The sequence below is a fragment of the Pseudarthrobacter enclensis genome (genome assembly GCF_001457025.1).
GTDB classification, from domain to species: Bacteria; Actinomycetota; Actinomycetes; order Actinomycetales; family Micrococcaceae; genus Arthrobacter; species Arthrobacter enclensis.
The window spans coordinates 565185-1026557 of the sequence record NZ_KQ758599.1 but is presented as its reverse complement, the minus strand read 5'-3'; the positions used below and the strand labels follow the sequence as shown (position 1 = coordinate 1026557).

Here is a 461373-nt window from a genome sequence, read left to right as displayed (position 1 = left end):
TCATTCCGTTGAAGGTCGCTGGGGCGTTCCACACCAGCCACATGTCCCCCGCCGTCAGCGCACTCCAGGCCATTGCGCCGCAGCTGAAGCCGCAGGCGCCGAAGGTGCCGCTGCTGTCCAACTACGACGGCGGCGAAGTCACCGACGGAACTGCCGCCGTCGAAAGCCTTATTGCCCAGGTGTCCCGTCCGGTGCGCTGGGACCTCTGCATGGAATCCCTGGTACAGCGGGGCGTCACCGGCGTTATCGAGCTGGCTCCCGCCGGGACCCTTGCAGGGCTGGCAAAGCGCGGCATGCCGGGCGTCAAGACGGTAGCCGTGAAGACCCCCGATGACTTGTCGGCAGCGCTGGCGCTCTTCGCGGAACTGGAGGGAACCGCATGAGCGCACCCACGCTGAAGCAGGCTCCCCTCCAGGAGCACACCCGCATCCTCGGCCTGGGCGCCTACCGCCCGGAAGTGATCGTCACCAACGAGGACGTGTGCCAGTGGATCGACTCCTCCGACGAGTGGATCCGCCAGCGCACCGGGATCGTCACCAGGCACCGTGCCCCCGCTGACGTGAGCGTCATCGACATGGCCGAGGGCGCAGCCCGTGAGGCAATGGCCAAGGCCGGCATCGAGGCCTCCGAGCTCGGGGCCGTCATCGTTTCCACCGTGACCCACCCGTATGCCACGCCGTCCGCCGCGGCCAGCCTCGCCGACCGGCTGGGCGCCACGCCGGCACCGGCCTTCGACATTTCGGCAGCCTGCGCCGGGTACTGCTACGGAGTTGCCCAGGCTGACGCGCTGGTTCGGTCCGGCGCCGCCACATACGTCCTGGTGGTGGGTGCGGAGAAGCTGTCCGACGTCATCGACAACCGCGAACGGACCATCTCGTTCCTCTTGGGCGACGGCGCAGGAGCCGTGGTGGTCGGCCCGTCCGACACACCGGGCATTGCGCCCTCCGTGTGGGGCTCCGACGGCAGCAAGTGGGATGCGATCGGCATGACCCGTTCACTGCTGGACGTCCGGGACCTTGGCCTGGCCGCCCGCCAGTCCGATTCCACCGGCGACCTCGCACTGCTGGAAGAGGCGCAGGAACTCTACCCCACCCTCCGCCAGGACGGGCAGACCGTGTTCCGCTGGGCCGTCTGGGAAATGGCCAAAGTGGCCCAGCAGGCACTCGATGCCGCCGGAGTGCAGGCTGAAGACCTGGTGGCTTTTATCCCCCACCAGGCCAACATGCGGATCATCGATGAGATGGTCAAGAAACTGAAGCTGCCCGAGACGGTTACAGTGGCACGGGACATTGCCGACGCCGGCAACACGTCCGCGGCGTCCATTCCGCTGGCAACCCACCGCCTGCTGCAGGAGAACCCTGAGCTCAGCGGCGGACTTGCCCTGCAGATCGGTTTCGGCGCGGGGCTGGTCTTCGGTGCGCAGGTAATCGTCCTCCCCTAGCAACGTCCAATCAAAGGGGCCGCATCCGCGGCCTGAACCATTCCGGCAGACCCTGCCGGCAATACAAGAAAAGGAGCCATCAATGGCTAGCAACGAAGAGATCCTGGCCGGCCTGGCTGAAATCGTCAACGAGGAAACCGGCCTGGCCCCCGAGGCCGTGGAGCTGGACAAGTCCTTCACCGAGGACCTGGACATCGACTCCATCTCCATGATGACCATCGTGGTCAACGCTGAAGAAAAGTTCGGCGTGCGCATCCCGGACGAAGAGGTCAAGAACCTCAAGACCGTTGGCGACGCCGTCAGCTTCATCGCCGGAGCACAGGCCTAATTCCAGCTTTCGCCGCTGCCGCGGCATGGCCAGGGCTGCCGGTCCGGATGACCGGGCCGGCAGCCCGCCTTTTTATCAGAGACTTTGCAGTACCTGGCGCAGGGCTTCCATAGCGGCCCCGCCGGCCATCAAGATGTGGACCCTCCGGCCGACGGAGAGGGTTTCCCACCGACGAAAGAGTGATCCCATGACACGCAAGGTAGTCATCACCGGCCTGGGTGCCACCACACCCATCGGCGGCGATGTCCCCACAATGTGGAAGAACGCGCTCAAGGGGGTCTCCGGTGCCCGCACCCTGGAAGACGACTGGGTATCCAAGTACGAACTCCCCGTCCACTTTGCCGCGCGCTGCAGCACCCCCGCCCTTGACGTGCTCACCCGCGTCGAGGCCAAGCGCATGGACCCCTCCACGCAGTTCGGCGTTATCGCTGCCCGTGAGGCCTGGGCCGACTCCGGCATCACGGAGATCGACCAGGACCGCCTGGCCGTGGCCTTCGCCACCGGCATCGGCGGCGTGTGGACGCTGCTGGACGCGTGGGACACGCTGAAGGAAAAGGGCCCCCGCCGCGTGCTGCCCATGACCGTTCCCATGCTGATGCCCAACGGCGTGGCCGCAGCCGTCAGCCTCGACCTTGGGGCCCGTGCCGGCGCCCACACACCGGTCTCGGCCTGCGCCTCCGGCACTGAAGCCATGCACCTCGGACTGGACCTGATCCGCTCCGGCAAGGCCGACGTGGTGATGTGCGGCGGCGCCGAAGCCGCGATCCACCCCATGCCGCTGGCGGCTTTTGCGTCAATGCAGGCGCTGTCCCGCCGGAACGACGATCCGGAACGCGCTTCGCGGCCGTACGACATTGACCGCGACGGCTTCGTCATGGGTGAAGGCGCCGGAGCACTGGTCCTTGAGGCCGAAGAGCACGCGCTTGCCCGCGGCGCACGGATCTACGGTGAACTGGCGGGGACGTCGGTTACCGCCGACGCCTACCACATCACCGCACCGGACCCCGAGGGCCTGGGTGCCACCCGCGCCCTGAAGGCTGCGATGTTCGACGGCCGGATCCAGGCAGAGGATGTGGTGCACGTCAACGCCCACGCCACGTCCACGCCTGTTGGCGACAAGCCTGAATACACTGCCCTGCGCGCTGCGCTCGGCACGCACGTGGACAACGTGGCGGTTTCGGCCACCAAGTCCCAGATGGGTCACCTGCTCGGTGCATCCGGCGCCGTTGAGGCTGTCCTCACCGTCCTCGCCGTGCATGAGCGCAAGGCACCGGTCACCATCAACCTGGAAAACCAGGACCCGGAAATCCCGTTGGACGTGGTTACTTCCGCCCGCGACCTGCCGGCCGGCAACATCGTGGCCCTGAGCAACTCCTTCGGTTTCGGCGGCCACAACGCGGTTGTGGCCATCCGCAGCGTCTAAGGGTCCGGCGCCGGCATCCCGCCGGCCCCTGACCATGAAAGAGGAGGCCCCGCCTGTTGGCGGGGCCTCCTCTTTTGGCTATGGAGTGTCCGGTGCTGCCGGACCAGGGGCGGCGGTCAGCCCACCTGGTGCAGCCAGCGCACCGGCGCGCCCTCGGCAGCGTGCCGGAAGGGTTCAAGTTCCTCGTCCCACGCTTCGCCCAGTGCGAGGGAGAGCTCGTGGTAAACAGCTGAGGGGTCACCCGCTCCGGATTCGTAGGCGTACCGGATGCGGTCCTCTGACACCATGATGTTGCCGTGCACATCCGTCACGGCATGGAAGATGCCCAGTTCCGGGGTGTGGGACCAGCGTCCGCCGTCCACGCCGTGGCTGGGTTCCTCGGTTACCTCGAACCGCAGGTGGGCCCAGCCGCGCAGGGCGGACGCCAGCTTGGACCCGGTGCCGGGGGCACCTGTCCACGACAGCTCCGCCCGGAACATTCCGGGTGCGGCAGGCTGAGGGGTCCACTCAAGATCCGTGCGCTTGTCCACGACGGATCCAATGGCCCACTCAACGTGAGGGCACAGGGCCGTAGGGGCCGAGTGAACGAACAGCACACCGCGGGTCATTGCAACAGACATTCCATCCTCCATAGCTCTAGGTACGTCTTCCCCTACGACCTGCGCCTGGATGGAACTGCTGCGCACTGGGTGCGGCGGCTCTTTCCTGCCTCATTATTCAGCTGTATCAGATTAAGCATTGTCCGGACTCGCCGTGCCGCATGGTGCTGAGAGCTTCAAGCGGCACTTGAGAGTTGCCGGACGTGACTCTTATTGTGCCGCACCATGCGTAATTACGCCAGTGCGATTCGCCACACCGTGCCCTACGCCCGCGGGTGCGCTTGCTGGTAGCTTTTGCGCAGGCGGTCCACGGAAACATGCGTATAGATCTGGGTGGTGGCCAGGCTGCTGTGTCCCAGGATCTCCTGGACTGCACGCAGGTCCGCTCCGCCATCGAGCAGGTGGGTTGCCGTGGAGTGACGCAGTGCGTGCGGTCCGGAGGCGGAGGTATCCCCCATCGCCTCAAACAGTCCGTGGACCACGGAACGTACCTGGCGCTGGTCCACCCGGCCGCCCCGGACACCCAGGAAGAGCGCCGGCCCGCTGCCGTCCTTCACCAGCTGGGGCCGGCCACGGCGCAGCCAGTCGTCCACCGCCACAGCGGCGGGAACGCCGAACGGAACGGTCCGCTCCTTATTGCCCTTACCGATGACCCGGAGGGTCCGCCGGTCGAAGTCGAGATCGTCCGCATCCAGGCCGGCCAGCTCACCCACCCTGACGCCGGTGGCATACAGCAACTCCACCATGGCCCGGTTCCGCACCGCCACGGGATCACCGCCGGCAGCAGACTCCTCCAGGTCCTGAAACAGCCGTTGCAGCTGCCCGGCCTGCAGGACGCCGGGGAGCGATCTTTCACGCTTGGGCGCCCTAAGCCTCAGCGCCGGATCCGACTCCAGGTATTCTTCCCGGACGGCCCAGGCCGTGAAAGCCCGCACCGTCGCGGCACGGCGCGCCAGCGTTGCACGGGACGCCCCTGACTGGCTCTGCGCCCCCAGCCAACGGCGGAGGGTGCCCAACTCGAGGTCCTGCAGCCCGGCAGCTCCCTCCCCGGCGGCGAAGGCGAAAAGCGCCGCAAGGTCCCCAAGGTAGGCCCGGCAGGTGTGCGCCGATACCGCCCGCTCCCGCTCCAGATACCCGGAGAAACGGTCCAAGGCCGTCCGCAGCTCGGCGGGCAGCGACTGTGTGTCCATTCCCTTAGCTTCTCAGGTCCCGGTACCCGGCGGTCAGCCTGACACGGACCGCGTTGCAAGTGTCCTATGCGGACCCGGCACCCCGCTTCCATCCGCCGCGCTCCGAGACGGCCAGGCCCAGCAGACCCAGCCGGCCGAGCCCCGCCCGGACGGATTCCTGGCCCAGCCCGGCCACGGCGGACAGCTTCTCCACTGAAGTGGTGGAGCGCAGTGGCAGCGCGTCCAGGAGGATGAGATCTTCAAGGGTCAGCCCGTCCTGGAGGTGCGTCTCCCCCTCCCGCTGCTCCGGCAACGCTGCCCCGCTGGGGCCGGCAAGCTCGGCCACCTCGGCAGCGTCGGTAACACACACGGCTCCCCCGTCGCGGAGGAGGCGGTGGCAGCCCGCGGAGTTGGCACTGTGCACCGAACCCGGGACCGCCCCAACGGCCCGGCCCAGGGATTCGGCATGGTGGGCGGTGTTGAGGGCGCCGGAACGCCACCGGGCTTCGACCACCACGGTGACGGCGGAGAGCGCCGCGATCAGTCTGTTGCGCTGCAGGAACCGGTACCGGGTGGGTGCCGAGCCCGGCGGCACTTCGGCCAACACCGCGCCCTGGTTGCTGACAGCGCGCAGGAGGTCTTCATTTCCGGACGGGTAGAAACGGTCGACGCCGCCGGCCATGACTGCGATGGTGGGAAGGGCTGCCGAGCCGCCGGCCAGTGCCGCCCGATGGGCGTGGGCGTCAATGCCGTAGGCGCCGCCGGACACCACGGTATAGCCGCGCTGGGCCAGGGAGTAGGCAAGGTCGCCGGTCACCGAGGCGCCGTAGCTGGTGCTGTCCCGCGATCCCACCAGGGCGATGCTTTTTCCGACGGCAGGCAGGGGCTGTTCGTGGCCGCGCCACCACAGGCAGATGGGTTCCTGCAGGCCAAGGTCACCCAGCTGGGCGGGCCATAGGCCGTCCGAAGGGACGATAAGCCGTCCTCCGAGCCGAGACATGGTGGCGAGATCCCGCTCGGGAGCAAGGTCCGGTATCCGCGGCTGCCACCGTTTCAGCGCGGCCGCCATTCCTGCCCATCGTGACGGCCCACCAGCATCGGCAAGGAGTCCGGTGATTTCCTGTTCCAGGCCCGCCCCCGCCTTGACCACCCCTGTGGCGATCCGCAGGGCGTCCGTGGGCCCGGCCGCTTTGACCAGGGCCAGCCCGGCAGCGTCCTGTGGCTCCATCAGCCGGGAAAGGGCTGCACGTGCCAGTCGCTCGGGCAACGGGGCGGAACGTTGTGCCGCGCTCATGCCGCAACCGCCGCAGCCTGGCGCAGGCCGAGCGCCTGACCTATGTGGTCTGCGTCCGGCAGGTCGCGGTCCGCGAGGTCGGCGAGGGTCCAGGCCAGGCGGAGGACCCGGTCATATCCCCGGGCAGTCAGCACTCCGCGTTCGAGCGAGTGGTCCAGGATCCGCGTAACTGGCGGCTTGAGGCGCAGTTCACCGCGCAGGAGCCGTCCCGAGACCTGGGAGTTGGTATCGAGTCCGAAGGGCCGGAGCCTGTCGAGCTGGCGCAGGCGCGCCGCCTTGACCCGTCCGGCCACGGCGGCGGTACCTTCCTCCGCACCGGCCTGCCCGAAGTCTGCGAGGGACACGCGGTCCACCTGCAGCTGGATATCAACACGGTCCAGCAGCGGACCGGACATGCGGGCCATGTAACGGCGCCGCATGATGGGGGTGCAGGTGCAGTCCAGCCCCTTGCCGGACGCTTTTCCGCAGGGGCAGGGGTTCGCTGCCAGCACCAGCTGGAACCGTGCCGGATACGCGGCGGTCCCGGCCGACCGGTGGATGACCAGTTCTCCGCTCTCCAGCGGTTGGCGGAGGGCGTCGAGCACCCTGCGCTCGTACTCCGGCGCTTCGTCAAGGAACAGCACTCCCCGGTGCGCGCGTGAAGCCGCTCCCGGGCGGGGCAGGCCGGACCCGCCACCGATGATCGCCGCGGCAGTGGCGGAGTGGTGCGGGTTTTCGAAAGGGGGCCGGCGAATCAGCTGGACCTGCGGGGAGGGCAGGCCGCACAGCGAGTGGATGGCGGTGACCTGCATGGATTCGTGGTCTTCGAGGTCCGGCAGCAGCCCCGGCAGCCTTTCGGCCAGCATGGTCTTTCCGGCACCGGGCGGGCCGGTGAGGAGCAGGTGGTGCGCTCCCGCCGCTGCCACCTCCAGGGCACGCCGTGCCTCGCCCTGCCCGGACACGTCCGCCATGTCCGGGCAGGGGGCACTGGCTTCCGCCCCGGCCTGGTCCGCGTCCGCGTCGTCGGGCTCGAAGTCCAGGGCGAGCTCCTGGGGGTCCGCTCCGAAGTCGAGGGCCAGCCGCGCAAGGGTCCGGTAGCCGGTCACTTGCGCCCCGGGCACCAGAGACGCTTCGGCCTGGTTTGCCTGCGCCACCACCACCCGGGGGTAACCGGCCTGCACGCAGGCCATGACGGCGGGCAGGATCCCGCGGACGGGCCTCAGCCTGCCGTCCAGGCCGAGTTCGGCGATGAAGACGGTGCGCCCCGTGGGCCTGATGTCATTGGCTGCCCGGAGCGCGGCCATGGTGACCGCAAGATCGAAGCCGGAGCCACGTTTTGGCAGCGAGGCAGGAATCAGGTTGGCGGTGATCTTCCGGCGGCTCAGCGGGATGCCCGAGTTTTTCGCCGCGGAACGGATGCGTTCCCGCGCTTCATTAAGCGACGCATCCGGCAGGCCGAGGATAATGAAGGCCGGCAGGCTTTGGCCAATGTCCGCCTCCACCTCGACCATGTAGCCGTTGAGCCCCACCAGCGCGACGGAATAGGTGCGTCCGAGCGACATTCACCCCACCCCCTTGAGGTGTTCCAGCACGGGGTTCCCGCCGCCGTCGTCCACCACGGCAATCACGTCGATCCGGCGGAGCGGCATGCGCAGTTCATGGTCCCGGCACCACGCTGCGCCCAGGCGGTGCAGCCGGGCGAGTTTCTTGGGACCCACCGCTTCGAACGGGTGGCCGTAGTCCAGGGATTTCCGGGTTTTCACTTCCGCGATGACCAGCGCGTCGCCGTCCAGGGCAACGATATCGATCTCGCCCCCGCTGCAGCGCCAGTTGCGCTCCACGACCAGCATGCCGGCCTCTTCCAGATAGCCAGCGGCGAGGTCCTCGCCGCGCCGGCCCAGTACATCTTTGGCTTTCATTCCTACCTCCGCAACCAGACTGCGGCCGCGGAAAGGAAGATGGCAGGGGAACTGACGCCTATGTGCACAGCGGGCGGTGTGGAGGGACAGTGGGCCGACCGCGGAATGCGGCCGGAGCGGCGGCCTAGTTGCCCAGGTCGACGTCCTTGGGCAGGGCCAGCTCCTCGTTGCGGGGCAGTTCTTCGACGTTGACGTCCTTGAACGTCAGGACGCGGACGCTTTTCACGAACCGGGCAGACCGGTAGACGTCCCACACCCAGGCATCCGAGAGGGTCAGGTCGAAGTAGACCTCACCGTCTGCGCTGCGGGCCTGGAGATCCACGTGGTTGGCAAGGTAGAAACGCCGTTCGGTCTCGACAACGTAGCTGAACAGACCGACGACGTCGCGGTACTCGCGGTAGAGCTGCAGCTCCATGTCGGTTTCATAGTTTTCAAGATCCTCGGCACTCATGCTTCCATCTTGCACCATGTCCGCCGCAGGTACCGCCGCCCCGGGGCGCGGCCCTCCTGCGTGACGCGGCGGGGTCAGTCGCCGCCGGTTCCCGCAGCGGCGTCCTGCAGGTCGCCGCCAAGCAGGCGCCAGCTGACCCGGTGGTAGGGCGTGGGCCCGGCAGCCCGCAGGACGTCGCGGTGCATGACGGTGGCGTAGCCCTTGTTGATGTCCCAGCCGAAGTCCGGGTATTCGGCGTGCAGCTCCCGCATGGTCCGGTCGCGCTCCACTTTCGCAATGACGCTGGCGGCAGCGACGCTGAGGCACTGCATGTCGGCTTTGATTTTGGTGTGGACCGGCGCGGTGCATGAATCTTCAGGCGCCGCTTCTTCGAAGAGTGAGGGTTGCCCGGCCGGTGAGAGCCAGTTGTGGTTGCCGTCCAGGAGCACCATGTCCGGAACCACACCGGCTGCCAGGATGTCCTGCCAGGCCCGCGTTCCGGCCAGGCGCAGGGCGGCGATGATGCCAAGATCGTCGATCTCGCGGGCTGAGGCGTGTCCCACGGCAGAGGCCACGCTCCAGCGCCGGACCAGGGGGTCCAGCCGTTCCCGCTCCATGGCAGTGAGGAGCTTGCTGTCCCGGACTCCGGCCAGCGCCTTTTGGCGTTCCAGGTCAACGACGGCGATGCCCACGCTCACGGGCCCGGCCAGCGCCCCGCGGCCCACTTCATCCACTCCCGCGAGCAGGCGCACACCCTGGGCCTTGAAGGTGCGCTCATGCCGGAGGCTGGGCGCCTTGGTCCGGGGAGGCACTTTGGAGGACCCGGACCGGGCCCGGGATGCCGTTGCTCCGGTGGTCAGTGCCTGGCTCATGGTCAGGGGGCCGCCGGGACGTCGCGGAACACCTCGGGATAGTTGCCCAGGGCAGTGATTCGGTTCAACGGCCAGGCGATGACGGCCGCCTTGCCCTCGAGGTCGGAGATGTCGATGAACCCGCCGTCGGAATCCGTGTGCGCGCGGGAGTCCGCGGAGTGATTGCGGTTGTCACCCATTACCCACACTTTCCCTTCCGGGACCGTGACGTCGAAAGTGCGCACCTGCGGGACTTCTGCCGGGTTGATATAGGTTTCGTCGATCGCGGTGCCGTTAATGGTCAGTTTACCGCCGGCGTCGCAGCAGACCACGTGGTCCCCGGGCAGGCCGATGACGCGCTTGACGAGGTGCTGGTCCGTGGTGTCGGGCAGCAGCCCCACGAATGTCAGGCCGTCCTGGACCCAGGTGAACGGTCCCTTCGCTTCGGGTGCTGCCGGCGGCAGCCAGCCTTTGGTGTCGCGGAAGACGACGACGTCCCCGCGGCTGAGTGCGAATGGTTCCGGGACCAGGAGGTTGACGAAGATGCGGTCGTCGATGTCCAGGGTGTTGACCATGGACTCGGACGGTATGAAGAAGGCCCGGAAGAGAAACGTCTTGATGAGAAAGGACAGCACGACGGCGATGACCACCACGGTGGCCACTTCCTTGAGCCAGGTGAAGACCGGGCTGCCGGCCTTGCCGGATGCCTTGTCCGAGGCCTTGGCGGCGGAGCGGCTGGTTGCCGGCCCGGGTGCTGCCTCCTCCTGACCGTCTGCCGGGGCGGCTGAAGGCTCCCGGCGTGCGGGCTGTTCCTGGGCTGCAGCGGCGTCCGGAGCCTGCCCGCCGGGCCCGTGGTGGGGGCCGTCGTGCCGCGGCTCGGGTGTCCGCGCGTCGTTCTCGGGCATTTACTGTCCGTTCTCTGTTGTTGGTGCTGCCGCAGCCGGCCGTGGTACTGGAGCAAATCTATCAATCGGCCAGAGGATCTGGACGGGCCTGCCGATGACGCGGTCCACGGGGACCATGCCGCCTCCGGGGGCGCCCAGCAGGCTGCGTGAATCGGCGGACACGGACCGGTGATCCCCCAGCAGCCAGAGCCTGCCTGCCGGCACCACGGCGTTGAACTTCTGCGTGCTGGGCGCGTCACCCGGGAACAGGTACGGTTCCTCCAGGGCCTGGCCGTTGACGATGACCTTTCCGGCGGCATCGCAGCACACCACGGTGTCACCCGGCAGCCCGATCACCCGCTTGACGTAGGTGGTGTCGCTGCCGGTGAGGCCCAGCCAACGGGTGACACCGGCCGCGGCGTCCGCCAGCGGACCCTTGCCGCTGTTGAGGGGCGCGAAGGTGCCCCGGCCGTCAAAGACCACGACGTCACCGCGGCGGATCGGTTCGGACTGGAAGTCCGTCCGGGAAACCAGGATGCGGTCTCCGCCTTCGAGCAGGGGCTCCATCGATTCGGAGGGGATGTAGTAGGCGTCCAGCCAGAACGACCGGACCACGCCGCTGATGGCCACGGCCAGGACCAGCGCCAGGAACGCAAAACGCCAGCCCGGTTTCCTGGGCTGGCGTTTTGTCTGGTCCATGGTCCGTATCCTGGCGCTGGTGCTGACGGCTCCGGCGCTGGCCGGATACGGCCGCGTCCCTGCCATGTAGGTCCTGCGGGACTTACTTGGAGGCGGTGAAGTCGCGCTTTTCCTTGATCTTGGCAGCCTTACCGCGCAGTGCACGCATGTAGTAAAGCTTGGCGCGGCGGACATCGCCCTTGGTGACAACTTCGATCTTGTCGATGATGGGGGAGTGTACCGGGAAGGTACGCTCCACGCCGACGCCGAAGGAGACCTTGCGGACCGTGAAGGTCTCGCGGACGCCGTCACCCTGGCGGCCCAGGACGAAGCCCTGGAACACCTGGACACGGGAGTTCTTGCCTTCGATGATGTTCACGTGGACCTTGAGGGTGTCACCCGCACGGAATTCGGGAACATCGGTGCGCAGCGAGGCTGCATCGACGGAGTCGAGAATATGCATGATTGCACTCCTGATGGACGCCACAGGTCATCCACTTTGGGTCACGGCCGGCAAAGCCCGGCACCGGAAGGCACCGTGGGAGTATCCCGGCCGAAGTGATGTGGTCCGGCCGCCCCACTGGTTGGGGGGCCGGTTGTCAGGCTGTTGGTTGCGCTCCCCCTGTGGCAGGTGCGGACCCAGCAGACACAAAGATAAATTTTGCCACAGCAGGGCCGCTGCAGCCAATTTCCTGCGGCCTTATCCCCTGGCGGGACCGTCGCCGGCCTGCCGGACCGGCCTGCCGTCCACGATGTCGTAGCCAAGCTCCTGCAGGGCGTTCCGGTCGGCACGCGGAAGCGACCCGGCGTCGAACGACTCCAGCAGGTCCGGACGCCGCAGCGCGGTCCTGCGGAACTGTTCGTGGCGGCGCCACTGGGCAATCTTCCCGTGGTTGCCGCTGAGCAGCACGGCCGGCACTTCGCGGTCCCGCCACTGCGCGGGCTTGGTGTAGACGGGATACTCAAGGAGCCCGTCGGAGTGCGATTCCTCAACGAGGGATTCGGGATTCCCCACGACGCCCGGGAGCAGCCTGCCCACGGCTTCGACCATGGCCAGCACGGCCACTTCCCCGCCGTTGAGGACGTAGTCACCCAGGCTGACGGGGCGCACGTCGAAGCGCTCGGCTGCCCACTCGAGCACGCGTTCATCGATGCCCTCGTAGCGGCCGCAGGCGAAGGCCAGGTGCTCCTCCCCTGCCAGTTCGTGGGCGAGGGCCTGGGTGAAGCGCTCCCCGGCGGGCGAGGGCACGATGAGCACCGGCCGGCGCTCCGGGCCCGGCGCGGCATCGGCGACAGCGGTGAGGGCTTGCGCCCAGGGCTCGGCTTTCATGACCATCCCGGCTCCACCGCCGTACGGTGTGTCATCCACCGTACGGTGCCGGTCGGTGGTGAATTCGCGCAGGTCGTGGACCCGCAGGTCCAGGATGCCGTCCTGCCGCGCCTTCCCGATCAGGGACAGTTCGAGGGGCGCGAGGTAGTCCGGGAAGATACTCACGACGTCGATGCGCATCCTATTCGCCGCCCTCACCGTCGGCCTGGGCTGCGTCGCCGGAATTGAGTTCGAAGAGGCCCTCCGGCGGGGTCAGGAGGATGTAGCCGGCCTCGATGTTGACTTCGGGCACGATCTGCTCGACGAACGGGACCAGGATTTCTTCGCCGTCCGGAGTGGTGACCATCAGCAGGTCCTGGGCCGGTGCGGTGTTGAGGGCGGTGACTTTACCCACCACGGCATCGCCCACCCGGGCCTCGAGACCGACGAGCTCATGCTCGTACCAGCCCTCATCGTCTTCGTCGTCCAGTTCCGCAGTTTCGACGAACAGCTTGGCGCCGCGAAGCTGTTCGGCGCGGTTGCGGTCGGCGACCTCCTCGAAGCCGAGCAGCAGGATGTCCTTGTTCCAGCGGGCGCTGCTCACCGTCAAGGGCCCGGACCCGGCCGGCTCCACCGTGAAGGTGACGCCGGGGACGAAGCGGTCCCCGGGAGCGTCGGTCATTACCTGGACGGTGACTTCCCCGCGGATGCCGTGGGGCTTGCCGATGCGGGCCACCTGGAGCTGCATGTGTTCCTCTGTTCGGTTGGTGCGCGTTCGATAAGTTCGTGAAAGCACTCCGGCCCCTCCACCGAAGGGTGGAGGGGCCGGAGAGCAGACTGGTAGTGCCGGGCGCTCAGCGGCGGCGGTCGGTGTCGACGACGTCGACCCGGACCGCTTCGCCGCCAGCCAGGGCAGCCACAACAGTGCGCAGTGCGCGTGCCGTGCGGCCCTGGCGGCCAATCACCCGTCCCAGGTCATCCTGGTGAACGCGCACCTCGAGGGTCTCCCCGCGGCGGTTGCTCTTGGAATTGACCGTGACGTCGTCCGGGGAGTCAACGATTCCCCGGACAAGGTGCTCCAGCGCGTCTGCCAGCAATTTACTCAGCCTCGGTGGTCTCTGCTTCGGCGTCGGCCTCGGCTGCCTCAGACTTGGAGGCCTTCTTGGTGATGGCTTCCGGGATGATGACGGAACCCTTCTCCGGTGCGGTGAAGGCTTCCTTCTCGCCCTTGGTCTTCAGGGTGCCTTCCTGGCCCGGCAGGCCCTTGAACTTCTGCCAGTCACCGGTGACCTTCAGGATCGCGGCAACCTGCTCGGACGGCTGGGCGCCGACGGAGAGCCAGTACTGGGCACGCTCGGAGTTGACCTCGATGAACGAGGGCTCTTCGGTGGGGTGGTACTTGCCGATCTCCTCGATGGCGCGGCCATCACGCTTGGTGCGCGAGTCTGCGACGACGATGCGGTAGTACGGGGCGCGCATCTTGCCGAAGCGCTTAAGGCGAATCTTTACGGCCACTTTTGTGGTCACTCCTGTTTCAGAAAAGGGGTGAACCCGGCTTTCTGCACCCGTGGGGCGGGCCGTACTTGCGGGCTCGAAGGACAGGATCCGGACACGGAGAGAGGGGCCGCGCGGATCGAGTACCTGTCCATTGTGCCAGATCAGCCGGAGGATTTCGACTTGGCGGCGCGCCGCCGACGATGCCGGTCTGCCCGCACCGGGCGGCCGGCAGGAGCTCAGGCGGACCAGACGTACAGACCTGACCGCTCCGAGTCGCCGAGGCCCGCCGCGAGTTCAGCCACCTGCCGCACATAGGTCCGGGCCTGGGCGGCATCGAACGGCATCTCGTCCAGGGCAGCCCATTGCGCCGCGACGTCCTCGAGGACGTCGCCCTCCCCCTCGGTCTCATAAGTCAGGAGGTCCGCCAGGGCGCGGACCATGGCGGGCGGGACGGCCAGCAGGGAATCGCTGGCGACGTCCACCATGGTCAGTTCGTAGTCGGCGCCGGCGGCGTGCACGGCGGTGCCGGCAAGGTCGCCGAGCTGTTCGACCTCGAAGTCGCTGATGCCGGGGATCCGCACCGCGTCACCGCCGGCTGGCGTTCCGCCTCCGTCGAGTTCACCGGCACGCTTGAGCGCGGCCTCGTGGGTGGCTGTAAAGATCTCGGCAAATGACATGGGACGCGACCCTCTTCCGTCTGCGGTTCGGCACGCCGGGAGGAGGTGCCCGCCTTCCCGGCCATTCGGCTTCAGCCTAGTACGCCCGACCAGCCGGGGACGCCAACGCGGCGGCTCAGCGCACGGCAACCCGGATCCGGTTGCGCCACGGATCCTCGAACCGCAGTTCCGCGCCGGTGTGGTGCGAGGAGATGCCGGCGACCTTCAGCCGGTCAGCCAGCGCGCCGACGTCGTCGCCGGAAGGCACTTCGATGAGGACCTCACCGAGGCCGAGGGTGTCCTTGCGCGGACCGGCCCCGCGGCTGTTCCATACGTTCATGGCCATGTGGTGGTGGTAGCGTCCGGCCGAGACGAAGAGTGCCTGGCCGTGCCAGCCGGCGGTCTTTTCGAAGCCCAGGGTTCCCACATAGAAGTCGCGGGCAGTCTGGACGTCGCCCACCTGCAGGTGGACGTGGCCTACGCCGGCGGTGGTATTCCGCTGCCCCTGGAGGGACTCTTCGGTGAGGTGCTGTTCGAGGTAGCGCTGCGGCGGCAGTGCCAGGCTGTCCATCACCACGTCGGTGCCGTTCCAGGACCAGTTGCTGCGGGGCCGGTCCCAGTACAGCTCGATGCCGTTGCCTTCGGGGTCGGTGAAGTAGAACGCTTCGCTCACCAGGTGGTCGGCGCTGCCGGTGAAGGAGCGCGGTTCGAACTGCGCGGCCGTAGCCACTGTGGCGGCGAGCGATGCCTGGTCTTCGAACAGGAGCGCTGTATGGAAAAGCCCGGCCTCTCCCCTGCCCGGTATGGCCAGCCCCGGGGACGGCGCAAGGTGGACGAGCGGCGTGCCGACGCGCCCCAGGTAGAGGCCGCCGTCCTGTTCCGCCACCACCTCAAGCCCCAGTGCGCGCTGGTAGTAGTCGGTCATGACCTTCATGTTGCCGACCTTGAGCATGACGGTGCCCATGGCGAGGTCGGCAGGAAGAAGATCCCGGCTGGTGGCTTCTGCAGACATTGAACGCTCCCTTTACCTGAGGCCGCCCGGGTGCGGCGGCCTGTCATGTATTAAAATTACTTGAAGCTTCAATTTATTCCAAGTGCCTCCGCAGCTGGCTCAGCTGATCCTGCGGCCTCCCAGAACCACGTGGGCCGGAGCCGCTACGGCGTCCAGGTGCAGCCGCGGATCATCCTCGAACAGCACGACGTCGGCCCGCGCACCTTCAGCCACCCCCTCAGCTCCCAGCCAGCTCCGCGCCGCCCAGCACGCCGCGTCCAGTGCAGCCGCCGCGGGCAGGCCCGCGGCGTGGAGCGCCCTGATCTCGTCCGCGATCCTGCCGTGGCGGATCACGCTGCCGGCATCCGTCCCGGCGAAGATCCGGACCCCCGCCTCCCAGGCCTCGCCGACGCGTTCGAGCCTGCGTTCCCACAACGCCAGCATGTGCCCGGCGTAGCGGGGGAACTTGGGCCTGGCCTGCGCCGCAATGTCCGGAAAGGTGGCGATGTTGATCAGCGTGGGCACGATCGGCACCCCTTGCTCGACGAACCGTGGAAGGTGGCGGGGCAACAGTCCTGTGGCGTGTTCGATGCAGTCGATTCCCGCGTCCAGCATCTGGTCCAGCGTGTCTTCGGCGAAGCAGTGCGCGGTGACGCGGGCGCCTTCGTCGTGCGCGGCACTGACCGCATCACGGACGACGGCGGCGGGGAACGACGGCGCCAGGTCGCCGGCGTCGCGGTCGATCCAGTCGCCGACGAGCTTGACCCAGCCGTCGCCGTCGCGGGCCTGTTTGCGCACGGCCTCCACGAGCCCCTCCGGCTCGACCTCCTGGGCGAAACCCCTCAGGTAGCGCCGGGACCTGGCCACGTGGCGTCCCGCACGGATCAGCAGCGGAAAGTCACGGCCGCCCTGCATCCAGCGGGTGTCGGCCGGCGACCCCGCGTCCCGGACCAGCAGGGTCCCGGCGGCAAGGTCGGCGCGGGCCTGGGCCTCCGCTTCACCGGCGTCGACCGGACCGGTGGGCCCCAGGCCGATGTGGCAATGTGCGTCGACGAAGCCGGGAAGCACCCAGCCGTCCAGCACCAGGTCCGGGTCCCGGTCAGGGCGGGTGAACGTCAACTGTCCGTCCACGGACCAGAGTCCCCGCCGCTCACTGGCCGGTCCCGTGAGTACCGGTCCGCTGAAAGCGATGATGTGTGGCATGGCCGCCTCCTTTTCCTGCCGGTCAGGCTAGCACCGGCAATATGACAGGCCCTTCACACTTGTCCCCGCGGGGCGTGTGGTAGCTTCGTTCCTGACCACACGGGGGCCCCTGCAGGGGCTGAGATCGGGCTGAGGCAGCCTGCGACCGTTGAACCTGTCCGGGTAATGCCGGCGAAGGAAGTGAGTAATCCTTGAGCACCACAGAAACACAGCACAGCCCTGCCCAAAACCGGCCCGCTTCCCCGGAAGAGACGGTCACGCAGTCGCTGAAATCGCATTCCCTGGCGTGGCTGGAGGACCCCGGCCACGGCATCCGTGTCCCGGTGACCGAAATTGCCCTGGAGCCGTCGCCGAACGGCGAGGCCAACGCTCCCCTGCAGGTCTACCGCACGGCCGGGCCGGGCAGCGATCCGGTGGTGGGCCTGCGCCCCTTCCGGCAGCCGTGGATTGACGGGCGCGGGGACACCGAAAGCTACAGCGGCCGCGCACGCAACCTGCTCGACGACGGCAAGTCGGCTGTCCGCCGAGGCGCAGCCTCGGCCGAATGGAAAGGTGCCCGACCGGTGCCGTTGCGCGCCGTCGAAGGCAAGACCGTCACGCAGATGCACTACGCAAAGAAGGGCATCGTGACCCCGGAAATGCGCTTTGTGGCGCTTCGGGAAAACTGCGATGTTGAGCTGGTCCGCAGCGAGGTGGCGGCCGGCCGGGCGATCATACCGAACAACATCAACCACCCTGAGTCCGAACCGATGATCATCGGCAAGGCCTTCCTGGTGAAAATCAATGCCAACATCGGCAACTCGGCCGTGACCAGCTCCATTGCCGAAGAAGTGGACAAGCTGCAGTGGGCCACGCAATGGGGCGCGGACACCGTGATGGATCTGTCCACCGGCGACGACATCCACACCACCCGCGAATGGATCATCCGTAACTCCCCCGTCCCCATCGGCACGGTCCCGATCTACCAGGCCCTGGAGAAGGTCAACGGCGAGGCCAACAAGCTCACCTGGGAGATTTTCCGGGACACGGTCATTGAGCAGTGCGAGCAGGGCGTTGACTACATGACCATCCATGCCGGTGTCCTTTTGCGCTACGTTCCCCTGACCGCCAACCGGGTGACGGGAATCGTTTCCCGAGGGGGCTCGATCATGGCGGGTTGGTGCCTGGCCCACCACCAGGAGAACTTCCTCTACACGCACTTCGATGAACTGTGCGAAATCTTCGCCAAGTACGACGTCGCATTCTCCCTGGGCGACGGCCTCCGCCCCGGCGCCACCGCGGACGCCAACGATGCCGCCCAGTTCGCCGAACTGGATACGCTCGCCGAGCTGACCCACCGCGCCTGGGAGTACGACGTCCAGGTGATGGTCGAAGGACCCGGCCACATCCCGTTCCACCTGGTCCGCGAAAACGTGGAACGGCAGCAGGAGCTTTGCAAGGGAGCCCCCTTCTACACGCTGGGGCCGCTGGTGACGGACGTCGCGCCGGGCTACGACCACATCACTTCCGCCATTGGGGCCACGGAAATCGCCCGCTACGGCACCGCCATGTTGTGCTACGTGACGCCCAAGGAGCACCTGGGCCTGCCCAACAAGGACGACGTCAAGACTGGTGTGATCACCTACAAGATCGCCGCCCATGCCGCAGACCTCGCCAAGGGGCACCCCGGCGCCGGCGAACGCGACGACGCCCTCTCCAAGGCACGTTTCGAGTTCCGTTGGCGGGACCAGTTTGCCCTGTCCCTTGATCCGGTGACCGCGGAATCGTTCCACGACGAGACGCTTCCGGCCGAACCGGCCAAGACTGCGCACTTCTGCTCCATGTGCGGACCCAAGTTCTGCTCGATGCGCATCAGCCAGGACATCCGCGACGAGTATGGTCCGGGGGAGGCCCAGGCGGCACTGGCGCAGAGGGCGTCGGGGATGCGGGCCAAGAGCCAGGAGTTCATGGCGTCCGGGGGCAGGGTGTACCTGCCGGAGCCCTCACTGCCGACGGACAGGTGAGGCCGGCCCCGCGGCCGGCCGGGTCCTCAGGAAGCCCGGGCCGGCTCGCTGCGGCTGACGTCGGCGATGAACTGCCGGATGGCCCGGTCGCCGTCGGCGGAGTCCTGGGGCCGGTGCCCGCCGGGCGCGGTGCGGTGCAGGGCTCCGGTCTCGCGGAGGTAGCCGGCGATCTCCTCGTAGAGCGGTTCCCACCCTCCGGTGAGCACCAGGGTGGGAACGCCGGGGACGATGTGCAGGGGCGCTTCCCACGACGGCGACTGCAGCCGCAGCCTGCGGGCTGACCGCTTCTCCTCCACGGTGGCGGCCTGGTGCAGGTCAGCGGCGTAGACGCGGCGGACAAACTCGCGCTGGAAGTCGTCGTCCCCCAGCTGGTGCCGGACGTCGAACAACGGTTTCATCAGGCTGATGTGGGCGGACGTGGCGGGGAGCTCTGCCGTGAGCGAAAGGCAGGCCGGTTCCACCAAGGTCAAAGAATGCACTAGGTCGGGCCGTTCCACCGCCGCCATCATCGCCGCGATGGCGCCCTGTGCGTGCGCGACGACGTGTCCCCCGGCGGCTCCGCGGCCGTCGTCGGAGAGCGAACGCAGCACGATGGCGGTGTCTTCGGCGAAGGAGGACTCCACCGGTTCGGCGACGGCGTCATACCCGTGCCGCCGGAGGAACAGGGCATCGTAGCCCAGCGCCATGCCGTGCTGCCGCGGCCAGGCCGCGGCACCGAAACTGCCGGAGCCGTGCACGAACACTACCCTCTGCTTGAACATCCACCAACCCTATTCCACGGCGCCGGTATCTTAAGTGAGTAGCGCCAGGTGTCGTTGCGGACCTTCACAACGACACCTGGCGCTACCTGGTTGACAGGGCTGCTACTTACCCAGGAACTTGTCGAAACCCTTGGGCAGGTTCAGCTGGGACGGGTCGAACTCTCCGCCCTGCTGGCCGAAGGCCGCGCCGGTGGGCAGGGCCTTGGCCGCGTTGGCGCGCCGGGCTTCTGCATCCTTGCGCTCCTGGGCTGCCTTGGCGGGGTTCCCGGACTTCGCTTTCTTCTTCGGCGCGTTCTTGGCATTCTTCCGCCCGCCACCGCCGGCACCAGGCAGGCCGGGCATCCCCGGCATTCCGGGCATGCCGCCCTGGGCCATCTTCTTCATCATCTTCTGTGCCTGGGCGAACCGCTCCAGCAGGCCGTTGACCTCGGAGACGTGAACGCCGGAGCCGCGGGCGATGCGTGCCCGGCGCGAGCCGTTGATGATTTTGGGGGCCAGCCGCTCGTGCGGGGTCATGGACCGGACGATCGCCTCGACCCGGTCGATCTCGCGCTCGTCGAACTGTTCGAGCTGCTGCCGGATGTTCTGCGCACCCGGCATCATCATCAGCATCTTCTTCATGGAGCCCATGTTGCGGATCTGCTGCATCTGGGCCAGGAAGTCCTCAAGGGTGAAGTCTTCCTGGTCGGCGAACTTCTTCGCCATCCGGGCAGCTTCATCCTTGTCCCAGGCCTTCTCCGCCTGTTCGATGAGGGTGAGGATGTCACCCATGTCCAGGATGCGCGAGGCCATCCGGTCAGGGTGGAAGAGTTCGAAGTCGTCCAGGCCCTCACCGGTGGACGCGAACATGACGGGCTTGCCGGTGACCGAGGAGACGGACAGCGCGGCACCGCCGCGGGCGTCGCCGTCGAGCTTGGACAGGACGATGCCGGTGAAGTTGACGCCCTCGTCGAAGGCGAGCGCCGTGTTGACGGCGTCCTGGCCGATCATGGAGTCGATGACGAAGAGGACTTCGTTGGGCACGATGGCGCGGCGGATCTGGCGGGCCTGCTCCATCATGTCCGCATCCACGCCCAGGCGTCCGGCGGTGTCGACAATAACGACGTCATGGAGCTTCTGGCGTGCTTCCTCCACGCCGGCACGGGCCACGGCGATGGGGTCTCCGGCCGGGTGCTCCAGCTCCTGCGAGGTGGCGCCCGGGTGCGGGGCGAACACGGGCACGTTGGCCCGCTGGCCCACCACCTGGAGCTGGGTGACAGCGTTGGGACGCTGCAGGTCGCAGGCAACCAGCAGGGGGCTGTGGCCCTGTGCCTTCAGCCATTTGGAAAGCTTGCCCGCGAGGGTGGTCTTGCCGGCACCCTGGAGGCCGGCGAGCATGATGATGGTGGGCCCGTTCTTGGCCAGCCGGATCCGGCGTGTCTCGCCGCCCAGGATCTCGACGAGTTCCTCGTTGACGATCTTGACGATCTGCTGGCTGGGGTTCAGGGCTGCTGAGACCTCGGCACCCAATGCCCTCTCCCGCACGCGGCCGGTGAACTCGCGCACCACGGGCACGGCAACGTCCGCGTCCAGCAGGGCGCGCCGGATCTCCCGGACGGTGGCATCGACGTCGGCCTCAGTGAGGCGGCCCTTGCCGCGGAGATTCTTGAAGGTTGCTGTCAACCGGTCAGAGAGTGAATTGAACACGCGCCGTGAACTTCTTTCAGGAGATGATCGGGACTCGACTATCAAGGGTACCAACTCGGGCCCGCAGGATGGCATGCTGGCAAAATGACGAGCCAAACATCTGTCAAGACCCTGCTGATCCTCGGCGCTTCAGGCGACCTGACCGGCCGGCTGCTGCTGCCGGGCCTGGCCCGCCTGGTGGCAGCCGGGAGGGCGGACGGCCTCCGCCTCGTGGGTGCGGGGTCCGATCCGTGGACCCCGGAGCAGTGGCGGGACCGGGTCCACTCCTCCTTTTCCGCCGCCGCCGAGGCCGCGGACCCGCACGGCAGGGATGCGCTGGCCGCGATGGAAAAGGACACCGCTTACCACCACCTCGATGTCACCGCGGACGGCGCGCTGGCCGGCCTGCTCCGCGGCCTGGAGGGCCCCACCGCGGTGTATTTCGCCCTGCCGCCCAGGATCAGCCAGCTGGCGTGCACGGCGCTGCGCCCGGACGAGGTTCCGGAGGGCACCAGGCTGGTCATGGAGAAGCCGTTCGGGTCCAGCGAGGAGTCGGCCCGGTCGTTGAATGCGACCCTGGCCAGGCTGGTCCCGGAGGAGCACATCCACCGCGTTGACCATTTCCTGGGCAAGGCCACGGTGCTGAACATCCTGGGCCTGCGTTTCGCCAACAACTTCCTGGAGCCGGTCTGGAACCGGCAGCATGTGGAAAAGGTGGAGATCTTCTTCGATGAGGACCTGGCTTTGGAGGGCAGGGCACGCTACTACGACGGCGCCGGCGCCCTGCGGGACATGATCCAGAGCCACCTGCTGCAGGTGATGGCGCTGCTGGCCATCGAACCGCCGGCAACCCTGGGTGAGCGGGACCTGCGCGACGCGATCGCCACCGTCCTGCGCGCAGCGCACGTGCCGCAGCCCCTCACGGGGTCCACCCGCCGTGCCCGGTACACCGCGGGAACCGTGGCCGGGAAACAGGTCCCTGACTACGCCCGTGAGGAAGGCGTCGACAGTGGCCGCGGAACGGAAACCCTGGCGGAGGTCCGCATCGAAATCGACAACTGGCGCTGGCGGGGTGTGCCGTTCATCCTGCGCTCCGGCAAGGCCCTCGGGCGGAAACGGAAGGAAGCAGTAGTCACTTTCCTTCCCGTGCCGCACCTCCCCGAAGGCTTCACGGGGGTGGACTCGCCGAACCAGCTCCGGATCGGGTTCGGGCCGGACACCCTGGAATTCGACGTGGATGTCAACGGGCCGGGAAACATCTTCAGCCTGGGCCGTGTGACGCTTGAGGCCGAGCTGAGCGCCTCGGACCTGCTCCCCTACGGCGAAGTCCTGGAAGGTGTCCTGAACGGGGATCCGCTGCTCTCGGTCCGCGGGGACACGGCAGAGGACTGCTGGCGGATCGTGGAACCGGTGCTGAAGGCCTGGGCCGACGGTGCGGTGCCGCTCGATGAGTACGACGCCGGCTCGGCCGGTCCGGCGTCCTGGGCCACCTCCCGCGAAAAGGACTGAGCAGGGCGACAGCAGGAGGGGCGGGAACCACAGTGGTTCCCGCCCCTCCTGCTGTCTGTGCCGGCCCCGGCTGGGCCGGGGGTTGCGCCCTAGATGGCGGCGACGCCGCGTTCGCCGGTGCGGACCCTGACGGCCTCGAACACATCCATGGTCCAGACCTTTCCGTCACCGGCCCGGCCGGTATTGGAGCTGGCGATGATGACGTCCAGGATGTCGTCGGCCTGTTCGTCGGTGGCCAGCACCTCCACCCGGATTTTCGGCAGCAGGTCAACGTTGTACTCCGCCCCGCGGTACACCTCGGTGTAGCCGCGCTGGCGGCCGTAGCCGCTGGCCGCGCTGACCGTCAGGCCCTGTACGCCGTAAGCTTCCAGTCCTTCCCGGATGGTTTCGAGCTTCTCCGGCCTGACGATTGCGGTAATCAGTTTCATGCCCCCACGCTTTCCTTGCCTGTTGCTGATGTGGTCTGCTCTGCAGCCGGTGCCGGCTGGGCAGCGGCTTCCTGCTGGGTCTTGCCCGTGACGAGGTCGTGGAGCGGCTGGAAGGATCCGCCGTGGCCGCCGATGCCGAACTCGTAAGCCGTCTCAGCGTGCAGGCTGAGGTCAACGCCCACGGTTTCCTGCTCCTGGGAGACGCGGAAGCCCATGGTCTTGTGGATGGCGAGGGCGATGATGAGGGTCAGGACCGCCGAGTAGGCGATGGCGATGCCGGCTGCTGCGAGCTGGGCCCACAGCTGGGCGAATCCGCCGCCGTAGAAGAGGCCGCCGCCGGCGCCGTCTTCGGGCAGGGCGATGAAGCCCAGGGCTACGGTGCCGATGATGCCGGACACGAGGTGGACGCCGACGACGTCGAGGGAGTCGTCGAAGCCCCAGCGGAACTTCAGTCCTACGGCCAGGGCGGAAGCGACACCGGCCACGACGCCAAGGCCGAGGGCACCGACCGGGCTGACGTTGGCACAGGCGGGGGTGATGGCAACCAGGCCCGCGACGACGCCGGATGCGGCACCCAGGGAGGTGGGGTGTCCGTCGCGGATGCGTTCGGTGATGAGCCAGCCGAGCATTGCGGCGGCAGGGGCCGCGATGGTGTTGACCAGGATCAGGCCGCCCTGTTCGGGCGACGAGGCGAGGCCGCCGTTGAAGCCGAACCAGCCGAACCAGAGGATCGCCGCGCCGAGCATGACGAACGGGATGTTGTGCGGACGGTGGTTGGGGTCCTTGCCGAAGCCCTTGCGGTTGCCGATGATGAGGACCAGGATCAGCGCGGCGACGCCGGCGTTGATGTGGACCACGGTGCCGCCGGCGAAGTCGATGGCCGGCCCGAGGGCCTTGCCGATTGCGCCTTCCTCACCGAACAGGCCGCCGCCCCAGACCATGTAGGCCAGCGGGCAGTACACCAGGGTGACCCACACGGGCACAAAGACGCTCCAGGCGCCGAACTTGGCGCGGTCTGCGATTGCACCGCTGATGAGCGCCACGGTAATGATGGCGAAGGTTGCTCCGTAGCCCACCAGGATCAGGCCGTCGGGTGACTCCGCCGTGTTGACTCCCTCAAGGCCGAAGCTGGCGAAGGGGTTGCCCACCATCTGGAGGAAGCCGTCGCCACCCGTCATGGAGTAGCCCCAGAGCACCCAGACGACGCTGACGATGCCAATGGAGATGAAGCTCATCATCATCATGTTCAGTGCTGCCTTGGCACGGGTCATGCCGCCGTAGAAAAATGCGAGACCTGGTGTCATGAACAGCACGAGCGCTGCCGCCACCATGAGCCATACGTGACCTGCGGTAAGTTCCATGGTGCACGTCCTCTCTCATCCGAATTGTGCGGAGTCCTCCGCCTGACAACGCCTTTTTGCGTCCTGTAACAAGGATGTCGGCGGCGTGTTTCGCCCGCGGAGGATTTAGATTGCCGGCCTGTTACAACAACCTCTAGGAAGTAAATGGTGCATATCCGCCTTGTTACGGTTATGTTTCATCCCTTCCGCCGGTCTCCGGCGCCCCACTTTGCAAGGAACTGTGCACCATGACGGCAGATGCCCGCACCAGCGGCACCACTTCAAGGATCCTGGCCCGCCTGCGGCCCCGCCGGGAGAAGCTGCCGCGCGACATCAAGGTGATGCTGGCGGCGGCGTTCCTGATTGCGTTGGGATTCGGGCTTGTTGCCCCCGTCTTGCCCCAGTTCGCCACGACGTTTGGCGTGGGCAACACGGAGGCCGCCGTGATCGTGGCCATCTTCGCGTTCATGCGCCTCGTCTTCGCGCCGGCCGGAGGTGCGCTGATCGCCAGGGTCGGTGAACGCCCGGTCTATGTCTCCGGGCTCCTGATCGTCGCGGCATCCACCGCCGCCTGCGCGTTCGCTGCGAATTACTGGCAGCTGCTGCTGTTCCGCGGGCTGGGCGGGGCCGGTTCGGTGATGTTCACGGTCGCATCCATGGCGCTGGTGGTCCGGCTGGCCCCGCCGGAAAGCCGGGGCCGCGTCTCCGGCGCCTACGCGTCAGCGTTCCTGATCGGGAATGTGTGCGGACCGATTGTCGGCGGCCTGCTGGCGGGCTTTGGCCTGCGCATTCCCTTCCTTGCGTATGCGGCGGCGCTGGTGGTTGCGGCACTCGTGGTGCAGACACAGCTGAGCCACCAGCGCCGCGGATCGGCGGCAGCCCGGGACCGGGCTCCGGACATGCCGTTCTCCGAGGCGCTGCGGGAAGGGGCCTACCGTTCGGCGCTGGCGTCCAGCTTCGCCAACGGGTGGGCAACGTTCGGCGTCCGCATGGCCACGGTGCCGTTGTTCGCCGCCGCCGCGGTGGGGGCCGGCCCCGAGGCAGCAGGCCTTGCCTTGGCGGTCTTCGCCGCGGGAAACGCGGCAGCCCTGACGGTCTCCGGGCGGCTGGCCGATTCGCTGGGCCGCAAACCCATGATGCTCTGGGGCCTGGCGGTGGCAGGACTGGCCACCGCCGGCATCGGCTTCACCCACGACCTCCCCTGGTTCCTCGCCGCGTCCGTGCTGGCAGGGGTGGGTTCGGGCCTGCTGGGCCCCGCCCAGCAGGCCGCGGTCGCGGATGTCATCGGCAACGGCAGGTCCGGCGGCAAGGTGCTCGCTGTCTACCAGATGACGTCCGACGTCGGCGCGATTGTCGGCCCGGTCGTCGCCGGGTTGCTCGCGGACCGGCTGGGCTTCGAATGGGCCTTCGGGGTGACCGGCGGAATCCTGCTGGCCGCGGCGGCCGCGTGGCTGGCCACACGGGAACCACTGCGGCCCGCCACGTCGGGGGACGTGGCGGGCCGCGGTTAGGCCTCCGCACTGCGGGAGGCCGGCGTTTCCGCTGCTAGTTCAGGAGCGCGTCCACGAAGCCCTCGGCGTCGAACGGGGCGAGGTCGTCCGCGCCTTCGCCCAGCCCGATCAGTTTGACGGGGACGCCGAGTGTCTTCTGGATGGCGACGACGATTCCGCCCTTGGCCGTCCCGTCCAGCTTGGTCAGGACGATGCCGGTGATGTTCACGACCTCTGAGAAGACCCGCGCCTGGTTGAGCCCGTTCTGGCCCGTGGTGGCGTCGAGCACCAGCAGGACCTCATCAACATCCGCGAGCTTCTCCACCACGCGCTTGACCTTGCCGAGTTCATCCATCAGGCCCACTTTGTTCTGGAGCCGGCCGGCTGTGTCGATCATGACGACGTCGACTTCCTGGTCGATGCCTGCCTTGACGGCTTCATAGGCCACGGAGGCGGGGTCTGCGCCGTCGATGTCAGATTTCACGGTGGGCACGCCCACGCGCTGGCCCCAGGTGGCGAGCTGTTCGGCGGCCGCGGCGCGGAACGTATCAGCGGCGCCCAGGATCACGTCCTTGTCTTCGGCCACCAGCACCCTGGCCAGCTTGCCCACGGTGGTGGTCTTGCCCACGCCGTTGACGCCGACCACCATCATGACAGCCGGCTTCCCGTCGTGCCGCTGGACGTTCAGGCTGCGGTCCATGGCGGGGTCCACCACCTTGACCAGTTCCTCGCGGAGCATGGCCTTGACGTGCTCCGGACTGCGGGTGCCCAAGACCTTGACCCGCTCGCGCAGGGCGTCGACGAGCTGCATGGTGGGTTCGGTGCCAAGGTCTGCCAGGAGCAGGGTCTCCTCCACCTCATCCCAGACGTTTTCGTCGATCTTGTCGCTGGACAGCAGAGCGAGCAGGCCCTTGCCCATGACGTTGTTGGAGCGGACCAGTCGTTCGCGCAGGCGTGCCAGGCGTCCTGCCACGGGCAGCGGGGTTTCAACCGGGATGGTTTCAAGGCCGGCGGCGTCGTCCGGGACCGTGGTGTCCACACCCTCAAGGTCCCGCTCCGCGGGCGCCGTGCGCTCCGCGGGCCGCGCCGTTGCCTGGTCCGCGTCCGCTGTCGCGGTGCCGCCGCCGGGACGCACCTCGGGGTCGTTGGCATCGCGCGTGCCGGGGTAGCGGTTAATGTTTTTCCGCGTCTTGAGCAGGACGGGAATGAACGCCCCGACCACCACCAGGGCACCGAGAATGGACAGGACAATGGGAAGGATGTCATTCACTCCCCTAGCTTCTCATAACCGCCGGGGCCGCCCGGTTGCCCGGGCCGGCGCCTGACCTGCCCCGACGGGACCTGCCTGGCAGGGGCCGCCAGTCAGTCCCCGCCGAGCCGCTGGCTGATGACGGTGGAGACGCCGTCGCCGCGCATCGTGACGCCGTAGAGGGCGTCGGCCACTTCCATGGTCCGCTTCTGGTGGGTGATGACGATGAGCTGGCTGGACTCGCGCAGTTCCTCGAAGATGGTGATCAGCCGGCCCAGGTTGGTGTCGTCCAGGGCCGCTTCCACCTCGTCCATGACGTAGAACGGCGAGGGCCGGGCCTTGAAGATGGCCACGAGCAGGGCCACCGCCGTGAGCGACCGCTCGCCGCCGGACAGCAGGGACAGCCGCTTGATCTTCTTGCCGGCCGGGCGGGCCTCGACGTCGATGCCGGTGGTCAGCATGTCGGCGGGGTCGGTCAGGACCAGCCGGCCTTCACCGCCCGGGAAGAGCCGTTCGAAGACCCGGACGAACTGGGCCTGGGTGTCCTCGAACGCCTCGGCGAAGACGCGCTGCACCCTGTCATCCACTTCCTTGATGATGTCCAGGAGGTCCTTGCGGCTGGCCTTGAGGTCTTCGAGCTGGGTGCTGAGGAACTGGTGGCGTTCCTCCAGGGCGGCGAACTCCTCCAGCGCCAGCGGGTTGACCTTGCCCAGGCTGGAGAGATCGCGTTCGGCTTTCCGCAGCCGCTTCTCCTGCTCTGCCCGAACATAGGGAACGCCCTCGACGATCGCAGCGCCGTCGGCATCCACGGGGGCACGGAGGGCAGCCCATTTGTCCCCCGACTCCCCGGCCGGCACCGGAACGGGGACATGCGGACCGAAGTCGGCAACCAGGGCGTCAGGGGTGATGCCTAGTTCATCGATGGACCGGGTTTCCAGTGTTTCGATCCGTGCCCGCTGCTGTGCCCGGGCCAGCTCATCACGGTGGACGTTGTCAGTGAGCTCGGCGAGTTCCTTCGCCAGGGCCTCGTTCGCGCTGCGGAGCTGCTGCAGTTCACGGTCCCGCTGCTCCCGGTTCTCCTCGGCGAGGTCGCGGGCGTGACGGGCCAGGTCCACGGAGATGTCCACGAACCCGAGTGACGTCTCCACGGCGGCGCGGACGGCTGCGGCCCTGCGCGCCTCGATCCGCCGCCGCCGGGCACGCTCGGCCGCTTCTTCGCGGGCGCGGCGTTCGGCGGCAGCCGCCCGCTCCAGGGACGCCACCCGGTTGCGGGTGGCAGCGGCCTGCTCCTCCGTGCTCCGGAGGGACAGCCGTGCTTCCACTTCCGCGGCGCGGGCGGCCGACGCGGCCCGGGCCAGTGCGTCGCGCTGTTCCGTGGACGGCTCGTCCTCCAGTGGGGCTTCCTGGGCGGCGGCCAGCCGGCCGGCCATGGCGGCGAGCGCTTCCTCTTCCGCCGCCACATTCTCCTCGGCGCGGGCCAGCGAGGCCTCCAGCCTCCCGCTTTCGCCCACTGCGCTGCGCAGGACGGAGTTGAGGTGTCCCAGCCGCTCGGCCACCGCGGCCAGGCGGGCGTCGGACTCATGCAGCCGGTCCAGGGCGGCATCCGCCCGTTCCTGCGCCCCCGCGCGCCTGGCTTCCGCGGCCGCGAGGGCGAACCTGTTGCGCTCCAGGGCGCTGGTGACCCCGGAGAGCTGCCCCTCGGCGTCGTCCACGGCGGCCTGGACTTCCAGGAGCGAGGGCGCCTTGGCGGAGCCGCCGGTGACGGACACCGCGGTGAACACGTCCCCGGCGTGGGTGACGGCGGTCAACTCCGGGTGTTCGGCCACCAGGGCCGCAGCGGCCGGGACGTCAGGGACGACGACGGTCCGGTGCAGCAGGTGCCGCACCAGCTTAAGGCTGTCCCCGGTCGTCTCCACCAGGTCGGCGGCGGGTTCGACGCCGGCGCGCAGCGGCGGAAGGGCCTCCGGCCCGCCGGGCGGCGCAGGTGAGGTGAGCAGCAGCGAGGCCCGTCCGGCGTCGTCATCCTTGAGCCGCTGCAGCACGGACGCGGCCGTTGGGGCGTCCTCGACCAGGAGCGCTTCTGAGGCATCCGCGAGGGCGGCGGCGATGGCTGTTTCGAAGCCCGGCCGCACGCGGAGCCCGTCGGCGAGGGCACCCCGGACTCCGCTGATCCCGGCCTGCAGGAGGTGCTGCGCTGCGTCCTTGCGCTCAAGGCCCAGCTTCAACGCGTCCAGCCGGGCAGCCAGCGCGTCGCGGCGGCGCAGGCCGTCGTTGACGTCCGCTGTCAGCTGCGAAATTTCCTGCAGGACAGTGTCGAGTGCTTCGCTGGCCGCCTCATACTCGGCGTCGAGTGATTCCTCGCCCTCTTCCACTCCGGCCACCTGGTTTTCCAGGGCGGTGAATTCAGCCTGGGCCTGTGCGCGCCGTTCGGCACCTGCGGCCTGGGACTCGCGCAGCCTGCCCAGCTCGGCCTGGGCTGCCTCCACCCGGGACCGTGCGGCGGCCACTTGTCCGGCCAGCCGTGCCAGTCCTTCCCGCCGGTCGGCCACGGCCCGGAGTTCGGCGGTCAGGCGCTGGTCCTCGGCCTGCGCCGCGCGTTCGGCTTCTGTTTTGGCTGCCGTTGCTGCTTCCAGGGCTTCGCGCCGCTGCGTCAGGGATTCCTCCAGCCCGGCGAGTTCAGCTGACACGCGGGCCGCCTGGCGTTCCAGCTGTTCAGGATCGCGCCCGGTGGCCGGTGCGTCGTCCACGGAACCAAGGAGGCGGCTGCGCTCCTGGGCCAGGGATCCGAGGGACCGCAGCCGTTCCCGGACCGCGGTCAGCCGGTACCAGGTGTCCCGGGCGGCGTTCAAACGTGGCGTTGCCTCTGCGGCTAGCTGTTCCAGGGCGGCCTGTTCCCGGCGACCGGCTTCGAGCTGCTGCCCCACCTCAGTGCGGCGTGCCTTCAGCGCGGCTTCGTCGGCGACGTCCTGTTCGAGGGCGGACTGCAACTGGACCAGATCATCGGCGAGGAGCCGGGCGCGGGCGTCGCGGACATCGAACTGGACCCGCTGTGCCCGGCGGGCCACCTCCGCCTGCTTGCCCAGCGGGGTCAGCTGGCGGCGGATCTCCCCGGTCAGGTCGGCGAGGCGCTGCAGGTTGGCCTGCATGGCCTCCAGTTTCCGCACCGTACGCTCCTTGCGCCGGCGGTGCTTGAGGATTCCCGCTGCCTCTTCGATGAATCCACGGCGGTCCTCGGGTGTGGCGTGCAGGACCCGGTCCAGCTGGCCCTGTCCCACGATGACGTGCATTTCGCGGCCCATGCCGGAGTCCGACAGGAGTTCCTGGATGTCCAGCAGCCTGCAGCCGGACCCGTTGATGGCGTACTCGGACCCGCCCGTGCGGAACAGGGTCCGGCTGATGGTGACTTCGCTGTATTCGATGGGCAGGGCGCCGTCGGTGTTGTCGATGGTCAGGGATACCTGGGCCCGGCCCAGCGGCGGGCGGCCGGAGGTCCCGGCGAAGATGACATCCTCCATCTTCCCGCCGCGCAGGGTTTTGGCGCCCTGCTCCCCCATCACCCAGGCGAGGGCGTCCACCACGTTGGATTTGCCGGAGCCGTTGGGACCCACCACCGCAGTGACTCCGGGTTCGAAGTCGAAGGTGGTGGCGGAGGCGAAGGACTTGAACCCCCTGACGGTCAGGCTTTTGAGGTGCAAGGCGTTTCGGGTCTCCTGGACGGTGCTGGCGGCTGCTTGGCGGTCCTAATCTACCGGGTTGCCGCCGAAAAGCCGCGGACGCGGATCCGCCTGTCACCGGAGCCGGCGCCGGGGACGCCGCCGGTCACGGAGTCAGCGGACGACGGCGGGAGACAAGGCGTGCTACCAGCGTCCGTTGCGCGGCCGGGGCTGGCACACCGGGCAGGTGTGCGAGGAACGGTTCATGAACTGTTCCCGGCGGATGGTGGCGTGGATTCCCGCTTCGGCGCAACGGCGGCATGGCTGGCCTTCGCGCCCGTACGCATTCAGCGACCGGTCGAAGTAACCGGACGCACCGTTCACATTCACGTAGAGGGAATCGAAGCTGGTGCCGCCGGCCGCGAGGGCATCGAGCATGACCTCACGGGTGCTCGCCAGGAGGCGTTCCGCGTCAGCGCGCCGGAGCTTGTCTGTGGGCCGCGCATAGTGGAGCTTCGCCCGCCACAGGGCTTCGTCGGCATAGATGTTCCCGATGCCGGAGACCAGGCCCTGGTCCAGCAGGGCACGCTTGAGTCCTGTTTTGCGCCGCCGCAGCCGCTGGTAGAACAGCTCGAACGGGAATGCCGGGTCCAGCGGATCACGGGCGATGTGGGATGCCTCTTCGGCGATCAACGGCACGGGTGACTCGGAGAGCCCGCCGGGGCCGCCGTCGTCGGTGGGTACCAGTGCCGTGACGAAGAGGCCGCCGAAAATCCGCTGGTCCACGAAGCGGAGTTCTCCGGGCATGCCGTCGCGGGCGCTGAGCCGGAACCGGACCTTGAGGTGCTTCTCATCCGGCACCTCCGGATCCTGCATCAGAAGCTGTCCGCTCATTCCAAGGTGGGCCATCAGGGCGACGGCCGGCCGGCGTGGGGTTTCGCCGGGGCCGGCGTCCGGTGTGGCGTCGGCCAGCGGGAGCCAGAGGAACTTTCCGCGGCGTACGACGTCGGTGACGGTGGCGCCTTGGAGGTTTCCGATGAAGTCCTCGGTCCCCAGGGCGTGGCGGCGGATGGACCGCGGGTCCAGGACGTCCACGGACTCAATGGTCCTGCCGCGGACCCAGCTCACCAGGCCGCGCCGGACCACCTCCACCTCGGGAAGTTCAGGCATGGCGCTACTTGGCCGCGGCGGTACCGGAGGCGGTGCCGGTGGTGTCGGAGGCGCCGTTTCCGGACAGCACGCGCCACGCGTCCGCCGCTGCTTCCTGCTCCGCTTCTTTCTTGGAGTGCCCGGTGCCCTTGCCGTAGGCGGTGCCGCCGACATGCAGGACCGCGGTGAAGGTCCGGGCATGGTCCGGTCCGGCGCCTTCCACGGCGTAGTGGATGGTGCCAAGCTGCCGGCTGGCCGCAAGTTCCTGGATGCTGGTCTTCCAGTCGGTGCCGGCGCCAAGCACGGCGGCGTCCTTCAGCAGCGGGCCGATGAGGCGCATGACCAGCTGCCGGGCCGTCTCAATGTCGTTGGAGACGTAGGTGGCGCCGATCAGGGCTTCCATGGTGTCGGCAAGGATGGACGCCTTGTTCTTGCCCTCGGTGAGCTTTTCGCCCTGGCCGAGGTAGATGTACTCGCCGATGCCCAGGCTACGTCCGATGTTGGCCAGGGCGCGGGTGCTGACCACGGCCGAACGCCGCTTGGCGAGCTCGCCCTCGGGCAGCTCCGGGTTGTCCCGGTAGAGGGCATCAGTGACGGAGAAGCCCAGGATGGAGTCGCCCAGGAATTCCAGGCGCTCGTTGGTGGGTATGCCGCCGTTTTCGTAGGCGTACGAACGGTGTGTGAGCGCAAGACGAAGCGTCCCGGCGTCAATAGTGACACCGAGACGCTTCAGAAGCTCTTCAGTTGAAGACATCAGTCAGCCTGAGGGCCGATTAGACGTCAGCGACCTTGCGGCCCTTGTACTCAAGGAACAGCGCAGTGCCAGCAGAGTCGGTGACGACCTTAGCCTGGTGCGGCAGGCTGTAGGTGACCTGGCCGTTTTCAACGGTCTTCACCAGGTGGGGGGCGGTCGCCTTCCACTGCGAGCGGCGGGCGCGGGTATTCGAGCGAGACATCTTCCGCTTGGGAACAGCCACGGCTAACTCATTTCTCTCTAGACAAACACGTACAAATCAATTTTGCCGGTCAGGCTTAGCCAGATCAGCTAGGGCAGCCCAGCGAGGATCCAGGACCTCGTGGTGGTGCCCCGGCTCGTCTTCCAGGCGCACTCCGCATTCGGAGCAAAGGCCCTGGCAGTCTTCCCGGCACACCGGCTGGAACGGCAGATTGGTGACAATCGCGTCCCGCAACACCGGTTCAAGATCGATTACATCGTGCTCGACTCGACGTTGCTCTTCACCTTCTTCTTCGTCCGAAAACTCAGCGCCTTCGTAGAAGAACAGTTCTTGCACATTGACCTCAAGGTCATACGCAAGGGGATCCAGGCATCGGCCGCATTCCCCGGTGACACCGGCGAGCACGGTTCCTGATACCAGAATTCCTTCGTGTACGGCCTCCAGTTTCAGATCCAGCCCGACATCCGAGCCTTCCTGAACACCAATGAGCGCCACACCAAGTTCCCCCGGTGCGGGTACATGTTCCTTCAGTGTCCGCATGCTTCCCGGGCTGCGCCCGAGGTCCTTGACGTCGAACGCCAGGGGCGAACCAGCATCTCTTTTAATGAGAACTCCTGTTGAACATATGACCGACGTACAATCTTAGCCTGAAGAGCCGCGGGGACTCAAACCGGCCGGCGGTGCCGCCGAAGTACCGGTCCAGCCTACCGCCTGGGCTGCTGATCTGCCGAAGGCTCGCCCGCCAGGATCCGCCGCAGCACCGATCTGGGGACATAGTCCGAGACGTTCCCGCCCAGCCCCGCCACTTCCTTGATGAGCGTCGAGGACAGGTGGATGTAGTGCGCCTCGGCCGGCAGGAAGACCGTCTCCACCCCGCTGAGCTGCCTGTTCATGGTGGCCATGGGCAGTTCATAGTCGAAGTCGGACGAGGACCGCAGACCCTTGACGATGGCGGAGACGCCGCGCTGCCGGCAGTAGTCCGCGAGCAGCCCGTCGCCCACCGGCTCCACCACGATCCCTTTCAGCGATGCAAGGGTTTCCCGTGCCATCTCCAGGCGCTCATCGAGCGTGAACCGGTACTTCTTCGCATAGTTCGTGGAGATCGCCACGATGACCTCGTCGAACAGGCCCGCGGCCCTGGCGATTACTTCGAGATGGCCGTTGTGGATGGGGTCAAAGGATCCGGGGCAGACAGCTCGTCTCATGCTCCGAACCTACCCCATGCCACGCCCGGGATACCATGACTGGATGCACGCGTCACGGGAACTTTCCGCGCCCTCCGCCCCGGCTCCGTGGCAGCGGACCGCCCTGGGTGCAAACCTCCTGGCTCTTGACGGCGGCCTTGGCGTCACCATCTTCGAAGAGATGACCTCCCTGGCCGCCAGGACGGGCGCCATCAACCTGGGCCAGGGATTTCCGGACGAGGACGGTCCGCAGGAAATCCTCGACGCCGCCCGTGATGCCATCGCCGCAGGCGCGAACCAGTATGCTCCCGGCAAGGGCACCCCCCAGTTGCGTGAAGCGGTGGCCGGCCACCAGGAACGCTTCTACGGGCTGACCCCTGATCCGGCCACGGAAGTCATTATCACCACCGGAGCCACCGAGGCCATCGCGGCATCCCTCCTTGCCTTCACCGGCCCGGGGGACGAGGTCCTCACCTTCGAGCCGTTCTACGATTCCTACGGGGCGGTCATCGGCCTGTCGGGCGCCACCCACGTCACGGCGCCGCTGCTGGCGCCGGACTTCATGCCGGACATGGCCGCCCTTGAGGCCGCCTTCAGCGAACGGACACGGGTGGTGCTGCTCAACAATCCCCACAACCCCACCGGAGCGGTGTTCCCGCGTGACGTGCTCCAGAAGATCGTGGACCTGGCCCGGCGGTATGGTTCGCTGATTGTCACGGACGAAGTCTACGAACACCTCACTTTCGGTGTCCGCCACATCCCGGCCGCTTCGCTGCCCGGGGCGGCAGAGCGGACCCTCACCATCTCCTCCGCCGGCAAGACCTTTTCCGTCACCGGCTGGAAGATTGGCTGGCTCACGGGTCCCGAAGACCTGGTGGCGGCTGTTCGCACGGTCAAGCAGTTCCTGACCTACAGTTCGGGCACCCCCTTCCAGCCCGCCATCGCTGCGGGGCTGGCATTGCCGGACAGCTTCTACGAAGGAGTCGCAGGGACACTGGAGAGAAAGCGCGACATCCTCAGCGACGGTCTCCGCGCCGCCGGCTTCGGGGTGTACGCGCCCCAGGGTACGTACTTCGTCAACGTGGACACAGCACCGCTGGGCATCACCGATTCCGTTGACCTTGCCCGCCGCCTGCCGGAACTGGTCGGTGTCGCAGCCATTCCGGTGCCGGTCTTCTGCCACCCGGAAGGCGCCGAAAGGACCCGCAGCCTGCTGCGTTTCGCCTTCTGCAAGAAAGCCGACGTCCTTGAAGAGGCAGCGTCCAGGCTGGCCACGCTCAGCAGCAGGCTGTGATGGCCGGCAACAGCACCGGACCGTCGCGGTTCCTCCGGGCGACCGGCCAGCACGCCACCATCGAACCGGATGCCTTTACGGCCGGCGGCTACGTCCTGAGTATCGGCGGCGCCGAACAGTCGCATGTCAACCTCGCCCACCCGGAGGATGTCTTCTACGAGTACCTGCGAAGGGTGGCGCACCTGGTGGACTTGGCTGCACCTCCGGGAGCACCCGTGCGTGCCCTCCACCTTGGAGCGGGTGCGCTCACCCTGGCCCGTTACATCCAGGCGACCCGTCCCGGGTCGGTGCAGTACGCGGTTGAACTGGAGCGTGAACTCCTCGATTTCGTCCTGCGGCACCTTCCGCTGCCGGAGGGCACAGACCTGCACACCATCATCGGCGACGCCAGGGAGGCCCTTGGCGGGCTTGAGCCGGAACTCCGCTTCGACGTCGTCATCCTGGACATCTTCTCGGGGCCGGAGGCGCCGGAGCACATCGCCTGCGCCGGGTTCTACCGCGAGGTCCGGGAAAAGCTCGCACCCGGGGGGCTGCTGGTGGTCAATGTGGGTGACGAGCCGGCGCTGACGCTGGTCCGCAGCCAGGTGGCCGCGCTGCGGGAGGCCATGCGGGACGTGGCGGCCTTCGCCGAAAGCGGGATGTTCGCGGGCCGGTACCCGGGCAACATCATCCTGGCCGGGACCCAGGTGCCGTGGCCGCAGGAGTGGACGGCTGAACTGGTGGCCCGGGGACCGCACCCCGCACAGGTGCTGGCGGGCGTTGACCTGGACCGGCTTTCCCCCTAAGACGTGCCACGGCCGCGCCGTGCCAGTCAAGGCCCGTCCCGGCCGCTTTGTGGTGTCAGTCTTCCCCGGCCGCCGGCAGGTCGTCGCCTTCGATGGCGTCCGGAACGGACGGTTCGGCGAACCACAGACGGGTTTCACCGTATTTTTTCTCGGCAAACCGCTCCACGTCGGTTGGCCACGCCGGCTCGGGGGACCGCGAGGACCGTTCTACAACCACGACGGCGCCCGGGGCCAGGTGCGTGGCGAGCTTCCTGAGGGCAGCCGCCAAAGCCACTTCCTCCAGCGGGTAGGGCGGATCCATGAACACGAGGTCCCACAGCGCTGTTTCGTGTGCGCGTTCCAGGAAGGGCTCCACCTTGGAGCGGTGGACGGTGACTGCCTTGCGGCCCACCACACCGTTGATCAGGTCCGCATTGCGCTGGCAGACGGCGCTGGCCTTCGCGTCGGCCTCCACCAGGTCCACTGCCCGGGCTCCCCTGCTGGCGCTTTCCACTCCCAGGGAGCCCGACCCCGCATACAGGTCCAGCACCCGCGCGCCGGAGATCACGTCGAAGGCGTCCAGCCTGGAGAAAAGCGCCTCCTTGACCCGGTCTGTAGTGGGGCGTGTCAAGGACCCGGGAACTGCCGTCAGCGGTGTTCCGCCCGCCGCTCCGGAGATGATCCGGCTCATGCGGCCACCACCGTTCCGGTTCCGCCGGTGCGTCCCCTGCTAACCACGTTCAAGGAACGCCTCCTTTTCGGGATTGAGGTATCGGTCAATGGCATCGGCCAATTCGGTGTGGGCGTCGAGGGCGGGATCCGCGGCCACGATTTCCTGGGCATCGGAGCGTGCCTGGGCGATGACGTCCCCGTGCTCCAGTACGCGCAGAAGCCGCAGCGTTGACCGGCCGCCGGACTGGGATGCGCCCAGGATGTCGCCTTCCCTGCGGAGCTTGAGGTCCTCCTGGGACAGCACGAAGCCGTCGGTGGTCGATGCCACGGCCTCCAGCCGCCGCCGGCTGGGATGGCCGCGCTCCAGGGACGTCACGAGGAGGCAGGTCCCGGGCAGCCCGCCGCGGCCCACCCGTCCGCGGAGCTGGTGGAGCTGCGAGATACCGAACCGGTCCGCGTCCAGGATCACCATCAGCGTGGCGTTGTGGACGTCCACGCCCACCTCGATCACGGTGGTTGAAACCAGCAGCTTGACGGTGTTGGCCAGGAACCGGGCCATGGTGTCAGACTTCAGGTCCGGGTCCTGGCGGCCATGCAGCGGCGCCAGCGGGATGCCGGCAAGGGACGGTTCATCCTGCAGGTGTTCGACGACGGCAGTCACCGACGCCAATTCCCGTCCGTTGTCCTCCAGGCCAACGTCGGCCGGTTCCGCCTCGCCGGGGGTGAAGTCACCGTCGTCGTCGGTGCCGATCTTCGGGCATACGACGTAGACCTGGTGGCCGGCGTCGATTTCCTCGCGCGCCCGTGCCCAGATTCGCCCGGCCCAGCCGGGGTTCTCCGCCAGGCCCACCAGGTGGGTGGAGATGGGCGCCCTGCCCTTGGGCAGCTCATCGAGCGTGGAGGTTTCAAGGTCACCGAATACGGTCATGGCGACGGTCCGCGGGATGGGGGTTGCGGTCATGACCAGCAGGTGCGGAGGTTTCCTCGCCTTGGCACGCAGGGCGTCACGCTGCTCCACGCCAAACCGGTGCTGTTCGTCCACAACGATCAGCCCGAGGTCGTAGAAGGAAACGTTGTCACTGAGCAGGGCGTGTGTTCCGATGATGATCCCCGCCGTTCCCGAGGCAGCATCCAGCAGGGCCTGCTTCCGGGCCGCGGCGGGCATGGATCCGGTGAGCAGGGTGACCTGCACGGATTCCCCGTCCTGGCTGCCCAGGGCGCCGAGCAGCCCGTCCCTGGACAACGGACCGAGCGTGCGGCGGATGGAGTCGTAGTGCTGCGCGGCAAGGACCTCGGTGGGGGCCAGCAGCGCGGCCTGCCCGCCGGCGTCCACTACCTGGAGCATGGCGCGCAATGCCACCACCGTCTTGCCCGAGCCCACTTCACCCTGCAGCAGGCGGTTCATGGGGTGGTTTTCCGCGAGCCCCGCGGCAAGGGTTTTTCCGACGGCGGCTTGGCCGTCCGTGAGCGTGAAAGGCAAATTCCGGTCGAAGGCTGCCAGAACGCCGTCCGTCACCGGCCGCCGGGCCGTTGCTTCCTCCGCCGCCAGCTGGGACCGGCGCCGCGCCAGGGCGGACTGCAGGACCAGTGCCTCCTGGTAACGGAACCGGTGGCGGGCCCGTTGCCAGTCCGCGGCGGTCTCCGGTTCGTGGACCAGCCGGTAGGCCGTGGCCAAAGGCAGGAAGTCTTCCCGCGCTGCCACGGAGGCCGGCACGGGGTCCGGTACAGCGCCCAGGTCAACGGTTTCCAGCAGCGTGGAGATGACCTTCTGGATTTTCCAGCTGGGGAGCTTAGCCGTGGCCGGGTAGACGGGGATGGGCATTGCCGCGAGTTTTTCGGGGTCGTCGCTGCCGGCCGTGAAGGGATCCGAGTCAAGCACCTGGAAGTCGGGGTTGGTGAGTCCCAGGGCGCCCTTGAAGCTGGTGACCTTACCGGAAAACAGGGCCCGGCGTCCTGGCAGCAGCTCGCTCTTGGCCCGGTAGGCGTTGAAGAAGCTGATCTTCAGGGTCCCCGGCACCTTGCCGTGGAAGTCTGTGCCGCCCACCAGCCTCAGGCCGCTCCGGCCGTCGTCGTCGGAAATGACGACGTCGGTGATGGTTCCCTTGCGTGCCTGCATGGAACGGGTGCTGCTGGAGAGCACGCGGGCAATCAGGGTGACTTCCTCGTCCCGCGGCAGCTCGCTGATGGGTGTCAGTTCGCCGCGGGCCATATACCGGCGCGGGAAGTAGTTGAGCAGGCCCTCGACGGTGGTGATGCCAAGGTGTTTTTCGATCACCCCTGCCGAACGCTTGCCAATGCGGCGTTCCAGGGGAAGCCCGGGCTCAGCGTTCATGCCCACCGGAGTCCACTGCCTCCTGGAGCGCCTGGTCCCGGTGGCTGGAGGTGTCGGACAGGGCACTGATGGAGATGTCCGTGGGGATGCCCAGGCTGCGGATGAGTTCGACGGCGGGACCGGGCGTGGGGACGTGGACGTGGACCCGCCACCTGTAGGTACCGTCGCCGGCTTCCCCGCCGCCGAGCTGGCTCATGATGACCGACTCCCCCAGCTCGTCCAGGTGCTGCCGGAGGGTTGCCGCGTCCAGCGGTGAGAGGTTGATGGTGCACATCACCTCCACACCGTCGTCAACCGGCATGCTGGCGTGGATGTGCGGATCCTGGACGCTGTATCCGTGAAGATCGTCAAGCAGTGAGCTCTGAAGTTCCTCCCCCAGGACGACGGAGCGCAGGCAGTCAAGGATGAGCAGGAGCCCCACGCCGCCGGCGTCCACGACGTGCGCGTCCTGCAGGGCGTCAAGTTGTTCTTCCGTGGACACGACGGCGGCCAGGGCTGCGGCAACAGCGGCATCGAGCGTCACACCGAGGGCATGGTTGCTGTCGTCCCCCGGGTGCAGGGCATCGATCTCGGCGGCGGCGAGCGACGCAGCCTCCATGACGGACAGCATGGTGCCGGGCACGGGGTCGCTGAGGGCGGTCCAGGCCCGGATCTGGGCGCGGTGCAGCGCTGTGGCCAGGAGAGCGGAACTGAGCCGCTGCTGGCCGGCTAGGGGTTCGGCGGCGGCGCAGAGGAAGACCGAAAACAGCGTCCCCGAGTTGCCGCGCGCTTTCTCGAGCGCGGCCTGGCCGGCGTGCGCCAGGACCGCTCCGACGTCGGTGACACCCGGATCCATGGCCTCGAGGGCATCGGAGGCGGCACGGACGGTGAGATAGAGGTTGGTGCCGGTGTCACCGTCGGCGACAGGGAAGATGTTGATGGCGTTCAGGCGGTCGCTGTGGTTGCCCAGGGCGGTCTCCGCTTTGTTCAGCCACCGCCTCATGGCCTGGGCGTTGGCGGCGATCTTAGTCTGCAAAGTGGTCCCATCCCCCGGTGTCCGCGGCCCGGCCCGCGATCGTCACGCGCGGACCTTCGTCGATTCCCAGTGCTTGTATCGAGCCTATCGCAGTGAATCCGGGAGGAAGCTGAATATCCGGCGGGAAAGTGGCCAGCAGCCCGTGGTCTTCCCCTCCGCTGAGCACCCATTCCATGGCGTTCCGGCCCAGCAGGCGGGCCGCAGGTTCCACCCCGGCGGCGAGAGGGCCCAGGCGGTCCGGATCCAGGTCCATGGCGACGTGGCTGGCCAGCGCCATCCGGCGGCCGTCGCGCAGCAGCCCGTCCGAGACATCCAGCATGGCGGTGGCGCCGGCTTTCCGGGCGGCCGGGCCGGCCTGGAGCGGCGGCACCGGCCGGCGCTGGCGTTCCGTCAGGTTGCGCAGTCCGTCGTCGAGCTGTTCCATGGGTACCCCGGATTCGAGCAGGGCGAGGCCGGCGGCCGCCTGCCCGGCCGTACCGGCCAGCGCCAGGACGTCACCCGGTTGCGCGCCTGAGCGCAGCACCGGCGGGCCGCCGTCGAGCGTCCCCAGCACCGCAACGGTGACCGAAATTTCCCTTCCGCGCCCCAAGTCGCCGCCGGCGACGGAGCAGCCGTCCGCACCAAGGCCCCGGATGCCTGCCGTCAGGCCGTCGGCCAGGTCCTCCACCCAGGTGACGGGGGTGTCGGGCGGCAGTGTCAGGCTGACCACCATGGACGTGGCACGTGCTCCCATCGCGTTGATGTCGCTGAGGTTCTGTGCGGCAGCCTTCCAGCCGACATCAAAGCCTGTGCTCCGGTACCCGTTGGGCCAGGCCAGCCGGAAGTCCTGGTCCTGGACCTGGGTGTCGATGCTGATGACCGTCCTGGCATCCGGTGCGCTGATGATCGCGGCGTCGTCCCCGGGGCCCAGGAGGGTGGCCGCGGAATGTGTCGCGTCCACCGCCAGTCGCGGGAAAATCCGCGACAGCAGCTCGGCTTCGGAGAGGGCGGCGACTGCCGGAGACGCGTCCCCGGCCATACGTTTTTCAGGCACCCCACTACGCTACAGCGCGGGTCCGACATTCCCGGGTGTCCGGGCACTGGGCCGCCCACGGAGACTGGCAGGGGCGGTCCAGGCCGATGACAGGAACCTCCAGCCGCGGCTATAGGCTTGGAATATGCACCGTCCCCAGCTGTCCCTGCCCCACCGCGCTGTCCGGACGGCGCTCCTTGGAGCCTTCGTGGCCGTTCCGCTGGCAGGCTGCTCCGCCGCCGTCGACGTCACGGCTGCACAGGATGCTGCGAACCCCGCCTGCGCACCCATGATGGTGGCGCTGCCCGACGCCATCGGCGACTCCAGGCTGCGACAGACCAACAGCCAGGCCACGGCCGCGTGGGGGGATCCATCGTTGGTAATCCTGCGGTGCGGAGTGAACGTGCCGGGGCCAACCACTGACCGCTGCGTGACGGTTAACGGCATCGATTGGGTGATCAAGGAGGGCGACCCCGTGTGGACGCTCACCACCTACGGCCGGGAGCCCGCCACCGAGATCCTGATGGACCCGGACAAGATCAGCTCGGCCACAGTGCTGGCCGACCTCGCCACAGCGGCCGGCAAGGTGCCGGCCAGCCGTAACTGCGTGGGCCAGGAGGAACTGCAGGACCTGCCCAAGAGCCAGTAGGTGATGGGCCCGCCCACCGGGCCCGGGTCAGCGAAGGCCGGTTTTCCGGTTCAGGGCAAGGTGGATCAGTTCGTCGATCAGGTCGGCGTAGGCGAGCCCGGACGCTGCCCACATCTGCGGGTACATGCTCTTGGGCGTGAACCCAGGCATGGTGTTGATCTCGTTGATGATCAGTTCCCCGTCCGGGGTGTAGAAGAAGTCCACCCGGCTCAGCCCTTCGGCACCCACGGCGTCGAAGGCCGCGGCGGCAAGTTCCCGTACCCTGGCGATTGCTTCTTCGGGAATGTCGGCCGGGCAGCTCAGTGCGGCGGCGTCGTCCTCCACGTACTTGGCATTGAAGTCATAGAACTCATGACCGCCGCCCGCCACGGAGATTTCGCCCGGCATGGAGGTCCTGGGCGCGTCGGTGCCGCGGCCCTCCAGGACGGCGCACTCGATCTCGCGGCCGACGATGCCTGCTTCGATGACCAGCTTCAGGTCGTGCCGGCGGGCTTCCTCGATGGCTGCGTCAAGGCCTTCGAGGGAGTCCACCTTGGAGATGCCCATCGATGACCCGGCGCGTGCGGGCTTCACGAAGACCGGGAAGCCAAGCCTGTCCACCTGCTTCCGGACAGCTTCCGGATCCTTTTGCCATTGCCGGTCGGTGACGGCAACGTAGGGTCCGACGTGCAGGCCGGCGGCTTCGAACACCACCTTCATGAAGTGCTTGTCCATGCCCACGGCAGAGGCCAGGACGCCGGCCCCTACGTACCGGGTGTCAGAGAGTTCCAGCAGCCCCTGGATGGTTCCGTCCTCGCCGAAGGGTCCGTGCAGCAGCGGAAAAACGACGTCCACGGTGCCCAGCTCCTGCGGGACCTCGTTGGGCGAAGCGACGATCAGCTGGTGCTCCCCACCAATCTCCGCCAGGGTGACCGTTTGGGCGGACGGTGCCACCTCGGGAAGGGCCGAGGCCGCCAGTGACCACTGGGCGGTGTCGGTGGAGGCGAGGACCCACTGCCCGGTCTTGGCGATTCCGATGGGAATGACCTCGTACTTGTCCTTGTTGATGGCGCCGAGGACCCCGGCGGCGGTGACGCAGCTGACGGCGTGCTCGGAGGACCGTCCGCCGAAAAGGACCGCTACCCGCGGTTTGCGGCCGGCGGGAGTGCCGGAGGTCGGGAGGGTGTGGGACATGGTCAGTAATCGCCTTCGGGTTTCAGTTCGCGGGACAGCAGGACCGGTCCCAGTTGGTCTACGGACAGCTTGCCTGCCAGCACGGCCACGACGGCGGCGGTAATGGGCATCTCCACGCCCAGCTTGCCGGCCAGTTCGTGCACGGCCTGCCCGGACTTGATGCCTTCGGCGGTCTGGGTCATCTTTTGGCCCACCTCCTCCAGCGTCAGCCCCTGGCCCAGCAGGCGGCCTGCGGTGTGGTTCCGCGAGAGGGACGATGAACACGTCGCCACGAGGTCGCCCAGCCCGGCGAGGCCGGCCATGGTTTTGGCTTCGCCGCCGAGCGCCAGGGCAAGGCGGGATGTTTCGGCCAGGCCGCGCGTGATCACCGACGCCTTGGTGTTGTCGCCCATCTGCTTGCCCTCGCAGATGCCGACGGCCAGGGCGATGACGTTCTTGACGATGCCGCCGATTTCGACGCCCACCACATCGGAGGTGGTGTAGGGCCGGAAGTAGGGTGCGGTGCAGCTGCGGGCCAGCCAGCCGGCGGCTGCGGATTCAGTGCACGCCACCACCGATGCGGTTGGTTCCTCGCGGGCGATTTCCATGGCCAGGTTGGGGCCGGAGACGACGGCGATGCGTTCCGCGGGCAGGCCCAGCTCCTCGCTGATGACCTGGCTCATGCGGGCGTCGGTTCCCAGTTCGAGCCCCTTCATCAGGGACACGACGATGGCGTCGGGGGCGATCAGTTCCCGCCATTGCCTGAGCTGCGGCCGCAGGGACTGGGCAGGGACCGCCAGGACAACGAGGTCTGCCCCGTCCAGCACCGTGGCGACGTCGGTCGAGGCGGTGATGCTCGCCGGCAGCGGCACGTCCTTGAGGTACTGGTCGTTCCGGTGCGCGCTATTCACCTGCTCAACGACCTCGCTGCGGCGGCCCCAGAGCCTGATGTCGCGGGGGGTCCCTGCTGCGGTGGCAGCGTCAGCCAGTATTTTGGCGAAGGTTGTACCCCAGGAACCCGCGCCCAGGACGGCGACGGTGCGGGCCGAACCCGACAGATCCAGGGTCACGGCGCGTCCGTCCCGCCGGCGGCCTGGCCGCCACGTTCAATGAACCGGCCGTGCCTGGATTGCTGCTTCCTGGCCGGATCCCAGCGTTCGGCCGGCGGGGTCTCGCCCCGAAGGCCGGCGAGCAGCTCCGTGATGGCATCCATGATGGCCTCGGTGGCCGCGGTGAGCGTTGCCTTGTCCATGGGCTGCCCGGCGAAGGCACTGAGATCCACCGGGTCCCCCACGACCACGCGTGAGGTCTTGCGCGGGAACAGGTGGAAGCGCTTCCCGTACCGGGGAAAGACTTCGTGGGCGCCCCAATGGGCAATGGGAACCACCGGGATGCCGCCCTCCAGGGCCAGCCGCGCTGCTCCGGTGTGGCCCTTCATGGGCCACAGGTCGGGGTCGCGGGTCAGGGTGCCCTCGGGGTAGATGATGATGGCACCGCCCTCAGCCACGATCTCCTGGGCGACCTGCAGCGAGCGGTTCGCTCCCGCCGTCGAACGTTCCACCGGGACCTGCTTGGTGGCGTGCAGGAGCCAGCCCAAGCCGGGGACCTTGAAGAGTCCGGCTTTGGCCAGGAAGTGCGGCGCACGCTTCTGGTTGTAGAGCATGTGGCCCACCACCAGCGGGTCGATCTCGGTGCAGTGGTTGGGCGCGGCGATGAAACCGCCGGAGGGAAGCTTGTCCACGCCTTCCCACTTCTTGGCCATCATGAGGTTCAGCAGGGGCCGGGCGATGCCGGCGATGAACACGAATGTGGCCCTGCTCTTGGCAGATTCCTTCACGGCGGCTGCTACTTCGCGGCGGTGATGTCGAAATCGGCACCGAGCCCCGCCAGCTTCTCCGTGAAGCGTTCGTAGCCGCGGTTGATGATGTCGATGCCGGTGACCCGGGACACTCCGGTGGCAGCGAGTGCCGCGATGAGGTGGCTGAAGCCGCCGCGCAGGTCCGGCACGTCAATGTCCGTGCCCTTGAGCTGCGTGGGTCCGGATATCACGGCGGAATGCAGGAAGTTCCGCTGCCCGAACCGGCAGGGAACGCTGCCCAGGCATTCCCGGTGCACCTGGATGCTGGCACCCATGCGGATGAGGGCGTCGGTGAAGCCGAAGCGGTTCTCGTACACAGTCTCGTGGACGATGGACACGCCCTCCGCCTGGGTCAGCGCCACCACGAGGGGCTGCTGCCAGTCCGTCATGAAACCCGGGTGGACATCGGTTTCGAGGACCAGGGGGTTCAGCTTGCCGCCGGGGTGGTAGAACCGGATCCCGTCCTCGCCGATGTCCATGCCGCCGCCCACCTTGCGGTAGGTGTTAAGGAAGGTCATCATGTCGCGCTGGGAGGCGCCTTCAACGAAAATGTCGCCGCGCGTGACGAGGGCCGCCGAAGCCCAGGACGCTGATTCGTTCCGGTCGGACAGCGCACGGTGGTTGTAGCCGCCGAGGTCCCGCACGCCCTCGATCCGGATGGTCCGGTCCGTCTGCACGCTGATGATGGCGCCCATCTTCTGCAGGACGGCGATGAGGTCGATCACCTCGGGCTCGGTGGCCGCGCCCGTCAGTTCGGTGATGCCCTCGGCCCGGGTGGCGCTCAGCAGGACCTGCTCGGTGGCGCCGACGGACGGGTACGGCAGCGAAATCTTCGCGCCGTGCAGGCCCTTGGGCGCGGAGATGTGGATGCCGCCGGGACGCTTTTCCACCACCGCGCCGAACTGGCGGAGCACGTCGAGGTGGTAGTCGATGGGCCGGTCGCCGATCTTGCACCCGCCGAGGTCCGGAATGAACGCTTCGCCAATGGCGTGGATCAGCGGGCCGCAGAGCAGGATGGGAATCCGCGAGTCGCCGGCGTGGGCGTCGATCGCGGTGCTGGGGGCCGTTTTGGCCGCCTTCGGGTCCAGGGTGAGGTCCCCGGTGACGGGGTCCTTCTCCACGGTCACGCCGTGCAGCTGGAGGAGGGAGGTGACGACCTCCACGTCCTTGATTTCCGGAACGTTCCGCAACACCGACGGTTCGTTGCCCAGCAACGCCGCCACCATCGCCTTCGGGACGAGGTTCTTCGCCCCCCGGACGTTGACGCGGCCAGTCAGCGGGACGCCGCCGCGGATTGTCAGAACACTACTCATATACCGGTTTCCTCACGATTACTCGCCCCCAAATCCTTGCAAAGGCTCCAACCAAGCATAGGAGGTCGCGTTACCGAACCGAAATACGCGCGCACCTTGGGCAGGGCGTGGCGAAGTGCCCCCGGCCGGTGCACGGCGCAGGGGCACTTCGTTCCAGGCTAGGAAACCTTGGCCGGAAGGGTCTTGGGCTTGAAGGTGGGGCGGGTGGCCTCGTAGGCCGTGATATCCGCCTCATGCTGGAGCGTCAGCCCGATGTCGTCCAGGCCTTCAAGCAGCCGCCAGCGGGTGTAGTCGTCGATCTCGAAGGGCGCCACGATGTTGCCGCAGACCACGGTCTTGGATTCCAGGTCCACCGTGACCTGCGTGCCGGGGGCATTTTCGAGCTCTTTCCAGATCAGCTCGATGTCGTCCTGGGCCACCTGGGCGGCGAGCAGGCCCTGCTTGCCCGAGTTTCCGCGGAAGATGTCGGCGAACCGGGAGGACAGGACCGCCTTGAAGCCGTAGTCCTTCAGCGCCCAGACAGCGTGTTCGCGGGAGGACCCGGTGCCGAAGTCGGGGCCGGCCACCAGGACGGAGCCGGCGTTGAAGGGCTCCTGGTTCAGGATGAAGGACGGGTCCTTGCGCCAGGCTGAGAACAGGGCGTCCTCGAAGCCGGTGCGGGTGATCCGCTTGAGGTACACCGCGGGGATGATCTGGTCCGTGTCAACATTGCTCTGGCGCAGCGGGACGCCGATGCCGGTGTGCTTGGTGAACTTTTCCATGATGCGTCCTATGTTGCGTCGGTGCGGATGGCGGCGGATTCGGGGGCGGGGTCAAGGTCCGAAGGCGAGCTCAGGGTGCCGCGGACGGCGGTGGCGGCTGCCACCACGGGAGAGACCAGGTGCGTGCGGCCGCCCTTGCCCTGGCGTCCTTCGAAGTTGCGGTTGGAGGTGGAGGCGCACCGCTCCCCCGGTTCCAGCTGGTCGGGGTTCATGCCCAGGCACATGGAGCAGCCTGCGAAGCGCCATTCGGCGCCGAAGTCCTTGAACACGCGGTCCAGGCCCTCGGCCTCCGCTTCGAGCCGCACCCGGGCGGAGCCGGGCACCACGAGCATGCGCACCTTGGGGTCCTTTTCGCGGCCGCGGATGATGTCGGCGGCCGCGCGCAGGTCCTCGATGCGGGAGTTGGTGCAAGAGCCCAGGAAGACAGTGTCCACCCGGATGTCCTTCATCGGGGTGCCGGCTTCCAGGCCCATGTACTGAAGGGCGCGCTCGGCGGCGGCCTTGGCGTTTTCGTCCCCGAAGTCTGCGGGGTTGGGGACGGCCTCGGACAGGGAGACACCCTGGCCGGGGTTGGTGCCCCAGGTGACGAACGGCTCCAGCGTGTCGGCGTCCAGGTCAACCTGGGCGTCGAAGGTGGCGTCGTCGTCGGTCTTCAGGGTGTTCCAGTATTCGACGGCGGCGTCCCAGTCCGCGCCTTCGGGCGCGTGCGGGCGGCCCTTCATGTATTCGTACGTGGTTTCGTCCGGGGCGACCATGCCTGCGCGGGCGCCGGCTTCGATGGACATGTTGCAGATGGTCATGCGGGCGTCCATGGACAGGGCGCGGATGGCGGAGCCGCGGTATTCCAGGACGTAGCCCTGTCCGCCGCCGGTGCCGATCTTGGCGATGACGGCCAGGATGATGTCCTTGGCGGTGACGCCGGGGCGCAGGGTGCCCTCGACGTTGATGGCCATGGTTTTGAACGGCTTGAGCGACAGGGTCTGGGTGGCCATGACGTGCTCCACCTCGGAGGTGCCGATGCCCATGGCCAGCGCACCGAACGCGCCGTGGGTGGACGTGTGCGAGTCGCCGCAGACCACCGTCATGCCGGGCTGGGTGAGGCCGAGCTGGGGGCCGACCACATGGACGATTCCCTGGTCGGCATCGCCCAGGCTGTGCAGCCGGACACCGAACTCAGCGCAGTTGTTGCGCAGCGTCTGGATCTGGGTGCGGCTGGTGAGGTCCGCGATGGGCTTGTCGATGTCCAGCGTGGGAGTGTTGTGGTCCTCCGTGGCGATGGTCAGGTCCGGGCGGCGCAGGGGGCGCCCGGCCAGGCGCAGGCCCTCGAACGCCTGCGGGGAGGTGACCTCGTGGACCAGGTGGAGGTCGATGAAGAGGAGGTCTGGCTGGGCGTTGGCACCGTCGCCGTCACCCTTGCGCACCACGTGGGCGTCCCAGACTTTCTCGGCCAATGTCTTTGCCATGGCCATCTCCCTTCACTGCTGTTTGGCTGAATGCTTCAACTGAATCAGTACGGCTCCGCGGTGCGCCAGCCGAAAGATTTGCATCTCAGATATTGAGACGGCAATATCATTACATGGACAATTCTAGTGGAGTCGGTGTCATTGATAAAGCAGCCCAGGTGCTTGATGCGCTGGAGGCCGGCCCCACCACTCTGGCACAGCTCGTGGCCGCCACGGGCCTGGCCCGGCCCACGGTCCACCGCCTCGCCCTGGCCCTGGTGCACCACCGGCTGGTAAGCCGTGACATCCAGGGCCGGTTCGTCCTGGGAAGCCGCCTGGTGGAACTGGCCTCGGCGGCGGGTGAGGACCGGCTAATCGCCTCGGCGGGACCGGTCCTCATGCAGCTGCGCGACGCCACCGGCGAAAGCGCCCAGATCTTCCGCCGCCAGGGCGACTGGCGCGTCTGCGTGGCCTCTGCCGAACGCCCCATCGGCCTGCGGGACACCATTCCGGTGGGTACCCAGCTGTCCATGAAGGCAGGCTCGGCGGCCCAGGTCCTGCTAGCCTGGGAAGACCACGACCGCCTGCTGGAAGGCCTGCAGGCGGCGCGCTTCACGCCCACCGTCCTGGCGGGCGTCCGACGGCGGGGCTGGGGCCAGAGCCTCGGTGAACGCGAGCCGGGGGTCGCCTCCGTCTCTGCACCGGTGCGCGGACCTTCCGGCCGCGTGATTGCCGCGGTGTCGATCTCCGGGCCCATCGAACGGCTGACCCGCCAGCCCGGCAGGCTCCACGCCGAGGTGGTCTGCAACGCGGGCCGGATCCTGACCGAAGCGCTCCGCAAGAACAACGACTAGCTGCCCGGCGCCACATTGTCCCCGCCTGCAGCTAGGCTGGCCGCATGGGCAGCTACGCAGTGTTCCTCCGCGGCATTAACGTCGGGGGAATCAACATCAGGATGGCGGACCTTCGGGAGGCTTTGAAGGGCTGCGGCTTCACCGACGCCAAGACGCTGCTGGCCAGCGGCAACGTGGTCCTCACCAGCGGGAAGGACGCCGCGGCCGTCAAGCGGGAATGCGAAAAATGCCTGCGCGACTCCTTCGGCTACGAGGCCTGGGTCGTGGTCCTCCCGGCGGACCGGGTGGCCTGGCTGGTGGAGGCATGCCCCTACCCGGAGGACGATAAATCCACCCACTCCTACATCACCCTGTCCTCCGACGCCACGGTCCTGGACGAGCTGGATCAGGCCGGCGCCGCCCTCGGCGATGGGCACCGGCAGCAGCGCCTCGGCCCCGAGGCCCTGGCCTGGCTCGCACCCGCAGGCGGCACCCTGGACAGCCCGTTCAGCAAGATTTCCGCGAAGGCCAGGTTCAAGGCTGCCACCACCACGCGCAACCTGAGGACCATGATCAAAGTCCGCGACGCCGCAACCGGGCTGGCCAAGGCCGGAGACTGACGCCCCGCCGCTCCCCTAGCCGGCTGCTTTCTTCAGCGCGGCATTGAACGCCGCCTGCCTGGCGACTTCCACCTCCACCGGTTCCACCACCAAGGCCTGTGCGACGGCGGCGACTGCGGCGTTGAGCCGCCTGCGGGCCGCTGCCGCACGGGCCGCAGCTCCGCCCGCCGCGATGAACCTGCCGGTGACGGCAAGGAATATGCCCAGGACCACGCCCGCTGCCGTCATCAGGGTGGGGACGGGCCAGCCCTCCACCCGGGGCGGTTCGGGAACCGGCATCTGGAAATAGGCCAGGGCCGCCAACCCGGCCAGCCAGCCGAGCCCGGCGAGGGCAGCCAGCAGGGCGAGCCACTGGGCGCCGTTGAACGCCGCCCACCACCAGGACTTCCTGTTGGCGCCAAGGTCCGTTCCGGCGATGGCCTGGTCCAGGGCATCCGGCAGTGACTCACGCCCTTCGCGGGCGGCCGCGCGGATTGCCGCCCGCCACGGACCGGATGCGCCGACTGCAGCAGCATCGGCGAATTCCCTGACGGCCGCATCGGCCCGCGCCCGCTGCGGAGCACCTGCAGGCGGAAGCGATGTCCGGTTGAGTGCCGCGGGTTCGTCGCGTCGAAGGTTAAGCCTGCGCAGGGGGTCAGGGCGGAAGCGTGCCAGCCAGCGCGTCACCGGCCACCCTGTCCGCCGCACGGCCTCCAGCCGGTACGACCGCGCCACGGCGTCGACCACCACCGGGACGTTTGCGGCTGCCGCGAGTTCGTCGGCCAGCCGTGCAGTGGACGCGCTGCGCACCCCGGCTGCCTCACCCTCACCGGACGCTTCCGCAAGTTCGCGTGACGCCCTGGACACATCGGCTTCCAGCCGCTGCGACTGAGCCTTGCGCTGAACCACCACCTTCCTGATGGCCGTGCGCACACCGTCCACTCCTTCCCCCGTGAGCGCGGAGGCAGCCAGGACTTTCACCTCGCCGAGGCCTTCACCGGCCAAGAGGCCGCGCAGTGACTCCAGGACCGGACGGACGTCGGCGGCGGCCAGACGGTCCACCTGGTTCAGGACCACCAGGGTGACGGCGCTGTGGGACGCGAGCGGGGCCAGGAAGCCGTGATGCAGGGCAGCGTCCGCATACTTCTGCGGGTCCAGGACCCACACGAGGACGTCCACGAGGCCGGCCATCCGCTGCACCACCTCGCGGTTGGCGGCCCGGGTGGAATCGAAGTCCGGAAGGTCCAGCAGGATCAGTCCCGTGTCCTCGTCCGCGAAGCCCTCCACCGGGACGGCGTGGTGCCTGCTGCGCACCTCGAGCCAATCGAGCAGCGGCTCGCTGCCGCCCACTCCCCATACCCCCGCCAAAGGTTCCGACGTGGTGGGACGGCGCGCCGCCGTCGTCGCAATGTCACTGCCGCTGACGGCGTTGAACAACGAGGATTTGCCGCTTCCAGTGGCGCCAAAGAAGCCCACCACCGTGTGGTCGCCGGAAAGGGAACGGCGCGAGCCGGCCCGCTCAAGGACCTGCAGAACCTCCCGGAGGGCCTCATCGGGCAGGACACCCTCCGCCAGCTCCCGTGCATCGTTGAGCGCTTCCAGGCGGCGGTCCAGCCGTGTCGCCTCCCGGGCCCCGCTGTGCCGGCTCACGAACGGCCCGCCAGCCGTGCCAGGGCATCGGATTGGGCCTCCAGTTCATTGCCTGCGCCGCCGTCCCCCGCGGGCAGCCGGGCCAGGAACCGTTGCTGCTCTGTGGCCAGAAGCCGCTCACACCGGGACGCGAGGTCGGTGCGCGCCTTCTCGGCCATGCGGCGGACGGCGTCCTCCCCGAACACTGCTTCGAGCAGGCGCTGGCCGACGACGGCGGTGCCGCCGGCCACGCCGACTTCAAGCCCGGTCAATCCCGCCGTCATGGAGAACACCACAATCATCAGCGCGGCCCCGAGCCCGTTGATACCAAAGGACAGCCACCGTGCCTGGGTGCGTTTGCCCTGGCCTTCGGTGCGGATGAGTTCCATCAGCGCTGCCTGCCAGGCGCGGATCTCAGCTGCTGCCTGATCGGCGAAGCCGGGCCCCGTCCCGGACAGGTCGTCGGTGCCCAGCAGTTGCCTGCCGGCCTGGTCCGACCTCCAGCGGCGGTCCGTTTCCTCGGCGGCGTTCGCGGCCTCATCCACGATGACTGCCTGCAGGCCTGTTTCGATGGCTGTTTCCACCTTGACGGCCGGGGCTGGCTCACCGCGGAAGAAAGCTCCCATGCGGTCGCGGAACCGGCCCACGTTCTGCTCGAGGGACCGGAAGAACTCTCCGGTGCCCACGAAGTCCTGCCAGCGGGCCAGCACTTCGCCGCGGAGGAGCGCACCGTCCCGGGTAGCATCCAGGATGCGTGCCGCTGCGTCCCGGTAGGCGGCTGCGGTGGTGTCCTCGAGGAAGGACGCCGCCCGCTGCTGCGCGGTAACGGCCGCCGCGATGCCCGCTGTGCGGCCGGCCAATGCGCGGACCGCACCGTCCAGGGTCCTGCGCGCCACGTCGGCGCGTCCGGCGGCGTCGGTGGCGAGTTCGGCGAGCCATGTCTGCAGGGGCAGGACGGATCCGGCGGGCAGCATCCCGGCGGCGTCCAGCACGGCCTCGGAGATGACGAAAAGCCGGGCCTTGCCCAGTCCTTCCTGGTCGAGGAGCCTCCGCAGGTCCGCGCTGACCTCGTCTTCGGCGCCGGCCGGAACGCGGTCCAAAACCACGGCAACCATGATGTCCCGGGCGGCGGCGTCAAGGAGCAGCTGCCACGGGACAGCATCGGCATACCTGTTGGCCGTGGTCACGAAGATCCAGAGGTCGGCCGCGGCCAGCAGCTGGCCCGCCAACTTGCGGTTGTCATCGGAAATGCTGTCCACATCCGGGGCATCCAGAAGTGCTATTCCTGCCGGTATGGCCGCGTCGCCAAGCAGGACCAGGGAAGAGGTCGCGGCCTGCCGGGGGTCGGTGGACGCGGCGGAAGGAACAGGGCCGGCTGCCACGGACCCGCGGATCCGTCCCAGGCCGGGAAGGACCCGGCTGCCTTCAAACCAGGCCCCTTCGTCGGGGTTATGCAGGAGCAGCGGCTGGCGTGTCGTGGGGCGGATGGCACCGGCCCTGGTGACGGGGTGGCCCGCCAGGGCGTTCACGAGCGTGGATTTTCCGGCCCCCGTGGAACCCCCGACGACAGCGAGCAGCGGGGCATCGAGGTTGCGGTAGCGCGGAAGGATGTAGTCGTCGAGCTGCGCAACGCCGGCGGCGGCGTCACGGCGTGCCTGTTCGGCTCCGGGAAGGTCCAGGGGCAGGGCTGCTTCAGCCAGCGAGGCGCGGACCTGCTCCAGGAGCGCCACCGCTGCCGCGCTTTGCTGCTCCTGCGGGTACGCCTGGCCGCGTTCATTCGGAGAGGTCACAGAAACATCATGCCAGCCCGACCTTGATTGATGGGCTCATTCTCGCGCGGCTCCAAAGCTGCGCCGGACTCTCGATGCCGCGCCACGACATCCACGCCAACGGGGCGGTTGCGGCCAATGCCGCGGCAGCGAAAGCCAGCGGAGGCATGTATGCCGGAAGTTCTGCAGCAGCCAGCATCTGCTGAACCGGCCAGCCGTATATGTAGAGGCCAAACGACAGATCGGGCTGGTTGCCCTTTCCAGCCAACGGCAGGAACAGCGATCCCATGATGAGCAGAACGGCCAACGGCACATGGACCAATGACGCAGCAAACCCTGAGCCAGCCACGGCGGCGACTGCGATGGCTGCCACCGCTATCACTGTCCGGTGTGCCGGAATGGAATCCCTAAACAAGCAGGTGAGCGAGCCGGCGAGGAAGGTCAGGACCGGAACCAGGGGCCAATCAGGAGGGGTTGGCACCGGTCCCCAGCCCGCATCGAGGGTGAAAACGTAGGCGGAGCCGAGGACGAACGGCACCAACAGTGCAACGCGGGCAAGCTGAGGCCTCAGAAACCTCAGGACAACTCCGACCAGGACGTAGCAGACAACTTCCCAGAAGAGCGTCCACAGGGGGCCGTTCCATGACGCCGGATCATGGACACCGTCCAGGGACCCCGGAATTCCAGCAACGGCAACTCCGGGCGTACCCGCCGAGAGGTTGGTGATGAAAAACAACAGTCCGCCCGAGATGGAGTAGGCATTGCCTGTGGCAGCCGCTGTCAGGGGTGCGAAAATGAAGGCCACCACTGCCACACATACTGCCAGGCCCGGAAAGATCCGGAAGAACCTCGCGCTGGCGTAATCCAGGGACCTTCGCGCCCGCAAGCGGCTCAGTGAGATCAGGTAACCCGATATTCCGAAGAAACCAAGCACGGCCCAGCTCCCAAGCTTGAGGCCGCCGGGCTGCGGCTCCGGGCCGTAACCTCCGAGCCACCAGGAGTGGGAGACAATGACGGTTGCGGCAAGAATCAGCCGCAATGCGTTCAGAGAATTCCGGCCCTCAGCAAACCTGGTTCCCAGCAAAGCGTCTCCCCCACGTCGTGTTGTGGAAAGACTAGTGGCCTGATCCTCAAGAAATACCCGGGCCCGACTCAGATTTGGCACAAGAAAAATGGCCCCGGGCAAATGCCCGGGACCATTTCATGGTGACCCCAGCGGGATTCGAACCCGCGTTACCGCCGTGAGAGGGCGGCGTACTAGGCCGCTATACGATGGGGCCAGTACTTTTCGAACCGCATTTCTGCCGTTCAAGCTCAGTGATTGTTTCATACACTTCGCTTCAATTCCAAATCGGCGAACCGGCGGGAATCGTCTTGTAATGAATTCCTAAAAGCAATCCAAAACCAGAGCTGGGATACCAGGACTCGAACCTAGAATGACGGTACCAGAAACCGTAGTGTTGCCAATTACACCATATCCCAATGGTACTTTCGGGCCGGACTTCAGGGGCTTTCCCCCTGCTCCGTGCGCCTCAGCACGAGAAAATACTCTACCCGAGACTTTCGGCTCGCACAAATCGAACTGGGGTGCCGCCGGTCACAGCCGCGGAAAGCTCCGGTGGACCCCTTGCCTGCCGGCATACCTGAAGTTACTGTCGAGCAAGTTACCAGCGAGTAACTTCAAGCTGCCCATCCCCGGGCAGGCATGACGGGACAGAACGTTCCCACCACCATGGTCTTCGCCGTCGGGCAGCGTCGTCCGCCGGCGGGTTAGGAAGTCAGCGTTGACAACCCGCACAACAGCCATTGCATCGGAAATCCGCAGAACCAGATCCCAGTCCATCGCGATCCTTGCGCTATCTCTCATCCTTGTCCTGTTCCTGGCTTTCTACACCTACCTCACCGGCCAGATTTCCGGTGGGGCTGCCAGGCTTTCGGCCGGAGCCCGGGAAGCTGCCGCAGGTGCATCGCAGCTGAGGGACGGGTCCGGGCAGCTGGCGTCGGGCGCGGGCGCGGCCATTCCAGGGGCTACCCGCACCGACAGCGGTTCCCCCACGTTGAAGGAGGGCAGCACCGCCCTGAATTCGGGCGCCCTCGCCGTCCAGTCCGGTGCCGGTGATATCTACACGGGTGTCAGGGACAGGTTGGCTCCCGGTGCTGAAAAGCTGCACGCGGGGACCACCAAACTTCAGAACGACGTCCTGAACAAGCTCGTCCCCGGCGTCTACCAGGTGGACGATGGAGCACAGAAACTCAAATCCGGCGCGGTAGAGCTGACGGCAACGCTCACACCCACACCGGCAGGAAACGCACCGAACAACCTCGCTGACGGCGCAGGACAGCTGGCCGCCGGCACAAACGAGCTCGCCGCCGGCGCCGGGCAGCTGGATACAGGAGCCAAGGAGCTGGGTGCCGGAACGGCGGCGGTCAAAGACGGCACCAGCAGGCTGGCAGCGGGAACCGGGCAGCTCAAGGGGTACCCGGGCGCCGGCAACGACCCCGCCGCCGGCGAGGGACTGGCGGCACTCAGCCAGGGGCTGGACCAGCTGGAGGCAGCGGCGAATGGCCCCCAGGGGCTGGTGCCACTCGCCCTGCTGAAAGACAAAATTGCCAAGCTCGCCGACGGCGGCCGCCGCGCCTATGCAGGGGCCGCCCAGCTTGACGAAGGGGCCGGCAAACTCGATGCCGGGGCCGCTGCCTTGAACGACGGCGCCACCCGCCTCACATCGGGTACCGGCCGGCTCAACGCCGGTGCAGCACAGTTGAATGACGGCGCCAACCGGCTGACATCAGGTTTTGCCACCCTCGCCGGACGCCTCAACTCCACGGACCCGCAGAGCCCCGGAATTGTCCTGGGAACATCGCTGCTGGCAGACGGCACAGCCAGGATACGGACAGGGATGGACGGGGTACCCGGAAACCCGGACAGCCCCGGGCTCATCTATGCCGCCAACAACCTCCAGGACGGCACCAGCAGGCTCATGGCCGGCATCAACGCCGACGGCGGACCGGCCAACCCCGGACTCCTGGCGGGAGCGCGCGCGTTGTCCGACGGCACCGGCAAGCTAAGCGACGGCGCCGCAAAACTGCAGTCAGGCAGCAGCAAGCTGGCCGACGGCACGGGAAGGCTGGCCGAGGGGGCCGGCAAGCTGGCCGACGGCAATGCCCGGATCGCCGCCGGAACTGAAGAACTCCAAGGAAAGGTGGCGGCAGTCTCGCCATCCTCCTGGCTCGACGGCCCGGCTGCCGCCGTGGCCCTGATCGTCCTGCTGCTGGCTGGCGGCGCGGCTGCCTATCTGGGCCTGCGGCGCCGGGCGGCGCGGCCCCGGGCGGACTGAGCCCGGAGCAGCGACGCAGCTACTCGAAGAGGGGCACCAGCTCATCGAGCGTGGAGACCGCCGTCCCGGAGAAGTCCGCGGCGGTCTCCGCAGTCCGGTTCAGCCACACGCCGAGAAGTCCTGCCGAGGTTGAACCCTCCGCGTCAAGGAGCAGGTTGTCCCCGATGTAGAGGGTCTGGGACGCCTCCGTCCCCAGCAGGCGGACACCTTCAAGGTAAATGGCCGGATTTGGCTTGGCCACGCCCAGGGTGTCGGTACCCACCAGGTGGGTCACCCGGTCCAGCCCCGCTCCGTCGAGCTTGGCACGCTGGTAGTCGTGGACATTGTTGCTCACGGCGCCATACGGAATCCCGGCACGGTCCAGGACATCCAGCAGGGGCAGCACGTCCGGAAACGGCTTCACGTAGGACGGCTGCTTCTGGATGTAGGCGGTCAGCCACTGGTGAGATTCTTCGCCGTCGGCCAATTCGATACCGAAGTGGCCCAGTGCCGCACGCCCGCGCAGCAGCCTTTGTTCGTTGAACGTCAGCTCGCCGGCGAGGTACTGGTCGTAGTAATGCGTGGTCTCGTGCGTGAAGATACGGCCGAACCGCTCCCATCCGGCCTGGTCCAGGCCGGGCAGGAGATGTTCGCTGACCTCACGCAGCGCCGTGGTCATCGAGTACTCGAGATCCACAAGGGTGTCGTCGATGTCGAACAGGACGCCCTTGACGGTTCCGAAACGGGATTTCATGACGCCGCCGGCCGCGGTGCTGGCCACGGTCATCAGCCGCGGAAGGCCCGGAGACGGCGCAGCGACGATTCCTTGCCCAGGATGACCATCGACTCGAACAGCGGCGGCGAGACCCGGCGGCCGGACACACCGGTCCGAACAGGACCGAAGGCCAGCCGGGGCTTGAGTCCCAGGTCTTCGACGAGCGCCTGCTTCAGGGCAGCCTGGATGGTATCCGGTGTCCAGTCCTGGACCGGTTCGAGGGCGTTGATGGCGGCATCGAGGACCTCAGGAAGGTTTTCCGGCAGGCCCTTCCGGGCGTCATCGGCAATATCGACGGCGGCGTCGTCCTTGAACAGGAAGGAAATCATCTCGGGGGCCTCCCCCAGCAGGGTGATGCGTTCCTGGATCAGCGGCGCGGCTTCGGTGACGATCTCCTCTTCCCGGTCGGTCAGGATCTCGCCGACCAGGCCTGCCTCGCGCAGGTAGTGGGTGACCCGGTCCCGGAACACCTCGGGGGCCAGCATCCGCACGTGGGTTCCGTTGATGGCCTCGGCCTTCTTCAGGTCGAAGCGCGCGGGGTTGGCCAGGACGTCGTGGATGTCGAAGTGCTCCACCAGCTGTTCAACGGTGAAGATATCCTCGTCGGCGCTGAGGGACCAGCCCAACAGGGAGAGGTAGTTCAGCAGGCCTTCGGGAATGAAGCCACGCTCGCGGTGCAGGAACAGGCTCGACTCCGGATCCCGCTTGGAAAGCTTCTTGTTTCCCTGCCCCATGACGTAGGGCAGGTGGCCGAACTCCGGCATGTACTCTGCCACGCCGATGGCGTACAGCGCACGGTAGAGCGCAATCTGCCGCGGGGTGGAGCTGAGCAGGTCTTCGCCGCGAAGCACATGGGTGATGCCCATCAGGGCGTCGTCCACGGGGTTCACCAGCGTGTAGAGCGGTGCGCCGTTGGCCCGGACCACGGCAAAGTCCGGCACGGACCCGGCCTTGAAGGTGATGTCGCCGCGGACCAGGTCGGTGAACGTGATGTCCTCGTCCGGCATGCGCAGGCGGAGGACTGCCTGCCGCCCCTCGGCCCTGTACTGCGCGAGCTGCTCATCGGTCAGGTGCCGGTCGAAGCCGTCGTAGCCAAGCTTGGGGTCGCGGCCTGCTGCGCGGTGCCGCGCTTCAATCTCCTCCGGGGTGGAGAAGGACTCGTAGATGAATCCGCCGTCGTGGAGCCGCTTGATGACGTCCTGGTAGATGTCGCTGCGCTGCGACTGCCGGTACGGTTCGTGCGGGCCGCCCACCTCGACGCCCTCATCCCAGTCAATGCCGAGCCACTTCAGCGCATCGAGCAGCTGGTGGTAGCTTTCCTCGCTGTCCCGTGCGGCGTCCGTGTCCTCGATGCGGAACACCAGGGTGCCCTTGGTGTGCCGTGCGTAGGCCCAGTTGAACAGGGCCGTGCGGATCAGGCCCACGTGCGGGGTACCGGTGGGTGAGGGGCAGAAACGGACCCGGACAGGGGTTTCCGCAGTGACGGGCGGAATGGAGGCGGCAGGCGACGAAGAAGCGATAGTCATAGTGGCTTCAACTTTACCGTCTGGTGCCTGCCGCCACGGCGGCGTTCGTCCTAGCGGCGGACAATCGGGTTGGACAGCCGCCCAATGCCCTCGATTTCCACCTCGTACCGGTCCCCGTCGTTGCACAGGCCCACGCCGGCGGGGGTTCCGGTCATGATCACGTCGCCCGGCAGCAGGGTGAAGGCCTGGGACACGATGGACACCAGTTCCCGGACGCCGCGGATCATCTGGCTGGTGTTGCCGTCCTGGCGAACATCGCCGTTGAGCCGGCCCACGATCTGCAGGTCCTCGGTATCCAGGTCGGTCTCGATCCACGGCCCCAGGGGCGCAGACGTGTCGAAGCCCTTGGCACGGGTCCACTGCAGGTCGGACTTCTGGACGTCCCGGGCCGTCAGGTCGTTGCCGCAGGTGTACCCGAAGATGACGTCATCTACCCTGTCTTCGGGGACGTCCTTGCAGATCCGGCCGATGACGACGCACAGCTCCGCCTCGAACGAGACTTCCTCCGAGAAGTCCGGGAGCACCACGGGGTCGTTGGGGCCGACGACGGCCGTATTGGGCTTCAGGAACAGCAGCGGCTGCGCGGGGACTTCATTGCCGAGTTCATGGGCGTGCTCCACGAAGTTCCGGCCCACCCCGATGACCTTGCTGCGGGGAATGATCGGGGCCAGCAGCCGGACGTCCTCCAGCTTGTGCCGGACGGACGTGCGCTCCACGCCATTGAAGAACGGGTCACCCTGGATGACAGTGATTTCCTCGCTGCCGGCGTCACCTTCAACAACGCCGTACAGGGGATCGGAATCGACGACAAACCTCGCAATACGCATGGTCCTTACCCTACCGTCCCCGGACTGGAGCCCCGGCACCGTCGGCTTCCCCGCGCAGGTAGTGCAGCTGCGCGGCAACGGACATCTCCGCTGCCCGCCGGACGGAAGGGTCGACGTCGGCATAGACGGCGTCGGCGACGTCGGCTGCGGCCGCGTCCCGGCCCAGCCGTTGCAGGACTGCACGGATCTGCGCCAGGCGTTCGTGCCGGTGTGCCCGGTATGCCTTGACCACGCCGGCCAGCGACGGCAGCGCGGGCCCGTGGGCCGGGAGGACAGTGGCGGTCCCCAACGCCTCGAGCCGGTCCAGCGTGGCGAGGTAGTCCCCCAGTGTCCCGTCGGGGTAGTCCAGCATGGTGGTGCCGCGGCCGAGGATGGTGTCCCCGGTCAGGACTGACCCCTGGGGGCCATCGCCGGCGACGTGGAAGCAGACCGAATCGGAAGTGTGCCCCGGAGTGGCCAGGACCGTCACGTCGAGTCCGGCGGCACGGATCACCTCCCCGTCGGACAGCGGCGCTCCACCGCCGTGGCAGTGGGCGGGGTCGGCGGCGCGGACGGGCGCCCCGGTCAGTTGGTGCAGCCTGGCTGCGCCTGCCGTGTGGTCCGCATGCCGGTGGGTCACCAGGACCAGTTCCACAACGCCCGAGCCGGCCAGTGCGGCCAAGTGCGGTTCATCGAGCGGACCGGGGTCAACCACCACGACTCCCGGTTGGCCGGCAGCCGAGAGGACATAGGAGTTGGTGCCGTCCAGGCTCATGGGCCCGGAGTTCGGGGCGAGGATGAACCGGGTCAGCGGGCTGCTTCGCTGCAGGTGGCCTGCGGATTCTGAAGTCACTGCCCCATCCTTGCATCCGCCGGTGACGCCACGGAATAGAACCTTGCGGAATCCGGGTTGACCACCAGTGACACCCGTCCCCCAACCAGGAAGCCTGAGCCATACATGACCAGCGCACCAACCCTTGCCGAGCTCATTGCCAACGCTGAAGCGGACAGCCACGATCACGCCTCGACCGAGAAGAGCACCGGCCTCCGGCATATCCACAACCATGCGGCCGGCACAGTGGTCTGGTTTCCCACGTGGAAGACGTTCCGCACTACTGCCGACTGGACCGAAGCGGTTGACGCCGCAGCGGCCGAGCTCGCGAAGTCCGAAGCTGCGGACGACAAGGCAGCCACGATCCTTGCCGAAGAACACGCCGCCCTGCTGCAGGCTGCCGCGGTGTCCGGTGACGCCGCGGCTTTCGCCGGTGAAAACCTGTCGAAGCACCTGACCCGGGCCTGGACCCTGGGTGACGCCGCCGCCCGGGCCGCGGGCAGGGACCTGCCCACCTCAGGAAGCACGGCGGCATCCTTCGGCGGCTACCCGTATGACGTGTACGCCGAGGAAGGCAGCGCCTTCGCGTCAGCGCTGTTCAACGACCTTATCGACGCCCGCCGGCAACGCATGCTGGCGGAAGAGGCTGCCCGGAAGGCCCTGAAGCCCGTTTCCCGCAAGGCCCTGAAGAACGCCGCCCGGAAGGCCGCCCGGCGCTGACTGCCGTGGTGCAGACGCCCGCATGACACGCAAACGGCGCCTGCGGACCGAAGTCCGGCAGGCGCCGTCGTGCGTTGATGTGAAGCTGCGGGTCCGCCTAGGCGAGGCGGGTCAGCCAGCCGTGTGTGTCCGGTTCGGCGCCGGTCTGGATGCCCAGGAGCCTCTCGCGGATGGCCATGGTGACCTCGCCGGCCTTGGCATCCTCGGAGCCGATGAACTCGGTGTCGTCCTTGAGGACCCCGATCGGGGTGATGACGGCTGCGGTGCCGCAGGCGAACACCTCGGTGATCTCCCCGGATGCCACGCCGTCGCGCCACTCGTCCAGGGTGATCTTGCGCTCGGCCACCTCACGCCCCATGTCCTTGGCCACCTGGATGACGGACATGCGGGTGACGCCTTCGAGGATGGTGCCGGTCAGTGCGGGCGTGGCCAGCGAGCCGTCCTTCATGACGAAGAACACGTTCATGCCGCCCAGCTCTTCCACGGCGTTGTCGTTGGCCTGGTCCAGGAACAGCACCTGCTTGCAGCCGTTGGCCTCGGCCTCCTGCTGCGCGATCAGCGAGGCCGCGTAGTTGCCGCCGCACTTGGCATCGCCGGTGCCGCCGCGGCCGGCCCGGGCGTAGTGGCGTGAAATCCAGATGGAAACCGGCTTGAGTTCGCCGCCGAAGTAGTTGCCGGCGGGCGAGGCAATGACCCGGAAGGACACTTCACGGGCCGCACGGACGCCGAGGAAGGCCTCGGTGGCGATCATGAAGGGGCGCAGGTAGAGGGCCTCACCGTCGCCGGAGGGAACCCAGTCCTTGTCCGCTGCAACCAGCTCGCGGATGGCCGCCAGGAAGTATTCGGCCGGAAGCTCGGGCAGGGCCAGCCGGCGTGCGGACTTGTTCAGCCGGGCGGCGTTCGCCTCAGGCCGGAAGGTCCAGACGGAGCCGTCCGCATGCCGGTAGGCCTTGAGGCCTTCGAAAATTTCCTGGCCGTAGTGGAAGACGGCGGCCGAGGGGTCCAGGACGATCGGACCGTAGGGTTCGATCCGGGCATCGTGCCAGCCGCCGTTGCCGTCCGCGTCCACGCTGTAGTCGACGACGGCGGTGTGGTCGGTGAAGTAGTTGCCGAATCCCGGGTTCGCCAGGATGGCTGCACGCTCTTCGGCGGACTTCGGGTTCTCCGAGGGCTGCCGGGTGAATTCGACGCCATGGGCAGTCTGAGTCATGGTTCCTCCACGATCGGCCGCCCGGGGTTCAGCGCTGAACGGGAAGGCGGCATTTGGTGATTCGAGTAAAGCTTACGCCCGATGCCGGCGGCCCCGGCGCGGACTAGAGGCCGGCGGCGATGGCGTCGCCCACGGCACTGGTGCCGCGTGCGGTGCCGTCGCGCTTTTCGACGTCGGCAACCACTGCCGCTTCGATCCTGCGGGCGGCTTCGGTGTAGCCGAGGTGGTCCAACAGGAGCGCGGCGGACAGGATGGCGGCGGTGGGGTCCGCCTTGCCCTGGCCGGCGATGTCCGGCGCCGAACCGTGGACCGGCTCGAACATGGACGGTGCGGTGCGGTCCATGTTGATGTTGCCGGAGGCGGCCAGGCCGATACCGCCGGTGATGGCTGCGGCAAGGTCCGTGAGGATGTCACCGAAGAGGTTGTCGGTGACGATCACATCGAAGCGCGAGGGGTCGGTGACCATGAAGATCGTGGCGGCGTCGACGTGCAGGTAGTCGTGGCTGACCTCGGGGAACTCCTGGGCGACGGCCTCGACGGTGCGCTTCCACAGGTGCCCGGCAAAGACCAGGACGTTGTGCTTGTGGACCAGGGTGACGTGCTTGCGCTCACGCAGGCTGGCCCGGCGGAACGCGTCCCTGACCACCCGCTCCACGCCGTGGGCGGTGTTCAGCGACACCTCGGTGGCGACCTCGTGCGGCGTTCCCGTCCGGAGGCTGCCGCCGTTGCCGACGTAGGGTCCCTCGGTCCCTTCGCGGACCACGATGAAGTCGATGGTGCCGGGGTTCGCCAAGGGGCTGCCCACCGTGCCGTAGAGCCGGGAAGGCCGCAGGTTGACGTAGTGGTCCAGGCTGAACCGCAGCTTCAGGAGCATCTCGCGTTCGATGATGCCGGACGGGATGCGGGTATCGCCCGGGGCTGCTCCCACCGCACCGAACAGGATGGCATCGCGGGTCCGCAGGTCAGCCAGGACCTCGTCCGGCAGCGTCTCCCCGGTGGCCAGCCAGTGCTCGGCGCCGAGCTTGTAATGGGTCTGCTTGAGCTCCACGCCCTCTGCAGCCACAGCCTTTTCCAGGACTTTGACTGCCTCGGCAATGACTTCGGGGCCAATGCCGTCACCGGGGATTACTGCGAGGTTGATGGAGGATGCGCTCATGCTTTTCAGCGTAGCCAAGACATCCATATGCTGGGCAACCTGTCCCACAATACGGACAATGGCGCCGGGCGCGTCGGAGCGGGCGCTGGTCCGCCGCCGGGATCAGCCTCCGGTATGAGGCGCCACCCCGCCCCCACGGCATAGAGTTCCGGGGTGGAATTACGGCACAAGGTATATCACTGGCTCCGGGTCAACACCTTCCGGGTGGACCTGGTCCTCATGCTCGCGGTCCTGATGTTCTGCGGTCCGGTGTACCTCATGGCAGACCGTCCGTGGCACTTCGTGCTGTCCAGCGCCCTGGTGGTGCCGCTGGCATGGCGGCGCACCCGCCCGGTGCCCGCGGCGGCCGCCATTGTGCTGGCATGCCTGGTCCTCTGGGCCGCCGGCCTCGAACCGCTCGCTGGCTTGGTGGCCGTGCCGCTGGTCATCTATGCCGTTGCCGCCTACGGCCCCGCCTGGGCCAGCCGGACAGTCCTTGGCCTGGGCCTGCTGGGAGGCGTGCTGTTGACCACCCGCAACCTCAGCAGCGCGGCCGAGACAGGAGTCCTGGGCCTCACGATCAGTGCCGTCTACACCGTCCTGATCTGGATGCTGGTGCTGTTCAGCTGGACGCTCGGGGACCTGACGCGTGTCCGGCGGCAGCAGTTGCAGACCCTCGCCGACAGGGCCCGCCGGCTCGAAATCGAACACCGGCAGGAACGCTCGCTGGCCGCCGCGGATGAACGTGCCCACATTGCCCGTGAGATGCACGACATCGTGGCGCACTCCCTGTCGGTGATCATCACCCAATCAGACGGAGCACGGTACGCGGCGGCGGCCAACCCGGCCGTGGCCACGGAAACTTTGGCCACGGTCGCCGCCACGGCACGGACATCGCTGGCGGAAATGCGCCGGCTGCTGGGGGTGCTGCGGCACGGCGACGAATCCACCACCCGTCCCCTGCCCGGGCTTGCGGACCTTGACGAGCTGTTCCTCGGGTTCCGGGCGGCCGGGCTTCCGCTCGCCGTGGAACGGTCGGGGTCACCGCGGCGCACCCTGCCCGCGGGAGCCGAACTCACGGCGTACCGGGTGCTGCAGGAATCCCTGACCAACGTCCTCAAGCACGCAGGTCCGCTGGCCCGGGCGCGGGCCTCGGTCCGTTGGCAGCAGCGGGGGCTCCAGATCGAGGTGCACGACGACGGCCGGGGCGCCTCGGCCGATCCCGTCCAAACCGGTCCCGGGCAGGGAGGCAACGGGCTGCGCGGAATGCGGGAACGCATCAACCTTTACGATGGTTCGTTGGCGGCCGGCCCGGCCGCGGGCGGGGGCTTCCAGGTCTCCGCGTTCCTCCCCTACACCGAGGCGTGAGCATGTCACTGGCAATGGAACCTACCGCAACGGAACCCATCCGGGTGGCGCTGGTCGATGACCAGCAGCTGGTCCGCTCGGGCTTCAGCATGCTGATCAACTCCCAGCCGGACCTCGACGTCGTGGTGGAAGCCGGCAACGGGCTCGAAGCGCTCCAGGCCCTCGGCGCCGCGGCCGCCGACGTCGTCCTCATGGATGTCCGGATGCCTGGAATGGACGGCATCGAAGCCACCCGCCAGCTCATGGAACGCGTGGCTGCGGCACCGTCCGGGTCGGCTAGGGCCGAACTCCGCGTCGTCGTCCTGACTACCTTCGACCTGGACGAATACGCGCTGGCGGCCATCCAGGCCGGTGCCAGCGGATTCCTGCTCAAAGACGCCCCTCCGGAGGAACTGTTGGACGCCATCCGGACGGTGCACCGCGGCGACGCCGTCATCGCCCCGTCCACCACCCGCCGGCTCCTGGACCACGTCGCGCCGCTGCTGCGCACGCAGGGCAATGAACGCCCAGAACACCACGAAGCCGTCGCACGGCTCACGGCCCGCGAGCGCGAAGTGTTCATCCTCATGGCGCAGGGGCGTTCCAATCCGGAGATCGCGGCAGGCCTGTTCGTCTCCGAAGCCACCGTCAAAACCCACGTGGGGCATATCCTGGCCAAGCTGGGGGCACGGGACCGGGTACAGGCGGTGGTGATCGCCTACGAGACCGGAGTGGTCACCCCCGGAGGCTAGCTCCCGCAGCAGCAAGGTCAGACCTGGGTATGAGCTTCCCGCCGGCAGGACCAGCCCACCGGCCGATCCCCCGGCACGGTGGCGCTCCATAACGTGGAACCATGACAACTTCCGTGCATGCCCACCCTGATCTGAACAGGGATAACGCCACTTCCTCCCCCGCCGTCCAGGCACTGTCCCTCACCAAGAACTACGGCCGCGGCGCCACCCGCGTCAGCGCCCTGCGCGAGGTCAGCGTCAATTTCGACGCCGGCCGCTTCACGGCGATCATGGGACCCTCCGGCTCCGGCAAGTCGACCCTGATGCACTGCCTCGCCGGCCTGGACACCGCGGACTCAGGGCAGATCCTGGTGGGCGGGACGGACATCACGGCCCTGAACGACAAGCAGCTCACCTCGTTGCGCCGCGACAGGATCGGATTTGTCTTCCAGGCCTTCAACCTGGTGCCCACCCTGACGGCCGAACAAAACATCACCCTGCCGCTGGCGCTGGCGAATAAGGCCACCGATGCCGCCTGGTTCGACACGGTGGTGTCCACGCTGGGCCTCACGGACAGGCTCCGGCACCGGCCGCACGAGCTTTCGGGGGGCCAGCAGCAGCGGGTCGCCGTGGCCCGGGCCCTGCTGACCCGGCCCGACGTGGTCTTCGGGGACGAACCCACCGGCAACCTGGATTCGACCGCCGGCGGCGAAGTCCTGGCACTGCTGCGCCGGAGCAGCCGCGAGATGGGGCAGACCATCATCATGGTCACCCATGACCCCGTGGCAGCCAGCTACGCCGACCGGGTAGTCCTGATGAGTGACGGCAACCTGGTGGGCGAGATCGCCGAACCCACCGCAGGTTCCGTCCTTGCCGCCCTTGGCAAGCTGGGAGGCTGAGCGTGCTGCGCGTCGCCCTCTCGCAATTCCAGTCCCACAGCCGGCGGTTCGTCGCCGTCGGTTTGGCTGTCATGCTGTCAATGGCCTTCCTGTCCACCACACTGATGGTCGGAGCCAGCACCAGGGCGTCGCTGGGCGCCAGCCTCGGCGAGGCCTACAGCAAGGCGGAACTCATCGCCACCCCGGACGGGGGGACTTTCAACGGCGCGGCCCTGGCAGCGGTCCGCGGGGTACCCGGTGTCAGCGAAGCCTACGGCCGCCTGCAGGCGTACGCGGAGTTCACAGCCGGCGGGCAGGAGGTCTTCGGCCAGGTCCGCAACCTGGCGCCCGAAGCCCTGGAAACAGCAGCCGTTGCCGATGGCGCCCTTCCGTCGCGTGCCGACGGCGTCGCCGTGGACAGCGACACCGCCGGGCGCTACGGGTTGCACGTCGGCGATTCCCTGGAACTCAGGGCTCCTGACGGCACCACCACCATGGCAATGATCGTCACCGGGATCCTCCGCGGCAGCCATGACCCCTTCGCCTCCGCCCTCCCCCAACTCCTTGCCGGAACTCCTGCGGCCAGTGCCTTGGCGGCGGCCGGCCAGGCATCCGGTGCCGGTTCAGGCGCTGCAGACGGCTATGCCAGTATCCAGTTGGCGCTGTCGCCGGGCACCGATGTTGCCGCGGCCAGGGCAGGCACGCTGGCAGCGCTTGCCGGCACCGGAGCCGAAGCGCAGGTCAAGACGGCCGACGAGCAGGTCACGGCCCAGGTGGCCCTGATGACCGGCGGCCAGGACGAACTGACGGTGGTCCTGCTGGCGTTCGCAGGGATCGCCCTGCTGGTTTCCGGCCTGGTGGTTTCCAATACCTTCGCGGTGCTGGTGGCCCAGCGCACCCGGGAGCTCGCGTTGCTCCGGTGCCTGGGCGCCGCCCGGACGCAGGTGCGCAATTCGGTCCTGGCCGAGGCCCTGGTGGTGGGCGTGGTGTCTTCCGCTGCGGGGGTGCTCGCCGCCGTCGGCCTGATGGCAGCCCTGATTGGCTGGGCCGGGACGCAGCCGGACATGGCCTTCGCCACCATGGCCGTGCCGCCGTCGGCCATCGTGGCAGGTCTTGCCGTGGGGACTGTCCTGACCGTCGCCGCCGCCATGGTCCCCGCCAGGGCAGCGACGGCCGTGGCCCCGCTCGCCGCCCTGCGTCCGGCCGATGATGCGGGCATCGGGAACCGGCGCGGCCGGGTGCGGCTGGTCCTGGGCCTCGCCGCCCTCGCCCTGGGCGTGCCGCTCCTGGCCTTCGGCGCGGCCAGTGTGATGCTGGTGGTGGCGTTCGCCGGCGGCGTGCTGTCCTTCATCGGGGTGCTGCTCTGCGCCACGCTGTTCGTTCCACGGCTGGTGGGCCTGGCGGGACGGCTGGCCGCTCCCGCCGGCGTCCCCGGCAAGCTGGCGGCGCTCAACGCCGTCCGTAACCCCGCGCGGACGTCGGTGACGGCTGCTGCCTTGCTGATCGGGGTCACGCTGGTGACCCTGATGATGACCGGGGCGGCCACCGCACGCCAGGCATTCGATGACGCCCTCGCCGAAACCTACCCCGTGGACATGGCCGTCACCGCCGGCGCCCTGACCACGGCCCAGCGCGACGCCGTGGCGCGGATCGACGGCGTTGCGGCTGCGGCGTTGCTTCCGGCCGCGGGGCATGTCGGCCAGCAGGGCGCGGAAACCCCCGTCTACGCGGTGGACGCAGCGGAGGCCGGACGGCTGCTCCGTGACACCACCCTCGTCCTGGAGCCTGGAAAGATCTACCTGCCCGAGGGCGCCCGGCCGGGGCGCGCCGACGTCACCGGCGCGGCGGGTACTGTCACCCTGGAAGCAGTGGTCCTGCGGACCCGCAACATTCCGGCGCTGGTGTCCGGTGAGACCGCGCAGCAGTCCGGCCTGCTGGGCGATGCCGCGGCAGGCAGCGCCCTCTGGCTGCGCCTGGCAGACGCCCCCGGCGGCGGGCAGCTGTCCGGGGACCGCATCAAGGACATCCAATCCGCCGTTGCCACGGCGACCGGGGTGGCCGGCGGAGCGGTCAGCGGCGCAGCCATCGAGCGGGTCACCTTCAACGAGGTCATCGACGTGCTGCTGCTGGTGGTCACGGGCCTGCTGGGGGTCGCGGTGCTGATCGCGCTGATCGGCGTGGCGAACACCCTCTCACTGTCCGTCCTCGAAAGGACCAGGGAAAACTCCCTGCTCCGGGCGCTTGGCCTGACGAAGAACCAGCTGCGGGGAATGCTGGCGCTGGAGGCCGCCCTGGTGGCCGGCGTCGCAGCCCTGCTCGGCTCTGTCCTGGGGAGCCTGTACGGGTGGCTGGGTGCCAGGTCGGCGCTTGGCAGCCTGGCCGAGGTCACCCCCGCGGTTCCCTGGCTGCAGCTGCTGGGCGTCCTGGCGGTGGCCGTCGTCGCAGGCCTGCTGGCCTCTGTCATCCCCGCCCGCCGCGCGGCGCGGCTGTCCCCGGTGGAGGGGCTCGCCGTCGGATAGCCGCCGGCGAACCGGCCGGCAAGGAGGCCTGGAAAAGGAAAGAGGCAGGTGCCGCGGATGTCCGCGGCACCTGCCCCTTGGTTCCGGCAGGTTGTTCCGGCAGCGTCAGGCCCCGGCCGGTTCCTCGTACTTGGGGAACACCGGCGTGGGCGCAGGCAGGGACGTCCCTGCCGCGATCGGGGTGGAGATGGCGGTGAACTGCCGTGCCTCGCCCTCCGGCTGGCCCAGCGCATCCAGGAGTTTGGCCATGGAGCCGGGCATGACCGGCTGGGCCAGGATGGCCACGATCCGCAGCACCTCCAGGGTGACGTACAGGACGGTGTTCATGCGCTCGACGTCGGTCTTCCGCAGCACCCAGGGGGCCTGGTCGGCGAAGTAGGCGTTGGTGTCGCCCAGGACCGTCCAGACCGCCTCCAAAGCGCGGCTGAATTCCTGCTTTTCGAACGCGGCGCGGGCCGCCTCCAGGAGTCCGCCGGCCTGTTCCAGGATGGCCCGGTCGGCGTCGGAGAAGGTTCCCGGGACGGGCACCTCTCCCCCGCAGTTCTTGGCCACCATGGACAGGGAACGCTGGGCCAGGTTGCCGAAGTTGTTGGCCAGGTCCGAGTTCATCCGGCCAACGATTGCCTCATGGTTGTAGCTGCCGTCGGCGCCGAACGGCACCTCGCGGAGGAAGAAGAACCGCACCTGGTCAAGGCCGTACTGCTCCACGAAATCGGCAGGGGCCACCACGTTGCCCAGGGACTTGGACATCTTGACGCCGTTGTTATGCAGGAAGCCGTGGATCATGACCCGCTTGGGCAGCTCCAGCCCGGCGCTCATCAGGAACGCAGGCCAGTAGATGGCGTGGAACCGGGAAATGTCCTTGCCGATGATGTGGACGTCGGCCGGCCAGAACCTGCGGAACTTATCGGACTCGATGTCCGGGTAGCCAACGCCGGTGAGGTAATTGGTCAGTGCGTCCACCCACACGTACATGACGTGGTTGCTGTTGCCCGGGACGGGCACGCCCCAGTCGAACGTGGTGCGGCTGATGGACAGGTCCTCCAGGCCGCGGCGGACGAAGCTGATGACCTCGTTGAACCGGGACTGTGGCGCGCCGAATTCCGGCTGGGCCTCGTAAAGCGCCAGGAGCCTGTCCTGGTACGCGGAGAGCCGGAAGAAGTAGCTCTCCTCCGCCGTCCAGGTCACCTCGGTGTCCGTCTCCTTCGAGTAGCGCACGCCGTCGTCCCTGACCACGGTGTCGTCCTCGCCGTAGAAGGCCTCGTCCCGGACCGAGTACCAGCCTTCGTATTTGGACAGGTAGATGTCGCCGTTGGCTTCCATCTTCTTCCAGATGGCCTGGGATGCGGCGTAGTGGTCCTCGTCCGTGGTGCGGATGAACCGGTCGTAGGAGATGCCGAGGGCCGCGTGCGCCGCCTTGTAGATGTCCGCGTTCCGGTCCACCAGCTCCTTGGGAGTGATGCCTTCCTTCTCCGCTGTCTGGGCGATCTTCATCCCGTGCTCGTCAGTGCCGGTCAGGAACATCACGTCGTAGCCGTCCAGCCGCTTGAAGCGCGCCATGGCATCGGTGGCGATGTACTCGTAGGCATGGCCGATGTGCGGCACACCGTTGGGGTAGGTGATGGCCGTGGTGATGTAGAACGGCGTTTTCTCTGAAGCAGTCACGTGCGGACGGTTACCTTCGGTGCGGAGGGATGGGCTAGATCAGTTCGGTAAGGCTGTCGCTCAGCCTGACCAGTTCGTGGTCGTGGGAGGCCACCAGCACGGCGATGCCGTCGGACGTGGTGTCCTTCAGGATGCTGATGATGCGGTTGGCCGACGCCCGGTCCAGGCTGGCCGTGGGTTCGTCCACCACCAGCACCCGGGTGCCAAGGATCAGGGCGCGGGCGATCGCGACGCGCTGGCGTTCGCCGCCGGAAAGCTGTGCGGGACGGTGCCGCATGCGCCGGCCCAAGCCCACCAGGTCCAACAGGTCCTTGGCCATGTCGCGGCGCTGCTCCACCTCGCCGTCCGGGACGGCCGGGAGCAGGACGTTTTCGAGCGCGCTCATCCCGTCGATCAGCGCACCGCCCTGGTCCACGTAGCCGATCAGGGCCCGACGGCGGTCGGCAATTTCGTCGTCGCCCATGGTTTCGAGCGAGTCGCCTTCCCAGAAGACGCGTCCCGACGTCGGCAGCGTCAGTCCCGCGCCGACGGTGAGGATGCTGGTCTTGCCGGAACCGCTGCGGCCGGCAACGCAGTGCATTTCACCCGCGTGCAGTGTCAGGTCGAAGCCCTCCACCACGCTGACGGCCTCGGCCCCGCCCTTGCCGCCGCCGTAGCGGATGGTGATGTCACTCAGCTCCAGCGGGGTGGCGTGGTCGGCCGCCTTGACGATGGTGTTGGCGCGGGTCTGCAGGGGAACCTCGCCGGAGCCGCCCCTGCGGCTCCGCTGGACATTCGTCGGGTTTGTCATTGGACCACTTTCGTTGCAATCGGAATCCAGCAAAGTACTGCCACAAGGCCGGCGACGCCTGCCCACAATGCGGCATAGGGGGCCAGGAGAAGGCCTATGCCCAGGGCGCCCAGCACGCCCAGGGGCAGGGCGACGGTTCCCACCAGCGCGTTTTCGAACAGGCGGACCTGGCGCAGCATATCCGGGTTCCAGCCCATGGCCTCGAGGATGCCCAGGTATTGGCGCTTGGCGTTGAGCTCGAACCTGCCGGTCACGAGGGTCAGGACCAGGCCCACGACAACGCCCGCCAGTGCCAGCAGGATGCTGGGCAGGGCAACGCTGGCCGCCGCCAGCCCGCTGAGCGCGCTGGCACCCGCGGCCCGCGGGATGTCGATGAGGAGTGCGATCAGGCCACCGACGGCGGCACCGAAGACACCCACGGCTACGGCAAGGGCAATTGTGTTGAACTTTTGGGTGCCCAGTTGGCGGTTGGCGAACGTCAGCGGCGAATCCACCGGGATGAGCCGTTCGTCATGCTGCGGTTCCTGGTCGATGACGTCACGGTGGCGCAGCTGCTGTGCCGCGAAGAGTGCCGCGGCAACGTAGAGCAGCAGGACGGCGGCGCACACCAGGGCGGTGGACAGGCTCCAGCTGATCAGGCTCAGCACAGTGCCCACGACGGCCAGCAGGACCGCGCCGACGCCGAATTCCTCCAGCACCCAGCTGCGGATCCGCCGCTGGGTCCAGCCCATGGCCCGCAGGGTTCCGGCTTCGCTGCGCCGTTTCCGGATGTAGCTGACCGTTGATGCCCCGGTGAGCAGCGCCGCCCCGCACAGGGTCAGAAAGAGCAGGGTGATGTTGGTGCCGGACAGGGAGCCGGTGACGGCCTCGGCGGCGTTCTGGCGTACCCAGGACTGCTCGACGGTGCCCAGGTTCGATTCCTTGCCGGCGTCGTCCTTAGAGTACCCGGGAACGAAGATGCTCGTGTCTTCGCGGGCGGAGCCGGCCACGATGGTCGCTTCGAGCCCCATGTCACGGATCTCGGCGGCGAGCTTTTCGACGTCGGGCTGCGCTTCCTTCCAGCTGCCCGGAGCGTTGGCGCGGACGCGGACAGCATCGATGACGCTGGCGTTGTCGGTGTAGCCGCGTGCCGCGGCGAGTCCGTAGTAATCGGTGATGGCGCCGGCTGACTGGCTGGCCAGTCCGGTGGCGCTCAGTGACGGCTTGAGCTCGGTGGACTTGACGTCCTTGCCGTCAGCGTCCTTCACCACGGTGAACGGGGTGGGGTCGTAGCCGCCGAGGGGAAGCTTGTTGACGTCGCCTGCGGCCTGCGCCACGGCGGCGGGATCGAAGGTTCCGTACACCATGGCCAGCGGGGAGGCCTGCTTCTGCCCGTTGGACAGGTTGTCACGGTAGGACCGCTCGTCCACGGGCTCGCGCTGCGTCTGGTCCACCGGGGCACCGTTGGCGCTCTTCTCGGGGAGCCTGTTGACCGTGACCCATTCGCCAGGGACGGCGTTCTTGTCCACGGCGCCGTTGGCGGAGGTTTCGCCGTCGGTGTACTTCGGGGCGGACGCAAAGTCGGTGCTCCACTTAGCCGGCGTGTAGAGGCCCTGGTTAAAGTTGCCGTTGGCACCCAGGAGCGAGGTGTGGTCGGTGGAACCGGGCCAGGACAGCGCGAACGGGTCCTTGGAGACGAACGGCAGGTAGTCCTTGTCCAGGGACCGGGTGGCAGTGCCCACCTCATTGATGACCTTGCCGGAGTCGTCGATCTCCTCGATCTTGACGTTGTACTTCAGGTCCAGTGACGTCCCGGAGCGGACGACGAGGGGGATCGCCTGAGAGTCGGCAGTGAGCTGGCCGGTGCGCTTCGCCTGCTGGTACTGGGTCATCAGCGGCGCCCAGTACTTGAGCTTCACGCCCAGGAAGTCCGGTCCGTCCTTGAGTTCGTCGAGGCCGATGCCGTTGCTGAACAGTCCTTCCAGGTAGCGTCCGACGGCGCCGGCGTTTCGGGCGTCCGCCGGCGGAGCTTTCTCCAGCGGGGCAAGGAAGTCGCCGGCCGTTCCGAGGAGCGCGCGCTCGGCTGCCGGGTCCACGGCCACGACCGATTCAGTCACCTCGGGTGCGAGGGGCAGCGACACGGAGAGGTTGAAGAGATTGTGCTCGGAACCGCCCGCCGGTGAGGGGAACTTGATTCCGGTTTCCCCCTGCGGTGCTGCGATGCGGATACTGCTGCCCCCGGCGGCCTTCTCCTCCACGAGCTTGGCCTTGCCCAGGGTCCCCTCGGCGGTGGATTTAAACAGCGTCTGTTCGGAGACGCCGTCGGAGCTGACGGCGCTGGCTGTCAGCCGGTACTTTTTGGCGGTGTCGCTCAGCACCGATTCGGCGGCAGGCCACTTGTCCGGGGAGGTGGCACCGGCGGCCTGGTCCGCGGTTGCCGTGCCCGCGAGCCCGGCGTTGTAGCCCAGGTAGTCCATGGCATCCAGGCGCGGCGCCTCCAGGTTCTGCGTGACCCGGGAGACGAGGCTGATGGGGGCTGCCACGGCAGTGCCGGACAGCTTCCTGATCGAATCCAGCTGTTCGAAGCTGATGCCGCCGGTGCCGTTTGCGATCTCGGGCTGCAGCAGTGCTCCGGACGGCGCCTTGGCCTGGACCAGGACGTCGTAGAGGCCCCGTGAATTTTCATCCACGGTCCGGTTGAGTGCAGCCTGCGACTGGCTTTGGACGAGGACCGACAAGCACATTGCTGCGATCAAAATGGCCGCGGTCAGCAGCAGCACCTTGCTCCTGATGAACCTCTGGACGGCGTTCATTGAACTCCCTGGAACCTGGATTGCGGGCGCACAGCCGTGTCGGCCACGCAGCGGACATGGACGATGGAGGACGGATGTGCAAAAGGTATTGGCCGGCCTGCCGGGCCGGTCCTGAAACAGGACCTAGCCATTGTAAGCAGACCGGCCAATCAAATGTGGCCGCGCCGGACCCGCCGGGCGGCGGCACGTTGGGCGGTGTTTGGTGCGCCCTGGTGGAGGCTAGTCCTCCAGGTCCACTTCGCGGACCATCTCGGCGCCGATGCCGGCCTTGATGGCATCCAGGACCTGCTGCGGCACCGAACTGTCGATGGTCAGCAGCGCCAGAACCTGGCCGCCTTCGTCGTGGCGGGCCACCTGCATGCCGGCGATGTTGATGTTGTTCATGCCCAGGATGTGGCCGATGGTGCCGATGACGCCGGGACGGTCGGCGTAGGCCACCACCACCAGGTGCTCGCTGATCGGGATCTCAACCTCGAAGCCGTTGATGCCCACCAGCTTTTCGATCTGCTTGGGACCGGTGAGCGTGCCGGACACGGAGATCTGGCTGCCGTCGCTGAGCGCCCCGCGCAGGGTGAGCACGTTGCGGTAGGACTCCGTCTCCGGGGTGGTGATCAGGCGGACGTTGATGCCGCGCTGCTCGGCGATCACGGGGGCGTTGACGTAGGAGACCTGCTCGGTGACGACGTCCGCGAAGATGCCCTTCAGCGCTGCCAGTTCCAGGACCTTGACGTCCAGCGAGGAAATCTCGCCTGCCACCTCGACGTCGAACTGGGTCAGCGAGTCGTGGGTCAGGGCCGTGAAGATGCGGCCCAGCTTCTCGATCAGCGGGATGCCGGGGCGCACGTCCGGGGCAATGACGCCGCCGGCGACGTTGACCGCGTCGGGAACCAGTTCGCCGGCCAGGGCCAGGCGCACGGACTTGGCCACGGAGACGCCGGCCTTTTCCTGGGCTTCGTCGGTGGACGCGCCCAGGTGCGGGGTGACCACCACGTTGTCGAGCTTGAAGAACGGCAGGTCGGTGCTCGGCTCCTTGGCGAACACGTCGACGCCGGCACCGGCGATGTCGCCGTCCTGCAGCGCGGTGAACAGCGCTTCCTCGTCCACCAGGCCGCCGCGGGCAACGTTGACGACGTAGGCGGTGGACTTCATCTTCTTGAACGCGTCCGCGCCCAGCATGCCCACGGTTTCGGGCGTCTTGGGCATATGGATGGTGATGAAGTCGGACTGCGCCAGGAGCTCATCAAGGGTCACCAGCTGCACGCCGAGCTGGGCTGCGCGGGCAGAGGTGATGTAGGGATCGTAGGCAAGGATCTTGGTGTCGAAGCCCTTGAGGCGGGCTGCGACGAGCGCACCGATGCGGCCCAGGCCGATGATGCCGATCTTCTTCTCGAAGAGTTCGATGCCGGTGTACTTGGAGCGCTTCCACTCGCCGTCCTTGAGGGCGGCGCTGGCCTGCGGGATGTGGCGGGCCAGGCTGAGGATGTGGCCCACGGTCAGTTCGGCGGCGGACACGATGTTGGACGTGGGCGCGTTGACCACCATCACACCGGCCTGGGTTGCGGCCTTGATGTCCACGTTGTCCAGGCCCACGCCGGCACGGGCGATGACCTTCAGGTTCTTGGCCGCCGCGATGGCTTCTGCGTCCACTTGGGTTGCCGAGCGGACCAGGATGGCGTCAACGTCGCTGATCGCCGAGAGCAGCTGGGAACGGTCTGCACCGTCGGTCTGGCGGATTTCAAAGTCCGGGCCGAGGGCCTCGACGGTGGCGGGGGAAAGTTCTTCGGCGAGCAGTACTACGGGTTTTGACACGGCTGATCCTCTGCGTTGCAGTCCTGGGGATGGAAACAAGTCTAGGCCGACGGAAAGGCCGGGCTCACATTGTTAAGTGTGAACCCGGCCTCATCGCGGCACGTTGGCCGGCTCTTGCGCGTTGAAGGCGCGCGGGCCTTAGCGGGCTGCGGAGCCTTCGACGTAGTCGGCGTCCTGCTGCTGCCAGGAGAACAGGGCGCGCAGTTCGCGTCCCACCTCTTCGATGGGGTGCTGCTCGGCCTTGGCGCGGAGTTCCTTGAACTCCACGCCGCCGTTGTCCTGGTCCTCGATGAAGCGCTTGGCAAAGGCGCCGGACTGGATGTCGGCCAGGACGGCCTTCATGTTTTCCTTCACCTCGGGGGTGATGACGCGGGGACCGGAGACGTAGTCGCCGTACTCTGCCGTGTCGGAGACGCTCCAGCGCTGCTTGGCGATGCCGCCCTCCCACATCAGGTCGACGATGAGCTTGAGCTCGTGGAGGACCTCGAAGTAGGCGATCTGGGGCTGGTAGCCGGCTTCGGTCAGGGTTTCGAAGCCGTACTGGATCAGCTGGGAAACGCCGCCGCACAGGACGGACTGCTCGCCGAAGAGGTCCGTTTCGGTCTCTTCGGTGAAGGTGGTCTTGATGACGCCGGCGCGGGTGCCGCCGATGGCCTTGGCGTAGGACTTGGCCAGCTCCCAGGCGGAACCGGAGGCGTCCTGCTCAACGGCAATGATGTCCGGGATGCCGCGGCCGGCTTCGAATTCGCGGCGCACGGTGTGGCCGGGGGCCTTCGGGGCGACCAGGATGACGTCCACGCCCTCCGGGGCCTGGATGTAGCCGAAACGGATGTTGAAGCCGTGGGCGAATGCCAGGGCCTTGCCGGGCTTCAGCTTGTCCTTGATGGACTCGGTGAAGATCGAGCGCTGGTGCTGGTCCGGCGCCAGGATCATGATGACGTCGGCCCATTCGGCGGCGTCGGCAACGTTCTTGACCGTGAAGCCGGCGTCCTCGGCCTTGGCGATCGACTTGGAGCCGTCCTTGAGGGCGATGACAACCTCGACGCCGGAATCGCGCAGGTTCTGCGCGTGGGCGTGGCCCTGCGAGCCGTAGCCCACAATGGCTACCTTGCGGCCCTGGATGATCGACAGGTCGGCATCGTCGTCGTAGAACATTTCAGTCACTTGCGTAACTCCTCTTGAGTGGTGTGTAGATAGTGGTCTTGCGGTGCTGCGGTTACGGGCACGGTGCCCGCCAAAGCGCGCGGCCTAGGCGGAGCGCAGTGCCCGGTCACTCATGGAGCGGGATCCCCGTCCAACGGCCAGGGTGCCGGACTGCACAATTTCGCGGATGCCGAAGGGCTCAAGCACCGAAAGCAGTGCGGTGAGCTTTTCGGGGTGGCCGGTTGCCTCGATGACGACGGAGTCGGTGGACACGTCCACCACCGAGGCGCGGAACAGGTCTGCAGCCTGGGTCACCTGCAGGCGTGTCGCGGCATCCGCACGTACTTTGACCAGGATGTGGTCGCGCTGTACGGAAGATTCGGAAGTCAGCTCGACAATTTTGATCACGTTGACCAGTTTGTTGAGCTGCTTGGTGACCTGTTCGATCAGGTCACCGTCAGCGTCGACCACCACGGTCATCCGGGAGATGCCGGGAACTTCGGTGGGGCCGACGGCCAGGGAGTTGATGTTGAAGGCGCGGCGGGCAAACAGGCTCGCGACGCGGGTGAGGACGCCCGGCTTGTCTTCAACCAGCACGGACAGTGTGTGGCGGCTCATCGTCAGTCTTCCTCTTCCCAGTCCGGAGTCATGTTGCGGGCAACCTGGATCTGGTCGTTGCTCACGCCGGCGGGCACCATCGGCCACACCATGGAGTTGGGGCTCACCACAAAGTCGATGACCACGGGGCGGTCATTGATCTCGAGGGCCTTCTGGATAGTGGCGTCGATGTCCTCGTCGCGTTCGCAGCGGAACGAGGCGCAGCCGTAGGCCTCCCCCAGCTTGACGAAGTCCGGGATGCGGACCGTGTCATGGCCGGTGTTGAGGTCCGTGTTGGAGTAGCGGCCCTCGTAGAACAGGGTCTGCCACTGCCGCACCATGCCCAGCGAGGAGTTGTTGATGACGGCAACCTTGATGGGGATGTTGTTGATGGCGCAGGTGGCCAGTTCCTGGTTGGTCATCTGGAAGCAGCCGTCGCCGTCGATGGCCCAGACCACGCGGTCCGGTTCGCCCACCTTGGCGCCCATGGCGGCGGGCACCGCGTAGCCCATGGTGCCGGCTCCGCCGGAGTTCAGCCAGGCGTGCGGGCGCTCGTACTTGATGAACTGGGCAGCCCACATCTGGTGCTGCCCGACGCCCGCGACATAGACGCCTTCCGGGCCGGTCAGGGCACCGATGCGCTCGATGACCTTCTGCGGTGCGGTGAGGCCGTCCTCCGGTTCCGTGAACCCCAGCGGGTAGGTTTCCTTAAGGTTGTTCAGGAAGGCCCACCACGTGGTGAGGTCCGGTGTTCCGGACTGTTCGAACTGCGCGCGCACGGCTTCGGTCAGTTCGGGGATGATCTCCTTGACCGAGCCGACGATCGGCACGTCGGCCGCGCGGTTCTTGGAGATTTCGGCGGGGTCGATGTCCGCGTGGATCACCTTGGCGTTGGGCGCGAAGGTCTTCAGGACGCCGGTCACGCGGTCGTCAAAGCGCGCACCGAGCGTGATCAGCAGGTCGGACTGCTGGAGCGCTGTGACGGCCGAGACGCTGCCGTGCATGCCGGGCATGCCCACGTGCTGCGGGTGCGAATCGGGGAAGGCGCCCTTGGCCATCAGCGTGGTGACCACGGGGGCGCCGGTGGCCTCGGCCAGGGCATGCAGTTCTTCGCTGGCATGGCCCTTGACCACACCGCCGCCGACGTACAGCACGGGCTTGGAGGAGGCGGCGATCAGCTTGGCGGCTTCACGCACCTGCTTATTGTGGCCCCGCGTCACGGGACGGTAGCCGGGCAGGTCCACCTTCGGGGGCCAGGAGAAGGTCATCTGGCCCACCTGGGCGTCCTTGGCGACGTCCACCAGGACCGGGCCGGGACGTCCGGTGGAGGCCAGGTGGAAGGCCTCTGCCATGACATGCGGGATGTCGTTGGGGTCGGTCACCAGGAAGGAATGCTTGGTGATGGGCATGGTGATGCCCACGATGTCGGCTTCCTGGAAGGCGTCAGTGCCGATTACGGCACTGGACACCTGGCCGGTGATGGCCACCAGCGGCACGGAGTCCATGTGGGCATCCATGATGGCGGTGACGAGGTTGGTGGCGCCGGGGCCGGAGGTGGCGATGCAGACGCCCACCCGTCCCGTCACCATGGCGTAGCCTTGCGCGGCGTGGCCGGCTCCCTGTTCGTGACGGACCAGCACGTGGTTCATGGTGGAGGCCATCAGGGGGTCGTAGGTGGGCAGGATCGCGCCACCAGGCAAACCGAAAATATCGTCGACGCCGAGTTCTTCGAGCGAGCGGACAATAGCTTGCGAGCCGGTCATCACCGTTGGGGGTACAACGTTGTTCGGCCCAATGACAGGAGAGGCGGCAGCAAGGTCGACGACGACGGCGTTGTCAGCCGTCCGGTCGGCGCGTTCCGGAGCCTTGGTGGCTCCAGGGGACTTGGCAGCCATCAGCGAGGGGCTGATAGGCGATCCTTTGCTCATCGGACTCTTCCTTGTGGATCATCAGTAATGGACTTCGGGGAATAAAAAAACCCCTCAAGCCTTGCTGGCTCTTCGAGGGGTTTCGCGCGTGACAGTTCGTTGCCGGGGCTAGTGTGCCACGCGCTTGGTAAGGACGACGACGGTGCCGGCGGTAACGAAAGTCATGCGTTCAGTTTTCCCTCTGGTGTGACGGGTGTCAACGCGGGACTACCCCATCTCACCATGTGGACAACGATGTCCACTCTTTGATCCTAGTCGACGGAAGGACCCAACCGCAGCCCGCGCGCAAAGACGCAACGCCAACTAACCGCAGCCTACGCGCAAAAGGCAGAAGCGCTTAATACGGCGGAGGCCGAGGGTCCCGATGGCTTCGGCGCCACGCACCGAAGCCATCGGGAAGGCCTCAGCCGCAGCAGGCGCCCGTGCTGGCGCTGTGCACCAGCTTGGCATACTTGGCCAGCACGCCCTTGGTGTAGCGGGCGGGCAGCGGCTCCCAGCCCTGCCTGCGCGATTCGAGCTCGGCATCGTCCACCAGCAGGTCGAAGCTGCGGGCGGCGATGTCGACCCGGATCCGGTCGCCGTCCCGGACGAAGGCGATGGGGCCGCCGTCGACCGCTTCCGGCGCCACGTGGCCGATGCACAGGCCCGTGGTTCCCCCGGAGAACCGGCCGTCCGTCAACAGCAGCACGTCCTTGCCCAGGCCGGCGCCTTTGATGGCGCCGGTAATGGCGAGCATTTCCCGCATGCCCGGGCCGCCCTTGGGCCCTTCGTAGCGGATGACGACGACGTCGCCGGCCTTGATCTGCCCCTTGTCCAAGGCATCGAGGGCACCCTGTTCCCGTTCGAACACCCGGGCGGTGCCCTCGAAGACGTCCGCGTCGAAGCCGGCGCTCTTGACCACGGCGCCTTCCGGGGCCATGGAACCGTGCAGGATGGTGATGCCGCCGGTCTTGTGGATGGGGTTGTCCAGCCCGCGCAGGATCTTGCCGTCCACGTCCGGCGGGTTGATGGCCTCCAGGTTTTCGGCCACGGTCCGTCCGGTGACGGTGAGGCAGTCGCCGTGCAGCAGGCCGGCGTCGAGCAGCGCCTTCATGATCACGGGCACGCCGCCGATCCTGTCAACGTCGGTCATGACGTAGCGGCCGAACGGCTTGAGGTCGCCCAGGTGGGGGATCCTGTCGCCAATGCGGTTGAAGTCGTCAAGGGTCAACTCCACCTCGGCCTCGCGCGCAATGGCCAGCAGGTGCAGGACCGCATTGGTGGACCCGCCGAAGGCCATGGTGACGGCGATGGCGTTCTCGAAGGCTTCCTTGGTCATGATGTCCCGGGCGGTGATGCCCTTGCGCAGCAGGTTGACCACGGCCTCGCCCGACCTGCGCGCAAATTCGTCGCGGCGGCGGTCTGCCGAGGGCGGGGCCGCGGAACCCGGCAGGGACATGCCCAGGGCCTCGCCGATGCAGGCCATGGTGTTGGCGGTGTACATGCCCCCGCACGCCCCTTCGCCGGGGCAGATGGCCTTTTCGATTCGGGTGAGGTCCTCCCGGCTCATCTTCCCTGCGGCGCAAGCCCCCACGGCTTCGAAAGCGTCGATCAGGGTGACTTCCTTTTCCGAGCCGTCCTCAAGCTTCACCCAGCCGGGCATGATCGACCCCGCATAGAGGAAGACGCTGGCCAGGTTAAGCCGGGCGGCGGCCATGAGCATGCCCGGGAGGGACTTGTCACAGCCTGCCAGCAGCACGGAGCCGTCGATCCGCTCGGCCTGCATGACGGTTTCCACTGAATCGGCAATGACCTCGCGGGAAACCAGGGAAAAGTGCATGCCTTCGTGGCCCATCGAGATGCCGTCGGACACGGAAATGGTCCCGAATTGCATGGGGAAGCCTCCACCGGCGTGGACGCCCTCCTTGGCGCCCTGGGCAAGCCGGTTCAGGGACAGGTTGCAGGGGGTGATTTCGTTCCACGAACTGGCGACGCCGATCTGGGGTTTGGCAAAATCGTCGTCGCCCATGCCGACTGCGCGGAACATGCCGCGTGCCGGCGTCGCGTGGATGCCGTCGGTCACCGCCCGGCTGCGGGGTTTGATATCAGGCGTGTTCTCCGTCTGGGTCTGGCTCATGAGGGCAAGTCTATGACCGCCATCACCGCCAAAAGCACCCCCGGCGGCACCCTAATCCGGAATTTTCCACGGACTGCGCAGCCCTGCCCTCCCGGCCCGCCCGGCAGCAGGCGGCAACCGCAGGGGCGTGCCGTGCGGAGAACGGGTCCGGTCATCATCCGCGGGACGCTTCGATGCCGGCGTCGGTGCTGGCCAGCGGGTTCTGGACAGCAGTGGTGACCCGACGTAGCGTCAGGGCTGAACAGCATGAAGCCAAGTGAAGGGATTGCCGTGGACATCGTCATGTGGATCGTCATCGTACTCGTCGTTATCGGCGTGGTGTGGTGGCTGGTCAACCGCAACAACGCCGCCAGGAACCAGGGGGGCGGCAGGTCCGTGGACAGCGGCACTGCGCCGGCGCCCCGCGATACGGGGGTCCGGACCGACGGGGCCCTCTCCGGCGGCAGTGCCGCGGCCTCGGCGGAGGCTGCGGGAACCGCAGGCATTGCATCGGCGGCGGGCTTCGGCCGCCCCGCTGAGCCGGCCGCCCCGACAACAGCCGAAGAGACCCCTGCGGCCGACGAACGTCCTGAAGCAGACGGAGGCCCGGGCACAGCAGGTCATCGCGCGGCCGAGGAACCGGGGGCCGCGGCACCCGCAACGGCGGACGAGCCGGCCGCACGGCCTGCAGCAGACGCGGCGCCCGCCGGAGAGACGTCACAGACGGAACAGGCGGAGCCGCACGATGGGTCCCGCCGGGCTGAGCAAAGGCGGCAGGACGAGGCGGAGTGGGAAACCCAGTGGTCCGAGGCCGGCGGCACAGCGTCCACCGCAGCCGGACACCATGCTCCTGCATCTCCGGACGCCGGGAACGGCTTGCCGCCAGCGGCGCCCGTCCACCACGCCGAGTACACGGAGCCGCATGCCCCCACGCTCCCGGGGGCGGAAACGGCCGCCGTGGAAGAAGCAGACGACGCCGGGAGGACGGGCGCTACGGCCGCATCCGCCGGCGCAGGCCACATCTCGGCCCCGGCGACGGACCATGCGCCCGTCGCCAACGCGCCCCACACGGAGGAGCCCGGCGCGCCCCAGGCAGGGGAACCCGGCGCCCAGCAGGCGGAACCGGCCAGGGACGGCAACACGCCCGCCTACCAGGCCGGTGCAGCGGCCGAGACAGCAGACCGGACCCAGTCGTCGGCCCTGGTGGAAAACGGCGCCGACCACCGCCAGGCGCCCCCGGAGGCAGCCGCGTCGCCGGAGCCGCAGGGACACCTTGCCGCAGACGAACCCTACGGCACGGGGTCGGCGGCCCCCGCCGCGGACGGAAGCGGGCCCGCCGGTTTCACAGTCAAAGGCGACGCCGGCTCGATGGTCTACTACGAGGAAGACCACCCCGAGTTCGAACAGACCCGGGCCGAGGTGTGGTTCGAGTCGGCTGCCCACGCCGAGGCCGCAGGTTTCCGCGCTCCCCGACGCAGGCGGCTGTAGGCACCCGACCAGCTCCCCGCGGACCAACCCGGCCCTCCTGCCGCACAGCCCGCTCCTGTGTGTTCCAATTCACACCGGAGCGGGCTGTTCCGTTGGGGCCGGAAGCGCCGCCGGCCGGAGGTTCAACGCCCCCAAAAACCGCTGAATGACGCGGATTTTCCCGTCTGCGCACACGCCGGGACAGCACCCACACCCCCGATTTCACATGCACCAAAAGTTCGTGTAGAGTTTCATGTCGTTGCGGAGGTCAACGGGAAAGAAAAAGCCTGATGACCACAGCAAACAAGATGCACCTCTAGCTCAATTGGCAGAGCAATTGACTCTTAATCAATGGGTTCCGGGTTCAAGTCCCGGGGGGTGCACCAACAACGAAAGCCCCTGGCTCGCGGAAACGCCGGCCAGGGGCTTTTGCGTTGTCTGGGTCCGGCCAGAAACGCCAGGTGCCGGACTGGCCGGTCCCTCCCCCGCCGACAGTGATCGGCCTGGCACGCAAACCCACAGGCGCGGCGGCAAACAAAAAGCGTGGCCCGGGTCTCCGGGCCACGCTTGGTGGTTAAGGGCTGTGCAGGACTTAGCTGGAAGGGTTGTCCACCAGGGCGCCGGCATTGTTGGGAGTCGTGGCGAACTGGCTCGCCAGCTCCCTGACCACTGACTTGAGCTCCTGGCGCAGGGCTTCGGGATCGATCGACGACGCCGCCAGGACCGACCGTTCCATCTCCACGGCCTCGGCCACTGCCTGCTGCCCCCGTTCTGTCAGGGACACCACATGGCTGCGCCGGTCGGAGGTGCTTCGGACCCGGGCGATGTGGCCGTGCGCCTCGAGCCGGCTCAGTGTCTTGCCCATGGTCTGGGCCTGGACACGCACGTATTGGGCGAGTTGGGCCTGGGTCATGGGACCTTGGGCAGCCAGGACCTCGATGGCGATAACGCCGGCGTGGGTCAGGCCGATGGCCGCGAGTTTCTCGTTCCAGGAATGTTCGACGAGGCGCGCGGCGGTGGACAGTAGGCGCCCCGTGGGCCAATGATCCATATCAGGCATACAAGCAAGTATAGCCAAGCACCGATTAGCACTGATTCCTCCTGCTTACTAGGCTGTTGTGTCCCGCCCGCTACCAGGAGAAAAACAATGGCTGAAAGACTCGTTACCGGGGCCGAAGCACCCGCGTTCACCCTCAAAGACGCAGCCGGCAAGGACGTTTCCGTTCCCTTCCGCTCCGGCCGGCGCACCATCATCTACTTCTACCCGGCCGCGGCCACCCCGGGCTGCACCAAGGAGGCCTGCGACTTCCGCGACAGCCTGGCGTCCCTCCAGTCCTCCGGCTATGACGTGGTGGGCGTGTCCCCCGACCCCGTCAGCAAGCTGGCAAAGTTCGCCGCCGCGGAGGAACTGACTTTCCCCCTCCTTTCGGATGAGGACCACGCAGTGGCTGCGGCCTACGGCGCATGGGGCGAAAAGAAGAACTACGGGAAGACCTACGAGGGCCTCATCCGCTCCACCGTAGTGGTGGATCCGGAGGGGAAGGTGGAGCTTGCACAGTACAACGTCCGGGCCACCGGGCATGTTGCCAAGCTGCGGCGGGACCTTAAACTCGACGACTGACCGAGGGCCCTGCCGTGGAGGCCCGGCGGCGCCGCTACAATGGAAGCTGGCATCCGCCGTCGTACCCTCTACGGACATGCGCTTCCCTCGAAGCGCTCCGCACAGCGGTCAGCGGCAGGGCATCCCGCGCGAGTGGTGAAATTGGCAGACACGCAGGATTTAGGTTCCTGTGCCTTCGGGCGTGGGGGTTCAAGTCCCCCCTTGCGCACACGTCACACACGACAATCCTCCGGTTCCGGCCGGGGGATTTTCGCGTTTAAGCAGGTGGATCGGGAAAAAGTTCACCGTTTCCCCCATCCGGAAGGGCCGGGCGCCCGAATGCACTGTGAGACGCCAGCCACAGCGCAGGTGCCCACCAGCCGGATTGAACCACTACCGCGGACACCCCGTCCGCGGCCGGCCAGCAACTACAAAGGAGAACGCAATGCAGACATTCAAGCGCACAACTTTCACGGTCGCCGGCGTCGCCGCTGCCGCCCTGCTCAGCCTGACTGCGTGCGGCGGCTCCGGAAGCACGTCCGGTTCCTCGTCCGCTCCCTCCGCCGAACCGTCCGCCTCCAGCATGGCCCCCTCCCCCTCGGCGAGCTCCAGCGCCTCGGCAGGTGCCATGGATCCGGCAGCCAACCTGGTGGGCCCGGGCTGCGCCGGTTACGCGGAGAAGGTGCCCTCGGGAGCCGGCTCGGTGGAAGGCATGGCCCTTGACCCCGTGGCCGTGGCGGCTTCCAACAACCCGCTCCTGACCACCCTCACGTCCGCGGTCTCGGGCAAGCTGAACCCCAAGGTCGACCTGGTGGACACCCTGAACGGCGGCGAGTTCACCGTGTTCGCGCCGGTGGATGAAGCCTTTGCCAAGATCGACCCCGCCACCATCGAAACCCTCAAAACCGACGACGCCCTCCTGAGCAAGATCCTCACCTACCACGTGGTTCCCGGCCAGATCACGCCCGACAAGATCGCCGGCACGCACGCCACGGTCCAGGGCGGCTCCGTGACGGTCACCGGAAGCGGCGACACGCTCAAGGTCGACGACGCCAACGTCATCTGCGGCGGTGTAAAGACCAAGAACGCCACCGTCTACCTGATCGACTCGGTCCTGATGCCCAAGTAATCCGGCACCGGACTCCCGGCCCAAAACCCCAAAGCTGGGCCCGCGACAGCGGGCCCGGCTTTGGCGCGTTGGACCCGCCCCCGGCACGAAGGCACCGGCCCGTGCGTTGTCCTCCTGACCGGACCGGGCGCCTTGCGGCCGGTCCACTAGACTATGTCCCGGCCCGCAACCGGCGGGGCCGGCATGATCCAGGGGTGATATTCGGGTGACCAGCAGTACATCGCGGCGGACGGTGCTCGCTGCCGGCGCCGCCTTCCTGGCGTGGGGCGTAAGCTCCTGCACCGGCGCTCCGGCGCCATCACCGTCGTCGGGGTCCCCAGACTCGGACGGGCCGTCCGAGCCCACAGCCACCTTCAACTTCGGCACGGCAGCCCAGCCGCTGGGCCTGGACCCTGCGCTGTCCAGCGACGTCGAATCACAGCGCATCACCCGGCAGATCCTCGAAGGCCTGGTGGGGGTGGACCAGACCACCGGCAAGCCAACGCCGCTGCTGGCCACCGAGTGGAGCGAATCCAACGAGGGCCGGACCTACACCTTCAAGCTCCGCACCGGAGTCACCTTCCAGGACGGCACACCCTTCAACGCCGACGCCGTGGTGGCCAACTTCAACCGCTGGTTCGGCTTCACGGCCGAGCTGCGCAGGCAGGCGCCGGGCAGCTCCTTCAAGGGCGTTTTCAAGGCCCACTCAGACGAAGCGGCGCTGTCCATCTTCAAGAGCTGCACGGCCGTGGATCCCGCCACCGTCCAGATCGACCTCACCCAGCGTTTCACTGCGTTCCTGCAGGCCCTGACCCTGCCCGCCTTCGCCATCGCCTCGCCGGCAGCCCTGGCGGCCGGCAAGGCCGACGTACTGGACCAGGCCCGTGCAGGCCGGCCCATCTCCGCCTTCGGCTCCGCGCCGGTGGGTACCGGCCCGTTCAGCTTCAAATCCTGGAACGACCAGAGCGTCACCCTTGCCTCCAACCCGCGGTACTGGGGTGACCGGGGCCAGATCGGCACCCTCAATTTCCTGGCCTACGACCACCCCACCACGCGGCTGCAGGCCCTGCTGGACGGCAGGGTTGACGGTTATGACGCCGTGACGGTGGGCAACTTCGACCAGTTGGTCAAGCGCGGAAAGCAAATTGTGCAGCGGGATCCGTTCTCGGTGATGTATGTGGGCATCAACCAGGACATCCCCGTGCTGCAGAACCTCAAGGTCCGGCAGGCCATCGAGCTGGCCACCGACAAGGAAACGCTGATCCGCAGGTTCTTCATCGACAACACGGCCAAGGCGACCCAGTTCGTTCCACCCAAGATCAGCGGATTCAACAACGACGCCCCCGAGCTGGGCCACGACCCCGCCAAGGCCAAGGAATACCTGAAGGAAGGCGGCTACGCCGGCGAGGAACTCAAGTTCTACTACCCCCTGAACGTCACCCGCCCCTACCTGCCGACACCGGAAAAGGTCTACGCCGAAGTCAGCAGGCAACTCACGGCCGCGGGGTTCAACATCCGCCCCGTGCCCGTGGATTGGGCGGACGGCTACCTGCAGAAGGTCCAGTCTCCAGGTGACCACGCCCTGCACCTGCTGGGCTGGAACGGGTCCTACTCCGACGCGGACAACTTCGTCGGGCCGCTTTTCGGCGAAAAGAACGGCGAATTCGGCTACCAGGATCCGCAGGTGTTCTCCAAGATCAACCGCGCCCGCGGACTGCCCGAGGGCGAGGAGCGGGACGCCCTGTACCGCTCCATCAACGCCCAGATCGCCGACACCGTACCCGCGGTGCCCATTGCCTTCCCGATCTCCGCCCTGGCCTTGTCCGACCGGGTCCTGAGCTATCCCGCCTCTCCGGTCTTAAGTGAAGTTTTCACGAAGGTGCAGCTAAAGCCTTGACGGAGCGGCCCAATTTCAGTATGTGGGCTGGACGGGGATATTCTGTGACAGCCAGAGCCGCTGCAATCGGAGACTGATCGTGACCTTCATTTCCAAGACCCCACATGCCGACGTCGTCCTGATTGGCGGCGGCATCATGAGCGCGACGCTGGGGGCATTCCTCAAGCAGCTGGAGCCCAACTGGACCATCTCCCTGTTCGAGCGCCTGGACCACCCCGGGCTTGAAAGCTCGGACCCGTGGAACAACGCAGGAACCGGCCACGCAGCCCTCTGCGAGCTCAACTACTCCCCCGCAGCCAAAGACGGCTCGGTCAACCCTGCCAAGGCACTGCTCATCAACGAGCAGTTCCAGCTGTCCCGCCAGTTCTGGTCCCACCTGGTGGACAACAGCCTCATCGGCTCGCCCAAGGGCTTCATCAACACCGTCCCGCACATGAGCTTCGTCATCGGCGACGACCACACGCGGTTCCTGAAGACCCGCTACGAAGCCCTCAAGCCCCACACGCTGTTCCGGAGCATGGAGTACTCCGAGGACCACGGCCAGATCGCCAAGTGGGCCCCGCTCATCGTCAAGGGCCGCGACCCGCAGCAGAAGATCGCCGCCACCCGCGCCGCCGAGGGCACCGATGTCGACTTCGGCGCACTCACCCGCGAGCTGACCACCTACCTGGGGAACAACGGCGTCGAAATCAACTACGGCCACGACGTCACCGGCATCTCCCGCGCGTCCGACGGCGGCTGGGACCTCACGCTGAAATACCCCAAATCCGGTGAACACGGCCGGATCCACGCCAAGTTCGTCTTCGTGGGCGCCGGCGGCGGTGCCCTGCACCTGCTCCAGGCTTCAGGCATCCCGGAAAGCAAGGGCTACGGCGGTTTCCCCGTGTCCGGGCAGTTCTTCCGCTGCACGGACGAGACGATCGCGGCGCAGCACAGCGCCAAGGTCTACGGCCAGGCGTCCGTGGGCGCACCGCCCATGTCCGTACCCCACCTGGACACCCGGTTCGTCAACGGCAAGCGGTCCCTTCTGTTTGGACCCTACGCCGGCTTCTCCACCAACTTCCTGAAGAACGGCTCCTACCTGGACCTGCCACTGTCCATCCGGCCGGGCAACATCATCCCCATGCTGGCCGTGGCAAAGGACAACATGGACCTCACCGCCTACCTGGTCAAGGAAGTGGTGAAGAAACACGAACAGAAGGTCGAAGCGCTCCGCGAGTACTACCCGGAGGCCAAGGGCGGTGATTGGGAACTCATCACCGCCGGCCAGCGTGTACAGATCATCAAGAAGGACCCGAACAAGGGCGGCATCCTGCAGTTCGGAACGGAAGTCATCGCCGGCCGCGACGGCTCCATCGGCGCGCTGCTCGGCGCGTCGCCCGGTGCCTCCACCGCTGTACCGATCATGATTGAGCTGCTGCAGAAGACGTTCCCGAAGAACTTCAAGGGCTGGCAGTCCAAGCTGAAGGACATGATGCCCGGCTATGGGGTCAAGCTGGATGAGAATCCGGACCTGGCCGCGGAGCTCGAGCGCGCAACGGCGAAGTCCCTCCAGCTGGAGAGCGTGTCCGCGGGCCGCTGACCCCTCCGGGGCCGGCCGGCGGCTCCCGGGCACGAGCCGCACTTAACCCCGAGGAGTCAATGCAATGTTCCGGCTGGCCCACCTGTCCCTGGCGAACCGGGCCCTGATCGCCCTGATCACCATCTTCGCGTCCGTCTTCGGTGTCATCACCATGACGTCGCTGAAGCAGGAGCTCATCCCGTCCATCGAGTTCCCGCAGATCACGGTGCTGACTTCCATGCCGGGAGCCTCGCCCGAGGTGGTGGACAAACAGGTCAGCGGCCCGCTGGAAATGGCGCTCAACGGCGTCGAGGGACTGGAATCCACGTCTTCCACGTCCCGCAACGGCGTATCCCAGATCACCTTGGCGTTCACCTACGGGTCCAATCTGGACCGCGCCCGCAACCAGATTGACCGGGCCATCTCGAATGCCAAGCGTTCCTTGCCGGCCGATGTCCAGCCACAGGCCATCGCGGGCAGCATCAGTGATTTTCCCATCGTGTTCCTGGCGGTCTCTTCCGACAAGCCGCTGAGCGAGCTGAACGCGGACCTGGAGCGGCTGAGCGTTCCCCGTTTGCAGAAGATCGACGGCGTACGGGGCGCCGACGTCACCGGCGGCGCCACCCAGCACATCGAGATCCTTCCCCGCAATGATGCGATGGCGTCAGCCGGTGCCACCATCGGCTCGCTCCGCGACACCCTCAGCAATAACGGGGCGCTGGTCCCGGCCGGAACGCTGGAGGAACAGGGCAAGACCCTTTCCCTCCAGATCGGCAGCCCCGTGGATTCCCTCGACGCCGTCAAGGCCCTCCCGGTCACCGGAGCCAGGGACGGCGCAACCATCGGCTCGGTGGCGGACGTGTCCATCAAGGACGACGAGCGGACGTCAATCACCCGCACGAACGGCGAGGAGACCCTGGCCGTCTCAATCACCAAGAAGCCCGAAGGGGACACCGTCGGGATTTCCCATGCCGTCCGCGACAGCCTGGCCGACCTGGAGGCGGAACTGGGCTCCAACGCCAAGTTCACCCCGGTGTTCGACCAGGCGCCGTTCATTGAGAAATCCATCAAGGACCTCACCACCGAGGGCCTGCTGGGGCTGGGCTTCGCCGTCGCCGTCATCCTGGTGTTCCTGCTCTCGGCCCGGTCCACCCTGGTGACGGCCGTGTCCATCCCGCTCTCCCTGCTGATCACCTTCATCGGCCTGTCCGCCACCGGCTATTCGTTGAACATCCTCACCCTGGGCGCGCTGACCATCGCGATCGGCCGCGTGGTGGACGACTCGATCGTGGTGATCGAGAACATCAAGCGCCACCTCACCTACGGCGAGGACAAGGTCACAGCCATCCTTACTGCCATCCGTGAGGTTGCGGGAGCAATCACCGCATCCACGCTGACCACCGTGGCCGTGTTCCTTCCCATCGCGTTCGTGGGCGAACTGGCCGGCGAGCTCTTCCGGCCCTTCGCGTTGACGGTGACCATCGCCCTGCTTGCCTCGCTCCTGGTGTCGCTCACCATCGTTCCCGTGCTGGCCTACTGGTTCCTCCGCAGCCCTGCTGCGGCGACCGGCCCGGCGCCGGCGGCATCACCGGCGAAACCGTCCACGGCAGCCTCTACCCGGGCGGAGGCCCAGGAAAAGGAGGAGCGCAGCCTGCTCCAGCGCGGCTACCTGCCCGTCCTCACCAAGACGCAGAGGCACCCCGTGATCACGCTGGTGGCCGCGGTGCTGATCCTGGGCGCCACCGCCGCCATGACACCCCTGCTGGCCACCAACCTGCTGGGCAACTCCGGACAGAACAGCCTGACCGTGCGCCAGGTGCTGCCGGCCGGGACCAGCCTGGCGGGCACCAGTGCCGCTGCCGTCCGCCTCGAGGGCGTGCTGCGCGGCATCGATGGCATCAAGGACGTCCAGGTCACCTCCGGCAATGCCCAGGCCGGGTTTGCCGCCCTGGTGTCGTCCGGTTCGTCGAACTCGACCTTTACAGTGGTCACCGACGAGAAGGCCGACCAGGCAGAGCTCCAGAACACCGTCCGGACGGAACTGGCCAAGGTCCCGGATTCCGGCAAGATCTCCGTGGGTACCCAGCAGGGCGGCTTCGGCACCTCCTCCTCGGTGGACATCACCCTGAAAGCCGCCAACACCGCCGACCTGCAGAAGGCCAGTGATGCGATGGTCGCTGCAATGGCGGATGTCCCCGGAGCCAGCGAGGTGGAGACCAACCTCGCTGCCAGCCAGCCCGTGGTCCAGGTCAAGGTGGACCGCGCCAAGGCCGTGGCCGCCGGCCTCAACGAAGAACAGGTGGCCGGAGTCCTCGCTGCGACCATCAGCCCCGTGCCCGCCGGCACGGTGCGGATCGACACCAACGACTACCCGGTCCGGATCGGCCAGGGAACCAGGTTCACCAGCATCGAAGCTGTCCGCAACATCCCGCTGCCTGCTGCAGGGCGGCCGGTGACACTGGGCAGCATCGCGTCCGTGGAACAGGTGGAGGTACCGGTTTCGATTACGGCCAGCAACGGCCAGCGCACGGCGAAGGTGTCGGTGACGCCGTCCGGATCAAACCTGGGGGCCCTCAGCACCGAAGTCCAGGGCCGGCTGGCGGACGTGCAGCTGCCGCCCGGTGTCACTGCCGAAATCGGCGGTGCCACCACCCAGCAGGCAGAGTCGTTCCGGCAGCTGGGCCTGGCCCTGCTGGCGGCCATCGCCATCGTCTACGTCATCATGGTGGCCACCTTCAAATCCCTGGTGCAGCCGCTGATCCTGCTGGTCTCGGTGCCCTTCGCAGCCACCGGCGCCGTGGCGCTGCTGTTGGTCACGGGCGTCCCCCTCGGCCTGCCGTCCCTGATCGGCATGCTGATGCTGGTGGGCATTGTGGTCACCAATGCCATTGTGCTCATCGACCTGATCAACCAGTACCGGAAGCCACGGACCGGCCCCGCCGGGACAACCCTGCCCGGGATGAACGTCGAGGAAGCCATCCGTCACGGAGCACGGCAGCGCCTGCGGCCCATCCTGATGACGGCGCTGGCCACCGTGTTTGCCCTAACGCCGATGGCGATGGGCCTAACCGGCGGCGGGGGCTTCATATCCCAACCCCTGGCGGTGGTGGTGATCGGCGGCCTGGTTTCCTCCACCGCGCTGACCCTGATCCTGGTTCCGGTGCTCTACCGGCTGGTGGAGGGCCGCCGGGAGAAGAAAGCCCTGCGCCGCCAGCTGCACGAGCGGCCGGAGTTTGGGCCGGCATCGGATGTCGACGCCGAGTTCCGCGACTGGACCACCGGTGAAGTGCCGCGTGTCAGCGGCCGCCGCGCCGCCCCCGGGGCTCCCGAGTAGCAGCAGCTGTTTCCGGACCGCAGGGCCCGCACCATTGAACGGTGCGGGCCCTGCGGGTTTAAGGCGGGAATATTCCGCAGGCCCAGGCGTTACACCGGACACAATAGATGCAAATGCATCTAATTTGGAGTAGAGTGGATGCAAGCCACGAAGCCCAGGAACGGAAAGGCACATCATGCAGATCGGTGTTTTCAGCGTCAGCGACATCACCACGGACCCCACCACGGGCCGCACCCCCACCGAGCACGAGCGGATCAAGGCTTCGGTGGCCATCGCGAAGAAGGTCGAAGAGATCGGCATGGACGTCTACGCCCTCGGCGAGCACCACAACCGGCCCTTCTTCTCCTCTTCCCCCACCACGACGCTGGCGTACATTGCCGCGCAGACGGAGCGGATCATCCTCTCCACCGCCACCACGCTGATCACCACGAACGATCCCGTGAAGATCGCGGAGGACTTCGCCATGCTGCAGCACCTCTCGGACGGACGCGTTGACCTGGTCCTGGGCCGCGGCAACACCGCTCCGGTCTACCCGTGGTTCGGGAAGAACATCCAGGACGGCGTGGAACTGGCCATCGAAAACTACAGCCTGCTGCGGAAGCTGTGGGACGAGGACACCGTGAACTGGTCCGGCAAGTTCCGCACCCCGCTGCAGAACTTCACCTCCACCCCCCGCCCGCTGGACGGCGTCGCCCCGTTCGTGTGGCACGGGTCCATCCGCACCCCGCAGATCGCCGAAGTGGCGGCCTACTTCGGGGACGGGTTCTTTGCCAACAACATCTTCTGGCCCAAGGAGCACTACCAGCAGCTGATCGGGCTCTACCGCGAGCGGTACGAGCACTACGGCCACGGCACGGCAGACCAGGCGATCGTCGGCCTCGGCGGACAGTTCTTCATGAGGAAGAACTCCCAGGACGCGGTGCGCGAATTCCGCCCCTACTTCGACAACGCCCCGGTCTACGGCCACGGCCCCTCGCTGGAGGACTTCACGTCCCAGACCCCGCTGACCGTTGGCAGCCCGCAGGAAGTCATCGAGAAGACGCTTACCTTCCGCGAGTACTTCGGCGACTACCAGCGCCAACTGTTCCTGATCGACCATGCCGGCCTTCCGCTCAAGACGGTCCTGGAACAGCTCGACCTCTTCGGCGAGGAAGTGCTCCCGGTGCTGCGCAAGGAATACGCGGACCGCAAGCCGGCCCAGGTGCCGGAACCGCCCACCCACGCTTCGCGGGTCGCTTCCCGGCTGGCATCGGAGGCCGAAAAGACCACGGCGGAGGCATGATGGCCGCCGGAAAATCCGATTCGCCGGTCCGCCTGGCGGCGGAGGCCTGGGAGTCGCTGTTCAGGGCGCAGGTGGCCGTCATGCGAAAGCTTCAGGCCGGCCCGGCGTTCAAGAAGCTGGCCCTCAACGAGTACGACGTCCTCTTCACCCTGTCCCGGTGCCCGTCAGGCTGGCTGCGGCTGAATGAGCTCAACGACAACGTCCTCCTCAGCCAGTCCAGCCTGAGCCGGCTGGTGGAAAGGCTGGAGAAGCGCGGCCTGGTCTGCCGGATGCCGGCACCTGAGGACGGCCGCGGGGTACTGCTGCAGCTCACGGACCAGGGCCGCGAGCTGCAAAAGGAGATTGGCCGCGAACACGTCCGCGACATCTCCGCACTGGTAGGGCCCGCGTTGACTCCCGCCGAGCAGAAGGAGCTGCGCCGGTTGACGGACAAGCTCCGGAACTCGCTGGGACCGCTGCCGCGGTAGCGGCCGGCCGGTCAGCCCAGGGCCACCAGGGCGGCGGGGTCCTCGGCTGGAAGGTCTCCATTGACCGTGGCTGTGACGCGGAGCTGGTTCAGCACCAGGCTGCCGCCCACGGTGGACAGGAACGCGGTGTCCGACGAGTCGCGGCCCGCCGTAATGCGCAGCATCGATTCCCGCGGGGCGAGCCCCGTGGGGTCGATGACGTGCCAAGCCCCGTCCACGTAGGCTTCGGCCACCGCATGGAAATCCATGGGGCTCAAACCGGGAGCGTACACGGCCGCCAGCCGTGCCGGGATGTCCTTGGACCGGAGCAGGGCGATGGCCAGGTGGGCGAAGTCGCGGCAGACACCACGGCGGCTGAGCAACGTTTCCACCGCGCCGTCGGTCCCGCGGGAGGAGCCGCTGATGTAGCGGAGTTCCCCGTTGACCCATTCGCGCACGGCGCGCAGCAGCTCCGCGCCGGAGAGGCCGGCGAATTCGGCGTAGGCCGTGGGCAGCAGCCGGTCCGACTCCGCGTAGCGGCTGGGACGCACGTAGCGGATCAGGTCTGCCAGCGACACCTCATCCGGCACGGCCCGCCCGGTGACGGTGGCCGAGTACTCCACGGTGACCTCCGACGGTTCGGCGAACTCCATGTAGTGGAACCGTCCGCCGTGGTGGTCGGCGACCTCCGTCAGCGGAACCTGTTCTCCCCCCGCCACCACCGAGAGCGATTCCTCGAACGAGTCGTACCCCGCATTCCTCGACGCTGCGATGGCCATGGCCACCTTGGTGTTGGCCACTGTGCGGAAGGCCAGGCGTGCGGAAACAGAGCGTTCCATGAATCTCCGGGGGTGTCGGCGTCGGAAAGCAGTGCCGCGCCCCAGCACCCTGTGGGGGCGGGCAGCGGGACTAGTTTTTGATCTCCAGTGACATTAGCATCCGCTGGACATTGGCAAAGTCCGCCCCGTCGCCGGCATACGCCGCTGCGTCCCCCAGGGTGTCAAAGGCTTTGGCCGGAGCGACTTTCTCGTCCGGGGCGAAGGCCCTCAGGTCCACCACGTCCCCGAACGACACGTCGCCCTTGCCCTCGGGTCCCCGAAGGATGTTGCGGAGGACGCAGGCCTGGTTGTCCGCTCCGCCCACCACATTCGTGAGTCCGTAGGAGCCGAAGAACCGGTAGCCCTGGATCACCCGGAACACGACGCGGGGCGGGATGGTGCCCGCCACCTGTCCCGCAGCCATGTCCGCGGGAACGCTGCTGATCACGGTGTAGGGCCGCCGGGAGCCGTCCGGGCAGTCGGCGGACGACGGCGGAAGTCCGGTCCGCAGCGCGGCCATGAAGGTGCCGTCGGGCTTCTTGACGTCAATTTTCAGTGCGCCCGGGAGGGTTCCGGCGTCGGGCTGGACGGACTGGGCCACCCAGTCCTGGGGAAGGTCGAAGCTCACGGTCCTGGCCGGGTCCGAGAACGTCTTCCAGGTGGCGGCCGTGGCTGCCGTCGACGCCACGGCCGGCGGCGAACCGGACGCGGGCGCCCCGTTGGAGGGAACCGCCCCGTCCGTGCCACCGGCGGGCGGGGAGGTTGACGGTCCGGCCTGGGCCGTCCATCCGGCTCCGCCGGACTGCGGGCTGCTGCAGCCGGCAAGGAGCACGGCGGCCACCGCCAGCGGGGCCGCAATCCGGCCACGTGCACTGCCCTTCCCCACGCCTGCCTGCCTGTCCATGCAGCAAGCGTAGCGCCGTGGCCCGCACCGGCCGGTCAGCCGGCGGGGCGTTTCCGGGGTGGCCCGCACCCAGTTGCCCTGCCCGCGAAAGCCGCCGTGCCGCCGTCGGACGTTCCGCCGTGACGGCCGACGGGTGCGGCTAGGCTGAAGCTATGGCGCACGGACAGCAGGAGACCAACCAGGGCAACACGGACCAGGACAATGTGGTGGGAATGTCCGCGCTGGACATCGCCGACTGGAGGCTGCGGACGTTCGCCCTCTACGACACCGTGCGCAGGATAGCTGCGGACAGCCCTGCGGAAGCGCATTCATACTGGCGCCACCAGCGGGACCTGATGTTCGCAACACACCCGGCGTCCGCGTTGACACCTGCGGCCAAGGCGCAGTTCTCCGGACTGAAAACTGCCGACTACGACCCCATTTACCGGTTCCACGTCCCGCTCACCAAGGAAGGCGCGGGCCGGGAGATGAGCGTGGAAACGGGCACGGACGGCGTGGTCAACTTCGTGCGGCTGGGCACCTTCGACCTGCCCGAGATGGGACAGCTGGCCGTCTGGAAGCTGCAGGGCTACGGCGGCGGCATCTTCGTGCCGTTCAGGGATGCGACCGCCGGCACGCCCGGCGGCACCTACGGAGCGGGCCGGTACCTGCTGGACACCATCAAGGGCGCCTTCCATGGCGTGAACGGATCCGGCCCGGACGCCACTTTTGTCCTTGACTTCAACTTTGCCTACAACCCGTCCTGCGCCTACAACGATGCGTGGGCGTGCCCCCTGCCCGGCCCCTCCAACCGGCTGGCCGTGGACATTCCGGCGGGCGAACTGTACTGATCCGGAGGGCATGAAAGCGGCGCCGCGCCGGTCCCCGGTCCAGCGGCACGGGCCGGGTGTGGCAGGGTGGACGGATGGACTCCACCACCGCAGCGCCTGCCGCAACAGCGACGCCGCAGGATCAGCGGCGTCCTGCCACGCTCCGGCGCCGGGGGATCTTCCGCTATCCCGTGGTCCGGCAGCTCGTGCGGTTCACCGGGGTGGGCGTCATCTGCACCGCAGCGTCCCTGGCGCTTTACGCCCTCTTGCGTCCCTGGATTGGCCCGCAACCGGCCAACGCGGTGGCCCTGGTCCTGACCTCCTTGCTGAACACTGCGCTGAACCGCCGCCTGACGTTCAAGATCAGCGGCGGGCAACGACGGATCAGGGACCACCTGAACGGTGTGGTGGTCATCCTGGTGGCGCTGGTCATCACCGGCGGCAGCCTGGGCGTCCTGCACTGGATCAACCCCGGCGCCACCGTGGCGGACGAGCTCCTGACCACCACGTTGTCCGGTTTCCTGGCCACCGCTGTCCGCTTCACGATGCTCCGGCACTGGATCTTCCGGAGGGCGCGGCACCGGTAATTCCGGCCGGGTCAGCCGGCGCCCAGCGACCGGACACCCGCCACCGCCGCGGCCACGGCGCGGCCTGCGGCGTCAAGTTCACCGGCTGTCACGGTGGGGCTGAAGCTGAAGCGGACCGCCGTTTGTGCCACTTCCCGGGGAATGCCCATCGCCGTCAGCACGGCGGACGGTTCATCCGACCCTGCGGCGCAGGCGGATCCGCTGGAGCACACCACGCCCTGGCGCTCGAGTTCCAGGAGCACTGACTCGCCGCTGGTGCCGGGGAAGCAGAAGGAAGCCACGGAAGGCAGCCGCTGTTCGGGGTGGCCGGTCAGGACCGCGTTGGGCACTCCGGCAAGGACGGCGCGGATGAAAGTGTCCCGGAGGGCGGTGACCCGTGCGGCCTGTTCCCGCTGCGATGCCGCGGCCAGGGCCAGGGCCGCTGCCAGGCCCACGGCTCCGGCCACGTTTTCCGTGCCCGACCGGCGGCCGCGCTCCTGGCCGCCGCCGTGAAGGAGCGGTTCCAGGCGGGTCCGGCCCTTCACGTACAGCACGCCGCAGCCTTTCGGTGCGCCAAGCTTATGTCCGGACAGGCTCAGGGCGTCCACTCCCAGGGCGGCGGTGTCGAGCGGAAGCCAGCCCGCTGCCTGGACGGCATCAGTGTGGAAGGGGATGCCGAGTCCGGCCGCAGCCGCCGCAAGGTCCGCGATGGACTGCAACGTGCCCACCTCGTTGTTGGCGTACATGATGCTGACCAGGGCTGTCTCCGGACGCAGCAGGCTGCGCAGTGCCTGGGGCGTCACGAGTCCTTGCCCGTCCACGGGCACCACATCAACCGTGAAACCGTGGAAGCGTTCGAGGTACCGCGCGGATTCCTCGACGGCGGGATGTTCGACGGCGGAGATCACCACCCGGTTCCGGGACGGGTCCGCGGCCTGCCGGGCAAGTGCGATGCCCTTGACGGCAAGGTTGTCAGCTTCGGTGCCGCCGGAGGTGAAGATGACCTCGCCCGGCCGGCAGCCGAGGGACCCGGCCACGGAGGACCGGGCGTCAGCGAGCGCGGTCGCTGCTGATTCCCCCAGCGTGTGGTGGCTGGAGGGGTTGCCGAAGTCGCCGGTCAGGAAGGGCCACATGGCTTCCAGCACTTCCCGGCGGACGGGGGTGGTGGCTGCGGCGTCCAGGAAGATCACAGGGTCACCCGATGCCCGGGTCCATGCTCAGTTCCACGTCCAGCCCGAGGTCCAGCGCCGCTACGGTGTGGGTAAGGGCTCCGACGGAGATGACATCCACGCCGGTGGCGGCGATGGCGGCGACGGTGCCGGCGTTCACGTTGCCGCTGGCCTCCACCTGCGCACGTCCGGCAACCAGGGCCACCCCGGCCTTCAGCTCGTCCAGGCTGAAATTGTCAAGCATGATGGTGTCCACCCCGGCGGCCAACACGGGCTCGATCTGGTCCATGCGGTCCACCTCCACTTCGAAGTGCGTGGTGTGACCCAGCTGGGCCTTGGCTGCCAGCAGGAGGTCCGTGAGCTTGGCGGAGTCGCCGCCGGTGATGACGGCCAGGTGGTTGTCCTTGGCCAGCACAGCGTCGGAGAGGCTGTAGCGGTGGTTGGCTCCCCCGCCGCAGCGCACGGCGAAACGTTCCAGGATCCGCAGGCCGGGAGTGGTTTTCCGGGTGTCGGCAATCCGTGCACGGGTGCCTTCGGTGAGCCGCACGAAGCCGGCGGTCGTGGTGGCGATCGCAGACATCCGCTGGACCAGGTTCAGCGCCACGCGTTCGGCCAGCAGCACCGAGCGTGCCGGTCCGCTGACCCGCGCCAGGTGCGTGCCGGCGTCGAACGCCTCCCCGTCCTGCACCAGGAGCTCCACGTCCGTGGCGGGGTCCACGAGCTGCATGGCGTCCCGGAAGACGGTGGCGCCGCTGAAGATGCCGGAAACGCGGGCGTTGAGGACCGCAGTGGCCCGGGCATCGGCCGGGATGAGGACCTGCGAGGTGATGTCCCCGGCGGGAGCATCCTCGGCGAAGGCACGCTCGAGGATATCCCGGACGGGGGCTGCCGGAAGGGTACCGGGGGCCGGCCGGGTACGGACCTGGTCGATGACGGCAGGGTCAGTCATGGGAGACGCTCGCTTTCGGCGGAAGGGGAAGGGTTTCGACGGGTTCATCGCTGCGGTGGTGGGCACCGAGGGAACCGCGCCGGTGCAGTGCCGCGGCCACCAGGAGCTGCGCGGCCAAAAGGAGGTTGCGGTCCTCGTGCGCGGCCGGGTCGCCTCCGGCGGGCACAGCACCGGGACGCACGACGGCGGCCCAGCGGTCCAGCGTCCGGCCCGCCTCACACAACAGTCCACCCGACCGCAGCACACCGGCCTTGGCAGTCATCAACGACCGAAGAGCCCCCCGCGAAAAGGGAGTATCCGGACCCCCACCTACGCCCCCGCCGAAGCTGACCAGCCGACTCCCGCGCGGCGCCTCCGGTTCGCGCGGCGCGCCTTCTAATACAGCAGAGACGGTCACCGCGCACTCAGCTTCTCGGGGCACCGATGCGGAAGCATGCGTCAAAGGGAGGCCGCCAGCGGCCGAGCTAGCATGCGGAGCATTGGTGCCCCGAGAAGGCACCCAGCCCGGCTCACCGGAGAGGAAGTCTTCAACAGCGCGGCGGCCAAAGACGAGCCCTTCGAGGAGGGAGTTGCTGGCCAGCCGGTTGGCGCCGTGGACGCCGGTGCAGGCCACTTCGCCGGCGGCGTAGAGGCCGGGGACGCTGGTCCGGCCGGAGAGGCCGGTGGCGACGCCGCCCATCCAGTAGTGGGCGGCGGGGGCCACCGGGACCAGGCCGGCGGTCCAGTCGATGCCGGCGGCGAGCGTGGCGTCGGTGATGGTGGGGAAACGCCTGCGGAGGAAGCCGGGACCGTGCACTTTCTCGATGGGCCGGGCATCGAGGTAGACGTGCCCGGCGGGATTGCCGAGCTTGGCCAGGTGCAGCGCGATGCTGCGGGAGACGACGTCGCGCGGTGCCAGTTCGGCGTCCGGGTGGTAGGCCTTCATGAAGCGCCGGCCGCCGGCGTCGACCAGGATGGCGCCTTCGCCGCGGACGGCTTCGGAAATCAGGAGTGGCCCGTCGAGCCTGGCGGCCTCCGTCCCGGCGAGGCAGGTGGGGTGGAACTGGAAGAACTCCAGGTCCGCCACGGCCGCTCCGGCGCGGACGGCGAGCGCCAGCCCATCGGCGGTGGCGACGGCGGGGTTGGTGGTTTGGGCGAAGAGCTGACCGGCTCCTCCGGTGGCCAGGAGGACGGCGTCCCCGTCAAGGCGGGACGTGGCGCCGTCGTGGAGGTACTCCAGGCCGGCCACCCGGGGCCCGTCGAGCACCAGGCTGGTGGCGCAGGCGCCGGCAAGGATGGTGAGGCGCCCGTCCGCTTCCGCCGCCAGGACCGAGCGGATGAGGGCCTCCGCCACCCGCGCACCGGTCGCGTCGCCGCCGGCGTGGAGGATGCGCGGCGCGCTGTGGGCCGCTTCGAGCCCAAGGGCGGGACCGCCGTCGTACCCGGTATCGAAGGTAACGCCGAAGCGCTGCAGCCCAGCAATGTCCTGCCGGGCTTCGGTGCAGAGCACCCTGACGGCGGCTTCGTTGCAGTGTCCGGCACCGGCGCGCAGGGTGTCCTGGATGTGCGCGGCCACGGTGTCGCCGGGCGCGGGGTCAGCCAGCACGGCCGAGATCCCGCCCTGGGCATACCAGGTGTTGCTCTGGCCAAGGCTGCCCTTGGTCAGCAGCACCACGTCCGCCCCCATGTCGGAGGCCAGAAGTGCGGCGTACAGTCCGGCGATGCCGCTGCCGGCAACGACGAGCCGCCGGTTCATCAGGGCCTCGCGGCGAGCATGCGCTCAAGTGCGGTGCGGGCGTTGGACTGGACCGCGTCGTCCACCGTGATGCGGTTGACGACGCGCCCGGCCACCAGTTCCTCCAGGACCCAGGCAAGGTAGCCGGGGTGGATCCTGTACATGGTGGAGCAGGGGCAGATCACCGGGTCCAGGCAGAAGATGGTGTGCTGCGGGTACTCGGCCGCGAGCCTGTTGACCATGTTGATCTCGGTGCCGATGGCGAAGGTGGTGGGCTCGGTGGCCGCCGCGATGGCCTTCTTGATGAAGTCGGTGGAACCGGCGGAATCGGCGGCGTCCACCACCTCCATGGGGCACTCGGGGTGCACGATCACCTGCACGCCGGGGTGCTCGGCGCGTGCCTGCTCGATCTGGGCCACGCTGAAGCGTTTGTGGACGGAGCAGAATCCGTGCCACAGGATGACGCGGGATTCCTGAAGCGCCCGCTCGTCGTTGCCGCCCAGGTCCTTTCGCGGGTTCCACAGGGGCATCCGCTCCAGCGGCACGCCCAGGGCCTTGGCGGTGTTGCGGCCCAGGTGCTGGTCGGGGAAGAACAGCACCCGCTGTGCCCGCTGGAAGGCCCACTCGAGCACGGTCCTGGCGTTGGACGAGGTGCAGACGATTCCGCCGTGTTCCCCGCAGAAGGCCTTGAGGGCTGCCGAGGAGTTCATGTAGGTGACCGGAATGACCGGAACCCGGCCGTCGGCGTCGGGCTCGGTGCCGAAGATCTCCTCCAGCTGTTCCCAGCATTCGGCCACCGAGTCGGCGTCGGCCATGTCCGCCATCGAGCAGCCGGCGGCGAGGTTGGGCAGGATGACCGCCTGCTCCGGCCTGGACAGGATGTCGGCGGTTTCGGCCATGAAGTGGACGCCGCAGAAGATGATGGCCTCGGCGTCGGGCCGGGTCAGGGCCGCGTTGGCGAGCTGGAAGGAGTCGCCCACGAAGTCAGCGTATTGGATGACCTCGTCGCGCTGGTAGAAGTGGCCCAGGATGACTGCCCGGTCCCCCAGGGCGGCCTTGGCGGCGGTGATGCGTTCAGCGAGCTCGGCGTCGGTGGCCAGCTTGTATTCCTCGGGCAGCTGTCGCTGGCGGGGCGTGGCGGCCGGGGCAACGTCGGCGCTGGAGGCTCCGGGTCCGTAGGCGGGGATGCCTGCCAGGGCTTCTGCCAGGTCGTAGTCCCACGGGCCCTGGGCGAGGGCCGGGCTGCAGGTGCTGCCGCGCGCGGCGCTGCCCTTTTCAGCCTGTTCGCGCGTGATCAGCTGGATGGCTGTGTTGACGCTGCTCATGGTGTGCTCCTGTTGTCTGGGTCGAGGCCGGGCCGGCCGGTGAAGCGGTAGAGGCGGGGCGGGCGGTGCTTGCCGCCCTGGAGGAATTCGTTGGTTTCTTCGATTTCGGGGGTGGCCTTGAGCTGGCGGCGGAAGTTGGCGGGATCCAACTGCCGGTCCAGGACGGCTTCATAGACTTCGCGGACCTGGGCCAGGGTGAAGTACTCACCCAGGAGGTGGTACGCCACGGACCCGTAGGCCAGCTTGTTCCGGAGCCGCCAGAGGGCGTAATCCACGATGGCATTGTGGTCGAAGGCGAGGTCGCCGAGCCGGTCTGCCCGGAACCACTTCACGTTTTCGGATTCGTCGGCGAGCGCCGCTTCCGTGGGCTGGACGAGGGCCCAGTACACGATGGACACCACCCGCTGCGTGGGGGAACGGTGCAGGCCGCCGAACGCGTAGAGCTGTTCAAGGTAGCTGGGGGCCAGGCCGGTGGTTTCCCGAAGGTTCCGTGAGGCCGCGTCCTGGAGCGATTCGCTGTGGGTGAGCGGGCCGCCCGGGAGCGCCCACATCCCCTTGAACGGCTCGCGGATGCGCCGTACCAGCGGGAGCCACAGCGTGGGCCGTCCGGACGATTCGCTGGGCCGCAGCGCAAAGATCACGGTGGAGATGGCCAGCGACGGCGGGGCGGCCTGGCGTTCGGAAACATTCGCCGAGGTGGAATACATGCCGAACACCGCCTTCCTTGCCGCCGGCGGCCCCTTGCCGGGGTGCCTCGGTAGTTATAGTCAATTTGACTAAAACTAATAATACGACCGGAGAGACGGCTTTGGGAAATGTGTCCGGACCTGGCAGGAAGCGGCCCCGGGGATCCGTGGTGACCGCAGCCCTCCGGAAGGGGGTACATTCAGAAGGTCCCACAGGGCACCTCCATCCACACCCCAAGAAGGTCCAACCGCACCATGACGTCGAAGTCCGCCCCGCCCCTCTCCGAACGCCACCTGGGACACACCCTCCGTCCCCGGCAGCTGACCATGATGGGACTGGGCAGCGCCATTGGCGCCGGGCTCTTCCTTGGCTCCGGCGCAGGCATACAGGCCGCCGGTCCCGCCGTGCTGGTGTCCTACCTGGTGGCGGGAACGCTCATCATCCTGGTGATGTGGGCCCTGGGCGAAATGGCCGCGGCCCAGCCCAACAGCGGAGCCTTTTCGGTCTACGCCGAACGGGCCCTGGGCAGGACCGCCGGGGCCACCATCGGCTGGCTGTGGTGGCTGCAGCTGGTGGTGGTGATTGCCGCCGAGGCCCTCGGTGCCGCCGGACTGCTGTACACCGTCTGGCCGGCGGTCCCCGTCTGGGCGTTGTCCTTGGCCTTCATGGTGCTCTTCACGGCCATCAACCTCGCCGGTGTCCGGAACTTCGGCGAGTTTGAGTTCTGGTTCGCCATCCTGAAGGTTGCCGCGATCGTGCTGTTCCTGGCTGTCGGCGCGGCCTTGCTCCTGGGCATCCTTCCGGATGTGGCCTCCCCCGGCCTGGCCAACCTCACCACCGACTTCGCGCCGCAGGGCCTGGGCGGCATCGCCGCGGCCCTGTTCGTGGTGATCTTCGCCTTCGGCGGCACGGAAATCGTCTCGGTGGCGGCGGCCGAAACCCAGGACCCGGAGCGCAGCGTCGGCAAGGCCATCCGCACTGTCGTCTGGCGCATCCTGGTCTTCTACATCGGCTCCGTCTTCGTGATCGCCGCCGTCCTCCCCGCCACTTCGGAAGGCCTGGCGTCCCCCTTTGCCGGGGTGCTGGACGCGGCCCGCATCCCCGGTGCGGCCACAGCGATCACGCTGGTCGCCGTCGTCGCCCTGCTGTCCGCGCTCAACGCCAACCTGTATGGCGCGTCCAGGATGGCTTATTCGCTTGCCCAGCGCGGCGAAGCGCCGCCCTTCCTGACCCGGCTCAGCGGCGCCGGGGTGCCCATGCTGGCGGTAGGCGTCTCCGTAGCCTTCGGTTTTGTTGCCACCGTCCTGGAACTGCTCTTCCCTGACCGGGTCCTTCCTGCCTTGTTCCAGCTCGTGGGCTCCACCTGCCTGGTGGTGTGGGGCAGCGCCCTGGTGTCCCAGTTGATCCTCCGGCGCCGGGCGGCACGGGAAGGCACCCCGCTGCCGCTCAAGATGAAAGGCTTCCCGGCCCTGACCATCCTGGGGCTGGTCCTGTTGGGGCTGATCTTCGTGGTCGGCTTCAGCGCCGAGGACAGCCGGGTCCAGCTTTTGAGCACCTTTGCGCTGATCGCCGGAATCGCCCTGGCCAGCGCCATCGGTGCCCGCGTCAGTGGCCGCCGGCAGCCCTCGCGGTGACGCGGACGTACCGGCCCGGCCGGTAGAGTGGTGCCTACCTTCGGCGGCCGGCGCAATCCCTGCGCCCAGGCCGCCCACCGTGTTCGAGTTGATGAGGACTGACACCATGAGCGGCAGGCACACCGGCCAACAGCAGGCGCACACCGTGGAGGGCACCGATCCACAAATGTTCGTAGCCGTGCACGACCCCGCCGACGACGCCGGCCTGCGGCCCGTGCTGCTGCTCCACGGCTTCTCTTCCTCGGGCAAGCTCAACTGGGAGGACACCGGGTGGGTGGCCGCCCTGCTGGAGGCCGGACGACGCGTGATCACCGTGGACCTGCCCGGCCACGGCCGCAGCGGTGCTCCCGAGGACCGCGATTCCTACTCCCCCAGCCGCATCCGCGCGGACCTGCTGCAGGCCGCGTTCGACGCCGGCGCGCGGCCCCTGCACGAGGGCGACCCTTCCAGCGGACTGGACATCGTGGGGTACTCTCTGGGGTCCCGCCTCGCCTGGGAGTTCGCCTCGACGCAGCCCGAACTGGTGCACCGCCTGGTCCTGGGCGGCCCCAACATCTCCGACCCGCTGGCCGAATTCGACCTGCGGGCCGCGCAGGACTACCTGGCGGACGGGACGCCGATCGCCGACGAGTCCACCGCCCGCCTGCTGAAGATGGCGCAACTGCTGCCCACGAACAACATTTTCGCCCTGCTCACCCTCGTGGAAGCCATTAAGGATGAGCCGTACGATCCCGCCGAAGCGGTACCCCACGTTCCGATGCTCCTGGTGGCCGGGGACCAGGACGAACGGCTGGGCAGCCTCCCCAAACTCGCCGAACTGGCCAACAGTGCCGGCGCCATGGCCGAACAGCTGGTCCTGCCCGGCCGCAACCACACCAACGCCGTGACCAGCCGGGCCTTCAAACAGGCCGCCATCACGTTCCTTTCGGTTTGACCGGCCCGGCGCCGGCCGGGCCCGCCAAGGCAAAAAGGCCGGCGCCTCCTGCCCGTCGTCGGCGGTAGGCTGGAAACAGAGGGCCGTATGAGCCTGGAGGGGCAGATGGGTACGCGATTCGAGGACCGGACCGAGGCGGGAGAACGCCTGGCTGCCGTGCTGCCGCAGTTCAGGGAACGGCCCAACACCGTGGTGCTTGGCCTGGCCCGCGGCGGGATACCGGTGGCCGCCGCCGTGGCCAAGGCCCTATACCTCCCCCTGGGGGCCGTCCTGGTCCGCAAACTGGGCATACCGGGCCTTGAGGAGACAGCCTACGGCGCCCTGGCCTGGGACCGCGGGCGCACTGTCCGGCTGATCAACAAACCGCTCCTGGACCGGGTGCTCGAGCACGGCGTCCGGCGCGAATGGCTGGACGGGGTCGAGGAACGGGAACGTGCCGAACTCCTGCGCCGTGCCGCGCTCTACCCCGGCGCGTCGCTGAACCTTGCCGGCAAGACAGTCCTGCTCGTCGACGACGGGCTCGCCACCGGCGCCACCATGCGTGCCGCCGTCGAAGCGGTCCGCGAAGGGGGCGCGGCTGTGGTGGCGGCCGCCGCTCCGGTGGGGTCCATCGACGCCGAGGCCTCCGTGGAACGCGTGTGTGACGCCGTCTTCTGCCTGCACGTTCCGGGAAAGTTCCGGGCGGTGGGCAGCTTCTACCGCCATTTCGAGCAGCTGACGGACGACGACGCCATCAGCTACCTGACCCCATGAGGCGGCGGGCCGGACCGCTGTGGTCCGGCCCGCCGTCGTGGATTCCTGCGGGGCTCCCCTGCCGGCTTCCGCCGTCGGGGCGGTGCCTAGTGGTGGCTGCTGACGCCCAGCGGACGCCCCTTGGTCTCCTTGGCGAGGATGACGCCGATGGCCGAGATGACGCACAGCACCATGATGTAGATGCCGATGGACCCGGCCCACTTGGTGCTCTGCAGCAGGGACTCGGCGATGGTGGCCGCGAAGGCACCGCCCAGGATGGCACCGAATGCGTAGCCGATGGAGATGCCGGAGTAGCGGACGTTGGCGGGGAACATCTCCGCATACATGGCTGACATCGGGCCGTAGGAGAGCCCGAGCCCCACGGTCAGCACGAACAGGGCCACGCCGTAGAGCCAGATGTTCCTGGTGTCGATCAGGGCGAACATGGGCAGCATCCAGGCGAAGACGATGGCGTAGCCGATCAGGAAGGTCTTGACGCGGCCGATCCGGTCGGAGAGCCAGCCGCCCACCAGCGTGAAGATGAGCCAGCCGAAGGACGCGAGCGTGGTGGCCAGCAGGACCTGCGGGGTGGGCATCTTCAGGGTGCGGGTGGCGTAGGAGATGAAGAACGCGATCAGCAGGTAGCCGGCCGCGTTGTTGCCGATGAAGATGAGCGTGGAGTAGAGCACGGGCCGCTTGTGGCTGCGGATGAGTTCACCCAGCGGTGCCTTGCTTTCCTTCTTGCGCAGGGCCATCTCCTGGAAGACCGGGCTCTCCGCCACGGCGCGCCGGATCAGGTAGCCCACCACGATCAGGACGATGGACAGCAGGAACGGAACGCGCCAGCCCCAGGCGGCGAAGTCTTCCTTGGACATGCTGCTGTTGAGGAAGAAGAGCAGGCCGGTGGCCAGGATCATGCCGACAGGGACGCCGATCTGCGGATAGGCGCCGAACAGTCCGCGCTTGTTCAGCGGCGCATGCTCGACAGCCATCAGCGCCGCACCGCCCCACTCGCCACCAGCGGAGAATCCCTGGATGACGCGCAGCAGGATGAGCAGGACCGGCGCCCAGGCGCCGATCTGTGCGTACGTGGGGAGCATGCCAATCAGTGCCGTGGCAGCACCCATCATGACCAGGGTGAACACCAGCATTGCCTTGCGGCCGAGCCGGTCCCCCAGGTGGCCCGCGATCACGGCGCCAAGCGGCCGGAAGAGGAAGCTGATGCCGATGAGCGCGAAGGACAGGATCTGCGCCAGGCCGGGATTGGACTCGTTGAGCGGAGCCAGGAACAGCGGGGACAGCAGCGTTGCCGTCAGCTGGGCAAAGATAAAGAAGTCGTACCACTCGATCGTGGTGCCGACGAGGGTGCCGGCGAGGACCTTGCGTTCCTCCCGCCGCGTGCTGGGTCCGGAGAGCGTATCCACCTGGGAAGGTGAGGTCATTGAAACTCCATTGTTTATTGGGCAGCAATGCCACCCGACGCCTTCATAATTACCGACAGAACGGTCAGTTAGTTAGTAGGGTACTACGGATTTGTGATGCGGAACACGGATCCAGCCGACTTATCAGATCACCCGCGAGGGAATCAGTTCTATATTCGAATCGCAAGTTCGTAATGAGGACATTAGCGCGTAGGGTGTGATGAGACAAGGGTCACTCCCGGAGCTCCCACCTAGGATGGACAGCATGACTCCTCCAGCAGCAGCCAAGGCTGAGGCGGCCCCGCAGGCTTCTCCCTCCCAGACCCTTTCGCGCGGCATCCGTGCCCTCGAGATCCTCGCGGCCGCCCCGGGCCCGCTGACGATCGCCGAACTGGCCGAGGCCATGGGAGTGCACCGCTCGGTGGCCTACCGCATCCTGCGCACCCTGGAGGACCATTCCCTGCTGGTCCGCGACGATGCGGGCCGGGTCCAGCCCGGGCCCGGCCTGGCGGTCCTTGCCCGCGGAGTGTCCCGGAACCTGCAAAGTGCCGCCCTTCCCGAGCTCACCCAACTGGCCAATTCGCTGGACATGACCGCGTTCGTGGCGGTGTGGGACCACCATGACTGCATCACGCTTGTCACGGTGGAACCGCGCCACTCCGGAGCTTCCGTGGCCCAACGGCCCGGTACCCGCCACCCCATCAACGCCGGGGCGCCCGGCATTGCCATCCAGTCCGCCCTCACGGAAGCCGAATGGGACCGGCTGGGAACCGGCATCCCGTACCGGCCCGAGGCGCAGAAGGCCCGCGAGCGGGGCTACTCGGCCAGCCACGACGAGGTCATCGCCGGCGTTTCCTCCCTGGCCGCCCCGGTCCGGGTTCCCGGCGGGCGTCCGGCAGCCCTTGCTGTCGTCTACATCCGCTCCACCCAGGACCCTGAAACGGTGGGTGCGGCCATCAGGGACAGCGCGGCCAGGATCCAGGCCCAGCTGGCCTGACCGCCCCTTCCCCCGCCGCGGCCCCGGTCAGGCCAGGGCGTCGGTGCGGCGCCTCCGCAGCACGACGGCGGCAGCTGCACCCAGCAGCGCCAAGGCCAGTGCTGCCGCGATCGGCACCAGGAACGCCGCGTGGTGGCCGCCGTCCTGCGCGAGGTGGCCGCCGATGGAAGAACCCAGCGCCGTGCCGGCCACGATCCCGCTGGCCAGCGCGGTCATGACCGTGCCCAGCCGCCCGGAGGGCGCCAGCACCCCGCCCACCGTGAACACCGTCACCATCACCGGGCCCACCGGTATCCCCAGGATGAGCAGGACCACCACCATCGAGGTGAGCGAACCCGGCAGCAGGAGCAGCGCTGCCAGCAGTGCCATCAGCCCTGCAGACACCGCCCAGCGCCAGGCAAGGGCGAAGGTGCGCGGCCAGTAGGCCACCGACAGTGCAGCGGCCGCGGAGCTGAGGCCCATCGCCGCGTACAGCAGGCCGGCGATCTCGGAACCGGCCAGCGTGGCAGAAAACGAACTCAGGGCTGCCTGGGTGGAGCCGAAGAACGTTCCCATGCACACCATGGCGACTACGGGCAGGGCGACGGCGGCGGGGAACTTCCGGCCGCGGCCCCTAATTCCCGCTGCCTTCCGGGCGGCGGGCCGGACGGCACGGTGGGTAGGGTGCACGGCGAAGGCCGGCACCAGGACCACCGTCATGGCGGCAGCCACCGCCAGGGGCAGCCAGGGTGCCACCAGGCTGGCCAGGATCCCCACCAGCGCCGGTCCCAGCACGAACGTGATCTCGTCTGCCGTGCTTTCGTAGGACAATGCCGTGTCAAGGTCGCGGGACGTGTTCTCCGCGGGTTCGCGTGCCACCAGGGCCATCCACCGGACACGGGCCAGCGGGCCTACCTGCGGCGAACTGGCTCCGGCAACCAGTGCAGCAGCCAGGACAGCGCCGACGGGTCCGCCTGACGTTCCGGCTGCCGCGGCTGCCAGGATCAGGGCGGCCACGGCAATGGTGTTGACGACGGCGGCCGCCAGCAGCACGGGCCGTTGGCCCCGCCGGTCGGCCAGGGAGCCCAGCACCGGGGCGCCCAGTGCCGACCCGATTCCCACCGCCCCTGCTGCTGTCCCGCCGGCGGCGTAGGACCCGCTGACGGAGGTGACCATGGTGAGCGTGCCCACCGTCAGCATGGCCAGCGGAAGCCGGGCCAGCAGTCCAAGGGGGATGAAGCTTCGTCCCGCCAGCAGCGGAAGCCGGGCAAACCGTCCGGTGTTGGTGCGGGCAGCGGCGTCGGAGGCGTCAGGCCGGGGTACGGAGACGGCTGCGGAAGGCTGCGGGGCGGGAGACGTTGAAGAAGGGGTATGTGAAGTCAATTCCGGGCTCGTTCGTAGCGTGCGCATCGTCCCTCCTCCCGATGCGCGCAACCCGGTAACCCAGCCATTCTACGCCGTGCCCTGCACATGGCACGTCCGGCGCAGGCGGGTACCGGCGCAGCGGCCGGCTCAGAGCCTGCACCGTCCGGGCGGCGGGAATCAGGCGGCCTGGCCCCGCCCGGGTCAGGCCGCCGGATCCGCTGTCTCGGAGATCCGGAGTGTTGATCCGTTCCGCCGCTTGATCACTTGCAGCTGGGTACCGATCCGCTGCTTCATTCCGCCCACATGGCTGACCAGTCCCACCACGCGCCCGCCGTCCCGCAACCCTTCCAGGGCGTCCATCACCTGTTCCAGCGCCTGTTCGTCCAGGCTGCCGAAGCCTTCGTCCACGAACAGGGTCTCGATTTCGACTCCCCCGGCCTCCTGCTGCACGACGTCGGCGAGGCCCAGCGCCAGCGACAGGGAAGCCATGAAGGATTCTCCGCCGGACAGGGTGGAGGTGTCGCGCCGGTACCCTGTCCACTGGTCCACGACTTCCAGCCCCAGCCCGGACTTCGCACCGCGAGCGGCCTTGGCGTCGGTGTGCTGCAGCAGGTACCTGCCGTCGCTCATCGCCACGAGCCGCTCGGACGCGGCGATGGCCACCTGTTCCAGCCGGGCCGCCAGGACGTAGCTGTTCAAGCTCATCCGGTATGTGTTCTCACCGCGCCCGGCAGCGGCGTCAGCCAGTCCGGCGAGCATCTGCGCCCGTTCCGCCGGTTCCCTGGCCGACCCCGCCAGGGTTTCGTACTCCTTGCCGATGGCCGCCAGGGAGGCCAGGCACCGGGACGCCAGGCCAGCGGCAAGATCCGCCTGGCGCGCCTGCTCGCGCGCGCCGGCGGCTTGCTCTTCGAGGACGGCAAGACGGGAATCGTCTGGTTCAAACCCTTCCGACTGTTCGTCCAGGGCACGGACGATGTCCTCCGCCGCGAGCAGTTCCCTGACCCTTGCGGCTTCATCCTGCCCGGCACGCACCTCGGCCTGGAGCCGGGCGGCCTCGGCACTGCCGAGCAATTGCAGCCGTGCTTCCTCGTCCGTGCTGAAGCCTGCCCCGGGCAGTGCCTCACCCAGTTGCGCCTGGGCCTCTGCGGCCCGGGCAACGGCTGCGTCCAGCAACTCCTGCGCCTCGACGGCCTTGTCCAGTACTGACACGGAGCCCTCCAATGCCTTCAGCCGCCGGGCGAGGGTGGGGTGCCCGGCCCGGAGCCCCGCCAAGGCCTCGTCCAAAGCCTGGGCCTGGCCGGCGACTTCGGCCAGCGACGATTCCGCCTGAACCAGGCGGGACTCGGCTGTGGCGCGTGCGTCCGCGGTTTCTGTGATGGCTTGGTCGATGGATTCCAGCTGCCGGCGGATTCCGGCAAGTTCGGCTGCCGCCTGGTCAGCTTCCGCAGCCGCGGTGCGGGCCAGGACGGCAGCGGCCTGGGCTTCCTCTTCGGGGGTGTCGCCGCCCTGTCCGGCCAGCACCGCGACCTGCTGCCCGGCTTCAGCCAGCTCGGCACCCACGCGGGTAAAGGCGTCATCGGCGGCTTCGTACGCCTGGTGCGCCGCGTCCTCCGCCTGGGCGAGGCCTGGACCACCTGTCCCGCCCGCTGCCGGCGCCGGGTGGTCCACGCTTCCGCAGACCGCACACGGCTCCCCTGCCGCGAGCTTGGCGGCGAGCTCGGCCGCTGCGTTGCTGAGGCGCTCCTCCCGCAGGTCCAGCCATTGCTGTTTGGCTTCCAGCATGACTGCTTTGGCGGTGTCGCAGCGACGCTGCACGCCAGCCCGGGCCGTGACGGCCGCCCGGTGGCGCCGTACCACGTCCAGCAGTTCCGCTGCCGCTGCCGCTTCCTTGCTGCGGAGTGCCGCGGCGCCGGCAAGCTGCTCCAGCGGGGCAACAGCCGCCTCAAGCTCTGTCCGTTGGCTGTTGAGGCCGGTGCTGCGGGCCTTCAATTCAGCGACGGCGGACGTCAGTTCCACCTGCTGCCCTGCAAGGTCGCTGTGCCTCCGGTGCAGCGCCTTCAGCCGGTCTTCGTCGGGCAGCCGTGCCTCGACGACGGCCAGCAATGAGCGAAGCCGCCCCAGTTCGTCCGCCGCGGAGGACGGGACAGCCGACGCGACGGCCGCGCGCTGCGGCCCGGCGCCCGGTGCCGGGCCGGCGGAACCGGACACGTCCGGGCCGTTGTCCGGGCTGCCGTCCGGGCTGCCGTCCGGGACATCCAGCCCGGGGTCCACGTCCAGGGCCGCGAGTTCAGGGTCCTGGGCCGCCGCCAGCCGAAGGAACGCGAGCGCCGATTCAGCACCCCTGGCTGCCGCCTGGACCTTGCTGTTGGCGGCATCGACGTTCTTCAACAGGCCTTCCAGGACCTCGGCCTGGCGGTGGCGGGACAGGCGTTCGGCCAACTCCTCGAGGCGGGGTGCTGCCTGCAGGACGGCTTCCTGCCGTTCCCGTGCTGCCTGCAGCCGGCGCCGCCGCTCCCTGCGACCGGTTTCCTGTTCCACAGCGAGGGCCCGTTCACGCCGGACTTCCTCCGTTGCTTCCATGGCAGCGGTCAGTTCCTCCAGCCGCCGTTCCACGGCGGCGTGCATCCAGTCCAGCCGTGTTTGTGCGTCCCCGGCCGGCGGAGGCCCCTCCGACGGCAGGTCCACGGCGGCCGCTTCCGCTTCGGCCCGGGCAGTGAGGAGTTCAAGCTGGGCCGCCACGGCAGCCACGTCCTCGCGGGCGGCCTGCGCCTGGCGGGACAGTTCCTGTTCCACTGCTTCATAGCGCTGCGTCCCGAAAAGTTTCTGCAGCAGGTCCAGCCGGTCAGTGGCCTTGGAGCGCAGGAAGGCGGCAAAGTCACCCTGCGGCAGCATCACCACGCGGGTGAACTGCTCGCGGTCCATGCCCAGCACGGCGGTGATTTCGGCGCCGGCTTCATCGTTGCGCGCCGACTTTTCGACCCAGGCCCCGTCCGTGCGTTCCCGCAGGAGCGTCTTGGCCTGCTGGAGGGTGAAGCCCTTTTTGCCACGAAGGCTTGGCTTGTCCCATGCGGGTGACCGGGTGACTTCGAAGCGGCGGCCCTGGGCGGAGAATTCGAGGGTGACCGACGGTTCCCGGGCGGGGTCGGCGTGATCGCTCCGCAGGCGTTTGCCGTCCTGCCTCGCGCCGGGAACGGAGCCGTACAGTGCAAAGCAGATGGCATCCAGGACGCTGGTCTTGCCCGCTCCGGTGGGCCCGTTGAGGAGGAAGAGCCCGTGCCCGCTGAGCTCATCGAAGTCGATGTCCTCGGTTCCTGCAAACGGCCCGAATCCGGATATGAGAAGGCGGTGGATCCTCATTGTGCTGCCTCCTGCAGGCGGACGTTCTCCAGCGCAGCGGCGAGCGCGGCCCGTTCGGCCTCGTCTGCGGCGCGGCCGCGGACGTGCTCCAGGAAGCCGCAGCAAACCGCGAGGTCGTCCGGCGCCTGGGCAAGCCTGCTGCTGTAGGTGGCGGACGCTGCCGCCGGGCCGCCCTCGGGATCGAAGCCCAGCACCAGGGTGTCCGGGAACCGGGTCCGGAGCCGCTCCATGGCGCGGGCGGGCCGCTGGTGATCGGTCAAGGTGACCTGGCAGTAGGCGGTTTCCGCCCAGGCATGGTCGGCTGACTCCAGCAGATCATCCAGGGTTCCCCTCAGGACGGCCAGGAGGTGCGGTGCCTCCCAGTGGAGTTCCTCCACGCCCGTAACGCCCTCGGGGCCCAGGTCCACCAGCCACGCGCCCTTCCGGTGGCCTGCTTCCGAGAAGGAATACGCCAACGGCGAGCCGGAATACCTGACGCCCGGCGCGAGCGACTGGCGGCCGTGCAGGTGGCCCAGCGCCGTGTAGTCGAAACCGTCGAACAGGTCCAGCGGGACCGCTCCCACGCCGCCGATGCTGATGTCGCGTTCACTGTCGGAGCTGATGCCTCCACTGGCGAAGGTGTGCGCCAGCACCACGGAGCGGACCACGGCAGAACCGGAGCGGCGTTCGATGTCCGCACGGATCATTGCGGTGGCGGCCCGCGTCACGTCGAAATGGGTGGCGGATTCGACGCCCAGCTGTTCGGCCACGAGCCGCGGTTCCAGCCAGGGCATGCCGTAGATGGCGGCCACGGCGTCCTGTGCGGCGCCGTCCTTGCCAAGCGGCAGCACCAGAGGCTGGTCCAGGTCCGGCACTCGGGTTCGAAGGTGGACTCCGCCGCGCTCCAGCAGCCGGGCAGCGAAGCCCAGCCGGATGGCGGAGTCGTGGTTTCCGCTGGTGAGGACCACCTGCGCCCCGGCGGACGTAATTCCCACCAGCGCCTCATCCAGCAGCCGGACAACGTCCACACCCGGCAGGGCACGGTCGTAGACGTCGCCGGCGATCAGGACAACGTCCACCCCGTGCCGGGTAACAGCCGCGATGAGCTGGTTGACGAAATCACGCTGGGCTTCCAGGAGGCCCACTCCGTGGAAGGACCGGCCCAAGTGCCAGTCCGAGGTATGAAGTAACCGCATGATTCCACGTTATCGGCTGCCACTGACAGTGCCGGCCACCGCTGCCACGGCGGCCGGCGGCAGGACGTCAGCTGCGCTTGCCGTCAAAGAACTCCTGCGCCTCATTGACCGGTTCCGGGCGTGCGGCAGCGCCATCGCCGCGGCCCGCTGCACCCTCCCGGGTGGTCCGTTCCGCGGAACCCTGCCGGGCCCCGGCACCGGGCTGTGAGCCGGCGGCCGGCACTTCTGCACTGCCGGCGTCGTCCATCCCGGCTGCGGCGGGCTGCTCCGCGGCGGCGGCGGGGGCAGCGGGTGCCTGGCTGCCGGTGAAGATGCGGACGAGCAGTCCTGCGATCGCCGCGCCGGCGAGGGGCGCCACCAGGAAGACCCAGAACTGCTCCACGGCCCAGCCGGAGCTGAAGACGGCGGACGCTGCAGCGCGGGCCGGGTTGAACGGCAGGTTGCCCACGGCCTGGCCCAGCTGCAGGAGGGCTGCGAAGGTCAGGCCCACGGCGACGGGGGCGACGGCGGTTCCGGCACGTCCGCGCGCCGCGGCGCCGAGGAAGACGCCCACGATGATCGCCGCGCCGAGCACCTCCAGGAGGAGGACGGCCGCCACAGGGGCCTGGATGATGGAATGTTCGCCGAAACCGGCGGTGACGGTGTCGAACGCCGTCCGGCTGTCCGCAATGCCCGGCAGGGTCCGCAGGACGGCGAAAAGGACCAGCCCGCCCACCAGCGCGCCGGCAAGCTGTGCCACCGCGTAGGCTGCCGCGGCTCCGGCACGGATTCGCCCGGCCAGGAGGTGGCCCAGGGTGATGGCCGGGTTGAAGTGTCCGCCCGAGACATGCCCGACGGCGAGCATGGCCGCCGTGACGGCGAGCCCGGCTGCGAGCGCCGCCGGAAGGGGGCTGGACTGCGGGATGCTGAACAGCGGAACACCCAGCCCGGCCACCGTGATGAAAAGAGTGCCGAACGCTTCGGCGCCGAGCCTGGGCAGCAGTCCCGGACGTGCGGCTGCGGACGGGCCGGGCAGGTCGTCGTGGCGGTCGGGGGCGGAGCTGCTCATGGGGAACCTTCGGGTAGGGGCCGTGGGGGTGCTGCCGCAGGCAACCCCAGCATTATTCCAGCCGCGGCTGGACGTTCGCTGGACGGTGCCGGGGTGCCTCGCCCGTGCGTCCGGACAGGTACATTGACTGCATGAGCTTTGACACCGCCGTACCTGCGCTGAAGTCCCGCATCCACGGCTGCCTGCTGGGCGGCGCGCTGGGCGATTCCCTGGGCTACGCCGTGGAATTCGATCCCATCACCGAGATCCGCCGCCGGTTCGGAGCGGACGGGCTCACCGGGTTCGAGGCTCTCGGGGGCGGCAGCCACTTCTCGGACGACACCCAGATGACCCTGTACACGGTGGACGGCCTCGTGGAGGCGCTCGAATGGGCCAACTCCGGCGTGGGCGCCGACGTCAACGCCTGCCTGTGGCTGGCCTACCTGCGCTGGCTTGCAACCCAGGGCGAGACTCCCGACCCTGCGGCGCCGGCCCCGCAGCCGCGCTGGATCGACGGCCACACAGTGCTGCACCAGCGCCGCCACCCCGGCAACGCCTGCATATCGGGGCTGGCCACCGGTGAGATGGGCACCGCTGCCCGGCCCGTGAACCCGGACTCGAAGGGCTGCGGCACGGTGATGCGCTCGGCTCCGTTCGGGCTCGTCCCGCATGTCACGCCCGACGCCGTCTACAAGCTCAGTGCCGACGCCGCCGCCCTGACGCACGGCCATCCGTCGGCCCGCCAGAGTGCCGGGATCTTCAGCCTCCTGATCCACCGGCTGGTGGCCGGCGAGGCGCTGGCGGACGCTGCCACAGCGGTGGCATCCCACGCCTCGTCCATGGACGGCGTCGCTCCCGAGCTGCCGGGCCGGCTGAACGCAGCGATCAGGCTCGCCGGGCAGGGCATCGTCACGCCCGAGGAACTGGTGGCTGAGCTGGGCGAGGGCTGGGTCGCCGAAGAGGCCCTGGCCGTGGCCCTGTACGCCGTGCTGGCGACTTCTCCGGCCGGCGCGGACTCCTCCCCCGACGCGCACTTCCGTGACGCCCTGGCCGTGGCGGTCAACCACAGCGGCGACAGCGACTCCACCGGCTCGGTGGCCGGCAACATCCTGGGGGCCTACTACGGGGAGGCCTGCCTGCCGGACGGCTGGCTGGAGGCGCTTGAAGCCCCCGAGGTCATCCGCGGCATGGCGGACCTGCTGGTACGGGTGACTACCGGCGAAGGCTGATGTTGTTGCAGGCTTCGCATACATCGTCCGGGATCAGCCGCAGCCGCTGAAGACCGCCGAAGACGACGCACCCCAGGCAGAAGCCAAGGAACGCCTCCAGCGAGGCCGCCACGATCAGCAGCCCGAGGACCGCCCACGCTGCGGGCACCGCTCCCGCGAGGAACAGGACCAGCGCGGCGGACGAGACCGCGGCGCCGAGTCCCTGCGCAAAACGCTTGGGCGGCCCGGGTACCAGCTTCACCTTCCCCAGCCTGGGCGTGATGATCCGGGTGGACAGCAGGGCCAGGGGCGAGACGCGCGGGCCAAACAGCACCCGGAGCCAGAATCCCGCGGCAATGGCAGCCAGTCCCCATCCCGAGCCGGCCGCAGCGGTGGCGAGGGCCGCCGGCACCACCAGGCCCGCCGTGACGCGGGCCGCGTATTCGTTGACGGGGTGGGGGAAGGCAAACAGGCTCATGCTGCAAGGCTAGGAGCGGGCCCGCGGTCGGTGGAAGAATTGTTGCCCCGCGTGACCATGGGCCGGTAAATCCTGGCCGGTCCTACAGTGCCGCGGCGCCCGCCATGCTTCCCACCATCTGCAGGAACTCACCTTCGGACAGCACCTCGATGGCCTGTCCCCGCTCGTGCAGTTCCAGGACCCGGCGCGCCTTGCCGGTCAGCCTCCCCGAGCGCAGGTCCGAGGCCACGAACCCGTCCCCCACCACCAGGACGGTGGTGCGGCCGGTGACCCTGCTTTCGGTCCGCGCGCCCATGTCGGCGGACCTGGCTTTGGCCTCGGGCCGGGCGATGGAGAGCTGCCCGGTGAACACCACGGTCTGCCCGTAGAGGGGATGCCCGGGTTCGGCGTCCGGGTTGGGCTCGGGGTTGATCCCTTCCTCCGGCCAGCCCGCCTGGAACGGACGGACCAGGGCTGCACCGTTCGCCGAGCCGCCGGCAAGGGCGGTAAGGCTCTGCTTCGACAGCGGGTCGACGGCGGGATCGAATGCCTGCTGGCGCGGCATGGCCAGTCCCAGCGAGAGGTAGAGCTCGGCCAGGCTGTTGGCGCCGTTCCGCCGGGCGATGTCGATAAGGATGCCTGCGCAGGCACGGGCGTCCTCCCCGGCGTCGTGATGCCTGACCAGCGGCACCCCCGCTTCCTCGGCGGCGAAGGGCAGCGAGTTGGAGACCAGTGAATAGCAGCGCCGCGACAGCATCACGGTGCACACGTAGTCGTACGCGGGGCCCGGGAGGCCGGACACCTCCAGGGCCGACCGGATCACGCCAAGGTCGAACGCAGCGTTGTGGGCCGCGAGCACGTCGTCACCGATGAAGGCACCGATTTCCGGGAACAGGTCGCCGAAGCGGGGCTGGCCGGCGACGTCCCCGGCGCTGATGCCGTGGATGCGCACGTTGTGGAAGTCGAAGTGGTCGTGGTTCGCGGGCGGCCGCATCAGCCAGGACGCCTCCTCGACGATCCTGCCGCCGCGGACCTTTGTCAGCCCCACTGCGCAGGGCGAGCCCCTGAAGCCGTTCGCCGTTTCGAAATCGATCGCCGTAAAGTCCAAACCCACGGGTGACACCTTACCGCCGGAAGCCGCCCGGCACGGGCAGCCGCTCCCGGCAGTGGACCGCTTCCGGCGGTTTCCGGGCAGCCCGGCACAGGCAGGTCAAGTACCCTTGAAAGGTGAACTTCCCCTTGATGAACGACCTTGCCGTGTCCATGCTGGGCGGCGCGGGACCGGTCCAGCCGCAGCTGGCGTCCTTCCTGCCCGACTGGCTGAACCCGGATGTATTCCTGCGCGACTCGCCCCTGGGCCCGTGGGTGGTGCTGCTGGTGTGCGGCATAGTCTTCGCCGAGACCGGCCTGCTGGTGGGGTTCTTCCTGCCCGGTGATTCGATGCTGTTCACCGCCGGCCTTCTGGTGGCCACCGGGGCAATCCAGTTCAACCTGTGGGCCATGTGCGGGCTCATCATCGTGGCGGCCATCATCGGCAACCAGACCGGCTACCTCATCGGGTCCAAGGCCGGCCCCGCCATCTTCAACAAGCCGGAGTCCCGGCTCTTCAAGCGGGAGAACGTGGAAAGCGCCCACGCCTTCTTCGAAAAGCACGGCGGCAAGGCGCTGATCCTGGCCCGTTTCGTCCCCATCATCCGCACGTTCGTCCCGGTTATTGTCGGGGTCGCCCAGATGGACAAGAAGAAATTCTTCCTCTACAATGTCATCGGCGCGCTGCTGTGGGGCGGCGGCGTAACCCTCCTGGGCGCCTGGCTGGGGCAGTTCACCTGGGTGGGCGACAACATCGACATCATCTTCATCGCCATCGTCCTGGTGTCCGTGCTGCCGATTGGCGTGGAGTTCCTCCGCGGCCTGTCCGCCAAGCGCCAGGCGAAGGCGTACGGCACTGACCCGGTGGACGAGTTCATCGAGGAGCACGCCCCGGAGTCGGAGCACAAGACCCCCCGCCACCAGTAGTCGGCGCAAAGCAAAAAGGTGCGGTTCCCGTCAGGGGAACCGCACCTTTTTGCTGCGCCCGGCCGGGAGGTGGACGCCGACCGGTGCCGGGGTCAGCCGGGCGTGTCCGCCAGGGCCTGCACGATGGCCGGCAGCAGGGCGCGGAACGCCTTGCCCCGGTGGCTGATGGCGTTCTTTTCCGGCGCCGACAACTCGGCACAGCTGCGGTCCTCCCCGGCCGGCTGCAGGACGGGGTCGTAGCCGAAGCCGCCGTCACCGCGCGGTTCGCGGAGCAGGACGCCTTCCAGCTGGCCGTATTCCACCACTTCGCGGCCGGGTTCGCCGTCCGACGCCGGCATCGCCAGGGCCGCTGCGCAGACAAACGCCGCACCGCGGTGCTGGTCCGGCACGTCGGAGAGCTGGCTGAGCAGCAGCTGCAGGTTGGCGGCATCGTCACCGTGGCTGCCGGACCACCGGGCGGAAAAGATGCCCGGGGCTCCGCCCATGACGTCCACGGCCAGTCCGGAGTCGTCGGCAATCGCCGGCAGGCCCGTTGCTTCAGCCACCGCACGTGCCTTCAGGAGGGAGTTCTCGGCGAAGGTCACGCCGCTTTCGACGACGTCCGGGGCACCCGCCGCGGCCGCGTCCACCACTTGGGTGTCGACGTCGAGCCCGGGCACCTGCCCGCGCAGCAGTTCGCGGAGTTCGCGCAGCTTGCCCTTGTTGTGCGTGGCGAGCACCAGCCGCGGCTGTGTGCTGCTCACAGGGTGTCCGCCAGGGTTTCCCGCTGGATGGCTGCCAGCTGGGTGGTGCCCAGCAGTGCCAGGTCCAGCAGCTGGTTCAGTTCGTCCCGGTCGAAGGGGGCGCCCTCGGCCGTGCCCTGCACCTCAACGAACTTCCCGGAGCCGGTGACCACAACGTTCATGTCGGTCTCGGCGCGGACGTCCTCGACGTAGGGCAGGTCCAGCATGGGGACGCCGTCGATGATGCCGACGGACACCGCGGCGATGGTGTCGATCAGGGGCTGGGCGTTCCGGGCGATGAGCTTGTTGTCGCGGGCAAACCGGATGGCGTCGGCGAGGGCCACGTAGGCGCCGGTGATTGCCGCGGTGCGCGTCCCGCCGTCGGCCTGCAAAACGTCGCAGTCCAGCACAATGGTGTTCTCGCCCAGCGCCTTCGTGTCGATGATGGAGCGCAGGGAGCGGCCGATCAGCCGGGAAATCTCGTGCGTGCGGCCACCGATCTTGCCCTTGACGGACTCGCGGTCCGACCGGGTGTTCGTGGCCCGCGGCAGCATGGCGTATTCGGCGGTGACCCAGCCCCGGCCTTCGCCCTTGAGCCAGCGGGGAACACCGGCGGTGAGGGAAGCGGTGCACAGGACCCTGGTGTTGCCGAACTCGATCAGCGCCGAGCCTTCAGCCTGGTTGGACCATCCGCGGGTGATGCTGATGGGCCGGAGCTGGTCGGGGGCGCGGCCGTCGGCGCGCACAATGGGCACTGCAGTTGCTTCAGAAGTCATGCCTTTAGCTTATCGAGTGGCGGCCGGTGCCGGTCCGCCCGCACGCCGTGCACCCGGCAGGACCGCAGCTAGATGGTGTAGTGCACCCCTGCCACCGCCACGGCGACGTCGCCCGGGAAAACCGGCCGCGCCTCGGCCATGACGGTGGTCTGCGACGTCCAGACCGGGATGTGCGTCAGCAGCAGCCTGCGCGCTCCGGCTGCCGCGGCGGCCTCGCCGGCGCGCTTGCCGGTCAGGTGTACGTCCTTGATGCCGTCGTCGCGGCCTTCCTCGAAGGCTGCCTCGCAGAGGAACAAGTCGGAATCCCTGGCAGCGTCCTCCAGCCCGGCGCAGGAGTCGGTGTCCCCCGAGTAGGCCAGGACCCGGGACACCGGGTTGCCTTCCTTGTCCGGCTCCACCACCTCAACCCGCAGGGCGTACGCTTCCTCCACGGGATGGTTCACCGCGAACGGGGTCACCGTGAACGGACCCACCGTCACCGGGCGGCGCTCACTCCAGTTGGTGAAGTCGAATTCCTCATGCATCCCGGGGTCCAGGTCCAGCCCGTAGGCGGTGGCCATCCGGTCCGCCGTGGCAGCCGGGCCCCACACGGGGATGCGGCCGCGGTCCCACCCGCCGGGCTTCCAGCGGACGGCAACGTGCAGGCCGCACAGGTCCATGCAGTGGTCCGGGTGCAGGTGGGTGAGGAAAATCGCGTCAATGTCCTCCAGGTCGGTGTAGCGCTGGATGGCGCCCAGCGCACCGCTGCCCAGGTCCATGACCACTTTCCAGGTCCGTTCCCCGTCCGTGGCGGTCAGGAGGTAGCACGACGCCGGCGACCCGGGGCCGGGAAACGAACCGGTGCAGCCAACAATGGTGAGCTTCACAGGCCGGAACCTCCGGAACGGCCGGCGTCGGCGAGTCCGTTGCCCACGAAGTTGGAAATGCGGGGACGGCTGCGGGCCGCCTGCGCGGCCGCGATCATTTCCGGCGTGATGCGGGCCAGGCTGCCCGTGGGGTACTGCGCGGCGACGTGGTCCACGTGCCGGACGGACAGGACCTCCGGGCCCAGGAACCGTCGTGCCAGGGTTTCGAACTGCGCGGCGTCGCCGGTGGCCACGAAATGGTGTTCGGGCGGGGTGGCGTCCGTGCGCTGGAGGTCGTTGGTGGCGAGGGCACGGTAGACGTCCTTCGCTGTCTCCTCGGCACTGGACACCAGGGTCACATCCGCGCCCATGACGTAGGAGATCACGCCGGTCAGCAGCGGGTAATGGGTGCAGCCCAGCACCACGGTGTCCACCCCGGCGGCCTTGAGCGGCGCCAGGTACTCCTCGGCCACGGCGAGCAGCGCGGGGCCGGTGGTGATCCCGGCCTCCACATAGCTGACGAACTCCGGACAGGCCGCGGAGGTGATCTCCAGGTCCGGAGCCGCGGCAAAGGTGTCATCATAGGCGCGGGAACCAACGGTTGCGGAGGTCCCGATCACGCCGACCTTCCCGGAACGGGTGGCGGCCACGGCGCGCCGGACGGCCGGCTGGATTACTTCGATGACGGGAATGCCGTACTTGGCCGTGTACCGTTCCCTGGCATCGCGGAGCACCGCTGCCGACGCCGAATTGCAGGCAATCGTCAGCAGCTTCACGCCGGAGTCCACCAGTTCGTCCATCACGCCGAGCGCGTTGGCACGCACCTCGGCGATGGGAAGCGGCCCGTAGGGTCCGTGCGCGGTGTCGCCCACGTACAGGATGGACTCGTTGGGCAGTTGGTCGATGATGGAGCGGGCAACGGTCAGTCCCCCGACGCCGGAATCGAAGACGCCGATGGGCCGGGATTCCAGGGCTGCTGCCGGAAGGTCACTGGCTGCCGGTGCCTGCCCGGCATCCGCCGACGGTTCCTTGCTCGAGGCTGTAGTCATGATTATTCGAGAATAGGTGCTCCCCGGACCCTCAGCCATCATGTTGTGGCCCGCAACTCATGTCTGCTGTGTCACAAGGCGTCCTGCCGGCGTGTCGGCCGCCGCTCAACGGCGCGTTTCCATCGACTGCAGCATGGCCTGCACCAGGGATTCCTGCAGCCAGGTAGTGAAGTTGTACACGAGCGCCAGGTAGCTCTCCACGTCCTCGGCCTGGGACCAGTCCTGCATGCGGTGGACGTGCTCGGCGTCCTCCTCGTCACGGATGTCCAGCCGTTCGGCCAGCACCAGGCGGACATCGTTCAAGGCCATCGACCAGTGTTTTGCGCCCTCCGGCGTCAGCACGATCTCGTCCTTGTCCAGGTCCAGCGCGGCGGCTCGGAGGGCACCGATCTTCGTTTCCCGGAGCGAGCGCTCGGTGAGCTGGCGGAACTCCAGTGACGCGGCGCCGTCGTCCTTGACGACGTTGGGCAGCAGCCGTTTGACGGCCCGGTCCGTGGGCTCCGCGACGTCCATGTCCAGGCCGATCAGTGCGGCCAGCGGATCCTGCCCTTCGCGTTCAGCCGGTTCCAGCATGGAGATGACGTCGTCGATGAGGCTGCGCAGCAGTTCCCGTTCAGTGGGTTCGAGGAATCCGGTGATGCCTTTGAGCCCGTACTTGAATGCCTTAGCCACGCTTCCCCTTGCCCCTGCCGGAAGTGCCGGCTGCCCCTGATGCCTTCTCCACGGTGGCCCACAGCCCGAACCCGTGCATGGCCACCGCGTGGCGCTCCACCTGCTCCTTGCTGCCGTGCGCCACGATGGAGCGGCCCTTCTTGTGGACCTCCATCATGAGCTTGTTGGCCTTGCTTTCTGGGTAGCCGAAATAGCTCTGGAAGACGTAGCTGACGTAGCTCATGAGGTTCACGGGATCGTTCCAGATCACCAGGTTCCAGGGAATGTCCGGGGCGGCCAGGGAATCGGTGGATTCCGCTGTTCCGGTCCGGATGCCCTCCCGCGTGTCAGGGCCGGGCGCAACGCTTATGGTCATCTGTCCATTCTATGGGGCGTGCTGGGGCCCCGCCGCGACGCGAAGCGAGACGTGGGAGACGGTGGGTATTAGAGTGATTTTCGTGAGTACCTCCGCCGGCTGGGAGCATCCCCGCACGTCCTTCTATACAGACCACTACGAGCTGACCATGCTGCAGGCGGCGCTCCATTCCGGGGCCGCCCACCGCAAGTCGGTGTTCGAGGCCTTTGCGCGCAGGCTCCCGGACGGCCGCCGCTACGGCATCGTGGCGGGCACGGGCCGGCTGCTGGAGGGCATTGCGAACTTCCGTTTCGGCGACGCTGAGCTGGACTTCCTGTCCCGCACCAACGTGGTGAACAGCCAGACCCTTGAGTACCTGGCCTCCTACCGGTTCTCCGGCGACATCTGGGGCTATGCGGAGGGTGAGGCGTACTTCCCCAACTCCCCCATCCTCATTGTCGAGGGCACCTTCGCCGAGGCGTGCATGCTCGAGACCTACATCCTTTCCGTGCTTAACCACGACAGCGCCATCGCCTCGGCCGCTTCCCGCATGGTCAGCGCCGCCGGCGGCCGCCCTTGCATCGAAATGGGATCGCGGCGCACCCATGAGGAGGCGGCGGCTGCGGCCGCGCGCGCTGCCGTCATCGCCGGGTTCGGCAGCACCTCCAACCTCGAAGCGGGCATCCGGTACGGCATCCGGACGGTGGGCACCGCAGCCCACTCCTTCACGCTCCTCCACGACACCGAACGCGAGGCCTTCGAGGCACAGATTGCGTCGCTGGGCGCTTCCACGTCCCTGCTCGTGGACACGTACGACGTCGAACAGGCCGTCCGGACCGCGGTGGACATTGCCGGTCCGCAGCTGGGCGCGGTCCGCCTGGACTCCGGCGACCTGGTGGCCCAGGCGCAGTGGGTGCGCCGGCTCCTGGACGACCTCGGCAACGAGCAGACCAAGATCGTGGTGACGTCGGACCTGGACGAATACGCCATCGCTGCCCTTCAGTCCGCACCGGTGGACGCCTACGGCGTCGGCACGTCGCTGGTGACGGGTTCCGGGGCGCCGACGGCCAGCATGGTCTACAAACTGGTCAGCAGGACGGACGACGACGGCGAGTTCGTTTCGGTGGCCAAGGCCGCCAAGAACAAGGCGAGCGTAGGCGGCCGCAAGTACGCACTGCGGAAGCTGGACAGCCGCGGCACCGCCACCGCGGAGGTGGTGGGCGTGGGACACCGGCCAGAGGATGACGGCAATGACCGCCCGCTGCTCCAGCAGTTCATGAAGAACGGCGAACTGCTGCCCGGCTGGACGGGGGCGGAAGCGGTGCAGCGGGCCAGCCGCCGGCACGCCGAATCCATGGCTGAACTGCCGCCGGTGGTCAACCGGCTGCAGCGCGGCGAAGCGGCGATCCCCACTTTCTACGAAGAAAACTGAGGAGGACTGATGTCACGCGCACTGATCATCGTCGATGTCCAGAACGACTTCTGCGAGGGCGGCTCCCTGGCTGTCGAAGGCGGCGCAGCCGTGGCCGGGGCCATCAGTGAATACATCGACGCCCACCACAACGAATTCGACCACATTGTGGCCACCCAGGACTGGCACATCGACCCCGGCGGGCATTTCTCCGACCACCCCGACTTCAAGGACAGCTGGCCGCCGCACTGCGTCGCCGGGACCCGCGGCGCGGAACTCCACCCGGACCTGGACACCGAGTACATCCAGGCGTACTTCCGGAAGGGCCAGTACGCCGCCGCGTACTCGGGATTCGAAGGACTCCTGGCCCCGGAGGACGCGGTACCCACCGGGGAGCGCCAGCCCGGTGCTGGACCTGACGCCGGCGAGGCGGATGAGGACGCCATCGGACTGGACGACTGGCTGCAGAGCCACGACGTCGAAGACGTCGTAGTGGTGGGCATTGCCACCGACTACTGTGTCCTGGCCACGTCCCTCGACGCTGTCCAGGCGGGCTACTCGGTCACGGTGCTGCGTTCCCTGACCGCGGGCATCGCAGAGGACCTTGAGGAGGCCGTCGCCGAGATGGAACTGGGCGGCGTCGACGTCGCCTGAGACCGCACCGCAGGGACATTAAAGGGGAAACCATTGAAGATTACGATGCCCTCCGACTGCGGCAATGCGCCCCGGCTCGGTATTGTCGGGGACTTTGCCGTCAAGTGGGCGGCGGGAGACGCGGCGGCCCTCTCCCTATGGCTCTCCGACGACGCCCGCTGGACGGTCGTCGGCGCAGGCATCCACAGCGGACCAGGGGCCGCGGGACAAGCGATGCCACCGTTCACGCCTGAACGCGTGCAGGTCATCTCGGTCATCACCCATGGCCGCCTGGCGTCCTGTGACGGTTACCTCGAAGCCGGCTCCAGGCGCGTCGCCTTCAGCCACACCTTCCGTTTCGCCGGTGCGTCCAAGACAGCGAAGGTCGTGGAACTGCGGAGCTACTGCATCGAAACCCAGGACAGCTGACCCCGGAACGGGATTTACTCCAGGCTTTGCCAACTGAAAAGGCAATGGCCGGGCCTTCGGGCCCGGCCATTGCAGTTCAAGGACACGCTACTTGCGGCCGATGAACCAGTCCTGGAGCTTCCGCAGCCGTGCCTGGAGCTGTTCCTCGTTGGCCTGCGCCACTGCCGGTCCGCCGCACACGGTCCGCAGCTTGGTGTGCACCACGCCGTGCGGGGTGCCGGTGCGCGCCGCCCAGGCCGCTACGTTCTTGGCCAGCTCGTTGCGCAGGTCCATCAGCATCCGGTGGTCGGGTACTGACGGAACGGCACTGTCGGTGGCGGCAGGGGCCTTCCTGTTCCTCCGGTTCAACTGCTCATGCTGGCGCTGGCGCAGGAGCATACCCACCTGCTCCGCATCCAGCAGGCCGGGAATGCCCAGGAAGTCCATCTCGTCGTCGGACCCCACCTCGCCGCCGGTGCCGAATTCGCCGCCGTCGAACAGGACCCGGTCGAAGGAGGCCTGCGAATCCAGTGCCTCGAACTTGCCCTTGGTCAGGCTGTCCGACGCTTTGTCCTCGCGGTTGGCTTCGGCCATCAGCGAGTCCTCGGGCGTGAACAGGCCGTCGCCGTCTTCCTTCTCCGGCCGGTCCAGCGCGTGGTCGCGCTCCATCTCCATGGAGTTGGCCAGCGCCATCAGCTGCGGCACTGACGGCAGGAACACCGAGGCGGTCTCGCCGCGTTTGCGGGCACGCACGAAACGGCCCACGGCCTGGGCGAAGAACAGCGGGGTGGACGTGGACGTGGCGTAGACACCCACGGACAGCCGGGGCACGTCAACGCCCTCGGACACCATGCGCACTGCCACCATCCAGCGCTTGTCCCCCGCGGAGAACTCTTCGATCTTGCTGGAGGCCTTGGCGTCGTCGGAGAGGATGACGGTGGGCGATTCGCCCGTGATCCTCTTCAGCTGCCCGGCGTACGCGCGGGCGTCTTCGTGGTCGGTGGCGATGACCAGGCCGCCGGCGTCGGGAACCGTGCGCCGGACCTCGCTGAGCCGCCGGTCCGCGCCCGCCAGGACCGCCGGGATCCACTCGCCCGCGGGGTTCAGGGCGGTCCGCCAGGCGTGGCTGGTGATGTCCTTGGTCACCGCGGCCTCGCCCAGGGACGCCGCCATCTCCTCACCGGCACTGGTCCGCCAGCGCATCTGGCCGGAATAGGCCATGAACATGACCGGCCGGACCACGTGGTCCCGGAGCGCGTTGCCGTAGCCGTAGGTGTAGTCGGCCCGGGACCGGCGGATGCCGTCGCGGTCCTCGGCGTACTCCACGAACGGGATGGGCGAGGTGTCCGAGCGGAACGGTGTTCCGGTCAGGGCCAGCCGGCGCGCCGCCGGATCGAAAGCCTCGCGGAGGCCGTCGCCCCAGGAGAGCGCCTCGCCGCCGTGGTGGATCTCGTCGAGGATGACCAGGGTCCGGGCGGCCTCGGTCTTGGCACGGTGCAGCATCGGCTTGCTGGCCACCTGGGCGTAGGTGACGGCGACGCCGATGAAGCCGCGGCCGTGCTGGCCGTCGGAGTTCTTGAAGTTGGGGTCGATGGCAATGCCCACCTTTGCGGCGGCATCTGCCCACTGGCGCTTCAGGTGGTCCGTGGGGGCCACGATGGTGACCCGGTTCACCGCGCCGGAATCGATCAGCGTGGAGGCGATCCGCAGCGCGAAGGTGGTCTTGCCTGCTCCCGGTGTTGCCACGGCGAGGAAGTCGCGCGGGCCGTTCTTCAGGTAGAGATCAAGGGCTTCCTGTTGCCAGGCACGGAGTTTCGGGGCGGTTCCCCAGGCTGCGCGTTCCGGGTAGGCCGGGGGCAGGGTGGGGCCGCCAAAGAGCGTCTCCGTCACTACTTGTTGCTGCCTGAGTCCCCTCCGGGACCCTTGCCGCCGTCATTGCCCGGGCGCAGGCCCTCGTAGACCTCTTTGCACGTGGGGCACACCGGGAACTTCTTCGGGTCCCGGCCCGGCGTCCAGACCTTGCCGCACAGGGCGATGACGGGCTCACCGGTCATCGCGGACTCCATGATCTTTTCCTTGCGCACATAGTGCGCAAAGCGCTCCCGGTCCCCCGGTTCGAGCTCCTCGCGCAGTTCCTCGCGCTCAATGGTGGCCGTGGACGTTCCAGCCCCGGAAAGCTCGCGCATCGGGTCGTTTTCGAGAGGGTCCGTCATGCTAGTCATGCCAACCATCTTAGCCTTTCCGCAGCCGGGACGTTCGACGGCGGCACGCCAGTTCCGGGGGCCGGTGCCGGCCGGACGCCACCCCTTCACAGGCTGCCGGACGGTGCGGCGGGAGCGGTCAGAGCCCCTGCCAGGACGGTTTGTTGTCGTAGGTGTGACGGTAGAAATCAGCGAGTTTCAGGGCCGAGGCGGCGGCCTCGTCCACCAGGACAGTGGCATGGGGATGGAACTGCAGGACCGAAGCCGGGCAGATGGCCGCGACGGGTCCTTCCACGAAGTCCCGCACCGCCTGGGCTTTTTGCGCCCCTGTTGCGATCAGGATCACGTGGCGCGCATCCATGATGGTGCCCAGGCCCTGGGTGATCACGTGGTGCGGCACCTCCGCGAGGCTGTTGAAGAACCTGGCGTTGTCCCGGCGGGTCCGCTCGATAAGGCTCTTGATGCGGGTGCGCGAGGCGAACGATGACCCGGGTTCGTTGAAGCCGATGTGGCCGTCGGTCCCCACCCCGAGCAGCTGCAGGTCCACGCCTCCCGCTGCGGTGATGGCGGACTCGTAGGCTGCGCAGGCCGCCGGAATGTCCGTTGCGGAGCCCTCAGGTGAATGGACATTGGCGGGATCAATGTTGATCCGGTCCGTGAACTCGCGCCGGATGACGTTCCGGTACGATTCCGCATGGCCCTCCGGTAACCCGACGTATTCGTCCAGCGCAAAGCCGGACACCCTGCTGAAATCGAGCCCGGCCGCATGCCGTGCCGCCAGTTCCTCATACACCGGAAGCGGCGAGGAACCTGTGGCCAGCCCCAGCACCGCCTCCGGTTTGCGGGTGACCAGTTCCTCGATCGCGTCGGCGGCAAGCCGGCCGATCTGCCTGCTGCCGCCGAGGATGACTACTTCCACGCTGCTGCCTCCACCCTGCTCGGATTCCCTACCGGTTGACGCCCACCTGGGCCAGGAGCTCGGGTCCGCGGGCCTCCAGCCATTTTCCGCCGAGCCGGACACCGAGGACAAACAGTGCCAGGCCCAGGGCGGTGCCGCCGGCCAGGTTGATCCAGCCGAACAACGGATCGCCGGTCACAAGCCCGGCCACCAGCAGGGCCGCCTGGGGCAGCACCAGGATGAACAGCACCAGCAGGCCGCCGAACTGGACGGCGAGGGTCTGGCCCACGTTGCCCGGCGGCTTCTTGAACGGGCTGTCCCCCGGCAGCGGCACGGCCACTGTGTACCGTGCCGAAACCACCGACGAAAGTCCCAGCCCGGTGAAGAGTACCCCCAGGCTGAGGCCCAGCTGGCCGGGCAGGGCGGACCAGTCACCGGTCAGTGCCGAGTGCCCCACGGCGAAGACCAGGACGACGGGAAGGGCGAAGGCACAGCAGGCCAGTGCCCGGCCCAGCCGGTCCGCCACTCCCCTGACACCGGTGGCGACATGCAGCGCGAAGGCCGTGTTGTCATAGGAGACGTCCGCGGAAATCGACCACGCCAGGATGAAGGCGGACAGCGGCGCAAGCATGGCAAGGCTGGCGTAATCTCCGGTCTGTGCACCCTGGAACACCAGCAGGACCGGAAGCAGCGGGATGACCACCAGGGACCCGGAGTACCGGGGATCACGCAGCCAGTACGTCAGCGACCGGGCCATGACGGCGCCGGTGGGTGTTGCCGGGAGGACGCCCAGGAGCCCCAGCCGGCCGCCTTTCCGTTTGCCGCCGCCGGAGTACGGCGGCGTGACCAGTGCGCGCTGCAGCAGCATCTTCCAGCACCAGGCCAGCACGCCCAGGGTGGCCAGCGAGACCAGCAGCTTCAGCGCGGCGGGCCCGGGGCGCCCGGCGGCAAGGTCGCCGGCGAGCGCCCACGGAGCCCCCAATGGCGTCCAGGAGAGCGTCCTGGCGAACTCCGGCAGGAACTCCGCCGAGGCGGAGATGCCCCGGCCGACGCCGGCAACGATGGGTCCCATCAGGACCAGCGGCACCATGAAGGCCACCGCGCTGACGTCCTTGAACCGCCGGGACGCGGCCACGCTGGCCGTCGCCGTGGTGACGACCTTGGCGGCCACCACGCAGGTCAGGACGCCCAGCAGGGCGCCCGCAAGGGCTGCCACGGCGGGCAGGAAGCCACGGGACCAGGTCACCACAGTGGCCAGGGCCACCAGCAGCGTCGCCAGTCCCGGAATGCCCACCAGGCCGGCCAGGGCCAAACCGGCCAGCATCTGCCGCATGGGGATGGCGAACGTGGTGAAGCGGGCGGGATCAAGGGTCATGTCCGTGGCGGAGGCCACCACCGGGATGATGGCCCAGCCCAGGACGGCCGCGGCACCGCCCAGGACGATGGCGGTGTGGGCAAGTTCAACGTCCGCGGTGCGCAGGAGGACCAGGACCACCACGAGGGTTCCCACCAGACCCAGGGCGTACAGCCCCGCAAAGGCCATGCCCACCAGCTGCCAGGGGCTGCGCCGCAGTCCGTTGCGGAGCAGGGCCAGCTTGAGCCTCAGAAGGTGCGCAACCATTCCAGCCCTTCCGTGTGGCTACGGCCGCCCACCAGCTGGACGAAGCGGTCCTCCAGCGAGGCGCCGCCCCGGACCTCGTCGACGGTGCCCGCGGCCAGGAGCCGACCCCCGGCCACCACTGCCACGTGGTCGCACATCCGCTGCACCAGGTCCATGACGTGGCTGGAGACGATCACGGTTCCGCCGGAGGCAACGTAGCTGTCGAGGATGGACCGGATGTTCGCCGCAGAGACGGGATCCACGGCTTCGAACGGTTCATCCAGGACCAGCAGCCGCGGGGCGTGGATCAGGGCGGAGGCGAGGGCGATCTTCTTGGTCATGCCCGCCGAGTAGTCCACCACCAGCGTTCCGGCGTCCTGGGTCAGGTCCATGGCGGCCAGCAGCTCACCCACCCGGGACGCCACCACGTCCTTGTCCATGCCGCGCAGCAGCCCGGCATAGGTGATCAGCTGCTCTCCGGTCAGCCGGTCGAACAGGCGGACGCCGTCCGGCAGGATGCCCATCAGTTTCTTCGCTTCCAGCGGCCGCGCCCACACATCCACCCCATGCACCAGTGCCGTGCCGAAGTCGGGGCGCAGCAGGCCCGTGGCCATGGACAGCGTGGTGGTCTTGCCGGCACCGTTGGGTCCCACGATGCCGTAGAAGGACCCCGCGGGGACGTCCAGGCTGATGCCGTCCACGGCGATCTTGTTGCCGAACCGCTTGGCAAGGCCCCGGATGGACAGGGCCGGAACGGCGGCGGAACTGGTGTCGGAGCCGGCGTGGCCGGCTCCTGCGGAAAGCGGCGGGCCGGGTTGCGGAGCAGTCATGATGCCAGAGTAGCCCCAGGCCACCGGCTGTGGGGTCCTCCCGGAGGAGTAGCCCGGAATAGCAAAAAAGGCGTACGACGGCGTCGCGGCACCGTGTGCCTAACGCACCTTCCGGATGCGGATCGGGCCTTTGGCCGTGGCAGGATCCACCACGGATCCGCGCTGGGTGATTTCGACGTCCCCTGATGCCACCAGCCGTCGCGCAGCCTCGCGGACCGGTTCCATCAGCTCCCGCCAGCTGTCCCCGCCGGCGGCACGGGCCGCATCCGAGGGGCAGATGGTGGCGGCAGCGGAGCGGGCTGCCAAGAGTTCCAGGATGGTGGCCTCCAGTTGCCGGCCCAGGGGCCCGGTCCCGCTGCCTGCGGCGTCCCTGTCCGCATCCTGCGGGCCCTGGCGGCTGCCCATCACGGTCCCGGTCAGAACGAGCGCCGGGGCAGGGCGCGCTCGTACTGGGGAACCCAGGGCAGGTCGTGCCCCAGCTCGAAGGCGGCCCGAAGCCACCAGTGCGGGTCCCGCAGCGCGGCCCGGGCGATCAGCACGGCATCCGCCTGGCCGGTCGCCACCGCATGCTCGGCCTGCCCGGCAGAAGTCAGCAGGCCCACGGTTCCGGTGGGGACCCCGGCTTCCTTCCGGATGGCCGCGGCGAATCCGGTCTGGTAGCCGGGACCGACAGTGATCTTCTGGTGCGCCACCGCCCCGCCGCTGGAAACGTCGATGAGGTCCACGCCGCGTTCGGCGGCCTGCCGGGCAAGCCGGATGGACTCGGGCAGTCCGATGCCGCCGGGCGCCCAGTCGCTGGCCGAAATCCGGAGCAGCAACGGCATGGAATCCGGGATGGCCGCCCGGACGGCGTCGACGACGGCGAGCGTCAGCCGGTTCCTTCGGTCCTCGTCGCCGCCCCATTCGTCCGTGCGGAGGTTGGTGAGCGGGCTTTGGAACTGGTGCAGCAGGTAGCCGTGTGCGCCGTGGATCTCGACGGTGTCGAAGCCGGCGTCCACCGCACGGGACGCCGCCGCGGCAAAATCGGCCACCACTGCGCGGATCTGCTCCCCCGTCATCGCCGACGGCGTGCTGTACCCCTCGAAGGCCAGCGCGGACGGGGCAACAGTTGTCCACCCGCCGTCGGACGCCTCGACGCTGCCGCGCTGCCCGGAGAACGGCCAGTACGTGGAGGCCTTGCGGCCGGCATGGGCCAACTGGACGCCGATCTTGGCGTCCACTGCCCCGTGCCGGTGGACAAAGGACGTGATCCGGTGCCAGGCCGCGGCCTGTTCGCTGTTGTAGATGCCGGCGTCGCGGGGGCTGATGCGGCCTTCAGGGTTAACGGCGGCCGCTTCGGTGAGGATCAGCGCGGCGCCGCCGGCGGCGAAGGATCCCAGGTGCATCAGGTGCCAGTCGTTCGGAACCCCCGGCCCGGCGTCGGGATCGCAGCTGTACTGGCACATGGGCGAAACCCAGCCCCGGTGCCGGAGTTCCAGCGATCGCAGGGCCAGGGGCTCGAACAGCGCCGGCACTAGAACAGCACCCTCGCAAGCGCCTGGCGCGCCTTGGCGACGCGTTCGTCCGAGGCCCCCACCACGTCGAAAAGCTCCAGCAGGCGGACCCGGGCAGTCTCGCGCTCCGGCCCGAAGTTGCGTCCGATGAACGCCACCACCCGGTTCAGCCCATCCTCGACGTGGCCGCCGGCGATATCCAGGTCGGCCACTCCCAGCTGTGCCTCGATGTTGTCCGGCTCGTCGGCCGCCAGGGTGCGGACCGCTTCGCTGTCCTGGGCGGAGACCGCCTGCAGCCGGGCCATCAGTTCCACCTGCGCCAGGCCGGCCTTCGCCTCGTGGTCGGAGGGCATCTCATTGAGGGCCTGGCGGTAGGCCTGTGCGGCCGCCTCGTAGTCGCCGGCGTCGATGGCGTCGTAGGCTGCCTGGTGAAGCGGCGGCAGCGGGGCCGGCTCGGGCTCACCGGCCTCGCCGGCGTTAAGGCTGCCGGTCACGCCGTTGGCGGCAGCGACCTTGAGCAGCTCGTCAAAGAGGCTGCGGACCTGGTCCTCCTCGGCGCGGCCCTGGAAGAGCGGCACCGGCTGTCCCTTGAGGACCGCGACGGCGGTGGGCACCGCCTGGACCTGGAAGGCCTGCGCCAGCTGCGGGAAGGCTTCGATGTCGGCAGCGCCAAGGACCAGGCGGCCGCCGTAGGAGTCCACCACGCGCTCCAGGATCTCCAGGGCGCCCGTTGATTCCGGCGAGTACGGAGCCCAGAGCGCAAAAACCACGGGAACCTGGGCGGAAAGTTCCACGAGCTGCTGGAAGTTCTGTTCGGTGACCTCAACCCGCAGCGGAGGTGCGGACGGACCGCCGGCTGCGTCGGCAGCAGTGGCATTGCCCGCACCGTCCCCGCCGGTCGGCGGAGGCGTGGCAGGGCGTTGCTTCAGGCTGGAGAGGTCGACGGCGCCGCGCAGGTTAAGCAGGTTGGCAGCGGCCGGAGGGACTGGACGGGAAGCAGGCGAACTCATGCTTTCCACTCTAGCCACTGCGGCCGCTGCCGGGGCACTGCGTTGCCGGGACGCCCGGCGCAGGTTACTTGAAGCTGGCTCCCACGAGTCCGCGGGTCGCCGCCACGAGCTTCATCGGGTCCGACGATCCTGCCGGCGGGACGTAGACCGCCACGGACTCGGCGAAGTTGAGGACCATGCCGGTGGTGGTTTCCTTGCCGCCGGCCAGTGCCGCCGCGTCGTCGCCGATGGACAGCTTGTCGCCTGCAGCCTTTGGCGTTCCTTCGAAGCCGAAGTTGATCCGGCCGAGCACCAGCGCGCCGCCATCTTCGGTGCGGAACACCACGGTGCCGTCCGGAACCACCTTGTGGGTGAACGCAAAGTTGCCGTTTTCACCGGCCTTGACCACTTCGGCCTGGTAGGACAGCGTGTCGGCGATGTAGGGCGAAGACTCGCCTTCCACGAGTTTGTCCTTGAACGCCGAGTCAGCGCTGGTGAGGCGGTCAGCGAGGCCGGACAAGGCTTCCTGTCCGCTGTACAGCAGGCCGCTCTTGCCATTGGCTTCAAGCGTGCCGGTGCCACCGCGGCTGATCGAGGGGAACGTGGTGCCCGGCTGCAGCGGCGTGGTCTCCATGAGCTTGTAGTTCTCGCGCGGGGACTTCTGGACCAGGGTCAGGAGCTGCGGGACGACGTTGCCGTCGCCCTGCGTCACGGCGAGGACGGACCGCGGCCATTCACGGTCAGTGGTGACCACCGTGGTCAGCAGCTTGGTGGAACGGACCGGCATGCGGGCCTCGTAGGAGCCCACCTGCGAGCGGATCTTGTAGTTTGCCGTGCGGACCTCCAGCTCGGTTCCACCAACGCGGTCGGCCAGCTTGGCAGCGTCCTTGGCCGCGTCGCCGGCGTCCGCGGCGCTGGAAACCTGTTCCAGGATGCGGCGGAACTGGGCGTCCAGCAGGACCGGAGCGGAGTCCTGGCCCTGGGCCGGGGCGGAGCCGGTGGGTGCCGGGGCAGGCGATGTTGCGGCAGTGGCCGCGGTGGCGGAGCCGGCCATCACGACGGCGGCAATGCCGGCGGCAGCCATGGTGGCGCGGGACGTGGTCCGGGCCTGCTTGCGGGCGCGGGCGCGGCGGGCAAACGCACTGCCCCCTCCTTCGCCTTCGCCGTCAGCGCCGTCGCCGGTTCCGGGGCGCCGGGTGGAGAGCACGGCGAGGACAATCCCACCGACGATGAGCAGGGCGCCAAGAACCATCAGCGGAATAGCCCACGGAGTGGACGTGTCATTGGGGAAGGTCATGGAGATCGATGCGGGGGCGGGTTTGGTTCCGTCGGACGCCAGCAGCAGGGTCCAGTCGCCGTCGGCTGGAGGAGTCCACTGGTACTCAAGGTCGCCGCTGGCGTTCTCGGTGGTGACCCAGAGATCCGACCCTGCCGGGTTGGGCACCGCGGCTTCGCCGTCGGCATGTTCAACCTGGAGGGACTTGCCATCCTCGGACGTTCCCGTGATGGTGTTGTGCGCGGCGTTGCCCACCCAGGCCTCGACGTCGTCGGGGCGCCCCGCGGCCAGCATGAAATTGCCGTCACCCTGGATGTCGATGGTGACGGTCCCGCCGTGAAGGGTTCGCAGCTTCTGGTCGAAGACGGTCAGTGGGGCGGCCGTGGCATCCGCGGGAGCGGACGCGGTGAAAGTCTCGGATGGGGCCCAGATGGTCTTCTGGCCGATGCCGGCCAGCAGTGTCAGGAGGCCGAGCAGCACAAGTGCGGCTGCAGTCTTTAAACGCAAGGGAACACCTATCATCAGCGGGGGTTTAGCTCCAATGGTAACCGTTTCGTTACCACAAACCCCAGTTCAGGGGCGTGAATCCCCCTGCCGGCATGCAGGCTCAGTGCGCCCTGCGGGCCTCCTCCGCAGGTCTTGACAAGCCTGCTGATAGTGTTTGCGATGATCATCACACCGGCCCGCGAACGCGGTGCCATGCACGGAACGGGCGCCAAAAACCAGTGACTGACACCACCGATGAGTCCCCCCAGGCAGCGGACGGGGCACAAGGCGCCGGGCACGCTGCACAGGCTGCCCAGGGCTCCGTTCCCGGCCGCCGCAAAGGGACCGCCGCAGCAGCCCTTGGCTTCCTGGCCCGCCGCCTCCGCCAGCCACTCCCCGGCGCCCAGCCACGGCTGCGCTTCGAGATGCCGCCGGAAACCTCGGACACTGTCGAGCCCCTGGAAGACCCGGACGGCGTGACCCGGCCCCAGTTCGGGGCACCCGGGCCGCGGATGTCTCCACAGCACCCGCTGTACATGGGCTTCATGGGAACCGTCGGCGTCGGCGTGGCACTGCTGGTCTACTGGATCGGATCCCACACCACCCAGCTCCTGCTCTGGATTGTCGCCGCGCTGTTCATTGCCCTGGGGCTGGAACCGGTGGTGAAGTGGCTTGAGAACCGCAGGATTCCCCGGCCGGCAGGGATCCTGCTGTCCGTCGCGGTCCTGGTGGCGGCCGTCGTCGGGTTCTTCGCGACGCTGATCCCCACCATCGTCCAGCAGGTCACCGAAATCGTGGAGCAGGCTCCCACCTGGGTCCGGGACTTCATGAACTCCGACCTCTTCCGCACCCTCGACGACCAGTTCGGCGTCCGCGACCGGATCGCCGACGAGGTCAACAAGTTCGTCAACGACCCCAACGCCATGGGCGGAATTGCCGGCGGCGTCGTCGGGTTCGGCTCCACCGTGGCCAACGGCCTGTTCGGCGCGCTGATCGTGCTGGTCCTCAGCCTTTACTTCCTGGCCGCCCTTCCCGCCATGAAGAAGTGGGGTTACCGGCTGGCCCCGCGGTCGCGCCGGCAGCGCGTGGAGGCGCTCTCGGATGCCATCACCCGGTCGGTGGGCAACTACGTCATTGGCCAGGCCTGCGTGGCGCTGCTCAATGCCACCTTCGCCTTCATCGTGATGTCGATCGTGGGAGTGCCGTTTGCCCTCCTGCTGGCCTTCGTGGTGGCACTGCTCGCGTTCATCCCGCTGGTGGGCGCCATGATCGCCGGTGTGGTGGTGGTGCTCATCGCCCTGACCGTGGGCTGGCAGACCGCCGCCGTGTACGCGGTCTGCTATTTCGCCTACCTGCAGTTCGAGGCCTACTTCATCTCCCCGCGCATCATGCAGAAGGCGGTGGCCGTTCCCGGCGCCGTGGCGGTCATCTCGGTCATTGCCGGCGGCAGCCTGCTCGGCGTGCTGGGCGCCCTGATCGCCATTCCCACCGCCGCCGCCATCCTGCTGCTGATCAAGGAGATCTACATCGTCAGGCAGGACCAGCACTAGGACCGGCGGCGGCGCAACGCGGGTCAGCCGGCCGCGGTTGCGGCCGGGCCTTCCCATTCCTGGGGCAGCGGGGTGTGGCCGGCGTCCCCGGTGACCACCGCCACGATCTCGTTGAGGACCCGGGCGGCGTACTTCTCCCCCACCCACAGGTGCTTGGCGCCGTCCACGCCCAGCACGCGGGCCTGCGGGACGGCGGTGAAGCGCCGGGCGGCGTCGGCAGGCTTCAGGAAGTCGTCATGCTCGGGCACCAGGACGGTCAGGGGCTTGCCCGAGTCCGCCCACAGCTGCAGGTGCTTCTCCTGCGCCCTGTGCAGCGGCGGCGACAACAGGACGGCCCCTTCCACCTGTGACGCGACCGGTTCGGTGGCACCGTACATCAGGGCAAGTTCGGTCCCGAAGGACCAGCCGACCAGCCACCGGTTGGGCAGGCCGCGGTCCACGGCGAACCGGACGGCAGCCTCGACGTCATGTTGTTCGCCGATCCCTTCCTCGAACGCGCCCGTGCTGGTGCCGCGCGGGGAGGCCGTGCCCCTGGTGTTGAACCGCAGGACCGCAACGCCGGCCAGGGCGGGCAACCGGTAGGACGCCTTCCGGTAAACGTGCGAGTCCATGAAGCCGCCGTGGGTGGGCAGCGGGTGCAGGGTGATCAGCGTGGCCCGGACCGGCCCGGACTCCGGCAGGGCCAACTCCCCCACGAGGGTGTGACCGTCCCCCGTCTGCAGTTCAACGTTCTCCCGCCGGGCAGGCAGGACAGTGGACGCGCGGATGGCAACGGGGCCCGGGGACTGGCTGAATTCGTACGACGCCGGATCAAAAGTCATGACTGCCAGCTTAGCGACCCGCCGGAGGCTTCCCGGACCGAACGCTACCGGTAGCGGTAGCTGCGGGTGTTCCAACAGTTCGTATGCCAGTGGCGGCGCTCCGCCAGGCCGGCGGCTGCGCCAAAAAGGTGGTCGTCCTTCCAGACGACCAGGTGCGCCACTCCGGGCAGCACCGCAGTGGAACACTCGGGACAGATGTACGTCTTGGCGGCGTTGCGTGCCGTCATGCTGCGGACCATCCACTCCCCGTCCGGAGCGCTTTCGCGCCGTGCGACCCCGGCCCGCGCGCGCTCGAGGTCCAGCCCGGGCGCATCCCCGGCCTTCTTCGCCGATCCCCTGCCGGTGCCTTTTCCGGACACGGGGCGGCGGGGACGGTTGGAACGCGGCATGCCTCCATTCTGCCCCAGGGCGGGGCCGGTCCGGCACACACGCCGGCTTGCCGCCGCGGCCGCGCGGCCCGCCGGCGTCGTCCTTCCCCGTGCGCCACGCGGTAGTGTGTACGGCGTGCGACTCGTGATAGCCCGATGCTCCGTTGATTATGTTGGCCGGCTCAAAGCCCACCTCCCCCTCGCCACCCGGCTCCTGCTGGTGAAGGCTGACGGATCGGTCCTGGTCCACTCCGATGGCGGCTCCTACAAGCCCCTGAACTGGATGAGCCCGCCGGCCACCCTCCGCGTCACCACTCCGGACGAGGTGGACCTTGAACTCGGGGTGGCTGAACAGTGGACCGTCCAGTCAGCGAAGACGGATGACCGCCTGATCATCAACATCCACGAGAAGCTCAGTGAGACGTCCCATGACCTCGGTGTGGACCCGGGGCTGATCAAGGACGGCGTGGAGGCGGACCTCCAGCGGCTGCTCGCCGACCAGATCGAAACGCTGGGCACCGGCTACTCGCTGATCCGGCGGGAATACTTCACCGCCATCGGTCCGGTGGACATCCTGGCCAGGGATGCCGACGGCGGCACGGTGGCCATCGAGCTCAAGCGGCGCGGCGACATTGACGGGGTGGAGCAGCTCACCCGCTACCTGGAACTGCTCAACCGTGATCCCCTGCTGGCACCGGTCCGCGGCATCTTCGCGGCCCAGCAGATCAAGCCTCAGGCAAAGGTCCTGGCCACCGACCGGGGCATCGACTGCGTGACCCTCGATTACGATGCGATGCGCGGCGTGGACGACAGCGAATCCCGCCTCTTTTAACGTCCGCGAATGCCTTGCCGTGCACTTCTGATCGGCGGCACCCGCTTTTACCGGTTCTTTACCCAAATTTTGCCTGATTCCTTCTCCGAAGCGTTGACCTGCGGGAACGGGCATGGAATTCTTAAGGCAGTCTTTGTGTAGGTGTTTTTCATGCTCGCAAGACATGTTGCGAGCGCGAAGCTCCTGCAGCACCATCCGTTTATTGGGCGGTTATTCAGGATTCTTCTCGCGGAGTGACCAAGGCCGGTACGAGGTGTGCCGATCTTAAAAAGTTCCACAATGAGGAGAAATAAATGGCACAGGGAACCGTCAAGTGGTTCAACGCTGAAAAGGGCTTCGGCTTCATTACCCCGGATGACTCGGACGGCGACGTTTTCGTCCACTATTCCGAGATCCAGACCTCCGGTTTCAAGACCCTGGACGAGAACCAGCGTGTCCAGTTCGAAATCGGCCAGGGCGCAAAGGGCCCGCAGGCCACCGGCGTCTCGGTTGTCTAGTCCACGGGACTGACCCGCCTCGGCGGCACCAGGAATGGCCTCCGGCTTTTAGCCGGGGGCCATTCTTATTTCAACGCCTATTTCTTTATTCACATTTCTGCCACCCGGTTGCTCGCCGGACCGGGGTCCCACCGCGCAAAGTCCTAAGTGACCAAATTACGGACCAGCCTGGCACCCTGCGGCAGGGACAGCCCGGGCAGGTACGCCCTGGTCAGTGCCCGGCCAATCGCAGGAAGGTGAAGCGGATCCTGGTAGTAGAGGTACAAGGCACGGTATTCGGGCTTGAACCGCGACTTGAAGGCAGCCAGGGAGCGGAACCCGTAGACCGGTTCCAGGGCATGTCCCACCAGGTCAAGGATGCGCACCAGGTTCCGGGCGCTGTCCCGGGCGTCCCCGCTGTCCGCACCGTCGTTGGCGAGCGGTGAGCCGGACAGCGAGATCACCTCGACCGATCCCCGCAGTTCCAGCACGGCGGAGGCAATCAGGAACTCCATCACCCCGGGGAACCCGCCGGCGCCCCGGCGCATGACGTCCAGCGTCCGGGAGACCAGCCGACCGCCGTCGTACACCGGCAGCCAGCTGGTGAAGCCGTGGACCTTGCCCTCTCCGTCCACGGCGAGGCAGCACAGCACTTCGTCGTCGTCCAGTTCGTCCACGCCGCCCAGCGTGAAGCCCATTTCCGGCACGGTCTTTCCTGCAGCCCACTCTTCAGATACCTCATTCAGCCGCGTCCGGAGGGCTGCCGGCAGGCCGCTGTAGGGACCCCAGACGGCGTGCACGCCGAGCTTGGCCGCCCGGTTGAGCGCTGTGCGCACGTTCTGCCATTCCTTGCCCTTGAACTCCAGTTCACGGATGGCAAGTCGGGTTTCCTGCGCCACCGAGACGCGGGAGAAGCCGCGTTCGCGCAGGACCGGCCAGAGCGCGTCGTCGCAGGAATACAGCGCCGGGATCAGGGCCTCGCGGCGGCAGTGGGCAAGGAAGCCTTCCGTGACCGCCTGGCGGGATTCCGCCGGGCCGATGGCGCACCCAAGGGTCAGGGCGACGCTGCCGTGCTGCTGGTACGCCATGGCCCCCTGGCCGTCGGGGCTGAACCAGTAGGTGTTCGGTTCCCACAGCGCCATCCATGACAACGGACCGCCACCCTGGTGGAGCAGGGCCCTGGCGCGGGCGCGGTCCTGCCGCCCGGAATCGTGCCCATGGTTCCCGCCCAGCAGTGCCCACCACACTGCCGCCAGCGCAATGAGCCAGAACACCGGACCGGAATAGGCAAAAAGGACAGCTTCAACGGTGTTGCGGTCGGCAAAGACGCGGTGGAAATGCTGCGGGATCGGCACGGGCACGTACTGCCGGGCAAGCTCGGCGAAGAGCCCCAGCATGCCGCCGTCGCGGCTCATCCCGCCGGATGCGAACCAGGCGGTGGCGTAGGCGGAAGCCAGCACTCCCCAGGACCCGCCCACCAGCACGGCAAGGGCCCGCCTGGCCGAGGGCAGGGTCTGCACGCGGAACTGCCGGCGGTTCAGCCACAGGACGGCGGAAAGAAGCAGCGGGACCACGACCAGCGGCAGCACGTGGGCGAACGCCGAACCCATGGGGGCCGCGTGCGGGGCCTGCGGCCGGGATGGCACCAGGGCAAACAACGCAAGGTAGACCGCCGCCAGTGCCGTGACGGCCAGCTGGATGGCCAAGGCGATGTTCAGGGCCATCCGCCTGCCCCGGCGCATCCCGTCGGCGCAGATGAGCAGCAGGGCCACGGGGACGATGGCCAGGGCAAGCCCGAAGGGCCCGGCGAAGCCCGCGCGGCCCGCCTCCAGGCAGGATGCCTCGACGGTTGTGCCGCAGTTGAACGCCAGTTGGCCCAGGGTGGGAAGCGGGTTGAGGACCACGTCGCGGAGCAGCGCCAGCGGTCCCGTGGGAGCACGGGTAATGCCGGTGAGGATGGGGCCGACCGCGAACACGGCCACCATGAGCGCCAGCAGGTTGCGCGCCTCCCGTCCGGTGGAACGGTGCCGGTGCAGTCTCCCTTCATCGCCCTGGATCCACCATCCCGCGAGCAGTCCGAGGAGGGCACCCAGCAGGCCGATGACCGTTTCGGCATGCCCCACGTAGAGGACCAGCAGCAGGGAAATGGACAACGCCGCCGTACGGAGCCGGCGTTGCCACAGCACGGGCAGCCTGGCGCTGCCGGCAAGGCCTGCCGCGAGCAGCGGCGCGTAGGGACCGATCAGGATGACCTCGGTCATGGTATCCAGCCACCCGTCGCCGACGTACGCAGCAAGCTGGGTGACCAGCAGGAACAGCGTGACCGCCGCGAACTGGCCGCCCAACAGCAACGCAGCTGCCGCTCGGACCCCGAGCTTCCGTTCGGCAAGGCCCAACAGCACCACGATCATCAGCGATGCAACCAGGTACGCGGTGGGATTGGTGGCGAAGAACAGGCTGGAAAACAGGGACCACCAGCGTCCCTCGCGCAGGCCGGGACCGCTCACACCGGCAATGTCCAGCAGGTGTTCGGGCGGGCCTGCGAGGAAGCTTCCGGTGGCGGCTCCTGCCAGGAGGAAGACCGCAAGGACGGACAGCGTGAAGGGCATCGCGGCCAATCCGGCGGCCGTGCGGCCCAGAACCGGCCGGACAACGGTGTCCCAGGCAAGGGCCATGGTGCGTGTCTGCTGTCCCCCGCTCATCCGCCGGCTCCCCATTGGCCGGCCAGGAACTGCAGGGCGTCACTGAAGTGCCTGGAGGAGGTGTCCCAGGAATGGCCGGTGTGCTCCACCTCGTAGGCCTGGACGGTGAAACCGGCCTTTCCGGCGGCGTCGGCCAGGGTCTTCAGGTAGCCCACGAACTCAGTATCGTTCTGGCCCGCCGTCAGGTACAGCCCGTGTCCGTCAAAGCGGCGCTCCGCCATGATGGACAACGGGGTCTGCCGCAGGAAGGCATCGGGGTCCCCGGGAAAGGATGCATCGATGGTCTTCTGGCGCTCCTTGGCAATGGCGGGTTCAGCCTCAGCGGAAAAGGCCAGGACATCGTGGAACAGGTCCGGGTGGCGGGTGCCCAGCTGGAGGGCGCAGGTACCACCAAAGGAGAAACCGCCCACCGCCCAGTGCCTGTGGTCTGTGTCCACGGAGAGCGTTGTGCTGATCCAGTCAGGCACGTCCTCCGACAGGTAGGTGTCCGCGCGCGCGATCCGGCTGTCCATGCACATGGTGTTGGCGTTCTGCGATCCGTTGGCGTCCGGGATCACCACCACCGGCGCCACCCCACCGTGCGACGCGGCGAAGGAATCCATGTGTCCCCGCAATGCGCCGCCTGTCAGCCAATCCGCAGGGCCGCCGGGCTGCCCGGCAATAAGTAACAGGACCGGAAGCGCCGGACGGTTCTGCGCGAAGTAGGCGGGCGGGAGGTAGATGTAGGCGTCGCGCATGTCCATCCCGGATTTGGTGCCGGGGATGGTGGCCCTGCGCAGCGATCCGCCGTCCGGCATCGCGCCCTGCGGCCGCCAGTTCCGGATCGGCGCCCCGTCCTGTGCCCCTGCCTGGCGGGTCAGGCCCTGTTCCAGCACGGGAATACGGGACAGCGCGTTGCCGGTGAGGTCGCTGACGGTACGGTTGAGGCCGAAGTAGGCATTGATCTGGACGCTGGAGAGGGCGATCACCAGAAGTGCCGCCACCAGCCCGCCGCCGCGCCGGCTCCAGGAGGTGCGCGGCAGGCGCAGCAGCCAGAGAAGCACGGCGGCCACTGCCGGCACGAGCCACAGCAGGACGGGATCGGGAATGTTCTCCGGAAAGACGGAGTAGAGGTTAATGAGCGCCCAGTGGACGGTGGCCACCAGCGCGAAGGCCGCGGCAGTGGCGGCAAGGATCCGGCAGAGCCACCGGACACGAACGGGTTGACGGGGCGGCACCAGCAGAAAGGCGGCGCCGCCAATGCCCAGGATGATGGCGGCCCAGTAGACGGGGCCGTCGGTCAGCCGGATGTCGTAGATCCACTCCACGCGGCTAGCGCCAGGTGCCCACGCCGATGACCGGCCCGGCTTCCAGCCATGATGACAGGCCCGTATAGGCGTCGAACTTCATGGCAAGCCGCAGGTCCTGCCCTTCATAGCGCAGTTCCACGATGACGACGTCGGGCTGGACCTTGACGGCCTCGGCCTCAGTGGGCTTGCGGCGGCCCAGGAGTTCAAGGGAATGCCGCTTGAACTTGTGCTTGGGACGGACACTGAGCGAGAGCAGCCTGAACCACTCAAGGTCGTTGTCCTGATAACGACAAACCCCCATCTGCCAGCTGTTTCCAGCCATGCAGATGGAGGCGTCCACCGTGCCGAGGGCACGCCGCAGGTTGAAGCGGCGTACCCCCGAAAGGCACAGTGCAAAAATCAGCAATCCGAAGGCGATTGCCAGTGCGATGAACGGAAGACCGAATGCGTCCATCAAGGTCGTGCTAGCGGATCCCAGCGGTAGCCGAGCCGCCCAGCTGGGCGTTGTCAGCAACAATGACCACCCGGTTGTTGTCGACGGAGAAGAATCCGCCGTCAACGTCTACCGCAATGCGGTCCCCGGACACCGGCTGGATTGCCAGTTCACCTTCGGCCAGGATCGCCAGCAGGGGCGAGTGGCCGGGCAGGATTCCGATTTCACCATCGCTGGTGCGGGCCTTGACCATGCTGGCCGCTCCGGACCACACAAAGTGGTCCGCTGCGACAATCTCAACCTCAAGCTCAGCCATATTACTTGGTCTGTTCCTGGATCTTGGCCCACTGGCGCTCAACGTCATCGAGGCCGCCGACGTTGAAGAACGCCTGCTCCGCGATGTGGTCGAGTTCGCCGTCGCAGATGGCCGCGAAGCCTTCGACGGTGTCCTTGATGGAAACCGTGGAGCCTTCGACACCGGTGAACTGCTTTGCGGTGTAGGTGTTCTGCGAGAGGAACTGCTGGATGCGGCGTGCACGCGACACGACGATCTTGTCCTCTTCGGAGAGTTCGTCAACGCCGAGGATGGCGATGATGTCCTGGAGTTCCTTGTTCTTCTGCAGGATCTGCTTCACACGGACAGCCGTGTTGTAGTGGTCCTTGCCGATGTACTGGGGATCCAGGATGCGCGAGGTGGAGGTCAGCGGGTCAACGGCCGGGTACAGACCACGGGAGGCGATTTCACGGGAGAGTTCCGTGGTCGCGTCGAGGTGTGCGAAGGTCGTTGCCGGGGCCGGGTCGGTGTAGTCATCTGCGGGAACGTAGATGGCCTGCATCGAGGTGATGGAGTGGCCCTTGGTGGAGGTGATGCGCTCCTGCAGGAGGCCCATCTCGTCTGCCAGGTTGGGCTGGTAGCCCACGGCGGACGGCATACGGCCGAGCAGGGTGGACACCTCGGAGCCCGCCTGGGTGAAGCGGAAGATGTTGTCGATGAACAGCAGCACGTCCTGGTTCTGGACATCGCGGAAGTACTCCGCCATGGTCAGTGCGGACAGTGCCACGCGCAGGCGCGTTCCCGGCGGCTCATCCATCTGGCCGAAAACAAGGGCGGTGTCCTTGAGGACGCCGGCCTCTTCCATTTCTACCCAGAGGTCGTTGCCCTCACGGGTACGCTCGCCCACACCGGCGAAGACGGAAGTACCACCGAAGTTGCGGGCAACACGGGTGATCATTTCCTGGATCAGAACGGTCTTGCCCACGCCGGCGCCGCCGAACAGGCCGATCTTGCCACCCTTGATGTAAGGGGTCAGCAGGTCGATGACCTTGATGCCGGTTTCCAGCATCTCGGTGGAACCTTCGAGCGAAGCGAAGTTCGGGGCCTTGCGGTGGATCGGCCAGCGTTCGCTGACGTCCAGTTCCGACTCGGCAACGTCGAGGGGCTGGCCCAGGACGTTGAAGATGTGGCCCTTGACGCCGTCGCCGACGGGGACGGAGATCGGGGCGCCGGTGTCCACCACTGACGTGCCGCGGACCAGTCCGTCAGTAGCCTGCAGGGAGATGGCGCGGACGAGGTTGTCGCCCAGGTGCTGGGAGGTCTCGAACGTGATGGTCTTGGTCTCACCGTTGAGGGTGACCTCGGTGGTGAGGGCGTTGTAGATCGACGGGATTGCGTCAGCCGGGAATTCGACGTCGACAACCGGGCCGATGACGCGCGCAATCCGGCCGGTGGCACCGGCGGTCGCGGCTACGTGTTCGGTAGCAGTGGCAGTCATCTCTCTCACTTCATTCAGTAGATGGCGTGGGGTTAAGTTTATCTGTTGTGGTGCAGGTTCCGCGGAATCCGTGGCGGTACCGGCTAGGACGCGAGGGCGTCGGCGCCGGCAACAATCTCGGAGAGTTCCTGCGTAATCTCGGCCTGGCGGGCCGTGTTGCGCAGACGCGTGTACTTCTTGATCAGTTCCGTGGCGTTGTCCCCTGCCGACTTCATCGCGCGCTGGCGGGCAGCCAGTTCGGATGCGGCAGCCTGAAGCATTGCGGCGAAGAGGCGGGACTCGATGTACCGCGGAAGCAGCGCGTCGAGAACCTGCTCGGTTTCCGGCTCGAACTCGTAGAGCGGCAGAAGGTCCGACTCTGAGGCGGCTTCCTCTTCCACGACCTCCAGCGGCAGCAGGCGGATGACCGTGGGCTCCTGCGTCACCATGGACTTGAAGCGCGTGTAGACGACGTGGATTTCATCCACACCGCCGTCTTCGTAGTCCGCGGCGAAGTCGGCCAGCAGTGCCGCGCCGATTTCGCGGGCAGTTGCGAACTCGGGGGCGTCGGTCCCTCCGGTCCAGACCCGCGCGTACTCGCGGTTCCGGAAATCGAAGTAGGCCTGTGCCTTGCGGCCCACGAGGTAGGTTTTGACTTCCTTGCCTTCAGCGTGGAGAAGCTCGTTGAGACCTTCCGCCTGCTTGAGGACACTGGCGGAGTAGGAACCGGCCAGGCCGCGGTCCGAGGTGATTACCAGGACGGCGGCACGGCGGATCTGCTCCGGCTCAGTGGTCAGCGGGTGGTCGATTTCGCTTTGGCTTGCGACAGCAGAAACGGCGCGCGTGATCGCGTTCGCGTAAGGCAGTGAAGCTGCTACGCGCGCACGGGCCTTCCCGATGCGCGAGGTAGCGATCAGTTCCATCGCCTTGAAGATCTTGCGCATCGACGTGGTCGAGCTGATCTTCTGGCGGTAGACCCGGATCTGGGCTCCCATACTTATCCTTTCCTAACATTCCGTAAACCGGGTGTGCCGGACCCTGTGGGCCCGGCACACCCGTTCGTCGGAACTAGCGCTTCTGCTTGACGATCTTTTCCTGGTCGACTTCGCCCTCGGAGATGGCGTCATGCTCCTCGTGGCCGGCGCCTACCAGGTGGTTGTCACCCTCGCCGAAGAAACCCTTCTTGAAGTCCACGATGGCGGACTTCAGGGCTGCCACAGTGTCGTCGTCCAGCACGTTGGTCTGCGCCAGCGTGGTCAGGATCGAGGACTTGTGGGCGAGGTGCTCCAGGAATTCGCCCTCGAAGCGGCTGATGTCCTCAACCGGAACGTCGTCCAGGTAGCCGTTGGTGCCGGCCCAGATGGACACAACCTGGTTCTCGACCGGGAACGGCGAGTACTGGCCCTGCTTGAGCAGTTCCATCAGGCGTGCACCACGGGTCAGCTGCTGGCGGGACGCGGCGTCAAGGTCGGAAGCGAACATGGCGAACGCCTGCATGTCGCGGTACTGGGCCAGGTCCAGCTTCAACGTACCGGAGACCTTCTTCATGGACTTCACCTGTGCGGCACCGCCCACGCGGGACACCGAGACACCCACGTCAACAGCGGGGCGCTGGTTGGCGTTGAAGAGGTCGGACTGCAGGAAGATCTGGCCATCGGTGATGGAGATGACGTTGGTCGGGATGTAGGCGGAAACGTCGTTCGCCTTGGTCTCGATCAGCGGCAGGCCCGTCATGGATCCGGCGCCCAGTTCGTCCGACAGCTTCGCACAACGCTCCAGCAGGCGGGAGTGCAGGTAGAAGACGTCACCCGGGTAGGCTTCGCGTCCCGGCGGGCGGCGGAGCAGCAGGGACACTGCACGGTAGGCCTCGGCCTGCTTGGACAGGTCATCAAAGACGATGAGGACGTGCTTGCCGCCGTACATCCAGTGCTGGCCGATCGCAGAACCGGCGTAGGGTGCCAGGTACTTGAAGCCTGCGGGGTCGGAAGCCGGAGACGCCACGATGGTGGTGTACTCCAGGGCGCCGTTCTCTTCCAGGGTCTGGCGGATGGCGGCGATGGTCGATGCCTTCTGGCCAATGGCCACGTAGATGCAACGGACCTGCTTGGTCACATCGCCGGAAGCCCAGTTGGCCTTCTGGTTGATGATGGTGTCGATCGCGATGGCGGACTTGCCGGTCTGGCGGTCACCAATGATCAGCTGGCGCTGGCCGCGGCCGATCGGAATCATGGCGTCGATTGCCTTGAGACCGGTCTGCATCGGCTCGTGCACCGACTTGCGCTGGGTCACGCCGGGAGCCTGAAGCTCCAGTGCGCGGGTGGCCTCGGCCTTGATTTCGCCGAGGTCGTCGATGGGCACGCCCAGCGGGTCGACAACGCGGCCGAGGAAGGCGTCGCCCACGGGAACGGACAGAACCTGTCCGGTGCGGTGGACTTCCTGGCCCTCTTCGATGCCGGTGAAGTCGCCGAGGATGATGACGCCGATTTCGCGGACGTCAAGGTTCTGGGCCAGGCCCAGGGTGCCGTCCTCGAAGCGCAGCAGCTCGTTCGCCATGACCGAGGGAAGGCCCTCAACACGGGCGATGCCGTCACTAGCGGTGGTTACGCGGCCGACCTCTACGCGCTCTGCGTTTCCGGGTTCGTAGGACGCCGCGAACTCGTTCAGCGCATTACGGACGTCGTCGGCGTTGATGGTCAATTCGGCCATCTGCAGTCCCTGCTCTCCTGTTTTGTGATCACCGTCAGGTGACCGGGGTTTCTATCAGTGTGGTTGTGCTTGTCCGGCTAGCCGGCCAGCTGGCGTTGCAGCTCGCCCAGCCTGGTCATGACGGAAGCGTCGAGCACTTCGTCACCGACCTGGACGCGGATGCCGCCAATGAGTGCCGGATCAACGTTAACGTTGATCTTCAACTCCCGTCCGTACAGGGCGTTCAGGCCTGCCTGAAGGCGTGCCTGCTGCGTCTGCGACAGGGGACGGGTCACGCTGACCGTTGCAATCCAGCGCTGCTGCCGCTTGGCCGCCAGTTCGGCGAACCGTTCCACAAGCCGGGTCGGCTTGATTCCGCGGGGCTGGCTCACTGCCTGGGTGATGAGGACTTTGGCTTCCTCACTGACCCCGGGCACCAGCTTTTCGGCGAGGGCTGCCTTGGCGGCGGCACTGGCCTGCGGTTCGGACAGAGCACGTTGTACCTCGTGGTTGGACGCCACAGCCTGGTTGAAGGAGAACAGATCGTTCTCCAGCTCTTCCAGGCCGGTGATGCCGGAGGCAGAAACGGCCGACTTGTTTTCAGCAACGGAAATGACCACCGTTGCGGCAAGAGTCTCGAGTGCATCGCCGATATCCCGCGCCGATGCCCAGCGTGAACTGGCCAGTCCGCCCGCGATGTCTGCAGCATCAGCGGAGACTTTTCCGCCAACCAGCTGCCTGACCAGCGCCGACTTCTCGTCACCGTTGCGGGACGGGTCAGTCAGGGCGCGGCGCAAGCCAGCCGAGCTGTCCACCATTCCCAGAATTCCGAAGAGTTCCTTTGCCAGCTGCAGCGACGCGGTGGGAAGCTTTCCTTCCAGCGCGGCCAGGGCTGTTGCCAGCGATTCGCTCGATACGCCTGCCATTACTTAGCTGCACCTGCGTTCTGGGACTCCAGATCTGCCAGGAAACGGTCCACAACCCGTGCTGCACGCTCGTCATCGTTGAGCGATTCGCCCACGATGCGGCCGGCAAGGGTGGTGGCCAGGGTGCCAACCTCGGAGCGCAGGGACACAACGGCCGCCTGGCGCTCGGATTCGATCTGTGCGTGGGCCTGCGCGGTGATGCGTGCAGACTCGGCAGCAGCCTTCTCCTTGAGGTCCGCGAGGATCTGTGCACCTTCGGCGCGTGCTTCCTCACGGATGCGGTTTGCTTCGGTGCGGGCGTCGGTCAGCTGCTGCTTGTACTCTTCGAGTGCAGCAGACGCCTCAGCCTGAGCCTTTTCAGCCTTCGCGATGCCGCCTTCGATGGCCTCGGCGCGCTCGGCGAAGGTCTTTTCGAACATCGGGACAACGAACTTGACCACGATGAACATGAGGATGGCAAAGCCCACGAGGGTGACGCCCATTTCCCAAAGATTGGGCATCAGGGGGTTTACTTCGCCCTCAGTGGCGGCTGAGATGATCAGCTGATTCATATTTCACCCGTCCTTTTCTACTCGGTTCTGAAAGTTCGCTTCGTTCCAGGAACTAGAGAACGAAGGCGAAGACCAGGCCGAGGATGGCGAGGGCTTCGGTCAGCGCGAGGCCGAGGAACGCGATCGGCTGCAGGACGCGCTGTGCTTCCGGCTGGCGTGCAACACCGTTGATGTAGGCAGCGAAGACCAGGCCAACACCGATACCACCGCCGATTGCGGACAGACCGTAACCTACGAGGTTGAGATTGCCTTCCATTTTTCTTCCTTTCAAGATGCCACCCATGTGGCAGGTTGTTTGGGTTGCTTCATCCCCGTGAGGGGAATTCTGTGTGTACCTCCCGGGCAGGCCGGGCGGCGGGCCTAGTGGCTGTCGGCGTGCAGGGCGCCTTCGATGTAGATCGCGGTCAGCAGCGTGAACACGTAGGCCTGCAGGACCATGATCAGGGCTTCAAGCATGTACATGGCGATGGCACCGGCCAGGACCAGCACGGAAGTGCCCTTGAGCAGGAGGTTTTCCTGCATGACCAGGTATTCGATGCCGGAGCCGGCGATCATCACGATGAGGTGGCCTGCGAGCATGGTTGCGAACAGACGGAGGCTGTGCGTGACGGGCCGGACCAGGAAGTTGGAGATGATCTCGATCGGGATCACGATGGGGAGGATGAACCACGGAACGCCGGAGGGAACGGTGGCGAGCTTGAAGTAGCGCAGGCCGTTCTTCTTGATGCCGATGGCGATCCAGGTGAAGTAGACGAGCCCGGCCAGCACATACGCTCCACCCACGTGGGAGAACGTGGGGAGCTGGAACAGCGGGATGGCGCCGTAGATGTTGTTCACCAGGATGAAGAAGAACAGGCTGAACAGCAGGGGCACGTACTTGATGAAGTCGCGGCCGCCGATGATGTCCTTGGCGATGCCGTTGCGGACGAAGCCGTAGGCGGCCTCGCCGGCGAACTGGAGCTTGCCGGGTACCAGCTGCTGCTTGCGTGCGGCCAGCACGAAGAAGGCGCCGATGATGACGACAGAGAGGAGGACCAGCAGCATCTGCTTGGAGAATCCTTCTGCGGCACCCCACGGCAGGATTGCCGGCAAATGCATTTCGTTAATTCCAGGAGGTGTAAACTCTCCTGAATCTTGGGCCGGGAGCGCAAGCGCGATCAACGCGTTTCCTCTCTGCAGTGTCCATCATTGGGCGTTGGGCGGGGTCCGGCAGCCTGAAGGCCTGCTGTTCCCCCTGTGAAATTATTTGGCATTCGTGTCGCCGTCCTCGGACGGACCGCCGGCAGCAGGACGCTCACCAGCATTTTTGCGGGAACTGGTGAGGCCATGCATGTGGGAAAGGTAAAAACCTCCGATGGCTCCAAGCAGAGCGCCTGCGAGCACAATCCAGCGTGTTCCCCACACAAAATCCAATCCCCACCCTATCAAACTCCAGACGATGATTCCGCCAATGATGTAGCTGAAGACAGCCATCCCGGCGTTGTACCCGCCGTCGGCGTTTTCACCGGACACGCCGGGCGCGGAAGTGCCGCGTTCGTGGCTTCCGCCGCTGGCCGCACCGTGTTTCCTTGGGTTACGCACGGGGTGCCTCCTTGTCTTCCGGATCGTTGTAGATCTGCAGCCGGGCCTTGCTGAAGCCGTAGATCTCAGCGACCTGCCACAGCACCACGGCCACGACGGCACCAGCCACGAACCAGCGGGCCTGCAGCCAGGCGGGCGCCCCGAGGATCAACAGCACGGCCGCGAATCCCACGACCTTGATGAAGTAGGTGGCAACGAAGACGCCGATCGCTCCGGAAGGATTGCTGCGGCCGACGAAGTGGCCAACCAGGAGGCTGATACCGAAGAACAGCATCACCAGGAGACCGCCGCCGGCGCTGGACAGGGCGGCAGCACCGCCGTCGAGCAGCATGGCGGCAATTGCGCAGAGCACCAGCCCGGCCGCCGCGGCAGCAGCGCTGAGCTTGAGCAGCCGCAGCCACAGGGATCCGGTGGGGCCGGATGCACCAACGGGTCCTTTGCCGGACACAGGTCCGGGCTCGGCGTTGGAGGTCATGCGATCCCAATCGTCGGTGGCGAATGGCGGTCAGCCAGCAGGGTGGAGGAGCAGCTTGTGCTGCCCCTAAATTCTACACGAGATAGAAATGGTTTCCGCACGGCGTTAAGCGGCCGTTTCCTCACCGCTGCGGGACAGATAGGGCCAGGCGGTAACGAGTCCCATGACCAGGGTGGCGAAGAGGTCAACGGCAAGCACGATCTGCCAGGGAAAGATGGCGAAGGCCAACCCGCCGAAGGACAGCACGGCCGTCCAGAGGTACATCAGCACCACGGCCGTGCGGTGTGAATAGCCGATGTCCAGCAGCTTGTGGTGGAGGTGCCCGCGGTCGGCGGACCACGGCGAACGTCCGCGGGCGGTCCGGCGAACCACCGCCAGCCCCAGGTCCAGCAGCGGGAGGAACAGGACTGCGAAGGGAAGCAGGATGGGGATCACCGTGGAGATGCCATTGGCACGGTCGTACAGGCCCGAGGTGATCTGCCCCGTGGAAACCACACCGGCAGATGCCATCAGGAGCCCAATGAGCATCGCTCCGGAGTCGCCCATGAAGATCTTGGAAGGGAACCAGTTGTGCGGCAGGAAGCCGAGGCAGCCGCCCACGAGCACAGCGGTCACCAGGGTGGCAAGGTCCGAATAGTCCAGCAGGACGGCGTTCCGGTGCACCCAGTAGGCGGTGAAGAAGAAGGCGGTTCCGCCGATGATGGCGACGCCGGCGGCAAGTCCGTCCAGGCCGTCGATGAAGTTGAAGGCGTTCATGGTGGTGACGATCAGCCCGGCCGTCAGCACCACGCGCAGCGTGCCGTTCTCCAGGTAGATGGGCTCGGGCACCCAGGGCACGATCGTCATTTGGACGCCCCAGACGGCGACGGTGAGGGCTGCGGCGCTCTGCCCGATCAGCTTGACCCACCACCGGATATCCAGCAGGTCGTCGGCGATGCCCACCAGGACAATGACGGCCGCCCCGGCCAGCACTCCCCAGGGTGAGAAGTTGTTCCGGTAGATGTCCTTGACGAAGAACGACTGGCTGGCCACGATCAGCGCCACCATCACGCCCAGGAAAATGGCCACGCCGCCAAGCCTGGAAACGGGGGTGGAATGCATGTCGCGGCTGCGGATTGGCTGGTGCAGTTCCAGCCGGTGGCCCACTACCCGGGCTCCCCACGTCGCGGCGTAGGACACCACTGCGGCTGTCAGGCCCATGAGCAGGTACATGATCATGGGGTGGCGGCCGTTTCAGGTGTAGCGGGAACAATGCCGGACCGCCGCGCCTGCGGCCGGTCCTCGGTGGGTGGGCTCACTGGCCGGGAATCTGTTCGTCGATAAATGAAACTTCTCCGTCGCCGAGCACGCCGCAGGCGGTGCGCATAGCCATACGCGCAGCGCCTTACAGGGCTGTATTACAGTGGACTCTAGTCAAAGATACTAGCGCCAACGGCTTCATGGCTCCGCGCCACACTCGCGCAACGGGAGCAGGGAAACCCCTGACAGCCATGCTGAAAGGACCCCCATGACCGCCCGCATTGCTGTTGCAGCCGTGACCTTCGACCGCCCGAAGGAACTCGCCGTGCTGCTGGAATCCATCAACGCCCAGTCCACCGCAGTGGACTCCATTTGCCTGGTGGACAGCGGAACGGCTCCGGCCCGCGAGGTCGCTGAGCGCCATCCGAACGTGGACTATGTGCGCTCCGAAGCGAACCTGGGCGGCGCGGGAGGCTTTGCCCTTGCGGCCCTCAAGGCGGTGGCCAGCGGCGCCCGGTGGATCTGGATGATGGATGACGACGCCGTCCCCGGTGACCCCGAGTGCCTCGCCACCCTGGTGCGCGAAGCGGAGGCCCGCGGCCTGGAGGCCGTGGTCCCGCTGGTGACCGCCCCGGGGCAGCCCGACCGGCTCTCCTTCTTCTTCCGGCTGGACGGCAAGGTCACGCACGAGCGTGCGGACGTGGAGAAATTGGGCTTCCTCCCGGACGACGGGCACTTCTTCAACGGTGCGCTGATCCGCTCCGATGTGTTCTTCAAAGTGGGCCTGCCGGACATGCGGCTGTTCATCCGCGGCGACGAGGTGGACTTCACGCTCCGCCTGCGCCAGGCCGGCATCAGGTTCGGAACCGTCACCACCACCGCCATCACCCACCCGCACGCGTTCCCGGAGACCCGGCACGTCTTCGGAGCGCGGTGGCACGTCATTGTGCCGGAGTCCGCGTTCAAGCGCTACTACTACTACCGGAACCGCGGCTACCTGATCCGCCGGTATTTCCGCGTCCGCTCCTTCGTTGCCGATGTGGGCGGCTACCTGGGCTACTTCCTGCAGCGGCGGGACCTTCCCGGGCTGTTGGCCTGGGCCAGGGCGTTCAGCACCGGCCTGCGCGGCAAGGGCTTCGGGCCGCTGGAGGACCAGAAGTTCTAGCCCCGGCTACCGGCCGCGGCGGGAAAATCGCCTGGCGGCCAGGAGCCACAGCAACACCCAGGGTTCACCAAAGACCCGGTAGGCCACGCGGCGGGGATGCAGCAGGAGCCGCCAGGCCCACTCCAGGCCCATCCGGCCCAGCCAGCGCGGCGCAAGCTTTTGGATTCCGGCCAGCTGTTCGATGGCGCCGCCCACCGCGCAGTAGACAGCTGACGGCAGTTCGGCGAGCCGTCGCTGCAGCACGTCCTCCTGCAACGGCATGCCAAGCCCGATCAGGACCAGCTGCGGCTGCTCCCGGTGCAGCCATGCCACGGCAGCGTCCTCCAGCCCGGGGTTCCAGCCTTCACCCGGAAAACCCGCCACGCGCGCGCCGGGAACAATGGCCTGCAGCCGGCTGACCGCACCGGCGTTGGCTTCGGCACCCGCGCCCACCACTGCGATCCGTTCCAGGCCGCGGACCTGGCCGAGGGCAGGCAGCCAGTCGGTGGAACCGAGTCGGTAGTCCATGACGGATCCCGAGGCGTTCCCGGTCCTCCCCCACAGCCACAGCACCGGTGCGCCATCGAGCAGCACCACGTCGCTGTCCTCGTACAGGCGCCGGAAGCCGTCGTCGGACAAGGCCAGCGTGACGCTGTGCAGGTTGTGGCCCAGCACCGTGCGGGTGGAGCCTTCCTCGATGAACCGGCCCAGCTCCTCGACCAGTTCGGGAACACGCAGCGGTGTGGCGTGGACGTCCAGGACGGGAATCTGCTGGCGGTCCAACGCCATCAAGGCTGCTGTTCCGCAGCCGGCGCGGACGGCTGCCCGGGCGTGGCCGGTTCAGCGGCGGCCGGTTCTACCGGGCCGGGTCCTTCAACGGCGGGTTCGTCGACGGCGGGTTCTTCCGCCATGGGAACTTCGCCCAGTCCCAGCACGCCCGGAACATGTTCGCGCAACTGGTCCAGGCTCACGGCGCCGTTGCGGACCACCCGCAGTCGCGGTCCCGTGGCATCGACAATGGTGGACGGAACGCCCGCCTCACCCTCGAGCGGGCGCGACCCGCCTTCCAGGTACACCTCCACGGAATCGGCGAGCTGCTCACGGGCGGCCGCCGCGGTCTGCGCCGGGGCCTGGCCGGTGCGGTTGGCTGACGAGACGGCGAGCGGACCGGTCAGCGTCAGCAGTTCCAGGGCGACGTCGTCGGCCGGCATGCGGAGCGCCACCGTCCCCTTGGTCTCGCCCAGGTCCCAGTCCAGTGACGGCTGGGCGTGCAGGATGAGGGTCAGCCCGCCGGGCCAGAAGGCTTCTGCCAGCTTCCGTGCTTCTGCGGGGACGTCGGTGGCCAGCCCGTCCAAAGCGTTGATGCGGGGAATGAGCACGGGCGGCGGCATGGTGCGGCTGCGTCCTTTGGACACCAGCAGCATGGTGACCGCCTGCGGAGAGAACGCATCCGCGGCGATGCCGTAAACGGTGTCCGTGGGAAGGACGACGCATTTCTTTTCGCCGATGGCACGCTGGGCGTGTTCTAGTGCCTCGGCACGCTGGTCGTCGTTGCTGCAGTCGTAAATTGTGGTCACTGGCCTATCCTTTCATTCCGTGCGGCCCGGTCCGGCCAGGACGGCGCTGGTGGCGCGCTCCTTGCCGTTCAGGTCCAGATGCGTGCTGATCCCGCGCCAGGATCCCTGCCGGCCGAGCAGTGCGGAAATCCATCCGGCCTGGACTTCGGCGTGTTCCATGACGAAGTAGCCCCCGGGGCGCAGCAGCCGGGCCGCGGACCGTGCGGCCGCCGTCGGAAGCTCCATGCCGTCCGTTCCCCCGCCGTACAGCGCCTCGGGCGGATCGTGCAGGGCCACTTCGGGTTCGTTGGGGATGGCCTCCGCAGGGATGTACGGCGGGTTGGAGATGACGACGTCGAACGTTCCGTTGAGTTCCGGAAGTGCGGTCCGCAGGTCCCCCAGGACGAGGTGCACGCCCAGGGGCTCCAGGTTCCTGGCCGCCCAGGCGTGCGCCATGGGGCTGAATTCAACGGCGTGGACCTCGGCGCCGGGCACTTCGTGTGCGATGGAACCGGCAATGGCGCCGGATCCCGTTCCCAGGTCGACGATCCGCGGCGCAGCCATCCCCCTGACGTGGTCGATCACCAGCTGCACCACGGACTCGGTTTCGGGCCTCGGGACGAAGACGCCGGGACCTACGGCCAGCTCCAGGTACCGGAAGTGGGCCACGCCGGTGATGTGCTGGAGCGGCACCCGCCCGGCCCGTTCGGCCACGAGCTCGGCGTACCCTTCGGGGGCCGGTGCATCCCCCAGCATGAGCGCCCGCAGCCGGCCGAGTCCCACGTTGAGCAGGTGGTCGGCCAGGAGCTCGGCGTCCACCCGGGGGCTGGGCACGCCGGCATCGCGGAGGACGGCCGTGGCCGCGCTGACGGCCTCGGCGAGGGTCTGGCCTGGATTCATACCGGGAGGGCTAGTCGCCGATGGCGTCCAGGCGTGCCTGTTCGTCCATCTCGATGGCGGACTGGATCACCGGCTCCAGGTCGCCGTTCATGACCTGGTCCAGGTTGTATGCCTTGTAGCCGGTGCGGTGGTCCGCGATCCGGTTTTCGGGGTAGTTGTAGGTGCGGATCCGCTCGGAACGGTCCATCGTGCGGATCTGGGATTTCCGCTGCTCGGAGTTCGCTGCGTCAATCTGCTCCTGCTGGTGCGCCAGGATGCGGGCGCGCAGCACGCGCATGCCGGCTTCGCGGTTCTGCAGCTGCGATTTCTCGTTCTGCATGGCGACGACGATTCCGGTGGGCAGGTGGGTGATGCGGACGGCGGAGTCCGTGGTGTTCACCGACTGGCCACCGGGACCGGAGGACCGGTAGACGTCGATCTTGAGGTCGTTGGGGCTGATTTCCAGCTCTTCGGGTTCGTCGACTTCCGGCAGCACCAGCACGCCGGCGGCGGAGGTGTGGATGCGGCCCTGGGACTCGGTGACGGGCACGCGCTGGACGCGGTGCACTCCGCCTTCGAACTTCAGCCGGGCGTACACGCCTTCGGCGGGGTCGTTCGAGCTGCCCTTGACGGCCACCTGGACGTCCTTGTACCCGCCAAGGTCGGATTCGGTGGCGGAGATGATTTCCGTCTTCCAGCCGCGGGATTCCGCGTACCGGGTGTACATGCGCAACAGGTCGCCGGCGAACAGTGCGGCTTCGTCTCCGCCTTCACCGCCCTTGACCTCAAGGATGACGTTGCGCGCGTCGTCGGGATCGCGCGGTATGAGGAGGCGGCGAAGCTTGGCGGCGGCAGCCTCCAGCGACGCTTCGAGTTCCGGCACCTCAGCCGCGAACTCGGGGTCCTCGGCAGCCATCTCCTTGGCGGCAGCGAGGTCGTCCCGCAGGCCCTCCCACTTGTGGTACGCCTCGACAATGCCGTTCAACTGAGCCGACCGCCGCCCCAGCTTCCGGGCAAGCCGCTGGTCAGCATAAACAGCAGGATCCCCCAGCTGCGCCTGGATGGAGTCATGCTCATCAAGCAGGCCCTGTACGGACTCAAACATCTATAAACCTCTTTCGACTTGTACAAGTCTAGTAACGCGACGGCTAGGGCACGAAGCGGGACGGTGGCGGGACCACCAAGCCGCGCGGGTTTTCCGCCCCGGGAGTGGCATCGGGCCTGCCGGAGCGTGGCGGCTCACGTCCGTCAGGACTGAGCCGCCACGCGAAGGGGCGGGGGCGGAAAACCCGCGCGGCGAACCACGCAAGGCACCGACACCCCGCCCCTTGACTCAGCTACTTGTCGTTATCCGACTTCGCACCAAGCGTCGTCTTCTGAACCTGCATGAGGAACTCGACGTTGCTCTGGGTTTCCCGGATCTTGTTGGTGAGCAGTTCAAGGCTCTGCTGGGTTTCGAGTCCGGAGAGGACGCGGCGCAGCTTCCACATGATCTTGACTTCCTCGGGCGAGAGCAGGTTCTCCTCGCGCCGGGTGCCGGAGGCGTTGACGTCCACGGCCGGGAAGATGCGCTTGTCGGCCAGCTGGCGGGACAGGCGCAGTTCCATGTTGCCGGTGCCCTTGAACTCTTCGAAGATGACCTCGTCCATCTTGGAGCCGGTCTCGACAAGCGCGGTGGCCAGGATGGTCAGCGAGCCGCCGTTTTCGATGTTGCGGGCTGCGCCGAAGAAGCGCTTCGGCGGGTACAGCGCCGCGGAGTCCACACCGCCGGACAGGATGCGGCCGGAGGCCGGTGCTGCCAGGTTGTAGGCGCGGCCCAGGCGGGTCATGGAGTCGAGGAGGACCACCACGTCCATGCCCATTTCCACGAGGCGCTTGGCGCGTTCGATGGAGAGTTCGGCCACGGTGGTGTGGTCGTCTGCGGGGCGGTCGAAGGTGGAGGCGATGACCTCACCCTTGACGGTGCGCTGCATGTCCGTGACTTCTTCAGGCCGTTCGTCCACCAGCACCATCATGAGGTGGACCTCGGGGTTGTTGGTGGTGATGGCGTTGGCGATGGACTGCAGGATGAGCGTCTTGCCGGCCTTGGGCGGGGAGACGATAAGGCCGCGCTGGCCCTTGCCGATGGGGGCCACGAGGTCGATGACGCGGGGACCGATCTTCTTGGGATCGGTCTCGAGGCGCAGGCGCTCCGACGGGTACAGCGGGACCAGCTTGGCGAACTCAACGCGGTCCTTGAGTTCTTCGGGGGTCTTGCCGTTGACGGACGTGACGCGGACCAGGGCGTTGAACTTCTGGCGGTTGGACTGCTGGTTGCGGTCCTCGCCTTCGCGCGGTGCACGGATGGCGCCGACCACGGCGTCGCCCTTGCGCAGGTTGTACTTCTTGACCTGGGCCAGGGAGACGTAGACGTCGTTGGGGCCGGGCAGGTAGCCGGAGGTGCGGATGAACGCGTAGTTCTCCAGGACGTCCAGGATGCCGGCCACGGGCAGCAGGACGTCGTCTTCGGTGATTTCGACGTCGTCCACGTCGGGGCCCTGGTTGCGGCCGCGGCGGCGGTCGTTGCGGTCCCGGAAGCGGTCGTTGCGGGAGCCGCCGTCGCGGTCCTGGCCACCCGAACGGTCGTTGCGGTCGTTGCGGTCGCGGCGGTTGCGGCGGTTCCGGCGGCTGCCGCCGTCGGAATCGTCGTTGTCGCGGTTGTCGCGTCCGCCGTCACGCTGTCCGGCGTCGCGGCTTCCTGCGTTGTCGCGGCCGCCGTCGGAATCGCGGTTGTCACGGCCGCGGCCGCGGTCACGGCGGTCGCTGCGCTGGCCGGCGTCCACCGTTTCGGTGGTTTCGGCACGCTGTTCGGCGGCTTTCTGCTCCGCCTGGCCCTGGTCGGCCTTCAGGTCGCCGGCCTTCTGCTCGGCCGGCTTCTGGTCGGCGGACTTCTCGTGGGAGGCCTGCTCCGCGGGAGCTTCTGCGGGGGCCTCCTGCACTGCAGCCTCACCGCGGCGGCGGTTCCGGGTGCGGGGCTGGCGGCGTTCCGGTGCGGCTTCGGCTGCTTCAGCCGGGGCCGACGAAGGCGCTGCGGCAGCTGCGGCATTGTCGCCTTCTGCGGTGCCTGCGGCAGCCGGAGCGGCTTCTGCGGCCGGGGTGATGACTCCGTCGCTGACTGCGCGGCGGCTGCGGCCGCGGCGTGCCCGGGTGCCTTCGGCGGCGGGGGCTTCCGTGGCCTCGGCGGCGGGTGCGGAGGGGGCGGCCTCGGCGGCCGGAGCGGCGGCGGGCTTTTCAGCGGCGCGGGCTGTGGCCTTGGTGGCCGGGGTGCCTGCGCGGTGGGCGGAGATGGCCGCGACCAGGTCCCCCTTGCGCATGCGGGAACCGCCGGAAATTCCGAGCTGGCTGGCGAGGGCCTGCAGCTGGGCGAGCTTCAGGCCTGCAAGGCCGCTGCTCTTGGCGGGTGCTGCCGACTCGGCAGCAGAAGATGATAGTTCCACAGCTGGTGACAGCTCAGTGGTTTCGGTCACGAAGGATCCTTCCCCCTCGACGGCGTCCGGACTGGGAGCTGGACGCGATGATGTGATCTGGGCTGCAGTTCAGATCTGCAGCCGGATTTTTCGGCCTTGCCGGTTGGATTTCGGCCAGCAGGGCCGGTTACTGATTCGCCTTCCGGCCCATGGCGGGACGGAGGACTGACGCTTGAGGGGCAGTGGATACTGCAGATTCCTGCGACAGACCAAGCAGGCGGCACCGGAATATATTCGCAGTAGGAGATCAGAAGCCACTGAGCGCAGAAGCAGATCAGATAGGCGGAATTACCGCCGGTGCACGTCCACCTTAGCACCTTCCACGTCCACTGCGAGCTTCAATACCCGCCAGTTCACGTCCGGCGTGTTCGCTCCCGTAAACGCGTCGATGAATGCCAGGATGTCGGCGGCTTCCTGCTCCCCGTTGGCCAGGACCAGGACCGTGGGACCGGCCCCGGAAACCACGGCTGCGTGGCCTGCCTGCCGCAGCGCCGCGATCAGGGCGGCGCTGGGACGCATGGCTGCGGCCCGGTAGCTCTGGTGCAGGTAGTCCTCGGTTCCGGCAAGCAGGAATGCGGGGTCCGTGGTCAGTGCGTGGATCAGCAGCGCTGCGCGGCCGGAGTTCATGGCCGCGGCGTGGTGGCCCACGGAGGCCGGCAGGAGTGCCCTGGCCGCCTCGGTGGAGAGTTCGAAGTCCGGGACCGCCACCACGGGGACCACGGAACCAGACACTTCGGCGCGGGTGCTGCTGTACTGGTCACTGTCCTGCCATGACAGCGCCAGTCCGCCGAAAATGGCGGGAGCGACGTTGTCCGGATGGCCTTCCAACTCACTGGTGAGCTGCAGGATCCAGTCACGTCCGCGCCGGTACTGCTCAGGGACCATGGCGTTCGCGGCGGAAACGGCCGCCACCACGGCAGAGGCCGACGATCCGAGGCCGCGGCCGTGCGGGTTAACGTTCTCCGCGGTCACCCGCAGCCCGCCGTGCCGGAAACCCAGCCGTTCGAAGGCCGCGTCCATGGCCCGGATCACCAGGTGGCTGGCGTCCCGGGGCAGGGTGTCGGCACCCTCGCCGCGGAGGTCGAACTCGAGTTCGTCCGTGTCCAGGCTTTCCACGGTGAGGGTGTCGTGCAGCGCCAGGGCCAGGCCCAGGCTGTCGTAGCCGGGGCCCAGGTTGGCCGTGGTGGCGGGAACCCTGACGGTGATGCGCTGGCCCGGCTCGATGAGTTGCAGTCCGACGGTGGCCTGCGAGGTGGCGTTCACGGCTATTTTTCTTCCAGTCCCAGTTCAGCAGCTACGGTGACGACGTCGTTGGGCACCTTGACCGGCTGCACATCGCTGCCGTCTTCGGTGCGCAGGGCCCACTGCGGGTCCTTCAGTCCGTGTCCGGTGACAGTGATGACGATGGTCTTTCCGGCGGGAACCTCGCCTGCGGCGTGCTTTTTCAGCAGGCCGGCGACGCCGGCGGCGGACCCGGGCTCCACGAAGACACCCTCCTTGGAGGACAGCCACCGGTGGGCGTTGAGGATTTCCTCGTCGGTCACGGCGTCAATCAGTCCACCGGACTCGTCACGGGCGGCCACCGCACCGTCCCAGGATGCGGGGTTGCCGATCCGGATGGCCGTGGCGATGGTGTCCGGCTCGGTGATGGGGTGGCCGGCGACGAACGGGGCAGCGCCTGCGGCCTGGAAACCCCACATGGCGGGCGTCTTCGTCGAGACGGGGGCCAGCGTGCCGGCAGCGGCGGACTCGAACGGCGTGGAGTATTCCTTGTAGCCCTTCCAGTACGCGGTGATGTTTCCCGCGTTGCCGACGGGCAGGACGTGGATGTCCGGGGCGTCGCCCAGGGCGTCCACCACCTCGAACGCGCCGGTCTTCTGGCCCTGGATGCGGGCAGGGTTGACGGAGTTCACCAGGAACACCGGGTAGGACTCCCCCAGCTTCCGGGCGATGTCCAGGCAGTTGTCGAAGTTGCCGTCCACCTGCAGCAGGGTGGCTCCGTGCGCGATGGCCTGGCTCAGCTTGCCCATGGAGATCTTGCCTTCGGGCACCAGCACGGCGCACTTGAGGCCGGCGGCGGTGGCGTAGGCCGCAGCGGACGCCGACGTGTTGCCGGTGGAGGCGCAGACGACGGCCTGGGCGCCGGATTCGACGGCGGCGGTCATGGCCATGGTCATGCCGCGGTCCTTGAAGGAACCGGTGGGGTTCATGCCCTCCACCTTGAGGTAGACCTCGGAGCCGGTGAGCCCGGACAGCTTCTGCGCGTGCACCAGCGGGGTGCCGCCCTCGCCGAGGGTGATGACCCGGGTGGATTCCGTGACGGGCAAACGGTCAGCGTATTCGCGGATGACGCCGCGCCATTGGTGAGCCACTTAGACTCCTTCTACCCGCAGAACGGATGTAACTGAATTGATGACGTCCAGGCCCTTGACGGCCTCGACGGTGGCCGCGAGGGCGGCCTCGGACGCGCGGTGGGTGACGATCCGCAGTTCAGCGGACTCGGTCTTGGATTCCGCATCGCGGTGGATGGTCTGCCGCATGATTTCGATGGACACGCCGTGCTCGGCGAACAGCTGCGCAATCCTGGCCAGGACGCCTGGCTGGTCGGCGACGTCGAGGCCGATGTAGTAGCTGGTGACGGCGGCATCGATGGGCAGCGCCGGGACGTGGCCGGTGGTGGTTTCCGTGCGGCCCGGGCCGCCAAGGACCAGCCGGCGGGCGGCGGAGACGAGGTCGCCCAGGACGGCGGACGCGGTGGGCGTTCCGCCTGCACCCTGGCCGTAGAACATGAGTTCACCGGCGTTTTCGGCTTCGACGAACACGGCGTTGAAAGCGCCCCGGACCGCCGCCAGCGGGTGTTCGCGCGGGAGCAGGGTGGGGTGGACGCGGACGGAGACGCCTTCCTTGCCCTCGGCGTCGGTGAGCTTCTCGGCGATGGCGAGCAGCTTGATGACGAAGCCGGCGTCCTTGGCCGCGGCGATGTCGGCGGCGCTGACCTTGGTGATGCCTTCGCAGTGGACGTTCTCCAGGGCAAACCGGGTATGGAAGGACAGCGACGCCAGGATGGCTGCCTTCGCCGCGGCGTCGTGGCCCTCCACGTCGGCGGTGGGGTCCGCTTCCGCATAGCCGAGGCGCTGGGCCTCGGCGAGGGCGTCGGCGAACTGGGCTCCCGTGGAGTCCATCTGGTCAAGGATGAAGTTGGTGGTGCCGTTGACGATGCCCAGCACACGGGTGATGCGGTCGCCGGAGAGGCTGTCGCGGATGGGGCGCAGGATGGGGATGGCACCGGCGACGGCAGCCTCGTAGGAGAGCTGGACACCGGCCTTGTCCGCTTCTTCGTAGAGGGTGGGGCCGTCCTGGGCCAGCAGCGCCTTGTTGCCCGTCACCACGCAGGCCCCGTTGCGGAGTGCGGACAGGATCAGGGTGCGGGCGGGCTCGATGCCGCCCATCAGCTCGATGACGAGGTCCGCATCCTTCACCAGCGTGTCCGCGTCCGTGGTGAACAGTTCCTGCGGCAGGTCAACGTCGCGGGGTGCGTTCACGTTGCGCACGGCGATGCCGCCCAGTTCCAGCCTGGCACCGGTACGGGCGGCGAGGGCGTCGGCGTCCTCAATGAGGATCCGCGCAACCTGGGCCCCTACGTTGCCACAGCCCAGCAGGGCTACTTTCAGGGTTCGCATTTCCGTCATTCAGGCTCCCATGTCGCGGTTCAGCAGGTCTTCTTCGGTTTCCCCGCGGACAATCAGCCGGGCAGATCCGTCGCGCACCGCGACAACGCCCGGCCGGGCCAGATAGTTGTAGTTGCTCGAGAGGGCCCAGCAGTAGGCGCCGGTTCCCGGTACAGCAAGCAGATCACCGGCTGCCACGTCCTCGGGCAGATATACATCTCTAACAACTATGTCGCCGCTCTCGCAATGTTTGCCCACTACTCGGGACAGCTGCGGCGCGGCGCCGGAAGTCCGGGACGCCAGAACCGCCGAATAATCGGCGTCGTATAGCACCGGGCGGGCGTTGTCGCTCATCCCGCCGTCCACTGAAACATAGCGGCGGGGATACGTAACGTTGTTGCCTGCGTCACTGCCGGCCGCGGGAGCGTCGACCCGGACCGTTTTGAGCGTGCCCACTTCGTAGAGCGTGAAGGTGGTGCTGCCAACGATGGCGCGGCCGGGCTCGATGGAGATCCGGGGCGCGTCGATGCCCAGCTCGGCGCAGGTGGAACGCACGACGGCGGCCATCGCCGTCGCGATCTCCGCTGCGGGGCGGGGGGTGTCCACCGGGGTGTACGCGATCCCGTACCCGCCGCCCAGGTCCAGCTCCGGCATGGTGATGGAGTATTTCTCCTGCATGGCGGCCAGGAACCGCAGCAGCTTCTCGGCGGCCAGGGCGAAGCCGTCCGGCTCGAAGATCTGAGACCCGATGTGGCAGTGCAGGCCCAGCAGTTCGATGCCGGGGTGGGCAGCGGCGGCGGCCACGGCTTCCTCGGCAGCCGAGATGCCGGCCTCTGCGGTGGTGTCAGCCGCCATGGACAGGCCGAACTTCTGGTCCTCATGGGCGGTGGCGATGAATTCGTGGGTGTGCGCGTGCACGCCGGGGGTCAGCCGCAGCATGACCTTGGCCTGAGCGCCGCGGGCCTGGGCGAGGTCCCCGACCCGGACCAGTTCATCCAGGCTGTCCACCACGATCCGGCCCAGGCCCATGTCCAGGGCACGGTTGATCTCGGCGTCGGACTTGTTGTTGCCGTGCAGGGCCACGCGGGACCCCGCAATGCCGGCACGTGCTGCCACCGCCAGCTCGCCGCCGGAGGCGGTGTCGAGGCGCAGGCCTTCCTCCTCCACCCACTTCACCACGGCGGTGCAGAGGAAGGACTTTCCGGCGTAGTAGACGTCCACGCCGCCGCAGATGTCGGCGAAGGCGGCGTCGAAGGAGTCCTTGAAGGCGCGGGCCCGGGCGCGGAAGTCGGCCTCGTCCATGACGAACAGGGGCGTGCCGAACTGTTCCTTGAGTTCCCGGACGCTGACGCCGCCCACGGTGAGCCCGCCGTCGGCGCCGCGGCTGACGCTGCCGGCCCACAGGGGTTCCTGGAGTTCGTTCAGGTCCGCCGGTACCTGCAGCCAGTCCGGGGCGAGCGGGGATGCGGCGGTGTTCGAAGCAACTGACATGGGGTTACATCCGTTCCGGCGCGGAAACGCCCAGCAGGTCGAGGCCGTTGGCGAGCACCTGGCTGGTGGCATCGTTGAGCCACAGCCGCGTGCGGTTGAGGTCCGTGACGGCTTCCTCGCCCATGGGGGCGATCCGGCAGGCGTCGTACCAGCGGTGGTAGGCGCCGGCGATGGACTCCAGGTGCCGGGCCACGCGGTGTGGTTCGCGCAGTTCCGCGGCTTTGGCCACGACGGACGGGTAGCTGCCCAGGTAGGACAGCAGTTCGTTTTCGGTGGCATGGTCCAGCAGGGACGCGTCGAAGCTGTCCTGGCCGTCCACCTGCCGTTCCACCCCTGCGGCTACCGCGTTGCGGGCGGCGCCGCGGGACCGCGCGTGGGCGTACTGCACGTAGAACACCGGGTTCTCGTTGCTGTGCTTCTTCAGCAGTTCCGGATCCAGGGTGAGCGGCGAGTCGGCCGGGAAACGGGCCAGCGAGTAGCGCACTGCATCCTTGCCCAGCCACTCGATGAGGTCCTTGAGCTCAATGATGTTGCCGGCGCGCTTGGACAGCTTGGCACCGTTGACGGACACCAGCTGGCCGATCAGGACCTCGATGTTGACCTCGGGATCGTCGCCCGCAGCGGCGGCAATGGCCTTGAGCCGGTTGATGTAGCCGTGGTGGTCGGCGCCCAGGAGGTAGATCTTTTCGGTGAAGCCGCGGTCCTTCTTGGACAGGTAGTACGCCGCATCGGCGGCGAAGTAGGTGGGCTCGCCGTTGGCGCGGATCATCACGCGGTCCTTGTCGTCACCAAAGTCCGTGGTCCGCAGCCAGACCGCTCCGCCGTCGTCGAACACGTGGCCCTGTTCGCGAAGGCGTGCCACGGCACTTTCGATCGCGCCGGCGTCGTGCAGTTCCTGCTCGGAGAAGAACACGTCGAAATCCACGCCGAAATCGGCCAGCGTGGACTTGATGTCCTTCATCTGGGCTTCGTAGGCGGCGGCGCGGATGACCGGCAGCGCAGCGACCTCGGTGAGTTCGCGGATGTCAGGGTGGGCGGCCAGCACGTCATGTCCCAGGTCCGCGATGTACTGTCCCGGGTAGCCGCCGTCGGGGACCGGGAGGCCGTGCAGGCGCGAGTACACGGAGTGGGCGAAGGTGTTCATCTGAGACCCGGCGTCGTTGATGTAGTACTCCGCGGTCACGTCGGCGCCGGAGGCCCGCAGCACCCTGGCGATGGAGTCGCCCAGCGCAGCCCAGCGGGTGTGGCCGATGTGCAGGGGCCCGGTGGGGTTCGCGGAGACGAACTCCATGTTGACGGTGTGGCCTGCGAGCGCCGAGTTGGTGCCGTACTGCCGGCCGGCTTCGACGATGGCCTTGGCCAGCGCGCCGGCCGCTGCGGCGTCCACGGTGATGTTCAGGAAGCCCGGCCCGGCGATGTCCACGGCGGCAACCCCGCTGATGGTTTTCAGCCGTGCGCTCAGTACTGTTGCGAACTCGCGCGGGTTGGTGCCCGCCTGCTTGGCCAGCTGCAGGGCAATGTTGGTGGCCCAGTCGCCGTGGTCCCGGTTCTTCGGCCGCTCCACGCGCACGTCCTCGGGAACGGCGGATTCTGCCAGGGCGATGTCGCCGGCTTTGACGGCGTCCTTCAGGCATGCGGATATGGCGAGGGAGAGTTCTTCGGGAGTCACCCCTCTAGCGTACCGGCGGGCGGTCACAGCAAAGAATTCCGGGACGGCAGCGGAGCGGGCCCGCGGGGCCTGTTGCGTGCACGGTTTGCTGCCGGCATTTGCGTCCCGGTTGAACCATTGCGCGGTGTTCGTCGTTGACAAGACCGTAGCCAGCCAGCAGTGCTCCACTGTGAGCTGTCCCGATGACAAGCCCCGACGACGAAACGAGAGCCTGATGAGTCCCTCAGCACCGACCAGCACCCTGCGCAGGAGCATCTTTGCCGGAATCGCCGGACTTTCCCTGGCCGGCACGGTGGCCGGCTGCGCCCCGTCCGCGGCGGAAGACGGACCCGCCCCCGCGGACAACGGCACCGCAGCCACCACACCGGCCGGCGGAGAGACGGCCCTGGCCGGGAGCGGATCAAACTACAAGGACGGCACCTACAGCGCCGACGGCAACTATGTGTCTCCCAACGGCAATGAGACCGTAGGGGTCCAGCTGACCCTTGCCTCGGGAACTGTGACGGATGTCCGGATTACCGAGCACCCCTCCAACCCCAATACGCGCAAGTTCCAGGGCGAGTTCGCGGGCGGCATCGCCGCCCAGGTGGTGGGCAGGAACATCGATGAGCTCAAGGTTTCGAAGGTGGCCGGCTCGTCGCTGACCAGCGGCGGCTTCAACCAGGCTGTGGAGAAGATCAAGTCGGAGGCGCGGTAGGCGGTGCCGGACGCGGACTGGGCGGAATTTTCCTTTGACGGCATCGGCACGCGCTGGGAGGTTGCCACCCCGCTCCCCCTGGCGCCGGCGTTGCGCTCGCGCCTCCTCGAACGGGTGGAAAAGTTCGACGCCGGGTGGTCCCGTTTCCGGAGCGATTCACTCGTCGGCGCCATGGCGCACAGTCCCGGACGCTACAGCTTCCCGGCCGAGGCTGCCGCGCTGGGAACGCTGTACCGGACGCTGTACGGGCTCACCGGCGGCGCCATGACCCCACTGGTGGGCGGCAGCCTGGAGCGCCTCGGCTACGGCCCCGCCTATACGCTGCAGCCGTCAGGGCCGCCGATGCCCGCACCCCGCTGGGAGGATGTCCTGGACTGGGACGGAACGGCCATCAGCACCCGCGCCCCGGTGGTGCTGGACATTGGCGCGGCCGGCAAGGGGCTGCTGGTGGACCTGCTGGCAGCCGAACTGGCAACGGCAGGCGAAAAGGACTTCCTGGTGGACGGCAGCGGGGACCTGCTGGCCTGCGGATCCCGCAGGGTGGCTGTTGCCCTGGAGCATCCCTACAACCCGGCCCAGGCCATTGGCGTGCTGGACCTGCGCGGCCGTGCCCTGTGCGCGTCCGCCGCCAACCGCCGGTCCTGGGGCGACGGACTGCACCACGTCCTGGACGGGACAACCGGACGGCCGGTCCGCACCGCCGTCGCCACGTGGGCGCTGGCGGACACCGCCATGGAAGCCGACGCCCTGGCCACGGCCCTCTTCTTTGTCCCGGGCCAGGTCCTGCGGGACGCCTTCAATTTCTCCTGGCTGACGGTGTACTCCGACGGCACCGCCGACCACTCCGCCGAGTTCGAAGGGACACTCTTCACATGAGCACCACCCAGACACCGCCGGCGGGACCTGCGCCTTCCCTCGCCGGGCGGCTGGATACGCTGCTGGGCCGCGTGACCATGTACCGGCTCATCCTCCTGGTCCTGGCGGCACTGGCTGCCTACAGCCTGCTGCTCGAGGTCCTTGGCTGGTTGACGTTCGGGCTTGCGGAGCTGCTTGTCCACCTGGCCCTGTGCCTGCTGCTGACCTATGGCTCCAACCTGGGCCTGGCGGCACTGTTCGGGGTGCGCCAGCACCCGGAGTCGTCGCTGATCACCGGCCTGCTCATCTACTTCCTGTTCTGGCCATCCTTCCGGGCGCTGGACGTCGCAGGGGTGGCGCTGGCCTGCGTGCTCGCGTCGGCGTCGAAGTACGCACTGGCCTGGCGCGGCCGGCACATCTTCAACCCTGCCGCCCTGGGCGCCTTCGTGGCCGGCCTGACCGGGCTGAACATCGCCACCTGGTGGGCAGCCACACCGGCCATGCTGTGGCTGGTGGTACCCGGCGTGCTGCTGGTGCTGTACCGGACCCGCAAACTGCTGATGGGAACCGTCTTCACCCTGGTGGCGTCGTCGATCATCACCCTGGAACTGCTGCGGGCCGGCATGGGTGCCGGCGAGGGCATCTGGCAGGCCCTGGCGCAGCGGCCCGTGCTGTTCTTCGTGGGATTCATGCTGTCAGAGCCGCTGACGCTGCCGCCCCGCCGGTGGCAGCAGCTTTCCCTGGCAGCACTGGTGGGTGTGGTGTTCGCCCTCCCCTACAACCTGGGATTCATTGCCAATTCCCCCGAGGCTGCCCTGCTGTTGGGCAACCTGCTGGCTTTCCTCGCCGGGCAGCGGGGAGCCGTGAAGCTCAGTTTTGCCGGCAGCAGGCCGTTGACCGCCACCACCACGGAGTTTTCCTTCACACCGTCGCGGCCCGTACGCTTCCGGCCCGGCCAGTACATGGAACTGGACCTTCCGCAGGCTGCCTCCGACGGCAAAGGCCGGCGCCGGGTGTTCAGCCTGACCGGTGCGCCCCAGGCGGGCCTGGTGACATTCGGCGTCCGGACGGCCCAGCCCCTCTCCGCGGCCAAGAAAGCGCTGCTCGGTTTGCAGCCCGGTGGCCGGCTGACCGCCACGTCCGTGGGCGGCGATTTTGTGCCGCCCCGGGATCCGGAACGGCCCGTGCTGCTCATCGCGGCCGGCATCGGCATCACTCCGTTCCTTTCGCACCTGGCCTCCGGCGCGCTGGCCGGGCGGGACGCAGTGCTGCTGCTGCTCGCCAGGAGTGCCGCCGATGTCGCCTACACCGGGGAGCTGCGGGCCTCCGGGGTGAGCGTGCTGGTGTGGACCGCCGACGGCTCGGCGGTGCCTCCGGGCCTCACGGACGCCCGCGCCGGAGCGGGCACCGGCGCCGGTCCGGGCGCCAGGCTGGATGCCGCCGGCCTGGCTGCGCTGGTGCCGGACATCGCACGGCGTCAGGTCTACATCTCGGGCTCCCCTGCCAGCGTCTCCTCCCTGCGCCGGGCGGCACGCACGGCAGGAGCGAAACGGGTGCGGGTGGACTCCTTCTCCGGCTACTGACACGCGGCCGGCGGCCCGGTTTTCCATTGCGGGCCACCTTCCTGCTAAGCTCTAGGACGTCCCGCCGGCAACGGCAGGATATCCGGATTGCCCTCGTAGCTCAGGGGATAGAGCGTCTGCCTCCGGAGCAGAAGGCCGTAGGTTCGAATCCTACCGAGGGCACAGGAAGAACCCCGCCGTGGATCACGGCGGGGTTTTCTTTTGCCTGATCCCGGCGCACACCATCGGCGGTCAGAAGACCAGGGCGCTTTCCTCCGGGGTTGCCAGCGTCAGCACGGCCTCCTCCACGGTCTCATGGTCCTCAAGTTCACGTTCGATCCGGCGCAGTGCCACGGCCACTTCGTGTTCGGGGTGGTCCCCCTGCAGGTCCACCGCGGCCACGAGGTAGAGCTTCCGGGGTCCCACGTACTCCAGGTGCAGGTAGGTGAGCCGGGCGATGTCCCGGTGTTCCAGGACCCTCCGTCCCACGGACTCCCGGATATCGGGAGTCACTCCCTGGCCCACCAGGAAGCGCCTGTTCCGGTCGATCAGCACTACCGCCACGACGGCCAGCAGCACACCCACCACGATGGACCCCACGGCATCGGGCAGCGGTGACCCGGTGAGCTGGTGCAGGAGCACGCCGGCAAAAGCCACCACCAGCCCCGCAAGGGCGGCGGCATCCTCGGCGAACACCGCCCGCAGGGTGGGATCTGAGCTGATCAGGACCTGTTCCAGGGTGCGCCGTTCCAGCTGCCGCGCGGCCCTGCGGGTCTGCCGGAAGGCCTGGGTGAAGGAGATTCCCTCCAGCACGAAAGCGACGGCCAGAACAATGTAGGCCACGATGAAATCGGAGGCGGGTTCCGGGGCGATGATTTCCTGGATGCCGTGCATGATGGACACCACGGCACCGGCAGTGAAAAGCCCAACGGCGGCGAACATCGACCAGACGTAGGCTTCCCGCCCGTACCCCATCGGGTGGCTCCGGTCCCGGGGACGGCGGGACCGCCGCTCGGCCAGGAACAGGAACACCTGATTGCCGGTGTCCGCCCAGGAGTGTGCGGCTTCAGCGGTCATGGAGGCTGACCCCGTCAGGAAGGCGGCCACGGATTTTGCCGCCGCCACGAGCGCGTTCGCCGCGAAGGCGATGCTGACCGTCAGCAGGGTGGAACCGCTGTTTTCCCGTTCTTCGGACGCCGCCATGGAGGTACCCTACCCACACCCTGCGGAAATGATGCCGCGGCGGGGCTGGCCGGTTATGCCGGATTGTCGGCGGCCCCTCGTACGCTGAAGGCACCTAGTTGAGGGGGCTTGCCATGAACGTTCCGTTTTGCACCATCATCCCGCCGTACCTGCTGCGACGGCTCGCCAAGCAGGATGCACCGCAGTATTCAGCTGCGGCCCGCGCCGCCAAAGAGGCCCTGGGACATGTGAAAACCGTCCACGCCTCCCGGACGCAGGCCAAACCGGACACTCCTCCTGCCCTCCGTCCGGCCAAACCCGGACCGCCCAACCGGACTGTCTACGACGCCCAGGGTGCAGAAACGCTGCCGGGAAAGCTCGTCCGCAAAGAGGGCGGGGCTGCCACGGGGGACGCCGCCGCGGATGAGGCCTACGAGGGCCTGGGCCACACGCACCGGCTCTACGCGGACGTCTTCGGCCGCGACTCCATCGACGGGCAGGGACTGCCGCTGGACGCCACGGTGCACTTCGGCAGGCTCTATGACAACGCCTTCTGGGACGGGAAGCAAATGGTGTTCGGCGACGGCGACGGCGCCGTGTTCGGACGGTTCACAGCGTCCCTGAGCGTCATTGGCCACGAACTCGCCCACGGCGTCACCCAGTTCTCCGCAGGGCTGGCCTACCGCAACCAGGCCGGCGCGCTGAACGAGTCCATGTCTGACGTCTTCGGCGCCCTCGTGGAGCAGTATGTCGGGAACCAGTCCGCGGCCCAGGCCAGCTGGCTCATCGGTGAAGGCCTTTTCACTCCCGAGGTGCAGGGGCAGGCCCTTCGCTCCATGAAGGCGCCGGGAACGGCGTACGACGACGACGTGCTGGGCAAGGACCCCCAGCCGGATTCCATGGATTCCTACGTCCGGACCAGTGCGGACAACGGGGGCGTCCACATCAACTCGGGCATCCCCAACCGGGCGTTCTACCTGGTGGCGGAGGCTTTGGGCGGAAACGCCTGGGACGCCCCCGGCCGTATCTGGTACGAGACGCTGACCAACGGCTCGTTGTCCACTACGGCCACCTTTACCGTGTTCGCGCGCGCCACCGCGGCAGCCGCCGTGGAACTCTTTGGGACGGACACCAAGGAGCATGACGCCGTCCGCCGGGCGTGGGAAACTGTGAAGGTCAAGCTGTAGCGGATGCCTGGCTGCCGGTCTTCAGGCGGCCAGGCTCAGGGAATGTCCCAGGGGCCAGGCCATGAAGATCAGTGTGGAGCGCACAGGCGGGATCGCGGCGATCACCAGGGTGTGGACCGTTGAGGCCACGTCCGAAAGTGCCATGAACCAGTGGCAGCCGCTGGTTGAAGCATGCCCCTGGGACACGGTCCCCCGCACTCCGGGGGCGGCGGCCAGGGAATTCGCGGATGCGCAGCCGGACCGCTTCATCTACTCCATCAGGGCCGGCGGGCGCCGCGCGGCCCTGCCCGAGCGGGCGGTTACCGGCCCGTGGCGCGTCCTGGTGGACAGCGCCCGGGCCGCCGCCGAACAGGAAAGGCCGGCGGGCAACGGCACCGGCAGCACCGGCGGATAGGTTCCGGACCTTCAGCCGGCCTCAGCCAGCTGCCCGCGGAACGCGCGCCGGTAGGACTGCGGGCTGGTGTCCAGGACCTTGGCGAAGTGGTGCCGCAACAGGACCGGATGCCCAAATCCGGATTCCCTGGCGACCTCGTCAATGTTGAGGTCCGTGGACTCCAGCAGTTCCTGGGCCCGCAGCACCCGCTGGGAGTTCAGCCACGCCGCAGGTGTAGCCCCGGTTTCGGACCGGAACTTCCGGGCAAACGTGCGCGGTGACATGTGTACCCGGGCCGCGAGGTCGTTGACGGAGTGCTCGCGGTCCAGGTTCTGGACCATCCACCGCAGCAGGGCCTCCATGGGTGCGGAACCACACGTGGGCATGGGCCGGTCGATGAACTGCGCCTGGCCGCCGTCCCGGTGCGGTGGAACCACCATGTCCCGGGCGATCGCCGCCGCCACCTGGGCGCCCAGCTCCACCCGCACCAGATGCAGGCAGGCATCGATGCCGGCCGCTGTTCCGGCCGAGGAGATGATGTTGCCGTCCTGTACGTACAGGACGTTCTCGTCAACCCGGGCCAGCGGCCAGGAAGCGGCCAACTGGCCCGAGTAGTGCCAGTGGGTGGTGCATCGGCGGCCGTCCAGCAGGCCGGCACGGGCGAGCGCAAAGGCGCCGGAGCAGATGGACATCACCCAGGCTCCCCTGGCGTCAGCGGCCCGAAGCGCCTCGAGGACCGACTCGGGCACCTCCTGGTCATGCCCGAACGGAGCCATGATGACCAGGTCCGCATCCGCGGTGGCCTCAAGGCCCAGTGGAACGTTCATGGACAAGCCCGACTTCAGCGGCACCTGCCCCGGGGTCGGCGTGCACACCCGGAAATCGAAGGCGGGTACGCCATTCCCCCGGTCCGAGCGGTCGATCCCGAACACCTCGCACGCGGTGCCGAATTCGAACATGGAAAAGTTCGGAACCACGATTACTGCCACCGTTTTCAGCATGCCTCCATTATGGCAGAAATTATAGCTTTTTGGGCATTTCTGCCACTGTTTGCTGAAGAGATCCAAGAGCAGCATGGAGGCATGGAAATCTTCGCCAGCATCCTAGTCATCGTCCTCCTCCTCGTCGCAGCCGCTACCATTGCGGCGCTCCTGGGTGACGGCCGCGGGCACACGCCCCCGGTTGCGTCGCACCAGGACTGGTCCGCACTGGACCTCCCCAGCACCAGCTACACGCTGCGCATCTTCTAGCCACCCGCCGCCGCAGGCAGTTGAACCGGGGGTGCCGGCCCCGCCGCAGTAGACTGTCTGCAGCCATGACTTTTCACATCTCCTATCCCGCCGAGCTGCCGGTCTCCGAGCGCCGCGAGGACCTGATGGCAGCCATCGCCGCCAACCAGGTGACCATCATTGCCGGTGAAACCGGGTCCGGAAAGACCACCCAGATCCCCAAAATGTGCCTGGAACTCGGGCTCGGGGAGAACGGGCTGATCGGCCACACCCAGCCACGGCGCCTGGCAGCCCGCACGGTGGCCGAACGCATTGCCGAGGAACTGGGCGTGGACATTGGCCAGGAAGTAGGCTTCCAGGTCCGGTTCACCGGCGAGGTGGGCAAGTCCACCAAGGTGAAGCTGATGACGGACGGCATCCTGCTGGCCGAGATCCAGCGGGACAAGCTGCTCCGCAAGTACAACGCAATCATCATCGATGAAGCCCACGAGCGAAGCCTCAACATCGACTTCATCCTCGGCTACCTGAAGCGGATCCTTCCGCAGCGGCCCGATCTCAAGGTCATCATCACCTCGGCCACCATCGATCCCGAACGGTTTGCCAACCACTTCGGCACACCGGAAAAGCCGGCCCCGATCATCGAAGTATCAGGCCGGACCTTCCCGGTGGAGATCCGCTACCGCCCCCTGACCCAGCCGCGCGCGGAGGACGAAGACGCATCCGACGACGAGCTTGAGGAGGACCGCGACCCCCTCGACGCCGTCTGTGACGCCGTCGACGAACTTGCTGCCGAGGCGCCCGGGGACATCCTGGTGTTCTTCTCCGGCGAGCGCGAGATCCGCGACGCCGCCGACGCCCTGCAGGCACGCATCCAGGGCAACCGCAGGCTGGCCGGCACCGAAGTGCTGCCGCTGTTCGCACGGCTCAGCCTGCAGGAGCAGCACAAGGTCTTCAACCCGGGCGGCAAGCGGCGCATTGTGCTTGCCACCAACGTCGCCGAAACATCATTGACCGTCCCCGGCATCAAGTACGTGATTGACACCGGCACAGCCCGCATCTCGCGCTACTCGCACCGCACCAAGGTCCAGCGGCTGCCCATCGAACGGGTCTCGCAGGCCTCCGCCAACCAGCGCTCGGGGCGGTGCGGCCGCGTCTCGGACGGCATCGCCATCCGGCTCTATTCGGAAGAGGATTTCGAGTCGCGTCCGCAGTTCACCGACCCCGAGATCCTGCGGACCAACCTTGCCGCCGTGATCCTGCAGATGACCGCCATGGGCGTGGCCCGGGGCCCCAAGGACGTGGAGAATTTCCCCTTCGTGGAGCCGCCGGAGACCCGGGCCATCAACGACGGCGTCACGCTCCTGCGCGAACTCGGCGCCCTGTCGGCTGCCAAGGCGGGCAACGGAGAACGCGACGGCGGAGGCGGCGGCCTCACCGCCGTCGGGCAAAAACTTGCCCAGCTCCCGGTTGACCCGCGCCTGGGCCGGATGATCGTGGAGGCGGGAAAGCGCAACTGTGTCCGGGAGGTCATGGTCCTGGCCGCTGCCCTGACCATCCAGGATCCCCGCGAACGCCCCACGGACAAGCAGCAGCTGGCAGCTGAAAAGCACAACCGGTTCAAGGATGAGAACTCCGACTTCACCGGCTACCTGAACCTCTGGAACTACCTGCAGGAGAAGCAGAAGGAACTGTCCAGCTCCGCCTTCCGGCGCCTGTGCCGGGCCGAGTTCATCAACTACCTCCGGGTACGGGAATGGCAGGATCTCTTCACCCAGCTCCGCCAGCTGGCCCGTCCCCTGGGCATCACGCTGGACAACAACCGCCTCGCCGACCCGGTGGGAAACCACGACGGCGTCCACATCAGCCTGCTGTCCGGGCTCCTGAGCCACATTGGCATCCTGGACGAACGCAGGCGGGAGTACGCGGGGGCCCGCGGCAGCCGCTTTGCCATCTTCCCGGGGTCCGCACTGTTCAGGAAGTCCCCAACGTTCGTGATGGCCGCGGAGCTGGTGGAAACCAGCAGGCTGTGGGCCAGGGTGGCGGCAAAGTTCGATCCCGTGTGGGCGGAGCAGGTGGCACCCCACCTGGTGAAGCGCAACTACAGCGAGCCGCACTGGTCAACGCGCCAGGGCGCCGTCATGGCCTACGAAAAGGTGACGCTCTACGGCGTGCCGATCATTGCCCAGCGGCGCGTCAACTACGCCAAGGTTGACCCGGTGGCGGCCAGGGAGCTGTTCATCCGCCACGCGCTGGTGGAGGGCGACTGGCGGACGCACCACAAGTTCTTCCACCGCAACCGGGCACTCCTGAACGAGGTGGAGGAGCTCGAAGCCCGGATGCGGCGCCGGGACCTGCTGGTGGACGATGAGACGCTGTTCAGCTTCTACGACGCCCGGGTTGGTCCGGACGTCGTGTCCGAGCGGCACTTCGACAAATGGTGGAAGGATGCCCGCAGGGAGAACCCGGACCTGCTGGACTTTGACAAATCCCTCCTGCTCAGCGACGACGCGGAGGGCCTCGACGAGGCAGCCTTCCCCAGGACCTGGCTGCACAAGGGCTTCGAACTTCCGCTGAGCTACGAGTTCCATCCTGTGGCCCCGGGTTCCCCGCCGGACCCGTCGGACGGCGTGACGGCCGAGGTGCCGGTCCTGTTCCTCAACCAGTTGGACGATGCCCCGTTCCGCTGGCTCATCCCGGGGCAGCGCGTTGAGCTGGTGACCGCCCTGATCAGGTCGCTGCCAAAGCAGGTGCGCAAGAATTTCGTCCCCGCTCCGGACGTTGCACGCCAGGCCGTCGCTTTGCTGGAGGCCGATTTCGATCCCGCAGCGGACGATCTCGAACCGTCGCTGGAACTGGCCCTGCGCCGGCTCAAGGGAGCCATAGTGCCGCCGGGATCCTGGAACTGGGATGCGGTGCCCGCGCACCTGCGGGTGAGCTTCAAGGTGGTGGACAGCGCAGGGAAGGTCCTGGGCGAGGGCAAGGACCTGGCCGCCCTGCAGGAAACCCTGGCTCCGGCCACCAGGAGGGCCATCGCCGAGTCGCTGGGCGCAACCCCTGCAACGGCGGGCCCCGCACAGAAGCGCCCCGGAAAGGGTTCCCGCGGCACGGGTGCCAGGAACGACGCCGGCGCCTCCGCCGCGGCAACGTCCGGCCAGGTGCCGAAAGGGGGCGCGGCGGCCGGCTTCGTGGAGCGCGACGGCCTGACCGAATGGAACGTCGGGACCATCGGGCGCCACGTCAGCAGCATCGTCAAGGGCCACACCGTCACCGGTTACCCGGCACTGGTGGATGAGGGGACCTCTGTTGCCTTGCGTGTGTTCCAGACGTCCGGGGAACAGCTGGAGGCGATGCGCGGCGGCGTGATCAGGCTGCTGGCCCTGCGCGTGCCCTCCCCCGACCGCTATGTCCTGGAGCACCTGAGCAACACCGAGAAGCTCACGTTCAGCCAGAATCCGCACGGGTCGGTGTCCGCCCTCATCGCAGACTGCGCCCTGGCTGCCATCGACAAGCTGACGCCCGTGGAGCTTCCGTGGGACCGGCAATCCTTCGACGCCCTCTACGAAGTGGTCCGCTCGGAACTGATCGACACCGTCTTCAGCGTCACCGCCGTAGTGGAGAAAATCCTCTCGGCAACGCGCCGGATCGAAAAGCAGCTGAAAGGCTCCACCAGCCTGGCCCTGATCAGCGCCCTGAACGACATCAAAAGCCAGCTCGAGCAGCTCGTCTACCCCGGTTTTGTGGCACGCACGGGCTACGCACAGCTCAGCCAGCTGCCCCGGTACCTCGCGGCAGTGGAAAAACGGCTGGAACGCCTGCCCGGCAACGTGCAGCGGGATGCGCTGAACATGGCAGTGGTCCAGCGCCTCGAGGATGATTACGACGACGCCGTTGCGGCACTGTCAGCCGGCCGGAAGCCCGGACAGGAATTAACCCAGGTGCGCTGGATGATCGAGGAACTCCGGGTGAGCCTCTTCGCCGTCGAGCTGGGAACCGCCTACTCCGTCTCGGAGAAACGGGTCCGCACCGTCCTCAACAAAGCGCTCGCCCCCGCGTAGCGGAAACACCCCCCGAGAGGAACACTTATGGAGATTTCGCTTGCCCACGGGCCGGCCGGCACCGAGATTGCCGGCCTGGGCCACGCACAGCCGCTGCGCATCATGGACAACCATGAGCTCGAAGGCATGATGGACACCAGCGACGAATGGATCCGGCAGCGCACCGGCATCATCACCCGCCGCATCGCCGCCGAGGACGAAACGGTGGTGGACCTCGCCATCCCGGCCGCCCGGATGGCGCTGGCCGATTCCGGCGTGCCGGCCACGGATATCGACCTTGTGGTGGTGGCCACCACCACGGCAGCCGAACGCTCACCCAACACAGCCGGCCGCGTGGCCGATGCCCTGGGGCTGGGCCGCGGCGGCCGCGGCCCGGCCATCATGGACGTCAACACCGCGTGCTCGGGGTTCGAATACGCCCTCGGCGTGGCCGACCAGGCCATCCGCTGCGGCAGCGCCTCGCACGCGATCGTCGTCGGCGCCGAGACGCTCTCCGCCGTGACCGACTGGACGGACCGCGCGACGGCGGTGCTGACCGCTGACGGCGCAGGCGCCGCCGTCGTCCGTCCCTCCGACACTCCGCGGATCGGGCCGGTGGTCTGGGGCTCGGAAACCGGCATGGCCGACGCCGTGAAAATTTCGCCGCCGTCCGGGCGGTTCTCCCAGAACGGCCGCGAGGTGCTGCGCTGGGCACTCACCCGGGCACCGGAGCGTGCGCGCGAAACCGTGGCCCGGGCCGGCCTGCAGCTGGACGACATCCAGGTCCTGGCCGCACACCAGGCCAACCTGCGCATCATCGAACCGCTGGCCGATGCCCTGGGCATGACGGACAGGGTGGTCATCACGGATGTCACGGAGTCGGGCAACACATCCGCGGCGAGTGTTCCGCTGGGCCTGAGCAAATGGTGGCACTCCGGGCGGATCCCGGCGGATGTCCCGGCACTGCTGTTCGGCTTCGGCGGAGGCTTCACCTACGCCGGCATGGTGGCGATGACGCCGCGCCGGGCCTGACCCCCGGGCACCTGCGCCGCAGGGTTGCCGGCCTAGCCGGCGGGGACGAATTCCCCGTAGCCGGCCGCCCGCAGCCCTGCGCGCAGCTTGTCGGCGTTGGCGTCAAGGACCTCCGGATCCGGGTTCTGGTCCGCCGAGCCGAAGTCGAAGTCAGCCATGCTTTGGGACGGCCACACGTGGACGTGGAGGTGGTTGATTTCATACCCGGCAACGATCAGGCCGGCCCGCCGCGCCCCAAAAAGGTCAACCTGGACTGCGCCGATCCGGCGGGCCACCTCCATGACCCGCGCCAGCGTCTCCGGTGACGCGTCGGTCCACCGGTCCACCTCCTCGGTGGGGACCACCAGGGTGTGGCCGTCCGCCAGCGGCCCGGTGGTCAGGAAGGCCGAGACGTCTTCCTCGCGCCAGACGAAGCGGCCGGGAATCTCGCCGTTCAGGATTTTTGTGAAGAGGGTGCTCATGCGTCTGCCTCCTTGGCGGCTGCCTGCAGGGTGCTGGTGTCCAGCACGAAACGGTATTTGATGTCGCCGGCGACCATCCGGTCGTAGGCCTCGTCCAACTGGTCGGCGGCCACCACTTCGATGTCCGCCGCCACGCCGTGACCGGCGCAGAACTCCAGCATTTCCTGGGTCTCCGCGATCCCCCCGATCAGCGAGCCCGCGTAGGCAACGCGCCGGCGGATGAGGGCGCGGGGATCGACCGGGGGCATGTCCTCCGACGGCAGGCCGAGCTGGAACAGCGCGCCGTCCACCCGCAGGGTGCGCAGCAGCGCGTTCAGGTCGTGCGGAGCCGCCACAGTGTCGATGATGACGTCGATAGTGCGGTTGGCCGCCGCCATCGCGTCGGCGTCCCGGGACAGCACCACCTTGTCCGCGCCCAGCTCCCTGGCAGCGTCCACTTTGGACTCCGACGTCGTGAAGACCACCACCGTGGCGCCCATGGCCTTGGCCAGTTTGACGGCCATGTGGCCGAGTCCGCCCAGGCCCACCACACCCACCACGTCACCTTCCTCGACGCCGAAGTGCCGCAGCGGCGAGAAGGTGGTGATCCCGGCGCAGAGCAGCGGCGCAGCGGCGGCGGGGTCAAGGGCCTCAGGGACCCGGAGGACGTACCTGCGGTCCACCACGATCGATGACGCGTAGCCGCCCTGGGTGATGGAATCGCCGTGGCGCCGGTCCTTGGCGCCGTACGTGCCGGTCATTCCCTTTTCGCAGTACTGCTCCAGGCCGTCCAGGCAGCCTTCGCACTCGCGGCACGAGTCCACGATGCAGCCGACGCCGACGCGGTCCCCGGGCGAGAGGTCCGTGACAGCAGAACCCACCCGGCTGACCCTCCCCACAATCTCGTGGCCGGGGACGAGCGGGTAGGACTGGCCGCCCCACTCACCCCTCGCTGCATGGACATCGGAGTGGCAGAGGCCGCAGTAGTCGATGGCGATGTCGACGTCGTCCGGCGCGGGAGCGCGGCGGGCAACGGTCAGCGGGACCAGGCCGCTGACGGGCGAGACGGCACCGCGGGCGGCCGCGTTGCGGGCGGTGGCGCCGTTCGTTACCTCTGCAGGCTGGACAGGATGGGCGAGCGGCGGTGGTACGGGGCGTCCTGGTGTCATAGTGCGACGGTACCTTCGCCCCCGGGCGCGTTTCCACCCGGCACGGGGGCGGGCCTGCCCGGTTCCGGGCCCGTCGCCACCGGCAGGTCCGGATGATTGGACCATTCGGAAAACGAGCCGGGATACAGGGCTGCCTCGTAACCGGCCGCCGCGAGCGCAGCGACCTGGTGGGCGGCCGTCACACCGGACCCGCAGTACACCGCCACCGGTATTCCCTCCCGCACGCCGAGGTCCCGGAACCTGGCCCGCAGTTCCGACGCCGGCAGGAACCGGCCGCTGCTGTCCAGGTTTTCGGCGGTAGGGGCGCTGACGGCCCCCGGGATATGTCCGGCCCGCGGATCAACGGGTTCCACCTCGCCGCGGTACCGCTCCCCTGCCCTGGCATCGAGCAGCAGCCCGCCGTCCGCCCAGGTGGCGGCAGCAGCGGCGTCGAGCACGTCCAGGGCCCCCGCAGCGAGGGTGACGTTGCCCGGGCGGGGCTGCACCGCTCCCTGTTCGACAGGAAGATCCGCTGCACGCCAGGCGGCCAGGCCGCCGTCGAGAAGGTACGCTTCCGGGAACCCTGCATGCCGCAGCATCCACCAGGCGCGGGCGGCCGCCATGTTGCCGGTGTCGTCATAGGCCACCACTACGTCGCCGTCGTTGATGCCCCACCTCCGCGCCGCCGCCTGGAAGTCGGCGGGTGCGGGCAGCGGGTGGCGCCCCCGGCGGGGTTCGGCATGGGCCGCCAGTTCCGCAGCCAGGTCCACGAAGACGGCACCGGGCAGGTGTCCTGCCAGGTAGTGCTCCCGGCCATGCGGATCACCCAGCGCCCACCGCACGTCGAGCAGCACCGTGCGCCGGCCGTCCGCCAGGAGGTTCCTGAGCCGGGACACGTCCATGAGGGGATTCATTGTTCTCCTTGGGTGGGATGCCTGTGTTCCCACTCTAGGCCGGAGATGACTTGTGCGCGGGTAGGCTGGTGCGGTGGAAAACGGCAACAGCAGCACATTGCAGGAGGACTGGTCCGGGCGCCGGTGGCGGGACCGGGAGTGGGCGGACGAGGCCTTGCGCAGGATTGCGGCGGAAAACAACCGCTCTGCGGACACGCACCTGTATTCGGTGCCGCTCCCGGAGCACTGGGGCGTCCAGCTCTACCTCAAGGACGAGTCGACCCACCGCTCCGGCAGCCTCAAGCACCGGCTGGCACGTTCGCTGTTCCTCTTCGGCCTGGTCAACGGGTGGATCCGGGCCGGCACCACGATCGTTGAGGCGTCCAGCGGCAGCACTGCCGTTTCCGAGGCGTACTTTGCGCAGCTGCTCGGCCTGCCGTTCATCGCCGTCATGGCCCGCAGCACCAGCCCGGAGAAGATCGCGCTGATCGAACAGTTCGGCGGTTCCTGCCTGCTGGTGGACCACGCCGGCGATGTGTATGCGGTGGCCGAGGAAGTGGCCGCCACCACCAAGGGCCACTACATGGACCAGTTCACCTACGCCGAGCGGGCCACCGACTGGCGCGGCAACAACAACATCGCCGAATCGATCTTCGGCCAGCTGGCCATGGAGGAACACCCCGTGCCGCACTGGATCGTGGTGGGGGCCGGAACCGGCGGCACCAGCGCAACCATCGGCCGCTACCTCCGGTACCACGGCCACCCCACCAGGCTGATGGTGGTGGACCCCGAGAACTCGGCGTTCTACCCCGGCTGGCTCGCGGACAGGGAAGGGAAGGCCCTGGACCGCCCGGCGTCGGGACTGCCGTCCAGGATCGAGGGCATCGGGCGTCCACGGCTGGAGCCGAGCTTTGTTCCGTCCGTCATTGACCATATGGTCCAGGTGCCGGATGCGGCGTCGGTCGCCGCGATGCGGCACCTGACGTCGCTGGCCGGCCTGCACGCCGGCCCTTCCACGGGCACCAATCTGTGGGGCGTGTGGCAGCTGGTCGCGGGCATGATTGCCGAAGGGCGGCGGGGCAGCGTGGTCTCCCTGATGTGCGACGGCGGCGAACGTTACGCGGGCAGCTACGGCAATCCGGAGTGGCTGGCCGCCCAAAAGATCGATCCTGCTCCGTGGGAGGCCCTGATCCGCGACTTCTTCGACACCGGCCGGTGGACCGGGAACTAGATGTCCACGGACTCGCCCGCGGCGAGGTGGGCATACTCGGTGCCGTACCTGGCGCCGATCCTGGCGACGTGGCCCTCCACGATCTTCAGTCCGTTGTCGTTGAGGAGGCCGTCATGGATCTGGAACGCCTTCGGTGCCCGGACCCCCACCACGAAGTCCACCACCTCCGCGGACTTGCTCCAGGGCGCGTGCAGCGGCACCAGGAGTGTCCGCACCGTGATGCCGTCCGGAATGATGAAGGAGTCGCCCGGGTGGTACAGGTTTTCGTCCAGGAGGTAGCCGATGTTGGCCACCACGGGAATCTGCGGATGGATCAGTGCATGCTGGCCGCCGAAGCTCCGCACATCGAAGCCCGCAACCTGGAAGGACGTCCCCGGCTCGACGGCGTGGATCCGCTCCCCTGCGTCCGGCACCTCTGAGCGCATCCGGTCCGCCACACCGGCCGGGGCGTACAGGGCGGGCCCGCTGTCGCTGCGCAGTGCACCTGCCACCGCATCGACGTCGATGTGGTCGGCGTGCTCGTGGGTGACCAGGACTGCCTCCGCCCCGGACAGCGCCTCCTCCGTTTCGGAAAAGTTGCCCGGATCGATCACCAGGACCCGGTTGTCCTTCTCGAGCCGGACACAGGCGTGGGTGTATTTCGTCAGCTTCATAGCGCCAGCCTAGGGCGGTCCCGGGAACAGTGTCCACGAACCCCCGGCTGGTAATCTTGGTCTTTGCCATGATCCCCACGGAAGCGAGTTCATCCATGCCGCTCGGCGCCAAGGCTGAATCCACCACACCCGCGCCAGGCCAGGGCGGCGGCAAGGAACAGCGCGTCACCAAGCAGCGCCGCGCAGTCAGCGCCGCACTCGATGAACTGGACGACTTCGTCAGCACCCAGGAGCTTTACCGGATCCTGCAGAACCAGGGCGTGTCCGTGTCCCTGGCCACGGCCTACCGCATCCTCCAGTCGCTCGCGGACGAAGGTCTGGTGGACGTGCTCCGCAACGGCGACGGCGAGGCCGTCTACCGCCGCTGCGCCGTCACCGGGCACCACCACCACCTGCTGTGCCGCAACTGCGGGAAAGCCGTGGAAGTGGAGGCGCCCGCCGTCGAAACCTGGGCCGCCCGCACCGCCGCCGAACACGGTTTTACCGAGGTGGCGCACACGGTGGAAATCTTTGGCCTGTGCCCGGACTGCACCGGGTTGCGGGCTGCCGGGAAACTGTAGTTCCCCGGGCCGGGTCCCTAGCGGGCCTGAAGGACCCTGCCGTTGATCCCCTTGCGGGACCGGACGGAGCCGATCGCACGGCACACCACGTAGATCAGGAATGACAACGTGGTCACGTAGGGGCTGATGGGGATCCGCCCGCCCAGCGCCAGCAGGATCCCGCCCACGGTTGCCGTCACGGCGAACGCCACGCTCAGCAGCACCACGGCAACCGGTGAGGACGTCACCCGCAACGCTGCCGCAGCCGGGGTGATCAGCAGGGCCAGCACCAGCAGCGCACCCACCACCTGGATGGACAAGGCAACGCTGACCCCCAGCAGGACCATGAACACGATGGCCAGTGTCCGCACCGGCACCCCCCTGGCTTCCGCCAGCTCGGGATCGACGCTGGCGAAATTAAGCGGGCGCCAGATGGCCACCAACGCCACCACCACCACTGCCGCGGTTCCGGCAAGCACCTGCAGCTGGACGGTGTCCACCGAGACGATCTGCCCCGTCAGCAGGCCGAACTTGTTGGCCGCACGGCCCTCGTAGAGGGACAGGAAGAGGATGCCCAGGCCCAGGCCGAACGGCATGATCACGCCGATGATCGAGTTCTTGTCCCGGGCCCGCACTCCCATCAGCCCCAGCAAAAGGGCCGCCGCCACGGACCCCGCCAGGGAGCCAAACACAATGTCAGCGCCGATCAGCAGGGCGAACGCGGCGCCGGCAAAGGACAGCTCGGAGATTCCGTGCACGGCAAAGGCCAGGTCCCGCTTCATCACGAAGGTTCCCACCAGGCCGCCCAGCAGCCCCAGGACGGCGCCGGCCCAGATGGAGTTCTGCACCAGGACCAGCAGCTCGCCGTAGTTCTCGAAGTTGAAGATCGCACCGAGGATGCTTCCGGCGTCCATCAGGCCACCTCTCCCGCCAGCGCGTGTGGTTCTGCGTGATGGTGGGTTGTGGCGTCGGGGAGCCCCACCACCACCAGCCTGCCGTTGGCGCGGATAACCTCCACATGGCTGCCGTACAGGTCGGACAGCACCTCGGTGGTCATGACCTCCTCCGGCGTTCCCACCCGGAACCGCCCTCCGGCCAGGTACAGGACCCGGTCCACATAGTCGATGATCGGGTTGATCTCATGGGTCACGAACACCACGGCACTGTTGCGCTCCCGGCACTGGCTGTTGATCAGCGCGCTGACCGCCTGCTGATGGTGCAGGTCAAGGGACAGCAAGGGTTCGTCGCACAGCAGCACCTGCGGATCGGAGGCCAGTGCCTGCGCCACGCGGAGCCGCTGCTGCTCGCCGCCGGACAGCTGGCCCACGGGTACCCTGGCGTACTCTGAAGCACCCACCAGCTCCAGCAGTTCGTCGATGCGGCGGTTGATTCTCCCCGCGTTGAGCCGCAGCCCCCAACGGTGGCCGTCGACGCCGAGTCCCACCAGGTCCCGGGCGCGCATCGGAGTGTCCGGCGCGAAGGATTTCTGCTGGGGTACGTATCCGATGAGCCGGCTGCCCCGCTCCACGGGCCGGCCGGCCAGGGCGGCACTGCCGGCGTGCAGGTCCTGCAGGCCCAGCAGCACCTTCAGGAAACTGGTTTTCCCGCTGCCGTTGGGCCCCAGGACGGCGAAGAACTCTCCGGGCCTGATCGCCAGGTCCAGGTCCTCCCACAGCGTCCGCTGGCCAAATCTCAGGGACGCTCCGGCAAGGCTGACGACAGGTTCCACCTATTTACTCTCCAGGACTTTGCTGATGTTCTCCACATTGTCCGTCATCCATTGCACGTACGTCTTGCCGTCCGGGAGGGTTTCGTTGAAGTCCACCACGGGAACCCCGGCGGATTCCGCCGCTTTCTTCAGGGCTTCGGTTTGCGGGCCTTCGGTCTGGCTGTTGTAGGCGAGGAGCCGGACGGACTTGCCCGCCACGAGGTCGGTTGCAGCCTTGAGCACGGCGGGCGGAACGTCCGAGCCCTCCTCGATGGCGGAGGTGTATTCCTCCGGAGTCGCGTTGACCAGTCCCGCGTCCTCCAGCAGGTAGAGGGGCACCGGCTCGGTCACGGCCACCTGGGTGCCGTCCGCTCCCGCCTTGAGGGTGTCCAGCTTGCCGTGCAGCCCTTCCAGGGATGACTTGAAGGCGCCCGCGTTGGCCTCGAAGGTCGGGGCCGAGCCCGGCTCCAGAGCCGACAGCCGCGCTTCCACTTCGTCCGCCAGGCTCTCCATGGCGTGCAGGCTGTACCAGACGTGTTCGTTGAAGGCCCCATGGTCGTGGGCATGGTCTGCTTCACCGTGCTCCGCCCCGCCGGCGGCGGATTCGGTCGCCCCATCCTCCGGGTGGGCCAGGCCTGAGACCTCGACGGCGTCAATGACCTTGCCGGAGTCCAGCTTGCTGCCGTCCACCAGCGTGTGCATGAACTCGTCGTAGCCGCCGCCGTTGGTGATGACCAGGTCTGCCTTGGAGACCGCCAGGCGGTCCTGGGCGTTGGCTTCGTAAGAGTGCGGGTCCTGGCTGGTTTTGGTGATGATCGACGTGACGCTGACCTTGTCCCCTCCGATGGCAGCGGCTATATCGCCGTAGACGTTCGTGGCGGCCACCACGGCGATGCCGTCGGAACCGCCGGGCGAGGCATCCTGCTGCTGGGCGCTGCAGCCGGTGAGCAGCAGGCCCAGGCCTGCTGCTGCGGCCAGGGTGGAACGGACGGCGGATCGGCGCACGGGTGACCTCGGTTCACTGGGGAGGGAACAGTTTATAGTTTCCAGCTTATACCTAAATAGGAATCATTCCTATTTAGGCTTGCCCTCCGTTCGCCTGCCCAAGCCGCCTAATGCCGGTGGCCTGCGTAGCGTCCCGGATTTCACCCACCAGCTGCTCGATCACATCTTCCAGGAAGAGCACTCCCCTGGTGTTGCCGTCCCTGCCGATCACCCGCGCCAGGTGCGAGCCTGTCCGCTGCATGACGGACATGGCTTTCTCGATCTCGTCGTCGAGGGCCAGGTTGGCCAGGGACCGGATCCGGCTTTCGGCGATGGGCTGGCCATATGCTGCCTCCGGGATGGAGAGCACATCCTTCACGTGCAGGTAGCCGTAGAGCATGTCCTCGTCGTCCAGCATGGGGAATCGGGAGAAGCCCGTCCGGCTGACCGCTTTTTCGAACTCCACGGGAGTGGTGGCTGCCTTGAGCATCACCAGGTTCTCGAGCGGAACCATGATGTCGGCGGCCGTGTGTTCCGAGAATTCCAGCGCTCCGTTGATCAGCCCGGCGTCATCATCCACCAGCCCGTGCCGAGTGGATTCCTGGACAATCGACTGCACCTCCTCCAGTGTGAAGGAGGAGTTCACCTCGTCCTTGGGCTCAATCTTCAACAGCTTGAGGATGTGGTTGGCCGACCAGTTCAGGACCGAGATGACCGGGTGCACCAGGCGGGCCACGAACACCAGCGGCGGGGCCAGGAACATGGCCGCCTTGTCCGCCACGGACACGGAGATGTTCTTCGGGACCATCTCGCCGAAGGTGACGTGCAGGAACGTCACGAACATCAGCGCCACGGCGAATGCGGCCACATCCGCGGCTTCCACCGGCAGGCCCACCAGCTCCAGAGGCTCGGCGAGAAGGTGGTGGATCGCGGGCTCGGCCACCAGGAGGATCAGCAACGAGCACACCGTGATGCCCAGCTGCGCGCAGGCCAGCATCAGCGAGACGTTCTCCATCGCTTTCAGCGTGGTCTGCGCCCTTTTGGACCCGGACTCCGCCAGCGGTTCAATTTGGCTGCGCCGTGCGGACATGATGGCGAACTCGGCCGCCACGAAGAAGGCGTTGCCGAGCAGCAGGAATGCCAGCCAGACAATACCGGCCCAGTCGCTCATGGGGTGCTCCCGTTGGTGGCGGCCGCAGCCGGCTTAAAGCAGATCCTGTCGATGCGGCGCCCATCCATCCGGGTGACGCTCAGCGTTCCGCCGTCCACGGTGACGGTGTCGCCCACCGCTGCGATCCGGCCAAGCTTGCTCATGACGTAGCCGCCAACGGTTTCGTAGGCGGACTCGTCTGGGACCGTCAGTCCGGGGATTTGTTCGGACAGTTCGTCCGGCCTGAGCAGTCCGGGGAAGTACCAGTCTCCGGAGGCGCTCTGCAGCAGGCCCGGACGGACCTTGTCGTGTTCGTCGGACACTTCCCCGACAATCTCTTCTACCAGGTCCTCAAGGGTGGCGATGCCCGCGGTTCCGCCGTATTCGTCAAGGACGACCGCGAGCTGCAGGTTGCCTTCGCGCAGTTCGGCAAGCAGGGCATCGAGGTGGATGGTTTCGGGAACCCGGAGGACCTCCGTCATGATGGCTCCGGCTTCGAGGTTCTGTCGGCGTTCCGACGGCACCGCAACGGCTTTCTTGACGTGGACCACGCCCTTGATGTCGTCCGCGGATTCGCCGATCACGGGGAACCGGGAGTAGCCGGTGCGGCGGGCTGCGGCCACGACGTCCGAGACGGGCTGGTCGGAGTCGATCATCTCCACCCGGATCCTCGGCGTCATGACATCCGCGGCGGTCCTGGTGGAAAAGTTCAGGGTTCGGGCAATGAAGTTGGCGGTGCCGGCGTCCAGCGTCCCCATCGCCGCGGAGCGGCGGACCAGGGAAGCCAGTTCCGCGGGCGTGCGTGCCCCGGAGATTTCCTCCTTGGCTTCGAGGCCAAAGATGTGCAGCACGCGGTTGGAGAAACCGTTGAGCAGCACGATGGCCGGTTTGAAGACGGCGGTGAAAACCAGCTGCGGACGTGCCAGGGCCTTGCCCACCGGGAAGGACAGGGCGATGGCCATGTTCTTCGGCACCAGTTCCCCGAGGAGCATGGATAGCAGGGTGGCCAGGACCATGGCGATGACCAGCGAGATGGACGCCGCGGCCACCTCGGGCAGGCCGAACGCTGTCAGCGGGCCCTCCAGGAGCCGGCCCACGGACGGTTCCATGACGTAACCGGTCAGGAGCGTGGTCAAGGTGATGCCCAGCTGGCAGCTGGAAAGCTGGGTGGACAGGGATTTCAGGCAGGCCAGCAACGGCACCGCGCCCGCGTCGCCGTCATCAACGGCGCGCTGGACGGTCGGCTGGTCCAGGGCAATGAGGGAAAATTCGACGGCGACGAAAAATCCGGTGCCCGCAATCAGGAGCAGCCCTGCCCCCAGGAGGAGCCATTCCATTCAGTATCCCGCCCGCACAGTGCCGGACGGACCCGGCAGGCACGCCTGCGCAGGGGCGCGCCAGTCGGGCGGAGGGGGGCCGGCGGGAGCCGGGACACTGTGGCCGGCGGCTGCGGCCGGGTCATGGGCATGCGTTCGGGGTCTGCCGGCGCTGCGGGCGGACTGTGCGGAGCCGCTCTTGGCGCTCCGCGTGCGTCCCCCAGGCCGGCACCTGGATTTACTGTCCATAAGGGTTTCAGTCTACAGGAGCAGCAGGTCCGGACCCCGCCCCCGGACGCCGATCCGGCGGCGCGCAACCTGCTGCCGGGGATGCCGGCCGGGAGACACTTTTCCCGCCATATTCCGGCCTTCCAAAGTCACTTCATGATTTGGGTCACCCTTATTGGCAGTTAACACATACAGCTCACTAGACTTGCAAAGGTCTGGGTTCAGAGGACTCAGGGAAACCGGCCCACAACAGAAGTGCTGACGCACGTGCGGTCCGGAGAGAAATCAAACTCATGGAAGAGGCGTATTTCAAGTGCCAGAGCAGCCAAGCCACCGTCTACCAGAGGAATTTGGCGGAAACGAGTGGCTCGTTGACGAACTGTACGAGCAGTATCAGCAGGACAAGAACGCCGTGGATGCCAAGTGGTGGCCGTTGTTTGAATCGTTCGACTCAGGCAGCAGTTCTTCTTCCAACGGACACTCTGCGGGTGCTGCAGCAAACCCGCCCACAACCAAGCTTCCCGTCGTGAACGCGGCCCCTGCTGCCCCGGCACCGTCGCCGTCCGCAGCCCCGCCCGCGCCCGCGGCACCCCCCGCAGCGGCAGCCCCTGCCGCCCCGGCTCCCGTAAAGAAGGCTCCTGCAACCGAGGCCCGCGACGGCGGCACGAAGTCGTCCACCGGCAGCGGCGCTCAGCCCATCCCGGCCCAGCTTCCCAAGAACGTCAAGGCACCCACGGCCCCCGAAGAGGACGTCGTCTCCGTCCTGCGCGGCCCGGCCAAGGCGATTGCCACCAACATGGTCACCAGCCTCGAGGTCCCCACGGCCACGAGCGTCCGTGCCATCCCGGCCAAGCTGCTGATCGACAACCGCGTGGTCATCAACTCCAACCTGGCCCGCGCCCGCGGCGGCAAGGTCTCCTTCACCCACCTCATCGGCTACGCCGTAATCCGGGCCCTGTCCCAGTTCCCGTCGATGAATGTCTACTACGACGAGGTGGACGGCAAGCCCGTCGCCGTCCAGCCCGCGCATGTCAACTTCGGCATCGCCATCGACATGCCCAAGCCGGACGGAACCCGCCTCCTGATGGTTCCGAACATCAAGAAGGCTGAAACCCTCAACTTCGCCGAGTTCTGGCACACCTATGAGGACCTGATCAAGCGGGCCCGCAACGGCAAGCTGACCGCCGAGGACCACCAGGGCACCACGGTCTCGCTGACCAACCCGGGCGGCATCGGCACGGTCCACTCCGTCCCCCGCCTCTCCAAGGGCCAGGCTGCCATCATCGGCGTCGGCGCCCTCGACTACCCTGCGGAGTTCCAGGGCGCGAGCGAGAAGATCATCGCCCAGAACGCCATCAGCAAGGTCCTCACCCTGACCTCGACGTACGACCACCGCGTCATCCAGGGCGCAGGCAGCGGCGAGTTCCTGAAGCTGGTCCACCAGTTGCTGCTGGGCGCGCAGAACTTCTACGACGAGATCTTCGAAGCCCTCCGCATCCCGTACGAGCCCGTCCGCTGGAGCCCCGACCTGCAGGTGGACCCGGCCGACGAGATCAACAAGGTCGCCAGGATCCAACAGCTCATCCACTCCTTCCGCGTCCGCGGCCACCTGATGGCGGACACCGATCCGCTGGAGTACGTGCAGCGGAAGCACCCCGACCTTGACGTCCTGACCTACGGGCTGACCCTGTGGGACCTGGACCGCGAGTGGCCCACCGGCGGCTTCGGCGGCAAGCCGATGCTGAAGTTCCGTGACATCCTCGGCGTCTTGCGCGACGCCTACTGCCGTACCACCGGCATCGAGTACATGCACATCCAGGAGCCGGCTGAGCGCAAGTGGTTCCAGGACCAGCTGGAGCACCCCTACTCCAAGCCCAGCCGCGAAGAGCAGCTGCGGATTGTCTCCCGGCTTAACGCCGCGGAGGCCTTCGAGACCTTCCTGCAGACCAAGTTCGTCGGCCAGAAGCGGTTCTCCCTCGAGGGCGGCGAGTCGCTGATTCCGCTGCTCGACGCCGTCATCTCCGAGGCTGCCGACGACGGACTGGACGAGGTCGCCATCGGCATGGCCCACCGTGGCCGCCTGAACGTGCTGACCAACATCGCCGGAAAGACCTACGCACAGGTGTTCCGCGAGTTTGAAGGCACCCAGGACCCCCGCTCCGTCCAGGGCTCGGGCGACGTCAAGTACCACCTCGGCACCGAAGGCACGTTCACCTCGGAGAACGGCAACGAAACCAAGGTCTACCTGGCAGCCAACCCGTCGCACCTCGAAGCCGTGGACTCCGTCCTTGAAGGCATTGTCCGCGCCAAGCAGGACCGCCTGGACCAGGGCGAGGCCTTCCCCGTCCTGCCGATCATGGTCCATGGCGACGCCGCCTTCGCCGGCCAGGGCGTCGTGGCTGAAACGCTGAACCTGTCCCAGCTGCGCGGGTACCGCACCGGCGGCACCATCCACGTGGTGGTCAACAACCAGGTGGGCTTCACTACCGCGCCTTCATCCTCGCGCTCGTCCACCTACTCCACGGATGTGGCGAAGATGATTCAGGCGCCGGTGTTCCACGTGAACGGCGACGACCCCGAGGCCGTGGTCCGAGTGGGCCAGCTCGCCTACGAGTTCCGCCAGCGGTTCCACAAGGACGTCGTCATCGACATGGTCTGCTACCGCCGCCGCGGACACAACGAGGGCGACGACCCGTCGATGACCCAGCCCATGATGTACAACCTGATCGAGGCCAAGCGCTCGGTCCGCAAGCTGTACACCGAGGCCCTCATCGGCCGTGGCGACATCACCGAGGAAGAAGCGGAGCAGCTGCTGCGCGACTACCAGGAACGGCTGGAACGCGTCTTCGCCGAAACCCACGCCGCACAGACCTCGCCCATCCCGATCGTCACGGCGGATTCCGCAGCCGTTTCCGACATCGAACGGCCCACCGCCCAGCAGGCTGATGCCGGCATCAACGCCCCGGCGTCCACCGCAATCTCTGCCGACACGCTGGCCCGCATCGGCCACGCGCACGTCGAGATCCCAGAGGGCTTCACGGTCCACGCCAAGCTCAAGCAGCTGCTCGAAAAGCGCGAGCAGATGTCCCGTGAGGGCGGCATCGACTGGGGCTTTGGCGAGATTGCAGCCTTCGGCTCGCTGATCATGGAAGGCGTCCCGGTCCGGCTCGCCGGCCAGGACTCACGCCGCGGCACATTCGTCCAGCGCCACGCCGTGTTCCACGACCGCGCCAACGGCAACGAATGGCTTCCACTGGGCAACCTGTCCGAGGGCCAGGCCAAGCTGTGGATCTACGACTCCCTGCTGTCCGAATACGCTGCCATGGGCTTCGAATACGGCTATTCCGTGGAGCGCCCCGATGCCCTCGTGCTCTGGGAAGCGCAGTTCGGGGACTTCGTCAACGGCGCCCAGACGATCATTGACGAGTTCATTTCGTCCGCCGAGCAGAAATGGGGCCAGCGCTCCTCGCTGGTCCTGATGCTGCCGCACGGCTACGAAGGACAGGGGCCGGACCACTCATCCGCCCGCATCGAGCGCTTCCTGCAGCTGTGCGCGGAACAGAACATGATCGTGGCCAACCCCACCACGGCCGCCTCGCACTTCCACCTGCTGCGCCGCCAGGCGTACAGCCGGCCGCGGAAGCCGCTGATCATCTTCACGCCCAAGCAGCTGCTTCGCCTGAAGGCTGCCGCTTCCGCCGTCGAGGACTTCACCAGCGGTACTTTCCGTCCGGTCATCGGTGAGCATGAGCAGCTGGATGCCAACGCCGTCGAGCGTGTGCTGCTGGTCTCCGGCCGTCTCTACTACGACCTGCTGTCCACCCGGCAAAAGACCGGAGACAAGACCACGGCCATCATCCGCGTGGAGCAGCTCTACCCGCTGCCGCACGAGGAGATCGCGGCCGAGCTGGCCAAGTACCCGAACGCAGAGGTTGTGTGGGCCCAGGACGAGCCCGCCAACCAGGGACCATGGCCGTTTATCGGCCTGAACCTGCCGGACCTGCTGGACCGCAGGGTCCGCCTCGTGTCCCGGCCTGCGTCGGCCTCCACGGCAGCCGGCTCCATGAAGCGGCACGCCGCTGAGCAGGACGTCCTGCTGAAGCAGGCATTTGCGCGGAAGTAAGCACCGGACCTGCCCGGCCGGAGTCGAAATACCAGACTCCGGCCGGGCAGGTCTGTTTAATGGATGGACAGAGCCGCCGGCCGGCCTGCTGCGGCCAAGGCTGCGGCGGGCCTCCGGAGGCCGGCCGTTACAAACGTTAAGAGGATCGTGTGGAAGACAGGAAGCTGCGGATCGCGGCTGTAGGAGACGAACTGCTGGCCGGACTGGGGGACCCCCGGGCGCTGGGCTGGCTGGGGCGCGTCCTGGCCCGCACGCCCCAGGACAGCATCCTGCTGGAAAGCTATTCGCTGCCCTGTCCCCAGGAAGGGACAGAGGGCCTCGCCGCCCGGTGGCTTGACGAGGCCGGCAGGCGTTTCAGCGACCAGGCGGAGAACCGCCTCGTCATCGGGCTCTCCGGCCGCGACATCGAGTTTGGCCTCTCCACCGCGCGGAGCCGCCTCAACCTGGCCAACATCCTGGACTCCGCGTCGCAGAACCGCATCGAGGTGTTCGTCGTCGGGCCGCCGCCCACCCTCGATCCGGTCCGCAACCGCCGCCTGGATGAGCTGAACACCGCTTTCGCGGACGTGACCACCCGCCGGAAGCACCTGTACGTGGATACGTTCTCGCCGCTGCTCAACCACGAACAGTGGCGCCAGGATCTGGCGGCCAACGGCGGCACCCCCGGCCAGGCCGGGTACGGGCTCATGGCCTGGCTGGTGTTGCACCGCGGCTGGTTCCAATGGCTCGGAATGGAAGCCCCCGAGTAGCCTCCATACGCGATATATCTTGACCGCCCACGCTGCCGGGCGTACCGTGGTCAAACCGCGATATATCGTCTTTGGAGGATCAATGTCAGAGCAAAGCTGGACGGTCACCGACCCACAGGCCATCGATGTTGACGGCGTGGCATCACTCAGGCTCGGCATGGTCCGCGGCCGGTTCGATGTGGTGACCCACGCTGACCCTGTGACCCGCATTGAGATCTCCGACGTCCAGGGCGACCCCGTGGCGGTCTCCCTCACGGACGGGCGGCTGGAGGTGCGGCACCAGCTCCACGGTCCGCAGGGCTGGTTCAGGAACCTGATGGGCGCCGTCAGCCATAACAGCGAAAACTCCGCCGTGATCAGCATCGCCGTGCCGGCCGGCGTGGAGATTGAAGCCGGAACGGTCAGCGGCCACGGACTGGTCTCCGGAATCACCGGACGCACCCGGCTGAACACGGTCTCCGGCTCTGTCATCGCGGACCATACTGCGGGTGAACTCCACATCAACACCGTCAGCGGCGACGTGACGGCCCGGGCCCACGACGGCGTCCTCACGGCAAAGAGCGTCTCCGGCGAGGTGACAGCATCCGGGAGGCTCAGCCACGTCCGGGCCCACACCGTCAGCGGACACCTGAACTTCGACCTCCTGGGCTTCACCGAGGACTTCGGCTCCAACTCGGTCTCCGGAGACCTCACCATCCGCCTGCCGCACGACATCGGAGTGGACATCATTGCCAAGTCCGCCAGCGGGTCCGTGGTCATCAACGACCAGCGCTACGCCCAGGTGGGAGGGAAAGTGGAGACCATCGCCGGGCCGGACCGGCAGCTGATGCTGGTGCGCACCAACTCTGTATCAGGCAGGACCTCCATCTTCCACGGTCCGGCAGGCGGGAACGCGGAAGCCGGACTCTGATGCCGCCGGTCTTCGCGCACGGCGCCCTGCGGCTGTACCTCCTGGCACTGCTCGAGTCCGGGCCCAAGCACGGCTATGAACTCATCAGGGCCCTGACCGACCGGTTCGGCGGCACCTACTCCCCCAGTGCCGGCACGGTCTACCCCCGCCTGGGAAAACTGGAGGAGGAGGGGCTGGTCTCCACAGAAACGGCCGGCAGGAGGACCAACTACCGCATCACGGCCGCCGGCCTCGCCGAGCTCAACAGCCGCCGTGACGAACTGGCAGGCGTCGAGGACGGCATCTCCGCGTCGGTGCGCCGCCTGGCAGACAACCTCCGGGAGGACATCCAAAGCAACATGCGGAGCCTCCGGGCCGATCTTGCCGCCACAGCAGAAGCCGCGCGCACTGCTGCCAGGGTCACCGGGGCAGGGAATATGGAAACAAGTGCCGAGGGAAGCCGGGCGCTCAAGGAAGCGGACCTGATGCTTCAGGCGTTCCGGGACGACCTGCGCCGCGAGCTTCGCCTCCGGGCCGGCGGGGAGCCGCTCAGCCCTGCGGCGCTGGAGGTTCTCCGTACCGTACTGGATCAGGCGAGGACCGCCGTCGTGGATTCCCTGGACCGGAAGCCTTCCGCTGATTCCGCAGGTCACGCAGGGCCAGCCGGTTCGCGGCCAGTCTGATCATGTGGGAGACTGGAGGGCAGCTCTTTTGAGTACCGAAAGTAAGGAGGCCAGCTATGAGCAAGCGTGCACGCAAGCGTCGTGACCGTAAGCGTGGCGGCGCGAACCACGGGAAGCGCCCCAACACCTAGGCACCAGCCAGGTTCAGCGGTTCAAAGAAAAGGGACCCCGGACGCCACTGTGGCATCCGGGGTCCCTTTTCTTGTCACGAACGTGGGACTACGCCTCCACCGGCCTGATGGCGTGGATACGGTCCAGGATGGCGTTCTTCAGGTTCTCCGGGGCCGCTTCGGTGCAGGAACGCTTGACCATGTTCCGGATGACGCACTCAAGGTCATACTGCTCCGTGCATTCCGGGCACTCGTCAAGGTGGTCCTTGATCTCCGAGAGGTCCTCCCGGGTCAACGCACCGTCAAGGTACTCGTAGATGCGCTGCATCCTGGTGTCGTCGCAATCGCCCAATCCCTGGCAGTCGCTCATTTCCTGCTCTCCTGTTGTTTGCTGTCGGCCGCGGCCTGCGATTCCGCGCCCGTCTTGAATCCGCGCTCCGCGGCGTACTCCGCGAGCATGTCCCGCAACATCTTCCGGCCGCGGTGAAGCCGGGACATCACCGTGCCGATAGGCGTGTTCATGATGTCCGAGATCTCCTTGTAGGCGAAGCCCTCGACATCGGCGAAGTACACGGCCAGGCGGAACTCCTCCGGAATGTCCTGCAGTGCGCGCTTGACGTCGGAATCCGGAAGATGGTCCAACGCCTCCGCCTCGGCGGAACGGAGCCCGCTCGAGGTGTGTGATTCGGCCCGCGCCAACTGCCAGTCCTCGATGGTGTCCGAGTTGGACTGGAGGGGTTCACGCTGCCGCTTGCGGTACAGATTGATGTACGTATTCGTCAGGATCCTGTAGAGCCAGGCTTTGAGGTTGGTGCCCGGCTTGTACTGATGGAACGCGGAGAAGGCCTTGGTGTACGCCTCCTGGACAAGGTCCTCGGCGTCGGAAGGGTTGCGGGCCATCCGCATCGCAGCTGAATACAGCTGGTCAACGTATTGCATGGCGTCGCGTTCAAACCGCTGACGGCGTTCTTCCATGGTCTCGGCAGAGACATCAAGGTCAGCGCCGGCTTCACCGGCTGGTGCGTTGGAGGCCGCGCCGGAAGGCCGGGGCAGGACGTTCCCGCTGTCCTGTGCCTCACCGCGGGACGCCTCATACATGGCCGAAACGGCCGGATCCAGGGTACTCATTGCCTTCAAGTCTACTGTCAGGCCCCTTGGCCGGGGCGTACCGGAACCGCCCAGCCCGTCCGTCAACCTGGCCAGCTCCACCGGGCCTGCCACTCCGGTCTCCTCCAACACCCTCGCCAAAGCCCAACTCCACTCTCTGTCCGGTGTCCCGTCCGCAATCACTGACGATGGGCCGCACCCCATGCGTCGACCCAATGGCCATAACCGTGCTCCTTGGGCAAATATTCCCCAAAAGTGCAAGACTAGAACGGACTTGGGCCGCTGCCGATGCGGTTCGTCCAGCCAGGAGGAAATCCATGTCCGTTGTCCGCACGCTCGCCCGCCCCATGCTGGCTTCCAGTTTTGTCATCGCCGGATTGGACAAGCTCAAGAACGCCGATGACACGGCACAGCAGCTGTCCCCCCTGCTCCGCAAGGCAGCAGCGTCGCTGCCCTTCCAGACGGACGAGAAAACGTTGGCACGGGTCATCGGTGGAACGCAGGTGGGCGCCGGGGTGCTGTTCGGCCTGGGCAAGTTTTCCCGGCTGTCGGCGACGGTCCTGACGGTCGTCTCACTGCTCAACACGTTTGTTGAGTGGCGCAGCGCGGACATCAGCAGCAAGGAAGGCCGGGAGTCCCGGCGCAGCCAGCTGCTCAAGAACCTGTCACTCAGCGGCGGGGCGCTGCTGGCATCAGTGGATACGGCAGGCAAGCCCGGGCTGGCCTGGCGTGCCGAACACCTTGCCGCCGATGCGCGCAAGGGCGCCGCCCACCTGGCAGCGGATGCCCGCAAGACCACCAACAAGAAGCTGTCCAAGGCAGACAAGGCAGTGCGCCGCGCCGTGGAGCAGGCTACGGGGGCCTAGAAGGAATGACCGCTGCAGCTGCCGCCCGGGAAGACGCCGGAGCACCTGTCCCCCACTGGCCTGCGCCGTACGCCGCCCGGCCCATCAACGCCACCGTGACCGTGCCGGGCTCAAAGTCCCTCACCAACAGGTACCTTGTCCTGGCCGCCCTGGCGGATGGTCCCTCCCGGCTGCGCGCGCCCCTGCATTCCAGGGATTCGGCCCTCATGATCGACGCCCTGCGGAACCTGGGCGCAACGATTACGGAGGTCCCGGGAGACGGCGCGTTCGGTCCCGACCTTGAGGTGGTTCCGCTGCAGCAGGGCCGCCCGGCCGGCCCAACCGGCGGATCCGGACCGGAAGTCCGCATCGATTGCGGGCTCGCCGGCACGGTGATGCGTTTCGTTCCGCCGCTCGCCGCGCTGCGCAGCGGAGCCAGCACCTTCGACGGCGACCCGCACGCCCGGAAACGCCCCATGGGAACCATCATCGAGGCGTTGAAAGCCCTTGGCGTCAGCGTGTCGGGCGAGGACGGCGGAACACCAGGGTCCCTGCCGTTCATCGTGGAGGGCACCGGGGAAGTCCGCGGCGGCCACCTGGTCATCGATGCCAGCGCCTCCTCGCAGTTCGTCTCCGCCCTGCTCCTGGTCGGCGCCCGCTTCACCGAGGGGCTGCACCTGGAACACGTCGGGAAGCCGGTACCCAGCCTGGACCACATCACCATGACGGTGGCGGTGCTGCGGGGTGCCGGCGTGGTGGTGGACGACTCCGTGCCCAACCACTGGGTGGTGTCCCCCGGGCCCATCCGGGCCTTTGACCAGCAGATTGAGCAGGACCTGTCCAACGCCGGGCCGTTCCTCGCCGCGGCGCTGGCTTCGCACGGGACCGTCAGGGTCCCGGGATGGCCGGCCGGGACCCAGCAGGTGGGCGACCTGTGGCGCAGCATCCTGGCGCAGATGGGTGCGTCAGTGTCGTTGGAGGACGGCGTCCTCACCGTCACCGGCGGGCCGGAGATCAAAGGCGGGGACTTTGCCGACACCAGCGAACTGGCACCGACGGTGGCTGCGCTGTGCGCCCTCGCCGGGAGCCCCTCACGGCTGACGGGCATCGCCCACCTCCGCGGACACGAGACCGACCGGCTCGCCGCGCTGGTAACGGAAATCAACCGGCTGGGCGGAGACGCTGAAGAAACCAGCGACGGCCTGGTGATCCGGCCCCGGAAGCTGCACGCCGGCGTCGTCCACAGCTATGCCGACCACCGCATGGCCACCGCCGGCGCGATCCTCGGCCTCGCAGTCGAGGGAGTCCAGGTGGAGGACATCGCCACCACCGCGAAGACCATGCCGGACTTCCCCCGGCTCTGGGCAGACATGCTGGCACCGGACAGCAACGGCGTGGGCGGGTCCCGGGAAGGCTCCACCGCGGAAGGTTCAGCCGGTGCCGCGAAGGACTGACTCCTGGGACGAGTCGGACGTCAGGATCCGGCCGAACAAGAAGGGCACCCGTCCACGGACGAAGGACCGTCCCAGCCACGATGATGCTGTCACGGGCCGCATCGTCACCGTGGACCGCGGACGGTACACCGCGGTGGTGGGTGAGGACTCCGGCCGGGAGCGGACGGTCGTTGCGGCACGCGCCCGCGAGCTGCGCCGCAACCCGGTGGTAGCCGGGGACTTCGTCTCCCTGGTGGGTGACGTGTCCGGCGATCCCCACACGCTGGCCAGGCTCGTGAAGATCCAGGAACGCAAGACCCTCCTGCGCCGCAGCGCCGACGACACCGATCCCGTGGAACGCGTTGTGGTGGCCAACGCGGACCAGCTGGTCATCGTGGTTGCTGCCGCCAACCCCGAGCCGCGCACCGGCTTCATCGACCGTGCGCTGGTGGCCGCGTACGACGCCGGCATCGACCCGATCCTCCTGGTCACCAAGGCGGACGTCAAGGATCCCGCGGAGCTGTTGTCCAACTACACCCACCTGGACTTTCCTGTAATCATCAGCCGGACCGCGGACCTCCAGGCTTCCGGCATCGACGCCCGCTCGGATGACGGCCTCTCCGCCCGCCTCGACAGCTCCGCCGTGGCGGACCTGCGCAACCATCTCGACGGCAAGGTCACGGTGATGCTGGGACACTCCGGCGTCGGAAAATCGACCATGGTGAACGCCCTGACCGGCGCAGAACGGGCCACCGGGGGCGTGAACGCGGTCACCGGGCGGGGCCGGCACACGTCATCGTCCGCCTTGGCCCTCCGGCTGGCCGGCTCCCCTCCCGGCAGCTGGATCATCGACACTCCGGGCATTCGCTCCTTCGGCCTGGCCCACGTGGATCCGGACCGCATCCTGGCTTCGTTCCCGGACCTGCATCCGGGCACGGCAGACTGTGAACGCGGCTGCAAGCACACCGCCGCGGCGGTGAACTGCGGACTCGACGCCTGGGTCGCCGCAGGACACGCCGGCCCCACCGGCGAGGCCCGGCTGGCATCGCTGCGCAGGCTCCTGGGCGCCGACCCCCGGATGGAAGCGCAGGAAACCAAAGAGCTCGGCACCATCAGCTAGCGTCATCCGGCACGCCCCACCTCCCGGCAGAACAGCCGGCAGACGGTAGTTTGGAACCATGATCCAACCCGCTTCGACCTATAACGACGACCTGCGCCTGGCCCATGTCCTGGCCGACTCCGTGGATGACCAGACCATGAGCCGTTTCAAGGCACTGGACCTGCACGTGGAGACCAAGCCCGACCTGACGCCGGTCACGGATGCGGACAAGGCAGCCGAAGAAGCCATTCGCGGGCAGCTTTCCCGCTCCCGTCCCCGCGACGCCGTCCTGGGTGAAGAGTTCGGCAGCACCGGCCACGGATCGCGGCAGTGGATCATCGACCCCATCGACGGCACCAAGAACTTCGTCCGCGGCGTTCCGGTGTGGGCCACCCTGATCGCGCTCGTTGACGAGGGCGAACCGGTGGTGGGGGTGGTCAGCGCGCCGGCCCTGGGCAAACGGTGGTGGGGGGCCAAAGGCATGGGCGCCTACATGGGACGCTCCCTGGCGTCGGCCACCCGGCTGCGGGTTTCGGACGTTTCCAGCCTCTCCGACGCCTCCCTCTCCTATTCGAGCCTGGGCGGCTGGAAGGAACGCGGAAACCTTGACGACTTCCTTGGCCTGACCGAGGACGTGTGGCGCACCCGCGCCTATGGCGACTTCTGGTCCTACTGCATGGTGGCGGAAGGTTCGGTGGACATTGCCTGCGAACCCGAACTGAACCTGTACGACATGGCGGCCCTCGTGCCGATCGTGGTGGAGGCCGGTGGCCGCTTTACGTCGCTGGAGGGTGAGGACGGCCCGTTCGGCGGCAACGCACTGGCCACCAACTCGATCCTGCACACCGAGGTGCTGCACCGTTTGAACCCCGGACTGGACGACCTCCTCTAGGAAGCGGAAGCACCAGAGCAGCGAATTTTCGATGGCGGGCGGCCCGCATGCGGGCCGTCCGCCATCGTGATGTTCGGCAAATCCGCGGATTCCTGCAACCGCGTAACAAAGGCCTTAACAATTCTTCCGGCTTCAGACCAGGCTGCCGGATGTTCTATGGTTTTATCCAGGTCACGAGTGCCAGCGCAAAACCCCGGTTTGCTGGCCGGCAACCCTCCATTCGCGGTGGGGTGCCCCGGGTGACGACCAGGCCGGTCCGGAGCGGATGCGGCAAGCGCGGATTCCTGCCATGACGGAGTCCTGTCCCAAAGTGAGGTCTCTGTGACTACTGCCATCGTCTCCCCCATCGCCCCGAACGCCGTCGTCTTTGAACGCCAGGCTGCTGCCGCGGCGCCGCTCGCAGCGGTCACCGGCGCAGAAATCCAGGCTCCGCTGATCACCGGCGGCCACATCCGCTACGCCAACCTCGACTACGGCGCGTCCGCACCGGCCCTCTCGCTGGTGTCCGCGTACCTCAACGAGATACTGCCGTTCTACGCCAGCGTCCACCGCGGCGCGGGCTACGCGTCTCAGATCAGCACCTCTGTCTACGAGAACGCCCGCGACATCGTCCGCGGGTTCGTGGGCGGGCGTCCGGACGATTCCGTCATCTTCACCAGGAACACCACGGACTCCCTCAACCTGCTGGCCGGGTGCCTGCCCGTCGTGGACGGCCGGCCCGTGGGCGAGGTCCTGTACCTGGACATCGAGCACCACGCGAACCTGCTGCCGTGGCAGGGTGTCCCGCACCGCAGCATCGTTGCGGCGGACACGATCGCCGGAACCGTCGACTCGGTCCGTGCCGAACTGGAGCAGGGCGGCGTCAGCCTCCTGGCGGTGACCGGCGCCTCCAACGTGACCGGGGAAATCCTCCCCGTCCGGGCTTTGGCGGCCCTTGCGCACCAACACGGTGCACGGATCGTCGTGGACGCGGCGCAGCTCGCACCGCACCGCCGCGTTGACATCGCGGCGGACGACGTCGACTACCTCGCCTTTTCCGGGCACAAGCTCTACGCACCGTTCGGCGCGGGCGTCCTGGTGGGCCGTCCCGACTGGCTCGACGCCGGCACCCCGCACCTTGCCGGCGGCGGCGCGGTCAAGGAAGCACGGCTCGACGGCGTCAGCTGGGCCACCGGCCCTGCCCGGCATGAGGGCGGCTCCCCCAACGTGCTCGGCGCTGCGACATTGGCCCGGGCCACCCAGGTTATTGCGGGCCTCGACCAGGACCGCTGGCACGCCCACGAATCCGCCATCCGCTCCTACCTGGTGGACGGCCTGCAGCAGATCGACGGCGTTACGGTGCACCAGATCTTCAAGGACACCAACCCGGACACGGACACCATCGGCGTGGTGAACTTCTCCGTGGCGGGCTATGACGCCGGCCTGGTGGCGGCGTACCTGTCCGCCGAGCACGGTGTGGGCCTGCGCGATGGCCGTTTCTGCGCCCACCCGCTCCTCAAACGGCTGGGCCTGCCCTCCGGTTCGCTGCGGGCGAGCTTCGGCGTCGGTTCCCGGCTCGAGGACGCCCAGCGGCTCCTGGCCGGCATCGAAAAGCTCCGCCGTGACGGCCTGGGGTGGGATTACGTGGTGGACGCCGGCCGCTGGGTGCCGGCCAACGACACCCGCACCTACCCCCACTGGGCCCCGAACACGCCGGGAACCGCCGGCGCCGCACCCTGCACCGACGACTGACCCCGGGACCGTCCGCACCCTGGACATACGGTAAATTCGGTAGGTACCCGCAGGGCATCAGCTGAAGGAGGCCGCACGTGGTTCGGGGTGGCCCAAAGCTCGATCACGGGCGGCGACGGGAGCTCGGCCAGAGCTTCCAGGACGGCGGCAGCCACTATGAGAAGGTCCGTCCGGGGTATCCGGCGGACTCGGCCCGGTGGCTGGTACCCGCCGGCGCCCGTGACGCACTCGACGCCGGCGCCGGAACAGGCAAGTTCACCCACCTGCTGCTAAACATGGGCCTCAGGGTCACCGCCGTCGACCCGTCCGCGGACATGCTCGCCCAACTGTCGGCGCAGTACCCGGCCGCCGCGGCACTGGTGGGAACAGCCGAGGCCACCGGCCTGCCGGACGAAAGCTTCGACGTCGTCACCGTTGCCCAGGCCTGGCACTGGTGCGATGCGCTGGCCGCCAGCACCGAACTGGCCCGGGTCCTGCGGCCGCAGGGAACGCTGGGACTGGTGTGGAACCAACTGGACACTTCGGTGCCCTGGGTCCACCGGCTTGCCAGGATCATGCATGCAGGCGACGTCTACAAGCCCGGCCGCCGGCCGCTGGTGGGGCCGGAATTCGAAGGCCTCGAGGAGCAGGTAACGCACTGGGAGGACGTGGTCACCCCCGCGGACCTCATTGAGCTGGCCAAATCCCGCAGCTACTACCTGCGCGCCGGCGAGGCGACCCGCGCCAAAGTCCTGGCGAACCTCGACTGGTATCTGCATGACCACCTGGGCCACGCTGCCGGCCAGGAACTGGGCCTGCCCTACCTGACCCTTTCCTGGCGGGCTGTCCGGGCCTGACCCGGTCCACCGCAGCGGCGCCCCGTCACCGGGTAGGCTTGAACTTGTGAAGACCAGCGCGCCCTCCTCCTCCATCGAGGACTACGTCAAGGTCATCTATTCCTTCACGGAGTGGCAGGACAAGCCCATCACGTCCTCGCAGCTGGCCCAGCGGCTGGGCGTGGCCAACTCGTCTGTTTCGGAAATGGTCCGCAAGCTCAAGGACCAGGGCCTGGTGGACCACAAGCCGTACAGCGCCATCACCTTGACGGACGCCGGGCTGCGGCTTGCGCTTTCCATGGTGCGCCGCCACCGGCTGATCGAAACGTACCTTGTCCAGCAACTGGGCTACAGCTGGGATGAAGTCCACGACGAAGCTGAGCTGCTGGAGCATGCAGTCTCTGACACGTTCATCGAACGCGTGGCCGCCCAGCTGGGCGACCCGACCCGTGATCCGCACGGGGATCCCATCCCTTCCGCCGACGGCAAGGTGCTCATGCCCCTGGCCCGGCTGATGGGCGAGCTCGATCCCGGCCACACAGGACGGATCACCCGCATCAGCGACGACAACCCGGAACTGCTGCGCTACCTGGCCGCGGAGGAGATCGACCTTGACGCCGCAGTGGAGGTCGTGGGCCGGCGCCCCTTTGGCGGCGCCCTGGTGGTGCGGATCAGCACCGCGGGCCGGACCCGGGACTTCGATCTCGCCGATGAGGTCACGTCCGCTCTGTGGGTCCACACCGACACGCCGCACGCCGGGTGCCTCCTTGCGGACGCCTGACCTGCGCCCGGCCGCGTGACAGCGCCGGGAATGCCTCCGGCAAAGGCCTGGCTCGCCGTCGCCGCCGGAGGCCTCGCCGGCTCGGAACTGAGGTACTTGCTGGGCCTGGTCTTCCCCGACCACCCGGGATCTGTTCCGTGGGCTACCCTCTGGATCAACGTCGTCGGCAGCTTTGTCCTGGCCGCCCTGACCACCGCGTGGATGGCCAGGCCGCAGACCGCCTTCTGGCTGCGGGCCGGGTTGGGCCCAGGGCTGCTGGGGTCGTTCACGACGTTCTCGGCCGTGGCCTTCGCAGTGGACCAGCTTGCCCGGAACGGGCAGCATGCGGTGTGGATCGCCTATCTTGGGTTGTCGCTCGTGCTGGGCCTGTTGGCGGCGGCCCTCGGGTGGCGGCTGGGCAGGCTGGCGGCACCGCTTCCTCCACGGACCGGGGGACGGCCGTGATGGCCGCTGTCCTGGTGGGGGTGTTCGGTGTTGCCGGCGCCCTCCTGCGGTTCGCCGCCGACAGCTGGTTCGCCCACCACAGCACGCGGCGCACCGTACCCGGACCAGGGAAGGACAAGCTGCACTGGCCCTGGGCCACCCTGGTGGTCAACGTTGCCGGTTGCTTTATCATCGGCATCTCCTACGGCCTCACCCAGCGCCTGGCGCTCGGTCCGGAATGGGCCACCGGGCTGGCAACAGGCCTCGCCGGGGGCCTGACCACGTTCAGCTCCTGGACCACGGCCACGGTGCGGCTGGTCAGCGAGGCCCGCTTTGGATCGGCTGCCTTGAACATCGCCGTCAACCTGGTCCTCGGCCTGGGGGCGGCAGCTGCGGGAATAGCCTTCCTGCCCTGAGTCGTCACGCCATGCCGGCGCCTCACGTATCGTGGATGGTGATGATCAGCAGACGTGACGCAGCAATTGCCCTTGATATACCGATGGAAATGGCACAGCGCCACGGCCTCCCGAAGTTCATGACCGAGGATGACCTTCGTTCCCTAATGGACAACCCGCCCGCCTGGCTGGCACAGTCCCGCGCCAACCGGACCGGAAAGCGGCCGGTATGGGTGCACCTTGAGTGCGCGGTCTGTGGCTACGAAGAAGCCGCACGACCCAAGAAGTGGTGGCCGGACTTTACCTACGTCGTGTGCCACCACCACGCCAAGGGCGAGGCTCCCCCGGTCAGGCCGGGCCTTATCCGGAGCTGGTTCGACGGCGTCGGCACACGCTTCGTGGGGCTCGCGGACGTTCCGGCGCCTGACGGCGGACGCTAGGGCCGCGGGTCCCTTACCGTCCGGCGCTGGTCATTTCCTCGGGGACAGCCACCAGCCGGGTTCCCGTGCCGTTGCGAAGCACGGCAAGGTCAAGCGGTTCACCGATCGCGTCGGCAAACAGCAGCCGTTGGAGGCTTTCGGCATCGCTGACTGCCCGGCCGCCGGCTGTGAGGACGATGTCCCCGGCAGCCAGCCCGGCTTTCTCCGCCGGCGAACCCGGCAGCACCTCCACGATGCGAAGCCCTTCCCGCTGCCCTGACCGGACCACCTCGCTGGCACTGAGCCGGATGGGCGTGCTGACCAGCCCCAGGTAGGCCCGCCTGACCCGGCCGTCCGTGAGCAACGACGACATGATCCGGCGGGTGGTGGAATTGATGGGGATGGCCAGTCCCAGCCCGGCCCCCGCCACGGCGGTGTTGATGCCGACGATCCTGCCGCGGGTGTCCGCCAGGGCCCCGCCCGAATTGCCGGGATTCAGGGCGGCGTCGGTCTGGATGACGTCCTCGATCACCCTCCGTGTGCCGTCCGCCCACACGGGGATGGCCCGGCCCAGCCCGCTCACCACTCCCGCGGTCACCGAACCGGACAGGCCGAGCGGGTTTCCCACTGCGACGACGAGTTGCCCCACCCGAAGGGACTCTGCGTCGCCGAATTCCGCAGGCAGCACTTTCGAGCGCCTGCCGCGGAGCACGGCAAGGTCGGACAAGGGGTCTGCGCCCACGAGTTCGAGCTCCATCCCGCTGCCATCGGCGAAGACGGCATGCCCGGTCCGGGTCCCGGCCACCACATGGGAATTAGTGACCAGGTAGCCGTCCTCCGTGAACAGGACCGCCGAGCCCGCCCCCACCCGCATCCGGCCATTACGCCGGGGAGCGGTCATCTCAATCGCCGCCACGTGGGGAGTTACCGCGGCCGCCACCCGCATGACTGTCTGTGAGTACGAATCCAGGGCGTCGTCGCCGTCGCTGCCCGGCACTGCGTCCCACGCCTTATCCACGGCGCACCTCCTGCTTCTGCCCGCCGCGGCGACCGCCGCGATCCGGGGTTTACCGGTTAAACGGATCAGCGCCGCCGGGTAGTCCGTGGTCGGCTACGCCTTGGGAGAACGGTCTGCGCGGTTGCCGGCCGTGCCCGCACTGCCATTTCGTTGGTTAGTGGATTGCGAAATCCCCGGCAGTGAAGGGGGTGTGCACGGCAATCGCGGCTTGGATGCGGTGCTAAAGTACCCGAGGGAAGTTTGCCGCGAGAGCACACTGCGCTGTACGCCGGTCTCATCCACGCCGCCGCCGCATCTCCGGCCGGGTCCTGCAGCCTTATCCGTGTCACTGGAATTAGCCATTGCACAGCTCCGGCGGACTGGCGCGGCCATGGGACCCGCGTCCGTCGATGATGCCTTGCCGCTGCGAAGAACCCGCGCCACCCTGCACCGGCCTGACAGCAGACTGTGCATCCGATGACGAAGGACAAGGAGCTCGTGTGACCGGACAGGTCCTGTTGCCAACCCGGGCAAACACGCGGCGGACAGCGGCAGCCACTGCCACCCGCAAGGACATCCAGGCCCTGCGTGCCCTGGCAGTGGGGCTCGTGGTGTTCAACCACCTGTGGCCGCTGCGGCTGCCCGGAGGATACGTCGGCGTGGATGTGTTCTTCGTGATCTCGGGTTACCTGATTTCCAAGCATCTGCTCGGGGAGCTGGAGCGTTCAGGCCGCATTAACCTCGGCCGGTTCTATTCCCGGCGGATCAAGCGGCTGCTCCCGGCAGCCACCCTTGTAGCCGCCACCTCGCTGCTGGCCGCCTGGGCCCTACTCCCCTTCTCCCGGTGGCTCTCCATTGCCCAGGAAACCGCAGCATCGGTCCTATACGTTGAGAACTGGCTGCTGGCCGCAAAGTCCGTGGATTACTCGGCCCACAATGAGGACGCTTCAACGGTCCAGCATTTTTGGTCCCTTTCGGTGGAAGAACAGTTCTACCTGGTCTGGCCGCTGCTTTTCCTGGGGCTGTTTGTGGCGTCCTCCCGGTTCCGCGCCCGCCGCCGGGCGTTCCTGGCCACAGGCGTTGCCATACTCAGCGCGCTGACCTTGGCGTTCTGTATCTGGTTCACCTACACCAACAAGAGCCCCGCCTACTTCATCACCCCGGCCCGCGTATGGGAATTCGGTGCCGGCGCCTTGGTGGCCATCGGGGGCGCCCACGCCATGGGCGTCCTGCGCTTACGGTTCCCTTCCAGCCACCTTGCCTGGTCCGGAGCGGCGCAATGGCTGGGTTATGGGCTGATCGGCTATTCGGCCTTCGCCTATGACGGGCAAACGTTCTTCCCCGGCTTCGCGGCAGCTGTCCCGGTTGCCGGCACGCTGCTGGTGATTGCCTCGGGGCCGATCAGTCCCCTGTGGTCGCCTAACCAGCTTTTGGCCGCGAAGCCCGTCCAGCTGGTGGGAGATGTCTCCTACTCGCTGTATTTGTGGCACTGGCCCCTCATTGTGCTGGCGCCGGCCGTCCTGGGCCATGCCCTGTGGACCCAGGACAAAGTCCTGGTTCTCCTCATCGCGTTTGCCCTGGCCTGGGCCTCGAAGAAGTTTGTTGAGGACCCGGGCCGCACCAGGCTCCTGCCAAAGGCCCGACCGCTCCGCGTCGTCGGGGTCATGGCGGCTGCCATGGCTGTTGTCTGCGCCCTGTCCGGCGGCCTGCTGCTTGGTTTCACGAAGGCGCAGGATGCCGAGGCAGCCAAACTGCAGGAACTCTCGGGCGGCCCCTGCTACGGTGCGCGGAGCCTGGACCCGCGGAACAACTGCAAGGATCCGTTTGGCGCAGCCCAGGTGGCAAACGTCGGCCCCAACGAGGCACCGCGTTTCGACGCCCCGGAATGCCGCCCGTCCGACAATCCAATCGTATTTGAGGACCAGAAGCTTCTGACTGAATGCGATTTCACCGGCGGCGCCCGGCCGCAGGCATCTGTCTGGCTGGTCGGCGATTCGCACGCGGAGCAGTGGAAAGGCGCCCTTTACGAGCTGGCGCGGCTCCACAAATGGACGCTGAAGGAAACCATGGTGGGCGGCTGCCCGTTTGTTGACGTCAAGCGCGTCGCTTTCATGGGTTCCCCTGCCGATGATCCGCGTTCCCAGCACCGCTGCCTGTCCTGGAGTAAGCAGGTGTCGGACAGAATCGTCCAGGAGAAACCGGACATGGTGTTCGCTTCGTCATTCGGAGCAGGTGAAACCATCGACGACGGCACCGGACGCGCGCAACTTGAACAGTACAAGGACGCGGTCAGCCAGCGGTTCACTGACTGGACGGAAGCAGGGTCCCGCGTGTTTGTCTTCAGGGATCCGCCGATGACCCTGCGCCACAGCAGCCCGGACTGCGTGGCACTGAACCAACAGACCCCGATCAACTGTGCCAACCCCCGTGGCGAGGCCCTGGTGCCGGACCCTGTGGCCGAGGCCGCCCGCGGGATGGGCAAACTGGCGGTAAAAGTCCTGGACTTTTCCGATCAGTTCTGCGACGAACAGAACTGCTACGCGGTGATCGGCGGCCTGCAGGTCTACGCCGACTACGACCACGCCGCGCGCAGCTACATCCGCTCCCTGGTTCCACTAGTGGCCCGGCGGTTCAACGAGGCCCGGCAATAGGAACAGGGGCCAGGCCAACACGGGAGACGGAAAATGCCCCGGTCCGAGGACCGGGGCATTTCCCGTTTGTGGAGATGGGGGGAATTGAACCCCCGTCCGATGTCGTGTTGTCAGGGCTTCTCCGGGCGCAGTTTGCGTCGGATTTTCTCGGCCCCAGCCATGCTGCAAACAGCTGGCTGATCCGGGCCCAGTCACCTAAAAGTCCCGTTCACCCCAGTGACGAGGGTAAACAGCAGTGGCTATCTAAATGACGCCAGGATCCGGGGCGACAGCAACCCCGGGCTGACGGACTGAACTACTGCTTAGGCAGCGAGTTCGAAGTCAGTGCGCTTAGATTCGGCACTTATTGGTTTGCAGACAGCGTTAACGAGATAATTCTGCATCCTCGGCCCGCTTCACCTGTCGCGACTAACATCGTCGAAACCGATCATCCCCGTATTTTGTTACCAAACCGGCAGGCTGACCCGCCGGACTATCCATACTAACGCATGCAATGGCGAATTCATTCCAGCCTTAGCCGCGCCGCCTGTTGCGCTCCCGCATCTCCCGCTGCGCCTCGCGGTTGTCCTGCTTTTCCCGCAGGGTCTGGCGTTTGTCGTACTCGCGCTTACCGCGGGCCACGGCGATTTCCACCTTGGCCCTGCCGTCCACGAAGTACAGCTGGAGCGGGACAATCGTGTAGCCCGCTTCCTGCACCTTCCGGGAGATCTTGATCAGTTCCTCGCGGTGCAGGAGCAGCTTGCGGCGACGCCGGGCGGCATGGTTGGTCCAGCTTCCCTGGTTGTACTCCGGAATGTGGATGGCTTCCATCCACAGTTCGTCGTTGTAGAAAGTGCAGAAGCCATCCACCATCGAGGCATGTCCCTCACGGAGCGACTTGACCTCGGTGCCCATCAAGGCAATGCCGGCCTCATAGGTATCCAGCACATGGTAGTCGTGCCGGGCCTTGCGGTTGGTGGCCACCACCTTACGGCCACTTTCTTTGGGCACGGGACAACTCCTCATTTCGTTTTCCGAATGGACTCCGGCCGGATCGCAGCGGAGTCTTAACAGTGTACGGCAGCGCGGACGGGCCCTAGAGCAGCCCCATCGGGTCCACTGCTGCACCGTTCAGCCACGTTTCGAAGTGGGCATGGCATCCGGTGGAGTTGCCGGTGCTGCCCGAATAGGCGATGAGCTGCCCCTGCGAGACGCGCTGCCCGTTGGACACGACGATGCTGGAGTTGTGGTAATAGATCGTCGTCAGCGAATTGCCTTGGACCACACCGTGGTCGATCTTGACGCGCCAGCCACCGCCGTCGGCCGAGTTCCAGCCGGAGCTGAAAACTTCCCCGGCCGCTGCAGCGTAGACCGGCGTACCGCAGGCAGCGCCGAAGTCGATGCCGGTGTGGACATAACCGCCCTGGCCGTAGAAATCGATGGTTCCCGGAGGGGTGGCGCGCCATCCAAACCCGGAGGTGATGGGGATGTTGCCGTCAAAGGGATGACGCAGCCCGAAGGCTGATGGGGAACCTGCGGCAGGCGGGATGTAGGGCTGCACCGGCGGTGCCGGCCGGTTTGCCGCTGCGGCTGCGGCGGCGGCTGCTGCCGCGGCGGCCTCTGCCTGCCTCCGCTGCTCGGCCTCCCATGCCTCCCGCGCCCTGCGGTCCCGTTCTGCGATCTCGTTGGCCACCTGGTTCTGGCTCGCCTGCACGCCGGCCAGCTGGGCCTGGATGCCCGGCTTGGCCGCCTGGAGCTCAGCGTCCAGGCGGGTGGTATCGGCGATCAGCTGGTCCACTTGGGCTTTCTTGGCCGCAGCTTCATCACGGGCGGCCTTTTCCCGCTCCAACGCAGCGTCGGCTTTGGCCTTCAGGTCCTTGATCTCGGCTTCCACCGCCTGGAGGCGGGCTTCCGAGTTGACGTTGGTGGCGTTCTGCTGGGAGAGCTTGTCCATGGCGGCGTTCTGGCTGCGCATGGCTTGGTCGGCCAGGTCCATGGTGTCGGTCAAGCTGCCGCCGTTGTTCGAGCCAAAGAACAAGGAGAGGTTGGAGGGAACACCGCCTGACTTGTAGGCCTGGGTGGCGATTTGGCCGATCAGCTTCTTGGTGTCGGCAATCTTCTGCTTGTCGGTTTCAAGCTGCTGGGTGATTTTGGCTTTGTTCTGCTGGGCCATGTCGACGCGTGCCGAGAGTGCTTCCACTTCCTTCACCGCACTGGCCACCCGGCCCTGTGCTTCGAGGAGTGCCTGCTGGGCGCCGGGCAGCTGGCCCTGGTAGACCACCAGGTCGCTCGCGGCCTTGGCGATGCGTGAGTCCACGAATTCCAGGGACTGCTGGACGCGCTGGGCTTCCGCCTGGAGTGCTGCCTGCTTGTCCTCAAGTTCATCGGCGAACGCGGGAGGCGTCGAGGCCGCCAGCCCTGACGCGAGCACGACGGCGAGCACGCCGCTCAGCACTGCCGAACGGCGTGCGGAACTACGTCGGGCGGGGTGCTGGCGCTGGAAAGTTTCTGGAGTAACGGTCATCGGCATTCCTTGGTCGGTTCGCATAGCCTAAACGCGCAAGTATCTGCGGAGGGTCAAGAGCGACGAAATTCCAGCCAAGGATCCGCCAAGGATCAGCAAAGCAGGAGCCAGGATCAGCGTCTGCCCCGAAGAGATAAAGGCTGTGTCCGGGTACTGCTTGGACATGTACTCACCCAGGAAAAAGTGCGCGACGGCCCAGAGGGTCGCCGAGGCAAGGGCGGCGCCGATCACAGCTGCGATGACACCCTCGAGGATGAACGGCAGCTGGATGACGGTCTTGGACGCACCCACCAGGCGCATGATCCCCGTTTCGCGGCGGCGGCTGAAGGCCGAGAGCCTGATGGTGGTGGCAATCAGGAGGATGGCGCACACGATCATGACGCCGGCGATTCCCACTGCCACCAGCGAGGCACCATTCATCACGGAGAAGAGGCGTTCCAGCAGTTGTCGCTGGTCGATGACTGTTTCCACGCCGGGCTGTGAGCTGAAGGTTTCGCTGATGATCTCGTACTTTTCCGGGTCCTTCATGTTGATCCGGAAAGATGCCGGAAGCTGGTCCGGGGTGACGGAATCGACGATCGGCGAGTTGGAGAACTGGTCCTTGAAGTGCTTGTACGCGTCTTCCTTTGATTCGAACTGGAAGTCGTTGATGTACTGTGCCACCGCCGGTGACTCGAGCAGTGCGTTCAGGCTGTCCTGCTGTTCCGGGGTGACGGACCCTCCCGCGCAGCCCGCCGCCGTCGAACCGTCGCTGCACAGGAAGATTGCCACCTGGACCTTGTCGTACCAGTAGCCCTTCATCTGGTTGATCTGCATCTGCAGCATGCCGGCCGCGCCCACGAAGGTCAGGGAGACGAAGGTGACCAGGATGACGGACACCACCATCGACAGGTTGCGCCGCAGGCCGCTGCCGATTTCGGAAAGAATGAATGCGAGCCTCACCGCTGGGTCCCGCCTTCTCCGGCTTCGCCCGGCCGGCCGGCGTCGGGCTCTTCCCGTCCGCTGGCGTCCTTGAGCCTGCGCGACTCTCCGACGACGGGAATCATCGACGTGTACAGGGCCTTGGCTTCGTCACGGATCACTACCCCGTTCTTGAGCTCGACCACCCGTTTGCGCATTTCGTTGACAATGTCGTCGTCGTGGGTGGCCATGACCACGGTGGTTCCGTTCTGGTTGATCTTGTCCAGCACCCCCATGATGCCCATGGACGTGGTGGGATCCAGGTTGCCTGTGGGCTCGTCGGCGAGGAGGATGCCTGGCCGGTTGACCACCGCCCGGGCGATGGCGACGCGCTGCTGCTCGCCGCCCGAAAGTTCGTGCGGCATCCGGTGTTCCTTGCCCTCCAGGCCCACTGTCTTCAGGACCTCGGGGACGGTGTCGCGGATGACGCTGCGGCTCTTGCCGATGACCTGCATGGCAAAGGCGACGTTCGCGAAGACGTTCTTCTGGGGCAGGAGCCGGAAGTCCTGGAAGACGACGCCGATACCCCGGCGAAGGCGGGGGACGCGCCAGCTGGAGATCCGGGCGACGTTCTGGCCGGCCACGTACACAGCGCCGGAGGTGGCGCGGTCTTCCTTGAGCACCAGCCGAAGGAACGTCGATTTGCCGGAGCCGGAAGCCCCGACCAGAAAGGCGAATTCGCCGCGGTCGATCTCAAGGTTGACGGAGTCCAGCGCCGGACGGGCTTTCTGGTCGTAGACCTTGGTGACATTTTCGAATCGGATCATGGCCCTAAGTACCCTGCAGGGCATGGCTGATTCGGAATGCAGCCCAGTTCTGCAGCCGGTGCACGGGTGTTCGTTGGGGGAAGTAGGGCCCCGGCCCCTCGACTATACGCAGGACAGGCCGGGTATTGCGCGGGTTTGCAGGGGCGTGTCGCGCCTGCAGCGCCCAGCGGGGTGGAGCGTGCGCCCTACTTTTCGGCGTTCCTGTTGTCGGTACGCCAGCGGATGCCTGCGTCGATGAAGTCGTCGATCTCGCCGTCAAAGACTGCCGAGGTGTTGCCGACCTCGTGCTCCGTGCGGAGGTCCTTGACCATCTGGTAGGGATTCAGGACGTAGGAGCGCATCTGGTCGCCCCAGGACGCCTTGACGTCTCCGGCCAGCGCCCGCTTCTCGGCGTCTTCCTGTTCCTTTTTCAGCAGGAGGAGGCGGGACTGCAGGACGCGCATGGCTGCGGCGCGGTTTTGCAGCTGCGACTTCTCGTTCTGCATGGACACCACGGTGCCTGTGGGGATGTGGGTGAGCCTGACCGCGGAGTCAGTGGTGTTAACGGACTGGCCGCCCGGACCCGATGAGCGGAACACGTCCACCCTGATCTCATTGTCCGGAATGTCAATGGAATCCGTCTGCTCGATCAGTGGAATGACTTCGACTGCCGCGAAAGAGGTCTGGCGACGGCCCTGGTTGTCGAACGGGCTGATGCGGACCAGCCGGTGCGTGCCGGCCTCAACGCTGAGTGTGCCGTAGGCGTAGGGTGCCTTGACCTCGAAGGTGGCCGATTTCAGGCCGGCTTCTTCAGCGTAGGAGGTATCCATGACCGTGGTGGGATATCCGTGCCGCTCAGCCCACCGGAGGTACATCCGCATGAGCATCTCCGCGAAGTCGGCGGCGTCGACGCCGCCGGCACCGGCACGAATGGACACCACCGCTTCCCGTTCGTCATATTCGCCGGAGAGCAGGGTGACCACTTCGAGGTCCTTGAGGGCTTTCTGGATGGATTCCAGCTCAGTTGCGGCCTCCCCCATTGAGTCGGCGTCGCCCTCGTCCTGGCCGAGCTCCACCAGGACTTCGAGGTCGTCGATGCGCGACGCCAGGGTGGTGAGGCGTTCCAGTTCGGACTGGCGGTGCGAGAGGCGGGATGTGATTTTCTGTGCCGCAGCGGGGTCGTCCCACAGGTCCGGCTCCCCTGCCCGCTCGCTGAGTTCAGCGATGTCTTCCTTCAACGCGTCCATGTCGGTGACCCGTTCGATGGACTCGTAGGTGGCGCGGAGCGCGCGGATTTCAGCGGAAAAATCAATGTTGGCCATGGTCGTTTAAGCCTACGCTATCCGGGAATGGCCCCGGGCCGCGGCTGTCACGCAGGCCCCTGCCGCGCAGGAGACAGCTAGCGCGTGAGACGGGACCGGGCCGTTGATGCCGCTTCAATGGCGATGCCGCCGGGGACCAGGAAGTTCACCACCGGCGGATGGACCTCGGCGGTCAGGACGACGACGGCGGTGGAACCGTCCGGCGTACCGGTGGACCCGGCAACCGCCAACCCCTGGAAGCGGGCTGCAGCAGGGCTGCGGGAGACGAAGTCGGCGGCCACGGCACGGACCCGCGCCGGGTTGAGCACTGCAGACGGGCTGCCACCCTGTGACGCCACCTCACCAAGGGTGTAGCTGTCCGCCGCAGCCAGCGATGCGCCGTCGGCCAACGAAAGCAGCCGTTTGTGTTCGAGGTAAACAGAAGAAATACCAATCATCACCGTGGCTACCAGCAGGGCCACGGTGACATAACCGATGATCATCACCGTCAACTGGCCATTTTCGTCCGTCGTCGATCCGGTCACCTGAACCTCCCCACAACCTGGGTGGCGGCTGCCTCCACCTCGCTGGCCGAGAGCGGAAAAGCATCGTTGAAGGGTATGAACGGCAAAGGGACGGACAGCCTGACGGTGACGGTCACGGCCGTGCCCGGTGCCTGGCAGTCTGCGGGATCGCAGGAAGTCTCCACTGAGGCCTGATCAGGAGAATGCCCAAAATCGGCCAGGGCCAGGGCCACGGCCTGTCCGGCAGCGGCCTCGGCCGAGTTGCTGTCCGGTTGGGCGACGTAGACCTTTGCTGCCTGGTCGGCTGCACCCACCACGGCGAAGGAGCCGCCCTGCAGCTGGCCCACGGTGATGACGAAGTACACCAGCGGGACCATCAGGAGGAGGGCAAGGAAGGTGAACTCCACTACGGCACTGCCCTGTTCCCGGCTGCCATTCCCGCCCGGGTGGGGAACCTCCGGTGCCCGGCACGCTGCCTCTGCAAGCCGGCGTCGCATTGCAGGGAAGGCGCCGGATCTGTCAGCGCTGGACCGCGGCATGGCCTTGCACCTCCAGCACTCCCCGAGGACCAATCAGCCCGATAACGGGCATGGGTGCACGAACGGTGACTTCCAGGGTCTGCGTGCCCTGGACATTTGCTTCGCGGGTGCTGACCTCTTCGGCGAATGAGCCGTTGAGCGACGTCGTGATAAGGCTCCGCGTCCGCTCCTCAGCGTCGGCCGCTCCCCTGTCCGCCAGGGTCCCGTAGCGGGCTCCGGACGCTGCCGCATCGATCAGGGTGTTCCTGACGTGCAGGACCAGTGTCAGCTGGATGATTGCGAGGAAGAACATCGTGAGCAGTCCGCCCACCAGGACAAAGTCGACCACCGCCGAGCCCTGCTCACGGACCGTTGCAGCCGGCCGTGTGGAGGCGGCGTTGCCCGTGAACACGGCCATCCGCCTAGTTGCCAACCGTGTCCATTGCCTGATTGAACATGGCCTCAAGCGCAGGACCCGCGAGCGCAAGGAGCGCGGCGACCAGTACGGCCGACATCAAGGTGATCATGACCCAGCCGGGGACGTCGCCCCGTTCGGGATGGTCTCCGTCCGCGAAAGCACCCGGACGGAATGGTGCGGAGCGGCTGCCCCTGACCGACCACGCGGTGGTTACGGCTCCCAGTGCCACCAGCAGAACCGACCAGCATGCTGCTCGAATATTCATTGCTCTCCCTGTCCATCGAGTATGTTTCCAAACCATTGCTTCGAGATGCGGGCAACCGATGACTGGCTGCCGCTGGCTACGTCACAGGCCAAGGCTGATCGCCGCGATTCCCGGAAAAACCGCAAAGACCACCGTCAGCGGCAAGACTCCGAAAACGAGCGGCACCATCATGGCTATCTCCTTCTTGCCGGCAGCTTCCATGAGGTCCCGTTTAGCCGTGTCCCGGACGTCCTGTGCCTGGGCCCGCAATACATCGGCAAGCGGTGTGCCGCGTTCGACGGCCACAATGATTCCGTCCACGAAGCGCACCAGGGGTGCGAGGTCTGTGCGGGATGAAAACTCCTGCAATGCCTGCACCAGGGGCGCGCCGGCCCTCGTTTCCGACAGGATCCTGGCGAATTCCTTGGACAACTCACCGTTGGCGCTCCTGCAGACCCTGTCCAGCGCTCCGGTGGCGCTCTCCCCTGCTGCGACTGCCAGCGCCATCAGCTCTGCGATGCTGGGAAATTCCGCCATCATCCGCTGTTCCCTTGTGCGGACCTGCACACCCAGCCAGAAGTCTCTGGCGATGAAGCCACCCACAGCGCTGCCTGCCACCGCGACTGCCGCCAGAAGCGGGTTGAAGCGGCCGGCCGCGGCCCCGACGGAGATGACGGTGAGCGAGAGGGCAAATCCAGCGGCCGCCCACAACAGTTGCTCGGCCCGGAAATCGATGGCAGATTTGTTCAGGCCTGCCTGCGCAAGCCGACGTGCCGTGGCGCCGGGTGATGGATTCAGTGTGGCCAGCGCTGAGAGTCCGTCCCGAATGACGGGACGCAGGATCTTTTCAAGGGGACTGAAAGGCGTGACGGTCTGGTCGCCGGCACGCAACAGCCTCGATTCAAGGTTCTGGGACCTCAGCTGCGGCTCGATTCGGTCGGCCAGACTGGTGGCACGCAGGAAAGGTGACCGAAAGATCACCAGCCAGAGGCCGATCCCCAGCACTATCCCGCATGCGACGGCTGGAGGAGACACCGCTATCATCGCAGCACCCTCTCGTCCCGGGGAAGTGCACCAATCCTGAGCATGAAGGAGTAGCAGACAAGGGAAATGACCAGTCCGCCCAAGAGGACGGCTGCGCCCGCAGGCGTGTTGTACGCCTGGACCGCTTCTGGACGCGTGGCCAGGAGAAGCATGACGATCCACGGCGCGGCAACAGCCAGCCGGGCGGCGTTTATCGTCCAGGACTGGCGTGCCTCGAGTTCACTGCGTGTCCGGGCGCTTTCACGCAAAAACTCAGCAAGCGTTCCCAGCAGCTTCCCTAAGTCCGAGCCGCCGACTTCACGGGTCAGGCGCAACGCCTCGATGATCCTGTCCGCCACAGGGTCGGCCAGCCGGTCCTTGAGCCTGTTGAGGGCCGCATCGAACTTGCCGCCGGCACGATAGTCGGCGCCAAAATCCCGAAAGATCGGCCGCAACTCTTCAGGGCCTTTGCTACCGAGTTGGATCAGGGCCTCCGGCAGTGGGAGGCCGGCACGGATTGCTGACCGGAGGTGGTCCACCACGTCCGGCCACAGCTGCCGCAGGAGAGCGGCCCTCTTTTTGGCCCGCCACCGGAGGACAGTGACTGGAAACCACCCGGAAAACAGACCAAAGCAAACCGCCATCGGCCAGGACCTGGTGGCGGCGACGAATACCAGGACCACGAACAGGCACAAAGCGATGCAGCTTCCGGCCAGTCCGCCGGGCGAGACCTTCTCGACTCCGGCCGCCGCAAGCAGGTCTGAAACCCTGCCTGGAGTCCGCCGGCGGCGCTCCCTCGGAGGACTTTCCCAAAAGGACCACCAGACCAGGAACAACCCCGCCCCCGTGGTCGCTCCCAACAGCGCGGCCATCACCGCGGATCCAGCAACGCAGCGACGTCGTAGCCGGCCCTCGAGAATTTTTCCGCCGCGGGCATGGCGTTCGGGCAGGACCTCAGGACCCCATCCGCCATGGCAAACACGGGCGACGACTCGATGATGCCGTTTTCGACCCGCCTTCCCAACGCAAGGATCTCGGTGACTTCCCGCCGCCCGTTGGACAGCCGGCTGCAATGGACCACCAGATCGATGCAGGACGCCACGGTGGGAACCACGAAAGCCGATGAGATGTTCTCGCCCGCAAGTAAGGGAAGGGTACAGATCTTGGTGACGGCATCGTGCGCCGAATTTGCGTGTACGGTGCACATTCCCGGGAGCCCGCTGTTGAGGGCTATCAGCATGTCCAGGCTTTCAGCTTCCCGGACCTCGCCCACCACGAGGCGGTCCGGCCGCATGCGGAGGGCTTCCTTGACCAAACGGCGGAGGGGAATTTCACCCTCTCCTTCAAGATTTGGCTGACGGCACTGAAGCCCCACCACATCCCGCAAGGGGAACTGCAATTCGAAGATTTCCTCAACGGTGATAACTCGTTCCCTGCTGCCAATGCCCGCTGCGAGGCAGTTCAGCATGGTGGTCTTCCCCGCCTGGGTGGCCCCGGAAACCAGGATATTCAGCCCGCTTGAAACCGCTGCCCCGAGAAATCGTGCTGATTGGGGCGTCAGCGTCCCCAGCTCCACGAGATGCTCCAATCGGCTGGCTTTGACCACGAACTTCCGGATATTCACCGCCCAGTGCCGGCGCGTAACGTCTGGAATGACGACGTGCAGCCGCGAGCCATCCGGAAGCGCAGCGTCCACGAAGGGCGACGACAAGTCCAGGCGCCTGCCGGAGCTTTTCAGCATCCGTTCCACCAGGTCCCGTATCTGCTGCCCCGTCAGGCTGAGTGAGGTCAGTTCGGACTCACCATTGCGCGCGACAAAAATCTCGTTCGGCGCGTTGATCCAGATCTCTTCAATAGAGGGATCATCCAGGAGAGGCTGAAGTACCCCGAATCCGGCTACTGCGTCAAACAGGAAGCGGCGGGCAGCGTCCAGGGGCCCCAGGGGCGGCAGCGGCGCCAGAAGCGCCCGCTCGTCGTAATCCGATACCGCGGCCTCGACAAGGCGCCGCACTTCACCGGCCTGGTTCAGCGGATCCAGTCCCCTGCGCCTGATGAGTTCCCGGACTTCGTCCTCAACGATCCCCAGAGCGTCCATGAATTTTCCCCCGGTCCACTGCCGCCCCCGGCCGAGGCAGTGCAATTGGGTAAAGCCTAAAGAGACCGCACGGAGCTGCCAAGTCATGCAAGGCCACCATGTGGATAACTCAACAGTGCCCTTTTATCACTTCAGTCCCAAAAGAACCACTGGTTACGCTGGTCACACCAGTGCTATGGTGAGCGCGTTAATTGTCGAGTTACCACGATCCGGTGGCTTCCTGGGGGAACGAACCGGATCCGTTAGCGAAATGAGCGCTCGGGGGAGCGCCGCATTGTCTCCGGAGCCAATATGAAGCGGAACCAGTCTCAGTCCCGTCGCCCCGTCCTGAAGCCATTCGGGATATTGCTGCTGGCAGCCACCCTGACAGCCGGCCCCGGAATAACTGGCGCCGCAATTGCCGTCGAGCCGGCGCCGACGCCCACCGCGTCGGCACCGCAGACGAGTGCGCCGGCTGCCCCTGCATCCGCACCGGCCAGTGCCACGCCCACGACGGCTGCCGGGGAGCCAACTGCTCCCACGGAACCGCAGGCGCCTGCACCATCCCCGGAAGCACAGCAGGGCATGGCTGAAGCGGTGGGGGTCGGGGGCGCCGAGATGGGGCAACGGTCAGCGCGCGTCACTGCATCGTCCTCCACGCCGGTCAAAAGGCTGAGCACCGAAGCCCTCGCCAGCGAGGGGACGTGGATGCCTACCTTCGGCGTACAGGGGCTGGACGTCAGCGGCCATCAACCAACGGTTGACTGGAAGCAGCAGTGGAACATGGGCTCCCGGTTCGCCTACGTGAAGGCCACGGAGGGCAACTACTACACCAACCCCTCGTACAGTTCCCAGTACCAGGGGTCCAGGAACGTCGGCATGATCCGGGGCGCCTACCACTTCGCGATTCCCAACTGGTCTTCCGGGGCAGACCAGGCCCGCTACTTCGTCCAGAACGGCGGCCGGTGGTCTGCCGACGGCTACACCATGCCGCCGGTCCTGGACTTCGAGTTCAACCCCTACGAGGGCCGGACCATCAACGGCTTCTACTTCGGCAACACGTGCTACAACATGTCCCCTGCTCAGCTTCAGTCCTGGGTCCGGGACTTCGGCAACACGGTACGGTCCCTGACCGGCAGGCTCCCCATGATCTACACCAACACCAGTTGGTGGAACCAGTGCCTGGGCAACCCCTCCGGTTTTGGTGACTATCCGCTCTGGATTGCCGCCTACCCGAGCTCGCCAACAAACAACGCCGGGCCGGTCCCGACGGCCAGTTGGGGTACATACTCCATCTGGCAGTACAGCTCCACAGGCCCCTTCGCCGGGGACTCGAACGTCTGGAACGGTGACTACGCATCACTGCGGACCTTTGCCGGAGCCGCAGCACCGGATGGATCCTTCGACGACCTTTCCGTGCAGGGCAGCGGCTCGGCCACCCAGCTTAATGTCCGCGGCTGGGCCGTCGATTTCGCGAATTCCTCGGCGTCAACACAGGCCCACGTCTATGTCACTGCTCCCGACGGCGTCCGCACGGGGTATGCCATCCCCGCGAACATTTCGCGTCCGGATGTGAACAGTGCCCTGGGGGTTTCCGGATCGCATGGCTTCCAGCAGTCCATACCGGTCCAGAAGTCCGGGACGTACCAGGTGTGTGCCTACGCCATCGGTGCATTCAGCAACACCTCCATTGGCTGCAAATCGGTGGCGGTCAGCGGCGTCGAGCCACCTATCGGCAGCATCGACGATGCCAAGGAGGTCCGTACCGCCGACAAAGTAACCCTCTCCTTGCGCGGGTGGGCCATTGACACTGCCAATCCCGGGACGGCCACGGAAGCGCACGCATACCTGACTGCACCCGACGGCACCCGCACCGGCTATGTCATGCCGGCGAACCTGTCGAGGCCCGACGTCGACCAGGCACTTGGCATGGGCGCAAACCACGGCTACCAGCGGGACATTGCCATCACTGCACCCGGGACCTACAAGCTGTGTGTCTACGCGATCGGGGAGTATTCGAACACCGAGATTGGCTGCAGGCAACTCAACTTTGCCCCCGCTGCCGCGCCGGTGGGCAGCTTTGACGACGCATCCCTGATCAAGACTTCCACCACCGCCGCGCTCTCCGTCCGGGGCTGGGCTGTTGACCGCGCTGACTCCGCACGGTCCATTTCCGTCCATGTCTACGTAACATCTCCCGACGGCACCAGCAAGAGCTACCCGTTTGTGGCCTCCCAGGCGAGGGCAGACGTGAACAGCGCCCTCGGGATCACCGGCAACCACGGTTTTGCAGCGGCCATACCAATTTCCGCCGCCGGGCAGTACAAGGTCTGTGCCTATGCCATCGCGCTGAGCCCGCTCGCCCCTGGTAACCCGCTCTTGAGCTGCCGCACTGTCAATGTCGGCGCGGTTGCGCCACCTACCGGCAGCCTCGACAGCGTCTCCGTCAACAAGACGACCGAGTCCGCTTCCCTGACCGTCGCCGGATGGGCGCTGGACAAGGCAGATGCAGCACGCTCCATCGACGTCCACATCTACGTCACCTCTCCCGACGGATCGACCAAGGGCTACGCCTATACAGCGTCCCGGCCCAGGGCGGACGTTAACACCGCGTTCGGTGTGACCGGTGATCATGGCTTTGCCCCGTCGATCCCCATCACCAGCCCGGGGGTTTACACGGCCTGCGCTTACGCCATTGCGCCGAGCCCCCTGGCCACCGGCAACCCGTTGCTTGGCTGCCGTACGGCGGATGCCGGCAAGAGCGGCGCACCAGTGGGAACGCTTGACTCGGTGTCCCTCAAGACCGCGGCGGGAGTCACCTCCCTGGAGGCAACCGGATGGACCTACGACCCGGATATGCCTGGTGTGTCGAACCCCGTGCACGCCTACGTCACCAGCCCCGACGGCAAGACCACGAGATACGTCTTCTCAACGACAGTCAGCCGCCCGGACGTAAACAAGGCCTTTGATGTCACGGGAATCCACGGATACTCGATCAACGTCAATACCACGGTCAAGGGCAATTACACCATGTGTACCTATGGCATTGGGGTCTCCCCCTTCACCACGGGCAACACGACCCTGGGATGCCGGAACCTCACCTACTAGCACCCGCGCCGGGAAGGACAAAGGAGGGGTGAAGCTTACGCTTCACCCCTCCTTTCGAGTCCTGAGCCGTCAGTTGCTGTTCTCGGAGAGCAGCTCCAGCAGGTAGGCGCCGTATCCGCTCTTGACGAGGGGTTCGGCCCGTTCGCGCAGCTCGTCATCGCTGAGGAACCCGAGGCGCCACGAAATCTCTTCCGGAGCGCCGATTTTCAGGCCCTGCCGGTTTTCCACCGTGCGGATGAAGTTGGACGCATCGTTGAGGTCGTTGAATGTTCCGGTGTCCAGCCAGGCGGTTCCGCGCGGCAGAATCTCGACCTGGAGTTTTCCGGCCTCCAGGTAGACGCGGTTGACGTCGGTGATTTCGAGTTCCCCCCGGGCCGAGGGCTTGAGGTTCTTGGCGATGTCAACCACGTTGTTGTCATAGAAGTACAGCCCGGGGACTGCGTAGTGGCTCTTGGGTGCCGCCGGCTTCTCTTCCAGCGACAGCGCCTTGCCCTGCTCATCGAACTCGACGACACCGTAGGCGGAAGGATCCTTGACCCAGTACCCGAAGACGGCGCCGCCGTCGATGGTCTTGAACCGGCGCAACTGGGTACCCATGCCCTGCCCGTAGAAGATGTTGTCTCCCAGGACCAGGGCCACGCTGTCATCACCGATGTGATCGGCGCCAAGGATAAAGGCCTGCGCGAGGCCGTCCGGCGACGGCTGCTGCTTGTAGGTGATGGACACGCCAAAGCGCGAACCGTCACCCAGCAGCCGCTCAAACTGTTCAGCATCGTGCGGCGTGGTAATGATGAGGATGTCCCGGATCCCCGCAAGGATCAGGGTCGACAGCGGATAGTAGATCATCGGCTTGTCGTATACCGGGACCAACTGCTTGCTGACACCCAGGGTGATGGGATGAAGCCTGGAGCCGGTTCCGCCGGCAAGTATTATTCCGCGCATGCCCACCATCTTTCCCTTCGCTTAGTGCAGCGGCAAATCCGGTACCCTAGGGAATTATGCAGCGACTTCTTGTGACCGGCGGAGCCGGCTTCATCGGCTCAAACTTTGTCCACTATGTACTGGAAAACACTGATGATCACGTCACTGTCCTGGACAAGCTGACCTACGCCGGAAACCGCGAGTCGCTGCGCGGGCTCCCCGAGGACCGCTTCACGTTCGTGGAAGGCGATATCACTGACGCCGCCCTGGTGGACGGCCTGGTCGCGGAGACCGACGTCGTGGTCCATTACGCCGCCGAATCGCACAACGACAACTCCCTGCACGACCCCCGCCCGTTTCTGGACACCAACATCATCGGCACCTACACGCTGATCGAAGCGGCCAGGAAGCACAGCAAGCGGTTCCACCACATCTCCACCGACGAGGTCTACGGCGACCTGGAACTCGATGACCCGGAGCGGTTCACCGAACAGACCCCGTACAACCCTTCCAGCCCGTATTCCTCGACCAAGGCCGGCTCGGACCTGCTGGTCCGTGCCTGGGTGCGCTCGTTCGGGCTGCAGGCAACAATCAGCAACTGCTCGAACAACTACGGCCCGTACCAGCACGTCGAAAAGTTCATCCCGCGGCAGATCACCAACGTCATCGACGGTGTCCGTCCCAAGCTCTACGGCAAAGGCGAGAACGTCCGCGACTGGATCCACGCCAACGACCACTCCTCCGCGGTCCTGGCCATCATCGCCAAGGGAACCATCGGGGAGACCTACCTCATCGGTGCCGACGGCGAGAAGAACAACAAGGACGTCGTCGAACTGATCCTCAAGCACATGGGCCAGTCCCCCGACGCGTACGACCATGTAGTGGACCGCCCCGGCCACGACCTGCGCTACGCCATCGACTCCACCAAGCTCCGCGACGAGCTCGGTTGGGAACCGAAGTTCTCCAACTTCGACGCCGGCATCGAGGACACCATCGACTGGTACCGCAACAACGAGCAATGGTGGCGTCCACAGAAAGCCGCCACCGAAGCCAAATACAAGGAACAGGGCCAGTAGTCCATGTCTCTGGAGTTCTCAAAGAAGCTTGCCGGACACGAAACTCCCATTCCCGGCGTCGTCCTATACGACCTGCCGGTCCACGGTGACAACCGGGGCTGGTTCAAGGAGAACTGGCAGCGGGAAAAAATGGTGGCCCTCGGGCTGCCGGATTTCAGGCCCGAGCAGAACAACATCTCCTTCAACGAAAAGGCTGGAACCACCCGCGGCATCCACGCCGAGCCGTGGGACAAATTCATCTCGGTGGCCACGGGCCGTATTTTTGGGGCTTGGGTTGACCTCCGGGAAGGCCCGTCCTTCGGAGCAGTGTTCACCGCCGAGCTTGATCCGAGCCAGGCCATCTTCATCCCGCGCGGGGTGGGCAACGCCTTCCAGACCCTCGAGGACAACACGGCCTACACCTACCTGGTCAACGACCACTGGTCGGCGGATGCGCAGGGTCAGTACACGTTCCTGAACCTCGCCGACGAGACAGCCGCGGTGCAGTGGCCGATTCCCCTTGACCAGGCTGAACTCTCGGACAAGGACAAGGCCCACCCCCGCATGGCAGACGTCGCGCCGATGCCCGCCAAAAAAGTCCTGGTTGTCGGGGCTGACGGCCAGCTGGGCAAGGCCCTGCGCGCACAGTACGACGGCGACACGGCAGTCGAGTTCGCCGGCCGCGGTGAGTTCGATCTCGCCAATCCGGACTCCTTCAGGAACCGGAACTGGAAAAACTACTCCGCCATTGTCAACGCCGCCGCGTACACGGCCGTCGACGCCGCTGAGACCGGCGAAGGACGGGCCGCCGCCTGGGCAGTCAACGTGACCGCCGTAGCCAACCTTGCGCGCACCGCCGTCGAGCATAACCTCACCCTGGTGCACGTCTCGTCCGACTACGTCTTTGACGGCACGATGGACGTCCACGGCGAGGACGAGCCGTTCACGCCCCTCGGCGTCTACGGGCAGAGCAAGGCCGCAGGCGACGCCGTCGTCAGCGTCGTCCCGCGCCACTACATCGTGCGGACCAGCTGGGTCATCGGCGAAGGAAACAACTTTGTCCGCACCATGGCCAGCCTCGCCGGCCGGGGCATCAAGCCTTCGGTCGTCAATGACCAGACGGGCAGGCTCAGCTTCACCGACGACATCGCGGCGTTCATCAGCCATCTGCTGGCAACCGGAGCCCCCTTCGGCACGTACAACTTCACGAACGACGGACCGGTCAAGAGCTGGGCGGAGATCGCGTCGGACGTCTATGAACTGGCCGGTGCCGCCCGCGCGGATGTGACCGGCGTCAGCACCGCTGAATATTTCAAGGACAAAGCGGCAGCTCCGCGTCCGTTGAACAGCGCCCTGGACCTGGCCAAGGCCCGGTCCACAGGCTTCAGCCTGGTTGACGCTGACGCGAGGCTGACCGCCTACCTGAAGGCGGAAACCGATAACGCATGACTCCTGCAGAGCAAGCCCACCGTACCCTGGTGATCATGCCCGCATGGAACGAATCGGAAGCCATCGGCAACACCATCCGGGAAGTGTTCGAATTCGGACCTGACTGCAATGTGCTCGTTGTTGACGACGGCTCCCGGGACAACACGGCCCAGGTTGCCCGCGATGCCGGCGCACTGGTGGTGCAGCTCCCTTTCAATATGGGTGTGGGCGGGGCCATGCGTACGGGTTTCAAGTACGCCAAGATGCACGGCTACACACGGGTCATCCAGGTTGATTCCGACGGCCAGCACGACCCCCGTGACATCAAAGCCGTCCTGGACGGGCTGCAGGAAGCGGACATTGTCATTGGCGCCCGCTTCGCGGATAAAGGCAACTACACCGTGCGCGGACCCCGCAAGTGGGCCATGAACGTCCTTGCCTGGACCATTTCGCGGATCGCGGGTACCCGGCTGACGGACGTGACGTCGGGTTTCCGGGCGGCCAACGCCAAGGCCATCCGGCAGTACGTCGACCACTACCCCGCCGAGTATCTCGGCGACACCATCGATTCATTGGTGGTCGCCATCAGGTCCGGCTGCACTGTGCGCCAAGTGGGTGTGTCAATGCGGGAGCGGCAGGGAGGAACGCCCAGCCACGACCCCGTCAAGGCCGCCATTTACCTGGGCCGGTCAGCATTTGCCCTCCTCTTTGCGTTGACCCGCAAGAAGAACGAACTGTCGTCCAACTAGGAGTTCCCATGGCCACCCTTGTTGGCTTCATTTTTGTGCTGGTCATCCTGGTCATCATTTTTGAGATGCTCCGGCGACGCCACCTGCGCGAAAAATACGCGGTGATCTGGATCATCATCGGCATCGGCGTCCTGGTGCTGGCCGCATTTCCGCAATTGCTGTTCTGGCTAAGCGGTGTGCTCGGCGTGAAAGTGCCGTCGAACCTGCTGTTCGCCATGGCGCTGGTGCTCCTGGTTTCAGTCTGCCTGCACCTTTCCTTCGAGCAGTCGCAGGCGGAGGACGAAATCCGCGTACTCGCCGAGGAAGTCGGCATCCTGCGGCTCAAGCTGCTGGAGCTCGAGGCCGGTGCGTCGGGCGGCCGCCCTGCCAGTGGCGGACCGCGCCCCGACGTCCTGCCTCCCGATTAATCACCCCCTTAAACGCAGGTGGCTGCCCCGGTTTCCCGGGGCAGCCACCTGGCGTTTAAGGCGATTCAGGACACGACGTGCTTCAGCAGCCGCGGAAGTGAATCGGTCTTACCGATCATCAGTGAGCGCGCCACGAGGGTGGCTGCGTTCAGGCGCGAGGTCGTGTGGAAGGCAGCGGCCCGCGCCGTACCGTTCCAGCCGAGTTCACGGAAGCGACGGGCCTGGCCTTCGAAGAAGGCCCGCTCCTCGTCGAACCTTCGTCCGTCGAGGGCCTTGACGGAAGAATCCGATGCGGAGTGACGGCGGTACAGGAACGACAGGGTCGGATCCACCACCATGGACCCGCCCTCGGCGGCGATGTCCAGAAGCAGCGCAAGGTCCTGGACCACGTGCAGGCCCTCGGTGAAGCCAATACGGCGAATGACGTCGGTCCGCCACGCGAGGGACGGGAAGTAGGCCCAGTCCGCGCGAACCAGGCTCGTCGCCATCTTCTCCCCCTGAAGGAGGACAGTGGACTTGGTGGACGGGGCGTAGATCTTCTTGACGACGTCGACCAGCGGAGAGCAGGCCCGGCCCTTCTCGTCGATGACCTGGACCCCCGGCTGCACAACACTGGCTTCCGGGTAGGCTTCAAAGGCTTTGGCGACGACGTCAAGGTAGTTCGGCAGCATGATGTCGTCCGCGCCCATGACCACGACAATGGGGGCTTCGGCGAGTTCCAGGGCCTTGCGGTAGTTACCGTTGGCGCCGAGGTTCGTCTCGTTCTTCTGGTAGGTGACCCGGGGATCTGCGATGGATTCGAACCAGCGCTGGGGTTCCGGGCTGGGGTACCCGTCGTCGACCACAATGAGGCGCCAATCCTCGAACTGCTGGCTCATGACGCTTTGGGCCGCAAGTTTCATCAGGTCGACGTCCCCGTAGTAGGGAAGCAATACATCAATGGCCATGTGCCAGGTAGGTCCTTTTCTTGAAGATTCACAGGGTTGGATCTGTCTGCCCGGAGATGAGCACCCCGTCAATGCTACCGCGTTGCCTTCGCCGCCCGGCTTTGCCGAAGGCCGGGCCCGGGCGCGGGCCGAATGGAGGGCCCCTGCGGCCAGCGATAGACTGAAGCCTGCTGTCTGGCAGTTCCCTGACGCACAGGAACGGTCTATTTCGGTAAGCGAGAAGGAACCATAAGACGTGACGCACCAGAGTGACCCGCGGGTGGTGGCTGTAATTTCGGCCTTCCACCCTCCCCTGGACCTCCCGGAGAGGGTCAAGCAACTCAACCAGCAAGTCGTCCATACGGTGGTGGTCGACGACGGCTCGGACCTTGAGGGGATCAGCCCCGTACTGCAGGAATTGGCGGAGTTGGGGTGCACCGTAGTGCGCATGCCCGACAACATCGGGATTGCTGCGGCACTGAATGCAGGCATTGAAGCAGCGCTGAAGGACTGGTCGCCGGACTTCGTGGTCACCCTCGACCAGGACTCCGCCCTTGATGACGGCTACATTGCCGCCGCCCTGGAAACCTACGCCGCGGCACACGCCGCCGGGATCGACGTCGGCCTTGTGAGCGCCCAGTCCCATAACGGGCTTAACGTTCCCCTCCTCTCCAGGCGGGCCCGTTTCCCCCAGGCGTTCGACCCCCTTCAGTCCGGTGCCGTCATTCCGGCGTCCACGTTCAAGACCGCCGGGTTGCTTGACGGGCGGCTGTTCATCGACTGCGTTGACTCCGAATACAACCTTCGCGTCCGGTCGCACGGCCTCGCCACCCTGATCGGGAAGGGCTGCAACATGACGCATGCCTTGGGCCAGGCGCAGCCCATGATGCTGTTTGGCTGGCATGTCTCCGTGCTGGGCAGGAAGCGCCATGTTCATTCCCATGCCCCCTTCCGGGTGTACTACATGACAAGGAACAACATCCACCTGTGGCGGCAGTACGGTGCCAGGTTCCCTGTATGGCTGCTGCGCCGGCTCCGCTTCCAGGTGGAAAGCGACGTCTTCCGGTTGCTGTACGGAGCCAACCGCAAGGGCCAGTACCGCGCATTTGCCCGCGGTTTCGTCGATGGCTGGCTGGGACGACTGGGAAAGATAGACCCGCAGCTCCAGCGAAAGATCAGTGCATGAGCGGGCAGGGCCAGGTCCGGGTGTCCGTCTGCATGGCAACCTACAACGGGCAGGAGTACGTCACAGAACAGATAGAGTCCATTCTTGCGCAGTTGTCGCCCGAGGATGAGCTCGTCATTGTTGACGATGCGTCCAAGGATTCCACCCTGGACGTGGTACGGCGGATAGCAGATCCGCGCATCGTTCTGCTGCCAAATGCCCTTAACAAGGGCTACGTTGCAAGCTTTGAACGCGCCATCACGGCCAGCAGGGGCGAGTACATCATGCTGTCCGACCAGGACGACGTATGGCTGGAGGGACGCGTCACTTCATTGGTCAACGCGCTGCAGACCAAGGACTTCGCTGCCAGCAATTTCACCGTGTTCGGTGGCCCGGCCAACCGGTACCACAAAATCCAGCTCAAGGAATCGGACAGCAACCGGTGGGCGGCCAACCTGGTGATGACGTGGATCGGTATCCGGCCGTACTACGGCTGCACCATGGCCTTCACGTCCCGGGCAAAGAACATGATCCTTCCCTTCCCCACGTTCCTCACCGAAACCCACGACCAGTGGATTGCCATCGTGGGCAACCGGAACCGCAGCATGGTCCACTTGGCGGCGCCAACAGTGGCCCGACGCCTGCACGACGACAACACGACGCCCAAGTCGCGCAGGCCGGTTGCGGTCATCCTGCGCGCCAGGATCATGCTCCTGCGCGCGTTCTTTGTGGCACTGGGCCGGAAGGCGGGCACGCGATGACCACACTGCCGGAGAGCCCCGGGGACGAATCCGGCGAAGGCGTCCCCGCCTCCCCGTTTGGCGCCGTGGCGTTGGCGGCGTACCAGCCCGACGAACCCCTGTTTGCCCGCCAGCTGCGCTCCATCCAGGCGCAGACACACAAGGAGTTCGTCTGCCTTATTTCGGTCGATGGCGACCACCAGCGTGTTGCGGACATGGTGCGGCGGGCATGCGGCGATGACAGCCGATTCCAGGTTCTCGGGTACGAAGACCGCCTGGGTTTCCACCACAACTTCGAACGCGCGCTCAAGGCAGTGCCGGCCGAAGCCAAATGGGTGGCCCTGAGCGACCAGGACGACTACTGGTATCCCGAGAAGCTGGCGACGCTCCTCCCCCGCCTCGGTCAGGCAGCACTAGTCACTGGCCAGGCCCGGGTAGTGCCTCCACAGGTCTCCGCGGCCGGCGGGGATTCCTCCAGCGGAACCCTTACCGACAGAAGGATCGTCGGCCCCGCCGATCTTCTCGCCAACAACCAGGTCACGGGTTCGCTCTGCGTCTTCCGGCGCGATGTGCTTGACCTGGCTTTGCCTTTCCCCTCGATGGCCGCGCCCTCGCAGTACCACGATCACTGGATCGGGCTTTGTTCATTGGTCCTCGGGGGGATGCACATCGAGAATCTGGTGCTCCAGGACTATATCCAACACGGCGGAAACGTGGTGGGTGAATCCCGGCAGAGCCTGCCCACCTCTGTCCGCAACACTCTTCGGTTCGTTCAACGGTACGAGGGAAGTACGTCCCCGCGGAGCATCAGCAGCATTATCCATAAGACAGGGCTTGGCTGGCGGACGCTTATGGCCAGGACTCTGCTGGAGCGCGCAGAAAAGTCCAGGCTCCCCGTCGGACAGGAATTGCGCCAGGCGTTGAACCTGTATGCACGGCCATCCAGGTGGCAGCTCGTCCGGTCTCTCGTGGGAGGAGTCCGCCGCGGCAACGTGTCCCCCGTACGGGCCTTGGAAATCAGCCTGGGCATCATCCTGCCGAACTTCCCACCCGGCGGGCGGGAAGCGGAACACCGGTCCTGACCTGGTCCCGGCGGTCCTGCCACGCCCGGAACCCCTGGTCCGCCACGACAGGTTGTAGCCGGAAAAGGGATTCCCGGCGGACCAGGAGGATGCCCCCGGCGAACCGCCAGTCACCATTAAACAAAAGGACACACTGAACGCATGAAGGCTGTTTGGCTGAGGCTTGCCGGTTTTACCGGGCTGCCGCTGCTGTCGCTCGTCACACCTTTCCTTCTTATACCGGTTGTGGCCCACGTAGCCGGTGCCGGCGGTTGGTCCAGCGTTGCAGCCGGTCAGGCAACCGGCGCCTTTGGCGGGGCAGTAATCGCCTGGGGATGGAATACCCTCGGGCCCGTAGAAATTGCACAGAACCCTGCACCGCAGCACCGGGCAGAGGTTTACCGCGAAAGTATCCGGACACGGCTGGTCTTGTCTGCCGTCGTGGTTCCTTTTGTCTTTGCCCTGGCCTGGAGCCTGGCTGCCCCGGAGCATCGCCTGGACGCCGCGGCGATGTCCATGACGACCACCGTGGCCGGGATGTCACCGGCATGGTTCTGCATCGGCGCCGGCAAGCCGACACTCCTTGCCCTCTTTGACACCATGCCCCGGGTTGTCGCCACCCTCCTTGCAGTCCCGGTCATTTTGGTGACATCCCAGATCTGGCTTTACGGGGCGATCCTGGTCGTGGCCGTCATTGCGAGCCTCATGGTGTTCCACAGAATAGCGGTTCCCGAGAGGGGCAGGACGTTCGCGTCCTGGCGCGGAACCTTCAAGCATCTGCGCGGTCAGTTCGGCCCGGCTGCGATCAGCCTCTCCGGAACCACCTACGCTGCAACGCCGTTGCCGATCGGACAGGCCTTCGTGCCCAGTACCGTCATGGCCGGCTTCAGCTCCGCTGACACCGTCTACCGCTTCGGGCTCTTCTCGGTGATGGCACTTGGGAATACGTTTCAGGGCTGGACCCTGGAACCGCAGGAAGCAAGTCCCAGGAAGCGCCACGGCGCCGCCATCGCTTCCCACCTTGTCCTGGGACTCGCCGGGGCCGCGCTCCTCACCTTTCTGGGTCCGCTGGCAACGTCGCTCATTTTTGGGGCTGACAAGAGCGCCGGCATGGCTACCTGCGCTTTTTACGGACTGTCATTCCTGTTCATCTCCGCCAGTACGCCGTTCATCCGGAATCTTCTGCTGCCGCAAGGTCGCCAGCGCCTGATTCTGGCCTGGACCCTCATCTCGGCCATCGTCGGGGTGACCTTGATGTTCGTGGCCGCGACCCGCGGATGGGTGGACGGCATCGCTCTGTCCATGGCACTCAGCGAAGCGATCCTGTTCCTGGGCCTGCTGATTCCCGGTTTACGGCTGTGGCAAAAGGCCTGAGCCGCACGCGTGCGGCGCGGACTGAATCAGTCAGTTTCCGCAAAGCTGCAGTTTGTAAAGCTTCGCGTCTCCTTCTGAGTCTTCGAGAGTGGCCATTCCGGAAGCGATGAGGCTGTCCAGGCCCTTGTACCCGCTGTCCCTGCCGTGCACCTCACGGTGCCCGAAGTCGAGAATGTATTCGATGTTCAGCTTTTCCACCGTGGGGCAGACAGCAGGATCGTCTTTCGACGGAACCGGTCCGTTCAGCAGCGGGGCGGTCCCGTCCGGGATGGCACTGAGTATGTGCAGCTGAACCAGCCTGCGGTCCGCCAGCGCGTAGGCAAGTGAACTTCCGTTGTAAGGGTTCCCGATCATGACTGCATCCGCCGGCACTTCATCGGGGAGCCGGTCGATCAGTTCCAATTCATCGCTGGAGACCAAGGGCGAGTCCTCGGAAAGGCGGTAGGACCCGGCCATCGAGTCCTGCGCCTGCCGGACATTGCCGCGCTGCGTGGCGAAGCCGAGAGCCAGCACGGCGACCAGGCCGGCGGCCACCAGGTACGTTCCCGGCTGCACACTGCCGGTTCCATCGGCCTGCCCGCCACGTGCAGAAGCGTTGCGCCGCAGAATCCCCGGCGCCTCCGTTACACCTCTGACGACCAGATCCCACACCACCACTGCGCCACGGCATGCGAAGGGAATGGTCACCATCGGCAGCAACGCGGCAAGCCGGGGTGGGTCGTTGTACCAGATGCCGGTCCAGAAGCTGCGGAAGTCATCGGCAGGAAAAGAACTGACGACGATGAAGAGGAACGCCACCACTGCATAGGTTCCCAGAAGCCACAACTGGCGGCCGGACCTGATGGTCACGTAGAGCCCGATGACGGTCAGCAGGAGCACTGCCCACGCCACGGGCCTGCCGATCGCGGAACTGGCGATCACCTCTCCGATGGCCTGTCCGGTGCTTTCAACAGGCGGCCAGAAAGCTGCTTCCGCGGGTGGCCTCACAGCATTCCACAGGACTCGGACGAGCACGACGGCGGCCACGGCCACCACGGTGAAGGAGGCAGCAGCCACAACCCGTTTGCGGCCCCGCGTGGAAGTGAGGGTACGCACGGCAAACCGCGCGTAGACGTAGACGGCTGGGGGCGCCATCATCGCGATCCACGCCATGGCGGCACTCGGGTGGGCCAAGGCAAGCCCCGGAAGCACTGCAAGCAAAACCAGGCCGGCGATGACCCTGGAGATGCCCCGCACCTGAGACAGCCCGATCACGTCCAGCGTGATGGCCAGGACGAGGGGCAGGAGCGCAACAGCAAGGAAGTTCGGATACAGCACCCCGAAATCCAGCAGGGAAATGGGGAAGGCCCCGAAAGCTGCCGACAGGACACCGGCCGAGACCAGGACGGCAGGCCTGCTTCCCCAGATTGTCTGGGCCAGGAAGATGCAGCCGAGCGGCCAAACAAGGGCAGCCACCACAATGTTGATGATGTTGACTGCTTCCGGGATGCCGCTGCCCCCGGCGCTGACCAGGAGCGAAACCAGGTCATGCCACGCTGCGGGATAGGAGGCAGCACCGGTCATGGCATTCAGCGTCAGTGAGGATCCGGACCCGGTATCGAGAATGTAGCGGATCGCGTTGAGGTGGAAGACATTATCGAACGTCTGTGAGAACGCTTCCGGGGTGCCGATCGCAGCAACCAAGCGACGGAATATCAGGAAGGCGGCCAACAGCACCGCGGTGACGGACGCCGCCAGCAAACCGCGCTTCGCCGGGGCGGGCTCGGCGGCCGTGGCGTTCTCGCTCTTTCGGGCGATGACGGCTGACAGTACCCAAGCCAGCGCGGCCACGATGATGGTGACGGCCAGGACAGGAACCAGGGACCAGGAGATGCCCGCAAAAGGCGCGGCAATGGCCGAGATGGCAACAATTGACACGCTGATTCCCGGGGCAGTTGCTGCCAGGCGGAACCCGCGGAGCCTGGCTGCCAAAGCCACGGCCAGCCCTGGAATGAACAGCAAAGCCACTGCGAGCAAAAACTGAGGGGCTGCATCAAACCAGGACAAAAATCCTCCGATAAGTCAGTGGCACGCTGGCCGCAAACGGCGTGGGGCGCCGTCTTCGTTGTCAGTATGGAATCCCGGGTACACCGTACGGCTGCCCGGGAGGCGGCCGATCAGGTCCGCAGGATCGATACAGCCTCATGGATGGGCCCGTCGAACTTGACGTTGCCGTGCTCGAGCAGGATGCCGCGGTCGCAAATCCTGGAGACGAGGTCCAGGTCATGGCTGACCACAACCAGCGTTTTGCCGTCGCGCGCAAGGTCCTGGATCTTGTCGATGCATTTTCGCTGGAAGGGCTCGTCGCCCACCGCCAGGATCTCATCGATGAGGAACACTTCCGGGTCGGTGTGGACCGCCACTGAGAAAGCCAGCCGCAGGTACATTCCCGACGAGTAGAACTTGACCTCTGTGTCGATGAACTGCCCGATCTCGGAGAACTCGACGATGTCATCGAAGCGTTCCTTAACCTGCTGTTCCGTCATCCCCAGAATGGCACCGTTGAGGAAGACATTGTCCCGGCCGGAAAGGTCCGGATGGAAACCGGCACCTACCTCGATCAGCCCTGCCACCCTTCCCCGGGTGCGCACCGCGCCGGAATCCGGCAGCATCACGCCCGAGATGTGCTTCAGCAGCGTCGACTTGCCCGACCCATTGAGGCCAAGCAACGCCACGGTTTCACCTGTCTTGATATCCACCGAGACGTTCTTCAAGGCATGGAACTTCTCTGAGAGGTCGCCTTTCCTGCCTTTGACGAGCCACACCACGGCTTCCTTGATGGAACGTGTGTGCCGCAGGACAAACTGTTTGCTGATATCTGAAACTTCTATCGCGTTGACCACTCACAGCTCCTGTGCAAAGCGGCCCTCAAGCCGCCGGAATGTGTACTGCCCCAAAATGACTACCGCCAGGGAAACCACCAGGCCCAGCGGCAACCACAGCGTGAACAGGTTGGGGGGCATGGCCGTGGCTCCGTCTGTCGTGGGGAACCAGAATGCGTAGTGGAACAGCTCAACACCGATGGTGATGGGGTTTGCCTGGTACACGGCAAACCACGCCTCGCCAAGCTTTGTCTCCACCATCGACCACGCGTACATCACCGGGGAAGCCCAGGTGGCCACCATCAGCAGCATGTCCACGAGGTTCTCAGAATCGCGGAAGTACACGTTCGCGGATCCAAACAGCAGGCCAAGGCCGGTAGCCAGCAGCCCCACGATGATGAAGCCTGCAACCGCAGCCAACAGCTGGAACAGGTTCGGGTGCCACCCCGCGAGCAGGCACCCTGCGACGAGGACCACCAGCTGCGGGAAGAAATGCACGGCGGACACCCACACCGAAGCGACCGGAAACAGTTCCCGCGGGAGGTAGATCTTCTTGATCAGGTTCCCGTTGTTCACGATCGACCGGGAGGCGTTGCCCAACGCTTCCGAGAAGAAGTTGATCAGGACAATGCCTGAGAACAGGTACACCGCATAGTTGGGGAGCCCCTCGGGGTTCCTTGGACTGCGTTCCAGTCCAAGGAACACTCCGAGGGCAACGTAGAACACGATGAACTGGACACCGGGTTTTACGTAGGACCAGAGCAGACCAAGGACGGAGCCCCGGTAACGGACTTTGAGTTCCTTGCGCACCAGCAGCTTGAGGAGGAAGCTTGATTGCCTTATATCGCGCAGCCCTCCTCCCAGCCCCGGACTAGTCAGCTCCGCAGGTGAAGATCCGCTCACTTTACTTCGTTCTGGGTGTGCTGCTCGAACGTCTTCCGCCATGCCTCCATGGATGTCAGTTCCGAGACGGCTGCCTTGTACCTCCTGCTCAGGGCAGGCCATTCCTTCAGCAGGACGGAGTGCAGGCGGGCACTTTCCGCCAGCATCTTCCGCAGCTGCTTGGGGTCACGCTTGTACCAGGACGCTCCCGTACCCTCCGCATTCGAAACGACAGCGGAGTCGTACTGCGACATGCGCCACCACCGGTTGTCCTGGTGGGCAACGGTAGTCTGTGGCCGCTCGACACTTGTCTCCCTGACAGGGCTTGCCAGCTGGCGCACGACGGTCTTGGCAGCCCATGGAATCAGGGAAATCTTGGAAGGCTGGGACGGCCCGTGTCCGCGGCGCGGCGGCTTGTCCATCTTTGCTGCCGGGAAGTCTTCCGGGTTCGGCTTGAACACTGCGTCAGAGTGCGCAGACATCATGTCCCTGATCTGGGGAAGTTTGGCCGGGAGCAGTCCGGGAAGGGCTTCCGGTCCCTTCAGGACATCCTCCAGAGCCCACTGCCGGCCCTGCGCTGTGGCGTACTGCATGGACACGAGGTGCTTGACGTCGGCGTACTGGGATTCCTTGATCACACGGCCGCCGAACTCGTAGGGGCTGTGCAGCAAAGCCGCCACTACCCTGTTCCGGGCATGGAAGTATGCCTGCCAGCCGACGAGGTCATCCTTGTCGATCCAGGAGACATGCCACACCGCAGAACCGGGAAGCGAGACAGTGGGGTATCCGGCAGCTTTCGCGCGGAGGCCGTATTCGGAATCGTCCCACTTGATGAACAAGGGAAGGGAAAGCCCGATTTCCCGGATGACCTGCGTGGGGATCAGGCACATCCACCACCCGTTGTAGTCGACGTCGCAACGGCGGTGGAGCCACGAGGTCTGACGCAGGTTGGATGACTGGAAATCATGGCCGAGGATCATCTCGTCGCTTGGCAGCGAGGGCTGGAACCGGTACGGGTTGACGACCTCGCCGAACGTGTGGAGCACGGTGCGGTTGTAGAGGTCGAACATGTGTCCGCCCACCAGGGTGGGGGTTTTGCAGCGGTCCGCGAACGTGAGCAGCCGGATGATGCTTTCGGGCTCAACCACTACGTCGTCGTCCATCAGGAGCGCGTAGTCGCTGCCATTTTCCACGGCTTCGAACATGCCCCGGGCAAAGCCGCCCGAGCCGCCAAGGTTGGACTGGTTGATGATGCGCAGCTTGCCTCCGAGCATCTTCTTAACCGCGTCGAATCCCTCCGCGTCCGCAAGTTTCTGCGAGCCCTGGTCAACGATCAGGATTTCCTGCACATGCTCAAGGGCATCCTCGCTTTCCGCGAGCAGCCGAAGGTTGTTCAGGCAGAAGTCCGTCTTGTTGAGCGTGGTGATCTGGAGGGTCACCGAGCCGGGCGTGCTTTCAACCGCGGGACCCTGCCATTCGGCGTCGAGCATCACCAAGGGCTCGGTCCCTGCCACCAGGTCGAACCAGTACCAGCCACCGTCACCGAAGGGTGCCAGCGACAGTTCGAAGAAGTTCTCCGCAATGCCCTCGACACGGCGCGTGTCCACGCGCTGCAGCGATCCCCGGGCGTTGGACTTGTACACGATGACGGAGCCGGTGCCCTGGGTGCGGACCTGGAGGCGGACTTTGTCCACGGTGGTCCACCGGCGCCAGTAGCTTGCCGGGAAGGCGTTGAAGTAGCTGCCGAACGAGACCCGTTCCCCGGACCGGACGGACGTGGAGTGCCGGGAGAGGAAATCCTCGACGTGGGCTTCCTTGGTGGGGCTGCTGATGGTCCGGGCTTTGGGTGCCTTGCCGTCCCGGTCACCGGCCGTGGGCAACTGGATTCCGGTGGCGGTGCCCATGTCCATGTACAGGGGCACCGTGTCCATTTGGCTGGCGCTGGGGAGGATGACCCTCTGCAGGGTTTGCCACTTCTGCTGTTCAGTCGTCACGGACCCGCCCTGGTTCTTGGTCTGCTTCCTGGTGTCGGTGGGGACGCTCATGCGTCGACTCCTCCGCTTTCAATGTCGGCTCCCGACTCGAAGTGAGGCCGGATCTTGTTGTCGAACATGCTGAGGGCCGAACCGATGGCCATGTGCATGTCCAGGTACTTGTACGTGCCCAGCCGCCCGCCGAACAGAACGTCCTTTTCGGCTGCCGCGAGGTCGCGGTACTTAAGCAGGCGGTCCCGGTCAGCAGATGTGTTAACCGGGTAGTAGGGCTCGTCGCCCTTCTCCGCGAAGCGCGAGAATTCGCGCATGATGACAGTCTTTTCGGTCTGATACTCCCGCTCGGGGTGGAAGTGCCTCGGTTCGATGATGCGGGTGTAGGAGACGTCGTCGTCGTTGTAGTTGACCACTGAGGTGCCCTGGAAGTCGCCGACCTCGAGTACTTCCTCTTCAAAATCGATGGTGCGCCAGGACAGGTCGCCCTCGGCGTATTCGAAGTAGCGGTCAACGGGGCCGGTGTACACCACCGGGATGTTGCCGACGACCTTGTTCTTGCTGTATTCGTGCGATTCGTCGAAGAAGTCGGTGTTCAGCCGAACCTCGATGTTCGGGTGCTCGGCCATTTTTTCGATCCAGGCGGTGTACCCGTTGGTGGGCAGGCCCTCGTACTTGTCGTTGAAGTACCGGTTGTCGTAGTTGTAACGGACGGGGAGCCGGGAAATGATGCCGGCCGGGAGGTCCTTCGGGTCGGTCTGCCACTGTTTGCCGGTGTAGTGCTTGATGAAGGCTTCGTACAAAGGCCGGCCGATAAGCTGGATGCCTTTGTCGTTCAGGTTCTGCGGGTCGGTGCCAGCAAGCTCTCCAGCCTGCTCCTGGATGAGGTCCTTGGCCTGGCCCGGAGTGAGGTTGGCGCGGAAGAACTGGTTGATCGTGGCGAGGTTGATCGGCAGCGAGTAGACCTCGCCCTTGTGAACGCCGTAGACCTTGTGGACGTAGTTGGTGAAGGTCGTGAACCTGTTGACGTACTCCCAGACACGTTCGTTGGAAGTGTGGAACAGGTGGGCACCGTAACGATGCACCTCGATGCCCGTCTGCTCTTCCTTTTCGCTGTACGCGTTTCCGCCAATGTGGTGGCGACGGTCGAGGACGACGACCTTCAAGCCGAGCTCAGTGGCGGCCTGTTCTGCGATTGTCAGGCCAAAAAAGCCGGACCCTACGATGACGAGGTCAGCGGTCACAAAATCTCCTGGTTCGAATGCGGGCAGCACAATGTTGAGCATTGTCTGCTGCTCTAGCCTACCCGAGTGACTGCAGAGCCAGTCGAATCGGCAGCCGCGCAGAGGGGAACCAGGGCCACCGTCAGAGCTCGCGGAGGGTTCCTTCGCGTTCCTCGTACCGGTTTCCTGTCTGCGGGCAGACCCACCAAGGTCCGTCAAGCTTCAATGGATGCCCGGCGCGGCCGACCCACCCGATCCGGCACGCCGGCACCCCGGCCATCAAGGCGAAATCCGGCACGTCCCTGGTGACGACAGCGCCGGCGGCGACTGTGGCCCAGGAGCCGATCGTGACGGGTGCGATGCAGACGGCGCGGGCGCCTACGGCGGCGCCTTGGCCGATGGTGACCCCTACTTTGTCCCAGTCCTCGTCCGTCTTCAGCCCGCCGTCGGGAGTGACCGCCCGCGGAAACACGTCGTTGGTCAGCACCGCCGCAGGGCCGATGAAAACTCCGTCGGCCAGGACCGCAGGTTCGTAGACGAGGGCGTAATTCTGGACCTTGCAATTATCGCCCAGGACCGCCCCGGGACCTATATAGGCGCCGCGGCCAATGACGCAGTTGGTGCCCAGCCGGGCGGACTCACGGATCTGTGCCAGGTGCCAGACTGTGGACCCGTTTCCGATGACGGACTCAGGGGAAACATCAGCGGTGGCGGCGACGGTGTTCACAGTTGTCCTCATGGCCGGCGGACTCCCCGGGGTGGAGCCCAGATGCTGCGATCGTAGCCGGGGGAAGCTGCGCCGGGTAGTCCCTCCGGGCTCTTCTGTTGTTATCCACATAGCCAATGTGGGGCATTAGGAAGCGCACTGCAGCCCACTAGCGTGGCATCAACGTTCAAAGGACTTGCCATGACACTTCACTGCACCTTGACCAGCGCCGTGGACCCGGGCCTGGGCGCCCGCCCGCTTGAACTGACCATCGAGGCGCAGGATGGTACCTCCGGCGAGGATATACAGAGGCAACTCGAAGTCAGATTCGGTGTCGGAGACTGCACGGTGGAAGGCAGGAGCCTGACGTCGCTGGTGGCGGGCAGGCACCCGCTCGTCACGGGCGCGGTCATAGTCGACGGCGCGAGCGCACGGCGTTCCCGCCGTACGGTGCCCGGGCGAGGTCACGGCCCGCAGCACGGTGGCCTGGCCCTCGCCGTCCACAGCGGGAGCGGCGCAGGCACCGTCACCATTCTGGAAAGGGGCACGTACACCATCGGCAGGAGCGGCACCCGCATCGTCATCCCGGATGCCGCGATGTCCCGGCAGCATGCGCTGCTGACCGTCACTGACACGGGCATCCACCTTGAGGACCTGGACAGTTCCAACGGCACCTGGGTGGATGGACAGAGGATCAGGAGCGCCGTTGTTTCCACTGCGTCGGGGATCCGCTGCGGCAACTCGGCAATGTCACTGGTCTTCACGGACGACGCTCAGGGCGTGCCGGCCGAGGCGGGCACGTCCGTGGCGGAGCCCATAGGCGTCGCCTGCAGGCTGGATCCGGGCAACCGCACTGTCCTTCTACTCACAGCCACGCTTCCGCTCGCCATCGGCATCGGCCTCGCAGTCCTGACAGGTATGTGGATGTTCCTGGCTTTTGCTGGAGCGTCAGCGGTGTCAGTGCTGATCCCGCTCCTGACGGGCCGCAGGCAGCGGCGGGAGACTGCTGCCGCCATTCGGGAGGCCGTCCGGAAGGACAAGGGACGACTACGTCGGGCCGGGCCTTCGCTCGCCGAGCTTTCCCTGGGTGCCGGGCACCTGGATGGTCCGCCGGCGGGCGCAAGTGAGGGCGGTGCCTGGCTGCGGCTTGGCCTGGGGCTGCAGCCGGCGAACATCAGGGTGGAGCCGCCAAGCGCGGCGCCGCCGGGTGTAACCGCGGGAATTGTGCCGCTTCTGCTGGAACCGTCCCGGCGGGAAACGATCTTCCGGGGCACCCGCCAAGAGTTGGACGGAATGGTGCGGGCGCTCATCATGCAGCTTGCGGGGTATCCATGCGCCAGGAGCACACTCGTAGTCGCTCACGGCCTGCCGCACCGGCTTCCGCTGCCCGCGCGGTTCCTCCCCCGGGTGACGCTGACCTCGACAGTAGACGCGTGCCGGCGCCTGTTGACGCAGCCACCGCCGCCGGACTGCAGCCACGGCGTCCTCATCCTGACCGGCACCACTGCGGATGACGACGGCCTGCTGGCTGCAGCAGGCGCGCATCACGGGTGGCAAGTACTGACCTTCACCACGCAGGGTGGGGACAGCGCCCCGCCCGCTGTCGAACTCAGCGGAGCCTGTTCCACGTTCCACCAGGGGGAATCCAGCGTCCCGTTCATACCCGACCTCGCACCGCCTGAGGTTTTCGATGCCTTTTGCCGGGTCGCGGCGGCCGGGTCCGGAAGTAGTCCGGCGAGTCGTCCACTGCCAGGTGGCTGCGCACTCGGGGACATCCTGGACCTCTCGGCAGCGGGAACTGCTGCCCGGTGGAAAGCTGCCCGTTTGTCCCCCGGTTTGGCAGCGCCCTTGGGGCTGGCCGCTGGCGGGGCAATCCGAAGCTGGGACGCGGACAGTGACGGCCCGCACCTCCTGGTGGCAGGAACCACAGGCTCGGGAAAGTCTGAACTGCTCCGGTCGCTTGTCGTTTCGCTGGCCATGAGCCACCCGCCGGACCACCTGAACTTCCTGTTCGTTGACTTCAAGGGCGGCTCCGGGCTCGGCCCCCTGGCCGGGCTGGTGCACTGCGTGGGGCTGCTGACGGACCTGGCCGCCGACGGACTTGAACGCACGCTGGTCTCGCTCCGCGCGGAGATCCGGTTTCGCGAACAGGCCATGGGAGCTGCCAACGTACCGGACCTCGCCACCTACCAGTCGGACCGGACCGGCGGGCAGGCCGCGATTCCGCACTTGATCGTCGTCATCGATGAGTTCCGGATGCTTGTGGACGACCAACCGGAGGTGCTGCGTGAACTAATGCGTATCGCTGCCATCGGGCGGTCGCTCGGCATCCACCTGGTGATGGCGACCCAGCGGCCCCAGGGAGCATTAACGGCGGACATCCGGGCCAACGTGACGTCGAGCATCGCCCTGAGGGTCCAGTCGGACATGGAGTCCCTGGACATCATTGGCACGAAAGACGCGGCAGGTATTCCCGTGGAGCGTCCAGGACGGGCTTTTGCGTCCCGCGGCATGGAACTCCCGGAGGAATTCCAGGCGGCCAGCCTCTCGGCGCCTGGCACCCGGGCAGCGGATGAGGCGGTCACCGTGCAGCTCACTGCCGAGTACCTTGCGAACACCGGCGGGGATGCTGCAGCCGGCAAGGCGCCAACTCCTGCGCAAGCCGCGTCCCCACTGATCGACCTGGTGTGCGGGCTATGGGCCGCTTCAGGAGGAGCGCCGCCGCGGCAGCCCGTCGCGGCGCCGCTGCCGCTGACGCTCAGCGAACCGCGGCCAGTAATTGCGGGGACAACAGCACCGGCGGGCGCGGGCAGCACGCCCGCGTGGAAGCTCGACCTGGGGGCGGTCGATTTGCCGCACCAGCAGCGCGTTGCGGCGTTGGAGTGGCAGCCGGTCATCCACGGACACCTGGCCCTCGTCGGGTCACCGGCCTCAGGTGCCGGTGAAACCCTGGAACTCGCGCTCCGGCTGGTGCTGTCGCATCCGCATGAGGCGCACTGCTACCTCCTGGACGCAACCGGGGCCCTTCAGGACGCCGCTGGGCACCCCCGGACAGGAGCCTACGTCGGAGTACACGAGCTTCGGCGCGCGGCGAGGGTTCTGGAGCGCCTGGCCCACGAGGTCAAACAGCGCATCAACCGTCCGTCCGGCAGCGCGGTTCCCCTCCTGGTGGCCGTCACGGGGTGGGGTTCATGGGTCTCCGCCTTCAGGTCCGGACCCCTCGCCTGGGCGGAAGACCTGGTGCATGACCTGGTCCGGGACGGGCAGCGGGCAGGAATTACAGTCGCCATCTCCGGGGAACGGGAGCTCGCCAATGCCCGGTTCGGCGGCTCGGTCCCCAACCGGTTGTACTTCCCGGCCGGTTCCAACGAGGACAGCAGGCTGTCGTGGCCGCGGATGCCCGCCACCACGCACGTGAAAGGGAGGGCTGTGGCTTTCGGCGCCCTCGTGGGACCGGAGCCCGCGGCCTGCCAAATCTACAGCGGGGCACCGTCCTGCGATCAGCAGCCGCCATTGGTTGCGGGCGCTGACGCAGTACCGCGGGGAAGGCGACCTTTCAGGGTGGAGGCCCTGTCCTCGAGGGTCACGGTTGCCGAGGTAAAGACGGCAGCACTGGCGGGTGCCGCTGCAGTCAAAGGACGGAGCCAGCTGGCGGGACCGGGCGTGCTGTTGGGGCTGGGCGGCGACGAGTTGGACCCCGTCCTGCTGCCGCTGCCCGCCGCCGGCGTGTTCTGCATCCTTGGGCATGCAGGCAGCGGCAAGACTGCATCACTGAGGGCACTTCAGGAGCTCAACCCGGGGATCCGGTGGCTGTCGCCCCTAACGGAGGAACCGCACACTTTTTGGCAGTCTGTGCGGTCGGATGCTGCCGCAGGGAGATTGCCCGCGGACGCTGTCATGGTCGCCGATGATGCAGACCGGTTGTCCCCCGCCGCTCTCGACGACCTGGCCGGGCTTCAATCGCTGGGCCACACCGTTGTTGTCACGGCCGGCTACAGCCCGCTGCTGATCCAGCGGGTGCCCCTTGTCCTGGACGCCAGGACCAGGGGCACGGGCCTCTTGCTGGCGCCCCGCTCCGCGGCTGACGGAGATCTCTTCGGCCTCCGAGTCGAAACCGAACCGGGCCCTCCACCCGGCCGTGCGGTTCTGATCTCGGCCGGAGAATCACTACCGCTCCAGGTGGCCTGGTCGCCGCCAACCCGGTGAGTACGGGAGCCGGGGAACGCAGGCTGTGCGGACTTAGAGGGCGGGCGGGGCATTTCCGGTGCGGGAGGCAAAGGCGATGACGGTGCTGTGGAACAGCAGTACCAGAGCCGCCAGCGCAGGGACCACCATGGCCAGACCGGCCAGGACCAGACCGCCCGACAGGGTCGGAAAGCCGATGGTGAGGACAAAAAGCTGGGCCACCAGCGCGGCTGCCCTGGTCCAGCGATAGCCCCTGAAAAGGAAAACCGACACTGCATAGAGCCATGCGGAGAAGGCCAGCAGAAGACCCAGGGTGAAAACTGCACCCCAGAAGGAAAGGACCGGGCTGCCGCTGAACAGCTCGAACGCATACCAGCCGGCGGCCACCAGGAGCGCGGTGGCTTCCGCTGCGACGACCAGGGCGATCACCAAGACAGCCACCGGGGGCTTACCCTGGCCTGCTCCACCGGCGGGGCCGTCCCCGGGCCGGGTCTCGCCGGCGGGCGGCGGCGGGTCTGACGGGGTCGAAGGGGGTCTTGACACACTGGCACCCTACCGGACATAGTCGGACATTGGTGAGGGCAAGCACCAACAGTGTGATGTATCGCTCAGCGTTCCCGGGATATCAGGCGTTATTACCCCTTGTTTACACAGCGTTAACATGACAGGCTTGATGAAGATGACCAAGGGGGCCCTGCCGGGCCCCTTTCCTTTGTAGCCACTAGTGAATAATTTCACAAAGGGCGATTCCCAGAAATGGAGCAACTAATCAGCATGGATTGGCGTAACCGCGCAGCGTGCCTCGACAAGGATCCGGAACTCTTTTTCCCCGTCGGGAACACCGGACCCGCCCTCCTGCAGATCGAGGAAGCCAAAAGTGTCTGCCGCCGGTGCCCGGTAGTAGATACCTGCCTCCAGTGGGCTCTCGAATCCGGCCAGGACGCCGGCGTTTGGGGCGGCATGAGTGAAGATGAGCGTCGTGCCCTCAAGCGCCGCGCCGCCCGTGCCCGCCGCGCTTCCTAGTTAGTAGAAGACCCGGGCGAACAGCCGGGTAACCGGTCACACGGGAGGAAAGCCCCGGCTGCAACCAGCAAGGTTGCGGCCGGGGCTTTTCTCATGCCATTGCCTGTGGTTCCCGTACTGCCGGGGAACGGTCGTAACGGCTTATTTACCCACGAGGCTGAGGCGGATCCGGACAGCGGTGCCGCCGCCCTCACGCGGCTGCCATTGGATGGTGCCGCCAAGTTCGCTGGTGACCAGGGTCCGCACGATCTGGAGCCCCAGCCCTTCAACGTGGGGGGTATCCGGCAGGCCCACGCCATCGTCGGCGATCGTGACGGTGAGTTCCTCACCGTCTTCGCCCTCCGAACGGTCAGCGATCAGCCACACCGTCCCGGCACGGCCTTCAAGTCCGTGCTCGACGGCGTTGGTCACCAGTTCGTTGATGACCAGGGCCAGCGGCGTGGCAAGATCACTGGGAAGCTCACCAAACGTACCGGAGCGTTCCGTCCTGACCTGCTGCGACGGTGACGCAACCTCTGCCGACAACCTGAACTGACGGCCGATCAGTTCATCGAAATCGACGCTCTGCGTCAGGCCTTGGGACAGGGTCTCGTGGACCAGCGCGATCGTCGCCACCCGCCGCATGGCCTGTTCCAGGCCCTGCTTGGCTTCCTCGCTGACCATCCGCCGCGACTGCATGCGCAGCAGCGCAGCCACCGTCTGCAGGTTGTTCTTCACCCTGTGGTGGATCTCCCGGATAGTGGCGTCCTTGGTCACGAGTTCCATTTCGCGGCGCCGCAGCTCCGACACGTCGCGGCACAGCACCAAGGCCCCGAATCGCTGCTGCTCATCACGCAGGGGAATTGCGCGCAGCGACAGGCTGACGCCCCGGGATTCAATTTCACTGCGCCACGGCATCCGGCCCGTCACTACCAACGGCAGGGTTTCGTCAACCATTCGCCGGTCCTTAAGGAGGCTGGCGGTGACTTCCGCCAGCGAGCGGCCCTCCAAAGACTCGCCGTCCCCCAGCCGCCGGAAGGCGGACACGCCGTTGGGGCTGGCGTACTGGACCACCCCGTCAGCATCGAGCCTGATCAGCCCGTCGCCGACCCGCGGCGCTCCGCGTCGCGAACCCGTAGGTGACGCAAAGTCCGGCCAGAGGCCGAGCGTTCCCATGCGCAGCAAATCGTAGGCGCACTGCCGGTAGGTCAGTTCCAGCCGGGACGGCATCCGCGAGCTGGACAGATCCATGTGCGTCGTGACCACCGCAAGGGTCCGCCCATTGCGAACCATGGGGACAGCTTCGACGCGCAGGGCCATGTCGCTGCTCCAGTTCGTTTCGCTGGAGCGTTCAATGGACCGGCTGTTCCAGGCCTTATCCACCAGCGGCCGCAAGTCCGACCGGATGCCTTCGCCGACGAAGTCCCCATGGAACACCGTATGGGTCGTGGACGGCCTGACGTGTGCCAGGGCCACGTACCCGTAGTCCGGGTGGGGGAACCAGAGCGCCAGGTCGGCGAAGGCAAGGTCCGCAACCATCTGCCAGTCCCCCACCAGCAGGTGCAGCCATTCGGCGTCACCCGGGCCGAAATCGGCATGTTCCCTGATGGGGTCGGTAAAGATTGCCACTGCACCTCCATTAGCGGCGCCGCATTGATCAGCGCCGGACGATTGACCTCAAGAGCCTCAATGCTACCGACAGGGACGCCATATCGTCGGTCTCGAGCGCATTGACCTCATCAAACATGCTCTTGGCCCGGCCCAGCTGCTCGGCGTTCTGCGCCTCCCAGTCCTTGAGCCGCGCCTCAGGCGAGTCTGCCGCGCCGGTGGCGTCCAGCACCGCCGTCGTCATGTCCGACACCGTGGAGTACAGGTCGTCGCGGAGCGCTGCCCTGGCCAATGCCTGCCACCGGTCCTGCCGGGGCAGGCTGCTGATGCGTTCCAGGAGCGAGTCGGCGTGGAAACGGTTGAACACTGTGTAGTAGACCGCTGCGATCTCCTCGACAGGTTCCTTCCGCAGGCGTGCGATCTTGGCGATGTCCAGCAGGACGAAGCTCTCGAACAGTTCCGCCCACCTCAGGGCGAGGCCCTCCGGAAGGTTCCACTCGCGGGCGTTGTCCAGCCAGCCGGCCACGCGTTCGCGGTCGTCACCGCGGAGGTAATCCAGGAGCCGTGCCCGCATGGGATCCATGAGCGGCTTGAATTCCGCGACCACGTCGGCGATGGACTGCGTTACCGATCCCTGCGCCAGGAGCCACCGCACCGCACGGTCCAACAACCTGCGGATGTCCAGGTGAACCGTGCTCCAGTGTTCCGTGGGGAAGGAAGCAGGCAGGCTGTTGAGCTCACCCACCATGACATCCAGTTCGTAGATCTCGCGAAGGGCCACGAAGGACTTGGCCACGGCCACCTCGCTGGCCGACGTTTCTTCCATGACACGGAACGCGAACGTGATGCCGCCGAGGTTGATCATGTCGTTGGCGACGACGGTTGCGATGATCTCGCGGCGCAGCGGATGGGTATCCAGCTCCGCATCGAAACGTTCGCGCAGCTGTTGAGGGAAGTACGCCCGGAGTGTCTGCCGGAACCACGGATCGTCGGAGAGATCGCTTTCGCGGAGCGCCGTCGCCAGCTCTATCTTGGCATAGGCCGCCAGCACGGAGAGCTCGGGAGAGGTCAGTCCCTGGCCTTGCTGGAGCCGCTCGCGCAGCGTATCGGTGGTCGGCAGGGCTTCAAGGTCGCGCTTGAGGTCCGCTGACTTTTCCAGCCAGTCCATCAACCGCTCGTAGCTTGGGCTCCATTCCGCCACCCTGGTCCGGTCATTCAGCAGCAGGATGTTCTGGTCGATGTTGTCTTCGAGGACCAGGCGTGCCACTTCATCGGTCATGGAGGCGAGGAAGTCGGCGCGCTCCTCCGCGGCGAGCTTGCCTGCTGCAACCATCCGGTCCACGAAGATCTTGATGTTGACCTCGTGGTCGGAGCAGTCCACGCCGGCCGAGTTGTCGATCGCGTCCGTGTTGAGGATGACACCCTGCAGGGCAGCTTCAATCCGGCCGCGCTGGGTCATGCCCAGGTTGCCGCCCTCGCCGACCACCTTGACGCGCAGGTCCCGGCCATCAACCCGGATCGCGTCATTGGCTTTGTCCCCGACCGAGGCATTGGATTCAGTGCTGGCCTTGACGTAGGTGCCGATGCCGCCGTTGTACAGAAGGTCGGCGGGGGCAAGGAGGATCGCCCTCAGCAGCTCCGGAGGGCTGAGCTCAGTCGTCGATGCCGGAAGGCCCAGTGCCTCACGCACCTGCGGGGAGACCGGAATGGATTTGGCCTGGCGCGCAAAGACCCCGCCGCCCTCGCTGATCAGCGACTTGTCGTAGTCGTCCCACGACGAGCGTGGCAGGTCGAAGAGCCGGCGCCGTTCAGCGAAGGAGGATTCCTCGTCCGGGCTGGGGTCCAGGAAGATGTGCCGGTGGTCGAAGGCGGCGAGCAGCCGGATGTGGCGGGACAGCAGCATGCCGTTGCCGAACACGTCGCCGGACATGTCTCCCACACCGACCACGGTGAAGGGCTCCGTCTGGGTGTCGAGGTCCAGTTCACTGAAGTGCCGCTTTACCGACTCCCACGCACCGCGGGCCGTGATGCCCATGGCCTTGTGGTCGTAGCCCACGGAGCCGCCCGACGCGAAGGCGTCACCCAGCCAGAACCCGTACTCGGCTGCCAGTCCGTTGGCGATGTCGGAGAACGTCGCCGTGCCCTTGTCCGCGGCGACCACGAGGTAGGAATCGTCGTCGTCATGCCTGACAACGTTCAACGGCGGCACGAGCCTTTCGCCGTCGCCCTCGGTGACGAGGTTGTCCGTGAGGTCCAGCAGGCCGCGGATGAAGGTCTTGTAGCTTTCGACGCCCTCGGCCATCCAGGCTGCCCTGTCGGCAGCCGGATCCGGCAGCTGCTTTGCAAAGAATCCGCCCTTGGCCCCGGTGGGAACGATGACGGCGTTCTTGACGGTTTGCGCCTTCACCAGGCCCAGCACCTCGGTGCGGAAATCTTCCCGGCGGTCGGACCAGCGCAGGCCGCCGCGGGCCACCTTGCCGAAGCGGAGGTGCACGCCTTCGACCCGCGGTGAGTAGACCCAGATCTCGAACATGGGCCGCGGGAAGGGCAGGCCGTCAATCCGCGAGGGGTCGAGCTTGAAGCTCAGGTGCCTCTTGTCCTGGTAGAAGTTTGTCCGCAACGTGGCTTCGATCAGGTTCGCAAAGGTCCTCAGTACCCTGTCGGCGTCGAGCGTTGCGACCTTGTCGATGGATGCGGCCAGTTCCTTCCGCACGGATTCCTGGGCATCGTGGCGGGCGCCTTCGTCCAGGGACGGGTCGAAGCGTGCGGCGAACAGGGAAATCAATCCCCGGGTCACTTCCGGGTTGGCAAGCAGGGTGTCTGCCATGAACCCAAAGGAGCTGGTGCTTCCCATTTGCCGCATGTACCGCGCGTAGGCGCGCAGGACCGTGATCTGCCGCCAGTGGAGCCCTTCGCGCAGCACCAGCCGGTCGAAGGCATCCGATTCGGCGGCTCCGGTGACGGCGGCGCTGAAGGAGTCCGCCAGGAGGTCACCTGTTGCCAGCGGGTCCACTCCTGCGGGGTACTTCAGCCCCAGGTCATACAGGAAGAAGTCACGGCGGTCAGCGGTTTCGATCTCGAACGGCCGTTCGTCAAGGACCTCGAGCCCCAGGTTGTGGAAGAACGGCAGGATCTGGCTCAAACTCTTGGGCTCGAGCATGTAGAGCTTGACCCTCGCATCTTCCTCGAGGGTTGCGCCGGCCCCTTCGGGCAGGTAGACGTGCACACCGGGACGTTCCTGCCGGGCACCTTCTGTCCGTTCGGCAGCGGCTCCGTACTTTTCGAACCGGGCAATATCGTCCAGCGCGTCTTCAACTTCGTAGTCCACGCGGTAGCTGGCAGGAAACGCTTCGGCCCAGATGGCGGCGAGTTCCTTCGCGTTATCCGCATCGCGTCCGTCGCGCAGCACCTCGACAATGCCTTCGCTCCAGGAGCGCGCAGCCCGCACCAGCCGCTTCTCCAGCTCCGCACTGTCAACGTGGCTGACATCAGCGTCCTTGGGCAGGCGAATCCTGAAGAACAACCGGGCCAGCGCAGACTCCGTCATCCGGGCTTCGTAGTCGATGGACACGGCCTGGAAGGTCTCGCGCAGCTCCTGTTCGATCCGCAGCCTGACGTTGGTCGTGTAGCGGTCCCTCGGCAGGTAGACGACTGCGGACATAAACCGGCCATAGATGTCGGGGCGGAGGAACAGCCGGGTCCGGCGCCGTTCCTGGAGTTTCTGGATGCCCAGCGCAGTCGCTGCGAGGTCCGGGACTTCAATCTGGAACAGTTCATCGCGCGGGTACGTTTCGAGAATGCCCAGCAGGTCCTTGCCCGAGTGGGAGTCCGGCGGGAATCCGGCATTCCGGAGCACGGCGTCGACCTTCTCCCGGACCACCGGCACCTCGCGAACCGAGCCGGTGTACGCACTGGTGGCAAAGAGGCCGATAAAGCGCCGTTCCCCGTTGACGTTGCCCGCCGCATCGAAGCTCTTAACCCCGATGTAGTCCAGGTAGGCAGACCTGTGGACGGTGGAGCGCGAGTTCGCCTTCGTGATGACGAGGGCACGCTTCTCGCGGGCCTTCCGGCGTCCGGTATCGGTCAGGTGCTGGATATGGGGCGAATCGGCAGCGGCCCGCAGCAGCCCCAGGCCGCTGTCTTCGCGCAGTTCAAGGACATCCTCACCGTCCACATTGATCAGGACATACTCGCGGTAGCCGAGGAACGTGAAGTTGCCGTCGTCGAGCCAGCGCAGGAGTTCCTGTGCCTGCCGCAACTCGGCGATCTGGGCGGGGTTGGCCACCTCGTTCAGGCTTTCCGCAATCTGCAAGGCCTTCTGGCGCATCTTCGGCCAGTCTTCGACGGCGGCACGTACGTCCTGGAGGACGCGCTGGAGCCCTTCGAGCAGCGACGCTTTTGCCTCGCTTGAGATACGCCCAATCTCGACGGCGATCCAGGACTCCATGTGGGAGGCGTTCTCCCCCGTCGCTATGAGGTGCGAGAGGCTTGGCAGGGCGGCGGTGTCGCCACTGGAGATGCCGATGTGCGACGGGACCCTGTTGACCTTGACCAACTGTCCGGTCTCCCGGTTGCGGGTAACGACGAAGAGCGGGTGCATCACAAGTTTGATGGCAGCGTGCTGCCGGACAAGCTCGGCGTTGACCGAGTCAACAAGGAACGGCATGTCGTCCGTGACGACATAGACGATGCTGCTGTCTTCCTCGTCGTGGATTGCCACCTTCGCCTGGCCGGGCTGCCGTTCAGAGGCTACCTCGCGGTGGTGGTCGGCCCTGGCTGCCAGAAGGTCCTGCGGGTAGGTCCGCGCGTCCTCCTCGGCGAGATGCTGGTAGTAGTCCCCCATGAAACCCTCGAAGCCTTCAACGGAAAGGGGCTGGTCCTCCACGCTGGATCCAGACGACATCGACAAACGCCTCCATCACACGATATTTGCTGCACCTTTGCAGCTCTTATGGCGAGCCTAGTCCTTTGCCCGGCGGCCCGTTGTGGAATAAGAAACAGAGGATTTGCGCTTTTGCTGGTCAGGTGCACAAACCAAAGCCCGGATAGCCCGGCGCAGCTGCGACTCCGGTGCAGCCTCCAGCAGCAGGGCCCCTGCCAGCAGGGCAGCGTCGGCGGCGGCCATGTCGAAGGGAAGGAACGCCCGGAGCTCCGTTGAAGGGCCGAACCGCTCCCACGCATCCTGCAGTTGCCGCTCCGGTCCTCGGCCCACCGAGGACGGCCGGACTTTGTTCATGATGACCGTGGGGGATGCCTGGGGAACAGCTTCTTCCAGCTCGGCGAGGCTGCGGACCAGCCGCGGTACACCAACAGGATCGGCAGCGCCGACGGCAAAAACGGTGTCGGCCAGTTCCAGCGAACGCAGCGTTGCCGCGTTGCGCCGCGGAGCCATGGTGTCGAAACTGAGCTCTTCGTCGGCTTCAAGGCAAAAACCGGTGTCCACGACCACGACGTCGGCGATCTGCCGCGCACGTTCCAAGACGAGGCCCAGGGCAGGGGCCCGGAGTTCGGTCCAGCGGTCGGCGCGGGTGATGCCCGTGAGGACACTGAAGGTGCCCGACCTGGTGGCCACCGGCGCGGCAAGCCTGCGCAGGGCCTCCGCATCCAGCATGCCCTGGTCCGCGAGCCGGCAGGCCTGTGCCAGTGCTGCAGACTCGTCCATCAGCCCAAGCACCGCGGCTATGCTCGCACCATAGCTGTCCGCGTCGATGAGCAGGACCTGCTGTCCGTCAGCCGCGAGCTCACCTGCTATGTTTGCGCTGACGGTGGTCCGTCCGGGAGCGCCGGCGGGACCCCACACCGCAATGATCCTTCCAGTGCCCGGGGTATCCGGGGCGTCGTCCGTTTGGACCTCCGACGGCTGCAGGTCGGCACCGGTGTCAGACAAGGCACTGCCGGCGGGGCCGCGGTTGCCTACACCCGACAGGTGGTGCACGGCGTCTGCGATATACCGGGACAGGTCAGTGGATTCCACTCCGGTGAGAGCGGAGGCAACGCCGATTTTCCGGAGCCGCACCGCTTCCTCGGTACTGTCCGTCAGGGCGATAATGGCTACCCCCACAGCCCGGAGCCGGTCCACCAGCGAGGCCGTGAGCCCCTCCGTTCCGTCGGCAACAACGGCTGCCCGCGCCAGTCCGCTTTGGCAGGCAGCCATCATTTCCGGAAGCTCCGCGCAACGGCGGACAACGGTGACAGGACCGTGAAGCCGCTCGAGCCCACCGACCAGGTCGTCGCGGCTCTCCCCGACGGTGACGACCGGGATGCTCACTTGGTGCCGCCGGGGTTCCACACGACGGAGATTTTGGCCTCGTTCGCCTGTGCACCGAGGAGTGCGGGCATCCTGCTGTCGTCGACCAGGACCATCAACACAGTGGTCTTTGAAGACCCCAAGGTGGTTGAGCCGGGCACCAGGTCTGCGATCTCAGCGCCGGGCAGCAGGAGTTTCGGTTCACTGAAGCCGTTTTTGGCATCAGGCTGAGCAACCCAGACGTCCACCCTCGCTCCGGCAACGGCCTGCGAGGGAAGCGTTCCTTCCACGGTGATGGCCACCGGCTTGCGGTCCAGCGCGTCGGCTTCTCCGAGGCTGCCGCGGGGAACCAGCTGATCCTTTCCGATCCGCTGAACTGCCACAAGACCCTCAGGCAATCCCGACTCAGCCGTGATGTAGTGCTGTTCCGTTTCGCCGAGCCGCACTTTCGCGCGGACGACGTTGGCCTCCGTCAGGGGCTCCCCCACATCGATCCCGTCCTTGGCTGCATAGACCTCGGTGGTGCGGTCCGCGCTGCCAACCAGGAACACAACGCCCGCCACCGAAGCAAGCACCAGGAGGACACCCACCAGCAGCCGGGGATCTTTCCACGATGGACGCTTCAGCCGCGCCGCAGTGGCTGGCGAATCAGGAATCATGCCGTTGCTCCCCCCAGGACGTACCGGCGCGCCATTACGCAGCCGGTGACCTCATTGTTGCGGCACAGAGGCTGGAACGAAAGTCAAAGTCCCAAATTGCGGCCAACTGTGGATAACGCCAGCGGACAGGCACCGGGGGTGGCAAAATGGAGGCATGCCCAGGTTCCTCACGCTCGCAGATGTCGCTGAGCAGCTCCAGATCAATTCACCCGCCGCCTATGCACTGGTTCGAAGCGGCGAGTTGAAGGCCATCCAGGTCGGCGGGCGCGGGCAGTGGCGGGTCGAAGAGAAGATGCTGGAGCAGTACATTGAGGAACGCTACGCGGAGGCCAGCCGCATGATCCAGGAATCGAAATCAAAGTCCGTCTAGGCTGCGCCGGCCCCGGGTGAAGCCAGGCGTTCCGGGCGACGCCCGGTGCATGAACGAGGCCCCACCCTGTCAGAGGCTCTGGGACCGCAGGGACCTGATGGCGGCCAGAGCCGTGAACGGGATTGTCGAAACCTGGTGTACGTGCTGGCTTCGGCGGGACTCGCCCGGCTCTACCGCGGCGAGGTCGAAGTAGTCTTTCCCGACCCGGTCGATCACCCCCTCGATTCTCGCGGCACCTTGTACTCCCCCAAGCGTCACGGTGAGTACTGCCCTGTCCCTTGCCAGTGCCCGGAGCGAGTGCGCAAGCCCGATGGCCCGGCGTACCGGCGAAGCCTCCATCAGGGCATGGCGGCCCAACCCGACCAAGCGCGCCACGGCCTGGTAGGGAACAAGCACCTGTTGACGGTCCTCCTCGATGACCATGGCGTCGGCGCCGGCATGCGCCAGCCTGCCGCGGAATGATTCGCCGCACAGGAGCTGGGCACCGATGCTGCAGCCCAGGACACCGCGCAGTCGGTCGGTGAGCTCGATGCCCACGAGCTCGGCCCGGGTTCTTTCATTGATTTCAGCTTCCAGGGTGAGCCTGTCCGACTCCTCGAACTGGCTTTCCATATCGGTGAAGAGTGCATCCCAGCGCATCGGGCCAGAGTAGGGCCGCCTCAGGGACGCGTCAATTCACAAACTTTTCCTCTCCATCGTCTGGACATTCACCAACACCTGCGCGCAGACTGAAGCAAGCGATATCAAACTGCATCAAACTGCATCAAAAGGCTGGTTAGTGATGAAGCACTCCTTAGCGCACCACCGGGCGGACCTGGGCTACGCTCTGGCCATGCCGGCACTGGGTTTGCTGCTCTCCTGTGCGGGAAGCGGCCTGGTGGGTCAATGGCGGGAGGCCGCCAACCGCGGCGGAACGCCGTCTCTCGAAGGACTGCTCGGCCTCGCGTGCGCCGGCTCCGGCACCGTCCTGCTGGCGTGGTGGCTGTTGTCCCTCGCCGCAGCAGCAGCCGCCGTGCTGCTTGGGAGAAGGGGAAACGCGCGCGCCGCAGCGGCAGTGCTCCGTGTGCCGCCCGCATTTATACGGCGGCTCGCTGTGGCGGCACTCTCCCTGCACCTGATATCCGGCCCAGCTGCCTATGCCGACGACTCGATCCCCGGACCGCACTGGATGCCGATGCAGGACCACTCGGCATCAGCTCAACGGACAACACCTGCACCGGCGGAACCGGGAATACCGGTTACGGCTGATATGGATGCCATCGCGTATGCCGGCACGGGGCAATCCCCAGCCTCCGGCGTCCAGAAGGCCGCAATAGGTGCCGCACCACTCCCTTCTCCGGAACCGACGATTGGAAGGTTTCCGGTATCCGCCGGCGACGGATCCGGCGGAAACGAGGCTCCGGTTGCCTCCGAAGTGCAGCCCGCATGGCAGCCCTCAGCGCCGCCTGTCGAACCCGGCCTCCTGGCTGCTCCCGGTTTCCGGAGTGCTGACGCAGTTGCCGGTCCGGCCACCGGACAGGCCAACCAAAAAATACAAGGGACGGGACAGGTTGCGGTCCTCGCCGGTGACACGCTCTGGGACATCGTCTCGGATCAGTTGGGTCCTGGCGCCTCGGACGTGGAGGTCGCCCTTGAGTGGCCCCGCTGGTATGAGGCGAACCGGTTGGTGATCGGCAACAACCCGGACATGCTGCTTCCCGGCCAGCTGCTGCAGCCACCTTCACAGCCCTAGCGCCCACCCACCACCATCAGCCGGTCACCGGCTTCAGCCAACCCAAGGGGAATCCAATGCCAGCAGTCACACCCATCAGGGCCGTTTCCGGCCGCGCCGGAAGCCTGCGCGACGGCGGCCGTCCCTCCGGACCACTCCCGCTCCGGCAGGCACCCCTGCCTGGTCAAGTACGTGCCGGGCAACAGGGCCTCACGGGAGCACTCCGCGTCGCTGACGAGGAAGCCGAGGTGCGTGCCATCACCCGGGGAACGGTGCAGGCTGCCATGGAGGTACTGGCCGGCGTCCGACCGGTCCACCAGCTTGCGCGGCGGCTGGATCCCCGGTGCCTCTCCAGCCTGCAGCACCGCGCTGCACTGATCCGCAGGGAAATAGCCCGCACCGGCAACCCTGCACTGGAAAAGCTGCACAGGAATTCCCTGGTCCGCTCAGTAAGGGTCTGTGAAGTTGCCGAGGACACCTATGAGGCGAGCGCCGTGGTCGTCGACGACGTACGGGCGCGTGCCGTTGCTGTCCGCCTGGAACGGACCAAGCAGGTGTGGCGCATCACGGAACTCGTCATCGGATGAGCACTGCTTGCTTCTGTTATACAAACAGGCAGGCCCGGAAATCATCCGGACCTGCCTGTTCATCAGTGCGGTTAGTGCGCCCGCCCCGCGTCAGCGCTTCTTCTTCTTGGCAGGACGTTTGCCGCCTTCCTTGGCGGCATCCTGCGCCGCTGCTTTGGCGGGGTTGCCGGAACGGCCGCTGGACCGCGTTTCCACCCGTGTCTGGGTGCCGCCGCCCTCCGTCGGAGCCGTGTACTGCAGCTGGGCCGGCTTCTCCGGGGCCTCCAGGCCCGCCGCCCGCACCTGCGGCTCCACGTGCTCGGTGTGACCACCCTCGGCGTCCGGCACCACAACGTCCTGGGCCGGGGTGACTTCCACTTCCAGGTTGTACAGGAAACCAACGCTTTCCTCGCGGATGGCCTCCATCATGCCCTGGAACAGGGTGAACCCCTCCCGCTGGTACTCCACCAAGGGGTCGCGCTGGGCCATGGCCCGCAGCCCGATACCTTCCTTGAGGTAGTCCATCTCGTAGAGGTGTTCCTGCCATTTGCGTCCGATGACGGACAGGACAACGCGGCGCTCGAGCTCCCGCATGCTCTCGGAACCGATGGCCTCTTCCCGTGCCTGGTAAACCAGCCGGGCGTCCGACAGCAGCTCCTCCTTTAGCAGTTCCACCGTCAGGCGGGATTTGCCGCCGGCCTCCTCGATGATCTCGTCGGCGGTCACGCTGACCGGGTAGAGAGTCTTGAGGTTCGTCCACAGCTGGTTGAAGTCCCAGTCGTCGCCGTTGCCCTCTGCCGTGGCGGCGTCGATGAGGGCAGTAATGGTGTCCTCCACGAAGAACTGGACCTTTTCGTGCAGGTCGTCGCCTTCGAGAATACGGCGGCGGTCGCTGTAGATCGCTTCGCGCTGGCGGTTCAGGACGTCGTCGTACTTCAGGACGTTCTTTCGCTGCTCGGCGTTGCGGCCTTCAACCTGGCCCTGGGCCGAGGCGATGGCACGGGAGACCAGCTTTGATTCGAGGGCGACATCGTCCGGGACGGAGCTGTTCATGAGGCGTTCGGCGGCACCGGAGTTGAACAGGCGCATCAGGTCATCGGTCAGGGAAAGGTAGAAGCGTGACTCACCGGGGTCGCCCTGGCGGCCGGAGCGGCCGCGGAGCTGGTTGTCGATGCGGCGTGATTCGTGCCGTTCGGTGCCAAGGACATACAGGCCGCCCAGGTCCAGGACTTCCTCGTGCTCATCCTTGACGGCCTGCTTGGCCGTTTCGAGGGCTGCAGGCCACGCGGACTCGTACTCCTCGGAGTTCTCCTCCGGGTCCAGTCCGCGTTTGGCCAGTTCGGCAACTGCCGTGAATTCGGCATTGCCGCCCAGCATGATGTCGGTGCCGCGGCCGGCCATGTTAGTGGCTACCGTGACAGCGCCCTTCCGGCCGGCCTGGGCCACGATGGCTGCCTCGCGGGCATGGTTCTTTGCGTTCAGGACTTCGTGGCGGACGCCTTCCTTGGCGAGCAACCGGGAGAGGTATTCGCTTTTCTCGACGCTGGTGGTGCCCACCAGAACCGGCTGCCCCTTCTCGTGCCGTTCGGCGATGTCCCGCACCACGGCGTCGAATTTGACCGTCTCGTTCTTAAAGACGAGGTCAGGCTGGTCGATCCGCTGCATGTCGCGGTTGGTGGGGATGGGGACGACGCCGAGCTTGTACGTGCTCATGAATTCGGCCGCTTCGGTTTCCGCGGTGCCGGTCATGCCGGAGAGCTTGTCGTACATGCGGAAGTAGTTCTGCAGGGTGACCGTGGCCAGGGTCTGGTTCTCGGCCTTGATCTCGACGCCTTCTTTGGCCTCGATCGCCTGGTGCATGCCCTCGTTGTACCGGCGGCCGGCGAGGATTCGGCCGGTGTGTTCGTCAACGATCAGCACTTCGCCGTCAAGGATGACGTAGTCCTTGTCGCGCTTGAACAGTTCCTTGGCCTTAATGGCGTTGTTGAGGAACCCGATCAGCGGCGTGTTGGCGGATTCGTAGAGGTTGGAGATGCCGAGGTAGTCCTCGACCTTTTCGATGCCGCCTTCCAGCACACCGACCGTGCGCTTCTTTTCATCGACTTCGTAGTCCTTTTCCGGCTGCAGCCGGAGCACCACTTTGGCGAACTCGCTGTACCAGCGGTTGGCGTCTCCCTGGGCCGGACCGGAAATGATGAGCGGGGTCCGGGCCTCGTCGATCAGGATGGAGTCGACTTCATCGACGATGGCGAAGTGGTGGCCGCGCTGGACCAGTTCACTCTTGTCCCAGGCCATGTTGTCGCGCAGGTAGTCGAACCCGAATTCATTGTTGGTTCCGTAGGTGATGTCGGCAGCGTACTGTTCGCGCCGCACCGCCGGGTCCTGGTTGGAAAGGATGCATCCGCTGGTCAGGCCCAGGAAGCGGTAGACGCGGCCCATGAGGTCGGACTGATATTCGGCGAGGTAGTCATTAACGGTGACGACGTGGACACCCTTGCCGGTGAGGGCGTTGAGGTAGGCAGGAGCAGTTGCCACCAGGGTCTTGCCTTCACCGGTCTTCATTTCGGCGATGTTGCCGAGGTGCAGCGCCGCGCCGCCCATGAGCTGGACGTCGAAGTGCCGCATGCCGAGGGTGCGGGAGGAAGCTTCGCGCACTGCGGCGAAGGCCTCGGGCAGCAGGTTGTCCAGCTTTTCGCCGTCCTGGTGCCGCGTGCGGAGCCGGTCCGTCTCCTCGCGGAGTTCGGCGTCGGTAAAGGTCTTGAATGAGTCTTCCAGCGCATTGATCGAATCGGCATAGTTCCGCAGCTGCCGGAGTGTTTTCTTGTCACCGGTGCGGAGAAGTTTTTCGAGAAGTGATGCCACGTGAAGATGCTCCCAGTCTGATGCCGCCGAATTCTGGCGTTTTTAGTCTACGGGAGAGACACCCCGCAGGTGCCGTTTTCCCTCAGAGCTGATCACCGGCCACGGCGGCAACAGCCGTGGCAAGCTCCGGGGAAAGGTCTCCCGCGGGCCACACATCCACGCCGTCAAGGTCCAGCCAGCGGGCCATGAGCACCAGCTCTTCGGCGAGTTCGACGGCGGTATCCGCCGGGGCGGCGGGCTCGGCGAAGGAGGCCCTCGCCAGGAGCCTTCGGTTGGCACGGTCCGCTTTGAGGTCCACCCGGGCAACGATCCGGTCACGCAGGAGGAAGGGCAGGACGTAGTAGCCGAACCGCCGCTTGTGTTCGGGTGTATAGATTTCGATCCGGTAGTGGAAACCGAAGAGTTCCTCGAGCCGGCGGCGTTCAAAAACCAGGGAGTCGAAAGGGCTGAGGAGGGCCCGGCCGGTGGCCCGCTTGGGAAGCACGGATTCCGTGTGCCGGTAGACGTCCCTGGCCCAGCCGGACACCGTGACCGGCTCCAGCACGCCCTGCCGGAGAAGACGTTCGACGGACAACGCCGTGGCTTTGACCGGGGTGCGGAAATAGTCTGCGAAGCACCGCACCGTTCCGATGCCGTGCGCCCGGGCGGCTGCCTCGGTCAGCCTGTCCAGGGCGTGCTCGGCTTGACGGGGAGGCGGAGCCACGCCCGCCCCGGCATTGCAGGCTTCCGGCAGGACCTTGGCGGTGAGGGTGTAGCGGCGTTCAAACTGTTCTGTCCGCGAGGCAGCGGACACCAGTCCCGCTTCAAACAGATGCTCGAGGACCCGCTTCACTGCGTTCCAGTTCCAGCCCCAGTTTTCCGTCTGCCGGTCCTCGACATGGCCGATCCTGGCCGTCAGCTCCGATGCCGTCAGCGGCCGGCTGGCAGCCAGGGTTTCCAGGATTTGCGTAGAGATGGCTGTCCGCTGCTCCGGATCCATGGCAGCGGCACCCACCCAGGCCCGTTTCTGCCAGAGCAGAAGATCGGGATAATGCTCCGGCCGGATATAGCTGGCTTCGTGGGCCCAGTATTCGACCATCCGGCGCGGATGGACGGCGGACATCCTCTGCAGGATCGTCCGGTCGTAGTTCCCGAGCCTGGAAAAGAAGGGCAGGAAGTGGCTCCTGGCAAGGACATTCACGGAGTCGATCTGGACCAGCTGCAAACGGGCAAAGGTGCGGCCCACCGTCCGTGAGGTCACGGGTCCGGTGGGCCGTCCTTTGTGGAGTCCCTGTGCTGCCAAAGCGATCCGCCGTGCCTGGTCCAGGCTCAGCGATGCGGGCACATCAGTCCTCTCTGCGGGTGGCAGTCACACCCTAAGCGGTGGCTGCTGCGTCATCCGAGCGGTAAGCCAGGATTTTCTCTTCCACTACGGTGTCTCCTGGTTCGCACTCATGGTCCAGTGTGATCACCCCGTAGGTCCAGCCGCGGCGGCGGTACACGACCGACGGCGTGTTGGTGGCCTTGTCCACGAAAAGGTAGAAATCGTGACCGACGAGTTCCATGTTGTCCACGGCGTCATCGAGTGACAGGGACGCGGCGGGGAACACCTTGCGCCGGATGAGGACCGGAGAATCGCCCGCCGGAATGTCGTTGTCGACGTCGTACGGCGAGGCCTCGGCCGACGCGGCGGTGGATTCGTTCCTGTGGCTCGCTTCCACGTACAAAGGCTCGCTGGCGCTGGCGGGCTCAAGGGATGCGGTGGCTTCCCTGACAGCCTTGGGGGTGTGGCGCCCATGGTGGACCTTCTTGCGGTCCTTGGCCCGGCGCAGCCTTTCCAGCAGCTTGTTGTAGGCGAGGTCGAACGCCGCGAACTTGTCTGCGGCACTGGCTTCGGCGCGGATCACGGGTCCACGGCCCAGGACTGTCACCTCAACGGTCAGCTGATCGCCGGTCTGCCGGGCATTGGTCTCTTTGGAAACCTTGGCGTCGACCCGCTGGACCTTGTCCCCCAGCGACTCAATCTTCGAGATCTTCTCCCCGGCATATTCGCGGAACCGGTCTGACACGGTCAGATTTCGTCCGCTGATCATAAACTCCATGGTGCCCTCCAAATGACTTCGGTGACACGACGGCGGCACTTCCCTGGGCCGATCTGCCTGACAGTCGAGCCCCTCTCCGAGCCGCCATCGAAAGGTACATTCTGTCTTGGTACCCATCACCGACGTTAGTTCATCGTCATCCGTTATTCATCCTTTCCTGGTTTATTTTTTTCTAAGTCATGGTCGCCGCGTCCCTGCCCCGCTGCCGGGTCACCGGGTACTTCCGCTGCGGGCGGACGGGTGGCGGCCAGGACCACAGCCCCTGCCACACGGGCTCCGCCGTGGTGCAGTGCGCGGGCAGCTTCGGCAAGTGTGGCGCCGGTGGTGAGGACGTCGTCGACGATGATGCAGCGGACACCCGATACCCGGGTGCGGGAACGGCGGCGGACCGCCATGGAGCCCCTGACGCGGCTGGTCCGGGCACCCCGGCCGAGGCCTTTCTGGCCTCCGGGCAGCCGCACTCCGTCCCGGCCGGCTTTGGACAGGACGTCCTGCAGGACCGACCCCGGCAGTTGCCGTGCGGCGTCAGCGAGGAGCAGGTGGACCGGGCTGAAGCCCCTCTCCAGGTACGCAGCGGTACTGGTGGGAACCGGTACCAGCACGGGCGGGTCCCCGTCGCCTGCGGCGGCCCGCAGGGCGCCGGCCAGGGCGCGGCCAAGGCGGGCCCGGAGCTGATGCTGGCCGTGGCGCTTGAACGACAGCAAGGCCTGGGCCAGCTCTTCCCTGTACACGCCCGCGGCCACCACGGGCAGCAGGATGGTCCCGTTGACATCCATCAGGGCCGGGGCTGCACCTTCGGCGCGGAACGGGGTGGCCGTGAGCGCACGGATCTTCCGGGCGCAGCGGGGACACAGTTCGTGGTCCTCCGCACCGCAGCACACGCAGTCGGCCGGAACGGCGAGGGCCAGCACGTCCCCCGCGGCGCCGGCCACCTGCTGATACAGCCTCAGCAGGCGTGTGGCATGGTCCGAGCGGTGCCGGGCGGAGGGCTGGGGCGGACAGAGGTCGGGGTCGCGGCGGTATGCCGGGTCCCATGCCGGCTGGCGGGGGCTGCTCATGTACCAAGGTTCGCTGTTCCAGCCCCTTCATGGAACGGGCGTCTGCCGCTATGTGGATCCGGCCGGCGTCCGGCCGGCTTCCTGCGGGGCGGAACGTCCGGATGCCTAGCCGGGGAAGGACGGGTCGATGGGGCCCTTGATCTGCGTGGACCAGCCGTTGCCCAGCCGCTGGAAGATGCCCTCCGCCGACTGTCCGTAGATTTCCTCGGCCCCGTTTCCGGCGCTGAGGGCAACGAGGCCTGGCCAGGGGGCGAGTTGCTGGGGCTGTCCGGAGGTGAGGGACAGCAGTTCCGGCGTGACGTTGGCTGCAGCTGCGCCCTTCATGACCACCACGGTGGTGTCGTTGACCCAGGCGCCCTGGTCCGGGTTGCTGTCGGTGGCCAGGGTGACCGGCTGCGTCAGTTCACGCGGCGTGCCGTCGCCGGCGCGGATGATGCCGGCCACCTGGACCCGTGTCCGGCCGTTCTGTTCCGAGATGACCAGCGCCCTGACGCCCTCCCGTGATACCCGGAATTCCTTGACGGAGCGGCCGGCCAGCCATGAGGGCGCGAGGGTCACCGACGGCACCGCCGCTCCTTCGGCGACCCCGGTGGGACGGAAGGCGACCACTTCCGTGGCGCCGTTCCCGCCGGGGCCGGCTGTCCATACCCAGTCGTTGAGGCTGAAGGAGGGACGGCTCAGGGTGCTGCGTGTGGTGAGGGCACGGGCAGGCTGGCCGGGATTGATGCTGTACAGGGTGGTGCGGCTCTCGTTCAGGAAGGCAGCGGTCTGGGAGACGGGCGACTCGGCAGGCAGCCGCGGGTTAAGGGCGGACACCGGCTGCATGTCGGGAAGGGGCGAAACCCTGTTGTTTTCATAGCGCACCAGTTCGTTGCCGCTGACGGCGATCTGCCGTGTCGGGGTGTTCTTGTCCTGCACCGGCGGAAGGACCGAGCCGTTGTCCTCGACCCGCACCAGGTCCTGGTTGGCGCGCAGTTCAACGTTGACGACGTCGGGCTGGCTGCGGAAAGTCAGCGTGAGCTGCATCTGCATCCGCAGCCGGTCCTCCGGGGACGTCTCCATGAGTTCCTTGGCCGTGAGGTCCACCTGCGCCGCGCCGGAGACCACGGGCACCGATTCCCGGGCCAGTTTGATGCCCGAGGGGAAGGCGCTGGCCACCGCACCGCGCAGGTAGGGTGCGGGCCCGGCCAAGAGGGCACTGGTCATGGCCTTCACGGTCTTGTTGCGGATGAACCAGCGGACATCCGGCACGGCGTAGGTGAAGGTGGGATCGTAGAAATAAATGGGATAGGCGCCGTAGATCACCTTGAAGGTTTCCTCGGCGATGGCGGTGCCGTCGGGGATCGCGGAGATCCGCCATTCTCCGTCCACCTGGGTGACCGTCACCGGAATCTTCTCCACAGTCCCCTCGGGCGACTGCGTGGTGATGCCGTCGGCGTCGACAGTGTAGGCGACGTCGAGTTCGTAGTTGTAGACGTTCTCGGTATCCGTGGCCACCACCCGCGCGTCGCGGTAGACGAGGGCGCGCTGGTCAGGTTTCCAGGACACCGACGACGCCTGCGTCAGATACTGGCGGGCAACGGCGTAGTCGTCTTCGTAGCCGCTGCCGGCCCGGTAGAAGTAGTCGATGATGGTCTCCGGCGAGGCCCCCGCCTGGGGTGCGGCGGGCAGGAAGACAGGGGCGTTGAGGTTGCCTGCGCTGCCTTCGCTGCTCTTGCCCACGGGGCCGGAAGTGGGGATGCGGGCGCAGCCCGCGGCCAGGACCACCAGCACCGCCAGCAGGAACGCGCCAACCTGTGCCCGGCGGCCGGTCATGGATTCTCCTTTGACGTTGGCACCGGCGCCAGCCGTGCGGCGCCGGTTTCCAGGACCAGGATGTTCCTGGTGTCGGGTTCCCGCGGAACGCTGCCAGGCTCGCCCGCCGCGCTGGCACCCTCCGGTTCGAGCTGCACGGGCGATTCTTCGATCTCTTCTCCTTGGCGGAGCGGCAGGGTCAGCCGGAAGTTGGCTCCGCTGCCTTTCCTCCCCCAGGCCTGCAGCCAGCCGTTGTGCAGTTTGGTGTCCTCCGTGGCGATGGACAGCCCGAGTCCGCTTCCGCCGGTGGTACGGGCCCGGGCGGGGTCAGCACGCCAGAAACGGTCGAAGACGCGCGCCGCTTCGGCCGGGTCCATGCCGATGCCCCGGTCCCGGACGGCAATTCCGACGGCGGTCCGGTTGGCTGCCACGGTGACGGTCACAGGTTTCCCCTCGCCGTGCTCGACGGCGTTGAGGATCAGGTTCCGCAGGATCCGGTCGATCCGCCGGGCATCCATGTCCACCACAATGGCGTCCTCGGGGGCGCTGAGAACGATCTCGGATCCGTACTCGGCCGCGACGGGCGCCGCGCCTTCGATGACGTGCGCGATCACCTGGAGGATGTCTTCGGGTTCGGCATCCAGCACCGCGACCCCGGCATCGAAGCGGGAAATCTCCAGCAGGTCCGACAACAACGACTGGAAACGCTCCACCTGGTTGTAGAGCAGTTCCGCGGAGCGCTTGTTAATGGGGTCGAAGTCGCCGCGGGCGTCGTAGAGGACTTCTGCTGCCATCCGGACAGTGGTGAGCGGGGTGCGCAGTTCGTGCGACACGTCGGACACAAACCGCTGCTGCATCTGGGACAGGGTGGCCAGCTGCGTGATCTGTTCCTGCAGGCTGGCGGCCATGTGGTTAAAGGACGCACCCAGGCGGGCCACCTCATCCTCGCCCCGGACCACCATGCGTTCCTGCAGCTGTCCGGCGGCCAGCTTCTCCGACACCATGGCGGCGTGGCTGACCGGGCTCACGACGTTCCGGGTGACGTACCAGGCCACGGCACCGATCAGGAGCACCAGCACGGCGCCGCCGGCCCACAGGACACTCTGGATTTCGTCGAGGGTCTGCTGCGCCGTGTTGAGGTCGTAGATCAGGTACAGCTCGTAGACCGTTCCGTTGAACGTGACTTTGTTGCCGACGGCGATCCCGGGCCGGTCCTCGGTGCCGACCGGGATCACGGTGGACGCCCAGTACTGGTCCTTCCCCGATTCCTGCACTGCTTTGCGCAGCTCCGGCGGGATGACGCTGACGGTGAGCTGGTCGGATGCCCGGGATTCAACCCAGCGGTTGCGCGGCTTGGTCTGTTCGGGCATCGCTTCAAAGACGTAGCGGCGCTGGATGACCGAGCCGCGGCCCTCCACCGCGTTAAGGGTGTCGTACACCAGGGTGATCACGCTCGACTGGTCGGTGACCTGAGCGCCGTCGAACGTTTCCTGGACCTGCTTGACGTTGTAGCGGGTCTCGGATTCGGCCTGGGTGAGCCGTTCCTGGAAGAGGTTGTTGGCGATCTGGTTCGACAGGTAGGCGCCCACCACGGCGAAGGAGGTGACGGCCAAAAGCAGCGTGGTGAGGACCGTGCGGAACTGCAGGGACCGGCGCCAGCGCCGCTGCAGGGCACGCCCCACATACCGCAGTGCGGGCAGGAACCGCCGGACGCCGGTTCCTACCAGGCGGGCCACGCGGAGGCTGACGATCAGTGCGCGCCGCTGCCAGATCCGCCAACGGAAGGCGAACCGCCGGTAGCGCGGCGTGATGGCGTCGGTGTGTTCGGGCACGTGGCGGGGTTCCGGCGTCGGGTGCTCCCCAGGTGACGCGGCATCCCCGGGGGTCGCCTGCAGGGGGACGCCGGCCGGGCGTTCCCCGTCGGAGGATGCGGGGTCAGGCCCCTGCTTTGTAGCCGACACCACGCACCGTCAATACAACTTCCGGGGCTTCCGGGTCCTGCTCGATCTTGGACCTCAGGCGCTGGACATGGACGTTGACCAGCCGGGTGTCTGCCGCGTGGCGGTAACCCCACACCTGTTCGAGGAGGAGCTCGCGGGTGAACACCTGCCACGGTTTCCGGGCAAGGGCCACCAGCAGGTCGAATTCAAGCGGCGTCAGGGAGATCCGCTCGTTTCCTCGGCTGACGGTGTGGCCGGCGACATCGATGGTGATGTCGGCTATCCGCAGTGTTTCAGGGGCCTTTTGGTCGCCCGGGCGCAGCCTGGCGCGGACACGGGCAACGAGTTCGGCAGGCTTGAAGGGCTTGGGCACGTAGTCGTCGGCGCCGGATTCCAGGCCGCGGACGACGTCGGATGTGTCCGACTTTGCGGTGAGCATGACGATGGGAACATCGGACTCGGACCGGATCTGCCGGCAGACCTCGATGCCGTCCACGCCGGGAAGCATGAGGTCCAGCAGTACCAGGTCCGGCCGGGATGACCGGAAGGTGTCAAGCGCCTGGGCGCCGTCGGCGCAGAAGACGGGTTCGAAGCCGTCGTTGCGAAGAACAATTCCAATCATTTCGGCCAGCGCTTCATCATCATCAACCACCAGAATGCGTGCCTTCATAGTTATATATTCCCTTATCAGAGGGGCTTTGTCGTGTTGAGCGCGTTCGGCATGGCGCAACGCTAGGACGCCCGACGCCGGAACTATAGGCTGGGAGCGTGCCGGACCTTCCCGCCGGCCGGCGACGCCAGGGCCGGCCACGGGACGCCAGTCCGGCTGGGATTGGGGGAAGGAACAGCGTGTCAGAGCAGGATTCAGGACGCCAGGAACCGGGCGTGCCCGGACCGCCCTCCCACGGCCCGGACGAGGGCCGGCCGCGGACGCCGGACCAGGCCCCTGCGCAGGGCGGTGGACCGTGGGGCGGCACGCCGACGTGGGCGCCACCCGGACAGTGGGGAGGTGCAGCACCCCAGGCGGGCTACCCCGGCTACGGCCGGCAGCAGCCGTGGATGGGTCCGCCCACCGCGCAGCCCGGAAACGGCTACCCCCAGCCTCAGCAGGTTCCTCCGTACGGTCAGCCCTACCCCGGAAGTCGATATGGCCAGCCGCGCTACGTGGCTCCGCCCAAGCCAGGGATCATTCCGCTGCGGCCGCTGATGTTCGGCGAAATCCTTGACGGATCCTTCCAGGCCATCCGGCGGAATCCGCAGGCCATGCTCGGTGCTGCGCTGCTGGCGCAGTCGCTGTCCGCGATTGTTGCCGCGGTCGTCACGGCCATGACCGCGGTGTCGTCCGGTTCCATCGAAGACTGGGTGGACAGCGCCAGTCCCGCGGACCTCGCCGCCATGGGGTTTGGCTTCTTCGGCGCCCTGACGGCGGCCGGGATCCTGACGATGTTCCTCTCGGCGGTCCTCCAGGGCGCCATGGTGGTGCCGGTGGCCCGCTCGATCCTGAACAGGCGGACAGGTTTCCGCCGGATGTGGTCGCTCTCCAAATCCCGCGCAGGCGCGCTGATCGGCTTGGCGGCCCTGTTGATGGCCGCGGCGCTGCTGGCGTTCCTGCTGCTGGCCGGCGCCGCAGTGGCCCTCGCGGCCGGCACCGACCGGTCCTCCGGCCTTCTCTTCCTGATTCCGCTCATTCCCGCCTTCTTCGCGGTCTTTGTCTGGATTGCCATCAAGGTGATGGTGGCGCCCGCGGCGGTGGTAATCGAGGAACTGGGGCCCGTGGCTGCGCTGCGGCGGTCCTGGCAGCTCACCCGGTCCAACTGGTGGCGGATCCTGGGGATCACCCTGGTGGTGAGCATCCTGGTGGGCGTTATCAGCCAGGTGGTGATGATCCCCGTCAGCCTGCTGACCGGCTTCCTGACCAGTGTGGCCTCCCCCAACGGCGGAAGCGGGCCGGATGCCGGCGCGGCGGTGGCGGTGGGCGTTGCCACCGCGGTGCTGGGCGGCGTGGTGGGCGCCCTGGGCTACGCGTTCCAGACCTGTGTCATGGCTTTGCTGTATATGGACCTCCGGATGCGCAAGGACGGACTGGACATCACTCTCCTGAGGCTCCTGGAGTCCGGGGCTGATCCTGATGGCGTGCCGGGCAGGAACACCGGGCCTGGGCCCGCACAAGGGCACGCCGGAGGAGCCTGGCCGGATGTCCGCTGAGCCGCCGGTCCTCCCTGATTCCGGGCAGGCGCGCCAGTGGGCGGCGGAGGAACTGGCCAAACCTGAATACCGGGAGGCCCAGCCGTCCTGGCTCGGCAAGGCCTGGCAGGACTTCCTTGACTGGCTCGCATCGCTGGGCGGTCCCGGCGACGCAGGCGGCGCAGTCCCTTCCCCGGTCATTGCCATCGTCGTCGTCCTGGTCGTGGCAGTCGCCATCATCCTGGCCCGTCCGCGGCTGAACCCTGCCGCCCGCCGGCCAGGAAAGGACATCTTCGACGCCGATACCGCCACCACAGCGGACGATTTCCGGCGGCGCGCCGAAGGCTCAGCCGCGGCGGGGCGCTGGGAGGAAGCGGTGGTGGACCGCTTCCGCGCCCTGGTCCGCTCGGCGGAAGACAGGACCATCATCGACCCACAGCCTGGCCGCACCGCCGACGAGGTTGTGCGCGATCTCGCGGTGCCCTTCACCACCTACGCCCCGCAGCTTGCCTGGGCAGCGGCAGAGTTCGACGCCGTCCGTTACGGCGGAAAGCCTGCCGGGCAGGAAATTTACCGGGACATGCTCCGCCTGGACCAGGAACTAGAGTCCGCCAAACCGCACCGCTCCCCCGCGCTGCCTGAACCGGCGGACCTGCGGTGACGGGCATCGCGGAGATAACGGGACCCGCGGATCAGGCAGGCACCGCGGAGGAGGCCGGCACCGCCAGGGAGGGTGCCCCGGGCGGGAAGGCCGGCCGGCTCCGCTCGAGGATGCGGCGGCACCGGGGACGTGCCGCGCTGGCTGCCGTGGTCGCCGTCGCGCTCGGCCTGGTGGTCTGGGGCCAGCTGGCGCCCAAGGGGGACAACGTTCCGCTGTCCGTCAGCAATGCGGGCCCGGGCGGGGCGCGGGCTGTGGCACAGATCCTGGGCCGCCACGGCGTGGAAGTCCATGATGCCCGGACGCACGGGGAAGCCATGGACGCCCTGACGGCAGGCGAAGCCCCCACCCTGCTGCTCTATGACCGGAACGGCATCCTGGATGCGGACCGGATCAAGTCGCTGACGGCGGCAAGCACACGGACAGTGGTGGTCTCGCCACGGTTCGACACGCTGCGCGCCCTGGACAGCGGCGTCCGGCAGGCCGGCGTCGTGCCGGACGGATCCCCCGCACTGGAGCCGGGCTGCGCCCTGCCGGACGCGCAGGCGGCGGGTCAGGTAAATGGCGGGTCGGGCTTCGTTTACGACGGCGGCACCACTTGTTACCGTCCGCCCGGCTCCCCCGCCGGGCTGCTTTCCGTCAGCGCGGACGGCCGGCTCGTAGTCCTGGGCAGCACCGCCGTGCTGGACAACGGACACTTGGATTCCATGGGCCACGCCGCGCTCGCGCTCCGGCTGCTGGGCAGTTCCGCGGACCTGGTCTGGTACCTGCCGTCACTGGGCGAGGTGGCCGTGGACGGCACGCCCCGCACCCTGGGGGAACTGACCCCGGACTGGGCCCGGTTCGTCGGGCCCTGGCTGGTGATAGTTGCCTTGGCCGCGATGGCCTGGCGTGGCCGCCGGCAGGGACCGCTGGTCTTCGAACCGCTTCCCGTGGTGGTCCAGGCCGTGGAAACCGCGGAAGGCCGGGCCCGCCTGTACCACGACGCCCGGGCTGACGAACAGGCACGGGACAACCTGCGCGCCGGAACGTTGTCCCGGCTCGCCGCGTCCCTCCGGCTCGGTCCGGGTGCCACCGCCGAGCAGGTTACGGCCGCCGCGGCCCGATCGCTGGGCCGGCCGGCCGCCGAAGTCCGGGAACTGTTTGGTGAACATCCCCGCAACGAGGCACGCCTGGTGGCCTGGGCACGGGAACTGCAAACCCTGGAGAAAGAGGTTAAGAGCCGATGAACGAACACCCCAGCGGCCAGCGGGTCCTGGATCCCCTGGAACAGGACACGGCACGGCAGGCACTCCTGGACGTGCGGCGGGAGGTGGCCAAGGCAGTGGTCGGGCAGGACGCCACCGTCACGGGCATGCTCATTGCACTGCTGTCCCACGGCCACGTGCTGCTGGAGGGAGTACCGGGGGTCGCCAAAACCCTGCTGGTGCGCGCGCTCTCCGCCGCCCTGGACCTCGACACGAAACGTGTCCAGTTCACGCCGGACCTGATGCCCGGCGACGTCACCGGGTCCCTGGTCTACGATTCCCATACGTCCGAGTTCACCTTCCGTGAAGGTCCGGTCTTCACCAACCTCATGCTTGCCGACGAGATCAACAGGACACCGCCCAAGACCCAGGCGTCCCTCCTGGAAGCCATGGAGGAGCGGCAGGTTTCGGTGGACGGGCAACCCCGGCCGCTGCCCTCACCCTTCCTGGTCGCCGCCACGCAGAACCCGGTGGAATATGAGGGCACCTATCCCCTGCCCGAAGCCCAGCTTGACCGGTTCCTGCTCAAGCTGACCATGCCGCTGCCGGAGCGGGCCGATGAGATGGAAGTCATCAGGCGCCACGCCGCCGGCTTCGACCCCCGCGACCTGGCCGCGGCAGGTGTCCGGAAGGTGGCGGACGCCCAGGACCTCGAACGTGCCAGGCGCGCCGTGGCGCACGTCGACGTCGCCACCGAGATCGTGGGCTACATCGTGGACGTGGTGCGGGCCACCCGGAGTGCCCCCTCCTTCCTGCTGGGCGTCTCGCCGCGCGGAGCGACAGCCCTGCTCAACACCTCCCGCGCCTGGGCATGGTTGTCCGGAAGGACGTTCGTCACCCCGGACGACGTGAAGGCGCTGGCGCTGCCCTGCCTGCGGCACCGGGTGGCACTCCAGCCTGAGGCGCAAATGGACGGCGTGCGGGTGGACGACGTGCTGGGCAGCATCCTGGCCTCGGTCCCCGTCCCGCGCTGATGGCCGTTTCCGGACGGTTCGTCCTGTTGGTTCTGCTGGGGATCGTTCCGGTCCTGCTGCTGCCCGGATGGGGCACATTCTTCGCTGTTGCCGCAGCGCTGGCCGCGCTGGCAGGCGTGGACGCAGCGCTCGCCGGCTCGCCGCGTTCACTCCGGATCATCCGCAGCGGAGCGGCCAGCGTCACCCTGAACGCGCGGGCGGATGCCGGGCTGGCCATCCACAACGACGGCCGTCGCCGGGTGCGGGGTTCCTTCCGCGACGGCTGGCAACCATCCGCCGGAGCCGTAAATCCGGTCCAGCAGATCGACGTTCCGGCCGGGGAGGGCAGGCGGGCCACAGTGGTCCTGCGGCCGGTCCGGCGCGGGGACCTGAAATCCCCGCACATCACCGTCCGCTCCTACGGGCCGCTCCTGCTGGCAGCACGCCAGCAGACCATCGCAGCCGCAGGTTCCCTCCGGGTCCTCCCGCCCTTCACGTCGCGGCGCCATTTGCCGTCAAAGCTGCAGAAGCTCCGTGAACTGGACGGCAAAGCCGCCGTGCAGATCCGCGGCGCCGGCACGGAGTTCGATTCGCTCCGTGATTACGTCCGCGGGGACGATGTCCGCTCCATCGACTGGCGGGCAACGGCCCGGCGCTCCGCCGTCGTGGTCCGGACCTGGCGCCCCGAACGCGACCGGCGGGTGGTGATGGTCCTGGACACCTCGCGCACCTCCGCTGCAAGGATCGACGACGAAACCCGCCTTGATACCGGATTGGAAGCGGCGCTGCTGCTTGGCGTCCTGGCCGAACGCGGTGGAGACCGGGTGGACTTCCTGGCCTTCGACCGGAGGATGCGTGCCCGCGCCGGGTCCGCGGGCAAGGGCAACCTCCTGGGGCGGCTGGTGCAGGCGATGGCACCGCTGGAACCGGAACTCATCGAAATGGATTGGGCCGCCGTCCCCGCGCAGGTACGGGCTGCCACGGCCCACCGTTCACTCGTAGTGCTGCTCACCAGCCTGGACGGGGGCGCGCCGGAGGAAGGCCTCATCCCTGCAGCCGCGCAGCTCGCCGCACAGCACACGGTAGTGGTTGCGGCGGTCCGTGACCCGCAGCTGGGAACCATGCTGGACGAACGGGAGGACGCCGCGGGCGTCTTCCGTGCCGCCGCGGCGGAACGGGCGCTCCTGCAGCGCACCGCCGTCAGCGCCGAGCTGCGCCGATTCGGCGTGGAAGTGGTCGACGCCGAACCCCACCAGCTGCCGCCCCGGCTGGCCGACATGTACATTCGGCTCAAGGCTGCCGGTAGATTGTGATTCCAGCGCATCATCCCAGCGAGAGGTCCAGCATGAGCACCCCCATTTACGAGCAGGCCCTCGGTGAAGACTTCCGCAGGCTGCAGCCTGAACTGCAGGACTACTTCTCCCTGGCCCCCGGCTCGGGACAGTACGGCGTGGGTGAGGGGACCTTCGACGTCGTGGGCTGCCGGCAGGCCTGGCTCCGGCCGCTGCTGCGGCTGACCGGCAGCGAGGAAGCGTTCTTCCCCGAGTACGGCGAAGGCGTCCCGTTCAGGATCGAGAACCATGCACACCTGGACCCGTTCGGCCGCTCCAGCCTGACAGCACGGCGGGAGATCCGATTCCCCGGCCGCACCCGGATGTTCCAGGACACCACCAGCATCACCGGGCGGCACGGACGCTCCCAGCTCGTGGATTACGTGGGCCGGTACCGGCGCCTGGTCACTGACCTGAACCTCAGCGTGACCGCGGACGGGAAGCTGCGCGGCGTGTCCGAGGCGTCGCGGCTGCTCCTCGGCCCGCTTCGCATCCCCCTGCCGGGCGCCCTGGATGCCAAGGCGTACGCTGAACAATGGTGGGACCCTGCCGGCGGGCCGGCAGGAAAGCACCGCATCCAGGTCAAGGTCATCCAGCCCCAGATCGGCCTGGTGCTGGTCTATGCCGGCAGCTTCGACTACAGGTTGCGTCCTTATGCCGGGGGCAACCGGGCGCAGGCCTTCCTTCCGGGATACGCCCAGCCGGACAGGTGGGAGAACAGGGTCTGAGGACGCTAGCCGAGGACCTGCTGGTTGAGGCCGTCAGCAATCCTGGTCAGCCTGGACAGGACGTCCTTCGCGCGTGCCGGGGTCAGTCCCGCCAGACCATCCGAAGGCGTGACCCGGACACTGCCAAGCAGTGACGGGGCAAGGCCAAGCTGCCGCCAGGGGCGCCATACTCCATCGACGCACGCAGCCGTTTTGGGGAGGTCCCCGGCTGTGACATCGAGCGCCCCGATCCAGAGCCGCTTCCCCGCCTCCGCTGCGCCGGCCAGCTGCTCCCACTGGCGCGTAGTCAACGCTTTGACGGGCACTGCGATTCCGTCCGCGCCGGCCGCCAGGATCTGTTCAAAGGGCGCCTCGACTTCCGGCACTGCCACCACGGCCTCTCCGGCCCCGGCGGCGTGCAGCGCCTCCAGCACCAGTCGCCAGGATTCCCGGGCCTCGGACGCGGGGACGGAACGGAGGGTGCGGTAGCCACTGGCGGTGGGAATGGTGCCGGCCAGGACCGCCGCGATGTCGGGTTCATCGACCTGGACCACGATCCGCGCCCCGGGGACGGCAGCGGCGACCCGGCGGAGGTAACCTTTCACTCCGGCGGCCAGTGACGCGGCGAGATCCCTGCGGGCACCATGGTCGATCAGTGCCCGCTCACCGTTGTGCAGGTGCAGTCCGGCGGCCAGGCTCAACGGGCCAACCAGCTGCACCTTGACCTCCGGCGCCGTGCTGTCCTCCGCCCCGGCTACGTCGGCCAGGACGTTGATGTCAGTGGACAATGCAGAGGCCGCCCGGCGGTGGTCCCGGCCGGGCCGGTCCACCAGCCGCCAGCCGAAAGGCTGGACGTCCACTGCCAGCTCCTCCAGCAGTGACGCGGTGCGGCCCAGCGCGTCACTGCCGACGCCACGGGCGGGAAGCTCTGCGAGGAACGGGACATGCGGGCTGCCCAGTTCGCCGCGGATGGTCCGTGCGGCTTCCAGGGGGTCGTCGCCGGGCCACGGGCCAAGCGCGGTGGCGGTTACTTCTGTGGGTACGGTCCGTTCCGGCACCGACATGGCGGCGCCGGGCTGTGCGGCGGTCACGCGGGTGTCGGCGCCTGCGCCTGCCGGCCGGACGCCGCCTGGTGGTCTTCGGCGATGGCCTCGTGGTGCCGGATCACTTCACCGATGATGAAATTCAGGAACTTCTCGGCGAAGGCCGGATCCAGGTGGGCATCTTCAGCGAGCCTGCGAAGCCTGGCGATCTGCGCTGCTTCCCGGCCCGGGTCACCGGCAGGAAGTTGGTGGGTGGCCTTGAGGAAGCCCACCTTCTGGGTGGCCTTGAACCGTTCGGCCAGGAGGTAAACCAGCGTCGCATCGATGTTGTCGATACTGGAGCGTATTGACAGCAGTTCAGCCATCACCGACTGGTCCACCTGTCCGGCCAGCGAACTGGCGGAGGGGTCGTAGTCGTCGGAATCGGAGGAGTGGAGGTTGTGCTGCGTCATGGTTCCAGTCTATGGGCAGCGGCCATGATCGCACGGGCTGTTAAGCGCCGGTACGGCGTTTGCCGTACCGGCGCCCCGGAGGCAGGTCCTGCCCGGTGTCACAACCCCAGCAGTGCCCTGTTGGTTTCCCGCCGCCGCGACTGCTCACCCGGGTCCGGCACGGGAAGGGAGGCGATGAGCCGGCGCGTGTAGTCGTGCCGGGGGCTTCCCATGACCTGGTTGCCAATCCCTTGCTCCACCAGTTTGCCCTTGTAGAGCACCCCCACCCAGGTGGAGAGGATGTCCACCACGGCAAGGTCGTGGCTGATGAACAGACAGCCGAAGCCGAACTCCTGCTGGATGTCCCGGAACAGTTCCAGGACCTTCGCCTGCACCGAGACGTCCAGGGCCGACGTCGGCTCGTCCGCAATCAGCAGCCTCGGGTTCAGGCTCAGGGCCCGCGCCAGGGAGGCACGCTGCCGCTGTCCGCCGGAGAGCTCGTGGGGATAGCGGCCCGCGTACGACGCCGGCAGCTGGACTGATTCGAGCAGCTCACCGACGCGTTTGCGCGCCTGCGCGTCGCTGGGCCTGGTGTGGATCAGCATGGGTTCTGCGATGCATTCGCCGATGGTCAGCTGAGGGTTGAACGAGGCGGCCGGGTCCTGGAAGACGAAACCGATATCCTTGCGGAGCGGCTTGAACGTCTTCTCCCGCATGTTCAACATCTCGTAGCCCAGGACCTTGAGGCTGCCCCCGGTGGTCCGGTTAAGGCCGGCGATGGCGCGGCCAATGGTGGTCTTGCCGGAACCGGACTCCCCCACCAGTCCGAACACCTCGCCCCGGGACAGCGTGAAGCTGACGCCGTCAACGGCCTTGAAGGCGGGCGTGCCCAGCCGGCCCGGGTATTCAATGGTCAGGTCGCGGGCTTCCACGAGGATCTCCCCGTCCTGGTGGCTCCGCTCCGTCATGCCTTCGGAGGCGGAGTTGCGGCCCAGGTGCGGTACGGCGGCCAGGAGTTGACGCGTGTACTCCTGCCGCGGTTCGGCGAACAGCCTGGGGGCCGGAGCTTCCTCGACAATGTCGCCCCGATACATGACCACCACCCTGTCGGCGAGGTCTGCCACCACGCCCATGTTGTGCGTGATCAGCACAATGGAGGTGCCGTACTGGTTCCGCAGGTCCCGGAGCAGCTCGAGTATTTCGGCCTGGACAGTGACGTCCAGGGCTGTGGTTGGTTCATCGGCCACGATCAGCCCGGGGTTCAGGGCCAGGGCTGCAGCGATCACCACCCGCTGCTTCTGTCCGCCGGAGAACTGGTGCGGATAGTAGTTGACCCGGTGTTCCGGATCCGGGATACCCACCTTCCGCAGGGCCTCGATGGCCCGCTCCTTGGCTTCCCTGGCTGAGACGCGGGCGCCGCCGCCTTGGCCGGAGTGGGCGCGAATGCCCTCCGCGATCTGCCAGCCGACGGTGAAGACGGGGTTCAGCGCCGTTGATGGTTCCTGGAACACCATGGCCACGTCCCGTCCGCGGATCTGGCGGAGCCGGGCAGGGCTGAGGCTGATGATGTTGGTGCCGTTGATGAGCACGGCACCGGAACTGGTGGCTGTTTCCGGCAGGAGGCCAAGGATGGTTTTCGCGGTGACGGTCTTGCCGGAACCGGACTCCCCCACGATGGCCAGCACCTCGCCGGCCTTGAGGTCCAGGCTGACGTCCTTGACGGCGTGGACGTCACCGCCGTCGGTGGCGAAAGTGACCTGGAGGTTGTCGATGTCCAGGACGGTTTTCCCGTCGGGGCCCGTCATGCCGGGTGATGTGTCCCGTTGTTCGGTCACTGGTTCCTCGATTCGTGGTCGGCTCCCGGTGCGGCGTTGGCAGCCGGAGCGGCCGGGACCCTGCGTTTGGTGCGTTTGCGTCCGCGCAGGCGGGGATCGTTCAGGTCGTTGATGCTTTCGCCCACAAGGGTCAGTCCCAGGACCACCCACACGATCGCCAGGCCGGGGAAGACACCGGTCCACCAGATTCCGGAGGTGGTGTCGGCGAGCGCCTTGCTCAGGTCGAAGCCCCATTCGGAGGCCGAGCTGGGCTCGATGCCGAAGCCCAGGAAACCCAGCGCGGCGAGGGTGAGGATGGCCTCCGACGCGTTGAGCGTGAAGATCAGCGGCAGCGTCCGTGTGGCGTTCCGGTAGATGTGGCGGGTGATGATGCGCAGGTTCGAGGCGCCCACCACCTTGGCCGACTCGACGAAGGGCTCGGCCTTGAGGCGGATGGTCTCCGCCCTGATCACCCGGAAGTACTGGGGGATGAACACCACCGTGATGGAAATCGCCGCCGCGAACACGCCACCGAAGAGGCTGGATTGGCCGCCGCTGATCACGATGGCCATGACGATGGCCAGCAGCAGCGAGGGGAAGGCATAGATGGCGTCTGCCACGACCACGAGGATCCGGTCCAGCCACCCGCCGATGTAGCCGCTGACCAGGCCCAGGATGACGCCGGCGAAGATGGAGAGCACGACGGCGATCACGATCACCAGCAGTGCCGTCTGCGTTCCCCACATGACCCGGGAAAGGACGTCGTAGCCTCCGACGGTGGTGCCCAGGGGATGCTTGCCGCCGGGGGCCTGCTGCGCGGGGAAGTTGCCCCCGGCGTCGGACAACTGGGCGAAGCCGTAGGGTGCGATCACCGGGGCGAGCAGGGCCGTCAGGAGAAACACGCCCGTCAGGACAAGCCCCATGAGGAGCATCCCCCGCTGCAGCCCCACGCTTTGGCGCACGTGGGAGACCACCGGCAGCCGCAGTAACAGGGATTCCCGTGGGTTGGCCACGGGTACCGGAACTTCTGTTGCAGACATGGTCAGTACCTCACGCGGGGATCGATCAGCGCGGCAATGACGTCCACGATGAAGTTGGTGGTGGCAACGATGACCGCCAGCAGCACCACGATGCCCTGTACGGCAACATAGTCCCGGGCTGTCAGGTAGGTTGCCAGCTGGAAACCCAGCCCCTTCCATTCGAAGGTCTTCTCGGTCAGCACTGCACCGCCGAGCATCACGGCAATCTGCAGGCCCATTACCGTGATGATGGGAATCAGGGCCGGCTTGTAGGCGTGCTTGGTCACCAGCCGGAACTCGCTCACCCCGCGGGACCTGCCTGCTTCGACGTAGTCCTTGCCGAGTGTGCCGATGACGTTGGTCCGTACCAGGCGCAGGAAGATTCCGGCCGTCAGCAGCCCAAGGGCGACGGCCGGCAGCACGGCGTGGGCCGTCACGTCGCCCAGCGCTGCCATGTTGCCGCTGCGCAGGGAATCGAGCCAGTAGATGCCCGTGGGGGCTTCCAGTGATGTCAGGGCCAGTTCCGTGGAGGTCCTGGCCCTTCCGGCAACAGGCAGCCAGCCCAGCCATACGGAGAAGGTCAGCTTCAGCAGCAGCCCGGCGAAGAACACGGGCGTGGCGTAGCAGAGGATGGCGAAGATGCGCAGGACGGCGTCCGGTACGTGGTCCCGGCGGTGCGCGGCCAGCATCCCCAGGGGGATGCCCACGAGCAGCGCCACGATCAGGGCATTGATGCTCAGTTCCAGGGTGGCCGAGCCGTAGGTGGTGAGCATTTCCGTCACCTTGCGGTTGTCGGAAAGGGTGGTGCCGAAGTTGCCGGTCACCAGCTGGCCCAGGTACTCGAAGTACTGGACGATCAGCGGGCGGTCGTAGCCGGCGGCGGTGATCCGCTGCTGCAGCTGGTTGGGCGGGAGCCGGCCGCCCATGGCGGCAGTAATGGGGTCCCCGGTGATCCTCATCAGGAAGAACACCATGGTGACCAGGATGAGGATGGTGGGGAAAATCAGGAGGAAGCGGATCAGGATGTACTGGCCGAGTCCGCCTCCGGACGATTTCTTCTTCGCCGGGAGCAGTCCGTCGGAGTCCTCCGGCGGCGCTTCAATCAATGTGGTCATGGAATTACCTAAAAGCTAGGGGGCCCGTGCCGGTCTTCCCCCGGGGACCGGCGGTGGCGGCCAACGAGGCGGGATGCCGGTGGCATCCCGCCTCGTTGCCGCCGCGGGCAGAAGTGGCCGGACTATTTGGAGATGACACCCAGGCGGGTCTTGAAGGAAGCATCCAGGGTGGTCTCCACGCCCTTGACGTCCGCCCCTGCCACCAGGACCTGGGCGCCCTGCAGCAACGGCAGGGTGGAGAGGTCCTTGGCAACGGCTTCCTGTGCCTCGCCCAGGAGCTTGACCCGCTCATCCTTGTCCACAGTGGTCAGCTGCTTCTGGATCAGGGATGCCACCTCGGGGTTGTCGTAGTGGTTCTTCAGGAAGTTTCCGGGAACGAAGAACGGGGTGAGGTAGTTGTCCGGGTCGGAGTAGTCCGGGAACCAGCCCAGCTGGTAGACGGGGTAGGCGTCGGCGGTGCGGTCCTTGGAGTAGGTGACCCACTCGGTGGACTGCAGGTCCACGGTGAAGAGGCCGGACTTTTCAAGCTGTTCCTTGATCATGGCGTATTCGTCGCCGGAGGAGCTGCCATAGTGGTCCGGGTTGTACTGGAGCTTGATGTTCACCGGTCCGCTGATGCCGGCGTCGGCGAACACCTTCTTGGCCTTCTCCAGGTCCGGCTTCCCGCCGTTGCCGTAGAGGTCCTTCAGCGGCTGGGTCGCACCGAGGAAGCCTTCCGGCACCACGGAGTACGCGGGAAGGTAGGTGCCCTTGTAGACCTGGTTGGCAATGGCGTCGCGGTCCACGATGTTTGCCATCGCCTGGCGGACCGCAAGGGCCTTGGCCGGATCGGCGTCGGGAGCTTTGGCACCAAAGGGCATGGTGTCGAAGTTGAAGACGATGTAGCGCAGTTCCCCGCCCGGCCCCTTGTGCACCTTGACCTTGGAGTTGCCTTCCAGGTCCGCGACGTCGGTGGCGGTCAGCGAGCGGCCGGCAACGTCGATATTGCCCTCCTGGATGTCGAGCTTGAGGTTGTTCGCGTCGGCGTAGTACTTGATGTTGGCGCCGTCGTTGGCGGGCTTGCCCAGCAGGCCCTGGTAGTCGGAGTTCACCGAGAGGCTGATCAGTTCGTTCTTCTTGTAGCTGTCAATGCTGTAGGGACCGGCGAAGGGCTTGGCCTTGACGATGTCGTCGTCGCCCATGACCTTGTCCGCGGGGAAGACTTCCTCGTCGATGATCGGTCCGGAGTTGGACGCCAGGACCCCGGGGAAAACCTGGTCGTTGGCCGCCTTGAGCTTGAAGACGACCGTGGTGTCGTCCGTTGCCTCCACGGATTCAAGGTTGCTCAGGAGCGAGGCGGGGCCGTTGGGGTCGGCGATCTTCACCACGCGGTCGATGGAGAATTTCACGTCGGACGAGGTCAGGGCGTGGCCGTTGGCGAACTTCAGGCCCGGCTTGAGCTTGACGGTGTATTCCGTGGGCGCCGTGAAGGACGCCGACTCGGCGATGTCCGGGGACGCGTCCGCACTGCCGGGCTTGGCGTTCAGGAGGAAGGGATAGACCTGGTTCATCACCAGGAACGAACCGGCGTCGTAGGACCCTGCGGGGTCGAGCGTGACCACTTTGTCCGTCGTCCCGAGGGTGATGGTGTTGCCTCCGGTGCCGCCGGTGGATGATCCGCCGCCGCCCGACGGGCCCGTGCAGGCCGTCAGTGCGAGCGCGGAGATGCCTGCCAGCGCGATGGCGCCGTGCAGTGCTTTGTTGCTCTTGGTCATCTCTGAACTTTCTGTCCGATGAGTACCTGCGAGCCGGCCACGGAACGCATGAGCCCAGGCCGCGGCGCGCAGTGCTGATGGGTAGATTCAATCAGAGAGTCAGCACCCGGGTGCGCCATTTAAGTGAGTTGAGACACAAAATTTACCCGGGCAACCACTTTTTGCCGGGCAGCGCTCCATGCCCGACGGTCCGGGTACGGCAAACGCCGCCCCGCGCCATGGCGTGACGGCGTTTTCCGTGCCGGGCATCGGCCCTCGCCGGGAAAGCGGCAGGGGCGCAGCTGCCCTAGAGTTCTGCGCGCTGGAGCGACCGGGCGGCGTCGATGGTGGCCTGGCCCAGGACGCGGGTGCCCTGGTAAAGGACGATCGTCTGGCCCGGGGCCACGCCCCGCAGGGGGTCGTCGAGGCGGACCATGAGGCGGGCGGCAGCGGTTCGGCCGTCAGGGGCCTGTTCCATCCAGGCACGGGCCGGGACGGGGTCACCGTGGGCCCGGACCTGGGCATGGCAGGCAAAGGCTTCGCCCGTCCCCACTTCGGCAATGGGAAGCCCGGCCCAGGAGACCTTGATGCCCTGGATCTCGTCGATGGCGAGCAGGGCTTCCGGACCTACCACCACCTTGTTCTCCTTGGGGCGGATCTCCAGGACGAACCGCGGCTTTCCGTCCGCGGCCGGCCGGCCCAGCTTCAGGCCGCGCCGCTGGCCCACCGTGAAGGCGTTGGCACCCGGGTGTTCCCCAACCTTGGCGCCCGTTTCATCCACGATGTCACCGGTGGCCATGTCGATCTTCTCGGCCAGCCACCCGGCTGTGTCTCCGTCCGGGATGAAGCAGATGTCGTGGCTGTCCGGCTTGTTGGCCACGGAGAGGCCGCGGCGCTCGGCTTCGGCCCGCACCTCGGCCTTGGACGGGGTGTCTGCGAGCGGGAACATGGAGTGCTTCAGCTGTTCGTGGGTCAGGACTCCGAGCACGTAGCTCTGGTCCTTTGCCCAGTCGGCGGCACGGTGGAGTTCACGGTTGCCGTCGGAATCCTCGATGACCTTGGCGTAGTGGCCGGTGCAGACAGCATCGAAGCCCAGGGCCAGGGCCTTCTCCAGCAGCGCCGCGAACTTGATCCGCTCGTTGCAGCGCATGCAGGGGTTGGGCGTGCGGCCCGCCGCGTATTCGTCGATGAAGTCCTGGACCACGTCCTCCTTGAAGCGTTCGGAGAAATCCCAGACGTAGTAGGGGATGCCGAGGACGTCACAGGCGCGCCACGCATCCCGCGAGTCTTCTATGGTGCAGCAGCCACGGCTCCCCGTGCGGAGGGTTCCGGGCATCCGGGACAGCGCCAGGTGGACGCCGACGACGTCATGTCCCGCTTCGACGGCGCGGGCGGCGGCAACGGCGGAATCAACGCCGCCGCTCATGGCTGCTAGAACTCGCATGCTGGCTTTCTGTCGGGAGGAAGTGGCTTGTTGGGGCGGGACCGGGCTGGACCGGAAACGATCTCCGCCTATCCATTCTACGTTCCGCCTGCAAATCAGCCCGGGCCCGGCAGCCGGCACGCATCCACTGCCGCGGGACGCCCAGGGAATCCCGTGGTCAAAAGCCCCCGTGGCGGGCTGCCGTGGCGGCGGTCTGGATCGAGGATTCGTGGCCGGCCATGCCCGCCTGCCGGGCCCGTGCGTACGCGTCGGGAAGCGCCGCCAGGAGTGCCTCGACGTCGGCGCCCGTTGAGGCGTGGCCCAGGGTGAAGCGCTGGGCGCCACGGGCCGTTTCCTCGTCCAGCCCCATTGCCAGGAGAACGTGCGAGGGCCGTGGCACACCGGCCGTACACGCTGAACCGGTTGAGGATTCCACTCCGGCCAAGTCCAGCAGGAACAGCAGGGAATCGCCTTCACAACCGGGGAAAGTGAAATGCGCGTTACCGGGCAACCGGCCCTCTCCGGGCGCGCCACGCAGCACGGCGTCCGGCACCCGGTCCTGCACGCCCTGGATCAGCAGGTCGCGGAGGGCCGCGATGCGCGCGCTTTCCACGGGCAGCGCCGAAACCGCGGCGCCGGCCGCTGCCGCGAACGCTGCAATGGACGCCGTGTCCAGGGTTCCTGAGCGGACGTCGCGTTCCTGTCCGCCGCCGTGCTGGACGGGAGTCAGCTTGACCGCGCGGCCAAGCAGGAGCGCGCCAACCCCCACGGGTCCGCCAATCTTGTGTCCGGAGACGGACATCGCGTCCAGTCCCGACTCCTTGAAGTTGACGGGCACCGAGCCGAAGGCCTGCACTGCGTCTGAGTGCACGGGCACCCCTGCGGCGTGGGCCAGTTCCACGATCCGCGCGACCGGCTGGATGGTGCCGACCTCGTTGTTGGCCCACATGACGGTCACCAGCGCTATGGAAGCGGGGTCGCGGGCAAGTTCGGCGGCCAGGGCCTCGAGGTCCACCACGCCGTCGCCGTCCACGGGAAGCCACGTCACCTGTGCGCCCTCGTGCCGCTCCAGCCATTCCACGGTGTCCAGGACGGCGTGGTGTTCGACGGCGGAGCACAGGATCCGTCGACGCGCCGGGTCTTCGGCAACACGGGACCAATACAGGCCCTTGACGGCCAGGTTGTCTGCCTCGGTCCCGCCGGAGGTGAAGATCACTTCGGAGGGATGGGCTCCGGCTGCCGCCGCTACAGTTTCCCGGGCGTCCTCCACGGCCCGCCGCGCCCTGCGGCCGGATCCGTGCAGTGAGGACGGGTTTCCCGTACGGCTTAGTTCACGGGTCAGGACGGCCAGCGCTTCGGCCGACAATGGGGTGGTGGCAGCGTGGTCGAGGTAGGCGGGCACCCTGCAATTCTATCCCCGGTGGCATCGCAGGGCCCCGCTGCCGGGCACAGGCAACTCCCGGGGAAGGCAGCCCACGGCCTGGCGTTCAGTCCGCGTGCCGAGGGGACAGCTCAGTTCGACGGCGGCAGCAAGGGCAGCGACGCAGCCACGTCGGCCCGGGCCGAGGCCAGCGTTGCGGCGTCCGGGCAAGACACGCTGACGTACACGGAAGAGCCGGCGGTGGCGAAAAGGCGGGCCAGCACCGCCGTGGCACGGCCGCCCTGCGGGACCGCCGGTTCCAGCGCCAATACCTCCACCGTGCGGGGCGGCGCTTCGGGGTCGTTCCCCCAGCGCAGCGTCCCGGTCTTCAGGTACTCAGGAAGGATGGTGGGATCCAGGTATTTGAACAGCGCCACGGTGGAGGCGCGGTCATCGCCTGCGGCCAGCGCCGCCTGGTTTCCCCGTACCTTGGCCGCGACCAGGCAGCCGTCCGACTTGAGGTACTGGCTTTCGCCCGCGACGTTGTCCTTGACCTGTTTCCAGCCAGGGGCCTCCTTCAACCCGTCGGAGATTCCCACCGGCACCCCTTGCGCCAGGACGGTACCGGCACTGAACGGCAGGTCACGGGCCGCCACCGCTTCCGCGTCGTGGCCCGGAGTGATGGTGGGGGTGGCCGGTACCGACGGGCTCTGCACGGGTTCGGGGACTGTGGGGTCCCTGACGTCCACGCTGCATCCGCCCAGCACAGCCGCCAGCACAACGCCGGCCATGGCTTTCAGCGGCATCCAAGCCGGCCGTGAGCACCCGGCAGTGTCCGCCGTCGGCATGTCCATGTCCACCCCAGTCCGCTCCGGCACCGCCCCCGCGGCCGTGCCCAGACGAGTCTATAGACTCCGCGGCTCCGGGAACCCCCGCCCCCGGGGCGGTCGTTGTCAGGACATGGCCGGAGCACACGGCAGCAGGCACCGGCGAGGCTAGACTTGGCACGCGGGATTCCCGCGGGCCGGCACACCGAGAAAAGGAAGAGTGCTTGACTGAGGGCAACAGCTCCCACTACCAGGTCCTGAACGTGTCCGTCACGGCTACGGACAAAGAGATCAAGCTGGCGTACCGTCGGGCTGCCCGTTCCGCCCATCCGGATCACGGCGGTGACGCTGCCGTGTTCAGGCAGGTCACGGCAGCCTATGAGACCCTCATCGACCCGCAGCGCCGCAAAGCGTACGACCGTTCCTACCAGGCGGGAACTTTCCGGGGAAATGCAGCGGACAGCGGTCCGCATTTCGATGCCCCGCCGGCAGGGAGCCGGGCTTCCGCCACGGTCCACCGGCCGGGCGTTCCCCGGAACACCGCGGGTGACCCGCCAATCTACGAACCCCCTTACGACGACGGCACTGTGGTTCCGCTGGTACCTCTGGCCCACGCCAGCCGGCAGGTTCACGGGATGCCGCGGAAGCGGGGCATCTTTGGGGCGGAGGCGCGGATCCAGCGGGAAATGCGGACGGTCCAGCTCCTCACCCGCCAGGTCCTGCCGGCCATTCCCGCCGCGAGGCTGGTGAACGGCCTCCAGTCCCCCGCGGACAACAGCCACATCGACCATGCCGTGCTGTCCGGGTACCGCCTGGCACTTGTTGGCTCCATGCTGCTTCCCAAGGGCGCCTACGCCTGGGACGGCCGGACGCTGAACCATGGCGGCCGGGCCATCGCGCCGCCCCGGCTGGCACACACCGTACGGGCGATGCAGGAGGTCTTCCCGGAGCTCAACGTCACGGGATGGACCGTCATCCACAGCCCCGGCGGTAATCTTCATGAACCGGTCATCGACCAGCACCGCCGCTCCGGGGACCAGTTGGAAGCGGTCCGGATCGTGAACGCCGCCGGGCTGGTGCGCGGGCTCAAGGAGTTCCTGTCCTCGGGGCCGGCACCCAATACGGTCAACGTGCCCGTCCTCGCCCGCCTCCTGCGCGGCATGCACTGACCGCGGTAGCTAGGATGGGATGGTGTTCCGCATCCTCTTCCACGAACCCGAAATTCCCGGCAATACCGGCAACGCCATCCGGCTGGCTGCCATCACCGGTGCGGAGCTGCACCTTGTAGAGCCGCTGGGGTTCGATTTCTCCGACGCCAAACTACGCCGCGCGGGCCTTGATTACCATGACCTTGCCGTCGTGACGGTGCACAAGAGCATCGAGGAGGCCTGGCGCCATCTTGAACCCGAGCGGGTCTATGCCTTCACCTCGGACGGGACGTCTAGCTATACGGACATCGCCTACGAGCCGGGCGACGTCCTCATGTTTGGACGCGAATCCGTGGGGCTGCCGGCCGGGCTGAAGTCCGACCCGCACGTCACTGCCACCGTTCGCCTGCCCATGCTTCCGGCGCTGCGCTCTCTGAACCTTGCCAACGCGGCCTCCATCGCCGTCTACGAAGCCTGGCGGCAGCAGGGCTTCGCCGGGGCCAAGCTGTAGGCGGGTCCGTCCACGCAGCATGATCCGTCCCGCACGGCAGCCATCCAGGCCGGCGTAGGAACATTCTTCCGGAACCTCCCATCCGTTCCGGCGCCGGCCCCGAATCCCTGTGTGAAGCAATCCACGGGCGAGTAAGGAGGGCCTGGTGACGCTGTTGGAAGCAGGTTCGGGGACGGCCCGGCGCACCACCGGCGCTGATGAAGATTCGCCGCCGGGAGACATATGCTTGGTAGCAATGGAAACCCCGAACGCGCCAAAGACCGAGGCTGTGGCTGCCGTGACCGATACCCCGGCTGACTCGGGCCAGCAATTGGCTGTCCTGCTGCAGGGAATTGCGCGCGGCGACCAGGCAGCCTTCGCGGAGTTTTACCGGCTCACCTCCCGGAGGGTGTTCGGCATGGCCCGCAGGGTGCTGATCGATCCCGAGCTCAGTGAGGACACCACGCAGGAGGTCTTCCTGCAGGTCTGGCAGAACGCCGCAAAGTTCGACCCCTCGGCAGGAAGTCCGTTGTCGTGGCTGATGACCATCTCCCACCGCCGTGCGGTGGACAGGGTCCGGTCCTCCCAGTCCTCAAGCGACCGGGAGGCGCGGTATGGGGCGAGCACGCAGGACATCGAGCACGACAGCGTATCCGACGAGGTGGACAGCAGGCTTGAAGCCGAGGCGGTGGTCCGCTGCCTGGGGACGTTGACCGAAACACAGCAGGAGTCGGTCCGCCTCGCCTATTACGGCGGCCTGACCTACCGCGAAGTGGCAGAACGGCTGAACGCGGCAGTACCGACCATCAAGTCCCGCATCCGCGACGGACTGATCCGATTGAAGACCTGTTTGGGGGTGAGTTGAGATGACAGACATGAACCACGGGCACCAGCCGCGCGGGGGTTCCTTCGGCGACACCGTCGCCGCGGACCTCGCCTCGGGGCGTGCCGTTGACCTGGCCGAGCTGTACGCCCTGGATGCCGTGACGGAGCAGGAGCGCCGCACCATCGACGAGTACATCTCTTCCGCTCCCGAGCCGGAGCGGCTCGTCTTCCTTGACCGGGTCAGGCAGGCCAGGGAAACGCTGGCCAGGACGTTCCGGGCGGAGGAGGAGCCTCCGGCCGATCTCTTTGACCGCATCGTGGCCCAGCTGCCCGCCCACGGGGAAGCACCCGCTGCGGGTCCGCGTCCGGAGTCAGGTGCCGGTACTGCCGGCGACGAGCTCGCAGCGGCTCGCCGGCGACGGGAAGAGCGGCGCAGGCCGGGGACAACCCGGCGCTGGCTCGCCGGCGTGGCGGCAGCGGCGGCCATCGCCCTGGGCGGTGTCGGTGTCGGCGCCTACGTCGCCGACCAGAACGACCCCGTTAACCAGGTGGTGCGGGCGGGAGACCTCCGGGAAGCATCCGTGGATGTTTCCGGTGGCGGAACGGCCACGCTGTTCATCTCGCCGTCGGAAAACGCGGCGGTCGTCAAGATGAACGGAGTACCCGCCCCTCCCCCGGGCAAGGTGTACCAGATGTGGCTGATCCCCAAGGACGGGTCCGCTCCGGTGTCCCAGGGCCTCATGGATGAACAGGCGCTGTCCCGGCCTGCCGTGGTGGAGGGCATTTCGTCGGCAGCTTCGCTGGGCATCACCGTGGAGCCTGCCGGTGGTTCCCGGACTCCGACCTTCCCCGCCGTGGCTGCGGCGCCCCTCGGCGCCTAGCCCGGCCGGACACAAAACCCCGCCTCCCTTTGGGGGAAGCGGGGTTTTGCCGGCTCCGGCTAGAAGCCTGCGATCGTTCCGGGTCCGTTCACGGCCACGACGTGGAACGCCTCGGCGCTGTGGCCGTCCGGCAGGCCGGCCCTGCCGGCGTTGGCCTTCATGCCCTGCCGGACCGTCGCTTCCATGGCGTCCACGTCCGGGTGCTGGCTCACGTGCACATGGATCGCCTTGAGCTTTGCGTCCACATGCGCGGTGACGTCGACAAAATGGTTCTCGCGCTCATCCGGCCCGGCGTAGAACCAGAGCCACGGCAGTTTGTACGCAGCCAGACCCGCTTCGGCCAGTTCCGGGTACGCGAACGGGTTCTCCACGGCCGGGTACACGGCACGGGTCACGGCCTCCCCCACGGCAAGGTGGTCAGGATGGCTCTTTTGGATGCGGCGCCAGTTGCGTTCCGGGTGCATGGAAAGGACGACGTCGGGACGGATTTCCCGGATCAGCTTCACCACGGCCTTCATCACCTCGTGCGAGGGTTCGAGGTACCCGTCGCGCTGATGGAGGTAGTGGATGTCCGTGACACCCACCAGCGCGGCCGCCCGGCGCTGCTCGGCGTCCCTCATGGCGATGATGTCTGCCCGGTGGGCGGGGTCGAAACCTCCGGCGTCGCCGTCGGTCATGATGCAGTAACTGACCTGCACGCCTGCCGATGTCCAGGCGGCAATCGTTCCCGCCGCGCCAAAGTCGATGTCATCCGGATGGGCCGCAAAACAGAGCACCCGCTCCACCCGGTGGTTTGCCGGGTCGAACGGGCTCTGCTGGTGCGGGGTCACTACAGCCAAGGTCAGCCCTTGCGCTTCTTGATCTCCGCCGTTGCCTGCGGCAGCACGTCAAAGACGTCACCGACGATGCCAAAGTCGGCGATCTCGAACACCGGCGATTCAGCGTCCTTGTTGACGGCCACGATCACCTTGGACGTCTGCATGCCCGCCTTCTGCTGGATGGCGCCCGAGATGCCGGCGGAGATATAGAGCTGCGGTGACACGGTCTTGCCGGTCTGGCCCACCTGGGCGTCGTGGCTGATCCAGCCTGCGTCAGTGGCAGCACGGGACGCGCCCACTGCAGCACCCAGGGCGTCGGCAAGTTCCTCCACGGGACCGAAGTTACCGTCCATGCCGCGGCCGCCGGCCACCACAATGCGGGCGTCGGTCAGGTCAGGCCGCCCGCTGGCCACCTTTTGTTCACGGGCGGTAACGCGTGCAGCGGGAACGGCGCCGGCAGCCGGGACGTCCACGGTGCCCTGTTCGGGCGTGGAGTGCGCCGCCGCGGGTTCCGGGACCACGTTGTTGGCCTTGATGGTCAGGATGGACACAGGGGTCTTGGCCTTGCACGTGGTGTTGTAGGAGCCGGCAAGGACTGCCTTGTGGGCAGATCCGTCGGAGTCCACGGACACGACGTCGGTAATGACGCCGGCGCCGAGCCTGATGCCAAGCCGGGCCGCGATTTCCTTGCCTTCAGGCGAGTTGTCCAGCAGGACAATTGCGGCGCCGGTGCTCTCGGCAGCGGCAGCCAGGAAGGTCACCTTGGGTGCAACAAGGTATTCGTCCAGGTCCTGGGCGGAAGGACGGAGGACGGCTGAGGCGCCATACTCGGCGAAGGAAGCGGCGACGGCGTCGGATACGTCACCGTTGACGGCCACGGCGCTGTCCCCGAGCGAGCGGGCCAGGGTCAGCAGCTCGAGGCTGCTCTTCTTGAGCGCTGAACCGGGGTTGTCGATGAATACAAGTACTTTTGCCATGTCTGTGATCCTCTTAGAGCAGCTTCTGGGCGGCCAGGAAGTCAACCAGCTTGATGCCGGCGTCGCCTTCGTCAGTGATGATGGTTCCGGCCGTGCGGGGCGGGCGTTCCTCTGCGCTGGAGATGGCCGTCCACGAGCCTGCAAAGCCCACCTGGTCGGGTGAAAGTCCTATGTCGGAGAGGGACAGCGTGGTGATGCTCTTGCGCTTGGCCGCGATGATGCCCTTGAAGTTGGGGTATCGGGGCTCGTTGATCTGGTCCGTCACGGAGACTACCGCCGGGAGGGGCGCTTCGACGGTTTCGGAGAAGGTGTCCGCGTCGCGGCGGGCGGTGAGGCGGCCGCCGTCGACCTCAAGCGTGGAAGCGAACGTCACCTGCGGAAGCCCCAGCCGCTCGGCCAGCTGTGCCGGCACCAGCGAAGTCTCACCATCGGTGGACGCCATTCCGGTGAGGACCAGGTCCACCTGGCCAACATGGCGGATTGCCGCGGCCAGAGCCAGTGACGTGGCTGCCGCGTCCGATCCGGCGAGTGCCTCGTCAGTGACGTGGATGCCCTCGGTCGCCCCCATCTGGAGTGACTTCTTGACGGAGTTGACGGCGCCGGAAGGGCCCATGCTCAGTGCGATGACCTGGTTGCCGGCCTTGCTGCCGCCGCGCGCCTCTGCAAGCTGCAGGGCCGCTTCGAGGGCGTACTCGTCCAGTTCGGAGAGGATGCTTTCATCGCGGTCCGCGGTGTGGCCCTCCCCGTTGAGGTGGCGGTCGAACTGGGCGTCCGGGACATGCTTGACCAGGACGACAATCTTCAATGTATCTTCCACTGTAGTGACAGCAGCCTTCCATGCTTGTGGACAGCCAGCCGGATAAGGTCATGGCCGCGGAATGCCCGGCATGCGGGTAGGTCTAGCTAACCATATTGGGCGCGTCATGTGACGCCCGGTTAACGCCTGTGTCAGTGCGTTTCCTGCGGCAGGCCCGTGCCGTGGAACGCAGGACGGCGACGCTGCACCCGAAGGTGCGGCGCCGCCGTCGTTATGCCTGGTACCTGCCTGTGGCTTGCCGGCCTTAGCTGGCCGCCGTGCCCAGCTTGACGTCGAAGGTCTGCTCCTTGCCGTTGCGCAGCACGGTGATCTTCACGCTCGAACCTGCCGGCTGTTCGCGGACCGCGGCCGTCAGCTGGTTTGGCTCGCCGATGGTGAGGTCATTGAACTTGGTGATGACATCGCCCGTCTTGATCCCTGCGGTGGCAGCCGGCGAATTCGGTTCGACGGTGGCAACGTCGGCCCCGACGGAGAATTCCGAGGACGCTCCGGACGCTGTCTTGGCCTTGACGCTGACGCCCAGCTGGCCGTGCGAGGCCTTGCCGGTGTCAATGATTTCCTGGGCCACCCGCTTGGCATTGTTGATCGGAATGCTGAAACCGACGCCGATATTGCCGCTTTGCGACGACGAGGTGCCCGAACCGGCCGACGCGATGGCCACGTTCACGCCGATGATCTCGCCCTTGCTGTTGACCAGGGCCCCGCCGGAGTTGCCGGGGTTGATGGCCGCGTCAGTCTGGATCACGTTGATGGCGATGGAGTTCTGGCTGGAGTTCTGCTGGCTCTGGCCGCCGCCCGGAGGTGCGAACTGGAAGCCCTGGTCACCGCCCTGGCTGTTGTCTCCGCCTTCCGGGGCAGCGGAGGACGCAACGCTGATGGTGCGGTTGAGGGTGGAGACGATGCCGTCGGTGACGGTTCCGCTCAGCCCCAGCGGGGACCCGATGGCGATGGCGGTGTCCCCCACGTTGAGCTTGGACGAGTCACCCAGCGTGGCCGGAGTCAGGCCGGACATGTCGTCCACTTTGATCACTGCCAGGTCTGACAGCGGATCCGTGCCCACCAGCTTCGCGGCAATCACTTTGCCCTCGCTGGTACGCACTTCCAGGCCCGCGTTCGCGGTCTGCCCGTCCAGGGTCACCACGTGCGTGTTGGTCAGGATATGGCCTTGGTCGTCCAGGACAATGCCGGACCCCGTACCGCCGGAGCTGCCGCTGGTGGCGCTGATGGTCACGACGCTGGGCGAAGCCTTGACCGCCGCGGCGGTGATCTCGTTGACGCTGTCCTGGTTGTTGACGATGACCGTTCCCGGCTTGCTGTTGCCGGTGGCCGAGGTGGAGGTGGAGGTGGTCCCGAAGAATTCACCGGAGCCCACCGTTGCCACTCCTCCGCCCACCAGGCCTGCAGCGAGGATGCTGGCCACGAGGGTTCCGACGCCGAAGGTGGCCTTGCGCCGGGGAGCGTCCTTGGGGTTCGGCGCCAGGGCAACATTGCCTCCGGGCATGCCGTGTCCGCCGCCGTGCTGGCCATAGTGGGGCGCAGCATTGGAGTGCTGGTTCTGCGGCTGGGGGTTCTGGTGGGGCTGCCCGTAGTAGCCCTGCTGGCCGTAAAACGGCTGCCGCTGCGGGTATTCGGGGTGCTGGCCACGGGGAATTTCGCGCGTCTGGTTGTCCGCGGACTGCCGGTCCAACTGCTCCGTAGGGTGCTGGCCGGCCTGGTGGTGGGCGCCGGCGTTATCTGCAGCGGAGCCACCTGTTGTTGCATGGGTTCCGCCGTTGTCCGGGACGGCGCGTCCGGAGGCACCTTCGGCATGCCGAGTCTCCGTTGCTCCGTCGCCCGGCATGGTGGGCTGCTGCCAGGGGTTCCGGCCTGCGGGCCGGCCGTCTTCCGGGCCGTTACCGGAGGTGTGGTTCTCAGTCATCGGACTTCCTTTCATCCTCGTCTGCACTTAACTATGGACCCCGCGACTGGAACAAGTTCGGATGTTTGCTGGGAGGTTCCTGAACGGCGCAACCGCCCGCCGGCCCGCCTCGTGTGTCCGCAGGCTGTGCCTGTCGGGACGTTTCGCTGGTGGCATATTCACCTCAATGGACGGGCTGTGGGGTGCACCATAGAATCAAGATGAAATGCCACAGCGACCTGCGGCTTCACACCAAGCGTGGGGGCGCTGCTGGATTTCGGGACTACTGGTTCGTCCGGAATCGGTGTCAGGCGTGCTGAAGGGTTGCACATGCGGTCAAAGTTCAAACATATTCTCGCCGTGATCGGCCTTACCGGCCTGCTGGCGGTACCTGCCGGCGCGGCCTGGGCCGAAGATCCGGTCACCTTGGATCCTCAGACCAAGATTGTCGACTCCGCAGGTGTTCTGGGCGGCGATAAGTCCAAGGTCGAGGCGGCCATCAAAAAGCTTGGCAGCGACCACGCCACCGTGCTGCACGTCGTCACCGTCAAGAAGTTCGAGAACCCCACGGACCGTGAAGCGTGGACCGACGAAGTTGCGCAGAAAGCCAATCTCGGTTCCAACGCGCTGATTTTTGCCGTCGCCACCGACACCAGGCAGTACGTCCTGAATAAGGGTGGAACCAAGCTGACCACGTCGCAGGTGGACAACATCAAAAGCACGGCTATAGGTCCTCAACTGGCCGATCTCAACTACGCCCAAGCCGCGATCAACGCTGCTTCGGCCGTCGGCGACGCCGTGGGCGGCGGAAGCGGCAAGCTGCCCTCCGACGGTGGCGCTGGCGCGGCTGTACTCGTGGGTACGGGCGTCGTGGCTGCCGGCGGCGCCGGCGCCTACCTCTACTTCCGGAACCGCCGGAAGAAGGCGGCCGGACAGGCCTCCAGCGCGAGCTACGGCCCCCAGGGCGGCCAGGCGGATCCACTGGCATCCCTCAGCGTGGAGGAACTGCGCCGCAAGAGCGGTTCCCTGCTGATCGAAGCGGACGACTCCATCAAGTCCAGCGAGCAGGAACTCATGTTCGCCCAGGCCCAGTACGGCGACTCCGCGGTCGGCAACTTCACCAAAGCCCTGGAAGAGGCCAAGGCCCACATGACCGAGTCCTTCAAGCTGCAGCAGCAGCTGGACGACCACATCCCGGACACCGAGGAGCAGCAGCGCACCTGGCTTGGCGAAATCATCCGCCGGTCGGAGGCCGCGCTGGCATCGCTGCAGGAGCAGAAGGCCGACTTCGATTCGCTGCGCGAACTCGAAAAGAACGCCCCCCAGGCGCTGGCAGCCGTGAACTCCGGGGCACGCGAGGCGGACGCGAAGATCACGAATGCAGAAGCGTCCCTGGCCACGCTGCAGGGCAAGTACGCGGACAGTGCACTGGCCCAGGTGTCCGACAACATCCTCCAGGCCAAGGAGCGGCTGGCTTTCGTCCGGAATGCCAGCACGGCAGCACAGGAGAAGCTGGACCAGGGCGAGGGCAGCATGGCTGCCGTCGCCGTCCGGGCCGCTGAAGAGAGCCTCCACCAGACGAACGTGCTGCTGGACGCGATCTCGAAGCTTTCGTCCAGCCTGGACGAGGCCCGCAACAGCCTCGAAGCCGCCGTCGTGGATACGTCCCAGGACCTCGCGCAGGCCCGGGCCATGATCCAGTCCGGCGCCCACCCCGAACTCGCCGGCCCGGTGGCGGGCGTCGAAGCCGCGCTGGCGCAGGTGAAGGCGGAAATCCAGGGCGGCAAGATCGATCCGATCGCCACGCTGCAACGCGTCGAGTCGGCCCACCAGTCCCTCGACCAGTCGCTCACCGGCATCCGCGACCAGCAGGAGCAGGCGCGCCGCGCGCAGGCCTCGCTGCAGCAGACCATCATGTCTGCCCAGGCCCAGATCAGCGCCACCTCGGACTACATCACGGCCCGGCGCGGCGGCGTGGGCACCGAAGCACGCACCCGCCTGGCCGAGTCCCAGCGAAACCTGGATTACGCACTCTCCATCGCCCGGACCGATCCGGTCACGGCCCTGACCTACGCCCAGCAGGCGCACGCCCTCGCGGCCCAGGCCGCCCAGCTGGCACAGTCGGACGTTGACCACTTCGACGGCTACGCCAACCAGGGTTACGGCCGCGGCGGAATGTTCGGCGGCGGCGGAGGCGGCGGCCTGGGCGGCGCCATCCTGGGCGGCATCCTGATCAACTCCATCCTCAACGGCGGCCACGGCGGAGGCTGGGGCGGAGGCCACGGGGACGGCGGCGGCTGGGGCGGCGACTCCGGCGGTTTCGGCGGCGACATGGGCGGCGGCTGGGGCGGAGATTCCGGCGGCGGCGGAGACTTTTAGGACCTTCCAAGCCAAAAGCCGCGGGCATCGCCGGCGGCGAGGAGAAGCAACACCCCACTGTTCACGGGCAGCAGTGGCTACAACCAGAGCAGGACGAAAGGTAACACCATGGTTAAGCAGTCCATTTTCGGCCGCATCGCGCAGCTGGCGAAGGCAAACATCAACTCCTTGCTGGACAACGCTGAGGATCCGCAGAAAATGCTGGACCAGATGGTCCGGGACTACACCAACAACATCGCCGAGGCCGAATCTGCCGTAGCCCAGACCATCGGCAACCTCCGTATGCTCGAAGACGATTACAACGAGGATGTCCGTAATGCCCGTGACTGGGGCAACAAGGCGCTGGCTGCCTCCCGCAAGGCCGATGAGTTCCGCTCCGCGGGTGACGTAACGGATGCGGAAAAGTTCGACAACCTCGCCAAGGTTGCCCTGCAGCGCCAGATGGCTGCGGAGAACGAAGCGAAGGGCGCAGAGCCCAGCATCGCCTCCCAGCGTGAAGTCGTGGAAAAGCTGAAGAGCGGCCTCGACCAGATGAAGAACAAGCTCAACCAGCTCACCAGCAAGCGCAACGAACTGGTGGCCCGCTCCAAGACGGCGGCCGCGCAGTCCCAGGTGCATGACGCCATCAAGAGCATCGACATCATGGACCCCACCAGCGAGGTGGGCCGCTTCGAGGAGAAGATCCGGCGCGAGGAGGCCAAGGTCCGCGGACAGCAGGAACTGGCTGCCTCAAGCCTGGATGCCCAGTTCAACCAGCTTGAGGACCTTGGCGAACAGGTCGAAATCGAGGCCCGTCTCGCCGCGCTGAAGGCGGGCGGAACCAACAGCACCCAGGCCATCGGTTCAGGCAACCAGTCCGCGGCATCGGCTTCCGCCGTGGATGAGGCCGACTTCGACAAGCTCTAGACCGCGCGGACGCACGTCATCGCGGGAAACGGAGGGCCGGGACGGAAAGTCCCGGCCCTCCGGCGTATCCGAGTGTGTAGCGTGGAGCCATGGCTTCCCCTGATGCGACGTCCCTTGTCTGGCTGCGTGACGATCTCCGTTTGGACGACAACCCGGCCCTCGCGGAGGCTGCGGGCCTTGGCAAGCCCATGACCGTGGTTTATGTGCTCGACGAGGAGTCCCCGGGCGTCCGCCCGCTGGGAGGTGCGGCGCGCTGGTGGCTGCACCACTCCCTGGATGCGCTGGGCACCGAACTGGAAGCCAAGGGCTCACGGCTGGTCCTGCGCCGCGGCCGCTCCAGTGACGTCATCCGGAAGCTGGCCACCCAGACCCATGCCGGGCACCTGTTCTGGAACCGCCGCTACGGGCAGCCGGAACGCGATATCGACGCCGGGCTGAAGGAATGGGCCGCCGACAACGGCATCGAGGCCAACAGTTTCCAGGCCAACCTTTTGTTCGAACCCTGGACCATCAGGACAGGCTCGGGCGGTCCCTACAAGGTCTACTCCCCTTTCTGGCGTGCCTGCCTTGCCGCCGGCGATATCAGGGACCCGCTCGATGGTTCCGGCAGCCTGCCCGAGCCGGCGGCCTCCGGGCGCGGCCTGCCCGCCGGCGATGCCCTGGGCAGCTGGAAACTCCTGCCCACCTCCCCCGACTGGAGCGGCGGCCTGGCAGAGACCTGGGAACCGGGCGAACACGGGGCCGCGCAACGGCTCGAAGACTTCCTGGACGGTCCCATCGAGGATTACGGAACCGGCCGGAACATTCCCGGCACGGAAGGGACCAGCAGGCTCTCACCGCATCTGCGCTTCGGGGAACTCAGCCCGTTCCGCGTGTGGCGGGAAATCCGCCGCCGCCATCCGCGCAAGGTTCCCGCCGACGTCGGGATTTTCCGTTCCGAGCTGGGGTGGCGGGAGTTCAACTGGCATCTGCTGTACCACAATCCAGACCTTGCAACCCGGAACTTCCGCCCTCAGTTCGACAACTTCCAGTGGGGCTCCCCCAGCCGGAAGGAACTGGCCGCCTGGCAACAGGGCAACACGGGCTATCCGCTGGTCGATGCCGGCATGCGGCAGCTCTGGCAGACGGGCTGGATGCACAACCGGGTACGGATGGCCGCCGCATCCTTCCTGGTCAAAAACCTGCTGACCGACTGGCGGATCGGGGAACAATGGTTCTGGGACACGCTGGTGGACGCGGATGCCGCGAACAACCCCGCCAATTGGCAGTGGGTGGCCGGGTCCGGGGCGGACGCCTCGCCGTACTACAGGATTTTCAACCCGGTAACACAGAGCAAGAAGTTCGACGCCGGCGGAGACTACCTGCGGAAGTTCATTCCGGAGATCGCCCGGCTTGACGGCAAACAGGTCCACGAACCGTGGAACGCCGAGACCGACGGGTACCCTGCGCCGCTGGTGGACCTGCCCGAATCACGGGAGCGGGCCTTGGACACCTACCAGAAGCTTAAGGACTCCTGAGGGCCGGCCGGCCGGGGAGCGGTCAGCGGCTGACCTTGCCCATCAGCGATGCGATGGGGCGCAGGAACAGCGGACGGGCCAGGAACCAGGCGGCCACCATGACAGCCACGGAGGCTGCAAAGACCCAGAAGCCGAGCCAGCCGTCGTCATCCCGCACACCATACATGTGGTTGAGGTTCCGCAGGGCGCCGGTGGCGAACACCAGGAACACGTGCACCACGATGAAGGCGACGAAGTAGATCATCACCGGGAAGTGGACGGCCCGGGCCCATTCGATGGGGAACGCCTTGTTCAGCCCGGCGGCCTTCTTCGGCCAGGCTCCGGACATCCGCAGGCCTGTGATGAACGCCAGCGGCGCCGCAATGAAGACCGTCAGGAAGTATGTCAGCAGCTGCAGGGCGTTGTAGTTCACCCACCCGTTTTCAGTGGGCCAGTTCAGCGACGCGTACTGCAGGGCGGCGGACACTGCGTTCGGGAACACGTCCCAGCTGGTGGGGACGATCCTCATCCACTGCCCGGTGGCGAACAGCAGGACGCCGAACACGACGCCGTTCAGGATCCACAGGGCGTCCAGGGTGAGGTGGAACCACAGTTCCAGGCTGATTTTGGTGGGGGCGTTCCTGGTCCGGATCAGCCCCTTGTTGTTGCGCGTCCAGTGCGCACTGGGACGGGTTGTGGTCCGCACCTGCCAGCCGGTGCGGATGATCAGCAGCAGGAAGAAGGCATTGAGGAAGTGCTGCCACGCCAGCCAGGCCGGGAAGCCCGTAGGAGCGTCCTGGGGCAGCTCCGAGTGGCCCGGATAGTCCGACAGGAACGACTCCACGGCGGGCAGCCCCACGAGCCACCGGGCGACGAGGACCAGAAGCACCAGGGCCACGAGGACGGCGGGGACGCCCCAGTAGAGTCGGGACCGCTTACCAGCGGCGGTGCCGGGCTTCTTGGTGGGTGTGGACATCGAAGTACATTCCTCTCGAGAATGGCCGGCCGGTGCCCACCGCGCGTGGGCCCTGCGAAAGAGAATACTAGGAACTGCCTGCATCCACGGAAAAAGAAGACCCCGTACGGCTTGCCTGCCGTACGGGGTCTCTCCATAGTTGCGGGGACAGGATTTGAACCTGTGACCTCTGGGTTATGAGCCCAGCGAGCTACCGAACTGCTCCACCCCGCGTCGCTTGATCAACAATACCCTATCTTTGGCGGTCCCATGACCACATCCCCTGCGCGCGACGGGAAGCCCTGCCGGGAGGCAAACAAAAAGGCCCGGACACTGTTTCCAGTGTCCGGGCCTTTTTCCCAGTTGCGGGGACAGGATTTGAACCTGTGACCTCTGGGTTATGAGCCCAGCGAGCTACCGAACTGCTCCACCCCGCGTCGCACAAACTACTTTACCGGGAGGTGAACGCGGGACCAAATCGAGGCGGCGTGATGTCCGTTACGCACGCGGCACCCGCTTCCCGAAAGAAGCGGGTGCCGCGTGCCGGCGTCGTGCGTGCCGCCCTGTCCCTAGTTGCTCGGCGACGGGGACGGGGTGGCCGTGGCCGAGGGCTCCGGTGTGCCTTCCTGGGCCGCGCCCGGGATCTTGCCTTCAGCCTCGATGGCCTTCTGCAGGGCGGCGGAAATGCGCTTCTGGGCTTCACCGTAGGCGGCGAAGTCACCACTGGACAGCGCAGCCTGGCCGGCCTGGATGGCCGCGTTGGCCTCGTCGAGTGCCGCCTTCAGCTCGGCCTTGGCATCCGCTCCTGGCGCAGCCGGACCCGAGGGGCCCGGAGGCGTCTGTCCGTTGTTGTCCGAGTCTCCCGCCGCTGCGCCGGAGTTGCCGCCGAAGAGCTGCTTGAGCGCCTCGTCGAGGGTCGGCGCGAAGCCCACCTTGTCGCCGAACGCCACCAGGACGCGTTGGAGCGTCGGGTAGGACGTTTCACCGGTCGATTTCAGGTACACGGGCTGGACGTACAGGATGCCGCCACCCACCGGCAGCGTCAACAGGTTTCCGTTCAGGACATCGGACGCGCCCTGCCGCAGCAGGTTCAGTGCCTGCGAGACCGTGGGATCCGAGTTGAACTTGTTCTGCGCCTGGCCGGGACCGGGAACCTGGGTTTCCGGCGGGATATTCAGCAGGCGGAGCTTGCCGTAACTCTCAGCCTTGACGCCCGCTTGGTTGCCGGCGTCCGAATCCGCTGCCAGGAAGCCGTAGAGGACGTTGCGGGCGTTGTTGTTGACGATCTGCGGGATGAACGAGGAGGTCAGCTGGAACGCCGGCTTGTCCTGGTCCGGCATCTGCAGCGACATGTAGAACGGTGGCTGCTTCACGTCCGTGTCCACCGTGGGATCGGCGGGGACGCTCCAGGCGTCGTTGTTCTTGTAGAAACTGCGGGGATCGGTCACGTGGTACTGGCCAAGCAGCTCACGCTGGACCTTGAACAGGTCCTCGGGGTACCGCACGTGGCTCATCACCGCGCCCGACATTTCCGAGTAAGGCTTCAGCGAGGTGGGGAACACCTTGCTCCACGCCTTCAGGACGGGATCCTGGTCATCCCAGGCGTACAGGGTGACGGAACCGTCATACGCGTCCACGGTCGCCTTGACGGAGTTCCGGATGTAGTTCACCGTGCTGTTCGGCAGGGCAACGGCCCGGCCGGACGTGGTCTGCGTATCCGCGGTGGCCTCCGACAGCTGCTTCTGCTGGGAGTACGGGTAGTACTGGCTGGTGGTGTAGCCGTCCACGATCCACTTCACGCGGCCGTCCACCACGGCGGGGTACGCGTTGCCGTCAACCGTCAGGTAGGGGGCCACCTTCTGCACACGTTCGCGGGGGTTCCGGTCGTAGAGGATCTGAGACTCGGAGTTCACGCCGTCAGAGAGGAGCAGGTCCGAGGACTGGAACTTGATGGCGTACAGAACCTTGTTGAAGAAGGACCCGACATTCGGGCCGCCGTTGCCGGTGAAGGTGTACTGGGTTTCGCCTTCGCCCTCGCGGCCGGAAGGACGGTCCTGCTCACGGGGCGCGGTTCCCTCCGGGGCGCCGACGATGGAGTACTCCGGTGAGGATTCGCCGAAGTAGATGCGCGGCTGGTAGGACGTGTCATTGCCCAGGACGCCGTTGGACGGGATGCCCGACTGCAGGAACTCGGGCTTTCCGTCCACGGTGAACTTGTTGCCCTTGGCCGCCACGACGCCGTAACCGTGGGTGTACACGACGTGCTGGTTCAGCCAGCCCTGCTGGTTGGCTGCCACGTTGGTGGGGTTCAGTTCCCGGACAGCGATGACGGTGTCCTGGATCTTCCCGTCCACCTCGTACCGGTCCACGTTGAGGGCTTCGGGGAACTGGTAGTAGGGCCGGTACTGTTCCAGCTGCGCGAACGCATCCGAAATCAGGTTCGGATCCAACAGCCGGATGTTGGCCGTGGTCTGGGCGTCCGGCGCCAGTGCACCGGAGGTCGCCGTGTTGGTGGCGTCGTAGCGCGACTCCTGGATCCCGTCGAGGCCGTAGGCGCTGCGCGTGTTGTCGATGTTGCGCTGGATGTAGTCCTTCTCCAGGGTCTCTTCCGAGGGGCGGACCTGGAACTGCTGGATCACCCACGGGTACACGCCGCCGGCCAGGATCGAGGTGATGATCAGCATCGCCGTTCCGATCACCGGCAGGCGCCAGCGCCCGATCACAGCCGCGACGACGAACAGGGCCGCCACGAGCACGGCGGCGACTGCGAGGATGGCCTTGGTGGGAATGACGGCGTTGACGTCGGTGTAAAGCGCACCCGCCCAGCGTCCGCCGTTGCTCTGCACCGAGGAGTAGCGGTCCAGCCAGAAGTTGACGCCCAGCAGGACCAGGAACGCGGCGCCCGTGACGGCGATGTGGATCTGCGCGGCACGACTGGTAAAGACACCACGCTCCATGAGCCGGATGCTGCCGTAAAGGTAGTGAGTGAGGATCCCGGCGATGCCGGCGATGACCACCACGCTGATCAGGAAGCCCGTGACGAAGCCCAGGAACGGCAGGACCATCACGTAGAAGCTGATGTCCATGTTGAACTGGGGGTCCTGCTTGTTGAAGCCCACCTGGTTGAAGAACAGGAGGACTTTCTGCCACTGGCTTGCGGCGGCGCTTCCGGCGAAGAGGCCGAACAGGACCGGCAGGCCGATCATGACAACCCGCCGGACGGGTTCAAGCTGCGCCTGGTAGCGGTTCAGGTTGTCCCGGATGTCGGAGTCGGGGGCGTACACCGGACGCGAGCGGTAGGCGATCCGGATCGCAAAGAAGACGCCGGCGAACATGACGGCGAAGCCGGCAACGAAGATGGCAATCCGGGCCAGGTTCTCCGTGATGAAGACTTCGATGAAGCCCAGCTGCCGGTACCAAAGGACATCGGTCCAGACGTTGGCGAAGAAGATGAAGCCCACAACCACCAGGGCCACAACGATCAGTGTGGGCGTCAGGGCGCCTCGTCGGGAAGGGGGTCTGCCGGTGGACATTGTGCTGGCGGGACGGGACAAACTGGGTACCTCATAGCTGGTCGTCAGATTTTCAAGCGTGCGTGCGAGCGACGTCCTCCCCCGGCCTGCAGCTGGATTTGTCCGTCATCTTTGCCACGAGTGGCGGTAATGCTTAGTTCCTGTCGAGTCTAGATGCGCCCAGTCTAGTTGTTGTCGCAGGTGGGAAGGCCAGATGTGTCCCCGCCGCTGCCGGCGCGTTCGACGGCGGAGCGGGCCTCAGCCAGCTTCGCTACCTTGACCACCTGCAGCCCGTCGGGTACGTGGCCAACCACTTCCGGGCAGTTCTCCGCCGGTGCCAGGAACATCGTCGCTCCCCCGGCCCGTGCGCCCTGCATCTTCTGCACGATGCCGCCGATGGCACCGACGGTGCCGTCGGGCGTGATCGTGCCGGTTCCGGCGATGTGCTTTCCGCCGGTCAGGTCTCCCGGGGTGACGGTGTCAATGATCCCCAGGGAGAACATCAGGCCCGCGGACGGTCCACCCACCTTGTCGAGCGAGATGTGCACGTCGAAGGGGAACGTGAACAGGTACTTGAGCATGACGCCCAGAATGTAGCGGCCTTCACCGTTGTCCTTGGGGGTGATGGTCTCCGTGACCGGCCGGCCATCCCGTTCCAGCACTACGGTGGCCGGCGCGCCTTTGGTGGCGGCCAGTTCGTCCTGGATGACGGCCAAGGACGTGATGTCCTTGCCGTTGATGGTTTTCAGGACATCGTCCTGCTGGATCTTCCCCGCTGAAGCGGAACCGTCCGAGAGGCCGGCGGCCTGGAGTTGCTGGCCGAAGGGAATCTTCAGTTCGTTCAGTGCAGAGGCCACGGCATTTTCCTGGGATGTGGTCATGGCAACGGCGCTCTGCTCCGCGGCTTCCTCCTTGGTGGTGCCGGTGGGGTAGATCAGTTCCACCGGGTAGACCGACTTGGACTTGTCCAGCCAGGCCGAGAAGGCGGACAGGATGCTGACCGGACCGTTGGGGCCGCCGTCGACGTAGACGGTGGTGAGGTCCAGGTTGCCTGCCGCGGGATAGGACTCGTGGCCGGTCACCTTGATGACGGGGGTGCCCTGGCCCTGGCCCAGCGTGTTATATACCGGGCCGGGCGACTCAATCACGTACGGCACGGGAAGGACGCCGACGGCGATGCCCAGTCCCAGCGCGGCCATGCCGGCCACCATCATGGCGGAAACCCGGGGACTGCGGCGCGGTTCATGCGCCCGGGCGGCGCCGCCGGCGGCGTCCTCACCGGCGGCGGTCCCGCCGTCGTGATCCCCGGACCGGGGCTGGGAAAGGAGCTCTGCTGCGTGGTCCTCGGAGGGGTGGCCGCCACGGGTTGTAGTCACCCCAACAACACTACGCGGTGACGGCCGGGCCGGGCTCTTTGCCCACAGCGAACGGGGCGCCGGGGCGGCAGACAGCCGTGGGCGGCCGGGGTACCGTGAAGGTTGATCAACAGTCACACGACGATCGGCGGGACCATGACCTCCAACCCACTCAACTCTTCAAACGGCGACGATACCCCCAAGGACCCGTTGACCGAAATGCTGCAGAACCTCATGGGCGGCAAGGGGATGGAGAACTTCGATCCGGCCGAGCTGGCCAGGGCGGCCGGCCTGCCGAATGATCCCAACCTGCTGGCGCAGATGTTTTCCCAGGTCCAGGCGATGATGAGCGCGCCGTCCGAAGGCCCGGTCAACTGGACCCTGGCCCATGACAACGCCCGCAGGGTCGCCGCCGGCGGTTCCGACCCGTCGGTGACCACCCAGCAGTCACGGGAAGTCGATGAAGCGCTGCGCCTGGCGGAGCTGTGGCTTGACCCGGTCACCGACCTGCCGTCCACCGGCCTGATCGGGCGGGCGTGGTCCCGCGCGGAGTGGGTCGAAGCAACCCTCCCCACCTGGAAGCGGTTGACCGAGCCGGTGGCAAACAGCATCGCCAACGCACTCTCCGCCGCCATGACCGAGCAGATGCCGGAGGAAATGAAGTCCATGATGGGCGGCGCCTCCTCGATGCTTCAGAACATGGGCGGGGCCATCTTCGGCATGCAGCTGGGGCAGGCCATCGGCGCCCTTTCCGCGGACGTGGTCAGCTCCACCGACATCGGCGTGCCGCTCGCGGACCTGGAGATGGCCCTGCTGCCCACCAATGTCGCCTCGTTCGGTGAGGGCCTGTCCCTGCCGGAGAACGACATCCGGTTGTTCCTTGCCGTCCGGGAAGCGGCGCACGCCCGGCTGTTCGTGCAGGTCCCGTGGCTGCGCGGCCACCTGCTCGGAGCCATCGAAGCGTATGCCCGCGGAATCCACATCGACACCTCGCGCATCGAGGAACTGGCGCGGGACCTCGATCCCGGCAACCCCGAGGGGATCCAGGAAGCCCTGTCCCAGGGTGTCTTCATGCCCCAGCGCACCCCGGCGCAGGAGCAGGCCCTGGAGAAGCTGGAGACGGCCCTGGCCCTGGTGGAAGGCTGGGTGGACGAGCTGACGGCCGCCGCCACGGAGAACGTGCTTCCTTCCGCCGCGGCGCTGCGTGAAACCGTGCGCCGGCGGCGGGCAACCGGCGGACCCGCCGAGCATGCCTTCGCTTCCCTCGTGGGGCTGGAGCTGCGGCCGCGGCGCCTGCGTGATGCGGCAACCTTGTGGGCCGCCCTTAAGGAAGAGCGCGGCATCGAGGGCCGCGACGCCATCTGGCATCACCCGGACCTGCTGCCAACGGCCGAGGACCTGGATGATCCCCGGGGCTTCAGCGCCCGCCGCAAGCTGGCCGAAGCCTCTGACAGCGAGGTTGACGATGCCCTGCAGAAGCTGCTCAGCGGCGGCTTCGACGACTCCCCCACGGATACAACGGAAGAGTCCGACGGCGGCTTGCCCGGCTCCGGAGGCAACAACCCGGAGGAGGACGGCGGCGGGGACACCCGTCCCGCCCGGTAATTCCGGGGCCGCGGACGGTGTCCTGCGGCGGGACTGGCCTAGTCGGCGTCCTCCGGCCAGCCTTCGGGCTCCGGCAGGGCGCCGTCGTCCGTTCCAGCCTGTCGGCCGCCCGGCGGCAGCCCGCGGGACGTGGCAAAGGCGACGCCTTCGAGGAAGGCCTTCGCCCGCTGCGTGTCCGGGTAGGCCTCCAGGAGTTTCCAGAACGCAGCATTGTGCCCGGCCACCAGCAGGTGGGCGAGTTCATGGAGCAGCACGTAGTCGATGACCCACTGCGGCATGGGTTTGAGCTTGTCCGACAGGCGGATGGTCCCTTCGGCAGGTGTCGCCGAACCCCATCGTGAATTCTGGTTGCTGACCCACCTGACCGAGGCGGGAACCGCCCTCCCGCCCAGGTAGCGGGCAGACAGTTGGGCCGCATGGGCAGCCAGCGCGGCGTCGGATGCGGGTCGCTTCCGGCCGGAAGCGGACCGCCGCTCCCCCTGGCGGTGGAGCTTGGCCAGCATCCGGTCCACCCATTCGGCTTCCTGCGCGGCCGTGAAACGCGCGGGGATGGCGACGACGGCCGTTCCGTCCTCCCAGAACGCCGCCACCGTGCGGGTCCGCCGGGCAGACCGCCTGACCTCCACCGGCGCGCCGTCGGGCGTCGTCAGTGCGGCAGGTCGCTGAGACCTCACAGCGCGGTGCTCTCGGTGAGTACCCGCAGGACGTCCTCGCCGTACTTCTCAAGCTTTGAAGGACCCACTCCGGCGAGGCCCGCAAGTTCCTCAAGGGAGGAGGGCTTCGCTTCCGCAATGGCCGTCAGCGTGGCGTCCGTGAAGACCACGAACGCGGGTACGTCCGCGCTCACCGCCACCGAACGCCGCCAGGCGCGGAGGGCTTCGAACGTTTGTTCTTCATAGCCCGGCGGACACGAGTTGCACCGGCCCACCTTCCGCTCCGCACCCGTGGACAGCATGCTGCCGCATACCCTGCACACTGCCGGGGCGGCGGCTTTGCGCCGGGGCGCCGCGGCCTTGCCCCGCACCTGTGAGCTTGCCACCGAGTCGGGGCGCAGCCCGTCCAGGAACCGCGACGGCTTGCGGTTGGCCCGCCCGCCGGGCGTGCGCGCGGTGCTCCAGGACAGGGACAGGTGTTCGCGTGCACGGGTGATGCCGACATAGAGCAGCCGGCGCTCTTCGTCCACCGACTCCGGCGAATCGGCGAAGGAAATGGGCATCAGCCCCTCGCTGAGGCCCACCAGGAACACCGCGTCCCACTCGAGCCCCTTGGCAGCGTGCAGGGAGGCCAGGGTGACGCCCTGCACGGTGGGGGCATGCTGGGCCAGGGACCGTTCCTGGAGTTCATTGACGAAGTCCGGCAGCCCGAACTGGGGGCCGCGCGCCTGGACCAGTTCGTCGGCCAGGGCCACCAGGGCCGCCAGGGACTCCCAGCGTTCACGCAGCGCACCCCCGCTGTGCGGTGCGGAGTCGGTGTAGCCCAGGGAGGCAACGATGTCCCGTACCAGCTGGCCCAGCGGGCCCGCGTCCTCTTCGGTGGCCGCCCGGGTTGCAGCGCGCAGCTGGAGGATGGCGTCCCGCACTTCCTTCCGGGCGAAGAAGCGTTCCCCGCCGCGCAGCTGGTAGCCAATCCCGGCCGCGGCCAGCGCCTGTTCGTAGGCTTCGGACTGCCCGTTGGTGCGGAAAAGGATAGCCACTTCGCTGGCGGGGGTCCCGGCGTCGAGCAATGCCTGGATTTTCCGCGTAACCGTGGCCGCCTCGGCTTCGTCGTCGGTGCATTCGATGAAGGACGGCGTGGGCCCGGCCGGCCGCTGGGCCACCAGCTGGAGGGGCTTGGCCCACGCTGCGTCCGCTGCCGGACCGCCGCTGCGCCGGCCGGCCAGGAGGTCGTTGGCCAGTTTCACCACCTGCGGGGTGGAGCGGTAGTCCCGGATCAGTTTGACCACGTTCGCCTGCGGATAGCGGGCCTTGAAGTCCAGCAGGTGGCGGGGCGAGGCGCCGGTGAAGGAATAGATGGTCTGGCTGGCGTCGCCCACCACGCACAGTTCGTCCCGGCCGCCGAGCCACAGCTCCAGGAGGCGCTGCTGCAGCGGGGAAACGTCCTGGTATTCATCCACCACGAAGTGCCGGTACTGCTCCCGGACGGTGGCCGCTACTTTCTCGTCCTCCTGCAGGATTCCCACGGTGATGAGCAGGACGTCCTCGAAGTCGATGACGTTGCGATCCGTCTTGACGTCCTCATACGCCTGGAACACGCGGGCAACGGCTGTGAGGTCGAAGCCTCCCGGCGTGCCCCTGCCCTGGGCGTTTTCGAGGTAGTTGGCCGGGGTGAGCATGGAGACCTTGGCCCATTCGATTTCCGACGCAAGGTCGCGGATGGAAGCCCGGTCCGTGCTGAGCCGCAGGCGGCGGGCCGCCTCCGCCAATATCTGGGCCTTGTGCTCAAGGAGGTTGGGCAGCGTTCCGCCCACAGCCTGGGGCCAGAAGAACTGCAGCTGGCGCAGCGCCGCGGCGTGGAACGTCCTGGCCTGCACGTTTCCGGCGCCGAGGTCGCGGAGCCGGCTCCGCATTTCCGCCGCCGCCCGTGCGGTGAACGTCACTGCCAGGAGCCGCTGGGGCGTGTACACGCCGGAGTGGACGCCATAGGCGATGCGGTGGGTGATGGCCCGTGTTTTTCCGGTGCCGGCGCCCGCGAGGACACACAGCGGCCCGTTCAGCGTGCTGGCGACCTCCCGCTGTTCGGCATCCAAACCGCCGAGGATGCGGTCCTCCAGGGACGCTGTGCCATCGTTGGGGAGGGCTCCGGTGAGATTGTCTATAGTCACGTCTGCTGCTCTGTGTTCCGTTGCTGCTGTGTTTCGGCTGCCGTGCGCCCTGCCGGGAAGGCCTAGGCGCCCGTGAGGTCGCTGATCCGTCCGCCGTACCAGTGCTCGATCAGCGCCCGGGCGATGGAGAGCCTGCTGGAGATGGTGATCTCGCCGCTGAGCACGGCTTCCTGGAGTTCGGCACGGCTGAACCACCGCGCCCTGGTGACCTCAACGCCGTCGGGCCTTGCCTCGGCGTCATCGGTGACGGCGGTAAATCCAAGCATAAGGGAGGCGGGGAAGGGCCACGACTGCGAGCCGAGGTACTGGCATGCCCTCACCCGGACCCCCACTTCCTCGAAAATCTCCCTGACCACGGCTTGTTCAAGGGACTCCCCCGGTTCCACGAAGCCTGCCAGCGTGGAGTAGTTCCGGGCGTCCGCCGGACCGCCCCCGCCCAGCAGCAGCCGCCCGTCCGGACCCACGACCGTCACAATAATGGCCGGGTCCGTCCGCGGGTAGTGCTCGGTGGAGTCGGCGGGGCAGCGCCGCACCCAGCCTCCGGCCTCGACTTCGGTGGGGGTTCCGCAACGGGGGCAATGCGTGTGACCGGCATGCCAGTTGGCGATGGCGCTCGATTCGACGAAGAGCGCGGTGGAGGTGGCATCAAGGCGTGCGGCGACGTCCCGGAACCCTTCCCAGGCGGCATCATGGGGAATCCCCGCCGTCCCCGGCTCGACAGGCCCGGCCAGCACGAAAAGCAGCACCTCGGTACCCGCCGGCAACCCGGCGTCCGGCAGGGCGGATCCCAGGTAGACCACCAGTTCAGGGGCTGCGCCGGCCCCGGCCAGATCCGTGTGCAGGGCTTGTGCGTTCGCAACGAACAGGCGGTCGCCCTGCACCAGGCCCTGTCGGCCGGCCAGTACCACTGCCCGCGTGTTGGGGTCCGCGAGGAGGTCCGCCACCATGCCTGGCCGCATCCGTTCCGTGGAACCCCTGTCCATCAACGCAGGACGCACCGGCAGCAGGGTATCGCGCAGGTGGTTCGCCGCCAGCAGCTCCGGCCCTCCACCCAAGGAGGCGTCCGTGGTGGCGGCTGGTACCTGGCTGGCTTGGATTGCGGACTCCGGGTGGCTCATGACTCAACCGTACTGACTGGGCCGGACATTGAACATTTCGTGGGCCTCCGGCATCCCCCTGTTTTGCATTCATCTGGAGACTCGCCGCCGCCGGACCGGCCTCTTGGACTGCGGGCAATCTACCGTGGAACGGTGAGAAGAAAACCGATTGAACTGGCAGCCGTGGCAACCGCAGCAGTCCCCGGACTGACTCCGACGGCCGTTAGCTCGGCACCGGACGACCCGGCAGACTTCGACTCGGCCCTGCTGCTCGACTCGGAGGGCAAGCGCTGGAGGGTCCGGTCGCCGCGCCACGCCGAGGCCAGTGCCAGGCTCGAGACGGAGTTCCTGGTTCTTCGGGCCTTTGCACCGGCCATCCGTGCCGAACTGCCCTTCCTCATGCCCACGGTGGCAGGCAGTGTGCGGCTGGGGGCCCTGACCACATTTGTCTACTCACACCTGGCCGGGAGCACCCGCAGCGTGGAAGACCTCACGGCCGGACCTGCGGAGCTGGCAAGGGAGATCGGTGTGGCGCTGGCCGCCATCCATGACCTCCCGCAGCAACTGGTGAGCAACGCCGACCTGCCCAGCTACACGCCCAACGAGTTCCGCCAGCGCCGGCTGAACGAACTGGACCAGGCGGCCACCACGGGGAAGATCCCGTCCGCGCTGCTCCTGCGGTGGGAACACGCCATGGAGGACGTGTCCCTGTGGCGGTTCAACCCGTGCGTGGTGCACGGTGACCTGCACGAGGACAACCTGCTGGTGGACGGGCGCCGGGTCACGGCGGTCACCGGCTGGACCGACCTTCGGATCGGGGACCCGGCCGACGACTTCGCCTGGCTGGTGGCGTCCAACGAGCAGGACTTCGTTGATGCTGTCCTTGCCGGCTACACGGCCGGCCGTCGGGACACGCCGGATGCCCACCTGCTGCGCCGGGCAGCCCTGTCAGCTGAGTTCGCCCTGGCACAGTACCTGGTCAAGGGCATCGCCGCGGGAGACGATGCCATGGTCGCAGAGGCCGAAGACATGCTCGAAACCCTTGCGGCCGACATCGCCGAACATGGCGGGCAACCCATCAGCGTCGAACCGCAGCCGCCCGTCCAGCACGGACAGGCTGCGGGAGCGCCGGGCGCTCCGGCCGGGAGTGGTTCCGCAGGGCCTGCGGCGCCGGGCGTCTCCGGTTCCGGGTCCGACGGCGGCGCGGCAGCTGCGGTGCCGGCTGTGACGGTGGTGCCCGTCCCGGCTGAGCCCGTGTCACCCGCCGGGCCGGTGCCGGCGGTCCACGTCACCGACATCCCGGCCGAACCCTCCGGAGACAGCAAACCGTCCGGCGGCCCGTCAGTCAGCGAACGAACGGCCGGCGGCCCCGGTGCCGCGCAGGCAGCCGACGACACCTCCACTGCTGCGTTGTCGGTCATCAGAACCGGCCGAACGTAGCCGCACCGTCCTCCCGCCCCGTCCTCCTGTTCCGGACGACCGCAACGGGAGGGCGGCTCAGTCCGAGCTGACGGCAGCTGCGATGATCGCTTCGAGTTCCTTTGCCGTGCCCAAATCGTGCGGCCTGACCACCTCGTTGTCGGCCACGTAGAAGAAGGCAGCCCTGACGTCCTCCAGCGGAACGTCCTTGAGCCGGGCCCATGCGAGCCGGTAGACGGCCAGCTGCACTGCCCTGGTCCTGAGCCTGGCACCCGACGGGCGCCGCCCTGTCTTCCAGTCCACCAGGTCCCAGCGCCCGTCGGCATCCCGGAAGACGGCATCGATCCGGCCACGGACCACAACGTCTCCCACCCGGGTTTCCACCGGGACTTCCACATGGGCTGGTGAGCGGTCGGCCCAGTCCGACGCCCTGAACGCTGCCACCATGGCGTCGAGGTCGTAGGCGGCGTCGATGTGGTCGTCGGACCCCGGCGCCTCGCCAAGGTCCAGCATCCCCGACGTGCCGAAGTACTCCTCCACCCAGGCGTGGAACGCGGTTCCCTGGCGGGCAGACATGCCAGGTTCACGCGGGACGGGGCGCCGCAGCCTGGCCAGCACGGCCTCCGGATCCTCATCCAGGTCCACGAGGGTCGATGCCGAGATGTGGGTGGGAAGATGCACGTCCTGGCCGCTGGACCTGCGGAACCGCCGTTCCAGCAGCAACGCAGCCTCGCGGGCCCATCCCGCAGCGATCCCGTCCAGGGCGTTCCCTGCCCCTGTGGCTTCGGCAGCGGGCCCCACGCCGGCCTGCCCGCCCGCCAGCTCGGAAAGAACCCGGGCAGCTGCCTCCTCCATGGGCTTACGCCGGCCGGGGGAAAGGCGGAGCCGCTCTCCTGATCGCGGATCTGCCGGTCCTTCCAATGGATCGTAGGGCCAGGCGGCCACTTCGGTGTCGAGCGTCAGCGGGCTGCTCTCCGGCACGGCCGCCTCCTCGAGGGACCGGGGATGGACCTCGGCCCGCGCCGGTTCCCCCGCCACCGGCTGCACCAGTACCTCCAGTTCGGCCAGGAACGGCGACATGGCGGATTGTCCCGAGCGGGAACCCACCCATGCGGCGCTGGACACCCACAGCACATGCTTGGCCCGGGTGTAGGCCACGTAGGCAAGGCGGCGCTCCTCGGACTCCACGTGGGCCTGGACGTCCGCTTTGAAGGCCTTCTCGGCGTCGATCCACCCCTTCTGGTCGGGGTGGTCCAGGTCCCACTGCGGCAGGTCGGAGCGGTCCCCCCTAAGGGGCCACGGCAGGGCGGCGGCGCCGCTGCTCCAGCGGGAGTCCTTGTCCGTAGGAAAGGCCCCGGCGTTGAGGCCTGGAACGAAGACGGCGTCCCATTCCAGCCCCTTGGAGGCGTGGACCGTCAGCAGCTGCACAGCTTCCCTGTTGACGTCCCCGGGCGGTGCGTCCAGTCCGTTTTCCTCCGCAGCAGCGGCCTCCAGCCACCCGAGGAAGGCCAGAATGTCCACGCGCTGGGAGGTCCGCAGGAAGCCGGCGGCAGCGTCCTGGAACGCGTCGAGGTTCCGGCGCGCCTGGTGGATGCTTACCCCGGGCCGGGCGGCAACCTCGATGTCCAGCAGCATGACCCGTTCCACTTCCCCGAGCAGCGTGGTGAGGTCATCGCCGAGGTAGCCGCGGAGTTGCCGGAGCTCGGTGGCCAGGCGGTGCAGCCGTTCGCGGGCCTCCGCCGTAAGGCAGCGTCCCGCCGAGGACGTCCAGCCCTCACGGGGAAGCCAGTCGAGCGCCTCCACCAGGCTGGCGCCGTCGGTCAGGTCGGACTCGGTCACCGCGTCCGGTCCGTCCCCGTCGCCGGCGTCCTCCCCCTCCGGCGTGGCGGCGACCTGTCCGCGCCGCCGTGCAAGGTGGCTGGACCAGTCCCTCAATGCCATCAGGTCCGCTGGTCCGATCCGCCACCGGGCTCCGGCAAGCAGGCGCATCAGGGCATCGGACCGGCCGGGATCCGCGAGCACCCGCAGGGTTGCCACCAGGTCCACCACTTCCGGGGTATCCAGCAAGCCGCCCAGCCCGACAATTTCGTAGGCGATGCCGCGTGCCTCGAACTGGCGGCGGACGGTTTCCATCTGGGCACGCCGCCGGCAGAGGACCGCGAGCGCCGGAGCGACGTGCGTGCCGTCCGGCTTTACGTCAAAGTCCGTCACCTGGTACTTCAGGACGTCGTCCGCGAGCGCGGCTGCTTCCTCCACGTCGCTGGCGAATCTTCCCAGGACGACGCGGCCGTCGACCGCGTGGGGGCTCGGCTGCAGCGGAGGGACACTGGCTGCCGCTGTTCCTCCTGTGTCGGCCGGACCCCGACGCGCCTCGGCGGCAGCGAGTGACTCGGACATCACGTTCGCGGCGGCAAGGATGGATTTCCCGTTCCGCCATGCGGTGGTCAGGTACGACGTCGGGGCAGGCTTCCACGCCGCCGTTCCGTCCGGGGTGGCGGTGCGGACGGGAAACTCCTGGACGAAATGGAACAGCTGCCCTGCCGAGGCTCCCCTGAAGCCGTAAATGGACTGGTTGGGGTCGCCCACGGCCGTGACCGCGTGGCCTCCGCCGAACAGTCTCGAAAACAGCACCAGCTGGGCGTAGGACGTGTCCTGGAACTCGTCCAGCAGCACCACCTTGTACCGCTGGCGCTCCATTCTGGCCGCGAGTGGCACATCACTGGCCACCTTGGCAGCCAGAGCGACGAGGTCGCCGAAGTCGAGCGCCCCGCGGGCCCTCTTGGCGGCGGAGTACCGGCCCACCATGTCCGCCACGCTGGCCCGGGTCCGCAGCATTCCGGCGATTTCGGCCGCCGCCTGCGGCGGGTTCTTCATTTTCCCGGCAAGGTATGGCAGGGCCCCGTAGTCGGAGAGCCGGGCCATCAGCCACGCCTCAACGTCTTCGGGCTCCTGCAGATGCTCGGCGCATTCGCCGGCCAACTGGATGACCGCCTTCACCAGGGTGGACTTGGCGGCACGGAAATGGCCGTACTCACCGTCATAGGCTTCAACCACTTCGCTGGCAAGCTGCCAGGCCTGGGCGCCGCCCAGGAGCACGACGTCGCGTTCAACCCCCAGCCGCAGCCCGTAGTCGGACACGATGCCGCTGGCGAAGGAGTGGTAGGTGGAAACCTTGGGTTCCAGGGAGTCACTGCTGAACATGCCTTCCGGGAAAGCCGGGGCCCCGGCACTGCGGGCCGCCACCCTCTGCAGTGCCGTCAGCTTGGCCCGGATGCGGGAGGCGAGCTCCCCTGCCGCTTTCCTGGTGAATGTCACCCCCAGCACTTCCTCCGGCCTGACCCAGCCGTTGGCCACCAGCCACACCACCCGGTCTGCCATGGTGGCGGTCTTGCCCGAACCAGCCCCGGCGATCACCAGACGCGGCGTCAAGGGTGAGGAGATGATTCCGGACTGCTCCGGGGTGGGGACGTTCTTTTCGCCGAGCAGTGTGGACAGTTGCTCCGGGCTGAAGCGCGCAGGGGGCACAGCGTCGGCGGGAAGCGGCAGCTCCGGCAGGGATTCGTTGGGCCCGCGGGCCACCTGCACATCCTGCGTCATTCGGTTACCTGCCGTCCGCGGACGCACAGCGGGCAGACTTCAGGCAGCCGGCAGCCGTGGCCGCCGTAGCTTCCCTTGGCGGGATCGTGCCGTGCTTCAAAGGTGTTTCCTCCCATTGCCGCTGCTGCTTCCTTCACCATGTCCAGTGCCCAGTTGTCCTCTGGGTCCAGCGGCTTCTGTTCCTGGACTGCCGGGCCCTTTGCGCTGGTTCCCAGTTGGGCAAGGACTGCGCCCCCGGAGAGGTGCTCCCCCTCCCCCTGAGCGCTGCTGAATCCGCCGGCCAGGACGGCCGCCTGGTAGGCGCCGAGCTGGGGATGGCTGGACAGCTCCGATTTGCCGGGCTGCCGCTTTCCTGTTTTCAGGTCCACGATGACCAGCCGCCCGGAGCCGTCGATTTCCAGGCGGTCCACCTGGCCGCGCAGCACGGCTGCGCGCGGTGACCCGTCCTCCAGGCTGATGTCCCCCAGTGCGACGTCAAAGTCCTGCTCCACGCCGAGCAGGCTGCGGCCGCTTCCGCGCATCAGGAGCACGTACTGCGCCAGCTTCCGCACCATGGCTTCGGCCCGCTGGTAGTCGAGCCGTCCCTCCCAGTTGTCCTTCATGCCCAGCTGGGGCCAGCGGCGGGCCAGCTCGGCCAGGTACTCCTGCCCTGACGCCTCCGGCAGGTCCTGCGCGATGGCATGCACCAGCGTGCCGAGGCTGCGGGCAAAGTCGGTGGCGGCCTCGCCTCCCGCCGCCTGGACGAACCAGTCAAGCGGCGATTTCTGCACTGATTCAACCTTGGAAGGCGAGACAAACACTGTGCCGCCGGGCGGGACCACGGCAGCGGTGGAGGTCAGGGGCTGCAGCCCCCACCAGTTGTCCGGGTGGGCTCCAGGCACCGGAGGCTCGGCAGCGGCCAGACCCGCGAGGACCCTTGCGGCCTCCCCGGACTGGGCAGCGTTTCCGGCCTGCACGTGCTGCCGCAGCTCGGCGACGAGCGCGCGCAAAGTCATGGGGCGTCCGACGGCGGTAAAGCCCCGGCCCTCCTGGCCCGGTTCCAGGGGCGCGGCGTAGTCGAGGAACGACGACGGCTGGTCGTCCTCGGAGGCCACCGCTGTGCAGATGAGCAGCTCCGCGGCGCGCGAGACGGCGGTGGAAAAGCTGCGCAGTTCGTCGTATCGGATGTCGCGCAGACGGCTGAGGGGGTCCCTTTGCAGGGCGTAGCCGGTGCCATGTTCAACGGCGTCCGCGTACAGGGTGCTGCCCAGGAGCTCTCCGCGGAGCCTGGTGTTGGGCCACACCCCTTCCTGCAGGCCGGCGATGATGACCACCGGCCATTGCCGCCCGGCAGCGCTGGCCGGGGTCATGAGTTCGACGGCGTCGTCCACTTGGGCGCGCGCTGCCAGGGTGTCCATGGGCAGTTCCTGGTTGAGGAGGTACTCGAGGAACTGTTCCGGCCCTGCGCCGGGCATTTGGTCGACGTAGCGTTCGGCGGTGTGGAAGAGCGCCATCATGGCGTCGAGGTCCCTGTCCGCGCGCGCACCGTGCGGGCCGCCGTCCAGGGCAGTTTCCGTCCATATGGCTGCCAGGCCCGTGGCGTTCCAGAGCGCCCACAACACCGACTCCGCATTGGCGCCGGGCTGTACAGCTGCTTCCTTTCCGGCCTGGATCATCCTGGCAGTGCGGCGGGCCGCGCGGCCTTCAATGCCCAAGGTTCCCAGCGCCCCGGGTTCCAGGAGTGCCTCCACCAGCAATGAGTCGCTGCTGCGTCCGCCGCCTCCCGCCAGTTCCTCGCTGCGCAGGGATTGCCGCAGCCGGCGCAGTTCCAGCGGGCTTGCCCCGCCGATCCGTGAGGTCAGGAGGGACACCGCTCCCTCCGGAGTCAGCGCCGCGGGATCCAGGGCGATGGCGTAGGCGTCCAGGAGCGGCCGGACCGCCACTTCGTCGCGTACGGCTGATTCGGCCACGGGCACCCGCACGGAGATGCCCTGTCCGGACAGGTACCGCTGCAGTTCGCTGACCTGCCCGCCGTTGCGGACAATGACGGCGATGTCAGTCAGTGCGCGTCCGCCGCCGATGTGCTGATCGAGGATCCGCTGGGCAACGTAGCGCAGCTCATGGACTGCCGACGGCACCAGGTGCGCTTCAACCCGCCCCGGCGTTGCCGGCGTGCCCGGCTGCTCCAGGCGGCGGGACAGTTGCCCGCCGGCGCGCTGGGAAATGCGGCCTGCAACACCCAGCCAGGCTTCGGCAACAGCAGGGGCCAGCCGGTGGGCGTGCCGGAGTGGACGTTCCAGCACTGAACCCTGCGGGGACAGCAGCCGTGGCAGCTCCGCGATGAGGTCCGGACGGGCGCCGCGGAACCCCTGGACCACGGTGTCCGGGCATGATGCGACGAAGCAGTCCTGCCCTGCGGCGATATCTGCCAGCAGTTCAAAGACCGCGGGGTTGGCCTCCTGCATGTCGTCCACGAGTATGAGCTGCAGGCGCCGGCGTTCGGCTGCCAGGAAATCGGGTGCGTCCTGGAAAATTTGCCGGGCAGCCGTGATGATCCCGGCGGGGTCGAAGGCCTCCGGCATCCGCAGGTCCAGCACGTCCCGGTACTCGCTGTAGAGCGCGGCGGCGGCCTCCCAGTCGGGGCGGTCGCATTCGCGTCCAAGCTGCGCCAGGTCGGCGGGTGTCCGGCCGGATTCGATGATGCGGTCGAAAAGCTGGCGTACTTCCTGCCGGAAGCCGCGGGTTTCCAGTGCGCCGTGCAGGTCCTCCGGCCAAGGCAGGTCAAGACCGGGTGTCCTGTGGCCTTCCAGGAGCTCTTTGATAATGAGGTCCTGCTCGGGGCCGGAGAGCAGGCGCGGAGGCCTGGACAGCGGCAGGATTCCCTCTGCCTTGGCACGCCGGATGAGGTCGAAGGCATAGGCGGCCCACGTCCGCGCGGGGGTGGTGCTGAGGCTCCTGTCGAGGCGGGCGGTGAACCGGTCGCGCAGGAAGTCCGCCGCCAGTCGGGTGGGGGCAAGGATGAGGACCCCGGCGGGATCGAGGCCGTCCCGCTGAACGCGTTCCACGGCGGCTTCCACCAGGACGGTTGTTTTCCCTGTTCCTGGCGCACCGGGAATCAGCACGGGACCGGAGCCATGCGGCACGTCGACGGCGGCCTGTTGGTCAGCTGTCAGCGGCGGGCGTTCAGCATGGAGGTTGAGTGGGGGAAGCAGCCTCAGCGGGGCTGACGGTGCGGATGGTGCGCTCACACCGACATTCCATCATCGGCCACCGACAATCTGTGGAGCTGGCGCTCCAACCGCTCGGCGACAGCGTCCATGTGCTCGAAGTCCTTTCCGTCGGGTGCCCAGCGTGCCGCCTCCAGGTCCACGCGCCACCGGCCCTCCCCTGTCCGCAGCCACTCTTCAGGGGAGCCGATCAGCGGGGTTCCTTCCGCAAGGTACCGCCGCAGGGCATCCACCTCGTGGCCCTCAGGTGCATGGCCGCTTGCCTTCAGGACCCGCCACCAGGAGACTCCGCTGCCGTAGTGGCTCATCACGGACCCGACCTGCCGCGGGCCCCCGGATCCCAGCAGCTCCGCGACGTCCCCGTACGAGACTGCGGACCCCGCCGGAACCATCCTCACGATGGCGAGGACCGCCTGCACATACTCAATCCGCATTGATCCAATGTAGCCGCAGTGGCGTTCCCCGGAATTGTCGGTGGGTCCCCGTAGCGTTGAGGCATGAGCACCTGGAACACCCTCCCCCGCGCGGCCTTCGATCTGGAAACGACTGGCCGGAACTCGCGTTCGGCCAGGATCGTCACCGCATCCGTGACGGTGGTGGACCACCAGGGTGAGGTGATCCGGGAGCACGAGTGGCTGGCGGACCCCGGCGTCGAGATTCCTGTTGAAGCCAGCGATGTGCACGGCATCACCACCGAGCAGGCCCGCCGTGACGGACGGCCCGCGCACGAGGTAACCCGGGAGGTGGCGGCCGTCCTGCAGGACCTTTTCGATACCGGCGTTCCGGTCATCGCCTTCAACGCCAGCTACGACTTCACTGTCCTGGCTGCGGAATCTGCCCGGCACGGGGTACCGCAGCTCACGCGCTTCCCGGTGCTGGACCCCTACATCATGAACAAGCAGGTGGACCGGTACCGCAAGGGCAAGCGGACACTGACGGCGTTGTGTGAGGAATACGGGGTGGTCCTGGACAACGCGCACACGTCGGCCGCGGATGCCTTGGCCACGCTGAAGGTCCTGGACGCCATGGCCGGGAAGTTCCCCAAACTGGTGATGCCTGCCAGCCAGCTCCATCAGCTGCAGGTCGACTGGGCGGTTAGCCAGGCCGCGGACTTCCAGGGTTACCTGCGCAAGACCAAGCCAACCGCAGTTATTGAGGGTGACTGGCCGGTGCTTCCCCCGCAGGACGCCACCGGGGGCGGCTTTTAAGCGGGAAGCTTTTGCGAGGCAAGTCACAGTCGCCCCGCGTAATATTCGGCGCCGAGCGCAGCGTCCTACTCTTCGGGTGCTTGCCGCTCTACCCGCCACATGTACACCTTCGATGGCACTTTCGCCGAATGATCTGAGCTGTTCGCGGCGATGATGACTTGATAATTCGCTTCACCCCCGCCTTTGCCAGAGGTGAGAGAATTTAGTTTTGCGGTCACCCCTGCCCTGGCAACGCTTGACCAGCACCGGGCAGGTGCCAGGCGCCACCAGCGCAGCCTTGCGGCCCGGTTGACTTATGACTCAGATGAAAGTGACAACCTGATGAAAATCAAAGCGATGAAGTGGCTGACTGCCGCTCCCGTTGCCCTTGCACTGGCGGTCTCCCTCGCCGCCTGCGGCTCTGGAGCCTCCGAGCCCAGCGGCACTCCCACGGATGCCCTGCAGGGCAGCGACCAGCAGACGCTGGACAAGTACACCACCGCCGATGTCACCCCGATCGACAAGATCGACAAGACCAAGCTCGGCCTCAACACCGAGGGCAAGCTCGAGGTGGGTACCCTGTCAGACGCCCCGCCGAACATCTTCATCGACCCGTCGGGCAAGTTCACCGGCTACGACAACGAACTGCTCCGCGCCATCGCCGGCAAGCTGGGCCTCGAGGTTGAATTCGTTGCCACCGATTTCTCGGCACTGCTGTCGCAGGTTTCCACCAAGCAGTTCGACGTTGGATCCTCCTCCATCTCCACCACGGACGCCCGCCGCCAGAACGTCGGCTTCACCAACGGCTACGACTTCGGCTACATGGCTGTGGTCGCCAAGACCGACAGCGACATCAAGGGTTTCGCCGACCTCAAGGATGACGTCCGTATCGGCGTGGTGCAGGGAACCGTCCAGGACGATTACGTGACCAACACGCTGAAGCTGGAACCGATCCGCTTCCCCGACTACGCCACCGTCTACGCCAACGTGCGCAACGGCCAGGTGGACGCCTGGGTGGCGCCCTCCCAGCAGGCCACCGGCCAGGTCAAGGAAGGCGACGGCACCGTCATCGCCGAGTCCGTGGTCAACACGCAGAACTTCACCGCCTACGCCGTAGCGAAGGACAACCAGCCGTTGATCGATGCCCTGAACTCGGGCCTTGATGCAGTGATCGCCGACGGCACCTGGTCCAAGCTGACCAAGGAGTGGTACCCGGACCGTGAAACGCCGAAGGACTGGAAGCCGGGCAGCAAGGCCGCCACGGTTCCCCAGAGCTGATTGAGCCGGGACGTTTATGGATCTCCTGGAACAGCTGGCTGACACCTTTTTCAACTGGGAGGAAATGGCGAAAGTCATTCCCGCCCTGCTGGCCGTAGGCCTGCCCAACACCCTGATTCTCGCCGTGGCCTCAGGCATCTTCGGCTCCCTGCTGGGCCTGCTGCTGGCCATGATGGGAATCTCGCGGAACGCAGGTGCGCGCTGGGTTGCCCGCATCTACACAGATATCTTCCGTGGCCTTCCGGCCATCCTGGTGATCCTGGTGATTGGCATCGGCCTGAGCCCGATCGCCCGTGAAATCACGGGATCACGGAACCCGTATCCTTTGGGCATCCTGGCCCTGACACTGATTGCCGCCGCCTACATCGGCGAAATCTTCCGTTCAGGCATCCAGAGTGTCGAGAAGGGGCAGCTTGAAGCCTCCAGGGCTCTCGGGTTCAGCTATGGAAGCTCCATGCGCCTGGTGGTGGTGCCGCAGGGTATCCGCCGCGTCCTTCCCGCGCTGGTGAACCAGTTCATTTCCTTGCTGAAGGACTCCTCCTTGGTCTTCATGCTGGGCCTGGCAGCGTCGGACCGGGAGATCTTCCGGATCGGCAACGATGCCATGGCCAACACGGGCAACCTGTCGCCACTGGTGGCTGCCGGAATCCTGTACCTGATCCTGACCGTTCCGCTCACCCACTTCGTCAACTTCATCGACAACCGGCTGCGCACCGGCCGGCCGGAGAAGAAGGAACCGGATGAGGCGGCCGCACCTATCGGCAAGGGGGCACAGGCATGACGGAATTCTCTTCCGGAACCCTGACCGGCAAGAACCTGCACCTTTCGTTCGGGCAGAACCACGTCCTGCGCGGCATCGACCTGCACGTGGAGAAGGGCACCACCGCGTCGGTGATCGGTCCCTCCGGCTCGGGCAAGTCGACCCTGCTGCGCGTCATGAACCGGCTGATTGAGCCGGACCAGGGCGACATCCTGCTGGACGGCCGTTCGGTCCTGAAGGACAACCCCGACGAGCTGCGCCAGCGCATCGGCATGGTGTTCCAGCAGTTCAACCTGTTCCCGCACAAGACGGTGGCGGACAACGTGAGCCTGGCCCTGAGGAAGCTTCGCAAGCTGCCCAAGGACCAGGCACGCGCACAGGCCCTCGAGCAGCTGGACCTGGTGGGACTGAAGCACAAGGCCGATGTCCGCCCGGCGAACCTGTCCGGCGGGCAGCAGCAGCGCGTGGCGATCGCCCGGGCACTGGCCATGAAGCCCGAGGTCATGTTCTTCGACGAGGCAACCTCCGCGCTGGACCCGGAGCTGGTCAAGGGCGTCCTGGCGCTGATGACCGACCTGGCGAAGGGCGGCATGACCATGGTGGTGGTGACCCACGAGATGGGCTTCTCGCGGAACGTTTCGGACACCGTCACCTTCATGGATGCCGGCGTGGTGGTGGAGTCAGGTCCGCCGGAGCAGATCTTCACGGCTCCTGGCACCGACCGGCTGAAGGGCTTCCTCTCGGACGTCCTCTGACCGCATCAGACACAGGAAATCCCCGGTTGCCCGGCAACCGGGGATTTCCTTGTTTCCAGGCCCTGCGGGACTAGGCCTGGGCGGCTGCGGCGGCCTCCGCGGCGGCCGGGAGCGCGTCGAAGATCCGGTTCATGGCAGCGTCATCGTGCGCCGCGGACAGGAACCAGGCCTCAAAGACGGACGGCGGCAGGTACACGCCGGACTCAAGCATCGAGTGGAAGAACGGCGCGTAGCGGAAGGCCTCCTGTGCCTGCGCGTCGGCGTAGTCGTGCACGCCGCGGGCCGAGGTTCCGAAGGCCACGGAGAACAGGTTGCCTGCGAACTGGATGGAATGGTCCACGCCTGCGGCGTCCAGGGCGGACGACAGTGCGGACGACAGCTCCAGCGAGCGGACATCGATGTAGGAGTAGACGTCGCGGGTGGCATGGGTCAGCGTGGCCACGCCGGCGGCCATGGCCACCGGGTTCCCGGACAACGTGCCGGCTTGGTAGACCGGCCCTGTGGGTGCAAGGTGGTCCATGACGTCCGCACGTCCGCCGAGTGCCGCCGTCGGCATCCCGCCGCCAATAACCTTGCCGAAGGTGAGCAGGTCCGGGGTCCAGGGTTCTGCGGCGTCGGGGGCGCCGCCGGTGAGGCCCCAGTAGCCGGAGTAGCCGGTGCGGAAGCCGGTCAGCACCTCATCGACGATTAGCAGCGCACCGTATTCGCGGGTAATCCGGGACAGGCCCAGGTTGAAGCCCTCCCCGGGAGTGACGACGCCCATGTTCGCGGGTGCTGCCTCGGTGATGACCGCTGCAATGTCCTGCCCGTGAGTGGCAAATGCTTCCTTGACCGCGGTGAGGTCGTTGTACGGCAGGACCAGTGTTTCGGCTGCCGTTGCCGCCGTCACGCCGGCCGATCCGGGCAGTGCCAGGGTGGCCACTCCGGAGCCGGCCGAAGCGAGCAGGCCGTCGAGGTGTCCGTGGTAGCAGCCGGCGAACTTGATGATGAGGTTGCGGCCGGTAAAGCCGCGGGCCAGCCGGACGGCGGTCATGGTGGCCTCCGTCCCGGTGGAGACCATGCGCAGCCGCTCCACGGCGGGCACGCGTTCCTTGACGATCTCGGCGAGGTTGGCCTCATCCGGGGTGGAGGCACCGAAGGAGAGTCCGCGGTCCACGGCGGCATGGACGGCGTCGAGCACTGCGGGGTGCGCGTGCCCCAGCAGGGCAGGGCCCCAGGAGCAGACCAGATCCACGTATTCCTTGCCGTCGGCGTCCGTCAGGTAGGCGCCCTTGGCCGAGACCATGAACCGGGGTGTTCCGCCGACGGACCCGAAGGCCCGGACCGGGGAGTTGACCCCACCCGGCATCAACTGGCGGGCGCGGTCGAAAAGTTCCTCGTTGCGAGGGCTGCTGGAAGTCATGGTTCCTATTCTCTCAGGTGGCCGTTGTTCTTCGGTGCCGGAGCGTCAGCCGGCCAGGGCATCCGCCACGCGCGGCGCCACGGCTGTCCCCAGCAGTTCGATGGAGCGCATCATGGCAGCGTGCGGCAGCGGCCCGTTGCTGTACTTGAAATCGAAGCGGTCCACCCCGAGGTTCCGCTTGAGCTGGACTATCTTGCGGGCCACGGTGTCCGGCGACCCCACGTACAGGGCACCCTCCGGGGCACAGAGTGCCTCGAACTCGCCGCGGCCGGCCGGGCCCCAGCCCCGTTCGGCTCCGAGGCGGTTCCGCAGGGCCAGCCAGTGCGGGAAGAACTCCTCCCGGGCTTCCTCGTCGGTGGGTGCCACATGCCCGGGCGAATGGGTGGCCACCTGCTGCAGGGCGTGCCCGTACTTGGCCATCGCCTCGCGGTACAGGTCCGCCAGCGGGCCGAATGCGCGGGGCTGGCCGCCGATGATGGCAAAAATGATGGGATAGCCGTACTGGGCACAGCGGAGCACCGATTCCGGCGTGCCACCAACGCCGATCCATGTGGGCAGCAGGTGGTGCTCCAGCGGAGGGTAGACGCTCAGGCCATGCAGTGCGGGACGGGTGCGGCCTTCCCAGTGCACCGGCTTCTGTGCCCGCACCTTGTCGAACAGCGCCAATTTTTCCTCGAAGAGGACCTCGTAGTCGGCAAGGTCCAGTCCAAAGAGCGGGAAGGACTCGATGAAGGATCCACGTCCCAGCATGACTTCGGCGCGGCCGTTGGAGATGGCGTCCACGGTGGAGAACCGCTGGAAAACGCGGATGGGATCGTCCGAGCTGAGGACGGTCACGGCGGAGCCGAGGCGGATGCGGGAGGTGCGGGCCGCAGCCGCCGCCAGGAACACCTCCGGTGCGGACACGGCGTAGTCCTTCCGGTGGTGCTCCCCCACACCGAAGGCATGCAGCCCGACGGCGTCCGCCAGCTCGGCCTGTTCCAGCAACTGGCGCAGGACCTGGGCATGCGGCTGCGGGCTGCCGTCCGGGGCGGTGCCGACGTCACCGAACGTGTTCAGGCCAAGGAGGATGCGGTCCTCGCCCACCGGAGCGGTCGGCGAGGACAGCGGTGCTTCCTGCCCGGCTGCGGCGTCCGCGGGCGCGTCTTCCGCGGGTCCGCCGGTCACCGGGTTTCCTTCAGCCAGCCTGCGAGCTCGGGCGCCCAGTAGGTCAGGACCATGTGCGCGCCTGCGCGCCGGATGCCCAGCACGGACTCGGTGATGGCCGCCCGGCGGTCGATCCACCCGTTCGCGGCGGCGGCCTCGATCATGGCGTACTCACCGGAGATCTGGTACGCAGCGACCGGTACCGGGCTCATCGCGGCAACGTCCGCCACGATGTCCAGGTAGCTCATGGCGGGCTTGACCATGACGATGTCAGCGCCTTCGGCGAGGTCGAGTTCCACCTCACGGAGGGCCTCGGTCCGGTTCCCGGCGTCCATCTGGTAGGTCCGCCGGTCGCCCGTGAGCTGCGAGTCCACCGCTTCACGGAAAGGTCCGTAGAACGCGGACGCGTACTTCGCCGAGTAGGCGATGACGGAAGTGTTGACGTGGCCGGCATCGTCCAGCGCGGAGCGGATGGCTGCGATCTGGCCGTCCATCATGCCGGACGGTCCAAGCATGTGCGCCCCGGCCTCCGCCTGTGCCACGGCCATGTCGGCGTAGATCTTCACCGTGCGGTCGTTGTCCACGTAGCCATTGGCGTCCAGGACGCCGCAGTGTCCGTGGTCCGTGAACTCGTCCAAACACACATCGCTCATGATGACCAGGTCGTCGCCCACTTCGGCGCGGACATCGCGGATGGCCTTGTTGAGGACGCCGTCGGGATCGAGGGCAGCGGACCCCTCGGCATCGCGGGATTCGGGGATGCCGAACAGCATGATGCCGCCGAGCCCGAGCTCAACGGCTTCGGCGGCAGCCCGCTTGAGCGTATCGGTGGTGTGCTGGACCACCCCTGGCATGGAGGTGATGGGGTTGGGCCCGGTGAGCCCTTCGCGGATGAAAGCCGGCAGGATGAGCTCGGCGGGGGCCAGCCGGGTTTCGGCGGTCAGCCGGCGCATGGCAGGGGTGGTGCGGAGCCGGCGGGGTCGCTGGTTGGGGAAAGTCATGGATGTGTCCTTCGCGGTATCAGCCGGATAGTTGAGGGTCGTAGGTGGGGCGCGGCGGGCGCCGGCCCGAATCAGGGCGGGTTGAGTGCCTTCACGACGGCGGCCACGAGCCCCTCGGGGGTCGGTTCCTCCGCCACGGCGGCCACCGTCAGGCCGAGCGCCCCGGCCTGGTCCGCCGTCGAACGTCCAATGGCAACCAGCCGGCAGGTGCCCAGCGGGGACAGGGCGGCGATCCGGCGCACGGCGCTCGGGGAGGCAGCCAGGACCGCGGCAATCCGGCCGCCGGTGATTTCCGCGGCTGCGGTTTCCGGCGTGAGCAGCGTGTACGACGGCGGCGCCTGGCTTGCGCCGGTGTCTTCCGGCTGCACTGCGAGGCGGCGTTCGGCCGCGGCCGGAAATTCAACTGTGCGGTAGGCCGTCACCACGCTCACGTCGCTGCCGGCTGCCGCCAGCCCGTCGGAGAGGCGTGGAGCGGCAATGTCGGCCTGCGGCAGCAGGACCCGGCCGCCGCCGCGCCAGACCTCGAGGAAGCCCGCTGCGGACTGTTCACCGGAAGGCACCAGTTCCACCCGAAGCCCCTGGGCTTCGAGGATCCGCCGGGTCGCCGGGCCGATCGCGCCCACTTTCGTGGCGGGCGGGACCAGCTGCGCCAGGTCCAGGCCCCGCTCGGCGGCTTTCTCCATCAGGACGTGCACAGTGGTGGCGCTGCTGACCACCAGCCAGCTGAACGCCCCTGCTGCCAGGGCGTCGCAGGCAACGTCCAGGGCGTGCTGGTCCGGTGCCCGTTCAAAATCGATGAGCGGCAGCAGCACCGGATCGGCGCCGGCTCCACGCAGGGCCTGCAGCAGGGCGGTGGACCGCTCAGGGCTGCGGGTCACCAGGACCCGCGCTCCCTGGAGCGGGCCGTCCTGGCCTGGCGTGCTGGTCGTGGTGGTCATCGCCGCGTCAGGATGCCTGGAGGTCGGCAATATCCGCCGCTCCGGCCGCGAGCAGGACCTCGGCCAGTTCGATGCCCAACAGCGTGGCTCCGACTTCCGTGAGCCCGTCCGTGGCGCGTTTGCCGCGTACGGACGCGGTGCCGTCGACGGCGCAGACCACGGCCTCCAGGTGCAGCATGCTGCCCTTGCGGTAGGCGTATGCTCCCACCGGGGCAGCGCAGCCTGCCTCGAGGCGGGCCAGCAGGGCACGCTCGGCGGTGACCGCCAGGCGCGTGTCCGGATCGTCGAGGGCGGCCAGAGCCTGTGCCAGGACCTCCCGTGATCCCTCGCTGGATCCCGGCTTGGGCGGTGCGTCGGCGGTCCGGCACTCGATGGCCAGGGACCCCTGTCCGGCGGCCGGGAGCATGACATCGGTTTCCAGGTATTCGCTGACCGCGTCGAGCCTGCTGATCCGTTCCAGGCCCGCCGCGGCGAGCACTACGGCGTCCAGGTCGCAGGACTTTCCGGGGACAACCGCATCGGTGGTGTTGCCCGGCAGCCCCGGCACCCGGCCCAGCCGGGTGTCCACGTTGCCGCGGATGTCCACGATGTCCAGGTCGGCGCGGGCAGCGCGCAGCTGGGCCGCGCGCCGGGGCGAACCCGTTCCCACCTTGGCGCCGGCGGGAAGGTCCGCCAGCTTCAGCCCGTCGCGGGCGCAGAGCACGTCTCGGACGTCCACGCGCGCAGGCGTGGCCGCCAGGCTCAGCCCCACGGCCGCCCCGGTGGGCAGGTCCTTGAGTGAGTGGACGGCAACGTCGCATTCATCGCGCAGCAGCGCGTCACGCAGGGCCGCCACGAAGACGCCGGTGCCGCCCATCTGCGACAGGGACCCGGTCAGCACGTCGCCGTCGGTCCGGACGTGGACCAGCTCCACGGCAAAGCCTCCGACGGCGGCAAGGCGGTCGGCGGTCTGCTGCGTCTGGGTAAGGGCCAGCTTGCTGGCCCGGGTGCCGATGCGGACAGTCACTGGCGTGCCGCTTCCCCGGACTGGCCGGTGGCGGCGGAGGCGCCGGCCGGGTAGGGGTCGTGGCCGGTTCCCACAGTGGTGTCCGCGCCCGCGATCGTGGGCTTTTCGCCGCGGAAGTTGGCGCAGCAGCCCGGCCGGCACACGTCGTACCAGGGCCCCAGGGAGGTCATGGCGGGACGGTCGGCGATGTTGTTGGCAACGGTCCGTTCCGAGATGAGGTCCACCAGGCCGTCAACGAACTTGCGGTGTGTTCCGGGGGTGGGCACGCGGGTGGCGGCCAGGCCCAGGTTGGCGCAGGTCTCCAGGGCTTCGGTGTCGAGGTCCCAGACGACTTCCATGTGGTCGCTCACGAAGCCGAGCGGGACGATGACAATGCCCTTGACGCCCTTGCCGGCGAGTTCCTCGATGGCGTCGTTGATATCCGGTTCCAGCCACGGCACGTGCGGGGCGCCTGATCGGGACTGGTAGACCAGGGACCAGTCGGCGGTGAGCCCGGAGTCCTGCTTGACGCGCTCAATGACGGCGGCCGCTGTGGCGAGGTGCTGCGCCACATACGCTGAGCCTTCCTCGAACTCCCGCGGCTCACCCTCGGAACGGCCGGCCGCGTCGGCATCCCGGGTGGGGATGGAGTGGGTGGCGAACAGGATGTGGACAGGGGCGTCGGCGGAGCCGGCCCCGGCCAGCTTCGCCTGGACGTCGGCGATGCCCGCCGCCGTCCCTTCGACGAATGGTTCAACGAAGCCTGGGTGGTCGAAGTACTGCCGGACCTTGTCCACTTCTAGGCGGCCGTCCAGGCCGGTTTCCGTCAGCGCCATGCCGATGTCCTCGCGGTACTGGCGGCAGCTGGAGTAGCAGGAGTAGGCACTCGTGGTGACCATCAGCAGGCGGCGGTGTCCGGCGTCGTACGCGTCCTGGAGGGTTTCCGGGATGTAGGGGGCCCAGTTGCGGTTGCCCCACAGCACGGGCAGGTCGATGCCCCGGGCCGCCAGTTCAGCCTCGAGGGCTGCCTTGAGCTCGCGGTTCTGCTGGTTGATGGGGCTGATGCCGCCGTTGGCGCGGTAGTGGTGGGATACTTCCTCAAGCCGTTCGTCGGGGATGCCGCGGCCCCGGGTGACGTTGCGGAGGAACGGGATGACGTCCTCCTGGCCTTCCGGTCCGCCGAAGGAGGCGAGGAGGACGGCGTCGTAATTCTTGGGGGCCATGCGGCCGGCTTCGGTGACAGGGTTCACGGCGGTCATGCCCTTCGGGTCCAGGGTGCTCATGCCAGCACCTCTGCTACTTCATCGGCGGAAATCCGGCGGCCCGTGTAGAACGGGATCTCTTCGCGGACGTGGTTGCGGGCCTCGGTGGCGCGCAGGTGGCGCATGAGGTCGACCAGGTCCACCAGATCGGGGGCCTCGAGGCCCAGGATCCATTCCCAGTCGCCCAGGGCGAAGGAGGACACGGTGTTGGAGATGACCTGCGGGAATTCCCGGCCCAGGAGGCCGTGTTCGCGGAGCATGGCACCGCGCTCCTCCTCGGGCAGGATGTACCACTCGTAGGAGCGGACGAACGGGTACACGCACAGCCATTCCGCGGGTGCGACGCCGCGGGAGTAGGCGGGGGTGTGGTTCTTGGCGAATTCCGCCTCCCGGTGGACGCCCATGGCGGACCAGACGATCTCGGTGCCGGCGAACAGGGTGCTGCGGCGGATGTCGCGGATGGCCTGCTGCAGCGCCTCGGGCTTGGGTCCGTGGAGCCACACCATGACGTCGGCGTCGGCGCGCATGGCCGAGACGTCGTAGCTGCCGCGGTGCGTGACGCCGGCAGCGGCCAGCCGCTCCAGGAGTGCCTCGAAGTCAGCGGCGGCGCCGGCGCTGCGGACCACTGCCTCCGACCGCTTGAAGACCGTCCAGAGGGTGAAGAACTGCTCGGCTGATTCTTCGGTTTTAGTGACAGATTCGGCAGAAGTGTGGCTCATGGTTACAAGTTTGCCCCTTCGCCACCGCCAAGTCGAAACCGAGAACTTCTACAAAGCGTAGAAGTGCTTAAAGTCACATTCCCGACCGCGCAGCACTGCCGGCGTCAGGGCTTCCGGAGCCGCAGGTAGACCAGTCCGGCCGCGCCGCCCACGGCCACCAGGCCGACGCCGAGCCACACCAGGGCGGTCTGCATCTCCGCCTGCGCGGCAGTGAGCGTACCGGTGCTGCGTACCGTGTTGCTTGCCGCGGCGCTTCCGGGCAGGGTGGCGGCCTGCGGCAGCTGCGTGCCTGTCGCCTGTCCCGGAGCCCGGCCCAGGGAGGCCAGCCGGTCAACCGCCTGGGCGCCGGCGGGGGCTGCGTCGCCTGTGGCAGCCGGCGCGACGGGTTCCGAGGCCCGGGGACCATCTTCACCCGGTGCCTGGTTGGCGGCCGGCGCGGGGTCGGCAACAGCCGGTGCGCCGCCGACGGCCGTGGACTGGGTGACACCCGGGACGGGAGCCGCGGGGGCCAGCTGCTGCGCCTGCACGTCCGGGGCGGCCGCCTGGCGGGTCTCCGGCGCGGTCTGCGTACCGGCCGTGGGCGCCTGCTCCGTTCCGGACGTGATCAGCGGAGTGCCGGAGGGCAGCGGAAGCGGAATGTCGGGTACGGGCGGCAACGTGACAGTGGGGGCCGCCAGGGTCCGCGACGTGGACGACGTCGGCGCCACGGTGGCGGTGCTGGTGGCCGTTGGGGTCAGGGTTGCCTGCACGGCCGGTACCAGTGCGGTGGGGACCGTCAGGATTGAAGGGGCCGCCGGCCGGGTGCGCTTGGCCTGGCCGGGGGCCGCGGCGCGGGCGTCACCTGACTTCCCGGGGCCGGAGTCCGCCGTCAATGATGCGTGCAGAGACAGCGGAAGAGCCTCGGAGGGGACAGTCGATGTGGGGACTCCGGGGTCGGGCGTTCCCTCGTCAGCCTGGGACGCCTGGACGCCCGTGGTGAGAACCAGTACCGCTCCGATTGCGGCAACCGCCGTGCCGCGTCGGATTCCCCCATGGATACCGGTCCGGGACATGGAAAGCTCGGACCTGTGTTGAACCATGGTCATCGACCCTAGCCAAAGCTGACAGTGAATTGAAAGTTTGCCAATCCCGGGCGCGGTGTGCGCGGCAGCGGCCGGAATCCGCTGCCCCGCCCTGACCAGCAGCGATGGTCAGGCGAGCAGTTGCTGCAGTTGGGTGCGGGTGTCCGATACCACTGCGGCCAGGCCATTGCCTGCCACCCAGCCGCCCACCACGGCCAGGGCTCCCTCGGCCGCGCACGCCTCCCGGATCGCGGCGACCCGAGCGCGGTGGCCGACGGCGGCGAACGGCAGCGAGCCGCGCCAGCGGACCACATCCCAATCCGCCACCTGGCTGCGGTCCAGCGGGACCTGCAGCAGGGCGGACGCATCGGCCAGCGCCGCTGCCAGCAGTTCATCGTCTGTTGCCGGTTCCGGTCCCCGGCGTTCGCCGTCGGCACGGCCGTAGGACAGCCGCAGCACGTGGCGGCCGGGACCGGCGGCGTCGCCCAGCCAGTCCCATTTGCCTGTGGCGTGTGTCAGCGCCTTTGCCTGGATGCCGGGTGTCTGGGGTGCCACCAGGACGCCCGTGCCGCGGGGCCGGCCGTCAAGCTCCGGGTTGTCCACCACGAGCGTGACCAGCCGGATGTCCGGACCGGCCTCCGGTTTCTTCCCGGCGATTCCCGGTACGGAGGGCGCCAGGAGGTCCACGGCAGCCGGGCCGTCCGTTGCCACAACCAGAAGGGCAGCGTCGTAGCCTTGTCCGCCTGCGGTGACGCGCCAGCCTCCGGACGTGCGGGCGGCGGTTTCCGCCCTGGTGTTGGACCGCAGGTCCACTCCCTTCCCCGCGAGATCGGCCACCAGCGCCTCCACGAGGGTGTGCATGCCGCCGCTGAGGCCTGCAACGGCGGAGCCGGCCTTGGCGGGCGCGCCGGCGCGGCCGCGGCGTTGGGCCGCCACCGCGGCAGCGAGGGAACCTTCCCGCCGCACGCCTGCACGCAGTCCCGGCGCCACCATGTCGACGTCGAGCAGGCCGGGGTCGGCCGAGTGGACGCCGCCCACTACGGGGGCAACCAGCCGCTGCAGGACCCGGCGGCCCATGCGGGCCCGCACCAGGGCCGACACGCTGGTGACGTCGGCGGAGGTTCCCACCGCTGCCGGCAGGAACCGGTCAAGGGTGGCGCGCAGCGCTCCCGCGAGCCCCAGCGACCTGCGCACCTCGGGGTCCCATGGGTTGGCAGGGATGCCCAGCACTCCGGTTTTGGGAAGCTCCCGGGCCCCTTCCGGAAGCTGCACCCAGGCACCGCCGGGACGGGGCGCCACGATGGAGCCGTCCAGCCCCAACCCGGCGGCGAGGGAGGCGACGGCGTCCGACCGGGTGGCGAACGATTCCGCGCCGCTGTCCAGGGTGAGACCGGCCACCGTGTGGCTGCCCACGCAGCCGCCCCAGGCACTGCCTTCTTCGAGGACTGTCACCTGGTAGCCGGCGGTGGCGAGTTCCCGGGCTGACAGGAGCCCTGAGATGCCCCCGCCCACCACCAGCGCCTGCGGGGTCCGGGCCGGCGAGCTTTCCATCCGGATTACTCGGGAGAGATGGAGTGAATGAGCTTGACGACGCGGGTGAGGACGTCCGGATCGGTTTCCGGCGGAACGCCGTGGCCCAGGTTGAGGACGTGGCCGGGCGCTGCAGCGCCAGCGGCGATGACCTCACGGACGTGGGCCTCAAGGATCTCCCACGGTGCGGACAGCAGTGCGGGATCGATGTTCCCCTGCAGCGGCACCGTACCGCCCAGCCTGCGGTTGGCTTCGTCCAGCGGCAGCCGGTAGTCCACGCCGACGACGTCGACGCCGACGTCGCGCATGGCCACGAGGAGCTCGGACGTTCCGGTGCCGAAGTGGACCAGCGGAGCTCCCAGGTGGCGCACGTGGTCCAGTGCCCGGGTGGAGGCCGGAGCCACGAACCGGGTGTAGTCGGCCAGGCCCAGTGACCCTGCCCAGGAGTCGAACAGCTGGCCGGCGGAGGCGCCCGCCTCGAGCTGGGCGCGCAGGAACAGCCCGGACGCGTCGGCCGCCCAGTTGGCAAGCGCAGCCCAGGTCTCCGGGTCGGCGTGCATCATGGTGCGCGGGCCAAGGTGGTCGCGTGAAGGCTTGCCCTCAACCATGTATGCAGCCAGCGTGAACGGTGCACCGGCAAACCCGATGAGGGGGGTCTTGCCCAGTTCGGCCACGGTCAGCCTGACGGCCTCCCGGATGGGTTCCAGGGACTCCCAGGTCAGCTGCGGGAGCGCTGCAACGTCAGCGGCAGTCCGCACCGGCTTGTCCAGGACAGGGCCGACGCCGGGCACGATGTCGACGCCGACACCGGCGAGCTTGAGCGGAATGACGATGTCCGAGAAGAAAATGCCGGCGTCCACGTCATGGCGGCGGACGGGCTGGAGGGTGATCTCCGAGGCAAGCTCGGGCCGCAGGCACGAGTCCAGCATGGCGATGCCTTCGCGGACCTTCAGGTACTCGGGCAGCGAGCGCCCGGCCTGCCGCATGAACCAGACCGGCCGGCGGGACGGCTTTCCGCCACGGTAGGCAGTGATCAGGGGCGAGTCTGCGGTACGGCCGTCCAGGAGCGGGTGGTCTGCGGCGAGGGCGCTGGCAGCGGAGACGGCAGGGCTGGGAGTCATGTGTCTGATTGTGCCGAAAATCGGAGCCAAAAGATAACGACAGCCTGTCACGGCCGAGGCCATGCAGCGCAGCGGTGGCACGAATCACAGGCCCTCCGGAGCCGCTCCTGCACAACCTGTTGTTCTACCGAGCTGCGAAAAAGCTATGATGGGTCTGCTGTGGTTCTTTTTTCATTGGTGGCTACACACGCCGACATCGACCTCGAAACCGTTGCTCAGTTGAGCAACGGTTCTTCCGGGATTGCCGCATCCGTGCTGTCCGGCTCACCCGCCGTGTCCGGCGCCGTGGTGCTGGCAACGTGCAACAGGTACGAAATTTACGGCGAGGCGCCGAACACGGACGACGTCGAAGCCGCCCGCGCGGCGCTCGTGGCACAGATCAGCGAGCAGAGCGGCCTCGCCGAGCCCTTGGTTTCCCGCTCCTTCAGCACCCGCACCGGGCCCGAAGTGACCCGGCACCTGTTTGCCGTCAGCGCCGGACTGGATTCCGCCGTCGTCGGCGAACGCGAAATCGCGGGCCAGGTGCGCCGCGCCCTCATCACGGCCCAGCATGAAGGCACGGCCAGCGCCGGGCTGGTGAGGCTCTTCCAGGCCGCCTCCAAGACGGCCAAGGACGTTGGCGCGCAGACCGCACTTGGTTCACGCGGCCTGTCCATCGTGTCTGTTGCCCTGGACCTTGCCACCGACCTGTCCGAGAACCCGGACTGGTCCACCAAGAAGGTCGTGGTGTTCGGAACCGGAGCCTACGCCGGCGCCACCATGGCGCTGCTGCGCGAACGCGGCTGCACCGATATCTCTGTTTTCTCCTCCTCCGGCCGCGCCGAAGGCTTCGTCGCCACCCGCGGCGGCACCGCGCTGGATGCCGAATCGCTCCGCCCCGCCGTGGCGGCCGCCGACGTCATGATCGGCTGCAGCGGCTCGGATACCCGTGTTGAGGCGGACGAGCTGGCCCAGGTCCGCGCCGGTTCCACCCAGCCGCTGATCGCCATCGACCTTGCCCTGACCCACGACTTCGATCCCGCTGTGGGTGAGCTGGAAGGCGTGGAGCTGCTGACCCTCGAGTCCGTGCGCCTCGCGGCCCCGCAGGAGCAGGCGGAGTCCCTGGCCCAGGCCAGCGGCATCGTCCAGGGAGCTGCCAAGGCTTTCGAGCAGGAACGTGAAGCCCGGTCCGTCGACTCGGCCATCGTTGCCCTGCGGCGCCACACCATGAACGTCCTGGACGCGGAGATGGAAAAGGTCCGCGCCCGCCACGGCTGCACGGCCGCGGCCGAGGAAGTGGAGTTCGCCCTGCGCCGCATGGTCAAGCAGCTGCTGCACGTCCCCACCGTCCGGGCCCGCGAACTCGCAGCCAACGGCCAGCAGGACGACTACGTGGCAGCCCTGGAAGCGCTCTACGGCATCACCGTCGAGCAGCCCGGCACCTCGGCCCCGGCCGCCGCCCAGGCGGAATGCCCGGTGGACCACCAGGGCCTCGAAAGCGCCTGACCCCACCCACTTGCCCTATCGGATATGGCTCCTAAACCTGTGGTTTAGGAGCCATATCTGATAGGGCATCGTGTCAGTAGACGGGTTTGTGCGGCTCCACCTCGCGCACCCAGGAGAGGATGCCGCCGTCGAGGTGGCTCACGCGCCGGTAGCCGGCCTTCTGCGCAGCGGCGAGGACATTCGCTGACCGGGTCCCGGCTTTGCAGAGGAACACGATGTCGCGGTCCTGGGGAATATCGCCCCAGGCGTCGCCGGACAGGATCCTTCCCTGCGGGATCAGGACAGCGCCGTCGATCCTGACGATGTCGAACTCCCCCGGTTCGCGGACGTCCACCAGGTCGAAGTCCTTCAGGCCGGCCTTGCGGGATGCCAGCATGGTTGCCAGCTGGGTGGCGGTGACCGTGTGTTCGGTATCGGCCTGCGGCTGGGGTTCGATGCCGCAGAATGCCTCGTAGTCCGTCAGTTCCGTGATGGGCGCTCCCGCGGGGTCTTTCGCGACGCGGATCTCCCGCCAGCTGCCGCCCAGCGCGTCGAACAGGGCCACGCGCCCCAGGAGGGAACGCCCGACGCCGGTAATGAGCTTGACTGCCTCGGTCACCATGAGCGAGCCGACGGCGGCGCACAGCATGCCGAACACCCCGCCTTCACCGCAGGACGGGACGGATCCCGCCGGGGGCGCCTCCGGGTAGAGGTCGCGGTAGGTGGGGCCGTGCTTTTCCCAGAAGACGCTGACCTGGCCGTCGAAACGGAAGATTGAGCCCCAGACATAGGGTTTGCCCAGGATGGCTGCGGCGTCGTTGACCAGGTACCGGGTGGCGAAGTTGTCTGCCCCGTCAAGGATGAGGTCGTAGCCGGAAAACAGTTCCAGCGCGTTCGACGCATCGAGCCGGACCTGGTGGAGCCGGACGTCCACGAGCGGGTTCAGGGCGGCAATGGCGTCCCGGGCGGACTCGATCTTGGGCCGGCCCACGTCCGCCACGCCGTGGATTACCTGCCGCTGCAGGTTGCTGACGTCCACGGCGTCGTCGTCGATGATTCCCAGGGTGCCCACCCCGGCGGCAGCCAGGTACAGCAGCGCGGGCGAGCCGAGGCCGCCGGCGCCGATGACCAGGACCTTGGCGTTCTTGAGCCGCCGCTGCCCCAGGGCCCTGATTTCCGGAATGATGAGGTGCCGGGAATACCGTTCAACCTCTTCGGGGGTCAGCTCCCCTGCGGGTTCCACCAACGGATCAAGGGAAACTGCTGAAACATTTGCGGTCAACGACGAAGCCATACTTCAATGTATGCCCCGGGGTACCGCCGGGTCATATTACCCCGCAGTAAAGTAGGGGTAACTGCAACGGAAAGAAGGCCAACAGTGGTCCATGAAGCACGGGCTGACCGCCCGTCGGCAGCCGAACCGGACGCCTCACCGCGCCCCGCAGGCCAACGGTCCGCCCGCCTGCCCCGCGACGAGCGGCGGGCACAGCTTCTTTCCGCTGCCCAGGAAGTCTTCGTGGCCAACGGCTACCACGGCGCCGCCATGGACGAGATCGCCGAGACCGCCCATGTCAGCAAGCCGGTCCTCTACCAGCACTTCCCGTCCAAGCGCGAACTGTACCTCGCCCTCCTGGAGAGCCACCTCGCGGCGCTAACCGAGCTGATGCTGGGCGCCCTGAACTCCACCACGGACAACAAGGAGCGCGTCCAGGCGGTCATGCGGGCCTACTTCCGGTTCATTGCCAGTGACGACCAGGCGCACCGGCTGGTGTTTGAATCGGACCTCATCAACGACCCCGATGTCAGTTCCCGCCTGGAAACCTTCAACCGGACCTTCGCCGACGCCATCGCCCGGGTGATCGCCGGCGACACCAAACTGCCCCACCTTGAGGCCGAACTGCTGGGGCGCGGCCTGGCCGGAATGGCCCAGGTCAGCGCACGGTACTGGCTGGAAACGGACGGCAACCTGGACCTCGATGTGGCCAGCGACCTTATCTACCGTTTAGCTTGGCGCGGAATCTCTCGCTTCCCCAAAGAGACCTAGACTACAAATAAACCATCAACTGTGAACCTGACCGGCTGGGAGGCCCCTGTGGAAATTAAGATCGGCGTGCAGAACGTTGGCCGCGAGATCGTGCTGGAATCGAACCAGGACGCGGAGACCGTAGCCAAGGTTGTGGGCGAAGCCATCAACGCCGGCAGCGAGCTGCGCCTGACCGACGAGAAGGGCCGGCTGATCATTGTTCCCGGCAACGCGCTCGGCTACGTCGAAATCGGTGCCGAAGAAGTCCGCCGCGTAGGCTTCGGCCAGTTCTAGGGCCCTGGCCCCGAACAGGCGCCTGCCGTCACCGTCCCAAGGAGAACGATGCTTTCCCTGACAATAGTGGTGCTGGTTGCCGTCGCGGCGGGCTTCATAGTCTGGGCGAATGACAAGCGGCACGCCAAGTACGGCGCCGGGCTGCCCGCGGGAGTCGCCGTCGGCGTCGCAGCGCTGAGCTGGATCATCCTCATGGCCGCCGGATTCGGCTACCTTCCGGGGACGACGTGGCTTCCGTGGGTGCTGCCCATGGTGCTTGGCACCGCCGCAGCCATCGGCGCCGTGCTGTACCTGGGACGCACGCGTGCTGCCCGGGACACCCACCGGCTGACGGCCATCCTGAGGCGCTGAGACCCGCACACTGATGCGGAAACGGCTGTGGCCGCCGCCCCTTGGGGGTGGCGGCCACAGCCGTATCCGGGTTCCGCTGCCGTCCTGGAGCGCGGCAGCGGACGGCCTGTTTAGAGAAACTCGGCCCGTCCCTCCATCGCGGAGGACGCCAATGCATGCTCGCGCCGCGGGATCCTCCCGGCTTGCCTGGCCATCCGGCCCGCCAGGACAGCGTGTTTGAAGGCTTCCCCCATCAATGCCGGATTCTGCGCCCGGGTGACGGCGGTGGCCAGCAGCACCGCGTCGCAGCCCAGCTCCATGGCAAGCGCCGCATCCGATGCCGTTCCAATCCCGGCGTCCAGCACCACGGGAACGCCCGCCCGCGACACGATCAGCTCGATGTTGTGCGGGTTGAGGATGCCCAGCCCGGTGCCGATGGGGGCTCCCAGCGGCATGACGGCGGTGGCGCCGAGGTTTTCCAGCCGGAGCGCCAGGACGGGGTCGTCATTGGTGTAGGCGAAGACCTTGAATCCGCGGTTGACCAGCTGTTCCGTGGCCTCCACGAGTTCCACCGCATCCGGCAGCAGTGTGTGCTCGTCGGCAATGACTTCCAGCTTCACCCAGTCGGTCTCCAGCGCTTCGCGGGCCAGCTCGGCGGTGAGGACGGCATCCCTGGCGGTAAAGCAGCCGGCGGTGTTGGGCAGCACCCGGATTCCGTGGTCCACCAACAGCTGGAACAGGGAGCCGGTCTCGGCAGGGGAATAGCGCCGCATGGCCACGGTGGTCAGGGATGTCCCCGAGGCGACGAGCGCCGCACCAAGTCCGTCCAGGCTTGGCGCTCCGCCTGTCCCCATAATGAGCCGCGATTCCAGCGCAACGCCGTCAATCACCAGGGTATCCGCACCGGTCAGGGGCATGGTGGTTCCGGTCATGGGTCAGCCTCCCTGGACTGCCGTGACGAGTTCGACGTCGTCGCCATCGTTGAGGACCGTGGCGTGCCACTGGCTTCGGGGCACCACCTGCGCGTTGTGCGCCACGGCGACGCCGAGCCTGCCTCCGTCCGTTGCCTGGCCGTCGGCCGACAGGGGCCGGCCGGTGACCTGGCTGACCAGGGCCGTGAGGGACGCGCCTGCTGCGACGGTGTGCGCGGCCCCGTTCAGTGTGATGTTCATGCTGTCTCCTTGAGGGTGGAACTGGTGTCCGGCGCGGAGCCGGAGAAGCGGTCGGGCAGGAACGGTTCCCAGACGCGGTCCGGCGTTCCGTCCATCAGGCTGCAGCAGATCGCCGCCGCAGCAGGTGTCAGGAGCACACCGTGGCGGAAGAACCCGGTAGCAACGATCAGGCCCGGAACGTGTCCCCCGCGGGCCACGCCCACCCGGCCCAGCAGCGGAGCGTTATCCGGTGTGGCCGGCCGCGCCCGCGCCGTGCATTCGAGCAGTTCAAGCTCCGCGACGGCGGGCAGCAGCACCTGGGCGTCCCGCAACAGCTGGTAGACGCCACCGGCGGACACGCCCCCGCCGGCCGATGACGCGGCACCGTCCCCGGCCGCCAGCGAGTCCTCCCGCTGGGTGGCTCCGATGACCACGGTCCCGTCGTCCCGCGGGACGATATAGACCGGAACGCCACGCACCAGCCCCCGCACGGTCGACGTCAGCAGCGGGCGCAGGTGCCGGGGAACGGCCAGCCGCAGGATGTCGCCGTGCACGGGACGCAGGGGCAGCCGCAGGCCGGCGGGCAGGTTGTCCAGGGCCGGCGCCGCCATGCCGCTGGCCAGCACGGTCTCGGCGGCCCGCACGGAGCCGCCACCGGCGAGCCGGACGCCCGTCACGGCACCGCCGGTCCATTCGAGTGCCGTCCCTTTGTCCGCCAGCGCAAATCCGTCCTCGGCGCCTTCCACTCCCCCGTCCTCCCCGGCGCGGGCCGCCAGGGCGGACCGGAAGCATGCGATGAGCCGCCGCGGGTCCACCTGGTGGTCGGCGGGTGTGTCCAGGGCGCAGGCAATGCCCGGGCTGAGCAGCGGTTCCCGGAGGCGCGCCTCCCGGACAGTCAGCGGTTCCACCGTCAGTCCGTGTGCCTGCTGAACCTCCCGCAGGTCCATGAGCGCCCGGCGGTCCGCGGCATCGGCTCCCACGGCAAGGGTCGCCGTCGTCAGGTATCCGGGGCCGGCACCGGCAGCTGCGGCAAGGTCGGCGGCGAACTGCGGCCAGCGCCGGGAGGCTTCGAGCATCAGCCCGAGGAGGTCTTCCTCCTGGTAGTGCAGTTCGCTCACGGGGGCCAGCATGCCGGCCGCCGCCCAGCTGGCGCCGGAGCCGGGTGCGTCGTCGACCAGGACCACGGAACGGCCGGAGCGCCTGGCTTCCCACGCGATGCCGTGGCCGATCACGCCGCCGCCGATGACGGCCACATCGGCTGTGAGGGTGGTGCGGGCGCTGCCGGCCGGACGGCTTACAGGGATGCCCATGGTGTCTCCTTCCCTACGCCGGTATTAACCGGATCAGGTCAAGCGGTCGGCTCTGACGCCCTCTCAGCCCGGCGCTTTGTGACAGCTGCCGCGGGCTCCCGCAGTACGAGGCCAGTGTAGAGGAACTAGGCTTGCAGCCATGAATGTGTCCCACCCCCCTGCCTCCGCCGCAGCACCCGGCGCCGATGCCTTTACCACCGCCCCGGGAAACGGCGCCCTCCGGTCGGCCCGCCTCTACCTCTGCACCGATGCCCGCAGCGGGCGGGGTGACTTCGCGGAATTCGTCGATGCCGCGTACGCGGGCGGCGTGGACATCATCCAGCTCCGCGACAAGTCCATTGAGGCTGCGGAGGAGCTGGACCTGCTGGCGGTCCTGAAGGAAACCGCGCAGCGCCACGGACGGTTGTGGGCAGTGAACGACAGGGCAGACATCGCCGTACTCTCCGGCGCGCCGGTGTTCCACGTGGGCCAGAAGGACCTGCCGCTGGCGGCGGCGCGGACGCTGCTGAACGGCAATGCTGCCATCGGCCTGTCCAGCCACAGTCCGGATCAGGTGGATGCCGCCCTCGCAGCAGCCGCCGGCCCCGGGGCGCTCGACTATTTCTGCGTCGGCCCGCTCTGGGCCACTCCCACGAAACCGGGCCGCGCCGCCGTCGGCCTCGACCTGGTGAAATATGCCGCCGCCAACGCCGGCGCCGACATGCCCTGGTTCGCCATCGGCGGCATCGACCACTCCAATGTCGGCCAGGTGGTGGAAGCCGGCGCGTCGAGGATCGTGGTGGTCCGCGCCATCACCGAGGCCGCCGATCCTGCGGCCGCGGCCGATGCGCTGCGGACCGCCCTGGGCGCGGCCAGGTCCTGAACAGCAAGGGCCTGAACAGCAAGGTCCTGAACAGCCGGGTCGTGGAGCCGGCGGTCGGGCTCTTCCGCCACTGCGCCGGTTCGCTGCCTAATCCGTGTTCTTGGGGTTAGGCTGATTTTCGTGTCACATCATCGGCTGGCTCCCAACGTCCATGAGCACACCAATGCCTTGGAAGAGGCACTCGGTGCGCTGCGGACCGAGCTGGAACTTCCGGGACCGTACCCGGAGGAGGCGGTCAGCGACGCTGAGTCCGCGGTGGCCCGCCTGCGGCTGCCGGACTACGACCTCACGGCAGTGGAGTTTGTCACCATTGATCCGGCGTCCTCCACGGACCTGGACCAGGCCCTTTTCATCGAAGCGGACGACGGCGGCGGCTACCACGTGTTGTACGCCATCGCCGATGTTCCGGCGTTCGTCAGGCCCGGCGGCCCACTGGATGCCGAGACCAGGCACCGGGGCCAGACGTTCTACGCACCGGACGGGCGCATTCCGTTGCATCCCGAAGTCATCAGTGAGGGCGCGGGAAGCCTGCTGCCGGAGCAGGAGTGCCCTGCCTTCGTCTGGGATTTCCGGCTGGACGCGGCAGCAGAGGTCACTTCCGTGGGGGTCCGCCGGGCCCGGATCCGCAGCCGCGCCAAGCTCAGCTACAAAGGCGCGCAGGCGGACCTCGACGCCGGGACCGCCCTGCCGGTGCTGCGGCTCCTGAAGGAGGTGGGCCTCAAGCGCGTTGGGCTGGAACGGGCCCGTAACGGTGCCAGCCTGAACATGCCGGACCAGGAGATCGTCCAGCTGCCCGACGGCGGGTACCGGATCGCTGCGGCGCCGCAGCTTCCTGTGGAGGACTGGAACGCCCAGATTTCCCTGATGACCGGTATGGCGGCGGCCGGGATGATGCTCGACGCCCGGGTGGGCATCCTGCGCACCATGCCGGCTCCGGACGAGCGGTCCCTGCACCACTTCCGCCTGCAGACCGAGGCGCTGGGAAAGCCCTGGGACGGCGAAGTGGGGTACGGCGAATACCTGCGCACCCTCGATCCCACCGATCCCCGCCAGTTGGCCATCATGCACTCGGCCGGGATGCTCTTCCGCGGAGCCGCCTACACCGCCTTCGACGGCAGTGTTCCCGAGGACGCCGTGCAGTCCGCCATCGGCGCCGCCTACGCCCATACCACCGCCCCGCTCCGGCGCCTCGTGGACCGGTTCGTACTGGTGACCTGCGAGGCCTTGAGCAATGGCAGGCCCGTTCCGGGCTGGGTCCGTGAAGCCCTCCCCTCGCTTCCCGAGATCATGGCCGGCTCCGACCAGCTGGCATCCCGAATGGAGCGTATGGCACTGGATACCGTGGAAGCTGCCCTCCTGGTGAACCACGTCGGCCAGGAGTTCGACGCGATCGTCATTTCGGGTTCCAAACCGCAGAAGGACAACGGGAACGGCGGCAACGGAAACAGCGCCAACGGCGGTTCCAGGAACGGAAACGGCAGGAACGGAAACGGGAAGAACGGCAACGGCAACGGCGGCTCCGGGATTATCCAGATCGCCGAGCCCGCTGTGACCGCACGATGTGCCGGCGAACTGGAGTCCGGCACCAAGGTCCGGGTCCGCCTGCTCTCGTCAGACATTGCGGCGAGGGAAGTCCATTTCGAGCTGGTGTCCTGAGCCGGCCGGAGGGCGGACACAGCCCCGCGGTGGCGCCAAATCAGGGAAACCGGGGCAATGCCGCTAGACTGGAGGGGTAGAAATGGATGCCCGGTCGTTGATTTCCTTGATTTGAAACCAACAAGCCCGCCCCTACGCGATCTTGAGAATTGCCCGCTGGTCGCCAGTGCCAGCGTTAGATAGCCCGCGATCGGCTTCCACTGGAATTGCTTGTGCGCTCCGTTCGCGCTCCGGACCGGCCCCCGGCAGGTCCGTTGAGCACGCTGCGCCATTGCCCAAATGAATAAGGAAACTCCACGTGAGTGAATTGCATACCCACCAGCTTCTGACGGACACGTCCGGCACCGAGACCATCGAGCCCGAAGAGACCATCATCTCGGACGAGACACCGCACGAGATCGCGGAAAAGTCCTTCGCTGACTTCAACGTCCGTCCCGACATCGTCGAATCCCTCGCGGAAGCCGGCATCACGCACCCCTTCCCCATCCAGGCCATGACCCTGCCGGTGGCACTGACGGGGCACGACATCATCGGCCAGGCCAAGACCGGCACCGGCAAGACCCTCGGCTTCGGCATTCCGGCGCTGCAGCGCGTCGTCGGCCAGGACGATCCCGGCTACGACAAGCTCGCTGTTCCGGGCGCCCCCCAGGCGCTGGTCATCGTCCCCACCCGCGAACTGGCCGTGCAGGTGGCCAACGACCTGCAGACCGCGTCGCGGAAGCGGAACGCCCGCATCGCCACCATCTACGGCGGCCGTGCCTACGAGCCGCAGGTGGAAGCGCTCAAGAACGGCGTGGAGGTTGTGGTGGGCACCCCCGGCCGCCTGATCGACCTGTACCGGCAGAAGCACCTGAGCCTGAAGAACGTCCGCATCGTGGTGCTGGACGAGGCTGACGAAATGCTGGACCTTGGCTTCCTGCCCGACGTCGAAACCATCATTGCCGGCACCCCGGCCGTCCGCCAGACCCTGCTGTTCTCCGCCACCATGCCCGGCCCGGTCATCGCCATGGCGCGCCGGTACATGACCCAGCCCACCCACATCCGTGCGGCTGACCCCGAGGATGAGGGCCTCACCAAGCGCGACATCCGCCAGCTGATCTACCGCGCCCACAGCATGGACAAGACCGAGGTGGTGGCCCGCATCCTGCAGGCCCGTGGACGCGGCCGCACCATCATCTTCACCAAGACCAAGCGCACCGCAGCGAAGGTCGCCGAGGAACTCGTGGACCGCGGCTTCGCTGCCGCCGCCATCCACGGCGACCTGGGCCAGGGGGCGCGCGAGCAGGCCCTGCGGGCCTTCCGCAACAACAAGGTCGACGTCCTGGTGGCCACCGACGTGGCGGCCCGCGGCATTGACGTCGAGGACGTCACGCACGTCATCAACTACCAGTGCGTTGAAGACGAAAAGATTTACCTCCACCGCGTGGGCCGCACCGGCCGCGCAGGGAACAAGGGCACCGCCGTGACCTTCGTGGACTGGGATGACGTGCCCCGCTGGGCCCTGATCAACAAGGCCCTGGGCCTGGACGTTCCGGAACCCGTCGAAACCTACTCCTCCTCGCCGCACCTCTACACCGACCTGGACATTCCCGAGGGCACCAAGGGCCGGCTGCCGCGCAACAAGCGCACCCTGGCCGGCGTTGACGCCGAGGTCCTGGAGGACCTGGGCGAAACCGGCAAGAAGAACAGCCGTGGCGGCCGTGAACGTGACGGACGCGGCAGGACGCGTTCGGGTGGCCGCGAGGGCAGCCGTGAAGGCCGAGGCGCCGAGGCCGGCCGCTCCGGTGAGCGCCGCCGTCGGACTTCCTCCGGCGCCGCGGAGTCCCCGGCAGCAGGCACGGAAACCGCTCCCGGCACTGAGGCGGAGAAGCCAACGCGCGCCCGCCGCACCCGGACCCGCACCCGTCGCCGCAACGGCGAGGTGGTGGCAGGGGCCGACAAGGGCACGCAGTCCGGCACCGCCGAGGGCTGACCTGCCGCAGATGACTGACACTGTTTGGGCGCCGGACGGCAGCAACCTGGTGGTGCACGCGGACAACGCGGAATACCTCCCCACGCTGCCGGACGGCGCCTTCACACTGATTTATGTGGACCCGCCCTTCAACACGGGCCGGCCGCAGCTGCGCCAGGAAACCAGGATGGTGGCCAACGCCGGCGGCAGCGGGGACCGGGTGGGTTTCAAGGGCCGCTCCTACGACACCATCAAGGGTGCGCTGCACCGCTACGACGACGCCTTCAGCGACTACTGGTCCTTCCTGGAGCCGCGCCTGGTGGAGGCGTGGCGGCTGCTGGCCGACGACGGCACGCTCTACCTGCACCTGGACTACCGCGAGGTGCACTACGCCAAGGTGATGCTGGACGCCATCTTTGGCCGTGAGTGCTTCCTCAACGAGATCATCTGGGCCTACGACTACGGCGCCCGCGCCAGGAACCGCTGGCCCACGAAGCACGACAACATCCTCGTCTACGTCAAGAACCCGGCCAAGTACCACTTCGACAACGCCGAGGTGGACCGGGAACCCTACATGGCGCCCGGACTGGTGACCCCGGCCAAGCGGGAACTGGGCAAGCTGCCCACGGATGTCTGGTGGCACACCATCGTTTCGCCCACGGGCAAGGAGAAAACCGGCTACCCCACGCAGAAGCCGGAAGGCCTGGTCCGCCGCGTGGTGGCAGCTTCGAGCCGACCCGGCGACTGGTGCCTGGACTTCTTTGCCGGCTCAGGCACCCTTGGCGCGGTGGCCGCGAAGCTGGGCCGGAAGTTCGTCTGCGTGGACCAGAACCAGCCGGCCATCGACATCATGCTCAAGCGCCTGGGTGCGCACGCCACCCTGGCGTCCCACCAGCCCAACTAGGTCGCACGAACTGCCGTTTTGACCTTCCAAAACGGCACTTGACGCTACCTGCTTGGGGGGGAAGGTCAGGGGCGGACGACGGCGGTCCCGGTCCCCAGGTCCTCGATCCGCGCCAGCACCTCCGGTGCGGTCAGGTTCTCGCCCAGCAGGTTCGGTTTGCCGGTGCCGTGGTAGTCCGAGGAGCCGGTGACCAGCAGCCCGTTGTCCGCAGCAAGCCGGCGGAGGAAGTCGCGTCCCTCCTCCGGATTGTCCCGGTGCTCGATCTCCAGTCCGGCCAACCCGGCGTCGATCATGTCACGGTAGGTGCGCTCCCCCACGATCCGGCCCCGCGACGACGCCACAGGATGGGCGAAGACCGGAACGCCGCCGGCCGCCCGGATAAGTTCGACGGCGACAGCCGGGTGGGGTGCGTAGTGCGGAATGAAGTACCGCGACCGGGACGTCAGGATGGAGGCGAACGCCTCTGAACGGTCCTCCACGACGCCTGCCGCCACCAGCGCGTCGGCAATATGGGGGCGGCCCAGCGTGGCCCCGGGGGCAACGTGGTGGATGACGTCGTCCCAAGTCAGGGGGTAATCCTCGGCCAGGAGGGTGACCATCCGCTCTGCCCGGGTCTGGCGGGCCTGCTTGGCCTTGGTGATTTCCTCCAGCAGCCCAGGGTGCGCGGGATCGTGCAGGTAGCTGAGCAGGTGCACGCTGATGCCCTCGGAGGTCCGGCAGGACACCTCCATGCCGGGTACCAGCGCCACCCCGGTCCGTCCGGCCGCGGCCGAGGCCTCCGCCCACCCGTCCGTGGAGTCGTGGTCAGTCAGTGCCACCACGTCAAGGTGTGCGCGGGCGGCCGAGGCCATGACGTCGGCGGGTTTCTCCGTGCCGTCGGAGACATTGGAGTGGGCGTGCAAATCGATCCTCACCTGTACAGACTAGTTGACCCTGCCCCTCCGGGACCGGAGCCTGTTCGCGCAGCCGGGATGCTGGTGAGACGATGGTCCCGTGAACGATGCCGAAAACACCCCCACCTCTGCTTCCCAGCCGCTGGAGGAGCGCGTCAACAGCCGCTCGCAGCGGCCCAGTTCCGATGCCTTCAAGGCCTTCATGGCCAGCAACTGGGCACCGTCCAGCCAGGAACTCCCCGGCCGTGACGCCGTTGCCGGCCACGCCGCGAACCGGCGCAAGGCCATTTCTGCCCAGTTCAAGGGCGAACGCCTGGTCATCCCTGCTGGCCCCCTGAAGGTCCGCTCCAATGACTGCGACTACCGGTTCCGCCCGCACTCCGGCTTTGCCCACCTGACCGGCCTCGGCCTGGACCACGAGCCCGACGCCGTGCTCATCCTGGAGCCCGTTGCCGAGGGAAAGGGCGACGACGGCGGGAACCACGCTGCCACGCTCTACTTCCGTCCCCTGGCCGGCAGGGACACCGAACAGTTCTACGCCGATTCCCGGTCCGGGGAATTCTGGATCGGAGCCCGGCCCACGCTCGCCGAGTTCGAGGCCCGGCTGGGCCTGCCCACCGCACACATCGACGAACTCGAAACGGCCATCACCAAGAACGTGGGTGCCCCGGAGATCGGCGGCATCTCCATCCGGCTGGTCCGCAAGGTGGATGAGAACATCGACGCCCTGGTGGACACCGCGCGGTACAATACCGCGAGGGACCCGGAAAACCTTGACCTGGGGGTCCTGGATGCCCTGGACGAGAAACTCAGCGAAGCACTCTCCGAGCTGCGCCTGCTCAAGGACGAGTGGGAAATCGGGCAGATGAAGCTCGCCGTGGAAGCAACGGTGGAAGGCTTCGAGGAAGTGGTCAAGGCACTGCCGCGGGCCATGACGCATGCACGCGGCGAGCGGGTCGTGGAAGGTGCGTTCTTTGCGCGTGCCCGCGAGGTGGGCAATGAACTGGGCTACGACACCATCGCCGCCTCCGGCAACAACGCCACCGTGCTGCACTGGACCCGGAACACCGGCAAGGTCCACTCGGGCGACCTGCTGCTCCTGGACGCGGGGGTCGAGGCCGACTCGCTGTACACCGCGGACATCACGCGCACCATCCCGGTCAACGGCACCTTCAGCGATGTCCAGCGCAAGGTCTACCAGGCGGTGCTCGACGCCGCCGACGCCGGCTTCGCCGCCGCCCGGCCGGGGACCAAATTCCGCGACATCCATACAGCAGCCACCACGGTCCTTGCCGAGCGCCTGGCCGAGTGGGGGCTCCTGCCGGTCAGTGTTGAGGAAGCGGTCAGCCCCGAAGGCCAGCAGCACCGCCGGTGGATGCCCCACGGCACCAGCCACCACCTCGGGCTCGATGTCCACGACTGCGCCCAGGCGAAACGTGAACTCTACCTCGACGGCATCCTGACCGAAGGCATGGTCTTCACCATCGAGCCGGGCCTCTACTTCAAAGAAGAGGACCTCGCCATCCCCGAGGAATACCGGGGCATCGGGGTCCGGATTGAAGACGACATCCTGATGACCGCCGACGGCCCGGTCAACCTCAGCGCTGCGCTCCCCCGCCGGGCAGAGGACGTCGAGGACTGGATGGCAGGCATCTACCGCGAAGCCGACGGTGACCGGAACTGATACCTTCCCGGCCCGGGAACAACAGGAATAACGCAAAGCGGTGCCGCCGGAATCATTCCGGCGGCACCGCTTTGCTGTTTACGGTCGAGCCTTAACGCTGCGGTTCTGACGGCCGCTGCGGACCGGTGTCAGCGCCGTGTCCGTCAGCACCCTGGCCGTCCGCGCCGTGGCCGTCGGCGGGCGGCGCATCACTGCGGTGCTGTGGTGCGTGTCCGTGCTCCGCGCCGTGGCCGGCATCGGTGGCCTGCGGGATCCTGACGCCATACTGGGGGCGGCCGTCGGGGAGGTCCGGGTAGCGGACCGAGCGCGGCGGCGCGGAGGGCTGCTGGTGCTGGCCGCCGTCGTCAGGCTGCCCCTGCCGTCCGCCGTCCTGCTGTCCATGCCCCTGGTAGCTGCCGTCCTGCGCTCCGGACTGGCCGTAGGGATCGTTCCAGCCGGAGGGGCGGGCCGGACCCTGCTGGTTGTAGGGCTGGTTGTACGGCTGGTTCTGCTGGTACGGCTGGTTGTTGTAGCCGTGCTGGACGCTTCCGCCCGCGGCGTCGGAACGTGACATGGGCAGGTGCTGGAGCAGCCGGCGGGCCTCCTGCGAAGCCTCCGGCGCCACGATGACGTCGTAGTTGGTGGCAACCACCTGGCTGGTGGAGGTGAAGTCCCTCTTGCCCCGCTGCATGGCGTAGGTGACGATGCCGAAGAGCATGAAGAACGCGGCACCCATCAGCACGGAGGTGAGGATGGAAAAGTATCCGGGCGACGGCGCAAAGAAGGACAGCATCACGCCGACGAACAGGCCAAACCACATGCCGCTGAGCGCTCCGGACAGCGCCACCCGGGGGTAGCTCAGGCGCCCGGTGACCCGTTCCACCATCTTCAGCTCATTGCCCACGATGGAGACCATCTGCACCGGAAACTGCTGGTCCGCGAGGTAGTCCACCGCCTTCTGGGCATCCAGGTAGGAAGTGTAGGAACCGACGGTGTCGCCGGTGGGAACGGCCCTGGCTTCGTCCAGGCCGTTGGGGCCACCTGTCTTGGGAGCACCAAAAATGTTTGCCATAACCCCATTCTTGCCCATGAGCTTGTGTGCTGCCTGTAAATTCAGCTAAAAGTGAGCAGACTCGGTAGCCTGTACAAGTGAGCACAACACCTACCCGTGTCTTCGTGGCGCGCCTGCTGGGTCTCGACGTCTTCGACCCCCTGGGTGACCGGCTGGGCCGGTTGCGTGACGTTGTTGTGCTCTCCCGCGGCACCCAGGGAGCGCCCCACGTGGTGGGCATCGTGGTGGAGGTTCCGGGCAAGAAGCGCGTGTTCGTCCCCATGACCCGCATCACCTCCATCGACCAGACACAGATCATCTGCACCGGCCTGGTGAACCTGCGCAGGTTCGAACAGCGCGGCGCGGAAACGCTGGTGGTGGCCGAGATGTTCGACCGGCGTGTGACGCTCCGTGACGGCAGCGGCGACGCCACGATCGAGGACATCGCCATGGACCAGCACCGGTCCCGCGACTGGTTCGTCAGCAAGCTCTTTGTCCGCCGCGGCCATTCGCTGTCCCCGCTGAGCAGGCTGCGCCGCAACGAAACGCTGATCATCGACTGGGCCGATGCACAGCAGGGTGCCCGCACCGAGCCCCAGGCTGCAACCCAGTTCGTGGCCAACCACGAGGACCTCAAACCGGCGGACTTCGCCGAGGCACTCCAGGAAATGAGCGACAAACGCCGCTTCGAGGTGGCCAGCGAACTCCAGGACGAGCGGCTGGCCGACGTGCTGCAGGAACTTCCTGAGGACGACCAGGTGGAGATCCTCTCCGCACTGGACATCCAGCGCGCCGCCGACGTCCTGGAAGAGATGGACCCTGACGACGCCGCCGACCTCCTGGGGGAGCTTCCCTCCGCGCAGGCTGAGGAGCTGCTCCAGCTGATGGAACCCGAAGGCGCCGAGGACGTCCGCCGCCTGCTCGAATACGACGAAGACACCGCCGGCGGCCTCATGACGCCCGTGCCGGTCATCCTGCCTCCCGAAGCTACGGTCGCCGAGGCCCTCGCCCACGTCCGGCGCGAGGAGCTCTCCCCCGCGCTGGCGTCGTCGATCTTCATCGCCAGGCCTCCGCTGGAAACCCCCACCGGCCGTTTCCTGGGCGTGGTGCACATCCAGCAGCTGCTGCGCTTCCCGCCCTTCGAGGCGCTCGGGAACATGGTGGACAAGAACCTCGAGCCGCTGTCCGACCAGGCGCACATCAGCGAAGTGGCCCGGACGCTGGCCACCTACAACCTGAACTCCCTCCCGGTGGTCAACGACGCCGGCCGGCTTGTGGGGGCGGTGACTGTTGATGACGTATTGGATCATTTGTTGCCGGACGACTGGCGCGCCCACGATGGCGAAGCCCCGATAAGAAAGCTCGGTGGCCGCATTGGCTGACATCAGTTCCCCGAAGAACCCCAACCAGAGGAACCCGGCCAAAGCGGAATCAAAAGGCAGCCTGGACACACCGCTCAGCGGCCGCCAGCGGATCCTGCCGACTTTCCGCCCGGATCCGGACGCTTTCGGCCACGCCACCGAGGCCTTCGCCCGGTTCATGGGAACGCCGCAGTTCCTGGTCTACATGACCATCTTCTGCATCTTCTGGCTGGGCTGGAACACCTGGGCTCCGCTGGACTGGCAGTTCGACTCCCGCGACCTTGGCTTCACCCTGCTGACGCTGATGCTGTCCCTGCAGGCCTCCTACGCTGCGCCCCTGCTGCTGCTCGCGCAGAACCGGCAGGACGACCGGGACCGTGTGTCGCTGCAGCAGGACCGGCAGCGTGCCGAACGGAACCTGTCCGACACCGAATACCTGACCCGGGAACTCGCCTCGCTGCGCATCGCGCTGCGTGAAGTTGCCACCCGTGACTACGTCAGGGCCGAGCTGCGTTCCCTCCTCGAAGACATGCTTGAGGCACAGGAGGAACTGCGCACCCACGAGGACTCCGGCCCCGGCAACCACGAATCGCCGCGGGACAAGGTCAAGGAAAAACTGCGCGAGCAGCGGGAGCGGCAGCGCAACCCCCGTACCCAGCAAATTCCCCGGGTCAAGCCCGGCCATTCCACCCAGGACCGGTAAACGCCCTTCATGGACACAGCAACACCCAGCACTTCCCCCCTGCACCAGGCCGTCAACGCTGCCCTCGCCACGGTCATCGACCCCGAACTCCGGCGGCCGATCACGGAGCTGGGCATGGTGGACTCCGTGCACGTCTCGGACGACGGCAGGGTCAGCCTCGCGGTCCTGCTGACCATCGCCGGCTGCCCGTTGCGGGACACCATCACCGCGGACGCGGAAAAGGCCCTGGCCGCAGTGGACGGCGTGACGGGCGTGGACGTCCGCCTGAACGTCATGAACCAGGCCCAGCGGGATGCCCTGAAGGAGAAACTCCGCGGCCCCGGCGGGCAGCGCGGCATCCCCTTCAACCAGCCCGGCTCCCTCACCAAGGTCTATGCCGTGGCCAGCGGGAAGGGCGGCGTGGGGAAGTCCTCAGTCACCGTCAACCTGGCCACTGCCCTGGCAGCGCAGGGGCTGCGGGTAGGCATCGTGGACGCGGACGTCTATGGGTTTTCCGTGCCGGCGCTGATGGGCATCAGCCAGGCGCCCACGCGTGTGGACGACATGATCCTGCCGCCGGTGGCCTACGGGGTGAAGGTCATTTCCATCGGCATGTTCGTCAGCGGCAACCAGCCCGTGGCATGGCGGGGTCCCATGCTGCACCGCGCCCTTGAACAGTTCCTGACGGACGTCTACTTCGGTGACCTGGACGTCCTGTTCCTCGACCTGCCCCCGGGCACCGGGGACATCGCCATCTCCGTGGCCCAACTGCTGCCCAAGGCCGAGATCCTGGTGGTGACCACCCCGCAGACGGCCGCGGCCGACGTCGCTGAACGCGCCGGTGCCATCGCAACCCAGACGGGCCAGAAGGTGGCCGGCGTCATCGAAAACATGTCCTACCTGGACATGCCCGACGGCGGGAGGATGGAGCTGTTCGGCAGCGGCGGCGGAGCGGTGCTCACCGAACGGTTGTCGGCGAGCGTGGGTGCCGACGTTCCGCTGCTGGGTCAGATTCCGCTGGATATTAAGCTGCGCGAAGGCGGAGACGCGGGAGCCCCTGTGGTCGTCGGTCAGCCGGAGACGGCCGCTGCCGCTGCCCTGTCGGGCATCGCCACCCGCCTCGCCACGCAGCCGCGCGGCCTTGCGGGCATGAAGCTGGGCCTGCAGCCCCGCTGACCTGCCGTCCCGGGCAGCCCCGGGTTCCGGCTCAGGTGGCCTCGGTGTCGAACGGCGCAGGCTCGCCGGGCGGCAGGGACTGGACCACGCGTTCGGGCCGGGCGGGCGCTGATTCCGGAGCCGCGGCCACGGCGGCCGCACCGGACACGGCAGCCACGGCTGCGGGAGCGCCGGCGCTGACCGGTTTGGTGTCGTCGTCGAGCAGGGCTTCCTTGATGATGCGCCGGGGATCGTACTGCCGCGGATCGTACTTCTTCCAGTCGACATCATCGATGTCGATGCCCACTTCTTCCTTGATCTGCTCGCGGGCGCCGGACGCCATACGCCGGACTTCCTTCACCAGGTTGGCGAGCTTCTGGGTATATTCGGGCAGCCTCTGCGGGCCGATCACCAGGACGCCAATGATCAGCAGGAGGAAGAACTCCGGGCCGTTGATTCCAAACACTTTAGGAAGATTACCCTCTCCGGGCTGCAGGTGACGATTCGCGCCCGGCGGGGGCGGAACCAGCCTGGACTACCGGGTAAATGTCGCCACGATCTTGTTGATGCCGCGCTGCAGCCGGCTGCCCAGCGGCTCTTCCCCCGGGCCCTGTCCGGGGTGCTCGACCCCGGCTGAGACGCCCTCTGCGGACAGGCTGCCGACGCGCTGGAGGATGGGCCCGGCGTCGTCCGCCTGTTCGGCCGGGAGGTCCGATTCGAAGGAAAACGTCCGTCCGCCGGCTGTGTAGGTGGCAGTCCAGGGAGGGGCGGAATCCTGGGGCGCCGCGGCCTGCTGCCCCGCTTGCCGGCCCGCCGGCTGGAGAGTGGCGGCCGTGCTGGCAGCGTGCTGTTCGACCACCTTGGCATAGTGGTCGCCGTCGCTGAGCCGCAGTTCAACGGCCGGCTGCCCGCCGCGCACCACGGCGCGGGCCGATTCGAGGTGGAAGCCCATGGATTCCAGGACCGGGCATGCCCATCCTTCCTGGCGCAGGCTGCCGATCTGCTCGGTGGTGAGTGCGCGGCCGTCGGCTGGCGTGTGGGCCGACACCTGCGAGAGCGCCGTCGTCGTCACCGGCGGTGCTGCCAGCGGATCTCCCGCTGCGGCGAAGGCGCCCACGGCGAGGACACCGGCCGCCGCTACTGTCCCGCCGGCGGTCATGGCCAGGACCCGGGCGGCGGTCCGCGGCACCGTGGCGGACGGCGCTGAGGGTAAGGGCCGTGCCGCCAGCTCAGACGTCTGTGCCAGGAGCCGGGCGGTCAGGTCATCGCTGGCCGGAGGGATCGGGGCATCCCGGAGGCGTTGCAGGTACTGCCGTTCCCGGCGCACCGCCAAAACGCACTCCGGGCAGTAGGAAAGGTGCCCGGAAGTGCGCGGATGTTTGCCGCCGGCGGGAAAAGGGGACTTCATGCGCCGATCAGAGAATGCGGGCAATGCGCGGCATGGACAGCTTCCGGCGCGCGTGCTGCGGCCGGGGGTCCCGGTGGGCAAGCTTCTCCCGGAGCATGGTTCGGCCCCGGTGGATGCGCGAGCGTACGGTGCCCAGCTTGACGCCCAGCGCCTCCGCCACCTCGTCGTAGGACAGGCCTTCCAGGTCGCACAGGACGACGGCGGCGCGGAAGTCCGGCGGCAGTTCCTCCAGGGCCGCCTGGACGTCCAGGTCAAGGTTGTTCAGCTCAAAGCTTTGCTCGGGACCGGGCTCACGGCCCGGCAGGCGGGACTCAGCGTCCTCGGCCAGTGCGTCAAAGCGGATGCGGGTCTTGCGGCGCGCCTGGTCCAGGAAGAGGTTGGTGGTGATGCGGTGCAGCCAGCCGTCCAGCGTTCCGGGCTTGAAGTTCTCCAGCGAGCGGAAGACGCGGACAAACACCTCCTGGGTGAGGTCCTCGGCGTCGAACCGGTTGCCGGTCAGGCGGTACGCCAGCCGGTACACTTTGGCCGAGTGGTTGGTGACCACTTCTTCCCAGGTGGGACGGACCCAATCGGTTTTGGGATGATTTGCTGCAGGGACAGGTGCCACAACTGAAGATGACATCGTCCACTCCCCTCGTGGAATGCTAACGCCCGGATACTGTTGACATCTCTGATTCGGCGCCGGTCATCTTTTGGATGAGCGGATAATTATCATTTCAAACTTGGCTGGGAATTTCCTGACTGCCGGGAAGTTATGCCGTAGGCGCAACCGCCCCGTTGCCCTGCTGTTGCGCCCGGACCCAGTAGGCTGTAAAGGACAATCCCCCTTCCGCCCAGAAAGCGAATATCCATGAGCGCCGACAAGTCCATCAGCTGGTCCTATGCAGAAGATCTGCCCGCTGAGGATGAGGTCATGCTTCGGGCCCGGGAGCGCTCCTTCGAACTCGGCGTCACGCCCATCGGACCCGGAGTCGGCGCCGTCCTGACGGTGCTGGCAGCCGCATCCAAGGCCCAGACCGCCGTCGAAATCGGTACCGGCGCCGGCGTGTCCGGCGTCTGCCTGCTGCGCGGGCTGGGCCCGCAGGCCGTGCTGACCACCATCGACGTGGACGTGGAGCACCTCAAGGCGGCGCGCGAGGCCTACGCCGAGGCGGGCAGCCCCGCCAACCGCACCCGCACCATCTCCGGCCGCGCCGGCGACGTGCTGCCGCGCCTGACGGACAACGCGTACGACCTCGTCTTCATCGACGCGGACAAGCCCGGGCTTCCGGGCTACGTGGAGCAGGCCATCCGGCTGCTGAAGCGTTCGGGGCTGCTGATCATCAATGACGCCCTGGACAAGGACAAGGTGGCCAACCCGGCGGGGCGGGAAGCCACTACGGTGACCCTGCGCCAGGTGGGCAAGGCAATCCGCGACGACGACAGGCTGGCTTCGGCGATGCTGCCCACCGGTGACGGGCTGCTGGTGGCCGTCAAGAAGTAGCAGCCGGATACGGAACAGGGCCCGCGGCCGCAGGCCACGGGCCCTGTTCCGGCACGATTATTCGGTAACGCCGACCAGGCATTCCTTCAGGTTTGCCGCCTCGGCAGCATTCAGTTCGACCACGAGGCGCCCGCCGCCTTCGAGCGGGACGCGCATGATCAGGCTGCGGCCCTCCTTGGTGACTTCCATTGGGCCGTCGCCGGTGCGTGGTTTCATAGCAGCCATGAGGAATTCCCCTCCATTTAGTCCCAGGACTGATCAGCCCGGTCGGGCTGTGTCCGCATGTCGATCAAGCCGCTATGACGGAGGGGCTTTCCACCGCCAAGGCTGCACGTATTCTTAATGCTTTTTGTCCTTGCTTACTGACTATTATCCCGTAATTACCCGCACGTAGCTAATCGATGGAAATTTTCGGCGGACCGTAATTCCGGCCCTGACCTGCAGGAAAGCACCAAATATCAGGGCGGGTAATCGCCACCGCCGGGCAGCTGGGCCCACGCCCACAACCACACGATCCAGACGATCTGCAGCAGCAGGAACATCGTCACCACGGTTCCGCGGTAAGCCTTCGACCTGGACAGCAGCGCCGCGCCCAGTGCCAGCGGGAACAGGGGCAGCAGCATCCGGAAGGTGCTGGTTTGCGGATGCAGGAAGACCACCAGGTAGCCCATGTAGCAGGCGCACCACAGCCGGAGTTCGACGCCGAGGCGCACCACCGGGGGCAGGTACAGCATGGCGCCGAACAGCGCCACAAAGACGAACGGCGCCACCACGCCCAGGACCGGTCCGAAAAGGTCGACGCCGGTATCGAACCAGGGCTTGAACGGCACCAGGTCATGCCCCCGCCAGACCGTCTCCGTCTTGGTGTAGGCCCGGATGTCGCCGGTGGCGGCCCAGGCGGCCGCCGGCCACGCCAGGGCAGCCAGGCCCGTGACGGCGGTCAGCGCCGCCAGGCGGAGCAGTTCCCCGGGTGGTGAGGTCCCGGAGTCCGGTTCCGTCCCACGTCCTTCCCGCAGCCTCGCCAGCAGCCGGACCAGGAACAGGATCCCCAGCATCGCCGCGAAAGGCACACCGACGGGACGGGACAGGCACAGGAGCACGGTCACGGGCAGGGCCCACAGGTACCGGCGGCGCACCACCAGCAGCAGGGCCAGTGCCAGCAGCAGCAGGGAGAGCGGCTCGGCGTAGGGCACCTGCAGCACTGCCGAGACCGGGAAGGTCGCAAAGAAGGCAACACCCCACAGGGACGTCCCGTGGGCGGCCTTCCGGCGGAACAGCGGGTACACGGCCAGCGCTGCCGCCCAGCCGGCCAGCATGGCAACGATCGTCAGCGATGCCGCGGGGTGGATCCCGGTCAGCCCCGTGAGGCCTCCTGCCAGGGCCGGATAGAGCGGGTAGAACGCCCAGGCGTTCTCCTGGACGTTGCCCAGGGCATCCGTCGGGAGGACGGACGGGTATCCATTGGCAATGACCTCGCCGTACCAGCGGGCGTCCCAGATGTTGATGAAGTTCCAGTAATCGGGCTTGGCCGGGAACCACGGGTTGGGGCCCTGGTGCAACGCGGCGGCCATGAAGATGAACGCGCTGACCAGCCTGGCCGCCACGTAGATGCCGGACACCTGGGCCCACCATGGCCAGCGCCGCAGGGCCTCACCGGTCCGGGCAACTGTCGACTGCAGCGTGGCGCCGAGGTCCGTCCGGCGGCTGTCCACCGTGCTCACTGGCCGTCCGGACCGGACGGCGGGGTCCCGCCGTCGGGCAATTCCGGCTCCCCGGCACCGCTTCCGGCGCCCTTTTCGAGGTCGCGGATCCGGGCCCGCAGCCTGTCAGCTTCCGCGCGGGCCGCGGCGAGCTGGTCCCGGAGGTCGTCGAGCACCTGGTCCACCTGGTCCATGCGGTAACCGCGCAGGCCCAGGGAAAACCTCACCTTGTCGACGTCCCCGGGCGTGGCGGCCGCGGGCAGCAGCACCGGCGGAAGGTTGGCGGGCGGCTGTTCAAATCCGCCGTCCAGCACGGCCGGCAGCGGCTGCCGGCCGTTCCGCCGCGGGCGCAGCCCCAGGCTGGCCCACAGGACCGCCCCGACCAGCACGATGGCGAGGAATACGAGAAAAAAGCTCACTGTCCCATCGTGCCAGAACGCCGGCGCCGGACGGCTGCTACTCCGGGCGCTGCTCGCCGTTCAGCGGCGGAACGGGGCCGGCGCGGAGCACCCGCTCAACAGCTTCGGCGGGATCGTCCACCACCTGGATCAGGTCCAGGTCCTTCTCGGAGACCATCCCCTCGGCCACCAGGGTCCCCTTGATCCAGTCGATCATCGGTCCCCAGAAGTCAACGCCGAGCAGGACGATCGGGAACGACGTCACCTTCCTGGTCTGCACCAGGACCATGGCCTCGAAGAGCTCATCGAGGGTGCCCAGGCCGCCGGGGAGGACGATAAAGCCCTGGGCGTACTTCACGAACATGGTCTTGCGGGCAAAGAAGTAGCGGAAGTTGATGCCCAGGTCCACCCACTGGTTCAGGCCCTGCTCGAACGGAAGTTCGATGCCCAGCCCCACCGAGACGCCGTTCCCTTCCACGGTGCCGCGGTTGGCAGCCTCCATGGAGCCCGGGCCGCCGCCGGTGATGACAGCCACGCCTGCTTCGGCCAGCTTGCGGCCCACGTCGACGCCCATTTCGTAGTAGACGCTGCCGGGCTTGGTGCGGGCGGAGCCGAAGACGCTGACGGCCTTGCCGATGTCCGCGAGGGCACCGAAGCCTTCCACGAACTCGCTCTGGATCCGCAGGACCCGCCAGGGGTCGGTGTGGACGAACTGGCCGGGGCCCTTGGTGTCGAGCAGATGCTGGTCCGACATTTCCACGGCGGCCTGTTTGCGGCGAAGTTCAAGGGGACCTTTACGGCGCGGCTGGGAATTCCTGGCCGGATCTGCACTGATGCTCATCCCCCAAGGCTAACCCGACACCCGGGCCGGCCACGGCAGGTATCTCTTGAATCACGATGTGCAGGAACATGCGGTGATTCGCGTCATATCCTGCTGTTCTTCGCTAGATTCTTCCTATGACTACTCATGTGCCCGGCGATGCCCTCGTCTCCCTGAACGCCGTAAATAAGCATTACGGCCAGCTGCACGTTTTGAAGGACATCAACCTGCAGGTCCGCAAGGGCGAGGTTGTCGTGGTCATCGGGCCGTCGGGCTCCGGTAAGTCCACCCTCTGCCGCGCCATCAACCGCCTCGAAACCATCGAGGACGGCTCCATCAGCATCGACGGAAAGGTCCTGCCCGAAGAAGGCAAGGAACTCGCCCAGCTCCGTGCCGACGTCGGAATGGTCTTCCAGTCATTCAACCTCTTTGCGCACAAGACCATCCTGGAAAACGTGACCCTTGGCCCCATCAAGGTCAAGGGCGTCAACAAAGCCACCGCGGACAAGGAAGCGATGGCCCTGCTGGAGCGGGTGGGCGTTGGCCACCAGGCTCCCAAGCTTCCGGCGCAGCTCTCGGGCGGCCAGCAGCAGCGTGTTGCCATCGCGCGGGCGCTGGCCATGAAGCCCAAGGTGATGCTGTTCGACGAGCCCACCTCCGCACTGGACCCCGAAATGATCAACGAGGTCCTGGACGTGATGGTCCAGCTGGCCAAGGAGGGCATGACCATGATCGTGGTCACCCACGAGATGGGCTTTGCCCGCAAGGCCGCTGACCGGGTGGTCTTCATGGCGGACGGCCAGATCGTCGAGGACGCCACGCCGGAGGAATTCTTCACGAACCCCAAGAGCGACCGTGCCAAGGATTTCCTTTCCAAGCTCCTCACCCACTGATTCCCCTTTCGAACAAACACTCCGAGTTCGCACCCAGGCCGTGATCCGCGGCCATCAATGAAAGGAATGTCATGAAGGCATTTTTGACCAGGCGGAAGTCATTTGTTGTGGCGGCGACCGCTGCCTTGGCCCTGTCCCTGAGCGCCTGCGGCGGCGGCGACGCCGGCGGCACCAACCCCAGCCCGGTGGAGAAGCCCACGTTCGCGGCCGGCACCACCATGGAGAAGCTTTCCTCCGCCGGCACCATCAAGATCGGCACCAAGTTCGACCAGCCGCTCTTCGGCCAGGTGGGCCTGGACGGCAAGCCCGTCGGTTTCGACGTTGAAATCGGCAAGCTGATCGCCGCCAAGCTGGGCATCTCCGCTGACAAGATCGAATGGTCCGAGACCGTTTCCGCCAACCGCGAGCCCTTCATCGAGCAGGGCAAGGTTGACCTGGTGATCGCCACCTACACCATCAACGACAAGCGCAAGCAGGTCGTCAGCTTCGCCGGGCCGTACTACGAGGCCGGCCAGGCCCTGATGGTGAACAAGGACAACGACACCATCAAGAAGCCCGAAGACGTCAAGGGCAAGAAGGTCTGCTCCGTCACGGGCTCCACCCCGGCTGCCACCATCGTGGACAAGTACGGCGCCGAACTGGTTCCCGCCGCCACTTATTCCGCCTGCCTGGAGCCGCTGCGCAACAAGCAGGTTGAAGCAGTGACCACGGACAACGTGATCCTGGCCGGTTTCGTGGACAAGGAACCCGACGCCTTCAAGCTGGCCTCGGACGAGACGTTCACCAAGGAGCCCTACGGCATCGGCCTGAAGAAGGACGACACCCAGTTCCGCAACTGGATCAACGACCAGCTTGAGTCCTTCCAGGAGGACGGCTCCTACAAGAAGGCCTGGGAGGCCACTGCCGGTTCGGTCATCAAGACCGCCCCGGACCTGCCCACGATCGACCGCTACTAGGCCGCTCGTCCGCTGCCGGGACCGGGTACACCGGTCCCGGCAGCGGCCCGCCTCCCCTTCCGTCCACTCCAAGAGCCGAAGGATCCTATGGACGTCATCATTGAAAACCTCCCCTTGTATTGGGAAGGTTTTCTCCGCACCCTCTTCCTGTCCGCCGTATCCGGGGTCATCGCCCTGGTGCTCGGTACCCTGCTCGCCGCAGCCAGGGTTTCGCCGGTGGCAGCCCTGCGCGGCTTCAGCATGGTCTACGTGGAGGTTCTCCGGAACACCCCGCTGACCATCGCCTTCTTCTTCGCGGCCATCGTGCTCCCCCGCCTTGGGGTCAAGTTCGAGCAGTTCGAGATCGCCGCGATCATCGCCCTCAGCACGTACACCGCGGCGTTCATCGCCGAAGCTGTCCGCTCCGGTGTCAACAGCGTTCCCGTGGGCCAGGCCGAGGCCGCCCGAAGCATCGGCATGGGGTTCGGCCAGGTACTCTCCCTCATCATCCTGCCGCAGGCGCTGCGGACCGTGATTCCGCCGTTGATCAACATCCTGATCGCCCTGGTGAAGAACTCCTCCGTGGCCGGCGCCTTCTTTGTCCTTGAACTGTTCGGCTACGGCCGCCAGCTGGCCAACGCCAATGGTGACGCCGTGATCACCGTGTTGCTCGGCACCGCGTTCTTCTATCTGCTCCTCACCGTTCCGCTGGGCATCCTTGCCAGCACGGTGGAACGAAAGGTGGCGATTGCCCGATGAGCTCAGTCCTCTACGACGTTCCCGGGCCCAAGGCGCGCCGGATTTCCCTGATCGGCTCCGTCATTGGTTCGCTGCTGATCCTGGGCCTGCTGGCCTGGATCATCATGGTCCTCGCCCAGCAGGGCATCTTCGAGAGCCGGCGCTGGCAGATCTTCACCCGCACGGATGTGTGGCGGCTCCTGGGCAACGGCCTCGGCGCCACCCTCAGCGCCGCGGCGCTGTCCGCGGTGATCGCCTTCCCGCTGGGGCTTGCACTGTGCCTGCTGAGGATTGCCGACTCCCCCATCATCCGGATACCCGTCCGCGTCGTCCTGGAATTCCTCCGCGGCATGCCAGTGGTCCTGATGATGCTGTTCGTCCTGCTGGGCTTCGGCACCTCGCCGTTCATCGCCGTCGTCACGGGCCTGGTGCTGTACAACGCCGCGGTTTTCGCCGAGATCATCCGCGCCGGCATCCAGTCCCTGCCGAAAGGCCAGCGCGAAGCCGGCCTGGCCATCGGCCTGACCAGCTACCGTTCCCGGATGCTGATCGAACTGCCCCAGGCCATCCGCCGCATGATGCCGTCGCTGGTTGCGCAGATGGTGGTGCTCCTGAAGGACACCTCCCTCGGCTACATCGTGGCTTATGGCGAACTGCTGCGCGCCGTTCAGGTGATGGCGGACTTCCTGGGCAACGCGTACCTGTTCCCCGTGTTCTTCGTCGCAGCAGCGATTTACATTGCCATCAACATCGCCGTGTCCCGGCTGGCAGTGTGGATCGAGCGCCGCGGCTCCAAGAAGGCAGCCGGCGGTACGGCCAAGGCCGAGCCCGCCACGGTGGAGGCGGGGGCTCCCTAGACACGCCGACCGCCAACACCTGAGGCCCGGATCCATTGATCCGGGCCTCGGGTGTTTAAGACCGCTGTTTGCGTGCGCCGCCGTTCAGCCCTGGAGCCAGCTCCGCAGTGCCCTCAGGCATTCCCGCACGGCGTCGGCGTGGACGTGTTCGTTGTCCTTGTGGGCCAGCAGCGCGTCCCCCGGACCGAAGTTAACGGCCGGGATTCCCAGCTCGCTGAAACGCGCGACGTCGGTCCACCCGTATTTGGGCTTGGGCTCGGCACCCACGGCGGCAACGAAGGACGCGGCGGCCGGGTGGTTCAGTCCCGGCCGGGCCCCGGCGGCTGCATCGGTGCGGACCACGTCGAAGCCCTTGAGCAGGTCCCGGACCACGGCTTCGGCCTCATCCGGTGACTTGTCCGGCGCAAAACGGTAGTTGATCTCCACCACGCACCGGTCCGGAATGACGTTGCCGGCCGTTCCGCCGTTGATCTTCACGGCGTTCAGGCTTTCGCGGTAATCGAGGCCGTCAACGTTAATGGTCTGTGGTTCGTAGGCGGCCAGCCGGGCCAGGATCGGGGCCGCCGCGTGGATGGCGTTGCTGCCCATCCATGCCCGTGCCGAGTGGGCAGACTCGCCGACGGTGGTGGCCTCGAACCTGCTCGTGCCATTGCACCCGCCCTCCACGGTGCCGTTGGTCGGTTCCAGCAGGATGGCGAAGTCGCCGTCCAGCAGGTGGCCGTGGTTACGGACCAGGCGCCCCAGCCCGCTCTTGACGGCCTCGACTTCCTCCTGGTCGTAAAAGACGAAGGTGACGTCGCGCTGTGGCTGGGTGCCGTCGTCGAACATCGTGGCAGCGAGGGCCAGCTGGACAGCGACCCCGCCCTTCATGTCAGTGGCGCCGCGGCCGTACAGCACGCCTTCCCCCGGCACACCGGATTCCCAGGTGGACGGCACGGTGCCCTTCGACCCCTCCGTCAGCGGCAAGGGAACGGTATCGAGGTGCCCGGCGAGGATGACGCGTTCGGCCTTCCCCAGCTCCGTGCGGGCGATGATGGAATCGCCGTCCCTGACAATCGTCAGCTGGGGAACGCCCGCCAGTGCCGCTTCCACGGCGTCGGCAAGTTCCTTCTCGTTGCCCGACACGCTGTTGATGTCCATCAGGGCTGCGGTCAGCAGCGCGACGTCCTGTCGGAGGTCCAGGGCGGATACGGAAGTGCGGGGGGTGGGTTCGGCAGTCACGAAGCCAGTCTAGTTCGAACCCGGAGGCCGCCCCTCGATACACTGAAGCACATGACTGAGACCGCTTCTTCCGCTGTGCCCGAAACCTTGAACGCAACCCCTGATGACCGCTCCGCCTTCGGCTTCGGCGTTGCCACCATCGCCACCATTAACGGCGAGGCCACCGTGCTGGACGTGTGGTACCCCGCCCCCGCCCTCGGTGTCGCCGCTGAGGACCTGCGCTCGGTGGAGCACGCCGACGAGGCCCTCGTCCGGATCGCGGAAACCGGCGCCGACGAGGACCGCGGCACCGAACAGAAGGTGGTCTTCGCCCAGATCAACCTGGACGAGGCACCGGCTGACACGGCCGATGCCTACCTCCGGCTCCACCTGCTCTCGCACCGCCTGGTCCGCCCCAACACCATCAACCTGGACGGCATCTTCGCGAAGCTTCCCAACGTTGTCTGGACCAACTTCGGCCCCGCCGCCGTGGAAGGCTTCGAACTCACCCGCGCCCGGCTGCGCCGCCGCGGCCCGGTCACGGTGTACGGCATCGACAAGTTCCCGCGCATGGTGGACTACGTTGTCCCGGCCGGAGTCAGGATTGCCGACGCCGACCGCGTCCGCCTCGGTGCCCACCTCGCCGCAGGCACCACGGTGATGCACGAAGGCTTCGTGAACTTCAACGCCGGAACCCTGGGCACCTCCATGGTTGAAGGCCGTATCTCGGCAGGCGTCGTCACCGGTGACGGCAGCGACGTCGGCGGCGGAGCCTCCATCATGGGCACCCTCTCCGGCGGCGGCAAGGAGAAGATCACCATTGGCGAGCGTGTCCTGCTCGGTGCCAACTCCGGCGTCGGCATCAGCATTGGGGACGACTCCGTGGTGGAGGCGGGCCTCTACGTCACCGCCGGCACCCGGGTCCGGGTGCCCGGCCCGAAGGACGAAGTTGGCGAGGACACCACCAAGATCGTCAAGGCCGCTGAACTGTCCGGCGTTGCCAACCTGCTGTTCCGCCGCAACTCCACCACCGGTGCCGTGGAAGCACTGCCGCGCAAGGGCCAAACCGTGGAACTGAACGACGCCCTGCACGCCAACTGATCCTCCCGTGGCACGCAGACGCGGTTTGCGCCGGCTCGCCATCCTGCTGCTGGTGCTTGTCCTGGCAGCCGGCGGCATCTATTCTGCGGTGTTCTTCGTGCAGCGCTCCGAAACCCTGGTCTCAGAGCGCTGCACGGCAGTTGTGGGCGATCGCAGGGCCGAACTGGCTCCCGACCAGGCGGGCTTCGCATCGCTGATCACCGCCGTCGCCGTCCAGCGCGGCCTGCCACCCCGGGCGGCAAGCATCGCACTGGCCACGGCCATGCAGGAATCGAAGCTGCGGAACATCGCCCACGGGGACAACGCGGGCCCGGACTCCCGCGGACTGTTCCAGCAGCGGCCGTCGCAGGGATGGGGAACGGAAGCCCAGATTATGGATCCCTACTACGCCGTCAACGCGTTCTACGATGCGCTGGTGAAGGTGCCGGGCTACGAGTCCTTGGACATCACCGACGCCGCCCAGCGGGTGCAGCGCTCGGCGTACCCCACCGCCTATGCCAAACACGAGGACCTGGGACGGTCCTTCGCCTCGGGGCTGACCGGCCAGGCGGCCGCAGCGGTACAGTGCACCCTGCGTTCGGCCCACGGCGACGGAGACCCCGCGGCGGTCCTTGCCGAACTCGGCCGGGCCTACGGGTCGCTGGCCGCCACCGACGACGGCGGGTCCGTAGTGGTCGAGGCGGAAGGCGCCGCGGCGTGGTCGGTGGCGCAATGGGCGGTGGCCAACGCCAAGGGCCTGGACGTTGTCCGCGTGGACGTGGCGGGGCGCAGCTGGGACCGGGAAGACGGCTCCTGGCAGGAATCAGCATCTGCCGTGGGGCAGGTGCGCATTACGATGGCGCAGGTTTCCGGCGCCTGACCGGCCGGCGGGGCCCCGGCCCGGGCCTGCGCGGCACTCAGACCAGGATTTCCACCACGGGCTGCACGTAGCTGCGGAACAGATCGGGTTCACCCATCAGCTGCTGGCTCATGATGATCTTGTCCGGTTCCAGGTACCAGGCCCTGTGTTCGTTGAGCGGCAGTTCAATGATGGTCAGGGTGAAGTCGCGGGAGTCACGGCCCACTTCCATCAGGCGGTCGTCCACCATGTCAGTCAGCAGGTGGTCCACGCCGTTGGCCACGCGTTCTGCCTCCAGCTCGGCATATTCGCTCCGGCGTTCCCGCGCCCAGGTCAACGCGGAACCGAAGTGCGCCTGGAGCACGCGCTGGAGCGCCGGCGAATTCCCGAATGCTTCAAAGTCCGGTGGCGTCAGTTCGGGCGAGGTGTGCGGGTACGCCTTGACCAGCTGGGACCACCAGGCCTCCCATTCGGTCTTCAAAGCACCCAGTCCGCCGACGTCTGCGGTGAGGTGGCTGTGGTCCGCGGGACGCACCTTGGGCTTGGCGTGTGAGAGGACGGGATGGCCCGCACCGTCCAGCCCCGCTGTATCGCGGACATACAGCGCAATCATCATGGGCCCGGAGGTGTCCGTGGTGATCTGCCACCGTGAACCGCTTGCCTGCTGCATCCGAAGTCCTTCCTGGCGTACTCCCCTGCCGGAGCGGCCTGCCCCGTCCGCCAGGCGCCCCGCTTCACAGTCTATTCCCGCTGACCGCACAGGTTAACGCCCGTCAGCGTCCCAGTCCGTCAAGGTGGCGTTCCAGCACGCCGGTGCACATGTCCGCCGTCATCCACGCCGGCTGGAGCAGCGCGTGCATGCACAGGCCGTCAAGGGTGGCCAGGAGGCGCTCGGCTTCGAGCACCAGGGTCTCCTGTGGTTCTTCCGGCATCAGGGCCGCCACCACGCGGCCGGCGGCGGCGGCCACCTGTCGGTGGCTGCGGTCCGCCTCGGCCGAAAGGAACGGCCGGATCCGGGCGGCATTCCTGAACGCCATCCAGGCGCAGGCTTCCACTGCCCGTTCCTCGTCCAGCGGCAGCACTCCTCCCAGCAGGGTTAAAACGGCCGCCCGCCGGGCCGGGCTCCCCGGGGCGGCTGCTTCAACGGCCGGGAGGGAGTCCTCCATCCGGGCGGCAATGCGGTCCACCACGCTGGCGAAGGTAAACGTGAGCAGTTCCTCGCTGCCGGCGAAGTAGTGCCTGACGGACCCGACGGCGAGCCCGGCTTCGTCCGCCACTTCCCGCAGCGAGGCCCGCTCCAGGCCGTCGACGGCGATGATCCGGAGGACGGCATCAACAACTTCGCGGCGGCGGGCATCCGGGTCAACAATTTTGGGCACTCCCATTATTTAGCACAGCTGTGCTCATACCTCTACCTCCCAACCGCAGCATGGCGGGCTTGCCCGGCATCCGGAATGCGGCGGCAGGTCCGGTCCCGGTGGGATAGCGTTGAGGCATGAAAATTCTGGTTACGGGGGGCACCGGCTACATCGGTTCCCATACTGTCCTTTCCCTGCAGGAAGCCGGCCATGATGTGGTCGTCATCGACAACCTGGTCAATTCCAGCGAGGAGTCCCTGCGCCGCGTGGCTGAGCTCAGCGGGAAGGCAGCCGAGTTCCACAAGGTGGACCTGGTTGATGAAGCCGCCGTGGAGGAAGTGTTCGCCGGCGCGTCGATCGACGCCGTCATCCACTTCGCCGGGCTGAAAGCCGTTGGCGAATCGGTCCGCGAGCCGCTGAAGTATTACTACAACAACCTGGTGGGCACGCTGAACCTGATCCGCGTCATGGACCGCCATGATGTGCGTTCCATCGTCTTCAGTTCCTCGGCCACCGTGTACGGCGAGCACAACCCGATCCCCTATGTGGAAAAGATGGAAATCGGGGCCAACAACCCCTACGGGCGCACCAAGGAGCAGATTGAGGACATCCTCTCCGACCTCGGGAACGCCGATCCCCGGTGGCACATAGCACTCCTGCGCTACTTCAACCCGGTGGGCGCACACCCGTCGGGCCGCATCGGTGAGGATCCGCAGGGCATTCCCAACAACCTTGTCCCGTTCATCGCGCAGGTGGCTGTGGGCCGCCGCGAGAAACTAATGGTCTTCGGCGGCGATTACGACACCCCGGACGGCACCTGCCTGCGTGACTACATCCACGTGGAGGACCTGGCCGGCGGGCACGTCGCGGCACTGGACTACGTTGCGGGCCGTGCCGGAGTGTTCCGGTGGAATCTCGGCTCCGGAAAGGGCTCTTCCGTCCTGGAGGTCCTGCGCTCCTTCGAAAAGGCCGTGGGCAAGCCCATCCCGTACGAGATCACCGAACGCCGCGCCGGCGACCTGCCCGCTTTCTGGGCCGATGCCGCGTCGGCGCTGGCCGACCTTGGCTGGTCCACCACCAAGACGGTGGACCAGATGTGCGAGGACCACTGGCGCTGGCAGAAGAACAACCCGCAGGGCTACTCTTCCTGACCCCGGCCACCCCGGCGATTAAAGCGGAACGGCCGCCCACCGGTGAAGGTGGGCGGCCGTCGTCGTAATGCTTGTCGCTTGACTCCGCGGTTTAGCGGGCGGGGTAATCCCGTTCCGGCTCGCCGATGTACAGCTGGCGCGGGCGGCCGATCTTGGTGTTGGGGTCGCTGATCATTTCGCGCCACTGGGCAATCCAGCCCGGGAGGCGGCCGATGGCGAACAGCACGGTGAACATCTTTTCCGGGAAGCCCATGGCCTTGTAGATCAGGCCGGTGTAGAAGTCCACGTTCGGGTAGAGCTTGCGCTGGATGAAGTAGTCATCATTCAGTGCCTTCTCTTCCAGGCGGAGGGCGATGTCCAGCAGTTCGTCGTTGCCGCCGAGCTTGCTGAGGATCTCGTGGGCCGTGGCCTTGACGATCTTGGCGCGCGGATCGTAGTTCTTGTAGACGCGGTGCCCGAAGCCCATGAGGCGGACGCCGTCTTCCTTGTTCTTGACCTTCTCCATGTAGTCCTCGGGCTTGAGGCCCTCTGCCTGGATCTGGCGCAGCATCTTCAGCACGGCCTCGTTGGCACCGCCGTGGGCTGGACCGAACAGGGCGTTGATGCCGGCCGAGACGGAGGCGAAGAGGTTGGCGTTGGAGGAGCCCACCAGGCGCACCGTGGAGGTGGAGCAGTTCTGCTCGTGGTCCGCGTGCAGGATCAGCAGCAGGTCCAGCGCCTTGACGATGACCGGGTCGAGCTCGTACTGCTCGGCGGGAAGGCCGAAGCTGAGGCGCAGGAAGTTCTCCACCAGGTTCATGGAGTTGTCCGGGTACAGCATGGGCTGGCCAATGGACTTCTTGTGCGCGTACGCGGCGATGACCGGCAGCTTGGCCATCAGGCGGATGGTGGAAACCTCCACCTGCTCGGCGTTGAACGGGTCCAGCGAGTCCTGGTAGAACGTGGACAGCGCGGACACGGCGGAGGACAGCACCGGCATGGGGTGCGCGTCGCGCGGGAAACCGCCGAAGAAGCCCTTGAGCTCCTCGTGGAGCAGGGTGTGGCGGCGGATCTTCTGGTCGAACTCGTCCAGCTCGGTGGGCGTGGGCAGGTTGCCGTAGATCAGCAGGTAGGACACCTCAAGGAAGCTGGAGTGCTGCGCCAGCTGCTCGATGGGGTACCCGCGGTAGCGCAGGATGCCCGCATCACCGTCGATGTAGGTGATTGCCGAGGTGGTTGCTGCAGTGTTCATGAAGCCGGGGTCGAACGTCACGGCTCCGGTCTGCTTCAGCAGCTTGGAGACGTCGTAACCTTCGTTCCCTTCAACAACCTGGATGCGCGGGAGCTTCAGCTCGCCACCTGCATGGAGCAGGGTCGCAGCATTGTTGGTCTCAGTCATGGAGTCCCCTTCATGAGGCGCCTTTGGCCTCTGTCGAAAGCTTGATCCAACATCAGGTGAGCCGCGCACTGCACCTGAGGAGACAGGTTCCAACACCCGGGCTGCCTTCTTGTAGAAAGCCACCATTGATCAGTTAAAAAGTTACCGCTCCTTGGCGGGTGTCACTAATCCGCGCCGGTCCCAAAGGGCCTAAAATGCCCCCGATGTGGTGCGAGTCACACGTTTGTTACCGGCCCTGCACGCCGGTGAGCCTGGCGACGGCCGCGTCGATCCGCTCGTCCGTTCCGGTAAGGGCGACACGGATGTACCCGTTCCCCGCCTCACCGTAGAAGACGCCGGGACCCACCACGATGCCGCGGTCGGCGAGGCGCGCCACGGTGTCCCAGGTGTCCTCCCGCGCCGTCGACCACAGGTACAGGCCGGCGTCGGAGTCCTTGATTTCCAGGCCGAAGTCCAGCAGCGCCGGCACCAGCCGCTCCCTGCGGCCCCGGTACAGGTCCTTCTGCACCTCCACGTGGGCGTCATCGCCGAGCGCCACCCGCATGGCTTCCTGGATCGGGTAGGGCACGATCATTCCGGCGTGCTTGCGGCTGTTGACCAGGTTGGGCATCAGGTCCGGGTCGCCGGCGACGAACGCAGCACGGTAGCCGGCGACGTTCGACTGCTTGCTCAGCGAGTAGACGGCCAGCAGTCCCTGGTGCGATCCGCGGGCCACACGCGGGTCCAGGATGCTGGGAACGGGCTGGCCGCCGCGCTGGACGTCCCACGCTCCCCAGCCCAGCTCCGCGTAGCACTCGTCCGATGCCACGACGGCGCCGAGCTCCCGCGCCTGGTCCACCAACTCCTTGAGCGACGCCGCGTCCCGGACGCTGCCGGTGGGATTGCCCGGTGAATTGACCCAGATGAGCCGTACGCGCGAGCGGGTGGCGTCGTCGAGTTCGTCCAGGTTGTCCGTGGCCACGGAGGTGACACCGGCGAGCGTTGCGCCGATGTCGTACGTCGGGTAGGCCACCTTGGGGCGGACGACGACGTCGCCCGGCTTCAGTCCGAGGAGCAGCGGCAGCCAGGCCACCAGTTCCTTCGAGCCCACCGTTGGCATGATGTTGCGGGGGTCCAGGCCGGGGACGCCGCGGCGGCGGGCGAACCAGCCGGCAATGGCTTCCCGAAGCGCCGGCGTACCGTGCACCGTGGGGTAGCCGGGGGCGTCAGCAGCCGCCTTCAGGGCGTCCTGGATCAACGCCGGCGTGGGGTCCACGGGCGTACCGATGGAAAGGTTGACGGCCCCGTCCGGGTGCTCGGAGGCTTTCGCCAGGTACGGCGCCATGGCCTCCCACGGGTAGTCGGGCAGGTCCAGGCCAAACGAATTCACTGCTGCGGTCACTGTGCCCGTCCGGTCAGTGGTCTTGGTTCTGCGGGGGCAGCGCTGCAATCATCGGGTGGTCCTTGCCGGTGTTGCCGATCTTTGCCGCTCCGCCCGGCGAGCCGAGGTCGTCGAAGAACTCCACGTTGGCCTTGTAGTAGTCGGCCCACTCGTCCGGGGTGTCATCCTCGTAGTAGATGGCTTCCACCGGGCATACGGGTTCGCAGGCGCCGCAATCGACGCACTCGTCCGGATGGATGTACAGCGAACGCTCACCCTCATAGATGCAGTCAACCGGGCATTCTTCAATGCACGCCTTGTCCTTAACATCCACACACGGCTGCGCGATTACGTACGTCACGTCCCTGGCCTCTCCACGTTGGGTCCGGCGTCCCGCCGGATAATGCATCCGGCGGCTCTGGCCGGACTCTTGACATCTGAGCCTATTATCTCCCAGCCCTTTCCCGCGAACCTAGCCGGGCGCCTAGTATGAAGTGGTGAGTCTGCCCGCCCCTTCCCCCGCCGGTTTTCTTGCCTCCGCCCCTGCGGGAACACGCGTGGTGGTGCGTTACCGGATCGACGGCGGCCTGACCGATGCCCTGGGACACCTGGTCTCCTGCGACGCCCGCGACTGTACTGTCCGGACGCGGCAGGCCGACGTCGTGATCGCGCTGGACGCCGTCGTCGCCGCCAAGGAAGTCCCACCGGCACCCGAGCGGCGCCGCCCGCGCCCCTAGCGCACCTGTGACTGCGCAGGGGCTGTCCCTGCGCAATGAACCCAGTCCTCATTGCGCAGCGCGGTACGTGGCCAGTGCTTGCTGCACCATCCGCACGAACACCTGCGGCTCACCCTGCAGCATCTCAAAGGTCACCCGCAGCGTCGGAACGCCTCGGACGACCGTCACGTTCCAACGACGGCGGTCCTCGCGGTACGCCGCGCGGCTGCTGTGAAAGGCGTAACCGTCCGCCTCAATGCCCAGCAGGTTATCGACCAGGAGGTCAAGGTGGCCCATGCCGGGAACGTTGGCCTGCACTTCAACCATTAGCCCTGCCTCCTCCAGGAGGTAGCGCGCCATGGTCTCGATAATGGATCCCGATTGCGGGCGGACGCTTGCTACCAGCCCGCGGATTGCCTTCTCCCGTGGTGCCGGGAAGCGTTCCCGCAGGGCAGGCAGCTGCACCAGGCCCTTCTTGACCGCTGATTCGGCAATGACCAGCCCCTCCAGTGGCGGCAAGCAGCGCAGCGACTGGCACACAATGTCCAGGTGCGTCAGTGGAAGGCTGCTTCGGTGCACTACGCAGCCCGGGATGGCCCGTCCATGCCGGGCAGCCAGATGTGGCAGATCCGGGCTTTTGACCACCCACAACCCTGCCGCCAAAGCAGCCGTGGCGCACCCGGGCACGGCGTAATGGCGGGCAGCGTGGAGGAGCAGCGGATCGGCGTCGGGCAGTGCATAGACTCCACGCGCAATCCGCTGGACAGCGCCAAGGAGCACGGCATTCTCAACATTCCGGCGGGATACGCCCGCTCCCCTGAGGGCCGCGGCGCTGCCCACCCCGCCCATCAAGCCAAGCGCATCGGTAACGGTTCTCATGACTGCATGGTGCCCGCTGGGAATCCCGGGCACACCGGCCAAGGGTGCCTATGTGGACAACTGCCCGCAGTGAACACCTGGTTCACCGCGCAGGGACTGTCCCTGCGCAGTGATGGCGGGGGTGAGTGCGCAGCCCGGGACAAAGAAAGCCACCGGCGATATGCCGGTGGCTTTCTGAGGGTACTGCGCGGATATCAGGCCTTGGCGCGGGCGCGGTTGGCCTTGGCCCGCTCGTTCGTGTCCAGGATGACCTTGCGGATGCGGATGGACTCAGGGGTGACCTCGACGCACTCGTCCTCGCGGGCGAATTCCAGCGACTCTTCGAGGGTGAGTTCGCGCGGCGGCGTCAGGTTCTCGAAGCTGTCGGAGGAAGCGGCACGCATGTTGGTGAGCTTCTTTTCCTTCGTGATGTTCACGTCCATGTCGTCGGCGCGGGAGTTCTCGCCCACGATCATGCCTTCGTAGACCTCGGCGGTGGGCTTGACGAAGAAGGAGCCGCGTTCCTGCAGGTTGATCATGGCGAACGGGGTCACCACACCGGCGCGGTCGGCAACCATCGAACCGTTGGTGCGGTATTCGATGGGGCCGGCCCACGGCTCGTAGCCCTCGGAGATGGAAGCGGCGATGCCGGCACCGCGCGTTTCGGTGAGGAACTTGGTCCGGAAGCCGATGAGGCCACGGGCGGGAACGATGAACTCCATGCGGACCCAGCCGGTGCCGTGGTTGGCCATGTTGGTCATCCGGCCCTTGCGGGCGGCCATCAGCTGGGTCACGGCGCCCAGGTACTCCTCGGGAACGTCGATGGTCATGTGCTCCATCGGCTCGTGGATCTTGCCGTCGACGGTCTTGGTCACCACCTGCGGCTTGCCCACGGTCAGCTCGAAGCCTTCACGGCGCATCTGCTCAACGAGGATGGCCAGTGCCAGTTCGCCACGGCCCTGGACTTCCCAGGCATCCGGACGCTCGGTGGGGAGCACCTTGATGGAGACGTTGCCGATCAGTTCCTTGTCCAGGCGGTCCTTCACCTGGCGCGCGGTGACCTTGGCGCCCTTGACCTTGCCGGCCAGCGGGGAGGTGTTGATACCGATGGTCATGGAGATCGCGGGGTCGTCCACCGTGATCAGCGGCAGCGGCTGCGGGTTCTCGACGTCGGTCAGGGTCTCACCAATGGTGATCTCTTCAATACCGGCGACGGCGACAATCTCGCCCGGGCCTGCAGAGTCGGCCGGAACGCGCTCCAGGGCCTTGGTGGCCAGCAGTTCGGTGATCTTGACGGTCTTCAGCTCCCCGTTCTGGCGGGCCCAGGCAACCTGCTGGCCCTTGCGAAGGGTGCCGTTGTAGATGCGCAGCAGTGCGAGACGGCCCAGGAACGGGGAGGCGTCCAGGTTGGTGACGTGCGCCTGCAGGACACCTTCCGGGTTGTACGTGGGTGCCGGGATGTGCTCGATGATCGTCTTGAACAGCGGCTCAAGGTCCTCGTTGTCCGGGGCGGTGCCGTTGGCCGGCTGCTCGAGGGACGCGCGGCCAACCTTGGCTGCAGCGTAGACGACCGGCACTTCCAGGACCTTGTCCAGGTCCAGGTCGGGGACGTCGTCGGCAAGGTCGGAGGCCAGGCCGAGGAGCAGGTCCATGGACTCGTGCACGACCTCGTCGATGCGGGCGTCGGGGCGGTCGGTCTTGTTGACCAGGAGGATGACCGGCAGGTGTGCGGCGAGGGCCTTGCGCAGCACGAAGCGGGTCTGGGGCAGCGGTCCCTCGGAGGAGTCAACGAGCAGGACGACGCCGTCCACCATGGACAGGCCGCGTTCCACCTCGCCGCCGAAGTCGGCGTGGCCGGGGGTGTCGATCACGTTGATGGTGATGGTCTCGCCGTTGGAGGACGGACCGTTGTAGGCAACGGTGGTGTTCTTGGCCAGGATGGTGATGCCCTTTTCACGCTCAAGGTCACCGGAGTCCATGACGCGGTCTTCCACCTCGCCGTGCGAGGCAAAGGAGTTGGTCTGCTTGAGCATGGCGTCGACCAGGGTGGTCTTGCCGTGGTCAACGTGGGCCACGATCGCGACGTTGCGGAGGTCGCTGCGCGAGGCAGTGGCAACCGCGGTGTTGGTGGTGGTTTCAGACATGCGTAAAGACTCGATTCCGTGGGTCAGCTGTAGTCATCGCGACATTTCCAACCGAAACGCACGACAGATCAGGCCCTTAACACAGGGCTCCTTCCCCAAGTCTAACCGCAGAGGCAAGTGATGGCCTAAAAACCAGCGGCCGGCCGCCGGTTTGCACGCCTCGGCCGGGCCGCCGCGGCGCAGACTTTGAAAGTGGTCACAGTCGCTGGATAAATACCGGGAAATGCCCCATTATTGCTGGTGATGAGCAGCGAGCACTCCGAAAACCCAGCATGCGTCCCGCATCCGCTTTAGCGCGGATTGCGGCATTAGGCGTGGCCGCCGGCCTTGTCCTGGCGGCTCCGGGCCAACCGGTTCAGATGCCGGAGGCAGAAACACCTCCCCCCGCGGTCATGCCCGAGGAGATTCCCCCCACGCTGCTTCGCGCCGCGTCCACGGGACAGCCGGTGGCAGACCCCTACCCGTCCCTTGCCGACCTTTCCGGTGTCCTCTCGCGGCCGGCGATGGTTCCCGGGGAGATCTACCGTAACCCCGCGGTGGGCCGGAACGAGGTGGTGGTGCCGGACGTCAGCAGGACAGCCGTGCTGATCGGCGATTCGCAGTCGGTGCCCCTGGACAGCTGGCCCCGGCGGGCACTGTCCGCCCTCGGCTACAACGTGCACTTCTGCGGGTATGGCGGAACCGGCTACACGGCGGCCAACGGCAAGGTGGGCAACTACATCGACGCCCTGGAACGCGGCGACTGGCTGCTGCCGGTGGGGACGCCCGGACTGGTGGTGGTTGAAGGCGGCGGAAATGACGCGGCCCGCGGCGCCTCGGACGCCCTGATCACGGCCAACGCCAACCGGCTCCTGAACGCCCTCAAGGCCCGCTACCCCACCACCAGGATCGTCATGGTGGGAACCCTCGCCCGCGGTGCCGGCAACGGCGGAGGACGCCGTAGCGAGGTGGACAGCCTGCTCGCAGGCATCGCCGCCAAGCAGCGCATCACCTTCATCAGCGCGGGTGACTGGCTCACCAGGTACAACCTGGCCCAGCATCTGGCGGATTCCGTCCACATGGACGGCGAAGGCCGCACGGCACTCAGCGCGGTACTGGAACGGCGGTTCCGGGAATCCGGTGTCCCCAACGCTGCACCAAAGCCCGCCGCCGCCCCCGAGCCGGAGGCACCTGCCGGCAGCAAAAAGGGCTGAAGCCCCGCTCCGGAGAGAGCGGGGCTTCAGCCTGGCAATGTACGACGGCGGGCTTACGCCACTTCCGGGGGAAGCATCAGCTTGGCCCCGGGGATGGCGTTCAGCAGTGCCTTGGTGTACTCCTGCTGCGGTGATTCGAAGACCTCGTCGGTGGTCCCCGTCTCCACGAGCCGGCCCTTCTCCATCACGCAGACGTGGTCCGCGATCTGCCGCACGACGGCGAGGTCATGCGTGATGAAGAGGTAGGTCAGCCCCAGGTTTGACTGCAGCTCCGCCAACAGGTTGAGCACCTGTGCCTGGACCAGCACGTCCAGGGCGGACACCGCCTCGTCACAGATGATGACCTCAGGGTCCAGGGCGAGGGCCCGGGCGATGGCCACGCGCTGCCGCTGGCCGCCGGAGAGCTCGTTCGGGTACCGCTGCATGGCGGACTGCGGCAGGGCGACCTGGTCCAGCAGTTCGCGCACTTTCTTTTGCCGGCTGGCCGAATCACCGATCCTGTGGACCCGCAGGGGTTCCTCGATGGTGCGGTAGATGTTGTACATCGGGTCCAGGGAACCGTAGGGGTCCTGGAAGATCGGCTGTACCCGCCGCCGGAATTTGAACAGATCCTGGGCCTTGAGCAGGGAGGTGTCCACGCCGTCGAACAGGATCCTGCCTTCGGTGGGCTTCTCGAGCTGAAGCACCATCTTGGCCACCGTGGACTTGCCGGAACCGGACTCCCCCACGATCGCCGTCGTGGTCCCGCGCCGGACGTCGAAACTTACGCCGTCCACTGCAGCGAAGTCGGTCGCCTTTCCCAGTCCCTGCCGGAGCTTGTAGACCTTCCGCAGGTCCTGGATCTGCAGGACGTTGTCCGCGGCGGCCGCTTCCGCAGCCGGCGCCAGCAGGTCCGTGGTGTCCACGCCCTGTTCCTTGGCAGCCTGGATTCGCCGGCTGGCCAGGGACGGGGCAGACTCCACCAGCCGCCGGGTGTACGGGTGCTGGGGGTTGCGGAGCAGTTCCAGCGAGGGACCGGCCTCCACCACGCGGCCCTGGTACATCACCACGACCTTGTCGGCGCGTTCGGCGGCAAGGCCCAGGTCGTGGGTGATCAGCAGTACCGACGTGCCCAACTCGGTGGTCATGGTGTCCAGGTGGTCCAGGATCTGCCGCTGGACCGTCACGTCCAGGGCGGACGTGGGCTCGTCGGCGATCAGCAGGCGCGGCTGGCACGACAGTCCGATGGCGATCAGTGCACGCTGGCGCATGCCGCCGGAGAACTCGTGCGGGTACTGGTTGGCACGCCGCTTGGCGTCCGGCAGGCCGGCCTCGGACAGCACTTTGGCGATGTCCTCCGGTCCGCTCGGGCGGCCGTTGGCGCGCAGGGTTTCACGCACCTGGTAGCCGATCTTCCACACCGGGTTCAGATTGGACATGGGGTCCTGGGGCACCATGCCGATGGTGTTCCCACGCAGTTCGATCATCCGCTGCTCGCTGGCGTGGGCGATGTCTTCGCCGTCCAGCAGGATCTGCCCGCCGGAAACGCGTCCGTTGTTGGGCAGCAGGCCAATGGCCGCCAAGGCAGTGGTGGATTTGCCGGACCCTGATTCGCCCACGATCGCCACGGTCTCGCCCGGCATGATGGTCAGGTGTGCGTTGCGGACCGCCTGGACCTCGCCGCCGCCGGTCTTGAAGGTGATGGCGAGGTCGCGGATTTCCAGGAGCGGCTTGTTGCCGTTCGCGTTGGCCTCGTCGATGCGGACGTCTGGGGTTGTCATCTCTTGATCTCTCATCGCTGGCGGCTCTTCGGGTCGAGGGCGTCGCGGACGGCGTCGCCCAGCATGATGAAGCTCAGCACCGTGATGGACAGGGCAGCCGCGGGGAACAGCAGGATCTCCGGCCGGGTCCGGATGGACGCCTGCGCGCCTGCGATGTCGTTGCCCCAGGACATGATGCTCTGCGGCAGGCCGATGCCCAAGAAGGACAGCGTTGCCTCGGCCACGATGAACACACCCAGTTCCAGGGTGGCCAGCACGATGATCGGTGCCAGCGCGTTGGGCAGCACGTGCCGGACCAGCGCCTTGAACCTGGACACACCGAGGGCCTGCGCCGCTGTCACGAAGTCGGCGTTGCGGACTTCGATGACGGCTCCGCGGGTAATGCGTGCCATCTGCGGCCAGGCCAGGAGGGATATGACGAACACCACCGTCCACACGCTCTTGTTCTCGCGGAACAGCGGCAGCTGGGTGATCACCAGGGCGCCGAGGATGAGCGGGAGGGCGAAGAAGATGTCACCCAGGCGGGCCAGGACGGCGTCGATCCAGCCGCCGTAGTATCCGGCGAGGGCACCGAGTGTCACGCCGATCACCAGGACACACAGCACCGAGAGGATGCCGACGGACAGCGATGCCTGCGTTCCATGGATGACGCGGGAGTAGATGTCGCAGCCCTGGAAGGTGAAGCCGAACGGGTGCCCTGGAGCCGGGCCGCCCTCCGAGTTGGACAGCTCGCACCCGTCATTCGGCGGGGTGGAGGTGAACAGCCCCGGGAACAGGGCGATCACGATCAGGGCCAGGATCAGCAGCGCCGAGATGATGAACAGCGGCCGGCGGCGGAGCTTGCGCCACGCGTCGGACCACAGGCTCAGCGGGGCCTGGTCAGTCTTGACCGCGTCCGTCGCCTGCAGCGGGGTTTCATCAATGGGTGCCACATAGTGGGTGTTGTTACTGGTCATAGCGGATCCTCGGGTCAAGCCAGGCGTACAGGAGATCAACGAGCAGGTTGGACACCACGAACACCAGCACCAGGACGCTGACGATGGAGACGATGGTGGGGCCCTCACTGCGAAGGACTGCCTGGTACAGCTTGTTGCCCACGCCCGGGACGTTGAAGATGCCTTCGGTCACGATGGCACCACCCATCAGGCCGCCGAGGTTGGCGCCGAGGTAGGTGACCACGGGGATGAGCGAGTTGCGCAGGATGTGTGCCAGGACCACCCGCGGTCGGGACAGCCCCTTGGCGGTGGCCGTCCGGACGTAGTCGGCATTCATGTTCTCGCTGACCGACGCGCGGGTCAGCCGGAGCACGTACGCGAAGGACACGAGGCCAAGCACGACGGCGGGCAGCAGCAGGCTGCCCCAATCCGCGTTGGCGCCGACGGTTGGCTTGGCCCAGCCCAGTTGGACGCCAAAGACCAGCTGGAAGACGAAGCCCAGGACGAAGGTGGGGACTGCGATGACCACCAGGGAGGCAACGAGGACGGTGGAGTCGAACCAGCCGCCGCGGCGAAGGCCGGCGAAGACGCCGAATGCGACGCCGAAGATTGCCTGGATCGCCAGCGCCTCGATGGCCAGCATCGCCGTCACCGGGAAGACGCGAGCCAGGCTGGCTGCGATGGGCTGGCCGGTGAAATCGTTGCCGAGGTTGAAGGTGAAGAGGTTTTTCAGGAACAGCCCGTACTGGACCCAGAAGGGTTCATCAAGGTGGTACTGGCTGCGAAGGGTGTCGATGACCGCCTGCGGTGGCTGGCGGTCGCCGAAGAGTGCCGCGATGGGATCGCCCGGAAGGGCGAACACCATGTAGTACACGAGGAGCGTGGTGCCGATGAAGACAGGGATCACCTGGAGGAGCCGGCGAAGGATAAAGCGGACCACGGTATCACCAGCCTTCCGGGGAGGAAGCGAACAGGTTCATGCATACCTTCCTGCCGTGCAAGCCAATGGGGGCCCGGCCGGGACCGGACCCCCATCTAGCCTGACGGCAAGTTAGATCAAGGACTACTTAGCCGTGATGTTGTAGTAGAGAATGCTGCCGTTCCAGCCGGTTTCGGCCTTGACGACGTTGTTGCTCCACACGATCGGACGAGCCTGGTCCCACAGCGGCAGGCCGGGCAGATCCTCGAACAGAACTTCCTGTGCCTGGTTGAACTTGGCGTTGGCGTCATCGGTGGACGTGGCGGCCAGGCCCTCCTTGAGGAGCTTGTCGAACTCGGGGTTCGTGTACTTCTCGTAGTTGGAGGAGGCGTTGGTTCCCCAGACCGGGCCGAGGAAGTTGTACAGCGAAGGGTAGTCACCCTGCCAGCCGGCGCGGGTCAGGCCGGGCAGCTGCTGGGACTTGCGCAGGTTCAGGACTTCGGCGAACTTGGCGAAGGGCTGGATTTCAGCCTGGATGCCGAGGTTGTTCTTGAAGCCGTTGGCTACGGCGTCGATCCATTCCTTGTTGCCGCCATCGGTGTTGGAGGCAATCTGGAGCGGCTTGGAGTCGTCGTACGGCTGGATCTTGTTGGCCTGCTCCCACAGGTCCTTGGCCTTGGCGGCGTCGAACTTCAGGATTTCGCTGCCCTTGAGGCCGTCCTTGAAGCCGTCGATGACCGGCGGAACAAAAGCCTTGGCGGGTGTGCGGGTGCCGTTGAAGACAACCTTGGCGATTTCCTCGCGGTTGATGGCGTAGGAGAGGGCCTGGCGGCGCAGCTTGCCGGCTTCACCCTGGAAGTTCGGGTTGTACGGCGGGATGTTCAGCGTGGAGTTGGTGGCAACAGGCTTGGTGGCGTTGCGGTCCTGGAAATCCGTCTCATAGGTCTTCAGGGCGTTGGACGGCAGGACGTCGGTGATGTCCAGGTTATCCGACTGCAGGTCCGTGTATGCCGGGCCCGGATCGGTGTAGAACTTGAAGGTCACGCCACCGTTCTTGGCTTCGCGCGGGCCGCTGTAGTCCGCGTTCTTGACCAGGGAGATGGACTGGTCGTGAACCCAAGCGCCTTCCTTTTCGAACTTGTACGGGCCGTTGCCTACGGGGTTCTCGCCGAAGGCCTTCGGGTCTGCCAGGGCAGCGGAGGGAAGCGGGAAGAATGCGGAGTAGCCAAGGCGCAGCGACCAGTCAGCCTCAGGCTGGGCCAGCTTCACCGTGATGGTGGAGTTGTCCGGGGCAGCCAGGCCTGACATGGTCTCGGCAGTCGGAGCAGGCGTGGTGGTGGTCTTGCCGTCAGCGGTCTTCTCGGAGTTGACCGCCGATACCTCTTCGTAGCCGGCGATGGACTCAAAGAAGAAGCCGTTGTTCTGCAGGTTCTTCGAGTTGGCGGCGTAGTTCCAGGAATCAACGAACGTCTTGGCCGTGATTTCCTCGCCGTTGGTGAACTTCTGGCCCTGCTTGACCTTGATGGTCCAGTTCTGGGCGTCGGGGGAATCGATGGACTCAGCCAGGGCGTTCACCGGCTTGCCGTCGGCGTCGTAGGTCCGCAGGCCTTCGAAGAGGAGTTCGACGACGCGGCCGCCGTACACCTCATTGGTGTTGGCCGGCAGCAACGGGTTCTGTGGTTCGTTGCTGTAGGCCGTGATGACCTTGTTGGGATCGCCGGCAGCATCGCTGGACCCCTCCGTGGTGCCGCCTCCAGCGCCGCACCCGGTCAGAGCAAGCGCAGCGATTGCCACGATGCCCAATGCTTTGGAAGTGCGCGTGAAACGCATTCCGCCTCCTATGAGTTGTGGGAGATAACGAGGGGAATCTTGTGCTTCCCCGCAGGCAGAACACAGGTTTTTCACTGTGATCTGGCCTACATATACGAGTAGCCTAACCGCACGAAGTCCAGATACTGGTACTCCGTTGCCAAACCGTGACCGGGGCGCTCGGGGCGCGTTAACCGGTTAACGGACGTTGTGCAAGTCACATGCTACTCGGCGGTAGCCCACATCAGCGAATCGAGGTGTGGCAGCGGTCACCGAGCTGCCCGCCAGCCCCGCGGAATGCCTGCAGCTACTGCGCCAGCCGCCATTCGGAGACATCCCACCAAACGCCGAGCGGTCCCGGGCTGGGTTTCACCCCGGCCACCCTGGGATTAACGGCGATGGCGCCGACGGTCTGGTAGAGCGGCAGTCCGTAGGCCTTGCTCCAGATCCGCTTGTCGATCCCGGCCAGCAACTCGTCCTGTTTGCCCAGGTCAGTGGTGGTTGAGAGTTGTTCCATGGCTTTGTCCGCGTCGCCGTCGGAAAAGCCGTTGAAGTTGCTTCCGGCCCCTGTGCGGAAGATCTGCGGGACGCGTCCCACCCCTGCCCCCGTGCCGATCCAGCCCAGGAGCGCGGCGTCGTACCCCGCTCCGCCCAGCGACTTGGCCCAGTCGGCGCTGCCCTGCCCCGCGTCCACTACACGGAAACCGGCCCGCTGCGCCGAGTCCCGGATCAAGGCGAACGCCTCGGCCCGGTTGGGGTTGTCGCGGTTGAACAGAATGCGGACGGTGGGCGTTGCCCCGTCCAGCAGTTTCCTGGCACCGTCGATGTCCACCTCGGCATAGTCGGCCGACCCATTGTTCTTCACGGTGTCCGCATACTTGGGCTGACCGGGGAGGAACACCTGGGATTCCAGGGGCTTGGAGTCCGGGACCAGGTCCCCGACGACGGCATCCACGATGTCCTGGCGCGGCACCGTCTTGAGGAAGGCCTTCCGCACGTCCTCGCTGGCGAAGGGACCGGAAAAGTTGAGGTCGAGGTGGTCGTAGCCCGACTGGCTGTACTGCTCCACTGTGGTGCCCTGCTGGGCCAGTCCGGCGAAGAGGCCCGCTGCTTCGGCGGAGGGCTGCGGCGAGATGATGTCCGCCTGGCCGTTCCGGAGGGCGTCGACGGCGGCGGACAGGTTGCCGGTGAACCGGACGTTGATCTCGTCGAGCCAGGGTTCGGTCCCCCAGGCATAGTCCCGGTTCCTGACGAGTTTCATGGACGTCCCGGGAACAATGTCCCTCACGATGTACGGTCCGCTTGAAAGAAACAAGGAAGGATCATCCGGCAGGCCCGTGGTGTCGAACCCGTTGTTCCAGAAATCCGCGACCTTTTTCAGCCCGGCGTTCGCCGCGGGCTTTTCGGGGTTGCCCTTGGCTGAGCCCTTGATCAGGTCCACCAGGTCTTCCTCGTCGGCGAGGCCGGCCTTTGCCGCCACCACATGTGCCGGCAGGCCGACGTCGAAGGCCGTCTGCCAGTCGGCATAGGGAACCGAGTACTCCAGGGTGATGGACCGGCCGTCGTCCCCCAGATCGGGCAAGCCGGTGGCGGCAAGCCCGCTGGTGTCCGACGCGGCGGAAAAGTATCTGGTGCCGGTCCCGGCCGCGGGGTTGGCGTCGTCGAAGTACCCTGACCCGGCCGCCCAGCTCAGGAGGAGGTCCCCGGCGTCGATGGGTGCGCCGTCGGACCACCTGACGCCCTCGTTGACCGTGTAGCGGACCTTGAGCGGGTCGTCTGAGACCTTTTCGTAGCGGCCGAACTTGTCGTTGCGGACTACCACCGATTTATCGTCCAGCGAGAAGAACCCCGAGTGGGTGGCGGCGCCGATCTTGGTGTTGATGTCCGTATTGCCGTCGGTGCTGAACGGGTTGAACGACGAGAAGGCGTTGACCTCCGCCACCGTGGCGCTGCCGCCGCGCTTGGCGTCTCCTGCCACCACCGGCGCGGTGCCGCCGGACGAACAGCCGGCCACTGCCGCTGCCGTCACCATTGCCGCTGCGATGTACTGCATCAGGCGCCTGACTGGCATGCCTCCGCCTCCTTGTGTTGTCCATCCCGGGGAAAGGGGACCTGGAGTCGCCAGGATCGCGCCCTACATAGTCAGGATACTTTGGTGTTGGTGCACGGGGGCGGAAGCGGACGGACTACGCCCCGGTTCCGGGCTGCACCAGGCGGCTGCCGCCGTCGGGATGCAGCAGCGCCTGTGCCCTGCGCAGGTGTCCGTCCCTGACTTTGGGGTCCATGGAATCCAGTAGCGAGACAATCATCCGGGAGCGCGGGTTCTGTGCGAAAACCTGGCGGTTGTCGCTGATGAAGCTCCAGTACAGCCCGTCCCAGTCGGCGGCCCACTCCCCTGGCGGCAGGTCCGACATCTTTCGGATGTAGTTGCTGCCGGAGGCGTAGGGCTTGGTGGTGATGCCGGCGCCGGACGCGAACTGGCTCATGGCATAGACGTTGGGGACCATGACCCAGTCGTACGCGTCAACAAACAGTTCCATGAACCACTCGTAGACAGCGTCCGGATGGATCCGCAGCAACGACATGGCATTGCCGAGGACCATCAGCCGCTCGATGTGGTGGCAGTAGCCGGTGGCCAGGACCCGGGAAATCACCATGTCCACCGGGGCCAGGCCGGTGGTGCCATCCCACCACCCGGCACCCGGTTCGTTCCGGTGGTTGAGCAGGTTCCCGGTGCGCATGCGGCGGCCGTGGACGCGGTAGGTGGCCCGCATGTACTCCCGCCAGCCGATCAGCTGCCGCACGAAGCCCTCCAGGGAGGCCAACGGGGTTTCCTCCCCTGCGCCGTCCAGGACGGCGGCCAGGACCTCCCGCGGGTCCAGCAGGCCGATGTTCAGGGCCGGGGTGAGCAGTCCGTGGTGGATGAAGGGATGGGCAGCCGAGATGGCGTCCTCGTAGGGGCCAAACCCTGCCAGCCGCTCCCGGACGAACTCCTTTAGGTGTGTGCGGGCTTCTGCCGCGTCCGTGGGCCACGCAAAGGCCTGCGGGTCTCCCGGCGCCTCCGGGAATTCCTCCGCCACCCAGGCGATGGCCCGTTCCACATCCACGGGCCGGGTGGTTGATGTCCCCGCTTCCTGGTCCCCGGCGCTGCCCGGGCTACGCGCCAGGGTGAACAGCTCGCCCTGGCCACTGTCGGGCCCAGCCCGGAAGCGGCTGACCGGAGGCGGCACGTACCCCTTGGGCAGCTTCTTCCTGTTCTCGGCGTCGAAGGACCATTTGCCGCCGACGGGATGGCCGTTGTGCACCAGGACGTCCAGCCGGCGCCGCTGCCAGACGTAGAAGTCCTGCATCCGCGCCGGGTTGTTGCCGAACCAGTCCGCTATGCTGCGGCGGTCGGTGAGGAAGTTGGGCGTCTCCAGGACGTCCCCGGCGCGCATCCTGTAGCCGCCGGCGTCGAGGGCGGCGGACAGGTCCTGCTCGAGCCAGTCGTCGACGACGTCGAAGCAGGTGACCCGGCGGGGCCGCCGGCTGCGGATGAGTTCCTCCAGTTGAAGCCGCGACGTCCGGTCCGCGGTGCTCGCCAGGACCGTCACGTCATGGCCGGCACCGCGCAGGCGCCTGGCAAACCGGGCCATGGAGGCACGGTGCAGGACCAGCTTGTGGGCGTGGAAGGCGTACTGCCGGAAGAGCAGGTCGTGCTCGATCAGCACGAAGTCCATGTCCTGGGGAACGTCGTGAAGCTGCTGCTCGAAGAGCTGGTGCGGGAGGACGAGGCGGAGGTGCCGGCCGGCGGTCATTCCCCCACCTTAGGCGTGAACTTGTCCGGACAGCCGTGCCGGGTGTGGTGTCGCAATCGGTAACGTCGTCCCGCCCCGCCTGACCGGGGGTCCTATCCTGTAGACCAGCCATCCTGCGACCGAAGGACACCATGCCTGCTGCTCCTGCCCCGCTCCGCAAGTTGGGGTTCCTGACGATCGGCCTGTTTGACCCGGAAGCCCCTGCCGCGGGCCACGAATCCACCCTGCAGGTCATTCAACTGGGGGAACGCCTGGGCTTTGACAGCGCCTGGCTCCGCCACCGCCACCTGCAGTTCGGCATCTCCTCCCCCGTCGCAGTCATGGCGGCCGCCAGCCAGCGCACCTCGCGGATCGAACTGGGCACCGCGGTGACACCGCTGGGCTGGGAAAACCCGCTGCGCCTTGCCGAGGACCTGGCCACCGTGGACCTGCTGGCCGGTGGCCGCATCAATCCCGGCGTCAGCGTGGGTGAACCGATGACTTTTGACACGGTCCGGCACGAGCTTTACCCGGACTCCGCCGATGTGGAGGACTTCAGCCATGCGCGGGCAGAGAGGTTTGCCCGGCTGGTGTCCGGCGAACCGGTCCGGGAGTTTTCCGGGAAACAGGGCGTGGTCGAAGAGTTCTCCAACCGCGTGGAACCTCATTCGCCGGGCCTGCGGGAGCGTCTCTGGTACGGCGCGGCCAGCAAGAAATCGGCGGTCTGGGCCGGGAGCCACGGCTTCAACCTGCTCTCCAGCAGCGTGGTCTTTCCGGAGCCCGGCGAGGAACCTGATTTTGCCCGGATCCAGCAGGCGCAGATCCGCGCCTACCGGGACGCGGCGGCTGCGGCGGGGCAGCCGTCCGGACGGACCAGGGTGTCACAGGGCCTGGTGGTCATCCCCACCGATTCGGCCACGCCGGCGCAGCGGGAAAAGTACCAACGGTACGTGGATGAGCGGACACCGCGCACCGCCGCGCCGCAGGGACCCAGGCGGATGCTGTTCGCCAGGGACCTGATCGGCACGAGCGAGCAGATCGCGGGGCAGCTCTACGCGCACGCGGGCTTCCAGGAGGTCGAGGAAGTGGCGTTCGCCCTGCCCTTCAGCTTCGACCACGACGACTATGTCCAGATCCTCACGGACATCGCCACGAAACTTGGCCCGGCCCTCGGCTGGTCCCCCGCAGCGGCGGGCTGACCCGGGCACGGCAAAGGGTGCGGACGGTCCCGCAGGACCGGTCCGCACCCTCTCAAGCAGCCGGGCGGAACTAGACGTTGAAGCGGAACTCCACTACGTCGCCGTCGGCCATGACGTACTCTTTGCCTTCGATCCGGACCTTGCCGCGGGACTTGGCCTCGGCCATCGACCCGGCGTCCACCAGGTCCTCGAAAGACACAACTTCGGCCTTGATGAAGCCGCGCTGGAAGTCGGAGTGGATGACGCCGGCCGCCTGCGGTGCGGTATCACCCTGTTTGATGGTCCAGGCGCGCGCTTCCTTGGGTCCGGCCGTGAGGTAGGTCTGCAGCCCCAGGGTGTGGAAACCGACCCTGGCCAGCTGGTCCAGGCCGGACTCTTCCTGGCCGTTCATTTCCAGCATCTCGCGGGCTTCTTCCTCGTCCAGCTCCACGAGGTCGGCCTCGAGCTTTGCGTCCAGGAAGATGCAGTCCGCCGGTGCCACCAGGGCGCGCAGTTCGTCCTGCTTCTCCTGGCTTCCCAGGATTGCCTCGTCCGCGTTGAAGACGTAGATGAAGGGCTTGGCCGTCAGCAGGCCGAGTTCCTTGAGGTGCTCCATCTCGAGCTTGTCGCTCTTGATGGACGAGTAGATGGTGTCACCGCGTTCCAGGACGGCCTGCGCCGCCTTGATGGCGTTGAGCTCGGCCGCCTCCCGCTTCTTGATCTTGACCTCTTTTTCGATCCGGGGGATGGCCTTCTCGATGGTCTGCAGGTCGGCGAGGATGAGCTCGGTGTTGATGGTCTCCATATCGGAGCGGGGGTCCACCTTGCCGTCAACATGGACAACGTCGGGGTCGTCGAAGACCCGGACCACTTCGGCGATGGCTTCAGCCTCGCGGATGTTGGCGAGGAACTGGTTGCCCAGGCCTTCGCCCTCCGACGCACCCTTGACGATGCCGGCGATGTCAACGAAGGAGACGGCGGCCGGCAGCACGCGCTGGCTGTTGAAGATTCCGGCGAGTTTCTGCAGCCGGGGGTCGGGCAGGTTGACGACGCCGACGTTCGGTTCGATGGTGGCGAACGGATAGTTCGCTGCCAGGACCTGGTTGCGGGTCAGCGCGTTGAAGAGGGTTGATTTGCCGACGTTGGGCAGTCCGACGATGCCAATAGTAAGAGCCACGAGCATTGATTCTACCTGCCGGGCGTCCGCGCCCTGTACCCCCGGATGTCACTGCCCCTGATTGTCGGAGCCCCGTGCAACAGTGTGGTCATGGATGTTTTTGCCGTGATTCTGGCTTTGTTCACGCTGCTGCTGGGGGCTTTCGCCGGCGCCGCCTTCACTTACTTTGCGCTGCGGCGGAACTCGCACGCGCTGGAAGCTGACTTCGATGCCGTGTCGTCCCGGCTGTCGGAGGTCAGCTCGCAGTTCGCCGCGGCCGACGCCGAGCGGCGGCTTTTGGCGGCACAGAACCGTGAGCTGGGCGAGGCACGCACGCAGGACGGCAGCGTGCTGCGCGCCCTTGCTCCCGTTGCCGAAAAACTGACGGCCGTGCAGCAGCAGGTTGCCCTGTTGGAACGTGACCGCGTCGAGCAGTACGGGCAGCTTGCGCAGCAGCTGCAGGAGGCACGCCTGTCCGACGAGCAGCTGATCCGTTCCACACATGCGCTCGAATCTGCGCTCCGGTCCAACAGCGCCCGCGGTCAGTGGGGTGAGGTACAGCTTCGCCGTGTGGTGGAGGCAGCCGGCATGCTGCGGCACGTGGACTTTGTGGAGCAGGCACACAGCACCGGCGGGGACGCTGCCGTACGCCCTGACCTGGTGGTCCAGCTGCCCGGCCACAAGCAGCTGGTGGTTGATGCGAAGGTGCCGCTGTCCTCCTACCTGGAAGCCCAGGAACTTGGCACCGCCAGGCCCGCGCAACCCGGGGGCGCCACCGGAACCCCGGGACCGGCAGGGCCCATTTCCGAGGCTGACCGCAGGACCCAGCAGTCGTTGCTGGCGGCGCACGCCAAGGCCCTGCGGGCTCACGTGGATGCGCTGGGCAGCAAGCGTTACTGGGACATCCCGGGCAACTCCCCCGAGCTGGTGGTCTGCTTCATCCCGGCCGAATCCATCCTGGCGGCGGCGCTGGAGGCGGACGCCGGGCTCCTGGACCACGCGCTGTCCAGGAACGTGGTCCTGGCCTCTCCGGGAACCCTCCTGGCGGTACTGAAGTCGGTGGCCTTCACGTGGCGGCAGGACGTCCTCACGGACAACGCCCGTGAACTGTTCAACCTCGCCCGGCAGCTTTATGACCGGATGGGGACGCTGGGCGAGAACGTCGGAAAGCTGGGCGCGTCGCTGAAGACCTCGGTGGACCGCTACAACTCACTGGTGGGCACGCTGGAGGCCAGGGTCCTCCCCACGGCCAGGAAGCTCAACAGCCTGGAGGAGTCCGGCCTGGCGACTCCTCCCGTGGTTGAGGTAACGCCACGGGCCCTGGCTGCACCGGAACTGCAGGACGACGGCCAGGCCGCCTGAGGGCAGGGCAAACGGGAAAGGGTGCGGGCCCTGGCAGTTGCCGGGGCCCGCACCCTTGCCGTTGCGGCCTGTCGGGTCAGCTGCGGGGCCGGCGGCCGCCCAGGGCACGGCTGACGTCGCCTGCCTGCTTGAGGGTGGCGCGGAGTTCCTTCGGCAGCGAGAACAGGAGGTCCTCCTCGGCCGTCACCACTTCTTCCACTGTTCCGTAACCGTACTCGGCCAGCAGGCGGAGGACATCCTGTACCAGCACCTCGGGGACGGAGGCACCCGAGGTCACGCCCACGGTGGCCACGCCCTCGAACCATGCCTCGTCCACCTGGTTGGCGAAGTCCACCCGGTAGGACGCTTTGGCCCCATATTCCAGGGCGACTTCCACGAGCCGCACGGAGTTCGAGGAATTCGCCGAGCCCACGACGATGACGAGGTCCGCCTGCGGGGCGATCTTCTTGATGGCCACCTGCCGGTTGGTGGTGGCGTAGCAGATGTCGTCGCTGGGCGGGTCCTGCAGGGTGGGGAAGCGTTCCTTCAGGAGCCGGACGGTTTCCATGGTCTCGTCCACGCTCAGGGTTGTCTGCGAGAGCCAGATGACCTTCTCCGGGTCCCGGACCGTCACCTTGTCCACTTCATGCGGGCCGTTGATGATCTGGATGTGGTCAGGCGCCTCGCCCGAGGTTCCTTCCACTTCCTCGTGGCCGTCGTGGCCGATGAGGAGGATGTCGAAGTCGTCCTTGGCGAAGCGGACGGCTTCCTTGTGCACCTTGGTAACCAGGGGGCAGGTGGCGTCGATGGTGCGCAGCCCGCGGTCTTCGGCCGACTGGACCACGGCCGGGGACACCCCGTGTGCGGAGAAAATGACCAGCGCGCCTTCGGGGACCTCGTCCGTCTCGTCGACGAAGATGGCGCCCTTCTCCTCCAGGGAGCTGACCACGTGCACGTTGTGCACGATCTGCTTCCGGACGTACACCGGCGGACCGTAGTGTTCCAGCGCCTTTTCGACGGCGATCACGGCCCGGTCCACGCCGGCGCAGTAGCCGCGGGGTGCAGCCAGGAGCACCCTCTTGGGTCCCGCCACCGGGGCTGCAGCTGCCACTTCCTCCGGTGAGCGGCGCCTACGCGGGACGGTGGGCATCGAGAGGGAAACAGCTGAGGAGGTCATTTCTCCATGCTACCGGTTTGCCCGCGGGCCCCTTCGCGACACTGCCCCGGCCACCAGGCCCACCACCAGCAGCACCCCGCCGGTGATGGCGGTCACCGTGGTCCAGGTTCCAAAGTCCTCCGCGGCCGCCGGGACGAAGGCGTCACGGAACAGGTTTGCCACCTCGTTGCCCGTATCCGTGGAGAGCGCCTGTGCCGAGCCAATGCCGGATGCGGCAGCCCATGCGCCGGCTGCCGCCAGGCCTCCCAGTCCGGCTCCCGCTGCCACTGCCCAGCGCCGGCGCGCAGCCACCAGGGCCAACAGGAAGGCGACGCCGGAGCCTCCGGCCAGGAGGTAACCCATGGGCGCATACGTGGAGAGCCGTTCGGCCCACTCGCGGTGTTGCGGCTGGCCCACGTTGATCAGGGTTTCCTGAGGCGGGTCCAGGGGAACTCCGGTGGTGCGGGAAATCTCTTCGGTGCCGAGGGCAACCAGCGGCGCCACGTCCAGGGTCAGTGATGACGCCTGTCCGGTCTCCGCGGCGGAAGCGGAGGCCGGTCCGAAGCTCAGGCGGTGGCTCTTGCGGAGCGTTTCTTCCCAGGCCGCAGGGTAGCCGGGCAGCCCGGCCAGTGATGTTGCGGCGTTCTCCAGGACGGGCTGCACGAGGTCGTTCAGGAAACCGGGAACGGCGCTGGTATCGATGGTTCCCACCGCGGCCGTTGCCAGCTGCCGCTGGAATTCGGTGTTGCTGCCCAGCGGGGCGGCAAGGTGGACAAAGCCGTCTTCCCCCACGATGGTGCGGTCCACCCAGATGGCCGGGACGGCCACAGCGGCGAGCAGGACCCCCAGGATGGTGGCCACGGCCGAAACAAGAGTACGCACAGCTGATCCTTCAGGTTGGTGGCGGTACTCCATCCTAGGCAGTCACCCAGCCCGGTTCTGTCAGTCCCCCGTGCTACTGCTTATGGATAAGGTTGATGAACCGCCACGCACCGTGATCACCACAGCACCAAAGGATTCCATGTCCGCAGTTCCAGTTCCGCAGGGGCAGCCCAATGTCTGAACAGGCCTCATTGCCGGACGTTGCACCCACTACCCTGCCGGCCACCGCCGCCGAGACCACGCCGGACAATCCGTGGCCGCTGCAGTTGCTCTCGCAGAAGCTGAAGGCACACATCGACCGGACGCCATCCGCTTGGGTGGAGGGGCAGGTCATCGAGATGAACCGGCGGGGCAGCAACGCGTACCTGACCCTGCGGGACGTCGACGCCGAGGTGTCACTGCCCGCTTCCGTGTGGACCAAGGTCCTGGAGCGCCGGAACCTGCCGCTGGAACGCGGTTCCCGGGTGGTCGCACTGCTCAAGCCCGAGTTCTGGATGAAAACCGGCCGCTTGAACATGCAGGTCCGGGACATCCGGCCGGTGGGCCTGGGCGACCTCCTTGCCCGGATCGAGCGGCTCCGCCAGGCTCTTGCAGCCGAGGGCCTCTTTGCTGACTCCCGGAAGAAGCCGCTCCCCCTGCTTCCGCATCGGATCGGGCTGATCACCGGCCGGGATTCGGACGCCAAGAAGGACATCCTCCGCAACGCGGCCCTGCGCTGGCCCGCCGTCGAATTCGAGATCCGGGAAGTGGCCGTCCAAGGCAACACGGCGGTGTCGCAGGTGGTGCGCGCCCTGCGGGAGCTGGATGCCCGCCCGGAGGTCGATGTCATCGTCATCGCCCGCGGCGGCGGGGCACTGGAGGACTTGCTGCCGTTCAACAGCGAGGAACTGGTACGGGCCGTGGCCGCCGCCGCAACCCCGGTCGTCAGTGCCATCGGTCACGAGGCGGACCGCCCGCTGCTGGACGAAGTTGCGGACCTGCGGGCTTCCACGCCCACCGACGCCGCCAAGCGCATTGTGCCGGAGGTCTCCGAGGAGCTGGCGGGGGTCCGCCAGGCGCGGGAACAGCTGCGGCGGTGCATTGAACGCCTGGTGGACCGCGAATCTGACCGGCTGCATGCCCTGCATTCCCGCCCGGTTCTCGCCTCGCCTGAATCCCTGGTCACGGTCCGCGGAGACGAGATCGAACGCCTGCTCCGGCGGTCCTCGACGGCCGTCAATTCAACCGTGGTGCGGGCCGCGGACCAATTGGCCCACCTCAAAGCGCAGGTGCGTGCCCTGTCCCCGCAGAAGACGCTGGACCGGGGGTACGCCGTCGTCGAACTTGCCGGCGGAGCTGCCGAAGGTCCCGGCCGCGCGGTGCAGGGCCACGCCGTGGTGCGCAGCCCCGGGGACGCCCCGGCCGGCCAGGCCCTGGCCATCCGGGTTGCCGAAGGCCGCTTCGGCGCCACGTCCACCGGCACCGATGCAGGCACCGATGCAGGCGCCGAGGTTCCGCGCGTACGTCCGGAACCACCAGGAACAGCTGACCAGCCCCATCCGGAAACGGGAGAAACCATATGACAGACAAGAAACCGGACGCAGAGACCGCCACCCTGAGCTACGAAGAGGCCCGGGAGCAGCTGATCGCCGTCGTTGGCCGCCTCGAAGCCGGCGGCGCCAGCCTGGAGGAGTCACTGGCCCTGTGGGAGCGCGGCGAAGCCCTGGCGGCGCGGTGCGAGGAATGGCTGGAGGGCGCACGCAAGCGGCTCGCCGCTGCACGGGACCAGCCGCTGTAGCCTCGGGTTGCGGACAGCCCGGGGGCGCGCACCTTGCCCGTCAGGAACGGGCCACCAGCTCGCGTTCGGTCGCAACGTCGAACTCCGCCTTGGGCCACTCCAGGTTCATGCCCTCCATGGCACCCAGCAGCAGCTGCTGGACCGCGATCCTCGCGTACCATTTCTTGTTCGCCGGAACCACGTGCCAGGGAGCGTTGCGGGTGCTGGTGGCATCGATGGCCGCCTGGTAGGCCTCCATATAGTCCTCCCAGAAGGCACGTTCGTCCAGGTCGCCCCGGTTGTACTTCCAGTGCTTGGTGGGGTCGTCCAGCCTGGCCAGCAGCCGCGACTTCTGTTCGTCACCGCTGATGTGGAGCATCACCTTGACCACCGTGGTGCCCGAGTCCACCAGCCGTGCCTCGAATTCGTTGATGGCAACATAACGGCGCTTGATTTCGTCCGGAGTGGCCCACCGGTGCACGCGGTGGATCAGGACATCCTCGTAGTGGGACCGGTCAAAAACACCCACCATGCCCACGGCTGGAACTTCCTTCTCGATGCGCCACAGGAAATCGTAGGATTTTTCCTCGTCAGTGGGTGCCTTGAAGGCTTTGAACTGCACGCCCTGCGGGTCCATGGCCGCCATGACGTGGTTGACGATCCCGCCCTTGCCGGCGGTGTCCATGGCCTGCAGGATCAGCAGGATCCGCTGCCTGCTCCCGAACCGGGAGGCGGCGAACAGCTTCTCCTGCAGCTCGGTGAGGGTTCCGTCCATCCCGGCCAGCAGTGCCCGGCCGTCGTCCTTGGTTCCGCTGTACCCCGGGGTCGAATCAGGGTCCACGCTGGAAAGCCGGAATCCCTCCCCCGCCCGCAGTGTTTCCGACGGATGCTGATCGAAAGTAACGGGCCCGGCCATGGTATTCCTTTCCGCGGTGTGCTGGCGGGCGCTCAGCCCGTGAGCACAGGCTAATTCCCCTGGTACCTGCTGAGGAAGTCCCCCATCCGGCCAATCGCTTCCTCGATGTCCTTGACGTTGGGCAGCGTGACCATGCGGAAGTGGTCCGGGCGGACCCAGTTGAAGGCCCGGCCGTGGGACAGCAGGATCTTCTGTTCGCGGAGCAGGTCGAGCACAAACTTCTCATCATCGCGGATGTGGTACACCTCGGGATCCAGCCGCGGGAACAGGTACAGGGCGCCTTTGGCCTGCTGGGTGCTGACGCCCGGAATGGCGTTGAGCATGTCGTAGGCCTTGTTGCGCTGCTCCAGCAGCCGGCCCCCGGGCAGGATGAGGTCGTTGATGCTCTGGTACCCGCCCAGCGCCGTCTGGATGGCGTGCTGCGCCGGGACGTTGGCGCAGAGGCGCATGTTGGCCAGCAGGCTGATGCCCTCGAGGTAGTCGGCCGCGTCCTTCTTGGGACCGGAAATCGCCATCCATCCGGCCCGGTATCCGCAGACCCGGTATGCCTTGGAGAGGCCGCTGAAGGTCAGGCAGAGGACGTCGTCGCCGGTCAGGCCGGCCAGGTTCACGTGGACGGCATCGTCGTAGAGGATCTTTTCGTAGATCTCGTCGGCAAACAGGATCAGGCCGTGCTTTTCGGCCAAGGCGACGATCCGCTTCAGCGTCGCCTCCGGGTATACGGCGCCGGTGGGGTTGTTGGGGTTGATCACCACGATGCCCTTGGTGCGGGGGGTGATCTTGGCTTCCATGTCGTCGAGGTCGGGCTGCCAGCCGGACTCCTCGTCGCAGAGGTAGTGCACCGGTTTGCCGCCGGCCAGTGCCACGGAGGCGGTCCAGAGCGGGTAGTCGGGCGTGGGGATGAGGACTTCGTCACCGGCGTCGAGGAGGGCCATGAGCGACATGGTGATCAGCTCGCTGACGCCGTTGCCCAGGTAGATGTCGTCAACGTGGATGTTCTGGATGCCCCGGGTCTGGTAGTACTGCGACACGGCGGTGCGGGCGGAGAATATGCCGCGGGAGTCGCTGTAGCCCTGCGCGTGCGGCAGGTGGCGGATCATGTCCACCAGGATGGCGTCGGGGGCTTCGAAACCGAACGGGGCGGGGTTGCCGATATTCAGTTTCAGGATGCGGTGGCCCTCGGCCTCCATCTGCTGGGCGGCCTGCAGGATGGGTCCACGGATGTCGTAAAGGACGTTGTTGAGCTTCGTGGACTGCCTGAATTCTGCCATTCCTCAAATATGCCACAGGAAGGATGGACAGCTGTTGAGACATGGGACACACGCACGACGGCGGCTTCCGCACCCGGGTGCGGAAGCCGCCGTCGTGATGGCGTCCATGTCCCTGCCGGGGCAGGCGGGCCGCCTACTTCACGATGCCCTTGTCCTTCAGCCAGGCGGTGGCGGCGTCCTTGGCGTTTTGCTTCTGGCTGCCGCTGACCGCGCGGTTGAGGTTGATGAGGTCATCCGTGGTGAGGATGCGCGACACGGAATTCAAAGCTTCCCGTGCTTTGTCCGACATGTTCTTCTCGTTGAACAGCGGGACCACCTGCTGGGCAATGAAGTTGTTCTTGGGGTCCTCCAGGACCACCAGGTCGTTGTCCGCGATGGACGGCGTGGTGGTGTAGATGTCGGCAACCTGGACCTGGTCCTCGAGCAGCGCTTTGAGCGTCACCGGGCCGCCGCCGTCGCTGAAGGGCTCCAGCTTCTTGGGCTCGCAGTTGTAGTTCTTCTTCAGGCCCGGCAGTCCGTAGGCACGTTCGGCGAACGTGGCGGGGGCGCCAACGACGATCTCGCTGCACACCTTCGCCAGGTCCTCGATGGACTTGAGCTGGTACTTTTCGGCGGTCGCCTTGGTGACCACCATCGCGTCCTTGTCCTCGGCCTTCGAGGCCTCGCCCACGGCCAGGCCGTCCGGCAGCTTGTCCGGGAGGGCCTTGTAGATGTCATCCGCGGAGACCTCCGTGGCTTCCTTGTCCACGTACAGCAGCAGGTTTCCGGTGTAGTCCGGGACGATGTCCACGGAGCCGTCCTGGACAGCCTTGAAGTACACCTCGCGGGAGCCGATGTTGGGCTTGGTGGTGGCGGTGACGCCCGCCGCGTTCAGGGCGCCGGCGTACAGCTCCGCGATGATCTGGCTCTCCGGGAAGTCGGCCGAGCCCACCGTCAGGGACGTCGCCCCGCCGGAGGATCCGCCGCTGGTGGCCGGGGCGTTGCTGAGGGGATCTGACGAACCGCCGCAGGCGGACAGAGTCACAGCAAGGCCGAGCCCGGCTGCGAGCGCGCCGAAGCCTCTCCGGCCCAGGCGGTGGGGACTGGTTTCTTTCATGACGTACCTCCTTGTAGGACAGTCTCCGCTGGAACGGGATCTGTACGGTCGGCAGCAGCCTGCTGGCTGCGGCGTGGCTTGCGGATGGCGCCCGGTGACAGGAAGAGCCTCTGGACCAGGGCAAGGACGAGGTCGACGGCGATGGCGAGCGCTGCGATGAGCAGCGAGCCGCCAAGCATCTGGGGGAAGTCGCTGAGGACCAGCCCGTCGAAGAGGTAGCGTCCCAAGCCGCCGAGGTTGATGTAGGCCACCACGGAAACGGTGGCGATCACCTGCAGTACCCCGGTGCGGAAGCCGCCGAACATCACGGTCAGGGCGTTGGGCAGCTCGGCCCGGAACAGCACCTGCAGCTCGGTCATGCCCATGGCCCGGGCAGCGTCCACCACGTTGCGGTCCACACTGGAAATTCCTGCGTAGGTGCCGGCCAGGAGGGGCGGCACCGTCAGGATCACCAGGGCCCAGACCGGAGGCATCAGCCCGATGCCGGCCACCAGGACGAAGAGGGTCAGCAGGCCCAGGGTGGGCAGGGCGCGCAGCGCACCGGCGAGCGCCACCACCGCTACCTTGCCCCGGCCCGTGTGCCCCACGTACATGCCGACAGGCACGGCGATGGCGGAGGCAATCAGCATCACCAGGCCGGTGTATTGGAGGTGCTCGGCCACCCGGGCGGGAATGCCCATGCTGCCTGACCAGTGCAGGGGGTCGGCCAGCCATTCGAAGGTATCGGTGAAGACGTTGCTCATGCGTGGCCTCCGCCGGCGTTCGGCACGGACAGGCGCCGGGCGGCGCCTGCCGGTTCCGGGCCGTCATCCGGCGAGCCCGCCCGCGCACCGCCCCGCTTCCCCGCACGTTCCCAAGGCGTGAGGAGGCGTTCGAGGAGCACCAGGACGGCGTCCATCAGCAGCGCCAGGACCAGGATGGCGACGATGCCCACCACCACTTCGGTGACGAAGTCCCGCTGCAGGCCGGAGGTGAAGAGCATGCCCAGGTTGCCGATCCCCAGGAGCGCGGCGACGCTGACCAGCGAGATGTTGCTGACGGAGACCACCCGGAGCCCGGCGAACAGCACCGGCAGGGACAGCGGAAGGTCCACCTGGAGGAAGCGGGCCAGCGGGCGGTACCCCATGGCGACGGCGGCCTGGCTGACTTCCTGGTCCACGGAATCAAAGGCATCCAGCGCCGCCCGCACCAGCAGGGCCACCGCATAGATGGTCAGGGCCACCACCACGTTGAGGGGGTCCAGGATGCGGGTGCCCAGGATGGTGGGCAGGATGATGAACAAGGCCAGTGAGGGGATGGTGTACAGCAGCGAACTGGCGGTCAGGACCACTGACCGCAGGGCCGCGTTCCGGCGAGCCAGCTGGGCCAGCGGGATGGAGAGCACCAGCCCGAGCACCATGGGGACCAGGGCGAGCACCAGGTGCTGGCCGGCCCGTTCGAACACCATGCCGCTGTTGGCCAGGAACCACTCCATCAGAGGGCTGCCTGCCGGACCTGGCGGGCTTCTTCGATCAGGGCCAGGACTTCACCGCCGCGCACCACACCGAGCACCTTGCCGGCGTCGTCCACGGCAACGCCCAGGCCCGACGGCGACGAGAGGGCTGCGTCGAGCGCCCGGCGCAGGCTTTCGCCCGGCCGGAAGAGCGAGCCGCCGGGAATGAGTCCGGTGTCCGTTCCCGGGGCGGCCCAGCCGAGTGGACGCATGTCCGCGTCCACCACCAGTTGCCAGCCGCCCGCTGCGGCGGGGTCCGATTCGTATCCCGAGGCCGCGCGGACGATCGTGGGCACCTGGTGGATCGTGACGCCGTCGGACGCCGTGAAACCAAGGTGGCGGAAGCCGCGGTCCCTGCCGACGAACGAGGCCACGAAGTCGTTGGCGGGCGCCCGCAGGATCTCCTCGGGGGTGGCGTATTGGGCCAGTTTGCCGCCGACGGCAAAGACGGCCACCATGTCGCCCAGCACCGTGGCTTCATCGATGTCGTGGGTGACGAAGACTATGGTCTTGGCCAGGTCCTTCTGGAGGCGCAACAACTCCTGCTGGAGTTCCTCACGCACCACCGGGTCCACGGCGCTGAAGGGCTCGTCCATCAGCAGCACGGGCGGGTCGGCGGCAAGCGCGCGTGCCACGCCCACGCGCTGCTGCTGGCCGCCGGAGAGCTGGGCCGGGTACCGCCTGCCCAGAGGCCGGGCCAGGCCGACGACGTCGAGGAGCTCCTCGGCGCGTTTGCGCGCGTCGGCTTTGGACACGCCGTTCAGCCGCGGAACAGTGGCGATGTTATCCAGCACGGAGCGGTGCGGAAGGAGCCCTGCGGACTGCATTACGTACCCCATGGACCGGCGGAGTTCCGCGGCGGGCACGGAGGTCACGTCCTTGCCCCCCACCGTGATGACCCCTGAACTGGGCTCCACCATCCGGTTGATCATGCGGAGGGACGTCGTCTTGCCGCAGCCGGAGGGGCCAACGAAGACCGTGACGGACCCTTTCCGGATGGACATGGTCAGCCCGTCCACGGCCGGCTGGCCACCCTGGTACTGCTTGGTGACGTTCTGGAACTCGATCATTGCCTGGTCCATGGTGCGGACTCACCTGTTCTGCTCGGACGCCATTTGACAGCAACGTGACGTGGTCATCAGCACGCTGTTAGTTACGGTAACCCAACCCGGCCCGGCGCACAGCAGTTGCGGCACAGTTTCCGGGCAAAGGAATCCCTACTGTGACCATTCGCAGCCATGCACGCAGCGGATGGGCCGCAACGCAGCCCACCGTGCCGCAGCGGCCCTAAAGTGGAGGGGTGACCAACTTGGAAGCAGCACCAGAGCAGGAAATCTGTCCCCCGGCAACCGTGGCAGGGTCCCGCGGCCCGTGCCTTCAGCTGTGGCCCGAGCGGGAGGTTCCGCTGGGCGGCGTGCGCGCCATGAACGTCAAGCGCACCCTGCCGCAGCGCGGCCTCCCCACCATCGGCGCCTGGTGCTTCCTGGACAGTTTCGGCCCGGACCGGACGGCGATGTCCGTCCTGCCGCACCCGCATATCGGGCTGCAGACCGTCACGTGGCCGCTAGCCGGCCACATCCGCCACAGGGACAGCGTGGGCAGCGACGTGGTGGTCCGCCCCGGGGAACTGAACATCATGACCGCGGGCCATGGCGTCTCCCACTCGGAGTTCGCGGTTCTTCCGGCCGGCGGCGGGGAGTTGCCGCTGCAGCGCGGCCTGCAGCTCTGGGTGGCGCTGCCCGACGCGGACCGCCACCGTGCCCCCGCCTTCGAGCAGCACCGCGAGCTTCCCGTGTCCACCGGTCCGGGCTTCTCGGCGACGGTGATGGTGGGACGGTTAGGCGGCGTTGAGTCACCGGCCAGCATGTTCTCGCCGATCGTGGGCGCCGACATTTCCTGCGACGGCGAGGCCGTGCTGCCCCTGGATCCGGAGTTTGAGCACGGCATCCTGGTGCTCGACGGCGGCCTGGCGGTCGACGGGCAGGACCTTCCCCCGGGACCGCTGGGCTACCTGGGCACGGGCCGGACAGAGCTGCCGGTGCGGGCCCTGCCCGGCACCCGGTTCCTGCTCATCGGCGGCGAGCCTTTCGGGGAAGAGCTGCTGATGTGGTGGAACTTCGTGGGGCGGACGCACGATGAGGTTGAGCAGGCCCGCAAAGAATGGGAAGCCGAAGCCGGGCTGGCAGGAGCCGAAGCGGCGGCTGCCCGTTACGGGGTGGTCCACGGGCACGGTCCCGACGCCGGGGCGGAGGCGGGACGCATCCCGGCTCCCCCGCTCCCGGCCGTGCGCCTCACGCCGCGAAAGCGGAGCGTGCCGGACTGACGGGCCGGCGACGATGCCTAGGCGGGCTCGGCCACCAGCTGCAGCACCCCGAAGACAGGGTCCTGGTCCAGGACCCTGACATCAGTGACGCCACCCTCGGCCAGGTGCCGCCGGAATGCTTCCTGCAGCTGCACCACGTTCATGCCGAGGCCGCTGCCCAGGATCACGGGCCCGTCCAGCCGCAGCTGGCGCAGGACCTGCAGGGCAAGGCCGGCAAGGTCCTGTCCCGCCCGGTCGAGAAGGTCGCGGCTTTCACGGTGGCCGCCGGCGGCGGCTTCCACGACGTGCCTGGCCTGCTGCGCCCAGAAGCGGCGGCCGGTCGCGGGTGAGTGGAAGAGCGCAATGAGGCGGTTAGGGTGTTCCACCCCGCAGGCCTCCAGCAGTGCCCGGGTGAGGGCGTCGACCGGAAGGCCCTGGTCCATCCGGCGGAGGCTGTGGCGCACGGCTTCGCGGCCCAGCCAGTAGCCGCTGCCTTCGTCCCCCAGCAGGTAGCCCCAGCCGCCCGCCCGGGCTTCGTCGCCATCGGCGTTCCTGCCCCACGCGGCGGAGCCTGTCCCGGCAATCACCGCGACGCCGGAGCGGGCGCGGCCTGCCGCCAGGAGGAGCCTGGAATCATGCACCACCGTCACGGCGGCTCCCGGGACATGCGGCTCGATCAGGGATGCCAGGGCACGCGCGTCCTCGGCCGTGTCGATGCCGCCGGACCCGGCGTAGACCCTGGCCACGGGCCCGGCACCGATCCGGGAAAAAAGCTCGGCCAGGTTGCGTGCTGCTTCCTCGCGGCTGACGTTCTGCACGTTGGAGCTTCCCACCGATTCGTCGGCCACCGGGGCCCCGTCCTCGAAGCGGACTCCCCGGGTCTTGGTTCCGCCGATGTCCAGGCCGATGATGACACCGGCCAACGGGCTGCCGGCTGGCGTTGTGGCGGGTTGGTCCAGGGGCACGGCTGCGGGTTCTTGGCTGTTTTGCACGTCACAAGACTACTGTCCGGACCGGGACCGCTGTGCGGCCAGGCCGGAGAGCAGGCGCGGTCCTTCCGCAACCACCATTTCGCGGAAGAGCCGGACGGAGGCCGGTTCGGCACCGGTTCTGGTGCGCCGCCAGGACAGCCCCACGTCGCGGAAGGCCAGGGCGGAGGAGAGCGGCACCTCGCCCAGCCAAGGTTTCCTGTCTCCGGGGTGACTGTTCCTCCGGGCGCGTCACCGCCGGGCGGGAGGATGCTGACGCCGAGTCCTGCGGACACCAGCCCGCGGACAGTGTGCGAATCCTGGCTTTCGAAGGCGATCCGCGGGCGGTACCCGGCGTCGCGGAACAGGGCGTCCGTGAGGGAACGAAGCCCGTATCCCGGGCCCAGCGCCACGAACGGGTCGTTTCGGATGTCGGCGAGGTCCGCCGTCGGCCGCCCTGCCAGGCGGTGCCCGTGGTGGACCACCAGGCGCAGCGGTTCCCGGTACAGCGGGGCGGATTCCAGGTGGCGGCCTGCCGGCGCGGCGGGGGCGGTGAGGGCGAGGTCTGATTGTCCCGAGGCCAGTTCCTCCAGGCAGGCGTTCCGGGCGCCCTGGCTGAGCGTGAAGGCAGCGCCCGGGTGCCTGCTCCGGAAGGCGCTGATCAGCAGGGGCAACGTCGCCTCCCCGAACGTGTGCTGGAACGAGACCGATATTTTGCCCTGTGCCACGTCCGATTCGTTGCGGACCAGGTCCAGCCCGGCGCGGAACTCCGCCAGGGCGGTCTCGATGTAGGGCAACAAGGTGCGCGCCGCGGCGGTCAGCCGCACTCCCCTGCCGTCCCGGACCAGGAGTTCGGTTCCGACGACGGCGCTGGCACGTGCGATGGCCCGGCTCACCGTGGATTGGGGTACGCCCAGCAGTTCGGCCGTCCCGGTGATGTGCTCCGTGCGTCCCAGCTCGGCGAGTATGGGAAGCAGGGGCAATAGCTGCACCAGTTGCCGCTGGTCCGGTTCCATCAGGCAGAACATCCTTCCTGGGCTGCAGGGCGGGTTGGTACCCGGGCGGCCACGCTGCGCGGGCGGCATGGGCGTCAAAAATCCACCACTGCTATGAGTTTGCCATGAATAATGCATTGGATGCATGTGTTCAGGGCTGTATAGCCTTGCTGGATGCCACACAACGCGAGCCTGGCCGGCGGCGGCGCACCGCCGCGCTGGAATGGCCATGCCAAGGGATCTGCTGCCTACTCCCGCATACTCGCAGGCTTGTCCTGCGCCGGAGTTGCCACGTTCGCGCAGCTGTACTCCACGCAGGCAGTCCTGCCGCTGCTCGCCTCCGACCTGCGCATCACGGCAGCCGAGGCCGCCCTGACCATCTCGCTGGCAACCGTGGGCCTCGCCGTCACCGTCATCCCCTGGTCCTTCCTCGCGGACAGGATCGGCAGGGTACGGGCCATGACCTGGGGAATCTGCGCAGCCACCGCGCTGGGCCTCATGGTTCCCCTGGCCGGCAGTTTCCAGCTGCTGCTGGCGCTCAGGCTGCTGGAAGGCATGGCCCTGGGCGGCATCCCCGCGATCGCCATCGCCTACCTGAACGAGGAAGTGACCAAGGCACACGCCGCACTCGCAGCCGGCAGCTATGTGGCCGGAACGACTTTGGGCGGCCTGGCCGGGCGGCTGGTGGCGGGTCCTGCCGGTGAGCTGTGGGGCTGGCGCGCCGCTGCGCTGGCCGTTTCGGTGCTGGCTACCGTAGCTGCTGTTGCGTTCCTCCTGCTGGTTCCCAAGGCCCGGGGCTTTGTGGCCTCGGGGGGAACTGGCCTGCGCGGGGCGCTTGGGACGCTCGCCGCCCACGTGCGCAACATCAGGCTGCTGGCGCTATACCTTCAGGCTTTCCTGATGATGGGCGGCTTCGTGGCCGTCTACAACTATCTGGGCTTCCGCCTCTCCGGGGAACCGTTCACGCTGCCCGCGACGCTGATCAGCCTCATCTTCCTTGCCTATCTGTCAGGCACCGTCACGTCGCGGTGGGCGGCCGGGCTGACCCTGCGGTTCGGCCGCCGGTCGGTCCTGATGGCGGGGCTGGGGCTCGCGGTGGCCGGCCTGGCACTGACGCTGACCGAGTCGCTGGTGCTGATCCTGGCCGGCCTGGTGGTGTTCACCGGCGGCTTTTTCGCCGCCCACAGCATCGGCGCCGGTTGGACGGGCGCCATCGCCACGGAGGGACGGGCGCAGGCGGCGTCGCTGTACAACCTGGCCTACTACCTGGGTTCCAGTGTGCTGGGCTGGGCCGGGGGCCTGCTGTTCCAGTCCCTGGGCTGGGCTGCCCTGGCCGGAGCCGTGATGGTGCTGGCATGCGTCACGGCGGTGATTGTCGCCGTCGTGCATCCCCGGGGCGGCGCCGGCCGCGCGCCGGGAGCGTCCCGCCCCGTGTCGAATTAAGTCGGGCGGAGGACGGCGCGGCCCTGCGGATATTCGGCGTGACGCGCTTCCCGGGACCCGGGCGCGCGGTTCCGGCGGTCTAGGATGAATACAGGACCTTTGGAAGGAAGCGCAGTGAGCATGAATCCCAGGAACGCCAGGCCCGGAGCGCACCTGGAGCCGCTGGATGCCATCGATGAGCGCCTCCTGGCAGCTTTGGTGGCCGATGCGAGGATCTCCAACAAGCAGCTGGCCGAGATGGTGGGCATCGCCCCGTCCACGGCCCTGATGCGCACGCGCGCCCTCTCGGAACGCGGGATCGTTCAGGGCTACGAGGCGAAGTTGAGCCTGTCAGCCATCGGAAGGTCGGTCCAGGCCCTGGTGGCAGTGCGGCTCCGCGCGCATGATCGCGACCAGATTGACCGCTTCACTGCCCGGGTTCCGCACCTGCCAGCGGTGCTGTCAACGTTCCATACCTCGGGTTCGGTGGACTACCTGCTGCACATCGCGGTCGGCAGCACCGAAGACCTCCGCGACTGGGTGCTGGACAACCTGGCCACGGACCCCGTGGTGGGACATACCGAAACCACCCTGGTGTTTGAGCACATCCAGGGAAACCACGGGCCGCTGCCCGACTGACGGCTTCCGGCCCGCCGTGGCCGCCGCCGGCCGCCGGCCGCCGGTCAGAGGCTTGGGCAGCGGCTGGCAGCGGAAGCCTGGCGGGCCAGGGTGACGCCGGCCAGGGCCAATGCCGCGGCGCCGCATGCCACTACGAAGCCGGTCACGGCCGCGTCCTGGCCCACGACGGCGGAGGCCCACCCGAGCCCCAGGACCGGCACCGCGCTGCCCAGGTAGGTGATGACGTACACGGTGCTCACCACCTGGGCGTGGCGTGCCGGCTCCACCTTGCCGGCCACATCGTTGAAGACCGTGCGGAACGCCAACCCCTGCCCTGTTCCCGCGGCGAGGCAGGCGGCCACGAGCAGCGCCGGGCTGTGCCACGCACCGGCGGTGCCGAGCAGGATCACCGAGGCGCCCAGCAGGGTCAGGCCGGCCGGAACGATGAAGCGGCCCCGGGCGCTGAAGAGCTGGCTTGCCGCCGACGCTGCCAAGGGCAGGCCGGCCAGGAGCCCCACGACGGGGCGGGAATCGGTGCCAAGGACGCCGGCAAAATAGCCAGGGGCTAGGGACAGGCAAAAACCGAACACGGCGAAGCTGAGGAACCCCACACCGGAGGCCAGCCAGAACGCTCCCCGTGCGTTGCGGGATACCGCCGGGCGGCGGGGCGCAAGGAGCCGGAATGTTGCCGCCGTTTCCGGGAGGGCGATGGCCCGGCGTGCCCGGATCAGGACCAGTGGAATGAGCAGCCCTGCGAGGACGGCCGAGTGCACTGCGTAGGGTGCGCTGGTCGGCCCCGGCAGGAGGGACAGCAGCCCGCCGATCACGGGCCCCGCGGCGACGCCGCCCGAGGAGGCCAGCAGGGTGAACCGTGAAGCCCACTCGGGACGGGCCGGCAGCAGTTCACGCAGCGCCGCAGCACTGGCGCCCGTGGCCAGGGCAACACTGGTCCCCTGCAGTGCCCTTCCGGCGCAGAGCGCCGCCAGGCTGTGGGCCTCGGCAAACACCAGGTTTCCGGCGAGCCCGCCCAGCACGGCCAGGAGCAGCGCGGCCCGCCGGCCGATGTGGTCCGACCAGTGGCCGGCCAGCATCAGGGTGGCCACCAGCGCCAGGACGTAGCTGGCGAAAGCCGCGGTCACGTCAAGGGCGGACAACCCCAGCGAAGCCTGGAACAGCGGATAGAGGGGCGTGGCAAGGTTGGCGCCCACCAGGAGCATGAAGATGACGGCGCCGGAAATGACCAGCCGTGCCGAGGTGGAGGCGTTCCAGCCGGTTGCCGCCGCCGGGCGCATACGCAGTTCGCTGAAGACCGTCATGGAGCCGCCTTCCGGGGAGGCCGCGCCAGGTGTTCCTTGTGGGAGCCCGCGCGGGTAAGACAGGGATGGCTCCAGAGTGCGCTAAAGTTGCTCCTTTGATCGACAAAAGCCAAGCAAATTGAGCATAATCCTCAAAAGTATGCTGCCCGGATGATGGGAGATGATCATTTGAACAATCTTGATGCCACCGACCTCAAAATCCTCCTCTCGCTCATCAGGGATCCGCGGATGCAGATTGCTGACATCAGCGAGGCCGCCGGAGTCGCCAGGAATACCGCACAGTCCCGGGTCCGGCGCCTTATCCGTACCGGAGTGCTCCGCTCCGGTGGCCGGGAGGTGGACCTGGAGGCAGTGGGCTACGACGTCGTAGCCTTCGTGACCATCGAGGTGTCACACCGGGAACTCGACGGTGTGGTGGCGGCGCTGCGGCTGATTCCGCAGGTGCTGGAAGTGCACGAGATTTCGGGCCGCGGCGATGTCTGGTGCCGCGTGGTGGCAACGGACACCCACAACCTCCAGTCCTCGCTGCGCCAGGTGCTTCGCATCAAGGGCGTGATCCGCACCGAGACAGTCCTGGCCCTGCATACGCATATCCCCTACCGCACCGAACCGCTGATCAGCGGCCTGAGCAACGCCGCGTCCACCGGCCGCTAGGATTTCCTGAATGACCATCATCGATAACGCCGTGTACGTCGACGGCGTGCGCCATGCCGAGCCGGAAAGCCTGGAACAGACCTTCGAGACCATGGCGCGGCACGGCGGGATGGCGTGGATCGGGCTCTACCGGCCCACCGCGGAGGAGATGGCTGCGGTAGCAGCCGAGTTCGGCCTCCACGAACTGGCCGTCGAGGACGCCATTTCCGCCCATCAGCGCCCCAAGATGGAACGCTACGAGGGCAGCCTGTTCACCGTGCTCCGGCCGGCCCGCTACCTCGACTCCAGTGAAACGGTGGAGTTCGGCGAACTGCACATCTTCACCGGGAAGAACTTCGTGGTGACGGTGCGCCACGCCGAAATGGCAGGCGTGGGACGCGTGCGGCGCCGGATGGAAGCCCGCCCGGACCTCCTGCGCCACGGGCCGGAGGCGGTGCTGTACGCGCTGCTGGACCGCGTGGTGGACGACTACGCCCCGGTGGTGGCCGGGCTGCAGAACGACATCGATGAAATCGAGGACCAGCTTTTCAGCGGCGACTCCAGCGTGTCCCGCCGCATCTACGAACTCGCCCGCGAGGTCATCCAGTTCCAGCGGGCCATCCATCCGCTGCCGGACATGATGCACCAACTGAAACGGGGCTTCGGCAAGTACGGGGTGGAGACCGAACTCCAGCACAGCTTGCGCGACGTGGAGGACCATGTGGAGAGGGTGATCTCCCGGGCAGACTCATTCCGGGACCTCCTGCAGAACGCCTTGACGCTGGACGGAACGCTGACGGCAAACCGCCAGAACGAGGCAAGTGCGGAACAGAACGAACAGGTCAAGAAGATATCCTCCTGGGCGGCCATCCTGTTCGCGCCGTCCTTCGTTGCCGGCATCTACGGCATGAACTTTGACCACATGCCCGAGCTGCATTGGGCGTTCGGCTACCCGCTCGCGCTGGTGCTGATGGTGGCAGTGGCGGCCCTCATGTACGTCGTCTTCAAACGCAAGGGCTGGCTGTAGCACGAAAAAGGCCACCCCGGAGGGGTGGCCTTTCCTGTGTCAACGTGGAGCTAAGGAGATTCGAACTCCTGACCTCTTCGATGCGAACGAAGCGCTCTACCAACTGAGCTATAGCCCCGGATCCGGCATCAGCCCTGCGGGATTGGAACCGGTGACCCTAGGCTACACATTTTTCCTGTTCCAATGCCAACCGGCGGCAATCCGGCGCGGCCGCGAATTGCTGGACGACGTCGTCGGCCGTTCCGCTGCCTAGGCGCGGCGGCGCTGCAGGACGTCGTCCAGGTTGCTCAGCGCGCTCTGTGCCTTGGTGAGCTGCGGGGCGTTGAGCTGCTGGGCATCAGCGGCGGCGCCCTGCTTCAGGGACGGCTTGCCGGTTGCCTTGGGTGCTTCCGGAAGTTCCAGCGGCTTCGGCTCCGGCCGCTCGGCCTTGGCAGCCTCGACGTACACCGGCTTCGGAATTTCAACGGGCTCCCAGGGTGTGCCGGAGGGAGCTTCCGACGACGGTGCTGCCGCGCTGGTATCCCCAGCGGCGATAGCCACAGCCAGTGCGGCTTCACGGAGCTCCCCGGCCGTCAGCGGCTTGATGCGCGGCTGGTGGGCCTCGGCGTCGAACACCGGGCTCTCCGGACGGGCAGGCGCGGGCGCGGCCTGGGGCTTTGGCGGGATGCGGTCCACGGGCGCAGGTTTGCGTTCGGCAGCGCCCATGGCGGACCGGAACGCAGCGTTGACTTTGGCCTTGCGGCGGCGCACGGCGAGGGCACGCAGGAGAACCACTGATGCTGCGGTGATCCCGGCACAGATCAGGGGAAGTGCCGGAGAGCCGAGGCCGAACGGCAGCAGGACAGCCGATACCAGGGCAGTCACCAGGGACAGGAGGCCCAGCAGGGCAATGGAGGTCCGGCCGTAATGGATCCGCAGCCGTCCGGTGGCAGCGGCGGAGGGCTTCGCAGCTGGTCCGGCGCTCTTCCTCGTGTCCATCGTTTTCTCCTGCTTGGCGGCGACATTCAGAACCAGGCCTGCCGGTTCCGGTTTCTCCTGGGCGGGCGTGTCCGCCAGGAAATCGCCGGCGGGCTGGAACTGGTGCCTGCGGTTCCGGAGGACGTAGGGGGCAACCCACACAATCCAGAGCACGACAGCAACCACAAGGATCACAGAGCTGCTAAGGGGGAAGTCCACACTCAAAACCGTATGAGCATCCCCACTGCTGAAGTGGCATTGGCTGCGGTGTGTCGCCCGCGTCCTGCCAAATGAGTGGATTTAAGACGTACGGGATGCCAACCAGCGCGTGAGCAGGCCGTCCGGTACTTCCTCGGAGGTGAGGGCGAAGGAGCGGTGGTCTGCCCAGGCGCCGTTGATGTGGAGGTAGCGGGGGCGGTAACCCTCATCCCGGAAGCCGAGCTTCTCAACCACCCGTAGGCTGGGTCCGTTCTCCGGGCGGATGTTGATCTCCATCCGGTGCAGGCCCAGCGCCTGGAAGCAGTGGTCCGTCACCAGGGCCACCGCCGTGGGGGCTATTCCCCGGCCGGCCCGCGACTGGTCCACCCAATACCCCAGCGTGGCCATCATGGCCGAGCCCCAGACAATGGAGGATACGGTCAGTTGGCCGACGATGGGCGGGGTCCGCAGGCCCGGCACGCGTTCGGTGATGACGAACGGCAGCGCCGTGGACTGCGCTGCCTGGGAATTCAGCGAACGCACCATCTGACGGTAGTCCGGCAGCCCGCCGCGGGGGTCCGGGTTGGACGCTTCCCAGGGCGCCAGCCAGTCACTGTTCCGTGTGCGTACCTGCGTCCACTCTTTCCTGTCCCGGTAGCGGATGGGCCGCAGTACCAGGTCGCCGCATTCAAGCGTGACCGGCCAGATGGGACCGAGTCGCACGGCGCTACTTGGAAAGCTGCGCCGCGAAGCCCGGCAGCCACTCACGCAGGCCCGGGCCCAGGTCATCGCTGTCAACTGCCAGCTGGACGCAGGCCTTCAGGTAGCTCAGCTTGTCCCCGGTGTCATAGCGGCGGCCGCGGAACACCACGCCGTAGACGCCGTAGCCTTCGCCTTCGCCGGTGGCCAGTTCCTGGAGGGCATCCGTCAGTTGGATCTCGCCACCACGGCCAGGACCTGTTTCCTCCAGCACATCGAACACTGCGGGGTGCAGCACGTACCGGCCGATGACCGCCAGGTTGGACGGGGCTTCGTCCGGGGACGGCTTTTCCACGAGCCGGTTAATGCGGACGTATCCCTCGCCGTCGAGTTCCTGGATATCCGCGCAGCCGTAGGCGCTGATCTGGGACGGATCCACCTCTATCAGTGCCACCACGGAGCCGCCGGTCTTGGCCTGGACGTCGATCATGGTCCCAAGGAGTTCATCCCGGGCATCGATCAGGTCATCACCGAGCAGGACCGCGAAGGGCTCGTTGCCCACGTGCTGGCGCGCGCGGAGCACCGCGTGTCCCAGGCCGTTGGGGTCGCCCTGGCGGACATAGTGGATATCGCCGAGGTTGCTGGCCGCCTGGATGGACTCCAGCTTCTTGGTGTCGCCCTTGTCCGTCAGTGTGGACTCCAGGGACGGGACGCGGTCGAAGTGGTCCTCAAGGGCCCGCTTGTTGCGGCCGGTGATCATCAGAACGTCGTTGAGTCCGACGCCCACGGCTTCCTCTACGACATACTGGATGGCGGGCTTGTCCACCACGGGCAGCATTTCCTTGGGCATGGCTTTGGTGGCGGGGAGGAACCGCGTACCCAGCCCTGCGGCGGGAATGACGGCTTTGCGAACTCTCGGATTACTGGTAGTCACCGGACTAATCTAGCGTCAGCGTCAAGCATTAAGTAATCAGTGCCCGGCCCCGCGGTCCGCGTCGCGGGCCCACGGCGGCGGGGCTACGGAAGGAACCGCATGCGAGAAGAACCAACCGGAACCAAGGAAGACATCCGGGCCAGCCATCGTGCCCGCCGTTCCGGGTTGTCCGGGGATGATGTGGCCACGGCCGCCGAGGGGATTGCCAGGCACGGATCGGCCTGGGCCGGGTCCCTTGCCGGCGGCACCCCCGCCACCTTTTGCGTTTACCTCGGCGTCGGGGTGGAGCCGCCTACCTTGCCGCTGATCGAAGCCCTCCACCGGGACGGGCACCGGGTCCTGCTCCCGGTGTGCGAACCGGGCCGGGAACTGAGCTGGGTGTACTGGAGCCCGGACGTTGCCTTCATCCGCAGCCGGTACGCGCCGGTGATGGAGCCTGACGGGCCCCGGCACGGTCCGGATGTGGCCGCCGGTGCGACGGCGCTCTTCATTCCGGCCACAGCTGTAGACCTTGCCGGCAACCGCATTGGGCAAGGGGGCGGCTACTACGACAAGTTTCTGGGGCATCTGGACACCGCCGGGAAGCATATTCCCCTCGCGGCTGTTATCTACGACGAAGAACTCCTGCCCGCCGGCCGGATCCACGCCGAGGAGTTCGACCGTCCCGTCCCGGCAGTCCTGACGCCGGCCGGGGTCCGGACGCTGGCGGGCAGTTCCTGAGCCGGGCGGCCACCCGGCCGGGGTGATAGAATTAGCACTCAGGCCCTGCGACTGCTAATGGACCATGCGGGAACCACGTTCCGGTACCGCTGGTCCCCCGGCAGCACGGGACCTCTCGTTTGCCCCAGAGGAGGAGCTCAAGTGCCAACATATGCTTACGCCTGCAAGGATTGCGGCCACGCCTTCGATATCGTCCAGTCGTTCTCGGACAGTTCACTGACGTCCTGTCCTGAATGCGAAGGAACGCTGCGCAAGAAGTTCAACAGCGTGGGCGTCGTCTTCAAGGGATCCGGGTTCTACCGCACAGACTCCCGCGATTCCAAAGGCAGCACCGTTTCTGCGGCGCCCCCGGCCCCGGCTGCGGCTGCTCCGGCCCCCGCGGCCGCGCCGGCACCCGCGGCAGCAGCCAGCTGACACCTGCCCCGGCTTAGGGTACCGCCTTGCGGCGAACGGCCCCGGACCTACGGACACTTCATCGTTGTCCACATAGGTCCGGGGCCGCTGTCGTCCCCGCTCCCTTCCCGCCTAGCGTGAAGGCATGCCACTACCGTTCCGCCGAACCCGCCGCGGCTCCCCCTCGTTCCGGTCCGGACAGGTCACCCCTGCGGCCCTGCCTGCCCGCCGCTCCCGGCCCGGATTCCGCCTGGCCGCGTGGCTCAGCCGCAACCGGCGCCTTGCCGTTGCCCTCCTGCTGTGCCTGGCGGCCGCCATTACTGTCCACCAGCTGACTCCCGCCCCCGCGGACACTGTTCCGGCCCTGTCCGCCTCCCGTGACCTGCCCGCCGGAACGGCAGTGCAGTCCGCCGACCTGGAGATGATCCGCATTCCCCCGGGCATGCGCACGGACGGAACCCTGGGCGCCCGGGAGCAGGCCACCGGAAGGCAGCTTGCCGCGCCCCTGCGTAAAGGGCAGCTGGTCAACGACGCGCAACTGTTGGGACCTGGCCTGCTGACAGGAACTCCGCCCGGGTCGGCCGCAGTGCCCCTGCGCATGGCCGATGCTTCCTCCATCCAGCTGGTATCACCGGGGCAACTGGTGGATGTGGTACTCACCGCCGGAAACGGGTTCGACCAGCCGGGGCAGTCGGAGGTCCTGGCCTCAGGCGTCCCGGTGCTGTGGACCGCCACGAAGGGCGGTGACAGCGGGCAGTGGCTGGGCACCTCTGAAACTGACGGGCTCATCGTCGTCGCGGCCAGCGCCGGGCAGGCTGCGCGGCTGGCGGGGGCCTCCACCCAGGGCAAGCTGTTCTTCGTCCTGGTGGGGCCTCCGCAGTCAGGCTGAGGTGTCAGCCCCAGTGCGGGGGCTTCTGCTCCTTGAGCCAGGCGTCGTGGTCCTCGTCGCGGTCGCCCCAGGCCCGCGGGTCATCCTCACCGGCGGTCTTGGGCAGGATGCCTTGTGCTCCGGCCTGGGCGCCGCGGCCCGGCATCCGGCTGGAGTGTCCTGCAGGCTCACCGTGTCCTTCCCCGTTCCCGTCGACGCCGGTGTCCGCTGAGTTGTTTTCCTCTGCTGCGCCGGCAACCCCGGCATCTCCCTGGCCGGCTGCGGCCGGCGCACCGGACGGCGTGGCAGCATCGTCAGCTGGAGCAGATTCTTCGGCGGTCATGGTGCCTGTGTCCTCGGTTTCGTAGGAAGGGTTTGCTGCCTCCGCCTGCTGCGGAACAGCCTGCGGGGATGTGCCGTCGCCGGCCGCTCCGTCCTGTCCGGATGCGGGCCCGGGGACGTTGCCGTTGTCCCGGACCGCCGCCGACCGCCGGAAGCCGCCCGCCTCCACGGTGGAGGACCCGGCTGCCGTGGACTTGCCGGCGTCAATTCCATGAAGCGCCTGGTACATGTCCTCGTCAAGGAAGCCGCCGGACGGGGCGGGACGTCCGGGAAGCACTACCCGTTCGAGTCCAAGGTATCCGGCGATCCTGTCGGCGCAGGCGGATGGATCGGTGAAAACCTCTATGGTCCACAGCGGCATGTAGCGCCAGCCCATCCGCTCGAGCGTCTGGGGGCGAAGCCGACTGCGTTCCCGCACGCTCATGGTGCGGTACTGCTCGGTGCCGTCGGACTCGATGGCCACCGGCCACGGAAGATCGGCGTCGTCCTGGCCCATGGTCCCCAGCGGGTCGGCCGCGGCCACCACGTCGATGACGCCGTCGTACTGATGCCACACCCGGGCGCCGCGGGCCCGGAGCCTGTCCCCGAGGTCTGCCACCAGCGGGTCGGCGCCGAGTGCCTGCTCGCTGGCGGCGGCGCGGGAGGCCGGGCTGCCCAGGTCGGAGTTGCCGGAAATCTCACGGTCCAGCAGGGCGTACAGGTCCACGGCGCCGTACGTCAGCCGGGTCTGGTCCAAATCTTCCGGACGGAAGCAGGTCAGCACGTGGATGGAACGGCGCGCCCTGGTCATGGCGAGCGCGAACTTTTCCCGGCCGCCTTCCGCCGAGAGGGGGCCGAAGTTGTGCAGCGCCCTGCCATGGGGTGTCCGGCCGTAGCCAGGCGAGAAAATCACATGGTCGCGCACCAGGCCCTGGGCGCGTTCGAGGTCGACGACCCGGAATGACTCCGGCCCCGCCCCGAAGAAGCTGGCCAGCCCCGGGTAGTTGGGCAGCTGGAGCCGGATGGACTCGCCGATCCGCGCGGCATGCCGGAGGCTCGCGGTGACGACCGCCAAGGATGTGCGGGGCCGGAGCCGGGCATGCTCGAAGACCAGCTCCACTACCCTGTTGACCTCCGCCACCACAGACTCAACGCCCTCGTGGTCGGCGCTGGGCAGACCCGTACCGTCGGGGAGGTATTCCACCAGCAGTGACCGGTCCAGCCCGGTTGCCGACTGTCCTTCCGGCAACCGGCGCAGGCCGCCGTCGTAGAAGCTCCTGCTGAGCTGAAGCACCAGGTCCTCGTCCACGCCGCGGTACACGTGGGTGAGCTGCCATACGGGAAGCACCGCGGAGAGGGCATTGAACGCGCTCTCGACGCGCTGGTGGGCGGCTTCACCGGGCGCAAGCCGCTCCACTCCGACCGTGAAGCTGCGGGGGCTGGCGATCCTGGCATCGCCGAAGGCGATGACCTGCCGGGCCCGGGCAATGGACGGGAGAACGGCCTGCAGCGATGTCGCCTCGGCGTCGAGGATCACCACGGCGTCGAAGTGCTGTTCGGCGGGCAGGAGTCCGCTCATCAGGTAGGGACTGACCGACCACACGGGAACCAATGAGCTGATCAGGTCAGGCGCCTGCGCCGTCAGTGCGGGCAGCGATACCCTGCCGTCCTTGAGCAGGCTCCGCAGCAGGTCGGCCTGGCGGGGATGTGCGGCAATGGCGGAACGCCACCGTTCGGCGAGGTCCCAGCGGAGGCGGGCTGCGCCGCTGGCGATGTGGGCGTTGTCCGCCAGCCGGTACTCCGCCTCAAGCTGCCGCAGCGCGTCGCCATCGGACATGGCGAGGTAGTCGTCGCCGCTGATCATGGCTTCCAGCGCGGACTGCCACCAGGCCAGTTCGAGTTCCGCTGCCACCGAACCGGCGGGGACTTCCCGTTCCGCGAGGTCGGCCAGGAGTTCCCCGAGGCCGTGCTCGCGCATGCTCTCCATCAGGAGGGTGCGCTCGGGCAGGGTCTTGAGCGTGTCGGTGTCCGCGGACAGCCGTTCCAGCCGCTCCATCAGGTCCTCGTAGCGGGCGCTGGTCAGCGTGCCGCCCGCCGCAGTGTGCTTCAGGCACTCCCCCAGCCGGGCGAGCTCCTGCTCCAGTTCCCGGTACATGGCATTCATTTCGGCCAGGCCGGACGGCACCGCGGGGTGCCGCTGCGTCGTGGCATATTCCGCCCACAGTGCCCGCTGCTCCTGGACCAGGACGAGGGACGTGTGGAGGTCGGCGATGTGGACGCCGGGACGGACGTATTCCTTGGCCACGCGGCGCAGCCTGGACCGCTGCATGGAGGTCATGTCGATTCCGCGTTCACGCCGCCAGGCGGACGGTGCCGTGGCCGAGATCAGGTCGGTGACCGGACGGTCAAAGATGTCCGGGGTGAACTTGTCCAGGCTGCCGCGCACGGCGACCAGCAGCTCAAGCTGGTCGCCCCATTCAGCGAAGGTCGCGCCGAGGCGTATTTCGGCGTGCTCGGCAACCGCGTTCATGCGCTCCCGCAGCGCTGGCAGGCTCTGTTCAACGGACCGGACCAGCTCCTGCGATTCCTCGGTCTCCTTGCGGGTCAGCAGCCGGGCGCCGTGCCACGGGCTGCCGGTGGCGGCCTTGCTGAAGCCGCCCAGTTCGGCAGCACGCTGCAGCCGGCCGGCCAGCTCTTCGCGGTCCCGGATGCTGTCCAGGACGCTGCGCTTCAGGCGGACCGTGGTGGCCGGGGCGGGGTGGATGGAAGTGAGTTCGGCCAGCGACTGCATGGCCTGGTACGGCGAACAGCCCCACCGTTCGCGCACGTTGTGCAGGGACGCGACGTGGTCCATCAGGGCGTGGCGGTGTTCGGTCAGCGTGGTGTGCAGGTTGCCCAGCTGGGGTTCAAGGGACTTTTCGTTCCTGACGATGGCGCGCACCAGCTGGGACTTCAGCTGCTGGGGCGTCACGTTGCCGGACAGCTGGAACAGGATCGAATCCAGCCCCAGCGCCTCAAGCTGTCCGGAGACTTCGCTGAGGCTGGCGCGGCGGTCGCCCACCACCAGGACGGTCCGGCCGGCATCCACCAACGCGCCGATGGTGTTGATGGCGGTCTGGGTCTGGCCTGTTCCGGGCGGACTGCTGACCACGAGGGACTCGCCGGCCCGGGCGGCGTCGATGACGTACTGCTGGTCCGTGTCCGCATCCAGCAGGAGCAGTTCCTCCTGCGGATGCCTGCTGTCCAGGGAGGGGAAGCGCGACGGGTCCGGCGCGTCCACGTCCACCACTTCCCCGCCGCCCGCCGTGGCCAGCGCGGACACGATCGGGTGGGAGTCGTTGATCCAGGGATCGTCGAGATTACCGGAGAGGTCCGCGAACGTGGAGACGAGCAGGTTGTGCTGGGCCTCGGCGCCGTGGATGGGACGGATGATCGTGCCCAGCCGGTCCAGGACGGGTTGGGGGTCGAACCGCGCCGTGCTGTACGCGAGGCGGGTGACGGCGTTGACGTCGAACACGATGCCGTGGACGGTCTTCAGATGCCGCACCAGGGCAGGGTTGATGTGCGCCTGCTCGGTCAGCTGCAGTTCATAGTCGTCCTCGCCCGGCCGCACGGTCAAAGAGATGGCGGTAAGCATGACCGGAGCGGATACGCGCTGGGGTTTGCCCCCGACGGCGGACGTCCACACCACGGTGCCGGCGGAGAGGTACCCGGCGTCGATGCCGCGGTCGTTGGCGAGTTCGAAGATCTTGGAGCGGATGTTGCGCGAGGCCCGGGCCGCCACCACATATTGCTGCGGATCGCGGATCAGCGTGGACAGGCGGGTGCGCCGCCCGGCCATGAGCTGCGCCAGCCCCGACGGATGGGCGGACGTCAGGTCGATGGAACCTTCAGGGGTCTTGGTGAAGCGCAGCATGGTGTCTGCCCCGGTAACGGGTTTGAGCCCGGACAGCCATTTACGCAGCTCTTCCGAGCCTTCCGGGTGGCCTTGACCAACTGACACTTCTGCCTTCTTTTCTGCGTTTCCACGTGACGCCCTGGACCATACCGGCATAGGTTCGAGAGTAGCCGCTCCCGTGCCCGGACTGAGAGACCGCAACACTGGAGCAGCGAAATTGCGGGAATTTCACAGCTGCGAAAGCCGCCCGCGCCGCGGCCGCTGCCGCAGACAGGTGTGGCCGGCCTCCATCGGCGGAGGCCGGCCACATCAGGATGCTATTCCCACTCGATGGTTCCCGGCGGCTTGCTGGTGACGTCCAGTACCACGCGGTTGACGCCGTCCACCTCGTTGGTGATCCGGTTGGAGATGCGGGCCAGGAGGTCGTAGGGCAGGCGTGACCAGTCCGCGGTCATGGCGTCCTCGGAGGAAACCGGACGGAGCACGATCGGGTGGCCGTACGTGCGGCCGTCACCCATGACGCCGACGCTGCGGACATCGGCCAGCAGGACGACCGGCATCTGCCATACTTCGTTGTCCAGCCCGGCTGCGGTCAGTTCAGCGCGGGCAATGGCGTCCGCCTTGCGGAGCAGGTCCAGGCGCTCCTTGGTGACGTCGCCGACGATGCGGATGCCCAGGCCGGGGCCGGGGAACGGCTGGCGGCCCACGATTTCCTGCGGCAGGCCGAGCTGCGCGCCGACAGCGCGGACCTCGTCCTTGAACAGTGCCCGCAGCGGCTCGACGAGCTCGAACTGCAGGTCCTCCGGCAGGCCGCCCACGTTGTGGTGGCTCTTGATGTTTGCGGCACCTTCACCGCCGCCGGATTCGACGACGTCCGGGTACAGGGTGCCCTGGACGAGGAACTTGATCTTCTCGCCGTGCGCCGCGGCTTCGGCGATGATGGCCAGTTCGGCTTCTTCGAAGGCGCGGATGAACTCGCGGCCAATGATCTTGCGCTTGGTCTCGGGGTCGCTGACGCCGGCCAGCGCGGAGAGGAAGCGTTCCTGTTCGTTGGCAACGTAGAGCTTCACGCCGGTGGCGGCGACGAAGTCGCGCTCCACCTGTTCGGCTTCGCCTTCACGCAGCAGGCCATGGTCGACGAACACGCAGGTGAGCTGGTCGCCCACGGCGCGCTGGACCAGGGCGGCGGCAACGGCGGAATCGACGCCGCCGGAGAGTCCGCAGATCACCCGGGCATCGCCGATCTGCTCGCGGATGCGTGCCACCTGCTCTTCGAGGATGTTGCCGGTGGTCCAGTTGGCTTCGAGCTTGGCGCAGTTGAACAGGAAGTTCTCCAGCACCTGCTGGCCGTAGGCGGAGTGCTTGACCTCCGGGTGCCACTGCACACCGAAGAGGCCTTTTTCCTCGTTGGCGAAGGCCGCCACTTCGGCGCCGGCAGTCGTCGCCAGGACCTCGAAGCCTTCAGGTGCTTCGTGGACGGAGTCGCCGTGGCTCATCCAGGTCTTCTGGTGCTGGGGCATGCCTTCAAGGACTGAGCGGGCGTCGCCCAGGATGGTGGTTTCGGTGGAGCCGTACTCCCGCAGTCCCGTCCGGTCCACCTTGCCGCCCAGGGCATTGGCCATGGCCTGGAAGCCGTAGCAGATGCCGAAGACGGGAACGCCTGCCTCGAAAAGGTCGGCACCCACGCTGGGGGCGCCGTCGGCGTAAACGCTGGAGGGGCCGCCGGAGAGGATGATGGCGGCGGGGTTCTTGGCCAGGAGCTGCTCGGTGGACCAGGTATGCGGAACCACTTCCGAATACACGTTCGCTTCCCGGACGCGGCGGGCAATCAGCTGCGCGTACTGGGCACCGTAGTCAACTACCAGCACCGGCTTCTGGGAAGTCTGGGATGCAGTGGGAGTAGTCACCGTAATAGCCTACTTTGCGGCGTTGCACCGGCGCACCTTGAGAGGGCCCGCTGTGACGGAGCAGACGTCCGACGGCGGCCCTGGAGGCAGGTGCCGCCCGCCGCCGAACCCGGCGGGTCAGTAGCGCTGCGGTGCCTGCGGGTTCGCCGCCAGCTCGGCTTCCACCTCGGCGTGGAACTTCTTTTCCACGATGAAGGACAGGAACGGCACGACGCCGCCCAGGGCCAGCAGGATCAGCTTCAGGAAGGGCCACCGCATCAGCGACCACAGCCGGAAGTTGGACATCAGGTACACCACGTACATCCAGCCGTGGACAATCAGCACCGTGACGGAGACGTTGACGCCGCCCAGGACTGCGGGCGGTTCCGCGCCCGCGAACCCGAATCCGAAGGGCTGGCCGGTGATGGCGTCGGTGCCGCCGGCGAAGAGGTACTGCCCAAAGCCGTACCGGGCCACGAGCTCGGCGCACAGCAGCAGCAGCATGGCACCGGTCAGGTAGGCCATGACCTTGTAGAACTTCAGGGCCGAACGGATCTGCGGTTCGGTCCCGCCGAAGCGGCGCTTCCTGGTGGCGGCCTTTCCGGCCGCTGTGTTTTCCGTAGCCGGTTTCGGATCAATCATGGCTGTACCTTCTGTTGGTGCTGGTGGGGTGTGGCGGACGGGTCGGCTTCGTCGTGGGCTTCCTCGAGGTCCCGGTGGTAGTCGTCCTTGACGAGGCGCCACCAGATGAAGAACGCGAAGCCGGCGAAGACGACCCATTCCAGGGAGTAGAACAGGTTGAGCCAGTTGATCCGCTGCGCCGGCGGCTGCGGGCCGATGTCGAGTGGCAGGAGCTTGCCCGGCGCGGCGGCGGCGCTGACGTCCGCTCCCCCGGCCACCTCGGCGGTGGCGGAAACGAATCCCGGGTAGCTGCTGATCTCCCAGTAGTTGATGAGTTCGGCCACCGAGACCGCCGTGGCTTCACCCGGGCCGGCAGCCTTGCCGGACACTGGTGCTTCCGAGGGCAGGAGCCGGCCGGTGAGTTCCACCCGGCCCGACGGCGGCGCTGGGGCGTCGGCGGCGTCTGCCACCCATCCGCGCGCCACCGGGATCCAGGTCTGCGGGGAGGCCGCCCTGCCGGTCAGTGCCGGTGCGCCATCCACGGCGAACGCCGAAACCACCCAGAATCCGGTCTTTCCGTCGTGCAGCCGGCCCGGCACCAGGACCTGCTTTGCGGGATCGTAGGTGCCGGTGGCACTGACCATCTGGTCGGCGTCGGATCCGTGGAAGAACTCGCCCGGCTGGAGGATGCCGGTCAGCGGCCGGACGTTCTCGGTGTCCGGGTTGACGGGGGTTTCAGGGCTGGTGGACCTGCCAAACTGCCATTGGCTCAGCAGCACGAAGACCCCGGATACGACAATCGCGAAGATGAATCCTGCGATCCATCGGGGCTTTAGGGCAGTTTTCCACACGTCTTAACCGTACTTCGTACTTCTGTAGAACAACTAAACGCGGGCGCCTCGGGCGCACCGGCGCGCGGGATCAATGGTCGAAAAACACCAGGCTGGAGTTGATGAGCTCGGCGATCACTTCGGCGTCATAGGCGCGCCGGAGCGATTCACGGAATGATTCCTTGGACAGGGACCGGGCCAGGGTGGCCAGCACTTCGAGGTGGTCGGAGAAGGAACTGGCCGGCGTGGCGATGAGCAGGACCACGGTTGCCGGTCCGTCCGTGGCACCGAAATCCAGGGCGTGGCCGTACTTGGTGATGCCCACGGCGATGGACGTGCGGGAGACGAACTCGCTGCGGGCATGCGGCAGGCCAATGCCGCCGGGAAGGCCGGTGGCCAGCTGGTGCTCCCGGGCGTTGACGTGCCGGAGGAACCCGTCGAGGTCCGACACCCGGCCCGCGGCGTACAGCCGTTCGGACAATTGCGCCGCGGCGTCGTCCTTGTCGGTGGCCTCCAGTTCCAGGATGACCAGGTCCGGGGTGGTGAGGTCGGCGTCGTACGGGTCAAGCAGTTCCGCCAAAAGCGTGTCCCTTCAGTCATCAGCGCCGGCCATCCGCCCCTCAGCGCAAGGGCACGATGTCTTCCACGCCCAGGCGGGCGGCGTCTGCGGATTCGTCGTCCGGCTGTTGCTGGCTGAGGCGTTCAGCCTCCACCCGGGCAACGTAGTGCCGGACCTCATTCTCGCGCTGCGCATCGCTCCAGCCGAGGACGTCACCCATCAGTTTAGCGACAACCGGAACAGCAGACACGCCGCGGTCCCACGCTTCGATGGAAATGCGGGTGCGCCGGGTCAGGACGTCGTGCACGTGCCGCGCGCCTTCGTGGGTGGCGGCGTAGACCGCTTCGGCCTGCAGGTAGTCGTCGGCGCCCGGCAGGGGTTCGGCCAGGGCCGGATTCTCCTCGATCAGGGCCAACACTTCCGGGGTCATGGAGCCATAACGGTTCAGGAGGTGTTCGATCCGCGCCACGTGCACGCCGGACTCCTCCGCGGTCCGGTTGCGGCGGTTCCAGGCCGCCCGGAAGCCGTTGGCGCCCAGCAGCGGGATGGTCTCCGTGCAGCTGGGCGGCACGCGTTCGTCCATGGTGCGGGTGGCCTCGTCCACCGCGTCCTTTGCCATCACGCGGTAGGTGGTCCATTTGCCGCCGGCCACCACCACCAGGCCGGGCACCGGGTGCGCCACCACGTGCTCGCGGGAGAGCTTGGCCGTGGAATCGTTCTCCCCGGCGAGGAGGGGACGAAGGCCGGCATAGACACCCTCGACGTCTTCCCTGGTCAGGGGACGCTTGAGGACCCGGTTGACGTGTTCAAGGATGTAGTCGATGTCCTTGCTGGAGGCGGCCGGATGGGCTTTGTCGAGGTGCCAGTCCGTGTCCGTGGTGCCGATGATCCAGTGCCTGCCCCAGGGGATGACGAAGAGCACCGACTTTTCCGTGCGCAGGATCAGCCCCACGGTGGACTGGAAGCGGTCGCGCGGCACCACGAGGTGGATACCCTTGGACGCACGGACCTTCAGCTGGCCCCGGTCCGTGACCATGGCCTGGGTTTCGTCGGTCCAGACGCCGGTGGCATTGATGACCTGCTTGGCGCGGATGTCGAACCGGGATCCGTCCTCGCGGTTTTCCACCTTGGCGCCGACCACGCGTTCACCTTCGCGCAGGAAGTCCACCACCGCCATCTGGTTGACGGCGTGCGCACCGTAGTACGCGGCGGTACGGATCAGGTTGGCAACGTACTTGGCGTCGTCGACCTGGCCGTCGTAATAGCGGATGGAGCCCACGAAGGCGTCATCCTTCAGGCTCGGCGCCGCACGCAGCGTGCCGCGCCTGGACAGGTGCTTGTGGAACGGGACGCCGCGGCTGTGCCCGCTGGAGACGGACATGGCGTCATAGAGGGCAATTCCGGCCCCCACGTAGGGACGTTCGATGAAGGGTTTGGTCAGCGGGTACAGGAACGGCACCGGACGCGCCAGGTGCGGGGCCAGTTCGGACAGCAGCAGCCCGCGTTCCTGCAGCGCCTCCTTGACCAGGGCGAAGTCCAGCATTTCCAGGTAGCGGAGGCCGCCGTGGATCAGCTTTGAGGACCTGGAGGACGTGCCGGCCGCCCAGTCGCTGGCCTCGACGATGCCGACGGTAAGCCCGCGGGTGACGGCGTCCAGCGCCGCACCGGTTCCCACGATGCCGCCGCCGACGATCAGGATGTCCAGCTCCTGGCCGGGCTCCGTCGTGGCGCGCAGCCGCTGGATGGATGCTTCCCTGGCTTCCGGGCCAAGGGCCCCGCCGTCTGCAGGAACAGTCTTCATTGAACGCCTCCAGTGCCTCATGTGCCGGTAGTAGGTCCACCCTACTTCCTTGCGGCACACTTGGGCAGGCCGCCCTTACGTGCGGCCTTCCCGGCAAACGCGGGGCGTCAGTTTCCTTCGTATGGGGACACGACGACGTCGACCCGCTGGAATTCCTTCAGGTCCGAATAGCCGGTGGTCGCCATGGAGCGCCGCAGCGCCCCGATCAGGTTGGAGGTGCCGTTGGTGTGGTGGCCCGGACCGAAGAGGACTTCCTCCAACGGACCGACGGTGCCGACGTTGGCCCGGTCTCCGCGCGGCAGTTCCAGGTGGTGGGCCTCCTGGCCCCAGTGCCAGCCCTTGCCGGGAGCTTCCTCGGCGCGGGCCAGGGCACTGCCCAGCATGACCGCGTCCGCGCCCATGGCGATGGCCTTGACGATGTCACCCGAGGTGCCCATGCCGCCGTCGGCAATGACGTGGACGTACCGGCCGCCGGACTCGTCCATGTAGTCGCGGCGGGCGGCGGCGACGTCGGAAATGGCGGACGCCATGGGCGAGTGGATGCCCAGGGCGCGGCGCGTCGTGGTGGTGGCCCCGCCGCCAAAGCCGACCAGGACGCCGGCTGCGCCGGTGCGCATCAGGTGCAGCGCCGGGGTGTAGCCGGCCGCCCCGCCGACAATGACGGGGACATCGAGTTCGTAGATGAACTGTTTGAGGTTCAGCGGTTCGTGGTCCTTGGACACGTGCTCAGCGGAGACGGTGGTGCCGCGGATGACGAAGATGTCGACGCCGGCGGCCAGGACCGTCTTGTAGTGCTCTTGGGTGCGCTGCGGGGTCAGGGCGCCCGCCACGGTGACTCCGGCCTCGCGGATTTCAGCCAAACGCGACGTGATGAGGTCGGGCTGGATGGGTGCCTGGTAGAGCTCCTGCATCCTGCCGGTGACGGCCGGGCTGTTGATTTCGTCCTCAAGCGAGCTGATCTCATCAAGGACAGCCTGCGGGTCCTCGTACCGGGTCCAGAGCCCTTCCAGGTCCAGCACGCCCAGGCCGCCCAGCTTGCCGAGCGCAATGGCGGTCTGCGGCGACATCGCAGAGTCCATGGGCGCGGCGATGACCGGCATGTCGAACTGGTAGGCATCAATCTGCCACGAGACCGAGACGTCCTTGGGGTCGCGGGTGCGACGGTTGGGGACGACTGCAATATCGTCCAGGGAGTAGGCACGACGCCCACGCTTGCCACGGCCAATCTCGATCTCGTAAGTCACCGCTCTAGGTTATCCCAGCAAGATCGCTGCCACGGGCCACGGCGCCCTCCTTCGCCCAGGCTGGGACTGGAAGTGCCCGCCCTGCGGCCCCTTGTAAGCTGCCGTGGATACAGTGTCCTGATGAGTGGGCACTGGGTTTTCGACGGACACATAGCTGGCGTGGGCACCGCATCGGGGTTGCGCGCCGTCATCGGCCTGTGGCAGCGGTCCCCCTTTGGCGCCTTTGCCGACGTGATGGTGCAGGACGCTTCGGGGCGCCGGCTCCTGCTGGCACCCACCCCCCTCACCGCGGAATTTATCTCGTCCACGTACAGCTTCGATGAGGTGAAGGTGGTGGATGTCCAGGCGCACTTTGGGCAAAAGTCCTTGACCGTGCGCGCTGGCCCGCTCCGCATCGACGCGGCAACCGGCCGGCGGGCCCTGCTCGGGACGGCGTTGAAGGCGGTGCCCGGCGGCCTCGCCGTGAGCACCCGTTGGCTCCGCGCGATCAGCCCGCTGGCCGCACTGGCGGTTCCAGGCGCCCGGACCTACGGCTCAGCCGGCAGCGGCAGGACCGAGTTTTACGGCGTCCGGGACCTGCACCACATCGCGTCGGCCTCGGTCAGTTGGAACGGGCAGGACGCGGGAGCGCTGGCGCCGATCCGCCCGCCGGTGACGTTCGGCTTCAGCAGCGTTCCGCCCCGCCCGGGCATCGCCCGCGTGCGCACCACCATCGTGGGCAGCGCCAACGGCCGGTAGAACTCCCCATCGCGGCGTCCGGAGCCGGTGCGTAAGCTGTGGCACTGGAGCACACCAAATGTCAGGAAAACCGGGGGAACATCGTGGCGCCAGGAATTTACGGAGCAGACATTGCCGAGCTGCGGACGTTGTCAAAGTCTCTGGCGGCATCGGGCACCAGCCTGAAGCGCGTTGAAGCCTCGGTCACGTCGCTGGTCCAGTCCGCTGCATGGAAAGGCAGGGACGGTGACGCGTTCCGTGCTGAATGGTCCTCCACGCTCCTCCCGCTGCTCCACAGGACATCCGTCTCCTTGCAGGACCAGTCCGCAGCGCTGTTGAAGCACGCCGACGAGCAGGAGCAGGCCAGCACCTCCGGCAGCACGTCCACAGGACCGTCAGCACCCGCCCCGCCCGCGGGCAGTACCGGCGGCGGCAGCCAGGGTTCGGAGGAACCGGGGTGGGGCGATGCCTTCACCGACCCGAACTACACCCATGCCCCTTCCGGCGTGGAATGGCTGCTGGAGACCCTGGGTGTCGACGACGGGAGCGGGGCCTCGGGGATCGCCAATGCCCTGAAGTTCGTTGCGGACAAGTTCAGCTGGAACCTTGACCTCGCCGATGTCGAAGCCGGGGTCAGCAAGTTCTTTGACGGCATGAAGATCGCCGGCAAGGGCCTCGCCGTGCTGGGCGGCCTGCTGGGCGTACTCGACATAGCCTCGGGCGTGGAAAACCGGGACCCCTTCCGGGTGGCTGACGGCGTAGTCGGAGGCGGCCTCGCCGTCGCCGCGGGCGTTGCTGCCGCCACGGGAGTGGGGCTTCCTGTTGCTGCCGCCATCGGCGGGGCAGGGCTGCTGTGGGGTCTCGCGTCCATGGTGTCCGGGGATGTTCCCGTGACCAAGCGGATCTGGGATTTCGGCGCCGGAGTGGTGGGCGGTGTCCGGGACCTGGCCGGCGGCGCCGCTGACGCCATCGGGTGGGTGGGCGGTAAGCTCGGATTCGGCTAAGCGCAGTCTGCCCTCGTCCCGCCCTGCATAACCAAGAGACCGAAAGCATATGACTGAACACTCCCTGCCCGATTCCGCATACCGGATCACCAGCCACGAGATCCTCGCACTCCTCTCCTTCACGCCGGGGCAGGGATCAGACCTGGCCCGGCGGGTCCTTGGCCTTGAGCAGCTTCCTGATGACCACGACCTTGTCCGGGCCGGCGTGGGCACACTCAGGGTCAGGGACACCGCCGCCGTCGACGGTGCGCAGGTAAGCCTGCGGGGACCGGCGCAGTTCCTGGCCGGTGTTTTCAACAGCGCCACGGCGTGGTTCGACGTCACCCGCATCGGGCCTGATGCCGTGGCTCCGGCCTACATCGCCGACTCGCCCGCCGGCCGGGTGGCCCTGTTCCTTCAGCCGCTCAGTGAGTACGTGTGCCTGCCGATGAACCGGGAGGCCTCCGTCCTCGACATGGTGGAGGCGACAGTGGACGACGCGGTCCAGGGCGCCAGGCACCCCGACGGCGGCATGGTCAGCGCGCGCCGCTACTCCCCCGGGAAGCCACCCACGGTCGCCAACGTCAGGATCGCGGCGGACGGGGCCCTTCACCTTGCCTCGGAACCGCCGGACGCCGACGGCCAGCTGACCGTCCGCGCCCTCGACGCCGGTGAGCAGCCCGGTCCGGTGGTCCGGGCGCTGCTGGCGGCAGCCCCGTGAGCGGCTCGGCCCCGCCCAGGGAACCGCGCGCGGAGGCATTGGGTTTCGCCCAGCGCCGCAGCTGGGTGTTCTACGCCTGGTGGTACCCGGCCGTGCTGGCCATCGCCGGCGCAGTGCATGTGGTCCTTGCGCTGCTGGTGGGAGGGGATCCGGAACTGGGGACAGTCTTCCTCATCATCGGTGGTGTCCTGTCCGCCGTTGGCTGGGCGGTAACGGCCGCGCCGCGGTTCACGAACAAGGACCCCAAGCCGGCGTCCGACATCCCCCGGATCGACCAGGGCATCCGCATCACCCCCGGGATCATCTGGACCATCCTTGGCGGGACGGCTGTGATTGTCCTGGCCCTCGTGCTGTTCACGCCCAAGGGCGCAACGGCCGAAGCCGCCCCGCTGCTGTCCCTGCCGGTCAGCTTCGCGTGCGGCGTTGCCGGCGGCCTGGCCTACACCCGGCAGCTGATGGTCAACAGCGGGAGCCTCCACGCAGGCTGGCTCCAGCGCCGGAAGCCGCCGCGGGGCAGCTGAAGTCAGCTGGTGACCGTTCCCGTTCCCTCGGGCTCGCCGGACCGGACCTGCGGCGCCAGGGGTTCGGCCGGGACGGTGAGCTGGGATTCGAACATCCGGAAGTAGCGTCCCCGCAGGGCGACGAGTTCCTGGTGGGTACCCTGCTCCACCACCCTTCCGTCCTCCAGCATGTACACGGTGTCCGCCTTCTCGATGGTTGCCAGCCGGTGGCTGATGGCGATGATGGTGCTGCTGCGGTCGGCGAACAGCCGGGTGAAGATGCGGTGCTCGGCGAGGGCGTCGATGGCTGAGGTGGGTTCGTCCATCACCATGAAGGACGCGTTGCGGTAAAAATTGCGCGCCATCGCCAGCCGCTGCCACTGCCCGCCGGAGAGGCCGCTTCCCTTGCGGCCACGGGGATCCTCCATCCAGTTGCTGACGTGGTTTTCCAGGCCGTTGGGGAGCTTGCTGATGAACTCGAGCGCCTCGGCGTCTCCCGCCGCGCGTTGGATCCTGCCGTCGTCGCGGGGGCTCTGCACGTCCCCGAACCAGATGTTCTCCGCCGCGGTGGCGAACTCATACTTCAGGAACTCCTGGCTGAGCACGGCCAGGTGGCGGTGCCACGACGTGACATCCACCGCGGCGAGGTCCACGCCGTCGAGCATCACCTGGCCGGAATCCGGACGGTACAGGCCCGCCAGGATCCTGATCAGCGTGGATTTGCCTGCACCGTTCTCTCCCACGATGGCGATGTGCTGGCCTTCGCGGATGGTCATGCTGATGCCCCGGATCACCTCAATGTCGCTGCCCGTATAGGTGAAGCGGATGTCCCTCAACTCCACTTCCCTGGGCGCGGCGGGCAGGGGCGGCGCGTGCTCGGAATGGGCCGGGAGGGCCATGAAGAGCTCATAGTCCTTCAGGTTTGCCAGGTCCTCGTCGATGGAACTGAGCGATGACACCAGGTTGTTCGCGGTGGACAAGGCCCGGCTGACGATCTGCTGGACGTACAGGAACTGCCCCACCGGCTGCGACCGGGTGATGATCTGCCCCACCACCCAGACCAGGGACACCACCTCGGCGCCGTACTGCAGCGCGTCCGCCGCCAGCTGCTTGGGGATGTACCGGCGCTGGAAGTCCAGGCGCCGGCGTTCGTCCGCGTCCCGGAGCCGGGAGCGCAGGTCCATCAGGAAACGCACGATCCCGTAGAGCCGCATTTCGGCGATGTGCTGGGGCCGGAGGAGGTTCTGTTCGATCATCCGGCGCTGCCGGCGGGAATCCACCTGCGTGTTCCAGTGCGCGATCTGTTCCCGGGACAGCTTGAACTGCAGGTAGACGCTGGGGACGATGGCCACCAGGACGATCACCGCGATCCACCAGCTCACCACCAGCAGGGCACCAATGGCCAGGATGACGGACACCAACTGGGTGAAGATCGCGGCGATGCGGTCCAGGACGCGGGCGTAGGAGTCGGAGAACCGTTTGGCCCGGTCGTAGAGGTCGACGGTCTCCTTGTCGTCGTACCGCCAGAACTCCAGGGCAAGGAAGCGTTCGTACATCTGGTCGCCCACGATGGCTCCCACCCTGAAGCTCATGAGCTGCTGGATGTACCGGTCAACGCTGGTGAACGATCCCCAGAACAATCCGAGCGCGGCGGTGATGACGACGTAGACGATGGCGAGCTGGCCGGCTCCTGCATCCCCGGCGTAGGCAGCGGCCAGGGCCGTGGTGGTCAGCGCCGCGAAGTAGGTGGTGACCAGTGGCAGCACGGCGGAGATCAGCGATCCGAGCACCTTCATGATCACCGCGCCGGGTGAGGCCCGGAAGCTGACCCGCAGGACCTGGGCTACGGCTTTGGCGTAGGGCCGGAGGGCCAGCCGGCGCTGGGTATCCCGCTTGGGCCCCAATTCGGCGGGATGGCGTGGCTGGGACATGGCTCAAGCCTAGTCCCGGCGCGGAGAACGCAAAGGGCCATGGGGAAGTCCCCATGGCCCTTGATGGCGGCGCGGGAGCCGCTTAGCGGGAGCCGTAGTTCGGCGCCTCGACGGTCATCTGGATGTCGTGCGGGTGTGATTCCTTCAGCCCGGCGGGGGTGATGCGGACGAACTTGCCGCGTGCCTTGAGCTCGGGGATGGTGGGAGCGCCCGTGTAGAACATGGTCTGGCGGAGCCCGCCCACCAGCTGGTATGCCACGGAGGACAGCGGGCCACGGTAGGCCACCCGGCCTTCGATGCCCTCGGGGATGAGCTTGTCGTCACCGGAGACGTCCGCCTGGAAGTAGCGGTCCTTGGAGTAGGACGTGTTCTTGCCGCGGGACTGCATGGCGCCCAGGGAGCCCATGCCGCGGTAGGACTTGTACTGCTTGCCGTTGACGAAGATCAGGTCTCCCGGGGACTCGTCGCAGCCTGCGAGCAGGGACCCCAGCATGACGGTGTCGGCGCCGGCCACCAGGGCCTTGCCGATGTCGCCCGAGTACTGCAGGCCGCCGTCGGCGATCAGCGGCACCCCGGCGGGGATGGCGGCCTTGGCGGATTCGTAGATGGCGGTGATCTGGGGAACGCCGACACCGGCCACCACGCGGGTGGTGCAGATGGAGCCCGGGCCCACGCCCACCTTGATGCCGTCGGCGCCGGCGTCGATCAGCGCCTGGGCACCTTCGCGGGTGGCTGCCTGGCCGCCGATGACGTCCACGTGGGCTGCCACGGGGTCCGACTTGAGCCGGCGGATCATGTCCAGGACACCCTGGGAGTGGCCGTTGGCGGTATCGACGAACAGGGCGTCAACGCCGGCGTCGATGAGGGTCATGGCGCGTTCCCAACCGTCGCCGAAGAACCCGATGGCTGCGCCGACGCGGAGGCGGCCTTCCTCGTCCTTCGTGGCCAGCGGGTACTGCTCCGCCTTGGTGAAGTCCTTGGTGGTGATCAGGCCCTTGAGCCTGCCCTGCTCGTCCACGAGCGGCAGCTTTTCGATCTTGTTGGTGGCCAGCTTGTGGGAGGCTTCGTCGCGGCTGATCCCCACGTGGCCGGTGACCAGTGGCATCTTGGTCATGACGTCGCTGACGAGCCGCAGCGGGAAGTCGGACTCGGGGACAAAGCGGGTGTCGCGGTTGGTGACGATGCCGAGGAGGCGGTTTTCCTCGTCCACCACCGGCAGGCCGGAGACACGGTACTGGGCGCAGAGGTCGTCGAGTTCGCGCAGGGTGGCTTCGGGGCGGATGGTCAGGGGGTTGGTGATCATCCCCGATTCGCTGCGCTTGACCCGGTCCACCTGGTCTGCCTGGTCGGCGATGGACAGGTTGCGGTGCACCACGCCAAGGCCGCCCTGCCGGGCCATGGCGATGGCCATCCGGGATTCGGTCACCGTGTCCATCGCGGCGGAAAGCAACGGCGTCTGGACGGTGATCCGCTTGGAAATCCGGGAGGAGGTGTCGGCGTCGGACGGGATCACGTCCGTGTGCCCGGGAAGGAGCAGGACGTCGTCGTACGTCAGGCCGATCAGGCCAAAGGGATTGTGTTCGGGCTCGGTCATGAGTGCGCCTCTTACCTTGGTTGCTGGCGGGTAGGGGTTGCAGCCGATGACCAGCCCGTGATTACGGAACTGGCCTGTGCAGTACGCGCTCCGCGGCGGCCGCCCGCAGGGGGAGGCTGCCAGGGGGCAGAAAGTATTGAGTAAATATTAGAACCTTCGCGCCCATCCCCCTATTCCAGGACGAAGATGTGAGCAACCGCACCATTCCGCCGGCCAACTGACGGCGTTGTGCCCGCCGCGTCCGGTCAGCTCCAGCCGGTAGCCGCCAGCAGCCGCTGCTCGAACATCGGAATCATGGTTTCGGCGTACGTCCGGCTCAGGTGGTTGTCATCCTTGTAGACATAGACGTTCCCCACCACGGCCGGGCAGACGCCGCGGGCACAGATGAAGTCGCTCATGTCCATCAGGTGCAGGCCGTCCAGTTTGCCCCGGTAGTTTTCCAGCGGCGACGGTTCCACCAGCGACTCGGCCAGGGGCGGATTGCATTCCGGAGCGTCTGCGCCGTGGCGCTGCACGCACTCCGGCATGTTGAACGTGAAGCGGGGGTTGTCGCGGATGCCCAGGACCTCGATGCCCGCCTCCGAGAATGGCCGCACACCGTCCAGGTAGCCGGGCACCTCGGTCTCGAAGGGCGCCTCCTCGTGGGTCAGGGAGGCGACGGTGAAGACGGCGTCGGGCTGGTGCTCCAGCACATAGGCCGAGCTGGCTTTGTTGTAGGCGTTGCACTCGGCGGTGCGGGTATCGGATTCCGCTCCGAAGCGGCACGCGGGCATCAGCAGGGTGACCAGTTCCCAGCCGCGGGCTGCGGCGATCGGGGCCAGCGCGCCGAGGTACTGCTGCGAGTGGGAGTCCCCCAGCACGACGATGCGTTTGGTGCCGCCGCCCTCGGGGATCTCCTGGCGGCAGCCTTCGAGGATGGGATCGGCGGTGGCGTTGGCTCCCGTGCAGGGGGTCTGGATTCCTGCCCAGTCGTTGTCCAGCGCGGTGGCGCCGGGAATGATCCGGGCAGCGGGGGCCGGAGCTGCGTCGCTGCCCGCGGCCAGTGCCGCGGCTCCGGGCGTCAGCTCCTTCGGCTGGGCCGCCGTCGCGGCTTCCTCGGCGGTGAGGAACGTCTGCCAGACGGCCACCGGGCCGGCCAGGAGGGCGCCGCAGGCGGCAATGACGACGGCGGTCCGCCAGGCACGGAGCTTGGGCCAGTGCCAGTTGCGGAGCGGCTTCTCCACGAACCGGGTGGTGAGCACGGCCAGGAGGACCGAGGCGGCGACGATGGCCAGTCCCTGGACCATGTTGGGCGCCTCGACGCCGGTGGCGGCGAGCGCCAGGACGAGGACTGGCCAGTGCCACAGGTACAGGGCGTAGGAGTTGTCGCCGAGGGCGACGGCGGGACGGCTGCTCAGGAGGCGGTCCACGCCGAAGCGGCTGCCGGTTTGTCCCGCGACGATGATGGCTGCTGCGGAAAGGGTGGGCCACAGTGCCACGTAGCCCGGGAAGGAGCGGTCAACGGTGAGGAGAAGGCCGCAGGACAGCATCCCGGCCAGGCCCGCCCAGCCCAGCAGCACGCGCAGCCGGCGGCCCGGCTTGAGGTACGGCAGGGCAAGGGCCAGCAGGGAACCCAGCGCGAATTCCCACAGCCTGGCCCGGGTGTCGAAGTAGGCGTACGCCTGGTTGGTTGCTGTCTGCTCCACCGAGTAGGCCAGGGACACGGCGAACACCGCGCCGAAAGCGGTGGCCAGCAGGCCGCGGTAGGTCAGGGCATTAAGGCCGCGGGCGCGGCGCAGCAGCGGCAGGAGCCCTGCGGCCGCTGCGAAGACCAGCGGCCACAGGATGAACACCTGGCCCTGGATGGAGAGCGACCAGAAGTGCTGCAGCGGGCTGGCCCCCGCATGGTCCTGGGCGTAGTAGTCCACCGCGGTGTCGGCAAGCAGCCAGTTCTGGCCGTAAAGCAGCGAAGCCCAGGCCTGGTCCAGGATTTCGGGCCAGCGGCCCTGCGGCAGGATCAGCCAGGTGCCGGCGAGCACGCCGAGGATGACCACGACGGCGGCGGGCAGCAGCCGCTTGAAGAGGTGCAGCCAGTGCGCCGGCAGCGCGAAGGGGCGTCCGGACACGGCCTTCCGGACGAAGGACAGGGTGAGGAGGAACGCGGAAATGAGCAGGAAGATGTCCACGCCGCCCGATACCCTGCCCAGCCAGACGTGGTAGGCCACCACCATCAGGACGGCCAGGGCCCGGAGTCCCTGGACCTCGGGCCTGAAGGTGTCCTTGCGCGGCTTGGCCGGGCCTGCCGTTCGTTGGTCCATCGTTCCCATCCCGCCTACTTCCAACCGGTCGCCTGGAACAGCCGCCGGCCAAACTCGTCGGACATGCTTTCGGTGTATTCGGCGCTGAGGTGGTTGTCGTCCAGGTACACGAAGATGTTTCCGATCACGCCGGGGCAGGCGCCCTCCGTGCAGATGCGGTCCGTCAGGTCGAGGACGGACAGCCCGGGCAGGTTGGCCGCCTGGACGGAGGCCAGGGGGTTTTCGGCTGCCAGGTTGTCCTGCGCCGCGGGGCGGCAGGCCTGGGCATCCTGGCCCTGCTTCACCACGCATTCGGCCATGTTGAAGGTGAACCTGGGGTTGTCCCGCAGTGCCACCACGTCGATGCCCTTGTCCAGCCACGGTTTGACCAGTTCTTCGAATCCGGGCGTGACCTCTTCGGCGGCACTGGACGCTGCCGCGGCCGTGCCCAGCAGGACAATGGCGTCCGGCTGCCGGCGCTCGATTTCCTTCTGGACGGAGGCGTTGAACGTTTCACAGCCGTCGCTTGCCGCTTTTCCGGCGGGAGCGACCTTGCAGGCACCCTTGAGCATCGAGTAGAGGAGCCAGTTGTTGTCGGCTGCAATCGGTTTGAGGGCCCCGGACCATTGCTGGGCGTGGCTGTCGCCCAGGACCAGGACACGCTTGGCCGGGTTGCCGGCCGGTTTCTGTTCGAAGCAGGCGTCCTTGACCGCCTGGTCTTCCGGGGTGATGTCCCCGGAGCAGGGGCCGTCCAGGCTCACCCAGTCCTTCGGCAGGTCCGCGGCGGTGGGCAGGAGGGTCACCTCCCCTGTCGGTGCGCTGCCGGTGAAGGCAGGATCCAGGACGCGTGCACCGGGGTTGTTGGCCACTTTCTGTTCCTGGGCAATGCGCCGCTCGGTGTCGATCTGGTAGCGCCAGAGGACCAGGGGCGCGGCTGCGACGGAAACCGCCAGCATGATGGCGATGGCGGCACGGCGCTTGCGGGCTTCAGGCCATTTCCATTCCCGCCATGGTTTCTCGATGTACTTGGTGGTGAGGTAGGCCAGCACCAGGGCGGCGGCGATGATCACCGTACCGGACAGCCAGCCGGCGTGGTCCTTGCCGCTCCAGGCCAGTGCCAGCACCAGCAGCGGCCAGTGCCAGAGGTACAGCCCGTAGGAGATGTCCCCCAGCTTGACCAGTGGCGTGGAGCTGAGGATCCGGTCCACGCCCAGCGGGCTTTGCGTCTGCCCGGCCCCGATCACCAGGGCGGCGGCGAGCGTGGGCCACAGGGCGGCCACGCCCGGGAAGGCCGCCTGCACGTTCAGCAGGATGCCGCAGGCAAGCATGGCGATGACGCCCGTCCAGCCCATGACGATCCGGACTGTCCGTGACAGCCGGAGGCCGGGAAGGATCAGTGCCACCAGCGTGCCCAGCGCAAACTCCCACAGGCGCGCACCGGTGTCGAAGTATGCCTGCACCTGGTTGGTGGCCGTAAAGAAGATCGAATAGGCCAGCGACCCCAGGAAGAGGACGAAGAAGACGTACGCCAGCAGCGGCCGGTAGGACAGCCTGTAACGCCGGGCCACCCAGGCCGCTGCCGCGAAGATCAGGGGCCACAGGATGAAGACCTGCCCCTGGATGGACAGCGACCAGAAGTGCTGCAGCGGGCTGGCGAGGCTGTGGTCGTTCGCGTAGTAGTCCACGGCCTGTGCCTGCAGCAGCCGGTTCTCCGAGTACGTCAGTGAGGCCCAGCCCTGGTCAATGACGTCCTGCCACCTGGTCTTGGGGAGCACCAGGTAGGAGGCCGCCAGGGTGGCCACAATGACGGTCACGGCGGCTGGAAGGAGCCGCCGGAACAGGTGCAGCCAGTGCTTCAGGAGCCGAAAGGGTTCCCTGCGCTCGTGCCGTCCGACGAACTGGAGGGTCATCAGGAACGCCGAGATCAGGAGGAACACATCCACGCCCCCGGAGACCCGTCCGAACCACACGTGGTAGGTGACCACCATGAGGACGGCGAGCGAGCGGAGGCCCTGGATTTCGGGGCGGAATGACGATTTTCGGGACACCTGCCGGCGATCAGCAGCAGGCGCCGACGCTCCCGCGGTCCATAGTGTTGGCACAATCAAACCCTTCGGAGCGCGTAATCAACCGTCAAGTCTAGCGGAGTGCCACCCTTCCGTTCGAATTGGCTGCGTGTCGCACCGGGATCCGGCCTGCCACCCGGCGGGCGTCATGGACGCTTCCGGTCACTGTTGCGGACGCGGCGGAGTGCTGGAAGTTGCGCCCCACGAAGTACAGTCCGGGCGGGTCCTGGACTTCCCCGCCGGGCTGCCGGGCCTCCCCCGCGGCCGCTGCGAGCGCCGGGTCCAGCCACTGCAGGTCTTCCTGGAATCCGGTGCACCAGATGACGTTTGTCACCGTTGGCTGTGACCCGTCCTCCAGGAGCGGAAGGCCGTCCTGGACCCCGCGGACCCGGGGTACGAACGTCACCCCGGCAGCGGCGAGGTCCCTGGCCCTGGTGCGGATCAGCGGCGCCCCGTGGTCCCTGAACTGCGGTGCAGCCTTCCGCCCTGCCGGCGTTCCGAGGGTCAGCACGTGCAGGCCCACGAAGCGCACCAGCGGCAGGATGAACCGTGCGGCGGTCCGGCCGTGCTTGAACGGCATTTCACGTGGCGGGTTGGCGGCAACAAGCGTGGGGTGGGTGCGGGAGACTTCCAAGGCAATCTCGGCCCCCGAATTTCCCAGGCCAACCACCAGCACCGGGCCGTCCTGGAGCTGCTCCGGGTTTTTGTAGCTGCTGGAGTGGAAGTGGACGATCGAGCCGTCAAGGCCGGCGGCGAACGGCGGCAGCTTGGGCTTCCGCTCGGCCCCGGTGGCCAGCACCACGGTCCGTGCTTCCCAGCGGTTGCCGTTGGCGGCGGCCACGTAGACGCCGCCTTCGCGCCACAGCCGCTCCACGCGGACGCCCGTCAGCACCGGAAGGCTGGAGGCCGCCGCATAGTGCTCAAGGTAGTCCGCCATCTGGTCCTTGGCCGGGAAGGACAGCGGGTCCGCCGGGAAGGGAACACCCGGCAGGCCGTTGTATTTGGCCGGCGTAAACAGGCGCAGGGAATCCCAGCGTGTCCTCCAGCCGTCGCCGATCCTCGTGTTCGCGTCGAGGATCAGGAACTGCCGGCCCTGGCGGGAGAGGTAGTGGCCTATGGCCAGTCCCGCCTGCCCGCCGCCGATGACCAGCGTGTCCAATACCTCCGGGGTGCCGTTGGGACCCCGGGAATCCATCGTGTTCCCGTTCATGGCTTGAGGCTACGGCCGGGGCCTTCCTCCGCGCGTCGGCAGATCTGTGTATTCCGGCAGGCGGCCGGGGTGGGTAATTCTGTGCAGCCGGGGTCAGCCGGCGAGCCCGTGTTCGAAGGCATAGCGGGTGGCCGCCGCCCGGGATGAAAGTCCCAGTTTGAGGAAGATGTTGCTGATATGCCGGGCCACTGTCTTCTCGCTCAGGAACAGTTCGAGTGCGATGGCACGGTTGCCCCGCCCGGAGGCCACGAGCCGCAGCACTTCCTCCTCCCGGGCGGTCAACGGTCCGGCGCCGGTGTCCCTGGGAATCAGCGTGGCCGCCCGCGCCGCGGCGGGAGCGGCGCCCAGGTCCAGGAACGCCAGATGGGCGGCCTCAAACTCCATCCGGGCCGACGCATCATCACCGAGGGCCAGGCAGGCACGCCCTGTCAGCACCCGGCACCGGGCGGCCTCATACGGCACCCCCAGGTCGAACCACAGGCGCCAGGCCCTCCGCAGTGCCCGGCATGCGCCAACAGCGTCGCCTTCGTCGAGCCGCACCGCCCCGTCGGCCTGGTCCGCGACAGCCCGCACCATCGGCGTCGGACAATCCCGCGCGAACAGGAGAAGCTCATCGGCGGCGGCCCGCGCAGCGGCCAGGTCCGGGACGGCGAGCTCAATCTCCACCACCGCGGGCAGCAAGTGCCGGCGGGCAACCGGGTCCGCCACGGCGGCTGCCCTCCGGATGACCGTCCGGGCCGTCGCGGTGTCGCCGCGCTCCAGCACCAGGAGGGCCATGCCCGGTTGTGGTTCGAACCCGCTGGCGGCAGCTGCCCGGAAGGACTCCTCTGCTGCATCGAACCGGCCGGTGAGCCGCTGGATCTCGCCCTGCTGGTAGTAGCCGCCGTACAGGGCCTGGGGGTCGCCGCCGGCGGCGCGGGCCTGGGCGGCCCCTGCGGCAGCCATCGCTTCCTCCCATGCTCCGTGCCAGCGGAAAAGCTCGGCACGGTGGGCCTGGCACTCGCCGCTGAAGGCTGCCATATCCGGCCGTTCGCGGCACCAGCGGTCCAGGGCGGTCGTCCACTCCAGGGCGCGGCCGAGGTCGAACGCCAGCTGGCAGTTGGCGATGACGGCGCAGTAGGCGATTCCGGACGGGACGGCGGACAGCTCCCCCGCCGTCACCGCCACCATGACCTCATCGAAGAGGCGGAGCCCTTCTTCCACCTTTCCCAGCGCAAGGGACGCCTGCCCTGAGCCGAGCATCGCCAGCGCGGACACGTCACGGTCCTGGAAGGCCTGGCCCATGTCCGCGGCGCGGGTGAGCAGTTCCAAGGCCCCTTCCGGGTCGCCGCCGTGGAGCCGTGCCAGGGCGGCGGGCACCAGGAGGAATCCCTCGACGGCGTCAGGTCCGGGAAGTTCTCCGGCCAGCCGTTGCCCGCGGGCCAGCCAGCCGTGTGCACGTTCCCCGTCACCGAAATGCATGAGGTGGATGGCCAACCATCCGGCGCAGCGGGCAGCGCCGGCGAGGTCGCCCACCACGAGGTACTCCTCATGGGCGCGGGTGAGCGAGGCAAGGCCGGCGGCCGCGGATCCGGTCAGGATCTCCGCCGTCGCGAGCCGTTCCAGGTCAGCTGCCGGCAGGCCGCCCAGCCGGTCCGCTTCCCGGAGGCTGTGGAAAGCCTCGCCCCACCGGTGCTCCTGGAACGCGGCGCGGCCCTGGTCGAGACCCGCGTCAGCTGACATCCCGGCCTCCTTCCGGATACCTCCCCGGCCCGCGGCGCCGTGCCCTGCGACGCGTTCAGCGGTGCCTAAGCGCCACCGTACGCCCGGCGGAGGTGCCAGACAAGGCACGCCGGGGGCGCCGCCGTCGTCAGCTGCGCAGCAGGCCGCGGAGTGTCTGGATGGTGTCCGCTTCAGCCGGACCCTTGTCCTCCCGGTACCCTTTGACGCGCGCGAAGCGCAGCGCAATCCCGCCCGGGTAACGCGGGGACTGCTGCACGCCGTCGATGGCTATTTCGACGACGGTGACGGGCTCCACCCAGACGGTCCCGGCGGTGGGGCGCACCTCGAGTTCCAGGAACCGCCCGGTCTGCCAGTGCAACAACGCATCCGTGAGCCCCTTGAAGGTCTTCCCCACCATCACGTACCCTCCGGGCTTGCCGAACTCGCCGTCGGGATCCAGCGCCCCGAGGTGCAGGTTGGACAGCAGGCCGGACCGCCGGCCGGAGCCCCATTCACAGGCAAGCACCACCAGGTCATAGGTGAGCACCGGCTTCACCTTGATCCAGTTGGACCCGCGGCGCCCCGCGGCATACGTGGAGCCGACCGCTTTCAGCATGACCCCCTCGTGGCCGGCCGCCAGCGCATCGCGGGACACCTTGGCGGCCACCTCCGGGTCAGCAGTGGTCTCCCCCGGGATCCGGTAGTCCCCGGCGATGGACTCCAGGACGCCGATCCGGGTGGATAGCGGCTCATCCAGGAGGTCGCGCCCGTCCACGTGCAGCACGTCGAAGAACCAGGGGTGCAGGACCGTGGAGCGTGCGGCCTCGGCCCCGAACCTGGACATGGTCTCCTGGAACGGACGCGGCGCGCCGTCCTCGCCCAGTGCCAGGGTTTCGCCGTCAAGGATCACGTCACGCACCGGCAGCGACAGCACGGCCTCCACCACCTCGGGAAGGCGGTGCGTCACATCGGCCAGGGTCCGGGTGAAGATGCGGACGTCGTCGCCCGCCCGGTGCACCTGGATGCGGGCGCCGTCGAGCTTGTACTCCACGGACGCTTCGCCGGTGGCCTCCAGCGCGTCCGCCACCGACGCCGCGGTTGCCGCCAGCATGGGCTGGACCGGGCGCCCGACGACAAGCCCGACGGCGGCAAGGTCGGCCTCGGTGCCGGTCAGTGCCAGCAGTGCCGTCCCGCCAAGGTCCCCGGAGAGCATTGCCGCCCGGCGCACCAGTTCAAGGGGCCGGTCCGCGGCACGGGCCACCGCGTCGGTGAGCACGCCGTCCAGGGCGCCGGTGCGCAGTTCGCCCAGGAGCACCCCGCCGATGAAGGTTTGCTCCCTGCCGGTGGCCGCCGAGGTCAGCCGGCGCAGCGTGGCCGCCCGCCCGGCGGCCGATCCCGCGCCGGACAATGCCTGGAGTTCGCCGAGGGCGGCGTCAAGGTCTTCAATGGTGAGGCCGGGCTCGGCTGCAGGCTCGCCCATGGCTGCGGACATCCCCCGCCAGCCGACCCCCACCCGCCCCTGCCGGGGCCTGGCGGTCAGGAAGCCGACGGCGGCAACAACGTCGGCCGGGTCGAGCCTCTTCAGCAGCCTGGCCAGCGCGTCCATCTTTGCAAGCCTGGACCGGGTGGACGCAACGGCGTCCGCTGTCTTCACGAGCTCGTCCAGCAGCATGGCTACAGTCTGCCACGCCGTTCCACCCTCGACAGCGGCAGCGGGCAGTTCCAGAATGGACGCGTGGGCATCATCGTCGCGAACCTGTTCATGACCCTCGACGGCGTCTACCAGGCGCCCGGCGGCCGGGAAGAAGACCCTGCCGGTGCTTTCGCCTTTGGCGGCTGGCAGGCGCCGGTCTCCGATGACGAATCCGGCGCGGATATCGCCGCCGCGATAGACCGCATGGACGCCCTGCTGCTGGGCCGGAGGACCTACGACATCTTTGCGTCCTACTGGCCGCACCAGTCCGGCGACATCGGCGGGACGCTGAACCGGGTGCCGAAGTATGTCGTATCAGGGTCCCTGGCCAACCCCGGCTGGGAGGGGACCACTGTCATTCCGGATGCGACGGCGGCGGGACGACTCCGGGACGACTTTGACGAGGTGCAGATGTTCGGCAGTGGCGTCCTCATCCGGTCCCTGATGGCCGCCGGCGTCCTGGACCGCCTCCATGTGTGGCTCTACCCGGTCACCCTGGGGCAGGGCAAAAGGCTGTTCGACGCCGGTACGGTGCCCGCCACCTTCCGCCTGGCCGAACCTGCCCGCTCATATCCGAAGGGCGCCGTGTCCCTGGTCTATGAGTACGCCGGGGCCGTCGAGACGCAGGAAATGGTCCCCACCGCCCCCTAGCGCGGTGGCGGCACACAAAAAACCGGCCCGGCGGATGCCGGACCGGTTCTCTGTTCGCCGCTGTTAGCCGCGGGACAACAGCCTTAGTGGCTGTGGCCTGCGTGCTCGTCCTCGTCAGCCGGCTTCTCGGCCACCAGGGTCTCGGTGGTGAGAACCAGCGCAGCGATGGAGGCAGCGTTGCGCAGGGCAGCGCGGGTGACCTTGACGGGGTCGATGACGCCGGCAGCGATCAGGTCCTCGTATTCGCCGGACTTGGCGTTGAAGCCGTGGTTGGCTTCAAGGTCGCCCACGCGGGAGACGATGACATAGCCATCGAAGCCGGCGTTCTGGGCGATCCAGCGCAGCGGCTGGGTCAGGGCACGGCGGACGATGCCAACGGCAGCTGCGGCGTCGCCTTCGAGTGCCTTGACGGCCGGGTCCTCGTCCAGGGCCTTGAGGGCGTGGACCAGGGCGGAGCCACCGCCGGAGACGATGCCCTCCTCGAGGGCGGCGCGCGTGGATGACACGGCGTCCTCGATACGGTGCTTCTTTTCCTTCAGCTCAACTTCGGTGGCGGCGCCAACCTTGATGACGCCGATGCCGCCGGCCAGCTTGGCCAGGCGCTCCTGGAGCTTTTCCTTGTCCCAGTCGGAGTCGGTGCGGGCCAGCTCGGCGCGCAGCTGTGCGACACGTGCGGACACGTCCTCAGCCGATCCGGCGCCGTCCACGATGGTGGTGTTGTCCTTGGTGACCGTGATGCGGCGGGCGGTGCCCAGCACCTCGAGTCCAACCGTGTCCAGGCTCAGCCCCAGTTCCGGGGAGACAACCTGGGCGCCGGTGAGGGTGGCGATGTCCTGGAGCATGGCCTTGCGGCGGTCGCCGAAGCCCGGTGCCTTGACGGCAACAACGTTCAGGGTGCCCCGGATACGGTTCACGATCAGCGTGGACAGGGCCTCGCCGTCGACGTCCTCGGCAATGATGAACAGCGGCTTGGATGCCTGCAGTGCCTTCTCCAGCAGCGGCAGGAAGTCCTGCAGCGAGGAGATCTTGCCCTGGTTGATCAGGATGAGTGCGTCCTCGAGGACGGCTTCCTGGCGGTCCGCGTCGGTGATGAAGTACGGGGACAGGTATCCCTTGTCGAACTGCATGCCCTCGGTGAGTGCCAGTTCGGTCTGGGTCGTGGAGGACTCTTCGATGGTGATGACGCCATCCTTGCCCACCTTGCCGAAGGCTTCGGCGAGCAGTTCACCCACTTCGTCGCTCTGTGCGGAGATGGCGGCGACGTTGGCTACCTGGGTGCCCTCCACCGGGCGGGCGTTTTCCAGCAGGCGGGCTGCAACGGCTTCAACGGAAACCTCGATGCCGCGCTTGATCTGGCCGGGGGCGGCGCCGGCGGCCACATTGCGCAGGCCTTCCTTGACCAGTGCCTGCGCCAGGACCGTTGCGGTGGTGGTGCCGTCACCGGCAACATCGTTGGTCTTGGTGGCGACTTCCTTGGCCAGCTGGGCGCCAAGGTTCTCGTACGGGTCGTCCAGTTCCACTTCGCGGGCGATCGTGACGCCGTCGTTCGTGATGGTGGGCGCGCCCCACTTCTTGTCCAGGACGACGTTGCGGCCACGCGGGCCGAGCGTCACCTTGACGGTGTTGGCGAGCTTATCGATGCCGGCCTCGAGGGCCCGGCGGGCAGCGTCGTCAAACGCAAGCTGCTTTGCCATGGTGTTGTCCTTTCAAAGACAGAACCCCGCGCCGCCGGCCAGCACAAAGCATGGCCGGCGGCACGGGGAACCGGAAGAGTTACTTAACGACGATCGCCAGGACGTCGCGGGCGGACAGCACGAGGTACTCGGTGCCGCCGGTCTTGACTTCGGTTCCGCCGTACTTGGAGTAGATGACAACGTCGCCGACAGCGACGTCGACCGGTACGCGGTTGCCGTCTTCGAAGCGGCCGGGGCCTACTGCGACAACTTCGCCTTCCTGGGGCTTCTCCTGCGCGGAGTCCGGGATCACCAGGCCGGAAGCCGTGGTCTGCTCGGCTTCGAGCGGGCGGACAACAATACGATCCTCAAGAGGCTTAATAGAGACCGACACTCGGACCTCTCCTTTTCGTCAGCAAATTTCTGGACTTCAAAGCCGTTTGCCCTTGGCTGGCAACCGTCGTCGCGGTGCCGGCAGCAGCCTGGCTGGCAGCTCTTCATGTGTTAGCACCCTCCTAGGGAGAGTGCTAATGAAGACTCTAGGCGGGGGTTAGCACTCGGTCAAGGCGAGTGCCAGCCGTTTCGTCATCGGAGAACACTTCCTGTGTACAGTGAACCGGTGCGGGCAGCCATCTTCCTGATCCTTGCCACCCTCTTCTGGGCGGGCAACTTTGTGGTAGGCCAGGCTGCGGTGCAGTCCATGGTTCCGCTGCAGCTGACCTTCTGGCGTTGGGCGCTGGCCGCCGTGCCCCTCCTGGTCCTGGCGCAGCTGGTGGACCGGCCCGACTGGAAAGCCGCCCTGCGCCACTGGCCACGGCTCCTGCTGCTCAGCTCCCTGGGTATGAGCGCCTACACCCTGCTCCTCTACGCCGCCCTGCAGCACACATCGGCGCTCAACGCCTCCCTCGTCACTGCCGCGAACCCGGTACTCATCATGGTCCTGGCCGCGGTCCTGCTCAGGGACCGTCCCCGGCCGCTGAGCTGGCTGGGCCTGGGGTTCGGCTTGGCCGGCGTCCTGCTGGTGCTCACTGCGGGGCGGTTGGAGCGGCTGCTGACGTTTTCGCTGGGCGCCGGCGAGCTGCTCATCCTGGCCGCCATCACGGTCTGGGGGCTTTATACGGTCCTCGCCCGGCGGGTGGCAGTACCAGCCGTCACCTCCACCGCCATCCAGGCAACCATCGCCGCCGTCGTCCTCGCTCCCGTGGCGGCCGCCACGGGAGCAGGCTTCCCGTCAACGCCGGCAGGCGCCTGGTCGCTGGCTTTCATCGTGGTTTTCCCCTCGCTGGGCTCCTACCTGCTGTGGAACCTGGCCCTGAAGCGGACCGCTGCCGCCAACGCAGGCAACTGCCTGAACCTGATCGCGGTCTTCACCGCCATCATCACCGTGTTGCTGGGCCAGCCCGTGACGGCGGCCCAGGTATGCGGCGGCGTCCTGGTCATCGCGGGGGTGCTGCTGACGGGGGCGGGCCAGCGGCCTCAGCGGCCCAGGTCGTCGAAATCAACGTCCTCGCCAGGGTCGGAGGAGTTGCCGCGGTTGCGGGTGCGGTAGAGGACCACGGAGGACCCCGCCACGACGAGCAGCGACACCACGAGCACCGCGGTCCCTGCGGCGCGGGCACCGGAGTACAGGCCCCGGATGTCCCGGGCTTCCTGGGTGTTGTCCCCAATGTTGTTGCCGCCCACGGAATAGACGGTGGCGTTGAAGGTATCCAGGAAGAAGATGATCACGAGCAGCGCGAGGCACACCACCGCCAATACGGCACCGACAACCAGCGCCGGCCGGGCGTACCTGGCAGGCTTCTTGGCAGTTCCGGGATTCCGGGGCAGTTCGTCGGGCTTTTCCGGGCCTGCGCTGTCAACCATGCATTCAACCCTATCGGCATCCCTCGCCGGCCTTGGGCGTTAGGCTGGAACCCATGGCTCAAGCTCCCCAGGACCAGATAGCACCACTGCTCACCCCCGAAGGCTGGGAGCTGCTGGCGTCGCTCGGCCCCTACACGGAGGACGGTTCCTTTGCCCTGAACAGTGAGCTCCGCAAAGCCGGACACAGCCCGGAACTGGTCTCCGCGGTACTCACCCAATCGCGGCTGCGGACCAGGGCGGAGGCCAAGTTCGGGGAGTTTGCCCGCCGGATGCTGTTCACCCAGGCCGGCCTGGAACAGGCCACCCGCCTGACGGTGGCGGCCCGGCACGCCCAGCGCTTCGCGGCCGCGGGCGTCCGGCACGTGGCGGACCTGGGCTGCGGGCTGGGAGCCGACTCGTTGGCCCTGGCGTCTCTGGACCTGGGCGTGACAGCGGTGGAAGTGGACGAAACCACTGCCGCGTGCGCCACCGTGAACCTCATCCCGTTCCCCAACGCCACGGTGGTCCATGCGGACGCCGCGGACGTCCCCTTGGAGGACGTCGACGGCGTCTGGCTGGATCCCGCGCGGCGGGTCACCTCAAGCTCCGGCACCCGCCGCATCTGGGATCCGGAGGCCTTCTCTCCTCCGCTGTCCTTCGTGGAATCCCTGGCCGCGTCCGGCAAGGCCGTGGGCGTCAAGATGGGTCCCGGCATGCCCCATGAGTCGGTTCCGCAGGGCTGCGAGGCACAGTGGGTTTCCGTCGCCGGGGACGTCACCGAGGTGGCGTTGTGGTTCAATGCCGTCAGCCGGCCCGGGGTGCGCCGCGCCGCCCTGGTGCTGGGACCGGAGGGGGCCGCGGAGCTGACCAGCGGCGAGGATTTCGGGCAGGGGCCGGAGGCGCCCGTGGGTCCCGCCGGAGGTTACCTTTACGAGCCCGACGGCGCCGTCATCCGGGCCGGCCTCGTCGCCGACCTCGCACTCAGCCTGCGCGGCCACCTCCTGGACGAGCACATTGCCTACATCTGCTCCCCTGCCCTGGCGGACACCCCGTTCGCTCGCGCGTACAGGGTCCTGCAGGTGATGCCCTACAACGTCAAGGCGCTGAAGGCCTGGGTGAAGCAGGAAGGGATCACGGTGCTGGACATCAAGAAGCGCGGCACCGCCGTCACCCCCGAGGAACTGCGGAAGCAGCTCCTCGGCGGCAAGGGCCAGGGCAGCAAGGGCCATGGCATCAGGAAAGCCGGACGGACGGCCACCCTGGTCCTCACCCGGATCGGCGAGGACAGAGTGGCCATCGAAGTGGAGCCGGTCACCGCGGACCGGCCCGCAGGGGTCACTGCGCGCGGGTAAACTCCTCGGCGGCCCGGACCTGCGCGTCCGTGGGACGCACGCCCGTGTACAGCACGAACTGCTCCAGTGCCTGGATGGTGGCCACCTCGGCGCCGGTGATCACGGTCTTGCCGGCCTTGCGGCCCGCTTTCACCAGCGGCGTCTCCGCGGGGAGCGCCACGACGTCGAAAACCACCCGGGCCGCGCCAATGGCCTCCACGGGGAAGGACAGCGCGTCGGCTTCCGGTCCCCCGGCCATGCCGATGGGGGTGACGTTGATGATCGTGTCCGCCGTGCCGCCGTCGAGCGTTGCCCGCCAGCGAAAGCCGTACTGGTCGGCGAGCGCGCGTCCCGCTGCCTCGTTGCGGGCTATGACGGTGACGTCCTTGAAGCCGGCGTCGCGCAGCGCCGCCACCGTTGCCTTGGCCATGCCGCCCGCGCCCTGGACCAGGACGGAACCCGTTACGGGAACCGCATAGGTGGCCAGCAGCTGCTCAATCGCGGTGTAGTCGGTGTTGTAGGCCTTGAGGTGCCCGTCCGTATTCACGATTGTGTTGACCGAATCGATGGCCCGGGCGGACGGGTCCATCTCGTCCACCAGGGCGATCACGTCTTCTTTATACGGCATGGAGACGGCGCAGCCACGGATCCCCAGGCCGCGCACGCCGGCAATGGCCTGCTCAAGGTTGGTGGGGGCGAACGCCTTGTAGATCCAGTTAAGTCCGAGCTGTTCGTACAGGTGGTTGTGGAACCGGGTCCCGTTGTTGCTGGGCCGGGCCGAAAGGGAGATGCACAGGGTCATGTCTTTGTTCAGGATAGGCACCTGTCCATTAAACGCTGCCGGGGCTGTTGAGGGGTCAGGGGCAGCCGGTCCCGGCAGGATAGGGCCCGACGGCGGCGGGCAGCTTTCCGGGGGCGGGCGCCTTCCCCGCCAGCACGGCAGCCAGGGCGTCGAAAGCGGCGTCGCTGCGGCCGTACAGTGCCACCTTCACCGGCGCCGTGGAACCCTGCAGCGGCCACGGGGCGTCCAGCGTGACGGCGACGTCACCGCCGGCCGGGGCGCCGCCGTAGCCGATAAGGCTGACCAGCGGTCCCGAACCAACCTGCAGCCCCGCGCGGGCCGCGGCGGCTTCGAACCGTTCCTTGTCGCCTGGTCCCCCGCCGGCCACACGGACCGCTCCGGGCACCAGCGGCCCGGAGCAGTTGCCGGCCACGACGGTGACCGCGGCTGCGGAGACCTTTGCGGACACTGGCGCGGCGCTGCCGGCGGGGGCCGCCAACCGGGCTTGCCGGCCCTGCCAGACCATCATGGTGGCAACACGGGTTGCGGCTTCGTCCAGCCGTTCCTTGGGCAGGGTTCCTGACGTGACGGCCTGGACGATGGCGGCGTGGGCCTGGGCGGCGTCCGCGGGCATCAGGAGCAGGTCGGCGCCGGCGGCGAGCGCGGCAACGGCCGCGGACCCGGCAGGATACTGCTTGGTGATGGCACCCATGTTCAGGGCGTCGGTCACGGCAACGCCCTTGAAGCCCAGCCCGCGCAGTTCCGCGTAGGTTTTGGCGGACAACGACGCCGGAACTCCCGGTTCCAGCGCCGGCACCGCGATGTGCCCGGTCATGACCATGGGCACGCCGGCGCCGATGGCTGCGCGGAAGGGCTGCCAGTCCCTGCCCTTCAGTTCTTCCACGCCCGCATTCTGGACCGGCAGGCTGATGTGCGAGTCGGCGGTCACGGACCCATGCCCGGGGAAGTGCTTGACGGTGGGCAGCACGCCGGCGGCCAGCATGCCCTGGGAGAACGCTACGCTGTGGGCCGCCGCGGCGGCCGGGTCCCCGGACATGGACCGCGCACCGATGGTGGGGTCCCCCGGACCCACCGTGACGTCGGCGTCCGGCGCGAAGTCGAGGTTGAAGCCCAGCGGCGCGAGCTCTCCCGCCAGGCCCTGCCCGGCGTCGCGGGTCAGGGTGGTGTTTCCGGCGGCACCGTAGCTCATGGGCGACGGCCAGACGGTCAGCGGTGCGCCGAGGCGGGCCACGATGCCGCCCTCCTGGTCCACGGCCACAATGCCGGGCCACGGGCTCCCGTCCGCCGCGGTTGCCTCCGACAGGCGCTGGTTGATGGCAGTCATCGACGCCAGGTCCACCTTGCCCTGCGGATCGCGGGGAACGTTGTCGCCCATGATGATGCTTCCGGCCAGGTGCAGCCGTTCGATGGCAGCGGCCTGCGCCTCAACCTGCTGCCCGGCGAACGAGGGCAGCAGCACCTGGCCGGCTTTCTCCTCGGGCGTCATGGCGGCCACGGCGGCGGCAGCAGCGTCCTGGTCCCGGCGCTGGGGGCCCCAGCCCAGCGGTGCCGCCCCCGGATCCGGTGACGGTGACGCAGTGGCGGGTGCCGGCGTCGTACGCGGCGTTTCCGACGCCGGCGCGCTGCCGGGTGCCGACGTGGACGGTGGCGTGGAGGGCCCGGGCCCGGACGGACCCGCCGTGCAGGAAGCAAGGGCGAGCAGGGAGGCCGCGGCGATCAGGGGGAGGCTTTTGTGTGGACTGTCACGCAGGTGCTGGAACAGGGACATCATTACGATGCTACCCCTGCCCTATAGACTTGAAACACCGTTCGCATGCCGGCAGCAGCCCGGAAGCGGCACCAGCCAGCGGCATCCCGGACAGTGAGGAACTGCGTGAAGATCGACTTCGCACCATCGAGGCAATCAACCCTTGGTGTTGAGTGGGAGCTGGCGCTGGTGGACGGCAGCACGGGTGAACTTGCCTCCGTGGCCAACGAGGTGCTCCGCGGGGTTGCGGCGCGCCATCCGGAGCTGAACGAGGATGACGAACACCCGCACATCAAGCAGGAACTCCTCCTGAACACGGTGGAACTGGTCACCGGAATCTGCGAAACCGCGGCCGAGGCCAAGGAAGACCTCAGCCGCTCCGTGGCCGCTGTCCGGGAAATCACCGATCCCATGGGTGTTGAACTGTTCTGCGCCGGCAGCCACCCGTTCAGCCCGCCGCAGCTGCAGCCCGTGACGGACAAGGCCCGCTACGCCAAACTGATCGACCGGACCCAGTGGTGGGGCCGGCAGATGGTGATCTACGGCGTGCACGTCCACGTGGGCCTGGACCGGCGGGACAAGGCCCTGCCGGTGCTGGACGGCCTGGTCAACTACTTCCCGCACTTCCAGGCGCTCTCCGCGTCCAGCCCGTTCTGGGGCGGCGAGGACACCGGCTACGCCTCCCAGCGGGCGCTAATGTTCCAGCAGCTGCCCACCGCGGGCCTGCCGTTCCAGTTCCCGTCCTGGGAGGAATACGAGCACTACGTCCAGGACATGTTCACCACCGGGGTGATCGACACAATCTCGGAAATCCGCTGGGACATCCGGCCCGTCCCGGCGCTGGGAACCATCGAGATGCGCATCTGCGACGGCCTGGCCACTTTGGAGGAAGTCGGCGCCATCGCGGCCCTGACCCAGTGCCTGGTGGACGAGTTCTCCACCACCCTGGACAACGGCGGCACCATTCCCACCATGCCGCCGTGGCATGTGCAGGAGAACAAGTGGCGGGCGGCCCGCTACGGGATGGACGCCATCATCATCCTGGATGCTGCGGGCAAGGAGCAGCTGGTCACGGACCACCTGCTGGAAACCCTGAACCGGCTTGAGCCGGTGGCGGCCAAGCTGGGCTGCCCGGACGAGCTCGCCGACGTCGAGAAGATCATCCGCCGCGGCGCCGGCTACCAGCGCCAGCGACGGGTGGCGGAGCAAAACGGCGGCAACCTGCAGGCCGTGGTCCTGGACCTGGTCAAGCAGATGCGCAACGGTCTCACCGCCTGATCCTCCCCTTTACTTGCTCTATCAGATATGGCTCCTCAACCGCCGGCGGTTGAGGAGCCATATCTGATACAGCGTCAAAGGTTTGCCGGGTGTTCAGGCCGGGAGGGACACCGAGGTGACCGGCATGGACGAGTCCGGGGCGAAGCCGATGCCGCTGGGTTCCGCGCCCGCCATCACCAGCTGCGCGCCGAGCGCCGCCACCATGGCGCCGTTATCCGTGCAGAGGTCCAGCGGCGGGACGTGAAGCCGGATCCCCGCCGAGGCGCAGCGCTGGCCCGTCAGTTCGCGGAGCCGGGAGTTGGCTGCCACGCCCCCGCCCAGGAGCACGTCCTTGATGCCCTGCTCCTTGCAGGCGAGCACGGCTTTCGACGAGATGACATCCACCACCGCTTCCTGGAAGGCTGCGGCAATGTCCGCCACGGGGATCTCCTCGCCGCGGGCCTCAAATTGCTCCACGCACCGTGCCACCGCGGTCTTGAGCCCGCTGAAGGACCAGTCGTAGCGGTGCTTGCCCGGCTCTTCCGCCGTGCCCATGTATTTCGGCTGGCTCAATCCCCGCGGGAAACGGATCGCCTTCGGATTACCGGTGCGGGCCACCTTGTCGATGGCAGGGCCGCCGGGGTAGCCCAGGCCCAGGATGCGGGCCACCTTGTCGTAAGCCTCGCCGGCGGCGTCATCGATGGTGGACCCCAGGAGCTCGACGTCGCTGGTGATGCTGTTGATCCGCAGGATTTCGGTGTGCCCGCCGGAAACAAGGAGTGCTCCGAGGTTTTCCGGGAGTTGCTGCGGCCGTCCGGTGGCCCGGTCATCCAGGAGCCCGACTCCGACGTGGGCCACGAGGTGGTTGATGGCGTACAGGGGCTTGCCGGTGGCCACGGCCAGCGCCTTGGCGGCGCAGACCCCAACCATCAGCGCGCCCGCCAGACCGGGCCCTGAGGTGACGGCGATGGCGTCGACGTCAGCAAGCGCCACGCCGGCGTCGGCGAGCGCCTGCTCGAGGGTGGGGACGAACGCGTCCAGGTGCGCCCGGGAGGCGATCTCCGGGATGACCCCGCCAAACCGGACGTGCTCATCCATGGACGAGGACACCGTGTTGGCCAGGAGCGTGGTTCCACTGACGACGCCGACGCCGGTTTCGTCGCAGGAGGATTCGATGCCCAGTACCAGGGGCTGCGAGCGGTTCATGGCCGGTTTCCTTCGGTTGGCGGTTCCCCGCCGGTTTCGGTTGCTGCCTCCGGCACGAGCGGGAGCCGCATGATGAGCGCGTCCACGCCGTCACGGTAGTAGCGGGGGCGGATATGGATCTGCTGGAACCCGAACCGGAGGTACAGCCGCTGCGCGCGCGGGTTGTCCGCACGGACCTCCAGCAGCACGTCCGCGGCGCGCCGCCGTCGGGCTTCGTCAATCAGTTCCGTGAGCAGGGTGCTGCCGATGCCACGCCCCTCGCGGTCAGGCACGACGGCGATCGTCTGGACGTCCGCGATCGGTTCGATGCACATGAGCCCGGCATACCCGACGATGCCGGCGGGGCCTTCCGCCACAAGGTAGCGGCGGGTTTCAGGCTGCGCCAGTTCGTCGAAGAACATCTGCACCGGCCACGCATCGACGGGGAAGAGTGACTGTTCCAGGGCGCTGACAGCAGGCACGTCCGCCAGCGTCATGTCCCGGATGACGACGCCGTCCACGCGCAGGGGGCGGGGCTGCGGGTCCCTGTCCGGGGACGGGGAAGTGGACGCAGCGCCGCTCACAGTGCCCGCTTCCGTGGTCCGGGAACCTGGGCGTCGGATTCGCGAAGGTACAACGGGGTGGAGTCCAGGAGCCCGTCGCCGGCGGCCAGCCGTGCCAGCGCGAACTGGCCAAGGTACAGCGCGTCAGGCTGCTCACCGGCGAAGTCGGGATTGGCCCGGAGGGCATCTGCGTAGAGTCCGGCGCCGGCGCCGTACGCGGGGAGGTCCGGCAGGTCCGCGGCGAAGCCAACGTGCGGCCCGTCTTCCAGCACTGGGAGCTGCCCGGCGGCCAGGCTGTAGCGGGCCCAGTAGACCTCCTTGCGCCGGGCATCGGTCACCACCAGGAACTCCGGTGCCGCGGACGTGGACTCGGCCACTTCGAGGGCCACGGCGTCCAGGCTCATCAGGCCGTGCAGGGGTTTGCCCCACACGAAGGACAGCGTGCGGGCTGTGGCGATCCCGGACCGCAGCCCGGTGAACGGGCCCGGGCCCACACCCACTACCAGGGCGTCGATGTCCTGGCCGGTGACGCCGGCCCCGGCCAGCATCTGATGGATGCCGGGGGCCAGCACTTCGGCGTGGCTGCGTGTGTCCTCGGTGGAGAAGCAGGCCACCACGCCTTCGGGTGCGTCGTCCGACACGAGGGCGGCGCTGGCCACGGCTGAGGTGTCGATGGCAAGGATCAGCATCAGTGGTTCCCTCCGGCGGTGCGCAGGTCCGGGGCGGCAACCCACCGCGGACCGTAACCGCGCATCACGATGGTGCGCGGCTCGTCGGTGTCCTCGGTATCGAAGTCCAGGTTTCCGGGCTCCCCGGCACCGGTCCCGCCGTCGAGGCCGAGGGCGGGGTCCAGCCCGATGGCGCGGTGCAGGTCGATTTCGAGCCGGTTTTCGCTGAGGTGCTCCACCCGGTCGTGGCCCCATTCCACAACGGTGACGGACGTGTCCATGGTGTTTTCGAGGTCGATGTCATCCACTTCAGCGGCGGAGCCCAGCCGGTAGGCGTCCACGTGGACAAGGTCCGGGCCGCCCGGGCGGGGACCGTCGGGGAGGTTGGGGTGGATGCGGACCAGGACGAAGGTGGGCGAGATGATGCCGGCACGGACGCCGAGCCCCTCCCCCAGCCCCTGCGTCAGGGTGGTCTTTCCCGCCCCGAGTTCACCGGAGAGGACCACCAGGTCACCGGCGTCGAGGACCCGCGCAAGGCAGGCGCCGAGCGCATGGGTCTGGTCCGCCGTCGTCGCCGTGTACGTCTTTTCCCAGTTGGCCCCGGCGGAGCCGTTGGCGTGCGGTGGCTGGTTCGCGGGGCTCACAGGACCGCCTTCCCGCCCGCGGCCGCGGCAACCGGCCGGGCTATGGTGTTTTCCTCATGGACGAAGCGGCGCGGCACGCGGGGACTGATCCTGGTGACGATCTCGTAGTTGATGGTCCCGGCGGCCCGGGCCCAGTCGTCGGCCGTGGGCCCGCCGTCGGCGCCGCTGCCGAACAGCTCGGCTTCGGCCCCCAGCAGACCCGCCGCCGGGGCCTCGGGGCCGAGGTCGATCACCATCTGGTCCATGGCGATGCGGCCCACCACCGGATACGTCTTCCCGGCAACCCGGACGGGGCCGCCGGTGGCCACACGGGGGATGCCGTCGGCGTAGCCCACCGGGATCAGGCCCAGCGTGCTGGCACCCTCGGTGCGGTAGTGAAGTCCGTAGGAGACGCCCTGCCCCTCCGGGACATGCTTGCACTGGGACACTTTGGTGCGTAGCGACATGGCCGGCTGCAGTCCGAGTTCGGCGGAACTCTGGCCGTCGAAAGGCGAAAGGCCGTAGATACCCAGTCCCACGCGCACCAGGTCGAAGTGCGTATCCGGGCGGGACAGGGTAGCGGGGGTGTTGGCCAGGTGCCGGACTTCAGGATCAACGCCGGCGTCCTCGGCGACGGCGAGCGCCTCGCGGAAGGCGGCCAGCTGGTGGTCCGTTTCGGGCCGTTCGGGTTCGTCGGCGACGGCAAGGTGGGAGAAGATGCCCACCACCCGGAGCAGGCCCTGGTCCTGGTACTCCATGGCCTCGCCTACCAGCGTGTCCCAGTTGGCCATCGTGGAGCCGTTGCGGCCCAGCCCAGTGTCCACCTTGAGGTGGATCCTTGCCGGGCGTTCCTGTTCGCGGGCGGCAGCCACGATCCGGTCCAGTTCCCACCCCGAGCACCCGATGTCGACGCCGGACGCCACGGCGGCTCCAAAATTGCTGTCGGTGGTGTGCAGCCAGGCCAGCAGCGGGGCGTCGATACCGGCGGCGCGCAGGGCCAGGGCTTCGGAGATGTGGGCCACGCCCAGCCAGGACGCTCCTGCCTCGAGGGCAGCGCGGGCCACCGGGACGGCGCCGTGCCCGTAGGCGTCGGCCTTGACGACGGCCATGACCTTGGCGGGCGAGGCGGCGGCTGCGAGCCTCCGGACGTTGTGCCGGATGGCGTCAAGGTCGATCACGGCGGACCGCTCGTAGCGGTAGTCCTGCCCGGAAGTGGCGTCTGATTCACCGGTGCTGGCGGGGTATGTCACCCTACTGATTCTAGTGGGGGTGCTTCCGGCCGAATAATCGGACGGTACAGGCCGTGCCCGCGGCTAGGCGTCGGACAGGTGCGCGATGGTTGCCGACGCCCGGCGCGGGGCCTCTTGGGGAACGTCCTGGATGATGTCGGCGAGGAAGCCGAACCGGCGCAGCCATTGGCTCATCTGGCGTTCCGGCCGGGCGTTCGCCCGTTTCCACCAGTCGGCGATGTCTCCCCAGCCGGGGGCCGCCAACGAACCGCCCACCTCCTGGACGGCCAGGGAGGCGCACAGGTTGGCGAAACGCAGCCTGTTGCCCAGCGGCCAGCCGGCAAGGCTGCCCACGATGAACGCGGCGTCAAAGCAGTCCCCGGCGCCGGTGGGGTCCAAAGCCTTGACCGGCAGGGACGGCACCCACTCCTCCTCCCCCGTTTCAGAGTCCACCGCCAGTGCGCCCTGCGGTCCCAGCGTCACCACCGCCACCGGGACCCGGTCCGCCAGTGCGTACAGCGCGGACCAGGCATTGTCCTTGCCCGTCAGTGCCATCGCTTCACGCTGGTTGGGAAGGAACGCGTGGAAGTACTGCAGGTTTTCCAGCCTGACCGGAGCCCACTCCCCGGTGGGGTCCCAGCCGACGTCGCCAAAGAGCTTCACGCCCTCCCGGTGCGCGGACTGCGCCCAGGACTCGACTTCCAGGCCCACGTCCGCGATTCCGGCGAGCGCGGGCGGCGGTGTTCCGATGAGCTCCGAGGACGTGACGGGGGCGGCATGCCCGTGGGTGACCATGGACCGGTCCTTTTCGACGCACAGGGAGACGGTCACCGGTGAGTGCCAGCCGGGTATCCGCCGGGACAGGCTCAGGTCCACCCGTTCCTGGCCGGAGAGGATCTTCCAGTTGAAGTCCCCGTAGCCGTCATCGCCGAAGGCCGCCGCCAGCCCGGTCCGAAGCCCCAGCCGGGCCGCCGCGATGGCCTGGTTTGCCACCCCGCCGGGGCAGCTTCCCATGCCGTCGCTCCAGATTTCGGTTCCCGGCTCCGGCCCGTGGGGCAGGCCGGTGAAGATGATGTCCTGGAAGACCGTTCCGGCCAGCAGCAGATCGAACCCCGGCACCGAATGTTCTCTGACCGACGCCAGGGGGTCGAATGGGCGTGCTGGGTTCGCGTCCATGTCCGGCACAATACGCCCTGCCACCGCCATCCGGTAGTGGTGCGGCGGGCACGGGCCTAGACTGCTGGCTATGCGGCTTCTGATTGTGGGTGGCGGGGGTTTCCGGGTGCCGCTGATCTACCGGGCACTGGTGTCCGGCCGCTTCGCCGGGCTCGTGTCGGACCTGGTACTGCACGATGTCGACCCCTCCCGCCTCGCGGCCGTCACCGCCGTGCTCCGCAGCATGCCCGCCGGGGCCGGGCGGCCGCTTCCCGTCCACGCCACCACCGACCTTGCCGGCGCGTTGCCGGGCACCGACATGGTGTTCGCCGCCATCCGGCCGGGCGGCACGGCAGGGCGGGTGGCCGACGAAAAAGTGGCACAGCGCCTGGGGCTGCTGGGACAGGAAACCACGGGAGCGGGCGGCATCTCCTATGCGCTGCGGACCATCCCGCACATGGTGCACCTGGCCAGGCTGATGGACCGGCTCTGCCCGTCCGCCCGGCTGATCAACTTCACCAACCCGGCCGGCATGGTCACCGAGGCCCTGGTGCCGGTGCTGGGCAGCAGGGTGGTGGGCATCTGCGACTCGGCAGGTGCCCTGGTGCAGCGTGCAGCGCGGGCCGCCGGAGCCGGCCTGCCGGAAGGAACGCTCGACGGCGTGGGCTACTTCGGGCTGAACCACCTGGGCTGGCTGTACCGGCTGGAGTCCGGCGGACGCGACCTGTTGCCGGGCCTGCTCGCCGACCCCGCGGCCCTGCAGTCCTTTGAGGAAGGCCGGCTGTTTCCACCGGCCTTCCTGGCACACCTGGGCATGCTGCCCAACGAATACCTCTATTACTTCTACCGCAGCGACGACGCCCGGCGGTCCATGAGCACCATGCCGCAGACACGCGGGGAGGACATCCATGGCAGCCAGCAGGAGCTGTATCCGCGGCTGGCCGCCGCCGGCGGGGACGCGTTCCGGCTCTGGGACGCCGCCCGCCGGTCCCGGGAGGAGGGCTACCTGGCCGAGGCCCGGCCTGAAGGGGCGCAGCGGGATGGGGAGGACCTTGCCGGCGGCGGTTACGAGCGCGTGGCCCTGGCTGCAATGCGCGCCCTCGCCGGCATGGGCGCCACGGAGCTGATCCTCAATACGCGGAACACCCGGGCACCTGCTCCCGGCAGACCTGCCGGGCCAGCCATGGCCCAGCCGGCCACGCCCGAAGCCGCGGTCCCGGGACTGCCCGCGGACGCCGTCGTCGAACTTCCGTGCACCGTGACGGCGGACGGCGCCCGGCCGATCCCCCAGCAGCGCCCGCCGGAGCCGCAGCTCCGCCTCCTGCGGCAGGTCAAGGAGGTGGAGCGGCTCACCGTGAGGGCCGCCACCACCGGGGACCGCGCCGCCGCCCTTGCCGCTTTCGCCGGGCATCCGCTGGTGGGGTCCGATGAGGTGGCAGCCAGGCTCCTGGCCGGGTACGAGGAAGCATTTCCGCAACTGCGGCTGATGTGGGGCGCCCAGGACATAACTGCTGACGGGGGCCGCTAAGGAGTAGTGTTTTACCGGATGCGCACCGGTGGGGTACCCGGAGGACCAGTACCTTTTATTGACGCTATTGACGCCGGTGGCCGGAAGGAGGACCCGTGGCACTGATCCGCAGGGTGGCGCTGCTCTCCCTCCACACCTCTCCCATGGAGCAGCCGGGATCCGGCGACGCCGGCGGCATGAACGTCTACATCCGCGAACTCGCCTCCGCGCTGGCTGAGGCCGGCGTGGAAGTGGAAATCTTCACCCGTGCCACCTCGGCCGGGCAGCCCGCCGTCGAACACCCCGATCCGGGCGTCTGCGTCCACAACGTCCTGGCCGGGCCGCCGAAAAAGATCCCCAAGGAAGAGCTGCCGGGACTGCTGCACAGCATGGTGGCCGAAATCGAACAGATCCGGCGCAGGCAACCGCACGGCCGCTACGACGTGATCCATTCGCATTACTGGGTATCCGGGATCGCCGGGCTGGAGCTGTCCGAACTGTGGGGCGTCCCGCTGGTCCACACCATGCACACCATGGCCAAGGTCAAGAACCTGCTGCTGGAATCCGGTGAGCAGCCCGAGCCGCGGCGGCGCGAGGTGGGCGAGCACAGGATCGTGGACGGTGCCGCGCGGCTGATCGCCAACACCAGTTCCGAGGCCGCCGAACTGGTCTCCCATTATGGCGCCACGTACGACCGCATCGACATCGCGCCCCCGGGCGTGGACCTGGCCACGTTCACCCCCGCTTTCCGGCACCGGTCCCGGACGGACCGTGGCATCGCCGACGGCACCTTCCACCTCCTGTTTGCCGGGCGCATCCAGCGGCTCAAGGGCCCACAGGTGCTCGTCAAGGCCGCCGCGCTGCTGCGCCGGCGGCGCCCGGACATCGACCTGCGGGTCACCATTTTGGGCGAGCTGAGCGGCAACAAGGAGTTCAACCTCCGCAGGCTCGTGGCTGAGGCGGAGATGGACGACGTCGTCACGCAGCTTCCGCCGGTCAAGGCACCGGAGCTGGCGGCATGGTTCCGGGCGGCCGACGTCGTGGTGATGCCCTCCTTCAGCGAATCCTTCGGGCTGGTGGCCCTGGAGGCGCAGGCCTGCGGGACGCCCGTGGTGGCAACCCGGGTGGGCGGGCTGTCCCGCGCCATCTTCCACGGCAGGACCGGCCTGCTCGTGGACGGCCACCACGCGGCAGACTGGGCCGGTGCCCTGGAATCCCTCTACGACGATCCCGCCACGCGCGAGGACATGGGACGGGCGGCCGCCATCCGGGCGCAGAACAACGGCTGGGCCCGCACGGCCGCGATCACGCTGGAAAGCTACCACGCCGCCGTCGACCACCACCTTGGCCACCTGGTGCCCGCTGTTCCTGTAACCTGACGCCATGACAGGCGTTCCCAGCGACCTTGAAATAGCCCGGGCGGCACGCATCCGGCCCATTGAGGAGATCGCTGCCGCCGCCGGGGTCAACCCCGGGGCGCTGGAATTCTACGGCCGCTACAAAGCCAAGATCGACCCCGGCCGCCTCGACGCTCCGGCCCCGCACGGCCGGGTGGTGCTCGTTTCCGCTATGTCGCCCACCCCCGCCGGGGAAGGGAAATCGACCACCACCGTGGGGCTGGCGGATTCCTTGGCGAGGGCCGGGCGCAACGTGATGATTGCCTTGCGCGAGCCTTCCCTGGGACCGGTCCTGGGCATGAAGGGCGGGGCCACGGGCGGCGGCTACTCCCAGGTGCTGCCGATGGACGAAATCAACCTGCACTTCACCGGGGACTTCCACGCCATCACGTCGGCGAACAACGCCCTGATGGCGCTGGTGGACAATCACATCTACCAGGGCAACGCCCTGAACATCGACCCGCGCCGGATGACGTTCAAGCGGGTGCTGGACATGAACGACCGGGCGCTGCGCGAGGTGGTGATCGGGCTGGGCGGACCGTCGCAGGGTGTGCCCCGCCAGGATGGCTTCGACATCACGGTGGCGTCCGAAATCATGGCCGTGTTCTGCCTTGCCACGGACCTGGCCGATCTCCGCGCGCGCCTGGGGCGAATCACGTTCGGGTACACGTACAGCCGCGTTCCGGTGACCGTGGCGGACCTGGGCGTGCAGGGGGCGCTGGCGTTGTTGCTCAAGGAGGCCATCAAGCCGAACCTGGTCCAAACCATCGCGGGGACGCCGGCCCTGGTTCACGGCGGCCCGTTCGCCAATATCGCCCACGGCTGCAATTCGCTGATCGCCACCCAGACGGCGCGGCGGCTGGCCGACATCGTTGTGACCGAGGCGGGCTTCGGGGCCGACCTCGGGGCGGAAAAGTTCATGGACATCAAGGCGAGGGTCGGCGGCCTGGCACCGTCCGCCGTCGTGGTGGTCGCCACCGTGCGTGCCTTGAAGATGCAGGGCGGAATGGCCAAGGATGACTTGACCCGGCCCGACCTCGCCGCCCTGGAGGCCGGCGTGGAGAACCTGCGCCGGCACGTCCGGAACGTGGAGAAGTTCGGTGTGGCGCCCGTGGTGGCCATCAACAGGTTCGCCTCCGACTCCGAGGAGGAGCTCGACTGGCTGCTGGCATGGTGCGCTGCCCAGGGCGTGCCTGCCGCGGTGGCGGACGTCTGGGGCCGGGGCGGCGGCGGTGACGGCGGGGATGACCTCGCGGCCTTGGTGCTGCAGGCCCTGGATGTGCCCGGCCGGTTCCGGCACCTGTACCCCCTGGAACTCCCTGTGGAGGACAAGATCAGGACCATCGCCCAGGAAATCTACGGCGCGGACGGGGTGGACTTTTCCGTCCCGGCGCTGAGGCGGCTGGCCGACATCGAACGCAACGGGTGGGGCGGGCTGCCTGTGTGCATGGCCAAGACCCAGTATTCCTTCACGGACGATGCCTCCCGGCTGGGCGCCCCCAAGGGGTTCACTATCCACGTACGTGACCTGCTGCCCAAGACCGGCGCGGGTTTCATCGTGGCCCTGACCGGTGCCGTGATGACCATGCCGGGCCTCCCCGCCGCGCCGGCCGCCCTCCGCATGGACGTGGACCCCGACGGCAATCCGGTAGGCCTCACCTGACACACCCCCGTTAGTTGCCCTATCAGATCGAGTCCCTAAAACCCCTGTTTGGGGACCCTGTCTGATAGGGCAACGAAGGGGTGTGGATAACTTCTGCGGCCTGTTTCCGGACGGGTAAGAATGGTGCCCATGCGCCCCGCCCAGCCGTTGCCGGCCCATCTCGAATCAGTTCCGTTCACGGTCCACGAAGCGAGGGCGGCCAGCCTGAGCAAGGGGCGGCTGCGCTCGTCGGACCTGGCGTCCGCAGGGCGGCTCCTCTATCTGCCGTCGGGTTGGGAATTCGAGCTTCCCGCCTTGGCGCGTGCCTTGTCTGCGGCGACGCCGGGGGCCTGGATATCCCACCTGACGGCTGCGGTGCTGCTGGGGTTGTGGCTGCCCTCATGGTTCCAGGACTGCAGGGAACTGCACCTGAGCAAGCCGAAAAGCCTCCCGCAGGTCCGCCGCGCTGGGGTCACCGGCCACACGGTCCTGGCCTTCGACGACGAAATCATGGACTGGCAGGGCATCCGGCTGTCCACTCCCGCGCGGACCTGGCTGGATCTGGCCAGGCTGGTGCCCCTCGAGGACCTCGTGGCCATCGGGGACCAGCTGGTGCGCCAGCCGCGGCCGGAACTGGAGCAGCGCAGCGAACCGTGGGCCACCTTGCAGGAACTGCGGATGATGATTAGCCGGCACCCAAAAATGCAGGGCATCGTCAAGGCCCGCACCGCCGTCGACATGATCCGCGCAGGCGCGGATTCGGCACCGGAAACGTTCCTGCGGCTGGCCCTCACCGAAGCCGGCCTTCCGGATCCTGAACTGCAAATCCGGGTTGTGCCCGGCGATCTGTACTCCCCTGCCGCGGACTTGGGTTACCGAGAGCAGCGCATCGCCATCCAGTACGACGGCGGCCACCACCTGACGAGGGAGCAGCAGTCCCGGGACAACTACCGGGACGAATATTTCCTGGCGGCCGGCTGGAGATACTTCAAGTTCAACGCCGACGACCTGGCCCAGGATTTCCGATGGGCGGTTCGCCGGGTCCGCGCCGCCCTCCGCGAGTACTGAACCGCACTTGCCCTATCACTTAGGGTTGCCAACCCGGGGTTTTGGGGACTCTATCTGATAGGGCAACGGGAGGGCGGAGCGGCCTTGCGCGCCGCTTCGAATGGGGCCCTTGAGTGTTGCGCCGCGGAGAAGGGACAGGTATACCGCCCCCACAGTGAGCAGCACCAGGAGCACCACGAACAAGGCCGTCCCGGGATCGGCAAGGAGCAGCCTCGGGATACTGCGCCCCGGGACCCCGACGGCAAACCCGAAAGCGATGGCAATGCCCAGGTAGCTCCCCACCATGTTGCCGCGGTGCGCAGGAATGTTCCGGCGGACTGCGCTGACCAGTCCCAGGGTTACCGTGAGGATCGTGAACGCCGACAGCCCGTGCAACCAGGTGAAGTGGCCCTCGGAGACGATCCAGAAGCTGCTGAGGCACACGTAGTACATCGCCGCGACCCACAGATAGCCCATCCTGCGGTGGATGCTGTCCCTCCGCCGTCGGAATATCTGGACCGGCCCGATCGCCAGGACGAAGAGGGCTGCCACCACGTGGCTGACCAGCAAGACATTCCAATGCTCCATGGCTCTAAGATAGTGCCACTATCCAGTTCATGTACATCAAGATAGTCATCGCCCTGACAGCTATCCGGTCGGAGGAACGCCATGCAGCTCAAGGAACTGAGCAACGCGACGGGCACCAGCCCGGCCAGCATCAAGTTCTACCTGAGGGAGGGGCTGCTGCCTCCCGGACAGTCAGTCCACGCCACGCGGGCCAGCTACTCCACGGAGCACGTCAAACGCCTGGAGCTGATCCGCGCGCTCCGGCAGATTATTGGCCTGAATCTCGACCAGATCCGCAGCATTGTGACATTGGCGGACGACGGCGTGCCGCACCTCGCGCTGCTGGCGCAGGTCCAGCGCGTGGTCCTCAAGCTTGAACCCGCCGTAGGCGAGGTGGAGCGCACGGCTGCGGCAGACGCCGTCGTACGCATGCGCGGATGGCCCGATGTGCGAAGCGACGCCCGTGACGCCCTGGACCGGCATGTCGCAGCCATGCAGCACGTCGGCATCGACCTGCCGCTCGAACTCCTGGACCGGTACAGCGGCGCGGTCGATGCGATCGCCGGCCTGGACCTGGAGCTGACCGCGGCGGGCGACGACGTCAATGACATTATCCTGACCGCCGCCGTGGGAATGCATATGCATTCCCAGCTCATGCTCAAGCTCCTGGCCGTTGCCCAGGCAAGCCACGCCATCCGCACCCTCGAAGCCCCCTGAACCCCCGTCGGAAAACCCCTTTAAACGAGCGTTGCCCTATCACTTGGAGTCCCCAAAACAGGGTTTTAGGGACTCCAAGTGATAGGGCAACGGGGAGGGGTTAGCGCTCCAGGTCGCCGCGGATGAAGGCTTCGACCTTCTCGCGGGCGAGGTCGTCGTTGAACTGCTCCGGCGGGGACTTCATGAAGTAGCTGGAAGCCGACAGCAGGGGCCCGCCGATGCCGCGGTCCAGGCCGATCTTGGCGGCGCGGACGGCGTCGATGATCACGCCGGCGGAGTTGGGCGAGTCCCACACTTCGAGCTTGTACTCCAGGGAGACCGGGGCGTCACCGAAGTTGCGGCCCTCGAGGCGGACAAACGCCCACTTGCGGTCGTCGAGCCACTGGACGTAGTCCGACGGGCCGATGTGCACGTCTTTGGCGGCCAGTTCAGCCTCGACGTTGGAGGTGACGGCCTGGGTCTTGGAAATCTTCTTGGACTCGAGGCGGTCCCGCTCGAGCATGTTCTTGAAGTCCATGTTGCCGCCGACGTTCAGCTGGTACGTGCGGTCCAGGGTGACGCCGCGGTCCTCGAACAGCTTGGCCATGACGCGGTGGGTGATGGTGGCACCGATCTGGCTCTTGATGTCGTCACCGACGATCGGCACACCGGCGGCGGTGAACTTGTCCGCCCATTCCTTGGTGCCGGCAATGAACACGGGCAGGGCGTTGACGAACGCGACGCCGGCGTCGATGGCCGCCTGGGCGTAGAACTCGGCGGCCTGCTGCGACCCGACCGGCAGGTAGCAGACCATGACGTCAACCTCGGCGTCCTTGAGGGCCTGGACGACGTCGACCGGCTGCTCAGTGGATTCCTCGATGGTCTCAAGGTAGTAGCGGCCCAGGCCGTCCAGGGTGTGGCCCCGCTGGACGGTGACGCCGGTGGGCGGGACATCGGCGATCTTGATGGTGTTGTTTTCGCTGGCGAGGATGGCGTCGGCGAGGTCAACACCAACCTTCTTGCCGTCGACGTCGAAGGCCGCCACGAACTGGACGTCGCCCACATGGTACTGGCCGAACTCGACGTGCATGAGGCCCGGGATGGTGGACTGGGGGTCGGCGTCCTTGTAGTAGTGGACGCCCTGGACCAGCGACGCGGCGCAGTTGCCAACGCCAACGATTGCAACACGGATCGGATGTGAAGACACGGAACTCCTTAGGACAAACGTCAGCCGGCCTGATGGTGCGTCGGAAAGAGTGCGACGGCGACCGGCTGGAACAGCGCCGCGCGGCGCCTACTCATAGTACCCAACACAGCGGGACCGGCCGTTGTTCCGCCGGTCCCGCCGCGTAAGAAAACCGGAAGCCTCAGACTGTCTGCTTCCACAGGTTGATGTCCGATTCCACCGCGAATTCGTCGATGGCGGTCAGTTCCCCGGCGCTGAACTCCAGGTTGTTGATGGCGGACAGCGTGTCCTCCAGCTGGCGGACGCTGGAAGCGCCAATCAGCGCGGACGTGACCGGCGACCCCTTGGGCTGGTTGCGCAGGATCCAGGCCACGGCCATCTGGGCCAGGGACTGGCCGCGGCCCTGGGCGATGGCGTTCAGCCCGCGGATCCTTTCCAGTTTCTCGTCCGTGATGGCGTCCTCGGACAGGAAACGGGCCTTGGCGGCCCGGGAGTCCGCGGGGATGCCGTTGAGGTAGCGGTCCGTGAGCATCCCCTGGGCCAGCGGGGAGAAGGCGATGGACCCGGCCCCCACCTGGTCGAGGGCCTCGTACAGGTTGGGGGTGCCGTTCTCGGTCCAGCGGTTCAACATGGAGTAGCTGGGCTGGTGGATGAGCAGCGGCGTGCCGAGTTCCTTGAGGATCCGGGCGGCCTCGAGGGTCTGCTCCGGGGTGTAGGACGAAATGCCGGCGTAGAGCGCCTTGCCGGAGCGGACGGCATAGTCCAGGGCGCCCATGGTCTCCTCCAGCGGCGTCTCCGGGTCCGGCCGGTGGCTGTAGAAGATGTCCACGTAGTCGAGTCCCATGCGCTGCAGCGACTGGTCCAGGCTGGAGATGAGGTACTTGCGTGAACCCCATTCGCCGTAGGGGCCGGGCCACATGTAGTAGCCGGCCTTGGTGGAGATGACCAGCTCGTCGCGGTAGGGCCTGAAGTCGTCCTTGAGGTGCCGGCCGAAGTTGGTTTCCGCTGATCCGTCCGGCGGGCCGTAGTTGTTGGCGAGGTCGAAGTGGTTCACGCCCAGGTCGAACGCCCGGCGAAGGATGGCACGCTGTTCGTCGAAGCGCTTGTCGTCACCGAAGTTGTGCCACAGACCCAGCGAAATGGCGGGCAGCTTCAGTCCGCTGCGGCCAACACGGCGGTAGGGCATGGTTTCGTAGCGGTTTTCCGCTGCTGCATAGGTCATGGGGTCCATCCTGCCAGCTGTGACCCGCGCTACAGGCGGGCAGGGAAAAGTTACGCCGCGGGCTGACAATGCCAGTCCGCGGCGTAACGCTCCGAACCCGTTAGGACTTCACCACCGCGGCGCTCCACGGCGCCAGGGTCAGCGCGCCGCCGTCCAGCCCGGTGGCGTCGTCCGTGGCCAGCAGCACCGCACCGGACACATCCTCCAGCCGGACCTTGGCGTCCGCGAAGTTCACCAGCACCTCCATCGAACCGCGGCGGAAGCGCAGCCAGCGGGCGTCGTCGTCGAACGCCACGTCCGTCTCCCCGAAGCCGGCGCCGGCCAGCTCCGGGTGGGCGCGGCGCAGGGCGGTCAGCGACCTGTAGAGCTCCAGCAGACGGGCGTGGTCACCCTGGGCGGCCTCGTCCCAGTCCAGCTTGGACCGGCGGAATGTCTCCGGATCCTGGGGGTCGGGCACGACGGCGGGATCCCACCCCATGCGCTCGAATTCCTTGATCCGGCCTTCCGCAGTCGCCTTGCCGAGCTCCGGTTCGGGGTGGGAGGTGAAGAACTGCCACGGCGTGGTGGCACCGTACTCCTCCCCCATGAACAGCATGGGCGTGAACGGCGAGGTGAGGGTCAGCACCGCGGCCACGGCCAGCTGCCCGTGGGACAGGGACTGTGCCAGGCGGTCCCCGGTGGCCCGGTTGCCGATCTGGTCGTGGTTCTGGTTGCAGACCACCAGCGCCGCCGGATGCGCCAGGGAGGCGTTAATGGGCCGGCCGTGGTGCCGGCCACGGAAGCTGGAGTAGCTGCCGTCGTGGTAGAAACCGTCCTTCAACACCTTGGCCAGCACGGCGAGCGACTCGAAGTCGGAGTAGTACCCGGTGGTCTCACCGCTGACGTTGACGTGGACGGCGTGGTGGAAGTCGTCGCTCCACTGTCCGTCCAGGCCGTATCCGTTGGCGTCCCGCGGGTAGATCAGCCGCGGATTGTTCAGGTCGGATTCGGCGATGAGCGTCTTGGGCAGCCCGGTTTCGGCCGACACGGCATCGCCGAGTGCGCCGAATTCCTCGAGGATGTGCACGGCCCTTTCGTCCCGCAGGGCGTGCACGGCATCGAGCCGCAGCCCGTCCACATGGTAGTCGCGCAGCCACAGCGCCAGGTTTTCCAGGATGTACTCGCGGACCACGTCGGAGCCCGGGCCGTCCAGGTTGACCGAATCGCCCCACGTATTGGCGTCGCCCTGTTTCAGGTACGGGCCGAACTTTGGCAGGTAGTTCCCGCTGGGTCCGAGGTGGTTGTACACCACATCCTGGATGACGCCCACGCCGGCGGCATGGGCGGCGTCCACGAAGCGCTGGTAGGCCGCCGGGCCGCCGTACCCTTCCTGGACGGCGTACCACTGGACGCCGTCGTAG

Annotated in this window: 407 protein-coding genes, 8 tRNA genes, 1 other RNA gene, 1 pseudogene and 3 riboswitches (2 of these 420 running past the window's edge); of the genes and pseudogenes, 150 read left to right on the top strand and 267 right to left on the bottom strand. The window is 67.3% G+C overall.

Annotation, left to right across the window (positions count from 1 at the left end; genetic code table 11):
- From AS031_RS04670 to fabF, 4 genes are all read left to right on the top strand, one after another.
- Window positions 1-383, top strand: the 3' portion of a protein-coding gene (locus tag AS031_RS04670) for an ACP S-malonyltransferase (protein ID WP_176716499.1). It extends 547 nt beyond the left edge of the window; only the last 383 of its 930 coding nucleotides appear in the window; its start codon lies off the left edge, out of view; it ends in the stop codon at window positions 381-383.
- Entirely contained in the window at window positions 380-1441 is a 1062-nt protein-coding gene (locus tag AS031_RS04665) for a beta-ketoacyl-ACP synthase III (protein WP_058266906.1), read from the top strand. The genes AS031_RS04670 and AS031_RS04665 overlap by 4 nt, the downstream gene beginning before the upstream one ends.
- Before the next feature lie 82 nt (window positions 1442-1523).
- The gene (locus AS031_RS04660) at window positions 1524-1769 is read left to right on the top strand and encodes an acyl carrier protein (RefSeq protein WP_009359314.1); all 246 of its coding nucleotides are present in this window, start codon (window positions 1524-1526) and stop codon (window positions 1767-1769) included.
- 187 nt (window positions 1770-1956) lie between these two features.
- A complete protein-coding gene (gene fabF, locus AS031_RS04655) occupies window positions 1957-3192 on the top strand; it encodes a beta-ketoacyl-ACP synthase II (protein ID WP_058266905.1) in 1236 nt (411 codons plus the stop codon).
- A 116-nt stretch (window positions 3193-3308) separates the two neighbouring features.
- Here the strand turns inward: fabF and AS031_RS04650 are convergent, their stop codons facing one another.
- The 17 genes from AS031_RS04650 to AS031_RS04570 form a co-directional block, all read right to left on the bottom strand.
- Complete coding sequence (locus tag AS031_RS04650; protein WP_058266904.1) at window positions 3309-3812, bottom strand: DUF3145 domain-containing protein; 504 nt, start codon at window positions 3810-3812, stop codon at window positions 3309-3311.
- A 242-nt stretch (window positions 3813-4054) separates the two neighbouring features.
- Entirely contained in the window at window positions 4055-4981 is a 927-nt protein-coding gene (locus tag AS031_RS04645; protein WP_058266903.1) for a tyrosine recombinase XerC, read from the bottom strand.
- 64 nt (window positions 4982-5045) lie between these two features.
- The gene (gene dprA / locus AS031_RS04640; protein WP_058266902.1) at window positions 5046-6254 is read right to left on the bottom strand and encodes a DNA-processing protein DprA; all 1209 of its coding nucleotides are present in this window, start codon (window positions 6252-6254) and stop codon (window positions 5046-5048) included.
- Window positions 6251-7795, bottom strand: a complete 1545-nt coding sequence (locus tag AS031_RS04635; protein ID WP_058266901.1) for a YifB family Mg chelatase-like AAA ATPase — start codon at window positions 7793-7795, stop codon at window positions 6251-6253. Before AS031_RS04635 ends, dprA begins: the two co-directional genes overlap by 4 nt.
- Complete coding sequence (locus AS031_RS04630) at window positions 7796-8152, bottom strand: YraN family protein (RefSeq protein WP_058266900.1); 357 nt, start codon at window positions 8150-8152, stop codon at window positions 7796-7798.
- A 124-nt stretch (window positions 8153-8276) separates the two neighbouring features.
- Window positions 8277-8603, bottom strand: coding sequence for a DUF2469 domain-containing protein (locus AS031_RS04625; RefSeq protein ID WP_015937397.1), 327 nt, complete (start codon window positions 8601-8603; stop codon window positions 8277-8279).
- 74 nt (window positions 8604-8677) lie between these two features.
- Window positions 8678-9454, bottom strand: a complete 777-nt coding sequence (locus AS031_RS04620; RefSeq protein WP_082641942.1) for a ribonuclease HII — start codon at window positions 9452-9454, stop codon at window positions 8678-8680.
- A 2-nt stretch (window positions 9455-9456) separates the two neighbouring features.
- Window positions 9457-10338, bottom strand: a complete 882-nt coding sequence (gene lepB, locus AS031_RS04615; protein WP_058266899.1) for a signal peptidase I — start codon at window positions 10336-10338, stop codon at window positions 9457-9459.
- Window positions 10339-11016 carry a signal peptidase I gene (lepB, locus tag AS031_RS04610; RefSeq protein WP_058266993.1) on the bottom strand — a complete coding sequence of 226 codons (678 nt, stop codon included), beginning with the start codon at window positions 11014-11016 and terminating at the stop codon, window positions 10339-10341.
- Between the two features lie 82 nt (window positions 11017-11098).
- Window positions 11099-11458, bottom strand: coding sequence for a 50S ribosomal protein L19 (gene rplS / locus AS031_RS04605; protein ID WP_058266898.1), 360 nt, complete (start codon window positions 11456-11458; stop codon window positions 11099-11101).
- A 237-nt stretch (window positions 11459-11695) separates the two neighbouring features.
- Window positions 11696-12505, bottom strand: a complete 810-nt coding sequence (trmD, locus tag AS031_RS04600) for a tRNA (guanosine(37)-N1)-methyltransferase TrmD (RefSeq protein ID WP_058266897.1) — start codon at window positions 12503-12505, stop codon at window positions 11696-11698.
- 1 nt (window position 12506) lies between these two features.
- Entirely contained in the window at window positions 12507-13052 is a 546-nt protein-coding gene (gene rimM / locus AS031_RS04595; RefSeq protein ID WP_058266896.1) for a ribosome maturation factor RimM, read from the bottom strand.
- A 106-nt stretch (window positions 13053-13158) separates the two neighbouring features.
- Window positions 13159-13401: an RNA-binding protein gene (locus tag AS031_RS04590; protein ID WP_058266895.1), complete on the bottom strand. Its 243-nt coding sequence runs from the start codon at window positions 13399-13401 to the stop codon at window positions 13159-13161.
- Between the two features lies 1 nt (window position 13402).
- Entirely contained in the window at window positions 13403-13819 is a 417-nt protein-coding gene (gene rpsP / locus AS031_RS04585) for a 30S ribosomal protein S16 (RefSeq protein ID WP_058266992.1), read from the bottom strand.
- 218 nt (window positions 13820-14037) lie between these two features.
- Window positions 14038-14478 (bottom strand): hypothetical protein, encoded by a 441-nt coding sequence (locus tag AS031_RS04580; RefSeq protein ID WP_058266894.1) that lies wholly within the window; start codon window positions 14476-14478, stop codon window positions 14038-14040.
- Window positions 14479-14593: 115 nt separating this feature from the next.
- Window positions 14594-15469, bottom strand: coding sequence for a VOC family protein (locus tag AS031_RS04575; protein WP_058266893.1), 876 nt, complete (start codon window positions 15467-15469; stop codon window positions 14594-14596).
- A 99-nt stretch (window positions 15470-15568) separates the two neighbouring features.
- Window positions 15569-16651, bottom strand: coding sequence for an amidohydrolase family protein (locus AS031_RS04570; RefSeq protein WP_058266892.1), 1083 nt, complete (start codon window positions 16649-16651; stop codon window positions 15569-15571).
- Window positions 16652-16740: 89 nt separating this feature from the next.
- Window positions 16741-16848, top strand: a riboswitch (TPP riboswitch).
- On the opposite strand from AS031_RS04570, the gene thiC reads away from it, so the two are divergent.
- On the top strand, window positions 16843-18654 hold the full coding sequence (gene thiC, locus AS031_RS04565; RefSeq protein WP_058266891.1) for a phosphomethylpyrimidine synthase ThiC: 1812 nt from the start codon (window positions 16843-16845) through the stop codon (window positions 18652-18654). It overlaps the preceding riboswitch by 6 nt.
- A gap of 26 nt (window positions 18655-18680) precedes the next feature.
- On the opposite strand, the gene AS031_RS04560 is transcribed toward thiC, so the two are convergent.
- Together AS031_RS04560 and ffh are read right to left on the bottom strand one after the other, a co-directional pair.
- A complete protein-coding gene (locus tag AS031_RS04560) occupies window positions 18681-19415 on the bottom strand; it encodes an alpha/beta fold hydrolase (RefSeq protein ID WP_058266890.1) in 735 nt (244 codons plus the stop codon).
- A 102-nt stretch (window positions 19416-19517) separates the two neighbouring features.
- The gene (gene ffh / locus AS031_RS04555; RefSeq protein ID WP_058266889.1) at window positions 19518-21101 is read right to left on the bottom strand and encodes a signal recognition particle protein; all 1584 of its coding nucleotides are present in this window, start codon (window positions 21099-21101) and stop codon (window positions 19518-19520) included.
- An 84-nt stretch (window positions 21102-21185) separates the two neighbouring features.
- Here ffh and AS031_RS04550 point away from each other — a divergent pair, with 84 nt between their 5' ends.
- Window positions 21186-22589 (top strand): glucose-6-phosphate dehydrogenase, encoded by a 1404-nt coding sequence (locus AS031_RS04550; RefSeq protein WP_058266888.1) that lies wholly within the window; start codon window positions 21186-21188, stop codon window positions 22587-22589.
- 89 nt (window positions 22590-22678) lie between these two features.
- On the opposite strand, the gene AS031_RS04545 is transcribed toward AS031_RS04550, so the two are convergent.
- Entirely contained in the window at window positions 22679-23017 is a 339-nt protein-coding gene (locus AS031_RS04545; protein ID WP_058266887.1) for a P-II family nitrogen regulator, read from the bottom strand.
- Window positions 23014-24378, bottom strand: coding sequence for an ammonium transporter (locus AS031_RS04540; RefSeq protein ID WP_058266886.1), 1365 nt, complete (start codon window positions 24376-24378; stop codon window positions 23014-23016). The genes AS031_RS04545 and AS031_RS04540 overlap by 4 nt, the downstream gene beginning before the upstream one ends.
- A gap of 227 nt (window positions 24379-24605) precedes the next feature.
- Here AS031_RS04540 and AS031_RS04535 point away from each other — a divergent pair, with 227 nt between their 5' ends.
- A complete protein-coding gene (locus AS031_RS04535; protein WP_058266885.1) occupies window positions 24606-25868 on the top strand; it encodes an MFS transporter in 1263 nt (420 codons plus the stop codon).
- 34 nt (window positions 25869-25902) lie between these two features.
- On the opposite strand, the gene ftsY is transcribed toward AS031_RS04535, so the two are convergent.
- The 7 genes from ftsY to coaD all read right to left on the bottom strand — a co-directional run bounded on the left by ftsY (window position 25903) and on the right by coaD (window position 34059).
- The gene (gene ftsY / locus AS031_RS04530) at window positions 25903-27117 is read right to left on the bottom strand and encodes a signal recognition particle-docking protein FtsY (RefSeq protein ID WP_058266884.1); all 1215 of its coding nucleotides are present in this window, start codon (window positions 27115-27117) and stop codon (window positions 25903-25905) included.
- Between the two features lie 92 nt (window positions 27118-27209).
- Complete coding sequence (smc, locus tag AS031_RS04525; RefSeq protein ID WP_082641941.1) at window positions 27210-30791, bottom strand: chromosome segregation protein SMC; 3582 nt, start codon at window positions 30789-30791, stop codon at window positions 27210-27212.
- 162 nt (window positions 30792-30953) lie between these two features.
- Window positions 30954-31919 (bottom strand): bifunctional DNA-formamidopyrimidine glycosylase/DNA-(apurinic or apyrimidinic site) lyase, encoded by a 966-nt coding sequence (gene mutM, locus AS031_RS04520; protein WP_058266883.1) that lies wholly within the window; start codon window positions 31917-31919, stop codon window positions 30954-30956.
- 4 nt (window positions 31920-31923) lie between these two features.
- Window positions 31924-32652, bottom strand: a complete 729-nt coding sequence (gene rnc, locus AS031_RS04515; RefSeq protein ID WP_058266882.1) for a ribonuclease III — start codon at window positions 32650-32652, stop codon at window positions 31924-31926.
- Window positions 32653-32671: 19 nt separating this feature from the next.
- A complete protein-coding gene (gene rpmF / locus AS031_RS04510; RefSeq protein ID WP_009356569.1) occupies window positions 32672-32875 on the bottom strand; it encodes a 50S ribosomal protein L32 in 204 nt (67 codons plus the stop codon).
- 36 nt (window positions 32876-32911) lie between these two features.
- The gene (locus tag AS031_RS19425) at window positions 32912-33436 is read right to left on the bottom strand and encodes a YceD family protein (protein WP_074446915.1); all 525 of its coding nucleotides are present in this window, start codon (window positions 33434-33436) and stop codon (window positions 32912-32914) included.
- Window positions 33437-33558: 122 nt separating this feature from the next.
- Window positions 33559-34059, bottom strand: coding sequence for a pantetheine-phosphate adenylyltransferase (gene coaD / locus AS031_RS04495; RefSeq protein WP_058266879.1), 501 nt, complete (start codon window positions 34057-34059; stop codon window positions 33559-33561).
- Between the two features lie 43 nt (window positions 34060-34102).
- On the opposite strand from coaD, the gene AS031_RS04490 reads away from it, so the two are divergent.
- Window positions 34103-35332, top strand: coding sequence for an aminotransferase class I/II-fold pyridoxal phosphate-dependent enzyme (locus AS031_RS04490; RefSeq protein ID WP_176716498.1), 1230 nt, complete (start codon window positions 34103-34105; stop codon window positions 35330-35332).
- Entirely contained in the window at window positions 35332-36117 is a 786-nt protein-coding gene (locus tag AS031_RS04485) for a spermidine synthase (protein WP_169793858.1), read from the top strand. Before AS031_RS04490 ends, AS031_RS04485 begins: the two co-directional genes overlap by 1 nt.
- Before the next feature lie 55 nt (window positions 36118-36172).
- On the opposite strand, the gene rsmD is transcribed toward AS031_RS04485, so the two are convergent.
- Genes rsmD through AS031_RS04465 form a run of 4 tightly spaced genes read right to left on the bottom strand, consistent with a single transcriptional unit; the run spans window position 36173 to window position 41133 of the window.
- On the bottom strand, window positions 36173-36787 hold the full coding sequence (gene rsmD, locus AS031_RS04480) for a 16S rRNA (guanine(966)-N(2))-methyltransferase RsmD (RefSeq protein WP_058266877.1): 615 nt from the start codon (window positions 36785-36787) through the stop codon (window positions 36173-36175).
- A 39-nt stretch (window positions 36788-36826) separates the two neighbouring features.
- Window positions 36827-39100, bottom strand: a complete 2274-nt coding sequence (locus AS031_RS04475; protein ID WP_058266876.1) for an ATP-dependent DNA helicase RecG — start codon at window positions 39098-39100, stop codon at window positions 36827-36829.
- Window positions 39090-40082, bottom strand: a complete 993-nt coding sequence (locus tag AS031_RS04470) for a DAK2 domain-containing protein (protein WP_058266989.1) — start codon at window positions 40080-40082, stop codon at window positions 39090-39092. The genes AS031_RS04475 and AS031_RS04470 overlap by 11 nt, the downstream gene beginning before the upstream one ends.
- Before the next feature lie 22 nt (window positions 40083-40104).
- Window positions 40105-41133 carry a thiamine-phosphate kinase gene (locus tag AS031_RS04465; protein WP_058266875.1) on the bottom strand — a complete coding sequence of 343 codons (1029 nt, stop codon included), beginning with the start codon at window positions 41131-41133 and terminating at the stop codon, window positions 40105-40107.
- 139 nt (window positions 41134-41272) lie between these two features.
- Here AS031_RS04465 and AS031_RS04460 point away from each other — a divergent pair, with 139 nt between their 5' ends.
- On the top strand, window positions 41273-41776 hold the full coding sequence (locus AS031_RS04460) for a DUF3515 domain-containing protein (protein ID WP_058266874.1): 504 nt from the start codon (window positions 41273-41275) through the stop codon (window positions 41774-41776).
- A 27-nt stretch (window positions 41777-41803) separates the two neighbouring features.
- Here the strand turns inward: AS031_RS04460 and AS031_RS04455 are convergent, their stop codons facing one another.
- The 6 genes from AS031_RS04455 to leuC form a co-directional block, all read right to left on the bottom strand.
- Window positions 41804-42949, bottom strand: a complete 1146-nt coding sequence (locus AS031_RS04455) for a D-alanine--D-alanine ligase family protein (protein ID WP_058266873.1) — start codon at window positions 42947-42949, stop codon at window positions 41804-41806.
- A 2-nt stretch (window positions 42950-42951) separates the two neighbouring features.
- A complete protein-coding gene (locus AS031_RS04450) occupies window positions 42952-43998 on the bottom strand; it encodes an NAD(P)H-dependent glycerol-3-phosphate dehydrogenase (RefSeq protein ID WP_058266872.1) in 1047 nt (348 codons plus the stop codon).
- Window positions 43995-44765: a lysophospholipid acyltransferase family protein gene (locus AS031_RS04445; protein WP_058266871.1), complete on the bottom strand. Its 771-nt coding sequence runs from the start codon at window positions 44763-44765 to the stop codon at window positions 43995-43997. Before AS031_RS04445 ends, AS031_RS04450 begins: the two co-directional genes overlap by 4 nt.
- Before the next feature lie 8 nt (window positions 44766-44773).
- Window positions 44774-46099 carry a UDP-N-acetylglucosamine 1-carboxyvinyltransferase gene (gene murA / locus AS031_RS04440; RefSeq protein ID WP_058266870.1) on the bottom strand — a complete coding sequence of 442 codons (1326 nt, stop codon included), beginning with the start codon at window positions 46097-46099 and terminating at the stop codon, window positions 44774-44776.
- Between the two features lie 158 nt (window positions 46100-46257).
- Window positions 46258-46860: a 3-isopropylmalate dehydratase small subunit gene (gene leuD / locus AS031_RS04435; RefSeq protein WP_058266869.1), complete on the bottom strand. Its 603-nt coding sequence runs from the start codon at window positions 46858-46860 to the stop codon at window positions 46258-46260.
- Between the two features lie 8 nt (window positions 46861-46868).
- Window positions 46869-48323: a 3-isopropylmalate dehydratase large subunit gene (leuC, locus tag AS031_RS04430; RefSeq protein WP_058266988.1), complete on the bottom strand. Its 1455-nt coding sequence runs from the start codon at window positions 48321-48323 to the stop codon at window positions 46869-46871.
- Window positions 48324-48436: 113 nt separating this feature from the next.
- On the opposite strand from leuC, the gene AS031_RS04425 reads away from it, so the two are divergent.
- Window positions 48437-49156: an IclR family transcriptional regulator gene (locus AS031_RS04425; protein ID WP_058266868.1), complete on the top strand. Its 720-nt coding sequence runs from the start codon at window positions 48437-48439 to the stop codon at window positions 49154-49156.
- A 44-nt stretch (window positions 49157-49200) separates the two neighbouring features.
- Complete coding sequence (locus AS031_RS04420; protein ID WP_058266867.1) at window positions 49201-49755, top strand: DUF1697 domain-containing protein; 555 nt, start codon at window positions 49201-49203, stop codon at window positions 49753-49755.
- Window positions 49756-49770: 15 nt separating this feature from the next.
- Here the strand turns inward: AS031_RS04420 and AS031_RS04415 are convergent, their stop codons facing one another.
- The 5 genes from AS031_RS04415 to AS031_RS04395 all read right to left on the bottom strand — a co-directional run bounded on the left by AS031_RS04415 (window position 49771) and on the right by AS031_RS04395 (window position 54614).
- Window positions 49771-51384: a GTPase gene (locus AS031_RS04415; RefSeq protein WP_058266866.1), complete on the bottom strand. Its 1614-nt coding sequence runs from the start codon at window positions 51382-51384 to the stop codon at window positions 49771-49773.
- Window positions 51381-53153, bottom strand: coding sequence for a dynamin family protein (locus AS031_RS04410; RefSeq protein ID WP_058266865.1), 1773 nt, complete (start codon window positions 53151-53153; stop codon window positions 51381-51383). Before AS031_RS04410 ends, AS031_RS04415 begins: the two co-directional genes overlap by 4 nt.
- A 7-nt stretch (window positions 53154-53160) precedes the next feature.
- Window positions 53161-54216 (bottom strand): acyltransferase family protein, encoded by a 1056-nt coding sequence (locus AS031_RS04405; RefSeq protein ID WP_074446914.1) that lies wholly within the window; start codon window positions 54214-54216, stop codon window positions 53161-53163.
- A 120-nt stretch (window positions 54217-54336) separates the two neighbouring features.
- Window positions 54337-54412: transfer RNA gene (locus AS031_RS04400), tRNA-Glu, on the bottom strand.
- 130 nt (window positions 54413-54542) lie between these two features.
- Window positions 54543-54614, bottom strand: a tRNA-Gln gene (locus AS031_RS04395).
- Window positions 54615-54916: 302 nt separating this feature from the next.
- On the opposite strand from AS031_RS04395, the gene AS031_RS04390 reads away from it, so the two are divergent.
- On the top strand, window positions 54917-56470 hold the full coding sequence (locus AS031_RS04390; protein ID WP_058266863.1) for a hypothetical protein: 1554 nt from the start codon (window positions 54917-54919) through the stop codon (window positions 56468-56470).
- Between the two features lie 19 nt (window positions 56471-56489).
- Here AS031_RS04390 and AS031_RS04385 read toward each other — a convergent pair whose 3' ends face one another.
- The 4 genes from AS031_RS04385 to AS031_RS04370 are packed head-to-tail and all read right to left on the bottom strand — an operon-like array spanning window position 56490 to window position 60409.
- Window positions 56490-57236 carry an HAD family hydrolase gene (locus tag AS031_RS04385; protein WP_058266862.1) on the bottom strand — a complete coding sequence of 249 codons (747 nt, stop codon included), beginning with the start codon at window positions 57234-57236 and terminating at the stop codon, window positions 56490-56492.
- The gene (gene gltX / locus AS031_RS04380; RefSeq protein WP_058266861.1) at window positions 57236-58750 is read right to left on the bottom strand and encodes a glutamate--tRNA ligase; all 1515 of its coding nucleotides are present in this window, start codon (window positions 58748-58750) and stop codon (window positions 57236-57238) included. Before gltX ends, AS031_RS04385 begins: the two co-directional genes overlap by 1 nt.
- Before the next feature lie 50 nt (window positions 58751-58800).
- Window positions 58801-59577: a fumarylacetoacetate hydrolase family protein gene (locus tag AS031_RS04375; protein ID WP_058266860.1), complete on the bottom strand. Its 777-nt coding sequence runs from the start codon at window positions 59575-59577 to the stop codon at window positions 58801-58803.
- A gap of 10 nt (window positions 59578-59587) precedes the next feature.
- Entirely contained in the window at window positions 59588-60409 is an 822-nt protein-coding gene (locus tag AS031_RS04370; protein WP_058266859.1) for an MBL fold metallo-hydrolase, read from the bottom strand.
- Window positions 60410-60514: 105 nt separating this feature from the next.
- Between AS031_RS04370 and AS031_RS04365 the strand changes: the two genes are divergently transcribed.
- Window positions 60515-61108, top strand: a complete 594-nt coding sequence (locus tag AS031_RS04365) for a hypothetical protein (protein WP_058266858.1) — start codon at window positions 60515-60517, stop codon at window positions 61106-61108.
- Between the two features lie 97 nt (window positions 61109-61205).
- Here AS031_RS04365 and AS031_RS04360 read toward each other — a convergent pair whose 3' ends face one another.
- On the bottom strand, window positions 61206-62318 hold the full coding sequence (locus tag AS031_RS04360) for a branched-chain amino acid aminotransferase (protein ID WP_058266857.1): 1113 nt from the start codon (window positions 62316-62318) through the stop codon (window positions 61206-61208).
- A 103-nt stretch (window positions 62319-62421) separates the two neighbouring features.
- Window positions 62422-63474 carry a 3-isopropylmalate dehydrogenase gene (locus AS031_RS04355; protein ID WP_058266856.1) on the bottom strand — a complete coding sequence of 351 codons (1053 nt, stop codon included), beginning with the start codon at window positions 63472-63474 and terminating at the stop codon, window positions 62422-62424.
- Window positions 63475-63627: 153 nt separating this feature from the next.
- On the opposite strand from AS031_RS04355, the gene AS031_RS04350 reads away from it, so the two are divergent.
- The 4 genes from AS031_RS04350 (at window position 63628) to AS031_RS04335 (ending at window position 68928) form a co-directional block, all read left to right on the top strand.
- Entirely contained in the window at window positions 63628-64821 is a 1194-nt protein-coding gene (locus tag AS031_RS04350) for a sensor histidine kinase (RefSeq protein WP_058266855.1), read from the top strand.
- 2 nt (window positions 64822-64823) lie between these two features.
- The gene (locus tag AS031_RS04345) at window positions 64824-65552 is read left to right on the top strand and encodes a response regulator (protein WP_176716497.1); all 729 of its coding nucleotides are present in this window, start codon (window positions 64824-64826) and stop codon (window positions 65550-65552) included.
- Window positions 65553-65653: 101 nt separating this feature from the next.
- Window positions 65654-66430 (top strand): ABC transporter ATP-binding protein, encoded by a 777-nt coding sequence (locus AS031_RS04340; protein WP_058266854.1) that lies wholly within the window; start codon window positions 65654-65656, stop codon window positions 66428-66430.
- 2 nt (window positions 66431-66432) lie between these two features.
- Entirely contained in the window at window positions 66433-68928 is a 2496-nt protein-coding gene (locus AS031_RS04335; RefSeq protein WP_058266853.1) for an ABC transporter permease, read from the top strand.
- A 105-nt stretch (window positions 68929-69033) separates the two neighbouring features.
- Here AS031_RS04335 and metG read toward each other — a convergent pair whose 3' ends face one another.
- The 8 genes from metG to ilvD all read right to left on the bottom strand — a co-directional run bounded on the left by metG (window position 69034) and on the right by ilvD (window position 81768).
- Complete coding sequence (gene metG, locus AS031_RS04330; protein ID WP_058266852.1) at window positions 69034-70593, bottom strand: methionine--tRNA ligase; 1560 nt, start codon at window positions 70591-70593, stop codon at window positions 69034-69036.
- A gap of 34 nt (window positions 70594-70627) precedes the next feature.
- Window positions 70628-71383, bottom strand: coding sequence for an ABC transporter ATP-binding protein (locus AS031_RS04325; protein WP_058266851.1), 756 nt, complete (start codon window positions 71381-71383; stop codon window positions 70628-70630).
- Window positions 71380-74175, bottom strand: coding sequence for an ABC transporter permease (locus tag AS031_RS04320; RefSeq protein ID WP_058266850.1), 2796 nt, complete (start codon window positions 74173-74175; stop codon window positions 71380-71382). Before AS031_RS04320 ends, AS031_RS04325 begins: the two co-directional genes overlap by 4 nt.
- A gap of 219 nt (window positions 74176-74394) precedes the next feature.
- Window positions 74395-75984, bottom strand: a complete 1590-nt coding sequence (serA, locus tag AS031_RS04315; RefSeq protein ID WP_058266849.1) for a phosphoglycerate dehydrogenase — start codon at window positions 75982-75984, stop codon at window positions 74395-74397.
- A 138-nt stretch (window positions 75985-76122) separates the two neighbouring features.
- On the bottom strand, window positions 76123-77148 hold the full coding sequence (gene ilvC / locus AS031_RS04310; RefSeq protein ID WP_058266848.1) for a ketol-acid reductoisomerase: 1026 nt from the start codon (window positions 77146-77148) through the stop codon (window positions 76123-76125).
- 84 nt (window positions 77149-77232) lie between these two features.
- Window positions 77233-77745 carry an acetolactate synthase small subunit gene (ilvN, locus tag AS031_RS04305; protein WP_003801493.1) on the bottom strand — a complete coding sequence of 171 codons (513 nt, stop codon included), beginning with the start codon at window positions 77743-77745 and terminating at the stop codon, window positions 77233-77235.
- 2 nt (window positions 77746-77747) lie between these two features.
- On the bottom strand, window positions 77748-79652 hold the full coding sequence (locus AS031_RS04300) for an acetolactate synthase large subunit (RefSeq protein ID WP_058266847.1): 1905 nt from the start codon (window positions 79650-79652) through the stop codon (window positions 77748-77750).
- 403 nt (window positions 79653-80055) lie between these two features.
- Window positions 80056-81768 carry a dihydroxy-acid dehydratase gene (ilvD, locus tag AS031_RS04295; protein ID WP_058266846.1) on the bottom strand — a complete coding sequence of 571 codons (1713 nt, stop codon included), beginning with the start codon at window positions 81766-81768 and terminating at the stop codon, window positions 80056-80058.
- A gap of 246 nt (window positions 81769-82014) precedes the next feature.
- Between ilvD and AS031_RS04290 the strand changes: the two genes are divergently transcribed.
- Both AS031_RS04290 and AS031_RS04285 read left to right on the top strand, forming a co-directional pair.
- Entirely contained in the window at window positions 82015-83235 is a 1221-nt protein-coding gene (locus tag AS031_RS04290) for a sunset domain-containing protein (RefSeq protein WP_228379561.1), read from the top strand.
- Between the two features lie 289 nt (window positions 83236-83524).
- Window positions 83525-83600 (top strand) — tRNA-Lys (locus AS031_RS04285).
- A 206-nt stretch (window positions 83601-83806) separates the two neighbouring features.
- Here the strand turns inward: AS031_RS04285 and AS031_RS04280 are convergent.
- Window positions 83807-84265 carry a MarR family winged helix-turn-helix transcriptional regulator gene (locus AS031_RS04280; protein WP_058266844.1) on the bottom strand — a complete coding sequence of 153 codons (459 nt, stop codon included), beginning with the start codon at window positions 84263-84265 and terminating at the stop codon, window positions 83807-83809.
- Window positions 84266-84361: 96 nt separating this feature from the next.
- On the opposite strand from AS031_RS04280, the gene bcp reads away from it, so the two are divergent.
- From bcp to AS031_RS04240, 8 genes are all read left to right on the top strand, one after another.
- Window positions 84362-84835 (top strand): thioredoxin-dependent thiol peroxidase, encoded by a 474-nt coding sequence (gene bcp / locus AS031_RS04275; RefSeq protein ID WP_058266843.1) that lies wholly within the window; start codon window positions 84362-84364, stop codon window positions 84833-84835.
- A gap of 126 nt (window positions 84836-84961) precedes the next feature.
- Window positions 84962-85043: transfer RNA gene (locus AS031_RS04270), tRNA-Leu, on the top strand.
- A gap of 216 nt (window positions 85044-85259) precedes the next feature.
- Complete coding sequence (locus tag AS031_RS04265; protein ID WP_058266842.1) at window positions 85260-85943, top strand: fasciclin domain-containing protein; 684 nt, start codon at window positions 85260-85262, stop codon at window positions 85941-85943.
- Between the two features lie 205 nt (window positions 85944-86148).
- Window positions 86149-87819 carry an ABC transporter substrate-binding protein gene (locus tag AS031_RS04260; protein ID WP_082641939.1) on the top strand — a complete coding sequence of 557 codons (1671 nt, stop codon included), beginning with the start codon at window positions 86149-86151 and terminating at the stop codon, window positions 87817-87819.
- Window positions 87820-87898: 79 nt separating this feature from the next.
- Entirely contained in the window at window positions 87899-89401 is a 1503-nt protein-coding gene (locus AS031_RS04255; RefSeq protein ID WP_058266841.1) for a malate:quinone oxidoreductase, read from the top strand.
- 64 nt (window positions 89402-89465) lie between these two features.
- Complete coding sequence (locus AS031_RS04250) at window positions 89466-92714, top strand: efflux RND transporter permease subunit (RefSeq protein ID WP_058266840.1); 3249 nt, start codon at window positions 89466-89468, stop codon at window positions 92712-92714.
- A gap of 175 nt (window positions 92715-92889) precedes the next feature.
- A complete protein-coding gene (locus AS031_RS04245) occupies window positions 92890-93996 on the top strand; it encodes an LLM class flavin-dependent oxidoreductase (RefSeq protein ID WP_058266839.1) in 1107 nt (368 codons plus the stop codon).
- On the top strand, window positions 93996-94463 hold the full coding sequence (locus tag AS031_RS04240; RefSeq protein ID WP_058266838.1) for a MarR family winged helix-turn-helix transcriptional regulator: 468 nt from the start codon (window positions 93996-93998) through the stop codon (window positions 94461-94463). The genes AS031_RS04245 and AS031_RS04240 overlap by 1 nt, the downstream gene beginning before the upstream one ends.
- Window positions 94464-94474: 11 nt before the next feature.
- Here AS031_RS04240 and AS031_RS04235 read toward each other — a convergent pair whose 3' ends face one another.
- Window positions 94475-95281 (bottom strand): transglutaminase-like domain-containing protein, encoded by an 807-nt coding sequence (locus AS031_RS04235; protein ID WP_058266837.1) that lies wholly within the window; start codon window positions 95279-95281, stop codon window positions 94475-94477.
- Window positions 95282-95351: 70 nt separating this feature from the next.
- Window positions 95352-96164 carry a hypothetical protein gene (locus AS031_RS04230; protein WP_058266836.1) on the bottom strand — a complete coding sequence of 271 codons (813 nt, stop codon included), beginning with the start codon at window positions 96162-96164 and terminating at the stop codon, window positions 95352-95354.
- Window positions 96165-96316: 152 nt separating this feature from the next.
- Here AS031_RS04230 and AS031_RS04225 point away from each other — a divergent pair, with 152 nt between their 5' ends.
- Both AS031_RS04225 and AS031_RS04220 read left to right on the top strand, forming a co-directional pair.
- On the top strand, window positions 96317-96994 hold the full coding sequence (locus AS031_RS04225) for a DUF1684 domain-containing protein (RefSeq protein ID WP_058266835.1): 678 nt from the start codon (window positions 96317-96319) through the stop codon (window positions 96992-96994).
- 74 nt (window positions 96995-97068) lie between these two features.
- On the top strand, window positions 97069-97560 hold the full coding sequence (locus AS031_RS04220) for a GtrA family protein (RefSeq protein WP_058266834.1): 492 nt from the start codon (window positions 97069-97071) through the stop codon (window positions 97558-97560).
- 11 nt (window positions 97561-97571) lie between these two features.
- Here the strand turns inward: AS031_RS04220 and AS031_RS04215 are convergent, their stop codons facing one another.
- The 5 genes from AS031_RS04215 to AS031_RS04195 are packed head-to-tail and all read right to left on the bottom strand — an operon-like array spanning window position 97572 to window position 103403.
- Window positions 97572-98729, bottom strand: a complete 1158-nt coding sequence (locus AS031_RS04215; RefSeq protein WP_058266833.1) for a cysteine desulfurase family protein — start codon at window positions 98727-98729, stop codon at window positions 97572-97574.
- 4 nt (window positions 98730-98733) lie between these two features.
- Complete coding sequence (gene nadC / locus AS031_RS04210; protein ID WP_058266832.1) at window positions 98734-99657, bottom strand: carboxylating nicotinate-nucleotide diphosphorylase; 924 nt, start codon at window positions 99655-99657, stop codon at window positions 98734-98736.
- Window positions 99650-101392: an L-aspartate oxidase gene (nadB, locus tag AS031_RS04205; RefSeq protein ID WP_058266831.1), complete on the bottom strand. Its 1743-nt coding sequence runs from the start codon at window positions 101390-101392 to the stop codon at window positions 99650-99652. Before nadB ends, nadC begins: the two co-directional genes overlap by 8 nt.
- Window positions 101392-102696, bottom strand: coding sequence for a quinolinate synthase NadA (nadA, locus tag AS031_RS04200; RefSeq protein WP_058266830.1), 1305 nt, complete (start codon window positions 102694-102696; stop codon window positions 101392-101394). The genes nadB and nadA overlap by 1 nt, the downstream gene beginning before the upstream one ends.
- The gene (locus AS031_RS04195; protein ID WP_058266985.1) at window positions 102693-103403 is read right to left on the bottom strand and encodes an NUDIX hydrolase; all 711 of its coding nucleotides are present in this window, start codon (window positions 103401-103403) and stop codon (window positions 102693-102695) included. Before AS031_RS04195 ends, nadA begins: the two co-directional genes overlap by 4 nt.
- Window positions 103404-103637: 234 nt before the next feature.
- Here AS031_RS04195 and AS031_RS04190 point away from each other — a divergent pair, with 234 nt between their 5' ends.
- From AS031_RS04190 to AS031_RS04180, 3 genes are all read left to right on the top strand, one after another.
- A complete protein-coding gene (locus AS031_RS04190; protein WP_058266829.1) occupies window positions 103638-105017 on the top strand; it encodes an amino acid permease in 1380 nt (459 codons plus the stop codon).
- A gap of 106 nt (window positions 105018-105123) precedes the next feature.
- Window positions 105124-105951 (top strand): alpha/beta fold hydrolase, encoded by an 828-nt coding sequence (locus tag AS031_RS04185; RefSeq protein ID WP_058266828.1) that lies wholly within the window; start codon window positions 105124-105126, stop codon window positions 105949-105951.
- Between the two features lie 105 nt (window positions 105952-106056).
- Window positions 106057-106704, top strand: coding sequence for a phosphoribosyltransferase (locus tag AS031_RS04180; RefSeq protein ID WP_176716496.1), 648 nt, complete (start codon window positions 106057-106059; stop codon window positions 106702-106704).
- An 86-nt stretch (window positions 106705-106790) separates the two neighbouring features.
- Here AS031_RS04180 and AS031_RS04175 read toward each other — a convergent pair whose 3' ends face one another.
- Window positions 106791-108125, bottom strand: coding sequence for an MFS transporter (locus AS031_RS04175; protein WP_058266826.1), 1335 nt, complete (start codon window positions 108123-108125; stop codon window positions 106791-106793).
- 244 nt (window positions 108126-108369) lie between these two features.
- On the opposite strand from AS031_RS04175, the gene AS031_RS04170 reads away from it, so the two are divergent.
- Window positions 108370-109101 (top strand): IclR family transcriptional regulator, encoded by a 732-nt coding sequence (locus tag AS031_RS04170; protein WP_058266984.1) that lies wholly within the window; start codon window positions 108370-108372, stop codon window positions 109099-109101.
- Between the two features lie 27 nt (window positions 109102-109128).
- Here the strand turns inward: AS031_RS04170 and AS031_RS04165 are convergent, their stop codons facing one another.
- The 4 genes from AS031_RS04165 to AS031_RS04150 form a co-directional block, all read right to left on the bottom strand.
- Window positions 109129-110463 carry an MFS transporter gene (locus AS031_RS04165; protein ID WP_058266825.1) on the bottom strand — a complete coding sequence of 445 codons (1335 nt, stop codon included), beginning with the start codon at window positions 110461-110463 and terminating at the stop codon, window positions 109129-109131.
- Window positions 110464-110646: 183 nt separating this feature from the next.
- Window positions 110647-113802, bottom strand: a complete 3156-nt coding sequence (locus tag AS031_RS04160; protein ID WP_058266824.1) for an AAA family ATPase — start codon at window positions 113800-113802, stop codon at window positions 110647-110649.
- Window positions 113799-114977 (bottom strand): exonuclease SbcCD subunit D, encoded by a 1179-nt coding sequence (locus tag AS031_RS04155; RefSeq protein ID WP_058266823.1) that lies wholly within the window; start codon window positions 114975-114977, stop codon window positions 113799-113801. The genes AS031_RS04160 and AS031_RS04155 overlap by 4 nt, the downstream gene beginning before the upstream one ends.
- Window positions 114978-115044: 67 nt before the next feature.
- Window positions 115045-116025 carry an aquaporin gene (locus AS031_RS04150; protein ID WP_058266822.1) on the bottom strand — a complete coding sequence of 327 codons (981 nt, stop codon included), beginning with the start codon at window positions 116023-116025 and terminating at the stop codon, window positions 115045-115047.
- A 131-nt stretch (window positions 116026-116156) separates the two neighbouring features.
- Between AS031_RS04150 and AS031_RS04145 the strand changes: the two genes are divergently transcribed.
- Window positions 116157-117233 carry an ADP-ribosylglycohydrolase family protein gene (locus AS031_RS04145; protein WP_058266821.1) on the top strand — a complete coding sequence of 359 codons (1077 nt, stop codon included), beginning with the start codon at window positions 116157-116159 and terminating at the stop codon, window positions 117231-117233.
- On the opposite strand, the gene AS031_RS04140 is transcribed toward AS031_RS04145, so the two are convergent.
- The gene (locus tag AS031_RS04140; protein WP_058266820.1) at window positions 117217-117690 is read right to left on the bottom strand and encodes a DUF4395 domain-containing protein; all 474 of its coding nucleotides are present in this window, start codon (window positions 117688-117690) and stop codon (window positions 117217-117219) included. The genes AS031_RS04145 and AS031_RS04140 overlap by 17 nt on opposite strands.
- An 82-nt stretch (window positions 117691-117772) precedes the next feature.
- Window positions 117773-118783, bottom strand: a complete 1011-nt coding sequence (locus AS031_RS04135) for a 3'-5' exonuclease (protein WP_058266819.1) — start codon at window positions 118781-118783, stop codon at window positions 117773-117775.
- A 128-nt stretch (window positions 118784-118911) separates the two neighbouring features.
- Here AS031_RS04135 and AS031_RS04130 point away from each other — a divergent pair, with 128 nt between their 5' ends.
- Window positions 118912-119685 carry a DedA family protein gene (locus AS031_RS04130; protein ID WP_176716507.1) on the top strand — a complete coding sequence of 258 codons (774 nt, stop codon included), beginning with the start codon at window positions 118912-118914 and terminating at the stop codon, window positions 119683-119685.
- A gap of 92 nt (window positions 119686-119777) precedes the next feature.
- On the opposite strand, the gene rdgB is transcribed toward AS031_RS04130, so the two are convergent.
- The 6 genes from rdgB to clpS all read right to left on the bottom strand — a co-directional run bounded on the left by rdgB (window position 119778) and on the right by clpS (window position 124104).
- Window positions 119778-120428, bottom strand: coding sequence for an RdgB/HAM1 family non-canonical purine NTP pyrophosphatase (gene rdgB / locus AS031_RS04125; RefSeq protein WP_058266818.1), 651 nt, complete (start codon window positions 120426-120428; stop codon window positions 119778-119780).
- The gene (rph, locus tag AS031_RS04120) at window positions 120425-121183 is read right to left on the bottom strand and encodes a ribonuclease PH (protein WP_045730582.1); all 759 of its coding nucleotides are present in this window, start codon (window positions 121181-121183) and stop codon (window positions 120425-120427) included. The genes rdgB and rph overlap by 4 nt, the downstream gene beginning before the upstream one ends.
- Before the next feature lie 68 nt (window positions 121184-121251).
- On the bottom strand, window positions 121252-122049 hold the full coding sequence (locus AS031_RS04115; RefSeq protein ID WP_058266817.1) for an MBL fold metallo-hydrolase: 798 nt from the start codon (window positions 122047-122049) through the stop codon (window positions 121252-121254).
- Window positions 122046-123077 (bottom strand): glutamate racemase, encoded by a 1032-nt coding sequence (gene murI, locus AS031_RS04110; RefSeq protein WP_228379560.1) that lies wholly within the window; start codon window positions 123075-123077, stop codon window positions 122046-122048. Before murI ends, AS031_RS04115 begins: the two co-directional genes overlap by 4 nt.
- Before the next feature lie 105 nt (window positions 123078-123182).
- Entirely contained in the window at window positions 123183-123749 is a 567-nt protein-coding gene (locus tag AS031_RS04105; protein ID WP_058266816.1) for a DUF2017 domain-containing protein, read from the bottom strand.
- Entirely contained in the window at window positions 123742-124104 is a 363-nt protein-coding gene (clpS, locus tag AS031_RS04100; protein WP_058266815.1) for an ATP-dependent Clp protease adapter ClpS, read from the bottom strand. Before clpS ends, AS031_RS04105 begins: the two co-directional genes overlap by 8 nt.
- Window positions 124105-124186: 82 nt before the next feature.
- Here clpS and AS031_RS04095 point away from each other — a divergent pair, with 82 nt between their 5' ends.
- The 3 genes from AS031_RS04095 to AS031_RS04085 are packed head-to-tail and all read left to right on the top strand — an operon-like array spanning window position 124187 to window position 126556.
- Window positions 124187-125515 carry a nicotinate phosphoribosyltransferase gene (locus AS031_RS04095; RefSeq protein WP_058266981.1) on the top strand — a complete coding sequence of 443 codons (1329 nt, stop codon included), beginning with the start codon at window positions 124187-124189 and terminating at the stop codon, window positions 125513-125515.
- A 9-nt stretch (window positions 125516-125524) separates the two neighbouring features.
- Window positions 125525-126148, top strand: coding sequence for an isochorismatase family protein (locus AS031_RS04090; RefSeq protein ID WP_058266814.1), 624 nt, complete (start codon window positions 125525-125527; stop codon window positions 126146-126148).
- Window positions 126149-126181: 33 nt separating this feature from the next.
- Complete coding sequence (locus AS031_RS04085) at window positions 126182-126556, top strand: nuclear transport factor 2-like protein (RefSeq protein ID WP_058266813.1); 375 nt, start codon at window positions 126182-126184, stop codon at window positions 126554-126556.
- A gap of 87 nt (window positions 126557-126643) precedes the next feature.
- Here AS031_RS04085 and AS031_RS04080 read toward each other — a convergent pair whose 3' ends face one another.
- From AS031_RS04080 to AS031_RS04040, 9 genes are all read right to left on the bottom strand, one after another.
- A complete protein-coding gene (locus tag AS031_RS04080; protein ID WP_058266812.1) occupies window positions 126644-128425 on the bottom strand; it encodes a DEAD/DEAH box helicase in 1782 nt (593 codons plus the stop codon).
- Complete coding sequence (locus AS031_RS04075) at window positions 128425-128766, bottom strand: DUF3039 domain-containing protein (RefSeq protein WP_058266980.1); 342 nt, start codon at window positions 128764-128766, stop codon at window positions 128425-128427. Before AS031_RS04075 ends, AS031_RS04080 begins: the two co-directional genes overlap by 1 nt.
- A 109-nt stretch (window positions 128767-128875) precedes the next feature.
- A complete protein-coding gene (gene nagB, locus AS031_RS04070) occupies window positions 128876-129655 on the bottom strand; it encodes a glucosamine-6-phosphate deaminase (protein ID WP_058266811.1) in 780 nt (259 codons plus the stop codon).
- Between the two features lie 28 nt (window positions 129656-129683).
- Window positions 129684-131255: a hypothetical protein gene (locus tag AS031_RS04065; protein ID WP_058266810.1), complete on the bottom strand. Its 1572-nt coding sequence runs from the start codon at window positions 131253-131255 to the stop codon at window positions 129684-129686.
- Window positions 131237-132064 (bottom strand): ABC transporter ATP-binding protein, encoded by an 828-nt coding sequence (locus AS031_RS04060; protein ID WP_058266979.1) that lies wholly within the window; start codon window positions 132062-132064, stop codon window positions 131237-131239. The genes AS031_RS04065 and AS031_RS04060 overlap by 19 nt, the downstream gene beginning before the upstream one ends.
- A gap of 99 nt (window positions 132065-132163) precedes the next feature.
- Complete coding sequence (locus AS031_RS04055; RefSeq protein WP_058266809.1) at window positions 132164-132469, bottom strand: DUF3253 domain-containing protein; 306 nt, start codon at window positions 132467-132469, stop codon at window positions 132164-132166.
- Between the two features lie 11 nt (window positions 132470-132480).
- Window positions 132481-133578: an NADH:flavin oxidoreductase/NADH oxidase gene (locus AS031_RS04050; protein WP_058266808.1), complete on the bottom strand. Its 1098-nt coding sequence runs from the start codon at window positions 133576-133578 to the stop codon at window positions 132481-132483.
- Window positions 133578-134567: a tetratricopeptide repeat protein gene (locus AS031_RS04045; RefSeq protein ID WP_058266807.1), complete on the bottom strand. Its 990-nt coding sequence runs from the start codon at window positions 134565-134567 to the stop codon at window positions 133578-133580. The genes AS031_RS04050 and AS031_RS04045 overlap by 1 nt, the downstream gene beginning before the upstream one ends.
- Window positions 134568-134631: 64 nt before the next feature.
- Window positions 134632-136344, bottom strand: coding sequence for a DUF8094 domain-containing protein (locus AS031_RS04040; protein WP_058266806.1), 1713 nt, complete (start codon window positions 136342-136344; stop codon window positions 134632-134634).
- Between the two features lie 203 nt (window positions 136345-136547).
- Here AS031_RS04040 and AS031_RS04035 point away from each other — a divergent pair, with 203 nt between their 5' ends.
- Window positions 136548-137858 (top strand): AI-2E family transporter, encoded by a 1311-nt coding sequence (locus AS031_RS04035; protein ID WP_058266805.1) that lies wholly within the window; start codon window positions 136548-136550, stop codon window positions 137856-137858.
- A gap of 23 nt (window positions 137859-137881) precedes the next feature.
- Here AS031_RS04035 and AS031_RS04030 read toward each other — a convergent pair whose 3' ends face one another.
- Both AS031_RS04030 and AS031_RS04025 read right to left on the bottom strand, forming a co-directional pair.
- Entirely contained in the window at window positions 137882-138679 is a 798-nt protein-coding gene (locus AS031_RS04030) for an alpha/beta hydrolase (protein WP_058266804.1), read from the bottom strand.
- A gap of 44 nt (window positions 138680-138723) precedes the next feature.
- Window positions 138724-139068: a hypothetical protein gene (locus AS031_RS04025; RefSeq protein WP_058266803.1), complete on the bottom strand. Its 345-nt coding sequence runs from the start codon at window positions 139066-139068 to the stop codon at window positions 138724-138726.
- A 115-nt stretch (window positions 139069-139183) separates the two neighbouring features.
- Between AS031_RS04025 and nucS the strand changes: the two genes are divergently transcribed.
- Together nucS and AS031_RS04015 are read left to right on the top strand one after the other, a co-directional pair.
- On the top strand, window positions 139184-139879 hold the full coding sequence (gene nucS / locus AS031_RS04020; protein ID WP_058266978.1) for an endonuclease NucS: 696 nt from the start codon (window positions 139184-139186) through the stop codon (window positions 139877-139879).
- A gap of 293 nt (window positions 139880-140172) precedes the next feature.
- A complete protein-coding gene (locus tag AS031_RS04015; protein WP_058266802.1) occupies window positions 140173-140376 on the top strand; it encodes a cold-shock protein in 204 nt (67 codons plus the stop codon).
- A gap of 143 nt (window positions 140377-140519) precedes the next feature.
- On the opposite strand, the gene AS031_RS04010 is transcribed toward AS031_RS04015, so the two are convergent.
- From AS031_RS04010 to AS031_RS03945, 14 genes are all read right to left on the bottom strand, one after another.
- Window positions 140520-143057 carry a bifunctional lysylphosphatidylglycerol flippase/synthetase MprF gene (locus AS031_RS04010; protein WP_074446920.1) on the bottom strand — a complete coding sequence of 846 codons (2538 nt, stop codon included), beginning with the start codon at window positions 143055-143057 and terminating at the stop codon, window positions 140520-140522.
- Window positions 143054-144364, bottom strand: coding sequence for an alpha/beta hydrolase (locus AS031_RS04005; RefSeq protein ID WP_058266800.1), 1311 nt, complete (start codon window positions 144362-144364; stop codon window positions 143054-143056). Before AS031_RS04005 ends, AS031_RS04010 begins: the two co-directional genes overlap by 4 nt.
- Window positions 144365-144368: 4 nt before the next feature.
- Window positions 144369-144800: a DUF2550 domain-containing protein gene (locus AS031_RS04000; RefSeq protein ID WP_058266799.1), complete on the bottom strand. Its 432-nt coding sequence runs from the start codon at window positions 144798-144800 to the stop codon at window positions 144369-144371.
- 10 nt (window positions 144801-144810) lie between these two features.
- Window positions 144811-145095, bottom strand: coding sequence for a F0F1 ATP synthase subunit epsilon (locus AS031_RS03995; RefSeq protein ID WP_058266798.1), 285 nt, complete (start codon window positions 145093-145095; stop codon window positions 144811-144813).
- Window position 145096: 1 nt separating this feature from the next.
- Entirely contained in the window at window positions 145097-146551 is a 1455-nt protein-coding gene (gene atpD, locus AS031_RS03990; RefSeq protein WP_058266797.1) for a F0F1 ATP synthase subunit beta, read from the bottom strand.
- An 83-nt stretch (window positions 146552-146634) separates the two neighbouring features.
- Window positions 146635-147525 (bottom strand): F0F1 ATP synthase subunit gamma, encoded by an 891-nt coding sequence (locus AS031_RS03985; protein WP_058266796.1) that lies wholly within the window; start codon window positions 147523-147525, stop codon window positions 146635-146637.
- A gap of 73 nt (window positions 147526-147598) precedes the next feature.
- Window positions 147599-149236, bottom strand: a complete 1638-nt coding sequence (atpA, locus tag AS031_RS03980; protein WP_058266795.1) for a F0F1 ATP synthase subunit alpha — start codon at window positions 149234-149236, stop codon at window positions 147599-147601.
- Between the two features lie 77 nt (window positions 149237-149313).
- Window positions 149314-150141, bottom strand: a complete 828-nt coding sequence (locus tag AS031_RS03975) for a F0F1 ATP synthase subunit delta (protein WP_058266794.1) — start codon at window positions 150139-150141, stop codon at window positions 149314-149316.
- Complete coding sequence (locus AS031_RS03970) at window positions 150141-150692, bottom strand: F0F1 ATP synthase subunit B (protein WP_058266793.1); 552 nt, start codon at window positions 150690-150692, stop codon at window positions 150141-150143. The genes AS031_RS03975 and AS031_RS03970 overlap by 1 nt, the downstream gene beginning before the upstream one ends.
- A 52-nt stretch (window positions 150693-150744) precedes the next feature.
- Window positions 150745-150948, bottom strand: a complete 204-nt coding sequence (gene atpE / locus AS031_RS03965; RefSeq protein ID WP_009356484.1) for an ATP synthase F0 subunit C — start codon at window positions 150946-150948, stop codon at window positions 150745-150747.
- 104 nt (window positions 150949-151052) lie between these two features.
- Window positions 151053-151853 (bottom strand): F0F1 ATP synthase subunit A, encoded by an 801-nt coding sequence (gene atpB, locus AS031_RS03960; protein WP_058266792.1) that lies wholly within the window; start codon window positions 151851-151853, stop codon window positions 151053-151055.
- Window positions 151854-151934: 81 nt separating this feature from the next.
- The gene (locus AS031_RS03955; RefSeq protein WP_058266791.1) at window positions 151935-152273 is read right to left on the bottom strand and encodes an AtpZ/AtpI family protein; all 339 of its coding nucleotides are present in this window, start codon (window positions 152271-152273) and stop codon (window positions 151935-151937) included.
- Window positions 152266-152748, bottom strand: coding sequence for a hypothetical protein (locus AS031_RS03950; protein WP_058266790.1), 483 nt, complete (start codon window positions 152746-152748; stop codon window positions 152266-152268). The genes AS031_RS03955 and AS031_RS03950 overlap by 8 nt, the downstream gene beginning before the upstream one ends.
- A gap of 105 nt (window positions 152749-152853) precedes the next feature.
- A complete protein-coding gene (locus tag AS031_RS03945; protein WP_058266789.1) occupies window positions 152854-153966 on the bottom strand; it encodes an MraY family glycosyltransferase in 1113 nt (370 codons plus the stop codon).
- Between the two features lie 289 nt (window positions 153967-154255).
- Here AS031_RS03945 and AS031_RS03940 point away from each other — a divergent pair, with 289 nt between their 5' ends.
- Window positions 154256-155152 carry a glycosyltransferase gene (locus AS031_RS03940; protein WP_058266788.1) on the top strand — a complete coding sequence of 299 codons (897 nt, stop codon included), beginning with the start codon at window positions 154256-154258 and terminating at the stop codon, window positions 155150-155152.
- Window positions 155153-155158: 6 nt separating this feature from the next.
- Here the strand turns inward: AS031_RS03940 and AS031_RS03935 are convergent, their stop codons facing one another.
- The 10 genes from AS031_RS03935 to argS all read right to left on the bottom strand — a co-directional run bounded on the left by AS031_RS03935 (window position 155159) and on the right by argS (window position 167900).
- Window positions 155159-155920 carry a WecB/TagA/CpsF family glycosyltransferase gene (locus AS031_RS03935; RefSeq protein WP_058266787.1) on the bottom strand — a complete coding sequence of 254 codons (762 nt, stop codon included), beginning with the start codon at window positions 155918-155920 and terminating at the stop codon, window positions 155159-155161.
- Window positions 155920-156708, bottom strand: a complete 789-nt coding sequence (locus AS031_RS03930) for an L-threonylcarbamoyladenylate synthase (RefSeq protein WP_058266786.1) — start codon at window positions 156706-156708, stop codon at window positions 155920-155922. Before AS031_RS03930 ends, AS031_RS03935 begins: the two co-directional genes overlap by 1 nt.
- A gap of 12 nt (window positions 156709-156720) precedes the next feature.
- The gene (gene prmC, locus AS031_RS03925) at window positions 156721-157587 is read right to left on the bottom strand and encodes a peptide chain release factor N(5)-glutamine methyltransferase (protein WP_058266785.1); all 867 of its coding nucleotides are present in this window, start codon (window positions 157585-157587) and stop codon (window positions 156721-156723) included.
- Window positions 157588-157597: 10 nt separating this feature from the next.
- Window positions 157598-158671 (bottom strand): peptide chain release factor 1, encoded by a 1074-nt coding sequence (gene prfA / locus AS031_RS03920; protein WP_058266784.1) that lies wholly within the window; start codon window positions 158669-158671, stop codon window positions 157598-157600.
- Between the two features lie 232 nt (window positions 158672-158903).
- Window positions 158904-161072: a transcription termination factor Rho gene (gene rho, locus AS031_RS03915; RefSeq protein WP_058266783.1), complete on the bottom strand. Its 2169-nt coding sequence runs from the start codon at window positions 161070-161072 to the stop codon at window positions 158904-158906.
- A gap of 288 nt (window positions 161073-161360) precedes the next feature.
- A complete protein-coding gene (gene thrB, locus AS031_RS03910) occupies window positions 161361-162335 on the bottom strand; it encodes a homoserine kinase (RefSeq protein WP_058266782.1) in 975 nt (324 codons plus the stop codon).
- A gap of 2 nt (window positions 162336-162337) precedes the next feature.
- A complete protein-coding gene (gene thrC, locus AS031_RS03905; protein WP_058266781.1) occupies window positions 162338-163444 on the bottom strand; it encodes a threonine synthase in 1107 nt (368 codons plus the stop codon).
- Window positions 163445-164761 (bottom strand): homoserine dehydrogenase, encoded by a 1317-nt coding sequence (locus tag AS031_RS03900; RefSeq protein ID WP_058266780.1) that lies wholly within the window; start codon window positions 164759-164761, stop codon window positions 163445-163447.
- The gene (gene lysA / locus AS031_RS03895) at window positions 164762-166231 is read right to left on the bottom strand and encodes a diaminopimelate decarboxylase (RefSeq protein WP_058266779.1); all 1470 of its coding nucleotides are present in this window, start codon (window positions 166229-166231) and stop codon (window positions 164762-164764) included.
- A 4-nt stretch (window positions 166232-166235) separates the two neighbouring features.
- A complete protein-coding gene (argS, locus tag AS031_RS03890; RefSeq protein WP_058266778.1) occupies window positions 166236-167900 on the bottom strand; it encodes an arginine--tRNA ligase in 1665 nt (554 codons plus the stop codon).
- A 214-nt stretch (window positions 167901-168114) separates the two neighbouring features.
- Between argS and AS031_RS03885 the strand changes: the two genes are divergently transcribed.
- From AS031_RS03885 to AS031_RS03870, 4 genes are all read left to right on the top strand, one after another.
- A complete protein-coding gene (locus tag AS031_RS03885) occupies window positions 168115-168597 on the top strand; it encodes an FMN-binding protein (protein ID WP_058266777.1) in 483 nt (160 codons plus the stop codon).
- 3 nt (window positions 168598-168600) lie between these two features.
- On the top strand, window positions 168601-169473 hold the full coding sequence (locus tag AS031_RS03880) for an FAD:protein FMN transferase (protein WP_058266776.1): 873 nt from the start codon (window positions 168601-168603) through the stop codon (window positions 169471-169473).
- Window positions 169470-171035: a ferredoxin--NADP reductase gene (locus AS031_RS03875; protein ID WP_058266775.1), complete on the top strand. Its 1566-nt coding sequence runs from the start codon at window positions 169470-169472 to the stop codon at window positions 171033-171035. The genes AS031_RS03880 and AS031_RS03875 overlap by 4 nt, the downstream gene beginning before the upstream one ends.
- An 89-nt stretch (window positions 171036-171124) precedes the next feature.
- Window positions 171125-171197: transfer RNA gene (locus AS031_RS03870), tRNA-Arg, on the top strand.
- Window positions 171198-171266: 69 nt separating this feature from the next.
- On the opposite strand, the gene AS031_RS03865 is transcribed toward AS031_RS03870, so the two are convergent.
- On the bottom strand, window positions 171267-172217 hold the full coding sequence (locus AS031_RS03865) for a cation diffusion facilitator family transporter (RefSeq protein WP_058266774.1): 951 nt from the start codon (window positions 172215-172217) through the stop codon (window positions 171267-171269).
- Window positions 172218-172330: 113 nt separating this feature from the next.
- On the opposite strand from AS031_RS03865, the gene AS031_RS03860 reads away from it, so the two are divergent.
- Together AS031_RS03860 and AS031_RS03855 are read left to right on the top strand one after the other, a co-directional pair.
- Window positions 172331-173383, top strand: coding sequence for a M4 family metallopeptidase (locus AS031_RS03860; RefSeq protein ID WP_058266773.1), 1053 nt, complete (start codon window positions 172331-172333; stop codon window positions 173381-173383).
- A gap of 61 nt (window positions 173384-173444) precedes the next feature.
- A complete protein-coding gene (locus AS031_RS03855; protein WP_058266772.1) occupies window positions 173445-173777 on the top strand; it encodes a protealysin inhibitor emfourin in 333 nt (110 codons plus the stop codon).
- An 11-nt stretch (window positions 173778-173788) separates the two neighbouring features.
- On the opposite strand, the gene AS031_RS03850 is transcribed toward AS031_RS03855, so the two are convergent.
- Complete coding sequence (locus AS031_RS03850) at window positions 173789-174757, bottom strand: GlxA family transcriptional regulator (protein ID WP_058266771.1); 969 nt, start codon at window positions 174755-174757, stop codon at window positions 173789-173791.
- A gap of 81 nt (window positions 174758-174838) precedes the next feature.
- Between AS031_RS03850 and AS031_RS20000 the strand changes: the two genes are divergently transcribed.
- From AS031_RS20000 to AS031_RS03840, 3 genes are all read left to right on the top strand, one after another.
- On the top strand, window positions 174839-175006 hold the full coding sequence (locus AS031_RS20000) for a hypothetical protein (protein WP_169793857.1): 168 nt from the start codon (window positions 174839-174841) through the stop codon (window positions 175004-175006).
- A 65-nt stretch (window positions 175007-175071) separates the two neighbouring features.
- Window positions 175072-179040: an ATP-dependent RNA helicase HrpA gene (hrpA, locus tag AS031_RS03845; protein ID WP_058266770.1), complete on the top strand. Its 3969-nt coding sequence runs from the start codon at window positions 175072-175074 to the stop codon at window positions 179038-179040.
- A 27-nt stretch (window positions 179041-179067) separates the two neighbouring features.
- Window positions 179068-180051 (top strand): beta-ketoacyl-ACP synthase III, encoded by a 984-nt coding sequence (locus AS031_RS03840; RefSeq protein WP_058266769.1) that lies wholly within the window; start codon window positions 179068-179070, stop codon window positions 180049-180051.
- A gap of 32 nt (window positions 180052-180083) precedes the next feature.
- On the opposite strand, the gene AS031_RS03835 is transcribed toward AS031_RS03840, so the two are convergent.
- The 3 genes from AS031_RS03835 to AS031_RS03825 are packed head-to-tail and all read right to left on the bottom strand — an operon-like array spanning window position 180084 to window position 182553.
- Window positions 180084-180512, bottom strand: coding sequence for an HIT family protein (locus AS031_RS03835; RefSeq protein WP_058266768.1), 429 nt, complete (start codon window positions 180510-180512; stop codon window positions 180084-180086).
- Window positions 180509-181660: an NAD(P)-dependent alcohol dehydrogenase gene (locus AS031_RS03830; RefSeq protein ID WP_058266767.1), complete on the bottom strand. Its 1152-nt coding sequence runs from the start codon at window positions 181658-181660 to the stop codon at window positions 180509-180511. The genes AS031_RS03835 and AS031_RS03830 overlap by 4 nt, the downstream gene beginning before the upstream one ends.
- Window positions 181657-182553, bottom strand: a complete 897-nt coding sequence (locus AS031_RS03825) for a sulfurtransferase (RefSeq protein ID WP_058266766.1) — start codon at window positions 182551-182553, stop codon at window positions 181657-181659. Before AS031_RS03825 ends, AS031_RS03830 begins: the two co-directional genes overlap by 4 nt.
- Window positions 182554-182626: 73 nt before the next feature.
- On the opposite strand from AS031_RS03825, the gene AS031_RS03820 reads away from it, so the two are divergent.
- Complete coding sequence (locus AS031_RS03820; RefSeq protein ID WP_306589360.1) at window positions 182627-183763, top strand: PLP-dependent cysteine synthase family protein; 1137 nt, start codon at window positions 182627-182629, stop codon at window positions 183761-183763.
- Here the strand turns inward: AS031_RS03820 and AS031_RS03815 are convergent.
- Window positions 183760-184416 (bottom strand): MBL fold metallo-hydrolase, encoded by a 657-nt coding sequence (locus AS031_RS03815; protein ID WP_058266765.1) that lies wholly within the window; start codon window positions 184414-184416, stop codon window positions 183760-183762. The genes AS031_RS03820 and AS031_RS03815 overlap by 4 nt on opposite strands.
- 95 nt (window positions 184417-184511) lie before the next feature.
- On the opposite strand from AS031_RS03815, the gene AS031_RS03810 reads away from it, so the two are divergent.
- Window positions 184512-184976, top strand: a complete 465-nt coding sequence (locus tag AS031_RS03810) for a Fur family transcriptional regulator (RefSeq protein ID WP_058266764.1) — start codon at window positions 184512-184514, stop codon at window positions 184974-184976.
- Between the two features lie 17 nt (window positions 184977-184993).
- Here the strand turns inward: AS031_RS03810 and AS031_RS03805 are convergent, their stop codons facing one another.
- From AS031_RS03805 to AS031_RS03785, 5 genes are all read right to left on the bottom strand, one after another.
- Window positions 184994-185869 (bottom strand): metal ABC transporter permease, encoded by an 876-nt coding sequence (locus tag AS031_RS03805; protein WP_058266763.1) that lies wholly within the window; start codon window positions 185867-185869, stop codon window positions 184994-184996.
- Window positions 185869-186684, bottom strand: coding sequence for a metal ABC transporter ATP-binding protein (locus AS031_RS03800; RefSeq protein WP_058266762.1), 816 nt, complete (start codon window positions 186682-186684; stop codon window positions 185869-185871). The genes AS031_RS03805 and AS031_RS03800 overlap by 1 nt, the downstream gene beginning before the upstream one ends.
- On the bottom strand, window positions 186685-187668 hold the full coding sequence (locus AS031_RS03795) for a metal ABC transporter solute-binding protein, Zn/Mn family (RefSeq protein WP_058266761.1): 984 nt from the start codon (window positions 187666-187668) through the stop codon (window positions 186685-186687).
- A 73-nt stretch (window positions 187669-187741) separates the two neighbouring features.
- A complete protein-coding gene (locus tag AS031_RS03790; protein ID WP_058266760.1) occupies window positions 187742-188818 on the bottom strand; it encodes a hemolysin family protein in 1077 nt (358 codons plus the stop codon).
- Window positions 188815-190134, bottom strand: coding sequence for a hemolysin family protein (locus AS031_RS03785; protein ID WP_058266759.1), 1320 nt, complete (start codon window positions 190132-190134; stop codon window positions 188815-188817). The genes AS031_RS03790 and AS031_RS03785 overlap by 4 nt, the downstream gene beginning before the upstream one ends.
- 520 nt (window positions 190135-190654) lie before the next feature.
- On the opposite strand from AS031_RS03785, the gene AS031_RS03780 reads away from it, so the two are divergent.
- The 5 genes from AS031_RS03780 to AS031_RS20290 all read left to right on the top strand — a co-directional run bounded on the left by AS031_RS03780 (window position 190655) and on the right by AS031_RS20290 (window position 196916).
- Entirely contained in the window at window positions 190655-194464 is a 3810-nt protein-coding gene (locus tag AS031_RS03780) for a multifunctional oxoglutarate decarboxylase/oxoglutarate dehydrogenase thiamine pyrophosphate-binding subunit/dihydrolipoyllysine-residue succinyltransferase subunit (RefSeq protein WP_058266758.1), read from the top strand.
- 149 nt (window positions 194465-194613) lie between these two features.
- The gene (locus AS031_RS03775; RefSeq protein WP_058266757.1) at window positions 194614-195213 is read left to right on the top strand and encodes a GDSL-type esterase/lipase family protein; all 600 of its coding nucleotides are present in this window, start codon (window positions 194614-194616) and stop codon (window positions 195211-195213) included.
- An 82-nt stretch (window positions 195214-195295) separates the two neighbouring features.
- Window positions 195296-196123 carry a DUF4097 family beta strand repeat-containing protein gene (locus tag AS031_RS03770; RefSeq protein WP_058266756.1) on the top strand — a complete coding sequence of 276 codons (828 nt, stop codon included), beginning with the start codon at window positions 195296-195298 and terminating at the stop codon, window positions 196121-196123.
- The gene (locus AS031_RS03765) at window positions 196123-196785 is read left to right on the top strand and encodes a PadR family transcriptional regulator (RefSeq protein ID WP_058266755.1); all 663 of its coding nucleotides are present in this window, start codon (window positions 196123-196125) and stop codon (window positions 196783-196785) included. The genes AS031_RS03770 and AS031_RS03765 overlap by 1 nt, the downstream gene beginning before the upstream one ends.
- A 56-nt stretch (window positions 196786-196841) precedes the next feature.
- Window positions 196842-196916: a 50S ribosomal protein bL37 gene (locus tag AS031_RS20290; RefSeq protein ID WP_369299106.1), complete on the top strand. Its 75-nt coding sequence runs from the start codon at window positions 196842-196844 to the stop codon at window positions 196914-196916.
- 88 nt (window positions 196917-197004) lie between these two features.
- Here AS031_RS20290 and rsrA read toward each other — a convergent pair whose 3' ends face one another.
- Window positions 197005-197265: a mycothiol system anti-sigma-R factor gene (gene rsrA, locus AS031_RS03760; protein ID WP_058266754.1), complete on the bottom strand. Its 261-nt coding sequence runs from the start codon at window positions 197263-197265 to the stop codon at window positions 197005-197007.
- Window positions 197262-198023 (bottom strand): sigma-70 family RNA polymerase sigma factor, encoded by a 762-nt coding sequence (locus AS031_RS03755; protein ID WP_082641937.1) that lies wholly within the window; start codon window positions 198021-198023, stop codon window positions 197262-197264. The genes rsrA and AS031_RS03755 overlap by 4 nt, the downstream gene beginning before the upstream one ends.
- Window positions 198024-198319: 296 nt before the next feature.
- Between AS031_RS03755 and AS031_RS03750 the strand changes: the two genes are divergently transcribed.
- The 10 genes from AS031_RS03750 (at window position 198320) to AS031_RS03705 (ending at window position 206856) form a co-directional block, all read left to right on the top strand.
- The gene (locus AS031_RS03750; RefSeq protein ID WP_058266753.1) at window positions 198320-198868 is read left to right on the top strand and encodes a DoxX family protein; all 549 of its coding nucleotides are present in this window, start codon (window positions 198320-198322) and stop codon (window positions 198866-198868) included.
- Window positions 198869-198873: 5 nt separating this feature from the next.
- On the top strand, window positions 198874-200301 hold the full coding sequence (gene aroA / locus AS031_RS03745) for a 3-phosphoshikimate 1-carboxyvinyltransferase (protein ID WP_058266752.1): 1428 nt from the start codon (window positions 198874-198876) through the stop codon (window positions 200299-200301).
- Window positions 200285-201400, top strand: a complete 1116-nt coding sequence (gene rsgA / locus AS031_RS03740) for a ribosome small subunit-dependent GTPase A (protein WP_058266751.1) — start codon at window positions 200285-200287, stop codon at window positions 201398-201400. Before aroA ends, rsgA begins: the two co-directional genes overlap by 17 nt.
- Window positions 201401-201458: 58 nt before the next feature.
- Window positions 201459-202271 carry a histidinol-phosphatase gene (hisN, locus tag AS031_RS03735; protein ID WP_058266750.1) on the top strand — a complete coding sequence of 271 codons (813 nt, stop codon included), beginning with the start codon at window positions 201459-201461 and terminating at the stop codon, window positions 202269-202271.
- Between the two features lie 169 nt (window positions 202272-202440).
- A riboswitch (SAM riboswitch) is annotated at window positions 202441-202554 on the top strand.
- 38 nt (window positions 202555-202592) lie between these two features.
- Entirely contained in the window at window positions 202593-204002 is a 1410-nt protein-coding gene (locus tag AS031_RS03730) for an aminotransferase class V-fold PLP-dependent enzyme (RefSeq protein ID WP_058266749.1), read from the top strand.
- Window positions 204003-204079: 77 nt separating this feature from the next.
- Entirely contained in the window at window positions 204080-204838 is a 759-nt protein-coding gene (locus AS031_RS03725) for a class I SAM-dependent methyltransferase (RefSeq protein WP_058266748.1), read from the top strand.
- 46 nt (window positions 204839-204884) lie between these two features.
- On the top strand, window positions 204885-205598 hold the full coding sequence (locus tag AS031_RS03720; protein WP_058266747.1) for a metal-dependent transcriptional regulator: 714 nt from the start codon (window positions 204885-204887) through the stop codon (window positions 205596-205598).
- 30 nt (window positions 205599-205628) lie between these two features.
- Complete coding sequence (locus tag AS031_RS03715) at window positions 205629-206042, top strand: fluoride efflux transporter FluC (RefSeq protein WP_058266746.1); 414 nt, start codon at window positions 205629-205631, stop codon at window positions 206040-206042.
- Window positions 206042-206437, top strand: coding sequence for a fluoride efflux transporter FluC (locus AS031_RS03710; protein ID WP_058266745.1), 396 nt, complete (start codon window positions 206042-206044; stop codon window positions 206435-206437). Before AS031_RS03715 ends, AS031_RS03710 begins: the two co-directional genes overlap by 1 nt.
- A 41-nt stretch (window positions 206438-206478) precedes the next feature.
- Entirely contained in the window at window positions 206479-206856 is a 378-nt protein-coding gene (locus AS031_RS03705) for a hypothetical protein (protein ID WP_058266744.1), read from the top strand.
- A gap of 13 nt (window positions 206857-206869) precedes the next feature.
- Here the strand turns inward: AS031_RS03705 and AS031_RS03700 are convergent, their stop codons facing one another.
- The gene (locus AS031_RS03700) at window positions 206870-207853 is read right to left on the bottom strand and encodes a S1C family serine protease (protein WP_058266743.1); all 984 of its coding nucleotides are present in this window, start codon (window positions 207851-207853) and stop codon (window positions 206870-206872) included.
- A 479-nt stretch (window positions 207854-208332) separates the two neighbouring features.
- Here AS031_RS03700 and AS031_RS03695 point away from each other — a divergent pair, with 479 nt between their 5' ends.
- Entirely contained in the window at window positions 208333-210483 is a 2151-nt protein-coding gene (locus AS031_RS03695) for an acyltransferase family protein (protein ID WP_058266742.1), read from the top strand.
- A 66-nt stretch (window positions 210484-210549) separates the two neighbouring features.
- Here AS031_RS03695 and ssrA read toward each other — a convergent pair.
- From ssrA to AS031_RS03635, 13 genes are all read right to left on the bottom strand, one after another.
- Window positions 210550-210918: a transfer-messenger RNA gene (gene ssrA / locus AS031_RS19420) on the bottom strand.
- A gap of 78 nt (window positions 210919-210996) precedes the next feature.
- Window positions 210997-211473 carry an SsrA-binding protein SmpB gene (smpB, locus tag AS031_RS03690; protein ID WP_058266741.1) on the bottom strand — a complete coding sequence of 159 codons (477 nt, stop codon included), beginning with the start codon at window positions 211471-211473 and terminating at the stop codon, window positions 210997-210999.
- Window positions 211474-211558: 85 nt separating this feature from the next.
- Window positions 211559-212986 (bottom strand): M23 family metallopeptidase, encoded by a 1428-nt coding sequence (locus tag AS031_RS03685; protein WP_058266740.1) that lies wholly within the window; start codon window positions 212984-212986, stop codon window positions 211559-211561.
- Between the two features lie 27 nt (window positions 212987-213013).
- Entirely contained in the window at window positions 213014-213928 is a 915-nt protein-coding gene (ftsX, locus tag AS031_RS03680; RefSeq protein ID WP_058266739.1) for a permease-like cell division protein FtsX, read from the bottom strand.
- Window positions 213925-214713, bottom strand: a complete 789-nt coding sequence (gene ftsE / locus AS031_RS03675; RefSeq protein WP_058266738.1) for a cell division ATP-binding protein FtsE — start codon at window positions 214711-214713, stop codon at window positions 213925-213927. The genes ftsX and ftsE overlap by 4 nt, the downstream gene beginning before the upstream one ends.
- 185 nt (window positions 214714-214898) lie before the next feature.
- Window positions 214899-216014, bottom strand: coding sequence for a peptide chain release factor 2 (gene prfB / locus AS031_RS03670; RefSeq protein WP_058266737.1), 1116 nt, complete (start codon window positions 216012-216014; stop codon window positions 214899-214901).
- Between the two features lie 77 nt (window positions 216015-216091).
- Window positions 216092-216538, bottom strand: coding sequence for a pilus assembly protein TadG-related protein (locus tag AS031_RS03665; RefSeq protein ID WP_228379559.1), 447 nt, complete (start codon window positions 216536-216538; stop codon window positions 216092-216094).
- The gene (locus AS031_RS03660; RefSeq protein WP_058266735.1) at window positions 216535-217056 is read right to left on the bottom strand and encodes a hypothetical protein; all 522 of its coding nucleotides are present in this window, start codon (window positions 217054-217056) and stop codon (window positions 216535-216537) included. Before AS031_RS03660 ends, AS031_RS03665 begins: the two co-directional genes overlap by 4 nt.
- Window positions 217037-217453, bottom strand: coding sequence for a TadE family protein (locus AS031_RS03655; protein ID WP_058266734.1), 417 nt, complete (start codon window positions 217451-217453; stop codon window positions 217037-217039). The genes AS031_RS03660 and AS031_RS03655 overlap by 20 nt, the downstream gene beginning before the upstream one ends.
- 4 nt (window positions 217454-217457) lie before the next feature.
- The gene (locus AS031_RS03650) at window positions 217458-217718 is read right to left on the bottom strand and encodes a hypothetical protein (protein WP_074446912.1); all 261 of its coding nucleotides are present in this window, start codon (window positions 217716-217718) and stop codon (window positions 217458-217460) included.
- An 81-nt stretch (window positions 217719-217799) separates the two neighbouring features.
- On the bottom strand, window positions 217800-218741 hold the full coding sequence (locus tag AS031_RS03645) for a type II secretion system F family protein (protein WP_058266733.1): 942 nt from the start codon (window positions 218739-218741) through the stop codon (window positions 217800-217802).
- The gene (locus tag AS031_RS03640) at window positions 218738-219592 is read right to left on the bottom strand and encodes a type II secretion system F family protein (RefSeq protein ID WP_058266974.1); all 855 of its coding nucleotides are present in this window, start codon (window positions 219590-219592) and stop codon (window positions 218738-218740) included. The genes AS031_RS03645 and AS031_RS03640 overlap by 4 nt, the downstream gene beginning before the upstream one ends.
- Window positions 219592-220815, bottom strand: a complete 1224-nt coding sequence (locus AS031_RS03635) for a TadA family conjugal transfer-associated ATPase (protein WP_058266973.1) — start codon at window positions 220813-220815, stop codon at window positions 219592-219594. Before AS031_RS03635 ends, AS031_RS03640 begins: the two co-directional genes overlap by 1 nt.
- A gap of 291 nt (window positions 220816-221106) precedes the next feature.
- Here AS031_RS03635 and AS031_RS03630 point away from each other — a divergent pair, with 291 nt between their 5' ends.
- Window positions 221107-223902 carry a lysozyme gene (locus AS031_RS03630; protein ID WP_058266732.1) on the top strand — a complete coding sequence of 932 codons (2796 nt, stop codon included), beginning with the start codon at window positions 221107-221109 and terminating at the stop codon, window positions 223900-223902.
- A gap of 69 nt (window positions 223903-223971) precedes the next feature.
- Here AS031_RS03630 and rfbA read toward each other — a convergent pair whose 3' ends face one another.
- Entirely contained in the window at window positions 223972-224844 is an 873-nt protein-coding gene (gene rfbA, locus AS031_RS03625; protein ID WP_058266972.1) for a glucose-1-phosphate thymidylyltransferase RfbA, read from the bottom strand.
- 56 nt (window positions 224845-224900) lie between these two features.
- Between rfbA and rfbB the strand changes: the two genes are divergently transcribed.
- The 4 genes from rfbB to AS031_RS03605 are packed head-to-tail and all read left to right on the top strand — an operon-like array spanning window position 224901 to window position 228462.
- Complete coding sequence (gene rfbB, locus AS031_RS03620; protein ID WP_058266731.1) at window positions 224901-225899, top strand: dTDP-glucose 4,6-dehydratase; 999 nt, start codon at window positions 224901-224903, stop codon at window positions 225897-225899.
- Window positions 225900-225902: 3 nt separating this feature from the next.
- A complete protein-coding gene (locus tag AS031_RS03615) occupies window positions 225903-227327 on the top strand; it encodes a sugar nucleotide-binding protein (protein ID WP_058266730.1) in 1425 nt (474 codons plus the stop codon).
- The gene (locus tag AS031_RS03610; RefSeq protein ID WP_058266729.1) at window positions 227324-228055 is read left to right on the top strand and encodes a glycosyltransferase family 2 protein; all 732 of its coding nucleotides are present in this window, start codon (window positions 227324-227326) and stop codon (window positions 228053-228055) included. The genes AS031_RS03615 and AS031_RS03610 overlap by 4 nt, the downstream gene beginning before the upstream one ends.
- Before the next feature lie 8 nt (window positions 228056-228063).
- Entirely contained in the window at window positions 228064-228462 is a 399-nt protein-coding gene (locus AS031_RS03605) for a DUF2304 domain-containing protein (RefSeq protein ID WP_058266728.1), read from the top strand.
- A 65-nt stretch (window positions 228463-228527) separates the two neighbouring features.
- Here AS031_RS03605 and AS031_RS03600 read toward each other — a convergent pair whose 3' ends face one another.
- Complete coding sequence (locus AS031_RS03600) at window positions 228528-229409, bottom strand: glycosyltransferase family 2 protein (RefSeq protein WP_058266727.1); 882 nt, start codon at window positions 229407-229409, stop codon at window positions 228528-228530.
- A gap of 235 nt (window positions 229410-229644) precedes the next feature.
- Here AS031_RS03600 and AS031_RS03595 point away from each other — a divergent pair, with 235 nt between their 5' ends.
- The 4 genes from AS031_RS03595 (at window position 229645) to AS031_RS03580 (ending at window position 233728) form a co-directional block, all read left to right on the top strand.
- The gene (locus tag AS031_RS03595; protein ID WP_058266726.1) at window positions 229645-230574 is read left to right on the top strand and encodes a glycosyltransferase; all 930 of its coding nucleotides are present in this window, start codon (window positions 229645-229647) and stop codon (window positions 230572-230574) included.
- Window positions 230571-231314 (top strand): glycosyltransferase, encoded by a 744-nt coding sequence (locus tag AS031_RS03590; protein WP_058266725.1) that lies wholly within the window; start codon window positions 230571-230573, stop codon window positions 231312-231314. Before AS031_RS03595 ends, AS031_RS03590 begins: the two co-directional genes overlap by 4 nt.
- A complete protein-coding gene (locus AS031_RS03585) occupies window positions 231311-232375 on the top strand; it encodes a glycosyltransferase (RefSeq protein ID WP_058266724.1) in 1065 nt (354 codons plus the stop codon). Before AS031_RS03590 ends, AS031_RS03585 begins: the two co-directional genes overlap by 4 nt.
- 420 nt (window positions 232376-232795) lie before the next feature.
- Entirely contained in the window at window positions 232796-233728 is a 933-nt protein-coding gene (locus tag AS031_RS03580) for a polysaccharide biosynthesis protein (RefSeq protein WP_228379558.1), read from the top strand.
- Between the two features lie 30 nt (window positions 233729-233758).
- On the opposite strand, the gene AS031_RS03575 is transcribed toward AS031_RS03580, so the two are convergent.
- From AS031_RS03575 to AS031_RS03550, 6 genes are all read right to left on the bottom strand, one after another.
- Window positions 233759-235774: a DUF6541 family protein gene (locus tag AS031_RS03575; RefSeq protein ID WP_058266722.1), complete on the bottom strand. Its 2016-nt coding sequence runs from the start codon at window positions 235772-235774 to the stop codon at window positions 233759-233761.
- A 110-nt stretch (window positions 235775-235884) separates the two neighbouring features.
- A complete protein-coding gene (locus AS031_RS03570; RefSeq protein WP_058266721.1) occupies window positions 235885-236610 on the bottom strand; it encodes an ABC transporter ATP-binding protein in 726 nt (241 codons plus the stop codon).
- Window positions 236611-237492, bottom strand: a complete 882-nt coding sequence (locus tag AS031_RS03565) for an ABC transporter permease (RefSeq protein ID WP_058266720.1) — start codon at window positions 237490-237492, stop codon at window positions 236611-236613.
- Window positions 237489-239516, bottom strand: a complete 2028-nt coding sequence (locus AS031_RS03560; protein ID WP_058266719.1) for a glycosyltransferase — start codon at window positions 239514-239516, stop codon at window positions 237489-237491. The genes AS031_RS03565 and AS031_RS03560 overlap by 4 nt, the downstream gene beginning before the upstream one ends.
- Window positions 239513-240700, bottom strand: a complete 1188-nt coding sequence (glf, locus tag AS031_RS03555; protein ID WP_058266718.1) for a UDP-galactopyranose mutase — start codon at window positions 240698-240700, stop codon at window positions 239513-239515. The genes AS031_RS03560 and glf overlap by 4 nt, the downstream gene beginning before the upstream one ends.
- 121 nt (window positions 240701-240821) lie before the next feature.
- Entirely contained in the window at window positions 240822-241418 is a 597-nt protein-coding gene (locus AS031_RS03550; RefSeq protein WP_058266717.1) for an acyltransferase, read from the bottom strand.
- Between the two features lie 168 nt (window positions 241419-241586).
- Here AS031_RS03550 and AS031_RS03545 point away from each other — a divergent pair, with 168 nt between their 5' ends.
- Entirely contained in the window at window positions 241587-245591 is a 4005-nt protein-coding gene (locus AS031_RS03545) for an FtsK/SpoIIIE domain-containing protein (protein WP_058266716.1), read from the top strand.
- Window positions 245592-245624: 33 nt separating this feature from the next.
- Here AS031_RS03545 and AS031_RS03540 read toward each other — a convergent pair whose 3' ends face one another.
- Window positions 245625-246011 carry a hypothetical protein gene (locus tag AS031_RS03540; RefSeq protein WP_228379556.1) on the bottom strand — a complete coding sequence of 129 codons (387 nt, stop codon included), beginning with the start codon at window positions 246009-246011 and terminating at the stop codon, window positions 245625-245627.
- Window positions 246012-246344: 333 nt separating this feature from the next.
- Between AS031_RS03540 and AS031_RS03535 the strand changes: the two genes are divergently transcribed.
- Complete coding sequence (locus AS031_RS03535) at window positions 246345-246593, top strand: WhiB family transcriptional regulator (RefSeq protein ID WP_003804966.1); 249 nt, start codon at window positions 246345-246347, stop codon at window positions 246591-246593.
- A gap of 141 nt (window positions 246594-246734) precedes the next feature.
- Here AS031_RS03535 and AS031_RS03530 read toward each other — a convergent pair whose 3' ends face one another.
- The 4 genes from AS031_RS03530 to AS031_RS03515 are packed head-to-tail and all read right to left on the bottom strand — an operon-like array spanning window position 246735 to window position 255086.
- Entirely contained in the window at window positions 246735-248201 is a 1467-nt protein-coding gene (locus AS031_RS03530; protein WP_058266714.1) for a sensor histidine kinase, read from the bottom strand.
- A gap of 28 nt (window positions 248202-248229) precedes the next feature.
- Window positions 248230-253083, bottom strand: a complete 4854-nt coding sequence (locus AS031_RS03525) for an NAD-glutamate dehydrogenase (RefSeq protein ID WP_058266713.1) — start codon at window positions 253081-253083, stop codon at window positions 248230-248232.
- Window positions 253084-253140: 57 nt separating this feature from the next.
- A complete protein-coding gene (locus AS031_RS03520) occupies window positions 253141-254448 on the bottom strand; it encodes a CpaE/TadZ family protein (protein WP_058266712.1) in 1308 nt (435 codons plus the stop codon).
- On the bottom strand, window positions 254445-255086 hold the full coding sequence (locus tag AS031_RS03515) for a hypothetical protein (RefSeq protein ID WP_058266711.1): 642 nt from the start codon (window positions 255084-255086) through the stop codon (window positions 254445-254447). The genes AS031_RS03520 and AS031_RS03515 overlap by 4 nt, the downstream gene beginning before the upstream one ends.
- 154 nt (window positions 255087-255240) lie before the next feature.
- Here AS031_RS03515 and AS031_RS03510 point away from each other — a divergent pair, with 154 nt between their 5' ends.
- Window positions 255241-255456 (top strand): helix-turn-helix domain-containing protein, encoded by a 216-nt coding sequence (locus AS031_RS03510; RefSeq protein ID WP_045729765.1) that lies wholly within the window; start codon window positions 255241-255243, stop codon window positions 255454-255456.
- Window positions 255457-255525: 69 nt separating this feature from the next.
- Here AS031_RS03510 and AS031_RS03505 read toward each other — a convergent pair whose 3' ends face one another.
- Complete coding sequence (locus AS031_RS03505; RefSeq protein WP_058266710.1) at window positions 255526-256095, bottom strand: hypothetical protein; 570 nt, start codon at window positions 256093-256095, stop codon at window positions 255526-255528.
- A gap of 142 nt (window positions 256096-256237) precedes the next feature.
- Between AS031_RS03505 and AS031_RS19755 the strand changes: the two genes are divergently transcribed.
- Together AS031_RS19755 and AS031_RS20115 are read left to right on the top strand one after the other, a co-directional pair.
- Window positions 256238-257188, top strand: a complete 951-nt coding sequence (locus AS031_RS19755; RefSeq protein ID WP_141688740.1) for a LysM peptidoglycan-binding domain-containing protein — start codon at window positions 256238-256240, stop codon at window positions 257186-257188.
- 56 nt (window positions 257189-257244) lie between these two features.
- On the top strand, window positions 257245-257754 hold the full coding sequence (locus AS031_RS20115; protein WP_058266708.1) for an Rv3235 family protein: 510 nt from the start codon (window positions 257245-257247) through the stop codon (window positions 257752-257754).
- Between the two features lie 90 nt (window positions 257755-257844).
- Here AS031_RS20115 and secA read toward each other — a convergent pair whose 3' ends face one another.
- The 7 genes from secA to mtrA all read right to left on the bottom strand — a co-directional run bounded on the left by secA (window position 257845) and on the right by mtrA (window position 268138).
- Entirely contained in the window at window positions 257845-260595 is a 2751-nt protein-coding gene (gene secA, locus AS031_RS03490; protein WP_058266707.1) for a preprotein translocase subunit SecA, read from the bottom strand.
- 82 nt (window positions 260596-260677) lie between these two features.
- Complete coding sequence (locus AS031_RS03485; RefSeq protein ID WP_058266706.1) at window positions 260678-261919, bottom strand: winged helix-turn-helix domain-containing protein; 1242 nt, start codon at window positions 261917-261919, stop codon at window positions 260678-260680.
- Between the two features lie 31 nt (window positions 261920-261950).
- On the bottom strand, window positions 261951-262676 hold the full coding sequence (gene hpf / locus AS031_RS03480; protein ID WP_058266705.1) for a ribosome hibernation-promoting factor, HPF/YfiA family: 726 nt from the start codon (window positions 262674-262676) through the stop codon (window positions 261951-261953).
- 143 nt (window positions 262677-262819) lie between these two features.
- Window positions 262820-263734 (bottom strand): ComF family protein, encoded by a 915-nt coding sequence (locus tag AS031_RS03475; protein WP_058266704.1) that lies wholly within the window; start codon window positions 263732-263734, stop codon window positions 262820-262822.
- Between the two features lie 105 nt (window positions 263735-263839).
- Window positions 263840-265549 (bottom strand): LpqB family beta-propeller domain-containing protein, encoded by a 1710-nt coding sequence (locus tag AS031_RS03470; protein WP_058266703.1) that lies wholly within the window; start codon window positions 265547-265549, stop codon window positions 263840-263842.
- On the bottom strand, window positions 265546-267360 hold the full coding sequence (gene mtrB, locus AS031_RS03465; protein WP_228379555.1) for an MtrAB system histidine kinase MtrB: 1815 nt from the start codon (window positions 267358-267360) through the stop codon (window positions 265546-265548). Before mtrB ends, AS031_RS03470 begins: the two co-directional genes overlap by 4 nt.
- Window positions 267361-267463: 103 nt before the next feature.
- A complete protein-coding gene (mtrA, locus tag AS031_RS03460; protein WP_058266701.1) occupies window positions 267464-268138 on the bottom strand; it encodes an MtrAB system response regulator MtrA in 675 nt (224 codons plus the stop codon).
- A 179-nt stretch (window positions 268139-268317) separates the two neighbouring features.
- On the opposite strand from mtrA, the gene AS031_RS03455 reads away from it, so the two are divergent.
- The 6 genes from AS031_RS03455 to AS031_RS03430 are packed head-to-tail and all read left to right on the top strand — an operon-like array spanning window position 268318 to window position 274569.
- Window positions 268318-269673, top strand: coding sequence for a DUF7847 domain-containing protein (locus tag AS031_RS03455; RefSeq protein WP_228379554.1), 1356 nt, complete (start codon window positions 268318-268320; stop codon window positions 269671-269673).
- Window positions 269663-270313, top strand: a complete 651-nt coding sequence (locus AS031_RS03450) for a DUF4129 domain-containing protein (protein WP_058266700.1) — start codon at window positions 269663-269665, stop codon at window positions 270311-270313. Before AS031_RS03455 ends, AS031_RS03450 begins: the two co-directional genes overlap by 11 nt.
- Window positions 270310-271539, top strand: a complete 1230-nt coding sequence (locus tag AS031_RS03445; protein WP_228379553.1) for a DUF4350 domain-containing protein — start codon at window positions 270310-270312, stop codon at window positions 271537-271539. Before AS031_RS03450 ends, AS031_RS03445 begins: the two co-directional genes overlap by 4 nt.
- Window positions 271536-272531, top strand: coding sequence for an AAA family ATPase (locus tag AS031_RS03440; RefSeq protein WP_058266699.1), 996 nt, complete (start codon window positions 271536-271538; stop codon window positions 272529-272531). Before AS031_RS03445 ends, AS031_RS03440 begins: the two co-directional genes overlap by 4 nt.
- Complete coding sequence (locus AS031_RS03435; protein ID WP_058266698.1) at window positions 272531-273823, top strand: DUF58 domain-containing protein; 1293 nt, start codon at window positions 272531-272533, stop codon at window positions 273821-273823. Before AS031_RS03440 ends, AS031_RS03435 begins: the two co-directional genes overlap by 1 nt.
- Before the next feature lie 32 nt (window positions 273824-273855).
- Window positions 273856-274569: a DUF4166 domain-containing protein gene (locus AS031_RS03430; protein WP_058266697.1), complete on the top strand. Its 714-nt coding sequence runs from the start codon at window positions 273856-273858 to the stop codon at window positions 274567-274569.
- A 5-nt stretch (window positions 274570-274574) separates the two neighbouring features.
- Here AS031_RS03430 and AS031_RS03425 read toward each other — a convergent pair whose 3' ends face one another.
- The 9 genes from AS031_RS03425 to AS031_RS03385 form a co-directional block, all read right to left on the bottom strand.
- On the bottom strand, window positions 274575-275612 hold the full coding sequence (locus tag AS031_RS03425; RefSeq protein ID WP_058266969.1) for a uroporphyrinogen decarboxylase/cobalamine-independent methonine synthase family protein: 1038 nt from the start codon (window positions 275610-275612) through the stop codon (window positions 274575-274577).
- Between the two features lie 23 nt (window positions 275613-275635).
- Window positions 275636-276043, bottom strand: a complete 408-nt coding sequence (locus AS031_RS03420) for a chorismate mutase (protein WP_058266696.1) — start codon at window positions 276041-276043, stop codon at window positions 275636-275638.
- Between the two features lie 98 nt (window positions 276044-276141).
- Window positions 276142-277827, bottom strand: a complete 1686-nt coding sequence (locus AS031_RS03415) for an ABC transporter ATP-binding protein (protein ID WP_058266695.1) — start codon at window positions 277825-277827, stop codon at window positions 276142-276144.
- 26 nt (window positions 277828-277853) lie between these two features.
- Window positions 277854-278876, bottom strand: coding sequence for an ABC transporter permease (locus AS031_RS03410; RefSeq protein WP_058266694.1), 1023 nt, complete (start codon window positions 278874-278876; stop codon window positions 277854-277856).
- 2 nt (window positions 278877-278878) lie between these two features.
- Window positions 278879-279970, bottom strand: coding sequence for an ABC transporter permease (locus AS031_RS03405; RefSeq protein WP_058266693.1), 1092 nt, complete (start codon window positions 279968-279970; stop codon window positions 278879-278881).
- Window positions 279971-280092: 122 nt separating this feature from the next.
- Window positions 280093-281724, bottom strand: coding sequence for an ABC transporter substrate-binding protein (locus tag AS031_RS03400; protein ID WP_058266692.1), 1632 nt, complete (start codon window positions 281722-281724; stop codon window positions 280093-280095).
- A gap of 286 nt (window positions 281725-282010) precedes the next feature.
- Entirely contained in the window at window positions 282011-283147 is a 1137-nt protein-coding gene (gene mnmA, locus AS031_RS03395; RefSeq protein ID WP_058266691.1) for a tRNA 2-thiouridine(34) synthase MnmA, read from the bottom strand.
- Window positions 283148-283304: 157 nt separating this feature from the next.
- Window positions 283305-284528, bottom strand: a complete 1224-nt coding sequence (locus tag AS031_RS03390) for a cysteine desulfurase family protein (RefSeq protein WP_058266690.1) — start codon at window positions 284526-284528, stop codon at window positions 283305-283307.
- Window positions 284529-284638: 110 nt separating this feature from the next.
- A complete protein-coding gene (locus AS031_RS03385; RefSeq protein WP_228379552.1) occupies window positions 284639-285292 on the bottom strand; it encodes a hypothetical protein in 654 nt (217 codons plus the stop codon).
- A gap of 245 nt (window positions 285293-285537) precedes the next feature.
- Here AS031_RS03385 and AS031_RS03380 point away from each other — a divergent pair, with 245 nt between their 5' ends.
- The 4 genes from AS031_RS03380 (at window position 285538) to AS031_RS03365 (ending at window position 288657) form a co-directional block, all read left to right on the top strand.
- A complete protein-coding gene (locus AS031_RS03380; RefSeq protein ID WP_058266689.1) occupies window positions 285538-286482 on the top strand; it encodes a J domain-containing protein in 945 nt (314 codons plus the stop codon).
- A gap of 22 nt (window positions 286483-286504) precedes the next feature.
- Window positions 286505-286972 carry a tRNA (cytidine(34)-2'-O)-methyltransferase gene (locus AS031_RS03375; protein WP_058266967.1) on the top strand — a complete coding sequence of 156 codons (468 nt, stop codon included), beginning with the start codon at window positions 286505-286507 and terminating at the stop codon, window positions 286970-286972.
- Between the two features lie 235 nt (window positions 286973-287207).
- Window positions 287208-287816 carry a sigma-70 family RNA polymerase sigma factor gene (locus AS031_RS03370; RefSeq protein WP_058266688.1) on the top strand — a complete coding sequence of 203 codons (609 nt, stop codon included), beginning with the start codon at window positions 287208-287210 and terminating at the stop codon, window positions 287814-287816.
- A gap of 1 nt (window position 287817) precedes the next feature.
- Window positions 287818-288657, top strand: a complete 840-nt coding sequence (locus tag AS031_RS03365) for an anti-sigma factor (RefSeq protein ID WP_058266687.1) — start codon at window positions 287818-287820, stop codon at window positions 288655-288657.
- 59 nt (window positions 288658-288716) lie between these two features.
- Here AS031_RS03365 and AS031_RS03360 read toward each other — a convergent pair whose 3' ends face one another.
- The 4 genes from AS031_RS03360 to AS031_RS03345 all read right to left on the bottom strand — a co-directional run bounded on the left by AS031_RS03360 (window position 288717) and on the right by AS031_RS03345 (window position 293187).
- Window positions 288717-289487 (bottom strand): PIG-L deacetylase family protein, encoded by a 771-nt coding sequence (locus AS031_RS03360; protein WP_176716505.1) that lies wholly within the window; start codon window positions 289485-289487, stop codon window positions 288717-288719.
- Window positions 289488-289498: 11 nt separating this feature from the next.
- Window positions 289499-290452: an electron transfer flavoprotein subunit alpha/FixB family protein gene (locus tag AS031_RS03355; RefSeq protein WP_058266685.1), complete on the bottom strand. Its 954-nt coding sequence runs from the start codon at window positions 290450-290452 to the stop codon at window positions 289499-289501.
- A gap of 13 nt (window positions 290453-290465) precedes the next feature.
- Entirely contained in the window at window positions 290466-291257 is a 792-nt protein-coding gene (locus tag AS031_RS03350; RefSeq protein WP_058266684.1) for an electron transfer flavoprotein subunit beta/FixA family protein, read from the bottom strand.
- Between the two features lie 256 nt (window positions 291258-291513).
- Entirely contained in the window at window positions 291514-293187 is a 1674-nt protein-coding gene (locus tag AS031_RS03345; protein WP_058266683.1) for a S1C family serine protease, read from the bottom strand.
- 309 nt (window positions 293188-293496) lie between these two features.
- On the opposite strand from AS031_RS03345, the gene AS031_RS03340 reads away from it, so the two are divergent.
- From AS031_RS03340 to AS031_RS03330, 3 genes are all read left to right on the top strand, one after another.
- A complete protein-coding gene (locus AS031_RS03340; protein ID WP_058266682.1) occupies window positions 293497-295545 on the top strand; it encodes a TPM domain-containing protein in 2049 nt (682 codons plus the stop codon).
- 108 nt (window positions 295546-295653) lie between these two features.
- On the top strand, window positions 295654-296451 hold the full coding sequence (locus AS031_RS03335; protein ID WP_058266681.1) for a PspA/IM30 family protein: 798 nt from the start codon (window positions 295654-295656) through the stop codon (window positions 296449-296451).
- An 89-nt stretch (window positions 296452-296540) separates the two neighbouring features.
- Window positions 296541-297968 (top strand): cryptochrome/photolyase family protein, encoded by a 1428-nt coding sequence (locus tag AS031_RS03330; protein ID WP_058266680.1) that lies wholly within the window; start codon window positions 296541-296543, stop codon window positions 297966-297968.
- A 22-nt stretch (window positions 297969-297990) separates the two neighbouring features.
- Here AS031_RS03330 and AS031_RS03325 read toward each other — a convergent pair whose 3' ends face one another.
- The 5 genes from AS031_RS03325 to AS031_RS03305 all read right to left on the bottom strand — a co-directional run bounded on the left by AS031_RS03325 (window position 297991) and on the right by AS031_RS03305 (window position 303790).
- Complete coding sequence (locus AS031_RS03325; protein ID WP_058266679.1) at window positions 297991-298923, bottom strand: cytochrome b/b6 domain-containing protein; 933 nt, start codon at window positions 298921-298923, stop codon at window positions 297991-297993.
- 139 nt (window positions 298924-299062) lie between these two features.
- A tRNA-Met gene (locus tag AS031_RS03320) sits at window positions 299063-299136 on the bottom strand.
- A gap of 129 nt (window positions 299137-299265) precedes the next feature.
- Window positions 299266-299339, bottom strand: a tRNA-Met gene (locus AS031_RS03315).
- A gap of 132 nt (window positions 299340-299471) precedes the next feature.
- On the bottom strand, window positions 299472-302435 hold the full coding sequence (locus AS031_RS03310; protein WP_176716495.1) for a UPF0182 family membrane protein: 2964 nt from the start codon (window positions 302433-302435) through the stop codon (window positions 299472-299474).
- 164 nt (window positions 302436-302599) lie between these two features.
- Complete coding sequence (locus AS031_RS03305; RefSeq protein WP_058266677.1) at window positions 302600-303790, bottom strand: YlbL family protein; 1191 nt, start codon at window positions 303788-303790, stop codon at window positions 302600-302602.
- Window positions 303791-303925: 135 nt separating this feature from the next.
- Here AS031_RS03305 and AS031_RS03300 point away from each other — a divergent pair, with 135 nt between their 5' ends.
- Complete coding sequence (locus tag AS031_RS03300) at window positions 303926-305374, top strand: zinc-dependent metalloprotease (protein WP_058266676.1); 1449 nt, start codon at window positions 303926-303928, stop codon at window positions 305372-305374.
- A 38-nt stretch (window positions 305375-305412) separates the two neighbouring features.
- Here AS031_RS03300 and AS031_RS03295 read toward each other — a convergent pair whose 3' ends face one another.
- The 3 genes from AS031_RS03295 to nudC form a co-directional block, all read right to left on the bottom strand.
- A complete protein-coding gene (locus AS031_RS03295) occupies window positions 305413-306048 on the bottom strand; it encodes a M48 metallopeptidase family protein (RefSeq protein ID WP_058266675.1) in 636 nt (211 codons plus the stop codon).
- The gene (locus tag AS031_RS03290) at window positions 306045-308195 is read right to left on the bottom strand and encodes an ATP-dependent helicase (RefSeq protein ID WP_058266674.1); all 2151 of its coding nucleotides are present in this window, start codon (window positions 308193-308195) and stop codon (window positions 306045-306047) included. Before AS031_RS03290 ends, AS031_RS03295 begins: the two co-directional genes overlap by 4 nt.
- A gap of 62 nt (window positions 308196-308257) precedes the next feature.
- A complete protein-coding gene (nudC, locus tag AS031_RS03285; protein ID WP_082641935.1) occupies window positions 308258-309313 on the bottom strand; it encodes an NAD(+) diphosphatase in 1056 nt (351 codons plus the stop codon).
- Between the two features lie 132 nt (window positions 309314-309445).
- Between nudC and AS031_RS03280 the strand changes: the two genes are divergently transcribed.
- Window positions 309446-310732, top strand: coding sequence for a macrolide 2'-phosphotransferase (locus tag AS031_RS03280; RefSeq protein ID WP_058266673.1), 1287 nt, complete (start codon window positions 309446-309448; stop codon window positions 310730-310732).
- A gap of 57 nt (window positions 310733-310789) precedes the next feature.
- Here AS031_RS03280 and AS031_RS03275 read toward each other — a convergent pair whose 3' ends face one another.
- Genes AS031_RS03275 through AS031_RS03265 form a run of 3 tightly spaced genes read right to left on the bottom strand, consistent with a single transcriptional unit; the run spans window position 310790 to window position 317948 of the window.
- Window positions 310790-314308 carry an ATP-dependent helicase gene (locus AS031_RS03275; RefSeq protein WP_082641934.1) on the bottom strand — a complete coding sequence of 1173 codons (3519 nt, stop codon included), beginning with the start codon at window positions 314306-314308 and terminating at the stop codon, window positions 310790-310792.
- Window positions 314305-317535, bottom strand: a complete 3231-nt coding sequence (locus AS031_RS03270; RefSeq protein ID WP_058266672.1) for an ATP-dependent helicase — start codon at window positions 317533-317535, stop codon at window positions 314305-314307. Before AS031_RS03270 ends, AS031_RS03275 begins: the two co-directional genes overlap by 4 nt.
- Window positions 317532-317948, bottom strand: coding sequence for an MGMT family protein (locus tag AS031_RS03265; RefSeq protein ID WP_058266671.1), 417 nt, complete (start codon window positions 317946-317948; stop codon window positions 317532-317534). Before AS031_RS03265 ends, AS031_RS03270 begins: the two co-directional genes overlap by 4 nt.
- Window positions 317949-318011: 63 nt before the next feature.
- On the opposite strand from AS031_RS03265, the gene AS031_RS03260 reads away from it, so the two are divergent.
- The 4 genes from AS031_RS03260 to AS031_RS03245 all read left to right on the top strand — a co-directional run bounded on the left by AS031_RS03260 (window position 318012) and on the right by AS031_RS03245 (window position 321494).
- On the top strand, window positions 318012-318722 hold the full coding sequence (locus tag AS031_RS03260; protein ID WP_058266670.1) for a 3'-5' exonuclease: 711 nt from the start codon (window positions 318012-318014) through the stop codon (window positions 318720-318722).
- Window positions 318723-319043: 321 nt separating this feature from the next.
- Window positions 319044-319979, top strand: coding sequence for an ABC transporter substrate-binding protein (locus AS031_RS03255; RefSeq protein ID WP_058266669.1), 936 nt, complete (start codon window positions 319044-319046; stop codon window positions 319977-319979).
- 16 nt (window positions 319980-319995) lie between these two features.
- Window positions 319996-320760, top strand: coding sequence for an amino acid ABC transporter permease (locus AS031_RS03250; RefSeq protein ID WP_058266668.1), 765 nt, complete (start codon window positions 319996-319998; stop codon window positions 320758-320760).
- Window positions 320757-321494, top strand: coding sequence for an amino acid ABC transporter ATP-binding protein (locus AS031_RS03245; protein WP_058266667.1), 738 nt, complete (start codon window positions 320757-320759; stop codon window positions 321492-321494). Before AS031_RS03250 ends, AS031_RS03245 begins: the two co-directional genes overlap by 4 nt.
- A 70-nt stretch (window positions 321495-321564) precedes the next feature.
- On the opposite strand, the gene hemL is transcribed toward AS031_RS03245, so the two are convergent.
- The 10 genes from hemL to hemE all read right to left on the bottom strand — a co-directional run bounded on the left by hemL (window position 321565) and on the right by hemE (window position 332659).
- Window positions 321565-322896: a glutamate-1-semialdehyde 2,1-aminomutase gene (hemL, locus tag AS031_RS03240; RefSeq protein WP_058266666.1), complete on the bottom strand. Its 1332-nt coding sequence runs from the start codon at window positions 322894-322896 to the stop codon at window positions 321565-321567.
- A 45-nt stretch (window positions 322897-322941) separates the two neighbouring features.
- Window positions 322942-324003: an LLM class flavin-dependent oxidoreductase gene (locus AS031_RS03235; protein ID WP_058266964.1), complete on the bottom strand. Its 1062-nt coding sequence runs from the start codon at window positions 324001-324003 to the stop codon at window positions 322942-322944.
- Window positions 324004-324059: 56 nt separating this feature from the next.
- On the bottom strand, window positions 324060-325043 hold the full coding sequence (gene hemB / locus AS031_RS03230; RefSeq protein ID WP_058266665.1) for a porphobilinogen synthase: 984 nt from the start codon (window positions 325041-325043) through the stop codon (window positions 324060-324062).
- Window positions 325044-325114: 71 nt separating this feature from the next.
- Complete coding sequence (locus tag AS031_RS03225; protein WP_058266664.1) at window positions 325115-325981, bottom strand: uroporphyrinogen-III synthase; 867 nt, start codon at window positions 325979-325981, stop codon at window positions 325115-325117.
- A 7-nt stretch (window positions 325982-325988) separates the two neighbouring features.
- Window positions 325989-326987: a hydroxymethylbilane synthase gene (gene hemC / locus AS031_RS03220; protein ID WP_058266663.1), complete on the bottom strand. Its 999-nt coding sequence runs from the start codon at window positions 326985-326987 to the stop codon at window positions 325989-325991.
- Window positions 326984-328249, bottom strand: a complete 1266-nt coding sequence (locus AS031_RS03215; RefSeq protein ID WP_058266662.1) for a ferrochelatase — start codon at window positions 328247-328249, stop codon at window positions 326984-326986. The genes hemC and AS031_RS03215 overlap by 4 nt, the downstream gene beginning before the upstream one ends.
- The gene (hemQ, locus tag AS031_RS03210; RefSeq protein WP_058266661.1) at window positions 328246-328947 is read right to left on the bottom strand and encodes a hydrogen peroxide-dependent heme synthase; all 702 of its coding nucleotides are present in this window, start codon (window positions 328945-328947) and stop codon (window positions 328246-328248) included. The genes AS031_RS03215 and hemQ overlap by 4 nt, the downstream gene beginning before the upstream one ends.
- 104 nt (window positions 328948-329051) lie before the next feature.
- Complete coding sequence (locus AS031_RS03205; protein ID WP_141688739.1) at window positions 329052-330026, bottom strand: hypothetical protein; 975 nt, start codon at window positions 330024-330026, stop codon at window positions 329052-329054.
- 111 nt (window positions 330027-330137) lie between these two features.
- Window positions 330138-331559, bottom strand: coding sequence for a protoporphyrinogen oxidase (gene hemG / locus AS031_RS03200; protein ID WP_058266659.1), 1422 nt, complete (start codon window positions 331557-331559; stop codon window positions 330138-330140).
- 5 nt (window positions 331560-331564) lie between these two features.
- Complete coding sequence (gene hemE, locus AS031_RS03195) at window positions 331565-332659, bottom strand: uroporphyrinogen decarboxylase (protein WP_058266658.1); 1095 nt, start codon at window positions 332657-332659, stop codon at window positions 331565-331567.
- 159 nt (window positions 332660-332818) lie between these two features.
- On the opposite strand from hemE, the gene AS031_RS03190 reads away from it, so the two are divergent.
- Window positions 332819-334144: a glutamyl-tRNA reductase gene (locus AS031_RS03190; RefSeq protein WP_058266657.1), complete on the top strand. Its 1326-nt coding sequence runs from the start codon at window positions 332819-332821 to the stop codon at window positions 334142-334144.
- Window positions 334145-334217: 73 nt separating this feature from the next.
- Here AS031_RS03190 and moeB read toward each other — a convergent pair whose 3' ends face one another.
- Window positions 334218-335417: a molybdopterin-synthase adenylyltransferase MoeB gene (gene moeB, locus AS031_RS03185; RefSeq protein WP_058266656.1), complete on the bottom strand. Its 1200-nt coding sequence runs from the start codon at window positions 335415-335417 to the stop codon at window positions 334218-334220.
- An 84-nt stretch (window positions 335418-335501) separates the two neighbouring features.
- Here moeB and AS031_RS03180 point away from each other — a divergent pair, with 84 nt between their 5' ends.
- The 3 genes from AS031_RS03180 to AS031_RS03170 are packed head-to-tail and all read left to right on the top strand — an operon-like array spanning window position 335502 to window position 336791.
- Window positions 335502-336167, top strand: a complete 666-nt coding sequence (locus tag AS031_RS03180; RefSeq protein ID WP_058266655.1) for a TetR/AcrR family transcriptional regulator — start codon at window positions 335502-335504, stop codon at window positions 336165-336167.
- 48 nt (window positions 336168-336215) lie between these two features.
- Window positions 336216-336440, top strand: a complete 225-nt coding sequence (locus AS031_RS03175; protein WP_058266963.1) for a DUF3107 domain-containing protein — start codon at window positions 336216-336218, stop codon at window positions 336438-336440.
- A 48-nt stretch (window positions 336441-336488) separates the two neighbouring features.
- Window positions 336489-336791 (top strand): hypothetical protein, encoded by a 303-nt coding sequence (locus AS031_RS03170; protein ID WP_058266654.1) that lies wholly within the window; start codon window positions 336489-336491, stop codon window positions 336789-336791.
- A 110-nt stretch (window positions 336792-336901) separates the two neighbouring features.
- Here the strand turns inward: AS031_RS03170 and AS031_RS03165 are convergent, their stop codons facing one another.
- From AS031_RS03165 to thiO, 3 genes are all read right to left on the bottom strand, one after another.
- On the bottom strand, window positions 336902-337702 hold the full coding sequence (locus AS031_RS03165; RefSeq protein WP_058266653.1) for a thiazole synthase: 801 nt from the start codon (window positions 337700-337702) through the stop codon (window positions 336902-336904).
- A 3-nt stretch (window positions 337703-337705) separates the two neighbouring features.
- Window positions 337706-337942, bottom strand: a complete 237-nt coding sequence (gene thiS, locus AS031_RS03160) for a sulfur carrier protein ThiS (protein ID WP_058266652.1) — start codon at window positions 337940-337942, stop codon at window positions 337706-337708.
- The gene (thiO, locus tag AS031_RS03155; RefSeq protein ID WP_058266651.1) at window positions 337939-339231 is read right to left on the bottom strand and encodes a glycine oxidase ThiO; all 1293 of its coding nucleotides are present in this window, start codon (window positions 339229-339231) and stop codon (window positions 337939-337941) included. The genes thiS and thiO overlap by 4 nt, the downstream gene beginning before the upstream one ends.
- Window positions 339225-339343: riboswitch (TPP riboswitch) on the bottom strand. (Overlaps the previous gene by 7 nt.)
- Before the next feature lie 27 nt (window positions 339344-339370).
- On the opposite strand from thiO, the gene thiE reads away from it, so the two are divergent.
- The 4 genes from thiE to AS031_RS03135 all read left to right on the top strand — a co-directional run bounded on the left by thiE (window position 339371) and on the right by AS031_RS03135 (window position 344604).
- Entirely contained in the window at window positions 339371-340093 is a 723-nt protein-coding gene (thiE, locus tag AS031_RS03150; protein WP_058266650.1) for a thiamine phosphate synthase, read from the top strand.
- 120 nt (window positions 340094-340213) lie between these two features.
- The gene (locus AS031_RS03145) at window positions 340214-341749 is read left to right on the top strand and encodes an RNB domain-containing ribonuclease (protein WP_058266649.1); all 1536 of its coding nucleotides are present in this window, start codon (window positions 340214-340216) and stop codon (window positions 341747-341749) included.
- A gap of 298 nt (window positions 341750-342047) precedes the next feature.
- The gene (locus AS031_RS03140) at window positions 342048-343721 is read left to right on the top strand and encodes a DEAD/DEAH box helicase (protein WP_058266648.1); all 1674 of its coding nucleotides are present in this window, start codon (window positions 342048-342050) and stop codon (window positions 343719-343721) included.
- A gap of 10 nt (window positions 343722-343731) precedes the next feature.
- A complete protein-coding gene (locus AS031_RS03135) occupies window positions 343732-344604 on the top strand; it encodes a DNA-methyltransferase (RefSeq protein ID WP_058266647.1) in 873 nt (290 codons plus the stop codon).
- 65 nt (window positions 344605-344669) lie between these two features.
- Here AS031_RS03135 and AS031_RS03130 read toward each other — a convergent pair whose 3' ends face one another.
- Window positions 344670-345518, bottom strand: coding sequence for a PHP domain-containing protein (locus AS031_RS03130; protein WP_058266646.1), 849 nt, complete (start codon window positions 345516-345518; stop codon window positions 344670-344672).
- Between the two features lie 79 nt (window positions 345519-345597).
- Here AS031_RS03130 and AS031_RS03125 point away from each other — a divergent pair, with 79 nt between their 5' ends.
- The gene (locus tag AS031_RS03125) at window positions 345598-347181 is read left to right on the top strand and encodes an aminopeptidase P family protein (RefSeq protein ID WP_058266645.1); all 1584 of its coding nucleotides are present in this window, start codon (window positions 345598-345600) and stop codon (window positions 347179-347181) included.
- A 91-nt stretch (window positions 347182-347272) separates the two neighbouring features.
- On the opposite strand, the gene AS031_RS03120 is transcribed toward AS031_RS03125, so the two are convergent.
- Window positions 347273-348232, bottom strand: a complete 960-nt coding sequence (locus AS031_RS03120; protein WP_058266644.1) for a YflT domain-containing protein — start codon at window positions 348230-348232, stop codon at window positions 347273-347275.
- A 77-nt stretch (window positions 348233-348309) separates the two neighbouring features.
- Between AS031_RS03120 and AS031_RS03115 the strand changes: the two genes are divergently transcribed.
- From AS031_RS03115 to AS031_RS03105, 3 genes are read left to right on the top strand one after another with little or no spacing between them, the layout of a single operon-like run.
- Window positions 348310-349593, top strand: coding sequence for a magnesium transporter MgtE N-terminal domain-containing protein (locus AS031_RS03115; RefSeq protein WP_058266643.1), 1284 nt, complete (start codon window positions 348310-348312; stop codon window positions 349591-349593).
- The gene (locus tag AS031_RS03110; protein ID WP_058266642.1) at window positions 349577-350275 is read left to right on the top strand and encodes a DUF1003 domain-containing protein; all 699 of its coding nucleotides are present in this window, start codon (window positions 349577-349579) and stop codon (window positions 350273-350275) included. The genes AS031_RS03115 and AS031_RS03110 overlap by 17 nt, the downstream gene beginning before the upstream one ends.
- A gap of 9 nt (window positions 350276-350284) precedes the next feature.
- A complete protein-coding gene (locus AS031_RS03105) occupies window positions 350285-351430 on the top strand; it encodes an Mrp/NBP35 family ATP-binding protein (protein ID WP_058266641.1) in 1146 nt (381 codons plus the stop codon).
- Window positions 351431-351461: 31 nt separating this feature from the next.
- Here AS031_RS03105 and AS031_RS03100 read toward each other — a convergent pair whose 3' ends face one another.
- The 3 genes from AS031_RS03100 to sigE form a co-directional block, all read right to left on the bottom strand.
- On the bottom strand, window positions 351462-351875 hold the full coding sequence (locus tag AS031_RS03100) for a twin-arginine translocase TatA/TatE family subunit (RefSeq protein ID WP_058266640.1): 414 nt from the start codon (window positions 351873-351875) through the stop codon (window positions 351462-351464).
- 69 nt (window positions 351876-351944) lie between these two features.
- A complete protein-coding gene (locus AS031_RS03095; RefSeq protein ID WP_058266639.1) occupies window positions 351945-352817 on the bottom strand; it encodes a hypothetical protein in 873 nt (290 codons plus the stop codon).
- A gap of 7 nt (window positions 352818-352824) precedes the next feature.
- Window positions 352825-353439, bottom strand: a complete 615-nt coding sequence (gene sigE, locus AS031_RS03090; protein WP_058266638.1) for an RNA polymerase sigma factor SigE — start codon at window positions 353437-353439, stop codon at window positions 352825-352827.
- A 228-nt stretch (window positions 353440-353667) separates the two neighbouring features.
- Here sigE and AS031_RS03085 point away from each other — a divergent pair, with 228 nt between their 5' ends.
- A complete protein-coding gene (locus AS031_RS03085) occupies window positions 353668-354300 on the top strand; it encodes an O-methyltransferase (RefSeq protein ID WP_058266637.1) in 633 nt (210 codons plus the stop codon).
- A 57-nt stretch (window positions 354301-354357) separates the two neighbouring features.
- Here the strand turns inward: AS031_RS03085 and AS031_RS19410 are convergent, their stop codons facing one another.
- The 4 genes from AS031_RS19410 to AS031_RS03070 all read right to left on the bottom strand — a co-directional run bounded on the left by AS031_RS19410 (window position 354358) and on the right by AS031_RS03070 (window position 357239).
- Complete coding sequence (locus AS031_RS19410) at window positions 354358-354525, bottom strand: DUF3117 domain-containing protein (protein WP_009357720.1); 168 nt, start codon at window positions 354523-354525, stop codon at window positions 354358-354360.
- A gap of 233 nt (window positions 354526-354758) precedes the next feature.
- Window positions 354759-356021, bottom strand: a complete 1263-nt coding sequence (locus tag AS031_RS03080; RefSeq protein WP_058266636.1) for a hypothetical protein — start codon at window positions 356019-356021, stop codon at window positions 354759-354761.
- Window positions 356018-356419 (bottom strand): DivIVA domain-containing protein, encoded by a 402-nt coding sequence (locus AS031_RS03075; protein ID WP_058266635.1) that lies wholly within the window; start codon window positions 356417-356419, stop codon window positions 356018-356020. Before AS031_RS03075 ends, AS031_RS03080 begins: the two co-directional genes overlap by 4 nt.
- A 37-nt stretch (window positions 356420-356456) precedes the next feature.
- Window positions 356457-357239, bottom strand: coding sequence for an LOG family protein (locus AS031_RS03070; RefSeq protein ID WP_058266634.1), 783 nt, complete (start codon window positions 357237-357239; stop codon window positions 356457-356459).
- Window positions 357240-357355: 116 nt separating this feature from the next.
- On the opposite strand from AS031_RS03070, the gene AS031_RS03065 reads away from it, so the two are divergent.
- The 4 genes from AS031_RS03065 to AS031_RS03050 all read left to right on the top strand — a co-directional run bounded on the left by AS031_RS03065 (window position 357356) and on the right by AS031_RS03050 (window position 360641).
- Complete coding sequence (locus tag AS031_RS03065) at window positions 357356-358111, top strand: amino acid ABC transporter ATP-binding protein (protein WP_058266633.1); 756 nt, start codon at window positions 357356-357358, stop codon at window positions 358109-358111.
- Between the two features lie 71 nt (window positions 358112-358182).
- Window positions 358183-359067, top strand: a complete 885-nt coding sequence (locus tag AS031_RS03060) for a glutamate ABC transporter substrate-binding protein (protein WP_058266632.1) — start codon at window positions 358183-358185, stop codon at window positions 359065-359067.
- 87 nt (window positions 359068-359154) lie between these two features.
- Window positions 359155-359805: an amino acid ABC transporter permease gene (locus AS031_RS03055; RefSeq protein WP_058266631.1), complete on the top strand. Its 651-nt coding sequence runs from the start codon at window positions 359155-359157 to the stop codon at window positions 359803-359805.
- Window positions 359802-360641 (top strand): amino acid ABC transporter permease, encoded by an 840-nt coding sequence (locus tag AS031_RS03050; protein ID WP_058266630.1) that lies wholly within the window; start codon window positions 359802-359804, stop codon window positions 360639-360641. Before AS031_RS03055 ends, AS031_RS03050 begins: the two co-directional genes overlap by 4 nt.
- Before the next feature lie 84 nt (window positions 360642-360725).
- Here AS031_RS03050 and dapE read toward each other — a convergent pair whose 3' ends face one another.
- Window positions 360726-361862, bottom strand: coding sequence for a succinyl-diaminopimelate desuccinylase (dapE, locus tag AS031_RS03045; protein WP_058266629.1), 1137 nt, complete (start codon window positions 361860-361862; stop codon window positions 360726-360728).
- A gap of 51 nt (window positions 361863-361913) precedes the next feature.
- On the opposite strand from dapE, the gene dapD reads away from it, so the two are divergent.
- Window positions 361914-362942 carry a 2,3,4,5-tetrahydropyridine-2,6-dicarboxylate N-succinyltransferase gene (gene dapD / locus AS031_RS03040; protein WP_058266628.1) on the top strand — a complete coding sequence of 343 codons (1029 nt, stop codon included), beginning with the start codon at window positions 361914-361916 and terminating at the stop codon, window positions 362940-362942.
- A 7-nt stretch (window positions 362943-362949) separates the two neighbouring features.
- Window positions 362950-363801: a transglycosylase SLT domain-containing protein gene (locus tag AS031_RS03035; protein WP_058266627.1), complete on the top strand. Its 852-nt coding sequence runs from the start codon at window positions 362950-362952 to the stop codon at window positions 363799-363801.
- A 37-nt stretch (window positions 363802-363838) separates the two neighbouring features.
- Here the strand turns inward: AS031_RS03035 and AS031_RS03030 are convergent, their stop codons facing one another.
- The gene (locus tag AS031_RS03030; RefSeq protein WP_058266626.1) at window positions 363839-364450 is read right to left on the bottom strand and encodes a hypothetical protein; all 612 of its coding nucleotides are present in this window, start codon (window positions 364448-364450) and stop codon (window positions 363839-363841) included.
- A 103-nt stretch (window positions 364451-364553) separates the two neighbouring features.
- Window positions 364554-365159, bottom strand: a complete 606-nt coding sequence (locus AS031_RS03025) for a TetR/AcrR family transcriptional regulator (RefSeq protein WP_058266625.1) — start codon at window positions 365157-365159, stop codon at window positions 364554-364556.
- 116 nt (window positions 365160-365275) lie between these two features.
- On the opposite strand from AS031_RS03025, the gene galE reads away from it, so the two are divergent.
- Window positions 365276-366289: a UDP-glucose 4-epimerase GalE gene (gene galE / locus AS031_RS03020; protein WP_058266624.1), complete on the top strand. Its 1014-nt coding sequence runs from the start codon at window positions 365276-365278 to the stop codon at window positions 366287-366289.
- Between the two features lie 91 nt (window positions 366290-366380).
- Here galE and AS031_RS03015 read toward each other — a convergent pair whose 3' ends face one another.
- The 3 genes from AS031_RS03015 to fdxA all read right to left on the bottom strand — a co-directional run bounded on the left by AS031_RS03015 (window position 366381) and on the right by fdxA (window position 369388).
- Window positions 366381-367667 carry a citrate synthase gene (locus AS031_RS03015; protein ID WP_058266623.1) on the bottom strand — a complete coding sequence of 429 codons (1287 nt, stop codon included), beginning with the start codon at window positions 367665-367667 and terminating at the stop codon, window positions 366381-366383.
- Window positions 367668-367893: 226 nt separating this feature from the next.
- On the bottom strand, window positions 367894-369048 hold the full coding sequence (gene dapC, locus AS031_RS03010; RefSeq protein ID WP_058266622.1) for a succinyldiaminopimelate transaminase: 1155 nt from the start codon (window positions 369046-369048) through the stop codon (window positions 367894-367896).
- 13 nt (window positions 369049-369061) lie between these two features.
- A complete protein-coding gene (gene fdxA, locus AS031_RS03005) occupies window positions 369062-369388 on the bottom strand; it encodes a ferredoxin (protein ID WP_009356972.1) in 327 nt (108 codons plus the stop codon).
- A gap of 136 nt (window positions 369389-369524) precedes the next feature.
- Between fdxA and AS031_RS03000 the strand changes: the two genes are divergently transcribed.
- Window positions 369525-369764 (top strand): putative acetyltransferase, encoded by a 240-nt coding sequence (locus tag AS031_RS03000; RefSeq protein WP_074446911.1) that lies wholly within the window; start codon window positions 369525-369527, stop codon window positions 369762-369764.
- 48 nt (window positions 369765-369812) lie between these two features.
- On the opposite strand, the gene AS031_RS19750 is transcribed toward AS031_RS03000, so the two are convergent.
- Both AS031_RS19750 and typA read right to left on the bottom strand, forming a co-directional pair.
- Complete coding sequence (locus AS031_RS19750; RefSeq protein ID WP_141688738.1) at window positions 369813-370622, bottom strand: hypothetical protein; 810 nt, start codon at window positions 370620-370622, stop codon at window positions 369813-369815.
- A gap of 194 nt (window positions 370623-370816) precedes the next feature.
- A complete protein-coding gene (typA, locus tag AS031_RS02990) occupies window positions 370817-372745 on the bottom strand; it encodes a translational GTPase TypA (protein WP_058266620.1) in 1929 nt (642 codons plus the stop codon).
- Window positions 372746-373137: 392 nt separating this feature from the next.
- On the opposite strand from typA, the gene AS031_RS02985 reads away from it, so the two are divergent.
- A complete protein-coding gene (locus tag AS031_RS02985) occupies window positions 373138-373938 on the top strand; it encodes an SGNH/GDSL hydrolase family protein (protein WP_228379551.1) in 801 nt (266 codons plus the stop codon).
- 53 nt (window positions 373939-373991) lie between these two features.
- On the opposite strand, the gene AS031_RS02980 is transcribed toward AS031_RS02985, so the two are convergent.
- The 6 genes from AS031_RS02980 to AS031_RS02955 form a co-directional block, all read right to left on the bottom strand.
- On the bottom strand, window positions 373992-375698 hold the full coding sequence (locus AS031_RS02980; protein ID WP_058266618.1) for a dipeptide ABC transporter ATP-binding protein: 1707 nt from the start codon (window positions 375696-375698) through the stop codon (window positions 373992-373994).
- An 11-nt stretch (window positions 375699-375709) separates the two neighbouring features.
- Complete coding sequence (locus tag AS031_RS02975; protein ID WP_058266617.1) at window positions 375710-376654, bottom strand: ABC transporter permease; 945 nt, start codon at window positions 376652-376654, stop codon at window positions 375710-375712.
- A complete protein-coding gene (locus AS031_RS02970; RefSeq protein ID WP_058266616.1) occupies window positions 376644-377573 on the bottom strand; it encodes an ABC transporter permease in 930 nt (309 codons plus the stop codon). The genes AS031_RS02975 and AS031_RS02970 overlap by 11 nt, the downstream gene beginning before the upstream one ends.
- A gap of 123 nt (window positions 377574-377696) precedes the next feature.
- On the bottom strand, window positions 377697-379382 hold the full coding sequence (locus tag AS031_RS02965) for a peptide ABC transporter substrate-binding protein (protein ID WP_058266615.1): 1686 nt from the start codon (window positions 379380-379382) through the stop codon (window positions 377697-377699).
- A gap of 286 nt (window positions 379383-379668) precedes the next feature.
- Complete coding sequence (locus tag AS031_RS02960) at window positions 379669-381432, bottom strand: ABC transporter family substrate-binding protein (protein ID WP_058266614.1); 1764 nt, start codon at window positions 381430-381432, stop codon at window positions 379669-379671.
- A 115-nt stretch (window positions 381433-381547) separates the two neighbouring features.
- On the bottom strand, window positions 381548-383158 hold the full coding sequence (locus AS031_RS02955; protein WP_058266613.1) for a cryptochrome/photolyase family protein: 1611 nt from the start codon (window positions 383156-383158) through the stop codon (window positions 381548-381550).
- 131 nt (window positions 383159-383289) lie between these two features.
- Here AS031_RS02955 and AS031_RS02950 point away from each other — a divergent pair, with 131 nt between their 5' ends.
- Window positions 383290-384336: an LLM class flavin-dependent oxidoreductase gene (locus tag AS031_RS02950; protein ID WP_058266612.1), complete on the top strand. Its 1047-nt coding sequence runs from the start codon at window positions 383290-383292 to the stop codon at window positions 384334-384336.
- Between the two features lie 70 nt (window positions 384337-384406).
- Here the strand turns inward: AS031_RS02950 and ychF are convergent, their stop codons facing one another.
- Window positions 384407-385492, bottom strand: a complete 1086-nt coding sequence (gene ychF / locus AS031_RS02945) for a redox-regulated ATPase YchF (protein ID WP_058266961.1) — start codon at window positions 385490-385492, stop codon at window positions 384407-384409.
- 90 nt (window positions 385493-385582) lie between these two features.
- Between ychF and AS031_RS02940 the strand changes: the two genes are divergently transcribed.
- Window positions 385583-386833 (top strand): DNA recombination protein RmuC, encoded by a 1251-nt coding sequence (locus AS031_RS02940; RefSeq protein WP_058266960.1) that lies wholly within the window; start codon window positions 385583-385585, stop codon window positions 386831-386833.
- Between the two features lie 76 nt (window positions 386834-386909).
- Here the strand turns inward: AS031_RS02940 and AS031_RS02935 are convergent, their stop codons facing one another.
- Both AS031_RS02935 and AS031_RS02930 read right to left on the bottom strand, forming a co-directional pair.
- Window positions 386910-387989: a 4-hydroxy-3-methylbut-2-enyl diphosphate reductase gene (locus AS031_RS02935; protein WP_058266611.1), complete on the bottom strand. Its 1080-nt coding sequence runs from the start codon at window positions 387987-387989 to the stop codon at window positions 386910-386912.
- A gap of 9 nt (window positions 387990-387998) precedes the next feature.
- A complete protein-coding gene (locus AS031_RS02930; RefSeq protein WP_058266610.1) occupies window positions 387999-388850 on the bottom strand; it encodes a hypothetical protein in 852 nt (283 codons plus the stop codon).
- 173 nt (window positions 388851-389023) lie between these two features.
- On the opposite strand from AS031_RS02930, the gene xseA reads away from it, so the two are divergent.
- Together xseA and AS031_RS02920 are read left to right on the top strand one after the other, a co-directional pair.
- Entirely contained in the window at window positions 389024-390412 is a 1389-nt protein-coding gene (gene xseA / locus AS031_RS02925; protein ID WP_228379550.1) for an exodeoxyribonuclease VII large subunit, read from the top strand.
- On the top strand, window positions 390409-390627 hold the full coding sequence (locus AS031_RS02920; protein ID WP_058266609.1) for an exodeoxyribonuclease VII small subunit: 219 nt from the start codon (window positions 390409-390411) through the stop codon (window positions 390625-390627). The genes xseA and AS031_RS02920 overlap by 4 nt, the downstream gene beginning before the upstream one ends.
- A gap of 40 nt (window positions 390628-390667) precedes the next feature.
- Here the strand turns inward: AS031_RS02920 and AS031_RS02915 are convergent, their stop codons facing one another.
- The 6 genes from AS031_RS02915 to AS031_RS02890 all read right to left on the bottom strand — a co-directional run bounded on the left by AS031_RS02915 (window position 390668) and on the right by AS031_RS02890 (window position 396463).
- A complete protein-coding gene (locus tag AS031_RS02915) occupies window positions 390668-391522 on the bottom strand; it encodes a polyphosphate kinase 2 family protein (protein ID WP_058266608.1) in 855 nt (284 codons plus the stop codon).
- A 50-nt stretch (window positions 391523-391572) separates the two neighbouring features.
- The gene (locus AS031_RS02910; RefSeq protein WP_058266607.1) at window positions 391573-392793 is read right to left on the bottom strand and encodes a pyridoxal phosphate-dependent aminotransferase; all 1221 of its coding nucleotides are present in this window, start codon (window positions 392791-392793) and stop codon (window positions 391573-391575) included.
- 133 nt (window positions 392794-392926) lie between these two features.
- Window positions 392927-393889 (bottom strand): ABC transporter substrate-binding protein, encoded by a 963-nt coding sequence (locus tag AS031_RS02905; protein WP_058266606.1) that lies wholly within the window; start codon window positions 393887-393889, stop codon window positions 392927-392929.
- Window positions 393886-394632 carry an ABC transporter permease gene (locus AS031_RS02900; RefSeq protein ID WP_058266605.1) on the bottom strand — a complete coding sequence of 249 codons (747 nt, stop codon included), beginning with the start codon at window positions 394630-394632 and terminating at the stop codon, window positions 393886-393888. The genes AS031_RS02905 and AS031_RS02900 overlap by 4 nt, the downstream gene beginning before the upstream one ends.
- The gene (locus tag AS031_RS02895; RefSeq protein WP_058266604.1) at window positions 394629-395363 is read right to left on the bottom strand and encodes an ABC transporter permease; all 735 of its coding nucleotides are present in this window, start codon (window positions 395361-395363) and stop codon (window positions 394629-394631) included. Before AS031_RS02895 ends, AS031_RS02900 begins: the two co-directional genes overlap by 4 nt.
- Window positions 395363-396463: an ABC transporter ATP-binding protein gene (locus AS031_RS02890; RefSeq protein ID WP_058266603.1), complete on the bottom strand. Its 1101-nt coding sequence runs from the start codon at window positions 396461-396463 to the stop codon at window positions 395363-395365. The genes AS031_RS02895 and AS031_RS02890 overlap by 1 nt, the downstream gene beginning before the upstream one ends.
- 218 nt (window positions 396464-396681) lie before the next feature.
- Between AS031_RS02890 and AS031_RS02885 the strand changes: the two genes are divergently transcribed.
- Window positions 396682-397704: a pirin family protein gene (locus AS031_RS02885; protein WP_058266602.1), complete on the top strand. Its 1023-nt coding sequence runs from the start codon at window positions 396682-396684 to the stop codon at window positions 397702-397704.
- Window positions 397705-397721: 17 nt separating this feature from the next.
- Here AS031_RS02885 and AS031_RS02880 read toward each other — a convergent pair whose 3' ends face one another.
- On the bottom strand, window positions 397722-398648 hold the full coding sequence (locus tag AS031_RS02880) for an N-acetylglucosamine kinase (RefSeq protein ID WP_058266601.1): 927 nt from the start codon (window positions 398646-398648) through the stop codon (window positions 397722-397724).
- A gap of 36 nt (window positions 398649-398684) precedes the next feature.
- Window positions 398685-399667 (bottom strand): annotated as a pseudogene (locus AS031_RS02875) (LysR substrate-binding domain-containing protein).
- Between the two features lie 153 nt (window positions 399668-399820).
- On the opposite strand from AS031_RS02875, the gene AS031_RS02870 reads away from it, so the two are divergent.
- Complete coding sequence (locus tag AS031_RS02870) at window positions 399821-401089, top strand: MFS transporter (RefSeq protein ID WP_058266600.1); 1269 nt, start codon at window positions 399821-399823, stop codon at window positions 401087-401089.
- Window positions 401090-401209: 120 nt separating this feature from the next.
- On the top strand, window positions 401210-401707 hold the full coding sequence (locus AS031_RS02865; protein WP_058266599.1) for an Lrp/AsnC family transcriptional regulator: 498 nt from the start codon (window positions 401210-401212) through the stop codon (window positions 401705-401707).
- 44 nt (window positions 401708-401751) lie between these two features.
- Here the strand turns inward: AS031_RS02865 and AS031_RS02860 are convergent, their stop codons facing one another.
- A complete protein-coding gene (locus AS031_RS02860) occupies window positions 401752-403002 on the bottom strand; it encodes an MFS transporter (protein WP_058266598.1) in 1251 nt (416 codons plus the stop codon).
- 168 nt (window positions 403003-403170) lie between these two features.
- On the opposite strand from AS031_RS02860, the gene AS031_RS02855 reads away from it, so the two are divergent.
- Together AS031_RS02855 and corA are read left to right on the top strand one after the other, a co-directional pair.
- Window positions 403171-403656, top strand: a complete 486-nt coding sequence (locus AS031_RS02855; RefSeq protein WP_141688737.1) for an Lrp/AsnC family transcriptional regulator — start codon at window positions 403171-403173, stop codon at window positions 403654-403656.
- Window positions 403657-403666: 10 nt separating this feature from the next.
- Window positions 403667-404662: a magnesium/cobalt transporter CorA gene (gene corA, locus AS031_RS02850; RefSeq protein WP_058266596.1), complete on the top strand. Its 996-nt coding sequence runs from the start codon at window positions 403667-403669 to the stop codon at window positions 404660-404662.
- A 45-nt stretch (window positions 404663-404707) separates the two neighbouring features.
- Here corA and AS031_RS02845 read toward each other — a convergent pair.
- The 4 genes from AS031_RS02845 to galU form a co-directional block, all read right to left on the bottom strand.
- Window positions 404708-404780 (bottom strand) — tRNA-Ala (locus tag AS031_RS02845).
- 131 nt (window positions 404781-404911) lie between these two features.
- Window positions 404912-405814 (bottom strand): hypothetical protein, encoded by a 903-nt coding sequence (locus tag AS031_RS02840; RefSeq protein ID WP_058266595.1) that lies wholly within the window; start codon window positions 405812-405814, stop codon window positions 404912-404914.
- Between the two features lie 105 nt (window positions 405815-405919).
- The gene (locus tag AS031_RS02835; RefSeq protein ID WP_058266594.1) at window positions 405920-406540 is read right to left on the bottom strand and encodes a GNAT family N-acetyltransferase; all 621 of its coding nucleotides are present in this window, start codon (window positions 406538-406540) and stop codon (window positions 405920-405922) included.
- 4 nt (window positions 406541-406544) lie between these two features.
- Window positions 406545-407450 (bottom strand): UTP--glucose-1-phosphate uridylyltransferase GalU, encoded by a 906-nt coding sequence (gene galU, locus AS031_RS02830; RefSeq protein WP_058266593.1) that lies wholly within the window; start codon window positions 407448-407450, stop codon window positions 406545-406547.
- Between the two features lie 99 nt (window positions 407451-407549).
- Here galU and AS031_RS02825 point away from each other — a divergent pair, with 99 nt between their 5' ends.
- The 3 genes from AS031_RS02825 to cpaB all read left to right on the top strand — a co-directional run bounded on the left by AS031_RS02825 (window position 407550) and on the right by cpaB (window position 409452).
- Window positions 407550-408170, top strand: a complete 621-nt coding sequence (locus AS031_RS02825) for a 5-formyltetrahydrofolate cyclo-ligase (protein ID WP_058266592.1) — start codon at window positions 407550-407552, stop codon at window positions 408168-408170.
- A 141-nt stretch (window positions 408171-408311) separates the two neighbouring features.
- Complete coding sequence (locus AS031_RS02820) at window positions 408312-408584, top strand: FmdB family zinc ribbon protein (protein ID WP_058266591.1); 273 nt, start codon at window positions 408312-408314, stop codon at window positions 408582-408584.
- A gap of 124 nt (window positions 408585-408708) precedes the next feature.
- Window positions 408709-409452, top strand: coding sequence for a Flp pilus assembly protein CpaB (cpaB, locus tag AS031_RS02815; protein ID WP_082641932.1), 744 nt, complete (start codon window positions 408709-408711; stop codon window positions 409450-409452).
- Between the two features lie 4 nt (window positions 409453-409456).
- On the opposite strand, the gene AS031_RS02810 is transcribed toward cpaB, so the two are convergent.
- The 7 genes from AS031_RS02810 to AS031_RS02780 form a co-directional block, all read right to left on the bottom strand.
- Window positions 409457-413806, bottom strand: coding sequence for an AAA family ATPase (locus AS031_RS02810; RefSeq protein ID WP_058266590.1), 4350 nt, complete (start codon window positions 413804-413806; stop codon window positions 409457-409459).
- A gap of 161 nt (window positions 413807-413967) precedes the next feature.
- On the bottom strand, window positions 413968-415557 hold the full coding sequence (guaA, locus tag AS031_RS02805; RefSeq protein ID WP_058266589.1) for a glutamine-hydrolyzing GMP synthase: 1590 nt from the start codon (window positions 415555-415557) through the stop codon (window positions 413968-413970).
- Between the two features lie 117 nt (window positions 415558-415674).
- Window positions 415675-416178: a DUF3817 domain-containing protein gene (locus AS031_RS02800; RefSeq protein WP_058266588.1), complete on the bottom strand. Its 504-nt coding sequence runs from the start codon at window positions 416176-416178 to the stop codon at window positions 415675-415677.
- Entirely contained in the window at window positions 416175-417008 is an 834-nt protein-coding gene (locus AS031_RS02795; RefSeq protein WP_058266587.1) for an SURF1 family protein, read from the bottom strand. The genes AS031_RS02800 and AS031_RS02795 overlap by 4 nt, the downstream gene beginning before the upstream one ends.
- Before the next feature lie 70 nt (window positions 417009-417078).
- Window positions 417079-417567, bottom strand: coding sequence for a PTS sugar transporter subunit IIA (locus tag AS031_RS02790; RefSeq protein WP_058266586.1), 489 nt, complete (start codon window positions 417565-417567; stop codon window positions 417079-417081).
- A gap of 40 nt (window positions 417568-417607) precedes the next feature.
- Window positions 417608-419347, bottom strand: coding sequence for a glycerol-3-phosphate dehydrogenase/oxidase (locus AS031_RS02785; protein WP_058266585.1), 1740 nt, complete (start codon window positions 419345-419347; stop codon window positions 417608-417610).
- A gap of 107 nt (window positions 419348-419454) precedes the next feature.
- Window positions 419455-420591 carry a GuaB3 family IMP dehydrogenase-related protein gene (locus AS031_RS02780; protein WP_058266584.1) on the bottom strand — a complete coding sequence of 379 codons (1137 nt, stop codon included), beginning with the start codon at window positions 420589-420591 and terminating at the stop codon, window positions 419455-419457.
- Window positions 420592-420750: 159 nt separating this feature from the next.
- Here AS031_RS02780 and AS031_RS02775 point away from each other — a divergent pair, with 159 nt between their 5' ends.
- The 4 genes from AS031_RS02775 to AS031_RS02760 all read left to right on the top strand — a co-directional run bounded on the left by AS031_RS02775 (window position 420751) and on the right by AS031_RS02760 (window position 423533).
- The gene (locus AS031_RS02775; protein WP_306589356.1) at window positions 420751-421329 is read left to right on the top strand and encodes a hypothetical protein; all 579 of its coding nucleotides are present in this window, start codon (window positions 420751-420753) and stop codon (window positions 421327-421329) included.
- 83 nt (window positions 421330-421412) lie between these two features.
- Window positions 421413-422312: a hypothetical protein gene (locus AS031_RS02770; protein WP_141688736.1), complete on the top strand. Its 900-nt coding sequence runs from the start codon at window positions 421413-421415 to the stop codon at window positions 422310-422312.
- Window positions 422313-422361: 49 nt separating this feature from the next.
- Entirely contained in the window at window positions 422362-423012 is a 651-nt protein-coding gene (locus AS031_RS02765; protein ID WP_058266581.1) for a hypothetical protein, read from the top strand.
- Window positions 423009-423533: a hypothetical protein gene (locus AS031_RS02760; RefSeq protein ID WP_141688735.1), complete on the top strand. Its 525-nt coding sequence runs from the start codon at window positions 423009-423011 to the stop codon at window positions 423531-423533. Before AS031_RS02765 ends, AS031_RS02760 begins: the two co-directional genes overlap by 4 nt.
- 2 nt (window positions 423534-423535) lie before the next feature.
- Here AS031_RS02760 and AS031_RS02755 read toward each other — a convergent pair whose 3' ends face one another.
- The 7 genes from AS031_RS02755 to AS031_RS02725 form a co-directional block, all read right to left on the bottom strand.
- A complete protein-coding gene (locus AS031_RS02755; RefSeq protein ID WP_058266579.1) occupies window positions 423536-425443 on the bottom strand; it encodes an ABC transporter ATP-binding protein in 1908 nt (635 codons plus the stop codon).
- Window positions 425444-425525: 82 nt separating this feature from the next.
- Window positions 425526-427037: an IMP dehydrogenase gene (gene guaB / locus AS031_RS02750; protein ID WP_058266578.1), complete on the bottom strand. Its 1512-nt coding sequence runs from the start codon at window positions 427035-427037 to the stop codon at window positions 425526-425528.
- A gap of 245 nt (window positions 427038-427282) precedes the next feature.
- The gene (locus tag AS031_RS02745) at window positions 427283-429334 is read right to left on the bottom strand and encodes an acyltransferase family protein (RefSeq protein ID WP_058266958.1); all 2052 of its coding nucleotides are present in this window, start codon (window positions 429332-429334) and stop codon (window positions 427283-427285) included.
- Window positions 429335-429348: 14 nt separating this feature from the next.
- Window positions 429349-431415, bottom strand: coding sequence for an acyltransferase family protein (locus AS031_RS02740; protein WP_058266577.1), 2067 nt, complete (start codon window positions 431413-431415; stop codon window positions 429349-429351).
- A 37-nt stretch (window positions 431416-431452) separates the two neighbouring features.
- Window positions 431453-432589, bottom strand: a complete 1137-nt coding sequence (locus AS031_RS02735; protein ID WP_058266576.1) for a flavin-containing monooxygenase — start codon at window positions 432587-432589, stop codon at window positions 431453-431455.
- 93 nt (window positions 432590-432682) lie between these two features.
- The gene (locus AS031_RS02730; RefSeq protein WP_058266575.1) at window positions 432683-434311 is read right to left on the bottom strand and encodes a helix-turn-helix transcriptional regulator; all 1629 of its coding nucleotides are present in this window, start codon (window positions 434309-434311) and stop codon (window positions 432683-432685) included.
- Between the two features lie 127 nt (window positions 434312-434438).
- Entirely contained in the window at window positions 434439-435962 is a 1524-nt protein-coding gene (locus AS031_RS02725; RefSeq protein ID WP_058266574.1) for an ATP-dependent DNA ligase, read from the bottom strand.
- Between the two features lie 63 nt (window positions 435963-436025).
- Between AS031_RS02725 and AS031_RS02720 the strand changes: the two genes are divergently transcribed.
- Window positions 436026-436634 carry a dihydrofolate reductase family protein gene (locus AS031_RS02720; protein ID WP_058266573.1) on the top strand — a complete coding sequence of 203 codons (609 nt, stop codon included), beginning with the start codon at window positions 436026-436028 and terminating at the stop codon, window positions 436632-436634.
- Between the two features lie 83 nt (window positions 436635-436717).
- Here the strand turns inward: AS031_RS02720 and groL are convergent, their stop codons facing one another.
- Both groL and groES read right to left on the bottom strand, forming a co-directional pair.
- Window positions 436718-438328 (bottom strand): chaperonin GroEL, encoded by a 1611-nt coding sequence (groL, locus tag AS031_RS02715; RefSeq protein WP_058266572.1) that lies wholly within the window; start codon window positions 438326-438328, stop codon window positions 436718-436720.
- Window positions 438329-438407: 79 nt separating this feature from the next.
- Window positions 438408-438701, bottom strand: coding sequence for a co-chaperone GroES (gene groES / locus AS031_RS02710; protein WP_003805290.1), 294 nt, complete (start codon window positions 438699-438701; stop codon window positions 438408-438410).
- A gap of 225 nt (window positions 438702-438926) precedes the next feature.
- On the opposite strand from groES, the gene AS031_RS02705 reads away from it, so the two are divergent.
- Window positions 438927-439856: a DMT family transporter gene (locus AS031_RS02705; protein ID WP_058266957.1), complete on the top strand. Its 930-nt coding sequence runs from the start codon at window positions 438927-438929 to the stop codon at window positions 439854-439856.
- On the opposite strand, the gene AS031_RS02700 is transcribed toward AS031_RS02705, so the two are convergent.
- A complete protein-coding gene (locus tag AS031_RS02700; RefSeq protein ID WP_176716493.1) occupies window positions 439784-440170 on the bottom strand; it encodes a hypothetical protein in 387 nt (128 codons plus the stop codon). The two genes, AS031_RS02705 and AS031_RS02700, sit on opposite strands and share 73 nt — an antisense overlap.
- Before the next feature lie 53 nt (window positions 440171-440223).
- Between AS031_RS02700 and AS031_RS02695 the strand changes: the two genes are divergently transcribed.
- Window positions 440224-441501: a THUMP-like domain-containing protein gene (locus AS031_RS02695; RefSeq protein ID WP_058266571.1), complete on the top strand. Its 1278-nt coding sequence runs from the start codon at window positions 440224-440226 to the stop codon at window positions 441499-441501.
- Here the strand turns inward: AS031_RS02695 and AS031_RS02690 are convergent.
- Together AS031_RS02690 and AS031_RS02685 are read right to left on the bottom strand one after the other, a co-directional pair.
- A complete protein-coding gene (locus AS031_RS02690; protein ID WP_058266570.1) occupies window positions 441485-442282 on the bottom strand; it encodes a shikimate 5-dehydrogenase in 798 nt (265 codons plus the stop codon). The genes AS031_RS02695 and AS031_RS02690 overlap by 17 nt on opposite strands.
- A gap of 55 nt (window positions 442283-442337) precedes the next feature.
- Window positions 442338-443768 carry a glycoside hydrolase family 3 N-terminal domain-containing protein gene (locus AS031_RS02685; protein ID WP_058266955.1) on the bottom strand — a complete coding sequence of 477 codons (1431 nt, stop codon included), beginning with the start codon at window positions 443766-443768 and terminating at the stop codon, window positions 442338-442340.
- Window positions 443769-444155: 387 nt separating this feature from the next.
- Between AS031_RS02685 and AS031_RS02680 the strand changes: the two genes are divergently transcribed.
- The gene (locus AS031_RS02680; protein WP_058266569.1) at window positions 444156-445307 is read left to right on the top strand and encodes a glutamate--cysteine ligase; all 1152 of its coding nucleotides are present in this window, start codon (window positions 444156-444158) and stop codon (window positions 445305-445307) included.
- A gap of 93 nt (window positions 445308-445400) precedes the next feature.
- On the opposite strand, the gene tsaD is transcribed toward AS031_RS02680, so the two are convergent.
- The 6 genes from tsaD to AS031_RS02650 form a co-directional block, all read right to left on the bottom strand.
- On the bottom strand, window positions 445401-446492 hold the full coding sequence (gene tsaD, locus AS031_RS02675) for a tRNA (adenosine(37)-N6)-threonylcarbamoyltransferase complex transferase subunit TsaD (RefSeq protein ID WP_058266568.1): 1092 nt from the start codon (window positions 446490-446492) through the stop codon (window positions 445401-445403).
- A complete protein-coding gene (gene rimI / locus AS031_RS02670) occupies window positions 446489-446968 on the bottom strand; it encodes a ribosomal protein S18-alanine N-acetyltransferase (protein ID WP_058266954.1) in 480 nt (159 codons plus the stop codon). Before rimI ends, tsaD begins: the two co-directional genes overlap by 4 nt.
- An 83-nt stretch (window positions 446969-447051) precedes the next feature.
- A complete protein-coding gene (gene tsaB / locus AS031_RS02665; protein WP_058266567.1) occupies window positions 447052-447723 on the bottom strand; it encodes a tRNA (adenosine(37)-N6)-threonylcarbamoyltransferase complex dimerization subunit type 1 TsaB in 672 nt (223 codons plus the stop codon).
- Complete coding sequence (gene tsaE, locus AS031_RS02660) at window positions 447723-448346, bottom strand: tRNA (adenosine(37)-N6)-threonylcarbamoyltransferase complex ATPase subunit type 1 TsaE (RefSeq protein WP_058266566.1); 624 nt, start codon at window positions 448344-448346, stop codon at window positions 447723-447725. Before tsaE ends, tsaB begins: the two co-directional genes overlap by 1 nt.
- Window positions 448343-449575, bottom strand: coding sequence for an alanine racemase (gene alr, locus AS031_RS02655; RefSeq protein ID WP_058266565.1), 1233 nt, complete (start codon window positions 449573-449575; stop codon window positions 448343-448345). Before alr ends, tsaE begins: the two co-directional genes overlap by 4 nt.
- A gap of 63 nt (window positions 449576-449638) precedes the next feature.
- A complete protein-coding gene (locus AS031_RS02650) occupies window positions 449639-450730 on the bottom strand; it encodes a carbohydrate kinase family protein (protein ID WP_058266564.1) in 1092 nt (363 codons plus the stop codon).
- Between the two features lie 70 nt (window positions 450731-450800).
- Between AS031_RS02650 and AS031_RS02645 the strand changes: the two genes are divergently transcribed.
- From AS031_RS02645 to AS031_RS02630, 4 genes are all read left to right on the top strand, one after another.
- Window positions 450801-452237, top strand: coding sequence for a family 4 glycosyl hydrolase (locus AS031_RS02645; protein ID WP_058266563.1), 1437 nt, complete (start codon window positions 450801-450803; stop codon window positions 452235-452237).
- A 95-nt stretch (window positions 452238-452332) separates the two neighbouring features.
- The gene (mshA, locus tag AS031_RS02640) at window positions 452333-453595 is read left to right on the top strand and encodes a D-inositol-3-phosphate glycosyltransferase (RefSeq protein ID WP_058266562.1); all 1263 of its coding nucleotides are present in this window, start codon (window positions 452333-452335) and stop codon (window positions 453593-453595) included.
- A gap of 4 nt (window positions 453596-453599) precedes the next feature.
- Entirely contained in the window at window positions 453600-455276 is a 1677-nt protein-coding gene (locus AS031_RS02635) for a formate--tetrahydrofolate ligase (protein ID WP_058266561.1), read from the top strand.
- A gap of 129 nt (window positions 455277-455405) precedes the next feature.
- The gene (locus AS031_RS02630) at window positions 455406-456323 is read left to right on the top strand and encodes a DUF559 domain-containing protein (RefSeq protein ID WP_058266560.1); all 918 of its coding nucleotides are present in this window, start codon (window positions 455406-455408) and stop codon (window positions 456321-456323) included.
- Window positions 456324-456338: 15 nt separating this feature from the next.
- Here AS031_RS02630 and AS031_RS02625 read toward each other — a convergent pair whose 3' ends face one another.
- On the bottom strand, window positions 456339-456890 hold the full coding sequence (locus AS031_RS02625; protein ID WP_082641930.1) for a DUF2306 domain-containing protein: 552 nt from the start codon (window positions 456888-456890) through the stop codon (window positions 456339-456341).
- An 81-nt stretch (window positions 456891-456971) separates the two neighbouring features.
- Between AS031_RS02625 and AS031_RS02620 the strand changes: the two genes are divergently transcribed.
- Window positions 456972-457586, top strand: a complete 615-nt coding sequence (locus tag AS031_RS02620; protein ID WP_058266559.1) for a MerR family transcriptional regulator — start codon at window positions 456972-456974, stop codon at window positions 457584-457586.
- 100 nt (window positions 457587-457686) lie between these two features.
- Here the strand turns inward: AS031_RS02620 and AS031_RS02615 are convergent, their stop codons facing one another.
- From AS031_RS02615 to treZ, 3 genes are all read right to left on the bottom strand, one after another.
- Window positions 457687-458772, bottom strand: a complete 1086-nt coding sequence (locus tag AS031_RS02615) for an inositol-3-phosphate synthase (protein ID WP_058266558.1) — start codon at window positions 458770-458772, stop codon at window positions 457687-457689.
- Between the two features lie 160 nt (window positions 458773-458932).
- Entirely contained in the window at window positions 458933-459973 is a 1041-nt protein-coding gene (gene mgrA, locus AS031_RS02610) for an L-glyceraldehyde 3-phosphate reductase (protein ID WP_058266557.1), read from the bottom strand.
- A 100-nt stretch (window positions 459974-460073) separates the two neighbouring features.
- Window positions 460074-461373: the 3' portion of a malto-oligosyltrehalose trehalohydrolase gene (gene treZ, locus AS031_RS02605; RefSeq protein WP_058266556.1), read on the bottom strand. 470 nt of this gene lie beyond the right edge of the window; 1300 of the gene's 1770 nt are visible here — the last part of the coding sequence; its start codon lies off the right edge, out of view; the stop codon is at window positions 460074-460076.

Bases quoted from the DNA above. Each gene is read 5' to 3' on its own strand.
- AS031_RS04665 (WP_058266906.1), top strand. From the start codon at position 380: ATGAGCGCACCCACGCTGAAGCAGGCTCCCCTCCAGGAGCACACCCGC.
- AS031_RS04660 (WP_009359314.1), top strand. From the start codon at position 1,524: ATGGCTAGCAACGAAGAGATCCTGGCCGGCCTGGCTGAAATCGTCAAC.
- fabF (WP_058266905.1), top strand. From the start codon at position 1,957: ATGACACGCAAGGTAGTCATCACCGGCCTGGGTGCCACCACACCCATC.
- AS031_RS04650 (WP_058266904.1), bottom strand. From the start codon at position 3,812: ATGTCTGTTGCAATGACCCGCGGTGTGCTGTTCGTTCACTCGGCCCCT.
- AS031_RS04645 (WP_058266903.1), bottom strand. From the start codon at position 4,981: ATGGACACACAGTCGCTGCCCGCCGAGCTGCGGACGGCCTTGGACCGT.
- dprA (WP_058266902.1), bottom strand. From the start codon at position 6,254: ATGAGCGCGGCACAACGTTCCGCCCCGTTGCCCGAGCGACTGGCACGT.
- AS031_RS04635 (WP_058266901.1), bottom strand. From the start codon at position 7,795: ATGTCGCTCGGACGCACCTATTCCGTCGCGCTGGTGGGGCTCAACGGC.
- AS031_RS04630 (WP_058266900.1), bottom strand. From the start codon at position 8,152: ATGAAAGCCAAAGATGTACTGGGCCGGCGCGGCGAGGACCTCGCCGCT.
- AS031_RS04625 (WP_015937397.1), bottom strand. From the start codon at position 8,603: ATGAGTGCCGAGGATCTTGAAAACTATGAAACCGACATGGAGCTGCAG.
- AS031_RS04620 (WP_082641942.1), bottom strand. From the start codon at position 9,454: ATGAGCCAGGCACTGACCACCGGAGCAACGGCATCCCGGGCCCGGTCC.
- lepB (WP_058266899.1), bottom strand. From the start codon at position 10,338: ATGCCCGAGAACGACGCGCGGACACCCGAGCCGCGGCACGACGGCCCC.
- lepB (WP_058266993.1), bottom strand. From the start codon at position 11,016: ATGGACCAGACAAAACGCCAGCCCAGGAAACCGGGCTGGCGTTTTGCG.
- rplS (WP_058266898.1), bottom strand. From the start codon at position 11,458: ATGCATATTCTCGACTCCGTCGATGCAGCCTCGCTGCGCACCGATGTT.
- trmD (WP_058266897.1), bottom strand. From the start codon at position 12,505: ATGCGCATCGACGTCGTGAGTATCTTCCCGGACTACCTCGCGCCCCTC.
- rimM (WP_058266896.1), bottom strand. From the start codon at position 13,052: ATGCAGCTCCAGGTGGCCCGCATCGGCAAGCCCCACGGCATCCGCGGG.
- AS031_RS04580 (WP_058266894.1), bottom strand. From the start codon at position 14,478: ATGTCATTTGCCGAGATCTTTACAGCCACCCACGAGGCCGCGCTCAAG.
- AS031_RS04575 (WP_058266893.1), bottom strand. From the start codon at position 15,469: ATGTCTGCAGAAGCCACCAGCCGGGATCTTCTTCCTGCCGACCTCGCC.
- AS031_RS04570 (WP_058266892.1), bottom strand. From the start codon at position 16,651: ATGCCACACATCATCGCTTTCAGCGGACCGGTACTCACGGGACCGGCC.
- AS031_RS04560 (WP_058266890.1), bottom strand. From the start codon at position 19,415: ATGTTCAAGCAGAGGGTAGTGTTCGTGCACGGCTCCGGCAGTTTCGGT.
- AS031_RS04550 (WP_058266888.1), top strand. From the start codon at position 21,186: ATGACGAGCCAAACATCTGTCAAGACCCTGCTGATCCTCGGCGCTTCA.
- AS031_RS04545 (WP_058266887.1), bottom strand. From the start codon at position 23,017: ATGAAACTGATTACCGCAATCGTCAGGCCGGAGAAGCTCGAAACCATC.
- AS031_RS04540 (WP_058266886.1), bottom strand. From the start codon at position 24,378: ATGGAACTTACCGCAGGTCACGTATGGCTCATGGTGGCGGCAGCGCTC.
- AS031_RS04535 (WP_058266885.1), top strand. From the start codon at position 24,606: ATGACGGCAGATGCCCGCACCAGCGGCACCACTTCAAGGATCCTGGCC.
- mutM (WP_058266883.1), bottom strand. From the start codon at position 31,919: ATGCCTGAACTTCCCGAGGTGGAGGTGGTCCGGCGCGGCCTGGTGAGC.
- rnc (WP_058266882.1), bottom strand. From the start codon at position 32,652: ATGTCTTCAACTGAAGAGCTTCTGAAGCGTCTCGGTGTCACTATTGAC.
- coaD (WP_058266879.1), bottom strand. From the start codon at position 34,059: ATGAGACGAGCTGTCTGCCCCGGATCCTTTGACCCCATCCACAACGGC.
- AS031_RS04490 (WP_176716498.1), top strand. From the start codon at position 34,103: ATGCACGCGTCACGGGAACTTTCCGCGCCCTCCGCCCCGGCTCCGTGG.
- AS031_RS04485 (WP_169793858.1), top strand. From the start codon at position 35,332: ATGGCCGGCAACAGCACCGGACCGTCGCGGTTCCTCCGGGCGACCGGC.
- rsmD (WP_058266877.1), bottom strand. From the start codon at position 36,787: ATGAGCCGGATCATCTCCGGAGCGGCGGGCGGAACACCGCTGACGGCA.
- AS031_RS04475 (WP_058266876.1), bottom strand. From the start codon at position 39,100: ATGAACGCTGAGCCCGGGCTTCCCCTGGAACGCCGCATTGGCAAGCGT.
- AS031_RS04470 (WP_058266989.1), bottom strand. From the start codon at position 40,082: ATGAGGCGGTGGCTGAACAAAGCGGAGACCGCCCTGGGCAACCACAGC.
- AS031_RS04465 (WP_058266875.1), bottom strand. From the start codon at position 41,133: ATGGCCGGGGACGCGTCTCCGGCAGTCGCCGCCCTCTCCGAAGCCGAG.
- AS031_RS04460 (WP_058266874.1), top strand. From the start codon at position 41,273: ATGCACCGTCCCCAGCTGTCCCTGCCCCACCGCGCTGTCCGGACGGCG.
- AS031_RS04455 (WP_058266873.1), bottom strand. From the start codon at position 42,949: ATGTCCCACACCCTCCCGACCTCCGGCACTCCCGCCGGCCGCAAACCG.
- murA (WP_058266870.1), bottom strand. From the start codon at position 46,099: ATGAGTAGTGTTCTGACAATCCGCGGCGGCGTCCCGCTGACTGGCCGC.
- leuD (WP_058266869.1), bottom strand. From the start codon at position 46,860: ATGGAAAAGTTCACCAAGCACACCGGCATCGGCGTCCCGCTGCGCCAG.
- leuC (WP_058266988.1), bottom strand. From the start codon at position 48,323: ATGGCAAAGACATTGGCCGAGAAAGTCTGGGACGCCCACGTGGTGCGC.
- AS031_RS04425 (WP_058266868.1), top strand. From the start codon at position 48,437: ATGGACAATTCTAGTGGAGTCGGTGTCATTGATAAAGCAGCCCAGGTG.
- AS031_RS04420 (WP_058266867.1), top strand. From the start codon at position 49,201: ATGGGCAGCTACGCAGTGTTCCTCCGCGGCATTAACGTCGGGGGAATC.
- AS031_RS04385 (WP_058266862.1), bottom strand. From the start codon at position 57,236: ATGACCGTGGCCAGCACCGCGGCCGGCGGCGTCATGAAATCCCGTTTC.
- gltX (WP_058266861.1), bottom strand. From the start codon at position 58,750: ATGACTATCGCTTCTTCGTCGCCTGCCGCCTCCATTCCGCCCGTCACT.
- AS031_RS04375 (WP_058266860.1), bottom strand. From the start codon at position 59,577: ATGCGTATTGCGAGGTTTGTCGTCGATTCCGATCCCCTGTACGGCGTT.
- AS031_RS04365 (WP_058266858.1), top strand. From the start codon at position 60,515: ATGACCAGCGCACCAACCCTTGCCGAGCTCATTGCCAACGCTGAAGCG.
- AS031_RS04360 (WP_058266857.1), bottom strand. From the start codon at position 62,318: ATGACTCAGACTGCCCATGGCGTCGAATTCACCCGGCAGCCCTCGGAG.
- AS031_RS04355 (WP_058266856.1), bottom strand. From the start codon at position 63,474: ATGAGCGCATCCTCCATCAACCTCGCAGTAATCCCCGGTGACGGCATT.
- AS031_RS04345 (WP_176716497.1), top strand. From the start codon at position 64,824: ATGTCACTGGCAATGGAACCTACCGCAACGGAACCCATCCGGGTGGCG.
- AS031_RS04340 (WP_058266854.1), top strand. From the start codon at position 65,654: ATGACAACTTCCGTGCATGCCCACCCTGATCTGAACAGGGATAACGCC.
- AS031_RS04325 (WP_058266851.1), bottom strand. From the start codon at position 71,383: ATGACAAACCCGACGAATGTCCAGCGGAGCCGCAGGGGCGGCTCCGGC.
- AS031_RS04320 (WP_058266850.1), bottom strand. From the start codon at position 74,175: ATGAACGCCGTCCAGAGGTTCATCAGGAGCAAGGTGCTGCTGCTGACC.
- ilvN (WP_003801493.1), bottom strand. From the start codon at position 77,745: ATGAGCCGCCACACACTGTCCGTGCTGGTTGAAGACAAGCCGGGCGTC.
- AS031_RS04300 (WP_058266847.1), bottom strand. From the start codon at position 79,652: ATGAGCAAAGGATCGCCTATCAGCCCCTCGCTGATGGCTGCCAAGTCC.
- ilvD (WP_058266846.1), bottom strand. From the start codon at position 81,768: ATGAGCCAGACCCAGACGGAGAACACGCCTGATATCAAACCCCGCAGC.
- AS031_RS04290 (WP_228379561.1), top strand. From the start codon at position 82,015: ATGAAGCCAAGTGAAGGGATTGCCGTGGACATCGTCATGTGGATCGTC.
- AS031_RS04280 (WP_058266844.1), bottom strand. From the start codon at position 84,265: ATGGATCATTGGCCCACGGGGCGCCTACTGTCCACCGCCGCGCGCCTC.
- bcp (WP_058266843.1), top strand. From the start codon at position 84,362: ATGGCTGAAAGACTCGTTACCGGGGCCGAAGCACCCGCGTTCACCCTC.
- AS031_RS04265 (WP_058266842.1), top strand. From the start codon at position 85,260: ATGCAGACATTCAAGCGCACAACTTTCACGGTCGCCGGCGTCGCCGCT.
- AS031_RS04250 (WP_058266840.1), top strand. From the start codon at position 89,466: ATGTTCCGGCTGGCCCACCTGTCCCTGGCGAACCGGGCCCTGATCGCC.
- AS031_RS04245 (WP_058266839.1), top strand. From the start codon at position 92,890: ATGCAGATCGGTGTTTTCAGCGTCAGCGACATCACCACGGACCCCACC.
- AS031_RS04240 (WP_058266838.1), top strand. From the start codon at position 93,996: ATGGCCGCCGGAAAATCCGATTCGCCGGTCCGCCTGGCGGCGGAGGCC.
- AS031_RS04235 (WP_058266837.1), bottom strand. From the start codon at position 95,281: ATGGAACGCTCTGTTTCCGCACGCCTGGCCTTCCGCACAGTGGCCAAC.
- AS031_RS04230 (WP_058266836.1), bottom strand. From the start codon at position 96,164: ATGGACAGGCAGGCAGGCGTGGGGAAGGGCAGTGCACGTGGCCGGATT.
- AS031_RS04225 (WP_058266835.1), top strand. From the start codon at position 96,317: ATGGCGCACGGACAGCAGGAGACCAACCAGGGCAACACGGACCAGGAC.
- AS031_RS04220 (WP_058266834.1), top strand. From the start codon at position 97,069: ATGGACTCCACCACCGCAGCGCCTGCCGCAACAGCGACGCCGCAGGAT.
- nadC (WP_058266832.1), bottom strand. From the start codon at position 99,657: ATGACTGACCCTGCCGTCATCGACCAGGTCCGTACCCGGCCGGCCCCC.
- nadB (WP_058266831.1), bottom strand. From the start codon at position 101,392: ATGAACCGGCGGCTCGTCGTTGCCGGCAGCGGCATCGCCGGACTGTAC.
- nadA (WP_058266830.1), bottom strand. From the start codon at position 102,696: ATGAGCAGCGTCAACACAGCCATCCAGCTGATCACGCGCGAACAGGCT.
- AS031_RS04195 (WP_058266985.1), bottom strand. From the start codon at position 103,403: ATGTATTCCACCTCGGCGAATGTTTCCGAACGCCAGGCCGCCCCGCCG.
- AS031_RS04190 (WP_058266829.1), top strand. From the start codon at position 103,638: ATGACGTCGAAGTCCGCCCCGCCCCTCTCCGAACGCCACCTGGGACAC.
- AS031_RS04185 (WP_058266828.1), top strand. From the start codon at position 105,124: ATGAGCGGCAGGCACACCGGCCAACAGCAGGCGCACACCGTGGAGGGC.
- AS031_RS04180 (WP_176716496.1), top strand. From the start codon at position 106,057: ATGGGTACGCGATTCGAGGACCGGACCGAGGCGGGAGAACGCCTGGCT.
- AS031_RS04175 (WP_058266826.1), bottom strand. From the start codon at position 108,125: ATGACCTCACCTTCCCAGGTGGATACGCTCTCCGGACCCAGCACGCGG.
- AS031_RS04170 (WP_058266984.1), top strand. From the start codon at position 108,370: ATGACTCCTCCAGCAGCAGCCAAGGCTGAGGCGGCCCCGCAGGCTTCT.
- AS031_RS04160 (WP_058266824.1), bottom strand. From the start codon at position 113,802: ATGAGGATCCACCGCCTTCTCATATCCGGATTCGGGCCGTTTGCAGGA.
- AS031_RS04155 (WP_058266823.1), bottom strand. From the start codon at position 114,977: ATGCGGTTACTTCATACCTCGGACTGGCACTTGGGCCGGTCCTTCCAC.
- AS031_RS04150 (WP_058266822.1), bottom strand. From the start codon at position 116,025: ATGAGCAGCTCCGCCCCCGACCGCCACGACGACCTGCCCGGCCCGTCC.
- AS031_RS04145 (WP_058266821.1), top strand. From the start codon at position 116,157: ATGAGCTTTGACACCGCCGTACCTGCGCTGAAGTCCCGCATCCACGGC.
- AS031_RS04140 (WP_058266820.1), bottom strand. From the start codon at position 117,690: ATGAGCCTGTTTGCCTTCCCCCACCCCGTCAACGAATACGCGGCCCGC.
- AS031_RS04130 (WP_176716507.1), top strand. From the start codon at position 118,912: ATGAACGACCTTGCCGTGTCCATGCTGGGCGGCGCGGGACCGGTCCAG.
- rph (WP_045730582.1), bottom strand. From the start codon at position 121,183: ATGACTTCTGAAGCAACTGCAGTGCCCATTGTGCGCGCCGACGGCCGC.
- murI (WP_228379560.1), bottom strand. From the start codon at position 123,077: ATGACTACAGCCTCGAGCAAGGAACCGTCGGCGGATGCCGGGCAGGCA.
- clpS (WP_058266815.1), bottom strand. From the start codon at position 124,104: ATGACCATAAGCGTTGCGCCCGGCCCTGACACGCGGGAGGGCATCCGG.
- AS031_RS04090 (WP_058266814.1), top strand. From the start codon at position 125,525: ATGTCACGCGCACTGATCATCGTCGATGTCCAGAACGACTTCTGCGAG.
- AS031_RS04075 (WP_058266980.1), bottom strand. From the start codon at position 128,766: ATGGTTGGCATGACTAGCATGACGGACCCTCTCGAAAACGACCCGATG.
- AS031_RS04065 (WP_058266810.1), bottom strand. From the start codon at position 131,255: ATGGTTGCGCACCTTCTGAGGCTCAAGCTGGCCCTGCTCCGCAACGGA.
- AS031_RS04060 (WP_058266979.1), bottom strand. From the start codon at position 132,064: ATGACTGCTCCGCAACCCGGCCCGCCGCTTTCCGCAGGAGCCGGCCAC.
- AS031_RS04055 (WP_058266809.1), bottom strand. From the start codon at position 132,469: ATGGGCAGCCGCCAGGGCCCGCAGGATGCGGACAGGGACGCCGCAGGC.
- AS031_RS04045 (WP_058266807.1), bottom strand. From the start codon at position 134,567: ATGAGTTCGCCTGCTTCCCGTCCAGTCCCTCCGGCCGCTGCCAACCTG.
- AS031_RS04040 (WP_058266806.1), bottom strand. From the start codon at position 136,344: ATGATAGGTGTTCCCTTGCGTTTAAAGACTGCAGCCGCACTTGTGCTG.
- AS031_RS04030 (WP_058266804.1), bottom strand. From the start codon at position 138,679: ATGACTTTTGATCCGGCGTCGTACGAATTCAGCCAGTCCCCGGGCCCC.
- AS031_RS04025 (WP_058266803.1), bottom strand. From the start codon at position 139,068: ATGCCGCGTTCCAACCGTCCCCGCCGCCCCGTGTCCGGAAAAGGCACC.
- AS031_RS04015 (WP_058266802.1), top strand. From the start codon at position 140,173: ATGGCACAGGGAACCGTCAAGTGGTTCAACGCTGAAAAGGGCTTCGGC.
- AS031_RS04010 (WP_074446920.1), bottom strand. From the start codon at position 143,057: ATGAGCGGGGGACAGCAGACACGCACCATGGCCCTTGCCTGGGACACC.
- AS031_RS04000 (WP_058266799.1), bottom strand. From the start codon at position 144,800: ATGGACGCATTCGGTCTTCCGTTCATCGCACTGGCAATCGCCTTCGGA.
- AS031_RS03995 (WP_058266798.1), bottom strand. From the start codon at position 145,095: ATGGCTGAGCTTGAGGTTGAGATTGTCGCAGCGGACCACTTTGTGTGG.
- atpD (WP_058266797.1), bottom strand. From the start codon at position 146,551: ATGACTGCCACTGCTACCGAACACGTAGCCGCGACCGCCGGTGCCACC.
- AS031_RS03985 (WP_058266796.1), bottom strand. From the start codon at position 147,525: ATGGGAGCCCAGATCCGGGTCTACCGCCAGAAGATCAGCTCGACCACG.
- atpA (WP_058266795.1), bottom strand. From the start codon at position 149,236: ATGGCCGAATTGACCATCAACGCCGACGACGTCCGTAATGCGCTGAAC.
- AS031_RS03975 (WP_058266794.1), bottom strand. From the start codon at position 150,141: ATGGCAGGCGTATCGAGCGAATCGCTGGCAACAGCCCTGGCCGCGCTG.
- AS031_RS03970 (WP_058266793.1), bottom strand. From the start codon at position 150,692: ATGAATCAGCTGATCATCTCAGCCGCCACTGAGGGCGAAGTAAACCCC.
- atpE (WP_009356484.1), bottom strand. From the start codon at position 150,948: ATGGAAGGCAATCTCAACCTCGTAGGTTACGGTCTGTCCGCAATCGGC.
- AS031_RS03950 (WP_058266790.1), bottom strand. From the start codon at position 152,748: ATGACCTCCAACGCCGAGCCCGGACCTGTGTCCGGCAAAGGACCCGTT.
- AS031_RS03945 (WP_058266789.1), bottom strand. From the start codon at position 153,966: ATGATCATGTACCTGCTCATGGGCCTGACAGCCGCAGTGGTGTCCTAC.
- AS031_RS03940 (WP_058266788.1), top strand. From the start codon at position 154,256: ATGACCGCCCGCATTGCTGTTGCAGCCGTGACCTTCGACCGCCCGAAG.
- AS031_RS03935 (WP_058266787.1), bottom strand. From the start codon at position 155,920: ATGGCGTTGGACCGCCAGCAGATTCCCGTCCTGGACGTCCACGCCACA.
- prmC (WP_058266785.1), bottom strand. From the start codon at position 157,587: ATGAATCCAGGCCAGACCCTCGCCGAGGCCGTCAGCGCGGCCACGGCC.
- prfA (WP_058266784.1), bottom strand. From the start codon at position 158,671: ATGTTTGAGTCCGTACAGGGCCTGCTTGATGAGCATGACTCCATCCAG.
- AS031_RS03900 (WP_058266780.1), bottom strand. From the start codon at position 164,761: ATGACGGAAATGCGAACCCTGAAAGTAGCCCTGCTGGGCTGTGGCAAC.
- lysA (WP_058266779.1), bottom strand. From the start codon at position 166,231: ATGTCAGTTGCTTCGAACACCGCCGCATCCCCGCTCGCCCCGGACTGG.
- AS031_RS03885 (WP_058266777.1), top strand. From the start codon at position 168,115: ATGAGTCCCTCAGCACCGACCAGCACCCTGCGCAGGAGCATCTTTGCC.
- AS031_RS03875 (WP_058266775.1), top strand. From the start codon at position 169,470: ATGAGCACCACCCAGACACCGCCGGCGGGACCTGCGCCTTCCCTCGCC.
- AS031_RS03865 (WP_058266774.1), bottom strand. From the start codon at position 172,217: ATGGCGGCGTCCGAAGAACGGGAAAACAGCGGTTCCACCCTGCTGACG.
- AS031_RS03860 (WP_058266773.1), top strand. From the start codon at position 172,331: ATGAACGTTCCGTTTTGCACCATCATCCCGCCGTACCTGCTGCGACGG.
- AS031_RS03855 (WP_058266772.1), top strand. From the start codon at position 173,445: ATGAAGATCAGTGTGGAGCGCACAGGCGGGATCGCGGCGATCACCAGG.
- AS031_RS03850 (WP_058266771.1), bottom strand. From the start codon at position 174,757: ATGCTGAAAACGGTGGCAGTAATCGTGGTTCCGAACTTTTCCATGTTC.
- AS031_RS20000 (WP_169793857.1), top strand. From the start codon at position 174,839: ATGGAAATCTTCGCCAGCATCCTAGTCATCGTCCTCCTCCTCGTCGCA.
- hrpA (WP_058266770.1), top strand. From the start codon at position 175,072: ATGACTTTTCACATCTCCTATCCCGCCGAGCTGCCGGTCTCCGAGCGC.
- AS031_RS03840 (WP_058266769.1), top strand. From the start codon at position 179,068: ATGGAGATTTCGCTTGCCCACGGGCCGGCCGGCACCGAGATTGCCGGC.
- AS031_RS03835 (WP_058266768.1), bottom strand. From the start codon at position 180,512: ATGAGCACCCTCTTCACAAAAATCCTGAACGGCGAGATTCCCGGCCGC.
- AS031_RS03830 (WP_058266767.1), bottom strand. From the start codon at position 181,660: ATGACACCAGGACGCCCCGTACCACCGCCGCTCGCCCATCCTGTCCAG.
- AS031_RS03825 (WP_058266766.1), bottom strand. From the start codon at position 182,553: ATGAATCCCCTCATGGACGTGTCCCGGCTCAGGAACCTCCTGGCGGAC.
- AS031_RS03815 (WP_058266765.1), bottom strand. From the start codon at position 184,416: ATGAAGCTGACGAAATACACCCACGCCTGTGTCCGGCTCGAGAAGGAC.
- AS031_RS03810 (WP_058266764.1), top strand. From the start codon at position 184,512: ATGCCGCTCGGCGCCAAGGCTGAATCCACCACACCCGCGCCAGGCCAG.
- AS031_RS03805 (WP_058266763.1), bottom strand. From the start codon at position 185,869: ATGGACGCCGGAAGCATCCTCGGTGCGATCTTCAACTTCGAGAACTAC.
- AS031_RS03790 (WP_058266760.1), bottom strand. From the start codon at position 188,818: ATGAGCGACTGGGCCGGTATTGTCTGGCTGGCATTCCTGCTGCTCGGC.
- AS031_RS03785 (WP_058266759.1), bottom strand. From the start codon at position 190,134: ATGGAATGGCTCCTCCTGGGGGCAGGGCTGCTCCTGATTGCGGGCACC.
- AS031_RS03770 (WP_058266756.1), top strand. From the start codon at position 195,296: ATGTCAGAGCAAAGCTGGACGGTCACCGACCCACAGGCCATCGATGTT.
- AS031_RS03765 (WP_058266755.1), top strand. From the start codon at position 196,123: ATGCCGCCGGTCTTCGCGCACGGCGCCCTGCGGCTGTACCTCCTGGCA.
- rsrA (WP_058266754.1), bottom strand. From the start codon at position 197,265: ATGAGCGACTGCCAGGGATTGGGCGATTGCGACGACACCAGGATGCAG.
- AS031_RS03755 (WP_082641937.1), bottom strand. From the start codon at position 198,023: ATGAGTACCCTGGATCCGGCCGTTTCGGCCATGTATGAGGCGTCCCGC.
- AS031_RS03750 (WP_058266753.1), top strand. From the start codon at position 198,320: ATGTCCGTTGTCCGCACGCTCGCCCGCCCCATGCTGGCTTCCAGTTTT.
- aroA (WP_058266752.1), top strand. From the start codon at position 198,874: ATGACCGCTGCAGCTGCCGCCCGGGAAGACGCCGGAGCACCTGTCCCC.
- hisN (WP_058266750.1), top strand. From the start codon at position 201,459: ATGATCCAACCCGCTTCGACCTATAACGACGACCTGCGCCTGGCCCAT.
- AS031_RS03715 (WP_058266746.1), top strand. From the start codon at position 205,629: ATGCCTCCGGCAAAGGCCTGGCTCGCCGTCGCCGCCGGAGGCCTCGCC.
- AS031_RS03710 (WP_058266745.1), top strand. From the start codon at position 206,042: ATGGCCGCTGTCCTGGTGGGGGTGTTCGGTGTTGCCGGCGCCCTCCTG.
- AS031_RS03705 (WP_058266744.1), top strand. From the start codon at position 206,479: ATGATCAGCAGACGTGACGCAGCAATTGCCCTTGATATACCGATGGAA.
- AS031_RS03685 (WP_058266740.1), bottom strand. From the start codon at position 212,986: ATGACCGTTACTCCAGAAACTTTCCAGCGCCAGCACCCCGCCCGACGT.
- ftsE (WP_058266738.1), bottom strand. From the start codon at position 214,713: ATGATCCGATTCGAAAATGTCACCAAGGTCTACGACCAGAAAGCCCGT.
- prfB (WP_058266737.1), bottom strand. From the start codon at position 216,014: ATGGCCAACATTGATTTTTCCGCTGAAATCCGCGCGCTCCGCGCCACC.
- AS031_RS03660 (WP_058266735.1), bottom strand. From the start codon at position 217,056: ATGCCGCGGTCCAGCGCTGACAGATCCGGCGCCTTCCCTGCAATGCGA.
- AS031_RS03655 (WP_058266734.1), bottom strand. From the start codon at position 217,453: ATGGCCGTGTTCACGGGCAACGCCGCCTCCACACGGCCGGCTGCAACG.
- AS031_RS03650 (WP_074446912.1), bottom strand. From the start codon at position 217,718: ATGAATATTCGAGCAGCATGCTGGTCGGTTCTGCTGGTGGCACTGGGA.
- AS031_RS03645 (WP_058266733.1), bottom strand. From the start codon at position 218,741: ATGATAGCGGTGTCTCCTCCAGCCGTCGCATGCGGGATAGTGCTGGGG.
- AS031_RS03640 (WP_058266974.1), bottom strand. From the start codon at position 219,592: ATGGCCGCGCTGTTGGGAGCGACCACGGGGGCGGGGTTGTTCCTGGTC.
- AS031_RS03635 (WP_058266973.1), bottom strand. From the start codon at position 220,815: ATGGACGCTCTGGGGATCGTTGAGGACGAAGTCCGGGAACTCATCAGG.
- AS031_RS03630 (WP_058266732.1), top strand. From the start codon at position 221,107: ATGAAGCGGAACCAGTCTCAGTCCCGTCGCCCCGTCCTGAAGCCATTC.
- rfbA (WP_058266972.1), bottom strand. From the start codon at position 224,844: ATGCGCGGAATAATACTTGCCGGCGGAACCGGCTCCAGGCTTCATCCC.
- rfbB (WP_058266731.1), top strand. From the start codon at position 224,901: ATGCAGCGACTTCTTGTGACCGGCGGAGCCGGCTTCATCGGCTCAAAC.
- AS031_RS03615 (WP_058266730.1), top strand. From the start codon at position 225,903: ATGTCTCTGGAGTTCTCAAAGAAGCTTGCCGGACACGAAACTCCCATT.
- AS031_RS03610 (WP_058266729.1), top strand. From the start codon at position 227,324: ATGACTCCTGCAGAGCAAGCCCACCGTACCCTGGTGATCATGCCCGCA.
- AS031_RS03605 (WP_058266728.1), top strand. From the start codon at position 228,064: ATGGCCACCCTTGTTGGCTTCATTTTTGTGCTGGTCATCCTGGTCATC.
- AS031_RS03600 (WP_058266727.1), bottom strand. From the start codon at position 229,409: ATGGCCATTGATGTATTGCTTCCCTACTACGGGGACGTCGACCTGATG.
- AS031_RS03590 (WP_058266725.1), top strand. From the start codon at position 230,571: ATGAGCGGGCAGGGCCAGGTCCGGGTGTCCGTCTGCATGGCAACCTAC.
- AS031_RS03585 (WP_058266724.1), top strand. From the start codon at position 231,311: ATGACCACACTGCCGGAGAGCCCCGGGGACGAATCCGGCGAAGGCGTC.
- AS031_RS03560 (WP_058266719.1), bottom strand. From the start codon at position 239,516: ATGAGCGTCCCCACCGACACCAGGAAGCAGACCAAGAACCAGGGCGGG.
- AS031_RS03550 (WP_058266717.1), bottom strand. From the start codon at position 241,418: ATGAGGACAACTGTGAACACCGTCGCCGCCACCGCTGATGTTTCCCCT.
- AS031_RS03545 (WP_058266716.1), top strand. From the start codon at position 241,587: ATGACACTTCACTGCACCTTGACCAGCGCCGTGGACCCGGGCCTGGGC.
- AS031_RS03535 (WP_003804966.1), top strand. From the start codon at position 246,345: ATGGATTGGCGTAACCGCGCAGCGTGCCTCGACAAGGATCCGGAACTC.
- AS031_RS03525 (WP_058266713.1), bottom strand. From the start codon at position 253,083: ATGTCGTCTGGATCCAGCGTGGAGGACCAGCCCCTTTCCGTTGAAGGC.
- AS031_RS03515 (WP_058266711.1), bottom strand. From the start codon at position 255,086: ATGATTCCTGATTCGCCAGCCACTGCGGCGCGGCTGAAGCGTCCATCG.
- AS031_RS03510 (WP_045729765.1), top strand. From the start codon at position 255,241: ATGCCCAGGTTCCTCACGCTCGCAGATGTCGCTGAGCAGCTCCAGATC.
- AS031_RS03505 (WP_058266710.1), bottom strand. From the start codon at position 256,095: ATGCGCTGGGATGCACTCTTCACCGATATGGAAAGCCAGTTCGAGGAG.
- AS031_RS19755 (WP_141688740.1), top strand. From the start codon at position 256,238: ATGAAGCACTCCTTAGCGCACCACCGGGCGGACCTGGGCTACGCTCTG.
- AS031_RS20115 (WP_058266708.1), top strand. From the start codon at position 257,245: ATGCCAGCAGTCACACCCATCAGGGCCGTTTCCGGCCGCGCCGGAAGC.
- hpf (WP_058266705.1), bottom strand. From the start codon at position 262,676: ATGGAGTTTATGATCAGCGGACGAAATCTGACCGTGTCAGACCGGTTC.
- AS031_RS03475 (WP_058266704.1), bottom strand. From the start codon at position 263,734: ATGAGCAGCCCCCGCCAGCCGGCATGGGACCCGGCATACCGCCGCGAC.
- AS031_RS03470 (WP_058266703.1), bottom strand. From the start codon at position 265,549: ATGACCGGCCGCCGGGCACAGGTTGGCGCGTTCCTGCTGGCGGTGCTG.
- mtrA (WP_058266701.1), bottom strand. From the start codon at position 268,138: ATGAAGGCACGCATTCTGGTGGTTGATGATGATGAAGCGCTGGCCGAA.
- AS031_RS03450 (WP_058266700.1), top strand. From the start codon at position 269,663: ATGTCCGCTGAGCCGCCGGTCCTCCCTGATTCCGGGCAGGCGCGCCAG.
- AS031_RS03440 (WP_058266699.1), top strand. From the start codon at position 271,536: ATGAACGAACACCCCAGCGGCCAGCGGGTCCTGGATCCCCTGGAACAG.
- AS031_RS03435 (WP_058266698.1), top strand. From the start codon at position 272,531: ATGGCCGTTTCCGGACGGTTCGTCCTGTTGGTTCTGCTGGGGATCGTT.
- AS031_RS03430 (WP_058266697.1), top strand. From the start codon at position 273,856: ATGAGCACCCCCATTTACGAGCAGGCCCTCGGTGAAGACTTCCGCAGG.
- AS031_RS03425 (WP_058266969.1), bottom strand. From the start codon at position 275,612: ATGTCGGTGCCGGAACGGACCGTACCCACAGAAGTAACCGCCACCGCG.
- AS031_RS03420 (WP_058266696.1), bottom strand. From the start codon at position 276,043: ATGACGCAGCACAACCTCCACTCCTCCGATTCCGACGACTACGACCCC.
- AS031_RS03415 (WP_058266695.1), bottom strand. From the start codon at position 277,827: ATGACGGGCCCCGACGGGAAAACCGTCCTGGACATCGACAACCTCCAG.
- AS031_RS03410 (WP_058266694.1), bottom strand. From the start codon at position 278,876: ATGTCTGCAACAGAAGTTCCGGTACCCGTGGCCAACCCACGGGAATCC.
- AS031_RS03405 (WP_058266693.1), bottom strand. From the start codon at position 279,970: ATGACCACATTGATTGAAGCGCCGCCGGAGGACTCCGACGGACTGCTC.
- AS031_RS03400 (WP_058266692.1), bottom strand. From the start codon at position 281,724: ATGACCAAGAGCAACAAAGCACTGCACGGCGCCATCGCGCTGGCAGGC.
- mnmA (WP_058266691.1), bottom strand. From the start codon at position 283,147: ATGCGAGTTCTAGCAGCCATGAGCGGCGGCGTTGATTCCGCCGTTGCC.
- AS031_RS03385 (WP_228379552.1), bottom strand. From the start codon at position 285,292: ATGCCGCTGAAAGCCATGGCCGGCGTTGTGCTGGCGGCTGTGCTGGGC.
- AS031_RS03370 (WP_058266688.1), top strand. From the start codon at position 287,208: ATGGAAACCCCGAACGCGCCAAAGACCGAGGCTGTGGCTGCCGTGACC.
- AS031_RS03365 (WP_058266687.1), top strand. From the start codon at position 287,818: ATGACAGACATGAACCACGGGCACCAGCCGCGCGGGGGTTCCTTCGGC.
- AS031_RS03355 (WP_058266685.1), bottom strand. From the start codon at position 290,452: ATGGCAAAAGTACTTGTATTCATCGACAACCCCGGTTCAGCGCTCAAG.
- AS031_RS03345 (WP_058266683.1), bottom strand. From the start codon at position 293,187: ATGACTGAGAACCACACCTCCGGTAACGGCCCGGAAGACGGCCGGCCC.
- AS031_RS03340 (WP_058266682.1), top strand. From the start codon at position 293,497: ATGCGGTCAAAGTTCAAACATATTCTCGCCGTGATCGGCCTTACCGGC.
- AS031_RS03335 (WP_058266681.1), top strand. From the start codon at position 295,654: ATGGTTAAGCAGTCCATTTTCGGCCGCATCGCGCAGCTGGCGAAGGCA.
- AS031_RS03330 (WP_058266680.1), top strand. From the start codon at position 296,541: ATGGCTTCCCCTGATGCGACGTCCCTTGTCTGGCTGCGTGACGATCTC.
- AS031_RS03325 (WP_058266679.1), bottom strand. From the start codon at position 298,923: ATGTCCACACCCACCAAGAAGCCCGGCACCGCCGCTGGTAAGCGGTCC.
- AS031_RS03310 (WP_176716495.1), bottom strand. From the start codon at position 302,435: ATGTCCACCGGCAGACCCCCTTCCCGACGAGGCGCCCTGACGCCCACA.
- AS031_RS03300 (WP_058266676.1), top strand. From the start codon at position 303,926: ATGACCTCCAACCCACTCAACTCTTCAAACGGCGACGATACCCCCAAG.
- nudC (WP_082641935.1), bottom strand. From the start codon at position 309,313: ATGAGCCACCCGGAGTCCGCAATCCAAGCCAGCCAGGTACCAGCCGCC.
- AS031_RS03275 (WP_082641934.1), bottom strand. From the start codon at position 314,308: ATGACGCAGGATGTGCAGGTGGCCCGCGGGCCCAACGAATCCCTGCCG.
- AS031_RS03265 (WP_058266671.1), bottom strand. From the start codon at position 317,948: ATGCGGATTGAGTATGTGCAGGCGGTCCTCGCCATCGTGAGGATGGTT.
- AS031_RS03260 (WP_058266670.1), top strand. From the start codon at position 318,012: ATGAGCACCTGGAACACCCTCCCCCGCGCGGCCTTCGATCTGGAAACG.
- AS031_RS03255 (WP_058266669.1), top strand. From the start codon at position 319,044: ATGAAAATCAAAGCGATGAAGTGGCTGACTGCCGCTCCCGTTGCCCTT.
- AS031_RS03250 (WP_058266668.1), top strand. From the start codon at position 319,996: ATGGATCTCCTGGAACAGCTGGCTGACACCTTTTTCAACTGGGAGGAA.
- AS031_RS03245 (WP_058266667.1), top strand. From the start codon at position 320,757: ATGACGGAATTCTCTTCCGGAACCCTGACCGGCAAGAACCTGCACCTT.
- hemL (WP_058266666.1), bottom strand. From the start codon at position 322,896: ATGACTTCCAGCAGCCCTCGCAACGAGGAACTTTTCGACCGCGCCCGC.
- hemB (WP_058266665.1), bottom strand. From the start codon at position 325,043: ATGACTTTCCCCAACCAGCGACCCCGCCGGCTCCGCACCACCCCTGCC.
- AS031_RS03225 (WP_058266664.1), bottom strand. From the start codon at position 325,981: ATGACCACCACGACCAGCACGCCAGGCCAGGACGGCCCGCTCCAGGGA.
- AS031_RS03215 (WP_058266662.1), bottom strand. From the start codon at position 328,249: ATGAGCACCCTGGACCCGAAGGGCATGACCGCCGTGAACCCTGTCACC.
- hemQ (WP_058266661.1), bottom strand. From the start codon at position 328,947: ATGAGCCACACTTCTGCCGAATCTGTCACTAAAACCGAAGAATCAGCC.
- AS031_RS03205 (WP_141688739.1), bottom strand. From the start codon at position 330,026: ATGGTTCAACACAGGTCCGAGCTTTCCATGTCCCGGACCGGTATCCAT.
- hemG (WP_058266659.1), bottom strand. From the start codon at position 331,559: ATGGAAAGCTCGCCGGCCCGGACCCCGCAGGCGCTGGTGGTGGGCGGG.
- hemE (WP_058266658.1), bottom strand. From the start codon at position 332,659: ATGACTCCCAGCCCTGCCGTCTCCGCTGCCAGCGCCCTCGCCGCAGAC.
- moeB (WP_058266656.1), bottom strand. From the start codon at position 335,417: ATGGCTTCGTCGTTGACCGCAAATGTTTCAGCAGTTTCCCTTGATCCG.
- AS031_RS03170 (WP_058266654.1), top strand. From the start codon at position 336,489: ATGCTTTCCCTGACAATAGTGGTGCTGGTTGCCGTCGCGGCGGGCTTC.
- AS031_RS03165 (WP_058266653.1), bottom strand. From the start codon at position 337,702: ATGACCGGAACCACCATGCCCCTGACCGGTGCGGATACCCTGGTGATT.
- thiS (WP_058266652.1), bottom strand. From the start codon at position 337,942: ATGAACATCACACTGAACGGGGCCGCGCACACCGTCGCAGCAGGCGCG.
- thiO (WP_058266651.1), bottom strand. From the start codon at position 339,231: ATGGGCATCCCTGTAAGCCGTCCGGCCGGCAGCGCCCGCACCACCCTC.
- thiE (WP_058266650.1), top strand. From the start codon at position 339,371: ATGAATGTGTCCCACCCCCCTGCCTCCGCCGCAGCACCCGGCGCCGAT.
- AS031_RS03135 (WP_058266647.1), top strand. From the start codon at position 343,732: ATGACTGACACTGTTTGGGCGCCGGACGGCAGCAACCTGGTGGTGCAC.
- AS031_RS03120 (WP_058266644.1), bottom strand. From the start codon at position 348,232: ATGGCAAACATTTTTGGTGCTCCCAAGACAGGTGGCCCCAACGGCCTG.
- AS031_RS03105 (WP_058266641.1), top strand. From the start codon at position 350,285: ATGGACACAGCAACACCCAGCACTTCCCCCCTGCACCAGGCCGTCAAC.
- AS031_RS03095 (WP_058266639.1), bottom strand. From the start codon at position 352,817: ATGAAGTCCCCTTTTCCCGCCGGCGGCAAACATCCGCGCACTTCCGGG.
- sigE (WP_058266638.1), bottom strand. From the start codon at position 353,439: ATGTCATCTTCAGTTGTGGCACCTGTCCCTGCAGCAAATCATCCCAAA.
- AS031_RS03085 (WP_058266637.1), top strand. From the start codon at position 353,668: ATGAGCGCCGACAAGTCCATCAGCTGGTCCTATGCAGAAGATCTGCCC.
- AS031_RS19410 (WP_009357720.1), bottom strand. From the start codon at position 354,525: ATGGCTGCTATGAAACCACGCACCGGCGACGGCCCAATGGAAGTCACC.
- AS031_RS03070 (WP_058266634.1), bottom strand. From the start codon at position 357,239: ATGAGCATCAGTGCAGATCCGGCCAGGAATTCCCAGCCGCGCCGTAAA.
- AS031_RS03065 (WP_058266633.1), top strand. From the start codon at position 357,356: ATGACTACTCATGTGCCCGGCGATGCCCTCGTCTCCCTGAACGCCGTA.
- AS031_RS03060 (WP_058266632.1), top strand. From the start codon at position 358,183: ATGAAGGCATTTTTGACCAGGCGGAAGTCATTTGTTGTGGCGGCGACC.
- AS031_RS03055 (WP_058266631.1), top strand. From the start codon at position 359,155: ATGGACGTCATCATTGAAAACCTCCCCTTGTATTGGGAAGGTTTTCTC.
- AS031_RS03050 (WP_058266630.1), top strand. From the start codon at position 359,802: ATGAGCTCAGTCCTCTACGACGTTCCCGGGCCCAAGGCGCGCCGGATT.
- dapD (WP_058266628.1), top strand. From the start codon at position 361,914: ATGACTGAGACCGCTTCTTCCGCTGTGCCCGAAACCTTGAACGCAACC.
- AS031_RS03030 (WP_058266626.1), bottom strand. From the start codon at position 364,450: ATGCAGCAGGCAAGCGGTTCACGGTGGCAGATCACCACGGACACCTCC.
- galE (WP_058266624.1), top strand. From the start codon at position 365,276: ATGAAAATTCTGGTTACGGGGGGCACCGGCTACATCGGTTCCCATACT.
- AS031_RS03015 (WP_058266623.1), bottom strand. From the start codon at position 367,667: ATGACTGAGACCAACAATGCTGCGACCCTGCTCCATGCAGGTGGCGAG.
- AS031_RS19750 (WP_141688738.1), bottom strand. From the start codon at position 370,622: ATGAGAACCGTTACCGATGCGCTTGGCTTGATGGGCGGGGTGGGCAGC.
- typA (WP_058266620.1), bottom strand. From the start codon at position 372,745: ATGTCTGAAACCACCACCAACACCGCGGTTGCCACTGCCTCGCGCAGC.
- AS031_RS02985 (WP_228379551.1), top strand. From the start codon at position 373,138: ATGCCCGAGGAGATTCCCCCCACGCTGCTTCGCGCCGCGTCCACGGGA.
- AS031_RS02980 (WP_058266618.1), bottom strand. From the start codon at position 375,698: ATGACAACCCCAGACGTCCGCATCGACGAGGCCAACGCGAACGGCAAC.
- AS031_RS02975 (WP_058266617.1), bottom strand. From the start codon at position 376,654: ATGACCAGTAACAACACCCACTATGTGGCACCCATTGATGAAACCCCG.
- AS031_RS02965 (WP_058266615.1), bottom strand. From the start codon at position 379,382: ATGCGTTTCACGCGCACTTCCAAAGCATTGGGCATCGTGGCAATCGCT.
- AS031_RS02960 (WP_058266614.1), bottom strand. From the start codon at position 381,432: ATGCCAGTCAGGCGCCTGATGCAGTACATCGCAGCGGCAATGGTGACG.
- AS031_RS02955 (WP_058266613.1), bottom strand. From the start codon at position 383,158: ATGACCGCCGGCCGGCACCTCCGCCTCGTCCTCCCGCACCAGCTCTTC.
- AS031_RS02950 (WP_058266612.1), top strand. From the start codon at position 383,290: ATGCCTGCTGCTCCTGCCCCGCTCCGCAAGTTGGGGTTCCTGACGATC.
- AS031_RS02940 (WP_058266960.1), top strand. From the start codon at position 385,583: ATGGATGTTTTTGCCGTGATTCTGGCTTTGTTCACGCTGCTGCTGGGG.
- AS031_RS02935 (WP_058266611.1), bottom strand. From the start codon at position 387,989: ATGACCTCCTCAGCTGTTTCCCTCTCGATGCCCACCGTCCCGCGTAGG.
- xseA (WP_228379550.1), top strand. From the start codon at position 389,024: ATGTCTGAACAGGCCTCATTGCCGGACGTTGCACCCACTACCCTGCCG.
- AS031_RS02920 (WP_058266609.1), top strand. From the start codon at position 390,409: ATGACAGACAAGAAACCGGACGCAGAGACCGCCACCCTGAGCTACGAA.
- AS031_RS02915 (WP_058266608.1), bottom strand. From the start codon at position 391,522: ATGGCCGGGCCCGTTACTTTCGATCAGCATCCGTCGGAAACACTGCGG.
- AS031_RS02910 (WP_058266607.1), bottom strand. From the start codon at position 392,793: ATGGCAGAATTCAGGCAGTCCACGAAGCTCAACAACGTCCTTTACGAC.
- AS031_RS02905 (WP_058266606.1), bottom strand. From the start codon at position 393,889: ATGAAAGAAACCAGTCCCCACCGCCTGGGCCGGAGAGGCTTCGGCGCG.
- AS031_RS02900 (WP_058266605.1), bottom strand. From the start codon at position 394,632: ATGAGCAACGTCTTCACCGATACCTTCGAATGGCTGGCCGACCCCCTG.
- AS031_RS02895 (WP_058266604.1), bottom strand. From the start codon at position 395,363: ATGGAGTGGTTCCTGGCCAACAGCGGCATGGTGTTCGAACGGGCCGGC.
- AS031_RS02890 (WP_058266603.1), bottom strand. From the start codon at position 396,463: ATGGACCAGGCAATGATCGAGTTCCAGAACGTCACCAAGCAGTACCAG.
- AS031_RS02870 (WP_058266600.1), top strand. From the start codon at position 399,821: ATGCCACACAACGCGAGCCTGGCCGGCGGCGGCGCACCGCCGCGCTGG.
- AS031_RS02865 (WP_058266599.1), top strand. From the start codon at position 401,210: ATGAATCCCAGGAACGCCAGGCCCGGAGCGCACCTGGAGCCGCTGGAT.
- AS031_RS02860 (WP_058266598.1), bottom strand. From the start codon at position 403,002: ATGACGGTCTTCAGCGAACTGCGTATGCGCCCGGCGGCGGCAACCGGC.
- corA (WP_058266596.1), top strand. From the start codon at position 403,667: ATGACCATCATCGATAACGCCGTGTACGTCGACGGCGTGCGCCATGCC.
- AS031_RS02825 (WP_058266592.1), top strand. From the start codon at position 407,550: ATGCGAGAAGAACCAACCGGAACCAAGGAAGACATCCGGGCCAGCCAT.
- cpaB (WP_082641932.1), top strand. From the start codon at position 408,709: ATGCCACTACCGTTCCGCCGAACCCGCCGCGGCTCCCCCTCGTTCCGG.
- AS031_RS02810 (WP_058266590.1), bottom strand. From the start codon at position 413,806: ATGCCGGTATGGTCCAGGGCGTCACGTGGAAACGCAGAAAAGAAGGCA.
- AS031_RS02800 (WP_058266588.1), bottom strand. From the start codon at position 416,178: ATGATTGATCCGAAACCGGCTACGGAAAACACAGCGGCCGGAAAGGCC.
- AS031_RS02785 (WP_058266585.1), bottom strand. From the start codon at position 419,347: ATGAAGACTGTTCCTGCAGACGGCGGGGCCCTTGGCCCGGAAGCCAGG.
- AS031_RS02765 (WP_058266581.1), top strand. From the start codon at position 422,362: ATGACTGAACACTCCCTGCCCGATTCCGCATACCGGATCACCAGCCAC.
- AS031_RS02755 (WP_058266579.1), bottom strand. From the start codon at position 425,443: ATGTCCCAGCCACGCCATCCCGCCGAATTGGGGCCCAAGCGGGATACC.
- guaB (WP_058266578.1), bottom strand. From the start codon at position 427,037: ATGACCGAGCCCGAACACAATCCCTTTGGCCTGATCGGCCTGACGTAC.
- AS031_RS02745 (WP_058266958.1), bottom strand. From the start codon at position 429,334: ATGGACCAACGAACGGCAGGCCCGGCCAAGCCGCGCAAGGACACCTTC.
- AS031_RS02735 (WP_058266576.1), bottom strand. From the start codon at position 432,589: ATGAACGGGAACACGATGGATTCCCGGGGTCCCAACGGCACCCCGGAG.
- AS031_RS02730 (WP_058266575.1), bottom strand. From the start codon at position 434,311: ATGTCAGCTGACGCGGGTCTCGACCAGGGCCGCGCCGCGTTCCAGGAG.
- AS031_RS02725 (WP_058266574.1), bottom strand. From the start codon at position 435,962: ATGCTGCTGGACGAGCTCGTGAAGACAGCGGACGCCGTTGCGTCCACC.
- groL (WP_058266572.1), bottom strand. From the start codon at position 438,328: ATGGCAAAGCAGCTTGCGTTTGACGACGCTGCCCGCCGGGCCCTCGAG.
- AS031_RS02700 (WP_176716493.1), bottom strand. From the start codon at position 440,170: ATGGTTGACAGCGCAGGCCCGGAAAAGCCCGACGAACTGCCCCGGAAT.
- AS031_RS02695 (WP_058266571.1), top strand. From the start codon at position 440,224: ATGGCTCAAGCTCCCCAGGACCAGATAGCACCACTGCTCACCCCCGAA.
- AS031_RS02690 (WP_058266570.1), bottom strand. From the start codon at position 442,282: ATGACCCTGTGCATCTCCCTTTCGGCCCGGCCCAGCAACAACGGGACC.
- AS031_RS02685 (WP_058266955.1), bottom strand. From the start codon at position 443,768: ATGACGCCCGAGGAGAAAGCCGGCCAGGTGCTGCTGCCCTCGTTCGCC.
- tsaD (WP_058266568.1), bottom strand. From the start codon at position 446,492: ATGAACCGCTCGCAGCCCCTGGTACTGGGCATCGAATCCTCCTGCGAC.
- rimI (WP_058266954.1), bottom strand. From the start codon at position 446,968: ATGACGCTGGCGGACGTGCCTGCTGTCAGCGCCCTGGAACAGTCACTC.
- tsaB (WP_058266567.1), bottom strand. From the start codon at position 447,723: ATGCTGATCCTTGCCATCGACACCTCAGCCGTGGCCAGCGCCGCCCTC.
- AS031_RS02650 (WP_058266564.1), bottom strand. From the start codon at position 450,730: ATGGACGCGAACCCAGCACGCCCATTCGACCCCCTGGCGTCGGTCAGA.
- AS031_RS02645 (WP_058266563.1), top strand. From the start codon at position 450,801: ATGCGGCTTCTGATTGTGGGTGGCGGGGGTTTCCGGGTGCCGCTGATC.
- AS031_RS02635 (WP_058266561.1), top strand. From the start codon at position 453,600: ATGACAGGCGTTCCCAGCGACCTTGAAATAGCCCGGGCGGCACGCATC.
- AS031_RS02630 (WP_058266560.1), top strand. From the start codon at position 455,406: ATGCGCCCCGCCCAGCCGTTGCCGGCCCATCTCGAATCAGTTCCGTTC.
- AS031_RS02625 (WP_082641930.1), bottom strand. From the start codon at position 456,890: ATGGAGCATTGGAATGTCTTGCTGGTCAGCCACGTGGTGGCAGCCCTC.
- AS031_RS02620 (WP_058266559.1), top strand. From the start codon at position 456,972: ATGCAGCTCAAGGAACTGAGCAACGCGACGGGCACCAGCCCGGCCAGC.
- mgrA (WP_058266557.1), bottom strand. From the start codon at position 459,973: ATGACCTATGCAGCAGCGGAAAACCGCTACGAAACCATGCCCTACCGC.